A 458451-nucleotide genomic window follows, 5' to 3' on the forward strand; every position below is an offset into this window, starting at 1 on the left:
CCTTTGACATGTACGGAACCTTTAGAGATAGAGGAGTGCTCGAAAGAGCCGTAACACAGGTGCTGCATGGCTGTCGTCAGCTCGTGTCGTGAGATGTTGGGTTAAGTCCCGCAACGAGCGCAACCCTTGTCATTAGTTGCTACATTTAGTTAGGCACTCTAATGAGACTGCCGGTAGACAAACCGGAGGAAGGTGGGATGACGTCAAGTCCTCATGGCCCTTATAGGTGGGGCTACACGTCACACAATGGCTGGTACAAAGGGTCGCCAACCCGCGAGGGGGAGCCAATCCCATAAAGCCATTCGTAGTCCGGATCGTAGTCTGCAACTCGACTACGTGAAGTCGGAATCGCTAGTAATCGTGGATCAGAATGTCACGGGTGAATACGTTCCCGGGTCTTGTACACACCGCCGGTCACACCATGGGAGCGGGTTCTGCCAGAAGTAGTTAGCCTAACCGCAAGGAGGGCGATTACCACGGCAGGGTTCGGTGACTGGGGTGAAGTCGCAACAAGGTAGCCGTATCGGAAGGTGCGGCTGGATCACCTCCTTTCTGGAAACTGCAATTTAATTTGAACGCTCACACTTATCGGTTGTTGGAAGATTGTCGCTAACGGCTAAGGATCAAACTTGGTCAAAAGTGACCGGCTTGGGTCTGTAGCTCAGTTGGTTAGAGCACCGTCTTGATAAGGCGGGGGTCGTTGGTTCGAGACCAACCAGACCCACCATCGTCGTCCAACGTCCTTCTGGATTTGGGGTGTAGCTCAGCTGGGGAGAGCGGCTGCTTTGCAAGCAGTAGGTAGCGGGTTCGAGTCCTGTCACCTCCACCAATCTTTCACTTCTTATCTGATTCCATAGGAATCAACACCAAAGCGGCTTCGAATTCTTCGGAAAATAGAGGTTGCTTTGTTGTTGATCGGGATTACCTGATCAATCGGCTGTTCTTTAACAATTTATAGAGTTTAATCAGCGTTGCTAACTTTAAGCTGCAAAGCTTGGCTATGTAAGGGAAACTGCACATTCGTAAAGGTTTAGTGCAGACCGTGCCTTGCGTAGTAGTAACATAATTTTGATTGCGTCAAAATGAATATCAAACTTCACGTTTGAAATTCGAGTTATTCAAGTTAAATTGGATACGGCATAACGCGTCAGGTGAAAGACCTGACAAACATTCCTTGAAGATGCTTTGATTCTCGCAAGAGACGTCAAAGTTATAGGGTCAAGTGAATAAGAGCACATGGTGGATGCCTTGGCAATGATAGGCGACGAAGGACGTGATAGCCTGCGATAAGCTTCGGGGAGCTGGCAAATTAGCTTTGATCCGGAGATTTCCGAATGGGGAAACCCACCTGCAAAGGTATCGCATAGTGAATACATAGCTATGCGAGGCGAACCGGGTGAACTGAAACATCTCAGTAGCTCGAGGAAAAGACATCAACCGAGATTCCGAAAGTAGTGGCGAGCGAAATCGGAGAAGCCTGTTAGTGATAGCACAAGACTTAACGGAACACTCTGGAAAGGGTGGCCATAGCGGGTGATAGCCCCGTACGTGAAAAGACCTGTGTGGTACTGAGCTAACGAAAAGTAGGGCGGGACACGAGAAATCCTGTCTGAATATGGGGGGACCATCCTCCAAGGCTAAATACTCATCATTGACCGATAGTGAACTAGTACCGTGAGGGAAAGGCGAAAAGAACCCCGGGAGGGGAGTGAAATAGATCCTGAAACCGTGTGCTTACAAAAAGTAGGAGCCCGCAAGGGGTGACTGCGTACCTTTTGTATAATGGGTCAGCGACTTACATTCAGTGGCAAGGTTAACCGAATAGGGAAGCCAGAGAAATCGAGTCCGAATAGGGCGTCAAGTCGCTGGGTGTAGACCCGAAACCAAGTGATCTATCCATGGCCAGGATGAAGGTGCCGTAACAGGTACTGGAGGTCCGAACCGACTAGTGTTGCAAAACTAGCGGATGAGCTGTGGATAGGTGAAAGGCTAAACAAACTTGGAAATAGCTGGTTCTCTCCGAAAACTATTTAGGTAGTGCCTCAAGTATTACCGACGGGGGTAGAGCACTGTTTTGGCTAGGGGGTCATGGCGACTTACCAAACCAATGCAAACTCCGAATACCGTCGAGTACAGCTTGGGAGACAGAGCACCGGGTGCTAACGTCCGGACTCAAGAGGGAAACAACCCAGACCGCCAGCTAAGGTCCCTAAAACGGGCTAAGTGGGAAACGAAGTGGGAAGGCTAAAACAGTCAGGATGTTGGCTTAGAAGCAGCCATCATTTAAAGAAAGCGTAATAGCTCACTGATCGAGTCGTCCTGCGCGGAAGATGTAACGGGGCTAAGCCAGTTACCGAAGCTGCGGATTTGCAATTTATTGCAAGTGGTAGGAGAGCGTTCTGTAAGCCTGTGAAGGTGTCTTGTAAAGGATGCTGGAGGTATCAGAAGTGCGAATGCTGACGTGAGTAGCGTTAAAGGGGTGAAAAGCCCCTCGCCGTAAACGCAAGGTTTTCTACGCAACGTTCATCGGCGTAGAGTGGAGTCGGCCCCTAAGGCGAGGCAGAGATGCGTAGCTGATGGGAAACAGGTCAATATTCCTGTACCGATGTGTAGTGCGATGTGGGGACGGAGAAGGTTAACTCAGCCAACTGTTGGACATGTTGGTTCAAGCTTGTAGTCGTGCCTGGTAGGCAAATCCGCCGGGCTTAGATGAGGAGTGATAACGAGGCAGCTTGCTGCCGAAGTGAGTGATACCCTGCTTCCAGGAAAAGCCACTAAGCTTCAGCTACACACGACCGTACCGCAAACCGACACTGGTGCGCGAGATGAGTATTCTAAGGCGCTTGAGAGAACTCGGGAGAAGGAACTCGGCAAATTGACACCGTAACTTCGGAATAAGGTGTGCCTTTTAGTAGGTGAAGTCCCTCGCGGATGGAGCCCAATGAGGTTGCAAAAAATCGGTGGCTGCGACTGTTTATTAAAAACACAGCACTCTGCAAACACGAAAGTGGACGTATAGGGTGTGACGCCTGCCCGGTGCTGGAAGATTAAATGATGGGGTGCAAGCTCTTGATTGAAGTCCCAGTAAACGGCGGCCGTAACTATAACGGTCCTAAGGTAGCGAAATTCCTTGTCGGGTAAGTTCCGACCTGCACGAATGGCGTAACGATGGCCACACTGTCTCCTCCCGAGACTCAGCGAAGTTGAAATGTTTGTGATGATGCAATCTCCCCGCGGAAAGACGGAAAGACCCCATGAACCTTTACTGTAGCTTTGTATTGGACTTTGAACAGATCTGTGTAGGATAGGTGGGAGGCTTTGAAGTAGGGTCGCTAGATCTTATGGAGCCAACGTTGAAATACCACCCTGGTGTGTTTGAGGTTCTAACCTAGGTCCATTATCTGGATCGGGGACAGTGCATGGTAGGCAGTTTGACTGGGGCGGTCTCCTCCCAAAGCGTAACGGAGGAGTTCGAAGGTACGCTAGTTACGGTCGGACATCGTGACGATAGTGCAATGGCATAAGCGTGCTTAACTGCGAGACTGACAAGTCGAGCAGATGCAACAGGACATAGTGATCCGGTGGTTCTGTATGGAAGGGCCATCGCTCAACGGATAAAAGGTACTCTGGGGATAACAGGCTGATACCGCCCAAGAGTTCATATCGACGGCGGTGTTTGGCACCTCGATGTCGGCTCATCTCATCCTGGGGCTGTAGCCGGTCCCAAGGGTATGGCTGTTCGCCATTTAAAGAGGTACGTGAGCTGGGTTTAAAACGTCGTGAGACAGTTTGGTCCCTATCTTCCGTGGGCGCTGCAGATTTGAGGAAGCCTGCTCCTAGTACGAGAGGACCGGAGTGGACACACCTCTGGTGTATCGGTTGTCACGCCAGTGGCATTGCCGAGTAGCTAAGTGTGGAAGAGATAACCGCTGAAAGCATCTAAGCGGGAAACTCGTTTCAAGATGAGATCTGCCGGGGCCTTGAGCCCCCTAAAGAGTCGTTCAAGACCAGGACGTTGATAGGTCGGGTGTGGAAGCGCAGTAATGCGTTAAGCTAACCGATACTAATTGCTCGTGCGGCTTGACCCTATAACTTTGATTCACTGTAGAAGTGTCTCAAGGAAGTTATGCCAAGTTGACGCATTCAAAAATAACTGCTGTGTGGTGATCGCACTTCAGTGTCGAAAAGACAAGCTGATTAGCTCTATAAATTGGTCGCCTTGACAATAGTCAAGGTGGCAAAAAAGTTATGCCTGACGACCATAGCGAAGTGGTACCACTCCTTCCCATCCCGAACAGGACAGTGAAACGCCTCTGCGCCGATGATAGTGCGGATTCCCGTGTGAAAGTAGGTCATCGTCAGGCTATTACAGCAAAAAACGCCCCATCAATCGATGGGGCGTTTTTTTTTAACTTCCGTTTCTGATTTGATCGCTGTCTCTTTTGACTGCACCACTTCGAACAAGGTCGCCGACTAATGACTCAACCATACCTAAGGTGTCCAACTGAGGATATTGTTCCTGTCGTAAAAGTTCCATATATGGCGTTGTCGCTACCCAATTCAGCAGATACTCAAATGTGCAGGACTGGAGCTCAAGCAGCTTGAATTTGATTAGAACTTTGGCTGCGTACTGTTGGTGTTTGGCAGGGTGATCGATAAAGTAATTCAGACGGCTTCGGGCGATTCTTAGCGACTTTCTATAATCCGAAAAAGGGCGCCCATGCCCCGGAATCACGACTTTGGGCTCCAATGTTTCAATCAGATCCAGAGTCGCCCCAACTTCGGGAAATGCGCTGACACCTTCCAGCTCTGGAAATACCACGCCAAATCCTTCCTGCCATAGGGCATCGGCAGAAATCAAAACTCTTGAATGCGGCTCAATAACAGAATGGAATGTGGGTCATGCCCGGCTGCAGCGTGAATCTGCCAGAAGCAGCCCCCTAAACTCAACGTCTCACCAGGCGTCAGCAACCCCTCGAAAACGAACTTCGGACATTGCTGGCCGGTAGTCTTATAAGTCAGCGCATCTTCGTCCCAGCTTGACTTCATCCGCATTACCCGGCGGTATACGCGTCTGAAGCGCAGGATAGTGTTCCTGTAACGCCGCATTTCCACCGCAATGGTCACTGTGCAAATGCGTATTTATCAATAGATCCAGCGGGCGGTCACCCAAAACGGAATGCACCAACGCCACCGTTTGCTCGCTGTGCGTGCAATAGCCGCTGTCGATTAGTGCCGTATTCTCTTCACCCATGATCAGGACGTTGTTGGATGAGAGCCAGCCTCGCTCAAAGACGTGCATGCCAATAGGAAGAGCTGGGTTCATCGTCAGTATTTGGCAACAACGGTAAATGACGGGCAATGTATGGACATACGCGTGCTAACTCAGAGCACTGGTCACGCAGGCCCGCAAATCGGCCTCATTGGTTATGGACAGCGGGTCGGACAACCGCCGAATCCAGACAGACTCTCGCCGACGGATGGTGTCGAGAAACTCGCGTGCTCGCTGACCTTTTCCCGACATCTGGGCAAATATGTCAAATCCCGATTCCAGAAAGTTCTGCAGGGAACCTAGTCCGGCTGCTGAAGCTGGTTTGCGCATCATGCGCAGCATCATCCGCAAGCCCGGCGTTCGGGTCAGTCGATCCAGCTCTGCGCCAACCTGCAACACCATCTCCAGTTGCAGATTCCGATCAGACTCGCGCCCAACCAACAACCAGCATGCCAGGTACCGACGCACCGTATCAGTGTCCTGTGGAAAGGGGTAGCCCAGCCAAGCCTCGGCCATTTTTCGGTCCATTTCCTCCGTCAGTACGTGCAACTGTGCCATGGTCACGGCAGTCGCCACGACCTGTTTAGGGAACAGGCGTTGCAATCCGCCAGCAATGCGTGCGAACTGGGCATCCCGCAATGAATAGTCCCGGTCACTGTACAGATCGTCTAGAAAAAAGCGAGCCGCGCTGGCATATTCTGGTGACGCCAGCAGATCAGCGTATGTGCCCGCAAAGCGCTTTGCCTGAAAAGACTTCACTGCCCGCGTCGCATCGTGAAGACTGGCTGTGGAGACTGTAGCCTGTCGCAAGGCCGCTACCCGTGCTACGGCATTCCGAATGGTTTCTGCTGCTTCCATATGGTCAAGGAGTGTACCGAACTGACCCACGGTGGCTCGGCGCCCACTGCGCAAAATAAAGCTGAGATCGAAACGTTCAATAATAAAAGTGTGCGCTCACTGTCAAAAATATGTCAATATCCAGGTGCTTTGTATGAATTGCCCGATCGATTGTTTTCGGAATACAGCTAAAAAATGACTTCTACGTAACGAGATTGGTGAGCAAAGACTAGGGAATACCCTTATATTCCCTTCATGTATGAAGCCACTAGTTTAATCAAAGCCTCGTTGGAAGCGGGTCGTGAATTGTTACGCCCCCCTAACGAGGGTGAGAGTACAGCGGCCATCCCTCGTGCAGCACCATCGCTAGTTCCTATTCGTTCGCTTGGTGCCAACCATCGGGAGCGCATTGCCACTCACCTGCTGTCCTTGGAGCCTGCAGATCGCTATCTGCGATTTGGCTACTCGGCACAAGACGCTCAAATTCAACGCTACGTTGAAACCCTTAATTTTGAGCGTGACGAAATCTTTGGTATCTACAACCGCAAATTGGAACTGATTGCCATGGCGCACTTGGTCTATGCCAAGAATGAAGCTCATGGCTCCTGCGCCGAATTCGGCGTCTCTGTATCGCCGACAGCCCGCGGCAAGGGATACGGTGCCCGCCTGTTTGAACGCGCTGCCATGCACGCCACCAACGACGGAATTAACATGATGTTCATCCATGCCTTGAGTGAAAACGCGGCCATGTTAAAGATTGCCCGCAATGCAGGCGCCCGCATTGAGCGCGATGGCACGGAGTCTGAGGCGTATTTGCAGCTGCCCGCTTCCACGCTTGACAGTCGCGTAACCGAGTTGATTGAGGAGCAGGTCGCCCAGACCGACTACCGCCTGAAGGCACAGGCGAAGCAATTCTGGAGCTTCCTGGCGGATGTGCAAGCGGTCCGGCGCGGGGCCGTTGCTGACCACAGTAGCATGTCGTCCCGACTCTAGCAACGCCCTGGAAGATGGGGCGTCAGGCAAATCCGCTATCCTAGGGGGTCCGAAACAACGGCAGCCTTTGCCCCCCACGTCAGTGTCAGACCCCCATCCCGCGCGCATGCCCAACAAGGAAGACAAGCGTACCTTTTTGCGCAAGCTCGCCGAATTCTTGCACCCCGGCCCCGATTCGACAGAGGAACTCATCGAAACCCTGGCCGAGGCGGAAGACAACAACATCATCGGCGCCGAATCTCGTGTCATGCTCGAAGGTGTGATCCGCATGGCCGACATGACTGCTGGCGATGTGATGGTGGCGGCCACGCGCATGGACCTACTGAATATTCAGGCGCCTATGGATGAACTACTCCATACGGTGATTCATACGGCACATTCGCGATTCCCTGTGTATGAAGGCGAGCGCGAAAACGTTATCGGCATCCTGTTGGCCAAAGATCTACTCAAACTGCAGCGGGCCCCTGAATTCCACATCCGCGCCTTGCTGCGCCCGCCAGTGTTTGTGCCAGAAACCAAGGGGCTGAACGACCTATTGCGGGATTTTCGCGGCAACCGCAACCACTTGGCCATCGTTATCGATGAGTTTGGCCGGGTAGCAGGCCTGATCACTATTGAAGACGTGTTAGAACAGATCGTTGGCGAAATTGAAGACGAATTCGACATACCCGAAGACGAGGGCGATATTTTTGCATTAGCCGATCACACCTACCGGGTCAGTGGTGACACGCCCATAGAGCGGGTCAACGACGCCTTCACCGTCACACTGGCCGGTTCTGATCCAGACGACGAGTTCGACACCATTGGCGGCCTGATTGCCCACGAAATGGGTCATGTGCCCAAGCGGGGTGAACGCTACACGCTATGCGGCCTGGATTTCACTGTACTCCACACGAAAGGTGGTGCAGTGAGGTGGTTCAAGGTCGAGCCCGCTGCCGACTCCACCCACTAAACCATGTCTGGCTTCGCGCTGCGGCGACTCCTCGCAGAATCCGTCGCAGTTCGCTCTACTCTCGTTTTGGCAGTTGCCTACGCAAACGCTGCGGGAGTCAGCTGGCCGTTCTCCTTTGGCTTTGTCACAGGAGCACCACTGTGGTGGCTGCAAATCCTTGCAATGACGGTTTTTTTGGCTGTATTGCGTTCCAGCACCACTGCCCAGCAGGGATTCACCATGGGCTGGCTATTCGCCACCGCATGGCTGTGTGCTACGTTCTGGTGGCTGTATGTCTCCATGCATACCTACGCTGGTCTGCCGGCCGTGCTGACTGCGCTGGCGATTGTGGCGCTAGCGGCAGCGCTGGGTCTGTATTACGCATTCGCTGCGGTTCTGTATTGGCGGCTGTGTGGCCGTGGTCCTATCCTGGCACCCCTGACGTTTGCCGCCCTGTGGATCGCCGCCGAAATGGCCAGAGGAACCTGGTTGACAGGTTTTGGCTGGGGTGCCATCGCGTATGCCCATGCTGATGGCCCTTTGGCACTCTGGATTCCTTGGGTGGGTGCCTATGGCGTCGGCGCGCTGGCCGCCTGGCTGTCGGCGGCGGTGCTGGAAGTGATGAGCAGTGGCTGGGGTTTGCGGGCTGCCCTGGCTACTGTACTGGCACTGGGATGGTTGGTGCCTGGACTGTTGCCCACCTGGTCTACGTCCACCGGGTCGTTGAGCATTACCTTGTTGCAGGGCAATATCCCCCAGGATGAAAAATTCCAGAGTGGCAGTGGCGTACCCCTGGCCTTAGCCTGGTATGGCGATCAACTCAACCGCAGCGCTACCGACTTGGTGGTAGCACCAGAGACAGCAATCCCACTGCTGCCGCAGGATCTGCCTGAGGGATATTGGGAGGCCCTCATGACCCGGTTTTCTACACCCGGTCAAGCAGCGTTAATAGGCGTGCCCCTGGGCAGCATGGCACAGGGTTACACCAACTCGGTGGTCGGTCTTGCACCTGGGTTGCAACAGGTTTGGCGGTACGACAAACACCACCTGGTGCCATTTGGTGAATTCATCCCACCGATGTTCATGTGGTTCACCCGGATGATGAACATACCCCTGGGTGACTTCAACCGCGGTGCCGTGGGGCAAGCGCCCTTTGACTGGAAGGGGCAGCGCCTGGCGGCCAACATCTGCTACGAAGACTTGTTTGGTGAAGAGCTTGGCGTGCGTTTCGAAGACCCGGCCCGCGCGCCCACAGTGTTAGTGAACGTCAGCAACATTGGCTGGTTTGGCGATACCGTGGCAACGGACCAGCATTTGCAGATCAGCCGTATGCGCGCCCTGGAGTTCGAGCGCCCCATGGTGCGCGCCACCAACACCGGTGCCACCGCCATCATTGACCACACCGGTCGCGTGGCCCAGAGCCTGCCACGCACTACCCGTGGCGTGTTGGTGGGCACGGTTGAAGGCCGCACCGGCACCACGCCCTTTGCCTGGTGGGTTGCTCGGTTCGGGTTGTGGCCGCTCTGGCTGCTGGTGATCGCTATTGTTTTTGTAGCTACCCGGGTCCGTTCGACGAGGGCAGACTAAGGGTTTCGCCCCTGTAAAATCGGGCCATGCTCACATTTCAACAAATTATCCTGAAATTGCAGGCCTACTGGGCCGACCAAGGCTGCGCGCTGCTGCAACCCTACGACATGGAAGTAGGCGCCGGCACCTCGCACACCGCCACTTTTTTGCGCGCACTGGGCCCCGAGCCGTGGAAGGCCGCCTACGTGCAACCCAGCCGCCGACCCAAGGATGGCCGATACGGCGAGAACCCCAACCGCTTGCAACACTACTACCAGTACCAGGTGGTCCTGAAGCCTGCGCCCAGCAACATTTTGGAGCTGTATTTGGGCAGCCTCGAAGCCCTGGGTTTTGATTTAAAGAAGAATGACATCCGCTTTGTCGAAGACGATTGGGAAAACCCCACACTGGGTGCTTGGGGCCTGGGCTGGGAAGTCTGGCTCAACGGCATGGAGGTGACGCAGTTCACCTACTTCCAGCAGGTCGGAGGCATCGATTGCAGGCCCATCACCGGCGAAATTACCTATGGTCTTGAACGTCTGGCCATGTACCTGCAGGGCGTGGACAACGTCTACAACCTGACTTGGACCGATGGACTGAGCTACGGAGATGTCTACAAGCAAAATGAAGTCGAGCAATCCACCTACAACTTTGAACACAGCGACGCCGACTTTCTGTTCACCGCCTTTGCCGCGCACGAAAAACAGGCCAAGCATTTAATAGAACAGCAACTGGCGCTGCCGGCCTATGAGCAGGTGCTCAAGGCCGCGCACAGCTTCAACCTGTTGGATGCAAGGGGCGCCATTAGCGTGACCGAGCGTGCGGCGTACATTGGCCGCATCCGCAACATCTCGCGTGCGGTGGCGCAAAGCTACTTTGAAAGCCGTGAACGCCTGGGCTTTCCGCTGGCCCCGCGTGAATGGGTAGAGCAAATGACACCGAAGAAGGCTGCATGATGACGACCCAAAACCTTCTCGTAGAACTCTTCGTTGAAGAACTGCCACCCAAGGTGCTCAAGAAACTTGGCGACGCCTTTGCTACCCAATTGGCGGATCAGCTGCGCGCCCTCGGCCTGATCAATGGCGATTCCGTCACCACTGCCTACGCATCACCACGCCGCTTGGCCGCGCACGTAAGCCACGTCTGGCTCAAGGCTGCCGACAAAGCCGTGCAGCAAAAGCTCATGCCGGTGTCTGTGGGTCTGGATGCCAGTGGCAATGCCACGCCGGCCTTGCTAAAAAAGCTACAGGCCTTGGGTGCAGACACCAGCAACCCTGCTGCCACAGTGTCCGCACTCAAACGCGCGCTCGACGGCAAGGCCGAGGCCCTGTTTTACGACAGCCTGGTTACCGGCGCCACGCTGGACACCGGCCTACAAAAAGCGCTGGAGGAGGCGATTCGTCTGCTGCCAATCCCCAAGGTCATGGGCTATCAGCTGGAGCGCGACTGTGCCTTGCCGGGCTGGACCAGCGTGAACTTTGTGCGGCCAGCACATGGCTTGGTGGCATTGCACGGCAGCACCGTGGTGCCCGTTAAAGTGCTGGGCCTCACCGCTGGCAACAGCAGCCAGGGTCACCGCTTTGAAGCGGCGGTGTCGCCCGTAGTGATTGAGGCTGCCGACAGCTATTCAGCGACAATGGCCCGCGACGGTGCCGTTATCGCGTCGTTTGCCGAGCGAAAGGCCGAGATTGCCCGCCAGCTCGCGGCGGCGGCAGCCAAGTTGGGCAACGGCGTGCACCCCATTGAAGACGATGCATTGCTCGACGAAGTAACCGCCCTGGTGGAGCGCCCCAACGTGCTGGTCTGCCAATTTGAGCCAGAGTTTCTGGATGTGCCGCAAGAGTGCCTGATTCTCACCATGAAGGCCAACCAGAAATACTTCCCGCTGCTCGATGCAGCCGGCAAACTCACGCACCAATTCCTGGTGGTCAGCAACATCAGCCCAGCGGACGCCAGCGCGGTGGTTGGCGGTAACGAACGCGTGGTGCGTCCGCGCCTGGCCGATGCCAAGTTCTTCTTTGACCAGGACCGCAAAAAGACGCTGGCCTCGCGTGTGGATGGTCTGGCCAAAGTGGTTTACCACAACAAGCTGGGCACGCAAGGCGAGCGTGCGCAGCGCGTGGCCTTTATTGCCGCTGCCATCGTTCGACAAATCCGTGAAGCCATAGTGCCCTATACCGCGCTCGCCAAAGATGAAATGGACGTGCTGTCCAGCAAGGTGCAGCAGGCCGCTTTGCTTGCCAAGACCGATTTGCTGACCGACATGGTGGGCGAGTTCCCCGAACTGCAAGGCATCATGGGTGGCTACTACGCCCGCCATGATGGCCTGCGCGACGGCGTGGCAATTGCCATCGAAGACCACTACAAGCCCCGCTTTGCCGGTGACACCCTGCCACGCAACCACACCGGCAGCGTGGTGGCTCTGGCCGACAAGCTAGAGACCTTGGTGGGCATGTTTGGCATTGGCAACTTGCCCACCGGCGACAAAGACCCCTTTGCCCTGCGCCGTCATGCACTGGGCGTGATCCGTATCCTGATGGAGAGTGACTTTTCGCTCAACCTGGACACGCTTCTGGCCAACGCCACCAAGGCGTTTGCCGAGTTGATCGAACTCTGGCCCGAGAAAGAACAAGCTGACTTTGCCGCCAACCAGGCCAAGCTGGTCGACTTTATTTATGACCGCATGGCTGGTTCCCTGCGCGAGCAGGGCTATAGCGCGCAAGAGGTGGACGCGGTGCTGGCCCTGCGCCCGCAGCGGCTGGGCGATGTACCCCATCGGATGGCAGCTGTGCGTGCATTTGCGGCGCTGCCTGAGGCGCCCGCGCTGGCAGCGGCCAACAAGCGCATCAGCAACATCCTGAAAAAGGCACCCGAGGTGGACGCCCATGTCAGCGAAATTCTGCTGCAAGAACCGGCTGAAAAGGCCCTGTATGCCGCCATGCAGGCGGTAGCACCCAAGGCGCAGGCACAACTGGCGGCTGGTGACTACACCGCATCCCTGCAAACCCTGGCGGTGCTGCGTGAGCCAGTGGATGCGTTCTTTGATGGCGTTATGGTCAATGCCGAGCAACTCGACCTGCGCTTGAACCGCCAAGGCCTTTTGAAGTCTCTGCACGATGCCATGAACCGTGTGGCCGATCTTTCGCGCTTGGCGGCCTGACATGCGCCTCGTCATACTCGACCGCGACGGCACCATCAACGAAGACAGTGCCGAATTCGTCAAATCTCCCTCTGAGTGGCAGCCGCTGCCCGGCGCGCTGGAAGCCATTGCGCGCCTGAACCATGCCGGCTGGCATGTGGTGGTGGCCACCAATCAATCAGGTCTGGGGCGCGGCTTGTTTGATGTGGCGTCACTCAATGCCATGCACGCCAAAATGCACAGCATGCTGGCGGCGGTGGGTGGACGCATTGACGGTATTTTTTATTGCCCCCATGGGCCAGACGAAGGCTGCCACTGCCGCAAGCCTGAGCCGGGGCTATACGAGCAAATTGCCGAGCGCTATGGCCTTGAGCTGGATGATGTACCTGCGGTGGGTGATTCTCAGCGCGATCTGGTGGCCGCCGTCAACGCAGGTTGCCAGCCGCATCTGGTGCTCACCGGCAAGGCCGCAGCCTATCGGGACCAGCCCCTGCCTGACAGCTACCCACAGCAAACCGTGGTGCACGCAGACCTGGCCGCCTTTGCCGACTACCTGATCAGCCATGACATGCGCCCGTCGCAGGCGGCGGATCTTTAAATGGCCTTCATTCGCTCGGTTCTGCACATGGCATGGATGGCACTCACGGTGGTGCCCTACACCCTGGCTATTGTGCTGGGTGCACTCTTTGGCATGGGGCGCGCCCAGCGTTACCGCATTGCCAGTGCTTGGCTGAGCCTGAGCAGCCGGGCCAGTGCACGCGCCATTCTGGGAATCGAGACGCGTATCACCGGAATGGAAAATTTGCCGGTGGGCGAAACCACACCAGCGGTGCTGCTGGTCAAGCACCAGTCCACGTTTGAGACTTTTTTAATGCCGGCCATCATGCCGCACCCCTTGGCCTATGTGTTCAAGAAAGAACTGCTCTACGTGCCGTTCTTTGGCTGGTCGATTGGTCTCCTGGACATGATCCATATCGACCGCAGCTTGCGCACCCAGGCCTTCAAGCGGGTTGTGGCCCAGGGCCGCGAGCGTTTGGCACAAGGCATCTGGATCATCATGTTCCCCGAAGGCACGCGCATTGCCCGTGGCCAAAAGGGTGTGTATGAGACCAGCGGTACCCGTCTGGCGGTGCAGACTGGCGCTCCGGTAATACCGATTGCGGTCACCTCAGCCAAATGCTGGCCGCGCAAGGCTTTCGTCAAGACTCCGGGTATTGTCGACGTATCCATTGGCAAGCCCATTCCCAGCGTGGGTCGCCACCACAAGGAGTTGATGCAGGAAGTGGAAAACTGGATCGAGGCCGAAATGCGCCGGCTGGACCCCGAGGCTTATCGCTAGCCATTCACGGCTTACGTTGTGTCTACAATGCACCGTTTTCTTCAATACACGTTGGACCTGTTTGAGCCTCTAGCCCTCGCGGATAGTACACAACACGCTCCTGAAATTGTAGCATTCATCGCGCCTGGCGTTCCGCATGGCGAGGCCCAGGTGCTGAACCGGGTCATTGTTCCTGCCGTTTTTACCCATCCCCGCGCCAACCGTGAGCTGCGCCTAGGCGATGCGCAGGTGGCCTATTTGTTTCAGCGCGCCAAGCGGCGCACTATTGGTTTTGTGGTCGGCCCCGACGGTCTGGTGGTGCGCGCACCGCGCTGGACGCCGGTGTTTGAGGTGGAGTCTGCGCTGCGGGAGAAATCGCAGTGGATTACCCGCAAGCTAGGTGAGTCGCGTGAGCGCCAGGTGCGCCAGCACGAAGCCCGCATCACCTGGAGCGATGGCACGGTGTTGCCGCTTTTTGGGGGAAGTATGCGCGTGCTGCTGGACCCGACCCATGGTTTTGGCGCGGTGGGGGCGCAACTTGACGGCCCGCCAGAATCCGAACAAACCTTGCGCGTGGGCCTACCCAAATCCGCCACACCCGAGCAAATCCGCGATGCGGTGCAGGCCTGGCTGATGCGCCAGGCGCGCGCGCATTTCATCGATCGGTTGGACCATTTTTCGCCGCTCTTGCAAGTGCAGTGGAAGAAGCTCAGCCTGAGTTCGGCTGGCACTCGTTGGGGCAGCGCCCGCATCGATGGATCGATTCGTCTGAACTGGCGGCTGATCCATTTCCGCCCCGCTGTGATCGACTACGTGGTGGCCCACGAACTCAGCCACCTACGGGTAATGGACCACAGCCCGCGCTTTTGGGATACCGTGCGTAGCGTGGTGCCCGACTATGCCGAATTGCGCGGCCAGCTCAAGGACGATTCAATTCCGAAGTGGTAGGGGCCAGCCCAAACCGGTATACCCCATCCGAGCTCAGGCGGCGCTACAGCTTGCCAGCAAACCACAGGGCATTCGGGTGTGCCACGGATTCACCCGTGGCAGAGGATGCGATTACCGACCCTGAAGCTCTGCGCATCACCCCGGCACGCGGGCCGCCGCTGAATGGGTGGCGAAGGCTGCGCCGGGGTCGAGCTGTGCCCGCCGCCTGATGCAGATTTTAGGGGCGATGCTTGGGCGGAAGTGATGACGCCGCCAACTTGAAAGCCATTTGCTCCGTATGCAATGAAGGGGCGGCCAATGCCACCCTGCAACGCCCGGACCTGAACAAGCTGCTGGCCCAAGTGCGCTGGGCGACCGTTCTGGATCAGCGCTGACCCGCGTTGCGCGGCGGCACCGTCTTCAGGAAGGTATACAGCGCGTGGGCGTCGGTGTCGTTCAATTCGCGCAACGACTGAAACGGCATGACCTTGATGCCGCTGCCATCCGGGCGCTTGCCCGAGCGCAGCATGGCCACAAAGGTATTGGCATCGCCGTAGCGCAGCATGGCGCTACCCGCGCCGGGTGTCAGGTTGGCGGCTGCGGGCCAATCTGGCGGGCCGCCGGGAATGGTTCCGCCCGACAGGCCCGGGCCATGGCAGCCGATGCACATATTGGCCACATAGGCGCCGTGCTGGGCGTTGACCGCAGCAGCCACGGGCTGGGCCGGTGGCAGATGGTGGTCGATCTTCTCTGAAGCATCCCGAATCACCCCCAGACCGTACAGAGCCTTGACCGGCAGCGGCAATTCCACGACGGCCTCACCATCTGTGCGCGGTGCTATCGTACGCACGTAGCCCACGACGGCCGCCAGGTCGGCGTCGGTGAAGCGGTTGTAGTCTTCGCTGGGCATGATGAACACGGCGCGGCCGTTGGCCTTAACCCCGTGGCGAACAACGCGCTCCCAATCTTGCGCCGTGTAGTGCCCAACCGGCCCCCCGACCGTGATGTTGGGCGCGCGAATGCGCATGCCCTTGCCGTCGTTGATGAACTCACGCCCGCTGCCGTCGGGCCCATGGCATTCGGCACAGCCGCGCGAGCGGTACAGGTAGTGCCCGCGCTCCACACCCGTTGCGTCCGTCGCCCACGCAACGCCTTGCACGGCGACATCCACCGAGCGCTCGCGCTTGCGCTGGCCCAGCATGCTGGCGAACATCAGAATGGCGACCCCCAGCACGACCAGCAGTCCTAAACCCAACCCCAGGCGTTTGACCCAACCATGCATGACGGATCCCCCCAAAAGTGGAAGTTGATAGTAGTCAAGGACGCCTGGACTGTCGAGTACCCCACACATGGGGTCTTCCCGGGGGGCGTGTGCTACAGTGCGCCCATCGGGGTGTCAGCTCCCCGGTGTCGGGCCGATCAGGCCCCAAGATGGTGTCCCTTCCAACTGCTGGTAACGCAACAGGAGCAATCCGTGGACATCCAAAATCCGTCTGTTCTTTCCGTTGCCCCCCAAGCCCTTTAATGCCCGCTTTGGCAGTGCCGACACCCCGCTGGTGCTGGATGTTCGCCGCCAGCCTCGCTTTGACGAGAGCCCGCGACTGCTGGCCTGCGCCCAGCGCTGCGCGCTTGAGGAAGTGGCTGCTTTTGCCATATCCCACGCACCGCGAGCGGCTAATGTCTACTGCGTCTATGGCCACAACGTGAGTAAAGAAGCCGTTGTTACGCTGCGGGCTGCGGGTTGGGACGCACATAGGGTGGCAGGTGGACTGGAAGGCGGCCAGGATGGCGAGGACGATGTCCCGTAGATAGCCGATTGGCGCGCCAGGCCCGCACTGAGTTTTGCCAAGCGCACCGATTGGGGTGTGACCGGAGTGCAGCCCTCACGCTGGATCACGCGCGAGCGGCCCAAGATCGACTGCATTGCCTGCCCCTGGCTGATCCGCCGCTTCATCGATAACCGTGCCGAGTTTTTCTACGCGCCCGCCAGCCAGGTGCTGGCGCAAGCCAAAGAAAGCGGCGCAGTGGCTTATGACATTCTTGGTGCGCCGGTGTCCCATGTGGGCGAGCTATGCAGCTTTGATGCCCTGCTGCTGGGCTTTGACCTGCTCGATGCCGCGCTGAACCTGCTGGCCACCATCGTGCGCAGAGCCGATACCAACCGGCTCGATCTGTCGCCGCAGTCCGCAGGGTTGCTGGCCTTCTCCCTGGGCTTGTCACGTCTGCACGCGCAAGACGACCACGCCATGCTGGACGCCGCCCTGCCGTTGTACGACGCACTCTGCGCCTGGTGCCGCGACCGCGTCGCCGCGCAGAACGAATCCCACAACTGGAAGCCCGAAACCATGGTGGTGGGAGCACCCGCGTGAGTACAACGTCGCCCACCGCAACGCGCACTGTCTCCTTAACCGAGACCCTGCGCTTCTGGCTGAAACTGGGCTTTATCAGCTTCGGCGGCCCGGCCGGGCAAATTGCCATCATGCACCGCGAGCTGGTGGAAGAAAAACGCTGGATATCGGAATCCCGCTTCCTGCACGCGCCGAACTACTGCATGTTGCTGCCCGGCCCCGAGGCCCAGCAACTGGCCACCTACATTGGTTGGCTGATGCATCGCACCTGGGGCGGCGTCGTGGCCGGGGTGCTGTTTGTGCTGCCTTCGCTGATCATCCTGATCGCCTTGAGCTGGGTCTACGTGGCCTTTGGCAGCGTACCCTGGGTGGCGGCCGTGGTGTGGCATCAAGCCGGCAGTGGCCGCCATCGTGTTGCAGGCGGTGCACCGCATCGGCTCCAAGACCTTGAAGAAGCCCACGGTAGCCCTCGTACTTTGGGCGATTGCAGCTATGAGTTTCATAGCAATCTACGGGTTTAACGTGCCCTTCCCATGGATTGTGCTGGCGGCGGCGCTCATCGGCTGGGCTGGGTTCGCGCTGGGCGCCGGCGCAGTTTGCCGGCGCTGGCGGCCATGGCGCGGCCAAGTCCATGGCACTGACACCCGGCGAGATGGATTGGCTGATTGGTGACACCACGCCCACGCCGCCCCACGCGCGCTGGTCACCTGCGCGGATGGCCACTGTACTCGCCGTTGGCGCCGCCCTGTGGCTTGCCCCCATGGGCGCGTTGGTAGCCTGGCAGGGCTGGGACAGCACCTTGGCACAGATGGGCTGGTTCTTCACCAAGGCGGCGCTGCTGACCTTTGGCGGCGCCTATGCCGTGTTGCCTTACGTCTACCAGGGCGCGGTCGAGCACTTTGCCTGGCTCACAGGCGTGCAAATGATTGACGGCCTGGCCCTGGGCGAGACCACGCCGGGGCCGCTGATCATGGTCGTGGCCTTTGTCGGCTTTGTCGGCGGCTGGGCGCACCAGGTCCTTGGGCCGGATGCGCAGTTTCTGGGTGCGGCGCTGGCCGCCACGGTGGTGACCAGGTTTACCTTTTTGCCGTCCTTCATCTTCACCCTGGCCGGTGGCCCGCTGGTGGAATCCACCCATGGCAAGTTGCACCTGACCGCGCCACTGACCGCCATCACGGCATCGGTGGTTGGCGTGATCGCCAGTCTTGCTCTTTTTTTCATAGCGCATATCGCAGTGCCCACTAGGGCTGGCGCAGTATTTCCTGCAAACGTTGATTGGCTGGCGCTGCTGCGCTACAAGGCGGGGGTTATTCCCGTCATCGCCGTCTGTGGATTGGCGGGGCTGGTCCTTCGGTGAGGTGCTGAGGTTCGCTAACTGACCATCACGCTATCAATTGAGTAGCTGGCCGTGCAATCCCTACGAGGACTGCGCGGTTTTTCACCCGCGTGGGCACCAGCATGCCCCGCCACCCCGAGCGCTTATGTGGAGAAGGCGTTTCGCAAGTATCTGGAGTGCGGTATTTTGGCCCACGGCTTTGCGCGTCCGCTGCGAAGCCTGCGGTGACGACTTCCTGGTCGCCTTCTCCTGCCTGCCGGTGCGCCATTGGGTGGTACCCATGCAGCTGCGCTACGCATTTTCTTGAGAGTGGTGCAACAAAACCTTCAGACCCATTGCCCCGACGCTTCAAAGGCAGACCCGGCCAGCCTGCTCAAGGATGACGCGATTCCCAAGTAGTAGGGACCAACCCAAACCGGTACACCCCATCCGCGCTCAGGCGGCGCTGCAGCTTGCCGGCAAACCACAGGGCATTCAGGTGTGCCACGGATTCGCCCATGGCGAAGGTGGTCTGGTGCAGGTCTAAATCGCGTTTGAACAGTACGGGCAAGATGTCAGCGGCACTGCAGGCACGCTCGCTGCAGGCTTGCATCACTTCGGCCAGGCGCTCCTGGTGGTGGTCGTGTAACTGTTGAATGCGGATGTGCATGCCGGTAAAGGGTTTTCCATGTGAGGGCAGTACCAGCGTGTCGGCGGGTAATTCAAGAAAACGGTCAATGGAATCGAGAAACAGTTTCAGCGCATCAGACTCTGGCTCTTGCTCATACACACTCACATTGGTGGAGATGCGCGGCAGCATCATGTCACCGCCGATGAGCAGGTTGAGTTCTTCGCAGTACAGCGCAATGTGTTCGGGCGCATGGCCGTAGCCGCTGATGCAGCGCCAGGCACGCCCATCGATGGTCAGCACCATGCCGTCCATCATGCGGCGGTAGCTGGGCGGCACTGAGGGCACCAGCGACGGAAAGTAGCCCGTGCGTGCCTTGATCTGCTCCATCGCCTGTGGGCTGTTGAGCCCATGGCTGGCAAAGTATTCGGCTGCGCGGTCGCCACCAAAGCCGGTGGGGCCCAGGCAGCCCATGCGCGCCACCTGGTAGTCGGTGGCGCTGATCCATAACCGACATTCGCGAGCCCCCACGCTTGCGTCTTCGCTGCTGCGCTGCGCCCCAAGGGGGCTGGTCGCGGCTTGGGGCGGCCCTGCGCCACGCCCACTCCACCGTTCGCACAGCCAGTGCGCCAAGCCGATGTGGTCGGGGTGCATGTGCGTGACGATCACGCGCAGGATGGGCAGGCCCTGCAGTTCGTTGGCAAAGATGGATTCCCACTGCGCCTTGGCCTCATCGTTGTGGATGCAGCAGTCCACAATGCTCCAGCCCTCGACGCCATCGATGCTATCGCGCAGCAGCCACAGGTTGATATGGTTCAGTGCAAAAGGCAGGGACATGCGAATCCAGCGCACACCGGGTGCCACCTCCAGCGTACCGCCCGCCGGTGCGAGGGTCTCGCCCAGGGGGTAGTTGAGTTGCTTTTCCAGTTCGTTCATGGGAGGACCTTTTCTATTACATAATTGACGTTTACGTAAACGTCAATTGAATGGAGCATTCTAGGCGGCTATTGTCTTGACGACTGTCCCCTGTGTTGGACCACCCTATGAGCATCACCTTCACCATTGGCGATCTGGCGCGCGAGTTCGATGTGACCACGCGCGCCATCCGGTTTTATGAAGATCTGGGGTTGCTGGAGCCCCAACGCACCGGCCCTGGCGGGCGCAACCGCGTGTACAGCGGGCGCGACCGCACGCGCCTGAAGCTCACCTTGCGGGCCAAGCGCCTGGGCCTTTCGTTGACCGAGGCGAAAGAGATCATCGAGATGTATGACAGCCCGCGCGACACCGGCGCGCAGCTAAAGAAGTTTCTGGATGTGCTGGCCGTGCACCGCAAGCAGCTCGAAGACCAGATGACCGACCTGCAGGCCAATCTGGACGAGCTCAAGACCCACGAAAAAGAAGCTCGCACTCTGCTGGCCAAGGCAGCCTGATCACCAGTGCATTTCAATCCTCCCCCTTTACACACAGCAACAAGGAGATTCCCATGAGCCACCTGCCCGGACTGAACTACCAACTCGGTGAAGACATCGACGCGCTGCGCGATGCCGTATACGAATTTGCGCAAGCCGAGATCGCACCACGCGCAGCAGAGATCGACAAAACTGACCAATTTCCCATGGACCTGTGGCGCAAGATGGGCGACTTGGGCGTGCTCGGTATTACGGTGGGCGAGGAATACGGCGGCGCCAACATGGGCTACCTGGCGCACATGATTGCCATGGAAGAAATCTCGCGGGCGTCTGCCAGCGTGGGCCTTTCTTACGGCGCACACAGCAACCTGTGCGTTAACCAGATCAAGCGCAACGGCACCGACGCGCAGCGCGCCAAGTACCTGCCCAAGCTGATTAGCGGTGAGCATGTGGGCGCATTGGCCATGAGTGAGCCGGGCGCTGGCTCTGACGTTCTGTCCATGAAACTCAAGGCCGAAGACAAAGGTGGCTACTACTTGCTGAACGGCAACAAAATGTGGATCACCAATGGGCCCGACGCCGATACGCTGGTGGTGTACGCCAAGAGCGAACCCGAGCTCGGTGCGCGGGGCGTGACCGCCTTTTTGATCGAAAAAGGCATGAAAGGTTTTTCCATCGCGCAAAAGCTCGACAAGCTGGGCATGCGCGGCAGTCACACCGGTGAGCTGGTGTTCAACAACGTCGAAGTGCCACACGCCAACGTGCTGGGCCAAGTCAATGGCGGCGCCAAGGTGCTCATGAGCGGTCTGGACTATGAGCGAGCCGTTCTGACTGGCGGTCCGCTGGGCATCATGCAATCGGTGATGGACAACGTGGTGCCCTACATCCATGACCGCAAGCAGTTTGGCCAGAGCATTGGTGAGTTTCAGCTCATCCAGGGCAAAGTGGCCGACATGTATACCGTGCTGCAGGCTGGCCGTGCTTTTGCCTACACCGTGGCCAAGAACCTGGACCTGTTGGGGGTTGAGCACGTGCGCCAGGTGCGCAAGGACTGTGCCTCCGTCATTCTGTGGACCGCAGAGAAAGCCACCTGGATGGCCGGGGAGGGAGTGCAAATCTTTGGCGGTAACGGCTACATCAATGAATACCCGCTGGGGCGCCTGTGGCGCGACGCCAAGTTATACGAAATTGGGGCGGGCACCAGCGAGATTCGCCGCATGCTGATTGGCCGGGAGCTGTTCGCTGAGACAATGTAGGGTGTAGCCCCCACGGTTGCCCACTTCGTGTGGAGCCCTGCGGTGAAACATCGACCCGCGTTTAACGAATCGTTTTAATGAAACCAGCGATTGCCCGCACATTGACTACCCTTGTCCACGGCCTCCTGCGTGGACTTTTCCGAGCTTGGGTGCTGGTGGTGCCATTGGTGCTGGCGCTATCGTTGATCCGGCTGGGGCAATTGGCCTACTTTTGGCCCACCGGTTTTCACGTCTCCACCACCGACTTGGCCAGTGTGGTGGTGCAGGGCTTTCGCTTCGACCTCAAGGTCAGCGCAGTGGCCGGTTTTTTATTGTTGCTGGTGCTGCCCTGGGTCTCGGGCAAGGTGCAGGGGCGCATCGCGACGGGCGTGGCCTTTTTGTATGTGATGCTGTCGCTGGTCAACCTGCACTACTTCGGTTTTTACAAGACACCGATTGATTCCCTGGTGTTTGGCGTGGTGGAGGACGACACCTCCGCTGTGCTGCAAACCATCTGGCACGATTTTCCGGTGATATGGACGCTTTTGCTGGCACTTGCATTGACCGCCGGCTCGGTATGGCTGCACCGTGTGTTGCTGCGCCGACTGCGGCCGGATACGGTGCTGCAGTCGCGCCACATCGCTATTCAGTTGGCGCTGGCCATCGTCGTATTTTTTGCATTGGTGTTTGCCGGCAAGGGAACCCTTCGCGAGATGGCGTTGCAACGCCAGCACCTGACAGTGACCACCTCGCCCTTTTTGAATGACATGGTTCCCAATGGTCCCATCGCTTTGAAGTACGCTTGGGACAGCCGGGGCCAATCGCAAAACTTGCAAAACCCGCTGGTCGGGCTGAAAGCCATGGGCTTTAATTCGCCCCTGGCTGCCGCCGAAGCGTTGGGCCTGCGGCATGGCAGCGAGGCTGAAGTTAAGGCCGCCCTGACGGCGCATGAACCGCTGCCACCAGGTACACCCAAAAAGAACCTGATCTTCTTCCTGATGGAGTCGTGGAGCGCCGAGCCGTTGCTCTACCAGTCGTCCCAGTTTGATGTGCTCGGCCGCCTGGCACCTACGCTGATGGACCCGACCAAGGCTTGCCACTTCAGCAACTTCGACTCGGCCCAGCCTGGCACCCACCCGACGCTGGAGGCGATTTTGTTCTCGACTCCCATTACTCCGCTGACCATGGGCGATGTGGGGCGCAAGCCTATTCCCTGGTCCATTCCCAAGGTGATCAAAGATGCGGGCTACCAGACGCTCTTTGTCACCTCGGCGCGCTCCGGCTGGCGCGACCTCAACCGCGTGCTGGCGGTGCAGGGTTTTGACGAGGTGGTGGACGCCAACAACCTGAAAGAGTCCTACCCCGACGCCACCCTGGGTATCTGGGGCGTGTGGGATAGCTATGTGTTCAAGTACTTGGACAAGCGCCTTGCGGCGCAGCCCAAAGACAAGCCCCTGTTCGTGTTTGTGCTCACCAGCACCAACCACCCGCCCTACGACCTGCCCGCCGATTACCACCGTGTGCCGCGCGACATGAGCCTATGGAAGGGCGAGACCAGTTCTGACACCCTGCTGCTCAACCTGGATACCTACCACTACGCGGCCGACCTGCTGGGCGGTTTTGTGCAGTCGGTTCAAAGCGGCCCGCTCAAGAGCAATACCATCGTCGCCGCTACGGGCGACCACAACGTACGTTCCTTTGGCATGTATGCCGAACCGGCCCGGCGTTATCTGCAACGCCAGGTGCCGTTTGTGATCTGGGGTGAAGGCCTGCAGTGTGGCCCGCAGCAGGCCCTGCCGGCCAGCCACCGCGACATGTTCAATACCCTGTTGCCGCTGATCGGGGTCAACGGCCCTTACGTGAACGCCGGGCGGAACCTGCTGCGCACGCCGCAGGCGACACCCATGGATGCGCCACGCACCCTGTTTTTTCAGGGTGAATCCCGCAATGCCCAGGGCCAGTGGCAACTGGGCAACAAGGCCTCGTTTGCCTGCAGCTCACCGCCCGGCGCCCAGCCAGCTGCGGGCGAATGCCAGTTCAATGCGTCGGATGACCAGCAGGAGCGCGCACGCTTTGGCCTGCTGGACTGGAATGTGCGCAGTTCACTGAAAAAATGAAACCCTGTTTGAAAGGACTCCATGTCAACAAAACTCAGTGGCCTCTTTGACCACAACCGCGCTTGGGCGGCCCGCATGGAAGCCGAGCGGCCTGGGTTTTTTACCAAGCTCACGACGCAGCAAAACCCGAAGTACATGTGGATTGGCTGCTCTGACAGCCGGGTGCCCGCCAACCAGATCACGGGTTTGGAGCCGGGCGAAGTGTTTGTGCACCGGAACGTGGCCAATCTGGTGGTGCACTCGGATCTGAACGCGCTGTCCACCATCCAGTTTGCGGTGGAGCGGCTGAATGTGGCCCATGTCATGGTCGTTGGCCACTACGGCTGCTCGGGCGTCAGAGCCGCACTGGAAGGTGCGCGTATCGGCCTTGCCGACAACTGGTTGCGTCACGTCCAGGATGTGCGCGATCGCCACCGCGACATTCTGGACGTGATCCCGGAGCACGGTCGCGCTGCAGCGCTGAGCGAACTCAACGTCGTGGAGCAGGTGGTCAATGTGGCCCAGACGACTGTCATGCAAGATGCCTGGGCCCGCGGTCAGGATGTGACCCTGCATGGCTGGGTTTACGGTCTGCAAGACGGCCTGTTGCAGGATTTGCACATGACCGTGAGTGGTACCGACAGCCTGGACGCGCTGTACCGTGAGGCGTTGGCGGGTATCCGTTTGACACCGCGCCACGGTACGGCTTGATGCTAAATTAGCCTCTAGCCCTCGTCAAATATACGTAAACAGCTATTAAAATAATAGCGATTATGTTTCCAACGCGCCTGGACTCCTCCGTTGCCTACGACATCGCCAAGGCAATGATGGCTGGCTTCAACCGCCACTACCAGTTGTTCCGTACCGAATCCGCCCGCGCCAAGCACCGCTTCGAGACAGCCGACTGGCACGGTCAGCAGCGGGCCCAGCGCGAGCGCATCGAGTTTTATGACCTGCGGGTGAAAGAGTGTTCGCGCCGGCTGGAGCGCGAGTTCAAGGCCGGTGAGCTGTCCATGGATATCTGGCAGCAGATCAAGCTGCACTACATCGGGCTGCTGGTCAATCACCACCAGCCCGAACTGGCAGAGACTTTTTTCAATTCGGTCACCACCAAGATCCTGCACCGCAGCTATTTTCAAAACGACTTTATCTTTGTGCGCCCGGCGGTCAGCACCGAGTACATCGAGAACGACGAATCCGAGAAGCGCCCCACCTACCGTTCGTACTACCCCACGCGCGAAACCATGCACACCGTGCTGGCACAGATGGTGACCGACTTTGACCTGCAGCGCCCCTTTGACAGCCTGGACTATTACGCCGCCTTGGTGGGCGACACCATGATGGAGCGCCTGGGGGACGCCAAGCTGCGCGCCAACTTCCAGATCCAGGTGCTCACCGGGCTTTTTTTCCGGAACAAGGGTTGCTACGTCGTTGGCAAGCTGATCAACGGATTCAACGAATACGCGTTTGCATTGCCCATCCTGCACACCAAGTGGCCGCCTGTGGGGCAACTGGCGGATGACCGCAATGCAGCGGGTGACACCGCCGAGTACACCCGCGCTCACAAATCCAAGCTGGTGATTGATGCCGCGCTGTACGGCGAGGATGAACTCCTCATGCTGTTCAGTTTTGCACGGGCTTACTTCATGGTGGATATGGAGATACCGTCGGCCTATGTGCAGTTTTTGCGCAGCATGATGCCCAGAAAGCCGCGCAACGAAATCTACAACGCACTGGGGCTGGCCAAGCAGGGCAAGACCCTGTTTTACCGCGATTTTCTGCACCACCTGCGCCACAGCACCGACCAGTTTCGCATTGCGCCCGGCATCAAGGGCATGGTTATGCTGGTGTTTGACCTGCCATCATTTCCCTATGTGTTCAAGGTCATCAAGGACTATTACCCGCCGCAAAAAGACACCACCCGCGAGAAAATCAAGGACAAGTATCTGTTGGTCAAGCAGCACGACCGGGTGGGCCGAATGGCAGACACGCTGGAGTACAGCGGGGTGGGTTTTCCGCGTGCCCGCTTTACCGATGAACTGATTGCCGAAATCGAGCAATTTGCCCCTAGCCAGCTGGAGATCAGTGACCGTGATGGCGACGGAACGTTGGAAGTTTTTATCAAGCACGTCTACATCGAGCGGCGCATGATTCCGCTCAATATCTACCTGCAGGAGGCGTTTGATGCTGGAGGTGCCAACGCCAGCGACACCAGCCCTCCGGCTCTGCGCGCCCGCGAGCAGATCGAACGCGGTGTGGTGGAGTACGGCAACGCCATCAAGGACCTGGTGGCGGCCAACATATTTCCGGGTGACATGCTGTGGAAAAACTTTGGCATTACCCGCCACGGCAAGGTGGTGTTTTACGACTACGACGAGATTGAATACATCACCGACTGTAACTTCCGAAAAGTGCCAGAGCCGCGCAACGAAGAAGAAGAAATGTCCGGCGAAGTTTGGTACAACGTGGGCCCGCACGACGTGTTCCCCGAGACTTTTGGTCCCTTCCTGCTAGGCAACCCGGTCGTGCGCGCCATCTTCATGCACCACCATGGCGAGCTTCTGGACGTGGCCTTTTGGCAGAGCCACAAAGACCGCATCCAGGCCGGTTTTGTGCACGATGTATTTCCGTATGACAAAGACAAACGATTCCAGCCGCCGCATGGCCGACCGGAATCGCTGGAGGACTAAGCCAAGTCCGGGTTACGCATGGGCCGCAGCCAGTACCGCATTCAAAGTCTGGCTGGGGCGCATCACGGCGTCGAGCTTGGCGGTGTCGGGCAGGTAGTAGCCACCGATGTCGGCCGGCTTGCCCTGCACTGCCGCCAACTCGGCCACGATGGTCTGCTCGTTGTCGGCCAGCTGCTTGGCAAACGGGGCAAACTGGGCGGCCAGGGCGGCGTCTTCGGTCTGTGCGGCCAGTGCCTGGGCCCAATACAGGGCAAGGTAGAACTGGCTGCCGCGGTTGTCAAGCTGGCCGGTCTTGGGAGAAGGGTTCTTGTTGTTGTCCAGCAGCTTGCCGGTAGCGGCGTCCAGCGTTTTGGACAGCACAGTAGCTTTGGCGTTGCCGGTTTTCAGACCCAGGTCTTCCAGTGAAACCGCCAGTGCCAAAAATTCACCCAGCGAATCCCATCGCAGGTGGTTTTCTTCCACCAGTTGTTGTACATGCTTGGGCGCGGAGCCACCGGCGCCGGTTTCGTACATGCCACCGCCCGCCATCAGGGGCACGATGGACAGCATCTTGGCGCTGGTGCCCAGTTCCATGATGGGGAACAGGTCGGTCAGGTAGTCGCGCAGGATGTTACCGGTGGCGCTGATGGTGTCCAGGCCGCGGACCACGCGCTCCAGGGTGTAGCGCATGGCGCGCACCTGGCTCATGATCTGGATGTCCAGACCCGTGGTGTCGTGCTCGTGCAGGTACATTTTGACCTTGGTGATCAGCTGGGCCTCGTGCGGGCGGTACTGGTCCAACCAGAAGACGACTGGCATGCCGGAGTTGCGCGCGCGGTTGACCGCCAGCTTGACCCAATCGCGAATGGCTGCATCTTTAACCTGGCACATGCGCCAGATGTCGCCGGCTTCCACGTTTTCGGACAGCAGCACTTCGCCCGTGGCAATGTCCACAATGTTGGCCACGCCGTCTTCCGCAATCTCAAAAGTCTTGTCGTGTGAGCCGTATTCTTCTGCTTGCTGCGCCATCAGGCCCACGTTGGGCACGGTACCCATGGTTTTGGGGTCGAAGTTGCCGTGCCATTTGCAGAAGTTGATCATCTCCTGGTAAATGCGGGCAAAGGTCGATTCGGGCATCACGGCCTTCACGTCCTTCAGGCGGCCATCAGCGCCCCACATCTTGCCGCCATTGCGGATCATGGCAGGCATGGAGGCGTCCACGATCACGTCGTTGGGTGAGTGGAAGTTGGTAATGCCCTTGGCGGAATCGACCATGGCCAATTCAGGTCGATGCTCGTGGCAGGCATGCAGGTCGTGCTTGATTTCGTCCTGCTGTGACTGCGGCAAGGTGGCGATCTTTTCGTACAGATTGGCCATGCCGTTGTTGACGTTGACACCCAGCTCATCAAACAGTTTGCCGTGCTTGGCAAATGCATCCTTATAGAAGATTTTGACGCAGTGGCCAAACACGATGGGGTGTGACACCTTCATCATCGTCGCCTTGACGTGCAGCGAAAACATCACGCCGGTCTTGTAGGCGTCGTTGATTTCTTTTTCGTAGAACTCCAGCAGCGCCTTTTTGCTCATGAACATGCTGTCGATGATCTCGCGGTCCAGCAGCTTGGTCAGGGGCTTGAGCACCGTCGTCTTGCCGCTTTTGCCTACCAGCTCCATGCGTACATCGCGGGCCTTGTCCAACGTGATGGACTTCTCGCCGTTGTAGAAATCGCCACGGTGCATGTGCGATACGTGTGAACGCGAGGCCTGGCTCCATTCGGCCATTGAATGGGGGTTTTTGCGCGCATATTCCTTGACCGCCTTGGGTGCGCGGCGGTCGGAGTTGCCCTCGCGCAGCACGGGGTTTACGGAGCTGCCGATGCACTTGGCGTAGCGGGCGCGAATCGCCTTGTCTTCGTCCGTCTTGGGGTCTTCCGGAAAATCGGGAATGGTAAAGCCCTTGCCTTGCAGTTCCTTGATGCAGGTGATCAACTGGCCCACCGATGCGCTGATGTTGGGTAGCTTGATGATATTGACGTCTGCTTGCAGGGTCTTTTTGCCGAGCTCGGCCAAGGTGTTGGGCACCTTCTGGCCTTCAGCCAGGAACTCAGGAAATTCGCCCAGTACACGCGCGGCGACCGAGATATCGCTCTCGGTTACGTTGATGCCAGCTGGTGCGGTAAAGGCACGAATAATCGGCAGAAAGGACGCCGTAGCCAGACGCGGGGCTTCGTCGGTGAGGGTGTAGATGATGGTGGGTTGCTGGGTTGTCATTGCTGTCTCCATATATCGTTCTGGAAGGTGCGGCTGGGTCGCAGTCTGGCACCGAAGGTGGGATGTTGGCCGACTTTTCTTTCGGTCGGCTGACCTGGGGTCATTATTTTGCAATTGAATATCACATTGCGAAATTCAATGAATTTTGTCGTCGCTTTTTCAAACGGGTCAAAGAAATGTGTTTCTGAATTTCAAAGTGAGAGGAATACCACTTTGCGCTTCAACCGGGTAGCTGCTGTCGGCTATCGAGAGGTCGCAGAGAGGGCAGCAAGTGCAGGCCGAAGTCTGTCACAATTGACGTTTACGTAAACGTCAACTCAGGAGATACCAGCATGCCGGATTCCATCGTCATCGTCGGCGCAGCCCGCACGCCCATGGGCGCTTTTCAGGGCGACTTTTCTTCTTTGGCCGCCCACGACCTGGGCGGTGCTGCCATCAAGGCTGCTGTGCAGCGTGCGGGTATTGATCCTGAGCTGGTGACCGAAGTGCTGTTTGGCAACTGCCTGATGGCCGGCCAAGGCCAGGCTCCAGCGCGCCAGGCCGGCTTCAAGGGCGGTTTGCCCAAGAGCGCCGGTGCGGTCACGCTGTCCAAAATGTGCGGTTCGGCCATGCGCGCGGCCATGTTTGCCAATGACATGTTGGTGGCGGGCAGTCACGAGGTGCTGGTGGCCGGTGGCATGGAGAGCATGACCAACGCGCCCTACCTGCTGCCCAAGGCGCGCGGTGGCTACCGCATTGGCCACGACCGCATTTTTGACCACATGATGTTGGATGGCCTGGAAGACGCCTACGAGGCAGGTCGCTCCATGGGCACCTTTGGCGAAGACTGCGCTGCCAAGTACAGCTTCACCCGCGCCGAGCAAGACGCCTTCGCAACGACGAGCGTGCAGCGCGCCAAGGCGGCCACCGAGTCCGGCGCATTTGCCGCCGAGATCACGCCTGTCACGGTCAAGGGCCGCGGCGGCGATGTGGTGGTGTCCATTGACGAGGGTCCAGGCAAAGTGAAGCTCGACAAGATCCCCACGCTCAAACCCGCGTTCAAAAAGGACGGCACCATCACTGCAGCCAGCAGCTCGTCCATCAACGACGGCGCCGCTGCGCTGGTGATGATGAAGGCATCCACCGCCGCCAAGCTGGGTTGCAAGCCGCTGGCCCGCATCGTGGCCCACGCCACCCATGCGCAAGAGCCCGAGTGGTTTGCCACCGCCCCAGTCGGCGCCACCCAAAAGGTTTTGGCCAAGGCCGGCTGGGAAGTAGGCGATGTGGATTTGTGGGAAGTAAACGAAGCCTTTGCCGTGGTGCCCATGGCACTGATGAAAGAGCTGGGCGTGCCACACGACAAGGTGAATGTGAACGGTGGGGCTTGCGCGCTGGGTCACCCCATCGGCGCGTCCGGTGCGCGCATCATGGTGACGCTGATGTATGCGCTGCAGGCACGTGGCCTTAAGAAGGGCCTGGCCACGCTGTGCATTGGCGGTGGCGAGGCTACTGCCGTGGCGATGGAAATGCTATAACTTTTATAGCTACATGTGTATATTCCATGAGGGCTAGAGGTGAATTTTGTAAATAGTCTCTTGGCGTAGCAGCCCTCAAGGGCGTGAACCGACCGTATTACGAGCATGAACATCCTCATCATCGGCGCATCCCGTGGCATTGGCCTGGAGTTTGCGAGGCAGTACCGCACAGCGGGTGACCGCGTGATCGCCACGGCCCGCGACGACGCGGGGCTGGAGCGCCTGCGCGCGCTGGATGCGGTTGCGCTCAACGTGGACGTGGCCAACCCGGCCAGCATCAACGGCCTGGCCCGGCAACTGGACGGCGAGAAGATCGATGTTGCGCTGTATGTCGCCGGAGTCATGACACGCTTTGATGCCCGTTCGTCACCCACCCAACCAGACTTCGACCACGTGATGCACACCAATGTGTTGGGGGCCATGCAGGCCATTGCGCAAGTTGCGCCGCTGGTGGAGGCGGCGCAGGGTCGCTTTGGTTTTATCAGCAGCGACATGGGCCGCATTGCCGGGGTGGTGTCCAGTTATAGCTGGGCTTACCGCGTCAGCAAAGCCGCGCTCAATATGGCAGTGGCGTCGGCCAAACACGATTATCCCGCGGCCATTTTTGCGGCGCTATCGCCGGGCTGGGTGCAGACGGATATGGGTGGCACCGGTGCTCCACTGTCGACGTATGACAGCGTGACCGCCATGCGCAACACATTGGCCCAATTGAAACTGGCGGATAGCGGCCGCTTCTTCGGCATAGACGGCAAGCCCATGGCAAGCTGGTAAGCCACTACAGCAATTCAGGAGACTTTTACATGTTGTTGACCCAAGACCAAGAGATGGTGCGCGATGCCGTGCGCGACTTTGCCCAGGCCGAACTCTGGCCCAATGCCGCCAAGTGGGACAAAGAGCACCACTTTCCCAAAGACGCCCACCAGGGCCTGGCCGCCTTGGGCGCCTACGGCATCTGCGTGCCCGAAAGCTACGGCGGCGCCAACCTGGACTACGTCACGCTGGCTCTGGTGCTGGAAGAAATTGCAGCCGGTGATGGCGGTACCAGCACGGTGATCAGTGTGACCAATTGCCCGGTCAATGCCATTTTGATGAAGTACGCCACCGAGGCGCAAAAACAGCAGTGGCTGGTGCCCTTGGCGCACGGCCAGATGCTGGGCGCTTTCTGCCTGACCGAGCCGCATGTGGGCAGCGATGCGTCCAGCCTGCGCACGACAGCGGTCAAAGAGGGCGATGAATACGTCATCAACGGCGTCAAGCAATTCATCACCAGCGGCAAAAACGGCCATGTTGCCATCGTCATCGCCGTCACTGACAAGTCAGCCGGTAAGCGCGGCATGAGTGCCTTCCTCGTCCCGACCACCGCGCCAGGCTACGTGGTGGCGCGCATTGAAGACAAGTTGGGCCAGCATTCCAGCGACACCGCGCAGATCAATTTTGACAACTGCCGCATCCCCGCCGAGAACCTGATCGGCCGCGAAGGCGAGGGTTACGGCATAGCATTGGGCGGGCTGGAAGGTGGGCGCATTGGCATAGCCGCGCAAAGCGTGGGTATGGCTCGCAGTGCGTTGGATGTGGCCGTGGCCTATGCCAAGGAGCGCCAAAGCTTTGGCACCGCTATCTTCAACCACCAGGCGGTTGGGTTCAGACTGGCTGAATGCGCCACGCAGATTGAAGCTGCGCGCCAGCTCATCTGGCATGCCGCCGCACTGCGCGACGCCGGACGCCCTTGTTTAAAGGAAGCCGCCATGGCCAAGTTGTTTGCCAGTGAAATGGCGGAGCGCGTGTGCAGTGCCGCCATCCAGACCCTGGGTGGCTACGGATACGTGAGCGACTTTCCGCTGGAGCGCATTTACCGTGACGTGCGGGTGTGCCAGATTTACGAAGGCACGAGCGACGTGCAAAAAATCATCATCCAGCGCGCACTCACTGCAGGTTGAACTCGATCTCCACCTGCACCGCGCGAGCAGTGCGGATAGGCTGAAAACGCCATTTGGATATGGCATCCAGCGCTGGCTTGCTCAAGCGCCGGTTGGTGGCGCGAACAATAGCCGCCTCGGCCACGGTGCCGTCGGGCTGCACAGTAAAGCCCACAATGACACGCCCGGTAACCACACTGGTGCGCAGTTCGCGCGGAATCTCTGGCTGCGGCTGGGCAATGGCGCGAAGGGGCTCTTCTTCCTCGTCTTCTTCCGCTGCAGCGACCACATGTTCCTCAGGCACAGGTATTGCGGCAGGCGCAGATGCCGGCGCAGATGCGGCAGCAATAGGCGCAACCACTGCACTGGCGGATATTGGTGCCGGCTGTGCGTTGGGTGTGCTGACCGTTTCGGTTATTGCTGGCGATTCTGTCGCAGTGCTCCGTATCTCGGGTTTACGGACTGTTGGAGCAGGGGCTTCTGGTTTGGGTCGCGGCTTCGCATTGGCATCGGATTTACGCTTGGGCTCGGCGTGCATGGTGATCCAGCGGTAAACACTGTCGGACTGTTTTTGCGAACGTTCCTGTGCGGCGGCGTCACTACCAGTTGGTGTTTGAGCGCCCAGTGGCGTGGCGAAGAGGGTCGCCCACGCGGCAATGCAACATGTGGTGAGTCCCTGGTGCAAGCGGCTTTTGACCGTTACAAGCCATGTAGGTATGGATGGAGTACGCAACAAATATCCTGTTCTGGAAAATTGGCAACCTATTGCAGCAGGATGACCACTGCGCGCGGTAGTATCGCGGTAAAGAACCGTTACCAAAATGGGGGGTTACCCCCACCACTCACCCAATATCTCAGGAGACCAGCATGCCCATCACCAAATCGTCACGTGACCTTGTGGACGAAGCCATGGAAGAAATTCGCACCTACCCGGTGGCCGATGTTGTAGCCCGCTTGGATGACCCCAAGACCCAGCTGGTGGACATCCGCGATGTCCGTGAACTGGTCGATGGCACCGTGGTAGGTGCCTTTCATGCGCCGCGCGGCATGCTGGAGTTTTGGGTCGATCCAGCATCGCCCTACTACAAGCCCATCTTCGGCGACGATAGCCGCGAATACATCTTGTTCTGCGGGGCTGGCTGGCGCAGTGCGCTCACCGTCAAGACCCTGCAAGAGATGGGCATGACCAACGTAGCCCATATCGAGGGGGGTTACGCCGAATGGATCAAGCAGGGTGCTCCCACGGAAACGCTGGAAGCCCAGAAGGCCCGCCGCGCAGCGGCCAAGGCTTAAGGAGACGGGGCTGCGCTGGCTGGCGCCATCACCGCGCGCAGACAAAAAGCCTGAATGGCAGTAATCAGCGCATCGCCGCCCAGTGCGTCCTGGCCCTGCTGTGCAGACAAGGGACTCACCAGGGATTCGGCAATCACACCCACCAGCGCTGCGGCGCTGATGCTGGGCACTTGCTCCGCAAACTCGCCGCTGGCCATGCCCTGGACCACCAATTCCGAAAACACATCGGCATAGGCCTGGCGGTAGAGCAGGCGCTGGGTGTCCACCAAGGCATCCACCGGTTCGGCAATCAGGGCATAGGCCAGACGCGGGTTGCGCAGGGCGCGCACGGCAAAGGCCGCAATGGCGCCTTGCAGGCGGTCGCTGGCGCTGGTGCTGTCACTGCCCAGCGTGGCGTCGCGCACGATAGCCACTTCCTTCTCCGTGGCAATGCGAAACACTTCGGCGCAAAGATGGGCCTTGGATTCGAAATGCTTGTACACCGCACCCGTGGCAATGCCTGCATTGGCGGCCACACTCACCATCGTCAAGGCACCAAAGCCGCCACCACTGACCAGTGCCAGAGCGGCGTCGAGCAGGCGCTGGCGTAGCTCGGCCTTACGGGCTTGGGTCTTTTCGGTGGGGCGGTAGGCCATGGCGTAGTGTGCGGGCTGGATCGGTGGAATGGGTCGTCACTGTAGCGCAGTGCCGGCATTGTAAAGGTCTGTTTACCAGCCGTTACCAAATAAAACGCTATCGTTTTGATAGCTTGTTGTGTATATTCGACGAGGGCTGGTGCCACTTTTTCTTTAGAGCCAAAAACCACGTAGCGATGAAGTATTGACAGCCATTGGTGAGTATGATGTACTGCGACAAATAGTGTGAACCTATATTCACAATTTGAAGTCACTGCCCGATGATTGGGTTGGACGCCCGCGCAAGGAGAAATTCCCATGTTGCAAACCACTGCCCCCGCTACTGCCCTGGCGGCCTCCATTGGCCACCTGGCTGAGACCCATATTGTGGAGAACCAGCCGCCCCATTTGCGGGACTACAACCTGTACCAGCAAGACGTGGCGCTGCGCGAGGCTGTGGCGCGCGAGGGTGCGGCCTGGGCCGAGGCCGACCTGCAGGCCTTTGGCGCGCTCACGGGTTCGGCCGAGCTGATCGAGCTGGGCTTTCAGGCCAACGAGAACAAGCCCGTGCTCTACACGCACGACAACTATGGCCACCGCATTGACGAAGTGCGCTTTCACCCGGCCTACCACCGCTTGATGCAGATTTCGTTGGAAAACGGCCTGCACTCCGCGCACTGGAACCAGCCCGGTGTCGGTGCCCATGTGGCGCGGGCCGCCAAGTTCTATTTGCAGGCCCAGGTGGAGGCGGCGCATGGCTGCCCGGTAACCATGACGTCTGCCGTGGTGCCAGCCCTTTTGCAGCAACCCGAGCTGGCTGCGCAGTGGCTACCCAAGATCACCGCGCTGGGCTACGACCCCCGCAATATTCCCATGGAGCAAAAATCTGCCATCACGGTCGGTATGGCCATGACCGAAAAGCAGGGCGGCTCCGATGTGCGCGCCAACACGGTCCGCGCGCACGCGCTGGGCGCAGGCGGCCCGGGCCAAGCCTATGAGTTGGTGGGTCACAAATACTTTGTCTCGGCCCCCATGTGCGATGCCTTTATGGTGCTGGCCCAGACCGAGTCCGGCCTGTCGTGCTTCTGGCTGCCGCGCTGGCGTCCGGACGGTAGCAAGAACGCCCTGCAAATCCAGCGCCTCAAAAACAAGATGGGCAACGTGGCCAATGCCTCGTGTGAGACCGAGCTGCGCGGCGCCTGGGCCCAGATGGTGGGCGGCGAAGGCCGTGGCGTAGCCACCATCCTGAAGATGGTCACCATGACCCGTTTTGACTGCATGGTCGGCTCCAGCAGTGGCATGCGTCAGGCCGTGGCCCAGGCGCTGCACCATTGCCACTACCGCTCGGCTTTTGGCAAGCGCCTGGCGGTGCAACCACTGATGCAAAACGTCTTGGCCGACCTGGTGGTTGAGCAAGAAGCGGCGCTGGCAATGACCATGCGCATCGCCCGCGCCCTGGACAGCGGCGATGCCAGCGAGCATGACAAGCTGCTGGTGCGCGTGGGCACCGCAGTGGGCAAGTACTGGATCTGCAAACGCACCCCGGCCCATGCCTATGAGGCCATGGAATGCATTGGCGGCAGCGGCGTCATGGAAGACTGCATCATGCCGCGCCTGTTCCGCGAATCGCCGGTCAACTCCATCTGGGAGGGCAGTGGCAATGTGCAATGCCTGGATATGCTGCGCGCGATGAGCCGCAGCCCGGGCTCGGTCGACGCCTTCATGGCCGAAGCGCAATCCGCCGCCGGTGCCGACCGCCGCCTGGATGCCTACGTGGCCCAATTGGGCGTCGAACTGACCGACCGCAGCGACATCGAATACCGCGCGCGCGGCGTGGTGGAAAAAATGGCGCTGGCTTTGCAAGGCGCGCTGCTGGTGCGCCATGGCAACGCGGCAGTGGCCGATGCCTTCTGCGCTTCGCGCCTGGGCGGCAACAGCAGCGGCCTGACCTTTGGCAACCTGCCGCGTGGGGTGGATTGCGCAGCCATCATCGAGCGGGCCACACCCCGGTTGTAAGCGCTACTGTGGCAAACTGGCCTGCACACCACAGGCCAAACCCATGACGATCGAACGGCGCAAGCCATGAACATCCAGCCGTCGGCCCTTCACGACGTTCAGGCGCTGTCCGAAAGTATGGGGCTGCAACTGCCGAGCATGGCCTATATCGTGGGTGCTCTGGTGTTCAGTGCCATTGGTTATGTGGCCTGGAGCTATGGCCGCAAGATGCAGCACACCCGCGTCAAATGGTTGGGCATGACGCTCATGCTGTACTCCTACGTGGCCTCTGAAACCTGGATTCTCTACCTGGCGGGCGTGGGTCTGTGCGTCGCGCTGTATGTGTGGCGTAACGAATAGCCGGTAATCGGGTTCGTGCTTATACTGTATGAAAATACAGTATTTTCATGACACCCACCGCAACTGATCTTCCCGACTACGCCGAGCTGCATGCCCTGAGCAACTTCAGCTTCCAGCGCGGCGCCTCCCAGCCTGAGGAGCTGGTGGAGCGCGCCGCCGCCCTGGGCTACAGCGCGCTGGCCATCACCGACGAATGTTCGGTGACCGGCGTGGTGCGCGCGCACCAGGCGGCCAAGCGGATCGGGCTGAAGCAACTGTTGCTGGGGGCAGAGTTTCGGGTGCCACTGGTGGATGATGCGACGGCGGGTGCTGCAGATAACGCGGGGCACTTCACAGCCGTGGTGCTGGCGCACAACCTGCAGGGGTGGGGCAACCTGTGCGAGTTCATCAGCGTCGCACGGCGCACGGCACCCAAAGGCCAGTACCAGGTGGGCTGGCATGGGCCCAAGCAGCAGGCCCAGTGGGTGCGGTTACAAGATTGCGAAGTGTTGCTGGTGCTGCCAAATGCTATCAATATAGAAGTAGCTTACGTAATATCGACGAGGGCTAGAGGCCTATTTGGTTCAAACTGTTGGCTGGCGTTGGAGTTGCCGCTGGGTGCTGAAGACGCGTTGACTTGTCACCGCAAGCAGCAGTTGTCGCGCCTCACGGGCCTGCCCCTGGTGGCGGCGGGTAATGTGCACATGCATCTGCGCTCCCGCAAGCCCCTGCACGACGTGCTCACCGCCGTGCGCGTGGGGCGACCGGTGGCGCAGTGCGGCATGGCCCTGCAAGCCAATGCCGAAAGGCACCTGCGCAGTCGTGCGCGCCTGGCGGCCCTGTATCCGCCCGAGCTGCTGGCCAATACCTTGGTGATTGCTGGCAAGTGCAGCTTCAGCCTGGAAGCCCTGCGCTACCAGTACCCCATGGAGTCGGTGCTGCCCGGCGCCACGCCGGCACAGACCTTGCGCCACCACTGCAATGAGGGCGCATGCGAGCGCTATCCACAGGGGGTACCGCCCAAGGTGCAGCAGCAACTGGAGCACGAGCTGACCCTGATTGCAGATATGCGGTACGAGATGTACTTCCTGACCGTGCATGACATCGTGCGCTTTGCCCGCAGCCATCACATCCTGTGTCAGGGGCGCGGCTCTGCCGCCAATTCAGCCGTCTGCTATTGCCTGCACATCACCGAGGTGGACCCGGAGCACGGCAACCTGCTGTTTGAGCGCTTTGTCTCGCGGGAGCGCGACGAGCCACCCGATATTGATGTGGACTTTGAACACCAGCGCCGCGAGGAGGTCATCCAGTACATCTACGCCAAATATGGGCGCGAGCGTGCCGCCATTGCTGCCACCGTCATCAGCTACCGCCCGCGCAGCGCCCTGCGCGATGTGGGCCGTGCGCTGGACATCCCCGAAGACCTGATCACCGCCATGGCCAAGGAACACCCCGGCATGTACGACCGCGAGGTGCTGGCCGGGCGTTTGCAGTCTGCTATCGAAAAAATAGCTACTAATGCAACAATTACGAGGGCTAGCGAAGATTTTCCTTCAAACCAACGGCTGGAACAATGGCTGGCGCTGGCCACGCAGCTGCAGCGCTTTCCGCGCCACCTGAGCCAGCACGTGGGCGGCTTTGTGCTCACCCAGGGGCCACTCACCCGCCTGGTGCCAGTAGAAAACGCCGCCATGAAAGACCGCTCCATCATCCAGTGGGACAAGGACGACCTCGACGCCGTGGGCCTGATGAAGGTCGATGTGCTGGCCCTGGGCATGCTCAGCGCCATTCGCCGTTGTCTGGAGCTGATCACCCACTGGCGCAACCTGCCCAGCCCCATGCGCTTGCAGGACGTGCCGCGTGAAGACCCCGCCACTTACGCCATGATCTGCCAGGCCGATACGGTGGGCGTGTTCCAGATCGAGAGCCGGGCGCAAATGAGCATGCTGCCGCGCCTGCAACCCCGCTGCTTTTACGACCTGGTGGTGGAGGTGGCCATCGTGCGGCCAGGGCCGATTCAGGGCGGCATGGTCCACCCCTACCTGCGCGCGCGTGCCAACCCTGCGGCCCACGCATCGCCTTACCCAGACCTGCGCAAAGCCCTGGAGCGCACGCATGGGGTGCCCATCTTCCAGGAGCAGGTGATGCAAATCGCCGTCATTGCCGCCGGCTTTACGCCGGGCGAGGCTGACGGCCTGCGCCGCTCCATGGCGGCCTGGAAACGCCATGGCAACGTCAGTAAGTACCACGACCGGTTTGTGGGCGGCATGCTGGAGCGCGGCTACCCACCCGACTTTGCCGAGGCTATCTTCAAGCAGATGGAGGGCTTTGGCGAATACGGCTTTCCCGAAAGCCACGCCGCCAGCTTTGCCATTCTGGTCTACATCAGCTGCTGGCTGAAAAAGCACGAGCCGGCCTGCTTTTTGGCCGCCATGCTCAACAGCCAGCCACTCGGGTTTTACGGCCCCGCGCAGCTGGTGCAGGATGCGCGCCGCCACGGCGTGGAGGTGCTTGCGGCGGATGTGTCGCACAGCGACTGGGATTGCACTCCTGACCCCAAACGTGTGCTCTGACCCCATCCGTTCAGGTCCCCGCGCAAACCAACCTGCCATCCGCCTCGGCCTGCGCCTGGTCAGTGGTCTGCGCCAAGAGGTAGCCCAGCGCATCGCCACCGAACGCGCCCGCGCACCATTCACCAGCACCCAGGACCTGGCCTTGCGCTGTACCCTGAACGAAGGTGATCTCAAGGCCCTGGCCAGTGCCGATGCCTTGCAGTCCCTCAGTGGCCACCGGCGCCAGCAGGTGTGGGATGCCGCCGCCTTGCGCCCGGCGCCCGCGCTGCTCAGGGGCGTGCCGGTGGAAGAGGCCCTGCTCGAACTGCCACCCGCACCCGAAGGCGAAGAAGTGGTGTTTGATTACGCCGCTGTGGGGCTGACCTTGCGCAGCCACCCGGTGGCGCTGTTGCGAGCGCAACTGGCACCCCGCAGGGTGCTGACCGCCGCGCAGATGGCCAACTTTGCCACTGGGCGACTGGTGCGGGCCTGCGGCATTGTCACCATGCGACAACGCCCCCAAACCGCCAACGGCGTGGTCTTTGTGACGCTGGAGGATGAGACTGGCAGCGTCAACGTGATTGTGTGGAAGGCCGTCAAGGAGCGTTTTCGCCAGGTGGTCTACCAATCGCGTCTGATGGCGGTGTACGGCACCTGGCAGCGCGACGACGACAGCGGCGGCCAAGTCCGCCATGTGATTGCCGGGCACTTGGTGGATCTCACGCCCTTGTTGGGAAATCTGGCCACCAGCAGCCGCGATTTTCATTGATCTATACCGGTGGTGCGTCCGGCAGAACGCTATAGACTCGCGCGCATACCAACAATCTTCTTCGGAGAGACAACATGAATTTACATGGATTGGTGCGGGCGCTATCGCTTGCCACATTGCCGCTGCTGCTGGTGGCCTGTATGGAAACCGCGCCCCGCGCTGGCGACACCTCTGCCGCACCGCAGGCAGGTGCCGCTGCCGGCCCCAGCTTTGGTAACGCTTCTCCCACGGCGGGCAGCTCCACTTCGGCCAAGGCCAACGCAGCAGCCGATGCTGCCGCCTACCAGGAAGTGCCCTACAAGAATGCCAGGAAAAGGGGCCCGGCCTTGATCGTCATTCCGGGTGAAATCAAGAGCAACAACGCCAGCTTCACCCAGCGCTTCTTGCCCAATAACATTGCCGACTTTGCGGAACTGGAGTTGTCGCAGGCCAATTTTCCCGTGCTGGAGCGGACCAATCTGGGGCCTTTGCTCAACGAGATTTCGTTGGCCTACAACTTGGGCAATGTGGCCAGTGCGCGCAAGACCATGCGCATGGGCAAGCTCAAATCCACCAAGTGGATTGTCAAGTTCGACATCCTCAAGGCCGAGCAGATTGCTGAGAACAAAAAAGGCTTTGATGGTCGTGCCGTGGGCGGCCTGATCAGCCAGCTCTCCGGCAGCCGGGGTGGTGCCGCAGCTGGCACCGTGGTGGGCTCGGTCAAGACCGGTGACGCCACCGGCGTATGGTTGATTGGCATGCGTTACAAGATCATGAACGCCAACACCACCGAGCAGGTAGCCCAAGGCTACAAGGAGCTCAAGATGGAAGTCGGCGCCACGACGACCAGCGTGATGGGCGTGTCTGAAAGCGCCAAGGGCGGCGTGGGCCTGGACACCATGGTGCAGCGCTTGGTGCAAACCGCAGTCTGGGATATTGACGCCAAGTACAAGTAAATCAACTGGCAAGCCCAGCCACCGCAGCGCTGGCGCTTGACGGGTGCCGCCTACCGCTCAGGAACGCGGTAGCGATTTGAGCTTGCGGTACAGCGAACGCTCGCTGACGCCCAGCTTGGCCGCCAGCTCGGCGCGGCTACCGGAGTGCTGCGCTACCAGTTGTTGCAAGGCATGGTTGTGCAGATCTTGCAAGGCCTGGGGCGTGGGTACAGTTAATGGGGGCCGGTGCGGTGTTGGTGCGGTGGGGCTGGCGCGCCGGCCCGACTGCAAAGCCTGCTGCACATGGACCTGTGTGATGAGATCCCCGTCGCACAGCAGGGTGGCGCGCTCCAGCAGATTGCGCAACTCGCGCACATTGCCGGGGAAATCGCAGCCCTGCAGCACGTTGAGGGCTTCGGGGGCCAACTGCAGGGAGCGCTTGGGTGCGACGCGCAGAAGCAGGGCCTCGGCAAGCAAGGCAATGTCGTCGCGCCGCTCACGCAAGGGGGGCAGGTGAATGGGGAAGGTGCTGATGCGGTAGTACAGGTCTTCGCGAAAGCGCCCCTCAGCCACCATGCGATCCAGGTCGCGGTGCGTGGCGGCCACCACGCGGATGTCGGCGTGGCGCAAGTCGGTACTGCCCACGCGGCGGTAGGTGCCACTCTCCAGCAGGCGCAACAGCTTGACCTGCATGCTCAAGGGAATGTCACCCACCTCGTCAATAAACAGGGTGCCGCCGCTGGCTGCCTCTACCAAGCCACCCTTGGCTGCGGTAGCACCCGTGAAAGCGCCGCGCTCGTGGCCAAACAGTTCGGATTCAAACAGGTTCTCTGGCAGGCTGGAGCAATCCACCGCCACCAGTGCGCGGCTGGCCCGGCTGCTGGCTTCGTGCACGGCCTTGGCCACCAGTTCCTTGCCGGTTCCCGATTCGCCCAGCAGCAACACCGCCGCTTGCGATGGCGCCACTCGCGCCACCAGCGCCAGCATGCGCTGAAAGGCCGGTGCGCGGCCAATCAGGCTCTGGGCCTCGGGCTGCCCATGGGCGACTTGCAGCGGCTCCATGCGCTCTACAAAAAACCCCAGTTCACCCGTTGCATCGCGCAATGGGGAGAGTTCAATGTTGACATATTCCTCACCCTGGGGCGTGTGGTGCAGGTGCAGCACCCGTTCGCGCTGACCGGACTCACGGGCCTGGGCCAGAGGACAGGATTCGCCCGCCTGGTCGCAGGGCACAGGGAAGTGGTGCGACACCTCGTAACAGGTACGCCCCACCACACTGCGCTGCGGACTGAACTGGCGCCGGTAGGCTGCATTGGCGGCCAGGATGCGGTAGTGCGCATCGAACAGGATGTGCGGTTCGGCCAACCCCTCCAGATAAGACACGAGTTCGGGCAGCGGCTGTGAGACGGGGTCGGTCATGTGCGTGCAGTATAGAACGACACCGCCAAACACTGCCATGTATATGTCAATTTTGGCAGTATGGCAGATGACGATCAAACTCTGGGAAAAATCGGCAATGCCAAGCCATTGAATTTAAAGGAATTTTTCTGAATCTCATGGCTGGCACGCTTCTTGTTAATAGCTATGGCAACCACTTTTGGTTTTGGCAGAAAGCAGACATGACCTCCATTCCCCCATTTGCAGCGGTTGCCTATACACACTGAGACGCCATGTACTTTCGCATCATCCATGACGAAACCAGCGGCGAGATGAGCTACCTGCTGGCCGACGCCGATGCCCGCGAGGCGGTCTTGGTGGACCCGCGTGGGCGTGATTTGCCGTTATTGCAATCCCTGCTCGCCGAGCGTGACTTGCGACTGCGTTGGGTGCTGCGCACGCACCAGCATGACGCCCTGCTGCCACAGGAACTGGCTCTGCTGGCACGTCTGGGCGCAACCATTCGGCAGGGGCAAGACGCCTTGGGCGTGCAGACCATCGGCCAGGGCGATCTGTTGGCCTTTGGCAATGAAGTGGTGACCGTGCTGGCCACGCCGGGCCATACCGAGGCTTGCCGCAGCTTTGCCTGGCGCGACCGCGTGTTTTGCGGTGGCCTGCTGGACGTGGATACCTGCCCCCACCAGCCGTACCCGGTGGCACCCGAGGCGCAGTGGGACAGCGTGCGCCAGCGGGTGTTCACCCTGGCCGACGAGACGCTGCTGTTCGTTGGCCACACCCGCCATGCGCAGGCTGTGACGACCGTGTTGCAGCAGCGCCGCTGGAACCCTTTCTTTGCGGGGCAGTCGCGTGACGAATTTTTGACGCACGCGGCCACCCTGCGCCATGCCACACAGCCCCTCGTTCAAGCCCAAGCCATACACTGATATGACGATCACTATTACCAAAGCCGCACCGCCGCCCACACAGACACCCTACGATGTATTAGGGGGCGCGGCTGGCGTGCAACGCCTGGTGCAACGCTTCTACGCACTGATGGATGAGCTGCCCGAGGCCTACCGAGTACGCAGCATGCACCCCGAAGACCTGCAAGGCAGCGCACAGAGCCTGTTTGAGTTTCTCTCGGGCTGGTTTGGCGGACCAGACCTGTATGCGCAGAAACATGGTCACCCCCGCCTGCGCATGCGCCACAACCCCTATACCGTGGGGCCGGTCGAGCGCGACGAGTGGCTACTGTGCATGACCCAGGCACTGAGCGAACAGGTGGCCGACGCACCGCTTCGTGACCACCTGATCCGCACCTTCTCGCAGATCGCCGACCACCTGGTTAACTCGCAGGGCCAAGTGGCAGCTGCATTCAATGACTAGCAAGGAAGCAACCGTGAATACCACCACCGACAAGCCGCGGGTCGTTATCCCCATCGCTGTCTCTCCAGACAAGAGCCCAATCGAGCCGCCACCGGATGCCGACCCCGAACTGGTGTCGCTGTACGAAGCCCACAAAAAAATCTACCCGCGCAGCGTGCAGGGGTTCTTTTCCCATTGGCGCTGGGCCATGGTCTGGCTGACACAAATATTGTTTTATGGTCTGCCCTGGTTGGAGTGGGGCCAGCGCCAGGCTGTACTGTTCGACTTGGGCGCACGGCGCTTCTACATTTTCGGTCTGGTTTTGTACCCGCAAGATTTCATTTACCTCACCGGCATACTGGTCATTTCAGCCTATTCACTGTTCCTGTTCACGGCCGTGGCAGGGCGCTTGTGGTGCGGCTACGCCTGCCCGCAAACTGTTTACACCGAAATATTTCTCTGGCTGGAGAAGCTGGCCGAGGGGGACCGTTCGGCCCGTATGCGTCGCGACGCAGGCCCCTGGAATGCCCAGAAAATTGGCCGCAAGGCTGGCAAGCATGCCATGTGGCTGGGCGTGGCCTTGGTAACCGGCTTTAGCTTTGTTGGCTACTTCACGCCCGTGCGAGAGCTGGCGGGTGCATTTGCGCATTGGCAACTTGGCTCATGGGAAATCTTCTGGACCTTCTTCTACGCCTTTGCCACCTATGGCAACGCCGGCTTCATGCGCGAGCAGGTGTGCAAATACATGTGTCCTTATGCCCGCTTTCAGAGCGCGATGTTCGACAAAGACACCCTCATCGTCACCTATGACGCTGAGCGCGGTGAACCCCGTGGCGCCCGCTCCAAGAAAGCCGACCCAGCCACGCTCAACCTGGGTGCCTGTGTGGACTGCAGCCTGTGCGTGCAGGTCTGCCCCACCGGTATCGACATCCGCAAGGGTTTGCAGTACGAGTGCATCGGCTGTGGCGCCTGCGCAGACGTGTGCGACACGGTGATGGACAAAGTGGGGTACGCCCGTGGCTTGGTGAAGTACTCCACCGAAAACGCCATCAACCAGCATTGGACCCGCAGCCAGACTCTGCGCCATGTGTTGCGTCCACGGGTGCTGGTGTACGTCGCCATTCTGGCCGCTGCCGTGATCGCCATGGCCGTGAGCCTGACGCTGCGCATTCCGTTCAAGGTGGACGTGGTGCGCGACCGTGGTGCGCTGGCGCGCATTGCCGAGGGTGGGCGTATTGAGAACGTGTTCCGCCTGCAAATCATGAATGCCACTGAAGCCACGCAACAGTTCCATATCTCGGTCTCAGGCATGCCGGGTCTGGAGGTGGTGTCGGAGAACGATGTGCAGATTGCTTCAACCGAAGCCCGTTGGGTGGCAGTGCGGGTGCAGGGCCCCATGGAAGGTACCGAAGGAGCCGCGCCGGGCTCGCATACCATCCACTTCGAGATCAAGGCCCAGGGCAATGTAGGCACCGTGGTCGAGAAAGCTGCGTTTATTGTGCCGCGTTGATCCAAAATGGCAGTCATGAACTTCTGGGACCAACGCTTTGCTGAGCCGGGCTACAAATACGGCACCGAACCCAACGCCTTTTTGCGTGAGCAGGCCACGCGCTTTGCACCCCACAGCCAGATCCTGGTGCCGGGCGACGGCGAAGGGCGCAACGGCGTTTGGCTGGCACAGCAGGGGCACTCTGTGACATCGGTTGACTCCTCTGCCGTGGGGCTCCAAAAGGCACGGGAACTGGCGGTTAGCCGCAGAGTGGAGATTGCCACCCAGTGTGTTGATCTGGTCGATTGGGCGCCCGTTGCTGGGACGCTGGACGCCGTGGTGCTGATCTACGCCCATTTGCCGGGCGCCATCCGGCAGTCAGCGCACCGCCGATTGGCACAAGGGCTGCGCGTGGGCGGTTGGTTGTTGCTGGAAGCCTTTCACCCCCATCAATTGGTGCATGCCAGCGGCGGCCCCAAGGATGTGGATATGCTGTACACGCCCGAACAACTGGACGCCGACTTTGAGGGCCTCTTGGACTGTGCCCTGTCCTGGCACGGCGAGACCCAACTGGACGAAGGCCCCGGTCACCAAGGGCTGGCCCATGTGACCCGCTGGTTGGGCAAACGTGTTGGATGAAACTGGCCGCTAGCCCTCGTCGAATTTACATAGGTCACTATTGTTTTTATAGTATTTAGAAAAGGAAAACTGGAATGAAAACCGCACACGATCTCGTAGCGACCGCCAAATCCCGCGTGCAGGAAGTAGCCTTGGCGGATGCGGAACAGGCCATCCGCAATGCCGATGTGCTGGTGGATGTGCGCGAGGCAGACGAATACGCAGCGGGCCATCTGACGGGCGCTGCGCACATGTCGCGCGGCATGCTGGAGTTCAAGTTCAGCGCCAACCCGGCGCTGGAGTCGCGCGACCTCAAAGTGGTGCTGTACTGCAAGACCAGTGGCCGCGCCGCCTTGGCCGCTGCGGCCCTGCAGGACATGGGTTACCTCAATGTGCAATCCCTTGCAGGCGGTTATGACGCCTGGACGGCTGCGGGCAAGCCCATCACCAAGCCAGAGACGCCATCGTTTGAATAAGCCTGTGGGCTCGTGGGCACCGGACGGGCCTTGAGGTGGATGCCGGCCAGCATGCAGCGCACCGAGCCACCGGCAGTTTCAATGGTGGGCACGTCCAGTGCCAACAGTTCCACACTTTGCTCCAGTGTCGCCACTTGCCGGGGCGTCAGCGCGCGTAGTGCCCGTGCTGACAGCGCGAGGATGCGGCCTTGGCTGCCTTGTAGTTCCAGCGCATTACCGGCAAATTCGCCAATTTGTGCGGCGCTGAGTTCCACCAACGTGCGACCGTTCTCTGCCAGGCGACTTCGTACCTCCTTGCGCCGCGCTGGGTCGGTAATCATGTCAAATCCGGCCATAACAAAGTCGGAGCCAATGCACATCAGCACATTGGTGTGGTACACCGCGCGACCCTGGGCATCGGTCGCGTCGAACAGCATGGGCTCGAAATTGAAATGGGTGCAAAAGCGTTCCAGCGCCAGCGGGTCGGCACGGCTGGACCGCACTGCGTAGGCGACCCGGTCAATGTGGTCCAACACCATGGCGCCGGTGCCTTCCAGGTACACGGCGTCCTGCTCCAATCCGGAGTAGTCGATCACATCCTGCACGCGGTAATGTGCTTTTAGAAGATCAATCACATCCCAGCGCCGCTCCAGGCGGCGGTTGGGTGCCGCCATGGGGAAGATGGCCACGTGCCCTCCGGCATGGGTAGAGAACCAGTTGTTCGGAAACACCGAGTCCGGCGTGGCCTGGCCGCAGTCGTCAAACAGGTGCACGGTTACGCCGGCGTCCTGTAGCCGGCGCGCCATGGTGCTGACCTCGCGGTAAGCGGCTTCTGCTACCGCGCCGGCGGTCTAACGTCGCCGCGTTGTTGGAAGGCGTTGTCGCCCAGGGTGTCGGGGTTGGAGCAAAAGGCGTGTGGCCGCACCATCACCACGGCGCTGGGCGCCTGCACCGAATGGGCGCTCATGCCAGCGCTGTTTGCAATGCCTGCGGTGTGGAAGCAGCGTTGCTGGTGCTTCTGGTGGTGCGGAGTTCAGCCGTGGGGCGTACCAATTGGTACAGGTCTTTCGGGTCGTCCAGTGCCGGAATCAGTGCCACATCGGCACCCAGGCGCAGCGCCTGGGCTTGGTCGTGCACAAAGCGTAAGGCAGAGAAGTCTTCCAGCGCAAATCCCACCGAATCAAACAGGGTGATCTGGTCAGCACTTTCGCGGCCTACCGCTTGGCCACTGAGTACCTGCCAGAGTTCCGTAACGGCAAACGAAGCGTCCATTTGCTGCAGATCGCCTTCGATGCGGGTTTGCGGCTCGTACTCCACAAATACCTTGGCGGCACGCAGCACATCGGCGTGCAGCTCGGTCTTGCCGGGGCAGTCACCACCCACGCCGTTGACGTGCATGCCTGGCTCCAGCAGGTTGGGCGTGATGATGGTGGCGTTGGTCTTGTCGGCCGTGACCGTGGTCACGATGTCGGCTCCGCGCACCGCCTCTGCCACGCTGGTACAGGGTACCAGGCGCAGGCTGGCCGCATCCGGGTTGTTTTGCAGGTTCCGCACCAGCTTGGCAGTGGCCTGTGCGTCAACATCAAACAGGCGAATCTCGTTAATGCCCACCAAGTGATGAAAGGCCATTGCCTGGAACTCACTCTGCGCGCCATTGCCCACCAGAGCCATGACGCGGCTGTTGGGGCGAGCAAGCGTGCGTGCGGCCAGGGCCGAGGTGGCGGCAGTGCGCAGCGCGGTGGTCAGCGTCAGCTCGCTCACTAGCAGCGGGTAACCGCTGGCTACATCGGCCAATACGCCAAAGGCCATGACCGTGGGCAGGCCACGCGCAGTGTTCTTGGGGTGGCCGTTGACGTATTTGAAGGTGAATGTTTTGGTATCTGCAATCGGCATGAGCTCAATCACGCCGTCGGGTGAATGTGCGGCCAAGCGTGGTGATTTGTCAAAGCTGTTCCAGCGCAAGAAGTCTTGCTGCAGGTAAGTCGCCATGCCCTGCAAGGTGGCCTTCAGACCCGTGCGGCGCACGATGGTGGCTACGTCTTGCGGGCTTAAAAATAGGGTGGAATAGGGTGTGGTGGATGTTGTGTTCATTTTTGTCTCCTCAGTACTTGCAAAGGGTTTGCAATCGATGGAAACAAGTGTGCTTGTTCGCCCAAACAATAACAATCGTCAAAAATGTACAAAAAACGCCAGTTTCTTATCCTTATGGCATGGTAAATTGCCATAATGGATGAAATTGACCACAAACTGATGTCATTGTTGCGTCAGGACGCACGCCTGACCGTGGCCGCGCTGGCGGCCAAGTTGCAAGTATCGCGCGGTACGGTCACCAACCGCATCCGCCGCCTGGAAGACGACGGCGTCATCGTTGGCTACACGGTTCGCCTGCGCCCTGATGTGCAGCACAACGAAATCAAAGCCTGGATGAGCATTGCGGTGGACGGCAACCAGACCCGCGTCGTCATCGCCTCCCTGCTGGGCGAACCCGGCGTCGCCACCTTGCACGATACCAATGGCCGCTGGGACTTGCTGGCCGAATTGCGGGCACAAACGCTGCAAGACCTGGCCTCGGTGCTGGAGCGCATCCGCCTGATCAAGGGCATCAGCAACACCGAAACCAGCATCCACCTGGAAACCTTCCGCGTTTCTTGAACACGTGGCCCGGGGGTGAAACTACGGTGTGTATGGCGGCACGGGTAATCCCCAGTTGTGTCGCAATGGCGCCTTGGAGACACTAGCGCACCCCCAAAAACTGAATCCCCATTCAAGGAGATACCCATGCGTTTTGCCAAACCCCTGCTGGTCGCATTGCTCTGTATTGCTGGTGGTGTCTACGCCACCAACTACTCTTTGTGGATCAATGGCCGCAGCAGCAACGCGCAGCCTGGTAACCATGCTGATTTTTCCTACTGGGGTCCGTCCAGCACGGCCGCTGGAGTGAACAAGAAGTCAGTCAACTGGGACGGATTTAACCGCGTTTCAGACCAAAACTACCGCATCCGTGACGCCCTGGACTGCTACTGCACCGGCACCAACTGGTGCTATGTGGCTGCGCACAGCGCTGGTAACCTGCAAATTGGCTATGCCTTGTCGCTGTACGGCGGCAGCGCTCGCAGCAAGAAGAATGCATCGCCCAATTCCTCGGGCGTTTGTGGCAATACCGATGGCACCACGCAAACCGGCTGGAACATCAAGTGGGTGGACGTGGCCGCTGGTGCTGGCGGCGGCAGCGAGCTGGCCAACGTGGGCAGCTGGGCAGTGTCCGACCCATTGACCTCTGATCTGAAGACCGCCACCGCCCGTGCGCTGTATGACCACAACCAGACCCGCGCCAAGTGGTTCTATATGTATGCCGGAGCCAAGGGCACGCTGTACTCGGGCGTGTTGCCGGGGCAGGACGACGAGGCTGTGGCCTACCACTCCTCAGGCGGCGTTTCTGGCAGCGGTGGTGCGGGTTTCTGCAATCCATCCGACTGGCTTTGCAATGACCTAACCATGGGCACCGCCGCCAACGAAGGTGGCAAGGCCAAGTGGAGCTACCACAGCGTCGCTTTCCGTGACAACACGGAGGCCTTCAACCATTACACCAATGGTGCGTGGGGCGGCGTGGTATCCAAGGTGCGCGCCGACATGGCCGCCAATGCCAACTAAAGGGCGGCTGGCTGCCAGCATGGACGGCACTGACGCTTGAACCGGCGCTGGAAGTTTTTGGGGCTGGGCGGCGCGGCCGTTGCACTAGCCGTGCTGGGCTGGTACGTCTGGGGTGCCGACCCGGTGGCTGATGCGAGCGCCACGTCTGCCAACCGGCAAGTTCAGTCAAGTTCTGCCACCACATTGGGGGGCGGTTCCGGTGGAGCAGGAGGGACTGGAACCGACGGCCGCTCGCCCTATAGCCCGGCCGGCCTGCAGGCCCGCCAAGAACAGCTGACGCTTTGGCGTGGCCGCTACGAGCGTGCCGAGCAGGTCTATTCCAGCTACCGCGATTCCACCCGTTATCCGCCGGAATCCCGTCCCATGGCCGAGCACCCGGATCAGGTGCGTCCCTTTGCCCCCATTTCTGAAGAGCTGAAACTGCGGGGCGCCAACGGTGAGGCGGTGTCCGGTATCCGCCTGCGCACCACGCAGGAGCGGGTGTTCCTGAGTGGCGCGGAAAGTGTCAAGTTCACCGTAGCGGCGGTGGACGACAGCGGCAACAGCCTGCCGCTGATCGTCCGCAATGCTTCGGCCCAGTCCATTCCCGATTCACGCACGCCCATTAAAGTGACGCAGACCTCGGTGGTGTTCTCGGACGATGGCGCGGGCGCCGACGACCAGGCCGGCGATGGGGTGTACTCCGCACGGCTCACGCCCTCCACACAGGGCTTTGCCAACTACTCGGGCACTATCCGCTTGCTGGCCGAGGTAGCCAGCGACTCGCGCCAGGGTGTGACCCAGTTTGACGTGGTGTACACGCCCGACGTGCCCGCCACTTGGGCTGGCGTGCGCGAGGCGTTGGAGGCCGGGTCACTGAACTTCTACCTCAAGGCCAATGTGCGACAGGCTGGGCGCTACGTGGTTAGTGCGCGGGTGGACGACGCCAACGGTGTGCCGTTTGCGCTACTGCAGTTCAACGACGAGGTGGCGGCAGGAAGCCGCGAGTTCAAGCTGCAGGTATTTGGTGCCCTGGTGTTGGACAAAAACCCGGCATTCCCACTGCGCCTGCGTGATGTAGATGGTTTCCTGCTGATCCCCGACCGATTCCCCGACCGTGCCACCATGGCGCGCCAAAGCGGCGTGGTCTACACCAGCGCCCGCTATACACGCGACCGATTTTCATCGGCCGAATGGAGCAGCGAAGAGCGCAGCCGTTATCTGGCCGAATACGGCAAGGATGCTGACACTGCCCGACGCCAGGTCGAAACACTGACCGAAAAATGATAGACGCCCCACGGGGCTACTCGGAGCGCAAGGCCTCTACCGGGTCCAGCCGTGCCGCGCTGCGGGCAGGCAGCACACCGGCCACTAATCCGATAGCGATGGCAATGCCTTCGGCCAACAGCACAAAGCTGATCGGCGTGTGCACCGGCAAGGCTGGCACTGCCAGGTGAATGATCTGGGCCAGGCCCATGCCCAGCACCAAGCCGATGATGCCGCCCAGCGCCGACAGCGCTACTGCCTCACCCAGGAACAGGCCCAGGATGGTGTTGCGCGGCGCGCCCAGCGCCACCAGCAGGCCGATCTCTCCGGTGCGCTCGCTCACCGCAATGGTCATGATGGTGACGATACCCACTCCACCCACCAGCAGTGAAATACTGCCCAGCGCACCCACTGCCATGGTCAGAATGTCGAGGATGTTGGACAGGCTGCGCAGCATGTCCTCTTGCGTGGTGATGGTGAAATCTTCGCGGCCGTGGCGCGCTTCCAGCAAGCGGGTAATGGACTTGACCACGCTGGCGGCGGGCACGCCTTCGCGGTAGGCGATGTCGATCTTCATCATGCCGTCGCGGTTGAACAACTCCATGGCGCGCGCCACTGGCACGTAGGCCGCATCGTCCAGGTCCACACCCAGAAACTGGCCTTTGGATTCGAGTACGCCAATCACGCGAAACTGCGAATTGCCCAGGCGCACGCGCTGCCCCAGCGGGTTGTCTGTGCCAAACAATTCTGTGGTGAGCTTGGAGCCCAGCACCACAAAGGCGCGGGCGTTTTCCAGTTCGTCGTTTGGCAAAAACTGGCCAATGCGTACGGACATGCTGTAGACGTTGAGCATGTCGGCCCCCACGCCATTGACGGTGCTTCGGCGCAGTCGCCCATTGGCGCCAATCTCGGTGTTGCCCCAGACCATGGCCGATACCCCGGTGACCTGGGGCAGCTTGGACAAATGCAGCGTGTCGTCCAGCGTGAGCGGCCGCACCGAACTGGGAATGCCGGTGGGTGCCGGACCCGAAGTCTTGACTTTGCCCGGCGTGATGCTCGCAATGTTGGTGCCAAATTGGGTGAATTCGGCCAGCACAAAGCGGTGAATGCCCTCGCCGATGGAGGTCAGCAAAATCACCGATGCAATGCCCACGGCAATGCCCAACAGCGTCAGAAAACTGCGCAGGCGTTGCGCAGTGACTGCACGCATGGCCAGGCGAAGGGCGTCGGTAAGCAACATGGTGTTAGTCGTCGCGGCTTACCGTTTGGAGAGAGCCTGCACCGGGTCCATCTGCGCGGCCCGGCGTGCTGGCATGACGCCGAACAAGATACCGGTCACCAGGGCGGTACCCAAGCCGGCTAGCACGGCCCAGTCGGGCGGATAGGCCGGAAACGTGGGGTACAACTGGCGAATCATCGCCGCACCCAGCAACCCCAGCACGTAGCCCACCACGGCGCCAGTGAACGAGAGCAGTACGGCCTCGGTCAGGAATACGGAGCGGATGCCGCTGCCCGTAGCGCCCAGCGCCTTGAGCAGGCCAATCTCGGCGGTGCGTTGGGTGACCGACACCAGCATCACGTTCATCACCAAAATGCCGGCCACGGCCAGGCTGATGGCGGCAATGCCTGCCACGCCCAGGGTCAGTGCACTGAGCAAACGGTCGAAAGTGGCCAGCACCGCGTCTTGTGTGATGACGGTCACGTCCAGCTCGCCTTCGTGGCGCAGCTTGATGATTTCGGTGATCTGGGCTTTGGCGGCGTCGATGGTCTCGCGGCCATGGGCTTCAATCATGATGCGAAACAGCGTGTTGCTATTGAACATGGACTGCGCCAGTGATACGGGCACAAACACCAGCTCGTCGGTATTCATGCTCAGGCCCTGGCCGGCGGCAGCCAGCACGCCCACAATGCGCACGCGCCGGTCGCCAATGCGCACCAGTTGTCCCAGGGCAGGGTTGGCACCGAAAAGCTCGTCGCGCACTTTGGCGCCAATCACCGCTTCGCTGTTCCCACGGCGCCAGTCGCCTGGTGCCAGAAAGCGCCCTTGGGCCATGGCCATTTTGCGCAGTTCCACGTATTGGGACGTGGTGCCGGCCACCAGCACCTCGCGCAGCTTGCCCTCAGCGCTGATCTCCGAGGTGCCCACGGCCAGCGGTGCCACGCGGGCCACGGCGCTGGCCCGCTCAAGTGCCTGGGCGTCGTCAATGGTCAGGTCGCGCGTCGTGTTGGTGATGGCGTTACCTGGGCTGAACCCCCCGGTCTGCGATCGACCGGGCAGCACGATAACCAGGTTGCTACCCAGTGACGAAAACTCGTTCATCACGTAGCGCCGCGCCCCATCGCCCAGCGCAGTGAGTATCACAACGGAGGCCACGCCAATGGACATAGCCAGCACCAGCAAGCCAGCGCGCAAAGGGTTGCCGGTGGCCGCGTCGCGCGCGAAGCGGATCAGGTCGGTGTTGCGCATGCTGGCTCGGCCTGCGGGTCACGGCACGTGTCGTGCTGGATGGCGCCGTCTTCCATCAGCAACTGGCGCCGGGCCCGGCTGCCCAGTGCGCCATCATGGGTCACCACGATCAAGGTCACGCCCTGGTCATTGAGGCCTTCCAGCAGGCGCACTACCTCTTCGCCGGTGCTGCGGTCCAGGTTGCCCGTGGGTTCGTCGGCCAGAATCATGGCCGGCTGCATGATGGTGGCACGGGCAATGGCCACGCGCTGGCGCTGCCCGCCAGAGAGTTCGTCCGGGCGGTGGTCGGCGCGATTCACCAGCCCGTAGTCCTTGAGTGCCTGCGCCACCCGTGCTGAGCGTTGTGCCGGCGCCAGCCCGGCCAGCACCATGGGCAAGGCAATGTTCTCGGCGGCGGTCAGGCGTGGCACCAGGTGAAAGCTCTGAAACACAAAGCCAATGCGCTGGCTGCGAACGCGCGCCTGCTCATCCGGCGAGAGGGTGGTCACATCGCGGCCTTCCAGCCGGTACACGCCGGTGTTGGGGCGGTCCAGCAAGCCCAGCAGGTTGAGCAGGGTGGATTTTCCAGAACCCGATGGCCCCATCACCGCCACGTATTCGCCAGCGCCAATGGAGAGGTTGAGGTTGCGCAGCGCGTGCACCTCGGAGTCGCCCAGGTGGAACACCCGCTCAATGCCAGCGAGTTCGATTTGCGCGGTCATTTCTTGGCTTTATCGTCCAGCACGTAGGCTGCGCCGGGCTTGACGCCTTCGCGTTCCAGCGAGGTCACCACTTTGTCGCCAGCGGCCAGGCCATCCAATACCTCGGTGAACTCCCAGTTGGCCAGCCCGGTCTTGATCTTGCGTTCTTGCAGCGTGCCGTCTGCGCCGGCCACCAGTACGCGGCCCCCTTCTTGCAGCGCTGAGGTTGGCACGCGCACTACCTTGTCGCGCACGGCCAGCACCACTTCCACGTCGGCGCTGTAGCCCACCAGAAGTTTGGGCGGCGTCTTGTCGGTGTCCAGCGTGGCGTCAATGTCCACCGTGCGGGCCTGCTTTTCTACTGCCGACACATAGGGTGCTACGCGCTTGACCTTGCCGGCAAAGGATTGTTTGGGTAGCGCGTCAAAGCTGATGCGCACGGTCTGCCCGGCGCTGATCTTGGGCGCGTCCACCTCGTCCATGGGGGCGCGCACATACAAGCAGGTGTCGTCGATCAAGTCAATTGCCGGTGGTGTGGGCACGCCGGGTGGTGAGGGTGTTGAGTATTCCCCTACCTCGCCCACAATTTTGGCCACGGTACCGGCAAACGGCGCGTACAGCACGGTGCGTTTTTGCTCCACCTGCGTGGCGCTCACGCGGGCTTGGGCTTGCACCACATCAGCCTTGGCGGCGTCGCAGGTGGCGCGCCGGGCCTGGGCGTCGGCGCGGGCCTGATCGTCACGCGAGCCGGAGACAAAGCCCTTCTGGAACAGGGCGCTCTGGCGTTTGGCCTCGGCTTCGGCATTGGCGGCCACGGTGCAAGCCTCGACAACCCGCTTTTGTGCACTTTGCACCTGGGTCTGGGCCAGGGTACTTTGGGCCTGCTGGTCGTCGTTCCACAGCTTCATCAGCAACTGGCCTTTTTTGACCTTGTCGCCTTCCTTGACGGCCAGCACTTCGATGCGCCCGCCCATGGTGGCCGAGAGCTTGGTGCGCAAACAGGCCTCCACCGTGCCAGCGCGGGTGTTGGCAATGCTGGACTCCACCTTGCCCTGGTCTATCTCCACCACCACCACGGCGATCGGCTTGGGCCGCTTGGCCCACCAGATGCCTCCCACCAAGAGGGCGATGATGAGCAGGGCCAGTGCCAGGCGGCGAATCAGGGATGAAGTCATATATGGGAAATTTGCTATAAAAATATGAGCGATTTACCCAATGTTGACGAGGGCTAGGAGGTCATTTTACTTAAAGAGCTACATCAGGGCAGTGGTCTTGTCCAGCGCAATGGCGGCATCCAGTGTGTCCAGCAACAGCTTGCGCACCTTGAGCTTGGTGCCCTTGTGTGCGCCTGGGTTGAGTTTCTGCAACTGCTGGGCTACTGCACGGGCGGTGGGCATCAGCTGCTCGGGCGGCACCACCTGATCCAGGAAACCGGCCATCACTGCACCCTGCGGGGTGAACATTTCTGCGTTGATGACGGCGCGTTGGAAGGCCGGTGGCGTCAGCCGGTCGCGCGCCAGGGTAATGCCCACGTGGTGCATGGTCATGCCAATCTTCACTTCGTTGAGGCCAATGCTGAAAGGGCCTTCCACCCCAATGCGGTAGTCCGCCGACAGCAGCACAAAGGCGCCCTTTGCCACAGCGTGGCCAGGGCAGGCAACGATGATCGGTTGGGGGTGGGCCAACATGCGCCGCGCCAAGGCAGAGCCCTCGCCCACCAGGTTAATGGCAGCCTGCGGGCCGGCCATCATGACTTTCAGGTCGTAACCGCCGCTCAGAATACCGGGTTGGCCGGTGACGATGACCACCGCACTATCAGCCTGAGCGCGGTCCAGACCACGGTTGAAGTCAGCAATCAGTTCGTGGGAAAAGGCGTTGACCTTGCCGTTGTTCAGGGTCAGGGTGGCAATGCCGTCTTCCAGGCTGTAGGCAACAAGTTCGCTCATGGTGAATTCCTGCAAAAAAACGAATGGCCAGTCTAACCGCTTGCTAGGTGCTCCACTGCATCCAGGGCTGCTTGCAGGCGTTGATCACCCGTGCCGGCGATGTGCACAAAAGGCAGGGCGGATTGGTGCAAGGTTTGCAACAGGCGCGCGTGCACGGTGGTGCGCATCGCCTCGCCATCGCGCTGGACTCCGTCGGCCACCCATGGAATGCCGGTTTCCAGCAGCAGAGTCAGCGCGTAGCGTTGGTGCAGTGCCCAAGCCTGCGGGTACAGCGAAGTGTCATGAAATACACAGTCGCTGTAGACGGCCGTGAGCAGCGGTGCTGTGTCGCAGACCACCCAGACCTTGCCTTGTTGGCGCGCCAGTTGCAGTGCGGCTTCTTCGAGCGTGCATTGTTCTTGCAGGATGTGGTTCTGCTCATCTTGCCGGGGGGTACGGCCATGGAGCGCGGTGAATCGGCGCAGGTACTCGGGCACCCACAGGGAGCCCAACTGATTTGCCAGATCACGGGCCAGGGTAGTCTTGCCGGTGCACTCGGCACCTAAAAGGCAGATGAGTTGGGGTCTCAAAATTCCACCGTCACCCGGGCCCGCACGGTGCGCGGTGTGGAAGGAAACAGGTAGGTGCTGCCCCAATACTGGGTGGGGGCCTCGCGCCAGTAGCTGCGGTCCGTCAAATTTTCCACGTTCAGGCTCCACTGCGTGAGCTTGCCAATCAGGCGGTTTTGGTAGCGCACACCCGCGTCCAGTTGCCATGCCGATGGCAGGGTCACACTGCCGTCGGCGGTGACGGTCTTGCCACTCTCTGAAGTGAGCAGACCGTTCAGGGACAAGCCGGGAAGTGATGCGATCTTGTAGTCGGCAAACAGCGAGGCCTTGGCCTTGGGCACGTTGGTGACCCACTGCCCCACCAGGTTGGGGTCCACGGCGGCGGTGTACTTGGCGTCCAGCACGGTCAGGCTGGCTTGCAGGGAGAGTTGGGAAGTCACCTGGCCCACTGCGGCCAGCTCAACGCCCCGGTGGCGCGCGGTCTTGCCGCCGGCCACCCGCAGTGGAATGCCGCTGGCGGTGGGCTGGTCATCGCCATAGGGTTTGTCGATGTTGAACAGTGCAGCGGATACCAGCAGGCGGTCATGTGCCTGCCATTTCACACCCACCTCGGTTTGCTCGCTCTTGAGGGCCGGCAGCACCTGGCCGGCATTCACATACTTGGTGGGTCGGTTTGGCACCGCCTCCAATTCCGCACCCTGCCCCCAACTGACATACAGCATGGTGCTGGTCACAGGTGACCACGCCAGGCCAGCCCAAGGGGTGGTCACGGTCTGCTCGAAGGCAATGGCGCGTGAGCCATCGCTGCGTTCGCTCGAACGGTTCAGGTGCGAGCTGCGCAGGCCGACAAAGCTTTGCACGCTGGCTGTCAAGTTGCTGACCAGCGAGGCCGAGGCATCCACGGCGCGCTCGCGGCTGTTGGTGTTGAGGTCCAGGGCCGTGCCATCGCCCGGCAACGCAATGGGGGTATCGATGTTGGTGGTGCCCACCCAGTTGTAGGCCTGCGTGGGGTTGAGTTCGGTCTTGGCATTGCGGCCACTCAAGCCCAGGCTGACGCGGTGCTGCACACCGAGCGCGGAGAACTTGCCTTGCAGCGTGGCATCCCAGGCCCAGGTGCTGCGTTCTTCGTTCTCGCTGCGGTAATCGTAGATGTCCACATCGCCATTGCCGCACAGGCCGGGGTAGACGTAATTGGGGCCGGTGCTGCAGCCGTCGGGGAAGGCTAGGCGGTCGTGGGTGGTGGTGCGTTGCATGCCCAGGCCCAGGCGGGCCTGCCAGTCGGTGCTGATGGTGTGATCGATGGCGAACTGGGCGTTGGTACCGGTGGATTCAAAGGGCTGCGACCAGCTCTGGTTGTTGAGGTTCAGGCGGCTGTACACCGGTGCGGGCAGGGTGTCAGCTACGCCATCACCATTGGCATCGAGCAGGCCCAAGCCAGGGACCGAGGGTTGCTTCTTGTGGTGATATTCCACATCGGCTGACACGCGGGTCGTGGGGGCGACTTGGGTGGCCAGCGCCACGCTGGCAAATTCGCGTTTGCCAGCGGCACGGTCGAACACGGAGTGCAGATCTTCAACCGCCAGATTGACGCGCACTCCGACAGCGCCCCACGCGGTGTTGGCATCCATGTGCACCTTGCTGCCGCCATTGCCATCCGCGCCCAGCGACACGGTGGTGAAGGCATCGCGCTGCGGCGTCTTGGTCACAAAATTCACCAGCCCGCCGGGTGCCGACACGCCGGACTGCAAGCCGGCCACGCCCTTGAGCACTTCTACGCGTTCCTTGTTTTCCATCGCAATGGGAGCGATGTTGGAAATGGGCAGGCCATTGCGCAAAAAGTTGGTGCCCGGGTCCAATAAAAAGCCGCGCACCGACAGGCCTTCGATGTAGCCAGTGGTGTTGTAGCTGTCAGCCAAAGAGGCGTCGAGCTTGATGGCCTGGGACAGGCTGCTGCTGGCCGTGGCGGCCAGCAAGTCGGCGCCCAGCACCGTGATGCTTTGCGGGGTTTTGGCCAAAGACTGGCCGAAACCGCCCACCTCGGCGCGTTCAATGTCCAGCACCGGGGCGGCCTTGCCCGTGACGGTGACTGCATCCAGGTATTGGGTGGTGGTTTGTGCCCCAACGGGCACGGCAAATAGCAGAGCCAACGCCGCGGCGGTGGGAGAAAGTTTCAGTGTGTGACGGGTTGCCATCGAAAGTCCTTTTGTCGACGGCAGGGGAGTGCAGACATGCCACGCGACCCCTCCATGAAGTGGACGCAAGCAGTTCAATCACGCTTCCCTGCGCAAGTATTACCTTGATCAAGTTCCAGGGTGTTATCTCAGCCGGATATCGCAAGACACCCAGCACCCCTAGCGTTTACAGACCGGCAGATTGCCGAACTGATGGCGCGATTGTAAACCCGGTCAGATCACGTTCGGTCGATCTTCCACTCCAGCGCCACCGATGTGGTGGTCTTGACCACGCCGTCAAAGTTGCCCATTTCGTCCAGCAGGGTGTTCATGCGCAGCGCGGTTTCAGCGCGCAACAGCACTACGTAGTCAAATTCGCCACTCACTGCGCAGAGCTGGCGCACCTCGGGCATGCGCTCCAGTTGGCGCACCACGTCGCGTCCGGATTTGGGTTGCACGGTGATTCCAACAAACGCTTGCAGACCTTGGTCCAGCACATCCTGCCCCAGCCGCAGCGTGTAGCCGGCAATCACGCCTTCGCGCTCCAGGCGGGCCAATCGTGCCAGCACGGTGGTGCGTGCCGTGCCGAGTTGGCGTGCCAGGTCGGCCGTGGACGTGCGGGCATTGGCCTGTAGCAAAGCCAGAAGATCACGGTCCAGTTGGTCGCGCAACCCGGCCGTACGTTGGGTTTGGGGTGGTGTGGCCATTTGGTCGATTTGTTAACGATGTATGACAAATTGTCATTCAATACATCTGTTTCGTCAAAGTGACTGTGCATTATGTCCGCCACCGCGCCTAAACTTTCTGCATACCAACCACTATTTCAGGAGACTTTTCATGCGCGTTGTTTTGATGGGTGCGGGCCACATTGGCCAGACGATTGCTACCTTGCTGTCCAACAGCGGGGACTACCAGGTCAAAGTAGTAGACCGCAGTGCCGATGCCCTGGCCAAGCTGGCCCACTTGCCGATAAAAACCGCGCAGGTTGATACGACCGACGCCGCCGCATTGCGCGCAGAGCTGAAGGGTTTTGACGCCGTCATCAACGCCTTGCCTTACCACCTGGCCATCATGGCGGCCACACAGGCACTGGAGGCGGGTTGCCACTACTTTGACCTGACCGAAGACGTGACCGCCACACGCGCCATCATGCAGATGGCCGACGGTGCCAAAACCGCCTTCATGCCGCAGTGTGGTTTGGCGCCGGGCTTCATCGGCATCGTGGCCCACCACCTGAGCAAAAAGTTCACCCAGCTGCGGGAAGTCCAGATGCGCGTGGGTGCCTTGCCGGCCTTTCCCACCAACTCGCTCAAGTACAACCTGACCTGGAGTGTGGATGGCCTGATCAACGAGTATTGCCACCCCTGCGAAGCCATTCGCGACGGCCAGATCATTGAAGTGCTGCCGCTCGAAGGTCTGGAACACTTCTCGCTGGACGGCACTGAATACGAAGCCTTTAACACCTCGGGTGGTCTGGGCACGCTGTGCGAAACCCTCAAGGGCCGCGTGCAAACGCTGGACTACAAGACGGTGCGTTACCCCGGCCACTGCGACATCATGAAGATGCTGTTGCAAGAACTGGGCATGCAGTTTGACCAGGAGAATTTGAAGAACATCCTGCGCAATTCCATTCCACTGACCATGCAGGACGTGGTGCTGGTGTTTGTCACCGTGAGTGGCGAGCGCGACGGCCAGTTGGTGCAGGAAGTATTTGCCCGCAAGATTTTTGCCGACCGCAACGAACAGGCCCCTTTGAGCGCCATCCAGATCACCACAGCGGCCGGCATTTGCGCTGCTGTGGACCTGTTCCGCGAGGGCAAATTGCCCCAGTCCGGCTTCATCCGCCAGGAGCAGGTAGAGTTGCCAGACTTTTTGGCCAACCGCTTTGGCAGCGCCTACCAGCAGTCGCGCCAGGTCGAGTCCATCGGTTAAGCCTTGTTGAGGAATCACCATGCCCACACATTCCACTGACATTCAGACCGTTCTGGCATCGCTTGGCGTGCCCGCCAGCGCCCATGCAGGCGGCGACCTGCGTTCACGCTCCCCCATCGATGGCGCCACGCTGGGCCAGGTCCATGCCACACCGCTGACCGAGGTGGCAGCCGTCATCGCGCGCGCCCATGCGGCGCAGCAGGCATGGCGCAGTGTGCCCGCGCCGCAGCGTGGCGAGTTGGTGCGCCTGTTGGGCGAAGAGCTGCGCAGCCACAAGCAGGCGTTGGGCACGCTGGTCTCGCTGGAAGCGGGCAAGGTGTTGTCCGAAGGCCTGGGCGAAGTGCAGGAGATGATCGACATCTGCGACTTTGCCGTGGGCCTGTCGCGCCAGTTGTATGGTTTGACGATTGCGTCTGAACGCCCCGGCCACCGCATGATGGAAACCTGGCACCCGCTGGGCGTGGTGGGCGTCATCACCGCCTTCAACTTCCCCGTGGCGGTGTGGGCCTGGAACGCCGCGCTGGCGCTGGTGTGCGGCAACGCCGTGGCGTGGAAGCCATCCGAAAAAACCCCCCTGTGCGCACTGGCGGTGCAGGCCGTGTTTGACCGCGCCTGCCAGCGCTTTGGCACAGTGAACACCGGCAACCTGTCGCAGTTGCTGATGGGTGTGGCCGATGTAGGCCAAGCCTTGGCAGACCATCCGCAGGTGGCGCTGGTGTCGGCCACCGGCAGCACCCGCATGGGCCAGGCCGTGGGTCCGCGCGTGGCAGCACGCTTTGGCCGCAGCCTGCTGGAGCTGGGTGGCAACAACGCCATCATCGTCGCGCCATCGGCCGACCTGGACATGGCTGTGCGCGCCGTGGCCTTTGCCGCCGCAGGCACCGCAGGCCAGCGCTGCACCACGGCCCGCCGTTTGATTGTGCACGCCTCCATCCATGCCGATCTGGTGGCGCGCCTGACCCGCGCCTTTGCCAGCTTCACCATAGCCTCGCCGCTGGAAGACGGCACCCTGGTTGGGCCGCTGATTGATAGCGCCGCGTTCGACGCCATGCAAGCGGCCCTGCAGCAATCACGCGAACAAGGTGGTGTAGTGGCTGGCGGAGAGCGGGTGCTGCAAGACCGCTACCCCAATGCCTACTATGTGCGCCCGGCCCTGGTGCAGATGCCCGCGCAAACGGCGGTGGTGTGCCACGAAACCTTTGTGCCCATCCTCTATGTGCTGCAGTATGAAACGCTGGAACAGGCGATTGCGCTCAACAACGGAGTGCCACAAGGGCTGTCCTCATCGATCTTCACTACCGATGTGCGTGAGGCCGAGCAATTTATGTCGGCAGCGGGCTCGGATTGCGGCATTGCCAATGTGAACATCGGCACCTCGGGCGCAGAAATCGGCGGCGCCTTTGGTGGCGAAAAGCAGACCGGCGGTGGCCGCGAGTCCGGCTCGGACGCTTGGAAGGCCTATATGCGCCGGGCGACCAATACCGTCAACTATTCACGTGAACTGCCGCTGGCGCAGGGCGTGCGGTTTGAGTTGGGGTAGCTGGGTGGCTTGCTACTGAATTAGGAGCTGCTTGCTTATGTTTGACGAGGGCTAGCGGCTCGTTTACCTAGCCAATTCTTTGGTAAAAGGGCTCAGGGCGGCAAAACTAAAATCGGGTATGGTGCAGGCGCTTCCCAAATAGGCAAACTATCGGTCAGTTTCTTGAACTTGTGGAGGAGTCCATATATTTAAGGGTTCGACGCAACCGCGAACTCATGCGCGAGTAGTTGTTCTGAAGTGTTAAACAAGTAGGGCATCGAGAAGCGGGTCAAGCCAGTCTCGCAGATAGTGGGCCAATGCCGCCACTGGAACCTGTGGATCAGGCGAAACCGGATCGAATGACGACATGGGGACTGGATATCTTCCCCGCCAGACGACCACCTCCCCGAGATCCCTACAGATATTCCTAAGTGCAGCACGGTCACCGTCGGTTTTCAGGACGTTTGAGAAACCCTTCCCAAAAACATCCGCAGCTTCTGCTAGAGCAAGTATGTTGTGTCCTTGGTTTGGCGGGATTCCACAACTCTTCAGCTCTGCATGTTTAGGTGATCCGTCGCCACTCATTGTTATTCTGATCTCGATCTTCTCTGGTGAGTGCTCGATGAGCCAAGCTTTTAGCGCCGTTTCCAGGGCTAGCCCGTATAACAGTTTTACCGTTTCGATCGCTTCGATGGCTAACTCTAAGTTTGGTATCTCGTTCTTCGCCTTCGCCCGTGATACCGCTTGCGTGACAAGCTCGACGAAGTCATCCCACAGAACATTGGCTGAGTGCCTTAGCGCTCGGGAGTGTTTGCGCCACGCCTTTGGATCAGTGGACTTATCGACGAACTCGGGAGCATGCATGCGACTTCTGACGCCTAATGGAAAAATGACCGGACCGCCACACTTTGCGGCGAAACCGCCTCCTGTAGGTGTGGGTCAGTGTCGATTGGCAAAATAGAGCTCATACAGTCTCACCTTGCATCCGTGCGTCTGCGCCACTTTCGACAGGTCAGAGTCCGCCGGGAGTAAGGTGTAGTTATTGGACTTGGAGTTGCCCCCAATTTCACGGACACTTTATTGTTCCCCAAGAAGGAGTCCGCGATGTCCAGACCGCACAGAGTAGCCAGTTATGCGACGACTTCAACGTATTCGACATGGCTTAGGCCAGGGGGAACCGGCAAGTGATCTTCGCGCAGACCCTCGACATGGAAGACGGTGGCATCCCGAATTTCATCTTCCGCCTCCGAAAGGGTTTTACCTGTTGCGACGCACCCGGGCAGATCCGGCACGTAAGCTGAGAAATTATTTTCTGCTTGTTCAATGACTATTGCGTAGCGCATAAAACCTCACTTTAGACCGGCCTGCTTGAGGACACTATTTAGCGTCCCTGGCGCCAAATTGTCGCTAGGCTTGTCCGGAATTGTTACGCGACCAAGCTTGCTCGCTTACTGTCATGTCACGAGCATAGCAGACCGTCCAAATTTACCAGGTTATCGAAAAATGTTGCCTCATGGCAAGCTTCTGGATGCCACGTCGCGTAACCTGTCTACGCGGGAAAATTATTGAACAAAACAGGCTGTAGCCCTCATCAAGATTACGTATGCAGCTACAAATATAATAGTAATCGTATGGGGTGTGGTTTGATCTGGCGTAGTGCCATGCCGACTTGAGGCGCCTGCTGTCAGTAAGTGCCCATGAAGTCTTTCTTGCCGATCTCTATGCCGTTGTGCCGCAGCAGGTTGTAGGCGGTCGTGACGTGGAAGAAAAACTGCGGCAAGCCGTAGGCCAGCAAGTACGACTGGCCGGACAATTTTTTCTCTTTGGGTGTTCCCGGGCGTAAAACAATGTCCAGTGTTTCGCTGCCCTCGAACTGACCAGCGGTCAAGCCATCCAGCACAGCGATGGTTTTGGATATGCGCAGCTGGAGTTCGGCAATGCTCTGCTCGTTGTCCTCGTAGGCCGCCACCTCGACCTGCGCCAGCCGTGAGCTGACACTCTTGGCAAAGTCGCAAGCAATCTGTACCTGACGGACCAGGGGGAGCATGTCGGGAAACAATCGCGCCTGCAACAAGGCTGCAGGGTCAATTTTGCGGTCTTGCGCGTGCGCATCGGCCTTGCTCAGCACGTCGCTGAGTGCCAGCAGCATCTGTTTGAAAACGGGAACACTGGTGGTGTAGAGTGAAATGGACATGGGATTCCTTATGGATAGAAGGTGTGCGGAAGAAACTCCCCCGGGAGGGGCACTCTAGCGGAAATGCCAGCGCAAGGCTGGTGAAAGGTTGCTCCTGCGCCAGAGTGAGTCACGCTGGGATAATCCTGTCGCATGTCAAATTTTTCAATTGATCGGAAATTGTTAGAGCCTCAGGCGTCTTACAGCAAGTCAAGGCTCGCCATTTCAATCATTGCATCCTGTGCCTTGCATGTGTTGCTGTTCGCAGTTTTTGCGCCGTCGTCTTTGAGGTTTTGGAGCAGCAAGCCGCAGGTGCGGGGCAACGGATTGGTGGTCAAGGCGCGATTCGTCCCGGTCGACAAATCTCTGGTCGCCGTGCCCAGCCAACGCAAATCACCGAACACTGAAAAGGCCACGGTGCGCGAGCAGGCACAGCCTGAGGCCAACAAGCCCGAAGAACCCGAAGCAACCGGCGCGCCGGGGCCTGCAAATGGCTATTGGCCTGCCGAATCGTTGGACACGCAGCCGGCGGTGGTTGAAGACATTCCTTTGGACATGCCCGAATTGCGCGGCAGAACCGAGTCCGGGACCATTGTGTTAAGCCTGTTCATCAATGCAGCCGGTGCGGTGGATGACGTGGTGGTCGAGACCTCAGACTTACCTGATATCTTTGCCGAGCTGGTGCGGCGCGACTTTTTGAAGGCGCGATTCAATCCCGGCCTGCGCGACGCAGAACCAGTGGCAACCACCATGCAGGTTGAGGTCACCATCCGGCCAGACGGGCAGAAATAAATTCTTTGGCTCGCTAGGACTCCACGTGCGACCCGCCTGCTGCACGGATGGACCCATTGATCTCGCGCAGATTGGTTTCAATCTTGGCGCCCAGCAAGTAGATGGCTAACAACATGAATGTGCCAAATGCGACGGCCGCCGCGATGGCACTGGATAGAGCGTTGCTGCGTGCCAATGCGATGCGGGCAGCCTCTGACAAACGCTCCTGTTCCACCCGGTCACTTTCGGCCTGTTCGAAGCGGGCCTTTTCATCTTGAATGGCGTCCCAAGCGTTTTTGTGGAAGTTCAACACCGGATAGAAAACGCTTTTGAGCTTTCCTTCCTTGCGCATGGCAATGATGCTGGAATCAGCCAGCGCCGCGCAGGTGAATTCGGTCGCTGCCTTGACCCAGCGCTCGCCCCGGCGCTTGTCGGCTGCGGCCTCTTCGATTTGGGTGCGCAAAATCTCCACCCGTTGCGCTGCTGCTGCGTTGTCTTCTTCCTCAATCTCGGCCCCCACCTTTTTTGCAAACTCGACCGAGCATCGGTACAACCGGGTGACATCTTCAAGGTAACGCAGGGTAGGGGCCAAGGGCTTTGGGGATGATTGCGACGGCTGTTGCTCACCGGCCTTGTCGTCCTTGAGCAGGTATTTTTTAAGATCGTCCATAGTGACCTGTTGTTCCGGCGCTTTTTGCGCTGGGGCTGGTTCGTTGGGTGTTTTGGCCATCTGATAGGCCACGTTTAGCCCGAGAGCAATGACAGCCAGCAATGCCAGGCCCATGAACACAAGCACGGCTACTTTGACAATTTTAAGAAAGAGCTCTTCGGTTTTTTTGGTCTGTATGGCCATTTTTTCTCCACTAGGGTCGTTGTTATAAATCCATCGTCGATCGCGCTTTGATAGGCACCTTCTTGGCGTCTGCAGCGCGTTTTTCCGTTGCCGCTTTTTCGGCTGCAGCCCGTTCTGCGGCTGCCTTTTCAGCAAGCAGGCGTGCGTTCTCAATCTCTAGCGCTTGTGTCCTGGCTGTTGCGGCGGTGGCATCGTCAGCTTGTCGTTTTGCTGTAATAGCCCGCTCTTCCGCTGCGTTTTCGATAGCTTTCTGTTCCAGCGCCTTCGCCGCTTGTGCCTGTTCACCTTGCTGCTTTTGGCCTGCAGGAGGCGGGGGCTCGCGCGCAGGTTCTGCCGGGTGAGTGGGTCGTACGCTCGTCTTAGGCACCACGGGCGACGGCTTGCTGTTGGCTCGCGCGCGTTGTTCCACCGCTGGATTGCTCAGTTCCAGATGACAGGCTCTGAGTTGGGTCTTGCCGTCTGGTGATTCCATCGGGCCACGCAACACCATACGTGAGCCACTCTGATTGCCATGCAGTCGAATGCGCCATGCCCTGCTGGGATCACCTTTCCAGTGGCCGCTGGCGTCCAGGGTCACTCGACCTGTTCGGTCGATCGACCCGGAGTAAGTTTCGAGGATTTCGTTATTCTGGCGCGTTCCGCGCATGGAGCCCATCGATGTGTTCAAGGTCACGCCGGCTGTGAACGCTTTGGTGGAGCGTGCGGATGGTGTCTGAAGCTCTCCACAGGCAAGGCCTCCCATCCACTCTCCATCCAATGTGTTGATCTGGCTGTATGCAAGTATGGGAGTCAATGCCGTTGCACACAGAATCCAAGCTCTGAGTGCGTACCCCTTGGCGGATGTGACCCGTCCAGACAGAATGATTTTCATGGTTGTGGGCTAGGATGGTTGAGTCAGTGAAAGGCGAAGTTTCGATTGCGTGTTTCAGAGTATCACACCGTTGTCTCGCTTGAAACAAAGCGGGAGCAGAGGTCGACGTTGCTGCCGTGACAAGGTAGTGCCAGAGCCGTTATGCTGTCGCCCTTGTTCAATGAAAGGTGACTATGCAAAGGTTGTACCCAACCAAGGCTTGCGTGGTGCTGGGCGCGTGGCTGCTATCCGCAGCTGCCGTGTGCAGTGCCACAGAGGTGCCCGCTCCACCCGTGGCGCCCATCCACGAAGTGATCGAGACGCTGCATGGCGTCACGCTCACGGACCCTTACCGCTACTTGGAAAATCTTCGTGCGCCGGACGTGCAGGAGTGGTTCAAAGGGCAGGGCGCTTATGCCCGTGCCACGCTGGACAGGATTGCCGGGCGGGATGCCATGGAGAAGCGCATCACCGAGCTGACCTCCGCCAGTGGCGATGCCATCACCCGCATCACCCGTATGCCGGGTGACCGCATTTACTACCTCAAGCGTGCCAAGGGTGAACGCCAGTTCAAGCTGGCCATGCGCGTAGGGACGCGTGGGGCTGAGCACATTTTGATGGACCCGGAAGTAGAGGCAAAGCGCACCGGCGTGCCCCATGCCATAAACTACTACCGCCCGTCCTGGGATGGCAAATACGTGGCCTATGGCGTATCTGCCGGTGGCTCGGAAGATGCTTCACTGCACATTCTGGATGTGGAGTCCGGTCACGACATCGCTGCTGTTTTTGAGCGGGTTCACCAACCCGACGTGAACTGGCTGCCCGACAGCCGCTCACTGGCTTTCAACCAGCTCAAGGTGCCCACGCCGGGCGAACCCGAGTCAGAAGCCTATATGGACAGCCGCGTGATGCTGCATACCGTGGGCGAAGCGGCGGACAAGGCCGTGGCCGTTTTCGGCCCCACGGTGACGCGCAACCTGGGTCTGGGCCGTTTGGATGTGGGTTCGCTGCTGTTTGTGCCGGGTAGCCCCTGGGTGATTGCCCGCACCACCGACACCACCCTGCCCGAAGGTTTTCTGTTTCTGGGTCGCGTAGCCGATCTGGGTAAGCCCACCATGGCCTGGACGAAGATTTCGGGCTATGAAGACAAGATCACCAACCTTGCCTTGCGTGGCAACGATCTGTTCTTTATGACCCATGCCAACGCACCGCGCAAGCATGTCATGCGCTTGGACTTGCGCAAACCCGAGCTTAAGTTTGCAGTGGAGGCGGCGGCCTCGCCGGCCACCGGCGTGATGGAGGACTTCGCACTCACCCGCGATTCATTGGTGACTGCGGTGCGCCACGGAACTGACATAGTGCTGCGCCGCTATGCCAAAGGCAAGCCCCAGGGTATGGATGTGCCCATGCCGTTCCAGGGGGCCGCCTATTTGAGCGATGAACCGGCACATGCCTACGGGGATGTGATGTACACCCTGAGTGGTTGGACCCAAATGCCGCTAACCTATGTACTGCGTGGCGAACTGTCGGTCAATTCCGGGCTGCGGGTCAACCCCGAACTGCCCAATCTGCCTGAATTGGAAGTGCGCAATGTTGAGGTCAGCAGTTATGACGGCGCGCAGGTGCCCATGACCCTGCTTTACCGCAGAGGGCTGAAGCTCGATGGCAGCAACCCGACGCTGCTGAATGCGTATGGTGCCTACGGGTTTTCCCAAACGGCGGGCTTCTCGGCTGCTCGCGTGGCCTGGTTCGAAAAGGGTGGTGTGTTGGCGCTGGCCAATGTGCGCGGCAGCGGCGTCAACGGTGACCCGTGGTACCGCGCGGGCCAGAAGGCAACCAAGCCCAACACCTGGAAAGACGGTGTGGCCTGCGCCCAGTATTTGATCGCGCAGGGGTACGCCACGCCTAAAACCCTAGCGGTGATGGGGACCAGTGCCGGCGGTATTTTTGTTGGGCGCGCGGTGACCACCGCGCCCGAACTGTTTGCCGCCGCCGTGTTCGATGTGGGTGTGATGGATGCCGTGCGCGCCGAAGACAGCGCCAATGGGGCCACCAACATTTCAGAGTTCGGCACCGCGAAAGATTCCCAAGAGTTCAAGGCACTGCTGGAGATGAGCACCTACCATCACATCAAGGATGGCACCGCCTACCCCGCCGTGCTGCTGGTCCAGGGCATGAACGATCCGCGTGTGGATGCCTGGCACGCCGGTAAGGCCGCTGCCCGTTTGCAGGCCGCAACCACCAGTGGCAAGCCCATCTTGCTGCGCCTGGATATGCAGGCTGGGCACGGCATGGGGAGCACTGCCACGCAACGCAACGCGATGACTGCCGATATTTACAGCTTCTTGCTGTGGCAAATGGGCAAATCGGCCTTGAAAGAGTAAAGGCCATGCCCATGCACCGTATCCCACTTTTTTGCCTGGCAGTATTGGCAACGATGGCCATGGCATCTGCTGCCATGGCCAAACCCCAGCCAGCGCGCGTGAGCCAGGCCGACATCATCAAGAACGCCGCGCCCGGCGACTGGCGCCGTCTGGACCCTGACAACACGCTGGTCATGGAACTCCAAGGCAAGCCCGTCATCATCGAACTCGCACCGCGCTTTGCCCCACAGCATGTTGCCAATATCCGTATCCTCACGCGAGAGGGCTTCTACACCGGCATTGGTGTCGTGCGGGTACAAGACAACTATGTCACCCAGTGGGCTGACCCCTATGACGAGGACAAGGACAAAGCCAAGCCCCTGGGCAGTGCACGCGCCAGCCTGCCTGCCGAGTTTTCTATTGCCTACAAGGGATTGCCACTGAGTCACTTCAAGGATGCAGACGGTTGGGCGCCGGTGAGCGGCTTTGTGGATGGGATGCCGGTGGCTGCCGATCCCGCCAAAAACAAGGCCTGGATTGCCCACTGCTATGGAGTGGTGGGCGCTGCACGCGGCAACCCGCTTGACAGCAGCAACGGCACCAGCCTATACGCCATCATTGGCCAGGCCCCACGGGTATTGGACCTTAATATCACAGTAGTTGGCCGTGTGGTCAAAGGCATGGACGTGCTGGCATCACTGCCACGCGGCCCCGGCGCCATGGGTTTTTATGAGAAACCGGAACAGGCCATTCCCATCACCCGCGCGCGCATGCTGGCGGACATACCGGTGGGCGAGCAGCCCGCCATCGAAATCCTGCGCACCGACACCCCTACCTGGACCGCCCTGGTGGAAGCCAGTCGCCACGCCATTGGTGGCTGGTCGGTGCACAGCGCCTTGCACAGCAATATTTGCAACCGCAGCGTGCCCACGCGCGACATTCCCAAGAGCACGCCATGAGTACAGCTACCCTTGCACCTCTGCACGCTACCTTCAAGCGCCTGCACCACTTCAGCCACCTGGCCTCCATTGCCGGGTGGGACCAGGCGGCCATGATGCCCGCCAAAGGCAACGAGTCTCGTGCCGCAGCCATGGCTGAGTTGCAGGTGCTGATGCACCAGACCCTGACCGACCCAGCCTTGCCAGCCCAGTTTGAAGCCGCAGCCAAGGCCAATTTGTCTGACACTGACCAGGCCAGTTTGGCCGAGATGCGCCGTGATTGGGCAATGGCCAATCGCCTGCCGCAAGACCTGGTAGAGGCGCAAAGCCTGGCCGCTGCCCGCTGCGAGCATGCCTGGCGCACGCAGCGCAAGGCCAACGATTGGGTCGGCTTTGCCCGCAACCTGAGCGAGGTCGTGAAGCTGGCTCGCCAAGAAGCACACATGCTGGCCGATGCCACCGGAGTCACGCCCTACGAAGCCCTGATGGACAAGTTTGAACCAGGTATGCGCGAGAGCACCATCACCGCGCTGTTTGGCGAAGTCAAGACTTGGCTGCCAGGACTGATCACCCAGGTGATGGAGCGGCAACAACACGAAACCGTAGTCGCCGCCATTGGCCCCTTTCCGGTGGAGCGCCAACGCGCCCTGGGCGTGGACGTCATGGGTCTGCTGGGCTTTGACTTTGAGGGCGGGCGGCTGGACATTTCTACCCACCCCTTTTGCGGCGGCGTGCCGCAGGATGTGCGCATTACCACCCGCTACAGCGAGGCCACTTTTGCGCCCAGCTTGTCGGGCATCGTCCATGAAACCGGACATGCACGGTATGAGCAGCGCCTGCCGCGCGATACCCTGCACCTTCCGGTTGGGCGTGCGCGTTCCATGGGCGTGCACGAGAGTCAAAGCCTGTCGTTTGAAATGCAATTGGCGCGCAGCCCGGCCTTTTTGCAGCTGATTGCACCGCTGATCAAGAGGCACCTGGGCGATCAGCCCGCGTTTGATGCCGACAACCTGGCCCGGCTCTTCACCCGCGTCCATCGTGGTTTTATCCGCGTCGATGCCGACGAGCTGACCTATCCGGCCCACGTGATACTTCGCTTTGAAATCGAGCGTGCCCTGATCGACGGCGAGATTGAGGTGGACGACATCCCCGCGCTGTGGACCCAGAAGATGCGCGACTACCTGGGCGTGGATGTGGCCGGCAATTACGAGAACGGTTGCATGCAGGACATCCATTGGCCGTCTGGCATGTTTGGCTATTTTCCCAGCTACACGCTGGGTGCCATGTACGCCGCACAGTACTTTGCCACCATCCGCACGCGGCATCCCGATCTGGATGCGCGCATTGCCGGTGGCGACCTGTCACCTGTGATGAACTGGCTGGACGCCAACATCTGGAGCCAGGCCAGCCGCTGGAGCACCGATGCACTGATTACCCGCGCCACGGGTGAACCGCTCAACGCCCTCTACTTCCGCCAGCACCTGGTGGGGCGCTACCTCAATGCCTAAAGGTGTGCGCTACGCTGGCCCGCTTTATTGCAGGCTGGCGCAGTCGGCGCCTCCAGTCAGGTGCACTTTTAGCGGGACGGTCGCGCCGTCCTGGTATTTGCTCCACACGGTTTCAGAAACGTTGCAAGTCCATGTCTTGCCGTTTGCACTCAGCACCAGCACATAGGTCTCGCGCCGTGCACCCTGGCGCTCAGAACCGATCGCGCCCACCCCACTGTTACCACCGAGAAAGTTGGCATTGAGGTTGCCCGCGCTGGGCCACACCGGCATCAACGATTCCTGCGTACCTGCCTTGACCGCGCGCACAGAGCGCCAGCGGTTGACGGAGTAGCGACAGCGGTCGTCGTACACCGGTTCTGAGCGGTAGCGCGGCGTGCACTCGCGCCGCTTGACAAAAGTGCCGTCACCCTTGTCGATGCGCTCGTCATGGCAAGTCTGGCCGTCCGCCACCTGGCGGGTTGAGCGTTGCTCGCGGTTGCGTGAGACGCCATACGCGTCCCCCGGCACACTGTCGCACCAGGCCGAGTCCGACACACGGCCCATCTGCTCGATCTGGATCTCGCGCGCCCAACTGCGCTGCGCCACGGTTGCCGTGGTTTCCTTGGTGCTGCTGAACAAAAAGACCAACCCAACCACCAACAATGCCAATGCGGCCAGTACCCAGCGCGCCCAGCCCAATCCGCGCCGGGGTGGTGGGGCTGGCGCAGCTACAGGCTCTGGCAGCGCGGCTGACGTGTCTGCCACCAAAGCCACAGGTTTGGTGCCGTCCTTGCCGGCCCCGCAATTGGTGCAAAACGCAGCGGCTGCCGAGTTGGGCGAATTGCAATAGACACAACGCCAGTCTGCGCCCACAAACTGGTGGTTCTTGGCCTCAACCTCTTCACCCGGCTTGGGAAAATAGCGCTTGGCCGGGTCTTGCGCCGTGCCACAGGTGGGGCAGTGCCGGTGGCTGTCGCCCAGCAGGCCCAACGTGCCGCACTGGGGGCAGTCCCAAAGCATTTCGTAATAGGTTTCTTGTTCGGCCATGGTGCATTCCGGGTTGCAAGCTCACAGGATTTGCTTGAGCGGGATTATGGCGTGCTGAGTTGCGTTGCGGCCACGCGGCAAAGACTGGGCGCGGCGCAAGGCTGGGAGATGACCAGCCGGGCAGCGAATGCGATGGAGCGGAAGTCAGCTTTGTGTCGATTGCCGAGATACAGCTGACAGATCAAGCTGTGACAAACCAGTCGTTTAAAACATTTGGGCTTTCATGCGCTGCCTGTATAACCCACGCGCCACCCAGAGAAACCATGCTCCACTACAGTGCCCCTATGACGAATACACCAGATCTGAAAACTTCCGCAACCGTCGCGACACTTGACGATCTTGCCAAATTGGCAAGCTACTCGCTCGTGGACACGCTCAATTGCGATCCTGACGCCAAAGCAAATGGAGTCGACCACGCACCGCGACAAGTCTTCACCGGCCACTTTGTTCCCGTCAATCCGACGCCAATCCAAGACTCTGAGTACGTTGCGCATAGCCAGACGTTTTTCCACGAACTTGGCTTCGCCGATAGCATGGCGCACTCGGCCGACTTCATGCGGATGTTCTGCGGTGACCTCTCGCGTGTTCCAGAGCCCATGCGCAAGATCGGTTGGGCGACTGGCTACGCACTTTCAATCTTCGGCACCGAGTACACCCAACAGTGCCCGTTCCAAACCGGCAATGGATACGGCGACGGCCGCGCAGTTTCCGTGCTGGAGGTCGTCATCAACGGCCAACGCTGGGAAATGCAGCTGAAGGGCGGCGGGCGCACGCCCTACTGCCGCGGTGCGGACGGCCGCGCCGTTCTGCGGTCGAGCGTTCGGGAGTTCTTGGCACAGGAATCCATGCACGCGCTGGGCGTGCCAACATCGCGGTCTTTGAGCTTGTACGTTTCGAAGTCCGATAAGGTCCAGCGACCGTGGTATTCGCAGGGGTCGCGCGCTAGGGACCCCGACAGGTTTATATCGGAGGCAGTCGCCATCTCGACACGGGTTGCACCGTCCTTCATTCGGGTCGGCCAACTTGAGCTTTTCGGTCGCCGTGCCCGCAAGCAGGAGCACCCGCAAGCGCTGCAAGAGCTTGAGAAGATTGTCCTGCACTTAATTGATCGCGAATACGGTGACGTCATCGACAAACATCTCGGTACTGCCGAGAAAATTCTCTTGCTCGCGCGCGCGTTTCGCAGCCGCCTGACCGCGCTGGTGGCGAATTGGATTCGCGTGGGCTACTGCCAGGGCAACTTCAACAGCGATAACTGCGCGGCCGGTGGCTTCACACTGGACTACGGTCCGTTCGGGTTTTGCGAGGTGTTTAGCCCGTACTACCAGCCGTGGACGGGTGGCGGACAGCACTTCGCGTTCTTGAACCAACCCGTCGCAGCGGAGCGCAACTTCCATATGTTTTGTACTGCATTGCAGCCATTGCTCACATCACTGACGTCGCAAAAGGACTGCTTGCAACAGTTCGACGAAATTCGCAGTGGATTCTCGGCAGAGATGCAAACGCAATTGGAGCAAATGTGGGCATCCAAGCTGGGGCTCGGCACGTTTAACGCGGCATTGTTCAATGGGCTTCAAACACTCATGGCGCAGACGCCGGTGGACTACACCATTTTCTTCCGTGAGCTCTCAACACTGCCGGACGATATTGGTCCGCTCAAAAAAAGCTTTTACGGGGCCTCTGAAGGAATGGACGCGATCTGGTCAGCTTGGCTCGCCATGTGGCAGTCGCTGGTCGGTAGCAGTAGTGGTAGCGCAAGCACGGGCGACGCGAATGCTTCTGAATCCCGCTCCCGTGAGGATATCTCCACGCAGATGAAACGCGTTAATCCAAAGTACATCTTGCGCGAGTGGTTCCTTGCGCCCGCATACAGCCAAGCCAGCGCGGGGGACTACGCCTTGGTTCGCGAATTGCAGAAAGTGATGACGCAGCCCTACGCCGAACAGTCGCAGGAAGTGGAGGAAAAATACTACCGACTGAAGCCTACTGCGCTCTTTGACATCGGCGGCGTGTCGCATTTGAGTTGCTCGTCATGATGATCCTTTCATTGATCGGCCGGCGCGGCGCTGTTGGCGCTAATGCGAACTTGTCAGGGGGTGCTGGGATTTGGTGACATGGCTCCGCGGGGGGGGAGGGGGGGGGGGGGGGGGGGGGGGGGGGGGGGGGGGGGAAGCACTTACACGGGGTGCGGGGGGGCGGTTCCAGCCAGTCCGCGCTTCTGGTCGATTGTGAAAGTACCATTTCCAACGGACACGGGTGGCGTCGCCACGCGTTCCAACACCCTATCTGCCACCACGGACCGGTCTCGCCTACACAGCAGGCAATCCCAATGGCAAGCGCTTAGTACTGATACACCCCACGCCCCGACTTGCGCCCCAGGTGCCCGGCTGCAACCTTCTCGCGCAGAAGCGGGCAAGGGCGGTACTTGCTGTCGCCAAACTCGGCCAGGTACACCTCCATCACGGCCAGGCAGACGTCCAGGCCCACCATGTCGGCCAGGGCCAGGGGGCCTATGGGTTGGTTGCAGCCCAGCTTCATGCCGGCGTCAATGTCTTCTGGTGTGGCCAAACCTTCGGACAGCACGAAAAACGCTTCGTTAATCATGGGCACCAGGATGCGGTTGACCACAAAGCCGGGTGCGTTCTTCACGGTAATTGGTGACTTACCCAGCGCCTTGGCCATGGCCTGCACGGCATCGTGCGTGGCGTCGCTGGTTTGCAGGCCACGAATGATTTCCACCAGCGCCATCATCGGCACCGGGTTGAAGAAGTGCATGCCGATGAAGCGCTCGGCGCGGCTGGTCACGGCAGCCAGTTTGGTGATGGAAATGGATGAGGTGTTGGACGCGATGATCACGTCGGCCGGTACGATAGCGTCGATTTGCTTGAGGATTTTGACCTTGAGGTCGTAGTTCTCGGTGGCCGCCTCGATCACCAGCTGCGAGGCCTTCAGGTCGTCATAACTGGTGCTGCCTTTGATCCGTGCCAGCGCGGCGTCTTTGTCGGCAGCGGTGATTTTTTCTTTCTTGAGCAGACGGTCCAGGCTGCCGGCCACGGTGGCCATGCCCTTCGCCACGGCGGCTTCAGAAATGTCGACCATCACGACGTTGATGCCCGATGTGGCGCAAATCTGTGCGATGCCGTTGCCCATGGTTCCTGCGCCGATGATGCCTACTGTTGTGATGCTCATGATGAATAGATCCTGATAGATTAAGCTGGCTGACAAGCTCAATATAGTACCTGCAACCAGTGCCAGTCGAAGTCTGCGGAGTTGCTAATGCGGCACCATATCTAGGCAGAATGGTCAAAATTGTTAGCAAATGAGGCTGGCGCTTGAGTTCGTCTGATGTGTGATGCACAATGTTTGGGTAATATTTTTGGGGTGTACAAAATGAGAATGTTTATTGGTCTCGGCCTGATGGCTGCTTTGCTCGCAGGATGTGGTGGTGGTTCAGGTGGCACGGATTGCGCTGGAAGTGTGAACCGGTGTAACGTTCCGCCAGTTGCTATTGCAAGCGCTGCGCCGACTGTTTTGGTCGGATCAACGGTGTCGCTTGATGGCTCGAAAAGTATGGATGCCGACGGCAATCCGCTTACCTATTCTTGGGCATTCGTTTCCATGCCCGAGGTGAGTAAAACCACGATATTCAACCCCACATCCGCCCACCCCACGTTTGCCCCGGATATCGCCGGCATTTATGTCATCAGCCTGACGGTGAATGACACTAAGACCAATGGCGCTCCTGCAATTGTGACGATAACGGCCAGCGATACGAATCTGTCAATTACGCAAGCCCCGTTTTCGGCTGGCAGTACGATTCCATTGAAGTTTGCCGCAACCGTAGTTGGTGGCAGCAATATTTCACCTCAGTTGAGTATTGGTGATATTCCTGTCGGTACGGACAGGTTTGCCATTGTCATGGATGATGAAACCGCTCCGTGCCAACCCGGACTGGGCGCTTGCCGGCACTGGGGTGTTTTCAATTTGCCGGTTTCGAAGACCCTCATTGGTGAGGGGGAAGACTTGTTGTTGCAAAACGGCACTTTGTACGGTTCCAATAAAAATGGCACTGTCGGATACCTTGGCCCTGACGCAACTTCACAGCACACGTACAAGTTGACGGTGTACGCGTTAGCCGTTACCGCACCATTCCTCAGCTATATACCCGAATACAACCGGGCAAAATTCGAGATCGATTTCAAATCCTACATTCTGGGTAAAGCCACTATTACCGGTGTGTATCCCTAACTGTTGGGGACAATTGGGCGCAGCCAGTTGAGAAGACTCTGCGTCGAGTCGCCGGTCCATTTCCGATACTTTCCTGCCCGGTTGGCAAGTTGAAACCGGGCGGGTGAGTTTTTGCTGACGGTGTTTCCCTGAGCCTGTTGGCGCATTGTGTGCGGGCCAAGGTGGGGCATCATCAAATGCCAGTTCGGATTTGTGGAAGTGCGCTACCGTGGCCTGAAGAACAACATCGCAGAGATCTACACCATGTCTACACTGTCCCTCGGCGCTAACAGTGCGACCGCAGGCAAGATGGCATTTTGAAAATAGACCCCTAGCCCTCGTGAATACTACGTAAGTAGCTACTATTTTTATAGCAAATTGAAAATTTCTACTGCTGAATGGACAGTGGCTTGCAAGTCAGCATCGGTATGCGCGGCACTCATAAAACCGGCCTCATATAACGCTGGTGCAAAGTACACGCCGCGGTCCAGCATGCCGTGGAACAGCGTGTTGAAACGCTGGTTGTCGGTGGTCATGACCTTGGCGTAGTTCTGCGGCAGGGTATCGAACAGGAAGAATCCGAACATGCCGCCCTCAGAGTCCACACTAAAGGGAACCCCCGCCTTGTCGGCAGCGCCCTTTAGACCCGCCATCAGCGTTTGGGTCTTAGCCCCCAGGGCTTCGTAAAAGCCGGGTTTTTTGATTTCGCGCAGTGTGGCCAGGCCGCAGGCCGTCGCCACCGGGTTACCCGACAAAGTGCCAGCCTGGTACACCGGGCCCAAGGGGGCGAGTTGTTCCATCACGGCGCGTTTGCCGCCAAAAGCCGCCAGCGGCATACCACCGCCAATAACCTTGCCCAAGACCGTGATGTCGGGCTCAAAGCCGGGAATGGATTTTGCGTACACGCCTTGCGCACAGCGCAGACCCACGCGAAAACCCGTCATCACTTCATCAAAAATGAATAGGGCGCCGTATTGGGTACACAGTTCACGGCAACGCTGCATGAAGGGGATGGAGGCACGTACAAAGTTCATGTTGCCGGCAATCGGCTCAATGATCAGGCAGGCCATATCCTTGCCATGCAGGGTAAAAGCTTTTTCGAGTTGGGCGACGTCGTTGTATTCCAGAACCAAGGTGTGCTGCACCACTTCGGCAGGTACGCCGGCACTGGTGGCATGACCAAAAGTTGCCAGGCCGGAGCCGGCTTTGACCAATAGTGCGTCGGCGTGTCCGTGGTAGCAACCTTCAAATTTGAGGATCTTGTTGCGGCCGGTGGCGCCGCGTGCCAGGCGGATGGCGCTCATGCCAGCTTCGGTGCCGCTGCTGACCAGGCGCACCATGTCCATGCTGGGAACCAGACTGAGAATTTCTTCCGCCAGTTCGACCTCGCGCTCAGTGGGTGCGCCAAACGAGAAGCCGTCCAGCGCGGCCTTTTGCACCGCTTCCATCACGGCGGGGTGGCCGTGGCCCAGGATCATGGGTCCCCAAGAGCCGATGTAATCAATATAGCGCTGGCCGTTGGCGTCCCAGAAGTAGGCACCTTGCGCGCGCGAGACAAAGCGCGGCGTGCCGCCCACGGCCTTGAAGGCGCGCACGGGAGAGTTGACGCCACCGGGAATGACGTGTCGGGCGCGTTCAAAAAGTTGTAGGTTGCGGTCAGTGGCGGGTGTCATTGGGTGAGATTTCAAAGGAGGATTCTTGGGGAGGTTCGTCGTCGGGCTCGGGATGCGCCCAGAACAGACGATCGGGCAGCACATTGCCCATGCCGGGTCGAAAGCCGCTTTCCAGACAGCGGTCCAGGTAGCTCAGGGCTTCATTGGTGGCTTCCGTTAGTTCAGTGCCGGCGGCGATCAAGGCGGCCAGGGCGGCCGACAGGGTATCTCCTGCGCCAGAAAACACGGCCTCAAAGCGCTCGAACTTGTTGCTACAAAGCACCGAAGTGGGGGTGCACAGCGTGTTTTCGATGAATTGGTCCGGCAAAGGGATACCGGTGACCAGTGTGTAGGGCACGCCGAATGCATTGGCGGCGCGGGCAATATCGCGCGCGGTGGGACTGCGTTCGGCACTCCACTCCGGTAGCAGCCAGCGCGACAGGGTGCTGTGGTTTCCAACCAACACGGTAGTCAATGGCAGCAGCAGCTCCGTGTGGGCGTCTTGGTACAGATCAATCTGGTCTTCTTGCCACCACGACAGGTCGGGCATGTAGGCCACCAACGGGATGTCGGAGTAGTCCGAAGCCAGTTCGGCAATGGCGCTGAGGTTTTCTGGGGAGCCCACAAAACCCGTCTTGATAACTTGCACAGGAACGTCTTCGAGGATGGTTCGAGCCTGTTCTGTAACGGCTTCGTCGTCCATGCAAAAGTGGTCGTATACCTCGGCACTATCACGGGCGTAGGCTCCGGTGATGACGGGCAATGCGTGGGCGCCGATCGATGCAATGGATGTGATGTCGGCTGTGATTCCGCCCGCGCCACTGGGGTCATTGGCGTTGAAGACCATCACGCAACCATTGGCCCGTCTTCCTCGACTTCAATCTCGGCGGTGGGGTCTGGTAAGGACGACATGAATGGGCCTGTCTTAGGGTTTGTCAGCAGACAGAATGGCGCAGTTTGGACTGATACAGGGCATTTTGCCGATACTGCTTCGATACAATCCTTGCATTCTATTCGAAGGCCCTTTAAGCTGTGAGTGATACCAAGACGTGGATGTGCCTGATATGCGGTTGGATCTATGACGAAGCGGCGGGAGCCGTCGAACATGGCCTTGCACCAGGCACCCATTGGGCCGATGTGCCGATGAATTGGACGTGCCCGGAATGTGGTGCACGCAAAGAAGATTTTGAAATGGTTCAGATTTGAATGGCAAAACGTCCACCCATGATCAGGAGCACCCCTTTTGAGTAACGCAGCATCCAGTGTGAGAGTTCTGGTCATTGATGACAGCAACACCATTCGCCGCAGCGCCGAGATATTTCTCAAACAGGGTGGTCATGACGTGATGTTGGCAGAGGATGGTTTTGATGCCCTGGCCAAGGTCAACGATTACCAACCGCAACTCATTTTTTGCGACATCCTCATGCCCCGGCTGGATGGCTACCAGACCTGCGCAATCATAAAACGCAATGCGAAATATTCCGGTGTGCCTGTAGTGATGTTATCGTCCAAGGACGGTGTATTTGACAAAGCGCGGGGCCGCATGGTGGGAGCCCAGGACTATCTCACCAAGCCGTTCACCAAAGATCAGTTGCTGCAGGCCGTGCGGCAATTCGGGGCAGTAATGCAAGGAGCTAATTGATGGCAATAAATAAAGTACTCATCGTTGACGATTCAAAAACCGAGATCATGTTTCTCACAGATTTGCTGCAGAAGAACGGCTATTCAGTGCGCTCCGCAGAGAATGCCGATGAGGCCTTCAAACGTTTGGCTGAAGAAAAGCCCGACCTGATCCTGATGGATGTGGTGATGCCCGGCCAAAACGGCTTTCAGTTGACCCGTGCCATCAATCGCACACCCGAATATTCTGAGGTGCCGATCTTCATCTGTACCAGCAAGAACTTGGAAACCGACCGCGTTTGGGGCATGCGCCAGGGTGCCAAGGATTACATCACCAAGCCGGTGGATCCCGCTGAGCTGTTTGCCAAAATCAAGGCCTTGGGTTGATTCGGCAGTCTCATGGCCAATCGCGAAGCACTTAGGGAACTCCAGACTCGACTCGCTAGCCGTCTGCAAGCGGCTCGCACAGAGGGTGTGTCTGTAGCATGGCTGGCCGTGCGGGTTGGCGGGAGAAATCTTCTGTTTCCATTGGGTCAGTCCGGGGAGATCTTTCCCTTGTCCAGCCTACAGGTCGTGCCCTATGCGCGCGACTGGTTCCGTGGTGTGCTCAACATCCGGGGTGGGTTGTACGGGGTGGTGGACCTGGCGGCCTTTATTGCAATTGACACGGGTCATGCACGGGCCGAACCTGCCGGCCAAGAGCCCAGTGTCGTCACGCTCAATACAGCCCTTGATGTGAATTGTGCGTTGCAGGTAGACGGTCTTCTGGGTTTGCGCGGTGTGGATGCCTTTGTGTCGTCCGAGCCATCAGACCCAGATGCGCCAGCCTATTTTGGCAACCAGTTCAAGAACTCGGCCAACGAGCAATGGCAGGAAATCGATTTGCGTATCTTGTCTCAAACCCCTCAATTTTTAAGTATCAGCGCTTAGAACTCCGTAAGGTCCTACCATGTCCGTCGTCGATAAACTAAAAAATATTTTCTCCAAAAAGCCGTCTGAATCGGACCTGGATTCGCGGTTGAGTCTTGCTATGCCAGAGGATTCATCAGGCGTTGCCGGCGCCGAGACAGTTCAGGAGGACGAGGTGCCGGTCAATGCCCAGCGTGGCGCGCCCATGCGAGAGGCGGAATCTGGCGAGCCGATTGCTCAAGCGGCAGGCGATCTGGTATCGGTTCCTGGTTTGGGTACGCACTCGGTGGTGCAGCAGCAGCGAACGCTGTTTGGATTGTTGGGTGCTTCATTGCTGTTGCTGGTGGGTGTCGGTTTCTATGCCCTGAACCAATCGGACAAGGTGGCTCAGCAACTGGGTGCAACCGGTCAGGCCCTGATGCAATCTCAACGGTTGGCCAAATCGGTCTCTCAGGCCGTGGTGGGTAGTGCTCAGGCCTTTCCTGATGTGTCAGACAGCTCAGGCGTTCTCTCCAAGAACACGCGCGGCCTCCAAAGTGGTGACGATGAATTGCACTTAAAACCACTCGGTGAGGCGTATGTGCATGAGTTGGAAAAGATCATGCCTTTGGTGGATCGGGCCGAAAAGAGTGCCAAATCGGTGATGGGTCAGCAAAAAATCTTGACGCAAGTCGGTTCGGCGCTGCGTTTAATCAACCGCCAATCCTCGGATTTGCTGGAAATTGCCGAAGCGATTTTGGCAATGAAATTGCAACAGAACGCGCCTTCGGTCGAAATCTCCGCGGTGGGTCAACTTGTGATGTTGACCCAGCGTATCGGCAAGTCTTCCAACGAGTTCCTGACTGCGGAAGGCGTTAGTCCCGAAGCGGTGTTTCTGTTGGGTAAGGACTTGAATACCTTCAAGGAGATTTCCCAAGGGCTACTGTCGGGCAGTTCCGAGTTGCGCCTTGCGGCTTCCAAGGACGCCGCAACGCGTGAACAACTGGAAGCACTAATCAAAATGTACGAAGAGACGCGGATTCAGGCCAGCGCGATTTTGGGTAACTTGCAAGGTCTGGTATCTGCCCGTGAAGCGCAAGACGCCATCATTGCCGACAGCGAGCCTCTGCGCCGTAACCTGGAAGAAGTTCAGGCTGAGTTGCAGGCACAAACCGGTATCGGTGGTGGCGCACTGGCGCTGCTGATTCTGGCCGCTGTCTTTGCATTGAGCTGCGCGGGTGGTCTGTCGTATGTTCAGCTGCAGGATAGCCGTCGCCGCCAGGTCGTCGCAGAAGAGCAGCGAGTCGAAGCGGAACGCCAGGAGCACGAGGCCAAACGCGTCAACGACGCCAATCAAGCGGCCATTTTGCGGCTGATGAACGAATTGCAGACCGTGGCGGAAGGCGATTTGACCCAGGAAGCCACGGTGACCGAGGACATCACTGGTGCCATCGCCGACTCGGTGAACTATACGGTGGAAGAGTTGCGATCGCTGGTGGCCAACGTGCAGAACACTGCGTCACGGGTGGCGCAGACGACCTCGGATGTGGATGCTACATCCACCGAACTGTTGGCTGCCTCTAACGAGCAATTGCACGAGATTCGTGAAACAGGTCGTTCGGTCGTGGATATGGCGGGGCGCATCAACGAGGTGTCCACCCAGGCGCAGGAGTCCGCCACCGTAGCCCGCCAGTCGTTGCAGGCTGCTGAATCCGGTCTGAAAGCTGTGCAAGACGCCATTGGGGGTATGAACTCGATTCGCGACCAGATCCAGGAAACATCCAAACGCATCAAGCGACTCGGTGAATCATCTCAAGAAATTGGCGAGATCACCGAGCTGATTTCCGACATTACCGAACAGACGAACGTTTTGGCGTTGAACGCTGCTATTCAGGCGGCGTCTGCCGGTGAAGCAGGACGGGGCTTCTCGGTGGTTGCGGAAGAAGTGCAACGGCTGGCTGAACGTTCAGCGGATGCTACGCGCCAGATCTCGGCGCTGGTGAAGGCGATTCAGACCGACACCCAGGATGCGATCGGCGCTATGGAACGTTCCACGCAGGGTGTGGTGGCGGGTGCCAAGTTGTCCGACAACGCAGGTACTGCACTGACCGAAATTGACCGGGTTTCGCGGCAGGTGGCTGATCTGATTGAGCAGATTTCCAGCTCTGCCTCCCGCGAAGCCGGGTTGGCGAACGAAGTGGCCGAGAATATTCAGCACATTTTTGCCGTGACTGAGCAGACGGGTGAAGGTACTCGTGTTACAGCAACACAGGTGCGGGAATTGTCCCGTATGGCGGAAGAGCTACGCCAATCGGTGTCGCGTTTCAAAATTAGCTGATAGTCGCGCTGTACTTGCGCCCTCAGATTAGTGATTCCAGGAGAGCCCGAATCCATGTCTTCGAACTCTGCCGATTCCGGCGACAATGAACTGGCAGTCAGCGATCTAGGCCCTTTGGCTTGGGTTCTGGACGAGCTGCGAAAGTCCCTGGACGGCGCCACCAAGGCGTTGCGGCGGTTTGTGCGTGACGCGGAGTTGGCTCGTGGCTCAAATCTGGCCGAACTAGATGCCAGCCACTTGCGGATTGCACGCCAACAATTACACCAGGCTGTTGGCGCTCTGGAAATGGTCGGTTTGGGTGCGCCCGCCAAGATGTTGCGGGCAATGGAAACAGCGGCCCAACGATTTGTTCAGCGCCCCGAGCTGTGCAGTGAGGAAGCCGCCAACAAGGTCGAGCGCGCCAGCTTTGCTCTGACCGAATACCTCGAAGGTGTACTCAAAGGTAAGGCTGCATCATCTGTAGCCTTGTTCCCGCAATACCGTGCTGTTTTGGAGTTGTCGGGTGGTGAGCACGCGCATCCCGCAGACCTATGGGCCGTGGAATGGCGTTGGCTGGATGTACCTGCAGTACCTGTGGTCGACGCGCTGGGATATTCGCCGGGCCTTCGTGGTCACATGGATCAAGCAGTTCTCCAGGTCATGCGCAGTGGAGAATCCAAATCGGCCCGCCGTTTGGCCCAAGAGTGCGCTGGATTGGCCGCAGGCCAATCGATCCTTGAGCCTCGTGTTTTCTGGACCATCAGCGCCGCATTTTTCGAAGGCATCACGTTGGGTCTGTGCCCGGATGATGTCTATACCAAACGTGCAGCGTCACGCATTCTGCGGCAATACGCATCACTGGCCCGAGGAGATGCCAGTATTTCCGACCGTTTGGCCCATGAGTTGGTTTTCTTTTGCTCTTTGTGTATCCCAGCCTCGCAAGCTGGTGCCGAGGCGCTCAATGCAGTGCGAACAGTCTACGGCTTGGCACGGTACAAACCCGTCCAGTACGAAACGGAGCAGTTTGGACGCTTTGATCCCGCCTTGATGGTGCTGGCGCGCAAGCGCATTGCGGCTGCGGCTGAAACGTGGTCGGCATTGGCGGGTGGCGATACCAACCGGCTCAAGGTGGCTACCGAGCAGTTCGGCGCAGTTGCAGAGTCAGTGGTCAAGCTGCATCCTGAAAGTGGCGAACTAGGTCGTGCATTGATGCGCGCCATTGACGCTACGGTACGCACGGGCATTGCTCCGCCGGCACCTGTGGCCATGGAAGTCGCCACTTCCATTTTGTACCTCGAAGCAGCGTACGATGATCTGGATCCTACCGATTCCCATATGGCCGAACGCAGCGCCCGACTGGCGCAACGGCTGGAGCATGTCAGTAGCGGCGGGCAACCTGAGCCACTGGAATCCTGGATGGAGGAATTGTATCGGCGTGTGAGTGATCGGCAGACCATGGGTAGTGTGGTGGACGAACTGCGCACCACCTTGGGGGAAGTAGAGCGGTCACTCGACCAGTTTTTCCGAAATCCGCAGGACAAAGCACCTTTACGCGAGGTGCCCAGCCAGTTGGCGCAAATGCGCGGCGTATTCTCGGTGCTGGGTCTGGACCAACCCTCGCTGGCGGCCCTACGCATGCGGGCCAGTGTCGAACAGTTCCTGGTCGATGATATCGATGAAGGTGCCGTGCGGCGCGGCGTCTTTGAAAAGCTGGGTAACAGCCTGGGTGCCATGGGGTTCCTGATCGACATGCTGAGTTATCAGCGTGCCTTGGCCAAGAAATTGTTTATTTACGATGACGATGCGGGCGAGTTCAAGCCGCTGATGGGCCGCGAGCGCGCTACGGACGAGAAACTACCCGACGCGTTGGACGCTACCCAGACTTTTGTGATGGCTGCTACGTCGCAGCCGCAGGCGTCAGAAGCCGTCGTTCAAGTTGCGCCGGCAGTTGCCACTACGCCGTCGGTTGTGTCGAGTCCGGTCGCGCAGGAGTTGTCTGAAGACGAAGTCGAATTGATCGATATCTTTTTGGAAGAAGCCCGCGAAGTCGTACAGAACGGGCTTCTTGCGGCCAAAGCACTAGTCGAAGATCCGTCCAATCTGGCGGATCAAACCACATTGCGTCGTGCGTTTCACACGCTCAAGGGTAGTTCGCGCATGGTCGGCCTGAATGACTTTGGTGAATCTGCGTGGGCATACGAGCAGCTACTCAATAACTGGCTGGCTGAACAACGTCCGGCCAGCGATGAATTGATCCAGGCGTCCAGTACGGCCATGCACGCCTTCGGTCGTTGGGTCGATGATATTGCGGCGCATTCGCCTACGGTTTGGAATGTCCAGGATTTCCGCAAATCGGCCGACGCTTTGCGCCTGCGGGGTGAGTGGATCGCACTGGTCACGCCTGACGTAACGGAACCAGTTTCGTCCGTACCTGCGCCAGCCGGGGTGTCCGCTTTGGCACCTCAGGAACCTGCCGTCGTCATTGCACCAGAAGCATTGGAAGAGCTGACTGCAGAAGTTGCGCATGAACCCGCTGTGGCGGAACAACCCACCGTTGAATTCGCACCCATTCAGCCACGATTGGAAGAACACACGCGTCCAGATTTTGCCGCTACCCAAACGTTTGGTTTTGAGACCACGCAAGCGTTCGAGGTGGAAAATCAACGCAAGGCCGCCGCCGACTTTCAGGGGGCAACCGAGGTTACTGAAATTGACTTTGGTGACTTCGATTTTGGCGAGAAAGTTGTTGCAGACCAGTCTGATCTTCCCGCGATTGCATCGGTGCAGGGTCACTTTGCGCCGGATGTTGTCGCTGTTGAGATTGTCACAACCGAAGAAATGCCACTGGAGTCGCCGTCTGTCTCGTTCGAAGCGACAACGTTGGCACCTCTGCCCAGTTTAATGCCTGAGCCTGACACATCGGTAGCGGAATTCACCGATACCCCGGTGGAACAGCCGGTTGTAGTTCATGACCCCGAAGAGCAAGTCAAGGTCATTGGCAATTTGCGCCTGAGCATCCCTCTGTATAACGTGTATCTAAACGAGGCAGACGAGTGGTCGCGTCGTCTGCAGGTTGAATTGAGCGAGTGGGCACTTGAATTGTTGCCTCCATTGCCCGATTCGGTGGTGGCGCTGGCGCATTCCCTGTCTGGCAGCTCTGCCACTGTCGGATTCTCCGCGCTTTCCGAAATGGCACGACTGTTGGAGCATGCGTTACAGCACGTGCAATTGCACCGCCAAGGTACGACCGAGCAGGCGAAGGTGTTCTGTGATGCTGCAGAAGACATTCGTCGTCTGTTACACCAGTTTGCTGCCGGTTTCCTCAAGGAGTCCGATGGCGCCATCCGGCAAGCGCTGGAAGCCATTATCCAAACCGAGTTCCCCGCCCCCACGATCGACTCCATTGGCGATGTCTTGGACGACGATCTGATCGCTCCCGACGATGAAGAGTTGGTCATTCAGATGCCCGCTGAGGTGGCGCAGGTTGAAGCCCCTGTTTTGGCAACGGTCGAAGTTGAAGCGCCTGCGGCGTTGGTCATCAGTGCAGCACCCCTGACTGTGGCACAGGCGCACGATGACGATATCGATGCTGTCGACAACCTGGATGAAGACCTGTTTCCGATTTTCGAGGAAGAGGCCGTCGAACTTTTGCCGCAGTTGGGTTCAGCACTGCGCCAATGGGTGGGTCATCCCGACAACTTGGGTGCCCGCAACGAAGTATTGCGAGTGTTGCATACGCTCAAGGGCAGTGCCCGCCTGGCCGGTGCCATGCGATTGGGCGAAATGTCCCACCGTATGGAGTCCAGCATAGAACAGATTGGCACAGAGCACCTCCAGTCTGTCCAGTTAGAGCCTTTGTTGACCCGCTTTGACGGTCTGCAAGCCACCTTCAATGCGTTGGGGGCCGCACCCGTTGAGTTAGACGAACCCGTCCCCACAGTCGCCGCATTGACACCTGCGGGCGGAGACTCGGTCGTTACTGCCGTTCCCGGGGTAATACTGGCACCAGTCACTGTGCCGCTTAAGGCAATGCCACGCGGGGCCGCTACCATGCCCCAGCCACTGCGCCAGCTGGCCAGTCAGTCGGTTCGCGTGCGTTCGCAACTGCTAGACCGATTGGTCAATCAGGCTGGTGAGGTGATGATTTCCCGCGCCCGCATGGAAGCGCGCCTGACCCAATTGCGCTCGTCCCTGACAGACCTGAGTGGCAACCTGGACAGATTGCGCCACCAGTTGCGCGACGTCGAATTGCAGTCCGAATCGCAGATGCAGTCTCGACTGGCGCAGACCAAAGATTCCGCGCAAGCTTTCGATCCGCTGGAATTTGACCGATTCACCCGTGTGCAGGAGCTCACCCGCATGATGGCAGAGTCGGTACACGACGTGGCAACGGTGCAGCGCAATTTGCAGCGCTCCATTGAAGGAGCTGAAGACGATTTGATCGCCCAGGGGCGCCAGGCGCGTGAATTGCAGCGCGATCTGTTGCGCACACGCATGGTCGAGTTTGAAAGCATCTCTGAGCGTCTGTATGGCGTGGTGCGTCAGGCCTCCAAGGATGCGGGCAAGCAGGTCAAACTCGACATTTTGGGTGGATCGATTGAAATGGACCGTGGCGTTTTGGATCGCATGGCCCCTGCGTTTGAGCACTTGCTGCGCAATTCGGTTGCGCACGGTATTGAAAGTGCCACTCAGCGTACACAGGCAGGCAAGCCAGTCGCTGGCACCATCACCATCCAGGTCAACCAGGAAAGCAACGACGTGTCGGTCGCTTTCAGCGACGACGGTGGTGGTTTGCACCTTGAGAAGATTCGCGCCAGGGCTATTGCCAACGGTGTGGCTTCAGCTGACGATGCCATGAGCGAGGCGGATGCGGCGAATTTGATCTTTATGCCAGGCTTCTCCACTGCCGACCAGGTGACTGAGTTGTCGGGACGAGGGATTGGCATGGACGTGGTTCGCTCCGAAGTGAATTCGCTGGGTGGTCGTATCGAAACGGCCACGCACGAAGGTGCCGGAACCACCTTCAAGCTGGTGCTGCCGCTGACAACCGCGGTTACCCAGGTGGTAATGTTGCGGATTGGCGATTTCACCGTAGGTGTTCCGTCCGGGTTGGTGGAGACAGTGCTGCGCACGCCTCTGGCCACGATGGAGCAGGCCTATGCCCAAGATAGTTTTGAAATTGGCGGACAAACCATTCCGTTCTTCTGGGCTGGCGCATTGCTCCAGGTCTCAGCCCTCAGCAACGAAGTGCCGACCAAGACCCAATCGGTTGCAGTGTTCCGAAGTGCCGGCCAACGCCTGGCACTGCACGTGGATGAAATCCTGGGCAACCGAGAAGTGGTGGTGAAGAACCTGGGTCCACAATTGGCGCAATTGCCCGGTCTTGCCGGCGTGTCGGTGCTGGCTTCAGGTGCGGTGGCTCTTATCTACAACCCGGTCGCTCTGGCGGCGGTGTATGGTGAGCAAGCGCGAGCCTTGCATCGATCTGCAACCGTGGCTGCGCAGAGTGGCGCCGGGCAAGCGGATGCCAACCTATTGTCGAAAGTGTCCGCCGTCAATCAGGTTCCCCTGATTTTGGTAGTTGATGATTCGATCACGGTGCGCCGTGTTACCCAACGCTTGCTCAAGCGCGAGGGCTACCGTGTAACGCTGGCCTCTGACGGGCTGGATGCACTGGAAAAGCTGCAGGAAGAAAAGCCGACAGTCGTGTTGTCCGACATCGAAATGCCGCGCATGGACGGTTTCGACCTGGCCCGCAACATCCGTGCGGATGCCCAGTTGCGTGATCTACCCATCATCATGATTACTTCGCGCATTGCCGGCAAACACCGCGAGCATGCCAAGGAATTGGGCGTGGACCATTACCTGGGCAAGCCCTATTCCGAAGATGAGTTGCTGGGTCTGGTGCGCAGTTACTGCGCAGCAGCCGTCGAAGCCTAAAGCGTCTTGCGCACCACGGCGTAGCGCGCCAGAGTACGCGCCCTGGCCTGCGCATGATCCACAATAGGGAGCGGGTAGTTCTCGCCCAATTGGACGCCTGCGCTGGCCAGATCAGCCGGCCGTGCGAGCCACGGCGCGTGGATGTGCTTGGCACTCAAGCCAGCGAGCTGCGGAACATAGCGACGAATGAACTTTCCCTCAGCGTCAAACTTTTCACTCTGGGTAATGGGATTGAAGATGCGAAAGTACGGCTGTGCATCGCAACCACTGGAACTCACCCATTGCCAACCGCCATTGTTGGCTGCTAGATCGAAGTCGTTGAGCTGTTCCGCAAAATAGCGTTCGCCCCAGCGCCAGTCCAGCCCAAGGTGTTTAACCAAAAAGCTACCCACCACCATGCGCAGGCGGTTGTGCATGTAGCCGGTCTGGTTGAGTTGGGCCATGGCCGCATCCACCAGCGGGTAGCCGGTAAGGCCCTGGCACCAGGCAGTCAATAGGCTTTGGGCAAGGTCGCCCTCTTCCCAAACGATGCGATCGTACTCGGGCTTGAAAGCTGCGTTCGACACGTGGGGAAAGTTGGCCAGCACCTGAAAATAGAAATCCCGCCAGACCAGTTCAGCCAGCCATATGGAGGCGCCCACGCTACCGCTGAGCTTGCGTTGCAGTGCCAGTCCCACCAGTTGCCGGATCGACACCGTACCAAAGCGCAAGTGCACACTGAGGTAGCTGGGGCCTTTGACTGAGGGGTAGTTGCGCCGCTCGTCATAGTGGTCCATGCGTTCCCAGAAGTTGTCCACTAAGGCGTTGGCACCCACGGTGCCGGGCACGATGCCCAACGCACACAAATTGGTCGGTACAAAACCCAATGACTTGAGTTCCGGTACCGCCTTGGCGTGTGCAGCAGGGCGATCCGCAAGGGCACTGGCATGGGGTTCGCAGTCATAGTGCAGGGGGGCTTGGTCGCCCAGCCTGGATAGCCATGCGCGCAGATAGGGCGTGAAGACACCATAGGGCTTGCCCATTTGGGTCAGCACCTCGTGGCGCTCAAAAATGACATGGTCCTTGACGGTAATCAGGCGGATGCCGTAGGCCTGAAGCGCATCACGAACCATCGCGTCGCGCTCTATGGCCTGTGGTTCGTAATCGTGGGCCGCAAATACGGCGTCTGCGCCCAGTTCCACCGCCAGGGCGGGCAGCGCTGTGGTGGCAAACCCATGGCACACGATCAGTCCGGCCTGCGGTTTGCCGGCCAATTGGCGTAGCTGGACATCCAACGCAACCAGTGACTCACGGATGAATTCCACCCGGCGGTCGGCCCGGGGCAGCGAATCCAGAATGGCACGATCGAACACGAACGCGCAATGCACCTGCTTGCAGCACTGCAATGCTGCACAGAGGGCTGCGTTGTCGTGTGGCCGCAGGTCGCGGCGCAGCCAGACCAGCCCTGTATCAAATTCCTTGTGCATTGCAACCGTTAAAATCCGTTTATGTCCAGCGATTCTGCATCCATCAACCTCACGAATCATTTCCTGATCGCAATGCCCGGACTGGAAGATGCGATATTTTCCAAGAGTGTGGTGTATGTTTGTGAGCACACACCGCGTGGCGCATTGGGACTGGTGATCAACAAACCGGCCGACATCAAGATGGCCGCCCTGTTTGGCAAAGTGGATCTGCCTCTCAATCGCACGGATCTGACCGACAGTCCAGTGCTCCAAGGTGGGCCGGTGCAAATTGAACGCGGATTTGTGCTGCACGAACCGCTGCTCGCTGTTGCTGGCGATGCGCCGGAGCAAAGCCTTTACGCATCCACCATGGCCATTCCTGGTGGCTTGGAAATGACCACCTCCAAAGACGTGCTCGAAGCACTGTCTGCCGGAAATGGCCCACGGCGCGTTCTGGTCACGCTGGGCTATTCGGCCTGGGGCGAAGGCCAACTGGAAACCGAATTGGGAGAGAACAGCTGGCTCACGGTGGACGCCGACCAAAGCGTCATTTTTGATACCCCGGTGGAACAGCGCTACGACAAGGCCTTGTCGCTGCTGGGCCTGCAGTCGTGGATGATCTCAACCCAGGTGGGGCACGCATGAGCGTTGCACAGCCGCCCATCAATGAGCAGGCGGTGCCATCCCATTTAAATACCTTTCTGGCCATTGATTTTGGTCTCAAGCGCACCGGCATCGCGGTGGGCAACCGCATGATGCGCACCGCACAGGCGGTGGGTTCAGTGCACGCAGAAGGCGATGCACGTTTTGCCCAAATTGCCCTGCGTCTGAAAGTGTGGCAGCCCGACGCGATTGTGATTGGCGTGCCCTACCACCCGGATGGGGTGGCGCATGAGAACACGGCACGGGCCAAAAAGTTTGGCCGCCAACTTCATGGCCGTTTCGCTCTGCCGGTTTTTGAAGTGGACGAGCGCTACACCACCACCGAGGCATTGGCCAGTGGCGCAAAGGATGCCGATGCACAATCGGCCTGCATCATTCTGGAACAGTTTTTAAGGAGTTTGCTGTGAGCACTTTGGCTTTGGATGCGGAGGCGCTGTACCGCGAACTGTTGCGCGGAGTGCAATTGATGTGCCCAGCCACTACCCGCTTGGTCGGCATTACCTCGGGCGGCGCGTGGCTGGCCGAGCGCCTGCAAAAAGACCTCAACCTGCCCGGTGAGGCTGGCAAAATTTCTTCGGCCATGCACCGCGACGACTTTGCCCAGCGCGGCCTCTCCAGCGGTGGCCAGACGGTCTTGCCCTTTGATGTGAATGGCGCCGACATCCTGATTCTGGACGACGTGCTCTACACCGGACGCACGCTGCGCGCTGTACTCAACGAGCTGTTTGACTATGGCCGTCCGGCCAGTGTGAAGCTGGCCGTGCTGGTGGACCGGGGCGGCCGCGAGTTGCCGGTGCAGGCCGATTTTGCCGCCGCCCGAGTCACGCTGGCAGCGGATCAATCTCTGGCCTTGGCCCGCAGCGAGACCGGAGCCTTCAGCTTTGATGTGAAAGACGTCTGACATGCTCTACAAACGCAATCCCCAACTCAACCAGCATGGCGAGCTGGTGCACCTGCTGTCGGTCGAAGGCTTACCCAAGAGCATCCTGACCCATATTCTGGATACGGCGGCCAACTTTGTCTCGGTCAACGACCGCGAGGTCAAGAAGGTGCCTCTGCTGCGCGGCAAGAGCGTATTCAACCTGTTTTTTGAGAACAGCACCCGCACCCGCACCACGTTCGAAATTGCCGCCAAGCGGCTCTCGGCCGATGTCATCAACCTCGACATTGCCAAGTCCAGCGCCTCCAAGGGGGAGTCGCTCCTGGACACCATTGCCAACCTCTCGGCCATGGCGGCCGACATGTTTGTGGTGCGGCACAGCGAGTCCGGTGCGCCCTACCTGATCGCCCAGCACGTGGCGCCCCATGTGCACGTGATCAATGCCGGTGACGGTCGTCACTCCCACCCTACGCAGGGCTTGTTGGACATGTTCACCATCCGGCACTACAAGAAAAATTTTTCCAATCTCACGGTGGCCATCGTGGGCGACGTGCTGCATTCGCGCGTGGCGCGCTCGGACATCCATGCGCTCACCACCCTGGGCGCTGCCGAGGTGCGCGTGGTCGGCCCCAAGACCCTGGTGCCGTCCGACTTGGCGCCAATGGGCGTGCGCGTTTGCCACACCCTGGAAGAAGGTATTAAAGACTGCGACGTCATCATCATGCTGCGCCTGCAGAACGAGCGCATGAGCGGCGCGCTCTTACCCTCCATGCACGAATATTTCAAGTGCTTTGGCCTGACGCCCGAGAAGCTGCAGCTTGCCAAACCAGACGCCATCGTCATGCACCCCGGCCCGATCAACCGCGGCGTTGAGATCGACTCCGCCGTAGTGGACGGCAAACAGAGTGTGATCCTGCCGCAGGTAACCTTTGGCATCGCGGTGCGCATGGCGGTGATGAGCATCGTGGCGGGCAATGAAGCGGATCCCCGGAGCACCAAACTATGAAGATACTGATCCAAGGCGGCCGGGTCATCGATCCCGCCAGTGGTTACGATGAAAAAGCGGATGTAGCCCTCGTCGGATCTGCAGTAGTAGCTATTAAAAACATAGCGTCTGATTTTGTGCCAGACACCACCATCAACGCCAGCGGCTGCATCGTCATGCCGGGCTTGGTCGATCTGGCGGTGCGTCTGCGCGAGCCCGGCCAGGAGCATGCCGGCATGCTGGCCTCGGAAATGGCGGCGGCCGTAGCCGGTGGCGTCACCAGCGTGGTCTGCCCGCCTGATACCGAACCCGTGCTGGATGAGGCCGGTTTGGTAGAAATGCTGCGCTACCGTGCCGAACGGCTACACCAGGCGCGTGTATTTCCTCTGGGGGCGCTTACCCGCAATCTGCAGGGCGAAGTGCTGACCGAGATGCTGCACCTCACCCAGGCTGGCTGCATAGGCTTTAGCCAGGCCGAGGTGCCGCTGGCCAACACCCAGGTGATGCAGCGTGCGCTCCAATACGCCAGCACCTTTGGCTTTACCGTTTGGTTGCGCCCGCAGGAGCTGTACTTGGGCAAGGGCGTGGCGGCCAGTGGGCCGCTGGCCACACGCATGGGCCTCTCTGGCGTGCCGGTAGCGGCGGAGACCATTGCCCTGCACACTATTTTTGAGCTGGTGCGTTCCACCAGCGCGCGCGTGCACCTGTGCCGCCTCTCCAGCGCAGCGGGTGTCGCGCTGGTGCGCCAGGCCAAGGCCGAAGGGCTGCCCATCACCTGCGACGTCAGCATCAACTCCCTGAACCTCACCGATGTGGATATTGGCTACTTTGACAGCCGCATGCGCCTGAATCCGCCGCTACGCCAGCAGCGTGACCGCGACGCGCTGCGCGCTGGTCTGGCCGACGGCACCATTGACGCGCTGGTGTCCGACCACACCCCGGTGGACGAAGACGCCAAGGCCTTGCCGTTTGCAGAGGCTGAACCGGGCGCCACCGGGTTGGAGTTGCTGCTGAGCCTGACCCTCAAGTGGGCGCAAGACGCGGCCATTCCCCTGGGCCGGGCGCTGGCCACGGTGACCAGCCAGCCCGCTGCCGTGGTGGGTTCGGCATTTGGCCCCTTGGCGGCCAGTGTCGGGCGCCTGCAGGTCGGGGCTGAAGCCGACATTTGCGTGTTCGATCCCCAGGCTGCCTGGGTGGTGGAGCCATCGGCCCTGCGCAGCCAGGGCCAGCACACACCCTTTGGTGGCTACGAGTTGCCTGGGCGCGTGCGGGCTACGCTGGTGGGCGGACATCTTGCCTACGGCGGCTGATGCAGGAGCGGGCCGGGCGCCGTTGACGGGCGGAGCGATGGTGTGATGCGCCTGCGCGCGTGCTGGCGGCTGTTGCGAGTGGTCTGGCACATCCTGGTGGGCTTGGGCACCATCGTGCTGGTTTTTCCGCGCCTCTCTCCTGACAAACGCCATGCACGAATTCAGGCGTGGGCCCTCGAAATGCTTGCCTGCATAGCTATCACATTGGTAGTAAAAGGTAGCCCACCGGCCATTGGCCCGATGCTGCTGGCGGCCAATCACATCTCGTGGCTGGATATTGTGGTGGTCCACGCGGCCCGCCACTGCCGCTTTGTGTCCAAAGACGAAGTGGGTCGCTGGCCGCTGGTGGCGACGCTGGCCAATGCGGCGGGCACGCTCTACATCACCCGCGAGTCCCGGCGCGATGCCATGCGGTTGGTGCACCAAATGGCCCACTGTCTGCGCGACGGCGATGTGCTGGGCATCTTTCCGGAAGGCACTACGGGCGACGGCAGCACCCTGTTGCCCTTTCACGGCAACCTGTTGCAAGCGGCCATCTTGGCCGATGCACCGGTGCAACCCGTGGCGCTGCAGTTTGTGGATGGGTCTAGCGGTGCCATCAGCTTTGCGCCCTGCTATGTGGGCGACGATACCTTGCTGCAGTCACTCTGGCGCACCTTGTGCGCGGACAACGTGCAGGCGGTTGTGCAGTTCGGTACACCGGAGTTGGCCCAGGGCCGCGACCGCCGCGCTTGGGCAAGCGATCTGCGCACCACCATTACTAATTTGCGCAGTTAGCCTTCGCGCTTGAACGTGACCACGTGGTCCACCTGGAGGCGGATGCCAATCCATTCGCCAATGTGGTGGTCGTGGTGGCTGGGTACATGGGCTTGCACGATCTGGCCGCCAGCCAGGCGCAGGGTGTACAGAAATTCCGAGCCGCGAAACGCCTTGCGCACAATCTCGGCTTTGACTAGGGCATCGTCATCGTGCACGATATCGTCGGCGCGCAGCAGCACATCACACAAACCTGATTCGTAGGCTGAGGGCAGGGGGCATTCGGCGACGTTGCCAAGCTCGCCCAAGGCGGTGCGCACCACGGTTTGTCCATCCACGCTCACCAGCGTGGCCGGGGCGAACACGCCGTGACCGATGAAGCCCGCCACAAAGCGCGTGGCTGGGCGGTGGTAGAGCGAATAGGCGTCGTCCCACTGGTGCAGTTGGCCCTCGTGCATTACTCCAATCATGTCGCCAATGGCAAAGGCTTCGAGCTGGTCATGGGTCACAAACAGGGCCGTCGCCCCAGCCGCCTTGAGGATACCGCGCACCTCGTGCGCCAGGCGCTCACGCAGGTCCACATCCAGATTGGAAAACGGCTCGTCCAGCAGCAGCAGCTGCGGCCGTGGTGCCAGGGCACGCGCCAGCGCCACACGCTGTTGCTGGCCACCCGACAACTCGTGCGGGTGACGCTTTTGGGAGTCTGACAGGCCCACCCAATTCAACACCTCGGCAACGCGGGCTGCGCGCTCGGCGGCGGGCCAATCGTGGATGCCAAAGGCCACGTTGCGGCCCACGTCCAGATGGGGAAACAGCGCGTAGTCCTGAAACACCATGCCGATGCGCCGCTTTTCTGCTGCCACGTGGGTGCTTGCGCTGCTGACCACGTGCACGCCCAGCGCAATCGTTCCCCCGCTGGCGGTCTCCAGGCCGGCTACCGCGCGCAGCAGAGTGGTCTTGCCACAGCCGGAAGGGCCAATCAGCACACCGATGTCGCCGGCACGCAGGCCAAAGGACACCCCATCGACGGCGGCCTGCGCGCGACCCGTGTAGTGCACTTGCAGTTGGGAGACTTCCAGAAACATAGGCGGATTTTAGATGATTACAATTCTCATTTAGAACGAGCCACTGGTTCCATGCCCTCCTTAAAGTTGTCTTTTCCCTTTGTGTCGCGCTGGATGCTGCTGTTGTTCGTGGGTGTGCTCATGGCACCGGTCCTGTCGGTGGTGAGTGCCTGGCTTCCGATGGGTGAAGGTGCGGACGCGGCCATGGCCATCCTGCGGGAAATGGCATCCACTGTGCTGCCGGACTACGTGGGCACCACGTTGCTGCTGTGTGGGCTGGTGACGCTGGGCGTGGCATTGGTTGGGCTGTCCACTGCCGTGGCGGTCACCCTGTTCGAGTTTCCTGGGCGTCGCTTTTGGGAATGGGCGCTGCTGCTGCCTCTGGCCATGCCGGCCTATGTGGTGGCCTACGCCTATACCGATTTTTTGCAATTCAGTGGTCCGCTGCAGACCGGGCTGCGCAGTGTCTTCGGTTTGCAAGGCCGCGTATTTCCTGAAATTCGCAATGTACTGGGTGCCGCGTGGGTTTTTACTTTTACCCTCTACCCCTATGTCTATCTGCTGGCCCGCACTGCGTTGGGCGAGCGCACCGTGCACCTGATGGAAGCCGCCCGCTTGATGGGGGCACCATTGCGCCGGCGCTTGCGCGAAGTGGCTTTGCCGCTGGCGCGCCCGGCCGTAGCCGCTGGGGTGGCATTGGCACTGATGGAAACATTGGCCGACTTTGGCGTGTCCAGCTACTTTGGCATCCAGACCTTTACCGCAGGCATCTACAAAGCCTGGTTGTCCATGGACAACCGCATTGCTGCAGCCCAGTTGGCAACCCTGCTGCTGATTTTGGTGGCGCTGCTGCTGGGGTTGGAACGCCGGGCGCAGCGGCGCATGCGCTTTGCCGTGACCAAAGGCGCGCGCGCTGGTTCGGCCGATGCCCAGGCCGTGCGTCTGCAGGGCCACCGTGTGGTGGCGGTTTGGCTGTTGTGCCTGCTTCCCGTGGTGATGGGCTTTGTGGCGCCAGTGTTGTTCATGCTCAAGCCACTGATGGCGGAGTGGACGCAGCAGCCCTGGCCCCGGTTTATTGAATGGACGCTCAACAGCGTGCGCCTGGGCGCCATCACCGCAGCATTGGCGGTGGGAGTGGCGTTGTTGCTGGCCTTCAGTGCGCGGCGCAGCGCGCATTGGACGACGCGCGTTGCAACCCAGCTGGCGGGCCTGGGCTATGCCGTGCCCGGTGCTGTGGTGGTGGTGGGCCTGTTGCTGCCGGTGGGTTGGCTGCAGAGTTGGGCGCCTGATTGGCAACTGGGCTACTGGGTCACCGCCACGGTGATTGGCATTGTCTGGGCCTATCTGGTGCGTTTTTGCGCCGTGGCTCTGCAATCGCTGCAAAGCGGTTACGCGCGCCTGCCGCTGAGCCTGGACGATTCTGCCCGGATGCTGGGCGCCTCAGGCGCCCAAACGCTGGCACGGGTGCACTGGCCGTTGCTGCGCCGCTCGGTTGCTGCTGCTGCCTTACTGGTGTTTGTGGATGTGATGAAAGAATTGCCCGCCACCCTGGTGCTGCGCCCGTTCAACAGCGATACCCTGGCCGTGGTGGCGTACCAGCTGGCGCGCGATGAGCGACTGGGCGAGGCCGCATTGCCGTGTCTGGCGTTGGTGCTGGTCGGGTTGATTCCGGTCATCCTGCTCAACCGCACTTTGCGCACTTCTGCCCGCTAGTGCCATTGGGGCGCTGGTCGCCCTTGAACTGCTTCAATTTTTGCCCGGCAATTGTTGATGTATCTCAACAAATGCAAACTTACCAAAGATCAGGGATTACCCTCTGCTGCATTGCAGCGTACATTTTTGCCATGGACTCAATTGAGCCCTTTTTTCGGTAACTCAAGTCAAGAAGGACACATCCCATGGCAGCAGTAGCAGAGGAAATGGAAATCAAGAAAACCCCGTTCGTCATCGAATGGCGGGACGGTTTCAAGATCGGCGTGGCACAGGTAGACCAGGAGCATCGCCACCTATTTACCTTGGTGCGGGCGCTCAACCTGGCCAGTGTGGACCAGACGGTGGAAGAGCTGCTGGATTACGTGGTCACCCACTTTTCCAACGAGCAGGACATGATGGAAAAGAGTGGTTACCCTGCTTTTGAACAGCACCTTAAGCTGCACGAAGAGTTTGCCGGACAGGTAGCCGACTTTTTGGGTAGCGGCTCCGACTGGACGGAAGACCGCGTACAGGAGTTGCGCCGATTCCTGAACAAGTGGCTGATCGGCCACATCATGACCCACGACCTGCGTTTTGGTAAATGGCATGCCAGCCATGCGGCGCAGAATGCAGCTGCTTTGCGTGTTGCGGCACAGCCTAGCGGCTTCTTTGCCCGCCTGTTTGGCAGCAAAAAACAGTCCGGTCAGGGCATCACTTCGACGTATTCGTAAACCGCGCAGTCCATGATCTGCTTGCGCACCGGCAGCGTGGCCTGCTCAAACCAGGCCTGCGGGTTGCGTTTGTCGATTTCCTGACCCATGAAGCGGATCAGGTCGCAAATGGGTTCCACCACGTTGGCGCGGTAGCGCAGGTCGTTCTTCACATAGCCCAGGTACATGTTCTTCATGCAGTTGCCCCGGCACCAGGCGTAGGCCTCGCAGCTATGGCAGGGCATGGCTGGGTCTTGCTGTAACGGGCTCTTTTGCAGCCAATTGGTTTTGACGTCGCCCATCTTCATGGCCGGGGCGTACATCATGTCCGGGCAAGGGTAAATCTCGCCGTTGGGCATCACGTTGAGCAGGTGGGTGGAGACGCGGCATTGCGTGGCCCCGGCATACAGCTCTTGTGCCCGGGTGGGGAACAGCTTGTTGCGAACCATGCCCATCAGCGGAATCAGCGGGTAGAGCACATCGGTGCGGGAGAAGAATTTGTCGATCAGTTGCACCAGCACCGCTTTGCGCTTGTCCACCGAGTCGCCCGCGTACATTTCGTCGGCGACAAACTGCCAGTACAGGTAGTCAAACGGCGTGCCCTCAGACACCAGTTCGTCCAGCTCTTCAAAACAGGTGTCGGGGTTGCCCCACGTGACGCGGGCGGTGATGGAGCCGCCAATGTGTTCACGCACCTCGGTCAGGTTTTTGATCACCTGGCGGTAAATGCCCTTGCCCCGGTAGCCGTCGGTGGTGGCTTGTCCACCATCAATCGAGGCCAGCACGTTGGACAGGCGGTTCAGCGCCCATTCGGGCAGGTGGTCGATCAGCGTGGCGTTGGTCTGCAACTGAAAGCGGAATTTGGGAAAACGCTGCATTACCTCCAGCATCAGCGGCTTGTTGAGCGTAGGCTCGCCGCCGTAGAAGGTGACGTACACCTCTTTGCCCTGCAGGTGCTTGTCCACAAATGCGACCAACTGCTCAATGTCGTATTCCACGTGCACCTGCGAGCCCAGCACGTCGCCCACACCCAGTGAGCAGTAACTGCACTTCAGGTTGCATTTGAGGGTGGTGAGCAGTTGCAGCTCAACCCGACCGCCCACGATGGGATTGGGGTGCGATTCAGGAATCGTTTGGCCGGCTTTGGCGGGCAAAAAGTGGATGGGAGTTTCGGTGTGCATGGTGTGGCGGTCAAAAGGCGTTGGGCGCCGATGGTAAGCGCTGGATGCCGTAATCCGCAGTTCAAATGCCTGTTTCTGCACATTGTTTGACCCAGTCGGGGTTGTGCCGGGCATGGGTGGGTCGCGGTGGCCGGAAACTTATAAGCTTTTCCGACCTCTAGCCCTCGTGGAATAGGGCGATTTCGCTATTGTTTTTGTAGTGTGCCATTTGCTGGCAAAACCTGCTGTTCTGCCCGGCATGCCGCAGGGCGGGGAGGGGTGGTCCCGCTGCCCGGAATCGAACCAGGATCTAGCACTTAGGAGGCACTCGTTCTATCCATTGAACTACAGCGAGACTGGCTGCATTGTAAGGGCCACCGCCTCAATCGTAGGGCAGCGTAAAGATCAGGTCGATGGCGCTTTGCTCGCCCGTCTGGGCGCGGACCGTGACGCGGCGCGACAGGTCATAAAAGATATAAAGCGTGCCCAGGATGCCGCTCAGGCTGCGTTCGTAGGCCACGTAAAAATCACGCGACAGGCGCTTGCCCAGCACCACTGTGGTGGCGTCGGCGCTGGTGGCGCCGCCGCGTACGGACAGTTCATCCAGCCCGATGGCGTCCCCCAGACTTCCCGTTGGGGTCTTGCCATTGCCCCGCAGCAGTGCCAGTGCGGCCTGTTGCAGCATGGCCGTCTCTGCTCCGCCGTTCGCGGCGGCGCGTCCCAGAATCAGCCACGAAAGTTTTTCGGCATCGGGCAAGTCGGGCTCGGCATAGAGCCGGGCCACAGGCGAGCGTGCCGTTCCCCTGATCTGAACCCCGACGCGTTGCTGCAGGTTGGGACGAATCGCCAGGATGTCGAGATACGGGTTGTTGTAGGGGCCGGCAAACCGGAGCACGCCTTGTTCAATGCTGAGCAGCTGGCCATAGGCCCGGTACGTGCCACCCACCGTGGCCAGCTCGCCGGTGAGACGGGGCGTGAGGTCGACTCCGGCACTGCGCAATTCCAGGTTGCCAGCCAGCCGGGTGACAAGTCCGCTACCGCGCACCAAAAAGTTGGGCCCCAGGTCCAGGGTGATGGCCACATCGGGTAACACGCGTGGGCTCTTGGTTGCTGGGGTTGTGGCGGTTGTTTTGGCCACTGTCGCAGGTGCCTGTGGGTCGGCGGGTGCCCGCACCACCACATCGTCGCCCAACCGGGGCGCGGTGTCTTCCGGCAGGATAAAGAGAGCCTGGTCGGCCTTGAGGTTGCCGCGAATGGCCAGTTTGGTGTCATTCAGGCGCGCGGTCAGCGTGCCTGATACCACCAGGTTGCGGTCGGCCCGGGCGCTGACGCGCAGAGCCAGGGCGGTGGCATCCAGCTCCATGCGCACGTGCTGTAACGCACTGGCGCTGGCTGCAGTATCGCCGCCAGTGGAAGGTACCCATACGACCGAGCCCTTGACGCGGAGCAGGCCTCCGTTGGCGCCGCCCGCACCGAGCAGGGTGAAGTCGTCAATGTCCAGGCGCTGCCCGTCTAGCGTGGCGCGCAGTGACCCTTGGCTGAAATCCAGTCCATCCACCACTGAGCGCACGGCCAGATCCTGCGCCACCAGGTTGCCGCGCCATTGGGGTGCATTGCGGGTGCCCGACAGCACGGCGTCGGCGTCGAGTGAGCCGCGCAGTCGCCAACCCGGCGGGGCGAGCAGAGACCAGATTCCCACGGGAGGCAACTGCGCCTTGATGGTGGCACCCACGGCTGCGTCTGCGGGCCAGTTCCAGGAGCTGTCCTGGCGCTGCAGGCGGGTGTTGAAATCTGCCTGGGCCTTGCCGGCCCGTTCGCTGTCCCAGCGCAGGCTGGCGGTTAGCTGGTCGCCCTCGGCGGTGACCACCAGACGTGCCTCGCGCACCCCTGCGGCTAAGCTGCTGGCACCCGCTTCGGTCTGCAACAACAAGTCGCCGCTGGTGCGTTCCAGCGTGGCGTGCAGGCGCAAGGTTTCGGCGCTGGTGGCGTCCCATGCTCCACCAAACAACACGTCGCCACGCAAGCCCAGGTTGGCCATCTGGGTTTGACCGAGTAGATCCAGCCAGGCCAGCGGCAGGTCCGCAACGCGGCCCTGCGTGCGCCATTCGGTGCGCGCGCCAAGGCGTCCACTGGCCGTTTGCTGGGACCAGCGGGCGGGTTGCCAGCTTACCAAGGCAGAGCCCGGCACCGGCCCGCTCAAGCGAGCAGAGCCTGCCGACGTCTGCAGTGTGTGGGTTGTGCCGATTTGCTTGCTGTTGAACGTGACAGGGTCGCTTAACTGCAGGGTCCAGGTGCCAGGCTTCATGCGGTCCTGCGCTGTCAATTGGGCGGTATCCAGCAACGCTTGCCAGGCGCCTTCGCCCAGGCGCCCTCCGTGGGCCTGCGCCTGCAGGTTGAAGCGCTGGGTGCCAGTTTCTGCCTGGCCCCGGGTGGTCAGACTCAGCGAACGCAGGGTGCCCGATGCGTCCACCTGCCAGTCGCGTAGTTGAAGGGCTTGGGGAGCGGACTGGCCGGCGGTGCGCAGTTCGAGCTTGGGCACGCGTAGGCCAGCCTGAATGCGCAGCGCTTCGCCCTGGTTCTGCCAGCCGCCTTGCCAGTGGCCCGTGAATGCCGCGTTGCCCTGAACGGACGTTTGGCCCAGTGTGGTGGGTGCACCCGGCAGGCGGGCGATCCAGCGCGAGGCGAGTGCCGCGTCGGTTACGGTCAGGCGCACATCGCCCTCGCCTCGGTTGCTGGCCAGGTGCCCTGCCAGGGTTGACTGGGCGCCGGGCACAAGCAGCGTGAGTTGGCCTTCCATCGCCTGGGTGACCGTGTGAAAAGTCAGCTGACCTTGCAGTTGTGCGTCATCGGTCTGTACGTTCAGTTTTGCCAGTTTTAGCAGTGGCGCTTCCCATAGGCCTTGTGCGTGAACCGTCTTCAGCCGCAGGCCGTTGAACGTGCGCTGTCCGCCTGGGGTGCCCGCCGTGTTGGTATTGGCTTTGCCTTTGGCGGCTTGCAGGGTTGCTTCGAAAGCGATGCCCGACGGCACCTCCTGCGCGGTCAACTGGCCGTCCAACACGGCTTCGCCCAACCGTGAGTCCAGCGCAGCGGGGTTGATGCGGTAAACGCTGGCGCTGCCATTCCATTGGGCGGGCGCCGGGGAGCCCGTTGCGCTGGCGCTGGTGTTGGCGGTGGTGCTGAGCTGCCCTTTGGCTTCGATGTGGCCACCGGCACCCGTGGCTTTTAGCGACTCAATACTCCACTGACTCTTGGCATAGGTGACCGTGGCAACCAGGTTCTCCAGTGGCAGGCGTTGCTGGTTCCAGGGGCCGCTGAGCGTGTTGTTGAGCTGGATGGCAGCCTTCCAGCCTGTGCCGTCCGGGGTGACGGTGGCGGTGCCAGCCAAGCGTGTCTGCGGTGCTTGCGGCCATAGCGCAGCCAGGTCCAGTGCCTGCCAGCGTGCGTGGGCCTCGGCTACCGGCTGCGGCTGCCAGGGCTGGATGCGCGCGCTGACTTGGGCCTGCATCGCCGGCTGGTTGACGGGTGAAGGATGAGTGTGTTGGCTGTGGATCTGGCACCAGCGCTGCCTGTAGCTCCAGCGCGGCGTCGCGCCCGGCCAGTGGGCCGGTGAGGGTGGCGTGCGCCTGGACCAGCAAGGGCTTCTGGGTGGAGGGCAGGGTGGCTTGCACGGCGCCGTCAACTTGGACCGTCAGCGCCATGGGCGTGCGTGCCTGCAAGCTGCCTTTTACCTGGTAGTTTCCTGATGAAATACGTATCTGGCCCTCGTCCAATCTATGGATGTCACTATCAAAAACATAGTGACCAGAGAGTTCGGTGGCATTCAGCGACATGGACCCGGTCCATTCCACGGTGTCCACGGAAAACGGCACATCCACCTTCAAAGGCAAGCTCAGGTCCGTGGGCGGCACACGGGCATCCGGCTCACTTGGCGCGCGGCGGTCGTCAACGTGGAGGGTTTTGGCATTGACCTGGCCCAGCCGGAGTTCGCCGCCCAAAAGCGGTCGCAGCGACCAGGCAACCGTTATGTCGCGCAGCTCGATGCTGAGATCCCCTTGCTGCCAGCGCAACCAGCCAATACTTCCGCCACTGCGCACCGAGCCGGTGACCTCTTTGGCTTCCAGGGTCTGGCCTGCGGGCAGCCAACGCTGTAGCTGACCCAGGGCGGTTGCAAGGGATGTACCGGTGCCGGTCCAAGACCAAAGGGCCGCTGCCAGTGCCGCTGCCAACACCAGCGTGGCGGCCATCAGGTAAAGGGTGATGCGCAGTGCTTTCATCAAAAGTTGAAACCCACGTTCACATGCAGGCGCAAGCGTTCGACCGCGACGCCATACGCCAGGTCAATTTGCAGTGGACCCACCGGACTCTTCCAGCGCACGCCAACGCCAACACCCACCTTGGCGCGCAAATCAGCAGGCCTGTCAGCCACCGCGCCTGCGTCGATGAATACTGTGCTTTCCCAGTCTGTCAGGAGGCCGTTGGAGATGATGGGGCGTTGCCACTCCAGGCTGCCCGTGGCCAGGTAACGCCCGGCCGTGGTTTGCCCGTCGGGCAGTGTGATGCCCAGGCTTCGGTAGCCGTAGCCGCGCACACTGTTGTCGCCGCCTGCCAGAAACAGCTGGGTGCTGGGCAAGGCGACCCCGTCTTTGGCGAGCACGGCCCCCGCCTCTGCGCGTAGCGCCAAGCGCCCGGCACGCAGCGCGGTCTGGGTGCTGTCTGCCTGAACACCCAGTGGCGCAATACCGATCCATCGCGCCATCACGCGGCCATACGGGTCATTCTGGCTACCCAGCGTGGAGCCGCCGCCTACCTGCACACCCAACCCCCAGCCTTTGGTGGGGAAGACCGCGCTGTTGAAATTGCGCAGGGTCCATGCATAGTTGGCGCTCAATGCCTGGGCTATTGAGGGTTTGGTGGGGTCGCTGGTGGCGGTGTCCGCCCGCTCGTACTGCAGGTAGTAATTGCGGTCAATGCGGTCTCCGATCTGTCCGCGCCCAACTCGCAGGGTCTGGCTGTTGACGTCAAAGCTGCCCAGCGCCTGGTTCTGGAATTGTGCCGACGTGATCCAGCGCCAGTTGTCGACGTCGGGCGGCGAGGTGAGTTCGGACCCGAGGGTGCGGGACTCGCGGTCCAGCATCAGCTTGCTGACTGCGCGCCAGCCGATGCCCGGCACTTTGTGGTGGGTGTGTTCAACGGACAGGCGGGCGCCACCATCGGTGCTGGCCCCCAGACCGAGCACCAGTTTTTGCAGGCGCGCCTCGCGCAATTGCACCCGTACCGGTGCCGCTGTGGGATCGCCCGCAGTGTCGAGCGAGACAAAGGCCGAATCGAAGTAGCCGCTGTCCGTCAGGCGCTGCTGTGCGTTGACCATTTCCGACTGGTCGTAGATGGCACCCGGCGTCAGACGCGCCAACCGCGTGACCAGCTCTTCGTCATAACGCTTCAGCCCTTCGATGACCAGGCCACCCAGCTGGTAAGCGGGGCCAGAATCCACCGTGACGGCCAAGTGCGCCAGGCGGGTAACGGGGTCGATGTCGGCCAGTGTGGGAGCCAGTTGGCCAGTTGGGTAGCGCTGTGCAGTGAGTTCGCGCAGGGCCTGCTGCTTGGCGCTGTCCCAGCGCGCCTGGGTGAACCGCATGCCAGCCTGCAACGACCAGTCGTCTTCAATTTGCTGGCGCTGCGGCGCAGCCGCTGACTCGGCAAGAATGGGGCCGCTGAACTGCATCTGAACATCGGCCACCAGCGTGGGCTCACCGGGCACCACGGTCAGCGTTACCTTGCGCGTGGTTGCGCTGTCGCGAGGCGCTGCTTGGTCAAACCGGATGGAGGGGGTGAAATAGCCCAGCGTGCCAACCAGCTCCCGGGTCTCTTGCTCGGCGGTTGTCAGCAGACGCGCCAGCTCGCTGTCACTCAGGTCGGTAAGCGCGCGGTAACGCAGTAGCTCCAGATGGTTGGCCAACAGCGTGCGAATCTCGTCTGGGGCCTCTATGTGGAGTTCAAATGCGACGGACGCTGTTGCGGCTGTTGCGGCCGTTTGGGCCGGATTGGCGGACAGGTCTTGCGCCAGCAGGAGGCCAGGGGCGATGGCGACCATCAACCCGGCCAACAAAGCTTTCATTTAGTTAAATGCCGCATGGCCTCCTCGAGGCCTTTGAGGGTGAGCGGGTACATGCGGTTGTGCACGATTTGCTGCACCACGCTGATGCTCTGGCGGTATTGCCACACACCCTGGGGTTCGGGGTTGATCCAGGCAAACTTGGGGAAGGCGTGAATCAGCCGTTGCAGCCATTCGGCGCCGGCTTCCTCGTTGTTGTATTCAACGCTGCCGCCGGGCTGCAAAATTTCGTAGGGGCTCATCGTGGCGTCGCCCACAAAGATCAGTTTGTAGTCCTTGTTGTACTTGCGGATGATGTCCCAGGTTTCAAACTTTTCAGCAAAACGGCGGCGGTTGTTCTTCCACATGAAGTCATAGACGCAGTTGTGGAAGTAATAAAACTCCAGATGCTTGAATTCGGTCTTGGTGGCGCTGAAGAGTTCTTCCACGCGCTGGATGTGATCGTCCATGGTGCCGCCCACGTCCATCAGCAGCAGCACCTTCACATTGTTGTGGCGTTCGGGCCGCATTTTGATGTCGAGGTAACCGGCGTTGGCTGCGGTCTTGCTAATGGTCTCGTCCAGGTCCAGTTCGTCCTCATGGCCTTCGCGGGCAAACTTGCGCAGGCGGCGCAACGCCACCTTGATGTTGCGCGTGCCCAGTTCCTGGCTGTCGTCGTAGTCGCGGTAGGCGCGCTGGTCCCATACCTTCACGGCACTGCGGTTGCGCCCTTTGTCCTGCCCAATGCGGATGCCTTGCGGGTTCTGGCCATAGGCACCAAAGGGCGAGGTGCCGCCTGTGCCAATCCACTTGCTGCCGCCCTGGTGGCGCTCCTTTTGCTCTTCCAGGCGCTTCTTGATGGTTTCCATCAATTCGTCCCAGCCCATTTTCTGGATCTTGGCCAGTTCTTCCGGGCTGAGGTTGAGCTCCAGGCTTTTGCGCAGCCATTCCAGCGGAATGTCCTTGGTGAAGTCGGCCAGCATCTCCACGCCCTTGAAGTAAGCGGCAAAAGCGCGGTCGAACTTGTCGTAGTGCTTTTCGTCCTTCACCAGCGTGGTGCGGCTCAGGTAATAAAAGTCGTCGATCTTGTAGCCACTGGGCTCGGAATCATCGTCACTAGGAGGGGCTTTGGGGCCGACCACGCCTTTTTGCAGGGCTTCGAGCAGGGTCAGGTATTCCCTCACGGAAACCGGCAGCTTGGCCGCGCGCAGCGTGTAGAAAAAATCCAGCAGCATGGCGTGTTCCCTAGCGGGGGCGGTCCAACAGGTACAGCAGCTGGGCCTTGACGTCGGGCCATTCGCCGCTGCGCAGGCTGTACATCACCGTGTCGCGAATGGTGCCGTCGCGGCGCAGCGCGTGGCCGCGCAGTACGCCATCCTTTTTTGCACCCAGGCGTTCAATGGCAGCTTGGGAGGCAAAGTTGAAGTTGTCGGTTCGCCAGCCCACAACGTGGCAGTCCAGTGTCTCAAATGCATGGGTGAGCAGCAGCAGTTTGCAAGTGGTGTTGACGTGGCTGCGCTGGCTGCTCTTGGCGTACCAGGTCCAGCCAATTTCCACACGTTTTACGGCCGGCACGATGTCGTGGTAACTGGTGCAACCCAGCACTTGGCCGCTGGCTTGATCGGTCACGGCAAAGGCAAAGCGGTTACCGGCTTCGCGCATGGCCAGGGCGCTTTCAATGTAGCTGCGGGTTTGCTCGGGTTCGGGCACCGAGGTCACGCGGATGTTCCACAGCTCGCCATCGGCGGCGGCTGTGCGCAAACCGGCTTCGTGGGCCAGGGCCAGGGGCACCAGTTCTACGCCGCGTGCGCTCAGGGTGATGGTTTCAACAAAAGCCATGGTCTATCAATCCTTGTTCTTCGGTGCCTGGGCGGCACGCCAGCGCCGGGCCAGTTGCAGCCCCAAGCCGCCACCAATGCCCACCAGCAAAATGCCGCCAATGCTGGCGTTGCTGTAGCCGGTGGCAAAAATGTCCAGACCCAGCAGGCGCCCGGCCCAATAACCCAGCAGCGCGCCGCCCAAAAAGCCAATGGCGTCGGAAAGGCCTTCGAGCAGCAATTTGTTGTTCATGGTGCGAGTGTCAGGGCTTAACGGTTGTGGCGTTGCATGAACATCAATTTTTCAAACAAGGTGACGTCTTGCTCGTTCTTGAGCAGCGCGCCCACCAGTGGTGGCACGGCCATCTTGTCGTCCTTGCTTTGCAGTGCCTCTAACGGAATATCTTCGGACAACAAGAGTTTCAGCCAATCCAATAGTTCGCTGGTAGAGGGTTTTTTCTTCAGCCCGGGCAGGTTGCGGACTTCATAAAAAGTTTTCATGGCGGCGCTGAGCAACTCGGACTTCAAACCAGGAAAGTGCACGTCCACGATGCTCTGCATGGTGGCAGCGTCGGGGAACTTGATGTAGTGGAAGAAGCAGCGGCGCAGAAAGGCGTCGGGCAGTTCCTTTTCGTTATTGGAGGTAATGAACACCAGCGGGCGGTGCCGGGCCTTGATCAGTTGGCGCGTCTCGTAGCAGTAAAACTCCATGCGGTCGATTTCGCGCAACAGGTCGTTGGGGAATTCAATGTCGGCCTTGTCGATTTCGTCAATCAACAGCGCTACCGGTTGTTCGGCGGTAAAGGCCTGCCACAGTACGCCTTTGATGATGTAGTTGTGGATGTCCTTGACGCGTTCGCCGCCGTCGATGTCGGAGAGCTGCGAGTCGCGCAGGCGGCTCACCGCGTCGTATTCGTACAGACCCTGCTGTGCCTTGGTGGTGGATTTGATGTGCCACTGTAGCAAAGGCATGTTCAGCGCCTGGGCCACTTCTTCGGCGAGCATGGTCTTTCCCGTGCCGGGTTCGCCCTTGACCAGGAGCGGGCGTTGCAGCGTGATGGATGCGTTAACCGACAGCATCAGGTCCTGGGTGGCTACGTAATTCTTGGTTCCGTGGAATTTCATGGTGAAGGGTGTGCTGAGCAAAACAGTGAGGGGGAGTAAAACAAACAGCTTAGTGGCTGTGGCCGGCGCAAAGCGCCGATCTATATAATCAAAATTAGACTTACATCAAACAATGCCCAATTGTCCTTGCAAAATGAACAAACTGTTGCTTACTGTTTTCGCTACCCTTGTCGCCTCGGTGACCACTGTGACCGCCTATGCCCAGGAAACCAAGGGCGATGCCCAAGCCGGTGAGAAAAAAATTAACTTGTGTATCGGTTGCCATGGCATTGTTGGCTACCAGGCCAGCTTTCCCGAAGTGCACAAGGTGCCCAAGATATCCGGCCAGGATGGCAAGTACATTGCCGCAGCCCTGCATGCCTACAAAAAAGGCGAGCGCAAGCATCCCACTATGCGCGGTATTGCGGATTCACTGACGGATCAGGACATCGCCGATGTGGCAGCCTACTATGAATCCAGTGGCGTCGTAGCTGGCGCGGCAGCACCCGGCAAGGCGGCTGCTGGTTCTTCAAAGGCCATGGAACTGGTAGCCAAAGGTGCCTGCACCTCCTGCCACGGTGAAAGCTTCAGCCAGCCCATTGACCCCAGCTACCCCAAAATTGCAGGCCAGCACAGCGACTATCTGTTTGTCGCGCTCAAATCCTATAAGACCGAAAACAACCCCATGGTGGGCCGGGGTAATGCCATTATGGGCGGCATTGCCAAGCAGTTTTCCAACGCCGAACTCAAGGTTCTGGCCGATTACGTCGGCAGCCTGCCCGGCGAGCTCAAGACGGTGCCACAGGCCAAGTTTCGCTAGCCTGAGCGGCCGATTCGTCATCGCAAAGGGCCGCTGATTCAGCGGCTCTTTGTATTGGGGCTCTGGTTAAAGTCATGGTGCAGCCAGATGGCAGTCAAGGCGCGACTGACCGGCGTGCATTCCTCTTGGTCCACTGCCGCCAGAAGCACGGCGATCAGGCCGGAATCAGGGTCCATGAATAAAGAGGTGGTGGTACCGGCGGCCCCGCCGTTGTGGCCCACCGGGTGTCCATGCGTGCTGTCGATGGTTATCAGTCCCAGGCCCATGCGTTGCAGGGTCTTGGCTCCTGGCGGCGCAGGCATCACGTTGATCGGCTGGCGAAACAGGTCAAAGGTCGACCGTTGCAACAGACGGCCTGCCATCAGCGCCTGTGCAAAGCGCAGCAAGTCGGGTGCGGTGCTGACGCTATCGCCGGCGGGGTTGCCTTTGAAGGGTTTGAGTTGGGTGTGGGTTCGGGCCGATAATTGGCCGCGCGCACTGTCTGGCAGGGTGCGGAAGGTGTAGCCGACGGCCAGATTGGGCGTGTCTTCATCGGCCTCGAAGAAACCCGAATCGACCATGCCAGCCGGGTCGAACACGTGCTGCTGAACATAGGCAAAGTAGTCCTGCCCGCTGGCTTGCTCGATGATCGCACCCAGCAGGATGAATGCGACGTTGCTGTACTCAAATCGGCTGCCGGGCTCGAACGCCAAGGGCGTGTCCTGAAATAATGCAAAGTAATCCTGCACGGATTTGAGCGATGTCCGGCGCAGCGCAAATTCAGCTCCCCAGTACGAGCCAAAGCCGCTGGTGTGTGCCAGCAGGTGGCGGACAGTCACCTTGGCCCACCCCGCGCGGGCGGTGTGTTCAGGCAGCCAATGGGTCAGCGCGTCATCCAGCGCCACGCGGCCTTGCTCAATGAGCTGCCCAATGGCCACAACGGTGAAGAGCTTGCCGGTGCTGGCGAGCTGAAACCGTGTGTTGCGCAAGATCGGCAGTTTGGCCCAGCGCAGCGCATCACCGGCGGCGTGTTCAAACAGCACTTGATCACCTCGCGCCACTAACGCCACGCCGGCAAACCGACCTGCCAGGGCTTCAACCTGCATCAGGTCGGCGACCGGCCTGAAGTCCAGCCCGAAGTCCGACATTGAGGCAGGTTCAATCCCGCGTGGCATGCCGCTGCACGCAGGCAATGTAGGTGTCGCCCTGGGGTGGGCGGCCGGATTGCTGGCTTTCCCACAGCATTTCGCCCAGGCATTCCATCACTTCATGGTGCGCCTGGTGCAGGGAATTGCGTTTGTGGGTGAGTAACTCCACGGCCTGACGGATGCCGCGCGGCTGGTCGATGCTGCACTGCTCGCTGATGGACAGGTGCATGGAGAGGTGTAAAAACGGATTGGTGCGGCCTTCATCTGCCGTGCCCATGCTGGTCAGGGCAGCGTCCACGTCGGCAAAGTCAGTGGCGTATTCGGGGTGCTCATCCATCCACTGGGACGCTATTGTTTCGATAGCTTCCAACGTACTGCCGGCGAGGGCCTTGGCATAAACTGAGCAAAAGAAACGGCGAACATCGGCTTGGGACGGACTGAACATGGTGCAAGGTTAACATGGTGTTCGTGCCGTCCGCCATCATCACCGATCCCTACTTTTATGCTGTTTCCATTCCGGCCGTGTTGCTGCTAGGGGTCAGCAAGAGTGGCTTCGGCGCCGGATTTGGCTCTCTGGCTGTGCCCATGATGGCACTGGCAGTTACCGTGCCGCAGGCGGCGGCCATTTTGATGCCGGTGCTGCTGGTCATGGACATTTTGGGTATAGCGGCCTTTCGCAAAGACTTTGACCCGGTGTTACTGAAATTTTTGCTGCCGTTTGGTGTGCTGGGTATCGGTATTGGTGCGTTGTTGTTCAAGCTGCTCGATGCCCATACGGTGGCCGCCATGGTGGGGGGCTTTACGCTGCTGTTTTTGGTGCAACGCCTGCTGTTCCCACCGCGCCCCGACAGTGCGCCGCCACCGCGCTGGCTGGGCGCCTTGCTGACCACCACCTCCGGCTTTACAAGCTTCATTGCGCATGCAGGCGGGCCGCCCATTACCGCCTACATCATTCCCCTGCGCCTGTCGCCGGTGCGGTTCACTGCCACCATGGCTTTTTTCTTCTTTGTAGTGAATCTGGCCAAATGGATTCCTTATGGATTTCTGGGCCTGCTGGATAGCCGCAACATGCTGACCTCCCTGGTGCTGCTGCCCCTGGCGCCGCTGGGCGTATGGGTGGGTGTGCGCATGGCGCGTCGCATCAGCCAGGTGTTGTTCTACCGGTTTCTGTACGCCGGCATGTTCCTCACCGGTGTCAAATTGCTGTGGGACGGGCTGGCCTGATGCGCCAGCAGCTCAGGGCGTAAAGCGCAGGCCATAGTCATTGGCAAAAGCGTGGCAGGCCACCAGCATGCGCTGACGTTGGCGGTCCACGTCAGCCGGGCGGCTACAGGCAAAGTGCGAGTCCTGGCGCGCATAGCGGGCCAGCGCCTGTGATACCTGGCGTGCATCCGCCAGTGTGGCCGGTGCAACCGCCCGCAGAGAGGGACGGCGCGTGTGCGCCTTGTATTTCACTAGCCGAGCCAGTCGATTGGCCAGAGCCTTGGGCTTGCTGATGGAACGCACCAAGGGGCGATCCGCCACCATGGGTGAAAAATCCCGATTCACAGTGGCCAGCCAGTCGCGCCACTTGAATTCATTGAAACGGTGTGCCAGGATGCAGGGCGCCCAGGGGATGGCCATGGCATCGGCGCAGATGGCGCCATGCAGCGATTCCGCCATGACGCGTGAGCAGCCCTGCAGTTGCGCCACTACGTCGTCGGGAGACTGGCGGGGGTTGATGACCACCATGCCGGCGTCGTTTGCGACCCGAACCCAGTCATAGCTGTCCCAGGTTCGGTAGTGCGGAACCAAGCCAATCGGGCCGTCCGGCGTGCCGCCACGGCCGGCTTGCAGGGCTGGCCACAGCACGGCGGGGTCCCCCAGCGCCAGTTCGTGGGAGAGTCCAAACTCTTGGGCCGACAACGGGCCGCGAACCCAGCGAAAATCCCAGTTGGGGTCGGGCATGGCGGCGTGGGCCTCACCGATTCCCGAGCCGAGCACAATTTTTTTGCGCGACTGGTCATGGCGGCCGTCGAGCAGGGTGCCAATGCCGTACACCAGCATGTCTTCTTTGTGGAGTGTCAGGTCTGGAAACAGCCGGTCCCAAACCATGGTATTGAGGGTGTCACCGAAGTTGCCACCTTCGATAGGGCAGTATTTGATATTCATGCAGGTCAGTATGGAGCGCTGATTTGGTGGAACTGTTTCCGGTCTGTGAAGTCAAAGTAAAGATTGGCCACTGCGTCAGCCAGACTGCGGTTCAGGCGTTGACAAGTTGACGGGTACGTGGGCACAGTTCGCTACGCATTGATTCAAGAAGGTGATTGCATGAAAACTATTGTTGGCTGGGCTTTGGCTGCAGCGGCCTTATTGGGCGCGGTAGTGCCGCAAAGTGCCATGGCACAACGCCATGTCCGCGGCTGGCACGGTGATATTCGCCACTTCGACCGCTATGACCGCAACCATTGGCGTTCTGGTGCATGGCGCCATGGCTCGCATGGCGGGCGAATCGGTTGGTGGTGGGTGGCTGGTGGGGCGTGGTACTTGTATCCGCAGCCGGTCTATCCTTATCCAGACCCCTACCGGCCGCCGTTTGTGGTGGAACAGGCACCACCACCCGTTGTGATCCAAGTACCAGCTCCGGTGCAGTCGCAGCCTGGACCCCAGGTGGCACCGGCCCCCCAGTTCTGGTACTACTGTGACGCTTCCAGGGCCTACTACCCGTACGTGGCCACCTGCCCCGGCGGGTGGCAAACGGTGCCCGCCACCCCTGCGGAGGGTGCGCAATGAAGCACGCCTTATTACGTTGGAATGTTGTGCTGGCTGGCCTGTGCGTTACTGCGGGGCTAGCGGGCTGCGTGTCGGCACCCCAGGGGCCGCGTGTAGCCATCATGCCAGCGCCAGGCAAGCCGCTTGATCTATTTGCCGCTGAAGACCAGTATTGCCGAGGCTATGCGCGCCAGTCGCTGGGGCCAGATACCCGTGGTGAGGCTGCGGTAGGTTCTGCCGTGCTGGGCACGTTGCTGGGCGCCGCCATTGGTTCAGCCACCAGCACTCGTCGGTACAACAACACGGCCGCCGGTGCCGCCACCGGCTTGCTCATGGGTACGGCCATTGGTGCCGGTAACAGCGCGGACGAAGGGCGCAGTGCGCAACAGCGTTACGACATCGCCTACGAGCAGTGCATGGTCTCCAGGAATAACCAGTCGTCGCGCCACTATTACCGCCAGCCGGCATCTGTCGTGGTGATGCCCCAAGCTGCCCCAGCGCCTATGGCGCCGGCCTATCCGGCAGGGTCGTATCCACCACCACCACCGGGGTCGCCACCCCCGCCGCCGCCAGGAATGCCACTACCGCCACCATTGCCACCATTGCCACCACCATTGCCACCGCAGTAGGTTGGGTCAGGTAGGTTGGGCTGGTTGTTGGCCTCTTTCGCGCGCCATTTGTTCTTCGAGCTGTTGGCGCCCCTGTTTGACCACCGAAATCATCTTGGCGCTGTCCTTGTAGTACGGGTGCAGTTGTTCGAACAGTTCCAGGTTGTGCTGGCGAAAGCGCTGAGAAGCGTGCTCTGCCATTGCAGCCGATTGCCCCAGCAATTCCAGCACACTGCGCGCGCTCAAGAGGCTGGACTCAAACAGCTCCCGCTGCACCAGCATGACGCCGCGGTCGCGTAACTGGTTCCAGTGTGTGACGTCCCGGGCCCGGGCCACAATTTGCAGGTTGGGGAACTGTGCACGGGCCAGGTCCACAATGGCCAGCGACTGCGCCACATCGTCTACTGCCACCACCAGGACTTTGGCACGGGCGGCTCCTGCCGTGCGCAGCAGGTCCAGCCGGGTGGCGTCGCCATAAAATACGCGGTAGCCAAAGCGGCGCGCGGCATCGATCATTTCGGCGTCATGGTCCAGCACCGTGCAGGGCAGGCCCTGTGCCAGCAACAGGCGTGCAATGATTTGCCCATAGCGGCCAAAGCCCGCAATCAGGATGGGCGCATCCTGGGGTTCGGATATCTCTTCTGGCACTGGCACACCGCAATTGGCGTAGCGCGGCAACAGCAACCGGTCGATTGCTACCAGCAGCAAGGGGCTTACCAGCATGGATACCGCCACGGCCCCAATCAACAGCGAGGCGGTTTGCGCTGGTAGCACCTGGGCACCGGCTGCAGCCTGAAAGACGACGAACGCAAACTCCCCTCCTTGTGCGAGCAGCAGGGTGAGCACTGGGCGCTCCTGGAAAGGCAGTTGTAGACGCCGCGTCATGGTGTAAATCACAATCGCCTTGACCGCCAGAAACCCAACCACTATGGCAGCCATCTGCCAAGGCGCCTGGCGCAGCACGCCAAAGTCCACGCCCATACCCACGGCAATGAAGAACAGGCCTAGCAGCAAGCCCTTGAAGGGTTCGATATTGGTTTCCAGCTCGCGCCGGTATTCGCTCTCGGCCAGCAGTACACCGGCCAGAAAGGCACCCAGCGCCATGGACAGGCCCACGACCTGCATCAGTGCGGCAATGCCCACCACCAGCAATAGCGAAGCGGCCGTGAAGATTTCTGGCGTCTTGCTGCCCGCGATCCAGCGGAACAGCGGGCGCAGTGCCAAGCGCCCGCCAAGCACGATACCAGCGATGACCACTATTATTTTGATAGCTTCCCATGTAATGTCTGCGAGGGCTAGACCCTGATTTGCCTCTGAGGCATGGCCCAACAAGGGGAGCAGGGCGAGGATGGGGATGGCAGCAACGTCCTGAAACAGCAGGATGGAAAACCCGGCCTGGCCGCTGCTGGTTGGCAGGAGGTTGCGCTCGCCCATCACCTGCAGGGCTATTGCCGTGCTGGAGAGCGCCAGCCCCAGGGCGGCCACCAGTGCAATCGACCAGGGCACGCCCGTCGCTAATGCCAGCGCAAACAGCGCTGCCGTACAGCCCAGCACCTGGGCGCTGCCCCAGCCAAAAATAGGGCGGCGCAGACTCCACAGGCGCTTGGGTTCCAGTTCCAGCCCCACCATAAACAGCATCAGCACCACACCAAATTCGGCAAAATGCAGAATGTCCTGCACATTGGTTACCAGGCCCAGCCCCCACGGCCCAATGGCAATGCCGGCTGCGAGATAGCCGATGATGGAGCCCAGGCCCAGAGAGCGGCTCAGGGGTACCGCGATGACCGCGGCGCTCAGGTAGATGAAGCTGTTGGTCAGCCAGGTGGGGGTGTGTTCCATGGCGCTAACATAGCAAATTTTGATGCAGCCCCGCACCGTGTTCAACTGATGAGGGAGAAACAGGATGCCAGTCGTAGTTGTTGCCAATCCCAAAGGGGGGGTCGGCAAGTCCACCCTGTCGACGCATATTGCGGGCTATTTCGCGTCCCGCGGGCATGCGGTGATGCTCGGCGATGTGGACCGCCAGCAGTCGTCGCGCCTGTGGCTGGGTCTACGCCCAGCGGCGGCGCGGCCAATTTCCACTTGGGAGACGGACGTCGACCATATCGCCAAACCGCCCAAAGGCACAACCCATGTGGTGCTGGACACGCCCGCCGGCCTGCACGGCAAGCGCCTGAACGAAGTGATGAAGATGGCCAGCCACATCGTTGTGCCGCTGCAGCCCAGCGTATTTGATATTTTTGCTACCCGCGCGTTTTTGGACGAGCTGTTGCAGAACAAGCATGCCGGCAAGACCAAGATGGGCTTGGTCGGTATGCGGGTCGATGCCCGCACCATTGCTGCCGATCATTTGCACGAGTTTGTTGACCAGCTTGGCATTCCGGTGTTGGGCTACCTGCGCGATACCCAGAACTACGTGCATCTGGCAGCGCGGGGGCTGACCCTTTTTGATGTGGCCACCAGCCGGGTGGAGAAGGACCTGGCGCAGTGGCAGAATCTGTGTCTCTGGCTTGACACCTGAGTGCGGCGCGGCTGCCGTACAGTGCGGCCATGAAAACATTCCAACTGCTATCCGAGCTGCCACCCCTGATCGGCGAGGTCGTGGCCACCAGCGACTGGATCACCATCACCCAGGAACAGGTCAATCTGTTTGCAGAGGCCACCGGCGACCATCAGTGGATTCACGTGGACGAGGAGCGAGCCAAGGCCGGACCCTTTGGCGCACCCATTGCGCACGGTTTTCTGACGCTGTCGCTGTTGCCCCGTTTTTTCGAGGCTTCGATGCACATCGCGCAAGTCCGCATGGGTGTGAACTACGGTCTCAACAAAGTGCGTTTTGTGGCGCCGGTCCCTGTGGGCAGCCGCTTGCGTGCCCACATGAAACTGCTCTCATGCGACCCCATTGACAACAACGGCATGCAAATGATCTGGGAAGTCACCGTGGAACGCGAAGGTGCGACCAAGCCCGTGTGCGTGGCCGAATCCATTGCGCGCCACTACCCTTAAGTGTTCGTTATTCCCGAAAGCCGTTTTGTCGCCAGGCCTCAAATACGGTGACCGCCACCGCGTTGGACAGGTTGAGGCTGCGTTGCCCCTCCACCATGGGCAGCTTCAAACAGCGCTGGGGCGCAAAGTGCGCGCGCACCGAGTCTGATAGTCCCCGCGTTTCCGCCCCGAACACCAGCCAGTCGCCCCGCTGAAAGGCGGCATCAAATACCTTACCCGTGCCTTTGGTGGTCAGCGCAAACATGCGATCCGGCGCAGGGCGCTGATCGTCCAGAAACGCCTGCCAGTGGGTGTGGCGGTGCAAGGTTGCGTACTCGTGGTAATCCAGGCCGGCGCGGCGCATGTGCTTGTCATCCATGGAAAAGCCCAGCGGCTCGACCAGGTGCAGTGTGCAGCCGGTATTGGCGGCCAATCGGATGACGTTACCTGTGTTGGGTGGAATTTCGGGCTCGACCAGGACGATATTGAACATGGTCGCTATTGTCGGCTCACTCTGTTCGGGCGAAGACCAGTGCGCTGATGTGGGCGGCGCCGGCACGGCGCAGCACCAGTGCCGCTGCGTGCAGTGAGGCGCCGCTGGTCATGACATCGTCCACCAGCAGTACGGCTCGATCGCGGATCTGCTGGGCGCGTTCTGGCTCCAGTGCGTAGGCGTTGCGTACATTGCGCAGGCGTTCGCTGCGTGGCAGGGTTCGCTGTGGCGGCGTGTCCTGCACCCGCAGCAGCAGTCCAGAAACCAACTTGGCAGGTTCAAGCGCGCGCGCCAGCAGCAATGCCTGGTTGTAGCCGCGCTCTTGCAGGCGCTGGCGCGACAGCGGCATGGGAATCACCAGGTCAGCGCGCTCCAGCGCCGGCTCCACCCAGGGAGTGGCCCGCAGCACCCGTACGAAGCTGGCCGCCCACCCCGGTTGCTGGTGGAACTTGAAGTCGGCAATCAAGGTGGACCAAGGGTACGCATACGACACAGCCGCCAGGCATGCGTCCAATGGCGGCGGTTGGGTGATGCAGGCACCGCATTGCCCCACGCCGTCTGGCACGATCAGGGCGCAAGTACGGCAGCGGTGGGCGGGTTGCGCGAACGCCGCAACGCAGGCTTCGCACATCGGCTGCGCAGGCCAGGCGTGGCAAACGGCGCACTGGCTGGGCAGGCGCCGCGAAATCCCCTGAAGCAATTGGCGAAACATCAGGTCAATATACTCGGACGCAACCCCTTCTACTTCGTTGCGCGCGCAACGCCGCATCCTTTCGCCCATGCGTCCCGAACGTCCGCCTACCATCGCCTCCACGGCTGCCGCCCGCTGGAACTCCCTTTTGCCGACGATATCTCCGTGGTTGCACGAGGAAGTGGCGCGTCGCATGGAAGAACGCCTGCAGTGGATGACGATGCGCCCCGAAAGCTGGTTGCATTGGGAGCCGCTGCGCGGTGGCATGCAGGCGCACGCCTTGCTCACCGCGCGCTATCCCAAGGCCCAGTGCTATGTGGTTCATGCACTTGCCCAGCACGGTGAAATGGCCCGTAAGTCGCTCATCCCATCCTGGTGGAAGCCCGAGCGTTGGGTGGGGCCAAACCTGCAGTTTGCCGAGCCCGCGCAACCGGTACAAATGTTGTGGGCCAACATGGCCCTGCACATGACGGATGATCCGCAAGCATTGCTGGCCCATTGGCACCGCCTGTTGGAGCCAAATGGATTTTTGATGTTTTCATGCTTAGGGCCCGATACCATCAGCGAATTGCGTGCGGTCTATGCACAGAAGGGCTGGCCGCCTGCCTCGCATGCCTATACGGACATGCACGACTGGGGCGACATGATGTTGCACACCGGATTTGCTGAGCCGGTGATGGACATGGAGCGAATCACGCTGACCTTTGCCACGCCCCAACGCCTGCTGCAAGAGTTGCGTGAGCTGGGCCGCAACCTGCATCCCGAACGGTTTGGAGCCCTGCGCGGGCGTGCCTGGCACACACAGTTGTTGCAAGCGCTGGCCGCCTTGGCCCGACCGGGGGACGATGGGCAGTTGCAAGTCACTTTTGAAATCGTCTACGGCCACGCTTTCAAAGCGCCCCCGCGCCTTAATGTTGGCCCGGAACTAAGGGTTTCTCTGGATGAAATGCGCGCGAATTTGCGGCGGATCAAGAAAAATCACTCCCCCGATTGACAATGGGGCTTGACAGGCCGAGCCAAACCTTAATTTCCTTTGTTTTGCTCGGCTACAATTAACGGCTCAACGAGTTATGAGCCTTCCTGTACCCGTTCGCTGCCCGCAGGCGCAAACGGGGCTGGGTCTGGGCACCGTTCAATCCGATTCGACGAAAAAATGACCAAGATGAAGAGCATTTTCAAAACACTGACCACGCTATTGCTGGCAGGCAGTGCCTGGGCAGGCACGGCGACGTTTGCTTTGGCGCAAGCGGTCCACGATTTGCCTGGTGGACCGGCTGTGAACCAGTTGAACCTGCATCCACCCGTGACCAGAATTGCTGAAGACCAGCAGTGGCTGCATTGGTTCATGCTGATCGTGTGCACCATCATCTTTTTGGCTGTGTTTTCGGTGATGTTCTATTCCATCTGGAAGCACCGAAAGTCGCGTGGCCATAAGGCCGCTACCTTCCACGAGTCCGTTGTGGTGGAGGTGGTCTGGACGGTAATTCCCTTCATTATCGTGATCCTGATGGCACTGCCCGCCACCAAGGTGGTGGTCGCCATGAAAGACACCACCAATGCCGATCTGACCATCAAGGTGACCGGTATGCAGTGGAAGTGGGGCTATGACTACATCAAGGGCGAGGGCGAGGGCATTGGTTTTGTCTCCAGCCTTGATAGCGCGCAGCGCGAAATGTCCAATTCCGGCAAGCCACCTGCGACCGATGACTACCTGCTGAAAGTGGACAACCCACTGGTTGTTCCGGTGGGAAAGAAGATTCGCATCATCACAACCGCCACCGATGTGATTCACGCGTTTGCCGTTCCATCTTTTGGTATCAAGCAGGACGCAATCCCAGGTTTTGTGCGCGATACATGGTTCCGCGCCGAAGTAGAGGGCGATTACCACGGTCAGTGCATGGAATTGTGCGGCAAGGAGCATGCTTACATGCCCATCCACGTGAAGGTGGTGTCGGCTGCAAATTACTCCCAGTGGGTGGGTGGTGAAATGAAAAAAATGGCCGCCAAGATGGACGACCCCGCCAAGGTTTGGGCGTTGGAAGACATCGTGAAGCGCGGTGAAAAAGTGTATGCCGCCAACTGCGCAGCCTGCCACCAGGCCAATGGCAAGGGTGCAGGTTCGATCAAGGCGCTGGACGGCTCGCCCGTAGTTCAGGATGCTGACAAGAACCAACAGATTGCCGTGGTTCTCAATGGTCGCACCGTTGCATTGCCTGGCGGACAAACCAATGTGATGCCGCCGTGGAAACAACTAAGCGACACTGATATCGCCGCCGTCATCAGCTACACCAAAAACAATTGGTCCAACAAGACCGGCCAGGTCGTGCAGCCGGCCGATGTAGTGGCCTTGCGCAAGTAAGCCGCAGCCATTGCGCCCAAACGAATAGAGTGAATTGAGAAGGAAATCAGGATGAGTGCCGTTCTAGACCACCACGACCATGCCCATGACGACCACCACGACCACGCCCCCACGGGCTGGAAGCGCTGGGTCTATGCCACCAACCACAAGGACATTGGTACGCTGTATTTGCTGTTTTCGTTCACGATGTTGATGATCGGTGGCGTGTTGGCCCTGATCATCCGTGCGGAACTGTTTCAGCCCGGCTTGCAACTGGTTAACCCCGAGCTGTTCAACCAGCTGACCACCATGCATGGTCTGATCATGGTGTTTGGCGCCATCATGCCGGCCTTCGTGGGTTTTGCGAACTGGATGATTCCGTTGCAGATCGGTGCGGCCGATATGGCTTTTGCCCGCATGAATAATTTTTCGTTCTGGCTGATGATTCCTGCGGCGCTGATGCTGGTGGGCTCTTTCTTCATGCCCGGTGGTGCGCCTGCTGCCGGCTGGACGCTGTATGCCCCGTTGACTCTGCAAATGGGCCCTTCCATGGATGCCGGCATTTTTGCCATGCACATCCTGGGTGCCAGCTCCATCATGGGTTCGATCAACATCATCGTGACCATTCTGAACATGCGCGCCCCCGGCATGTCGCTGATGAAGATGCCCATGTTCTGCTGGACCTGGCTGATCACCGCCTATTTGTTGATTGCTGTGATGCCTGTGCTGGCTGGCGCCATCACCATGACGCTGACGGACCGCCACTTTGGCACCAGCTTCTTTAACCCCGCCGGTGGCGGTGACCCGGTGATGTACCAGCACATCTTCTGGTTCTTCGGTCACCCCGAGGTTTACATCATGATTTTGCCGGCCTTCGGCATCATCAGTCAGGTGATTCCGGCGTTTGCCCGCAAGAAGCTGTTCGGTTATGCCTCCATGGTGTACGCCACATCGTCCATCGCCATTCTGTCCTTCATCGTGTGGGCTCACCACATGTTCACCACCGGCATGCCGGTGACCGGCCAGCTGTTTTTCATGTACGCCACCATGCTGATTGCCGTGCCCACGGCCGTGAAGATCTTTAACTGGATCGCCACCATGTGGCAAGGTTCGATGACGTTTGAGACCCCCATGTTGTTTGCTGTGGGCTTCATTTTCGTGTTCACGATTGGTGGTTTCACCGGTTTGATTCCGGCAGTAGCGCCCATTGATATTCAACTGCAAGACACTTACTACATCGTGGCGCATTTCCACTATGTGCTGGTGGCGGGCTCATTGTTTGCCATGTTCTCTGGCTTTTATTACTGGTGCCCCAAGTGGACCGGTGTGATGTACAACGAAACACGTGGAAAGATCCACTTCTGGTGGTCTCTCATCGCCTTTAACGTCACGTTCTTCCCCATGCACTTTCTGGGTCTCGCCGGTATGCCACGTCGCTATGCCGACTACCCCATGCAGTTTGCCGACTTCAATGCCGTCGCTTCGGTGGGAGGCTTCTTTTTTGGCTTTGCCCAGGTGTACTTCTTCCTGTTCGTTGCCTTGCCGGCCATGCGTGGCCATGGTGAGAAGGCCGTGCAAAAACCCTGGGAGGGCGCTGAAGGTCTGGAGTGGGAAGTGCCATCACCTGCGCCGTTCCACACGTTTGAAACGCCACCCAAGCTGGACGCCACCGCGACCAAGGTCATTGGTTGAGCCACATGATGACGCCCGAACAAAAAAAAGCCAACACCAGAACCGGTTTGATTCTGGCCTCGATCGCCTTGATCTTTTTTGTGGGCTTCATGGCCCGCATGATCCTGCTGAGCAAATAAGCCATGCGTCTGCAGCGTGAGAATGTTGTCATGGTGCGCAAGCTGGCTGTGGTCACGGCTGCCATGTTCGCCTTCGGCTACGCGTTGGTGCCCATTTATAAATCCATTTGTGAGCTAACTGGCATCAATATTTTGGCCCTGGGCGAGCAGTCGATTCCCGGCGTCCGGGCGGCCCTTCCGGCCAATACGCAAGTGGATTTAAGTCGCAGCATCACTGTGGAGTTTGATGCCAATGCACGTGGGCCGTGGGAGTTCAAGCCGGCGCAGCGCTCGGTGGTTGTGCATCCAGGCGAGCTAACTACGGTGATGTACGAGTTTCAGAACACGCAAAATCGACGCATGACCGCGCAAGCGATCCCAAGCTATGCGCCCCAGCAAGCGCAAGCCCACTTCAACAAGCTGGAGTGCTTCTGCTTTAACCAGTACACGCTGGACCCAGGCGAGAAAAAATCCTGGCCAGTGGCGTTTGTGATCGATCCCAAGCTGTCCAAGGATGTGAAGACCATCACGCTGTCGTACACCTTCTTTGAAGTTGGGGGCAAGACGCCAGCGGCACCGGTGGGTGGTGGCGCGGTATGACCGCACCTGTAGACAAGGTGGTGGCACCTGCTTCGGGGTCGACGTCGGCGTGGCGCAGTGTCAAGTTGGTGGCGTGGTCTTTTTTTGGTATTCGCGGCAAGGCCGCCTACCAGGAGGATTTGGCCAAGGTCAATCCCATGCATGTGGTAGCCGCAGGGTTGTTGGGCATATTGCTGCTGGTAGTGAGTCTGATTGGTCTGGTTAATTGGATCGTTGCTAAATAAGTTTTCGAAGGAATGGAGCTGAAATGAGTTCAACAACAACACACGGGAAGACGCCGTATTACTTTATCCCCGGTCCCTCGCGCCATCCTGTCTTGGCCGCCCTGGGTCTGTTTTTCGTCATTCTGGGTGCATCCCAGTGGATCAATGGTGCAGAGTGGGGTAAATACTCCCTGATGGTGGGCTTGGCTTGGTGGCTGGGTGTGCTGTACCAGTGGTTCAGCCAGTCCATCTCCGAGAGCGAAGGTGGCCAGTACGGGCGCAAGGTTGATCTTTCGTTCCGCTGGAGCATGACCTGGTTCATCTTCTCCGAAGTGATGTTCTTCGGCGCCTTTTTCACCGCCCTGTGGTGGGCGCGCGCGCATTCTGTGCCGGCCCTTGGTAGTCTGGACAATGCCTTGCTATGGCCCAATTTCAAGGCCGTCTGGCCCGGTCTGGCCGCCGTCGGAGCCACTGCGTCGCCCGCAGGCATCGTAGAGCCCTTCACGGCCATGGGCCCATTTTGGTTGCCCACTATCAACACGGCATTGCTGCTGTCCTCCGGTGTGACGCTGACCATTGCCCACCATGCCCTGGTGTCAGGCAAGCGCAGCCAGACCATTGCTTTCATGTGGATCACGGTGCTGCTGGGCATCACCTTCTTGTGTGTGCAGGGGTACGAGTATTTCCATGCCTATAGCGAACTCAACCTCAAGCTCAGTTCTGGCGTGTACGGTTCCACTTTCTTCATGTTGACCGGTTTTCACGGATTCCACGTATTTGTGGGCATGTTGATGCTGCTCTTTATCACCCTGCGTTTGCAAAAGGGTCACTTCACCGCCGAACGCCACTTTGGCTTTGAAGGGGCGGCTTGGTATTGGCACTTTGTGGACGTCGTTTGGTTGGGCCTGTATATCCTGGTGTATTGGATGTAACCCTTACGGCGCCTCAATGCGAAAAGGCACCGCTTGCGGTGCCTTTTCGATGGTGATGACGCTTCGAAGGATGCCCAGTGCCGCTCACTTGCCTGGCTGGATACCAGTGGGTTGGATGTAGCCGAGCTTCCAGGCTAACAAAATGCCGGCGAACAGCAGGATAGACAATCCAATACGGAGCCCCAAGGCCCGGACCATCTTGCGGGAAGATTCGTTGCCGTTGTTCCCGCCGCGCAACATGAAAAAAAGAGCACCACCCAAACTGGCGAGAATGGCGATAAATGCAATGATTACAAGGCTTGTCATGCGCCGGATTATCGGATGAATGCCCATTTGAAGTTTGCCCTGATCACCGCGGCCACTGTGCTGGCGGTGGCAATCACTGGCAGCCTGGGGGTGTGGCAGCTCTCACGGGCAGCCGAGAAGCAGGCGCGCCAGGCGGACATGGACGTACAAAGCGCCAAGGCCCCATTGAGCGCTGCTGACCTCCATTTGGCGCCTGACCCGATGGCCCTGCAGCACCAGCGTGCCCGTTTGCGTGGTACCTGGGTAGCAAATAGCGCCATTTTTCTGGAAAACCGCCCCATGGACGGCCGCATGGGCTTCATTGTCTTGATGCCCTTTGCTCTGGAAGGCGTGAGCGGTAGCGCGCTGGTGGTGCAGCGCGGTTGGGTGCCACGTGGTTTTGAGGACCGCACACTGTTACCCCGGATTGCCACACCGGCGGGCGTGGTGGAAATCGAAGGCCGCATGGCGCTGCCACCATCCGACCTGTATGCCCTTGGTGCACCTACGGTTGGTGCAATCCGGCAAAATCTCGACCTGCCACAATGGAAGCTTGAAACCGGGCTGCCTTTGTTGCCCATTACGCTGCAGCAGATGGGTACCAATGCTGATGGGTTGTTGCGTGACTGGCCGGCGGTAAATCTTGGCGTAGAAAAGAACTATGGCTACGCAATCCAGTGGTTTGGCATGGCGAGCGTTTTTGTCGTGCTCTATGTCTGGTTTCAAATCATTCGTCGTTTTTTTATTCGCCCCAGGAACAATACACCCAATGTCTAGTGCCCCTCTCCCCGACGTCCAACCGCTGGGCCTGACCGTGCACACCTTGCCTGATGTGGGCGGCGTGGCCGACACGCGAACCCGTATGGGCCGCTGGAAGATGCTGGCCGTGTTGTTGGTGTGCGCGACACCAGTGATTGCATCGTATTTCACCTACTACGTGCTGCGCCCCGAGGGTCGTCGCAATTTTGGAACGCTGATTGATCCCCAGCGAGCCCTGCCGGATGTGCTCGGCACCACATTAGATGGCAAGACCATTAACCTGCGTTCTCTCAAAGACCAGTGGTTGCTGGTGAGCGTAGCCGGCGCCGCCTGTGATGTCCAATGTGCCCAACACCTCTACATGCAGCGCCAGTTGCGCGAGGGCCTGGGCAAGGACAAAGACCGTCTGGACTGGGTCTGGCTGGTCAGCGATGGCGCACCGGTTGCCCAGACACTGCTCCCGGCCCTGAAGGATGCCACTGTGTTGCGCGTGGCCGAAGCTGATCTGGCGCGCTGGCTGCAGCCCGAAAATGGACACGCGGTGGCAGATCACCTGTATCTGGTGGACCCCCTGGGTAACTGGATGATGCGATTCCCGCCGCGGATTGACACCCAGGGTGCGGTCAACGTTCGCCGCGACCTCGACCGGCTGCTTCGCGCATCCTCATCCTGGGACAAGGCAGGCCGCTGAGCGCCAAGAACAGTTTTTAAATTCATGCACGCTACCCTGTACGATTTCTCTCCCGTAGTCCGGATGCTCCTGATGGGGCTGCTTTTGGCATCAGGACCGCTGCTGATGGTGTATTTGCGCAACCGCCGCAGCACACCGCTGTGGCGGATGCATGCCCTGACCCTGGTCACCTTGTTTCTGACTTTTGATCTGGTGCTGTTTGGTGCTTTTACCCGGTTGACCGATAGCGGCCTGGGCTGCCCGGATTGGCCTGGTTGCTACGGCAACGCCAGCCCGCTGGGTGCCAGTGTTGACATCGCCGCAGCCCAGCAGGTTATGCCGACCGGCCCGGTCACACCCGGCAAGGCCTGGGTGGAAATGGTGCACCGCTATCTGGCCATGGGCGTGGGGGTGCTGATTACCGTGCTGGCGATAGCCGCTTGGTTGGGGCGCAAGTCCAAGGATGGTCGCGCGGTGATGAACCCCTGGTGGGCCGCAGCTACCCTGGTGTGGGTCTGCATACAAGGTGCATTTGGTGCATTAACCGTCACCATGAAGTTATTCCCGGCTATTGTTACGCTGCATTTGCTGGGTGGGTACGTTCTGCTGGCCTTGCTGACAGTGCAAAGCGTGATGCTGGCACAGCAGCAGGGTGTGGGGCCACCCATCAGTACAGTATCGGTGCGTTTGCGCTTGGCTGTGTTTTTGGCGCTGGCGCTGTTGACGCTGCAAGCGGCGTCTGGCGCCTGGGTTAGTACCAATTACGCGGTTTTGGCCTGTACCGAGTTTCCCCAATGCCAGGGGAGTTGGTGGCCGCAGATGGATTTTTCCCATGGTTTTGAAATTTGGCGGCACCTGGGCTTTGGCCAGGATGGAGAACACATCAGTTTCCAATCGTTGACGGCTATCCACTTCGCTCACCGACTCCTGGCCATGTTCACCCTGGTGCTACTGGCACTGCTGGCCGCGCACCTTCGATCCGTGCCAGGCCTGCGCAAGTTGGCGCGCAACCTGGCCGTTTTGTTGCTTTTGCAACTGGCCACCGGCCTCAGTAACGTGGTTCTGGACTGGCCCCTGGTTGCTGCCGTGCTGCATACCGGTGGTGCCGGCGCACTGATTGTGGTGCTGGTTCAAGCCCTTGTTTCCACCCGCGTCCAGCGGGTGGGACAGGCACATTTGGCAAACTCTACTGGGCTCAACGCATGACCACCGTGACCACAACCGCGGCGCAATCGTCCGTCTTTCGCCAGTTCTATGCGCTGACCAAGCCGCGTGTCATCCAATTGATCGTTTTCTGTGCCTTGATTGGCATGGTGCTGGCCGTTCCGGGGCTGCCCACGTTGGCGCAGACTGGTTTGGCTGCCGTGGCCTGCCTGGGCATCTGGTTGGTCGCTGCTGCTGCGGCTGCTTTCAATTGCATTGTGGAGCAGAGCATTGACGCCAAGATGAAGCGCACCGCCTGGCGGCCCACTGCGCGCGGCGAGCTGAGCAATACCCAGACCCTGCTGTTCTCAGCCGGGCTGTGCGTGTCGGGCTCGGTTCTGTTGTATGTGTGGGTCAACCCGCTGACCATGTGGCTGACCTTTGCCACATTTGTGGGCTACGCCGTTATTTACACGGTGATACTCAAGCCACTCACGCCGCAAAACATCGTGATTGGCGGGGCTTCAGGCGCGATGCCGCCGGTGCTGGGTTGGGCGGCCATGACTGGAGACGTTGGGCCCGAGGCGATGATCCTGTTCCTGATCATCTTCCTGTGGACGCCTCCGCACTTTTGGGCGCTGGCCCTGTACCGGGTGGAGGACTACCGCAAGTCCGGCCTGCCCATGCTGCCAGTGACCCACGGCAGCGAGTTCACCCGCCTGCAGATCCTGCTCTACACCTTTGTGCTGTTCGCCGCCTGCTTGCTGCCCTTTGTTTATGGCATGAGCAGTTGGCTCTACCTGGCTGCGGCCGTGGTGTTGGGAGCCGGTTTTTGCCTGTACGCCTGGTGGCTGTGGCGCGACTACTCCGATGCGCTGGCCCGGCGCACATTCCGCTTTTCCCTGATCCACCTCAGCGCGCTGTTTGCCGCGCTGTTGTTGGACCATTACCTCTTGTAGCCAGGATGCTCCGACCATGTTGAACCGTCGATTTACTATTACATTAATAGCGCGTTACGCCTTGTTGGCGGGGGCTATTGGTCTTTTTGCAGCGTGTTCACCAAAACAGGCAGCCTTTACCGCAGTGGACGTCACCGGTGCCGAATATGCCAAGAATTTTGAACTGGCTGACCACAACGGCACAGTGCGCCATCTGCAGGACTTTGCTGGCAAGGTGGTGGTCATGTTCTTTGGCTATACCCAGTGCCCCGACGTCTGCCCCACTACCATGACAGAGTTGGCCGAGATAAAAAAGGACCTGGGTAAGGATGGCGATCGCCTGCAGGTGCTGTTTGTGACCGTAGATCCGGCGCGCGACACCCCGGATGTGCTCAAGGGCTACATGGCCAACTTTGACCCCACCTTCCTGGCGCTTTACGCGCCACCGGACAAGCTGGCCGAGTTGGCCAAGGAATACAAGATTTACTTCAAGAAGGTCGATGGCAAGAGCCCCACCAGCTACACAATGGACCACTCGGCCGGTAGCTACGTGTACGATACCAAAGGCCAATTGCGCCTGTTTACCCGCTACGGCAGCGACCCCAAAGGGCTGACTGAAGACATTCGCATCCTGCTCAAGCAGGCATCCTAAGTAGAGCGGCGTTTTAAAAGAGGTTAACCATGGACACTGGAAAAATTTCGACCTGGATGGACCAAGCCCAACCCATCCTGATTGCATTCGGACTCAAGGCGTTGGGCGCAATTGCCGTGTTTGTGATCGGCCGCTGGTTGATCAGCCTGGTCACCAGTTTGGTGGGTGCCGCCATGACCCGGCAGAAGTTGGACCCGACGGTGCAGCGCTACCTGGTGAGCTTCATCAGCGTGTCCCTGAATATCATTTTGGTCGTTGCCATTCTGGGCTACTTTGGGGTGGAGACCACCTCCTTTGCGGCCTTGGTTGCCGGTGCGGGCGTTGCCATTGGTGCCGCCTGGAGTGGTTTACTGGGCAATTTTGCTTCTGGCATCTTTTTGCTGGTGTTGCGGCCTTACCAGGTGGGTGAGTACGTGATGGTTGGCGGCATAGAAGGTACGGTGCTGGAACTGGGCCTGTTCGGCACGACGCTAAACACGCCAGACAACGTTCGCACGGTGGTGGGGAACGGCAAAGTCATGGGTTCCGACATCAAAAATTACTCTGCCAACCCCTATCGCAGGGTTGAGCTGGTGGCCCAACTGGCTGGAAGTGCGGATGTGCACAAGGCTATCGGGTTGCTCAAAGAAGCGGTATCCAAGGTGCCCAACCTGGCCAAGGACCCTGCTGTGGACGTGGAAATTCTCGAGTTCAACGAGTTCGGCCCCAAACTGGCCGTGCGTCCCTACTGCAATACCCAGCACTACTGGCAGGTCTATTTCGACACCAACAAGGCCATTGCAGACACCTTGGGCGCAGCCGGCTTCCCAGTGGCAACCCGACCAGTCAAGGTCTACCCGGGGTAATCGGACGCCTCGCGGTGCGGCAGGGTAATGGGTCGCGCAAAACTCATATGTTATTTCGGCCTCTAGCCCTCGTCGAATCTACACAATATGCTACTTAAAACGTAGCATACCGGTTTTTCTGAGGTGATCCGATCAGGCGTATTCCGCCAGAGCCGTCTTCATCTTCTTCATCGCCGCCACTTCAATCTGGCGGATGCGCTCGGCGCTGACACCGTACTCAGCAGCGAGTTCGTGCAGGGTCATGCCGCCTGAGTTGTCGTCGTTGACCTTAAGCCAGCGTTCTTCCACAATGCGGCGACTGCGGGCGTCTAGGCTCTCCAGCGCGGCAGCGATGCCGTCCGTGGCCATCACGTCGCGCTGGCGCGCTTCAATCATGGTGAGCGGCTCGTGGCTGGTGTCGGTCAGGTAGGCGATGGGGCCAAAGGCATCCTCACCATCGTCGCCTGGGCTGGGGTCGAGCAGCACATCACCACCCGACATGCGGGTTTCCATCTCGATCACTTCCTCAGGCTTGACCTTGAGCTGACGCGCCATGGCCTCGATCTGATCGGGACTCAGGGTGTCGCGGTGGGTGCCCAGGTCGGCAGCGGCGTCTTCGCTTTTGAAGCGTTGCTTCATGGAGCGTAGGTTGAAAAATAGCTTGCGCTGGGACTTGGTGGTGGCCACCTTGACCATACGCCAGTTCTTCAAGATGTATTCATGGATTTCGGCCTTGATCCAGTGCAGCGCGTAGCTCACCAGGCGCACGCCCTGGTCCGGGTCAAAGCGCTTGACTGCCTTCATCAGGCCAATATTGCCTTCCTGAATCAGATCCCCATGGGGCAGGCCATAACCCAAGTATTGGCGGGAAACGGACACCACCAGCCGTAAGTGAGAGAGCACTAACTTACTGGCAGACTCAAGGTCATTCTCATTTTTTAGTTTCCGCGCAAACTCCTGCTCTTCTTCCAGGGTGAGCATAGGCAGCCGGTTGGCGGCGGAAATGTACGCGTCCAGATTGCCAAGCGAAGGGATAACCGACCAGGGGTTGGTCACCGCGAGGGCGGGTGCAGCGGATCCAATGGTGAGGGACATACCAGTACTCCTTGTGTGTCGGTTGCTATATTAGCACTCTCTATGACTGAGTGCTAACGCAAAAGTTCAATGCCCCCGGTCATTGCAGTGAGACTGGTTGCTGACTCCGGATTGCACGGATTCGACAGGGCTATCATTGGTCGTGACCAATCGGGTTACAACCTAGGAGTATGAATATGCAAGTACAGGTCCACACCGACAAACACATCGAAGGCAATCAAGAACGCTCCGAGTGGATTAATAAGGCGCTCCAGGACGCACTGCAACGATTCAGCAGCCACATCACACGCGTGGAGGTTCACCTGAGTGACGAACACGGCGGCAAACAGACGTTGCCGGAAATCAAGCAATGCACCCTCGAAGCCCGTTTGGACGGCCATCAGCCCCAAGTGGTCAAACACCAGGCCGCCAACCTCCACTTGGCCGTGGAAGGCGCCGCCGAAAAACTGGTGCGTCTGATCGATCACACCTTGGGTCGCATCGCGCACTGAGAACTCCATGAGTTTGCAAACCTGGTGGGTTTTTGTACTGATGACTTTTGTCGTATCGGCCACACCAGGGCCGAATATGCTCTTGGTCCTCAGTATGAGCGCCCGCCACGGCTTGCGCTCGGCCATCGCCACCATGCTGGGCTGCATGACAGCATTGCTCGCCATGATGAGTATTTCGGCCGCCGGTCTGGGTGCCTTGCTGCAGGTGTTTCCTGCAGTGTTTGATGCCCTCAGACTGGCCGGCGCCGCTTACCTGGTCTACCTGGGCGTCAAATGCTGGCGTGCCCCAGTTCAGGATCAGGCGGTGGATGCCGTCCCGCTGGCCACACCTGCGGTACGCACCAGCGCACTGTACCGCCAGGGCATGTTGGTTGCGGCCAGCAACCCAAAGGCCATCCTGTTTGCCGTGGCCTTTTTTCCGCAGTTCATTAACCCCGAAGCCGCAAAGGCTGTTCAGTTCGGAATTTTGCTGCTGACCTTTTCAGTGATCGAAGTCAGCTGGTATTTTATCTATGCCCTCAGCGGCAATCGCCTGGCTACCTACCTGCAGCGCGCCAGCGTGCTCAGGGTCTTCAACCGCCTGACTGGCAGCGCCTTTATCGGTTTTGCTGCGGTCATGGCCACCGTACGGGAATAGACGGCGGGTTCAGATGCTCCCAAAACCGTAGCGTCTTACGTATGTCCGACGAGGGCTCGCTGCCTGTTTTTCCCATATGAAATTGGCGAACGAAACTAGGTGTTTTCCAGGGGTGTGGATCAGGCAAAATGCACCGTGTATTTGATCATCTCGCCCAACGCGAGGCGGCATTGCGGACCATTCCGCCGATGCCGGAAACAAGAAGTATTTTGTGTGACGCTGGCTGGCATTCCGCCCCACGGCACATTCAAGAGGAGAACTACAGATGAAGCGTGACCCCATTTCCCCGCGCCGTGGCGATATCGTCATTCAGCCCATCAGCCATGATGTGCTGGCGGAGAAATACCTCAAGCCTGGTGAAACCGGAATTGATGATTTGTTCCAGCGCGTGGCGCGGGCCCTGGCGTCTGTCGAACAGGAAGCCGACCGACCCAAATACGAGGCACTGTTCCTCGACAACCTGTACGCCGGCGCCATTGGCGCGGGCCGCATCATGAGTGCCGCCGGAACCACCATTCAGGCCACTTTGATCAACTGTTTTGTGCAGCCCGTGGGCGACTGCATTCAAGGCGTCGACGGCGACGGTTACCCCGGTATTTACGAAGCACTGCGCGAGGCCGCTGAAACCATGCGACGCGGTGGTGGTGTGGGATACGATTTTTCCCGTATCCGTCCGCGTGGTGCAGCGGTCAAAGGCACGGCCTCCATGGCCTCGGGGCCTTGCAGCTACATCAATGTGTTTGACCAATCGTGCTCCACGGTGGAGAGCGCCGGCGCACGCCGTGGCGCGCAAATGGGTGTGCTTCGCATCGACCATCCCGATGTGCAGGAGTTCATTACCGCCAAACGCACCCCTGGCCGCTGGAATAATTTCAACGTCTCGGTGGGCGTGAGTGACGCCTTCATGCAGGCCGTGGCCAATGACCAGTCCTGGGACCTCGTGCACCCTGCCAAACCTGGCTCTACCCTGATGGAAAAAGGTGCGCACCAGCGCGCCGACGGTATGTGGGTTTACCAAACCCTGCCAGCGACCACGTTGTGGGACACCATCATGAAGTCCACGTACGACTTCGCAGAGCCTGGCATCCTTTTCCTTGACCACATCAACAAGGACAACAACCTCAATTACTGCGAGTCCATCTCCGCTACCAACCCCTGTGGTGAGCAGCCGCTGCCACCCTATGGCTGTTGCGACCTGGGTCCTATCATCCTCACTCGCTTCATCCGCCACCCGTTTGGCTTTGATGGTGTGCCGGCTTTTGACTTTGATGCGTTCGAAAAGTCGGTCGCCACGCAGGTGCGTGCGCTGGATAACGTGCTGGATGTGACCTTTTGGCCGTTGCCGCAACAGCGCGACGAATCCTCCGCCAAGCGGCGCATCGGCGTGGGCTTTACTGGCATGGGCAATACCCTGGCCATGCTGTGCCTGCGCTACGACGCGGCCGAGGGCCGCGAGATGGCCCAGCGCATTGCCATCAGCATGCGCGACGCCGCGTACACAGCCTCTGTCGCTTTGGCTCAAGAAAAGGGCGCATTCCCCAAATTTGATGCCGATGGCTACCTGGCCCCCGGTACCTTTGCCAGCCGCCTGCCCGAGGCGCTCAAACAATCCATCCGCGAGCACGGCATCCGCAACAGCCATTTGTTGTCGATTGCGCCCACGGGCACGGTGAGTTTGGCCTTTGCCGACAATGCCTCCAACGGCATTGAGCCGGCGTTCTCGTGGATGTACAAGCGCAAGAAGCGCGAGGCCGACGGCAGCAGCAGCGAATACTCGGTGGAAGACCACGCCTGGCGCCTGTACCGCGAGCTCGGTGGAGATGTCAACAAGTTGCCTGAGTATTTTGTCTCGGCACTGGACATGTCGGCCAGCAACCACATCGCCATGATGGAAGCGGTGCAGCCCTTTGTCGATACCGCCATTTCCAAGACGGTGAATGTGCCTGCCGATTACCCGTACGATGACTTCAAGAGCCTCTACCAGCAGGCCTGGAGCGCGCGCCTCAAGGGTTTGGCTACCTACCGACCCAACGCCATTCTGGGCTCAGTGTTGCATGTGGATACTCCCAAAACCGAGCCGGCCAAAGCGGTAGCGCCGGTGGTGGTAGACCCGATGCGGACCGTGATTGAGAGTCGCCCCAAGGGCGCACTTTCTGCCGTGGCAGAAAAAATCGACTACTGGACCCAGGAAGGCCACAAGACCCTGTACTTGCTCGTGTCCTTCCTTCCGGTAGCCACAGCTGACGGCAAAAGCACGGTGGACCGTGCTATCGAGTTCTTTATGCCAGTGGGGCAGAGTGGTGAGTCGCAGCAATGGATCACTTCCAGCATGCGCCTGTTGTCGTTGGCGGCACGTGGTGGCTTTTTGGAGCGCGCCCTGAGCGACATGCGCAAGGTTGCCTGGGATCGTGGTCCTGTGCGTCTGGGCACCCACCAGAAAGAAGACGGTACGCAAGTGCCGATGTGGCACGACTCTGAAGTGGCCGCCGTGGCCTACGCCATCCAGAACATCCAGGCCCAACGCAATATGGTGCAAAAACAGGGCGGTCGCCGCCGGGCAACCGACAGCCAGGTCGATACAGACGGTCTTCTGCCCCGCCAGGAAAGCGCACTGGCAACTGCGCCGCTGCCGGTGATGGCTGGCAAGAAGTGTGCGGAATGCGGCGCCCATGCTGTGATCCGCAAAGACGGATGTGACTATTGCACCCAATGCGGGCATGTGGGTAGCTGTGGATGACACCTGGGCGGCCCTCGGCTGAGGTGCTGGCCGCGTTGGATCGCCATTGGCGACCCCGCTATCTGCTAATCGCACCGCATCGCCTGGGTTTTTTCCTGGCAATGGTGGTGCTGATGGTTTCCTCAGTCTGGTGGGCGCTGGTGCAGCTGGATCGCGTCAGCGCCGCGGTGGCCCTGCCCTATACCGCATCCCCCACCTTGGTGCACGCTGCGGTCATGACCTTCGGGTTCATGCCGCTTTTTTTTACCGGCTTCCTGTTCACCGCCGCTCCCAAATGGTTGCGCGTAGAGCCGCTGGAGGCTCGTGCGTTGCTGGTACCCCTGTTGCTGCAGGCCGGCGGCTGGTTGCTGTGGGTGATTGGCATTCATATTCACATGTTCATGGTGCTGGCGGGACTGACGCTGGCCCTCAGCGGGCTGGCGCGCATCACCTGGTTGTTCTGGCGCTTGGTCTGGCGCAGTGCTGAGTCCGACCGGTTGCACGCACGCACCGTGGGGGTGGCTTGTCTGGTGGGTTGCATCAGCCTGGGCGGATTGCTGGCTAATTTGGTGTTGGGGGCCACCACTGTGGCCATGGCGTGCGTGCTGACTGGTTTGTGGGGCTTTGTCGTTGTGGTGTTTGTCACCGTGGCGCATCGGATGATTCCGTTCTTCACTTCCAATGCCATGCCGTTCATCACGGCATGGCGTCCGTTCTGGGCCCTGGGTGTGATGCTTGCGGCTGCCGTGTTCGAAGCCGTGACAGTGTGGGTAGAGCTTGATGGGCCGCTGCGCGGTCCCATGGCGCATTTTTGGATGCTGGCACGTGGTGGTTTCGAGTTGGTTGCCGGTGGCGTTTTACTGTGGTTGGCCCAGGTATGGGGTCTGACGCAAAGTCTGAAAAACCGGCTGTTGGCCATGTTGCATTTCGGATTCCTGTGGCTAGGTCTGGCGCTGGCCTTAGGCGGTGCAGCTCAGATTTTGGGCTTGTTGCAAGACGCGCCAGTGCTAAGCCTGGGGTCGTTGCACGCGTTGACCATGGGCTGCCTGGGCTCTTTGATGCTGGCCATGGTGACCCGCGTCTCCTGTGGTCACAGCGGGCGCGCCCAGGTGGCCGACCGCATTGCCTGGACCCTGTTCTGGCTGGTGCAACTGGCTACGCTGCTGCGTATCACCGCAGCGGCGCAGAGCACCTGGGCAAGTTGGCTACTGCTTCCCACGGCGATGATCTGGGCGGGCACCATGGCCGTGTGGGGAACGCGCCTGGCCAATTGGTATGGCCGCCTGCGCCCTGATGGACGCCCCGGTTAATTTGACAGGAACTTTTCGCCATGCCCGAAACCGACTTGGTCACCACGGTTGCCACCCTGATGCAAGCGCGCCAGACCATTCTGCCCAAGCGCCTAGTAGAGCCTGGCCCTGATGCCGGGCAACTTAAGTGCATCCTCAACGCCGCAGCCTCCGCTCCTGACCACCGGCAATTGCTGCCGTGGCGGTTCGTGCTGGTGCCTGCTTTGGCGCGTACAGTGCTCGCCGACGTATTTGGCACTGCGCTGTTGGAGCGCGACCCGCAGGCCAGTGCCGACCAGGTGCAGCAGGCGCAGGAGAAGGCGCACCGATCCCCCTGTTTGATGCTGGTTGTAGTGGATGCCTGCCGGGGTAACCCGGAGGTTGATCTGTACGAGCGCATTGTCTCCACAGGGTGTGCTGTGCAAAACATGTTGCTCATGGCAACCGCGCTGGGTTTTGGTTCTGCGTTGACCAGCGGCAAGGCACTCAAGTCAAAAGGGCTGCGGGGGCTGTTTGGCTTGCAGGAAGGCGAGCATGCGCTGTGCTTTGTGAGTTTTGGCATGGCACAGTCCGCCCGGCATCCTCGCCTGCGTCCTGCGGTATCCGACTATTGCAGTACTTTGGTGGTTGCATCGGGAAAGCAATTAACGGAATGAACGGACGGGCGACCATGTGCCCGCTCTGGGTCGGTATTGTCGTGTTCCAATAGCCAGATGAACCCTGATGCACACAAACTTTGGCAGGCACCGCAATGGGCATTTGCGGTCCTGCTGGCGCTGCTGGGCATGCTGGGCCCGTTTTCCATTGATACCTACCTGCCCGCGTTTGAGGGCATTGCCCGGTCGCTGGATGCATCGCCCGTGCAGATGCAGCAAACCCTGTCGGCCTACTTGTTTGGTTTTGCGTTTATGAGCCTGTTTCATGGCGCCATTTCCGACAGCTTTGGCCGTCGCCCCGTGGTGCTGTGGGGTTTGGTGGCGTTTACCGCGGCATCGGCCGGTTGCGCCATGTCGCAGAGCATTGGCCAGTTGATCTTTTTTCGCGCCATGCAGGGTCTGTCTACCGGGGCTGGCATCGTCGTGTCACGAGCCGTGATCCGCGACATGTTTGCGCCTTCGCAGGCACAAAAGGTCATGAGTCAGGTCACTATTTTCTTTGGCGTTGCACCGGCCATTGCGCCCATGGTGGGCGGCTGGATGCTGGTGCACGTAAGCTGGCAAGGCATTTTCTGGTTTTTGACGGGTGTGGGAGTGGTGCTGTGGTTGGCTATCTATCGGCTATTGCCGGAAACCTTGCACGCCACCCAACGCCAGCATTTTCATCCAACGCCGTTGTTGGCTGGTTACTGGAAGCTGGGCTCAGACCCCCGCTTTTTGTTGCTGGCTCTGGCCAGCGGTATTCCGTTCAATGGCATGTTCCTATACATCCTGAGCGCGCCGGTCTTTTTGGGCGAGCATTTGCATCTGTTGCCGCAGCAGTTTTTCTGGTGCTTTCTGATCACCATTGCCGGCATCATGGGTGGTGCGATGGTCAGTGGCCGGATGGCAGGCAAGATCGCCCCCAAACGGCAGATTCGCATAGGTTTTTCCATCATGCTGGGCATTGCAGTGGTCAACCTGGCTGCTAATCTGTTGTTTCAGGCGCATGTCAGTTGGGCCCTAATTCCCCTGGGCATTTTTTCCTTTGGCTGGGCCCTGATGGTGCCCGTGGTGACCCTGCTGGTGCTCGACCTGCACCCGGAGCGGCGCGGTATGGCGTCGAGCCTGCAAATGTTTATTGGATCTTCCGCCAATGGCCTCGTGGCGGGCGTAGTGTCACCCTTGGTGATGCATTCCACCGTGGGTCTGGCCGCAGCATCATTGAGCATGCTGTCCCTGGGTCTGTTGTCATGGACCTACATTCGTCGCCGCTGGCCAGAAATCGGACATGCCATAGCGCATGCGTAAGTCGTGGTGGTTCATTGCGGGTATCGTGGCCGGGCTCTTGGTCTGGAACGTACCTGTTGTCGCCCAGACCGATCAGCTGGATCGTATCGATGCCATTTACACCCTGTCGGAGCGGGATAACACTGCAGCCCTGGAGCAAATGCGTGCCCTGGGTGACGAATTGGGCAACACCACACCCTATCCGGTGCTTCGCGACTACCTCAGCAAGCGCATTTTGTTGGAGTTGGATTCGACACAAGTTGACTCTGCCAAGGCTTCTATCGCCCGTTTGCGGCAGTTGGCCCAGACCCAGCACGACAATACCGGCATAGCGTGGGCTCTGGTTTTTGAGGCAGCCATCCTGGTGCAAACTGCCAACCTCGAAGCGGCGGTGGCTAAGCTGGGAGAGGCACTGCCATTGGCCCGTCATGCGGGCGATCCGGCATTGCTGTGGCAAAACTACCGGATTTTGGGCAATGCCCAGTTGGCTTTAGGCCGGTTTGCCCAAGCGCTGGAGAGTTACCTGCAGTGTCTGCAATACGCCGACCAGCAGACGCGGCATTCGCAAATGGCTCGTCTTAGATCGCTCAATGCCCTGAGTACGGTTTACTCGGCCATGAAAAACCACCCGAAGTCACTGGCCGTCATTGACGAGGCCCTGGTTGTAGCCAAAGCAACGGAATCCCGCAAGATGCTGGGCACGCTATATATCAACCAGGCCAACCAGTTCGCGTTTCTGGGGCGCAGCAAAGACAGCGAGGTGGCGAATCTACATGCACTCGAGGTGGGCCGCAGCGGTGGCTTGGCCCGATTGGAGGCAACTGCACTAAACAATTTGGGCGACGGCTACCTGCGCGCCCATAACTTCATAAAAGCGGAGCAAGTCGCGCGTCAGGCGCTGGACAAATACCGGGAACTGGGCGACCGGGGCGGTGCTGCAGCCTCGCAATGCAATATTGGGTTTTCTCTGATGGGCCAGGGTCGCGTGGCACAGGGTGAGGCCCAGGTGCGCGATGCACTCCAGCAAATGCGCGAATCGGGTGCCCGCAGCGATGAAGAGGATGTCCTGGGAGAGTTGGGCCGCATGTATGAACACCTGGGCCTGTTCCGTGAGGCTGTGGCGACTATCCGTGAACAACAAACGCTGAGCAGCCAACTGTTTCGCGCTGATCGTGAAAAGGCAGTGGCAGCCCTGCAAGAACAGTTTGATGCGGTCCAACGGCAGAAGCAAATTGAACTATTGGCACGCTCCAATAGCCTGAAAGATGCCCAGATCAGCAACCAGCGCCTGCAGCAGATCGTGATTCTGCTGGGTGCTGTTGTTACCGTGATGGGCGGTGTGTTTGTTTACCTGTTGTACCGGCGAGTCCGCCGCGCCAACCTGCAACTGCGCGAGGCCAACCGACAACTGGAGTTCCACGCCGTGCGCGATCCGCTGACCGGCCTGTTCAACCGCCGTTCGTTCTTTGAATTGATGAGCAAGCGCGCCACAGATGGCGCAGGCGGACGCCGCGAGGACGATGTACCCGACGGTCTGCTGGTGCTGGACATTGACCACTTCAAGCGCATCAACGACAACCTGGGCCATGCCGGCGGCGACGCCGTGCTGGTGGAACTCGCCAAACGCCTGTGCAGCGCCGTGCGTGACACCGATATGGTCATACGCTGGGGCGGTGAGGAATTTCTCATTTTTTCTCCAAAGGCCAGTGCGGACCATCTGAAAAGTTTGGCCGAACGCGTGCTCAAGGTGGTGGGTGAAACGCCGGTGCTGGTAGGCGATACCCTGCTGACCGTGACCACCACCGGTGGCTTTTTGTCGCTGCCATTTTCTGGCGTGTCAGAGGCTGATTGCAATTGGGAAAAAGCCTTGCAGATTGCCGACATGGCGCTCTACCTGGGTAAAGTGAATGGCCGCAACCGTGCTTACGGTATCGCCCGTTTGCTGGTCCCCTTCGAGCAGGCCATGCCCGTGCTGGAACGCGACATTACCGCTGCCATCAATGCTGGCATGGTGGAATTGGTCGAAGTACCAGGGCCACAGCCGGTGGACGCCAACTGATTGTCACAGTGCGCGCTGCAAAGCGTGCTCAACGCGTTCAGCGCGAACACAATCCGTCAAAGCAGGTACTCATGACCATTTCGATGATTTCGTCATCGCTGTGCAAATCGGACATTTTCAGAAACTCCAGCACCGGATCACAAGCCCGGGCATACAAGGTGTACAGGACCGCTATTGCTGCAAGCTTGGGGTTGATCGCACCCTGCGCCTGGGCCTCTTCGATCCAGGCGCCTAGCCGATCGCTCACGTCAATCAAGCCGTCCATGTAACCCTTGTTGGCGATGAGAGTCGCCCGCAGGGTGGAGTTCTGGCTGGGCAGCGTTGGCATGTTGCCGCCAAGCTTGAGCCGCATGGTCCATTCCACTGTGGCGCGCAACTTGTCCAGTGGACTTTGTGTGTCGTCCAACCCGTCCAAAAAAGCTTGTGCTTGTTGCATCAAGTAGGCCATGGCGGCGGCGGCCAAGTCTTCTTTGCTGGGGAAGTGCTTGTACAGACTGGCCTTGGCGATGCCCACGTTGGCGGCCACTTCGTCCACGGTCATTGCGTCAAAGCCTTTCTCTGCCAATAGCCGGTTGACGACATCAATGATGGCCTGCTCGCGTGCTGCCAGCATTTGCGCTTTAAAAGACACTTTTGGAAGTTTTGAAGTAACCATGATGCGATTGCAGTCTTTGTGGTAATATAATGAACTAACTAGTCACAAAGTATACATTAAATGTTAATTTGAACCGTGACAGTTATTTTACAGGTTTGGAGACTAAAGCGTGGCATTCAAGGTTGCAATCATCGGTTCCGGCATTTCTGGCTTGGGCGCTGCCCATGCGCTGAGCGGGTACGCCGATATCACCCTGCTCGAAGCCGGCAGCTATTTTGGTGGGCACACCAATACGGTTGATGTCACTCTGCCTGATGTTCAGGGTCGCTCGATAACCCACGGCGTCGACACCGGCTTTCTGGTTTTTAACGAGCGCACCTACCCCAACCTCATCGCATTGCTGAGCCAACTCGATGTCCGCACCGCCAAGTCCGACATGTCGTTCTCGGTTCAAGCCCCACGGGGCGGCAACGTAACGCCGCTGGTTTGGAGCGGAACCGATCTGAATGGCCTGTTCGCGCAGCGCAGCAACCTGCTCAACCCGCAGTTTTGGGGCATGCTCAAAGACCTTATGCGCTTCAATGCGTTGTGCACCCGCCTGGCTGAATCAGGCACAGAGGCGCAAATGCAGCAAACGCTGGGTGCATTTCTGGATGAACAACGCTTTGGCAAGGCCTTTCGCGCGTGGTATTTCATGCCCATGATGGCTTGCATCTGGAGCTGCCCCACCCAACAGATGCTGGAATTCCCGGTGGCCACCATGGTCCGGTTTTGCCATAACCACGGCTTGCTGCAGGTGACCAACCGTCCGCAGTGGTGGACAGTGCAAGGTGGCGCGCGCCACTATGTGCAGGCCATTACAGATTCCATCACCGACAAACGCCTGAACAGCCCGGTAAACGCCTTGCGGTATGACGCAGAGGCCAACGGGGCCCAAGGTGGCGTCTGGGTACATACGGCGCAAGGACAGGAGCTGTTTGACCGTGCCATTGTTGCCACCCACTCCGACCAGGCACTGGCGATGCTGCCTGACGCCAGCAGCCAGGAACGCGCGGTGCTGGGCGCCATCCGCTACCAACCTAACGTGGCCGTATTGCACACCGATACCGCTGTCATGCCTCCCCAGCGTGCTGCCTGGGCCGCCTGGAACTACGAGTGCGCGCAGGACGCGCGCCAAGAGGAATCCCGCGTGTGCCTGCACTATTGGATCAACCGCCTGCAACCCCTGCCGTGGAAGGACGACGTGATCGTCAGCCTGAACCCGGTGCGCGCCATTGATCCTGCCAAAATCATTCGCCGTATTGACTATGCGCACCCCGTGTTTGATCTGGCCGCCATGGCTGCGCAACGACAGATGTCCGATATTCAGGGGGTTCGTGGCTGCTATTTTGCGGGCGCCTGGATGGGCTATGGCTTTCATGAAGACGGTCTCAAGGCCGGCATGGCCGCAGCCAAGACGCTGCTAAAGGACCGGGCCATATGATGAACACTTCCTCGTCGCCATTGCGCCCATTGCCCCACATTGGTTTTGGCGTCGTGCACCATGCACGCACGCGCCCCAGTGCCCACCGCTTTACCTACGGCACCTATTTCCTCATGCTGCCCATGCATCTGGAGCAAGCAGTGGACGAGGGCGCTGCCGCCGCCGAATTGCAGCCCAATCGGCCCGGCGCCTTGAGTTTTTTTGACGAAGACCACGGCGAAGGCCGCAGCGCTGCACAGGGTGGCGCTATGCCATGGCTGCAAACGCTGCTGCGCAGCCAGGGAATTCTGGATGCCGATGGCGATGTCTGGCTGCAAACCTACCCACGCGTGTGGGGCTACACCTTCAAGCCGGTGAGTTTTTGGTACTGCTACCGCGCCGCGCGGCACGGTGGCTCCCTGCGCGCCGTAGTGGCCGAAGTGAACAACACCTTTGGCGAGCGCCATTGCTACGTGCTCGATGCCCCTCAGTGGGGTCAAACTGTAACGGCTGACAAAGTGTTCCACGTCAGCCCTTTCTGCGAGGTGAAAGGGCGCTACGCGTTTTGCTTCACCCGGGAAGTAAAAGAAGGCCAAACGGTGGTGAGTGCTCGCATTGACCACCATGACGAGATTGGCCTGCTCATCCATACACGGCTCACAGGCGCACTGCAGGTACTGGACGCCCCAGCGCGCCGGCGTGCCCTGTGGCGCTACCCGCTGATGACGATTGGTGTGTTCTGGCACATCCACCGCGAAGCTTTCACGCTGTGGCGCAAGCGCGTTCCATTTTTCAGCAAACCTGCACAGGCCGCAGTTGTGGCGACCCGCAGCCATTCTTCACAACCTCCCATCTCCAAGCCCTGAAGCGAAACCACCATGCCCACTACACTTTCTGCCTCTGCCCGCTTGGCCTTGCCAGCCAACACCCCGTTCACTGCACGCCGCGTGCTACGCCTGCTGCAACAGCTGCGCGTGGGGGTTCTGACTATAGAATTGCCCGACGCCAGCCAACACCGCTTTGGCCAGGCGCATGAAGACCATGTGGGCTCATCTGTGCCCCATGCGCACTTGACGCTGCACAACTGGCAGGTGTTCACGGCGGCCCTCAAGAGTGGAGACATTGGCTTTGCCGAGAGTTACATCTCTGGCGACTGGTCCACCCCGGACCTGACAGGCCTGCTCACGCTGCTCAGCGCCAACCGAGCCGCGCTGGAATCTGTGGTGTACGGCACTTGGCTGGGGCGCTTGGTTTACCGGCTCAAGCACCTGGCCCAGCGCAATACCCGCACCGGCAGCCGCAAGAATATCCACGCGCACTACGACCTGGGCAACAACTTCTATCGTCTGTGGCTCGATGAAACCATGAACTACTCCAGCGCCTGGTTCAACGGCGACCGCAGCTTGCCGTTGCCACAGGCGCAAACCGCCAAGGTGCGCCGAGCGCTGGATGCGGTGGGCGTGAAAGCTGGCGACCGCGTGCTGGAAATTGGCTGCGGCTGGGGTGCGCTGGCAGAGCAGGCTACGCAGCACTACAACGCCAGCGTGGTTGGCGTTACGCTGTCCACCGAGCAGTTGCAGTGGGCCAATGAGCGGCTGCAGCGCCAAGGCGTTGCCACTGGGGCGGGCCAGCAGGCCGACCTGCGCTTGCAGGATTACCGCGATATCAGCGATGCGCCTTTTGATGCCATCTGTTCCATCGAAATGGTAGAGGCCGTGGGCCAAGCCTACTGGCCGCAATACTTCAGCACCGTGGCGCGCTTGCTCAAAGAGGGCGGCAAGGCCAGCGTCCAGAGCATCGTCATCCGCGACGATCTGTTTGAGCGCTACGTGGGCTCCACCGATTTCATCCAGCAGTACATCTTTCCCGGTGGCTGCTTGCCTTCGCCAGCCGAGTTTCGCAAACAGGCACAGGCGGCTGGTTTGCGGGTCGTGGACGAGGTGGCCTTTGGCGGCGACTATGGCCACACCTTGCACCTGTGGCGCAAGGCATTCCATGCCCGGCGCGACGAGGTGCTGGCGCTGGGCTTTGACGCCCGCTTCATGCGCATCTGGGACTTCTACCTGGCCTACTGCGAAGCCGCGTTCACCACTGGCGACATCGAGCTGATGCAGTTCACGTTGCAAAAGTAAACGCTATGAAAAAAGTAGTGGCCTACGTATATTTGACGAAGGCTATCGGTCTATTTTGCTTAGGCTTTTCGGTGCTGGCACAGTCGGTCGCGCCGCTGCCCGCTCCCGAAGAGGTGGTGGCTGTTCAACCGCCGCTGCAGCTGCGCGGTGGCAGCACCCTGACTTTCCTGGGCATGGGCATCTATGACACGCGCTTGTGGTCGACCAGTAGTTTTGCGCTGGATCAGTACGACCAATATCCCTTTGCGCTGGAGCTGCAGTACCGGCGCAGTCTCAGCGGCAAACTGATAGCAAAGCGCTCACTCCAGGAAATGCAACGCCAAAGCAGTTTTGACTCCACACAAGCCGATAACTGGCTGGCCCGCATGCAGGCGCTGTTTCCCGACGTAAAGGCGGGTGACCGCATCACCGGTTTCAATCAGCCCGGTGTCGGTGCGCGCTTTGCAGTCAATGGCAAACCAGTGGGTGAATTGCGCGACGCTCTGTTTGCCAAGCTATTTTTCGGCATCTGGCTCAGCCCCCAGACTTCAGAATCTGCCATGCGCTGCGCGTTGGCCCAGTGTTCGTAATGCAGAACAACGCATCCACCCCCTGGGGCCTTGGCGCGGGTTTGCGCTATGGGTTCTTGGGTTTGCCGCTGGCGTTTTGTGCGCTGCCGTTGTACGTGTTCATGCCCAATTTCTATGCCACGCAGTGGGGTGTTTCATTGGCGGCGTTGGGCACCTTGCTGCTGGCGTTGCGCTTGTTTGATGCGGTGTTGGACCCCGCCATTGGTCACTGGGTGGACCGGCTGGCAGCGGGGCCGTTTGCACGGTTGCTGGCCGCACTGGTCAGTGCCGGTGTGTTGCTGGCGTTGGCCTTTGCGGCGCTGTTTCATCCGCAGGTTGCAGCGGCCGATGCGCTGGCGTGGGCCGGCGTATCGCTGGCACTGACCTATCTGGGCTACAGCCTGCTCACCGTTGCCCACCAAAGCTGGGGTGCGCGCCTGGGGGGCGATGCGGTGCAGCGCAGCCGTGTTGTGGTCTGGCGTGAAGGGCTTGGATTGGTGGGTGTGGTGTTGGCGTCTATCGTGCCGGCGCTCTGGGGTGTTACCCCCACGGCAATCGTCATGGCCGTTGCGTTGGCGTTGGGGCTGTGGGCTTTGTCGGGTGCGCCACGGCCGCAAGCGCGGGTGGGCGCAGCGGCCCCATTGCCACTTCACCTGGATAGCCGGCAACTCTTGGCGCCCTGGACAGACCCCGCCTTTGTGCGCCTGCTGGTTGTGTTTGCGCTCAATGGCATTGCCACCGCTGTACCGGCCACACTGGTGCTGTTCTTCATTCAAGACCGGGTGCAAAGCCTGCCATCCATGCAAGGCGTGTTTCTGGGCCTGTATTTCATGTGCGCGGCACTGTCCATGCCCCTGTGGTTGCGGGTGGTGGCGCGGCTGGCGCTTGCACGAAGCTGGTTGCTGGGCATGGTGCTGTCGGTACTGGCTTTTGCAGGGGCTGCGGCAGTGGGCGCGGGCGATGCTTTTTTATACGGGGTGGTGTGCGTTTTGTCGGGTCTGGCCTTGGGCAGTGACCTTGCCGTGCCCGCTGCGCTGTTGGCGGGCATTACGGCCCGCGACGCCCGCCGCCACGGCGTGTACTTTGGTTGGTGGAACTTTGCCTCCAAGCTCAATCTGGCCCTGGCAGCCGGCTTGACCCTGCCACTGCTGGGCTGGCTGGGCTATGCACCCGGCGCGCGTGATGCGCACAGCCTGCAAGCCCTCACCCTGGTGTATTGCCTGGTGCCATGTGTGCTCAAGCTACTGGCCGCCGCCGCTCTTCACTACTTTTTTATACAAATGCGAAATGGAGAATCTTATGCAACGTAGAACATGGATCAGCGCTCTGGCATTGGGTGCCCTGGTGGCGTTGGGTGGATGCAGTACGCCCAAGGTGACCGATTACGCAGCACAGCGCCCCGTGCTGGACATGCGCGAATACTTCAATGGCACGCTGGATGCCTATGGCGTCTTCACTGACCGCAGTGGTGCCGTGGTCAAGCGCTTTACGGTGGTCATGGACTGCAGCTGGAATGGCAATGAGGGCGTGTTGGACGAAGCCTTTACCTATTCCGACGGTACGCACCAACGCCGCGTCTGGCGACTGACCGCACAGGCCGATGGCCGTTTTGTGGGCCGTGCAGACGATGTGGTGGGCCAGGCGCAGGGCCAGCAAAGTGGCAATGCATTTCAGTGGGCCTACACCCTGTCACTACCTGTAGACGGGCGGGTAATTGAAGTGCAGTTTGACGACTGGATGTACCTGATGGATGAACGCGTCATGCTCAACCGCGCGGCCATGTCCAAGTTTGGCGTGCGCCTTGGGGATGTGACCTTGAGCTTTTTCAAAAGGAAAGCCTGATGTCGTTGAACCCCCGCATGGCTCAGTGGTCGGGCAAGCGCGTGTGGCTGGTGGGCGCGTCCAGCGGCATTGGGCGCGCCACGGCCAGCGCTTTGCATGCGCAGGGTGCCGCCGTTATCGTCTCGGCCCGCAACGCCGGGTCTTTGCAGGAATTTGTGGCCCAGCACCCTGGTGCCCAGGCCTTGCCGCTGGACGTAACCGACAAAGCCGCTGTGCGTGCAGCAGCAGCGGTCGTGCAGCAAGAGGGCGGTATGGATTGCGTTGTCTTCTGCGCCGGTCACTACGCAGCGCAGCGAGCCGACGCGCTGGATCTGGATGACCTGCTGCGGCACGTGGAAGTTAACTACCTGGGCGCGCTCCACCTGCTTGATGCGGTGCTGCCGCATCTGCTGGCGCAGCCGGCAGAGCGGCGCGGCCACATCAGCCTGGTGGGTAGCGTGGCCGGTTACCGGGGTTTGCCCAACGGCCTGGCCTACGGCCCCACCAAAGCCGCACTCATCAATTTGGCTGAGACGTTGTACACCGACCTGCGTGCACATGGTGTGGGGGTGTCCATCATCAATCCCGGCTTTGTAGAAACACCGCTGACCGCACAAAACAGTTTCAAGATGCCGGCACTGATCACCCCTGCGGTGGCTGCGCAAGAAATCTTGCGTGGCTGGGCGCGTGGTGCATTTGAAATCCACTTTCCGCGCCGTTTCACCTGGGGAATGAAGCTGTTGGAACTGTTGCCATATCCTGTATTTTTTGCCACCATGCGCAGGCTGCAAACTACCTGAAGACCATGACCCCTTTGACCAATCCCGATCCCAACGGTGACTACCCTGCAGCGGTAGAACGCATCGTGCAGATGTTTGAAACCCTCTCGCCCGCGTCAGTCGAGCAGCTGGCTGCGATATACACCCCGCACGCCCGCTTCAAGGACCCGTTCAACGACGTGCGCGGCCTGCCCGCCATTCAGCACATCTTTGCCCACATGTTCACTGCGCTGGAAGCACCGCGCTTCGTGGTGACGCGCCGCATCCAGGATGGAAATCACTGCTTTTGGCCTGGGAGTTTCGCTTCCGGTTTCGACGCTTTGACACGCACACCGCGCAATGCATTCTGGGTGGCTCGCACCTGCAGCTCGCCCCCGATGGCCGCATCCTGGACCACCGTGACTACTGGGACGCCGCCGAAGAACTGTACGAAAAACTGCCCCTGCTGGGAGGCCTGATGCGCTGGCTCAAGCGGCGCGCGAACGCGTAGCGGCGGCGACAGCGATGACAAAGACCAGAATGCCCAACCACTTGATGGACGCGGCAATACCCGCCATCGGATAGAGCAACTGCGAGGCAATGGGTTCGCCACTGGTCAGCAGAAGATGCAGGGCATTCTCAGTGGCATCCCCTAGAGCGGCCACCGGAAGTGACCACCGAATTGCGCGATGAATTGAGCCACCTGCAAGCTGCGCCCTGGGCCACCGACTACCCAACAGCCAGCCAAACGTGGCGTACATAACCAGAAGCACAAAGTCGGCCGGCATGTGCGAGCGAAACAGCGCCACACCGCCCGCTTGCCACTTCGCTGTGACCGCAGTGAACGCAGCCTTACTGAACGTAAACTGCAGCGCGACGATACCTGGCGCTAAAGGCAATAAATAGATGGCAATGATGGCGAAAAGCACCAATGTTGCCAAGCCAAGGGCCAACACTGCACGCATGCCTTGCGCGTTAGGCATCAGCCGCTCGGCTATGCCGCAGCGGCCTGCATGCGATTGTTGTGCATATCGTGTTTTCTTTGCTAATGCAGCAGGAAGTCTTTGATGTCATTGGCAATGAGTTCTGTTTGAAGTGGGTTTTTAGGGTTTACCCAGAGCTGACACGCTCCATCTGGCGAGATCACTTTATCCAGAAATTTCTGGAGCCGGTTCTCTGAGATAAAAGTAGACCAATATTCTGGAGTAACCGTGTAGCGGTTTCCATCTAGTTCAAATTCGCAAAGAAGTTGGAAAGTCCAAGTTAGTCTTACGCCACCCCCTTGGCCAGGTGTCCCCAGGACTTTTTTCCATTCCTTGTCCGTGCATTGGGCCAATACTTTTTTCCAGTTTCGTCTGACAATTCGACCCCGAAAAAGAATGCTGATCAGTGCAAGAACCAGTCCAAAAATTGAAATTAAAAATAGCGCTGCTACTTTTAGGCCAGCAAAGATTCCACCAATGAAAAACAGTGCCCCCAGAACTGCTCCCCAATTCGTTTCCATCATGGCATATGGATCACGCGAGGGAATCGATTGGATACGCCATCCGCTTTCTTCTGCTGAATCTCCGACAGGTTTCATTGCAGATAGCGATCCTTCTTAAGCTTGCTTCAACGTTGAAATTCAGCAGGTGGCGTAGCCAGCCGATGGAATGATGGGATGGTCTCCCCCGTCTTTTTGCGCAACAGTAGCGATCTGCTCGTCATGGGCATAGGGATCAGGTCTTTGAAACGTAAGGAGTCCGACATGAATCCTACTACCGTTGCCGCCGATCTTCCAAAGACTGTTTTCAACTTGCTGTGGCCGATGAACATTGACGAATCTTTGAAACCTAACGCCTTACACGCACCCAGTTTGCGCGGTGGTTTCTCAACCGAGAAGTCAACCTGGTGGTGATGGAGGTGTGCGGCTCGGCCCACCGTTGGGCGCGTTGGCTTAACAGTTCGGACTTCTGAACACACATCAAGCGTTGCATGCGAGTTGATCGACCATCATGGCTAACCGGGTTCACCCCACACCGACAGACGCCGGAAAACGAGAAGCAGGCGCTTCCCAAACAACCAAAAAATCGATTAGTTTCTTGAACTTGTGGGGGAGTCCATATAAGAAGGGTTGAACTAAACCGCTACGCGGTGGCTAGTGCACGGTGCGCCGCCACTGCATTTGTGTTTCGGGGCTACTTGCATAGACGGGCCTTGAGGTAAAGCCTTGGAGTTGGGGAATGTTCCCCGGCTTTGAGGAGAAACCGCATGACACCCTTACGTCAACGCATGCTCGACGCCATGACCGTGCGCGGCCTGGCTGAACGGACCAAGGAGTGCTACACCGATGCCGTCGCCCGAATGGCACGCCACTACCACCGCAGTCCCGACTTGTTGAGCCCGCCTGAGATCGAGGCCTACCTGCTGCACCTGGTCAAGGACCGCAAGCTCTCCTACAGCAGCGTCAACCACGCTGCCAGCGCCAGCCGCTTCCTGTTTGAGACCGTGCTGGGGCGCGCCAGCGACATCGTCCACCTGCGCCCGCCCATGGCCCGTGTGCCACAGAAGCAGCCCGAGTTGCTCGCGCGCCAAGAGGTCACGCACCTGTTTGCCTGCTGCTCGCATCCGGTTTACCGAACCGTGTTGCAAACCATCTATGCGGCCGGTCTGCGTATCTCCGAAGCCTGCGCACTGCGCGTGGATGACATCGACAGCGCGCCAGATCGCATGTGCGTGCGGGTTACGGCCGGCAAAGGCGGTGCCGACCGCTACAGCATCCTCAGTCCAAGCCTGTTGGCGTTGCTGCGCCAATACAGCCAAACCTATGCTCCGCAGCGCAACCCAGGTCGCTGGCTGTTTGCCAACGCCAATGGCACGACGTGCGTCAACATCGAAGCCGTGCAACGCGCCTACCAAGCGGCCCGACACTGCGCCGGCATCGTCAAGCATGGTGGCACCCATACCCTGCGCCACTGCTTTGCCACCCACTTGCTCGAAGGTGGCGTGGACCTGTACACCATCAGCCGCCTCTTGGGCCACGGCCACATCAGCACCACCAGCCGTTATCTGCACCTCATCAGCCCGCAGTTCAAACCACCCAAAGACGTGGACCCATTGGACCTGCTGGCGGGCCTGCCCAAGACCTGAAACGATCACGGCAAGGCTGAGCGCGTGGCCACCCTGGCCGATGTGCTGCGCCAGCATGGTGCGGCACATCTGGTAAAGCACACCCTGTCCACACCCCAGGCCAAGGCCTGGCGCGGCATCGTCGCGTGCAGGACGGCGGCACTGGGGGGCCAGCAGCTGGCCTGTGAGACTTGTGGCCACAGCCACTGGCAATACCACTCCTGCCGCAATCGACACTGCCCGCAGTGCGGATCGCGTGCCAAGGACGCCTGGCTGCAGGGGCGTCTAGCGGATGTGTTGAATGTGCCCTATGCCCACTTGGTGTTCACGCTGCCGCACAGCCTCAATGCCCTGTACCAGTACCACCCGCGCTGGGTCATCGACACCCCTGTTTGCCAGCACCGCCCAAACACTGTCTGAGTTCGCGGCCAATGCGCGTTGGATGGGGGTTGGTGGTGGCACCCCGGCCTTCAGCCTGGTACTGCACACCTGGACCCAGGACTTGCGGTTGCACATCCATGTGCATGCGGTGATGGCCTGCGGTGTGCTGGTGCAAGATGATCAGGGTCAAGGCCGCTGGCACACGCCGATCCGAAAGCCCGACTTTCTGTTCCCGGTGCAGGCCCTGTCCAAGGTGTTTCGGGGCAAGTTTCTGGCAGCCTTGGGCCGGGCCCATCAAAGTACAGACATCGCCAATGATCCGCAGGGCGGTGCCATGGCCTGGGCACAACGCCAAAGAGATCTATACCGCCACGACTGGGTGGTGTATGCCAAGACGCCGTTGGGTGGTCCAGCACAAACGCTGGAGTACCTCAGCCGCTACACACACCGCACGGCCATTGGCAACGAGCGCATCAAGGCGCTCACGCACAGTGAAGTGGTTTTTACCGTCAGAGCGGATGACCAAGGGGGTAAGCGCACAGAACATTTACCCGGCTGTGAATTCATACGGCGCTACTTGTTGCACGTCTTGCCCACCGGTATCAAGCGGATTCGCCACTACGGAGTTCTGGCCAGTGCATGCAAGACGGACAAGCTCAAGCTCGCAAGGCTGGCACTACAGATGCCCAGCACCAACCCGCTGGCCCAAGAGTCGGCACAGGCGTTCATGGCGAGGGTGGCCAGGATTGAGACTATGCAGTGTCCGTGCTGCAAGGCGGGCACACTCAAGGTGGTGGCAACGCTGCCAGGGTACACACAGTTGCCGACACCGGGTAGCAGTGTGGCGGGGCAACCCAGGGGACCACCGTGAGGTGCACCAGGGGATGCCAAGGGATCAAGAAATTCGCACCACGTCCAGTGGTGTCTGAGGCAGTGTTGCGCCGCACGCTGGCTGGCAACTGCGTGCAGAACAATACCCGAGCGATCCAGCGAAAGAGCAGTGCCCAGCCCCGCAATGTAGGCAATCCGCGCACGGCGCAACGACACTGGGCTGGGTCATAATCTATTGACACAAGCGGGGGATTGGTTCAAACCCCCTATTGCCCAGAACACACGCCACCGTCTCGCAGGCGGTTCAGTCCAACATGGTTTATCTGCCGCGAATGACGTCCTCGCTTTGTGCCAGCTTTGTGGCGCGGCGGATAAACGCTGATTGTTCGACCTCAGTCTCGCTTGATCTAGGCACGGGCAAGCAGACATCGAAAAGAGGCTTGAATGACAAAACCCTGGTCCGCGTTCCGGAATGGCTGAAGCGCAGCCTCGTGTGCAGCGTTGACAGACTCCTCGCTTGAGTTTGCGGCGGCACGTGCTGCGACACCCGATGAGCGGAGGCCGCGTAACGCGACTTCCAGACTTTCGTATTTCCAAGGTGAGGCTACATCGAAGATCTCGATGGGCTCAAGACCGGCCGCGGCGGCGAATGCGCGGAGTGCGGATTCATCCGACAGCGCAAACGGCCCGGGCGCTCCCGCCGGCGGCGCAGGCATCAATGGGCGAAGCGCGGCTACCAAGGCCGCAGCTTGCATTCCTGCGGGTTCCCCCCAAGTCATAATGAGAACCAAGGCCCCTGGCTTTGCGACCCGTTTCGTCTCTTTCAACGCGATCGTTGGATTTCCGGCGTACTGCAATGAATTGAAGCCGGTCACGAAATCGAATGTGTTGTCCGGGAATGGCAGGTTCTCAAGTTCGCCAACGAGGAACTCCGCAGTACGAACTCGTTCTCTTGCAATTGCAAGAAGGGAAGGCGAAGCGTCAAGCCCCGCAACTTTCGCGCCGCGCTCCGCCGCAATTTGGGCGGCCATGCCAGCGCCGCAGCCGACGTCAAGATATGTCGTAGTGGGTCCCAAACCCGCTCGGTCGAAAGCGGCCAGGTAGACCGCGCGGCATTGTCCTTCTTGAATCTCCGCCCAGTCCCGTGCGTGCGCACCCCAAAGATTGCCGTTGATGGAAGCCGTTCTGGGTTTCAGTTCATCTGCCATCTTGTTCTCCGTGCGTAGACATCGATCGTAGTCTTTTTTTCAAAGGCGAGTTGAGTTTTTAGAGCCCTAACGAATGAAAGTGATTTCCCCGTCCCAAGCAAGCCGCGCCCCGTATGGGTTGCGGTTTACGGCAAGCTAGGCAACGACAGACTGAAGCACCATGATGGGTTGAAAAAGAAGCCGGATTCCGTGGTCAATCGTTGGCGCTCCGCTTTGAGGTAGGGTTAAGCATCAGTTGCGGCACTATGCGGAAGAGCCCCTTCTTCATTGCGCGCGGTCTGCTGGGTGGTAGACGCCATCGTTCAACGGCACTGGCTCGAGATCGAACGGGTTGATGCCTTCCAAGCAGCCAACGTTATAGCCGTACTGATCCGGGAACGAGCGGCGTTGATGATGGTGTAGATGCCACAGATGGAGCAGAAGTAGTGCTTGGCTACATTCGTATTGAACTGATAGAGCTTCAACGCATCTTCGCCCTGGATGACCGTGATGCCCGACAGCACAACCGATGCGACGATTGCACCCTTTCTGCGACAAATTGAGCAATCACATCGGCGTGGGTTGACAATGCCATCTGGTAGGTCAAGTTCAAGAACGACAGTACCGCAGTGGCAGGAGAGCCTGTGTTTTGTTTTGACGGCAACACCGCCGACGGACTTGATCATGCGCACCTCGCCAAGACGGCTGTTTCTGATGTCTAACGATTAGCGTTTATTTGCCGAAAGGGGTAGTCGTGGTTTCTTCCAACTTTGCCTCGCGGCAGATAAACACTAATCGTTAGACCGCACTTTTGGTGACCGCGCTAACCTTGCACGGAAGGGACTTCTTCCGTAGGAAAGCCGGCAGGTAGGACGACTTCAAGCATTTCGATGTCAGGGCTGTGACCAAGCTCGCGGTGGCGAATGTTCGGGGGCTGGTGGACACATGAACCTGCCTCGAGACGGACAACACCTTGACCTTCGTATTCGAATTCGATCCAGCCCTTGAGGACGTACACGAGTTGGAACTCGGTTTTGTGACGATGCGGTTGACTGGAGAACTCTTTTCCGGCTGCCGCTCGGATGATATGAGCGTCGACGCGCCCACTTGTAGCGTTCTTAATTCCGAGATCGCGGTACTCGTAGAAGGAGCGTAGCCCTCGTTCGAACGTGGCACCTTCAGCGTGCGAGGCGACAAAGCCTTGTGTGGTCATAGAGCATCCTTTCGATCACTCGGTGGCAGGAAAGCGGGTTTGTGTGACCTAACGTTGAAATTCAGCGGGTGGCGTAGCCATCCGATGGAATGACCGGTTAACGGGCATGTACATGTGGCCAACGCTTCGGATTGCGCACATTGTGAATTACGGCCAAAACGTGAACAAGATCATTCTTGACCGTGTAGAACACGCCATACGGAAACCGTGGCAAGAGTGTGCGGCGTACTCCCGGGACAATTTCCGCGTACAAAAGCGGAACCTACTCAAGGCGTTTAAGTTGAAGCTCAAAAGCCAACTCAAATTCAGAGCCGAGCCCTTTGCTTTTTTCTTCATACCAATCGAACGCTTCGCCGATTTCGCGAACGGCCCGACCGGAAAACTTCAGGCGGTACGCCACGAACCGCTTTTCAAATGTGCCTTTACTTGATCCCAGGAATATCCCGCCTCTGGGTTGCACTCAAAATCGGCCAAGCGCTCTTTGAGTTCGGTCTTTAGCTCGGGTGAAACCTCAATGGCATTAGGGAAGGCAGCAATGCTTTCCCAAATCACTTCAACGAGCTGAATGCGCTCCTGCACAGGCAGTTCCAAAATATCGGCAACAGAAATTTGGTTCATGGGATGTAGATTACCACGGACGCTTTGATACGCGTTAACGTTGATGATGACCCGCGAAAGCCGGGTTGATCAACCAGTTAAAGCCGTGCGACCCAATAGCCTGGCTGGCGACGATGGTGGGCGATGGCCAACACTTGAACTGAGCCATCGACTTCGCGGTAGACGAGGTCAAAGTGAAAAACCTTGAACATTGCACGTCGAATATCCGGGGCAAGAACAATGCGTGAGCGATCAGGCGACGCACAAACCCAAGCCAAAACATTTTGAAATTCGATGTGGTACCGCTTTCCCAACCCCACTTGAATTTCTTCATAGTGCGCGACCTGGCTTTTGTGTTCTTCGGCGGCCTCGGGATGAAGCCAATAGCTCACTTAAAAAGCGCCTGAACTTGACGCTCAAGTTGCTCGCCACTCACGAGCTTGACTCTCCCTGCGTCAATATCCTCCGCGCGACGACGCGCCTCATTCAGCCAGATATCCTGAATATCAGGTTCCGACGGTGCATCTAGGCTATCTAGCAACAAATGCACCAAATGCGCGCGCTCTGACTTGGGCAAGCCGAGTACAGATTGTTCGATAGCGGTTGTGGTCATGGCAAGATCGTATCACTGAACGGGGACGGCTTTAACGTAGAGGTGAGGGGCGCGAGCCGGCTTGCGGGCGAAGCGTCCAGCGCCAAAGGCGCGACCTCGACCGCCGGGTTAGAGCGCGGTTGCAGCCACGGAGAAAAGCGATGAACAGACGAATTGGACGATTTGCCATGAGCCGCCAGCTTGTGGAACGCGACCCAGAAACAGCACGCGCCGTCATGGGACGGGTAATCGTAGTGCGGTGCGAAATGATGTACATGTACAACACACTGGAATACATGGCGCTTTCTCCGGATTTCGACGAAGTGCCAGAGGGCATGATTGCGCCTGAATACGACGTGCATATCAGCGACAGCGGTTCGCGCATCGAGTTCAAGCGCTCTAACGTTTGCGCTGTCCGGCGTGCAGCACAAGCCGCAAAGCGGCAACCTTCGGCTGTATGTCCGTGACGAGCAACCTGTTAAACAATTTCAGTCCCACCAGCAATATAGAGGATTTCCACAAACGCCAAATGCTCCCAAATTGTTTCGGTCAGTACCCCAGAAACAATAGTACTCGCGCTCGTCCGGTTCAAACACCAGCCAATAACCTTCAGTCATCGCAAGGAGAAACCAGAAATTTTGGTGCCAAGTTCCCTATGCCGAAATCCAGGCTCAACGACAGTAGCCGACACTCGATCTGCAGCGGTTGCGTGCTGGCGAATGCCCATACGTAGGCGTTCAAAGTACGCGGCTTCATCCTCGCCTTTCGGAACGATGATCCCCGAAGTGTCGGCCAGATCCACCTCCAACTGTGTCCAGTACGGGTTTGCCTCGATCATGTTTAACGTAAAAATGACCGGACCACCAACACTTGCGGCGGAGCCGCCTCCTGCTGTTGTGGGACCGTGTCGATTGACTTGTTAACAGGCATCATGACGCTTTTCATATCCCACCAGAATCGAGACCTTCGGATGAGAACGCAAGTAGCGAACCGGTACACGCTGCCCCGCCTCCAGCAGAACACGACCGTCAAGCTTGCGAGTTACCGTGACTGGGGGTTGACCTCCCTCAGGAGCGTACGTGAAAGTAATTTCGGTCCAGATGAAGCGGCTTCCCTGAACATTGCATTTTAGGACCTCACCTTCAACCAAAACACCCCGCGCCTGCAGATGTTCGTTGGCCTTCGTCCGACCAAAACGATGGAAGCCCCACATCGCCAGGACGGAAGCAAAGCCAATCGCCGCAAACCAAAGTCGGTAGTCCATGCCTTTTAACGAGGCTGTAAAAAAACCCGATTTCCACGCGCGCCATTTCGGCTGCACTCGCTTCGCGGATCAGTTTTCATGAATTTTGTGTCCATCTACAAAGTGTGCCGCATTTTGGATCCGTTTCGCGCCTATTGACGGTTCTAGGGCCTCATTTCCACCCTATTGCGTTTTGTGCTGCCCCATGCCCGTCTTGGACAGCTTCTCAATGTTGTGCACCATGCAGTACAGGTTCCACTGCGTGTTGACCTTGGTGCGTCCTCGGTGGTTCAGCCGCGTCAGGCGCTTGTTGTGCCGGATGTTGGCAAACACCGGCTCCACGGTGCCAAAGCGCTGGCTGTATAGCTGGCGTCCCTTGGGCGAATCGATGGCTTGGCGCATGCGCTCGCTTGGGTTTGCGGTGTCTTTGGGCTTGGGCACAAAGCGGGTGACCTGACGACCACGTCCGTAGTTCGGTTTGATTGGGCCTTTGAGGCATTGCCCACTCAGCGCACAGGCATTGCAGTCGATCTCTTTGGCGGTGTACGTTTGGTAGTGCAAACCTCTTGATGAGAGGTAGATCGTGCCAGCACTAGTCATCAATTTCCCCGCAGGACACGTGGCCGTGTTGTTGTCGTTAAAGCTGAAGTCCTTGGGGCCAAAGCGTTTGACTTCTTGCTCTTGCCCGGTGGCCTTTTTCTCAGACAGCGGGTCGGGCTTGCCTTTGTATTTGTCCTGCTCCGCAAAGCGCTCATCGCGGTATCGCATTTGGTTGTCTGCAACCATTGCAGGAATGCCTTGCGCCATCAGCTGCGCGATGTTGGCATCACTGTGGTAACCCGCATCTGCGGTGACCAAGGTATCTGGTGTGCGATAGGGACTAGCCTGCTCAATCATGGGCAGCAGCATGGCTTGCTCGGAACCTGAACCAATGACGTCGGCTGCAATGATGATCTGGTGTGCACTGTCAACAGCGGCCTGTGCCGCGTAGCCTTGCATGACGCCTTTGCTGGTGGCCATCTTGGCACTCTGAGGGTCTGTGACATTGGATTTGAGTTCTTTGCCTTTGCTACCTATACGTTTGGGCGTGGTGCTCAGGAATTCCCGGGTGCGTGCTGCTTCTTTGCGCAGGGCGTCCATCTGGGTTTGGCGTTTGGGCTCTAGTACCTGCGTCTGTTCCAGGCCTTGTTTGTCTTGGGTTTGGTGCAGGGCCAGTATTTTGTCGGCTGCCTTCTCCAACCGATCGGCGCGGTGGCGCAATTCTTCATGGGTGCCACTGCGCTCTTTACTGGCATTACTGGGGAGCTTGACTCCGTCAATGGCGAACATCTCGCGTCCGATCAAACCTTGGGCATCGCAGGTCATCAGGACTTGGCTGAACAGGGGTTTGATTTGGTCGCTAAGGCTGCAGACGAACTTGGCGATGTGGGCGTGGCTGGGTTGGCTGTCGCCACTGATGGCGATGAACTGGACGTTGCGTTGGCACGCGGTTTCGATGGTGCGGCTGGAGATCAGGCCCTGGCTGTAGGCCAGCAGGACAATCTTGAGCATGACGCGGGGATCGTAGGCACTGGCTCCGACTTCATCGTTCTTGAACTTGGCATCCATGGCTTTGAGATCGAGTTCGTTGTCTACGAGGTAGTCCAGTGCGAAGGCGAAACTGCCGGGGACAATTTGTTCAGACAACACGACTGCAAGCAGCATGCTGTTGCGGTCCTGGGGTTTGTAGCGGGCCATGTTTTGCGCGGAGCGTTGGGGATGTAAACACAACGTCTTAGGCCACGCAGGGGTAGACGAAAAATGCCAGTGGGAGAGGTTTTTTTACAGCCTCAACGTTGGAGGCCATAGGCGCGCAGCGGCATCCTGCTGCTGCGTGTCCGCTTGGGCCGACTAGTTAGGCTGCGGCGATATGCTGTTTGCTTCATTGTGCTTCAGCGGTTTGATTAGATGACGAGCGGCTGCGTCGAGCAGTGAACCAAACAGAAATCACCAACGCAGCGATTGGCAAGAGCGCCAAACCAGAAAAGACCCACACCAAGAGGAGTTCGAGCATTTCCTCTTGCTCGTGCACGCCGCTTGGTAGAAGAGGCCAGAAGACTACGAGAAGAACTCTCCCTGCGGCATCGACAATCGGATGAGGCATACGTTCTACAAGTGGCCATGCATAAGCGGTCGTGTTGAGAAACGCTGCAGCCATGTACGAAATGACACACGCGCACAAGGTGAATGCAATTGCTCGGCCAAACATTTTGAAGAAGTGCATCAATACGCTCAATTCAGGCGAGCGGGCTAACGTAATGTCCAGAGCAAAACCTGCTCTAGAAGTTGGCCCATGCTCCATAAGCTGGAAGCAGAAGTCTCTTGAAAAGGGCTTGCGATATGGTTTGTTGACATATATACTGTATAAAACAACAGCTATAAATTTTCCATGAAACCCGACGCTCCACCACTGCATTCAGCGCGTTTGTTGGATCAATTGCGGGAGCGCATCCGGTACCTGCACTATAGCCTCAGTACTGAGCAGGTCTACGTCTATTGGGTGCGCTTTTTCATCAGGTGGTCGGGGCGTGGCGGCTCAATGCGGCACCCGCGTGACATCGGCGCGCCCGGGGTTGAGGCCTTCTTGACCATGCTCGCGACCGAGCGCAAGGTCTCGGCATCCACACACAACCAGGCGCTTAGTGCCCTGTTGTTTCTCTACCGTCACGTGTTGAACGTCGATTTGCCGTGGCTCAATGACGTTAACCGTCCTACGCAAAAGCGCCGCATTCCCAGTGTGTTGACCAAAGACGAAGTGGCTGGGCTACTGGCGCACATGGACGGCCCCGCCGCGCTGATGGCCCGCCTGCTTTACGGCACCGGTATGCGGCTGATGGAAGGCATGCGCCTGCGCATCAAAGATGTCGATTTTGACCGCCACGTCATCATTGTGCGTGACGCCAAGGGGGGCAAAGACCGGGTAGTGATGTTGCCCCGCTCACTGGCGGCACCGTTGCGCCTGCAGTTGTTGGCCGCACGCAGCCAATGGGAGCATGATCGCCAGGCGCAGCGTGGTGGGGTAGAAGTGCCGCATGCGCTAGACAGCAAGTACCCCCAAGTCGGCTACACATGGGCATGGTTCTGGTTGTTCCCGTCGCCCACGCTGTCCGTCGATCCCCGCAGCGGGGTAGAGCGGCGCCACCATTTGTATGAAGACCGGGTGCAGAGGGCACTGAAGAAAGCCGTGGCGCTGGCGGGTATTGCCAAACCGGTCTCCGTCCACACCCTGCGCCACTCCTTTGCCACCCACTTGCTGCAATCGGGCACCGACATCCGCACCGTGCAAGAACTGCTGGGCCACAGCGATGTGAGCACCACCATGATTTACACCCACGTGCTCAAGGTGGCCGCTGGCGGCACCAGCAGCCCGCTGGATGCCCTCTTGGCGCAAGCCCCATGAACGCCTTGCGCAATAGTGCGGTTGCCAGCCTCCACGCCGATGTCTGGCAGGCCGATGCGCTGGCCGGCGCGCCGGCGCGGGTGCTGGCCACGGGCGATGCGGTGCTGGACGCGCAGTTGCCCGGTGGCGGCTGGCCGCTGGGCGCGCTGACCGAGGTGTTGCAGCCTCCCGGTGTGCACAGCGAATGGCGCCTGCTGTTGCCGGCCCTGGCGCGCTGTGGCAGCGGGGCGGTGGTGCTGGTGGGTGCGCCGCTGGCACCCTTTGGCCCGGCGCTGCAGGCGCAGGGGCTGATGCTGCACCGTCTGCTGTGGGTAGCAGAGCCGGCCAGCGCACAGCGCCTGTGGGCCACCGAGCAGGCCTTGCGCTGCGCCGATGTGGACGCCGTGGTGGCCTGGCTGCACCCGGTGCGCGCCGAGCAGTTGCGCCGCCTGCAAATTGCCGCCGCCGAATTCAACAAGCTGCTGTTTGTGCTGCGCCCCGAACAGGCGCAGGCCGATTCCTCCCCCGCTGTGTTGCGCCTGTGGGTGGGGCCTGCAAGCCGCCAGCCAAATCAGCCCGATCACATGGACGCGCTGGCGGTGCGCGCCCTTAAACGGCGCGGGCCGCCGCTACCGCACACCCTGCACCTGGCGGCGCGCCCGGCCCGCTTGGTGCGCTTGCTGGCAGCCAGCCAGAGGGAAATGGGCCATGCACTGGATCGCACTGCAGCCTGCGTCTGATGCGCTTGATGCGCCGGTGTTGACCGACGCCACCAGCGCCTGGGCCTGGTGGGCGCTGCAATTCACGCCCCTGGTGGCGCGCCTCGAAGACGCCTTGCTGCTGGAAGTCTCCGCCAGCCAGCGGTTGTTTGGTGGTGTGGATGCTTTGTTGGCCAAAATCCTTAAGCCAAATTGGGCTGCAGCCCTCGTGGAATGTACGCAAGGCGCTACTTCTTTAATAGCGTTTGCGCGGCTGCAGTGCCAGCAGTCGGGTGCTCTGTCGGGCCACCATGCGGCGTGTGATCTGGCCGCTGACGCCTTGCCCCTGGCCACCCTGGCAGCGGCGCGCCCCCATCTGCCCACACTGGCACGCTTGGGTCTTTCCACCTGGGGGCAATTGCGGGCGCTGCCACGTGGTGGCCTGGTGCGCCGGTTTGGCGCGGAGCTGGTGGATGCGCTGGACCGTGCGTATGGCCAACGCCCCGAGGTCTACCCCTGGCTGACCCTGCCCGATGTGTTTGACGCCCCGCTGGAGCTGCTGGCCAGTGTGGAATCGGCGCCGGCCTTGCTGTTTGGTGCGCGCCGCCTGCTGGCGCAACTGCAGGTGTGGCTGCGGGCCCGCCAGCGCGGTGTGCTGGCACTGGAGCTGGTGTGGGAGCTGGACGCACGGCGCGGCAGTGGCTCGCAGGGGCGTCTGGAGTTGCGCACCGCCCAACCCACACAAGATATGGCCCACCTGGCGCGCCTGCTGGCCGAGCAGTTGGCGCGCGTGACTTTGCCGGCACCGGTTTTGCACCTGCGCATGCGCTCCCTGCAGACCCAGGCGTTGGCCGGCGAGAGCATAAGCCTGCTGCCCGAAGACGTGCGCCACGGCGACAGCCTGCACCAGTTGCTGGAGCGCCTGGGTGCGCGCTTGGGCGCTGAGCAGGTGCGTAGCGTGCACCTGCAGGCCGACCACCGGCCCGAGCACATGCAACGCTGGGGTGTGCTGGAAAATGCTACTAAATCAGGAGCTGCTTACGTAGCTTTGACGAGGGCTAGAGGCCAAATGGATCATCAAGAACCGGAGCAAGGCGCGTTGTACCCGACCTGGCTGCTGGCCCAGCCCCAGCGTTTGGGCGTGCAGCAGGGCCTGCCGCAATACCAAGGCCCATTAGCCCTGCTGGCAGGTCCGCAGCGCCTGGAGGCTGGCTGGTTGGAAGGGCGTGCCGCCCTGCGGGACTATTACGTGGCGCGCAGCCCGGTGCCGGGCTGGTCTGGGTGTATTGCGACCGTTTGGGTGCCGCCCGCTGGTACCTGCACGGGCTGTTTGCCTAGGCGGGCGTTAGGACACGGCTGGGCGCTACCGGTTCGATCTTGACCGAACCCACGTAAAAACCGTCATCTGCCACGCGGGCAGGGGCCACCACAATCGGGCGTGCGGCAATAGGTGCGCTCGGAATGCGGTTGAATTCGGGTTTGGCAGCGATGCCAATGTCAATGGTACTCATGGGGTTTCCTCCGTTGCAATGTGACGTTTGCTTCTGTGAGCAAACTGTCTCACGCCGGAATTACACCCCAAGGCGGCCCATTTGGCGCACACGCAGGCATGGCCGTCGGCAATAAAGTTCGAATTTGTGACTTATTGCCGCAAATTGGCCACCACCTAACCCTAACCCTAACCCTAACCCTAACCCTAACCCTAGCCCAAGCGCAGGGCGGTAAGTTCGTGGATGGCCGCCGCTCCGGCCAGGCCGATGCGGCCTTGGGTGATCAGCGCACGCACCTGCTCCATGTCGGGTGCCAGGCTGCGGTCCACCATCATGGCCGGCGATACCGAGCGCACCAGTTGCAAAATGCCTTCCAGCGCTTGCGAGCTTTGCAGCGGGCGCAAAAACTCAATGCCCTGGGCGGCGGCCAGCAACTCAATGGCCACGATGTACTCGGTGTTGCGCAGCATGGGCTGCAGGCGCCGCGCGGCAAAGGTGGCCATGCTCACATGGTCTTCCTGGTTGGCGGATGTGGGCAGGCTGTCCACACTGGCGGGGTGCGCCAGGGATTTGTTCTCAGACGCCAGCGCCGCCGCCGTGACGTGCACGATCATGAAGCCCGAATTGAGCCCCGCTTCGGGCGTCAAAAACGCGGGCAGGCGCGACACCACGGTGTCCACCAGCATGGCAATGCGCCGCTCGGTGATGGCGCCAATTTCGGCAATCACCACCGCCAGCGCATCGGCCACCAGGGCCACCGGCTCGGCGTGGAAGTTGCCGCCTGAAAGTAAAGTATCGGTATCCGCAAACACCAGCGGGTTGTCGGTCACGGCGTTGGCCTCGCGCATCAGGATGTCGGTGGCGTAGCGCATCTGGTCCAGGCAGGCGCCCATGACCTGCGGCTGGCAGCGCAGGCAGTAGGGATCTTGCACGCGGTCGTCGCCCACCAGGTGCGATTGGCGGATGGCGCTACCCGCTGTCAGCGCCCGGTAGGCCGCCGCGCAGGCCATTTGCCCCAACTGGCCGCGCACGGCGTGGATGCGCGGGTCAAACGGGCCGTCGCTGCCGCGCGCTGCGTCCAGCGTGACAGCGCCCGAGATCACCGCCGCTTCAAACAGGCGTTCGGTGGCAAACAGCGCGTCAATCGCCAGCGCGGTGGAGACCTGGGTGCCGTTGATCAGCGCCAGCCCTTCTTTGGCGCCCAGGCGAATCGACTCCAGCTTGGCGTGCTGCAAGGCGGTTGCGGCGGGCATGCGCGCGCCACCGTAAAACACTTCGCCCTCGCCAATCAGCGGCAGGCACAAATGGGCCAGCGGTGCCAAATCGCCCGACGCACCAACCGAACCCTGGCACGGAATGACGGGCGTGATGCCGAGGTTGTAAAACGCAAACAGGCGGTCAATCACCAGCTCGCGGATACCCGAATAACCCCGCGCCAGGCTGGCGGCCTTCATCAGCAAAACCAGGCGCACCACGGGTTCGGACATCGGCTCGCCCACGCCCACCGCGTGCGAGCGCAGCAGGTTGAGCTGCAATGTTTCCAGATCCGGCTTGGCAATGCGCTGGTTGGCCAGCTTGCCAAAGCCGGTGTTGACGCCGTACACAGCGGCGCCGCCTTCGGCCGCTTGGTGCACCAGGGCAGCACTGGCGCGAATGCCGACATAGGCTGCGGGGTCCAGCGTGAGCGGGGTGGGTGTGGCGTGAAGCGTGCGCAGCTGCGCCAAGGTCAATTGGCCGGGGTGGATGGTGGTCATATTTATCTCTCAATCACCCAAACATGGGCAAGTTCAGGCCGTTGTCTTTGGCGCATTGCAAGGCCATGTCGTAGCCCGCATCGGCATGGCGCATCACGCCGGTGGCGGGGTCGTTGAACAGCACGCGGTCCAGGCGCTCGGCGGCTTCGGGCGTGCCGTCGGCCACGATCACCACGCCGCTGTGCTGGCTGTAGCCCATGCCCACGCCACCGCCGTGGTGCAGGCTGACCCAGGTGGCGCCGCTGGCGGTGTTGAGCAGGGCGTTGAGCAGCGGCCAGTCGCTGACGGCGTCGCTGCCGTCCATCATGGCTTCGGTCTCGCGGTTGGGGCTGGCCACCGAGCCGCTGTCCAGGTGGTCGCGGCCAATCACGATCGGGCCACTCAGCTCACCGCTTTGCACCATGGCGTTAAAGGCCAGGCCAGCCAAATGGCGCTCGCCCAGGCCAATCCAGCAGATGCGCGCAGGCAGGCCCTGGAAGGCGATGCGCTCTTGCGCCATATCCAGCCAGCGGTGCAGGTGGGCGTTGTCGGGGAACAGTTCTTTCATCTTGGCATCCGTTTTGCGGATGTCCTCGGGGTCGCCACTGAGCGCCACCCAGCGGAACGGCCCAACGCCCTTGCAAAACAGCGGGCGCACATAGGCCGGCACAAAACCGGGGTAGTCAAACGCGTTGGCCACGCCAAAGTCCTGGGCCACCTGGCGCAGGTTGTTGCCGTAGTCCACGGTGGGGATGCCCATGGCATGAAAGTCCAGCATGGCCCGCACGTGCACCGCGCAGGACTCGCCCGCCGCTTGCGTGAGTGCGGCGTGCTGGGCCGGGTCTTGTTGCGCGGCCTTCCACTGTGCCACCGTCCAGCCACGCGGCAGGTAGCCGTTGATGGTGTCGTGGGCAGATGTCTGGTCGGTCACGATGTCGGGGCGCGCCAGTTTGGCGGCTTCGCCACCGGCCTGAGCCCGGCGTGCCAGCTCGGGCACGATGTCGGCCGCGTTGCCGCACAGGGCAATCGACACCGCCTTTTTCTCAGATGTGTACTTGGCAATGCGCGCCAGCGCGTCATCCAGATCAGTGGCTTGTTCGTCCACATAGCGGGTGCGCAGACGAAAGTCGATGGAGCTTTGCTGGCACTCGATATTGAGCGAGCAGGCACCGGCAAAGGTGGCGGCCAACGGTTGCGCACCACCCATGCCACCCAGCCCAGCGGTCAGCACCCAGCGCCCGGCCAGGCTGCCGTTGTAGTGCTGGCAGCCGGCCTCTACAAAGGTTTCGTACGTACCCTGCACAATGCCCTGGCTGCCAATGTAGATCCAGCTACCGGCCGTCATCTGGCCGTACATCATCAGGCCCTTGCGGTCCAGCTCATTGAAGTGTTCCCAGGTCGCCCACTTGGGCACCAGGTTGGAGTTGGCAATCAGCACCCGCGGCGCATCCACGTGGGTGCGAAACACACCCACCGGCTTGCCGCTTTGCACCAGCAGGGTCTCGTTGGGTTGGAGCTTGCGCAACGTGTCCAAAATGGCGTCAAAGGCCGGCCAGTTGCGCGCCGCCTTGCCAATGCCGCCGTACACCACCAGGGCGTCGGGGTTCTCGGCCACTTCGGGGTCCAGGTTGTTTTGCAGCATGCGAAAGGCGGCTTCAATCTGCCAGTTGGCGCAGTGCAGTTCGGGCCCACGCGGTGCGCGCACGGGGCGGGCTTTGCTGTCAGACCAGCGGGTGGTAGCGGGGTTGGACATGGCGATGCTCCTCGGGTGGCGTGTGGCAATGTGCGGCGGATGTTAACTTGTCTATACAACTTGTGTCAACTGGGATAAGATGCAACCATCCCCACTTGGCGAGCACACCGCTCTGCACCATGAAACCCGCCTACACCCAGGTCAAGGAATTTGTCCAGCAGCACATCAGCTCTGGCCAGTGGCGCCCGGGTGCCCCGGTGCCCAGCGAGGCCATGCTGATGCAGCAATTTGGCATCAGCCGCATGACGGTCAACCGTGCCCTGCGCGAACTCAGCGCCGAAGGCATGGTGACCCGGGTGCAGGGTTCGGGCACCTTTGTGGCCGAGCTGCACCGCATAGCCTCCAACCTGACCATTCGCGACATCCAGGAAGAAGTGCTGGAGCGCGGCCATGTGCACACCGCCCGGGTGCTGCTGTGCCACGCAGAGAAGGCCGGTGCCGAACTGGCGCGGTCACTGGGTTTGCGCAGCGGTGCCCGCGTGTTCCACAGCGTGCTGGTGCACCTGGAAAACGGCGTGCCCATTCAGTTTGAAGACCGCTACGTCAACCCGGCTGCCGCACCGCATTACCTACAGACTGACTTCACCCAGACTACGCCCACGCGCCACCTGCTGACCGAGGCCCCGTTGACCGAGGCCAGTTACTCCATTGAAGCCTGCTTGCCCACGCTGGAGCAGGCCAAGCATTTGGGTATTGGCAAGCAGGAACCCTGCCTGGTACAGGTGCGGCGCACAGTGAGCGGTGCGCACGTGGCCAGTGTGGTGCGCCTGGTGTATCCCGGTTCGCGCTACAGCTTTGCGGGGAGTTTTCAAGCATGAACGCCGCCACGCGGGAAGGCTGGGTGGCGCAGCGTTCTGCCGTGTCCTCCGCCCGCTATGCAGGCTCCCCCTTTACCTGCGCAGAACGCTGCGCCACCCAGCCTTCCAGGAGGTGTGTGATGAGTTGGCATGTTGTTCACCTAGCAGATGTTGCAGCCACGCAATGGCGCAATGGCGGGGGGCTGACGCGCGAGCTGGCGTCTGGACCTGCGGGTGCAGATTGGCAGTGGCGCCTGTCGGTGGCCGAGGTGGCGGCAGATGGTCCGTTCTCGCGCTTCGAGGGCGTCACGCGCTGGTTTGCTGTGCTGCAGGGTGCTGGTGTGGTGCTGCGGGTGCAAACGCCATCCGACACCGCAACCCCCGGTGCCACGACGCACCGCCTCACCGTGCATGACGCCCCCCTGTGCTTTGACGGTGCCGCGGCCACCGATTGCCGCCTGATCGACGGCCCCACCCAGGATTTCAACCTCATGCTGCGCCAAGCCTGTCTGCCCGCGCGCATGGTGCGCGTCCACGCGAACGCCGAGGAGTTGGTGCATGCTAGCAAATTTGTAGCTGTATACGCAATTTCCACGAGGGCTAGCGTCCGATTTAATGCAGAAGAATTGTACGTACCACCGGCCACACTGGTGTGGCGCCATGTCACCAAGGCTGCTACGGTGCGCATTGCGTGCGAGCATGCGCTGTGGATGGAGTGGAGCGCATGAGCGCTGCCACAAATCTGGACCCATTGCCGCGCCGCCACCTTGGCTGCCGGTGCAACCACGCCCTATGGCCTGATCGAAGACGCTGCTCTGGTGGTGCAGGGCGACACACTGGCCTGGGTGGGCGCCCGTGCCGACCTGCCCGCCAACCTTCGCGCGCGCTGCACGGCGGAACACGATGCGGGCGGGGCTTTGGTGACCCCCGGCCTGATCGACTGCCACACGCATCTGGTCTACGGCGGCAACCGCGCCCACGAGTTTGAGCTGCGCCTGCAAGGCGCCAGCTACGAGGAAATTGCCCAGAGCGGCGGCGGCATTGCCTCTACCGTGCAGGCCACGCGCGCTGCCTCAGCGGGCGAACTGCAAGCCGCCAGCGGCCAGCGATTGCAGCGTCTGATGGGCGAGGGCGTGACCACGGTTGAAATCAAATCGGGCTACGGCCTGTCCCTGGAGCATGAACGCAAGTGCCTACAGGTGGCCCGCACGCTGGGCGCTACCCACGCGGTGGATGTGCGCACTACATTTTTGGGCGCGCACGCCGTGCCGCCAGAATTCGCAGGCCAGACCGACGCCTATGTGGACGCCGTGTTGCAGATGCTGCCCGCGCTGCACGCGCAAGGCTTGGTGGACGCGGTGGATGGCTTTTGCGAGCGCATTGCCTTTAGCCCTGCACAGATCGCGCGCGTGTTTGCCGCCGCCAAAGACTTGGGCCTGCCGGTCAAGCTGCATGCTGAGCAGTTGAGCGACAGCGGCGGCGCGCAACTGGCAGCGCGTTTTGGTGCGCTGAGTTGCGACCACCTGGAGTGGTTGTCGGACGCCGGCGCGCAGGCCATGGCGCAGGCTGGCACGGTGGCGGTGCTGCTGCCCGGTGCCTTTTATTTTTTGCGTGAAACCAAACTGCCGCCCATTGCACTCTTGCGCCAGCACGGCGTGCCCATGGCCATTTCCACCGACAGCAATCCAGGCAGCTCGCCCTGCACGTCGCTGCTGTTGATGCTCAACATGGCCTGCACGCTGTTTCGGCTCACGCCGGAAGAGGCACTGGCCGGCGTCACGCGCCACGCGGCACAGGCGCTGGGTCTGCGTGACCGCGGCCAACTGCTAGCGGGGCTGCGGGCCGATTTTGTGCTGTGGAATGTTCAGCACCCCGCCGAGCTGGCCTATGCGCTGGGAGCCAACCCGCACAGTCAGACCATCTTCCAAGGACAGGTGCTATGAACACCATCCCCACCCACAAAGAGCCCACCTGCACCCTGCAACAGGGCCGTGTGCCGCTGTTGGTGAGCATGCCGCACATCGGCACGGCCATCGCGCCCGACCTGCGCGCCCACTACATGCCGCGTGCCCTGCAGGTAGAAGACACCGACTGGCACCTGGAGCGCCTCTACAACTTTTTGGGGGAACTGGGTGCCAGTGTGCTCACGCCCACCTTGTCTCGCTATGTGATCGACCTGAACCGTCCGCCCGACGATGCGCCCATGTACCCCGGTGCGTCCAACACTGAGTTGTGCCCCACGCGCTTCTTCACCGGCGAGCCGCTGTACCAGGAGGGCCAGGCACCCGATGCGCAGGCGCGCGCCCTGCGCCGCGAGCGCTATTGGCAGCCCTACCACGATGCCTTGACTTCCGAGCTGGCGCGCTTGAAGGCCCAGCACGGCTTTGTGCTGCTGTGGGATGCGCACAGCATCCGCTCAGAAATCCCCTGGCTGTTTGAGGGCCGCCTGCCAGACCTGAGCATTGGCACGGCCAATGGTGCCAGTGCCGATGCGCGCATTGCACAGGCGGCCCTGCAGGCTTGTGCCGCCCACCCCACCGTGAGCAGTGTGCTCAATGGCCGCTTCAAGGGTGGTTACATCACGCGGCACTACGGCCAGCCCCACAACGGCGTGCACGCCATCCAGCTGGAGATGTGCCAGAACCTGTATATGCAGGAAGCCCCGCCATTCCACTACGCAGAAGCACGGGCCGCCACCATCCAGCCGGTATTGAAGGAAATGGTCGCCAGCTCTCTGGCTGCTTGCAGGAGTTGCTATGAAAAATGAAGCGCAACCGTTCTTTGCCCGCCAAGCCTGGGTTGCCGGGGCATGGGCACGCGATGTGCTGCTGGGCGTATCCAGCGACGGCCACTGGAACCGGGTGGAGCCGCACTGCACTGCTGCCGAGCAGGCCAGTGCCATCCAACTGGCCGGTCCGGTGCTGCCCGGTGTCGTCAATGCGCACAGCCATGCCTTTCAGCGTGCCATCGTCGGTCTGACCGAGCGGCGCACCCGTGGCGCGGGAGCGGACGATGATTTTTGGAGCTGGCGCGACCGTATGTATTCAGCCGCCAACTGCATCACGCCGCAGCAATTGGAAACCATTGCCAGCCAGCTCTATGCCGAACTGCTGGCCGGTGGCTACACCCAGGTCTGCGAATTCCACTATCTGCACAACGCACTGGGTGGCGCGCCCTATGCCGATGTGGCCGAGATGTCGCTGGCCCTGGTGCGGGCCGCGCGGCGTACCGGCATGGGGCTCACGCTACTGCCCACGCTCTACATGCGCGCCGGCTTTGCGGACGCCGCGCTGCGGCCAGACCAGCGGCGCTTTGCCTCCACGCCAGACAGCATTGCGCGCATGGTGGAAGACCTGCAGCGCCACACGCAAAACGATGCCAACATCAACGTGGGCGTGGCCTTGCATTCGCTGCGTGCCGTCAGCCCTGCGGCGGTTAAAGAGTTGGCGGCCTACGCCCGGCAAGCCCAATTGCCGGTGCACATCCACATTGCCGAACAGACCCAAGAGGTGGACGAATGCCTGGTCCATACCGGCCTGCGCCCCATTGAATGGCTACTGGAGCATGTGGAAGTGGATGCGCGCTGGAACCTGGTGCACGCCACCCACGCCACACGCGACGAACTGGCGGGTGTGCAGGCACGCGGCGCTGCCATCGTCATTTGCCCAGCCACCGAAGCCAACCTGGGCGATGGTGTGTTTGACCTGGCGGGCTACGCCGCCGTGAAAGGCGCGTGGTCGATTGGTTCGGACAGCCACGTTACCCGGCGCTGGAGCGAAGAACTGCGGCTGCTGGAGTATTCGCAGCGCCTGACCCAACGCAAGCGCAACCGGGCGGCACAGTGGCTGGGGGCAGAAAGCAGTGCGGCGGCCCTGTTGGAGGCGGCGCTGCGCGGTGGCCACAACGCCACCGGCTTGCCTGTGCGCGGCATTGCAGTCGGCCAGCGGGCGGATTTTTGCGTGCTGGACGCCAATGCGCCCTCGCTGTTGGGCATGCCAGCGGACCATGTGCTGGACGCTTTGGTTTTTTCCAGCCCGGACGCGCGCTTTGCATCGGTCCACGTAGGTGGTCAACCGGCTGCGTTGGGGAACGATGCACAGTTTGCGCAAGCCATGCACGCCCTGTGGGGCGGGTAGGGGACAATGGCGCTGCCATGAGCGACAACCTGCCTGCCCCCACCCCACCACAGCCCCGCAACCCCCTGCACGGTTTGACGCTGGAAGCCATCGTGACTGCGCTGGCTGCGCACTACGGTTGGGACGAATTGGGCGTGCGCATTCCGGTGCGCTGCTTCACGCACGAACCCAGCGTAGCCTCCAGCCTGAAGTTTTTGCGCAAAACGCCCTGGGCGCGCGAGAAAGTGGAAGGGCTGTATCTTTTTATGCTTCGCGAAGCCCGCCGCCAGGGACATGCCTGATATGCCACACCCATCCCCTGCCAACGACGTCACCGACCAGCGCCTGACCGATCTGGAGATCAAGGTCAGTTTTCAGGAAGACCTGCTGGACCAACTCAACACCATCATCGTGCGCCAGCAGCAGCACATTGACCTCTTGCTGCGCGAAGTGCGCCAACTGCGCGAGCAGGCGCCAGAAGGCACCGGTCAGCGCTTTACCCAGGCGCATGAGGAATTGCCCCCGCATTATTGAGAGCACTGCGACTGTTGCGCGCGTTAAAAAGCCCCGCAAACGGCACGCCGTGCGGGGCTTTTGAGAAGCGCGGTGCGCTTATTGGGCCATTGTTGCTGCCTTGGCCTGCTTCTTGGTGGCATGGGCGGCAGCGCGGTCCTTGCGGGCTTGGGCTTTGTCAGCCTTAAGCTGTGCTTTGTCTGCCTTGATGGTGTCGGCCGGGGCCTTGGCGGTCTTGTCAGCAGTCAGCTTTTCCTTGTCGGCCTTGATAGCTGCCTTGTCGGCAGTAGTGACAGGTGACTTGGCGGCAGGTGCTATAGCGGGCGTGGGTGTTGCCGCAGCTGCAGGGGCAGGGGCAGCCGGTGCCTGCGCGAAAGCGCCCAGTGAGAACAGGCTGGCGATCAGGGCAGTAGCGGTCAGGGTCTTGAGTTTCATGGTGTACCTTTCAGCGGTGGTTAATACCTACCCACAACGACACCACAATGCCCAGAGTTGACCGCTGTGTGCGCGGTGCGTGTAAAGGTCTGTAAAGCGCGGGGTTGTCGCCCCGTCATCCGGCTTTGGTTACCATTCCTACTCATCATGCAAGGCGTACCCGACTATTTCGACTGCCCTTCCGACCGCGCCGAGTTTCGCGCGGTGGCGGGGCGCGCCGGCGTCGAACTGTATCGGGCGCACATCGTGCACCACACCTTTGAGCCGCATACGCATGATGCCTATGGTTTTGGTGTCATCGAGCAGGGCGTTGAGCGCTTTCGTTACAAGGGCAGTGACCACCTGGCGCCGTCTGATTCCATTGTGTTCATGCACCCCGATGTGCTGCACACCGGGCGCGCCGAGACAGACGGCGGCTGGCGGTATCGGATGATTTATATCGACCCCACTGTGCTGGCCGACATTGCCGGCGACGCGGGTTGGTGGTTTGATGAGACCGTGGTTGAGCGGGATCGCCCGCGTGCCAAACACCTGACGCGCTTGCTAAAGGCGCTGTGGCAGGTGCAAGACCCCCTGGTGTTCGATGGGCTGCTGTCGCAACTTGTCGAGGGACTAAGCCCTTACGCTCGACGTCAGTCCAGTGCGCAACACCAGTCAGAACGACGTTTTGCCAACGTTATTGATTACATGCAGGCCCATCTGGGGGAGCGCATTGTGCTGGAAGATCTGGCAAGCGTGGCGGGCTTAAGCCCTTTTCATTTCCTGCGCCAGTTTCAGGCACAGTACCACGTCACGCCGCACCAGATGTTGATGGCGCGGCGTTTGTATGCCGCCAAACAGTGGCTGGCCCAGGGTGTGGCACCGGCCCAGGTCGCGGCGCAGGCTGGGCTCACCGACCAGTCCCATCTGACGCGAGCGTTTACCCAGCGCTACGGTGTGACGCCTGGGCGCTACCAAGCTCAGGTTACGCGCTAACCGTTGGCCAACGGCAATTTCGTACCCACAGCAATCTGGTACAAGACGCGCTCGCCTTTTCGCGGGACACTGCCAACTATCCAATGAGAAGGTGAGTCCATGTTGACAGGTATCGCGTTCGCCCTGGCCGCAGGGGTCATGTGGGGGCTGGTTTTTGTCGGGCCGTTGCTGCTGCCGGAGTACCCGGCGGCGCTGCAGACGTTTGGCCGCTATTTGGCGTTTGGCCTGATTGCCATTCCCCTGGCCTGGCTGGACCGTGTTGAACTGCGGCGGATGACCCGTGCAGATTGGCGGGAAGCGCTCAAGCTGGGCGCCATTGGCAACGTACTGTATTACCTGTGTCTGGCCAGTGCCATCCAACGGGCGGGCGGGCCGATGCCCACCATGATCATCGGCACCTTGCCGGTAGTGATCTCCATTAGCGCGAACCTGCTCAACCATGAGCGCGACGGCCGTCTGCCGTGGAGCCGCTTGGCCCCCTGTTTAGCGGTTATTTTGGCTGGCTTGGCTTGCGTGAACCAAGTCGAGTTGGCGGCACTGGCAGCGGAACCCGGTTCCGACTATGCGCGGTATGGCAGCGGCGCATTGCTGGCCTTTGGGGCCGTAGCATGCTGGACTTGGTATCCCCTGCGCAATGCCAACTGGCTGCGTGACCACCCAGGGCGCAAGCCGCGAGCTTGGGCCACAGCCCAGGGGCTAGCTACGCTGCCACTGGCGCTTGTCGGGTATGTGGCTTTTTGGGGCTGGTCGGCGGCCACCAGTAATCCGTTTCCCATGCCATTCGGCCCGCGGCCTTGGGCCTTTGTTGGTCTGATGCTGGCCATTGGGTTGTTTGCCTCCTGGCTGGGTACACAGTGCTGGAACGAGGCCAGCCAGCGCCTGCCCACGGCGCTGGTCGGCCAGTTGATTGTGTTTGAAACGTTGTCGGCGCTGACCTATGCCTACCTGCTGCGCGGCCAATGGCCGCAAACCTTGACCCTGGTGGGCGTGGCGCTGCTGCTGGTGGGTGTGGCGTGGGCGGTGCGCATCAAACCCGAATACGCAGTGCCGCCAGCAGGAATGGCCCCGTAGCGTACCGCGGGCCATTGGCTAGGGTCGCGTGTCGGGCGCGGGCGTGGTTGGCACACCCTGGTCCAATGCAACCTGGTGCTGGATGGCCATGGCCTTTTGAAATGCCGGACGCTGTTGCAAACGTGCCCAGTACGTTGCTACAGCGGGTGTGAACTGTGAACCCAAACCCAGATGAACGGCCAGCATCAGCGCATAGCCCACGGCTACATCAGCGGCTGTAAAGCGGCCGGCACACAGGTAAGCCTGCTTTTGCACAGCGGCATCTACAGCGCGCAGTCGGGCCAGAAACCAGCGGCTGTAGTCGTCAGCCACTTGGGGCTGCTTGCGCTCGGGCGGCTCAAAGTGGGTGTAGCGCAGCACCAGGGTTTGTGGAAAAGTGAGAGTGGCATCCCCCATGTGCAGCCAGTTGAGGTAGGGACCATAGGCATCCTCGTTGGAGGTTACATCCAGCACGCCAGGGCTGTGGCGCGCGGCCAGGTACTGGCAGATGGCACTGGACTCGGTCATGCGAATGTCACCATCGACCAGCAAAGGCACGGTGCCCAACGGGTTTTCCTGCAGGAATGAGCGGGCCAGGGCGCGCGGCGGAAAGGGCAGCATGCGCAACTGGTAGGGCAGCCCCAGTTCCTCCAACAGCCACAAGGGCCGAAACGAGCGGGCACTGACGCAGTGATAAAGGGTAATCACGTGGGGTTCTCCAGGGGCGGCATTCAAATGGCGCTATCCCAGTGATTGGATAGCCGCACCGCACCGTTGATGATGCCCACCATGGAGTAGGTTTGCGGAAAATTTCCCCACAGCTCGCCGGTTGTGGGGTTAAGGTCCTCGCTCAGTAGCCCGACGTGGTTGCGGTGCGACAGCAAGGCATTGAATGCCTCACGCGCCTCTTCGCGGCGGCCGATGCGCTCCAATGCGTCCACTCGCCAGAACGAACAGACATTGAACGTCGTCTCAGGAAAACCGAAGTCATCTTTGGCCTCATAGCGGCGCATAAAGGGGCCGTCACACAAGGAGCGCTCCATGGCGTCCATTGTGCTGATCAGGCGCGGATCATTGCGGGGCAAAAATCCTACCTCCGCCATGAGCAACACGCTGGCGTCCAGGTTTTCCCCGCCAAAGCTTTCCACATAGGCGTTGCGCTTTGCATTCCAAGCTTGGGAGTGAATGGCTGTGCGGATCGTCTGGGCCCGCGTTTGCCACAACGCGGCGCGATTAGTTAGTAACAAGACTCTGGCAATTCCTGCAAGTCGATCGCAGGCGGCCCAACACATCAGTGCTGAGGACGTATGCACCCGCGCACGGGTGCGCAGTTCCCAAATTCCGGCGTCGGGCTTGTCGTGCAAGCGCCATGCCTGCTCACCCATAGCCTCCAGGGCAGCAAAGTCGGCTGCATCGCCCCGGCGAAACAGGCGGTGGTCATGAAACGACTGTGCCGCCGCAAGAATAATGCTGCCATACACGTCGTGCTGAAAGTGCTCGAAGGCTTGGTTACCGACCCGCACCGGGCCCAAGCCCCGGTAGCCTTCAACCTGTGTGACGATGGATTCGGTCAGGGTCGCCTCCAGGCCAATACCGTAGAGCGGCTGGACATGCCCGTCTTTGGCGCCGCCCACGATGTTGTACAGCCAATTGAGGTACGCCTCCATGGTGCCAACCTCTGACAGGCTATTCAAGGCCCGCACCACGAAGAAGGCGTCGCGCAACCAGCAATACCGATAGTCCCAATTGCGGCCACTGTTGGGTGCCTCGGGCAGGCTGGTGGTCATTGCTGCGAGGATGGCGCCGGTTTCTTCGTACTGGCACAGCTTGAGTGTGATGGCAGCGCGTATCACCGCATCCTGCCACTCCAGCGGCACTGCCAGTCGGCGCGACCAGTGACGCCAATGCAGGGTGGTTTGTTCCTCAAATTCACGGGCGGTTTCGTCAATGCTGCCGGCCAGGGTCTCGTCAGACCCCAGCAGGAGACTAATGGGCTTGTCCAGTGAAAACCACGAGCCGTCCATCAGGTAGGTCAGTGGCATGCTGGTATTGAGTCGCACGGTATGGTGCGCCAAAACATAACGCACATGGTGGCTGACGCGCGTCACAACGGGTTGGGCGTTTGCCCAGTCGCTGTGGGGTTTGACGGTGATCCGAACGCGTGGATGCCCGGCCAGGGGGCGGACACGACGAACCAATTGCGCGGGTCTGAAAATTCGATCACGAACAATAAAGCGGGGTGCAAAGTCCACCAACTCGATCCCTTCTCCGCGATCGTTCCACAGTTGCGTTCGGACGATTGCCGTGCCAGAGTCGTAAGCCTGCTCCACGCGCGTTAGCCCTTCCAGCTCAACCGACATGGCACCCTCGTCAGTCAATCCATTCTTGCTGTTCAGTAGCGCATCAAATACCGGTGTGCTGTCGGGCCGGGGCATGCAGCACCACACGATGCTGCCTGCGCGCGAGATTAGCGCGCTGATCGTACAGTTGCCAATGACAGCCAGATCCAGGTTGGCGCCACGGTGGGTAGCTGGAAGAAGTGACGGCATAGTTGTTGTTCGGTGGTAATTGTGTGAATGGCGACCAGTTTATAGAGAATGATACATTTGAACAAATGAGTAATCGATTCGAACTGTTCCATTCACTATGGCACTAAAAACCATACGCATGCAACTGCGGTTCTTGTTCCCATTGGTGGTGACGTTGATTGCGGCTGCCTATTTGGCCGCACCGCTGATGGATCGGGTGACCTTGCGCTGGTTCAGCCGCGATTTGTATAGCCGTGGCGTACTGGTGACCAATGCACTGTCTGACTCTGTGGCGGATGCCATCGCGACCCAACGGCTGAAGCGGCTGCGCCCTTTGTTTGATCGCGCAGTAAAGGATGAGCGCCTGGTCGCGATTGGTTTGTGTGATACCAAGGACCAGTTCATTCTGGGCTCTGGCAGCTTTCCAACCAACTTGTCCTGCGCTGCAGCCCTGGAGGCCTCCCGCAAGCCGGAACCGCGGTTGACGCTGGCGTCGGGTGCCGTTCACGTAGGGGTGCATGACGTTATGGGGCGGCACGTGGTCACACCCGCGCCTGCGCCTGCGGGGGATACCGAGGTGGTAGCTGCGGCGGAACAGGTTGTTGTTGAGCCCGATACAGGACAAGACGAAGCGGCAAGCAATGTTGTCGTGGCGCGCTTGGTCCTATTGCATGACTTGAGCTTTGTTGATCGACGCAGCCAGGACACCCGGCGCTACCTGATCGGTCTGATTGCAGCGCTTGGACTGGTTATTGCCTTTATCACGGTGGTGGTCGCGCAGCTGAGTTGGCGCGGCTGGGTTAATGGAGCGAGGGCACTGATGCGCGGAGAAGGCCTGCTCTCGCCGCTGTTGCCATCACCCGAATTGGCGCCATTTGCGTCTGACCTGCGCGCGCGCTTGCGTGACCTGGAAGACGAGTACAAGCGATCCCAAGGCCCCGACACCGAGTGGACCGCGCAGCGATTACGCGCTTTGCTGCGAACGCAACTCAGTGGTGATCAGGTCATTGTGGTATCCAATCGCGAACCGTATATCCACGAGCACGGGCCCGATGGTGTGATCGTGAAGCGACCCGCCAGTGGCTTGGTCACCGCCGTAGAGCCGGTGATGCGGGCTTGCTCCGGAACCTGGATTGCCCACGGTAGCGGTAATGCAGACCGGGACGTGGTGGACTCACATGACCGTGTGCTGGTGCCACCGGGCCACGACGAATACCGGCTGCGGCGTATCTGGATGACCCCGGAAGAAGAGCAGGGCTACTACTATGGCTTTGCCAATGAAGGCATGTGGCCGCTGTGCCACGTCGCGCACGTGCGCCCGGTTTTCCGCGAGTCCGACTGGGAAGCGTACCGCGCCATCAACCAGCGTTTTGCCGATGCGGTGGTGGCTGAGGCCCGCAGCGAAGACCCGGTGGTGTTGGTGCAGGATTACCACTTTGCCCTGCTACCGGCCATGATTCGCAAGAAGCTGCCCCAAGCCACTATCCTGACCTTTTGGCATATCCCATGGCCCAACCCCGAATCGTTTGGCATTTGCCCCTGGCGGCGGGAAATACTGGAGGGCATGCTGGGCAGCACCATTCTGGGTTTTCATACCCGGTTTCATTGCAAAAATTTCATTGAAACGGTGGACCGTTACCTGGAAGCGCGCATTGAACATGAGCATTCAACTATCTCATTCCAGGAGAAAGAGACTCTGGTAGAGAGCTACCCCATTTCGATTGAATGGCCGGGGGAGGCCGAAGTGGCAGCTTGGGCGCCGGTTGCGGAGTGCAGGCGCCGGGTTTCTGAACGCCTAGGCCTGCCGGCAGATGTCTGCTTGGCGGTGGGGGTTGACCGCTTCGATTACACCAAGGGCATTTTGGAGCGCCTGAACGCCGTGGAGCGCATGCTCGAAAAGTGGCCTGTGTGGCGCGGCAAGTTTGTTTTGGTGCAGGTCGCCGCGCCCACGCGCAATTCGTTGGACGAATACAGTAGTTTCCAGGATCGCGTGGCGCGCATGACGGATCGCATCAATGGCCGCTTTGGTAAAGACAACTACAAGCCCATTGTGCTGCTTGCAGTGCACCATGAGCATGATGCGGTCATGGAGCTATTCCGTGCGGCAGACATGTGTGTGGTCACCAGCTTGCATGACGGGATGAATTTGGTCTGCAAGGAATTTGTGGCCGCCCGGGATGACCTGCAGGGCGTGTTGATTCTGAGCCGCTTTGCCGGTGCCGCACGCGAGATGCCCGAGGCGTTGATCGTCAACCCCTATCACGTTGAGGAAACCGCCGACGCACTGAACCAGGCGGCGACCATGCAACCGGCTGAACAGCGTGAACGGATGGCCAGTCTTCGCAGTACGGTGCAGGAATTCAATGTGTTTCGCTGGGCGGGCCATATGCTGTCCGACGCCGGGCGTTGGAGGTTGCGTGCGCGCATTGAGGCGCGTGTGCGAAGCCATCACCTCGACTGATATGAATGTGGGAAAGGAATACCTGACTTGATGCGTCATTTTTTTTCTGTAGGCGGTGAGTCCGCGCTAGCGCAGGTGATGTGCCGCAAACCCTTGTTGGCTTTCGACTTTGACGGAACGTTAACCCCCATTGTTTCGCGACCCGAGCAGGCGTTTGCCTCCAAGGCCGTCGCGCTTCGCCTGCATGCGTTGAGCCAGTTACTGCCGGTCGCCATCGTGACGGGGCGCACCATTGAGGATGCCCGCGAGCGATTGGGTTTTGTGCCAACCTACCTGATTGGAAACCATGGCGCGCAGGATGAGAACGATCCTGTCAAGACCGCGTTCCTCTGCGAAGGGCTGAATCCACTGCGAGAAGCGCTTCAAGCACACCAGGCGGAACTTGCTGCGGCGGGCGTTCGTGTGGAAGACAAGGGGTTATCTATTGCTTTGCATTACCGGTTGTCACGAAAGCGTGCACAGGCAGTGACTTTGATTCACAACCTGCTGGCGCCATTGGGCAGTTTGATTAAGGTGTTTGCCGGGAAGATGGTGGTCAACGCCATGGCTAAGGACGCACCCGACAAGGCGGATGCACTGCGCACACTTGTGCGGCGCAGTGGCGCAAGTTGCGCCTTTTTTGCCGGGGATGATGTCAACGACGAACCTGTTTTTGCCGCCGCTGCAGAAGACTGGTTTACCGTGCGGGTTGGGCGGGATGATCCAACGTCTAAAGCGAAATACTTTTTGGATGGCCCTGGCGAAATGGCCACGTTGCTGGACTGCATGTTAGCGGCACTGTCAAAGTGACGCGGGCGCACCATTGTTTCTGCGAAACTCGGCAGGCGTCTGGCCGCTCCACGTTTTGAAGGCGCGAATAAAGCTTTTCTCGTTCTGAAAACCCGCTGCCTGCGCCACCTGCTTGATCGGTTTGTGGGTACGCAGCAGCAAGTCGATGGCACGCTCTCGCCGCACGCTGTCCTTCAGTGTTTGCAGACTGGCGCCTTCTTCGCGCAACTGCCGGTGCAAGGTACGCGGTGACACATTCAGCAAGTGGGCCACTCCTTCGGCGTTGTGGGTATCGCTGGGGTGTTGCAGTAAGGCCTGGCGCACTTGCTGCACCAGCAGGCGGTCGCGCCGGTATTGCAAGACCGTGAGAGGCAGGGCGTTTTGCAGCATCTGCTGCAACGCTGCTTCATCCCTGCGTAGCGGCAAGTCCAGGTACCGCGCATCAAAAATGATAGCGGCTTGCGTACAGCCAAACTGCGTGGGAGCTGGAAATAGTACCGAATAAGCGCTTCGGTGTGCGGGCGCGGCAAAAGGCAGGTGAACACAGCGCAGTGCAATGCGTGAATCCACCAACCAGCATGCCACGCCCAACACATTGCGCAATACCGATACCAGACAAAATTCGCGCAGAGCGCCCATGTTGCGGTGCTCGGTGATACGGATGGTGGCAGTGTCTCCTGCAGTTTCCAGTGCCACAGTGATGTCGGGTGCAATCAACCCGTGGTGGCGGCACCAGCGCGACAGAGCCAGTTGCAGCGTGGGTGCCGAAATGGAGGCGCGCGCCAACATGCCATAGCTGCCCCAGGGCAGGCGGCGGCTGAACCAGCCCAGGGCCTCATCGTCCAGTTCCTGCATGGCTGCGTCGGAAATCCGCTCCATCTGCAGGGCGGTGATGCGGGCTTGCGAGTCGTGCAATAGGTCTGGCGCAATCTGTGCCTTCTGCAGAGCACCTGCCGGGTCCTTGCCGTAGCGGTGGTAGGCAAACACAATGGCTTGCACAAAGGCGATAGGTGTAGCGGCAACGCCCATCCCCCGGGCAGATGTCGGGCTGGCGGAGGCTGCGATTGGGCGGGCGACTGGCATAGCCAGAACTTTGTCGCAGTTTGGCGCAATTTGCAACCTTGGTGGCGGACCGCCTCGTGCCCATCGTCGCTATCCTACCCCCAAGGCCTTTTGTGCTTCCGACGCTTTCAACACAGGACACCGCCATGACACCCGACCCGGCATCCGCACACGCCGTCACCCCTTTGGTTTATAGCCTCTGCGGGGGCACGACCGATGTGCCCCTGATCGAGCAAACCCTGGGCGACTTTTTTGACGCCATGGTGGCGCGCCAGCCGGACCACCCGGCCCTGGTTAGCGTGCACCAAGGCCTACGCTACAGCTACCGCGAGCTCCAGACCGCCAGTAACCAGTTGGCCAGCGCCCTGCTGGGCCTGGGGCTGGAGACAGGCGACCGCGTTGGCATCTGGTCGCACAACAATGCCCAGTGGGTGTTGATGCAGCTCGCTACCGCCAAGGTTGGGCTAATCCTCGTGAATATCAACCCGGCCTACCGGGTGGCGGAAGTGGATTACGCGCTGAACAAGGTCGGCTGTAAGGCGCTGGTCACCATGCCGCGCTTCAAGACCAGTGACTACCTGGGTATGTTGCGAGAGTTGGCCCCCGAGTTGGCCAGCGATCCACCCGGCGCCCTGCAGTCCGCCCGCCTGCCGCAGTTGCGTACCGTGGTCTGGATCGACGAGCCCGGTCAAGCCGATGAGGGTGCAGGAGTGATGCGTTTTTCGAGCTTGCTCGCCAGCGGTAGCGCGGCGGACCCGCGCATCGGCACCATTGCCAAGACCCTGCGGTCCACGCAGCCGATCAACATCCAGTTCACTAGCGGCACCACGGGCTTTCCCAAGGGCGCAACGCTGACCCACTGCAATATTCTCAATAACGGTTTCTTCATTGGTGAGGCCATGCGCCTCACACCCGCTGACCGCCTGTGCATTCCGGTGCCGCTGTACCACTGCTTTGGCATGGTGCTGGGCAACCTGGCCTGCTTCACCCACGGCGCCACCATCGTCTACCCGAATGACGGTTTCGATGCCCTGTCGGTGCTGCAGGCGGTGCAAGCTGAGCGCTGCACCGGCCTGCACGGTGTGCCCACCATGTTCATTGCCGAGTTGGACCATCCGCGTTTTGCCGAATTTGATTTAAGCAGCCTGCGCACCGGCATCATGGCGGGTTCACCCTGCCCGACTGAAGTGATGAAGCGGGTGGTGGGTGAGATGCACATGGGCGAGGTCACCATTGCCTATGGCATGACAGAGACCAGCCCGGTGAGCTGCCAAAGCAGCACCACCACGCCACTGGAGCGGCGGGTGTCTACCGTTGGGCAGGTGCAGCCCCATCTGCACGTCAAGGTGGTGAACCCTGAAACGGGCGAAGTCGTCCCCGTGGGTGTGTCGGGCGAGCTTTGCACCCAAGGCTACTCGGTCATGCATGGCTACTGGGGCGATCCTGAAAAGACCGCCGAGGCCATCGATGCCGACGGCTGGATGCACACCGGCGACCTGGCCACCATGGATGCAGAGGGCTATGTCAACATCGTCGGCCGCATCAAGGACATGGTGATCCGCGGCGGCGAGAACATCTACCCCCGTGAGGTGGAAGAGTTTTTGTACCGTCACCCCCAGATACAGGACGTGCAGGTGGTGGGCGTGCCCGATCAGAAATACGGGGAGGAATTGTGTGCTTGGGTCATCGTTCGACCCGGACAGACCCTGGATGCTGAATCCATTCGCGCCTTCTGCAAGGGCCAGATTGCCCATTACAAGGTCCCTCGATACATTCGATTTGTGTCGGAGTTCCCAATGACGGTCACCGGCAAGATCCAGAAGTTCAAGATCCGTGATGAAATGAAACAGCAGCTCGGGCTGCACGAAGACAAAACCGCCTGAAAGAAGAGAACGTCGTATGCCCATACTCGAAACCCAACTCAATGCCCGATCAGCCGACTTCCAGGCTAACGCCGCCGCCATGCGCGCCCTGGTGGCCGACCTGAACGCCCAGACCGACAAGGCGGCCATGGGCGGTGGCAATGCTGCCCGTGCCAAGCACACCGCCCGTGGCAAGTTGTTGCCGCGTGACCGTGTGCACAACCTGCTGGACGCGGGTACCCCGTTTCTGGAAATTGCGCCGCTGGCTGCCATGGGCGTTTACAAAGACCCCGATGGCTCGGACGCCGCCCCCAGTGCCGGGGTGGTGGCAGGCATTGGTCGTGTCAGTGGGGTGGATTGCATGATTGTGTGCAACGACGCCACCGTCAAGGGCGGCTCCTACTTCCCCCTGACCGTCAAGAAGCACCTGCGCGCCCAGGAAATTGCCCAGCAGAACCGGCTGCCGTGTATTTACCTGGTGGATTCCGGCGGCGCGAACCTGCCCACGCAGGACGAGGTTTTTCCCGACCGCGAGCACTTTGGCCGCATTTTTTACAACCAGGCCAACATGAGTGCGCAGGGCATTCCCCAAATCGCCGTGGTGATGGGTTCGTGCACGGCGGGTGGCGCCTACGTGCCGGCCATGAGCGACGAAACCATCATCGTCAAAAACCAGGGCACCATCTTTTTGGGTGGCCCGCCACTGGTGAAGGCCGCCACGGGCGAGGTGGTCTCCGCCGAAGACCTGGGTGGCGGTGACGTACACACACGCCTCTCCGGCGTGGCGGACCATCTGGCACAAAACGACCTGCATGCCCTGTCTTTGGCCCGCACGGCGATTTCCAACCTCAATCAAAAGAAGCCGCTGGCCCCCGCCCTGCATGTGCCCGTTGCTCCCAAATTCGCAGCGGACGAGTTGTACGGTGTGATTCCCACCGACCCCCGCAAACCCTTTGACGTGCGTGAAATCATTGCCCGCATCGTCGATGGCTCAGAGTTTCACGAGTTCAAACCCCGCTTTGGCACCACGCTGGTGACCGGCTTTGCCCACATCGAAGGCATGCCGGTGGGCATCATCGCCAACAACGGCATTCTGTTCAGCGAATCGGCTCTTAAAGGCGCGCACTTTATTGAGCTGTGCTGCCACCGCAAGATCCCGCTGGTGTTTTTGCAGAACGTCACCGGCTTCATGGTCGGCCGCAAATATGAAAACGAAGGCATTGCCCGCAATGGAGCCAAGATGGTGACCGCCGTGGCTACCGCCAACGTGCCCAAGTTCACCATCATCATTGGCGGCAGTTTTGGCGCTGGCAACTACGGCATGTGCGGCCGCGCCTACAGCCCGCGCTTTTTGTGGATGTGGCCCAACGCGCGCATCAGCGTCATGGGCGGCGAGCAGGCGGCCAGCGTATTGGCCACCGTGCGCCGGGATGGTATCGAAGCCAAGGGCGGTGCCTGGAGCAAGGATGAGGAAGAGGCTTTCAAGGCACCGATCCGCCAACAGTACGAAGTGCAAGGCCACCCCTATTACGCCACCGCCCGCATTTGGGACGACGGCATCATCGACCCGGCGGATACACGCCGCGTGCTGGCGCTGGGCCTGTCTGCCACGCTCAATGCTCCCATCCCCGACGTCAAGTTCGGTATCTTCCGCATGTAAAGAGGCCGACCATTATGTTTACCAAAATCCTCATTGCCAATCGTGGCGAGATCGCCTGCCGCGTCGCTGCCACTGCCCGCCGTCTGGCCATCCAGACGGTTGCTGTTTATTCCGATGCCGACGCCGGTGCCAAGCACGTAGCGGCTTGTGACGAGGCCATCCACATTGGGGGCAGCGCACCCAAAGACAGCTACCTGCGCTGGGAAAAAATCATTGCCGCAGCCCAGGCCACGGGTGCCCAGGCGATCCACCCCGGCTATGGTTTTTTGAGCGAAAACGAAGAGTTTGCCCAAGCCTGTGCCAAGGCGGGACTGGTCTTCATTGGCCCCCCATCGTCCGCCATCAAGGCCATGGGTTTGAAAGCCGAGTCCAAACAGTTGATGGAAAAGGCCGGCGTGCCGCTGGTGCCCGGCTACCACGGTGCCGACCAAGACCCTGCGTTGCTGCAGCGCGAGGCCGACCGCATTGGCTACCCCGTGTTGATCAAGGCCAGCGCCGGTGGTGGTGGCAAGGGTATGCGCGCGGTGGACAAGGCCGAAGACTTCGCCGCCGCGCTGGCCAGTTGCAAGCGCGAAGCCATCAACAGCTTTGGCGACGACGCGGTGCTGGTAGAAAAATACGTGCTGCGCCCTCGCCACATCGAGATTCAGGTGTTTGGCGACACGTATGGCAACTACGTTTACCTGTTTGAGCGCGACTGCTCGGTGCAGCGGCGCCACCAGAAGGTGCTGGAAGAAGCCCCAGCGCCTGGCATGACTGAAGAACTGCGTGCCCGCATGGGTGCGGCGGCGGTGGAAGCGGCCCGGGCCGTGAATTACGTAGGAGCCGGTACGGTGGAATTCATCGTGGAGCAACCTGGAGGCTACGAGCACCCCGAGCAGATGAAGTTCTACTTCATGGAGATGAACACCCGTTTGCAGGTGGAGCACCCGGTGACAGAAGCCATTACCGGCCAGGACTTGGTGGAATGGCAGCTGCGTGTGGCCAGCGGCGAGCCGCTTCCTTGCAAACAGGCTGACCTGCGCATTCACGGCCACGCCATCGAGGCGCGTATTTGCGCCGAGAACCCCGACAACAACTTCCTGCCCGCCACCGGCACATTGCACGTATATGGCCTGCCCGCTGGCACCATGTTCGAGCGGTCCGACGAGGGCGTGCGGGTGGATTCTGGCGTGCGTGAGGGCGACACCATCAGCCCCTTTTACGACTCCATGGTGGCCAAGCTCATCGTGCACGGCGCCACCCGCGAACAGGCCTTGGCCCGCATGGACACCGCGCTGGCGCAGACCCATATCGTGGGGCTGGCCACCAATGTGCAGTTCCTGCGCCACGTCACCACCAGCGCATCGTTTGCCACGGCGCAACTGGACACGGCTCTGATTCCGCGTGAATCCGCTGTGCTGTTCAACCAGGAAAAGGTGGGCTTGCCGCTGGCAACAGCGGCCATGGTGTCGGACCTGCTGGTGGCAGAGGCCGCAATGGCACAGAAAGCCAACATCCATGGCTGGATTGATCCGTGGGCCCAACGCGACGGCTGGCGTTCGCACGGCGCCTCCAACCGCGACTTCATGCTGGAATTTCACGGTGAGCCGCACACGGCTAAGTTCACGCGCCTGCACGGCGGTGGTCTAGAGCTGAGCATCGATGGCACCACCGCCGCGTTGCACTACACGCCGCTGACTAACGGCGCGCTGGATGTGCGCTACGGAGACCTGCGCTCCACCGTACACTTGTATAAAAAAGGCGAAGTAGCCCACGTATTCACTGCGCAAGGCGCTACACAAGTTGTAGCAATCGACGCACTGGCCCACGCCGGTGAGGCGCAGGCGGAAGGCGGACGTTTGACCGCGCCCATGCCGGGCAAGGTGATCTCCTTTGCTGTCAAAGCGGGGGATGTGGTGAAGAAAGGGCAAGCCCTTGCTGTGATGGAAGCCATGAAGATGGAGCACACCATTGCCGCACCGGCCGATGGCACGGTGGTGGAGCTGCTGTATGCGCCGGGTGACCAGGTCACCGAGGGTGCCGAGTTGCTGAAGCTGGAAATTGCCGCCTGATGCGCATCAGCTTTTGCTGCACCGATACGGCGTCTGAGCCCTGGCTACAGGGGCTGCGTGCTGCGTTGCCCACAGCAAAAGTGTTGCTGTGGGAGCCGGGCGCGCCGCTAGCCGATTACGCCGTGGTGTGGGCGCCGCCCCAGCAATTCTTTGACGAGCAGCCTCAGTTAAAGGCCGTGTTCAACATCGGCGCCGGTGTGGATGCGTTACTCAAGCTGCGCCTGCCGCCCAACGCCCTGGTGGTGCGTCTGGACGATGCGGGCATGTCCGTGCAGATGGCTGAATACGTGTGCCACGCCGTTATCCGGCACTTTCGCGAATTGGATGCCTACGAGGCCGATACGCGCCAAGGCACTTGGTCGTTTCGCAAACCCCGTAGCCGGGCCGATTTTCCGGTGGGCATCATGGGGATGGGCGTTCTGGGTGAACGGGTGGCGCGGTCGTTGGTGGGGTTTGAGTTTCCGGTCATGGGCTGGAGCCGCACGCCCAAGTCGGTGGACGGCGTGCAGTGCTTTGCCGGTGAGCAGGGTTTTGCAGACTTTTTGGCCGCCAGCCGGGTGCTGGTGTGCCTGTTGCCGCTTACGCCTGAAACACGCGACATCATGAACCACGCCAACCTGTCCCGTCTGCAAAGCGGCGCCTACATCATCAATGTGGCACGTGGCGCCCATTTGGTAGAAGACGACCTGCTGGCGCTGCTGGACAGTGGTCACCTTGCCGGTGCAACGCTGGATGTGTTTCGCACCGAGCCGCTGCCTGCCGGTCACCCGTTCTGGCAGCACCCCAAAATTGTGGTCACACCGCACACCTCGGCTCGTACCCTTCGCAGCGAGAGCATTACGCAAATTACCAGCAAAATCACGGCAATTCAGCGCGGAGAACCTGTGGCCGGTGTGGTTGAACCCAGTCGGGGATACTGAGGCCCTGGCTTTTTACAAAGAGAGTTGTCATGGATTTGCCCCAACGCGTCAAACTGGTCGAAGTCGGTCCCCGCGACGGTCTACAGAACGAGAAGCAGCCGGTGCCGGCCCACATCAAGATCGAACTGGTGCACCGTCTGCAAGCTGCTGGCCTGACGGAGATTGAAGTCACCAGCTTTGTGTCGCCCAAATGGGTGCCACAAATGGCCGACAACGCAGAGGTCATGGCTGGCATCCACCGCCAAAGTGGCGTGCGTTACTCGGTGCTAGCACCCAATCTGCAGGGCTTTGAGGCCGCAGTCAAGACCCGGCCCGACGAGATTGTGGTGTTTGGTGCCGCCAGCGAAGCCTTTAGCCAGAAGAATATCAATTGCAGCATTGCACAGAGCATTGAGCGATTTCGGCCTGTGGTGCAGGCGGCGCTGGCTCAGGGCCTGACGGTGCGTGGTGCCATCTCCTGTGCAGTGGGCTGCCCGTATGAAGGCGAGATTGCCCCCGAGCGCGTGGCCCTGGTGGCGCGGCTGATGCACGACATTGGCGTGCAACACGTGGGCGTGGCCGACACCATTGGCGTGGGCACGCCGCGCAAGGTGCAGCGTGCGCTGGACGCGGCGCTGACCGTTTACAGCATTGACGAAATTTCCGGCCACTTCCACGACACCTACGGCATGGCCCTGGCCAACACCCTGGCCAGCCTGCAAATGGGTGTGTGGCAGTTTGATACCTCCGTTGCCGGCCTGGGTGGTTGTCCTTACGCCAAGGGTGCCACTGGCAATGTGGCAACGGAGGACGTGGTCTACCTGCTCAAGGGTCTGGGCATTGAAACTGGAATAGACCTCGATAAGCTGGTCGATGCCGGAAAGTTCATCAGCGACTTTTTGGACCGCAAGCCCAACTCGCGGGCCGCTGCTGCGCTGCTGAATAAACGTTTAGGTTAAGGGGTAGCCATGGAAACCCAGGATTTGGCGAATCTGCCGGAAGGCATGCAACGCGTCGCCGCCGCGCTCAAGGCCAAGAATCACCCCCACGCACCGGTTATGCTCAGTGACGCCGCCCGCACCGCCCAGCAGGCCGCCGATGCACTGGGCATTGCACTGGGGCAAATTGCCAAGAGCATCATTTTTCGCCGCCGCGCAGACGACGTGGCGGTGCTGGTTATCACCTCGGGCGACCGCCGGGTGGATGAGAAAAAGGTTGAAGCCCTGGTGGGCAAGCTGAGCCGTGCAGATGCTGATTTTGTCAAGGCCAAGACCGGGTTCAGCATTGGCGGCGTCTCACCCCTGGCCCACGCGCAGCCACCCGTGACGCTGGTGGACGAAGAGCTTTTCCGCTTCGAAGAAATCTGGGCCGCCGCCGGTCACCCGCATGGCGTGTTCAAGCTGCGTCCGCAGGATTTGGCCGCGCTGGCTGATGCGCCTACCGCCAACGTGACGCAGGCGGTGCACCCATGATTTCCCAAGATGCTATTGGATTGATAGCTGCTCGCGCAATATCGGCGAGGGCTATGACCGAAAATGTACCATCACCTTGTGTGGCGGTGTGCCGTATGGATGCGCAGGGTTACCTGTGTGAAGGCTGCCTGCGCAGCCTGGACGAGATTCGGCTCTGGAGCAGCGCCAGCGACGCCCAGAAGAAAGTGGTCTGGTCGCAGATTGAGCAACGCATTGCCCAATTGGCACCAACAGGAGGCAGCGCCGCGCCATGAAACACATCACTTTCTACCTCGATTTCATCTCGCCCTACGCCTATCTGGCGTTTGAGGAGTTGCCGCAGGCACTGATGGGGCTGAGCTACTCGGTCACCTACAAGCCGCTGTTGTTTGCTGCGCTGCTCAAACACCATGGCCAGCTTGGGCCGGCAGAGATAGCAGCCAAGCGCGACTGGACCTACCGCCATGTGCAATGGCTGGCACACAGCAAAGGCCGCACGCTGGATTTGCCGGCGGCCCACCCTTTTAACCCCTTGGGGCTGCTGCGCCTGGCCATTGCCACGAATGCGCAAGGTCAACCCAACCGCTATGTGTGCGAGACCGTGTTCAAGCACGTCTGGGTCGGCGGCCAGGATGCAGCCGACGCCACCCGGCTGGCCGCGCTTACGCAACAACTGGCCCCGTCGCGCAGCCCGGGTGATGATGCGGTCAAGGCCCAACTCAAGGCCCATACTGACGAAGCTATCGCCAAAGGGGTGTTCGGTGTGCCGGCGTTTGAAGTCGATGGCAAGGTGTTCTGGGGGCATGACAGCCTGCCCATGCTGCGCGCCTACCTGGATGGCAACGACTGGTTTGACAGCCCGGCCTGGACCGGCGTGGCCAGCCTGCCAGTGGGCGTTTCGCGCTAATAGGCAGTAGTGCGCAGGTTGCGCGTCAGCCACCAGCAGGGAACCCATGAAAAAATGTCCCTATGCCCAGCGCTTTTAACTTCACCGCATCTCCCTTTGACTGCTTGACGTCGGAGCAGCGCCGGCTGGTGCAAAACCATGTGGACATTGCCTACTTCCCGCAAGGGGAGACCATTCTGGCCCTGGGTGCCCAGCCCAGCCACCTGTTTGTCATCATCAAAGGCTATGTCCAGCAGTTTGACGGCAATGAAGTCGTCACCACCTACGGGCCCGATGACAGCTTTGATGGCCGGGGCCTGGTCGCCGGCAAGGTCAGTAGCCGCTTTGTGGCGGCCGAAGAGGTGGTGGCCTACCAGTTGGCCAAACAGGCGGTGAGCGACCTGATTGCCGACAACGCCACCTTTGGCGCGCTGCTGTTCTCCGACTTGTCCAACAAACTCAGCGCGTTGACCTCGCGCCAAAGTCAACATGAATTGCAGTCGTTGGCCATGGCCCGGGTGGATGCGGCTTTTATCCACCCGCCCCATTTTGTGGATGCCGGCACCAGCATTCTGGATGTCGTTAAAACATTCCAGGCACTGCGCATTAACGCCGTGCTGGTGCGTGATACCCGCACGACGCCAGTGTCTGTGGGCATCTTCACCGGAACGGGCGTGCAGAAGGCTGTACTGCGGGGTACGCCATTGGACTATTTGGCGGTGGGTGAATTGGCCAACTTCTCACCCATTGGTGTGCGCCCCAGCGACTTGATTGGCGATGCACTGGCGTCCATGATCAAACACAAGGTGCGCCGCCTGCTGGTGGCCGATGGAGAGCAAATCATCGGCATTCTTGAGGCCCTGGATTTGTTTGGCTTTTTATCCAACCAGTCGTACCAGATCAACGAACACATCCTTGCCGCCCAAGACCTGGAGGCACTCAAGCGCGCGGGTGTCCAGACTACGCGTCTGATTGCCCTGTTGCACCGCAACGGCACCAAGGTCAGCCTGATTGCGCGACTGGTGCAGGAGCTCAATCTGCGCCTATTCGAGCGTGCCTGGCATTTGATTGCCCCGCCCGACTTGGTAGCCAATAGCTGCCTGTTTGTGATGGGCAGTGAAGGGCGTGGCGAGCAATTGCTCAAAACCGACCAGGACAATGGCCTGGTCCTGCGCGACGGTTATGTATGCTCGCAGGACTTGGCAGCAGTGTGCCAGCGCTTCTCGGATGCGCTGGCTGACTTTGGCTATCCCGTATGCCCCGGCAACATCATGGTCAGCAACCCGCACTGGCGCCAGAGCGTGTCGGACTTCCGCCAAATGGCGCGGTTGTGGTCGGTCACCGCCAGCCCTGACAGTCTGATGGAACTGGCCATCTTTCTGGATGCCCATGCCGTCTGCGGCGACACCACGCTGCTGGAAGAGGTTCGCAATGCGATGTTCGACCTCACGTTCGGCAACGACGCCATGCTGGCGCGGTTTGCCGCCGCCATCCACTTCTTTGGCAGCAGCCAGGGCTGGTGGAACCGCCTGCTGAATCTGGGTGACAAAGGCGACGACCAACTGGACCTGAAGAAGGTGGGAATCTTTCCCTTGGTGCATGGTGTTCGTAGCCTGGCGCTGGCGCAGCGTCTGACCGAGGTGAGCACCGTAGCGCGCATCGAGGCCTTGGTGGCAGGCGGCAAGTTGCCCGACAAACTGGGTGCCGACCTGATTGACAGCCTGCACTTCTTCATGGGGCTCAAATTAAAGGCCGGCCTGCAAGAACTCGACACCGGGCGCGCGGTGTCGGGTGGCATCCAGACGGAAAAACTCAGTAGCCTGGACCGCGACCTGCTGAAAGACACCCTGGGCATAGTGAAGCAATTCAAGGCATTGCTCAGCCAGCGGTTTCACCTGGAGGCCCTGTAGCCGTGGGCATTGGCCCTTCCTCTCTGCGTTGGTGGGCGGCGTTCAAGCGCAGCTGGATGCTCTATCACCTGGGTGACCCGCGCTTTCGCTTCATGTGGGACGCGCCACCACCCAACGAATGGGTTGCACTGGACTGCGAGACAACCGGCCTGAACACCCGCACCGACGACATCATTGCCATTGGCGCAGTGCGTATTCGCGGCAACCGCGTCATGACCAGCGAACGCCTGGAATTGCTGGTTCGTCCGGACAAACAGCGCGTCACTGCGGACAGTGTGCGGGTGCACCGCCTGCGCGCGCAGGACGTCGCCCTGGGTGTCAGTGCAGATGCAGCGATGCTGCAGCTCATGCGCTTTATAGGCAGCCGCCCCTTGGTGGGTTACTACCTGGAATTTGACGTGGCCATGATTAACCGTGTGCTCTTTTCCATTTTGGGAATGGGCCTGCCGCAGGATCAGATTGAGGTCTCTGGCCTCTACTACGATTACAAATACAAGCAACTACCGTCCAACCGACGGGAGAACCCTGCCATTGATTTGCGCTTTGACACCCTGATGCGGGATCTGGATCTTCCCCTTTGGCCGGCGCACGATGCGCTGAACGACGCAGTCATGGCGGCGCTGGCGTTTGTGAAACTGCGGCACCTACGGTAGTCGCATCCACAGAATGTTGGCTGATCACCTTGCGAATGTGGTCTAGCGCGGGTTGCAGGTCTCGCCACGCGAACGTCTCAAAATCGGGTGGACGGTGCAAACTATGTGGGGTAGGCCAGTTGTGGGCACCACCTTTGCGCGCAAACACGATGCAGTTGGAGCCATATTGTTCAGGCACCACCCGCACGTTGCCCTGAAAGCTGCGCTGGATGCGCTCGACAAATTGTGGGTAGGCTTTGCTGCTCAAATGCAGATTGGCAACCATCAACCCGCCGCGCTCCAGCCATTGGTAGCAGTCATCGTAAAAGCGCTGCGAACCCAAGTCTGCTGGCAGGCCCTCCACGTCATAACCATCGATCATCAACACATCTGGGGCCGGTATGGGCCGGCGCACATACTCGGCGCCGTCGCCCATGAGCACCCGGAAGCGGTCACTGTCTGGCGGTATGCAAAAGACCTCCCGCATTGCCAGCACGTGGGGGTTTATTTCTATGACTGTTATGGTCGTTGACGGCAAATTGCGATGGCAATATTTGGCCAATGAGCCGCCGCCCAGGCCAATCATGGCAATGGTGCGCGGCTGCGCCTGGAACAACAAGAAACCCATCATCAGCTGGGTGTAGTCCAGCGTCAGGGCGTCGGGATCACGCAGGTCCATGCAACTTTGCAGATCACCGATGGCGAACTGCAGTGATTTGGTTGTCAGCGTCTCCTGGATCACGGGCCTGGCATGGTGCCGTTCAGTTGGTGAGCCGGTTCTAGGATTGGTGCTCAGCCTCATAACAGGGTATTTTGAACGCAGTTTCCCTCCCAACGACTTTCCCACAAAAGAAAAAGCCGGGCAATGCCCGGCTCTTTGATGGTGATTGTCAGACTGATCAATGACCAGAAGCGCCCGAGGCACCCAAGCCTGTTTCAGAGCGCACTTGTTGTGCTTTGTAGGCTGCGCGCTCTTTGGCGGCCTGCGGGCTGCGGTCCAGCACCGAGAACAGCCATACGCCGACGAAGCCAATGGTCATCGAGAACAGGGCCGGTGACGAGTAAGGGAACCAAGCCGAGCCTTTGGGGTTACCCAGTGTGGCTTCCCACACGGAAGGCGATACCACGGTCAAGGCGACCGAGGAGATCAGCCCCAGGAATCCACCAATCACGGCACCCTTGGTTGTGCAATCTTTCCACAGTACCGACATGAACAGCACCGGAAAGTTGGCCGAAGCTGCAATCGCAAAGGCCAGCGACACCATGAACGCAATGTTCTGCTTCTCAAACGCAATGCCCAGTAGCACGGCCACCACACCCAAAGCCAGGGTGGTCATTCGCGATACTTTCAACTCGGAGTCGCTGTCGGCGTTGCCCTTTTTGATCACGGTAGCGTAGATGTCATGTGACACCGCAGAGGCGCCCGACAGCGTCAAACCGGCCACCACGGCCAGAATGGTTGCAAATGCCACTGCGGAGATGAAGCCGAAGAACACGTTGCCGCCTACCGCTTTGGCCACCAGCACGGCTGCCATATTGGCCGAACCACCACCGCCCTTGATCACGCCGGTCGCGATATTGGCAAACTCGGGGTTGGTCAACACCAGCGTGATGGCGCCAAAGCCGATGATGAAAATCAGCACGTAGAAGTAGCCGATCCAGGTGGTCGCCCAGAACACCGACTTGCGGGCTTCTTTGGCATCCGGCACGGTGAAGAAGCGCATCAGGATGTGGGGCAAACCTGCGGTACCAAACATCAGAGCCATACCGAAGGAAATGGCGGAGATGGGGTCCTTGATGAAGCCGCCAGGCCCCATGATGGACAGGCCAATCTTTGCCGCCTCTTCCGGCGTTTTACCGGTGTTGGTTGCGATCAATGCCTTGACTTCCACGCCTTTGGCGAACAGCGCTTCAAAACTGAAGCCGAACTGTGACATCACCATAAAGGCCATGAAGGTAACGCCCGCCAGCAGCAGGCAGGCCTTGATGATCTGCACCCATGTCGTGGCCGTCATGCCGCCAAACAGCACGTAAATCATCATCAGCGCGCCGACGATGACCACGGCTATCCAGTAGTCCAGACCAAACAACAGCTTGATCAGCGAGCCCGCACCCACCATCTGGGCAATCAGGTAAAACGCGACCACTACCAGTGTGCCGGATGCCGCGAACACGCGGATAGGGGTCTGCTGAAAGCGGTAACCGGCCACATCGGCAAAGGTGAACTTACCCAGGTTGCGCAGGCGCTCAGCCATCAGGAAGGTGATCACGGGCCAGCCGACCAGGAAGCCGATGGAGTAGATCAAACCGTCATAGCCGGATGCCATCACGGCGGCGGAAATGCCCAAGAAGGATGCGGCCGACATGTAGTCGCCAGCAATGGCCAAGCCATTCTGGAAACCGGTAATGCCACCGCCGCCGGTGTAAAAGTCAGCGGCTGACTTGGTGCGACCTGCGGCCCATTTGGTGATGAACAGAGTCATCACGACAAAAGTGCCAAACATGCCAATGGCGACCCAGTTGGTGGGCTGCTTCTCCACCTGTCCCAGATCGGCACCGGCGGCTTGCGCGGCGGCTGCCGCCACGAGTGCGCTCAGCGCGATGAGAAATTGCAATCCGGCCTTCATTTGGAAGCTTCCTTCAGGATTTCAGCGGTCAGACGGTCGTATTCGCCATTGGCGCGACGGACATAGATGCCGGTAATGACGATGGTGAAAATGATGACACCCATGCCGATGGGAATGCCCAACGAGGTGACGCCAGCGCCAATGGGCTGTGCCAGGAACGACTTGTCGAATGCAATCAATGCGATGTAGCCGTAGTACACGACCATCATGATGATGGTGAGTAACCAGCCGAACGTGTTGCGCTTTCTGCGAAGTTCGTGGTACTTCGGGTTGGCCTCAATTTTGGCCACGATGGGATCAGTCATTGTTTTCCTTTTGACGGTTGATGTCTGCCTCGATAACGGCGGTGAATGGCCGTTGCCGGGGCTGGATCATGGTCGGAAGGTCTGACTAAGTCCTTACGGTTCTGTCGGAAATATCAGGATATTCCCTAGGTAAATTGGGCTATTTTTAGGTGATAGATGTACGGGTTATCACTAATTTTTTCATATTAAAAAAAATATTCATCGGGTTACTTCCTAATCCGTAAGTTTGCATTCAGTCTGGTGTCAGCCGCTGTTGGCGTGTCGTCAGAACTAGGTCAGAACCGGCACCCATAGTCCACCTACCCAGTCGCCCCTGGTGGTCGTATTTATTTCAATATTTGGAGACACAACTATGGCAAAAGTAGCCGCACGGCCGATGACGGCGGAAGAGAAGAAGGTGATATTCGCTTCCTCGCTCGGTACGGTTTTTGAGTGGTACGACTTCTACCTGTACGGCTCGTTGGCAGCCATCATTGCCAAGCAGTTCTTCACCAGTCTGGATCCAGGTTCCGCCTTCATTTTTGCGCTGCTGGCGTTCGCGGCTGGTTTCATCGTGCGTCCCTTCGGCGCGCTGGTGTTCGGTCGTTTGGGAGACATGATTGGTCGCAAATACACTTTCCTGGTGACCATCCTGATCATGGGCTTGTCCACATTCATTGTGGGTATCTTGCCTAACTACGCCACCATCGGTGTGGCCGCTCCCGTGATCCTGATTGCATTGCGCATGCTGCAAGGCTTGGCGCTGGGCGGTGAGTACGGTGGTGCCGCCACCTATGTGGCCGAGCATTCGCCGCAGGGCAAGCGCGGTGCCTACACGGCGTGGATCCAGACCACGGCCACCTTGGGCCTGTTTTTGTCCCTGATCGTGATCCTGGTTACTCGGACTGTGATTGGTGAGGCCGCATTCGCCGATTGGGGCTGGCGTGTTCCGTTCATTTTGTCCGTTTTCCTGTTGGCCGTATCGGTTTACATCCGACTAAGCATGAATGAGTCGCCCGCCTTCACCAAGATGAAGGCCGAAGGCAAGACCTCCAAGGCACCTCTGACCGAATCTTTCGGTCAATGGAAAAACCTGAAGATTGTGATTTTGGCCCTGATCGGTTTGACCGCAGGCCAGGCCGTGGTGTGGTATTCCGGCCAGTTCTATGCTTTGTTCTTTCTGACACAGTCATTGAAGGTGGATGGTGCAACCGCCAACATCATGGTTGCGGTTTCCCTGATCATTGGTACGCCGTTCTTCATCATCTTCGGTACCTGGTCTGACAAAATTGGCCGCAAGCCCATCATCATGGCGGGTTGCCTCTTGGCCGCGTTGACGTACTTCCCGGTGTTCGAGGCGCTGACCAAGGCCGCCAACCCCGACCTGTACGCCGCGCAGCAAAAGAACAAGGTGACTGTTACAGCTGATCCGAAAGAGTGCTCGTTCCAGTTCAACCCCACCGGCACCGCCAAGTTCACCAGCTCGTGCGACATTGCCAAGCAGGTGTTGGCGGGTGCTTCGGTGAGCTATGACAACGTAGCTGGCGCACCTGGCTCGGTGGCCAGCATCAAGATCGGTGATCTGGCGATCCCCAGCTATGCCGCCAAAGGGCTGCCTGCTGATGAAGTCAAGGCCAAGGATGCCGCATTCAAGAAGCTTGTCGCTGACGATCTGAAGGCTGCTGGTTACCCTGCCAAGGCAGATATGGCCAAGTTCGACAAGGTGATGGTCGCCGCCATTCTCACCTACCTGGTGATCCTGGTGACTATGGTGTACGGCCCCATAGCCGCCATGCTGGTTGAAATGTTCCCCACCCGTATTCGCTACACCTCCATGAGCCTGCCTTACCACATTGGTAACGGTTGGTTCGGTGGCCTGTTGCCCACTACGGCGTTTGCCATCGTGGCGCAGACCGGCAATATGTACAACGGCTTGTGGTATCCCATCGTCATCGCGGGTATGACATTCGTGGTTGGTATGTTGTTTATCAAGGAAACCAAGGACGTTGACATCTACGCCAACGACTAATACGTGTGTGAGTTGACGACCCCGGGCCGTGGTGGCCCGGGGTCTTTTTTTTAGGACGTCAGGAAACTTGTATGTGGAAAATTGCTGTGGGATTTATGATTTTTGCCGGCTTGGCTTTGTTCATTTTGAGCAAAGGCGGAGACATTGATATGGGCGGAGAAAAGCACGGCATCGAAGCCACGCACGAGGCTCCTGTTGCTGCTGCTTCCGAGCCCGCTGTGCCGGCGGCGATGGCGCCCGCCTCCAGCGCCAGTAAATAGGGGTTATCCTGAACTTCTTTGATGCACACTGCGTTTTAAAAGCGTGGTACAACTGAGCGAGAGATTCTGTTAAGGTTGCGCTTATGAAACTCATCAAGACGGAAACAGGTCAGCAAGCGTTCAAGACACGCTCGCCGCTATTTTCTGCACGGCAGCGCACGGCTTACATCATGTTTGATGGCGTCAAGACCGTAGATCAGGTATTGGCCGCTGCCACTGGCTTGGGTTTGACCCCTGAGGATGTGGACCACATGGTGGCGCAAGAGTTTTTGGCACCTGCACCTGGCGAGGCCTTGCTGGCCGAGGCCGAGGCCGAACATGTGGCAGCGGACAAAATTATCGCTGATTCATTTAGAGCACACACTGCGCAGGATCGCTACAAAGAGGCCAAACCCTTGGCCACCAAGCTCACTGCGTCATTGGGGCTGCGCGGCTTTCGCCTGAACCTGGCGGTGGAGTCTGCCGGCGGTTATGAAGAGCTGTTGGCACTGTTGCCCAGGATCAAAGAAGCGGCTGGTGCCAATGCCTGTGCTGAACTGGAACGCACCCTCACCCAATAGTGCGGGACTGTATTTTCAACGCCTGAACTTGCCGTCGATGCCGATGATGGACAGGTCGGCAAAGTCCAGGCCAGTGTGGTCTTCGGGGCTGTAGCTCACTTCCAGTCCACCCAGATCAAATTTTTGCAAGCTTTCAAGCGCATCGCGCAATCCGGCTGGCGTTGGCTTGGGCCCGGCGCGACGCAAGCCTTCCACCAGGACCTTGGCGGCGGCAAAACCCTCCATCATGGCTGGTGAAATTCCCGGCAAGCCCTTGGCCTTGGCTAGTTCCTGGGCCTCCTTGATCAGGCGGTAGGTCATGGCCCGTTCATTGGGAAAGACTTGGGTCACAATCACGCCGCGCGCGTTCTCGCCCAGCAGTTTGATGAAGCCTTCTGAGGCATTGTTCGACAGCGTCACTACCTGGGCGCTGGAGCCGGCGGCGCGCAGTGCCTTGACTCCGCTGGCCACAGTGCCCGATGAACCGAGGTACAGCACGGCCTGGGCCTCGCTGTGTACCACCTGGGCAGCCAATGCGGCAAAGTCGGCTTTGTCGCGCGGAAATTTTTGTAGCAGCACCGGCTTCAAGCTAGCGGCCGCAAAGCCCTTGTCGGCCCCTGCTGCGCCATCGGCACCAAACGAATCATCGGTTTGCAGCACGGCGATGCGCGTAATGCCCACGCTCACCAGATGGCCAATGGCCTTGATGGCCTCGCGCTGGTAGGTCGCCCGCACGTTGAACACCCAGGGCTGTACGGGCTCATGCAGCGCCATGGCGCCGGTGCTGGGTGCCACCAGCGGCACATGGTACTGCGCCAGCAGCGGTAGCAGGGCCTGGGCATGGGGTGTTCCGCGGTTCAGAAACAAGGCCAGCACATGCTGCTGCGTGATCAGTTCGCGCGCCACCTCCACCGTCTTGGCCGGATCAAACTTGTCGTCCACAGAAATCAGTTCGACCGGCTGTCCGTGCACGCCACCGCGCTGGTTGACCGCATCTAGGTAGAGCTTGGCACCTTCGGTGTTCTCCTTGACGCCGGCCGCGACCGAGCCGGTAAAGCCCGAGGGTTGACCGATGCGCAACTGTGCGTGCGCGCCCGCAGCCAGCAAGCTACCCAGTAGTACAGCGCAGAGCGTATGGGTGATTTTCATGGGGAGTCTCCTGCGAGTTCGGAAGTTGGATTGTGCGAACCTGCCACGGCTTTCGCCAGATGTGGATTTCCACATGCGGGTTTGCCCTTGACAGCGCATAACCCCGTTGCGTGTGCTGCCCCGGCAAATCCCTAGAATGATTGGCCTCATTCAAAAAAGCACCGCTACAAAATGACCCAGGGATTCATCCGCATTCGCGGCGCACGCCAGCACAACCTGAAGAACCTGGACCTGGACATTCGCACCGGCGAACTGACGGTGGTGACCGGCCCCAGCGGCTCGGGCAAGTCCAGCCTGGTGTTTGACACGCTCTACGCCGAAGGCCAGCGCCGCTATGTAGAGACCTTCTCGGCCTACGCCCGCCAGTTTCTGGACCGCATGGACAAGCCGGCGGTGGACAAGGTGGAGGGCGTGCCCCCGGCCATCGCCATCGACCAGACCAACCCGGTGCGCTCCAGCCGCTCCACCGTGGGCACCATGACGGAGCTCAACGACCATATCAAGCTGCTGTACGCCCGCGCCGCCAGCCTGTTTGACCGCCAAACCGCGCTGCCGGTGCAGCACGACACGCCCGAGACCATCTATGGCGAGCTGGCGCGCCGTGCGGCAGAGTCTGGCGAGCCGCGCTTGGTTCTGACCTTCCCCGTGGAACTGCCCGCCGCCACAACAGCTGAAGAAGTCATGCAGTGGCTGTCTGCCAGCGGCTTTACCCGCGTGCATGCCGAGCGTGACGGTCAGCGCATAGGCGCCCCTTTGGGGAGCGTGGGGGCTGTCAAGATCCTGGACGTGGTCGCTGACCGGTTTCGCATCGCCACAACGGAGAAAGCCCGCGTGCTGGAAGCCATTGAGCTGGCCCTCAAGCGTGGCAGTGGTCGGCTCAATGTTTATGTATTAAATGAGGCTCCAGCCCTCGTCGAATCTACACAACCAGCTACTGAATCAATAGCAGATGCCGTGCTGCCCACCTGGCGCTTCTCAACCGGACTGCACTGCCCGCAGAGCGATCTGCGCTACACCGACCCGATTGCATCCATGTTTTCCTTCAACTCCGCCGTGGGCGCCTGCGAGGCGTGCCGGGGTTTTGGCCGGGTGGTGGGTGTGGATATGGGGCTGGTCATTCCCAACGACAAGCTCACGCTGCGCGCCGGCGCCGTCAAGCCCATGCAGACCCCCGCCTGGCAGGAGTGCCAGGACGATCTGATGCGCCACGCCGAGGCCGCCGGCATCCCGCGCGACACCCCCTGGTACAAGCTCACGCCCGAGCAGCAGCATTGGGTGATCAATGGCTCGCCCAATTGGAACGGCAAGTGGAACCAGCACTGGTTTGGCATCAAGCGCTTTTTTGAGTACCTGGAGAGCAAGGCCTACAAGATGCACATCCGCGTGCTCTTGTCCAAGTACCGCAGCTACACGCCGTGCGGCACCTGTGGCGGTGCGCGGCTCAAGACCGAAAGCCTGCTGTGGCGCATTGGTACCCAGGCGCAAGCCGATGCGGTTCTATTGCCTTCCAAGCGGTTTATGCCGCAGGGCGTGCAATGGTCAAGGGAGCACCTGGAGGCACTGCCGGGCCTGTGTTTGCATGACCTGATGCTGTTGCCGCTGGACAAACTGCGGCGGTTCTTTGATGCCTTGCAGACCCTGCAGCCCGGCGCCTCAGAAGCCGATGCCAAGACGCTCAAACTCTTGCTGGAAGAAGTTTGCACCCGACTCAAATACCTGTGCGACGTAGGCATTGGCTACCTCACGCTGGACCGCCAAAGCCGCACCTTGAGCGGCGGCGAGGTGCAACGCATCAACCTCACCACCGCGCTGGGCACCTCGCTGGTCAACACCCTGTTTGTGCTGGACGAGCCCAGCATTGGCCTGCACCCGCGCGACATGAACCGCATCATTGTTGCCATGCAGCGCCTGCGCGATGCTGGCAACACCTTGGTCGTAGTCGAGCACGACCCGGCCGTGATGATGGCGGCGGACCGCATGATCGACATGGGCCCCGGCCCCGGCGAGAAGGGTGGCAGTATCGTGTTTGACGGCAGCACCGCTGATCTAAAAAGTGCCGACACCCTGACCGGTGCCTACCTGGGCGGGCGCAAGCAAGTGGGCATGGGCTTCAAGCGCATGGTGGCAGCCAACACGCCACGCCTGATTCTGGAAGGCGCCACCGAGCACAATCTGAAAAACGTGAACGTCGAAATCCCGCTGCAGCGCCTGGTGTGCATAACCGGCGTCAGTGGTTCGGGCAAATCCACCCTCATTCAAGACGTGCTGGCCCCGGCGCTGTTGCGCCACTTTGGCAAGGCCACCGAAACACCGGGCGCACACCGCAGCCTGCTGGGTGCCGAGCAGTTGAGCGAAGTGGTGTTTGTAGACCAGTCCCCCATCGGCAAAACCGCACGCTCCAACCCGGTGAGCTATGTGGGCGCGTGGGATGCGGTGCGTGAGATTTTTGCGGGCGCCGATCTGTCGCGCGAGCGCGGCTACATGGCCAGCAAGTTCAGCTTCAACGGTGGCGATGGCCGCTGCCCCACCTGTGGTGGCTCGGGCTTTGAGCACATTGAGATGCAGTTTTTGAGCGATGTGTATTTGCGCTGCCCGGATTGCGACGGAAAGCGCTACCGGCCCGAGATTTTGGAGGTGACGATAGAACGGGCTCAACAGCGTCTGAATGTGGCGGATGTGCTGAACCTCACCGTCAGCGAAGCCGCCACCATCTTCGCCAATGATAGAGATGTCATTCGCGCCCTGCAGCCGATTGTGGATGTGGGGCTGGAGTATGTGAAGCTGGGCCAGCCCGTGCCCACACTCTCGGGCGGTGAGGCGCAGCGCCTCAAGGTGGCTGGTTTTCTGGCTGACGCCGCCAAGAGCAGCACCGCCAGCCGCCAGGCGGTGGCGCGGCGCGGCACGTTATTCATGCTGGACGAGCCCACTACGGGTCTGCATTTTGACGACATTGCCAAGCTGATGCGCGCCTTGCGCAAGCTGCTGGATGCCGGGCATTCGCTGGTGGTGATTGAGCACAACCTGGATGTGATTCGGGCGTCGGATTGGTTGATTGATTTGGGGCCGGAAGGCGGGGAGGCGGGTGGCGAGGTGGTGGCACATGGCACGCCGGAGGATGTGATGCTGCACGCCACATCCCACACGGGGCAGGCGCTGCGGGAGTATGCGGCGGCTATGGGGGTGGTGCATGTGGTGGCTGAGCCCCGTGCTGCGTATTTGGGTCATGCGGTTGATGCTGTGTTGGCGCGCGCTGCCGGGGATGGGGGGCTTACTGACGCGTCGAACTCCATTCGTATCGTCAATGCGAAGGAGCACAACCTTAAGTCTTTGTCCGTTGACATTCCTCGTGGCAAGTTCAACGTCGTCACCGGCGTGTCTGGCTCTGGCAAATCCACGCTGGCATTCGATATTCTCTTTAACGAAGGCCAGCGGCGGTATCTGGAATCGCTCAACGCCTATGCCCGTAGCATCGTGCAACCGGCTGGTCGGCCCGAGGTGGATGCGGTGTATGGCATTCCACCTACGGTGGCGATTGAGCAGCGCCTCTCACGCGGGGGGCGCAAGAGCACGGTGGGCACTACGACTGAAGTCTGGCACTTTTTGCGCCTGCTGTACGTCAAGCTGGGCACGCAGCATTGCATCCATGACGGTGCTGCGGTGCAGCCGCAGTCGGCTGACAGCATTGCGGCGCAGTTGCTCAAGAATTTTCGGGGGCAACACATCGGTTTACTCGCGCCGCTGGTGTCCGGCCGCAAAGGTGTCTACACCGAACTGGCCGACTGGGCGCGCCCGCGTGGCTATACCCACCTGCGGGTGGATGGCAACTTTTTACCCACCACCGCGTTCCCGCGTATTGACCGCTTTAAAGAGCACAACATTGAGCTGCCCGTTGCCAGTCTGGACGTGAACCCGGCGCAAGAGGCACAACTGCGCGAGGCGCTGGCCACCGCCTTGGTGCACGGCAAAGGCGTGGTGCATGTCATGAGCTGCATGGACGGGTTGAAACAGGCCATGCTGGCTGGCACACCCGCTGTCGGCATTGGCACCGTGCAGGTGTTTTCTACCAAGCGCGCCTGCCCGGTGTGCGCCACCTCGTATGTGGAGCTGGACCCACGCCTGTTCAGCTACAACAGCAAGCACGGCTGGTGCCCGGATTGCGTGGGCACCGGTGTGGCCTTGACCAAAGAGCAGCGCAAGGTGTTTGACGATTCAGTCAAGGACGACGACAACAAGGGCCGCGAGCAAACCTTTGCCGAGGCCGATGTGGAAGACCTGCATGATGCCACCTGCCAAACTTGCCAGGGCACGCGCCTCAACGCCACAGCACGTGCGGTCACGTTTGCCGGCGTGGGCATTGCCGACATTGCGGCCCTGAGCGTGACTGATGTGCGCAAGTGGGTGCAGACCTTGCAGCTAGAAGGCGGCATGAGCACCCGTGAGGCCGACATTGCCCGCGACCTGGTGCCCGAGATCAAGAGCCGTCTGGAGTTTCTGGAGGAAGTGGGCCTGGGCTATTTGACGCTGGACCGGGGTGCGCCGACCTTGAGCGGTGGCGAGGCCCAGCGCATCCGCCTGGCCGCCCAATTGGGCAGCAATTTGCAGGGCGTGTGCTATGTGCTGGACGAGCCCACCATTGGTCTGCACGCGCGCGACAACGCCATTTTGCTGGGTGCCCTGCGTTCACTCAGTGACAAGGGCAACACGCTGGTGGTGGTGGAGCATGACGTTGACACCATTCGCCACGCCGATCACATCATTGACATTGGGCCTAGCGCGGGCAAGCGGGGTGGGCGCTTGGTGGCACAGGGGTCGGTGGCAGATGTGCAGGCGGCGGCTGATTCGCAAACCGGGCGGTATTTGTTGCATGCCATGCGGCATCCTTTGGCGGTGCGGCGTTACGTTGTTTCGTATGAGACGTCTTTGGTGTCTGCGGCGTTGTGGGCTCGCGCTGCGCAGGAAGCCGGTACGCCGGGGGCCTCATACGTCCTGCTGGCCGCCAAATCGGCCCCCGGCGCACCGGCTTCCTCCGCCGGCAACGTTGTTGGTTCCAGGGCCAAGAAGCTGTCGGCTAAAGCGGCCAAGGCTGCTGCGGAAGCGGCGCGCGCGATGGACAGTACGACTGCGAATGCCGAACTAGCTGACCGCACCCGCGTAACCGCCGAATATGCCGCCCTAGCCAACCACCGCACCGAGAGCCTCACTATCGCAGCTGCGGGAAGCCTGCCTCGGGGCTTTCCGCAGCGGAGCCAGCCACCAAAGCAGTGCCAAAAATCGACTGGCTCACAGTCCACAGCGCCAACCTGCACAACCTGCAATCCGTCACCGCCCACATTCCACTCAAACGCCTGGTCGCCATCACCGGGGTCAGTGGCTCCGGCAAATCAACCTTGGCGCGCGACGTGCTGCTCACCAACGTACACGCCGCCGTACAAAAGCGCAGCACCAAGGCCGGCCGCGATGCGCTGGACGCTGGGGAGCAAATTCCGTGGACGGGCTGCGAAAGCGTGACCGGGTTTGAGACCATAGACCGCGTGCTCGAAGTGGACCAAACCCCCATAGGCAAAACGCCGCGCAGTTGCACCGCCACCTACATCGGCTTCTGGGACACCATTCGCAAACTCTTTGCAGACACGCTAGAGGCCAAGGCGCGCGGCTATGCGGCCAACCGCTTTAGCTTCAACACCGGTGAAGGCCGCTGCCCCGGCTGCGAAGGGCAAGGTATACGCACCATTGGCATGAGCTTTTTGCCCGATGTGAAAGTGCTGTGCGAAACCTGCAAGGGCGCACGCTTCAACCCCGAGACGCAGGCAGTCACCTGGCGCGGCAAAAGCATTGGTGATGTGCTGCAAATGGAAGTGGACGAAGCGGTCGAATTCTTTGCAGCCATGCCCACCATCGCCCACCCGTTGCAACTGCTCAAAGACGTGGGCTTGGGTTACCTCACCCTGGGCCAACCGTCCCCCACGCTGAGCGGTGGCGAGGCGCAGCGCATCAAACTGGTGACCGAGCTCTCTAAAGTGCGTGACGACATTGGCAAACGTGGCAACAAGGCCCCGCACACCCTGTATGTGCTGGACGAACCCACCGTGGGCCTGCACATGGCCGATGTAGAAAAACTCATCCAGGTGCTGCACCGCTTGGTCAATGCCGGCCACAGCGTAATCGTGATCGAGCACGATCTGGATGTGATTGCCGAGGCGGATTGGGTGATTGACCTAGGGCCGGATGGTGGCAATGCCGGTGGCCAGGTGGTGGCGGCGGCTGCGCCCGAAGGTGTGGTCAGGCTGGGTACGCACACCGGGGTGGCGCTAAAGGCGGTGCTGGCACGGTAGGAGTGTTGCTATAAAAACAGAAGCGGCTTGCGCAATGGATTCGAGGGCTGCGCGGCATTTTTGTGCAACATTTCTAATGTCAGGCACGTGATCGGTCTGATCTGACTTGGCGGCACAATGCTGTGCGTAAAAACAGTTATTTTGCGGTGCGCCCGGCGCTCGATTTGCAAAGCTTTGGCATGGACTCACGCGAGTGGTTGCTGGCGCACGACAAAGTGCCGCTGGATGTGCAATCTGCTTGGGAAAAGGCTTAAAACCTCTGGCACGCGACCAAGAGGCGGATGACGAGCAGCCCACGGACGCCTTGCGCAGCCTGCGCCTGCACGGTGACTGTCACCCGGGCAATATCTTGTGGACGCCGCTGGAGGCGCCTGCCAGCAGCTTGCCCGGCCCGCACTTTGTCGACCTGGACGACGCACGCATGGGCCCGGCGGTGCAAGACTTGTGGATGCTGCTCAGCGGTGACCGCCAGCAGCGCACCCGGCAATTGGGCGCGCTGGGACGACCCGATTTCTGCCATCAACTTTCCGTGGTTTGGCTCCAGCGACTACTGGACAGGTCAGGTGCAGATGCTGCAAGGGCAGATCGGGGCCATGCAGGAAGCGCCGCTAGTGGTGTGAGCCACCAGCGGGTGCACCGGTTTTATTCAATCGTCAAACGCTGGGTGCTTGGGGCGACGACTTTCTTGGGCAGCGTCAGTGTCAGCACGCCGTTGTCGTACTTGGCTTTGGCTTGCGCCTGGTCGATGTCCTGGCCGAGCTGAAAGCTGCGAGCCACCGCGCCGTAAAAGCGCTCGGTGCGCAGCACCCGCTCATCCTCACTGGTGCTGTCTTGCTGCTTGACTTCGGCGCGCAGCGTCACCACATTGCCTTCAATACCCACATGGATGTCTTCCTTGGGTACGCCGGGAATTTCGGCGGTGACGGTGTAGGCGTCGTTGTTTTCCTTGACGTCAATCTTGATTTGTGACGGTGCCGGCAGAGGATCGCCGTGCAGGGGTTTGATGAAAAAACCGGGTGCGACATCGCGGAAGAAATCGTCCAACAGGCCGCTGCGATGGATCAAGGCGTTCATGTTTTTCTCCTTCAGGTCTAGGCTTCAACCGGCTGCCCGTCATCCCCATGATCACGGGTCCGTACCCTTTAGATAGGGCCTGGCCGGAGAAATTTCAAGACATGCCAAGCGCCTAAGCGGCCTGATTTGGCAGGTTTTGGCCTTACTTGCCGCTGAACACGCATGTGCACTTTCATGTGTGCGTGGTCGATGGGTTGTTTGAGGCGCTGCCCGGTGCACCCTCGGGTGCCCAGTCCTCCGAGTCTGCAGAGTCCGTCAACGCGCCGTCGATCAGGTTCCACCCGCCGCAGATCGACGAGGCCCCCATTACCCAGATGCAGGCCCAAGTGCGAGGGCCTCGCCCAACTGGTGCCGCCACCACGCGCGCACCGCCATCGGTATTACGGTGTGCTGGCCCCGAACTCGCCACTTCGAGCGGCGGTGATCGCCCGTATCTGCGAGGTGTTCCCGCTGATCTGCCCAAACTGCGGGGGCCAGATGCGCATCATTGCCTTCATCACATTCAGTGCCGACATCCACAAGATTCTCGAGCATATCGGGGTGGAGCCCGAGGCCCCGCGCATCACCCCGGCACGCGGGCCACCGCTGTGGGACGAGTGTGGTGCGCAGGCGGCGGACGATGGCGTGGCGGCTGAACCGGACTGGGATACGTCAAACCAATCTCCACCCGAGTATCCCGCCGATCAGCGCACTACTTGGTGACCCCGACAACTGTGGCGGCACCGCCGCCGGGGCGGGGCTGTGTCTGCAGGTCGCCTTTGCGGCGCATTGTGGTGACGGCGGCGAATTTCTTGGGGAAATCAGACTGGTGAATGTAGGTGCCGGTGCTTTGCGGGGCCCGTTTTGCAGTGCATACTTGGGCTCAGGTGGTTGAATTTCCTATCCTTCCAGGGGCAATTGTTACGACAACGCAGCCATGGAGAGTTGGAACCACAGCCTCAAGGTCGAGGCGATCCACGGCGAGCGACTCCAGTCGCTCGAACAAGCCAAAGTCCACGTGTTCGACTACATCGAGGTCTACTACAATCGCAACCGGCTCCACTCGACTCTGGGCTATCTCAGCCCCGAAGCGTTCGAGCTATCTTATTTCGCTTAAACGGGTGTCCGTAATTCGGGGGCAGGATCATACGCGTTCGTTGCATTGATGCTAATTGCGCTCAGTTTCCTTGCTCATAGCTACAGGAGTAGCTCAACCCTTTCGAGCATGCGGATCATGAAGCCTTTTTTTCATCGCACCAACCGCGACAATCGATTCGGGCCATTAGTCGCGCAGTTCGAATACGAACGGCCGCCACTTGGCAATCAACAACGCCCAGCCGCCGGTCGCCGCGAAAAATTGCGGCGACGTTGCGACCACGACATCAGGTCTGCGCTCAAACAGCCCAATCACGAACCCCATTAGCATGAAGCTCAGGTAGTCCAACGTGCGCTTGAGAAACCCTTCGTTCGCCGTGATGTATGTCTTGACACGTACAACGCGCACACCATCGACGTTTTCGACCTGTCGCTATGCGTTGCGATACCCGGCAAAGATACGGCCTTCAGGGAAATTCGGCGCAGATGTAATCACCGTCACTTCGGGTCCGGCCCGCACCCAGCGGATAGCGTGGTCATACAGTCGCGTTGCCGGCGCGTACCCCTCAGGCGGAAAGTTGTCGGACAGGAAAAGGATGCGCATGACGTTGGAACCCCTGATAACCCATTATTTGTTGTCATGCTGGCGGCAGCCACTCTTCATCTTCCGACAAGCTGGATTCTGCCCTGATCTGACAATTGGCCCTTTTCGGCGGTTTCCGAAACGGCTAAGCAAAAACGTTTTGCATATTTCCTGAACTCGACTCCACGTAATCGTGGTTTGCAGGTCGTGCATACCGAAAGGAATCAACACCAGCGCACACGGCTCGCTCACACCGAAACGAGGATGCCATGTACTCGAATTCACGGTTACATTGCTCCCACCTTGGCTACACCAGCGCAGATCCGATCCATCCGGCACCGCAACATCACCATTCGAAGATGGTTCCAGGCCGGGCGCGAAGCGGAAGGCCGCAACCGCTGAGTCAAACTGACCCGTGCGTGCGTCGGCAATGCTCAACGCGGAATCATCCAAAGTCCAGTGCCGACGATGAGTCACCGCGCCGCGCAGACGACGGTAGCCATCGTGAGCCGCTTCGATCCACAGGGATGCGCCTTTGCGGCCCCATGTCACATCCAGCGGCCGCGCGCGCCGTGCAACCCGGTAACTGCCCCATACCTCGGAAGAATCGACACCGTCCACCTGCACCGTGTTGTGCATTGCAGTGCCGCGTTGCAATATCCGTTCGGCGTTTGCTTCGTAGGTTGATGTTCCCCCGTTCACCAATACACGTCGACCGTGCAGCGACAATTCAAAGCTCAACGTATCTGCATGCGCGTGGCCCGGCAGATAGTCCGGGCCGATTTCGGCGACGTCGGCGATCACAACGGCACATTCGGTTTGCAAGCGTATGTAGCCGGAATTACGCAGCACCTCGATATCCGATAGCGGCTCATCAGGGGCATCGACGCCCACAGTCTGGGCATGGGCGGCCAGTTCTTTCACCTCTGGCGCAATGCCCAGCGCAAAGTCGTTGAAGAAGGCCACGCCTCCGTCCGGGTGAGACATCACGCGCAACCAGCGCAGCATGCTTGCCGAAGCGGTGGAATTTTCTGCCGCTATGCCTACCCGCTGCAACTGCGAAAGGATGTGGGCCTTTACCTCACGCTGGGGCAACCATCGCCCACGCTATCGGGTGGCGAGGCGCAGCGCATCAAGCTGGTGACCGAGCTCTCCAAAGTGCGTGACGACATTGGCAAGCGTGGCAACAAGGCGCCGCACACCCTGTATGTGCTGGACGAACCCACCGTGGGCCTGCACATGGCCGATGTAGAAAAACTCATCCAGGTGCTGCACCGCTTGGTCAATGCCGGCCACAGCGTAATCGTGATCGAGCACGATCTGGATGTGATTGCCGAGGCGGATTGGGTGATTGACCTAGGGCCGGATGGTGGCAATGCCGGTGGCCAGGTGGTGGCGGCGGCTGCGCCCGAAGGTGTGGTCAGGCTGGGTACGCACACCGGGGTGGCGCTAAAGGCGGTGCTGGCACGGTAGGAGTGTTGCTATAAAAACAGAAGCGGCATGCGCAATGTCGACGAGGGCTGAGTGGCCGTTTTGCGTCCAATTTGGCATTTTGGATTCGCAATCAGTGAGATCGCTCCAGACCGGCACCACCCTATGCCAGGCCCGCCTCACTCGTCGCCGCAGCATTCTCACCAACACCCGAGCGCACCCTGCCGTACAAGACGTTGGCCGAGCACTTTGAGATTTGGCTAAATCTCGCCAGCACCGGCCAGTTTGACGGTCAAAGCGACCACATGCGCCATCGGCCTATGTGGAGAAGGCTTTCCGCAAGTACCTCTAATGCGGCATGTTTGCCCACGGTTTTACAGCGTGCTGACGGACGATCGACACTGCCGTTGTGCTCTGCGGCGTGGATGGGGCGACCCCGCCTGATCTGCCCAATGTGTGGGGGCCAGATGCGCATCACCCCAGCCCGCGGGCCACCGTTGTGGGAGGGTGAGAGTGCACAGGAGCCCGGGGCGGGTCCCTGTCTGTGAATCGCAATTGCGGTTCATTGTGGTGTGGGTGCGCGTGTTTTGCGCGGCCAATTTTCCGGTGTGTACTTGGGCGCATACGGTTGAATTTTCTATTCCCTATACCGTTACAGTTCCCAGCACAGCGCGATTTCGCCCCTGCTTTTTGGCGAGGTACAACGCAGCATCGGCTGCCTGGATGAGCGCAGCAGGAGCCTGCACTTCACTGGGCACTACAACTGCCACACCGATACTGGCCGTAACACACATATAAGTTGAGAATGCATGGGGCAGCGCCGCAGCCTCTAGCTCTGCACAGAGCTGTTCGGCCATATTCAATGCGCCTTCTGCATCGGTGGCTGGTGCAAAGAACACAAACTCCTCGCCTCCGTAGCGCGCCACTATGTCGCTGCTGCGGGACACCGTGGCAGACAAAATACGTGCGAACTTGCGCAGACATTCGTCTCCGGCTTGGTGACCATAGCAGTCGTTGTATTTTTTGAACCAGTCGATGTCTACCATTGCCAGCGCCAGGGGCTGACCCAAGCGCATGCAGCGCAGCCACTCCGCGGCAAACAGCTTGTCAAAATGGCGCCGATTCGCAATACCCGTTAAGCCATCGATAGTGCTCAAGGCCTCCAGCCGTTGGTTAAGGACTTCCAGTTCAGTGGTGCGTTGGACCACCCGATCCTCCAAAATGGCTTCAGAGGTGCGCAGGTTCTCAACCAGGCGCTGCTGCGCAGAATCTTTATCACGGCGCATCACGTTGTAGCGGTCGGCCAGCGCAAAAGAGAGCAGCAACATTTCCAACGCAGAGCCAATCTGCGCTCCAGACGTCGTCCAAGCATTGGTCGGCAAAACGCCCAGCTGTCGCATCGCCAGCATTCCCAACGCCAACAACACCACCGCGAACGCCGCCATAAAAAAGTAGGCACTGCGCTCGCGCTTGTAGGCAGAGAACGTCCCCGTCACCAGCAACAGTAGCGCAGTGATGGCGTAGCTGATAACAAACAGCCGTGCAACGTGCTCGAACGACAAAAAAAACAGGCCACAAAACGCCACATTGATCCACACAAACAGCTTGAGCAACCGATCAAGCACGGGCAGTCGTTCAGCAGTAAACAGCATGCGCCGCGTAAACAGCAGGAAGGCTGTCAACGCAATGGCCAAAAATACATTGGTCCCCATCTTCGTGAAAAAAGGCACACCCCCCCAAATGTATTCGGCGCCAACACCCACAAAGGTCGCCAGCGTCAATACGCTAAAGGCGGCCGACACCAAGTAGAGCAAATAGCCCATATCACGCAGTGCCACAAACAGCATCAAGTTGTACAGAATGATTGCCAAGGCGCTACCAAAGTACAAAGCCTGAAACACATAGTCGGCCCGTTCGTGCGCATGAAAGGCCTGTAGCTCCCATAGTTTGACTGGGAGGATCATGGAGTTGGGCGTGGCAACCCGGAAAAACAGCATTTGGTCGGCATGGGCCGGCAAGCGAATGGGCAGCACAAAGAAACGGCTGGCGTGCGGGCGTGTGGCAAAAGGCAAGGCATAGCCGGTTTGCGTGGCCTGGTAGCCCTGGTCATCGACCGGCTGGTAGAACGTCAGATGGGCAAGTAATGGGTTGGAGATCTCCAACATCCGCACAACCGGCGCGTTACTGGTGTTCTGCACATGCAGACGCAGCCACATGGCGGACGCAGTGTAGGAAAAACTGAGGGATTCGCCAGACGCCGTGCCAGCTTTAAACTGGGCGGCCATATCGGGCTTTTGCACATCCTCCAGTTGCAGGCGCTGGCTACTGTCTTCGAACACCGAGAAATGGCTGGTCAACGAAATGGGGTTGGCATCCATGTGACCAATGTCCAGCACTGGATCACCGGCAGTTGCCTGGGTAGCCACCAAACACAGCCCGCAAAGCAACATCCAGAACCGGTACTGACTGCGCCCGCTGAAATGCAAGAGAGAGACTAGCAAGTGGGAGGTCATGGGGGCGACATCTAAGCCACTTGGGTGGCGTTGGGTGGGGAGAACGTCCATTATCGATGAACTTGGACGCTAGGACGTGTGGCAGCGCACTCCCATGAATTTGAGAACCCCCCGAGATTTTCTTTATGATCAGAAGTAAGAAATTTTTGATGAACCCAAGCCGAAGAACAACTGCCTCCGCCGTCCGGTTTTGTGCTCAATCGAAAATACTAGAATTGACTCCATGCCGTTCTAAACTGCACATATTGAGAATCCCCACTTGAATATAGTGTTCCACTGAATATCCCTAGATAAGCTATTTCAACCAACTCCTGAGATCTAAAGTAAAATTTATCATTCCAATTTTCGGATGATTTACCAATATCAGCAATAAGTAATTGAGAATCACTCTGGAATAGCAATTTCCCTACGATTCTGCTGAGATCTATCAAGTTTGGATTGCGTCCTAACAATCCTTGACAGACAGCGCCAGCCAGCCCGGATGCATGACACCTCATTTGCATCTGCCTGTGTTTGTCTGAGTTGCCCAAGACTCCCATTAAATCCAATAAGTTTTCCGAATGAACTAATGACTTTACATATAAATCACAAATCGATCTACAGAGATGCAAATTGACTACAAATCAAATAGTCGCATTTATAAAAACAATCACACTTATTGGCCGATGCTGACAATGGTTTGATATAAGAATATATAAATACAAATTGAGTATTCTTAAATGCTATTATGCTCCTTCTTCACTTTTTCAAGAAAAAGCTCCCATTTTGGTAGAACTTTCTCCGGCAAGTAACGGGACGAAATAGACTCTCCATTTTTACGCATTGTTTCCTGCAAGTAAGGGGCGTTGGTTTCATACAGCGCCTTTTTGAGAGCTTTTACCAGACTCATCGTTGCGTAGGGATCGAAGTATTCTGCAGCGTCTTCGTAAACCTCTCGATGAACGGGAATGTCAGAAGCAATTGTGATACCACCACTTGCCATTGATTCAACACCCGAAAAATCAAACCCCTCACCTAGGCTCGGACATACAGTCGCTACAGCGTGCCGGTAGAGGACGCGGAGATCAGGAGCGGGAACGGCGTTCAGCATAAATAACTGACCGCGATCAATCCAGGTTTTGAATCCTTTAATGATTTCTTTGAAGTTCCAGCCTAGAGTACCAACAACAACCAATTTTATATTAGGATCAATATCCGCTTTAATCATCTCCCATGCCGCAAGCAGGCGGGTATGGTTCTTTCTAGGCTCAATAGTTGATACCACCAGAATATATCTAAAATTGTCATCGAACAGATGTTTCTTATAGAAAGCTTCTTGTTCGCGCAAGGTCAAAAATTTTGGAGATAGTCCGAGGTCTTTACCATCTGGGTCCAAACCATACAACCGTGATCTAATAATACCCGAGACCCGCTCAAAAGATGAATTTTCGATGAAGTAATGGTGGGAAACCATGTTATAGATTGTTACCGCTCGATTGGCGACTTCTGGAAAGAGCCGAATCAAATCTCGTCGAGTTGCTTCTGATACACAGGCAAACCACGCGCCAGATTTAACATTACCCATCAAAGCATAGAAATGTGTTGCCTGATGGAGTGATTGATCTGAAATGGTGTGGGGCATAAAAATCGGAATGGCGTCGTGATATCGAATCACGAGAGCCGTTTTTGAATTTGTGCGACCTGGATAGGGCGTTTGCCCAATAAATATATCAAATCCTTGTGTTTCCAGCGTTGGATATACAGCATCTGAATAGAAGCTCATCGAATTCAATCCGACCATGTGCATGGTAGTCCATGGGATGGAACAAATCCGGTGGTCTGCCTTTGCAACCAAATCGAAATCAGAAGCAGGAAGTGTCTTGGCAAACAGTGTGCGCCAAGTAAAATCTTCAAATGAAGCTGACTCAAAACGAGTTAGTTTGACCATGCCAACATTCGTCAGAGTTAACAGTAACAGTTTTGAAGAAGATAGCCGCTTCTCAATAAAATCTAGCGCCACATCCAGCATGTTTCGGTATGGCTTTTCTGCCATCGAAACGACGACCCGTGAATAGCGATTAATCTTCTTGGCCTGAGTGAGCCTTTTCCAGAAAAATCCCTCATCCTTAGTCCCGCGCGCCAACACGCGATGGGATGTCTGTATCAATCCCTCGACATCCACCGATTCGATTTTTCGCAGTCCGCGGAATAGCAGGCGAACCTCTTGGGGAATGCCGGCAAACCCCTCAAGGGCGGGGCGCATTTCAAGTAAAACTTTTATTTTTTTGGCAGCTTGATCATTCATGTCTAGAAATTCCCTGGTTGCATTTGGCCGTCTTTATATTCATAAACAGTGTCGACATCGGGAAAATCAAATAGCATACCGTCGTGTATTGCGGTGGTGCGTTTTGAAGATGTCACACGCGTCATGAGCTCGCGCGGTGCTCGCCTAAACTAAATCGGCGAACTGGGACCATTGCCAATTCAGGGCAAAAAGCCGCCGCTGCATACGCTTCGCTGAACAGTCTTGATCGTGCGGAAACTAAAGAGTCGCCGGCCAACCTGCGGGGACAGGCTCGGCAAGGCTCTCGCGCAAACGGCGAATCATCCTACTCGTAACGTTACTGACTTCATAGACCATCATCGCACGATCACGCGCGCGACTCGCAATCTCCTGACATTCGAAATCGTTGTTACGGCACCAGTCCAGCTTTTCGGCTAGATCCGAGCAGTCGTTGGCGATAGGCACAAAGTGCTCCCACGGCGAAAACTGTTCAGTAAAAAAGGCGGTCCACGGCGATTCAAGCGAGAGTACCGTTGATCCGCTCATCATCTTCCATGCCCAAGCGCTCCAGGTGCGCGCGTAGCCGTCTGCATCGATGATGTAGCGATAGGCCAACTGTTCTGCGAGCGACACGTTTCTTCCAAGATAGACGTCAACGGCGAGACTCTGACTCGCGACGGTATTCCTGATCAGGCGCCGGGGATTTAGCGTTGCGTCTTCAGCCGGGACGAAGAAATTGGCGTTCTCACCGTGATCGGCTCCAGCAAGGACAGCCCGAGGTCTTTTGTTGGCCCAGACGATGCGATGCGATTCCACTTCCGAGAAAAGCTCAACGTAATTGTTTTGCGTGAGATAGTGGGCATCCACAACGACGCAGGCGCTCGGATCGTCCCGGTGCGCACCCTGACACATGACCCAGTGGCGCGTTGGACTCACGATAGGCACCTCACCTGCCTCGCCACGCCATTCGGTCCAGTCCGTCATATCCGGTGGCACTACCCATCGATAATTTGGCGAAAACAACGTTCGTTCGCGCCAAGCATCATAGAAGCAGTACGGAAACCAAATTGATGGAATCTCTAGCTGTGGCATGACACGCTCCGACAAAAAAGCAAGAAGCGTTTTAGTGCCGAAAGTGTGGAAAGTGTGGCTCACGTGCGTCGAATGTTGGCGCGCTAGCGCCTCAGGCGCACAGTACCAGCACTGCTCATCCTCAATCCACCCCATCAGGCAGACGTTTTGCGGCAGAGAATTGATGCGGCACGAAAACACCTGCTCGAAGGCATGGATTGACATGAACCGCATCGTATCGACGGGGCGGGCGAGTGGCCCCAACGTCATGCGAACGCTCATCGGTGAGCTTTTATAGTCTTCGAATTTGCTCATCCGGAAAAGGCGTTTGTCAATTGAATTTTCTTTAGAAAGTCGAACTTACTCGCCAGAAATGCGGCGAAACTGCCAGACGCCGGAGCTACAGCAATTTGCTCGGTCACGAGTCTACTTGAGCGACACGTGACAGTAAACAGTTCATCTCTGCGCGAGCCACCGTCGACAGCTCGGTACCCGGTTTGGGAAGGGTGTCGTGGCTCAAAATACCGCACTTTATCATTACATATTTGCGCACTGCGAGCCACGGAGCCGGGTTGTTGTTCGTAGCGAATGAGCGGCAAATGCGAGTCGAGAAAATCGTGCGCTTTGTCGCGCTTTCCTTCTTTTGACATACGCACAACGTCGACCAGCATGTAGGGGAAACAGTAGCCGGTGTTGGCGCCATCCGCGCACAGGTTCCAACGTCATGTGCCGTGCAAGAACTACCACCCAGCGTGCCTCCATACTCCAGCAAGCCAGCGTATTGGAGCGATGTAAAGCGGCTGACCAGTACCCAGTACTGCAGCCAGTTGCTCGGCCATGAGAGCCTCGTCGTTTGCGGTGCCGCTGTAATCGCGGCAAAAGCCTGGTTCAGGGTCTGCGGGGCGCTCACCATGGGCGGTGGCTATGGCGGTGAGCAGGGCCGAGTCAATGCCAGCTAACAGAAAATGGCCGACCGGTACGTCGGCAATCTGGTGCGCCTTGCCGCAGCCGCACATGGTTCAACTGGAGGACAGAAGTTGGTCAAAGTAGGCAATGGTCTTAACCAAGCCTTGTTGCAATTGCACTTGGGGCTGCCAGTCGTTCAGGTACGCGCACGCACGGCTGATGTCGGGCTGGCGCTGCAGGGGGTCGTCCGCTGGCAGGGGCATGAAGACCATTTTGGAACTGGAGCCTGTCAAGGCAATGACCAATTCGGCCAGTTGGCGGATGGTGAACTCCACCGGGTTACCCAGGTTGATAGGGCCAGGGAAACCGGGTGCGCCGTCGGCACCACGGGGCAAATCCATGAAGCGGATGAAGCCTTCGATCAGGTCGTCTACATAGCAAAAGCTGCGGGTTTGCTGGCCGCTGCCGTACAGGGTTATGTCTTGGCCCTGCAGCGCTTGCATGATGAAGTTGCTGACCACGCGACCGTCGTTGGGGTGCATGCGCGGGCCATAGGTGTTGAAGATGCGGGCCACGCGGATGTCAAGCTTGTGCTGGCGGTAATAGTCAAAAAAAAGGGTTTCGGCGCAGCGCTTACCTTCGTCGTAGCAGCTTCGGATACCGATGGGGTTAACGTTGCCCCAGTAGGCCTCAGTCTGCGGGTGGACGGTGGGGTCACCATAGACTTCGCTGGTGCTGGCCTGAAAGATCTTGGCGCGCAGGCGCTTGGCCAGCCCCAGCATGTTGATGGCACCGTGCACGCTGGTCTTGGTGGTTTGCACTGGGTCGTGCTGGTAGTGGATGGGGCTGGCAGGGCAAGCCAGGTTGTAGATTTGGTCCACCTCAAGGTACAGCGGAAAAGTGACATCGTGCCGGATGAACTCAAAGCGCGGATGGCCAAGCAAGTGCTCCACGTTGCGCTTGGTGCCGGTGAAGAGGTTGTCGGCACAGACAACGTCATCACCACGGGCGAGCAGCCGGTCGATCAGGTGTGAGCCCAAAAAGCCAGCGCCGCCGGTGACCAGAATGCGTTGGGTGGGGTTGTAGTTGCGCATATTGGGGTTCAGTGGGTGTTGCGGCCAATGCCTGCGTACTGAAAGCCAGCAGCGGCCATGAAATCAGGCTCAAAAAGGTTGCGGCCATCGATGACAACTGGGGTCTTCATGGCAGCCTTCAGGGCGGCCAGGTTGGGGCTACGGTAGGCCTTCCACTCGGTGACGATGATCAGCGCATCGGCACCTTGCACGGCTTGCATGGGTTTGGCTGCAAATTCAATGCGCTCCAACAGGGCGGGCGCATCGGCCAGGTCAAGTGCGACCACCCGCTGTGCTTCGTGTTCGGCCACCGGGTCATGCGCGACAATGCGCGCGCCGGCCCGCAGCAGCGCGCCGATGACGACCCGGCTGGGCGCGTCACGCATGTCATCGGTGTTGGGCTTGAAGGCCAGGCCCCACAGGGCAAAGGTCTTGCCTGACAGGTCGCGCCCAAAGCGCGCAAACACTTTGTTGACCAGCACGCTCTTTTGGTCGTGGTTGACGGCCTCAACGGCTTCCAGCATGCGCAGGGTTTGACCATGCTCGCGCCCGGTGCGAATGAGGGCCTGCACGTCTTTGGGGAAGCAACTGCCGCCGTAACCGGTGCCAGCATACAAAAAGCTGTAGCCAATGCGCGGATCTGAGCCTATGCCCTGGCGCACCAGTTCGATGTCGGCCCCCACCTGGTCGGCCAGGTTGGCCAACTCGTTCATGAAACTGATGCGGGTGGCCAGCATGGCGTTTGCGGCGTATTTGGTGAACTCGGCACTCTTGACGTCCATCACGCGGGTGCGCTCGTGGTTGCGGTTGAATGGGGCGTAGAGCTGGCGCAATATGGCCAGGGCTTGTTGGCCAGCGGCGTCCGCGGCCACGCCCAGGACGATACGGTCCGGGCGGGTGAAGTCTTCTACCGCTGCGCCTTCTTTCAAGAATTCGGGGTTGGATACGACGCTGAAGGTGGGGCTTGCACTGGCAAAACGTGCGTTGAGTTCGGCCTGTATGGCGGCAGATACTTTGTCGGCAGTGCCAACGGGGACAGTGGACTTGTCTACCACCACCTTGTTATCCGTCATGTGGCGGCCAACGTTGCGGGCGGCGGCCAGCACGTATTGCAAGTCGGCGCTGCCGTCTTCGTCTGGCGGGGTGCCAACGGCGATGAATTGCACGATGGCATGCGCCACACTGGCGGCCACGTCGGTAGAAAAGGTCAGCCGACCGGCGTCTATGTTGCGCTCAATCACTTCTTTGAGACCGGGCTCGTAGATCGGCACGCCTCCAGCTGTTGAGAAGGTCGATTTTGGACTGGTCGATGTCCAGGCAAAACACATGGTTGCCCAAGTCTGCCAGGCAGGCCCCGGCGACTAGGCCGACGTAGCCGGTGCCGATGATGGTGATATTCATGGCGTTAGTATCGGCCAGGCATTACCAGTTTGGTGGGGTTTGCCCACAGGCAATGCCCGGGCGGAACTGGCTGACATGTTGGAAGCTTCCCTGTAATCTTTTTGGACCAGTTCTTTTTGGTATAGCTCTTTGTTAAACCCCGTGATTTTAGTTAACTGGGCAATTTACCTGGTGCCGGACGGCGGCAAGGTGGGTGCCCAAGTGGTGGCAGCGGCAACGCCTGGGGGGGTCGTGTGTTTGAGCACGAACACGGGCAAGGCGCTGGAGACGGTGTTGGCTCGTTAAAGACGTCAGCCTCATTTTAATTTACCCGGATATAATTACTGAATTAATTAAACCCGGATAAATATATGACATGGTTAGACACCGCATGCACCGCGTTTGAGGGCAGTACCTGCATTGCCAGTGGTTCCTTGCGGGACGTGGCTTTGGCCACCAAGCCTGTGGTGGACCGCTGGGCCAGCAGCATCAGCCCGCCACCCGTGCTGATTTTTGACGATGCCACCAGCGAGGTGGTGGAACTGGATTGGCGTGGCTCCCTTGCTGATTTTCTGACACGGCTGAACGCACAAAACCACGCCATGACGCTGGCCATGCCACCCGCCTCGGTGGAAGAGGCGCCCACACCGGCCGAGGCCCCACGCGGACCGGGGCGGCCCAAGTTGGGGGTGTCACCCCGGGAAGTCACTCTGCTGCCGCGCCACTGGGAATGGCTGGCGCGCCAGCCCGGCGGCGCCTCGGAGGCTTTGCGCAAGCTGGTGGAAACCGCGCGCCTTTCATCCGAAACCAAAGACCGCGTGCGCCACTGCGGTGCGGTAACCTACAAATTCATGTCCACTATGGCCGGGCACGAGGCGGGTTTTGAAGAGGCCAGCCGTGCGCTGTTTGCTGGTGACCACGCGGGTTTTGCGGCGCGCGTGGCGCCCTGGCCCGCCGATGTGCAGGCCCATTTGCTCAAAATATCAACCCACGCCTTTGCGGCGTGACCAGAGAGTCCCATGATGGAAAAAAACGCCAATCCGGCTCAGCCCAAGGCAGCGCCACCCGTACTCTGGAAAGCCTATCTGGCCTTTCTGGTGCCCATGATCATCAGCAACATTTTGCAGGCGCTGTCTGGCACGGTGAACAACATCTACCTGGGCCAGATGCTGGGCGTGAAGGCCATGGCGGCGGTGTCGGCATTCTTCCCGGTGCTGTTTTTTCTGATTGCGTTCATGATCGGCCTGGGCTCTGGTGCCTCGGTACTCATTGGCCAGGCCTGGGGCGCCAAAAACCCGGAGCGTGTGCGGGCCATCACCGGTACCACGCTGATGGTGGGCATCTATTTCGGGCTGGTTGTCGCGGTCTTTGGTGGCACATTCACCGGCGCCTTGTTGCGGCTACTGGGCACGCCCGCCGATATCCTGCCCGATGCGGTTGCCTATGCCCGTATCAGCATGATCGCCGCACCCGGCATCTTTGTCTTCCTGCTCATTACCTCCATGATGCGCGGCGTGGGTGACACCAAAACACCGCTCAAGACCCTGATCATCTCCACCGCAGTGGGGCTGGTGGTCACGCCGGCACTGATTCAGGGCTGGCTGGGCTTGCCGCGCTTGGGCGTGTCCAGCGGTGCGTGGGCGTCGGTCGTGTCGTTTTCGACCGCGATTGCCTGGACTGCATGGCACCTGCTGCGCGTGAACCACCCCATGGCACCCAATGCGCTGATGCGGAAGCACTTGCTCGTGGACCGGGTGATTCTGGCCAAGGTGCTGCGCATTGGCCTGCCCACCGGTCTATCGATGATGACGGTCTCGCTCGCTGAAATCGCCGTGCTCTTTTTGGTGAACCGCTATGGCTCGCAGGCCACAGCCGCCTATGGTGCGGTCAACCAGATCGTGTCGTATGTGCAGTTTCCGGCCATCTCCATTGCCATTGCCGCGTCCATTCTGGGGGCGCAGTCTATCGGTGCCGGGCGCTCCCACCTGCTGGGCCAAATTGCCCGCACCGGGATCTGGATGAATCTGCTGTTCACCGGCGCGTTGGTGTTGCTGGCTTATGTGTTTTCGCGCAGCGTGCTGGGGCTGTTTATTACCGATGTGGCGGTGGTGGACTTGGCGCAAACCCTACTGCACGTCATGCTCTGGAGCGTGGTGATCATGGGCATGTCAATGGTGCTGTCCGGCCTCATGCGTGCCAGCGGCGTGGTGCTGTGGCCCACCGCTATCAGCATGTTCGCCATTGCCTGTGTTGAAGTGCCAGCGGCCTGGTTGCTGAGCCAGCGCTACGGCCTGAACGGTATTTGGGCGGCCTACCCCATTACTTTTTTGGTGATGCTGGGCCTACAGACGGCCTACTACCGCCTGGTGTGGCGCAAGTTGCCGATTCGCCGCCTCTGAGCCGTGTGAAATAAACCGATACAAACCGAAACCGCCCTGACACCCTGTATCGGTCTCTTGGCGGCACCATTGCGGTCATGTTCAACACATCCTTCGGGATTCGAAAGGTCCGCATGACACACTTCTTCCACCGTCACGTCAAACGTACCCTCATTGGCGTCCTGGGCGCCACCCTGCTGGTGGGTGGCCTTACGGCCTGTGGCCACCGCCAGCATGACTACGCTGCCAGCATGAGTGCCGAGCAATATGCGCAAAGGCGCGACAAAATGGTGGACAAAGTTGCCAGCAAACTGGACCTCACCGAAGACCAGAAGAAGCGCCTGGTTACCCTGGGCGACAAACTGTATGCGCAGCGCACCGCGTTGATCGGCCAGACCAAAGACCCGCGCGCCGAGATGAAGGCCCTGGTGGCCGGCGCCAAGTTTGACGCTGCCCGTGCGCAGGCCCTGGTGACCGAAAAAACCACCGTGCTGCAAACCAAGAGCCCCGAGGTTATTGCCGCTCTGGCCGACTTTTACGACAGCCTGAACCCTGCCCAGCAGCAAAAGGTGCGTGACTTTATGGAAGGCCGTGGCCGCTGGTTCCACCGCGGCTAAATCCGCCTGACGTCGGTGGGACAATGCCACATGCCCCGCATCCTGCTGATTGACGACGACGCGCAACTGGGCCCGCCCCTGGCGGCCTACTTTGCGCGCTTCGACATGGCGCTGGAGTGTGCCCTCAAGCCCAGCGAAGGGCTGGCGCGCCTGCGCCAGGGAGGTGTGGACGCTGCCATTCTGGATGTGATGCTGCCCGAGATGGATGGTTTTGCCCTGTGCCGCGCCATCCGCAAAGAGAGCGACATCCCCATCATCATGCTCACCGCACGCGGCGACGTGATGGACCGCGTGGTGGGGCTGGAGCTGGGCGCCGATGACTATGTGCCCAAACCCTTCGAGCCGCGTGAGCTGGTCGCCCGCGTGCAAACCGTGCTGCGTCGCCGCCTGCCCACCGCCGTGAAACCCCTGGCGACAGATGCCAACACCTTGGTCTTTGATGGTCTGGTGGTCAATGGCATCACACGTACCGTGCAGCGCCAGGGCGAGGCGGTGGACCTGACCAGCACCGAATTTGATTTGCTCTACTTGCTGGCGCGCGAACCCGGCAAGGTGTTCAGGCGCGACGACATCCTCAACCACCTGCGTGGCCACGAGGCCGAGCTCTACACCCGTGCGGTGGATATTGTGGTGAGCCGCCTGCGCAAAAAGCTGGAGCCGCTGGACTGCATCAAGACCCTGCGCAACGCGGGCTACGCGCTGGCCTTGGGCAAAGCCGCTGCATGAACACTCCGCAAAGACCCCGCTGGCACCACCGCGCCCGCCATGCCCTGGCCCACTCGCTGCGCGTGCGGCTGGTGGCCCTGTTCCTGCTGCTGGCACTGGCCATGGCCGGTACGTTTTTGGTGGGCATGCAATACGCGCTGGGTATTGGCTGGCGCGATGCTGCCAAGCCCCTGGTGGCCGATTACATCGACAAGCTCGCCGCCGAGTTGGGCAGCCCGCCCAGTGTGGAGCGTGCCCAGGCGCTGACGCAGCGCTTGCCTTTGAGCGTGCGCATCGGCGGCCCGCAGGTTAACTGGCGCAGCAACCCGCCCGACCCCGGCAGCGACCGTGGTTGGGGTGGCGACAAACGCTTCAAGACCGACGAGCCCCGTTTTTACGAACGCAACACCGCCGACGGCCACCGCATCCAGTTTGGCCTGAGCGTGCAGGACTGGCATGACCGCCCCCGCTTTATCGGCTGGGCCACGCTGGCCGGCCTGCTGCTGCTCACGGCACTGGCCTATGCCCGCGTGCGCCGCTTGCTGCGCCCGCTGGACGACATCCGCGCGGGTGCCCTGCGCTTTGGCGCGGGTGACTTTGCACAGCCCATTGCCGTGCGCCACGCCCACCACCCCGACGAACTGGGCGAGCTGGCCGCCACCATCAACACCATGGCGGCAGACATTCACCAGATGCTGGAGGCCAAGCGCACGCTCTTGCTGGCCATCAGTCACGAGTTGCGCAGCCCGCTGACCCGTGCACGGCTAAACACCGAGCTGTTGCCCGAAACCGCTGATGTGCAGCCCAGCCGCGAAGCGCTGCTGCGCGACCTGGCGCTGATGCGCGATCTGGTTACCGACCTGCTGGAGAGCGAGCGCCTGGCCAGCCCCCACGCTGCCCTGCACCGTGAGCCCACTGATCTGGCGGAACTGGTGCGCGAGGTGGTCGCTGCGCTGGATGGCGCGCCAGTTGTCACGCAGGCGCTGGCCACAGACCTGCCGCTGCTGCCGCTGGACCGCACCCGCATGCGCCTGTTGCTGCGCAACCTGCTGGAAAACGCCCTGCGTCACAGTGCGGGCGCGTCGGCTGCACCGCAGGTCAGCCTGCAGCGCCAGGGCGATGGCCGCGTCTGCCTCACCGTGCGCGACTATGGCCCCGGGGTGCCCGAAGATCAGTTGCCCAACCTGGCCCAGCCCTTTTACCGGCCAGATGCCGCGCGCACCCGCGCCGAGGGCGGCGTGGGCCTGGGCCTGTACCTGTGCAAGCTGGTGGCGCTGGCGCACGGCGCAAGCTTTGCCGTGCGCAACGCCGGGCCGGGCTTGTTGATAGAGGTTATGCTGCCACCATTGCCCCATGCGTAGCGAACTGCTCCCCCTGATCCAATCCCTGCGTGCCTTCGCCGCCGAGCGCGATTGGGCGCAGTTTCATTCGCCCAAAAATCTGGCCAGCGCCTTATCGGTGGAGGCGGCCGAACTGCTGGAACATTTTCAGTGGCTGACCGAGGTACAAAGCCAGTCCCTGATGCCCGATAAAACGGCCGAGGTGGCGGCAGAGGCGGCCGACGTGTTCCTTTACCTGCTGCAGTTGTGTGACAAGCTGGGTATCGACCTGATCGCCGCCGCACAAGCCAAGATGCTGGTCAATGCCCGGAAGTATCCGGTGGAGACCGCGCGGGGCAATAGCGCCAAGTACACCGAGCTTTAGCCTATTTCTCAGAGTGCCGTTCAGGTGCGCACCCGACCGTCACCCGTCAACATCGATATTTCGACATACTTGGACGCAACGTGGTCGGACGGTGAGAAGCTCACATTGAAACCGCCCATCGCATAGTTGCTCATACTCTCCAAGCCATTGATGAGCCCCTCGCGTGAGGTCTTACCCGTGGCACGTCGCAAGCCTTCGGTGAAGACTTTGGCGGCAATATAGCCCTCTATGCTTGAGAAGTTCACTTGCACGGCCCCTTTGGTTTTCTGTGTGGCCTCCACAAATTCGCGCGAGATGGGCTTGACGCTGTTGTAAGGCGTTGGCATGACCTGCGAGACCACGATGCCTGCGCCCTCTTTACCCAGCTCGTCAGCCAACGCTTGCGTGCCCACAAACGACACGTTGTAAAAGGTTCCGCCGTAACCGGCTGCGCGGGCTGCGCGAATGTAGGCGGCACACCCTTTGTAGGCTCCGATTTGCACCACTGCATCCGGGCTTGCTGCGTTGATGGTAGCTACCGCCTTGGCGACTTCCACCGAGTTGCGCTCGACAGTAGCCACTGCGACGGGCTTGAGATTGATCGCAGCCAAAGCCAGTGTGACCCCATCCAAGCCAGCCTTTCCGTAGGCGTCATTCTGATAAAAAACAGCGATCTTTTTGAGGCCCAGGGTCGTCAAGTGCTTGACGATCAGTGCCGTTTCGTCGTTGTACGACGCACGCAAATGAAAGACGTTGCGATGCAAGGGCGTGCGCAAAGCCATGGCCCCGGTAAAGGGTGCAAAGAAGGGCATCTTTGCTTTGACGGCCAGCGGCAATGCGGCCACGCTGGTGGGTGTGCCGATATAGCCAAACAGGCAAAACACATCGTCTTCAATGAATTGTTGGGTGTTCTGGATGCAGCGATCGGGTTCGTAACCGTCGTCGAGTTTACGAATCTCGACACTGCGGCCACCCACGCCGCCTTCGGCGTTCAGACGGTCAAAAAACATTTTGGCGCCAGCATGGAACTGAATGCCCAGTTGTGCGGCAGGGCCTGTAAATGGGGCCGATTGTCCAAGAATAATCTGGCCGGACTGGGCGTAGGCCTGAGGGACTTCGGACCATGCAGCAGCGCCGGCTGCAAGTGAAAACTGGCGTCTTGTAATCATGAGAACTTATTTTCGGGTCGAGGGTACTGACAGGAGTTTTATCACATCTGCGCGTTCGCGCCCCCCCACGGGCGATTATTTTCGCCCGACATTCATGTTTGAACCACCGTGCTGTTGGCGTCACTGCGCCGGAACAGGACGCAGCACCCAGGCCTCTTTGCCTACGCATGCGTCCCCTAGAATGCCAGCAAGGGAGATGCCGTGACGCCAGAGAAAAAAGCCAGAGTCAGCATTGATGCACTGCTTGTGCAAACAGGCTGGCACGTCTGCAACGTGGCCGATGCCAAATGCCTCCACTGGTGACCGACGAGGCCTATAGCGGTATTTACAACCGTTGGCTTTATCAACCAATACGTGGCCGTGGCTGCTGGCCTGGTTTTCAAACGATGGGTAAGGTTATGGGTAGAAGGCCGCATCTGCACGGATCAACCTTGCGGGGCAAGGCCCGCTGGCGGAGACTGTGAGATTCGAACTCACGGACGGTTACCCGTCGGCAGTTTTCAAGACTGCTGGTTTAAACCACTCACCCAAGTCTCCGAGGCGTTGTATTCTAACTGGCCTTGAGCGAGCCCTTCCACCCGACGGGTGAAATCTTCGTGTGTGAGTGGCTATACCCCGGTGCGGCTATATGTCGCGGTCCTCGGCACGGCGGGTGCGGGCACGTTGTACCAGCACCGTGATCAGCAGGGTCGCCGCTGCAGAACTGGTGAGCACCGGCGAGGCGGACAGCAAGTGCGCCAGTCCATCGACGGCATTGACGCTGACTTGCTGCACATAGTCCACCAGTGCAATCACGTCACCAGCTTGCACGTTTTGTGCATCTTCCATGCGCACATTCAGATCGGGCCAGCCGCTGCGAAAGCGGATGCTGGCAAAGATGCCGTTGGCCACGGCAACCAGCGACAGCACGCCCAGCGGCCTGATCAGGTGTTCCAGCAGGCGGCGGCGTTCAGCGGGCGGTGCGATTTCATACACCTGGCCCACCAGTTGCGCAATGGCAGCTTCCGAAACCGGGCCTTTGGCAGACGCCAGTGCGGCTGCGGTGGGTATTTGTGTGGGGTTCATGGGGGTGTCTCCTTACTAGAACGTTTAGCATAGACCCAAGTGTGACCGTGTGCTGTGTCAATTTGATGTTGAAATGCAACTCCATGTAAATAGGCCTGCAGCCTCCGTCGGTTATCGTTTCACCATGCATGCACACCGTTGGACGCAAGCCGTCCCCTTATTGGCCGTTCTGGGCTCCGTTATCGCTTTGGGTATTGGTACCTCGTTTGCCAAGCAACTCTTTCCTCTGGTGGGTTCGTTGGGCACCACGGCTTTGCGGGTTGGTTTTTCCGCTGTACTACTGGTGGTGCTGTGGCGGCCTTGGCGCTGGCCGTTGAACCGCGTCGATGCGCTGTCCCTGCTGCGCTATGGCGTGGCGCTGGGTTTCATGAATTTGCTGTTTTATATGTCGCTGCGGACCATTCCGTTTGGGTTGGCCGTGGCCATTGAATTTTCGGGGCCATTGGCGGTTGCCATGTTCTCGTCGCGCAAGCCGGTTGATTTTCTCTGGCTGGCGTTGGCCGTGGTGGGGCTGGGTTTGCTGCTGCCCATTGGTGAAGGCGCAACGGCACTGGACCCCGAAGGCGTGGCCTACGCACTGGCGGCTGCATTCTGCTGGGGCTCTTACATTGTGTTTGGCAAGCGCGTGTCCCATCTGCACGCAGGCCATTCTGTGGCGCTGGGCCTCACGGTGGCAGCCATTGCCGTGGTGCCGCTGGGTGCGTGGCAGGCTGGGGCTGCCTTGCTGCAGCCATCGGTGCTGCTGTACGGTTTGGGTGTGGCCGCCATTTCAAGTGCCATCCCGATATCGCTGGAGATGGTGGCCCTCAAGCGCCTGCCGCAAGAGGCCTTTGGCATCATGACCAGCATGGAGCCTGCGGTGGCCGCCGTGCTGGGTTTGATCATGCTGGATGAACACTTGAGCGCGTTGCAGTGGCTGGCCATTGTGTGCACCATGCTGGCTGCTGCCGGCAGTGCCATGACCGCCGGCCCGTCAGCCACCAAAAGCGTACCAGCCGACGTGGTGATGTAAGCCGGCAGCGAGTGGGTCAGGCCAACAGATCGCACAGCGTGCGCGCCACCACTTTGGTGGCGCGGCGCAAGTCTTCCAGATCCAGGTGTTCATCGGCGCGCTTGGCGTTGGATTCCAGCACCGTGCGGGGGCCCGCGCCGTAGATCACGCCGGGAATACCAGCCTCGCAGAACAGGCGCACGTCGGTGTACAGCGGCGTGCCCAGGGCGGGAATGGGTTCGCCAAACACCTGCTCGCCATGCTTTTGAATGGCTTGCACCAAGGGCTGGTTGCCAGGCAGCGGCTGCAAGGCGCGGGCCAACAAAATGCGTTTGATGTCGACCGTGACGCCGGGCAGGCTGGCGGCGGTGTCTGCAATCAATTGGCGCAGGCCCGCTTCCACCTCGGTCGGGTTTTCTTCGGGGATCATGCGCCGGTCCAGCTTAAAGGTGACGCGCCCGGGCACCACGTTGGTGTTGGTGCCGCCCTCGATGGTGCCAATGTTCAGGTAAGGATGGGTAATGCCCTCGACCTGGGAGGTAAGACTCAAGTACAGCGTGTTTTGCGCGTACAGCGCGGTGAGGATGCGGTTGGCCGCTTGTAGCGCATCCACGCCGGTGGACGGAATGGCGGCGTGCGCCATCTTGCCGTGCACCGTCACTTCCATCTGCAGGCAGCCGTTGTGCGCGGTGATGACCTGGTAGCTAAAGCCCGCCGCAATCATCAGGTCGGGGTGGATGATTTTGTGGCTGAGCAACCAGGCTGGGCCCACTTCGCCGCCAAATTCTTCGTCGTAGGTAAACAGCAGTTCCACGCTGCCGTGGGTGGGTTTGGCCACCGCTTCCAGCGCGCGCACGGCAAAGGTGTAGGTGGAAAAATCGCACTTGCTCACGGCGGCGGCGCGGCCATAGATTTTGCCGTCGGCAATCTCGCCGCCATAGGGGTCATGCGTCCAGCCATCGCCGGGCGGCACCACGTCGCCATGGGCGTTGAGCAGCACGGTGCGGCCTGGGCCATATTTGCGGCGCACCACCAGGTTGGTGATGGATTGCAGCCCGGCGGCGTGTACTTCAGCTTGTGGCACGGCGTGTTTTTCTGCGGCAAAGCCAAAACCCTGCAGCAGCTCGGCCGTGCGCTCGGCGTGAGGTGCGTTGTTGCCCGGTGGCGTGTCGGTGGGTACGCGGATCAGTTCTTGCAGAAAAGCGACTTGCGCGTCAAAGTGGGCGTCAATCCAGGCGTCGAGTTGGTCGTAGGTGGTCATGGGCAATCAGTCCGATGCAGGGGTAGCGAGTTGGTTCAGCAAGTGGGCAAACGCGTCCACGGCGAGTTGCATGTCGTCGCTGGTGGTGGATTCGAGCGGGTTGTGGCTGATGCCGCTGTTCTGCCCGCGCACGAACAGCATGGCCTGGGGCAGGATGGTGTGCAGCTTCATGGCGTCGTGGCCGGCGCCGCTGGGCATGCGGTGCAGCGGCACACCCAGCGCCTGCACAGCGGCCTCCCAGCGGGCTTGCCAGGCGGCATCGCTGGGGGCGGCGCTGGCGCGCATCGTATCGGTCAGGTTGAGCTGCACGCCACGGCGCTCGCAAATGGTGTGTGCGGCTTGCACCACGTCGGCGGCCAGGCGGTCGCGCTGGGCGTTGCTGGGCGCGCGCAGGTCCAGTGAGAACTGGCAGTGCCCCGGCACCACATTGACGGAACCATTGGGCACCTGCAACTGCCCCACCGTGCCGACCGAATCTGCATCTTGTGCGGCGCGGCTCTCTACGGCCAGCACCAGTTCGGCCACGGCGCACGCGGCATCACGGCGGCTGTCCATCGGCGTGGTACCGGCATGGCTGGCCATGCCCGTGACTTCGCCCACGTAACGCGCCGAGGCGTTGATGGAGGTGACAACGCCCAGCGGAATATCCAGCGCGTTGAGTACCGGGCCTTGCTCAATGTGGACTTCCACAAAACCCCGGTAGTCGCTGGCGTTGCGCTTGAGGCCAGGGATGTCGTCCACGCACAGCCCGGCGTGCTGCAGGGCGGCGCGCATGGTGGTGCCATTGGCATCCACCTGGTCCAGCCAGGCGGGTTCAAAGTCGCCGGTGAGGGCGCTGGAGCCCAAAAACGTGGCCTTGTAGCGCTGGCCTTCTTCTTCGGCAAAGGCGACGATCTCCAGATCAAACGGCAGGCGCTTGCCGGCTTGGGAGAGCTGCTGCACACAGGCCAGCGGCACGTAAATGCCCAGGCGGCCGTCGTACTTGCCGCCGTTGCGCACCGTGTCGTAGTGGCTGCCCGTCAGCAAAGTCTTATGAAAAATCGGGCTGTAGCCCTCGTCGGATATACGTAATGCGCTATCACGTTGGTAGCAACCCACTACATTGCCCACGGCGTCGATGTGCACCGTGTCACAGCCGGCAGCCCGCATGTCGGCGCTGATCTGGGCGGCGCAGGCGCGGTGCGCGTCGGTCAGGTAGGTCACGGTGAGCTGGCCGAGTTCGGCGTAACCGGGGTCGGTGTGCTGGGCGAGCGCCTCTTGCCAGTCCCACACGCGGTTGCCTTGTGTGGGCGTGATGTCAAATAGATCGTTCAGGCGAATTTCGGCAATGCGGTGGATATTGCGCAGGCACTCCTGGCGCTCAAAGTCGGGGTGGCCCTGCAGGCGCCGCGCAAACGTGGCAATGATCTCGGCCTTGGGCAGACCCGTGCCACGCGGCCCGCGCACCGCCAGGATAAAGGGCCAGCCAAAGCGGGCGTTGTAGTCGCGGTTGAGCTGTTGAATGGTCTCAAACTCCGCCGGTGTGCAGTGCGTGAGACCCGCCTTGCTTTGCTCGTTGGCAGACTCGGCGGTCAGGCTCTGGTCCACCATGGCTTTGCCGGCCAGTTCGGGGTGGGCGCGGATCAGTGCCAGTTGCGGCTCAATACCTGCACCCGCCAGCACCCGCACCATGGCGTGCTTGAGCTGGGCCAGGCTGGTGAAAGGCCGCTCGGCCAATGCACCCCGGGCAATCCACGGCGAGTGTTCATACAGGCCGGCCAGCCATTGCGTGGCTTCTTCCAGCGGTGCGGCGTTGAGTTGGGAGAGGGACAAAGCCATGGCGTCTTATGCGGTGAAGGGGTGGGTGGCTTTCCAGTGCCGGGCAATGTCCACTCGGCGGCAAACCCATACGTCGTTGTGCCGGCCAATGTGATCCAGAAAGCGCTGCAAGGCGGTGATGCGCCCGGGGCGCCCCAACAGGCGGCAGTGCATGCCAATGCTCATCATCTTGGGGGCGTTGAGTCCATCTGCATCGCCTTCGGCATAGAGCACGTCGAACGTGTCTTTGAGGTACTGGAAGAACGGGTCGGCATACGCATAACCCTGGGGCAGGGCAAAGCGCATGTCGTTGCAATCCAGCGTGTAGGGCACGATGAGCTGCGGCACCACCGTGCCATCGGTCTTTTGCACCTGCATCCAAAAGGGCAGGTCGTCGCCGTAGTAATCGCTGTCGTATTCAAAGCCGCCGTAGTCGGCTACCAGGCGGCGGGTGCGCGGGCTGTCGCGCCCGGTGTACCAGCCCACGCCGTGTACGGCGTTCGGATCGTCCCGGCGGGTGCCGGTGAGTTGGGTGATGGCGTCCATGCACAAGCGCATGTGTTCGCGTTCGGTGGCTTCGTCCACGTTTTGGTAATGAATCCAGCGCCAGCCGTGGCAGGCAATCTCGTGGCCCAGCTCCATCAGGGCGGCGGTCAGCTCGGGGTGGCGCTGCAAGGCCATGCCCACGCCAAAAACGGTGAGCGGCAGGCCGCGCTGCTCAAATTCGCGCAGGATGCGCCAGACACCGGCACGCGAGCCGTATTCGTAAATACCCTCCATGCTGATGTGCCGGTCCGGGTAGCTGGCGGGGTTGGCCATTTCGGAGAGAAATTGCTCGGAATCCGCATCGCCATGCAGCACACAGTTCTCGCCGCCTTCTTCGTAATTCAGCACAAACTGCACTGCCACACGGGCGCCGCCGGGCCACTGCGCGTGGGGTGGTTGTTTGCCGTAACCGATCAGGTCGCGCGGGTAGGGCTGGGTGCTGTCGTAGTGGTTCATGGCGTGAGGGTGAGTGAGGCTTCCACATGGCACAGGTGTTCGTCCATCAACCGCAAGGCCAGTGCTTCGTCGCGCGCCTCCAGGGCGGCCACAATGGCGCGGTGCTCTGCGTGCGAATGCTCGGCTGCACCGGCGGATTGGTACATCAGGGTGATGAGGGCGCAGCGCGAGAGCAAATCCATCATCAAATGGGCCAACACCTCATTGCCCATGAGCTGCGCCATGTGCACGTGAAAGTCACCCAGCAGCACGGTGCGCCCGGACACGTCACCGCGCATCACGGCGCCTTCTTCTTCCAGGATGTGGTCTTTGAGGGCGTTGATGTGCTCGATGGTGGCTTGTCGGATAAACGCCTGGGTCATGCCGGCCTCCACCATGCGGCGCACGGCAAACACCTGCCGGGCCTCAGTGACTGAAGGCGCGGCTACAAAAGCGCCGCGCGCCGGCTCCATGCGGATCAGGCGGTTTTGCGAGAGCTTGAACAGGGCCTGGCGAATCAGGGTGCGCGATACCCCAAACTGGTCAGCCAGGGTTTGCTCGACCAACTTGGCGCCGGGTTGCAGGCGGTGCTCCACGATGGAGCGGGTCAGGGATTCAACAATGAAACCGGTGGTGGTGGAGTCCATGCGGCGCATGATAGCTACAAATCCAAAAAGTGTATACACTTTGAGATTACCACCGAAACCGACCAAAAGGATGCCGCCATGGGCTTGAGCACACACGTACTGGACACCATGCACGGCACCCCGGCAGCGGGCATGGCGGTGGCGCTGTACACCACGCAGGACGACGTGGCCACGCTGGTTACATCATTCGTGCTCAACCCGGATGGTCGCAACCCCGCCGGCATGTTGATTGAGCACGCCAGCCTGCGCACAGGCACCTACCGGCTGGTGTTTGATGTGGCGGGCTACTTCAAGGCGCGCGGCGTGGCCTTGCCTGAGCCCAACTTTTTGAACCGGGTCAGCCTGGACTTTGGCGTGGCCCATGCCGACCAGCATTACCACGTGCCACTACTGGTCAGCCCCTGGAGTTATTCCACGTACCGGGGTTCCTGAAGCGGCAATGGCCCAGCGCTGACCGGCCTGGCACCGGCAGAACTTCCTGCACCTGAAAAATCGTGAAGGGAGAGTTGCGTTTTCTTTTTATACGCGGCAAGATAGGTCCGGTTTTCAGGGTTTTTTTACTTTGGAAAGACTGCCATGACCAGCCCCACTTCAAATGCGCAACAGCCCGATGTTTCTGGCCTGATCGCCGCCATTGCCCGCAACATCGAACCCGGGGGGTTGGCCAAACACCTGGAGCCTTTTCGCTGGGCGGTGTTGGCCGACTATATGCAACCGCTCACCCGCAAGCGCGGGGAACTGCTGATTGGCCAGGGCGATACTGATCGCAAGTTGTATTTTTTGGAGTCTGGCGACCTGAAGGTGGACATGCACACGCCCAAGGGCATCATCCACCTGGCCATCGTGGGGCCGGGCAGCGTGGTGGGCGAGGGCAGTTTCTTCTCGCACCTGGCGCGCAGTGCGGCCGTGTCGGCCTACAGCGACTGCAAAGTGTGGGTGCTGACCCCAGCTAATTTTGACCAACTCTCCCACGCCAATGCCCACGTTGCGCTGGCGATGTGCATGGCTGTGGGCACCGTTCTGGCCACCCGCATGCTGGACATGAGCCACCGGCTGGCGGTGATTTGACCCGCGCTTGCGGCTTCAAAAAGCCCAGGTCGCCACCACATACCCCTGACGCTGATACGGCATGTGGCGCACCGTGGCGCTATCGGGCCCGGCGGTGGTGCGCAGCCCCATCGCAATACTGACGCGCTCACCGGTCCATGCCACCGAGGCCGTGGCCAGCACCCCCTGATCGGCTGGCATGTACAAGACATCCAGCGCCGGTTGCCAGCGCTCATGCTGCCAGCTCACGCGGGCATACACATTCTTGGGCCAGGCCTCCACCAGCAGGCTGATTTGTTGCTCAAAGGTCCAGGTTCCGCCAACGAGTTGTTGGTCACCCCGCACCGAGGCATGCAGCTCCAGCGCGTCGCTGGCCACCCAGGATGCCGCAATGCCCAGGCTGGCGCCACTGCGCTCTCCCTGACGGGCAAAGACGTGCCAGTCCACCGCGCCGCTGTGCCAGTAGGCGCGTGCGGCCAGCGCGGCTTCTTGCGCACCGGTGGCAAACGCCTCTTGCGTGGGGTTGACCCAAACCACCGACCAGGCTGTGTCGGCGTCAAAACGTTCGGCCATCAGCAGCGGGCGGCCTTCCAGCGGCTCGGGTACCAGGGTGCGCCGCACTTCCTGCTGCACCATGTCGTTGGGGCGAAAGCCATAGCCCACATCCCATGCCACCACCCGTTTACCCGCGCTCCACAGCCAGCCCACGGCGGAGCCTTGTGCATAGGCTTCGTTGAAACGGCTTGGGGTGATACCAGGGGCCTCGTCCCCCTGCTGTGCCTGCATGGTTGCACCTGCGTGAAGGGTGACCGTGCCCAGCGTTGTATTGCCAAGCAGTTCGGCCTGCAACGTATTGCTGGACGGTTGCATGGTGTGGTACGCATGGATCTGGCCAGAAAAATCGGTGCTGTCGGCGTGAGCCGCTGGTGGTGCCAGGGCGGCCAACACCGACACGGCGCACACCACGGTAAAAGCAGACTTGCGCATGCTCACTCCAACGTGGTGTTGCGGGCCAAAAACATGGGGTTGAGCCATTCCCCGGGCACGGTGCGGTCCTTGCGGGCCAGGTACTTGATGCGCGTTTCTTTCTTGTTGCTCAACTGGTCCATCAACACCATCTCCGACACAGAAGCCGGTTTGGCGTTTTTGTCCACCACAAAGCGCGCCTGCTTGGCCAGTTTGTCGGACTGCACAAACAGGTCGGCGCGCACCGGTTCGTGGTGAGCTTTGCCAATCCACAACTCGATGCGCTGGTAGGTTACGCCCTTGCGGGCTGCCTGAAGACTCAAGTGCAGGCACATTGGGGCTTTTGCGTCAGTCGTGCAGGGTTCCTCGCCCACCAATTGGCCGGTGTAGTCGCCGGCCCAGCGCAGGGTGGCAATGTCGCCGGTAGAGGCGTCGCCCAGCAGCTTCTGCATGGGTGTGATGCGCATGGGGCGCTGGCTGCCGGGCATGACCAGCCAAAAGTCGTCGCCCAGCATCAGCACCTTCTGGCCTTTTTCCACGGGCGACTGCATCAGCACCAGGGATTTGCGGTCTGCCTGGGCAAAGACGGTGTAGCGGCGTTCCTTGTCGGGGCTGCCGTCGGTGTTGAAGACGCTGATTTGGGTTTCGACCTGCAGGTTGTCCGCGCTCATGCGGTAGTGGTCAGCGTCCTTGAGCAGGGCGTTGATGTCCTGCGCGTGGGCAGGAGCGGTGGCAGCGGCGATTAAAGCCAGTGCAGCCAGGGCGGTGAAGAAAGTGCGTTGCATGGTGTTTCCTGAATAGTCTTATGAAAAATCGGACTCTAGCCCTCGTCGGGTTTACGTAATGCACTATAAAAATAATAGCGTCACGTATGCGCAAGCGCATCCACCACGGCCATGTTCACGGTCTTGCGCGCTACCCAGCTGGACGCCAGCATGGTCAGCAGCACCATGGTGGCCAGTGTGGCGATGTACATCGTGGGGTCGATGGCAATGGTGAGTGGATAGCCTTCCGAGCGGCCAGGCGGCGCGGGCATGTTGACCGGCACCACGTACAGCATCAGCGAGAGTCCCAGCGACAGCGCAGCACCCGTCACCGCACCCACGCCGCCCAGCACCATGCCTTCCAACGCCAGCGTGCGCAGCAGTTGGCCCGGCAGCGTGCCCATGGCACGCAGCGTGCCGATCTCACGGGTGCGTTCAATGATGGCCATGGCCATGGCATTGGTCACCACAAACACCACGATGACGCCAATGATGAAGCCCAACGCGCCGAAGATACGGTTGTACAAATCACGCACCGACTGGTAGAAGAAGGCCTGGTCCATCCAGGTCTGCACCGTCAGTTGCGGAAACTGGGCCGCCAGGCGTTGCTGCACGGGCTCTGTGGATTCCATGCGGTCCAGAAAGATGCCCAGGCTGGAGACACGTTGGGTGACCAGCAGCTTTTGCGCCGTGACGATGTCGGTGTAGACCAAGCGCTTGTCGATGTCCGGCACCCCGGTGGAGAAGATGCCTTTGACGCGAACGTCCATCGCGTTTATGGCGCCTTCGGTGGTGCTCGTCAAGAGCGTGAGGCTGCTGCCGGGCGTGGCCTTGAGGCTGCGTGCCAGGCCTGCGCCCAACATGACTTCTGCGTCTGTGCTGCCCGAGGCGAGCACTTGGCCGGCCGTCATGGTCAGGAACGGGCCTTTGACGCCAAACTCGCTGTCCGGTTCTACACCGGTGGCCATCATGATGGTGGATTTGTCGCCGTTGCTGATCAGGCCGTTGATTGCAATTTTGGGCAGCACCTGGCGCACTGCGGGGTCGGCCAGCAATTGGGTGCGCAACTGCGCTACGTTGTCCAGGCCATGCTGTAGTGGCATGTCTTCATCTTGCGTGAACTGGGCCGGTGTGCCCAGAATCAGGTGGCCGCTGCTGCGCGCCGCAGCCTGGGCCAGCGCCTGGTAGGTGCTAAGCGCAAAGCCACCGGCCAGCAAAATGGCGGCAGTACCCAACGCAGCAATCGACACCGTGACCAGCGAGCGGCGGCGGTTGCGCAGGGTGTTTTGAATGGCAAATTTGAGCCACATGCCCATGGTGTTGTTCATGATGATTGAATCCTTCCGTCCAGCAGGGCCACCACGCGGTCGCAGCGCAGGGTCAACCGGCTGTCGTGGGTGGCGATGACAAATGCCGCACCTTCGGCGTGGCCGCGTTCGCGCATCAGGCCCAGCACCTGGTCGGCGGTGTGCGAATCCAGGCTGGCCGTGGGCTCGTCGGCAATCACCAGGCGGGGCCGCTTGATCAGGGCGCGGGCAATGGCCACGCGCTGGCGTTGGCCACCCGAGAGTGCATCGGGGCGGTGATGTGCGTGGTCTTGCAGGCCCACGGCTTGGAGTTGTGCCGCTACGCGTTCGCGCCGCTCGGCTGCGGGTACGCCAGCCAGGAAGAGTGGGTAGTCCACGTTCTCGGCTACCGTCATCACCGGTACCAGGTTGAAGCTTTGGAACACAAAGCCCAACGCATCGCGGCGTAAGAGCGTGCGTTGGTTTTCATTGAGGCCGTTCACACTCTGGCCGTCCAGCGCAATCTCGCCCGAATCGGGCGTGTCAATCAGCCCGCACAGGTTGAGGATGGTGCTCTTGCCGCTGCCCGACGGGCCAGTCAGCGCCAGCAGTTCGCCGCGCTGCACGGTCAGGTCCACGCCCTGCAGGGCGGCAATCACGTGCTGGCCCAAGCGGTACGTTTTGTGCACGCCGTGCAGTGCCACGACAGGTTGGTGAGCAGGGTTCATGGTGCAAGACTCTTCAGCAGAGCTTGTGCCTGCGCGGTCTGGGGTGCCTGCTGCTGCACGATCAGGTCCAGGTAGCGCTTGGCATCCGGGGTGTTTTCGGCTTTGCTGGCTTCTTTGGCCGCCTTGATCCAGACGCTACCGCGAAAACCCAGTGGCGCGCCAGCCAACAGCGGGTTGCTCACCACGTCGTTCAGCAGTTTTGTGCCACGCTCTTTGCGGTGCATGAACTCGGGTACGGCCAGAAAGGTGTTGGCCGCGACAAATTTCACCTCCAGCACGCCGGGGGTGCCGTTTTGCACGGGGGCGTTGTGCGCGGGCGTGAGCAGAGTCAGTGCCTTGTCCAACTGCGCCAAACCGTCTTCGGCGAAGCCCATCTTCTTCCAGGGCAGCCAGGTGGTGGTGGCCTTCATGGCGGTGGCGGCGCCCGCATAGGCCAGCAGCACCGGGTTGGTAGGCTCTGTTTTGACCAATTCCGAAAAGGCTTCTGCGGCAGGGGCAATGGCACTGTTGTCGCCGGAACCTGCTTGCAAAAATACCTTGAAAGCGCTTTGAAACTGCGGCTCGGGGATGGCGCTGGCGGTGCTGGCCAGACCGACAAAGACGGCGCTGACCGTCAACAGGCGGACACGCCGAAGAATGGTGAAAGCTTGCATTGCAGACTCCTGAAAATGATTCGAGGAGTGCAGTGTCTAAAGCCCGTGGTGCGGGCGCATCCGCTTTAAGACGGAATGGCGCGTAGCGTCGCCAAATGCGCTACCGTGGCGTGAAATCCGGTTGCATTTGTGACTGACGGTACTTAAAAACCCTCCGCATGAAAACTGTGCAGCCCACTCATGTGCTGGCCGCTTCGAGCGCCAGCGCCGCCCGGTGCAAGCCCAGCAGTCGCGCGCGCTGCAATTTGCCGGTGGCGGTCAGGGGTAGCGCGTCGACCCAATGCACCCAGTGCGGTCTGCGGTAAGGCGGCAAGGCCTCAATGCCTGCCTCGATGCGCTGCGCCGCCACCGCTTGTTGCCCCGGCACTGCCACTGCCAGTAAGGCCAGGGCGGTAAGCCCAGCATCAGTTGAAACGCCTATGCACGCCAGTTGCTGCAGGCTCGGCCCGCCCGCTTGGCCTAGCGCCTGTTCGACCCACAGTGTGCTGACCCAGCGTCCACTGATCTTGAGCATATCGTCGTTGCGCCCGGCGTATTCGAGTCGGCCGCCGTCCCGGAGCAAGAACATGTCACCCGGGCAGTACCAACCGTCCTGAAAACCGTCGGCTTGCGCTTGCGGCCGGTTCCAGTAGCCCAGCGCTACGGTGCTGCTGCGCAGCCAGATGCGCTGCGGAAGCGCTGGATCGGCACCCGGATCGCGACGCAGTTGCGTGCCGGGCGTGGGGAGTAGCCAGCCCTGATCACTGTCGCTGTAAAGCATCAGACACAGCGTCTCGGACGTGCCGTAGCCACTGACGATCTGCTGGCCCGTTGCCTCACGCCAAGCGCTGCGAACCGACGCCGGCAAGAACTCACCGGCTGAGACAACCTGGCGAATATTTTGTTGACCGAGTTGCTGGGCCACTCCGCTTTGCAACATTCGGCTGTAAAGCGTGGGCACGCAAAACACGATGGTCGGGTGGTGCTGGCGCACCATCGCCAGCACGCGCTCGGCTTCGGGCCACTGCCGGTCCAAGATCACCGTGGCGCCAGCACGCAATCCGGCCAGCAGGCTATTGCCCAAGGCGTAGGCGAAGAACAGTTTGGAGCTCGCATACAGCCGGTCAGTCGGACGCAGGCCAAGCACACCCGTGGCGAAGGCATGCGGTTGCAGTGCCACCCGCTGGGCGTGAATCACGCCCTTGGATACACCCGTCGTGCCCGAAGTGCCAATCCACAATGCGGGCGCCTGTGCGTCCTGCAGTAGCGGCTCGATCGGGTCGGCCTGCGCGAGCGCGCGGCACCAAAATGAATTTTGCGCACCACTGGCCACCAAAACCGGCGCCGGGTCCATGGCGGCCACCAGGCTTGCCAGCACAACCTGGCTGTCAGCCTCGTGCCAGACAAATCGCACGTCACTTTCCTGCAAAATGGGCCCCAACTCGGCAGCGCTTAAGCGCGGGTTGACGCCAATGGCCACGCCACCGGCCCAGATCACGCCCAGGTAGGCCACCACCCAGTCAATGCTGTCGGGCGCCAGCACCACCACCCGCTCACCGGGCTGCAAGCCCAGCGCACGCCAGCTGCCCGCCGACTTGCGCACGCGCGTGCGCAAGTCGGCATAACTAACCCGCTCGTCGCCACACTCGAGCGCAATGGCCTGGGCCGCACCCGCTTCGAGCAGGGTCTGGGCCGCGTTCATGGGAGCGATGGAGTTCATGCTCAACCCATCCAACGAACCAGGAACAAACTCAGCACCGGGAAGAAAATCAACAGCAGCACGCGCACCGCGTCAGAGATCATGAACGGTACGATGCCGCGAAACGTCACCGACATTGGCACGTCGCGCGCCAGACTGTTGATGATGTAGACGTTCATACCCACCGGCGGCGTGATCAGCCCGATCTCGACCACCATCAGCGCCAGAATGCCGAACCAAATTGCCTTGTCGGTTGGGTTCAGGCCCCAGTAGTCCAGCCCCATGATGATTGGAAGAAAAATCGGGATCGTCAGCAGAATCATCGACAAGCTGTCCATCACGCAGCCCAGAAACACGTAGATCACGATGATGGCCAGCAACACCAGCAAGGGCGGCAGTCCCGAGCCCTGCACCCAGGTGGCCAGCTCGGCTGGCATCTGTGACAGGGCCAGGAACACATTGAGCACATCGGCGCCGAGCAGGATCAGGAAGATCATGGCGCTGGCCTCTGCGGTGGCGTACAGGCAATCCATCAACCCACCCAGGCGCATGCCCTTGGTCACCGCGATCACTCCCGTGCCCAGTGCGCCTACGGCGGCAGCCTCGGTGGGGGTGAAAACGCCACCATAAATACCGCCGATCACCAGCACAAAAATTAGCAGTACTGGCCACACGTCGATGAGGGCGCGCAAGCGTTCGGCCCAACTGCAACGCGGGCCAGCCGGACCTGAGCCAGGGTACACACGCACGTAGATGCCGATGGCGACCATGTAGCCCAGCGCAGCAATGATGCCAGGCACCATTGCTGCGGTAAATAGTTTGGCGATGTTCTGCTCGGCCAGAATGGCATAGATCACCAGCACAATGGATGGTGGAATCAAAATACCCAGCGTGCCGCCGGCCGCCAATGTGGCGGTGGCCAGACCATCCGAGTATTTCAAGCGCCGCAATTCTGGCAGCGCCACTTGACCCATGGTGGCGGCGGTTGCCAGTGACGAGCCGCAAATGGCCCCAAATCCGGCACAGGCGCCCACCGCAGCCATGGCCATGCCGCCGCGCCAGTGGCCGATGAGCGAGCCAGCCGCACCAAACAGCGCCTTGGACAAGCCGCCGCGCGACGCAAACGAGCCCATCAGCAAGAACAGCGGCACCACCGACAGGTCGTACACCGAGAAGCGCCCGTAGGCCACGGTTTTGAGGTAGCTCAGCAGCGGCGCCCATCCGGCCATGGTGACGTAACCCGCCACGCCGGTGATGAACATCGATATGGCAATCGGCACGCGCAGGGCCAGCAGCAGCAGCATTACGCCAAAAAAGCTAACGCCAATGGCGGTGCCGCTCATGGCGTACGCTCCTGCCACTTGACCCAGGCACTGTAAAGCGCTGTGAGCGCGAGCAAGGCAAATGAAGGCGTCATGAGCAGCGTGGCGTACCAGGTTGGCACGCCCAGCAGCATGGAGCTTTCCTGGCTGGCACGCAGCTCCAGGGTGCCAATGACCATACGCCAGGCCACTCCTGCGGAGCACAGGGCCAGCAGCAGTGCGCCCAGTGCATCAAGTGCGTGTTTGGAGCGCTGGGCGAGACGCTCCGTGAAAAAGTCCACCATCACATGGCTGCCGCGCATCTGGCCCCAAGGCAGAAACGCAGCCACCGCCACCGCGCAGCCTAGTTGCACCAGTTCGAAGTCGCCTTGCAAGCCCTTGGAGGTCAGGAAGCGGCTGGCGATGCTGGCCACCGACATCAGCGTGATGGCTACCAAAATCATCCCGCCCACTGCTGCAAAACCGCGTGATACGTAGAACAGCCAGCGTCCGAACGCATCGGGTGGCGGTGGCAACGGCGTGCCAAGAGATTCGGCCAAGTGGAGTCCTTAAGAAGAATGCAAGAGTTCCCCGGGTTTTGCCTGCTTCAGGCCGCGTTGCGCGAGGAAATTGCCTTGACACGCCCTCAGACGCGCGCGGCCTTTCAGCCCACGCGGCAGGGAACTATTGAGGGTCGTATTTCTGGATCAAATCGTGCGCGCTTTTGAGCAAGGACTTGCCGTCAAAGCCTTTGGCCGTGACTTCGTTGACCCAGGAGTCAACCACCACCTGACCGGCCTGCTCCCACTTGCGCAACTCGTCCAGCCCGATGGTGTTGAACTGGTTGCCGCGATCGGCTGCCAGCTTGCGTGCGCCGGTGGCCGACTGATCCCACACCTTGCCCACCCAGGCCGAGGCTTCAGCGCCACTATTGGCGTCAATCACCTTCTTCAACTCGGGCGAAAGGCTGTCATATTTGGCCTTGTTCATGGCGAAAATGAAAGCGGTGGTGTACATCGCGCGCGAATTGGGATCGCTCTCGCTGTGAAACTTTACCAACTCTTGCACCTTGACCGAGGGCACCACTTCCCAGGGCAGCATGGCGCCGTCGATCACGCCCTTGGACAAGGCGTCCGACACCTGCGGCACCGGCATGCCCACTGGGGTAGCGCCCAGAGCCGCCAGGAACTTGTTGGTCTGGCGCGTGGGTGCGCGCAGCTTCAAGCCCTTGAAGTCGGCCATGGTCTTGATAGGCCCCTTGACCAAGTGCAATTGACCCTTGTCATGCACGTGAAACAAAATTGGATGGACGTCCTTGAACTCGGTCTGGTCCAACTTGTTGACCTGAACGTACTCCCACAATGCACGGCTGGAACCTTCGGCGGTCTTGGTCATGAAGGGCAGTTCAAACGCCTCGACGGCCGGAAACCGCCCGGCGCTGTAGCCCGGCAGCGTCCAGACGATGTCGGCAATGCCGTCGCGCGCCTGGTCAATCAACTGCGGTGGCGTACCGCCCAACTGCATGGCCGGGTAAATTTGGCACTTGAGCTTGCCAGCCGACTCCTTGTTGATCTTGTCGCACCAGGGCGTGATGAACTTGGCGTGCGCGGTGGAGCCGGGCGGTAGAAAGTGCGCTACCTTGAGCACCACCTCCTGGCTCCAGGCGGCACTGGCGCAGGCGGTGAGGGTGATTGCGGCCAGCAACGTGCGAACGAAGGCGGGACTTGTCATCATCGGGCTCCTTGTCGGGATTTAAATAGTGTATTTCGAGTACCAGTATCTGTGGCTGGTCGGATGCTGTCAACCGCGCGAACCCTCAGACTGGCTGAGCAGCCTCTCTTGTCCAAGCCGAACAAGGCGACGTTGAGTCGCCTCATTTACTACAGCTGACCTTCGGTGAGCGTATCCAGCTGGAACTTGCCGCTTTGGTCCCACAACCAGGTGTCGGTATACGTTACGCGCCCCATTATGGCTGGCGCCGGATAGGGCGCTGCCTGGCGCACGGTACGTTCAATCTCGGCCATCACCTCGGGTGCATGTTTGGGTGCACGCATCCAGTGCAAGGCCATGACGGCACCCTGCTTGTTGATGTCTACCTGTAGTACGCCAATGGCGTACAGCATGGGTGGCAGTTTGCCTTCGAAGATGCGGTGGCTGTTTTTGGCGTAGAGGTGGCTGGCGGCGAAGCGGCGGTATTCGCGCGGCGTGCGGGCGTTCGTTGGGGACGGCGGCGCGTTGGGTGTTGTAGTAGTCTGTGTTGCGGATTCTGGCATCGTGCTGGTCTCGGGTGACGGTTTGACGGGTTCGCTGGTGCAGGACACCAAAAGCAGCGACGCGAGTGCCATGGCCCAATACGCGCGAACTCTCCCCGCCTTGGGGTGAAGGCAATAGTGGGGTGGCTGTGGGTAGACGGGCATGGTGGTGGGCATCTCGGGTTGCACGGGCATACTCTGCGCAGGTTGGCCCCACTCTAACGCGTCAGGGGCCACTTTGGTCAACGCAATAGGTATCTGAATGTGAGTGATTTGACGCTTTTGCTGCAACATCTGGCCCATACGCCCGCCGTGTTGGTCACTGTGCGCTCCACCCGTGGCTCCACGCCACGCGAGGCCGGTGCCTGGATGGCAGTCTTTGCCGACACCACCATTGCTACCGTGGGTGGCGGACGTCTGGAATGGGAAGCGATTGCCCACGCTCGGCACCTGCTGCAAGAGCCAAACGTTGCGACGGATAGGGTGCGCTACGCCCTGGGCCCCAGTCTGGGCCAGTGTTGTGGGGGTGATGTTGTGTTGCAGTTTGAACGCGTCCAGGCCAGTGATGCACCGCGTCTGTGCAACGCATTGGCCGAACTGCGCACGCCCGTGGCTCTGTTTGGTGGCGGCCATGTGGGGCGTGCCTTGGTGCAGGTGCTGCTGCATTTGCCCGTGGATATCACCTGGATTGACAGCCGCGACGAAATCTTTCCCGGTGGCCTGCCCGCCAATGTGTGTTGCGAGCATTCCGACCCAGTGCAGGCAGCAGTGGCTGATTTGGCGCCACAATCGCGGGTGCTGATCCTGAGCTTCAGCCACGCCGAAGACCTGGATGTGGTGGCCGCCTGTTTGGCGCGCCAACGCACCCGGGGTGACTTGCCTTATGTGGGCCTGATTGGCAGCAAGACCAAGTGGGCGTCGTTTCGCCAGCGCTTGGAAGCCCGTGGATTTACCGAAGCAGAACTGTCCCACGTGACCTGCCCGATTGGTGTGCCGGGCATTGCGGACAAGCGCCCCGAAGTCATTGCGGTGGCCGTGGCAGCGCAAATTTTGCAAGTGGCTGGGTAAGGTCGTGCTGCAGGGTGGCGATGCACCGGTGCGATACTTCATACATGCAGTCCAGCGCGCCAACATCCCCCAGACACCGAACCTACGAAGACATGCAGGCCCTGTTCACAGGCACCCTGTTTGTCGCGCTTGGTATCAGCATGTTTGGGCAAACCGGCCTGCTCACCGGGGGTATGACCGGGGTGGCTTTCTTATTGCATTACGCCACCGGTTGGAACTTCGGCCTGCTGTTTTTTGCGGTCAATGTGCCTTTTTTTGGCCTTGCCTGGAAGCGTATGGGCAAGGCGTTTACGGTCAAAACCGGTATCGCTGTGATGCTGATGACACTGCTGACGAATGTGTTACCCAAGCTAGTGCATTTTGATGTCCTCAATCCGGTATTCAGCGCCATCATGGGTGGGCTGCTGATGGGGGCTGGCATGCTGATTTTGTTCCGGCACCGGGCCAGTTTGGGTGGCTTGAACGTGCTGGTTTTGTACCTGCAAGAGCGCTTTGGCTGGCGCGCGGGGCGTATACAAATGGCGCTGGACTGCGCCATCGTGCTGTGTTCATTTGCGGTGGTGGAATGGTGGTACACCGCGCTGTCGGTGTTGGGTGCCGTTGTGCTGAATCAGACCCTGGCCACCAACCATCGGGCCGGGCGCTACATGGCACTGTGAAGCCGTATTACGCAGGTGCTTTTGCACTGCGCGGCCAGTAAGCCCACAGCACACCAAACAGGCAGACCAGCAAAATAAACCCCCATTCCATGCCGCCCTGACCCGGTCCGACCACGTACCAGCCGTTTTGCATGTGCACGTGCACCAAGCCAAAGCAGACGACCACGATGTGTACCAAGCAGGCGGGTATCACCCAGCGGTCAATGATCAACGCAAGGCTGGCAGCGGTTTGAATCAGCAATACCATCCAGGCCAACTGCAGGCCCATGGGGTAGCCCAGCGCGCTGAGGTATTCGCCAAAACGCGGGATGTCTTCCATGTGGGCGAATCCGTGCAGTGGGTGCATCAAAATGATCAACGCCACTCCGATTCGAACCACAGTGAGTCCACCAACGGGGTCGCTGGGGCTTAATTTGTACCATTCGTTTTTCATGGTGTTTGTCTCCGGATGAGAGGGCGAATGTAATTGCCCCTTTCGTTGTAAATCTTTGCCGCGTAGGCCTACACGGAGTGGCAAAAGTGTATACACTTTGCCGTCGCGCCTCGGAGAACACATCTCATGGAAAGTTACCTGCTGGACTGGGCCAACCTGCTGCTGCGGTGGGTCCACGTCATCACCGCCATTGCCTGGATTGGTTCATCCTTCTACTTTGTGTTTCTGGACAGCAGCCTCACACCGCCCGAGGATGACGATCAGAAGCGCCAGGGCGTGAGTGGCGAGTTGTGGGCACTGCATGGTGGCGGCTTCTACCATCCGGTCAAATTTGCGGGGGCGCCACCGCAATTGCCCAAGCACCTGCACTGGTTTTACTGGGAGAGCTACAGCACCTGGCTGAGCGGTTTTTCGCTGTTCACCGTGTCCTACCTGTGGAGCGCCAGTACCTATTTGGTCGACAAGTCGGTGATGGACTGGTCGGCCTCGGCCGCCATTGCGGTTGCTCTGGCTTTTTTGGTGGTGTTTTGGCTTGCATACGACGGCATTTGCCGCGTGTTTGGCCAGCGCCAGAACGGTGACACCATTGTCGGCGCTCTGGTGGCGCTCTTGGTGGCGGTGGCCGCTTACCTGGCCTGCCACTGGTTTGCCGGGCGCGCGGCCTTTTTGCTGGTGGGTGCCATGATGGCGACCGCCATGAGTGCCAATGTGTTCTTCTGGATCATTCCTGGCCAAAAGACGGTGGTGGCCGACATCACTGCCGGGCGGCCCGTGGACCCCATCCACGGCAAGCGCGGCAAGCAGCGCAGCGTGCACAACACCTATTTCACGCTGCCGGTGCTGTTTGCGATGTTGAGTGGCCACTACAGCTTTACCCACACGCACCCGCAAAACTGGCTGGTGCTGGTGTTGATGATGTTCGCCGGCGCCGCTATTCGCCAATTCTTCGTGCTGCGCCATGGTTTCAAGCTGGGGCGCAACGGCCACCCCTGGCCGTATGCGATGGGGGGCGTGGTGGCGATTGCGGGTGTGTTGGTGTGGCTTCGACCGGCTTCGGTTACTTCAACAGACACTATGAATTCAGGAGCTACTCACGTAGATTCCACGAGGGCTGGGGGTTCAATTGGCTACAAGACTTTGCAACCCATCCTGGCGCAACGTTGCTACCAGTGCCATGGCGAGGCGGTTCAGATGAAGAATGTGCGGCTGGATTCGCCCCAAGGGGTGCAGCAGCACGCGCAGGGCATCTACCAACAGGCGGCAGTGGCCAAAACCATGCCCTTGAACAATGCCACCGACATCACCGAAGCTGAGCGCGGCCTGATACGTGCCTGGTTTGAAGGTGGCGGGGCCATTGAGTAATTGCCATGCCACTACCGGACCCGCACACCGCGCCACGGCAATTTCTGCAAGCACTCTACCGCACGGCAGTTGAACACGCCCTGCCAGCCCACCGGTTGGCCGCATTCTTGCCAACACCTCCCACGCAGCCCGGCGCACGCACGCTGGTGCTGGGTGCCGGCAAGGCAAGTGCCGCCATGGCACAGGCGTTGGAGGCTGCGTGGCCGCAGAACGTATCCTTGAGTGGACTGGTGGTCACGCGCTATGGCCATGTGCCACCCCGTGCTGCACTGGCCGCCGTTTCGCGCATTGAGGTAGTGGAAGCCGCCCACCCGGTGCCCGATGCAGCAGGCCAAGTGGCCGCGCAACGCATATTGGACCTGACGCAAGGTTTGACTGAGAGCGACCTGGTGATCTGTCTGGTATCAGGTGGCGGCTCGGCCTTGCTGAGCCTGCCCGCGCAGTGGGAGGGCGGTCGATTGCAGCTGCACGACAAGCAGCGCATTAGCCGCGCTTTGCTGGAATGCGGCGCCACGATTGGCGAGATGAATTGCGTGCGCAAGCACCTCTCTGCCATCAAGGGCGGGCGCCTGGCTGCAGCCTGCGCACCGGCGCGGGTGGTTACGCTGCTCATCAGCGATGTGCCGGGCGACGATCCATCGGTCATCGCCAGCGGCCCCACGGTGCCCGACCCCACCACCTGTGCCCAAGCATTGGAGATATTGCAGCGCTACGCCATTGCCATTCCGGATGCGTTGGCCCGGCGCCTGCAAGCCGGAATGCTGGAAACGCCCAAGCCGGGTGCTGCAGTGTTTGCCCGCAACGCGGTGCACCTGATCGCTACGCCGCGCCAATCGCTGGAAGCGGCCGCGCAGGCGGCCCGTGCAGCCGGTGTGGCGGCCTATATTTTGAGTGATGAAATGGAGGGTGAATCACGCGAAGTGGGCCGGGTTCACGCCGCATTGGCACGTGCCGTAGCCCAACACGGTCAACCCTTTGTCCGGCCCTGCGTGCTGCTAAGTGGCGGTGAAACCACGGTCACCCTGCGCGCCCAACCGGTGGGAGTCAGCAGAGGGCGGGGCGGGCGGGCTGGTGAGTTTTGCCTGGGCCTGGCGCAGACCCTGCAAGGGCAGGCCGGTGTGTACGCCTTGGCAGCGGATACCGATGGCATTGACGGCGTAGAGGACAACGCTGGCGCCTGGGTGGTACCCGATACCCTGGCGCGCGCCCAAGCGCAAGGCATGGCAGTAGAAGACTATCTGGATCGCAATGATGCCTATGGCTACTTTTTGGCCCTGGGTGATTTGCTGATCACCGGGCCAACTTTCACCAACGTGAACGATTTCCGCGCGATCTTGGTGGTTTGATGTATCAATTTGTTTCAAAATGCAGAACAGGGGTAAACACTGATTTTGTCTGCATCATTGTTTGATCCTGCTCAATATGGCTTGACCTTGGTCACGGCAAAGTCCCGACCATGCTTGCCGTCCAAACCACTTTGTCCGAACACCCTGCCGAAACCGTGGTGAAGGGAACCGTGTTGCTGCGGCGTTCTACCGCTACCGATACGGTCATTTATATTGAATCGGGCCGGGTTGCGCTTGGCGTTCTGGGCGCGCACGACGCTGCCGGAACCATTGAACACCAGTTGGGTCTTGTCGAAGGGCCTGCTTGGCTGGAGGCCACCGCAGCCGTTTTGAATGTACGCAGTGCGGTGGATGCCGTGGCGCTGACCGAAGTGAGCTTGCGCCACGTGTCGCTGCCCGCCTTTCGGGACTGCCTGGACACCTGCGAGTCAGGCGTGCAATCCATGTTGCTCGATATTGCCCGCGCGCACCGCCAGCAGACCGAATTGGCCGTCAGCCGCCTGGCCAAAGACGCCGAGGCGCGTTGTGCCGAATGGCTGCTTAACCACGCCGAACCCAGCGACAAAGGCGGCTGCATGGTCCAGCTGCAGCTGCGCAAGCGCGCCATTGCGGCCCAATTGGGTATCGCACCTGAGACGCTGTCGCGGGTGCTGCGCCACTTGCGCGAGTTGCGCCTCATCAGTGGTTCTGGCCGGGTGGTGGATCTGGTCGACCCCGCCGGGTTGCGCAACTTGGCAGGCCCCAGTGCGCCCTGCCAATGTGGCCTGATCTGATACCGCTCTGACCGGTAGCCCGGTAGCCCTTCTTACTGGGTCTGGTAGCCCATGGTCTGTGGCAGCCACAGCACGATGGGCGGGTACAGCGTGATGGCCAGCAGCAGCAACAGCAGCATCACCAGAAACGGCCAGCCTTCCTTCATCATCTCGCCAATGGGAATGCCGGTGAGCGCCTTGGTCACAAACAGCAGCATGCCAAAGGGCGGGTGAATCAGCCCGATCATCATGTTCAGCACCACCAGCACGCCAAAGTGCACCAGGTCAATGCCCAGCAGCTTGGCCGCCGGCAGCAACATGGGCACAAATACCAGCAGCAACACCGACACATCCAAAAAGCAGCCCAGTACCAGGAACATCACGTTCACCAGCAGCAAAAATGGCACCTGGCCCAGGTGCATGCTCTCTACCCACTGCGCCATCGCCTGCGGCACACCCTCGGCAGTAAAGGCGTAGTTCAGCATGAAGGAGCCTGCCAGTATCAGTGTGATAACGGCACTGCCCCGCGTGGACTCCATCACCACGCCCCAAAACGTGCGCCATGTCAGTGCACGGTACACCACGCCCGCCAATATCAGCGCATGCAACGCGGCCACGGCTGCGGCCTCGGTGGGCGTAAATACGCCAGAGTAAATGCCGCCCAGCAACACAATGGGCATCGACAGCGGCAGCGCACCCCGAAACAAAATGCTTGGCCACTCGCGCATCGGCACCGGTTCCTCGCGCGGCATGTTGCGCCGCGTGGCAATCACATGCACCACCACCATCATCAGCACCGCCATCAAGAAGCCGGGCACCACCCCACCCAAGAACAGCGCCCCCACCGATGCGCCCGACACCAGCGCATAAATCACCATGGGAATGGATGGCGGAATAATCGGACCCAGCGTAGCGCTGGCCACCACCACCGCACCGGCAAAGCCGCGCGAATACTCGGGCTTTTTGAGCATCTGTTTGATGGTCACCAAGCCTGGCCCCGCCGCATCGGCAATGGCGCTACCGCTCATGCCCGAGAAGATGACGCTGACCAAAATATCCACCTGCGCCAACCCACCACGCATGCGCCCCACCAGAATGCGGCAGAAGTCAAAAATGCGCTCGCTGACCGTGCCCGCATTCATGATGTTGGCCGCAAACACAAACAGCGGCACCGCCAGCAGCACATAGCTGTTGTACAAGCCATTGCCCACCTGCTCGGCCACCAAGCCCAGGTCTTGCCCCTTGACCAGCAGGTAGGCAAAGCCAGAGACCAGCATGGAGAAGCCGATGGGCATGCGCAGGAGCATGCCGGCTACCAATACGCACACGAGTGCCATGATGCCCATGTTCATGACAAATTACGCAGTTCTGTTTCCAGACTCTCACCTCGCACCGCCTGCCAAATCGCCCAGGTGCTGCGCACCACCAGCGCCACCATCAGCAGCACAAAGGGCAGGTACACCCACATCATCGGTATTTCCAGCACGGGCGTGCCCTCGCGCGCCATGAAGTGCACATAGTCCCACGTGGCGGGCAGGCCCACCAGCGCCAGGCCGCCAATCATCAGGTTGCCCACAATCAGCATGACCTGGCGAGTGCGCCGGCCCATACTGTTCCACACCAGATCAAACACCACGTGTTCGCGTTCGGGCACCATAAAAGCCGCCGCCCACAGAATGACCCAGATGTAGAGAACGACGGCCGCCTCGTCCGTCCATGGCAGGGGCTGGTTGAAGCCAAAGCGCGCCCCGATTTGCACCAAAAAGACGCCAAACAGCGCCAGAAACAGGGTGCCGCCAATGGCATTGGCAGCGGTCTTGAATCCATGGAACATGGAGTGGGCTATTGCGTGGCGTTGATGCGTTCAACCAGACCTTTGGGCCAGGTCTTGGCGTAATCCGAAGCCTGGTAGGTGGCTTGCACGGATTTGCGAAAGGCCGCAACATCGGGCGTGTTGACCTGCAGGCCCTGTTTTTTGAAGAAGTCCACCAATTGGCTTCTTCCTGAACCGTGTTGTCGTTGTTGTACACGGCGGCGGTATGGGCAGTTGCGCTGACTTTTTGCTTTTGCGCGCTGCTCAGTGCATTCCAGGTTTTGTTGGAAATGGCAATGAACAGGCTATCGACCAAATGGCTGGTCAGCACAATCTGTTGGGTTACTTCATAAAACTTGGCGGCGCGCACGCTGGGCAGGGGGTTGTCCTGGCCATCAATTGTGCCGGTCTTCAGGCCCAGATACACCTCGCCAAAGGCCAGCGGCGTGGCGGTGGCGCCCAGGGCGTTGCCCAAAAACAGCCAGTCTTTGGAGCCCGGCATGCGCAGCTTGATGCCTTTCAGGTCGGCAGGCGTCTGCACCTTGCGCGCTTCGCGCAGGTTGAGCTGGCGCGTGCCCAGGTAGCAGGTGGACAAAATGGTGATGCCCATTTTGTCCGACACGGTCTTGAACAGCTCCGCGCCAATGGGGCCACCAAACACCTTTTGCTGGTGCGCCGGGTCGCGCAGGATGTAGCCCGCCGTAAACACCGAAAACTCGGGCACCAGCTTGGCCAGATCGGCGGCAGAGACCGAGGTCAACTCCAGGTTGCCGCGCGCCATGGCGGTTGGCTCTGCGCCTTGTTTGAACAGCGTGGCATTGAGGTTGATCTGCGTGTCGAACTCGCCCGGTGCGGCTTTGTCCAGCGCGTCTTTGAACACGGTCCACATCTTGGCGTGCCAGGCATCGGGCACAGCCGGTGTGGAAATACGCAGCATGGTTTTGGCTTGTGCCCATGCGGGCAGGGCGAATGCGCTCAGGCTGGTGGCAGCCGCCAACAGCGTGCGGCGGGTGAGGGTGCGGGAATATGTCATCGAGGCGATTTTGACAGGTCCGCCTCACGCAGGAAAACCTGCCGGAAGCTTGGCCTGTAGTGCGCGCTGGTATATGTTTACTCTTAACGGGGTTGAATGTGCGTACGAATCCACTGAGCCAATGTGGCTTCGTCGATCTCGCCGGCTGCGACATCCAGGATCGTCAGCGTTGCTTCGGCTTGCGTTGCCTTCAAACGAAACCCGTTGACCATCAGGAACAAGCCTATGGCCAAAAATGCAGCCCGCTTGTTCCCATCGACAAAGGCATGGTTTTTAGCGAGTCCGACACCATACGAGGCCGCCAGACTTGCCACGTCAGGTTGCTCGTACAGCGCCAGATTCAACGGACGCGCCAGCGCGGAGTCCAGAAGCCCTTCGTCTCGCAAGCCACTGGCACCGCCGTGTTCGGCCAGGCTTTCGTCGTGCAGCAACAGCAAGACCTTGCGATTGAGCCATTTCCAGTCGCTCACTTGGCCAACTGATGAAAAGTGTCCCGGTATTCATGCATGAACTCGCGGCCAGCCTGGAGTTGCTCTTCCAGTTCAGGGTCGTAGGGCGTCAACGTGACTCCATTGGCTGCCTCGGTCCAAAATAGGGTGTCACCCTTTTCCACTTTCAAGCGCGCCAGCAACTCCTTGGGGAAAATGACCCCCACCGAATTGCCAATTTGGGTGAGTTTGAGTGCAGACATGGTTCAATCTTTCAAGTTATAACGTTTGTTATATTAACTAAAAATAAATTTGCCTGCAAGCCATTGCCATAATTGGTTTCCCCATACGTGGAACTCCATCGGCTGGCAGCAGGCTGGTGTACCGCTGATACAGCTCAAACAAAAACGCCACCCGCTTAGCGTCGTTCTACCAGCTCTTCTTGCCACCGATGGCCGACGCGGGTTGCGCGCCGGTCTGGAACTGGGCGCAGGCCTTGAGCACTGCCTGTGCTGCGATTTCGATAGCGGCTTACGCAGTATTGAAGAGGGCTACAGCCCAATTTGACTCTGAAGTGTAGCGAGTCCATGCACGTTCAACCAGAATGGTGGATGTGGTGTGGTGGGGCCGGGAGCTAGAAGCTCCCGCCTAACCAATTGGGTGTCACGGCAAATTCGCTTTGATCGTCTGCTGCCAAACTTTGGCAAGTTTTTGCCATCCAGATTCATTGGGATGAATTTCATTGAGCCAATCGTTGCTGCTTCCAGTTTCACCTGCAACCGCCGGGGTCAGCGTACCGCAAGTTGGAACCAGAATGAGGTTGTTTCGCGGGTAAGCCCATGCCTCGACCGTAGCTCGGACGTCCTTAAAAATCTCATCAGTTAGATCATGCCAATAGCCCGGCGGGATGTTGTTCTTGACGAATGAATCAAACAGCCACGACCGCCCGTTTCGAATTGCGGGGGCATTCCGTGCAGTCGGAGTGTCGTAGCAGTTAAGAAAAATGGGGACATTCGCATGCCGGCTCGACTGAACGACCTGGTATAGCTTTGCGAAACATGGATCCATGTATTGAGTGGTTAACGCCTGCACTGCAGTTGGGTTTAAGCAATCACGACCATTGGCAGGAATGGGGTTTGCGGAAAAATCGCGCAGGATGCCTTGTCCAGGGCCTGGGTCACGTGCCGCATCGATGAAGTCGTTGCCACCGGCACTAAGCAGCAATCCATCAAACTTCCAATTGAACTGCGTGTTCACCCACATTTTGAAGTCGCGCTTGGCGCAGTCACCAATTCTGCGCATCGTGTCACCAAACATTGCCACGTTGATGATCAAAACATCGTCTCCGCCCGCGTCCATCGCAGGGGCGAGTTGCTGTAGCAAAGAAGTGCTGAACATGGCGCTTCGATCCATCCAAGAGTCTCCTTCTGCGAGGAATCGATACTTGAAGGATTGTGGAACCAGACCGTTCTCAATATGGCCGGCGAACTCGTTCCCATAGATAACCAAACTGGACATGACTTGCCTCCATGAGAGGGATTGAACTGGTCACAAATCGTTCCGACATTCGACTGGCTGAGGTTACAGACGCTGCAAGCTGCGCAACACATTTTCTGCCGTGGCCGGTGCCTGCAAGCGCACGGGGCTGCCGTCGCCCACTGACGCAATCGCATCGCGAATGGCCTCATACACGCCAATGGCCAGCATGAAGGGCGGCTCGCCCACGGCCTTGCTGCCAAACACGTTGTCTTCGCGGTTGGGCTCGGGCCACAGGTCGATCTTGAAGTGCGCGGGCACATCACCCGCCGTGGGGATTTTGTAGGTGCTGGGGGCGTGGGTGGTGAGCAGGCCCGAGTCGTTCCACACCAGTTCTTCGGTGGTGAGCCAGCCCATGCCCTGTACAAAGGCGCCTTCAATTTGTCCGATGTCGATAGCGGGGTTGATGGAGCGGCCTACGTCGTGCAGGATGTCTACCTTGAGCACGCGGCTCTCGCCGGTGAGGGTGTCGATAGCCACCTCGGTGCAGGCGGCGCCATAGGCAAAGTACAAGAATGGTCGCCCGGTGAGCGTGGTTTTGTCGTAATGGATTTTGGGCGTGCGGTAGAAGCCATCGCTCCACAGCTGGATGCGGTTGGCATAGGCCATGTTCACCACGTCATTGAAACTGCGTGTGGTTTTCGGTGACAGCACCTGCCCACCTTCGAAGCGGATGGCGCCGGCGCCGCAGCCGTCCAGCCCGCACACAAAGGCCGCCAGGTTGTCGCGGATGTGGCGTGCGGCAAACTGGGCGGCGCGGCCATTGAGATCGGTGCCGGTGGAGGCCGCCGTGGCCGATGCATTGGGAACCTTGCTGGTGTCGGCGGCAGTGCACAGCACGCGCGCAAACGGAACGCCCAGCTCGTCGGCCACGATTTGCGCCACCTTGGTGTTCAGGCCCTGGCCCATTTCGGTGCCGCCGTGGTTGACCTGCACGCTGCCATCCAGGTACACATGCACCAAGGCGCCAGCCTGGTTGAACAGCGTGGCAGTAAAGCTGATGCCAAATTTGACCGGCGTGATGGCGATGCCGCGTTTGAGGACGGGATTGGCAGTGTTCCAAGCCAAAACTGCCTCTCGCCCTCGTCGATATTGCGTAGACAGCTCTATTTTTGATAGCAATGGTTGGAGGATGTTGTCTTCCACGCGCATGCCGTAGTGGGTGGTGTCACGCTTCTCGCCGGTGCCGGGGATGGCCTCATTGCTGTACACATTGCGCAGGCGCACGTCCAGCGGGTCCAGCCGCAAATGGCGGGCAATGTCGCCCAAGATGGCTTCGATGATGATCACGCCTTGCGGGCCACCAAAGCCGCGAAACGCAGTGTGGCTTTGGGTGTTGGTTTTGCAGCGGTAGGAGGCAATCTCCACGTTGGGCAGGTAGTAGGCGTTGTCGGTGTGGAAGATGGCGCGGTCGGCCACCGGCCCAGACAAATCGGCGCTGAAGCCGCAGTTGGCGGCCATCATGATCTTGAGTGCGCTCAGGCGCCCGCTGGCGTCAAAACCGGCGCTGTATTCGTAGTAGAACGGGTGGCGTTTGCCGGTGACCATGAAGTCGTCATCGCGGTCCAGGCGCAGTTTGATGGGGCATTTGAGCTTGTGCGCCGCAATGGCCGCCCACACCGCCAGGTGCCCGGCTTGCGTTTCTTTGCCACCAAAACCGCCGCCCATGCGCCGGCACTCCACGCGCACGGCGTGGTTGTCCAGGCCCAGGGCGTGGGCCACCCAGTGTTGTACCTCGCCGGGGTGCTGGGTGCTGGAGTGGATGAGCCACTGGTTTTGTTCTTGCGGCAGGGCGTAGGCAATTTGGCCTTCCAGATAAAAGTGCTCTTGGCCACCCACTTCCAGCGTGCCGTCCAGCCGGTGCTGGGCAGTGGCCAGGGCGGCATCGGCATCGCCCCGGCGCACAAACACTGGCGCCAGCACATAGCTTTGGGCCTTGAGCGCGTCTTGTGGTGTGAGGATGGCGGGCAGTGCGTCGATGCTGAGTTGTACCTTGCGCGCAGCGCGGCGGGCTTGCATGACGGTTTGGGCCACCACCAGGCCAATCACTTGCCCAATGTGTTGCACCGTGTCGGTGGCAAATACCGGCTCGTCGCCGGCAAAGGCGGCCAGCATGCGCTCGCCGGGAATGTCGTGCGCCAGCACCACGTCCACCAAGCCGGGCATGGCGCGTGCGGCGGTGCAATCCACGCCGCGCAGGCGGCCATGGGCCACGTTGGACAGAATGGGCGCTGCGTACAGCGTGCCGCGCACCTCGGGGATGTCGTCCACATAGGTGGCGTCACCGGCTACCTGGGCCACTGCGCTTTCGTGTGGGTGGGAAGCGCCGGCTGCGGGTGCCGATGCGGTGGGGGCGTGGGTGCGGCTCATGCGGCTGCTCCACTGGTGTCGGTCGGGGTCAGTTGCCGCAGATCGGTTTGCACCGCGCCCTGGCTTTCCAGCCAGAAGCGCTGCAGCAGGTTGCACAACACCGTGCGGCGGTAGGTGCTGGAGGCGCGCATGTCGGAGATGGGGGCAAACTCGGTGCAGAGTGCCGCCATGGCGCGGTCCACCGTTTGCTGGGTCCAGGGTTGGCCGCGCAACGCGGCTTCGGTTTTGCTTGCCCGCACCGGTGTGGCTGCCACGCCACCGGCGCCGATAGAGGCCTGTTTGACTTGGCCGTGCGCGATGTGCAGGTTGATGGCCAGACACACGGCCGAAATATCATCCTCAAAGCGCTTGGACACTTTGTAGACCTTAGCCCGTTCCGTGGCCGTGGCCTTGGGCACTTTGATCCAGGCCAGCACTTCGTTGGGGGCCATCACGTTTTGGCGGTAGCCGGTGTAGAGGTCTTCCAGCGCCAGTTCGCGGTGGGCGATTTGTTTGCCATGCTGGCGCATCAGCACCACGTTGGCACCCAGCGCAATCAGGAGCGGCATGGAGTCGCCAATGGGCGAGCCGTTGGCCACGTTGCCGCCCAGCGTGCCGCTGTTGCGCACCGGCAGGCCGGCAAAGCGCTGGGCAAATTCGGCCAGTTGGGGGCGGTCTGCCACCAGGGCGGCAAAGGCGTCGGTAAGCGTGACGGCGGCGCCAATGGCGATGTGGTGCGGGTAGTGTTCAACCCGGCGCAGTTCGGCCACCTGGGTCAGGTCCAGCACGCATTCAAACTGGCGGTGCTGCTTGGTGACCCACAGGCCTACATCGGTGCAGCCAGCCACCAGTTGCGCTGCAGGGTGCTGGGCCCGCAGCGCCAGCAGTTCGGCCAGGCTGTGCGGGGATTTATATGAAAAATCGGCCTCTAGCCCTCGTGGAATATGCGCAAGCCGCTTCAAATTAGATAGCACTTCAGCTTCATTGACGTGGACCTTGGGGTGCGTCTGCATGGTTTGCGTTGCGTCCAAGATGGGGCGGTAGCCGGTGCAGCGGCACAGGTTGCCCGACAGCGCGGCCTGCGCCTGCTCGCGGGTGATGGCGTTATCGCCAGCCGTCTGGTACAGGCCAAACAGGCTCATCACAAACCCCGGCGTGCAAAAGCCGCACTGCGAGCCGTGGCAGTCCACCATGGCTTGTTGGACTGGGTGTGGCTGGCCCTGCGCATTGGCCAGGTCTTCTACCGTCCACAACGCCATACCGTCCACCGAGTGCGCCAGTCGGATGCAACTGTTAATGGCGCTGTATTTGAGCCGGTCGCCGTCGGCCTCGGCCACAACCACGGTGCAGGCGCCGCAGTCGCCCTCATTGCATCCTTCTTTGGTGCCGGTGCAGTGCAAGTCTTCGCGCAGCACCTGTAGCAGGGTGCGGTTGGCGTCTATGGCGGGGAGGGTGACGATTTCTCCGTGTCGGACAAATCGCAAGGGCTGGGCTTTGGTGGGCGTTGGCATAGGTGCACGGACCTGTCGTTTAGCTGCGGGCCCCGCTGGCTTTGGTGACCATGCCATAGACGACCAGCAAAACGATGGCTCCGACGACGCTGGCAATAAAGCCCGCGCCTTCACCCACCTTGTACCAACCCAAGGCCTGCCCGCCGTAGTTGGCAATAAAAGAACCGGCAATTCCCAGTACTGCCGTCATGATCATGCCGATCTTTTGATCACCCGGGAGCAGCGCGCGCGCCACCAAGCCCACAATAAAGCCGATGATTGCCATCCAAACGTATTGCATAGACTGTCTCCTTGAACGATGTTGGTTAAACAATGGTACGTGAATCGGAACATCCTGTTGTGGCACACTGGCATCAGCACTTGACGGAAGTCACCAATTGAGGTGATTCGATTTTTTTCAACGTAAGGAGTTTCACCATGGGTATGTTCAGCAATATTCTCGCCAAGCTGGGTTTTGGCTCTGACAAGGTCGATGCGGCTAAAGAAGCGGCGACCGCAGCGGCCGCCAACCCGGCTGCAGCCGCCGCTCAGGCAGCGAAAGTGGCTGCGGCACCGATTCCTATCAGCGATGTGGATGTGATGGCCAAGCTGGAGGCACTGGCCAAAGCGCATGCCGAAAAACTCAACTGGAAAACGTCCATTGTTGATTTGATGAAGCTGTTGGGGCTGGACAGCAGCTTGGCTGAGCGTAAAGCGCTGGCAACCGAGTTGGGCTGCCCCGCAGAAAAAATGGGTGATTCGGCCCAAATGAATATGTGGCTGCACAAGACCGTGCTGCAAAAATTGGCCCAAAACGGTGGCAACGTGCCCGCCGAATTGTTGTAAAGTCAACCCAGGCGCTAGCAATTCAATAGTAGGCCGCGTAGTCCCCACGAGGGCTACGCGGCTTTTTAAGTATTCGTATGGCCACCCCCAGACTCCAGTTGACCGGCATTACCAAAGCCTACCCCGGCGTGGTGGCCAACAGCGGTGTGTCGCTGTCCGTCCTGCCTGGTGAAATCCACGCGGTGCTGGGTGAAAACGGCGCTGGCAAATCCACGCTGATGAAAATTATCTACGGCTCGGTCAAACCCGATGCCGGCGAGGTGCGCGTCAACGGCCAGATTGTGCAGATCCGCAACCCCAAGGAGGCGCGGGCCAACGGCATCAGCATGGTGTTCCAGCATTTCAACCTGTTTGACACCATGACCGTGGCCGAAAACGTGTGGTTGGGTCTGACCCGCAACTCGCTGGAACAGGTCACGGCAGCCATCAAGGGCAAGGCTGCCGAATACGGGTTGGACATTGATCCAGCGCGCCCGGTGCACACCCTGAGTGTGGGAGAAATGCAGCGGGTGGAAATCATCCGCGCCCTGTTGACCCGCCCAGAGCTGCTGATTCTGGATGAGCCCACCTCGGTTCTGACACCGCAAGCGGTGGAGAAACTGTTTGTGGTCTTAAAGAAACTCTCCAGTGAGGGCTGCAGCATTCTGTACATCAGCCACAAGCTGCATGAAATTCGTGAACTGTGCACCGCCTGCACCGTGTTACGCGCAGGCAAAGTGACGGGTGTATGCAACCCGCAGCAAGAGTCCAACGCCTCGTTATCGCGCTTGATGATCGGGGCCGAGCCGCCCACGCTGAGCCGTGCGGCCAAACATGCTGGATCGGCGGTGATGGTGGTCAAAGGCCTGCACTTGGCGCGAGAGGACCAATTTGGCGTGGACCTGGAAGACATTCACCTGCATGTGCGCGCCGGTGAAGTGGTGGGCATTGCCGGCGTATCGGGCAACGGCCAGAGGGAGTTGTTGTATGCGCTATCGGGCGAAGACGTCCGTTCCCCGCGTGGCAGCATCCACATGGGGGAGGTGGATGTGTCCCACATGCACCCGGGGCGGCGGCGCAAGATGGGCCTGCACTTTGTACCCGAAGAACGCCTGGGGCGCGGCGCCGTGCCCACGCTGAGCCTGGCACACAACCTGCTGCTCACACGGACCGAATCCATTTCCATGCCGCGTTTTGCCGGTGGGTGGATTCGGGTGCGCCAACTGGAAGCCCATGCCGCGCGGCTGATTGCCCAGTTCAAGGTCAAGGCCAATGGGCCCACGGCGGTGGCGCGGTCGCTGTCGGGTGGCAATTTGCAAAAATTCATTGTGGGCCGTGAGATTGACGCCAACCCAAAGCTCTTGATCGTGTCGCAGCCCACATGGGGGGTGGACGTGGGCGCTTCGGCGCAAATCCGAGGCGAGATTTTGGCTCTGCGCGACGCCGGTTGTGCCGTGCTGGTGGTGAGTGAGGAATTGGATGAACTGTTTGAAGTGTGTGACCGCATGCATGTGATTGCACACGGCAAGTTGTCGCCCTCGGTGCCGGTGGCCGAGGCCACGGTCGAGAAAATTGGCGAGTGGATGAGTGGCTTGTGGCAACGGGCTGAAGAGGCGCAGCATGCGTAGACTCAAGCTTGAAGCACGAGCGCAGCCGTCGCAGTTTTGGACCTATGGCTCTCCCTTGCTCGCGCTGCTGTGTACCGTGGTGATTGGTGTGGTCCTGTTTGCGTTGTTGGGAAAAGACCCGGTGCGCGGGCTGCAGGTGTTTTTCTGGGAACCCATCAAAAGCAGCTACGCGGTGGGTGAACTGGTGGTCAAGGCCACCCCGTTGTTGCTGATTGCGCTGGGGCTGGCGGTGTGTTTCCGCTCCAACGTGTGGAATATTGGTGCCGAAGGGCAGTACATCCTGGGTGCCATTGCCGCCAGCGGCGTGGCGCTGCTGGCAGACAAGACCACGGGTGGCTGGATTGTGGTGCCGCTGTTGATGGCCGGCGTGTTAGGTGGCATGGCCTGGGCGGGGCTGACGGCGCTGTTGCGCGACAAGTTCAACGCCAACGAGATTCTGGTGAGTCTGATGCTGGTCTATGTGGCGGTGCAGGTGCTGGGCTATTTGGTGTTTGGCCCCTGGAAAGACCCGCTGGGCTACAACTTTCCACAATCCAAAACCTTTGAGGCAGCCGCGCGCATTCCGCGTTTGTTCCCGGGCTCGCGTATGAACATTGGCGTGCTATTGGCCTTGGTGGGAGTGGCTGGCGTTTGGATATTTCTGTTTCGCACCCGCGCCGGTTTTGCCCAGCAGGTGGGCGGACTGGCACCGGCGGCATCGCGCTACGCAGGGTTTTCTTCGCGCCGTGCGTTGTGGACGGCCCTTCTGATTTCGGGCGGCACGGCAGGTCTGGCCGGGGCGCTGGAAGTGGCAGGGCCCATTGGCCAGCTCACGCCCTATGTGCCAGCGGGTTACGGCTTTGCCGCCATCATCGTGGCCTTTGTCGGGCGCTTGCACCCGGTGGGCATGGTGTTTTCGGCCATTTTGATGAGCATGTTCTACATTGGTGGCGAATTGGCGCAGTCGCGCTTGGGCCTGCCCAAGTCGCTGACGGGGGTGTTTCAGGGGCTGCTACTGTTCACCTTGCTGGGTTGTGACACCCTGGTGAACTACCGCTTGCGCTGGCTGGCCAATGGGGGAACGAAGTAATGGAAGCCTATGCACTGCTGATTGCGTCCACCCTCAATGCTGGCACCGTGCTGGCCATTGCCGCACTGGGCCTCTTGATCAACGAAAAGGCCGGCATCGTCAACCTGGGTGCCGAGGGCATGATGCTGTGCGCGGCCATTGCCGGCTTTGCTACGGTGGTGGCCACGGGTAGCGACACCCTTGGTTTTGTCGCCGGTATGGGAGCCGGTGCGGTTATGGCCTTGGTGTTTGGTGTGCTGGTGATTTGGCTTAACACCAACCAATATGCCACCGGCTTGGCGCTGAGTCTGTTTGGTGCGGGTTTTTCTGCCTTTGCCGGCATTCGTTATGTGCAAGAAAAAATCCCCGAGCGCCCCAACTTTGCTATTCCTTACTTCACTGATATTCCTTTGCTGGGGCCGGCGCTGTTTCGCCAGCATCCGCTGGTGTATTTGACGGCAGTGTTTGCGCTGGGGCTCATCTGGTTTTTGTACCGCACCCGCTCGGGCTTGGTCCTGCGCAGCGTGGGCGAAAGCCCGGAATCGGCCCATGCGTTGGGCTACCCGGTGCGCTGGATTCGTCTGGCTGCCGTGGTGATGGGCGGGGCGCTGTGCGGCTTGGCTGGCGCCTACCTGTCGATCGTCTACACGCCGCTGTGGGTGGAAGGCATGGTTTCGGGCAAGGGCTGGATCGCGTTGGCCCTGACCACGTTCGCCACCTGGCGCCCGGCACGCGTCATGCTGGGTGCCTACCTGTTTGGGGGCGTAACCATGCTGCAGTTTCACCTGCAGGGTATTGGCGTGGAAATACCCAGCCAGTTCCTGAGCATGTTGCCTTACGTGGCCACTATTGTGGTTTTGGCCCTGATATCGCGCAACCCGCGCTGGATTCGGATTAACATGCCAGCTTCGATTGGACGGCCGTTTTACCCTGGCGCCTAGACTACGGATGCTGCCCCGGATTTCTCGCCCCTAACTCTGTGCTTAAAAGAAGGAATTGACATGACCGATTTGCAAAAACGTTCGCTGCTGAAAGTGGCAGCACTGACCGCCATAGCCAGCGCGGCGTTGGTGGGCTGCGGTAAGAAGGAAGAGCCGGCACCCGCGCCTGCGCCGGCACCCGTTGCTTCCGCGCCTGCGCCTGCACCCAAGGCGGAACCACTGAAGATTGCCTTTGCCTACGTCGGCCCGGTGGGTGACGGTGGTTGGTCTTTCGCCCACGACAATGCCCGCAAGGCCGTACAAAAAGAATTTGGCGACAAAATTTCCACCTCGTTTGTGGAAAGCGTGGCCGAGTCTGCCGATGCCGAGCGCGTGTTCCGCGATATGGTGGGCCAGGGCAACAAGCTGATTTTTGGCACCACATTTGGCTACATGGAGCCCATGCTCAAGGTCGCCGCGGATACCAAGGATGTGCATTTTGAGCACGCCACCGGCTACAAGACCGCCGAGAACATGAGCACCTACGACAGCCGCACCTATGAAGGCGCGTACATGGCGGGCGTGATTGCCGGCAAGATGAGCAAGACCGGCACGCTGGGCGTGGTGGCATCGGTGCCAATCCCCGAGGTGATCCGCAATATCAACAGCTTTACGCTGGGCGCCCAAAGCAGCAACCCCAAGATCAAGACCAAGGTGGTGTGGGTGAACGAGTGGTTCAACCCACCCAAAGAAACCGAAGCGGCTACCAGCCTGATCAACGGCGGTGCTGACGTTCTGTTCCAGAATACTGATTCTCCTGCCGTGCTCAAGACCGCGCAAGACAAGGGCAAGCGTGCTTTCGGTTGGGATTCCGACATGACCGCCTACGGCCCCAAGGCTCACTTGGCGTCGGCTGTTATCAATTGGGTTCCGTATTACACCAAGACCATCCAGAACGCGCTGGATGGCAAATGGACCAGCGGCCAAAGTTGGTGGGGCGTGAAGGAAGGCGCGATTGACCTCGTGTCTATTGCCGACGATGTGCCGGCCGAAACCAAGGCCAAGATCGACGAAGTCAAGGCTGGTTTGAAGGATGGCAGTTTCGTCATCTGGAAGGGCCCGATCACGGATAACACCGGCAAGGTGCAAATCGCCAAGGATGCCGTTGCAGACGACAAGTTCCTGGGGGGCTTAAGCTTCTTCGTCAAGGGTGTTGAAGGCAAGATCCCTGGCGGCAAATAGTCTGCGTTGACTCGCTAAACTGGGCCGCTACTGTGCGGCCCTTTTTTTATTTCAGGGAACCCATCGACATGAAAATTTCCATGCTTGGCACTGCTGCGGCAGTGGCCCATTTGGTGTTTGCAACCAGTGTGATGGCGGCCAGCGCTCCCAAACCCACTACACAAAACCGCGCTGACATTGCGGCGCAGTACAAGTGGGATTTCTCACCCATCTATGGCAGTTGGGGTGAGTGGGAGGCCGCCATGACCGACATTGGCGCCAAGATGGATGCGTTCTCTGCACGCAAGGGCACGCTCAAAGACGGGCCGGCTGCAGTGTTGGGCGCCTACCGGGCGTTTGATGAAATTGGCATGTTGCAGTACAAGGTGTACCGCTATCCCCAGTTGCAGCGCGACGTAGACACCCGCAACCAGGACGTGGCCGGCAAGTTTCAGCGCGTTGGGGCGGTGTTTGCCAAATTTGGCACCAGCACATCGTGGTTCACCCCTGAGCTGTTAAAAATTCCCCAGGCCACCATGGAGCAGTGGATTCACGATACACCGGCCTTGGCACCCTACCGGTTCACGATTCTGGACAACTACCGACAGCAGTTGCACGTGTTGGATGAACAGGGTGAAAGACTGCTGTCCTTGGCCACGCGTTTCAATCAGACTCCCACGGCTACGTTTCAGGAACTCTCCACGTCGGATATCAAGTTTCCCAAGTTGGCCCTGTCAGACGGCAAGGAGCAAACCCTTACCCCTGGCAGCTACCAGTTTGTCTTGCAAACCAACTACAACCAGGCCGACCGCGCCAAAGCGTTTGAGGCTTTCCTGGGCACCTATGCGGCCACTGCCAATACCTATGCTGCCATCTACAACGGGGTGATGCAAAAGGGCTGGTTCAACGCCCAGGCCCGCAACTTTCCCACCACGCTGGACGCAGCACTGGATGACCACGCCATTCCGCAAGCCGTGGTGAATACGCTGGTGGATACCGTGCGCGCTGGCACGGCGCCGCTGCAGCGCTATGCCAAGCTACGTAAAAAGCTGCTGGGTCTCGAGAGCTATCACCTGTACGACGGCTCCATCCCGATTTACAAGACCACAGCCACCTACCCGTATGAAGACGCCAAGGCAACGGTGTTGCAGTCGGTAGCGCCACTGGGTGCCGACTACGTGGCCAAGTACAAGAAGTTTCTGTCAGGCCATCAGATTGATGTGTACGAGAACGAAGGCAAACGCTCAGGCGCCTATGTGGGCGGCGTTTACGGTGTTGGCCCCTACATGCTGCTCAACCACAACGACACACAGAGCGCACTGTTCACGCTGGCCCATGAAGGTGGCCACGCCATGCACACCGTTCTGTCGTATGAGACGCAGCCCTATGTCACATCGGGTTACACCATTTTTGTAGCCGAGGTGGCGTCGACCACTAACGAGCGCTTTTTGCTCAACCAGTTGCTGCAAACCACGACCGATCCCAAAGAGCGTTTCCTGTTGTTGCAGCATGCGGTGGATTCCATCGTTGGCACGTTCTATACGCAGGTGTTATTTGCTGACTTTGAAATGCAGGCGCACAAGCTGGTTGAGCAGGGCAAGCCCATCACCGCCGCAGTGCTGAACGATATCTACCAGGGGCTGTTGAAGACCTATTACGGTGACTCCATCACGCTGGATGACGCGTACAAATACACATGGTCGCGTATCCCGCATTTCTTCAACTCACCTTATTACGTTTACCAGTACGCCACCTGCTTTGCGTCCTCAGCCAAACTGTTCAAGGACATGACAACGGGCGAGCCAGCATCCCGCACGGCAGCCACCGGGCGCTATCTGGAACTGTTGCGCAGTGGCGGAAACGACCACCCCATGACGCAATTGCAAAAGGCTGGCGTGGACCTCTCCAAGCGCGAAACCGTGCAGGCTGTGGTGGACCAGATGGAAGAACTGGTAGCCCAGATGGAAGTCGAGGCCGCCAAGATCAAGTGATTGACTAGACATACAACACCATGCACCACAAACCCATTCATGCGGACCGCCTGCCTGCGCTGCTGCGCGCCATGCCCAAAGCTGAATTGCACATGCACATTGAAGGCTCGTTAGAGCCTGAACTGATGTTTGCGCTGGCCAAACGGAACAACGCGCCGCTGCGCTTTGCAGATGAGCAGGCACTGCGTGATGCCTATGTGTTCAACAACCTGCAGGAGTTTCTGGATATATACCATGCGGGCACCTTGGTCCTCAAGACCGAGCAGGACTTCTATGACATGGCCGGTGCGTACCTGACGCGCGCTCAGGCCGACAACGTGCTGAACACAGAAATCTTCTTTGACACGCAAACCCACACCGGCCACGGTCTGGACGCCGCAACCGTTGTCAACGGCCTGCACCGCGCCTGCACCGATGCGCCCGCCAAGTTTGGCATGACGGCCTCGCTGATTTTGTGTTTCCTGCGCCATCTCAGCGAAGATGAGGCCTTTGAGTGCCTCGAGCAGGTATTGCCCCTGCGCGACAAAATTGTGGGCATTGGCCTGGCCTCCAGCGAAGTGGGGCATCCCCCCGAAAAGTTTGCCAAAGTGTTTGCCCGCGCGCGGGAACTGGGTTTTCGGCTGGTGGCCCATGCGGGCGAGGAGGCGCCGCCTGCCTATATCTGGAGCGCGCTGGATGTGCTCAAGGTTGAGCGCATTGACCACGGTGTGCAGGCCATTCATGACGCCACGCTGATGCAGCGCTTGGTCCAGGACCGCGTGCCGCTCACCATGTGTCCGCTGTCCAACCTCAAGCTGTGCGTGTTCCCCACGCTGGCCGAACACACCATCCGGCGCATGCTGGACGCCGGCATCATGGCCACTGTCAACTCCGACGATCCAGCCTACTTTGGTGGCTATATCAATGAGAATTTCACCCAAACCTTTGCGGCCCTGGGCATGACATCGCAGCACGCCTACCAGTTGGCGCGCAACAGTTTTGACGCCAGCTTTATTGATGCATCAACGCGCAGCCGGTATGTCGAGCGGCTGGATGGGGTGTTTGAGACGTTTTTGTGAGAAATTCCAAAACCGTGTAACGTCCGCAACCATGAACGACACACCGCACGAAAGCCCCTCTGTAGCATCGCAGGATAGTCAGGCGCTGGGTGTGGCCATGCAGGCACTGGTGTTGCAGGACTTTGAAGCAGCCAGTCAGGCCGTCCTGCATTATTTACACCAATGCTACAGATTTGGTTTGTGGATGGTCACGCGAACCGAGGGTGACGACTGGATTGTTCTTCACACCGAGGACCACGGTTACGGGGTCATGCCAGGTGCGGTATTCCGTTGGGCTGATTCATTTTGTTCCGAAATGGTCAAGGGCAATGGCCCGCGCGTTGCTCCGGACTCGGATGCGGTTCCTGCCTATGCTGGCGCTCCCATCAATCGCCAAGTGCCGATCAAGGCCTATGTGGGTGTGCCTTTGCTGGACGCCAATGGTGATGTCTTTGGAACCTTGTGCGGTATTGATCCGCAGAGCCAGCCGGCGAACCTGGTCAATGACCAGCCCCTGTTTGAACTGCTGGCTGCATTGCTGAGTGCGTTGCTCCGGGTCGAATTGAAGTCTGTCCACGAAGTGCGCCGCAGCGAACGCCTGCAACTGGAAGCCCAAACCGATTCGCTAACCCAGTTGTACAACCGGCGAGCCTGGGATCGGCTCTTGGCCAAGGAGGAGGAGCGTTGCCGCCGCTACGGTTACCCTGCCGTGGTGCTGTGCATCGACTTGGATGGGCTCAAGCGCACCAATGACACACAAGGCCACCCCGCTGGAGATGCCTTGATTTGCAGGGCGGCAGACGCCTTGCGCAAAGCTGCCCGGGAGGCCGATATCGTGGCCCGGTTGGGGGGCGACGAGTTTGGTTTGATTGGTGTTGAATGTGACCCCAATGGCGCACAGGCGTTAATTGCCCGCATGCGGCAGGCATTGGCCGATTTTGGTGTAGAGGCATCCATAGGCATGGCGCAACGGGTTCCAGCGGAGGGGCTTGGTTCCGCCTGGGAGTGCGCCGACCGGTTGATGTATGTGGACAAGCGTTCACGCTGAAGTTCGTCCGGCGCACAACCAGTAAAATACCAGCAAGGCCCGCTGCTCCGGCGGGCCTTGCCTTTTGTTTTTCGGAGCCATGTAGAGGACTACCATGTACAAAAACCTCGCCGCCACGCTCGTGGCCGCCTGCGCTTTTTCGCTTGCACCTTGCGGTGCTTTTTCCCAATCCAAGGATGCAGCCAAGGCTGAGCCACTCAAGGTCGGTTTTGTTTATGTTGCTCCGCTCTCCGACGCTGGTTGGGTCCGCCAACATGAGGAAGGCCGTTTGGCAGTGCAGGCCGCGCTGGGTAGTGCCGTGCAGACCAGCTATGTGGAAAACGTAGCGGAGGGGCCGGACGCCGAGCGGGTGATCCGTGACCTGGCCCGCCAAGGCAACAAGTTGATCTTTGCATCTAGCTTTGGCTACATGGAACCTACGCTCAAGGTGGCGCAGGAATTCCCGGGCGTCAAGTTTGAATCTATCACTGGCTACAAGACCGCGCCCAATGTGGCGGTGGCCAATGCGCGTTACTACGAAGGCCGCTACCTGGCTGGCATTGCCGCCGGGCGCATGACCCAGACCAACCTGGCAGGCTATGTGGCGGGTTTTCCGATTCCCGAGGTGCTGCAGGGCATCAACGCCTTTACGCTGGGCATGCGCTCTGTCAATCCCAAGGTGCAAGTGAAAGTAGTCTGGCTCAACGCCTGGTTTGACCCGTCGCGCGAGCGTGATGCGGCCATGACCCTGTTCAACCAGAATGTGGATGTGATTGCGTTTCATACTGGCTCCACTGCGGTCATGGCCGCTGCCCAGGAGCGCGGCAAGCTGGCTGTGGCCTACCATTCCGACATGCGCAAGATTGCCCCTGATGCCCAGATCGTTGCTGTCACCCACCAATGGGGTGACTACTACACCCGCCGCACTCAGGCGGTGCTGAACGGTACGTGGAAGTCGGGCAACGTATGGGGTGGCGTCAAGGAGGGCATGATTCGCGTCGGCGACTTTGGCAGCAAGGTGCCCAAGGCTGTGCAGCAAGAGGTGTTGGCGCGCCAGAAGGACATTGCAACGGGCAAGCTGCGCCCCTTTGCTGCCAGCCAGGATGTGCAGGACAACGAAGGCCACACGGTCATCGCCAAGGGCCATGCCTTGAGCGATGAACAGGTATTGGGCATGAATTGGTTGGTAGCCGGCGTGCAAGGCAAAATAAGCCGATAGCCACTATTTTGATAGCGAATCTGCTTCATAACGGAAACGCCATGGCGCTCATCTTTGTGAGCTCTAGAGCTTTCGTTTTCATTGGTAGCGATCGTCGTCTTGGTCAATTTGATTGCACCCACCGACACGTTCAGATTGCCAAAGCCCGGGAGTTGCTCTAAATATTTCCGCTATTGGGTCGTCATATTTTTTCAATTTCGATGGAAATTCCTGCTGTGATTTGAGTCAATTTGTGCAATGATCGAACCTCATTCGAGATTGGAGAACTCATGATGCCCAACCATCTACAAAAACCGGGCCGTGCGCGGGCTAATTTGATTTCCGCTTTTTTGGGAGCGTTGGCCGCACTGGGGACCCTGTGTTTCGCACCAGCGGCGCACGCACAATCGCCTTACATTGGTGAAGTCATTTGTGGTGGCTGGAATTTTTGTCCTTCAGGGTGGGGTGAATGCAATGGGCAGTTGGTACCTATTGCCGAAAACGACACGTTGTTCAGTCTGATTGGTACAACGTATGGTGGCGACGGCCAAACCACCTTTGCCTTGCCCAACATCCAGGGGCGCACGATGGTCGGTCAGGGGCAAGGACCGGGGCTTAGCAATAAAGTCATCGGCGGAACTGGTGGTACAGAAACGGTCACGTTAACCGCCAACCAGATGCCCGGCCATACCCATGCGATGGCTGCCAACACTGCAACTGAAAAGGCGGCTTCACCCACTGGAAGAATTATGGGTACCGCTCCTGTCGGTGCAGCGGTTTTCTCGTCGTCTGCACCTAACGCGACGCTAAGTGCCTCGGCTGTCAGCACTGTAGGCGGATCGCAGCCGCATAACAACTTGCAACCCTACCTTGCGGTGAAGTGCTGTATCTCGCTGTTTGGGGTATACCCAAGTCAAAATTGATGTTGGAGACCAAACATGAAACTGCAAATAATCAAGAAATTGTGCTGTGCCATGGTGTTGGGGGGGCTGGCCGCTTTGGCGTCGCAACCCGTACAGGCCTCAATGGACCCTTTTATGGGGGAAATCAGTTGGGTTGCATTCAACTTTGCCCCCCGCGGCTGGGCCTTTTGCAACGGACAGCTGCTTCCAATCAATCAGAACCAGGCACTTTTTTCCCTCATGGGTACCACCTACGGTGGCAATGGAGTAACGAATTTTGCATTGCCAGACCTGCGTGGGCGGGCGCCCATCCATGTTCCTCAAGGTGGTTACCAGGGAACCCAAGCAGGTGAAGAATCGCACACGCTGACCAATGGTGAAATGCCACAACACACCCATGTGGTGAGCGTGGACCAGCGTGAGGCTACTTCGGCCACGCCAGACACATCAAGCTACCTGGCGAAAACCAGCGCGGGAACGTCCGCTTATGCCAGTACCGCGACGAACAGTATGGCCGGAGCAGCCGTTGCCTCCCAGGGTGGAAGCCAGTCGCATCCCAACATGAAGCCCTATATCGCGCTCAACTGCATCATTGCCCTGCAGGGTATTTTTCCGAGCCGAAACTAAAGGCAGTGCCACACAAGGGAGGACGATCAAAATGTATGCAAAATCAATTCGACGTGTGTTAACAGCGTTGGTTGTGACGTCGCACATGGTGCTGCCAACGGGCGCTTGGGCGGAAGGGCAAAGCCCTTATGTCGGTCAAATCATGTGGGTTTCCTTCAACTTTGCCCCACGGGGCTGGGCGACTTGCGATGGGCAGCTATTGCCCCTTTCACAAAATACAGCGCTGTTTTCACTGTTGGGAACGCAGTATGGCGGCAACGGCACATCCAACTTTGCCTTGCCGGATATGCGGGGTCGGGTGTTGATCAATGCGGGGCAGGGTGCTGGCCTTTATGACTATCGGCAAGGCGAAAGTGGCGGCGAGGAGTCGGTTACCTTATTGCAGAGTGAAATGCCGGCACACACCCACGCTATTCAGGCCACTACAAACGTGGCAGATCAAACCAACCCTGCCGGCAATGTCCTGGGCCAAGCCCAGAGCGGCAACCTGTATAGCAGCGGGGGCACCACGACCATGGCGCCCGGCGCGCTGGCGCTACAAGGTGGTGGGCAACCCCACAACAACATGATGCCTTACACCACCCTGAATTGCATCATTGCCCTGCAGGGTGTCTTTCCGGCGCGGCCATAAATTCAGGCGAACCCACCATGACTTCAAATTTGCTCAAGAAGGCGCTGGCGGCGCTGTTCGGTTTGCTGGTGTTGACCGCAGGCGCCCATGCGGCGAACATCACTGTAAGCGGTAACCTGAACGCTGGTTCACCAACATTCAACCGCCCCACGGACCGCGCGGGTTTTCCAGATTCCGCCAATAATGCGCTGCCTTACAACGCGATTGAAATCAAGACCGGATCGCTGGGCGGCACCATAACGGCCACCATCAATGGTGGTAGTACCGAGTTTGATTCGTTTCTGGCGTTGTACTCATCTTTTTCCGAGGGGAGCCCAGGGGCCAATCTGTTGGCCGCTGACGACGACGGAGGTGCGTACCCCCATGCCTTGTTGACCGCGAACGGATTGGCGGCTAACACCAGCTATTGGCTGGTGGTAACCAGCTATTCCGGCACCGCGAATGCCGTGTTTCCGTTGTATGGTAATTATTCGGTAACCATCAGCGGAGATTTGCCGAGCTATGCAATCACTGCCACGGCCAATCCACCAGCTGGCGGTACAGTTAGTTGCACACCCAATCCGGTGCCGCAAGGCGGTGCAAGCACATGTGCCGCCAGTGCAAACTTGGGTTACAGCTTCACCGGCTTTAGCGGTGCCTGTACCGGTGCCACTTGTGTTTTGAGCAATGTCACGTCCGACGCGAGCGTGACGGCGAATTTTGCGATCAACACCTATGCCATCACCACCACGGCCAGTCCGCTGGCAGGAGGCTCGGTGAGCTGCACTCCCAACCCCGTTTCGTATGGCAGCAACAGCACCTGTACTGCGACGGCCAACCTGGGCTACACCTTCACTGGTTTTAGCGGCGCGTGTACTGGTGCTACCTGCGTGCTCAGTAATGTCACCTCCGCGCAGAGCGTGACGGCGAACTTCACGCTTAACACGTACGCCATCACCACCATGGCCAGCCCGTTGGCAGGAGGGTCGGTGAGCTGCACTCCCAACCCTGTTACGTATGGCAGTAACAGCACCTGTACTGCCACGGCCAATGCGGGTTACACCTTCAGTGCCTTTAGTGGTGCGTGCACTGGTGTTACGTGCGTGCTCAGTAATGTCACCTCCGCGCAGAGTGTGACAGCCACCTTCACGCTAAATACTTACGCCATCACCACCACGGCCAGCCCGCTGGCTGGGGGGTCGGTGAGCTGCACACCCAACCCGGTGCCGCATGGCAGCAGCAGCACCTGTACTGCCACGGCCAACCCGAACTACACTTTTACCGCATTTAGTGGTGCTTGTACTGGTGCTAGCTGCGTGCTCAGTAACGTGACGTCGGTGCAGAGCGTGACGGCCACCTTCACACTCAACGCTTACGCCATCACCACCACGGCCAGCCCGCTGGCTGGAGGATCGGTGAGCTGCACGCCCAACCCGGTGCCGCATGGCAGCAATAGCACCTGTACTGCCACGGCCAATGCGGGTTACACCTTCAGTGCCTTTAGTGGTGCGTGCACTGGTGCGACCTGCGTCCTCAGCAACGTTACGTCGGTGCAGAGCGTGACAGCCACGTTCACGCTCAACACCTACGCCATCACCACCATGGCCAGCCCGCTGGCTGGAGGGTCGGTGAGCTGCACCCCCAACCCGGTGCCGCATGGCAGTAATAGCACCTGTACTGCCACGGCCAGCGCGGGTTACACCTTCAGCGCCTTTAGCGGTGCCTGTACTGGTGCTACCTGCGTTCTCAGCAACGTTACGTCGGTGCAGAGCGTGACGGCCATTTTCACGCTCAACACCTACGCCATCACCGCCACGGCCAGCCCGGTGGCGGGAGGGTCCGTAAGTTGTACGCCCAACCCGGTGCAGCATGGCAGCAGCAGCACCTGCACTGCCACGGCCAATGTGGGTTACAACTTTAGTAGCTTCAGTGGAGATTGCACTGGTGCCACTTGTGTTCTGAATAATGTGACGACGGTCAAAGCAGTCACTGCCACCTTCCTAGTCAATACGCCGCCAGTGGCCAGCAACGTTGGCATTAACGGTAGCCTTCAGATCAGTCGCATACTCACTGGTCGCTACACATATAGCGATGCACAGAACGATCCTCAGGGCATCTCAACCTTCCGCTGGATGCGCGATTCCCAGAGTAGTGGCGCAACCAAAGTTGCTGTGCCTGGTGCAACCTCCATCAGCTATGCCGTGGTTTCCATCGCGCAGAGTCGTTACCTGTTCTTCTGCGTGACCCCGGTCGCCACCAGTGGCGTCACAACGGGAGTTGAAGTCTGCTCCAGTGCCGTGGATACGGAGCTGGGCAATCCCCCCCCGCCACCGCCCGTGTTTCCACCAGGGCCGTTTCCGTGGGCGGGCATGGTCACAGCTCCAACGGTGCTTGATCTTCACACCGAAAAAGGTACAGCAACCATGGTTGGGGTAGCGAGCGTATTGGAACGCGTCCTGAGTCCTGGGCTTCGTTTTGTTGGTCAGTCATCCCTGGGTATTGTGGTGATGGCCGCACCCAATGGGCAGAACTATGTTTTTGCGCCGCTGGCGGTTCAATTCAACGACCCGCGCGCTGACGGACTCTACCCGGTGGGCAATGGCCAATACCAGGTTGTTGTTAGCGGTACGGCTCTGCTGATTGTGCCCGCCGTGCAGAATTTGGACGAGCTTGTTGGTCTGTTGCCAGCCGGTGCTACTGCACGCATGGAAAACAATGGTGTACTCAGCGCTGCGGTGGACGGGCAGACCTATGTGGTGCAACCCAGCTTCTGGTCGAAACCACAGTTCAACCTGAGTGCCGGGGCAACGTTGACCATGGAATTAGATGGTTATTTACACTTTACAGACTCAAAGGGTAATAACCAGATTTTGTATCCAGCCATTCTGGAACCCGATTTGCTGCTGCGCAACCTGCAGTCTATCGACAGTAGCGCCACGTTGGGCATTCAATCCGACGGCACGGCCAGCATTCGGATACAGGGGCAGACAGGAGTTTGGGTCGCGGACCTGGTGTTGAGTGATGTGCCGGTTGCAAAAAACCCAGGTCCTTGGTGGTCGGATGGACTTCAGCGGTACCGAATGCGGCTTCAGTCTATCTGGGCTGGCGCACTCACACAGGGATTTACGGTCCGATAGGTCAGTTACCTGCGTCCACCAATGTGTGAAAAGTATACAAGGCCAGTGCAAGACATACGTTGATTGCTGCGTGTGACTGAATCGTGGCTGGCACTGTAGCGCGAGCCGCCAGTGCGGGCGCACTGGACCTTCAAGGTCCGATAGCGTCCAGCAGAACAATAATGGGTAATTATTGGCCAGCTGTACGCGGAGCGAGCCGATCCCGGTTTAAGCTTGTACGCATGAAATCCTACCGCGCCTCAATTCTCTGGTTTGCCCCGCACAGCGAGGGTGCAGCGTGCGCGCGGTTTGAAGAGGACGGCCTGCTGGTGGTTGGGGCCAACGCGGCAGGTGTGCAGGTGGTGCAGGCGGTGGGGGCATGGCGTGAACTGGCCCAGCACTACCCCGGTGTGCCAGTAGAGCATCTGCCGGGGCGAATCATTGCGCCGGGTTTTGTTGATATGCATATCCACTATCCGCAGACCAACGTGATTGGCTCACCCGCCGATGGCCTGCTGCCGTGGCTGGAGAACCATACTTTCCCAGAAGAAAATCGATTTGCAGCCCTCGAATACAGTGCGCAAGCAGCTACGTTTTTTATAGCAGAACTGTTGCGCAATGGGGTCACCACGGCGCTTGCGTTTGCAACCTCGCATACAGAATCGGTCAACGCACTGTTTACCCAAGCCCAAGCCGAGCAGATGCGCCTGATCACCGGCCTGTGCCTGATGGACCGCCACGCCCCGGCGCAACTGCTCAACCGCTCGGGTGTGGGCACAGATGCCACCGAGCAAAGTTTGCTGGACGCCGAGACCCTGATCCACCGCTGGCACGGTCAGGGCCGCTTGGGCTATGCCATCACGCCGCGCTTTGCGCCCATGTCGACTCAGGCGCAGTTGCGCGGAGCCGGGGACCTGGCTGCACGCTACCCGGACGTATGGATTCAGTCCCACGTGGCAGAGAACAAGGACGAGGTCGCTTGGGCGCGGCAGCTATTTCCCCAATCGCGCAGCTACTTGGCCACTTACGATGATTTCGGCCTGATGCGCCAGCGCGCTATTTACGCCCACTGCATCCACTTCGATGACGACGATCGCGCGCTGATGCGCGACACCGGCGCAGCGGCTGCGGTGTGCCCTACCAGCAACCTCTTTTTGGGTAGCGGTTTTTTTGACTACGTCGAGGCTGACCGCGTGGGGTATGAGTACGGCCTGGCCAGCGATGTGGGTGGTGGCACCAGTTTTAGCCCTTTTCACACCATGCTGGGCGCCTACTACGTGGGACGTGAGGGGCAGACCAAGCAGGGCCTGTCGCTCAGTCCCCAGCACTTGTGGTGGCAGCATACGGCGGGCGCGGCACGCGCTCTGGGGCTGGACGGGGTGGTTGGCAACCTGCTGCCGGGCTGCGAGGCTGACTTTGTGGTGCTCAATCCGCAGGCCACGCCCTTGCTGGCCCGCAAAACGGCGTTGGCCGCCAATCTGGATGAGTTGTTGTTTTCGATGATTGTGTTGGGGGATGACCGGTTGATTGAGCGCACAGTAATCTCTCAAGCGATTTGAGGCACTTGCCCTGCTTACAATCACCCCCACTTTAGGAGTTGAGCCCCCATGAGCATCAAAAGCGACAAGTGGATTCGCCATATGGCCGAGACGACCGGCATGATTGAACCGTTCGAGCCGGGACAGATTCGCCAGCAAGACGGCAAAAAAATCATCAGCTACGGCACCAGCAGCTACGGCTATGACATCCGTTGCGCACCCGAGTTCAAGGTATTCACCAACATCCACAGCACGGTGGTTGACCCCAAGAACTTTGACGAGAAGAGTTTTGTCGATTTCAACGACGACGTCTGCATCATTCCGCCCAACAGTTTCGCTTTGGCCCGCACACTGGAGTATTTCCGCATTCCGCGCAATGTTCTCACCATCTGCTTGGGCAAAAGCACCTACGCGCGCTGCGGCATCATCGTCAACGTCACACCGTTCGAGCCCGAGTGGGAAGGCTACGTTACGCTGGAGTTCTCGAATACCACACCGTTGCCTGCCAAAATTTACGCTGGTGAAGGCTGCGCCCAGGTTTTGTTCTTTGAGAGCGACAAAGACGATGTCTGCGAGGTGTCCTACAAAGACCGCGGCGGCAAGTACCAGGGCCAAGTGGGTGTTACTTTACCCAAGGCCTAGCCAGTAATACATCATTCGTCACACGAACTGATCAAGGAGAGCCAATATGAAATGGGAAGGCAATCGCGAATCCGACAATGTTGAAGATCGCCGCGACGATGGCGGTGGATCTGGCGGTGGTGGCATCGGCGGGCGCCATATTGGCATTGGCTCCATCGTCATCGCACTGGCAGCTTCCTATTTTTTAGGGGTCAACCCAATGACAGTGCTGGGTTTTCTGAGTGGTGGTGATGGGGCCTCGGCGCCAACCGTCAGCCAGGCACCACCACGACAGCCGCCGGCCAACGATCAGTTGGGCCGTTTTGTCCAGACCGTTTTGGGCAGTACCGAAGACGTCTGGACAGATATCTTTGCCAAAAGCAACGCGACCTACAAAAAACCCAAGCTGGATCTCTTTCGCGATAGTTATCCGACCGCCTGTGGCCAGGGTGAAACCGCGATGGGCCCGTTTTATTGCCCCAGCGATCAGAAGGTCTACATTGACCTGGCGTTCTATCAGACCCTGAAGAACCAGTTGGGCGCGCCTGGCGAATTTGCTGAGGCCTATGTGATCGCGCATGAGGTCGGACATCACGTGCAAAACCTGTTGGGGATCAGCGGCAAGGTGGATGCCATGCGCCAGCGCGTCAGCAAGACCGAGTACAACGCACTCAGTGTGCGGGTGGAGTTGCAGGCTGACTGTTTTGCCGGCATCTGGGGGCATTACGCACAAGGTAGTTTCAAACTCGACCAGAACGACATTGCCTCGGCGATGAACGCGGCAGCAAAGATTGGCGACGATGCCTTGCAGCGCGCCGCCACGGGCCGTGTGGTGCCAGAGAGCTTCACCCACGGTACCAGCGCCCAGCGCCAGCACTGGTTTGATACCGGATTCCAGAATGGCAGTGTGAAAAGCTGCGATACCTTCGCCAAGGGCGCGCCCTAAATACCGACGAGCCCCTTTTTTGGCTTGGCGGGCTGGATAGGGGATAATACGGATTGCTCCCAGCGTTGGGCGCCAATCAGCTATCGGACGGATAGCACCTCCTTTTGCTATGCATGACCGACTTGAATACTGAACTGAATACCCCGGTTACTACAGAAATATCGAATGAACTGACCGCAGACACGCCCACCATGGCGTTTGCCCAGTTGCAGTTGGCCGAACCGCTGGCTCGCGCCGTGGCCGAAATGGGCTACGAGTCCATGACCCCCATCCAGGCCCAGGCCATTCCCGTCGTTTTAACGGGCAAGGATGTGATGGGCGCTGCCCAAACGGGCACCGGCAAGACAGCGGCCTTCGCGCTGCCACTGATCCAGCGTTTGCTCAAGCATGAAAACGCTTCTACCTCTCCGGCCCGCCACCCGGTACGCGCCTTGGTGTTGTTGCCCACGCGCGAGCTGGCCGACCAGGTGGCACAGCAGGTCAAGCTCTACGCCAAGTACACCAACATCCGCAGTGCCGTGGTGTTTGGCGGCATGGACATGAAGCCCCAGACACTTGAGCTCAAGCGCGGTGTTGAAGTCCTGGTGGCCACACCGGGTCGACTGTTGGACCATATTGAAGCCAAGAATGCGGTGCTGAACCAGGTCGAATACGTGGTGCTGGACGAGGCTGATCGCATGCTTGACATTGGCTTTCTGCCCGACCTGCAACGCATTCTGTCTTACTTGCCCAAGACCCGAACGACGTTGCTGTTCAGCGCCACCTTCTCGCCTGAGATCAAACGGCTGGCCAGCAGCTACCTGCAAAATCCGATCACCATTGAAGTGGCGCGTCCCAATGCGACGGCCTCCACGGTCGAACAGCATTTTTACAGCGTGCCGGAAGACGAAAAGCGCCACGCCTTGCACCAGATTCTCAAGACCCGCGGCATGAAGCAGGCCTTTGTGTTTGTGAACAGCAAGCTGGGCTGCGCCCGCCTGGCCCGTTCGCTGGAACGCGAAGGTCTCAAGACCACAGCCCTACACGGCGACAAGAGCCAGGACGAACGACTCAAAGCGTTGGAAGCCTTCAAAAAGGGCGAGGTGGATTTGCTGGTGTGTACCGATGTGGCCGCCCGCGGCCTGGACATCAAGGATGTGCCGGCGGTGTTCAACTTCGACATCCCCTTCAACGCCGAAGACTATATTCACCGCATTGGCCGCACCGGTCGTGCTGGCGCTGCCGGCTTGGCGGTGAGCTTTGTCGGTGGCAACAATGATGCCCGCTTGGTGGGCGACATCGAAAAACTGATCAAGACCAAGATCGAACTGGAAGCGGTGGAGTTTGACGAAGACGTCCCTGATATCCGCAAGCAGGGACGTATCAACGATGGCCGTCGCATGTATTCCCATGAAGGGGAAAGCGGTGGCGACAGTGTTCGCAGCAGTGGCCGGGGTGGACGCAGCGAAGGCCGCGGTTCGCAGGACGAGAACTATTCCAGCCGGCCATCACGGGCACCGCGCAGCGATTTTGCCCGGGTGCCCAAAGCGCCGCGCGATCCGTTTTTCGACAAACCCTATGAACCGGCGGCAGTGAGTGAAGTGGCAACCCCTTCGTGGGAAGCCAGTGGACGTCCGGCCACACGCAGCATTTCGGCCAATATCAAACCCAAGGTCAAAGTCGCCGCTTTGTTCAAGTCGTCCTGATCAGGATGGGCCGGGCTGCTGTGCGGGTTCACACCGTACTTGTACCAGTGTCTGGCTGTCATTCTGCAGGTTGAACTGCAGCGCGCTCAGGTAACCACCCCAGACACAACCGGTATCCAGTGATAACAGGTCACTGCGCTCCAGCCAGCCCAGTGTGGACCAGTGGCCAAACGCCACGGTAGTGTTTGCCGTGCGGCGGCCCGGCACCTCAAACCACGGCATATATCCATCTGGCGCGCCGGCTGCGCCTTCTTTGGTATCAAATTCCATGGCGCCATCGGCAGTGCAAAAGCGCAGACGTGTCAGCGCATTGACGATAACGCGCAGACGGTCCATGCCAGTCAGGGTGTCGCACCATTGGTTGGGTGCATTGCCATACATGGACCGGAAGAATGCGGCTGCCTGATCACTTTGCAAGGCCGCTTCGACCTCTTCTGCCAAGGCCAGGGTTTGTGGTGCACTCCACTGCGGCAATACGCCGGCATGCACCATGAGCAGCGGCTTGTCGGCGGTTTGAAACAACAGCGCCATTTTTTGATGGCTTAGCCAGTTCAGCATGGCGATACGGTCTGGCGCCTGCAATATGGCATCCAGCGTATCTTTGCGATGTGGCTTGCGCACACCCTGAGCAACCGCCAGCAGGTTCAGGTCGTGGTTGCCGAGCAAGCAGTGGGCTGCATGGCCATAGCCCATCAAACGCCGCAGCACGGCGCTGGAGTCGGGGCCGCGATTAACCAGGTCACCCAGCAGGTACAGGGTGTCGCGGCTGGGTGAAAAATCGATGGTATCCAGCAAACGCTGCAGAGCACTGTCGCAGCCCTGCACGTCACCAATCATGTAAAGTGCCATGTCTTCATTCTCGCTTGGGTTTCATGGAATTTCTTTTGATCGTGCTGCTCACGCTGCTCAATGGCGCCTTTGCCATGTCCGAGTTGGCGCTGACGGCAAGCCGCAAGGTGCGCTTGCAGGCCATGGCCGACACGGGTGACAAGGGCGCCCTGGCCGCGCAGGCCCTGCTGGAAAATCCCACGCAGTTTCTTTCTGCCGTTCAGGTGGGCGTGACGTCCATTGGCATGCTAAACGGCATTGTGGGTGAGGCAGCGTTCAGTGACGGGGTGGCACATTGGTTGCAGTCGGTGTTGCCCATTTCCCAGCGCGCATCCGAAATCTCTGCCACGGCCTTGGTGGTGACCATCATCACCTTTATCACCATTTTGTTTGGTGAACTGGTGCCCAAGCGCATTGGCCAGTTGTACCCCGAGCCGGTGGCACGGGTTCTGTCCCGCCCCATGACCTGGTTTGCCAGCGGCGCGAAGCCATTCGTGCGCCTGCTGTCGATGTGCACGCATGGGATGCTCCGATTGATGCGTATTGATGCCACGGATAACCGGGTTGTGACCGAAGCCGAAATTTCCGCCAGCCTGGAGGAGGGTGTCGACGCTGGAATCATCGAACAGCACGAACACCAGATGGTGCGCAATGTGTTTGATCTGGATGACCGCACACTGACATCCATCATGCTGCCGCGGTCGGACATCGAATGGATGGATGCCAATGCTACCGTAGCTGAATGCCTGGCACAGGCCAGCTTGGGCGGTAACAAGGGTGCGCATTCCTGGTACCCCGTGTGTCGCGGCTCGCTGGACCGCGTCGTGGGCAAGATCAGCGTGGCCCGGCTACTGGAGTTGGGGCCAAACCACCCAGGCCATATTGAAGACATTGCAGAGCCCGCCCCGTTTGTGCCGGAAACACTCAGTGGCATGGAGCTGATCGAGCAGTTCCGCACCACGTCAGCCCGCATGGTGTTTGTGGTGGATGAGTACGGTGTCGTCCAAGGCCTGCTCACCCCACACGACCTGCTGGAAGCCATTACGGGTGAATTGAAACCCGACGCGCAGACACAGGCATGGGCGGAGCAGCACAGTGATGGAACATGGCTGCTTGATGGTCTGATGCCGGTAGGAGAGCTGAAGGCCCGGTTGGATATCGACGAATTGCCCCAGGAATACCGTGGCCGCTATAACACGCTAGCTGGCCTCCTGATGGCCGTTACGGGTGATCTGCCGGCCGTTGGCGCGCGCATTGACTGCGCGCAATGGCAGTTTGAAGTGACAGAGTTGGAAGGTAAGCGCATTGATAAAGTGCTTGCCCGGCCTGTTATAGACGCCCAGTGATTCGGTAGGCCACGATGCCCAAAAGCTCGTGCAGGGCCAACTGCCAGTTGCGTGCGCCGTCCTTGATTGAGTAGGTGGTCCATGGCGTTGCCAGCCCGGTGCGAAAGTCCACCGGATAGGCCGCGACATTCCAGCCAGCCTTGGCAAAGGTGGCCATGGCCCGTGGCATGTGCCACGCTGATGTGACCAACAACCAGCGTTGGCTGATGTCCACGCCCGGCAATTGCGCGGTGAGCAAGGCGTTTTCATACGTAGTGCGGGAGGCAGACTCGTACTTTATGCGTTGGGCCGGTACTCCCATCTGGTTGAAGAAAACCTCGGCACGCTGCGCCTCGCTGGGCCCTCTGCTCAACCAATCGCCTTCTCCACCGGTGAAGAGCAATCGAAGGTGGGGGTACTGACGCATCAGGGCCACTGGTGCCGTCATGCGTTCACCGGCGTCATTGAGCAGGGGCTGTGCATGGTCTTTGGCGACGTAGCCAGGCTCGCTGGAACCACCCAGCACTACCATGCCGGTATAGCCGCGTAAATCCACGTCGGGCATCACTTCTGCGTAATGACTTTCCAGATTGCGGATCAACAACTCTGGCAGTGGCAACCAACCCATGAACAGCAGTAATCCCAACGCCAAGGCCACGAGCTTTCGGCCAAAAGCCGGTTTGTGTGGCACCAGCAAACTGACTAGCAACAGCGTGGCTATCCAGGCCAGTGGCTGTGTCAGCAGAACGAACAGTTTGGCAGCAAGGAACAAGGTAATGCGGCGTGCAGCCAAGAATAAAGGAGCTCGATGGTACGGGATAATTTCAATGCCTCGGGTTAACCCTTAGTGGATGTCCACACTTGAGATTGTGATCTGTTCGATTACGCTTCAAGCTCGTCAGATCAACTACCAATGGAACACACACCATGAAACTTCGCAGCATTGTCCTGGGCCTGGCTATTGGCTCGTTTTCGCTTCTGTCGATGGCGCAGCAGCCCATCATCATCAAGTTCAGCCACGTGGTCGCCAATGACACGCCCAAGGGGCATGCGGCGGAGTACTTCAAGAAAAAAGCCGAGGAACTCACCAAGGGCCGTGTGAAGGTCGAGGTGTATGCCAACAGCACGCTCTACAAAGACAAGGAAGAGATGGAGGCACTGCAAATTGGTGCAGTGCAGATGCTGGCACCCTCCCTGGCCAAATTTGGCCCCTTGGGTGTGAAAGAGTTTGAGGTGTTTGACCTGCCCTACATTTTTGACAACTATGATGAGTTGCACAAAGTAACCCAGGGCCCCGTGGGCCGTATGCTGCTGGACAAGCTCGATGCCAAGGGCGTCAAGGGCCTCGCCTATTGGGACAACGGCTTCAAATCCTTCTCGGCCAACAAGGACATCAAGACTCCGGCAGACCTCAAGGGCCTGAAGATGCGCATCCAGTCTTCCAAGGTGCTGGAAGCGCAAATGCGTGCCCTGGGCGCCTTGCCGCAGGTGCTGGCGTTCTCCGAGGTCTACCAGGCCCTGCAAACAGGTGTGGTGGACGGAACCGAGAACCCGATTTCCAACCTCTACACCCAGAAAATGCATGAGGTGCAAAAGCATTTGATACTCACCGAGCACGGCTATCTGGGCTACGCTGTGATTACCAACAAGAAATTCTGGGATGGTTTGCCAGCCGATATCCGTAAGCAACTGGAAGACGCCATGGAGCAGGCAACCCGCTATGCCAACCAGATTGCCAAGCAGGAAAACGACAATGCATTGGAAGCCGTCAAAAAATCCGGCAAGACCCAGGTCTATGTACCCACTGTGGCTGAGCGTGCAGCCTTCAAAAAGGCTACAGCCAAAGTCCATACCGAGATGGAGTCGCGTATCGGCAAGGATCTGATCCACAGCATCTACAAGGAAACCGGGTACAACCCCGCCAAGTAGCAAGCGCAGCTAAGGCTCGGTCTGGCAACCGAGCTTTTTTGTAGCTAACGGAACAACACCATGAAAATTCTCGATCACCTCGAGGAATGGATCATCACATTCCTCATGGGCGCGGCGACCCTGATCATCTTTGCGTCGGTCGTGCACCGCTACGCGTCGGGCATGGCCATTCCAGGCGTTCAGGACTGGCTGCTTGGCATCAACATGGGCTGGGCACAAGAGCTGTGCATCATCATGTTCGTTTGGATGGCAAAATTTGGCGCCGCCTATGGTGTGCGTACTGGCATCCACGTGGGAGTGGATGTGCTGATCAACCGCATGGGCGATGCGTGGCGGGCAAAGTTCGTGGTGTTCGGTCTGCTGGCAGGCGCCCTGTTCACGGGTATTGTGGGCACGCTTGGTTTGCGCTTTGTCTGGGAAAACGGCATGCACCATGCGTTTCTATCTACCTTCGGCATGGCACTGGGTGACGTGTTTGAGGGACCGACAACCCCAGACCTGGAATGGCCGACCTGGATCGTGTATTCCGTCATCCCTTTGGGCTCCTACCTGATGTGTTTCCGTTTTCTGCAGGTCACCGTCGCGTTTTTGCGCACGGGTGAATTGCCACACCATGACCACGGTCATGTGGACGGTCTTGAAGAAGACGAACCGCTGGCACCGGGCAAGGACGATGCGATCTACCGCATGGACGACAACCTGCATCCCCATGGTCTGGATAAAGCCGACGAAGCCCCACGCAAAGGGGATACGAAATGAACGCATTCATCATTCTGACCCTGCTGGTGGTGCTCATGCTCACCGGCATGCCCATCTCCATTTCGCTGGGCTTGACCGTACTGTCCTTCCTGTTTTTTATGACCGAGGTGCCAATTGAATCGGTCGCACTCAAGCTGTTCACGGGAATCGAGAAGTTCGAGATCATGGCGATTCCGTTCTTTATTCTGGCGGGCAACTTCCTCACCCACGGTGGGGTGGCCAGACGCATGATCGCGTTTGCCACCTCCATGGTGGGCCACTGGCATGGTGGCCTGGGTTTGGGTGGTGTGCTGGCTTGCGCCCTGTTTGCGGCTGTGTCGGGTTCCAGCCCTGCCACCGTGGTTGCCATTGGCTCCATCCTGATGCCCGCCATGGTCAAGGCCGGTTTTCCCAAGGCGTTTGGCGCTGGAGTGATCACCACGTCGGGTGCGCTGGGTATCCTGATTCCACCGTCCATCGTGATGGTGATGTATTCGGTATCCACCAACACCTCGGTAGGGGCCTTGTTTATGGCCGGTGTGGTGCCTGGTGCCGTTCTTGCCTTCTTGCTGGGCCTGACCACCTGGTACCGCGCCAAGAAGAATAACTACCCATGCCAACCCAAGGCAACATGGGCACAGCGTTGGGTGGCGTTCCGCAAGGCCATCTGGGGACTGCTGCTGATCGTGGTGGTGATGGGCGGAATCTACACCGGCATATTCACACCCACCGAGGCTGCTGCCATGAGCGCGGTGTATGCGTTCTTTGTAGCGGTATTTGTGTACAAGGACATGGGCCTGAAGGATGTACCCCGCGTGTTGCTCTCCAGTGCCAACATGAGCGCGATGCTGCTGTACATCATTACCAATGCGGTGCTGTTTTCGTTTCTGCTGACGCACGAAAACATTCCGCAACAACTGGCCGACAATATGATCGGCACTGGTGTGGGCGTGATTGGTTTCCTGCTGATCTCAAACGTGTTGCTGCTGGTGGCGGGCAACTTTATGGAACCGTCCAGTATTGTGCTGATTCTGGCACCCATCCTGTTCCCCATCGCCATGAAGCTGGGCATTGATCCGGTGCACTTTGGCATCATCATGGTGGTCAATATGGAAGTGGGTATGTGCCATCCGCCTGTGGGCTTGAACCTGTACGTGGCCTCTGGCATTACCAAGATGGGTATTACCGAGTTGACAGTGGCCGTTTGGCCCTGGCTGCTCACGATGTTGGGCTTCTTGTTGCTGGTAACCTACTGGGCTCCCCTGTCCCTGTGGTTGCCGCGCATGATGGGCATGCTGAGCTAACCGGACGGTTGCCCTGACTAACAAACCCTGCTGCCACCTGGCTAGCAGGGTTTTTCATTTGGGGCCGGAGCATTCTTGGCGTGAAACACCGCAAAGGCTGACCGCCTTTTTTGCAGGCAGAACCACCGGGCATACCCGGTGTTCAAAGGCTGGGTTGCACTCTTTGAGATGCTGCCCATCCGAAGAATATGGTAACGCTGGCTACGATTGTCCACTTCTTGCGAACCTTGCCCGGTGACGAATGGCTGCGTGCCGGCTGCAATGGTCCGTGCCTTCTGTGTAGGCGTATCGGTCCATCAGGCTTTCTTCGTGTGCACTACGTAACACTTCCGCTTTGTGTTCGGCATCGCACAGAGATAGCTGTCCAAAACTGCCATATTCCAACCGGTCATGGGCCGATTCGCGGAATCGATACGCAAGACCCACAAATGACGTCATTAAGTCCAAGGAGTTATTCATGTATACGATAAATCAGCGGGCATTTGGCCTACTTCGGATCTGCGCGATTTCGCTGGTCGGCTGTGCAACGGTTCAAATGGCAAATGCAACGGACTCGTCAACAGGACGGGATCGCTATCGACAAGAAATGGCGGCATGTGACAGTCCTACAGTGGGTTCAAACCGTGCGAACTGTCGTCGTGAGGCAGAAAATGCGTATGCCGAATTCAAGCGTGGGCACCTGGTGAACGAGCGCAATATGAGCGAGTATCAAATCAATGCGCTGCGACGTTGTGCAGTCCACAAAGGAGACGACAGGCAAGACTGCGAAGCCCGCATCCGTGGTGACGCGAATATAGATGGAAGCGTTGAATCGGGTGGAATTCTGCGCGAGTCGGTTCGAATCGTTCCGACAAAATGAGACTAGAAATCACTGCATCGGTATCCGAGGATGTAAGATCTATCGTGCAATCGTTCCTTTGACAGAAAATTCACTGATACGTCGTGAGTCACCGTGAAAGTACAGGACGTCAACGTTCTGTTATCGCTCAATCATAGCCTTGGGCTACGACACAAAGCGTAGCTGGTTCGGGTGGAGTCGTGCATACTTTGGCAATCACCTACACGACTGCTGCGTTCAACCCAGCAGCCTAGAGCCCACCCATGATCACCTTCTACAACCACCTTCACGCCCAGCACCAAGGCAAGGTCGAAATGTTTCGCGGTGCTTTGGTGCCATGCTACGAGGTTCCGGCCCGCGCTGACCATGTGCTGGCCGAGCTGCAGCGGCGCAAACTGGGCACCGTACAGCACCCCAACGCATTTGACGACGCGCTGCTGGAGCGTATCCACAGCCGGCGTTACCTCCAATTTTTGGCCACTGCCTGGGACCAGTGGGTGGCGCTGGACCCGGCCAATGCGGGCACAGACATTCTGCCCTCGGTCTGGCCCACGCGCACCTTTCGCACCGATATCGAGCCCGACAACTTTTCCGCCAAGATGGGTTTGTATTCGTTTGATGCGGGCACGCCTTTTACAGCGGGAACCTGGGTGGCGGCGCGTGCCGGGGCGCATTGCGCGCTGAGTGCGGCGCAGGCCATGCTGGCGGGTGACCGCGCCGCGTTTGCACTAAGCCGCCCACCCGGCCACCATGCGGGTGCCGACTTTTTTGGTGGCTATTGTTTTTTGAACAACGCTGCATTGGCCGCACAGTATCTGCGCGATGCGGGTATGGAGCGGGTCGCGGTGCTGGACATTGACTACCACCACGGCAACGGCACGCAGGCTTGTTTTTATGACCGCCCAGACGTGTTCTTTGCCAGCATCCATGGCGACCCACGCACCGAATACCCGTTCTTTTTGGGTCACGCGGACGAGACGGGTGTTGGCGCGGGCAAGGGCTTCAACCTGAACCTGCCGCTGCCGCGTGGCACCGGCTACCCCGCCTGGGCGGCTGCGCTGGACACGGCGCTGGCACGCATCCAGCAGTTTGGTGCCCAGGCCTTGGTGGTGTCGATGGGTATGGACACCTTTGTGGGCGACCCCATCTCCGGCTTCACACTGCACAGTGACGATTACCTGCGCGTGGGCGCGCGTCTGCGAGCCTGTGGTCTGCCCACGGTGCTGGTGTTTGAAGGCGGCTACGCGGTGCAAGAGGTCGGCGTGAACGCGGTGAACGTGCTGCAGGCCTTTGCAGACGTTTGAGACGATTGGGCCGCGCAGTTGGCCGCAGATGGTGTATGGTTTGCCTGACATCGCCACAACCACGCAAGGAGATTCCAGCATGCAACGCCGCCTAATGTTCCAGTCCTTACTCCCCCTTGCGGGAGCATTCCTGTTTGCTACCAGTGGGCCCGCGTTGGCCGAGACGGTGGCCGAGCAGAAAGCCGAGATCCAGAAGATGCGTTCCGCCACGTTGGCGCGCCTGTACAAAGTGCACCCAGCCGCCAAGGCCGATGTGCAAAAAGCGGCCGGCTACGCAGTGTTTAGCAACGTGGGTATCAACCTGATCCTGCTGTCGGCAGCGGGTGGGTCGGGTGTGGCACATGACAACGGCAGCGGCCAGGACATTTATATGAAAATGGTGTCCGGTGGCTTTGGCATTGGACTTGGCGTGAAGGATTTTCGCGGCGTGTTCGTCTTTTCTACGACTGAAAAGCTCAAGCAGTTCACCGAGAGCGGTTGGGAAGCCAGCGCCCAGGCCGACGCTGCCGCCAAGGCCGGCGATAAGGGCGGTGCTGCCGCCGGTGCCATCACGGTGGCGCCAGGCGTCAAGCTGTACCAGCTCACAGAAAACGGCCTGGCCCTGCAGGCCACTATCCAAGGCACCAAGTATTTCAAGAACGACGACCTCAACGGCAGGTAGGCGTTCGGTGGTGCAGGCTTAGCGCACCGCCAGCAAGGCGCTGGCCACTTCGGAAAAACCGGCACCGCGTGCACCCTGGGTCACATAGGTTGGCAAGTGCGTCAGCTGGTCGGCAAAGCGCGCAATGTTGGCCACGCCCACGCTGTGCGTGCAGTGCTGGAACATGACCTGGTCGTTGCCGGAGTCACCCACAAACACCCAGCGGTCAATTTCTGCTTCCAGATCGCGTTGCAGCAGTTCGCGGGCAATCCAGCGTGCACCCAACCACTTGTTGAAATCGCCAAAGCAGCCGTGTATATGGATGCTGCTCATGGTGGTGTGCATGCCGGTGCGCTGCAACACGGCCAGTACGCGCTGGACGTCTTCGGGCGGTTGTTGGTTGAACTCGGCGTAGTCAAAGGCCAGGTCGGTTTCGCGTCCGCCCTCGTCGCGCGCGAGCCGGGCGCTGGGAACCTCCCGCAGCACCTGCTCGGCAACCCGCTGCATCGCAGCCCGGTTGGCGATGCGGGTGGCGGTATCCTGTTGATACAGTTTTGATAGCGGCTTGTGTAACGTTGACGAGGGCTGGAGGGTGTTTTGACTATGAGGATTGGTGGCAACCAGGGCCACAGAGCCGTTCTCCGCCACCAACGCGTCCAGCGGCCAACGGCTGGCAAAGGGCAGGCCCCAGCCCACTGGTCGCCCGGTGATGGCAATCACGGTCAGGTCCGCAGCCTTCAAGTCGGTCAGTGCCTGCAAAGCATCGGGCGTGATGGCGCCGTGGGTGGTCAGCGTGTCATCAATGTCGGTAAACACGCCGGTAATGGCTCGGCGTGAAGACACCGGCCAGGACAAGAGTGGCAACATCTAGCTTGCCGTTTGCAGGGCCAAGCCGGCGTGTTCGCGCAGCGGGTGAAAGTGGATTTTGGGAAAGCGCTCTTGTGCCAAGCGCACGTCATACGGGCTGGTGCACAGGTAGGCCAGCGCATCGGCCGCGTCTCGCGCCATGCGTTGCGGGTAGGCGTGCACAAACTCTTGTAGCTCTTTGGGTGTGTCGGCGGTGATCCAGCGGGCGCCGGTGTACTGACTGCTTTCCAGGCGGATGTCGGCGTCGTACTCGCCTTTGAGGCGGTGTTGCACCACTTCAAACTGCAACTGCCCGATGGCGCCCAGCAGCATATTGCCGCCCATCTCGGGGCGGAACACCTGAATGGCACCTTCCTCACCCAGCTGGGCCAGGCCCTGCTGCAGCTGCTTGGTGCGCAGCGGGTTGCGTAACACCACGGTCATGAACATTTCGGGAGCGAAGAAGGGCAGGCCGGTGTACATCAGGTTGACGCTGCCATCGGTGATGGTGTCGCCCAACTGCACGCCGCCGTGGGTGGTAAAGCCCACGATGTCGCCCGCGTAGGCTTCTTCTACCGCCTCGCGGCGCTGGCTCATGAAAGTGACCACGCTGGTGGGGCGCAGCTCCTTGGCGGTGCGCATCACTTTGAGCTTCATGCCCGGCGTGTACTTGCCGCTGGCCATGCGCACAAAGGCGATGCGGTCGCGGTGGTTGGCGTCCATATTGGCCTGCACCTTGAAGACCACGCCGCTGAAGGCTTCATCCTCAGGCTGCACTTCCCGAATGACGGGCTGCTTGTTGACCACAAACGAACTGGTGCGCGGGCCGGGTGAGGGCGCCAGGTCAATCAGGGCGTCCAGCACTTCCATGACACCAAAGTTGTTGACACCCGAGCCAAAGAAAACAGGGGTTTGTTTGCCTGCCAGAAAGGCTTCGCGGTCGAATGTGGGTGAAGCGCCAGTGGCCAGCTCCATGCTTTCCAGTGCGGTGTCCCACTCGTGGCCAAAGCGCTTTTGCAAGGCTTCGGCATTGGAGAGTGGCATGGCGTCAAAATCTTGCGGGCGGCGCTCGCTGCCACTTTCAAACACGGTCATGGTTTGGGTGCGCAAGTTGATGATGCCGCCAAACAGTTTGCCCTGGCCCACCGGCCAGGTCATGGGTACGCAGGGCATGCCCAGTTCGCGCTCCACCTCGTCCAGAATGTCCAGCGGGTCGCGAACTTCGCGGTCCATCTTGTTCACAAAGGTGATGATGGGTGTATCGCGCTGTCGGCACACTTCAATCAGACGGCGCGTTTGGGCTTCCACACCGTTGGCTGCGTCAATCACCATCAGCGCCGAATCCACGGCGGTGAGCACACGGTAGGTGTCTTCACTGAAGTCTTTGTGGCCGGGTGTGTCCAGCAGGTTCACCACGTGGTCGCGGTAGGCCATTTGCATCACGCTGGAGGCCACCGAAATGCCGCGCTGCTTTTCGATTTCCATCCAGTCAGAGGTGGCGTGGCGGCTGGCCTTGCGCCCTTTGACCGCACCGGCGATCTGGATCGCACCTGAGAACAGCAACAACTTTTCGGTCAGCGTGGTTTTGCCGGCGTCGGGGTGGGAAATGATGGCAAAGGTGCGCCGGCGGCGGGTTTCGGAGAGAAAGGACACAGGAATTCCAGAAGGTGGGTCGGGGGCGCGGCGTCCGCGGGCGTATGCCCGAAAGCGACCGATTTTAGCGGAGGCTCTGTCAGTCGGTCTCTTGGCTGACGTCGAAACGCGCTGCACCGCATTGGGAGGCCGCTGCATGTCAGCGCACTCCTTCGTATAATGGCGGTTTCCGAGGAGCGTTGCAGCTCGACTCCTTCCCAATGTATGGCAAGGAGCACGAGTGAGGCTCGGAACACGTTTTCCTTGACGGGGCAACGTCAGTCAACCGCGCTCACCCACTGGTCTGTGTGGTGAGCCTTCTTTTGGTTTGTCCGCATGGCTCAGTGGCTTAACGAGTTACTTTTGGAGCAAACCATGAGCGTGATTAAACCGACCAAGACCGAAGACTACAAAATTGCCGACCTGAGCCTAGCGCCCTGGGGCCGTAAAGAGCTGACCATTGCCGAGACCGAAATGCCCGGTCTCATGTCCATCCGCCAAGAGTTCGCGAAGAGTCAGCCCCTGAAGGGCGCGCGCATTACCGGTTCACTGCACATGACCATTCAGACCGGCGTGCTGGTCGAGACCCTGCAAGCGCTGGGTGCCCAAGTGCGTTGGGCTTCGTGCAACATCTTTTCCACCCAAGACCATGCCGCTGCCGCACTGGTGGCGCAAGGAACGCCTGTGTTTGCCCACAAAGGCGAAACGCTGGAAGAATACTGGGACTTTACCCACCGCATTTTTGAATTCAGCGGCAAGAAGGGCACTGCAGCTGAAGGCCCCAACATGATTCTGGACGACGGCGGCGATGCCACGCTCTTGATGCATCTGGGCGCCCGTGCCGAGAAAGACATCAAGGTCTTGGCCAAGCCCGGCAGCGAAGAAGAAATCTGCCTGTTCAAGGCCATCAAGGCCAAACTCAAGGTCGACCCCACCTGGTACAGCCGCCGTCTTAAAAACATCATCGGCGTGACCGAAGAAACCACCACCGGCGTGATGCGCCTGGAAGAAATGTCGGTCAAGGGCACGCTGGCCCTGCGCGCCATCAACGTCAACGACTCAGTGACCAAGAGCAAGTTTGACAACCTGTATGGTTGCCGCGAATCGTTGGTGGACGCCATTAAGCGCGCTACCGACGTGATGATTGCCGGCAAGGTGGCCTTGGTGGCTGGCTACGGCGATGTGGGCAAGGGTTCTGCCCAGGCCCTGCGCGCACTCTCCGCCCAGGTGTGGGTGACCGAGATCGACCCCATCAACGCCCTGCAAGCCGCGATGGAAGGCTACAAGGTCGTGACCATGGAATACGCCGCCGACAAGGCCGACATTTTTGTGACCTGCACCGGCAACAAGAACGTCATCACCTACAAGCACATGGCGGCCATGAAGGACCAGGCCATCGTCAGCAACATCGGCCACTTCGACAACGAAATCGACGTTGCTTCGCTGGAGAAGCTGCAGTGGGACGAGATCAAGCCCCAGGTGGACCATGTGATTTTCCCGGCCACCAAGGGCAAGAACGCCAAGCCCGAAAAGCGCATCATCCTGCTGGCCAAGGGCCGCCTGGTGAACCTGGGTTGCGGCACCGGCCACCCCAGCTTCGTCATGTCGTCCAGCTTTGCCAACCAGACCATTGCGCAGATCGAGCTGTTCACCAAGCCCAAGGAATACAAGTCCGGCAAGGTCTATGTATTGCCTAAGCACCTGGACGAAAAGGTGGCACGTTTGCACCTGGCCAAGGTGGGTGCCATGTTGTCGGAGTTGAGCGATGAGCAAGCCGCCTACCTTGGCGTCAGCAAGTCCGGCCCGTACAAAAAAGACACTTACAGATATTGAACACCCCCGAAGCGCCTGCGGCGCCTCCCCCTCAAGGGGGCGACACCAGCCGCCCGGCAAAGCCGGTTCGACGGTGTCCCTAAAGGGGGCTGGTGCACTGTAGTTAACCAAAGGAAAACATGCGGATTGACCAATTGCTGGTGCAGCGGGGTTTGGCGAGCACCCGCTCGCAGGCCCAGCGCCTGATTGCCGACGGCGTTCAGTGGAAGAAGGGGGACGAGTGGAAGACCGTGGCCAAGAATGGCGACGAGGTTCCCGAAGACGCCCCCATTCAACTGCTGGACGATTCCGAGGCCCGCTATGTTTCGCGTGGTGGCCTGAAGCTGGAGGCTGCACTCAAGGCGGTGGGTTTGTCGGTGCAGGGGCTGGACTGTCTGGACGTCGGCCAAAGCACCGGTGGTTTTACCGATTGCCTGTTGCAACATGGTGCCCGCATGGTCGTAGGCGTGGATGTTGGGTCTGCCCAATTGCACCCAACCATCCGCGGGGACGGACGCGTTCTGTGCGTGGAAGGTGTTAACGCACGGTCGCTGGATGCTAGTGATTTGATAGCTGGTTGCGTCAATTACACGGGGGCTGGCGGCCTATTTGACCCTGAAATTCATGGCGAAGAGCCGTTTGTGCCGGAGTTTGACGTGGTGGTAGGCGATTTGTCTTTCATTTCGCAAACGCTGGTGTTGCCGGCGGTTGTGCCGTTTCTCAAACGCGGCGGCACGCTGCTAACGCTGGTCAAGCCGCAGTTTGAACTGCAGCCCGGCCAGGTGGGCAAAGGGGGCATCGTGAAGGATGCGTCTTACTACCCGCAGATTGAACAGCGTCTGCGTGAATGCTGTGCCGAACTGGGCCTGGCCGTGACTGCCTGGCTGGATTCACCGATTGAAGGCGGCGACGGCAACCGCGAATTTTTCATTTGTGCGAGAAAAACAGTATGAATGCAACATCCCGCATCCCCGTGAGCGTGGAATTTTTCCCGCCCAAGACACCCGAAGGGGTTGAGAAGCTGCGCGTGGTACGGCAAAAGCTGTACACGCTGAAACCCGAGTTTTGCTCGGTGACCTTTGGCGCCGGCGGATCCACCCAAGAGGGTACTTTCAAAGCCGTTTCCGAAATATTGGCCGAGGGGGTGAGCGCGGCCTCGCACTTTTCGTGCATTGGCGCCACGCGCGAAACCGTGCGCGTACAACTGGCCACGCTCAAGTCCATGGGTGTCAAACGCCTGGTGGCCTTGCGCGGTGATATGCCCAGCGGCTACGGTGCCGGTGGCGAGTTCCACTACGCCAGTGATCTGGTCGCCTTTATTCGGCAGGAAACGGGCAATGATTTCCATATTGAAGTGGCGGCCTACCCTGAGGTGCATCCCCAGGCCAAGTCACCCGACCGCGACCTGCAGGCTTTTGCCGCCAAGGTAAATGCGGGTGCCAACTCGGCCATCACCCAGTATTTCTACAACCCGGATGCCTACTTCCGCTTTGTGGACGATGTGGCAGCCCTTGGGTGTGCATGTGCCGGTGGTGCCGGGCATCATGCCCATCACCAGTTCCACCCAGCTGATGCGCTTCTCGGATGCCTGCGGCGCCGAGATCCCGCGCTGGATTCGCCTGCGTCTGCAAAGCTTTGGTGACGACACCGCCTCCATCAAGGCGTTTGGTCTGGACGTGGTAACCAGTCTGTGCGAGCAGTTGCGTGCCGGTGGCGCACCAGGCTTGCACTTCTACACCATGAACCAGAGCGTGGCCACTGTGGCGCTGTGCGAGCGGCTGGAATTGGGCTGATCAGTTGAGGACAGAGCTAAAGGTCTGTCCCGCAAGATCTCAAATGTCCATTGCTGGGCGGTGCTCGTCCGGGCCCACAAACTTCCAGGTCCCGACAAAGCAGGCTGAAAGCCAGGCCAAGGCTCCCACCAGCCCAATGGCCAGCCAGGGGCTGAACCATTCGCTGTTGAAGGCGCCAAACATGGTCGCACGCAGGGCCTTGATGACGTAGGTAAACGGCAGCCAGGGGCTGAGTGTCTGGTAAATGCCCCCACTCAACTCCACCGGTAACACGCCGCCTGCAGATGACAGTTGCAGGATCAGCAAGATCAGGGCCGCAGCCTTACCGGCATCGCCAAAGGCGCGGGTCAGTGCCACGATGATCAGCAGGAAGCTGAACGCTGAAATCAGCAGCGTAAACATGAACTGCGGCAGGTGGGCGATGTGCAGGTTCAGCAGGAACAGCGTCATCAGCAAGATGACCACCGACTGTGCAGCCACAATGCCCGTCAGAACGCCCAGTTTGCCCATCAGCCGCGCCGGGCGTGAGGCCGGCTGTGCAGCCAGCGGCAGGCGTCGCAGGTGAAACAAAAATGCCGACATCACCGCCCCCATCCACAGCGAAGTCGCCAAAAAATTGGGGGCAAACCCAGCACCATTGTTGGGAACAGGGGCGACGATTTCTATTGCCGGTTCCACCGAATCTGCCAGACCGCGTGCACTGCCGTCGGGGGCGCTGATGTCGCCGGGCAAGGATTGGTTGAGCATATCCAGTCCGGCGCTGAGTTCGCGCGAGCCCGCTTTGAGTTGGGTCAGGCCATCGCGCAAATCCTGTGCACCTTTGGCCAGGTTCTGCCCTCCGTGGGTCAGTTCGTCCAGTTTGGCGTCTGCTGGCACTTTGCTGGCCGCCGTGTGAATGCCGCCGCCCAAAGCGGCCATGCCGTCGGCAAGTTTGTCGACACCCGTGCTGAGCTTTTGCGTGCCATCGGCTAACTGGGTCTGACCGTTGCGTGCGCTTTGCAGGCCAGTGCCCAGTTGGGTGGCGCCATTGGCCAGCTGGCCAGCGCCTGCGGAAATTTTTCCACCCACAAGGGGTATGCCTTTGGTTTCATCGCGCAGCTGTTCGGCGCCGTCGGCCAGTTTCTGTGCGCCGCCTTGTAATTCTTGCAGGCCCTGGCCCAGGGCAGCGTGCCCGGTGACCAACGCTGCAGCGCCCGATTTCAGTGCCGCAAGATCCTGCGCTGCGGGACGTTGTTGGTCCATGGTGTGCAGGCCTGCGCCCAATTGTTTGACGCCGTCGGTTAGTTGCCCCACTGCGGTGTTTAGGCCATCGGCGCCTGTGGACAAGGCCTTGGAACCGGATTCGGCTTTGGCCACGCCACCTGCGACGCGGTGAGCGCCGTCTTGCAGTGCGGCAGCGCCTTTGCGCAACTGGGCCAGCTTGTCGATGGAACCAGTAGCGGTGCTCAGCACCAAGGACCAGCGTTTTTCATTCAGGTTGGTGTTGACCTGGTGACCCAGTTCGACAGCGAAGCGTTTGGCCAGGGCTGCGCCGTTGTAATTGTTGCCTTCAGACACGTACAGTTGCAGGCGCCCACCCGCAGCCTCTTGGCCAGGCACGGCATTGGCGCTGAAATCCTTGGGAATGATCAGTGCAAAGGCCATATGGCCCTGGCGCACTGCCAGCTTGGCGTCGTCTTCCACCGCCATGTCCACAAAGCCAAAGGTGTGCCTCTGCTTGAGTGAAGTCACCATTTCCTGGCCCATATTCACCTGCTGGCCCCGGTAGTCCAGCCCCTGGTCGAGGTTGACGATGGCGGCTTTGAGGTCGCCCGTGTGGGCACCGGGGTCGCGCACGCTGGCCAGGTAGATCAGGGCATACAGGGCTGGGATCAGCATGACGCCGACGGCTGAAATTCTCAGTTTGGGGAAACGCGGAAAAAGCGTCATTTCCATCCGGAAGATGGCCAACGCATCGCGGAAAAATGCCATGGTTTACGCTCCCGAATTAGCCACCCGACTCTAGGGTAAAGGTGGCGTTGGCGTCCTGCTTGAGCAACTCCACCATTTGTGGCAAGGCCTTTTGCAATCCGGCCTTCAGGGTGTGGGGCGGGTTGATGATGAACATGCCGCTGGCGGGCAGGCCGGGGCGGATCACTTCGCCCGCATCGTCTTGCAACAGCTTGCTTGATTTGATGGTGAGTGTGGTGCCCAGCCAGGGCTTGCCGGCCTTGTTGGCCAGAGTCTTGAGTTTTTTGGGCAGGTCGTGCGCTTCGGGGCGTGGAATGATGGGGTACCACACAGCATAGGTGCCGGTGGCAAAACGTAGCAGCGCATCGGCCACCATGTCGACCACGCGCCCATAGTCGGTCTTAAGCTCGTAGCTGGGGTCGCACAGCAACAGGGCTCGACGCGACGGGGGCGGTAGAAATTTCTTGACGCCTTCAAAACCGTCTTCGCGCAGGATGGCGATTTGGCGGCCCGCTTCGAGTTGGGCAATATTGGCTGTCAGGGTTTTGGTGTCGGTGGGGTGCAATTCAAACAGCTTGAGCTTGTCGCGGTCGCGTTCTTGTATGACGCGGTGGATGATGAAAGGGGAGCCGGGGTAGACCTTGTGGCTACCGGCCTTGTTGAAGCTGGCCACTAGGTCGATGTAATCCTGCAGCAATGGGGCAAAGGGTGCCGAGGGTTTGCCTGCTACCAGCTTGAGAAAGCCTTCTGCCGCCTCGGCGCTGGTCTGGGCGTAGTCGCCGTCCAGACGGTAGAGCCCGGCACCGGCATGGGTGTCAAATACCGTAAGTGCCGCGTCCTTTTGCACCATATGGCGCAAAACGGCCAATAAGACAGTGTGTTTGAGGACGTCGGCGTGGTTTCCGGCGTGAAAGGCGTGGCGGTAACTGAACATGGGAGGATAGTAACCCCTGAATTCAAAATTCGACTAACGTGTCAAGATTTCGTATAATCCAAGGCTTCGCAGCGCTTTTGTGGCTCCGCGGCGAAGACATTTGGCATCGTCCCACGACCATGTGCCAAGTGAACCCCACCTAAGAGATTCCCATCAGAGGAACGCCGACCGTGGAAAAGAGCCCGACAAACCCTCCTTTATAAAGAGAAATCTCATGTCAACTTTCAGCGCAAAACCCGCTGAGGTCGTGCACGAGTGGTTTGTGATTGACGCGACCGATAAGGTCCTCGGACGAGTAGCCAGCGAAGTTGCTCTCCGTTTGCGCGGCAAACACAAGGCCATTTACACGCCTCACGTCGATACCGGTGACTTCATCATCGTCACCAATGCAGCCCAGCTGCGTGTCACTGGCGCCAAGCCGATTGACAAGGTGTACTACCGTCACTCGGGTTATCCCGGCCGTATTTCCAGCACCAACTTCCGCGACATGCAGAGCAAGTTTCCTGGCCGTGCTTTGGAAAAAGCCGTCAAGGGCATGTTGCCAAAAGGCCCTCTGGGTTACGCCATGATCAAGAAGCTCAAGGTCTACGGTGGTGCTGAGCATCCCCATACCGCCCAGCAGCCCAAGGTTCTGGACATCCCCGGAATTTCTTCCGCAGCAGTGAAACGTGAGGCCGCCAAATGATCGGTGAATGGAACAATGGCACCGGCCGTCGCAAATCCAGCGTCGCTCGCGTGTTTCTGAAAAAAGGCTCCGGCCAAATCGTTGTGAATGGCAAAGCCATTGACAAGTTCTTTGGTCGCGGCACTTCCATCATGATCTGCAAGCAGCCGCTGATGCTGACTAACCACGCTGAAACGTTTGACATCATGGTCAATGTCGCCGGTGGCGGCGAGTCCGGCCAAGCGGGTGCAGTGCGCCACGGTATTACCCGTGCCCTGATTGACTACGATGCAACGCTCAAGCCCGCCTTGAGCCAAGCCGGCTTCGTGACGCGTGATGCGCGTGAAGTCGAGCGTAAGAAGGTCGGCTTCCACGGCGCGCGCCGTCGCAAGCAGTTCTCCAAGCGCTAATCAATGCATTCAGCGACGGCAACATGCCGTTGCAAATGTTGCAGCCGCCCGAACGGAAGTTCCGGCGGCTTTTTACATAGGGCTGTTAGACTTCGCCCCCTATGCGTTTTCGCCTGCTCCGCCGCCGCCTCACCATCAGTGCCCCGCGCATGGCCGTGCGCAGCGCGCTGCCGTGGCCCTTTCGTTGGGCCGTGCTGGCCATTGTGATGGGGTTTTGTGCGGCCATTGGGCTGTGGGCGTTTGAGTTTGGCAAGGACATTGCGGGCCTGGAGAAGGGGTCCAAAGACCAGTTGATGCGCCTGCATGCCCAAGTGATCGAACTGCAAACCGAACTTGCCACTGTCAAGACTGAGCGGGACCAGGCGCAGTCGGTTGCCAATACGGCAGGAACCCTGGTCACGACCGAGCGCACGACCCAGGAGCAAGTGGCGGGACATGTGAAGCAGCTGGAAATGGAGAATCAATCGCTGCGGGATGACCTGGGGTTTTTTGAAAAGCTCATTCCTGCAAGTGGAGTGGATGGTCTGGCCATTCGAGGCCTCCATGCTGAGTTGCAGGGTGACGGCAGGCTAAAATGGCAAGTACTGGTGATTCAGTCGGGCAAGAATCCACCGGAATTCAATGGCCGGCTGGAACTCACTTTTTCTGGCGTGCTCGACGGTAAGCCCTGGTCGGCAGCCCTGCCGGGAGAGTTACCAGCAGTCAAGGTGCGTCAATATGGCCGCATCGGTGGCGCGTTCGAGGTGCCTGCCCACGTGCAGGTAAAGGGTTTTTCTGCCAAGGTGATGGATGGCGCAACGGTCAAGGCCACGCAGTCCATCAAGTTGTAGTCGTTCAACGAGGTCCCTATGTTCAACAAGAAAAAGCAGCCCCCCATCAAGAGCCTGATTGCCGAGGGTAGCCAGATCACCGGCGACATCCGTTTCACGGACGGTCTGCGCGTGGATGGCACCATCACGGGTAATATCCACTCGAGTGACGATCTGGCCAGTATTTTGGTGATTTCGGAAATTGCCAGCATCACCGGCGAAATTGTGGCCGACCACATCATCATCAACGGCCACGTGAAAGGCCCCATCCATGCGCGCAAAATGCTGGAACTTCAGCCAAAAGCCCGTATCGAGGGGGATGTGGAGTACGCCGCACTGGAAATGCACCAGGGAGCCTTGATCACTGGGCAGTTGCGCCCGCTCCTGGGTGACGAAGAAAAGCCCACACTGAAACTGGCGGCAAACAATCAGTAATGGAATTCCCGACCAAATTACTGTACTATTAGCGCAAACCCTGATTTGTACGGAGTCACGCCATGAATGCTATAGCTGAAAACATCCCAACCGAAATGCCGGCCCCCATTCTGTTTACCGATAGCGCGGCCGCCAAAGTGGCAGACCTGATCGCCGAAGAAGGTAACCCGGATCTGAAGCTGCGTGTATTTGTGCAGGGTGGCGGTTGCTCGGGCTTCCAGTACGGTTTCACGTTTGATGAAATCACCAACGAAGACGACACCACCATGACAAAAAATGGTGTCTCGCTGCTGATCGATGCCATGAGCTATCAGTATCTGGTGGGCGCCGAGATTGATTACAAAGAAGACTTGCAGGGTGCACAGTTCGTTATCAAGAACCCCGGCGCGTCAAGCACCTGCGGCTGCGGTTCCTCATTCTCGACCTGAGCCGGTTTTTTTGCCTTAGCGTGCTTGCGCGGGGTAGATCGCACCAAGAATACGGGCGCCCCTGGCACCCGTAACGCTTTGGACGCTTCCCGTTTTACCAGTGATCATTTGCCGTGCCAACCAGGCAAAGGCACAGGCTTCTACCTGCAGGGGCGGCAAACCAAACTCGGCTGAGCTGACAACCTGACAGGTCGGCAAGGCCTTCTGCAACCGTTCCATCAAATGGGTGTTGAGTGCGCCGCCGCCGCAAACGATCAGCGTTTTGCAGTGGGCGCTTGTCTGTTGCACGCTGGTGGCACAGACTTGCGCGGTGAGCTCGGTGAGCGTTGTTTGAACGTCTGCGCTTGCCAGCGGGCCGGTTTGGGCCAGTGCAGCTTTGAGCCAGGGCATATTGAACAAGTCCCGGCCGGTACTCTTGGGTGGTGTTTTGGCAAAAAAAGGCTCGTCCAGCAGGCGCTTCAGCAGTGCGCCATGGATCTGGCCTTGTGCCGCCCAACGGCCACCGTCGTCATACGGTTGACCGGTATGGGTCAGGCACCAGGCGTCCATCAGAGCGTTGCCGGGGCCGCAGTCAAAACCATACAAATCAGTTGCGGCTGGATCAAGCACCGTCAGGTTAGAGATACCGCCGATATTGAGCACCGCCACCACCTGGTCCGTGCGGCCAAAAAAAGCCTGGTGAAATGGTGGCACCAAAGGCGCACCCTGGCCGCCTGCGGCCACATCGCGACTGCGAAAGTCCGCCACCACGTCAATGCTGCACAACTCGGCCAGCAGGGCGGGGTTGTTGAGTTGGAGCGAATAGCCGGTGCCGTCAAACTCCTGGGGGCGGTGACGCACGGTTTGCCCGTGCGCACCCACTGCCCGAATGGCGGAGGTGGACAAACGGCATTGGCGCAGTACAGACTGAACCTGTTCGGCGTACACCCGAACCAGCGCATTGGCCGCCAGAGCAGCGCGGTGCAGTTCGTTGTCTGAGGGAGCGTTCAAGGCCAGCAACTCGGTTTTTAGGGCGGGTGGCAAGGCGGCGCTGCTGTGCCCAATGACGCGTGGGTGTGAGCCGCCGAAGTCGGCCAGCACCGCATCGACGCCGTCGAGCGAGGTGCCTGACATCAGGCCGATGTACAAGTCGGACATGGGCCTTTGCCCGTGCTCAGTGTGACTACTGCACGCTGCTCGGCTGCATCTGGGCAGCCATGGCCAATTGGGCACGTACCTGCACGGCGGCTTGCGCAAATGCTGCCTTGGCGGAAGCCGGTACGGGTAGTGATTCGCTTTGGCGTGCAATGGTCATGGGGTCTCGCTGAACGCCGTTAACGCGGACTTCAAAGTGCAAGTGCGGCCCAGTAGCCCAGCCGGTGGAACCAACCAAACCAATTGTCTGACCCTGGCTCACGCTCTGTCCCTTGTTCACCAGCAGTTTGCTGAGGTGCGCATACACCGTCTCATTGCCATTGCGGTGATGGACGAATACCACGTTGCCATAGCCGTTTTGTACGCCGGAAAAGGCTACTACTCCATCACCCACTGCGCGCGCAGGGGTGCCGGTGGTGGCGGCAAAATCGGTGCCCAAGTGGGCTTTCCATTTATTCAGGATCGGATGGAAGCGCATGGAGAAGCCGCTGCTAATGCGCGAAAACTCCACGGGTGAGCTCAGAAAGGCGCGACGCAGGCTTTTACCGTCCAAGGTGTAGTAGGCGCCTTTGGTCAAGGTATGGCTGGCGGTAGACGCCACGGCGCTGCCAGTGGTCACGGGTTCCTGAAACCACATGGCCTGAAAACTCTTGCCGCCATTGACGAACTCGGCGTTGAGCACCCGTCCGGCACGCAACGGTTCGCCATCGCCTTCCAGGGTTTCATAGGTCACGGAGAAGCGGTCGCCCTTGCGCAGGGCGCGGCGAAAGTCGATGTCACCCGAAAAAATTTCCGCCAGCTGGATGGCAACCGCATCGGGGATACGTGCGTCATCGGTTGCGGCAAACAGAGAACTATTGATCACACCGCTGGTCAGGCGCGACGACGCTGTCATGGGCTGCGTTTCCACTCGGGACTGGAATCCGGTCTTTGTCTTTTCGACAGTCAGACGCTTGAACATGCCATCGTCTTCGGGGCTCCAGCGGGCGCTGAGCTTGTGCAGCGTGTTGTCACCGCCAGCCTCCACGGTCACGGCGCGTCCACTGCGGCCCATTAGGGTCTGCTGGACTGTGCTGTCAGCACGCAAAAAAGCAGCAGCTTGCGGATCGTAGACGCCCAGGCGCTTGAGCAGGGCTTCCGCTGTGTCGTTAGAGCGCGAAGTGTCTGAACGGAACAGGCTTAAGGGTTGGTCGGATACCGCATCGGCAGAAGCAAAAATCTGTAGAGGCGTGACGTCTTCAACCACAGTGTGCACTGGCAGTTCTGAGGCATCCGGTGCCAGCGAGGCCACGGCATACGTAGCGCCCGTTCCGCCTACAAGAAGGGCGGTTAAAACCAGGGAGAGTTGCTTGGGGTGACGTTGGACAAGATCGGCGGCGAAGGCAAGTGTTTCCTCGGCGGCCTGAATCAGGCGGTGTTTCAAAATGCGGGCTCCATGGTGTGGGGGCGGCGTTGTTTGGCGCTAGGCCCCGAACTGCAACGTAGGCGCGGCTAAAATCCAGCCGCTGGCTCCATTAGGTCGCAGGAGAGGTCAGGCAGTATAACTGCCCTCCGCACCCCGGCATAGAGAAAAACCCTTATGAATCAAGCATCCAGCCCAACTTTACCTGTCTCCGATCGCGTTCGAGAGGCTTTGGCGGTCACCCTGCGGGGCGTGGAAGAGCTGCTGCCGCAAGACGACTGGGTCAAAAAGCTGGCCAAATCCGAGGCCACTGGAAAGCCGCTGCGCATCAAGCTGGGATTGGACCCCACCGCGCCGGACATCCACATTGGTCACACGGTGGTGCTCAACAAGATGCGCCAGCTTCAGGACCTGGGCCACACCGTCATCTTCTTGATTGGCGACTTCACCAGCATGATCGGCGACCCGTCGGGCCGCAACAGCACGCGCCCGCCGCTGACGGCCGAGCAAATCAAGTCAACGCTGAGACCTATTACCGCCAGGCTAGCTCTGGTGCTGGACCCGGCCAAGACCGAGATCCGCTACAACAGCGAGTGGAGCGACCCGCTGGGCGCGCGCGGCATGATCCAGCTGGCCAGCCGCTACACCGTGGCCCGCATGATGGAGCGCAACGACTTCCATGACCGCTTCAAGGCGGGCACGCCGATTGCCGTGCACGAGTTCCTGTACCCCCTGATGCAGGGCTATGACAGCGTGGCGCTGCACAGCGACCTGGAACTGGGCGGTACGGACCAAAAATTCAACTTGCTGATGGGTCGCACCCTGCAGGCCGAATACGGCCAGGAGCCGCAGTGCATCTTGACCATGCCATTGTTGGAAGGTCTGGACGGCGTGGAGAAGATGTCCAAGAGCAAGAACAACTACATTGGCATCAGCGAAGACCCGAACACCATGTTCGCCAAGGTGTTGTCCATCTCGGATGTGCTGATGTGGAAGTGGTACACGCTGTTGAGCTTCCAGTCCGAGGCGGCGATTGCCGCGCTGAAGGCCGAAGTCGACGGCGGGCGCAACCCGAAAGACGCCAAGGTTGCCTTAGCCAAGGAAATCACGGCACGTTTTCACAGCGTTGCGGCGGCCGATGCAGCCGAGCAGGACTTCATCAACCGCAGCAAAGGCGGTATTCCCGATGTCATTGAGAAGATCAGCTTGCCCTTGGGCGTGGGTGGTGTGGCGATGGGCATTGGCGCCTTGCTCAAGTCGGCTGGTTTGGCTGCCAGCAGTGGCGAAGGCAATCGACTGATCGATGGCGGCGGTGTGCGTATCGACAGCAATGTGGTCAGCGACAAGGGCCTCAAACTCGGCGCTGGCACCTATGTGCTGCAGGTCGGCAAGCGCAAGTTTGCCCGCGTGACGCTGGGCTGAATGCACCAACCATGATCGCCGTCCTGCAACGTGTCAGCATGGCCCGCGTCGTGGTGGATGGGCAGACCGTGGGCGAGATTGGGCCGGGCCTCTTGGTGCTGGTCTGCGCCGAGCAGGGGGATACCGCGGCCGAGGGTGACAAACTGCTGGCCAAAATCCTCAAGCTGCGCATTTTCAGTGATGCGCAGGGCAAGATGAACCTCAGCGTTCAGGATATGGACGGCGCTGGCACGGTCGGCGGACTGCTGATCGTGAGTCAATTCACGCTAGCGGCTGATGTGCGGGGCGGTAACCGGCCCAGCTTTACCGCTGCTGCCGCACCCGATGAGGGACGCCGCTTGTACGACCTGTTCGTGGAGCAGGCCCGTCGCGCACACCCTATCGTGCGGACCGGCCAGTTTGCCGCGGACATGCAGGTCACGCTGGTGAATAATGGCCCGGTGACCATCCCGCTGCGCATACCGCCGGCAGTGGCGTGTGCCACGTAGCCTCCACCCAGCCGCGCAGACTGTTGATGAAGGCCATGGCCTGTACCCGGGGCAGGTCTTCCAGCCGGACCACCGCTTCTTGCAGCCGCCCCTGCGCCAACCAGTGGGCGCGGCCCACGCCAGCGAGCAGGCCGCAGCGCGCATCGGGCGTGATCCAACGCCCGTCCAGTAGCAAAGCCAAGTTGCCCCGGGTGCATTCGGTCACCTCGCCATGCGCGTTCCACAGCACCGTGTCGAACACCTCTGCCGTGGTGGGTGCCAGACGTTCGTAGTGGGCGCGGCGGGTGGTCTTGTGGCGCACGAATTCGCTGTCGGTCTCTAGCAGCGGGCTGGGTGCCAGTTGCAAGTGCACGGTGGCCGGTGTGGGTGCCAAGGCATATGCCTGTGTATGCAAGGTGCCGTTGGCATCCAGCAGCAGGCGTATCCGCCAGTTGCCTTGTGGGTGCTGGTGGCACAGGGCTTTCAGGGTGTCATGGGCTGCTGCAGGGCTCCATGCATAACCAAAATGGGCCGCTGATGCCTTCATGCGTGCCAGGTGGGCGTCGCAGCGCTGGAGCACGCCGCCTTGCAAGGCCAAGGTTTCCAGAATCGAGAATGACTGGCTGGCCCGTTGTAAAAAGGTTTGTTTGTGGCGCCACTCTTGCCATTCAGACGCAGCCTGTGCATCTGCCGTAATGCCACTGCCGGTGCCCGCTTGCAGGGTGCCGGGCTGTGCCTCCACGGTGCGAATGGGTACGTTGAAGGTAGCGTTACCGCCGGGGCGTACCACGCCAACAGCGCCGCAGTACACGCCGCGTGGTGTGTCTTCGAGCTCGCGGATCAAACGCATGGCCTGCACCTTGGGCGCGCCGGTGACCGAGCCGCACGGAAACAGGGCGCCAAACACATCCACCAGACGGGTGCCGGGGCGCGTATCAGCGTGCACATCGCTCACCATCTGCCACACGGTGGTCAGGGCCTGCACGCGGCACAGGCCATCCACGGTGACAGAAAAGGGCTTGGCAATGCGGGACAGATCGTTGCGGATCAAGTCCACGATCATCACGTTCTCGGCCCGCTCCTTGGGTGACGTACGCAGGGCCAAGGCTAGGGCGGCATCAGTCTGCGGGTCGTCGTCACGCGGGGCCGTGCCTTTCATGGGGCGTGTGATCAGGTGGCCGTCGTGCCAGTCAAAAAACAATTCGGGCGAGACAGACAGCACCTGTTCCTCGCCCGTGTCGATATACGCGGCAAAGCCACCGGGCTGTGCCTGGCGCATGGCCGCAAACAGTTCCAGCGGCGGCACCTGCAATTGGCCTGCAGTGCGGGTGGTGAAGTTGGCCTGATAAATCTCGCCGTCGGCAATGGCCTGGTGCAAGCGGGCCATTGCGGCATCAAACGTGGCGCGGGTCATGCCGTTGTGCCAAGTGGCGCGACAAACATCGGTGGGTGCCGCTTCGGGACTGGATGCCACCACATCCCCGGATGGTTCTTGCGGCAGCGGCGCATCGTGCACCCCAAACCATACCAATGGGCCGGTCGTCGCGTGCACCGCCAGCGCATGGTCAAAGGCGGGCGCCGCCTCGTAGCGCACATAGCCCACACACCACTGTCCGCGCAAGGCCCGTTCTTCCACGGCCTGAAGCACAGCCTTGACCTGGTCCAGCGTGTCCGTCGCCAATACTTCAACCGGCTCGCCAAACGCAACGCGCAATGCGCCAGAGCCAGATGGCATGGCCTTGGGCCGCGTTGGGGCCGCTATGGCGGCGAAATCGATCAGTGCGCGCATGGTGCTGTGGTGGTACTGGGCTGCCGATTATGCTCAGGTGTTTGAAAGTTTGGTACGGGATGCGGCAATGAAAAAACTCTTGATCCTGGGCGGTACGGTGTTCCTGGGCCGGCACGTGTTGGATGCCGCACTGGCTGCGGGCTGCGAGGCTACGCTGCTCAACCGTGGCACGCACGATGTGCAGTTTGCCCAAGCGGTAGAGCAATTGCGCGGTGACCGTGATGGTGACCTTAGTGCGCTCAAGGGCCGGGCGTTTGACGCAGTTGTCGATTGCAGCGGCTACACGCCGGCACAACTCCAACGCTCCTGCGACGCCTTGCGCGACCAGGTTGCGCACTATGTGTTCGTGTCCACCATCTCGGTCTACGCACGCTTTGCGCCAGGCTGCGCTTATGACGAAACGGCCGATGTGACCACCGCAGTGGATGGCTATGGCGGCGCCAAGGCCCGTGCCGAGGACGTGATTGCCAAGGCCATGCCCGGGCGGTTTGCGACTGTGCGGCCCGGATTGATTGTTGGACCGTTTGACCCTAGCGGGCGCTTCACCTACTGGCCAAGCCGCCTGAACCGTGGCGGCACCGTACTGGCGCCGGGGCGCCCGGATCGCCCCGTGCAATTTATCGATGTACGCGACCTGGCTCAATGGTGCGTGCACCTGGCGCTACAGCGCACACCCGGCGTCTTTCACGCTGTGGGAACTTCGGGCAGTATGGCGCAAGCGTTGCAAGCCTGCCAGTCAGCCAGTGCAAGCATTGCGGAACTGGTGTGGTGTGATGACGCCGCCTTGGTACGTGCCCAGGTGGCGCCTTGGACCGGCTTGCCGTTGTGGATACCCGAGGCCGACCCTGACTTTGGCGGCATGTTGCTGGGTAGCGGACACCGTGCGGCGGAAGCCGGTCTGCAAACCCGCCCATGGGGCCATACGGCACGTGACACGCTGGCTTGGGCGCAGGAGGCCGGTGCCGCCGCCCACTGTGCTGCGGCGCTGGCGCCGGAGGCAGAAGCCCATATTTTGCGCAATTGCTGCCATACTTGAGCGCATGCGGTTACAACGCCTATTCGCCCCCCGACACTCCGGTTTGTGCAGCGCGGTTAACCGCACTGCGCTGGTGGTTCGCCTGTTCGGGTGGTTGCTGACGGTCGTGTTGACCTTGTCCGGCGTTGCGACATTTGCCCAGGATGTACTACCTGTTCCTGCCCTCAGTGCCCATATCATGGACCAGACCGGTACGCTCGATGCCAACCAAACAACGGCACTTGAGGCTGCGTTGGCAGACCTGGAAACTCGCAAGGGCGCGCAGGTCGTGGTCTTGATGGTGCCGTCGACGCAGCCGGAGGATATCGCCAGTTATGCGAATCGGGTCGCCAACACCTGGAAAATCGGTCGGCGCGACATTGGCGATGGCGTATTGGTCATCGTTGCCAAAAACGACCGGCGCCTGCGTATCGAGGTGGCCAAAACATTGGAGGGAGCCATTCCCGACCTTGCCGCCAGTCGCATCATTGACGAGACCATCACGCCAGGCTTCAAGCGGGGCGACTTTGCCGGCGGCTTGCGGGCGGGTGTCGACCAGATCGCCGCTTTGGTAGCCGGCGAGCCACTGCCTGCACCTGCGCCGGTAGCGGCGGGTAATTGGAGTTCCATGGATTGGACCCCCTTGGTGGTCTTCCTCATGATTATGGTGCCGACTTTTGGCAGCGTCATGCGTAGCGTGCTTGGACGTAAGCCCGCAGTGATCGCCATTGGGTGTGGCGCAGGTCTGCTGACCTACGTGGTGGGCGCTGCGTTTTGGATGGCGGTGCTGGCCGCCATGGCCACGATGCTCTATGCATTGGTAACCTGCGTGCAGCTAACTCGCGGTGGCGGTGGCGGTGGCGGTGGAAGTTCAGGGGGGAGTGGCGGCAGCTCTAGTGGTGGCGGCTACAGTTCGGGTGGCGGCGGAGATTTTGGTGGCGGCGGTGCATCGGGCAGCTGGTAGTTGATGCGCACCCACTAGCGGGTCAAAGCCCGCGTCCACCAACTGTCCGATCACTCGTTTTCCGACGTCAATTGTTGGGCACCAGCTCCACGCGGCGGTTTTTGGCTTTGCCGTCTTCGCTGGTATTGGGTGCAATGGGGCTGGCAAATGACACGCCTACGGGCGTCAGACGCTTGCGGTCGGCTTTGTACTGGCTGGCTAGCACACTGATGACTGCATCGGCCCGGCGTTTGGACAGGTCCATGTTGGAGTTGAATTCGCCGACATTGTCGGTATGGCCCACCACCAGCAACTTCAGCGCGGGCGATGTGCTCAGCAGCTTTGCGATCTGGGCCAGCGTGTCCTTGGATTCGGGTTTGACATCGGCTTTGCCCGAATCAAAGTAGAGGCCATAGAGTGCGACGCGGCCATTGGTGGTGATGGATTGCGCCATTTCCTCGGCTTTGACCGTCACCATCTTTTGCTCCATGGCTTTGAGCTCCAGCACATCCACCACCACAACGGTGCGGTGCTCAAGCGCAGTGCAGTAGGTGCCGCCCTCCAGGCTATAGGCCAGCACCGAGACAAAGGCATTCGCGTTGGGCAGCTCCAGCGCAGCATAACGCTGCTCGCCGGTGCGCCCGGTCTGTGCACAGCTGCCGTTGGTAAACGCCTTGTCCTTGATCTGGTCCTGAGACGTCAGCAGCATGGCCAGGCTCTGGTCGCCACCACCGCCGTCGCTGCTGCGTGTGCCGTCACCACCGCATTCGGGGCTTTTGCATTCAAACAGCGTTTTGCCACCCTTGGCCGCAGCGTCATTTTGGTAGTTGCGCACGGCCTGGAGCGGCGACACCTTGTCGGGCAACAAGTAGACGATGTGGCTGCGTTTGCCTTCCAGCGCCTTGCTTTGCGTGGGTTCAAAAACCATGTTGTTGTGCGTGTCGCGCTTTGACTTGTCGGCGACGGCTTTCAGTGGTCCCAGTGGCAACTTGAGTTCGTCGAAATCGCGGTTGTCTTGCGACACGATGAAGGAACCCGCAAAGCGGCCGATCAGGGGCGAGTCCTTGGCGCCGGCAATATCGGCCTTGGGAAGGGTGGCATCGGCCAGCGCGACACCGGCCAGCAGCAGGCCCGCGAGTGCAAGTCCAAAACGTTTCATACAAATACTCCCTGGTTGTGACAGAAAAAACAGTTGCTATGCATTGCATAGCTGCTTATGTAATGCTGACGAGGGCTAGAGCCCGATTTTATTAGTAAGGATTCTTGAAACCCAAGCGCGCCATGATCTCGGTCTCGCGCAGCTCCATCACTTGCGCATCTTCTTCCAGCTCATGGTCCCAGCCTTGCGCGTGCAGGGTGCCGTGCACGATCAAGTGGGCGTAATGCGCTTGTAGAGTCTTCTTCTGTTCCTTGGCCTCTTGGGCCACCACCGGCGCGCACAACACCAGATCGGCAGTCACCACAGGCTCTTGCGTGTAATCAAACGTCAGCACATTGGTGGCGTAGTCCTTTTTGCGGTATTCACGGTTCAGCGTTTGGCCTTCTTCGGCGTCAACGATGCGCACGGTGATTTCGCCGTTGGTTTGCAGCGCATGGCGAATCCATTTGGTAACCCGGTGGCGGGGCAGGGCGGCGCGGTGCTTGTCGGCGCTTTTGAGCTTGCCAAATTGCAGGGAAAGGGTGAGGTCGGGCAACATGGTGAAACGTGTAGAAGGTAGAGGCGATCAGGGTTTGGTGAGCGAGCGGCGGCTTGGCGTGCGGGTCTTCGGCAGACCGACGCGGGACAGTTCCACCTCTGCCTCGGGGATCTCAATGGCGGGCAGTTCGTTCAGGCGTGCGGCGTCGTAAGCGTCCACCACGCGCGCCACCAGCGGGTGGCGCACGATATCCAAGCTGGTCAGGTGGGTGATGGCAATGCCACTCACCCGGCGTAGCACGCGTTCGGCATCCACCAGGCCGCTGAGCTGGGTCTTGGGCAGATCAATCTGTGTCAGGTCACCGGTGATGACCGCCTTGGCACCAAAGCCAATGCGGGTCAAAAACATCTTCATCTGTTCGGGTGTGGTGTTTTGTGCTTCGTCAAGAATCACAAAGGCATTGTTCAGCGTGCGTCCACGCATAAAGCCCAGCGGGGCGATTTCCAGTTGTTGGCGCTCAAAGGCCTTGTGCACTTGGTCGTAGCCCATCAGGTCATACAGTGCGTCGTAGAGCGGGCGCAGGTAGGGGTCTACCTTTTGGTTGAGGTCACCGGGCAAAAAGCCCAGGCGCTCGCCAGCCTCTACCGCCGGGCGGGTCAGGATAATGCGCTGTACCGCGCTGCGTTGCAGTGCGTCCACCGCAGCGGCCACTGCCAGGTAGGTCTTGCCGGTGCCAGCAGGTCCAATGCCAAAGGTGATGTCGTGCTCGGCAATGTTGTCCAGGTAGCGTGCCTGGTTTTTGCTGCGCGGCTTAAGGTCGGCGCGGCGGGTGGCCAGGGTGGGGCCATCGTTCTCATGGCCCGAACCGTCGCCGGTAAGCATGAGTTGCACCGTGGCCGGGCTAATGGGCTTGGCGGCCATTTCGTACAAGGCCTGCAGCATGTCCATGGCGCGCTGGGCTTTGGCCTTTGCGCCTTCGACCTTGAATTGCTCGTGCCGGTGGGCAATGCGCACCTCCAGCGCTGCTTCAATGGTGCGCAGGTGCTCGTCGGTGGGGCCGCACAGGTGGGACAGGCGGTTGTTGTTGAGCGGGGTAAAGCTGTGTCTGAGAATCAAGTTGATAATTCCGGGCAAGGGTGGCGGGATAGGCCTCCCATCATAGGCAACAAACGGCAGATAACCCAAGGCATACGATGATTGGCAAACTTACAGGCATTCTCAGCGACAAAAATCCGCCCCAGGTGATTGTGGATTGTGGTGGTGTCGGCTACGAGGTGCAGGTGCCCATGGGCACGTTCTACAACCTGCCCGCCAGTGGTGAAAAGGTGTCGCTGCTGACCCATTTTGTAGTGCGCGAGGATGCGCAGATTTTGTACGGCTTTGCTTCGGAGGCCGAGCGCGCCGCGTTTCGTGAATTGATCAAAATTTCGGGTGTGGGGCCGCGCACGGCGCTGTCGGTCTTGTCCGGCATGAGTGTGGGCGAACTCTCGCAGGCCGTAACCTTGCAAGAGGCGGGTCGCCTGATCAAGGTGCCGGGCATTGGCAAGAAAACAGCCGAGCGCTTGCTGCTCGAACTCAAAGGCAAGCTTGGGGCCGACATTGGGGCTAGTGCCACCTTGGTCAACGACGCACAGGCCGATATTCTGCAGGCCCTGCTGGCGCTGGGCTACAGCGACAAGGAAGCGGCCGCCGCGCTGAAGGCTTTGCCGGTTGATGTGGGTGTAAGTGAGGGCATCAAGCTGGCGCTAAAGGCTTTGGCGCGATAGGCCCCAAACGGTGTAGAACGCGTGCACAATTTCACCCATTGACTCACGGATATCGGAGGTCGCTATGACAATCGAATGGAATATCAGCTATGACATCGGTGATGTCCAGATCAACCACCAGCACCGGCGCTTGTTTGTGTTGGCGAATCAAGTCTTGCGCGCCAAAGAGAAGGTCGAGTTGCTGGACTGCGTGGTGCGCTTGTTTCAGTACATCGAAGAGCACTTCGCATACGAAGAGGCCCTGATGCAAAAAGCCAACTTCCCGTTGTTGGGTGAACACGTGCAGTCACACCAGAAACTGACTACGAGCCTGGAGTCGCTGAGTGGACAAGATCTCGACGATGCGACTTACAAAGCGGCGTTTGAGACACTGTTTCGCAGTTGGGCCTTGGAGCACATACCGCACGAGGATGCCAAGTTGGCTGAATACCTGAACTATGGCGATACACGCAGGGCCGACATCACTACCTTGTGAGAGTGCGCCATGCTTGCGCGCGCTATAGTGGACGTTGAACAGCCCGATTCTCTAGCACCAAAGCGCGACACACCGTGAGCATCCAGACCGACGACTTCTCCGCCCCGCCTGCCAAACGCATGGTTTCCAGTGCGCCCACCTCACCGCAAGAGGAGGCCATTGAACGCGCCCTGCGACCCAAGTTGCTCGACGAGTACGTGGGCCAGGCCAAGATCCGCGAGCAGCTGGAGATTTTCATCAGCGCCGCCAAGATGCGTGGCGAGGCGCTGGACCATGTGCTGCTGTTTGGCCCGCCTGGCTTGGGTAAGACCACGCTGAGCCATATCGTGGCGGCCGAACTGGGCGTTAACCTGCGCCAGACCAGCGGCCCGGTGCTGGAAAAGCCGAAAGACCTGGCCGCGCTCTTGACCAATCTGGAAAAGAATGATGTGCTGTTCATCGACGAAATTCACCGCCTGAGCCCCGTGGTTGAAGAAATTTTGTACCCCGCACTGGAAGACTACAAGATCGACATCATGATCGGTGAAGGCCCGGCGGCGCGCAGCATCAAGCTTGACCTGCAGCCCTTCACCCTGGTGGGTGCCACCACCCGCGCCGGCATGCTCACCAACCCGCTGCGCGACCGTTTTGGCATCGTGGCGCGGCTGGAGTTCTACACGCCCGAGGAACTGGGCCGCATCGTGACGCGCAGCGCCGGCTTGCTGAAAGCGCCCATGGATGCCGAAGGAGGTTTCGAAATTGCACGCCGCTCACGCGGCACCCCGCGCATTGCCAACCGCCTGCTGCGCCGCGTGCGCGACTACGCGGACGTCAAAGGCACAGGCCACATCACCCTGGACATGGCCAACCGCGCGCTGGCCATGCTGGACGTGGACCCGATGGGCTTTGACGTGATGGACCGCAAGCTGCTGGAGGCCGTGATTCACCGTTTTGACGGCGGCCCGGTGGGGCTGGACAACATAGCCGCCAGCATTGGCGAAGAACGGGAAACCATTGAAGACGTGATCGAGCCCTATCTCATCCAACAAGGTTACCTGCAACGCACCCCACGCGGACGCATTGCCACGCTGGCGGCGTACCGGCACCTGGGTGTTGCACCCAAGAGTGCGGGTGAAGGTTTGTTTGCTGCGGAGTAAGCATGGCGTATTGGCGTAGCCAGCAGGGCCGCGGCATTGTCTTGATTCTGTTGGCCACCCTGGCCTTTGCGTCACTGGACTCCGCCACTAAATACGCGGGCAAGCTGGCGCCTGTGCTGATGCTGCTGTGGTTTCGCTACCTGTTTCAGGCGGTGGCCACTTTTGTCCTGCGGTTCCCGGTGCAGGGGCGGACCTTGCTGCAGACTGCTAACCCCCGGTTTCAGGCGTTGCGTGGCGTGCTGCTGCTTATAACCAGTGCCTGCTCGTTTTTTGGCTTGCAGTATTTGCCGGTGGGTGAGTTCACGGCCATCGTGATGCTCTCTCCACTGGCGGCCACCGCATTGGCCGCCTGGACACTCAAAGACCAAGTGTCTGTGCGGCGCTGGCTGTTGATGACCACCGGTCTGCTGGGGGTGTTGCTGGTGGTTCGCCCCGGCGGGCAGGTCTTCAGTTGGGCCTTGCTGTTTCCGGTGGTGCTGGTCAGCACCTACGCGGCGTTTCAGGTACTGACCAGCCGCCTCAGCGGTGAAGAAAACCCCTATACCACCCATTTTTATACCGGCCTGACCGGTACCCTGTTTATGACACCGGTGGCGGCCTTGTACTGGGACACCACCGCGTTTCTGGCGCATTGGCCATGGTTCATGCTGCTGGGGTTCTTTGGCACCTTTGGCCATTTGATGCTGATATGGGCTTTCATGCGGGCATCGGCCGTGGTGCTCACGCCGTATTTGTACTCGCAAATTGCCTTTGCCACCCTGTTTGGCTGGCTGTTTTTTCAGCATGTACCCGACGGCTGGGCATGGTTGGGCATCGCTGTCATTGCCGCCAGTGGTGTGGGCAATGCTGTGCTATCGGTCTATGAATTACGCAAGGCGCGCGGCCGTCCGCCCGCCGGGGGGGGGGGGGCCCCCCGGGGGGGGGGTTTTTGGGGGTTTGGGGGGGTTTTTTTTTGGGGGCGGTGGCAGGCCGTTCGCGGAATGCTTGCAGCGCCTTTCAAAAACCTTGGCGCGCGGACTGCCTATCTGGTGTTTGGTGCAGTTGGTGGTTCGGTGGGTGCCCAACTACCTGATGTCCAACTGTGGCGCGTTTCAATGCGGCCTGCACGGTCGCGGCCGCCTGGTAAATGCCCTTCTGGGCGCTTGGCGGGCGACGGCTGAGGCATCGACAAGTTTGCCCACGCACCGCGGCGTTTCCTGATGCGCCGTTGAAGCGATCCCCCGTCGCCGCATTTTTCACTCCCCCCGCACGGCCGCCTTGCCGCTTGCGCTGGGAGCTTTTGGTGGGTTTGGTCGCCCGGCGTGGCTTGGGCGGAACCGCCACACTGTCCACCAGCGCTTGCAGGCGTTCGATCGCATCTGCCTTGTTCTGATCCTGGCTGCGCGTGGTTTGCGCCTTGATCACCACCACGCCCTCACTTGTGATGCGCTGGTCGTTCAGCGCCAGAAGCCGCTCCTTGATGGGATCGGGCAGGCTGGATGCGGGAATGGCGTAGCGCAGGTGGATGGCGCTGGAGACCTTGTTGACGTTTTGACCACCCGCACCCTGGGCGCGGATGGCGCTGAATTCCACTTCGTCGGTATTGATGGGTACCAAGGGTTCGGTCATGCGCTGTATTTTCGGTGAAATGGCGGGCATACTGTGCCTATGGAATTCAAGGACTACTACAAAACACTGGGCGTAGAGCGCGGCGCGTCGGACGACGAGGTGCGCAAGGCCTATCGCAAACTGGCACGCAAGTACCATCCGGACGTCAGCAAAGAGGCCGATGCGCAGGTCAAGATGCGCGACCTCAACGAGGCCAAAGACGTGCTGGGCGACAAGGAAAAACGTGCCGCCTACGATGCCCTTGCCGACCGAGTGGCCAAGGGTGGCAATGCTGACGGCAGCTTCCAGCCACCGCCCGGTTGGGACGAGGGTTTCGAGTTTCACCGTGGGCCAGGCCAGGGGCCGGCGGACCATGCGGAGTTCAGCGAATTCTTTTCATCGGTGTTTGGCCGTGGCGAACACCGTGGTGCCCAGAGCCGCAAGTACCGGGCCCGTGGCGAAGACCAGCATGCCGCTATCGAGATTTCGATCGAAGATTCGCTTAAGGGCGCGGAACGCGACATCACCCTGCGCGCACTCGAAAGCGATGCCACGGGCAAGCCCACCATCGTCAACCACACGCTGCGCGTAAAGATTCCGGCAGGCGTCCACCCGGGGCAGTTCATACGGCTAAGCGGCCACGGCCTACCGGGTGAAGGGGGCGAGAGTGCCGGGGACCTGTACCTGGAAGTGCGCATTGCGCCGCACGCGCTGTACCGGGTTGAAGGTAGCGACCTCTACATGACCTTGCCGGTTACCCCCACCGAGGCGGCCCTGGGTGCCCAGGTGCAAGTACCCACCCCGACCGGGGGGGTGGTGGAAGTTACCGTGCCACCCAGTGCCCGTAGCGGCCTGAAACTGCGCCTGAAAGACCGTGGCCTGCCAGGCAAACCGCCGGGCCACCTGTACCTTCTGCTCGACATTGCCCTGCCACCCGCCGACACCGATGCGGCGCGCAAGGCCTACGAACAACTGGCGCAGGCAGCGCCTTTCAATCCAAGGCGCCATCTGGGCGTGGGGGGAGCGTGAGCATGGCTTTTGTTACGGTGATTTCTGCTGCGGCCATTGGCCTGGACAACCCCATTGCAGCCCGCGAACTGGCCCATGCCTGCGGTGCCGATATCGACTGGGTGGTGCAACTGGTAGAGGTTGGCATTGTGGAGGTGAAGCTTCCCACTGCACAACCCGACCAATGGCAGTTCTATAGCCCGGATTTGCACCGCGCACTGGAAGCTCGGCGTCTGGAGCGCGACTTTGGTGTGGGGCTGGATGCCGCCGCGCTGATTTTGGATCTGGAGAACGAAGTGCGCCGGCTCAAGGCAGTGCTGCAGGCGCAGGGGCGCTAACACCCAATGGCTGCGCCGGCCTTGCGTTGTGCACAATCAAAACCTGCGCCGCGTAGTAGGTCGCCAAAATCCACAGCGATGAAAGCTCTACTGGCATAACGAACTTGTTGATGGCAATCAGCGAGTCGCTGACCATGAACACGCAGGCACCCAGCGCCACCCAGCGCGCAGCGGCGTTGCCCAGCACCTTGGCGCGGCCAATGGCCTGGGCCGCCATGAGTGAGATCACTGTCACATAGGCAGCTACGGCCATCTTCAGCACTGGGTCGCGCAGTCCGCTCCACACAATGGCGTACATCACCGCCCCCACACCCAATACAACCAGCAATGCACGCTTGCTTGGAAACCAGGCTTGCCCTTGGCGAAACAGCGCGATGTAAAACACGTGCGCCACCAGGAATGACGCCAAGCCAGGGATGAAGTAGTTGCCAGGCAGCATCAGGAACACATCGCCCGCCAGTGAGAACAGCAGTGCGCCAATAAGTAATGCATCAAATCGATCTATAGCCCTCATGGAATATGCACGAACAGCTACAAAAAAAATAGCAATCACCATGGTCAACGGTTTGAAGACCATGTAGCCGTCGATCATGCCCAGCGCCGCCAGCGTGGCCAGGGCGCCGCACTCCACCACCAGCACCTCCAGCATGCCAAAGCTTCCTTGCATGAAGCGACCGGTGGCCCACAAGCCCGATGCAATGGCCGCACACCAAATGGCTGCATCCACCGCTCCCATGCTGTCAACATGCCACAAAAATGCGAGCACGGCGGCCAGCGCCAGCCCAAACTGCGCGGCCGCAAACCATTGCTGCGCGCGTGTGAGGGGTGGGTTAAAAGTGGTTACCGCGTCCAGCGCGAAGGCGGGCTTGGGGTGGGCCTGCGCCATGGCGGAACTTTGCCAGCCCGGGGGCTTGAACCACACACGCAGCTTGTCGCCCCAGTTGGGTGCGTTCCATGATTCGCGAGCCAGCGCCGCGTACACCTCCAGATTGGCCCACAGCGGGTCCCAACTGTTGAGCGCGCCGCGTGTTCCATAAACGCAAGGTTCGGTCTCTTCCCGGAACGTGCCAAACAACCGGTCCCACAGAATCAGGATGCCACCGTAGTTCTTGTCGATATAGTCGTCATTGACCGCGTGGTGCACCCGGTGGTTGCTGGGTGAGCAAAACACCCGGTCAAACCAGCCCAGTTTGCCAATCTGCTCGGTGTGCACCCAAAACTGGTAGAGCAGATCAATCAGCAGCACGATGCCAAATACGGCGGGCGGTACCCCCAGCACGGCCATGGGCAGGTAAAAAATCCAGCCCAGCAGCAAGCCGCTGGAGGTTTGGCGCAGCGCGGTGGACAGGTTGTAGTGCTGGCTTTGGTGGTGCACCACATGCGCCGCCCAAAACACCGCCACCACGTGGCCTGCGCGGTGCAGCCAGTAGTAGCACAGGTCATACAACACCAGGGCCAGCAACACGCCGTACCAGGTGGTCCAGAAGCTGTGATTTGGGAACACTGCCACGGCATGGAACACCAAAGCATAAATGCCCAGGCTCAACAACTTGCCCAATGTGCCCGCCAATTGGCTGAGCATCCCCAGGCTGATGCTGTTAATGGCGTCGTTCAGACGGTAGGGTGTCTGACCTGCCGTGCGGCTGGCGCGGGAGCGGCTCCACAACAACTCCAGTGTGATCAATAGCAGGAAGATGGGGGTCGCGAAAACGATCACTTTGTTCATAAACGAATTTTCGCTGAGCGAATGCATTGTGAAATGCGGGGCAACCCTATGCAAACCCTATGGAAATTTGGAGCTACCGGCACCATACTGCGGTCGTATTGGGGGCCACGGAGTCGGACGCTAACGCAGGGGGTTACCATGGGTTTCAAGTACCTTTTTCAGGTGTTTATGGTTGTGTTTGGTTTGGCCGGGTGCGCGTCGACGCAGGTCGTTGGTGTGCTGCCCGAAGGCTTGTGGCACGACAGCCTGTTTGATTACCAAACGGCCCGCGTTACTGACAACGCTGACACAGTGTTCAAGCTGGATGAGTCCGTGCGCAAGCATCTGGCGTCTTACGATCGCATGGGTTACACCACCGAAGGGCGGCTGGACCTTTTGATTTCCCGCCTGTACGGTCCATCGGGCATACGCCTTTCCTACAACAGCGGCCACACCACCGGCGCATCGCAGACCTGGCACAACCAACGAGGCGATTGCCTGTCACTCACGATTTTGGCCTACGCTGCGGCCAAGTCCTTGGGCCTGTCGGCACACATGCAGGAAGTGCGTGTGCCGGTGTTGTTGGACCGGCGCGATGGCTTGGATTACGTCAACGAACACGTCAACCTGTTTGTACGCAACGACACCGAGATTTTGATCAACGGGCAGGCCATTCAGGCCGGTGGATTCATCATCGATTTCGAGCCACAGGCCGGTTCGCGCGCAACCGGACAGTGGCTGAGCGAAAACGCCATCCTTGCCCGTTACTACAACAATCGCGCTACTGAATTTATGGCACATGACGACCGTGCCAATGCCTACGCCTACTACCGCGCCGCCATCAGGTTGGCGCCAGACTATGCGCCAGCCTTTTCCAATCTGGCGCAGCTGTATGCCAGTCAGAGTCTGCTGCATGAATCCGAGCAGTTGCTCGAGCACGCCATTGCCCTGGATGGACCTTCTTACGCACCACTGCGGGGCATGGCGCAACTGCTGCAAATTCAAGGGCGCGATGAAGAAGCCAGGCATTTCCTGACACTGCTGGCCAAGCGGCAAACCGAGGACCCCTACTACTGGCTTGGGCTGGGCCTGAATGCATTGCATAACGGCCATCCCCATGACGCAGTGCAGGCCTTGGAGCGGGCCGCCGCCATCACCTCCGGATTTGAGGAAATTCACTACAACCTGGGTCTGGCCTACTGGCGCGACGGTCAGCGGGATGCCGCTCAAAAGCAACTGGTGGCGCTGCGCGCCATCAACAACCACAATCAGGGTATTGCCGTGCTGAGCAAGAAGCTGCAAGCGAACACGCCACAATCAGCGGTTTTCTGATGACCCACCCCACACCATTCGAGCGCAGCAACCAAAACCAGACTACCGACTGGGCAAGTTGCATCGCTTTTTACGAGACTTTGGCGCGAACCTTTCCGCAAGTCTTGCGCTTCTTTCCAATAGGCACTAGCGACAACGGTCTGCCCCTGCATGCCGGTGTGGTCAGCGCTGATGGTGTGTTCGACCGTGAAGCCATCCACGCCGCTGGTCGGCCCGTGTTCTTCAACAACAACGGTATCCACCCCGGCGAGCCCGAAGGCATTGACGCCTGCATGGCCCTGGTGCGGGACTTTTGCACGCAGCCCCAGCGCCTGGCCGCTTTGGGGCAGACGGTGTTTCTGTTTATTCCGGTCTACAACGTCGATGGGTGTCTGAACCGCCAGGCCACATCCCGCGTCAACCAACTGGGGCCTGAGGAATTTGGCTTTAGGGCGAACGGCCGCAATCTGGACTTGAACCGCGACTTCATCAAGTGCGACAGTCTGGCCGCCCAGGCCTTCAACCGCTTCTTTACCGCGTGGGACCCGGACGTGATGGTGGACACCCACACCTCCAACGGTGCGGACTACCAATACACAATGACGCTGATCAACACCCAGACCGACAAACTCGGCGGTGGTTTGGGTGACTTTCTGCGTGACACCATGCTGCCAACCATCTATGCAGACATGACGCAGCGCGGCTGGCCGACGTGCCCCTATGTGAACCCAGTCAAAACTACGCCCGACGACGGCATTGAAGATTTTTTAGAGGTGCCCCGATTTTCGACGGGTTACGCGGCACTGCACCACACCATCGGCTTCATGCCCGAGACCCACATGCTCAAGCCCTTTGCCGACCGCTACGCCTCCATGCGTGCATTGGTGGAGTCGGTGCTGGCATTTACGGTGGAACATGGCTCCGCTATCCAAGCCTTGCGCCGCGCCGCGCGGGCACCGCTGGCAGTTTGCAGCCTCCGCCCCGTGCTGTGGCGGCCTGATTACAGCCGCCCCGCTAGCTTTCGATTCAAAGGCTTTGCGCCCATCTATGGCGAGAGCCAATTGGGCAACTACTACCGCCTGGCCTACGACCGCAACCAACCGTGGGAGCGCGACATTGCCTGGTTTAACCGCTGCGTGACCGATGTCGAGGTCGCAGCCCCACGCAGCTACTACATTCCCCAAGCCTGGCGTGAAGTGATTGAGCGCCTGCAGTGGAATGGCGTGGAACTGGAGCACCTGACCGTCGATCGGCTGCTACAGGGCGAGGCCTACACCATCGATCGGGTGGCCTCCCGCCCCGGCCCTTACGAAGGCCATCTGTTCCACGACGAAGTGCAGCTTGGTACCCATGCCACAACCGTGCAGGCCAGAGCCGGCGATGTGCTGGTGCACCTGGACCAGCCGCGTGCCCGCTATGCGGTGGAGACGTTGGAGCCACGAGCGCACGACAGCTTCTTCCGCTGGGGTTTCTTCAACGCCATTCTGGAGAAGAAAGAACACTTCTCGGACTACGTGTTCGAGGATACGGCACTGGAGATGCTGCACGACGAGCCGGAACTGGCTGCAGCATTTTCCCGGTGGAAGACCGAGAACCCCGCACTACTGTCAGACCAGCAGGCGGTGCTGTCTTTTCTCTACGCCAATGGCCAACGCCACGCTGAGCCCGAGTGGCGGCGTTACCCGGTGGTGCGGGTGATGTGACCGGCAACACGATACAGGTCCGTTGCTGCCCCGATTTATGGCAAACTGGACACGAAGAAATCACCGTCAAATTTTGAGGAAAACTTCAGATGCCCGAATTGACAGTTGCCGACCGCGTGGAGGTCTTGGTGCTCGTCGATAACTCAACGGACAACCTTTCTTCTGTGCCGGGATACGTAGAGACCGAGTTCCCAAGTTTTTGGAGACGGGGCGCAAGACTCTTGGCGGGCGATTCACTATGCTGTGCGGCCCATGGTTTTTCTTGCGCAATCACGGTCTGGCGTGACGGTGTGTCGAAGACCCTTCTCTTTGACTCCGGACCAGACAGCGCGGTCTTTGAAAGAAATGTTGACCGACTAGGCTTCAAAATTGGCACCGTTGATGGGATGGTCCTATCCCACGGGCACTGGGACCATTCTGGTGCCATGCTCAAAGCATTGGACATGATTCAGATTCGAAACGGGGGGGAAGCAGTACCAACCTACATGCATCCGGGAATGTATGCGCCGCGCGCTATGCGGGGGCCTGATGGAGCGATCAGGAGATTTGATGACGTACCAACTCAGGATGAACTCGAACGACATGGCGCAACGGTTATTCACTCGAAAGAGTCGCAAGTCGTCTTGGATAACCTGTTTTTCATTAGTGGGGAGATACCGCGCGTCACTTCATTCGAGAAGGGACGGCCCGGTCAGGTTCGACGCAGCAAAGACGGAACGAACTGGGAACCAGACCCTCTCCTTCTCGATGAACGATTTATCGCCGTCAATATCAAGAATAAAGGCCTGTTAGTGTTTACCGCGTGCTCTCACGCAGGCGTTGTCAACGTTTTGAAACATGCACACCACAGTTTTTCAGCACACCCGATCCACGGAGTCGTTGGTGGTTTCCATCTTGCGGGGCCTACGGAGGCCAACATCCCGGACACGGTCCGTGAGCTTGGAAAATTCAATCTAACGACTATTGCAGCCGGACACTGCACTGGGTGGCGAGCAATTGGCGCACTTGCAACAGCATTTGGTGATGCGGTAGTACCCTCATCGGTCGGGAAAATATACAAGTTTTAAATGCCAGTTGGCTCCACATGACCGATTGAGTGTCGGGTTGGCTCTCAACGCATTGGCTGTTTGGCCCATGTTCGCTTGACACCTGACGGGACTCGACCACAAACTGCCGTTCGGAAAACCTCTTGAGTAGACGATGTTTGCAATCATCTTTTTGGCGTTTGGCGTATGGTTTTCTTGGCTTGTCTATCAAGCAATTTCTACGCGAGAAATCGTTGCTCGCGGGTGGGGCTTCAACACGCGCATCTACAGTCGTGACAATGAACCCGTTTGGTATTGGGTGACCTTCACGAGCTACTCAATCTGCGCTGTTTGGGCTACAACATTTGCCATTCTATTGGTGCAAAAATCTCTATTTTGATTGACCGCTTTGCCCTCGACGCTACTCATGGTATGGGCTCGTTGCTGACTTCCATGATCAAATTCTGAGCATTTGCAATCTGCCAATTCATGATCCACAATTTTTCACAGGACCTGTTTACGCGGCACCCACCAGCGACCGCTATCCAGCAGGCACTTTTACTTGTATTCCCGTTGCGTGACTCCAACTGGCAGCTTTGATCGTGCACAAGTGCTTCTTGACAGTGGTCCGCACCGCTGAAGACTCAATATGACTGTAAAGGGTTGGATGAATATTTAGTGCCGATTTGGATCGTCGTCGCAGTTTCTAGCTGCGAAATAGTAGCCTCGGCTACCGTCCACACTTCAAGAAGCGCATTTCCGATCGTATTACTCAAGCATCAGAATCACACAAAACGAGCTTACAACCATGAAGCACTCTCCAGATTCGGGCCAGCAACTGTCTTTCCAAGCAAGCTTGGAAAACTGGGCAGAAGGAATGGACTATTGCGCCGTTCCTGTACCCCCAGACATAACCCAAGCTTTGGGAACGAAAGGCCCTGTTTTGGTCATGGCGCGTGTGAATGACTCCGCGCCGTTTCAGGTCAGTCTCTTTCCGGTCGGGGGTGGGCAGCATTACATTCGCATCAAGGCCAAAGTTCGCCAAGCGACGAAGACCAAGACCGGTGATCGCGTCCAAATGCGAGTCACCGTCCTTGATCGCGCAGACATCTCGATCCCCGAAGACTTGGCCCTTGCGCTCCGCGCCGAGGGCGCAACGCAAGCGTTTACGTTGTTGCCGCCCGGCAAACAGAATTTTATGATCCGGCGAATCGCCGAGGCGGCCAAACCAGAGACACGCACCAAGCGGATCCAGGAGGTCGTGGACGCCGCACTCCAACGAAAACCGTGAGCGGGCTGCGAAGGTAACTGTAAGATTAACGCTTGGGCGCCACCATCGAAAACCAAGCGCCCTGTGGATCCTGACAGTTGACCGTAAACATGGGACCCGGCACCTCATGCGGTCCATTGACTACTTTGCCGCCCGCCTTGTTCGTGCGTTCAATGGCGTCATCGATGGATTCCACATTGAAGTAATACGCCCAGAATGGTTTTGGCATTTCGGGCATCTTGGTCATCATGCCGCCTACCGGTTCACCACCTGTAGCAAAGAGCCGGTAGATACCCATAGGCCCCATGTCCATGTCTTGACTCTGGGTCCAACCAAATATTTCAAAATACCAATCAAACGCCTTCAGGCCGTCCACCGCATGTAGTTCATTCCAGCCTACCAAGCCGGGTGTCATGGGTGCGGCGCTGGGCATGGGCTCGCTGGGGTGGGGTTTGAAAATAATGAAAACCGCGCCCTGTGGATCGGCAGCGAGGGCGAATCTTCCTACGTTGGGGATGTCGGCGGCAGGGTGAATGATGGCGCCACCGTGCGACAGGATGCGGTCTGCGCAACCGTCAACATCGTCGACCGCAATATGGCCCTGCCAGCAAGCTGGCGCGCCACGCTCACAGGCGTCCGGTGGAATGGCCATGATGCCGCCGATGCCAACGGTGCCAGCCGACACGACGGTGTAGTCCTCGTTGCCAGGGAAGGATTGCATGTTCCATCCGATCACCTGTGCGTAGAAGGTTTTGGCTGCCTCCACGTCCGTGGTGATCAAGTCGTGCCAAATAAAGGGGGAGGGTTTCGTTGTCATGGTTTAGCTTCCTTTAGGTTGTTGTCAGTTCGACGGGCCACGCACCGCTGCCTCGATCTTGGCGACGTCGATCTTGCGCATCTCCATCATCGCCGTGAACGCGCGTTTTGCGATTTCACCGCCCTTGGTCATTGCATCCGTCAGTGCGCGCGGTGTGATTTGCCACGACAGCCCCCATTTGTCTTTGCACCAGCCGCACGCGCTCTCAGTGCCGCCATTGCCCACGATCGCGTCCCAATACTTGTCTGTCTCCGCTTGGTCATCGGTGGCAATCTGAAACGAGAATGCCTCGCTGTGCTTGAACATGCTCCCGCCGTTAAGTCCCATACACGGTATGCCACACACCGTGAATTGAACGGTCAAGACCTGGCCCGCCTTGCCGCCCGGAAAGTCAGCGGGCGCGCGGTGCACCGCGCCGACGCTGCTGTCAGGAAATGTGCGAGCGTAAAAGTGTGCTGCTTCTTCTGCATCACATTCGTACCAAAGGCAAATGGTGTTCTTCTTTATGGTGTTGATAGCAGACTCATCCATCCACATGGCTCCCCAAACGTGCCCGTCGGGATCAGTGAAATCGCGACCGTACATAAAGCCATGATCTTGGACTGGATTTATATCTGAGGTTCCACCGTTTTCCGAGGCCGCAACGTTCATCGCATCGACACTTTCGCGTGAATCACAAGACACATTCAGCGCCACCTCGCTAGATGTATGCGGCGGAATGGGGCGCGTCGTAAACGTACGCCACTTAGCGTGGGTCAAAAGCATTACATTGATGGACTCGCTTAACACCATGAGTGCTGCTGTGTCGTCCGTGAAATGCGCGTTGTTGATAAATCCGAGGGCGGAGTAAAAGGCTTTTGACCGTTGAATATCGGCAACAGGCAAGCTAATGGTGATTGTTCGGGACATGTATATCTCCTTTTGAATGTGAAGCTGACGAGTTGTTACACCAAAGCAAGTTCACGCACGGGCCTGACTTCAATGCTGCCGTACTGGGCAGGCGGAATCTTGGACGCCACGGCCACCGCCTCGTTGAGGTCTTTGGCGTCAATTAAGTAGAAACCCGCGAGCTGTTCCTTGGTCTCGGCAAAGGGGCCATCTGTCAGAGACATTTGGCCGTTACGCACGCGAACTGTGGTGGCTGTTCCTACAGGATGCAGTGGCTCGGCCGCAAGCATTCGGCCACTGGCTGCTAACTGTTCGGCAAATGCAAAACACGTTGCGTCCGGGCAGGCACTCCAGTTTTCTTGTGAGAGATAAACGAGACACAAATATTTCATGGCGTGCACCTTAAGTTGTTTGAGCGCGGGTCTTCAAGCTTCGACAATCATGTCAAAACCACCGTAAATCAGTCGCTTACCGTCAAAGGGCATGGGGTTGGTTTCTGGTGACAGGCGTGGGTCCTGCATGACCTTTTCCCAAGCCAGATCGCGCACGGCTTTTGACGGCCAGGTGATCCACGAGAAAACGACGGTTTCGTCATCTTTGCGTTGCACGGCCATAGGGAAGGAAGTCACTTTGCCTTCAGGCACATCGCTCCCCCAGCATTCAACCACTTGCAATGCACCGTGGTCCTTAAATACAACCGCTCCCAGCTTGGCGTGGGCAATGTATTTTTCTTTATTGGCCGTGGGTACGGCGCAAACAAATCCGTCTATGTAGAGCATGTCTATATTCCTCAAGTAATGCAGTCAGTTTAAAAGCACGGCTTCCCATGCTTAGGCCTCGTCCCCTATTAGTCGAATGGGAAACGAGCAATTCGACACCCGTTCAAAAAAAATTTCAAGCTATCTTTTTTTACTGTGCAGGCGTTGACAAAAGGGCTTCGATGGCATCGATTCTCAGCTGTAAAAACCGCTGCTCAGAACCCTGCTGCGTCAATGAAAATGCTCGCCGGTAGGCAGGTAGCGCTTCAGGGTAGCGGGCTAGTCGGCGGTAGAGGTCGGCCTGTGCAGCATGCGCCAAGTGGTAGTTGCGCAGGGTCTCGTCTTGCAAAAGCGCATTCACCAGGGGCAAGGCTGCTGCGGGTCCGTCACGCATGGCGATGGCCACTGCCCTGTTAAGCGCCACGACGGGGTTGGGGTCTAGTTGCAGCAGAGCGTCATACAAGCCGACAATTTGGGGCCAGTCGGTGGACACAGACGTGGGCGCTTCTGCATGTACCGCAGAAATGGCGGCCTGTAGGCTGTAGGCACCAAAGCGCTGCGTGCGCAACGCCTGCTCTGCCAACACGCAGCCTTCGGCAATCTGCTCGGCATTCCACAGTGCACGGTCTTGCTCGTTCAGTGGAATCAAGTCGTATGTAGCGTTCATGCGCGCCGCGCGGCGGGATTCGTGCAGCAGCATCAGCGCCAGCAAGCCCATAATTTCGGCTTGGTCTGGTAGCAGGTCGCGTAACAAGCGGGCCAGTCGAATTGCCTCCTGGGACAGCTCGCTGCGCATGAGCATTGGTCCGCTGGATGCGGAATATCCTTCGTTAAAGACCAAATAAATAACCCGTAATACGCTGGCCAATCGTTCAGGAAGCTCTGACACCTCGGGCACATGGTAAGGAATGCGCGCGTCGCGAATTTTGGCTTTGGCGCGCACGATGCGCTGAGCCAGCGTGGGTGCAGGCAGCAAGAAAGCGTGGGCAATTTCCTCGGTGGTTAGCCCGCACACTTCGCGCAGGGTCAGGGCCACTTGCGCATTAACCGCTAGGCTGGGGTGACAGCAGGTAAAAACCAAGCGCAGGCGGTCGTCCTCCAGCGGTTGTTGCTCATCCCAGGCGGGCGCTTCGTCGGGTATGGCTTCGGCTTGCTCGCTTGATTCGTCCCACGCCGTAAAGCGCCGGTTGCGCCGAATGCTGTCTATCGCCTTAAAGCGCCCCGCTGATACGAGCCAGGCTAACGGATTTGCTGGCATGCCTTGCGAAGGCCATTGCTCAATAGCCGATTTGAAGGCGTCGTGCAGGGCCTCTTCAGCCAGATCCAAGTCGCCCAACAGACGCGCCAAAGCGGCAAAAACCTGCCGTGATGACTGGCGGTAGAGCTGGTCTATGGCGGTGTTTTGGTGAGTAGAACGCATGCTCAGTTGCATCATTTCGCGGCGCAATCATGAAATTCTGCCGCTTGCAAGTTAGTATCCCATTAAATATCAGCGCGAGAAAAGCCCACGCCCCATCGAATGGATGGACTGCGTTATCCGTCTGACTAAGACCGCGGCATACCCACACCATAAATGTGTGGAACCAATGACTGCTTGCTGGGTGTGAGAATCGACAGGCTCAAGTCGACCTTGGGTCGGATGCTGGTGTACGTGACACCGATCTGTAGGTCAGCTCCTTGCCAGGCACTGGCGATTGATGCCGCCGAAATCCGAACAATTCCCATGTCCCGCCGCTGTCGGTCACCAATGCTGCGTTTGCAATGGTTCGACGTGGCAGCGAATTGAGTCGGTTGAAGGCATTGCTGAAAGAAGTGCCCATTGTCATTCGCCAGTTGTCTTGTATGCCGGGCGGAGTCTGGTTTTTTTAACGATGCCTGACGGTGCAAACAGAACGACAAATTCAGCGCGATCGGCCCCCGGTTCAGCCGCTCTGTCCCGGTAAACCCAGATGGCATAGCCACTGTCAAAACGGATCTCGGTTGCGGGGCCCAGTGTAGCCATCGTTTCGGCTTGTGTGGTCTGCCCCACCACGATTGCGTCTCGCGCATCTTGCATCGATATACCAGTGTTACGGAACGTGGGCACTGTGTCGCTCGCGCGCAGACTGCCACAGGCGACGAGCCACTGGCAGCCTGCAAGCAGAAGGCTTGCTTGCCATAGTCGACGCAGTGTCAGATAGGTTTGCATTGTGCTCATTCGACGTCCATGTATTCAAACAGCACCAAAGTGTCGTCCGGCCATGTGCGGTCGCCCAGCGGCAAAACGTAGGTACGGTCCACCAGAACTTCGCAATCGCAATACGGTAGCGTGTCGTGCAAGCTCGCATCGTCGCTGGCATTGGCGTAGAGTTTGTCGATGGAGAGGACTTGCCGCCGCTCACCAGCGAGCAGGGTTACGCTGAACAAGGGCCGGTCGGCAAAGAAGAGGTATTGCGGTGCGGGCTTGTCACAATACGCCGGGGTGTCGAACAACGCGCCGACCAATCCACCGATCAAGCTGCGGCTGTTGGAAATCAGGCCTGCTTCCATCCCCACTTTGCATTCCAGGCGCAGATCCCCCAGGCGCCGGGTATCGGGCGGTAGACCCGGTGTCCGTATGTCGGTGCGCCAAGTCATGCTCAGCGCCCTGCGATTAGGAACGACCTGAGCACCTTCTAACAGTGCCAGCGCATTGCGCGGCAACGCAAAGGTATGGCTCACATCGATGGGCACCACGAAGTCCACAGTGTCACCGATCACCGCCAATGTGATGGTGTTCATATCAGTCCCTTTTTTGCGAGGTAGCAGCTTGAAACGCAGTTCCGTATTGGGCGACATAGCGTATTGCTGCTGGAAGATATCCATGCCCCTGAGCATTTTGCGATAAGACTTTTCAACCGGATTGGGATTTGCCTTGGCTGAAACCGTCACAGAGGGCATCCGCTCCGTGCGTGCGCCTTGTTGCGCAAACGCACCCATGCAGGTGGCTGCAAACGCAAGCGCGCAGCATACACGCGCAACTGTGTGCCGCAGGGCTACGGGGTATTGTGCGGCTTGCATGGTGAAGTAAGGGTAAACGTCCTCAACTATGCGTCTAGTGCTCACCCAACGCAGTGCGGTACCGCACCAATCGAACCATCATTGCGGTTAGGCATTGACGCACCTAGACATTAAGCTATCCGCGCCGCTGTCTTGATTTGCATCCGTCTCGCCAAATCGCATGTCCGGCCAATTCCGACCACAAAGTTTTTCACTCGGCCCATTCAAGCGATTGCGAGTCTCCTCTTCTCGCTTCTTCTCTTCCTCAGTTTCGGGCTTAGATCCAGGTGGCCGCGGTTTGGCTTGTGGTGGCGCTACGGCCGCCCCCTGGCCCCTGCGGCTTTGGGCGCGTCAGCTCTTGCCGCCTCCGCATGAGCAGTCTCAGCCTTGGCTGCTTCATTTCTTACCGCTTCGCTTTTTGCTGCTTCAGCCTTGGCAGTTGCGGCACGGCGGGTCTCGGCTCTCGCCAAATCTGCCTTTACGGATTCTGCCCGCGCGCTCGCTGAACGTGCAGCCTCGACTTTGGCTGCATCAGCGCTAGAAGCACCTGCCTTGGCGGCTTCTGCCTTGCGGGCTTCGCGCGCCTTGTCAACTGGCGGTGCTGCCGGTGGGAGAGCGGTCAGCAGGGGCGCAAGTATGGCGGTCACCACGCTGACCTTGGGCACGGCGACGGCTGGTACGGCGGGCAAGAGCCGCTTGCGCTGGTCTTCGTCGATGGGTGTGCCGGGTTTTGCGGCCAATTGCTTTTGCTGGGCCACGAAGGCGATCGGTGGGGTAGGTGGCGTGGTGCGCGCAATAAATGCCCTCTCACCGTGCGGCGGCCTGGCACCTGCCTGCGGGGCGCCGCCATGCACGCTTTTCTGCACTGGTACTATGGCTGCGACCGGGATGACCGGCGCGCTGATTGCGGCCGCGATGGAGACCGGCAAGGCCGCACGTGCTACCGGCTGCGACTGCACGAACGTCTGCGTTGGCACCGCGACGATAGCCCCGTTCACCTTCTGGTTGACGTACACCACGTTCGTGATATTCGTGGTGTTTTTCACGATAGTCGTACTGCGGTTGATCACGGTGGTGTTGTAAACATTGGTGATGACCGCAGGTGTGATCACCGGATTGCTGCGATTGACGTTGTCGAAATAGCTGCGACTCAACGGAGAGGACGGTCGATAGACCTCGCGTGGAGCGAGAGGGAACCAGCCGACTTCGGCGGCGGCACCGCCGACCGATAGCGCCACCCGGAAATTGTTGCCACCCACAAAGGCGACCAGCGCCGGCGCATAGACCGCCTGTTCGCGAGCCGGACGAGGGACCCAACCCCATGTGCCGGAGATGTTGGCCCAGCGCCCGTAGTGCGACACCGCGAACCCCCAAGGTGCGTCGTCCACCCAGGTCCATCCCCAAGGATCGACCCAAGCCCAATGGCCGTCTCGATACGGCGTCTAGCCAGCAGCCACCCTGTTCGGTGTCCACACATAGTCGTATTTCGGATCGCTACGCCAGGTGCCGTTGCCGTCGAGATCCTGATACCCGACGACGTCTGGCGAAACATAGCGCGCGGACGGCGAGTCATCGTCGCTGCGGTCGCGGGTGCGCGCTCAACTGTCGAAATCGTCATCCGGCTGCGCCACCAGCGTTTCGTAGTCTGAGTGGTCGGTCCCGTAGAAGCGGTAGCCACGCTTCGGATCGACCGTATATGACGCACCTTCTCCGTATACCTCACCGCGCCCGTTGTGTACGCGGACAGCGGTCGCGCTGCCATCGGGATCGACATCGATCCGGTAATCGCCGATCTGGCGCAGAGTGAACGCCAGATTTGGGGTATCAATCTCTAAGCTCTGGCTCACCCCGATGCGGCGCACGTGTACGTTGAGCGACCCTTGCAGAAGTTGCACCTGCGTGATGCGGTCGTCGAAATTGAGCAGGGTCACATCGGTCAGCTCGCCCAATCGAATCGACGCGCCACCAATCTGCAATTCGGCGCGTGAATTCGAATCCGCCCACAAGCGGTCCCCGGTCGTGAGAGGCCGGTTAACTACGGCCTGCACCCAATCAGGCTGACTGCTCGGCGAGAAACTTACAACGCCACTGATGTAGCCCAAACGTGCCGCGCGCAAAGGTGGTTCCGCAGCAGCCAAACCACTCAGCGTAAGCACCAATATGCCGGCAAAGGCACGCAGTGAACGGGAGGTACTCGATTGGGTCATACCGATTCCAATCGTTTCGATGGCCGCTGGCAGAACGCAGCAACCTGTTGGGAGCCTACGTGCGTGACACATGCCGTGACTGTGCGTTAGTGAACGCTCGGCTGTACTGGCTCAGCGTCTGCTGCAGCATTCCTGGAAAATGGCTTCTGGGGTCTAAAACCGGAGGTCGGGTAACAGCTCCATGGCCTTGTATGTATTCGCAGCGCCATGTTAGTTGGCACCGGAATACTGCGTTCGTTCACCGACGAGATGATGTTCTTACCTAAGTTGGTTTACACCGGATGACGTGCTAAAACAGTTTGCCAACCAGCACGGTCAGGCCAGTAAAGATGGACCAATCGGGCACATCGTTGCGGGTACTTCGAGAAAATCCGGCATCCAATACTAGGGCGTTGGACGCGTTGTAGCTGGCGGCAAAAAGGAACTGGCGGGTTGCATCGGCGCCATCACGCTGGTTGCCGGAAAATTCGCCCACGATGCCCCATCTCTCATTGAGGGCGGTAGACAGCGATGCCGCCCACAGTTGCTGAGTGTGGCCCAGAATTGGGTCCTCTTGCCCAAAGCGGGTCATACCAAGGTTGATGTCGGTGTGGTAGTTGCCTACGTCGGCACTATAAATTCCGGTAATTGAATAGTCGGACTGGCCACTGCTGATGGCACCGGTGCCGGTCGGCAATGTGGTACCGAGTTCCAGACCGAAGGCCGATTTGTCATCGACTGCGAAGCGACGTTTCAGAACAATTGCGCTGTCCCCTCCACCGTTAATGCGCTGTCCACCGTCATCAGTCTGTGCAACCCATGCTTCGCCGCTCCAGCGGATGCCCCAGTCCGGCGTCAAGGCTAGCTTCAAAGTGTAGGGCAGGCTGTCACGGCGCACGTTGCCCCCAGCGCCGGTGCGCAAGCCACCAGCCTCCAACTCCAGCTAACCGGGTTGAGACAGCGCAGCAGGCGTTGATACACTGGGCCGGTAAGGCACAGCACTGGGCTCATCAGCCTGCGCCCACGCTGTATTTAGCACGAATGCCAAAAGGCAGCTAAACAGTGCGCCATGGTATTTACGACATTTGAAATGCATAGAAATCCTTGCTGGGTTGACGCGTTTGCCCCGGCTGATTCTAAGGTGACGGGCGGTGTTGCACGGATGAGGGTTTTGTCGTGAACAACGCAAATCAATTTTGCACCAAACCTCCCCAAAAATTGGTCCACTGACTGGTGAAGTCATTGAGCCGGATAACGGGGTGGCCTGGCTGTCGGTCGTTGGATTTGCCTTGTTCTTGTTAGCCTGCGTGTGGCAGCGAACGCATCTCGGAGGACTTTCCCGCTATTCTCTGGCTTTGCCGAATTGGTGCAGTCCGTTTGGCGCCAGTCTAGGCCGGAGCTGCGAGAAGTCTCTTTCGCATCGCCGCTGCTCAACGCTTGTGCTGCCTCAACTGAAAACGACACCATGCCATTTCCCGCAACGTCAGCCACGCCGGACGAACCCACGACGTCGCATCGTCGTCGCCCGTCTCCACTGTCACTGGCAGCTTGGAAGCGATTCCTCCATGTGGCTAAGCCTTACTGGCTGGGTGACCAGAAGAAGGTGGCGTGGACGCTACTGGCGCTGTTGATCGCCTTGATGCTTGCCGAAACGCAGTTCGCAGTGATGTTGAACAACCAGACCGGGGAGATGGCCTCTGCACTGGCGGGCAAAGAGGCTGACCGGTTCTGGCATTCGGTGTACGCCAGCCTGGGCATACTGGCGTTTGCGGTGCCGATCTACGCCTTTTACTACTACATGCGCGATAACTTTGCCAACCAGTGGCGGCGATGGCTCACCGGCCGCTTTCTGGATGGCTATCTGCGCGACCGCAAATACTACGAACTGGGCTCCAACAGTGAGATCGACAACCCCGATCAACGCATCAGTGAAGACATCGACACGTTTACCGGGCGGTCCATCCACTTTTTGTTGATCTTCCTGGGATCGATGATGCAGTTGGTGGCCTTCAGCGCGGTGTTGTGGTCGATTTCGCACCTACTGGTTGGCGTGCTGGCGATCTATGCGCTGGGGGGGACCGTCATTGCGTTGTACGTGTTCGGCAAGCCGCTGATTCAGCTAAATTTCTGGCAACTACGACGTCAGGCCGACTTTCGCTTCGGCCTGATGCGTCTGCGTGAGAACGCTGAATCAATCGCGTTTTACCGTGGCGAAGCCCAGGAGCGTGCCCAGATTGACAGCAAGTTTGGCAAGGTGTTCACCAACTATGCGCGACTCATCAAACAGCAGCGCGTTCTCAATATCTTTCAGCGCGGGTTCAATCAACTCTCGCTGGTGTTGCCCAGCGTGATCCTCGCCCAAGCGGTTCTGTCAGGGGAGATGGAAGTGGGCCGGGCTGTGCAGGCGACTGGTGCGTTTGCTGCGGTGCTGGGCTCTGTGGCGTTGATTGTCGACAACTTTGAGAGCCTGAGTCGTTTTGTGGCCGGTATAGACCGCCTCCAAGCGCTGTCGAAATTGGTATTGCCCAACCCAACATCGCAGCCCACCGCCTCAACAGCTGTCGACGACAAGCACCCACAAATCCAAACCCAGTTGGGTGAACACCTCGCGCTGGACGCGCTCACACTCTACACGCCAAATTTTGAACGGGTACTCATCAAGGAACTGACTCTGACTCTGGACTCAGGGGATGGCCTGCTGATCACCGGCGACAGCGGCTGCGGCAAGAGCTCCCTGTTGCGCGCAATTGCTGGTTTGTGGCGATCCGGCACCGGGGTTGTGCACCATCCACCGTTGGACGAGGTCTTCTTTCTGCCACAGCAGTCCTATATGCAGGTCGGCACACTGCGCAGCCAGCTCATTTACCCTGGCACGGATACCGGCCTCAGTGACGATCGGTTGCTGGAAATACTGGGCGAAGTACACTTGGCAGAATTGGCTGAGCGCGTGGGGGGACTGGACGCCGTAAATGACTGGGAGAAGTTTCTGTCGGTGGGCGAACAACAGCGTCTCGCCTTCGGGCGTGTACTGGTGCGCCAGCCCAGCATTGTGATCCTGGACGAAGCCACCAGTGCACTGGACAGTGACAATGAAGCCTATCTGTATGAGCGCTTGCGTGGCAGTGGTACTACGGTGGTCAGCGTCGCACACCGTCCCGCAATTCTGCGCCACCATACGCACGTGCTGCGCATGTTGAACGGGGGCGCTTGGGAAATACACGCGGCCAGTGGTTACCAGTTCGACGCGCCGCCGTCGTCTGAACCCGGCCAGGCCCCGAGCGCAGGGCACTTGTGAATGTAGTGGTTGGTCTATCTGGCAGTGAAGACACTGCGTCTGCTAATGTTTCTCCCTGCCACTTTCGGCGCAGATGCCGTTGTCGTTGAAGCAAGCCGCCTCTTGATTGAGCGTTCTGCTACCTGATCAAGGCTATGCCGACACAGCCTTTTTTTCGCCACGCAACTCGCGGCGCAAGATTTTTCCAATATTGGATTTTGGTAGCGGCTCCGTGCGGAACTCGACTATGCGCGGAATCTTGTAGCCTGTCAGATGCAGTTTGCAGTGTGCGAGCAAATCAGCCTCCGTCAACGCAGCGCTGCTGCACACGACCACGGCCTTCACCGCCTCTCCTGAGCGCTCGTCGGGGACACCAATCACACCAGCCTCCAGCACGTCGGGGTGCATCGTCAATACGTCTTCAATTTCGTTGGGGAATACCTTGAACCCAGAGATCACGATCATGTCTTTCTTGCGATCGGTGATGCGAATGCTGCCGTTTTCGTCCATCACGCCCATGTCACCCGTGCGCATCCAGCCATTGACGGTGAACATCTTGGCGGTTTCATCGGGACGATTCCAGTAGCCTTTCATGATCTGCGGGCCGCGTACGCCAATCTCGCCGACCTGACCCAGCGCGAGCGCCAAGCCATCATCGTCGATGATGGCGGCATCGGTACTCGGAACCGGAACACCTATCTGACCGCTCCATTCCTGGACTGTGACTGGGTTTGCAATCGCTACCGGCGAGGTTTCCGTCAGGCCGTAGCCTTCAACCAAAGGTACACCCGCCCTCTGATTCCATCGCTGGGCCACCACTTTCTGCACCGCCATGCCACCGGCAACGGTAAGCTTCAATCGACTCAGATCCACATTGGCGAAGCCCGGCGCATCGAGCAGCGCGCGAAATAGCGTGTTCACGCCGATGATCGCGGTAAGGCGCGACTGCTGCAGCACCTTCAAAAACGCTGGCATGTCACGTGGGTTCGCAATCAGCACAGCCTCTGCACCCTTGCTGAAGAATGACAGTGTCCCAGTCAGGGCAAACACGTGGTACAGCGGCAGCGGGATGACCAAAGTCTCTTCGCCGTCGTTGAGATTGGGCGACATCCACGCGGCCACTTGCAGCACATTGGCCACCATGTTGCCGTGGGTGAGCATCGTGCCCTTGGCTACCCCGGTAGTGCCACCGGTGTACTGCAAAAATGCCAGATCGTCATGGGTCAGCGCCACATCATCGAGCGACTGCGCACGGCCGACGGCCAACACCTGCTTGAAGTCCACCGCACTATCCATCTGCCATTGAGGAACCATCTTCTTCACATACTTGACTACGGTGTTCGTCAGTAGGCGTTTGAGCGGCGGGAGCAAATCGCCAACCTGCGTCGTAATCACAGTGCGAATCGGTGTGTTTTCAACGACCTGCGCCAGGGTGTGCGCAAAGTTCTCCAGAACCACAATGGCCGTTGCACCACTGTCTTTGAGTTGATATGCGAGCTCTCGGGGGGTGTAGAGCGGGTTGACATTGACAACCACCATGCCTGCGCGCAGTACCCCAAACAACACAGCGGGGTATTGCAATAAGTTTGGCATCATCAGCGCGACACGGTCACCGCGCTGAAGCTTTGCCACCTTTTGTAGCCAAGCTGCAAAGGCGCGGCTCGCCTCGTCGATTTCACGGAACGTCATCGCTGTCCCCATCGAACGATAGGCCGGCAAATCACCATAGCGCGCACAAGTGACCGAGAGCATTTCCTTAAGTGAAGAAAATTTTTGGCAATCGATCTCGGAGGGGACTCCGGCCGGGTACTGGCCAAGCCAGGGCTTGTTCATGAACTTTTCCTTATCTGTGGTGCTAATGAATCATACGACTGGGTAAGCACTGGATGTGTACGGTAACCGACAATGGTATCGGGTACTCAGCGCAAACGCGCCATAAAGCGGCGATCAATCCAGTCCTTGAGCCACCACACCCATCGACCCTGCGCACTGAAGCGGCCCCAGGTGCCTATGGCGAATGGGTCACCACAGGCAATCAAATTCAGAGTGGCCTGCGGGGGCTTGTGCGGCTGCAGTGCTGACCCGCGCGTGGCGGCAGCAAGGTTGTAAGCCAATGCCGGGCCGGCGCGCACGGCATAGACGCCGCTGCGTGCCAGGGTTTGGTCCATGCGCGTGCTTACATCGCCCGCTGCAAATACCCGTTGGTGGCTGGTGGAGCGCTGGTACTCATCGACTGCGATGAAGCCGGATTCGTCCAGTGCCAGGCCACTGCTTACCAGCCACGCAGGGGCATTGGTGCCGGTAGCCAGCAGCGCCACATCACAGGGCAGTGCGGCGCCACTGCGCAAATAGACGGCTTCGGCATCGATGGAGGTAGCGGCTTCCTGCACTATCGTGATCCCGCGCTGCGTCAGAGCCAACTGCAAGCGCCGCTGAACTGCCATGGGGTAGTTGGCGCCGGGTGGCGCACTCCCCGACAACAAGTTGACTGCTGCTTGAGGCATGCGGTGGCGCAGCGCGAATGCCAACTCGATACCGCCAGCGCCAGCACCAATCACGGCGATGCGAAGTGCCTGCTTGCGCCCCATCTGAGCCACCTTGGGCCACAGCGAAGTGAAGTGTTCAATGGGCCGCACAAACAGGCCGTGTTCCCGGGAGCCTGGCAGCGCTTGTTCAGCACGGTCACGGTCCTGAACCGGACCGGTATTGACCGACAACCAGTCATAGTGCAGTGTGCTGCCATCGGCGAGCGCAATGCTTTGTTGCTCTGCATCCAATGCAACTGCACTGGTCTGCAGCCATCGAACGCCACTGCGCCGCACCAACGGTTCGAGCGGAATCACGCAGTCTTCCAGCGTGTAATGACCGGCGATAAACCCGGGCACCATGCCGGAGTACATCTGGCGCGGATAGGGTGACACTAACGTGATCTGAACACCCGGCAAAGGCTGCTCGGCCAATTGCACCAATACCTGCACGTGCGCGTGCCCTGCGCCCAGCAGTACCAGTTGTTGACTACCCGACGGACGGGCTGTCATCGGGTTGGCGTCAATGAAATATCTCCGACATAGCCCAGGCTGCTTTGGCCGGTGTTGTCAGAATCAGCGCCCACCACAATCGCAAGCAACGGCGGCACGGATTCGCTCTCTGCGCCAAATGTCTTCAGAAAATCTGCGTGCAAGTCACGCGTATGGCTGACCCATTGTTGTAGCGGACTGGCGGGCCCGGATGGGTTGCTGGCAGAGTCCACCACCACAAATCTGACACGACTGGTGTAGGCATTGGGCAATTCGGAGCCCACCGGTAACTTTTGGTCCCACACGTAGCACAGGGTTGCGGCTGGCAAATACTCACCGCTGGCACTGCGGGCCAAGCGTAGCAGGTTGCGCTCTATAAAGCCGAGCCGTTCCAGCGGCATGTCAAACATGGCGCAGACCTTGAGCGCAGTGTCGTCACCCACTTTCTTGCGCAGGTCAGCCAATTCAATCGGTTGGTCCAGGCGCCAGCGCCAAGTCAGGGTGCCCGCCGAGGTCTTGGGCGGCAAGGCGTGGCTGGCAGTTCCGTAGGAATGGTCGGTTCGCAGGCGCATCACACGATCTGGCCCGAGCGTGACGATGTCAATCTGAGCCAACGGTACTTTATTGCCCGGCAGGCCAACAACCCGCCACGGCGTCGGCAGAGTGGCCGCAGAAGCGCCTGAGAAGGGTGCAATGCCATGGGTTGCAGGCACAGCGTCTTGCGCCGAATGCGCGGCGCTGATCGATGCGATAAGCAGGCCTACAGCCCCGATGTGGTTCAATGGCGCCGCCAGTTGTGAAACTTGCGCACCCACTCCAGCAGAACCAGCGGCTGGTGCGCGCGCTTCCATTCTCCAGCGGCGTACTTGTTAGCCTCGGAAAGAGTGGGGTAAGTATGGATCGTGCCCAGTATTTTGTTCAGTCCCAGGCCGTGTTTCATGGCCAGCACGTATTCCGCCAGCAGGTCACCAGCGTGCGTGCCGACTATGGTGACACCCAGAATCTTGTCTTTGCCCGGGACGGTCAGCACCTTCACAAACCCTTGCGTCTCGCTGTCAGCAATGGCGCGGTCCAGATCGTTCATGCCGTAGTGGGTCAGCTCGTAGGCAATGCCATGCTCCTTGGCTTCTTGCTCGTTCAATCCGACGCGCGCAACCTCGGGGTCGGTAAAGGTAGCCCAAGGAATGACGCTGTAGTCGACCGTGAATTTTTTGAAGTCACCAAACAACGCGTTGACCGCCGCATACCAGGCTTGGTGCGCGGCGGTGTGGGTGAACTGATAGGGCCCGGCCACGTCGCCCGCGGCAAAAATATTGGGGTAGATGGTTTGCAGGTATTCGTTGGTCTCGACCGTTTTGTGGGTCGGTATGCCGAGTTCTTCAAGTCCGTAGCCACTGAGTCGGGCGGAGCGGCCCACGGCACACAGCAACTGGTCAAACTCAATGCGCAGTTCCGTGCCGGCATGCTCAACCACCAATACTTTGGTTTTGCCGTTGCCGTTGCCCTTGTCGGGGTCAGTGCCATCACAGCGCAGCGCCTTGTGCGCGGTCAGCACCTGCACACCGTCGGCCCGCAGCGAGGCGGTGACCAGCTCCGACACGTCTTCGTCTTCCCGTGTCATGAGACGTGGTGCCATCTCTACCTGCGTGACGGCCGAGCCTAGACGCGCAAAGCTTTGCGCCAACTCGCACCCAATAGGTCCACCGCCCAACACCACCAAGCGCTTGGGAATTTCGTCAAGCTGTGCAAAACGCTCCCATAGGGTGTCGCTCGTGACATAGCCCACCGCGTCCAGACCCGGCAACGGCGGCACAAACGGCCGGGCGCCAGCGGCAATGACGATGCTGCGGGTGGTCAGGCGCACGACCCGCGGCGGGGCATGGTCCGCATTCAGGGTGATTTCCACCGTCCACGGGTTGATGATTTTGGCGTAGCCTTGCAGCACCTCCACGCCCAGTGCGGTGTAGCGCTCAATACTGTCGTGGGGTTCAATAGCAGCGATTGCCGCTTGGATGCGCTGCATGATTTCTTTGAATGAAAATAGCCGGTAGCCCTCGTCCGCTTTACATAGCCCGCTATCCAAACCATAGCGTTTTGCATGTTGCATCTGGTGCGCCAGTTTGGCGCTTCTGATCAGGGCCTTGCTGGGCACGCAACCGTAGTTCAGGCAGTCGCCCCCCATTTTGTGGGCTTCGACCAGCGTGACCTTGGCTTTGACAGCCGCCGCGATGTAGGCTGAGACCAGTCCTCCGGCACCGCCACCGATCACGATCAAGTTGCGGTCAAAAGACTTTGGTTTGCTTGCGGCCCAGCGTGCATAGACTTTTCGACGCTGCACGGCGTCCATCATCTTGCGTGCAATCAGCGGAAACAACCCCAACAGCACAAACGAGCCCAACAAGCCGGGGCTAACAACGTCTTTGGGCGATTGAATCTGCGCCAGTTGCGTGCCCGCATTCACATACACCGCTGTGCCTGCCAGCATGCCCAACTGGCTGACCCAATAGAAAGTCCGAGCCCGCATGGTGGTCAAACCCATGGCCAGATTGATGACGAAGAAAGGTACCACCGGAATCAGCCGCAAGCCAAAGAGATAAAACGCGCCATCGCGCTGCACGCCTTTGTCGATGGCCGCCAGGCGGGTGGCAAATCGCGCCTGCACCCAATCACGCAGCAAAAACCGCGCTGCCAGAAATGCCAGTGTGGCACCGATGGTTGATGCAAAGGACACCAGCAACAGCCCCCAGCCGAGTCCAAAAATGGCACCTCCGGCCAGCGTCAGGATGGTGGCACCCGGAAAGGACAGCGCGGTGGCTGCGACATAGACGACAAAGAAACCCAGCGCTACCGTCCAGGGAGATTGGGCGTGCAGCGCGGATAGTTGCGCCTGACTCTGGCGCAAAGCATCCAGGCTCAGGTACTGGTGCAGGTCGAATGCGCAGAAGAGGACTATGGCGCTGGCTAGCGCGGCCACAGCCAGAAATTTCTTGGTATTCATTGCGGCGCTAAGCAGGATTGGGTCTGGATGCGATGTGGGCAACTGGTCGGTGCATTACTGCAAGTCTTACACATTCGCACAAGAGTGCATGAAAGACCTTCGGTAACACGCTTGGCAACGCGATTTACGCCCTTGTAAGAAAATACGCTCAGCAGTGACCAAGTTCTGTTCGACTCCCTAAATTCAAGAAGACAACCATGATGACACAGGCACTGATTGGCGTGATTGGAGGCAGCGGCCTCTACCAGATGGATGCTCTGCAAGACGTGCAGGAACACACCATGAGCACCCCGTTCGGCGCGCCTTCTGACGTGATCGTGACCGGCCAGTTGCACGGTGTGGCGGTTGCATTTGTGGCCCGGCACGCGCGGGGCCACCGTCTGCTACCCACGGAAGTGCCTTACCGCGCCAACATCTATGCGCTCAAGATGCTGGGTGTGCGCTACGTATTGTCGGTTTCGGCCGTCGGGTCGCTGCGTGAAGACTTCAAGCCGCTGGACATGGTGCTGCCCGACCAGTTTATAGACCTGACCCGCCGTCGCGAGGGTACATTTTTTGGCCAGGGGGCGGTCGCCCATGTCTCGATGGCGCAACCGGTTTGCCCGCATACCGCTGATGCGCTTGCCCGCGCGGTGCGGAGCGTGTTGTCGGAAGAAGACCCGTCCAGCCGTGACACCATCGCGCTGCACACCTGTGGCACCTATGTTTGCATTGAAGGGCCACAGTTCTCTACCCAGGCTGAGTCGCATTGGTACCGCAGCATGGGCGCCGGGGTGATAGGCATGACCAACATGCCCGAGGCAAAATTAGCCCGCGAGGCGCAAATGGCCTATGCCACCCTGGCCATGGTGACCGACTTTGACTGCTGGCACCCGCGTGAGGCCCATGTCACCGCCAATATGGCGCTGGCCAACCTGTTGCAAAACGCGGGTCGGGCGCAGCGTGTGATGGCGCAGGCGATTCGCATGCTGGGTGCCGAGCAGCCGGACAGCCTGGCCTTTACTGCACTGCAGAGCGCACTCGTCACCCAGCCCGATGCCATGGCACCCGAGGTGCGCACGCGCCTTGCCGCGCTGTTGGCCTGATCCCGCCCACTAAAACCAGAATTGCCATGCACGACACCCTGCCCCTGCTGGAACGAACCCCCTTTCCCGCCATCCGCCGCACCCGGCTCGACACCCTGCAAGTTAACCTGGGTTACCAGTGCAACCAAAGCTGTCTGCACTGCCACGTCAACGCTGGACCCAACCGCACTGAAATGATGGAAGCCGACATGCTGGCACTGATTCCCCAGGTTTTGGCCGCACGCGGTATCACCACGCTGGACCTCACCGGTGGCGCGCCCGAACTCAATACCGGCTTTCGCGCACTGGTGCAGTCTGCGCGCGCACTGGGCGTGCGGGTAATAGACCGCTGCAACCTCACCATCTTGTTCGAACCCGGACAGGAAGGCTTGGCCGATTTTCTGGCCAGTCAACAGGTCGAAGTCGTGGCATCCATGCCTTGCTATTCGGCTGATAACGTGGACCGGCAACGCGGTGACGGCGTGTTCGACAAAAGCATCGCCGCGTTGCAGCAACTCAATTCGCTGGGCTACGGCGTGGAAGGTACGGGTTTGGTGCTCAACCTGGTCTACAACCCGCAAGGCGCGTCCTTGCCGCCCAACCAGCAAACACTGCAGGCAGACTACAAACGTGAGTTGTTCGAGCACTTTGGCGTGGTCTTCAATGAACTGCTGGCACTGACCAATATGCCGATTCAGCGATTTGGCTCGACGCTGGTATCCAAGGGCACATTCGATACCTACATGAATCTGCTCAAGAGCAGCTTTCAGCAAGGCAATCTGGCCGGAGTCATGTGCCGCAGCATGGTCAGCGTGGACTGGCAAGGCTGGTTGTCGGACTGCGACTTCAACCAGCAGTTGGGCTTGCCGCTGGGGTCTTCGGGGGTCAAGCGCCATTTGCGTGATCTGCTCAAAGCCGGTCTGGACAATCAAGCGATCCGCGTGGCCGGTCACTGCTATGGCTGCACTGCTGGCCAGGGCAGCAGTTGCGGCGGTGCGCTGGCGGCGTAAATCCGGTTCACGATCTCCCATCCGTCGCGCCATGCAAGCACCTGCCCCTGGCCTCACCATCATCATGCCGGTACGCAACGAGGCACAGCGCATCGGCCCCGCCCTGCACGCATTGGCGCCCTTGCAGTTGCGTGGCGTGCAGGTGGTGGTGGTAGATGGTGGCAGTACGGATGGCACGATGGCGTTGGCGCAGCAAGCGCTGGGGCACGACCCTGACCTCAACCCAACCAGCGCAGGCCAGCCTGGCACATCGCTAGTGCTGAGTAGTGCCGCTGGTCGCGCCTTGCAAATGAACCAGGGGGCACAGCAAGCCAACGCACCCGTATTGCTATTTCTGCATGCCGACACACAGCTCCCGCCCAACGCCGATGCGCTCGTTGCGCAGGCGCTGGCCAGCGGCGTCCGTGTGTGGGGCCGTTTTGACGTGCACATTGCTGGGCGGCCCTGGATGCTGCGGGTCATCGCTGCATGCATGAATATTCGTTCGCGCTGCACCGGCATTGCCACGGGCGATCAGGCGTTTTTCATGACACGCGCTGCTTTTGATGCGGTGGGTGGTTTCTCAAACCAGCCCCTGATGGAGGATATTGAAATGTCCCTGCGCCTGGGGCATCTGTCTCGCCCCATCAGCCTGCGCGCAAGGGTAATCACATCGGGCCGCCGATGGGAGACGCGTGGTGTCTGGCGCACGGTGCTGCTCATGTGGCAGCTGCGGTTTGCCTACTGGCGTGGCGCAGCGCCGGATCAACTCGCCAGGCTGTACCAGTGAACACGCTGGCAATGCCTTGCAGGTTGGTCATCTTTGCCAAGGCGCCGGTGGCTGGCGCCGTCAAGACACGCTTGATCCCGGCGCTGGGTGCGCAGGGTTCGGCCGAATTGGCGCAGCGCATGCTGTTGCAAACCCTCGCGCAGGCACTGGAGTCGGGGGCTGGTCCGGTTGAGCTGTGCATGAGCCCCGAACCCTACGCGCCCGCGTGGCACGGCGTGGCGTTGCCCGATGGCATTGCACTCAGCGATCAGGGCGAAGGCGATTTGGGCGAACGCATGGCGCGGGCCGTGCACAGGGTCACCACCACGTTCGCGCAACCCATTGTGCTGATGGGTACCGATTGCCCCGAGCTGACCGCTACCGGTATCGCGCAGGCAGCACGCCAGCTGTTGCAACACGACGCCGTGCTGACCCCGGTTGCCGATGGCGGTTATGTACTCATCGGCTTGCATGCACCGTGCCCTGCGCTGTTTGCTGACATGCCATGGAGCACACCGGAAGTGGCTAGAGAGACGCTGCGGCGCATGGCCGCGCTGGACCTGCGCGTGTGGCAGGCACCCATTCTGCACGATGTGGATGAACCCGCCGATCTGGTGCACTTGACGCAGAGTGCGCCGCGCTGACCCTTAGGCGCTCGCCTCATCCAGCGCCGCTTCATCCAGGTGGCGCGTGTCGGACCAGCCCACCAGGGTCAGACCATCCCGTGTCCATAGCAGGCGGTTGATCGCGGCATTGCCCAGGTCCCAGGTGCGGGGGGATTCAATGTCCTGGCCCGTGGCCAGACGGTACAGGGCGTCCATCACGCCACCGTGTGCCACCAGAACAATTTGTTCGCCTATGTGCTGTTCGGCCAGGATGTTGACCGTGTGGTGGATGCGCTCGCGCAGTTGCGTCAGCGTTTCGCCGCCCTGGGGCGCAAAGTGCGGATCGCGCTGGCGCCAGCGGCGGGATTCTTCCGGCCAGTCCTGGCTGATCTGCGCGTAGGTTTGGCCTTCAAAAATACCAAAACCGCGTTCGCGCAGGCCGGTGTGGGGCCGCACCTGACGCGATGAATCTGACTTGTTATAGTCGGCAATGGCCTGTGCCGTAGAGTGGGCGCGTGACAGGTCGCTGCTGTAAATGGCGGCAATGTCTTCGTCGGCCAGGGCCTGGCCCGCGCGCTGGGCTTGCCACTGGCCATGCGCGTTGAGCGCCACATCCAGATGGCCTTGCAGGCGGGTGTCCACGTTCCAGGCGGTTTCGCCGTGGCGGATGGCAATGATGCGGGTGGCGGTCATGGGGTGCTTCACAGGGTAACCACTTGCATGGCGGGCAGGCCACTGATGGTGGGTGGGGAAAATGGTTCTTCGTCAAACGCCTTGTCGCCGTCTTCGTCCGGCACACCAGTGGTTTTGAGGTTTTTAAAGTCGTGCAGCTTGCTGTCCATCAGGTGGCTGGGCACCACGTTTTTCAGGGCGGTGAACATGGTCTCGGCGCGGCCGGGGTATTGTTTCTCCCACTCTTTGAGCATCTTGCTGGCCTGTTTGCGCTGCAGGTTTTCCTGGCTGCCGCACAGGCTGCAGGGGATGATGGGGAACTGGCGGTGCTCCGCCCAGCGAACCAGGTCTTTTTCGGCCACATAGGCCAGTGGGCGGATAACGATGAACTCGCCGTTGTCGCTGGTCAACTTGGGCGGCATACCCTTCAACTTTCCACCGAAGAACATATTCAAAAAGAAGGTTTGCAACATGTCGTCGCGGTGGTGGCCCAGGGCCAGCTTGTTGCACTTCAATTCGCGCGCCACCTTGTACAAAATTCCCCGGCGCAAGCGGCTGCAAAGGCTGCACATGGTTTTGCCTTCGGGGATATTGCGCTTGACGATCGAGTAGGTGTCCTGCGTCTCGATGTGAAATTCCACGCCCATGCTTTTAAGGTACTCGGGCAGGATGTGGTCGGGAAAGCCCGGCTGCTTTTGGTCGAGGTTGACGGCCACCAGTTCAAATTGGACCGGTGCGCGTTGCTGCATCTTGAGCAAAATGTCGAGCATGCCGTAGCTGTCTTTGCCGCCAGACATGCAGACCATCACGCGGTCGCCTTCTTCGATCATGTTGTAGTCGATGATGGCCTGGCCCACCTGGCGGCACAGGCGCTTTTCCAGTTTGTGGGTTTCGCGTTCGATCTTGGCGGTATTACCAAACGTGGAAACTTCGTTTTCGATCCAGACTGCGCTCATTCAATGCTCCATGTACCGGGACGCTCCCGGCGGGCTAGGGGGTATTTTCGGTGTTTATGGCGTTGCGGTTTGGAGCAAAGCCTCCAATTTTCCGTTGCGGTCTTACCACTGACCGGCTTCGACCCGAATTGCCACTTCGCAGTCGTCAAAGATTTCCAGCTTGGCGATCTTCACGCGCACGCCCAGCACGCCGGGCAGCTGCAGCAGGCGGTTGGCCAGCTTGCCGATCAGGCTTTCCAGCAGGTTCACGTGTTCGGCCGTGCATTCGTCAATGATGATCTGGCGCACCTTGCGGTAGTCCAGCACATGGTGAATATCGTCGTCGTGTGGTAGCAGCGGCTGCGGGCCCAGGCTGAGTTCAGCATCCACCTGAATGGGCTGAGGTGCGGCTTTTTCCGATTCCAGAATCCCCAGGTTGGCGTCAAAACGCAAACCGGTCAGGGTGAGGGTCTGGGTGCCCGTGGTGTGTTGCATAGTCGTGGCTGACGGTTGAGTGGGCTGTCACATCAGAGAAAAATCGCGCTCAAAACGCATCAGGTGCTGGCCACCGTCTACCAACAAAGTGGTGCCGGTGATGGATTGGTTTTGCAGGGCAAACAGCACGGCGCTGGCTACGTCTTGCGCCGTGGAGGAGCGCCCCAGGGGCGAGAGCTTGTGCAGCGCTTCAAATTGGGCGTCGCTCAGCAAGTGGCTGGTAAGCGTCAAGCCAGGTGCCACGCCCACCACGCGCACCAGCGGGCTCAATGCCAGTGCCAACATGGTGTTGGCGGCTTCCAGGGCGGCTTTGGACAGGGTGTAGCTGAAAAAATCGGGGTTCTGGTTCCACAGCTTCTGGTCCAGCAGGTTGACGACCGCCCCATGGCGCACGGGAGCATCGGGCGTATTCTGCTGGCGCGACTGCAAGTGGGTGTGCAGTGCCTGCGCCAGCACAATGGCGGCACCGGTATTGCTGCGCATGTGTTTGTCCATGGCGGCAAAACTGAAGGTGGCGTGGGTGTCGTGCTCGAATGTGGATGCACTGTTGACCACGGCATCCACATTGCCAAACGATGCGATCACCGCAGGGAGCAGGCCGTGGATCGCACCCTCGTCATCCAAATCAGCGTGAAAAGCGGCTGCACCCTTTGTCAACTGGTCACACTCAGCTACTGTTTTAATAGCATCTTCCATTGAGCTGCGGTAGTGCACCGCTACCCGCCAGCCCGCTGCCGCCAGGGCCAGGGCAATTTCGCGGCCCAGCCGGCGCGCGGCACCGGTCACCAGGACGGTGGGCACACGGGTTGCGGCAGGGGAGATATTGGGCATGGACAGAGCTATTGAGCCGGGGTGACAGAATCGGGGATTTTAATGGTCCTCCAATTTCTCAGGAAATCTCCCCATATGAAATGGATATTGCGCCTAGCCGCCGTGGCGGCGCTGGTCGTTACTGTTGTGGTGGCTTATGCCGTCCTTGTGGTGGCGCCGGTCTTGCCGGCTCTGGATGCGCTGACGGACTACAAACCCAAAATTCCGCTGCGCGTGTACACGGCTGACAACGTGCTGATTGGCGAGTTTGGCCAGGAGCGCCGTGATTTTGTTGCCATCAAGGACACGCCCGAGCTGATGAAAAACGCGCTGCTGTCGATTGAGGACGCGCGCTTCTATACCCACAGTGGCGTCGACTTTATAGGCCTGGTCCGCGCCCTGGTGTCGGATTTGACGGGCGGGGTCAAGCAAGGTGCCTCCACCATCACCATGCAGGTGGCGCGCAATTTTTTCCTCTCGCAGGAAAAGACCGTCAAACGCAAGCTCACCGAAGCCCTGCTCGCCTATCGCATCGAAAAGGCGCTGACAAAAGACCAGATTCTGGAGCTGTACATGAACCAGATCTACCTGGGTCAGCGCAGCTATGGGTTTTCCAGCGCGGCACGCACTTACTTTGGCAAGTCGTTGCCGGAGTTGAGCATTGCCGAGGCCGCCATGCTGGCCGGTGTGCCGCAAAATCCGGTGCGACGCAACCCGGCCGTTAACCCCGAGCGCGCCAAGCAGCGCCAGCTGCTGGTGCTCAAGAGCATGCTGCGCCTGGGCAACATCACGCAGGCGCAGTTTGACCAAGCCAGCACCGAGCCGCTGCACATCAACACCGGCCCCATGGTACCGGTGCATGCGGCCTATGTAGCCGAAATGGTGCGCCAGAACATCGTGTCCGAGTACCAGGACGCCGCTTACACCATGGGTCTCAAGGTCTACACCACCATCCAGGATGCCGAGCAGCAGGCGGCATTTGATTCGGTGCGGCGCAATGTGCTGGCCTACGACCAGCGCCATGGCTACCGGGGGCCCGAGACCGTGATTGACCTGCCGGCCGACCCCGATGCCCGAGATGACGCCATTGACGCGCTGCTGCTCAAGCACCCAGCCAATGACGATTTGTTGCCGGCTGTGGTGACGGAAGTGTCGGCCAAGTCGCTCAAAGCGGAGCTTGCCAGCGGCGACAGCATCCAGATCAGCGGCCAAGGCCTGGGCTTTGCCGCTGGCGCCCTGCAGCCCAATGCCGCCAAGGCGGTGCGTCTGCGGCCCGGCGCCTTGATTCGCGTGGTGCAGAACAGCAAAAAGGCCTGGACCATGTCTCAGTTGCCAGAAGTGGACGCGGCCTACGTGTCGCTCAATGCCGAGAGTGGTGCCTACCGCGCGCTGGTGGGAGGCTTTGACTTTCGCCGTAAAAACTTCAACCACGCTACCAGTGCCTGGCGCCAGCCCGGATCATCCATCAAGCCTTTTATCTACTCAGCGGCCTTGGAGCGCGGCTTTGCTCCGGCCACGCTCATCAACGACGTACAGCTCTCGGCCACAACCACGGAGAGCCTGAAGTGGGACCCGCGCAACGACGATGACCAATACGCAGGCCCCATCCGCATGCAGGATGCACTGGCCCAGTCCAAGAACGTGGTATCGGTGCGCATCTTGCGGGCCATTGGCGTGCCCTATGTGCTGGAGTACCTGCCGCGCTTTGGCTTGAGTGCGGACAAGCAACCCGCCAACCTAACCCTGGCCTTGGGTACCGGTTCCGTCACGCCAGTGCAACTGGCCAGTGCCTATGGTGTGTTTGCCAATGGCGGCTATTTGGTTAGCCCCTGGCTGGTGCAGCGCGTGACGGACGCCAAGGGCAAGGTGCTGTTTGAATCGGACCGCCCAGCCACCCCACCGGAAGCGGCCCGTGCCATTGATGCGCGCAACGCCTTTGTCACCGACAGCATGCTGCGCGAAGTCACCCTTTCGGGTACGGGTGCCATGGCCAGCACGCGCCTGCAACGCCAGGATTTGGCTGGCAAGACCGGTACCACCAGCGATGCGGTGGATGGCTGGTTTTCTGGCTACGCCAATGCCATTGTGTCGGTCGCTTGGATGGGCTATGACGAGCCGCGCTCGTTGGGCACGCGCGAGTTTGGCTCTACCCTGGCCTTGCCGATCTGGATCGACGCCATGCGGCCGGCCTTGGCCGCCAGCACGCCTGTGGAGCGGGTTGTTCCAGACAACGTGGTGTATGTGGATGGCCGCTGGAACTACAGCGAGTTCGATAGCGATGCTGGCGTCAAAACGCTGGGGCTGGATGACACCACGGCAGATTGAGTTTCACTCCCGCTCCATCGCCCGGCGCTGACGGCCCGCCTTGGTGCGGGACTTCCACTGCGCTAACTGGCTTTGCCGCTCCAATGCCCCCATGCTGTCACGGCGGGTTTCGCGTAACAGCTTGTGGTAGTTCTTCAGGCGCAGTGGGTTGACGTGTACGCGCACAGCGCAGTCAGGCTCATCCTGGTGGCTACAGTTGCGAAACCGGCATTGGTCGGCCAGGGTACTGATGTCCTCAAACAGATGCCCCAGCGCCTCGGCATCCACGTCGGGGCGCAGCGTGCGCACACCGGGGGTGTCGATGACGCAGGCGCCTGTGGGTAACAGGTGCAGCGAGCGTGCGGTGGTGGTGTGTTTGCCGCGACTGTCGTGTACGCGCACCGCGCCGGTGTCCTGTGTCGCGCAGCCCAGCAGGCTGTTGGTCAGCGTGCTCTTTCCGGCACCGGATGACCCCAGCATCACCAGGGTTTGGCCCATGCCGAGGTACGGCTGCAATGCCTTGGTAGCTGCCTCGCTGCGTGCGTCCACGGCTACCACGTCCACATGGTGTCCCACTCGCGCTCGCACCTGCTGCATTCGCTGCGACACCGCATCGGGCGTGCCCGACTGCGCAATGTCGGCCTTGGTCAGCACCACGACCGGCAGCACCCCACTGCTGCCCACCAGGGCCAGGTAGCGTTCCAGCCGCTGCAGGTTGAAATCCAGGTCCAGTCCCATGACCAGCAATGCGGTGTCCACATTGCTGACCACCGTGTGGCGGCCGCCGTCTGCATCGCGGCGCACGATCTGGCTCAGTGGCGCAACGCGCTGGGCAAGCCACCATTGCTGGTGTTCGTCCTCGGTGCACAGCACCCAGTCGCCGACCGCCAGCGCAAAGTCGTGGTCTTTCAGCTCCCGGGTCAGCCGGGTGGTGCACCGTGCGCTGTGTTGCCGTGCGCCATCGTGCACGTCGATCGTTTCGCGGTGCACGGCGGTCGCACGCATCCACTGCGGGGGACTGTTGTCGTGTAGTGGGCTGGCAGCGGCATCCACGGTGGCCAATGTTTGCGCCATGGCGGGGGTAAGTCCCAGGCGGCGCAGTGTCTCAAAAGAAAAATCAATCATGGTGTCTAGCAATGTCTTTGTAGGACCTTTGGCCAGAGCATGCGCAGACGGCACGCCACTGGGCGCAAAAGCCAAAATGGAATGAGCAGGGCCAGCGGGCGGCCCGACAAAGACAGAGAAGACACAAGCCCTGTGCAACAGGGCAACCACCCAACGCTACTTCAATAGGCGTGGGTCGGCAAACTCAGCTCTCAGGCGGCCAGCGACAAGGGAGTGGGTGTGTGAACAATCATCGAAGCACTCCTTCACGGTTGGTTGAAAACGTTTGCAAAGCGGCGCGAGGCCGCAGAAGGCGCAATTGTCAGGACGCGTTGTGCGCTTGTCAACACACTGGGCCCGAACCGCTGCGTAGCTGGTGTCGTTAGGCAACAGTGTGCGGGCACCCGGGTGCCGCTCACCTTGGGAGACAATTGAGGCCGACATGACCACTCCCTTTACACCCTTGGCAGTAGTGCTTCCAATCATGGAAACCGACACCATGCCAGACGCCATGCTGGCGCATTTGCAACAAACCATCGACGCCGACGGCGGCTGGATCGGTTTTGACAGATTCATGGCAGAGGCCCTCTATGCGCCTGGCTTGGGCTACTACAGCCGGGGCTCCACTGTTTTTGGCGTCATGCCACAAGGCTTGCGTGAGGCCGGTGGCGAAGTGGTGGGTGCTGGCAGTGACTTTGTGACTGCACCCGAAATGACGCCCCTGTTTGGTCAAGCCCTGGCACGCCAGATTGCACAGGCGCTGCAAGTGACCGGCACCGATGAAATCTGGGAATTTGGTGCCGGCACGGGCGCACTGGCGCTGCAAATTTTGGACGCACTGGATGCGCTGGGTGTGCCAGTGCGCCGTTACACCATTGTGGATTTGTCGCAGCCGCTCAAGGCACGCCAGCAGGCCACGCTGCACCAGCATCTGGACCGGGTGCAGTGGGCAGAGGCCCTACCCGATACGATGCGCGGCGTGGTGGTGGGCAACGAAGTGCTGGACGCCATGCCCGTCAAGTTGCTGGCCCGCCTGCAGGGTGTGTGGTACGAGCGCGGTGTGGCCTGGAACCCGGACGATGCGGCCCACCCCCTGGCCTGGGCCGACAGCCCTACCGACCTGCGCCCACCTACTGAGGTGCCGGGCGAGCACGACTACGTGACCGAAATCCACCCGCAGGGCGAGGCCTTTGTGCGCACCGTGGCGGGCCGCCTGCAGGCCGGCGCTGCCTTCTTGCTCGACTATGGTTTCCCCGAGGCCGAGTATTACCATGAGCAGCGCCACATGGGCACCGTGATGTGCCACCGCGCCCACCTGGCCGATGGCAACCCGCTAGTCGATGTGGGCGCCAAAGACATCACGGCCCATGTCAACTTCACTGGCATTGCCGTGGCCGCGCAAGACAGCGGGATGGAAGTGCTGGGCTACACCAGCCAGGCGCATTTTTTGATCAACTGCGGCTTGGCCGATGCCATGCAGGCGGCATCGCTGGCGGACCGGTCAGCCGCGCAGAAACTCATTTTTGAGCATGAAATGGGTGAATTCTTCAAGGTCATTGGCCTGACCCAAGGCAACTACTGGGATGCCATGGGTTTTGCCCGGGGTGACCGTACCCACCGCTTGTAGCGGTTGGGGGGGGCTTGAATCCGGCGGGCTGCAACCCCACGTGCAGTGGCAAGGAGCCCATTACCATGACCGAACCGTTGCACATCGTCTGCCCGCACTGCCACACCACCAACCGAGTCCAAACCGCAGATCAGGCCAAAGCGCCCGATTGCGGCAGTTGCCACCAACCCCTGTTTGTGGCCCATACCGTTGCACTGGACGAGGCCGCGTTTGACAAGCACATCACCCGCAACCAGATTCCGGTGCTGGTGGACTTTTGGGCACCCTGGTGCGGTCCGTGCCGCCAGATGGCGCCAGCGCTGGAACAAGCGACGGCACAGTTGGAGCCCAACGTGCGTGTGGTGAAGGTCGATACGGAGGCCGTTCAATCGTTGGGCGCACGCTTCAACATTCGCAGTATTCCTACCCTGGCCCTGTTTGTCGGTGGACGTGAAGTGGCGCGCCAGGCGGGCGCCATGGGCGCCGCCGACATCGTGCGCTGGACGCGCTCGCACCTAGGGGCGTAGGTTGGGGGCGCGGCGCGAGGGCATAGGCAGCGCGAAAATACCGTACAGTGGCAGTCCCAACAACCGGGATTTTCCATGCGCCCACTGAGCCAATTGACACTGCTGACCGCTGCCTGCCTTGCAAGCCTGCTGGGGGGCTGCGCCGCCACCGGTGGCCCAACGGATGCCAAAGCCGCCCGCTTGGAGCGTATCCAGAACGTGGTGGTGATTTACGCCGAGAACCACAGCTTTGACAACATGTACGGCCTGTTCCCCGGCGCCAATGGCATCAGCCGGGCCACGGCTGAAGAAAAGACCCAGATCGACCACGACGGCAAACCGCTCAAGGAACTGGTGGTGTTCGGTCACGACGGCAAACCTGACGCGCGCTACCCGCGTATGCCCAATGGGCCGTTTCGCATTGACGCGCCGCCAGTTAACCGGCCGCCCACCACCATCGTACCCAGTCCGATCCACAATTTTTTCCATAACCAGGAACAGATCAACAATGGCAAAAACAATCGGTTTGCCGCCATGTCTACTGTGGGTGGTTGGACTATGGGCTACTACGACGGCAGCCAGTTCAAAATGTGGCAATGGGCCAAGGAATACACCCTGGCCGACAACTTCTTCATGGGTGCCTTCGGTGGCTCTTACCTGAACCACCAGTATCTGATTTGTGCCTGCGCACCCGTGTACCCGTCGGCGCCGGCGTCCATTCGCGCCCGGCTGGATGCTCAGGAAAAACTGGAGAAGATGCCGGATTCCCCATCTGCCAACGACGGTGCCGTCAAGATTGTCAGTACCGGGGGTGGCACCCAGGTCACGCCCGATGGCTATTCGGTCAATACGGCACAGCCGCCGTACCAGCCCAGCGGCATTCCGCCCGCACCGGATGGCTCGCGCACCCTGGCCAACCCCAAGAGTGGGCCATTGCCGGCGCAAAAAGCGACCACCATTGGTGACACCTTGTCCGCCAAGGGCGTGAGCTGGGTCTGGTACGGCGGTGGCTACAACCGCGCACTGGCCGATGGCATGCAGGCGCCCGACGCCAAGCGCACGGTCATTTACCGCCGTGGTGACGGTTCACCCAACTTCCAGCCGCACCACCAGCCGTTTAACTACTACGAACGCTATGCACCTGGCACGGCTGCCCGTGCTGAGCACCTGCGGGGTGGCGCAGACTTCTTGCAGGCCATCGCCAAAGGCACCCTGCCGGCGGTCAGCTTTTACAAGCCGGCGGGGGTCAACACCCAGCACCCGTCGTATACCGACATCATGACGGGCGACGCCCATATCGACGATGTGCTTAACCGCCTCAAGGCCAGCCCGCAGTGGAAAGACATGCTGGTGGTAGTAACCTATGACGAGAACGGTGGCTACTGGGACCACGTGCCGCCACCCAGCGGCCCGGGCTGGGGCGACCGCTTTGGCCCGGGTACACGCATACCCACGCTGTTGATTGGGCCGTATGTGAAGAAAGGCGCCATCGATTCCACGCCCATGGACACCACGTCCATCCTGAAATTTATTACCCGCCGCTTTGGACTGCAAAGCCTGCCCGGTGTGCGCGAGAAAATGGGGGATCTGACTTCTGCGCTGAACTGATGGGGTAGCACTGTAGGAATCAGAGCCCGGTCGCAACCGCCACAACCCGGGCCTTGTGAATCCATTCACCGATCTTTGGGCCGCTAGCCCCCCGCTATCTGTGCTTCAGCCCCAAGCGGCCTCGGGCGCATCGCCCAGCTGGTGCCGCTGCCGCACCTGTATCGCCATTCCGGCGTTCTGGCTCCGAACTTGCTTTGCGAGCGGCGTGCTCGGTGTTTCTGGTGTTGGCGCAGCGGCCCAGCCAGAGGCACAAGTCAAACCCAAGCCACGTCAACCAGCGCACTATCGTGGTCTGCACTGATCGCCCGTGTCTGCGGGGTGTTCCCCCTGATCTGTCCGCACAGTGGTGGCCAGATGCGCATCATTGCGTTCGTCACATTTAACGCCGATATCCAAAAGATTCTGGATCACATCGGCGTGGACACAGAAGCACCGCGCATCACCCCGGCATGCCAGCCACCGCTGTGGGAAGGTGAGGGTGCGCAGGAGGCGGGGGAGGGCGTGGAGGCTGAGCCGAATTGGGATACGGCAAACCAATCACCGCCCGAGAAGCCCATGCCCTCACCGCGCAGCACGGCGCAACGCACCGAGTCATCGGCGCCGTGACGGCTCAGATTGAACGTCTTGTAGCGTGAATAATCTGTGCCTGAATGTGCCAGACCAAACCTCACCGCACTCAGCGCAGCTTGTCGAATTCAGCTTTCAGCGCGGGCGACATCGGCAGGCCAAGGCCATGCGGGGCCCCGGCATGCGGCTTGATGAACCACTGGCTGTACAGCGCATCCGCCTGGCCGTCGCGCACCATCAGGGCCATGGTCTGGTCCACCACGCGCTGCAGCCCGGCGTCGCGCGGTAGGGCGATGACAATGACCTCGGTGGAAATGCTCTCATTCAGCAACTCCAGGGCTTCGGGTTTGGGCTGTGCTGCACGCTGGCTGAGCAACAGCACCTCGTCGCGCGCGAACGCGTCGGCCTGGCCCAGCTCGAGTTGGCTTAGCGCGGCCTCGGGACTGACCACACGCGCCACCTTGAAGGTCAGGCCGGCCTGCTTGGCATAGGCCTTGACGGCTGGCTCGGCGGTGGTGCGGCCCAGCACGGCCACGGTCTTGCCGTTGAGCTGAGAGGCCTTGCTGAGTTTGTCTTTGGCAGGCACCATGAACTTGACGCTGGATATAAAAACCGGGTGCGAGACGCCCATTTTTGCGCGCCGCCCGGGCGTGTCAGAGGTGCCCGCGCACATCAGGTCCACTCCGCCACTGGCTACTACGCGCTCGAGCTGGTCGGCCGGCACAGGGGTGAGATTGACGCGCAACCCGGGTTTACCGGTCTCGATCTTGATGCGTTCGGCCATGGCCCGGCAGATGTCCAGGCTGTACCCCACGGGCTGGCGCGTGCCGTCCAGGAACGAGAACGGTGGCGCGTCTTCGCGGTAGCCGAGGTTGATCTGGTCACGCTGCGCAATACGCCTCAGCGCATCCTGGGCCCAGCCCGTGGCCGGAAAGGTGGCCGCAGCCAGTGCCAGCAACAGGCCAAAACGAAGCGATGGGAAAACGTGACGGACCATGCCGGTACCTACTGACTTGTTGTAAAGCCTTTCATTCTTACGGATACCGCCGGCTTATGCAAGCGGGTCCACACCCGCAAAACGGGCGGCAAAGCGCGCCAGGCGCAGGATGGGCACCGGGTCATCCCGAAAGGCCAGGGTCACGTGGCGCAACACCTTGTCGGCAATGTCTTGGCAGCCGACGTAGGGGCCCACCAGCGCACCGCTGCTGTGCCAGTGTGCTGCCAGCGCCAATGGTTCTGCGTCAAATTCGGCTGTAGCCCTCGTAAAATCTACGTGAACAGCTATTGAACTAATAGTAAGGTCGCGCCGGACCAAGTCTTCTTTCAGCGTTACGCCGGGGCTGGCGTGTACGGCAAAACCGTGGTAACCAGGTGCGATGTTGCGCTCAGTGCGGGCCAGGGCGTATTCCGCGTGGGTTTGGGTGTGCAAAAACACCGGAAAGTCCCGCCCCACCGATCACTGACGAGAACGGTGTTTACTGGGACCATGTGCCGCCACCCAGTGGCCCGGGCTGGGGCGACCGCTTTAGCCCCGGTACACGCATACCCACGGTGTTGATTGGGCCCTATGTGAATTGGCCTGCAAAGCCTGCCCGGTGTGCGCGAGAAGATGGGGGATTTGACCTCTGCGCTGAACTGAACCGTCCCGAGGTGACCGGACTTGCTCAGAGGCCCGCCGTAACCGCAGCAACCCGGGCCTTGTGAATCCATTCACCGATCTTTGGGCCGCTAGCCCCCGCCGCCTGTGCTGCAGTCGCTATTGTGTTGGTAGCAACGGATAGCGCCAGTTGCAGCGCCAAGGCCAGTCGCGGCGCCTGCGGGTAGGGTGCATCGTGCAGCCCCAGGCGGCCACGGGCATCGCATTCGCACGCCAGCAGGATGTCGGCAAAGCGGGCCGGCTTGCGAAACGCATCGCAGCGCTCCAGCAGGCGCACGATGGCCCCGGCGTTGAGGTCCGCACTGCGGTGAATATTGCCGTGCTCACGGGCCACCACCTCGGCCAGTTCCTTGCACTCCACCGGCACCCGCAGGCGCTCACACAGGGTCTTGAGCAGGCGCACGCTGCGCTGCTCGTGGCCAATGTGGCGCGGCAGCACATCGGCAGGGGTGGTGCCCTTGCCCAGGTCGTGCGTCAGGCAGGCAAAACGCACCGGCAGGCTGGCGTTGAGCCGGGCTGCCATGTCCAACACCAGCATCAGGTGGGCGCCGGTGTCTACCTCGGGGTGGTGCTCCACGCTTTGCGGCACGCCCCACAGGCAGTCCACTTCGGGTAGCAGCCGCACCAAAGCGCCACAGTCGCGCAACACGGTGAACATGCGCGAAGGCAGGGCCTCCATCAGGCCGCGTGCCAGCTCCTGCCAGACGCGTTCAGCGACCAGGTGGTCCACCTCGTCGGTCTGCACCATCTCGCGCATCAGGGTCTGGGTTTCGGGGGCCACATGGAACTCGGTAAAGCGGGCAGCAAAGCGCGCCAGGCGCAGGATGCGCACGGGGTCATCCCGAAAGGCCGGGGTCACATGGCGCAGCGCTTTGTCGGCAATGTCCTGGATTCCACCATAGGGGTCCACCAGCGCACCGCTTGCGTGCCAGTGTGCTGCCAGCGCCAATGGTTCTGCATCAAATTCTGCTCTAGCCCTCGTCGAATCTACGTGAACAGCTATTGAATTAATAGTAAGATCACGCCGAGCCAAGTCTTCTTCCAGTGTCACGCCGGGGCTGGCGTGCACGGCAAAGCCGTGATAGCCCGGTGCCGTGTTCCGCTCGGTGCGGGCCAGGGCGTATTCCTCGTGGGTTTTGGGGTGCAAAAAAACCGGGAAATCCCGTCCCACCGACACAAAGCCTTGGTCCAGCAGGTCTTGCGGTGTGGCGCCCACGACGACCCAGTCGTGGTCTTTCACCCGCAATCCCATCAGGGTATCGCGGACGGCGCCGCCGACCAGGTAGATTTCCATGTTCTTTGGGGTCGTACTAGGGTTTGAGGCGGTAGGGCTCTTCAAAATTACGGAAGTCTTTTTCCGCCAGAGCCTGGGTGATCCAGTTTTGCACGCCGGGCAGGGCGCAGACGCGCTCCACGTAGGCCGCAACATTTGGCGGGACGGGTAGCGCGTAGGTCTTCAGGCGCATGCAAACCGGTGCAAAGAAGGCATCGGCCACCGTGAACTCGCCAAACAACAGCGGACCACCATGCGCTTGCAGCAGCCCAGTCCACATGTCCACCAGACGCTGCACGTCGGCACGCACGGCGGGTTTGTCGCGCCAGATCAGGGCGCCGGTGTCGGCCAGATGGGCTTCGATGTTCATGGGGCAGGCACCTCGTAGCGCGGTGAAGCCGCTGTGCATTTCGGCGCACACGCTGCGCGCACGGGCGCGTGCGGCGCGGTCAGCAGGCCACAGGTGTTTTTCGGGAAACCGCTCAGCCAGGTATTCAGCAATGGCCAGGGTGTCCCAAATGGCCAGATCGCCATCCACCAGCAGGGGCACCTTGCCGGTGGGGGTTATGCCCTGCAGCGTGCTTTTGAACTGCGAGCCGGCGTCGAAGGAGTCAAAGCGCACCATCGTTTCTGTAAATGCTATGCCGCTCTGTTGCAGCAGCACCCAGGGGCGCATGGACCATGACGAATAGTTTTTGTTGCCGATGTAGAGCGTGAGCATGGTGCGGTCCTTGTGGAATGGGTGATGTTAGGGGTCAGGGCAAGTCTTCGGTGGGGGTGGGCAGTGTCGCGTCGCGCGGGCCCACGTTGCCCAGGCGGGCTTTGAGCGACTGGGGCTGGCCGGTTATTAGCGCGGCATAGTTGGTGGTGTTGGAGAGCACCTTTTTCACATAGTCGCGTGTTTCGCTAAAGGGCACGTTCTCGGCCCAGATCGCGGCCTCCAGAACCGGTGCGCCGCTCTGGCCGCGCCAGGTGCGGGGGCGTCCGGGGCCGGCGTTGTAGGCAGCAGCGGCCAGGGGCATGGAGCCATCAAAGCTGTCGAGCACCAGCTTCAGGTAGCCGGTGCCGATGGCGATGTTGGTGTCCCGGTCGACGATGTGGTGGGGCAGGAAGCTGGTCAGGCCCAGCTTCTTGGCTGTCCACTTGGCTGTGGCGGGCATTACCTGCATCAGGCCCGAAGCGCCCACGCCAGACTTGGCGTCCATGATGAAGCGGCTTTCCTGGCGAATTAGGCCGTAAACATAAGCCGGGTCCAAGCCGATTTGGGCGGTGCGCGCCACCACCGCCGCCTTGAATGGCATGGGAAAGCGCTGCTCAAAGCTGATGAAGGACTTGGTGCGCTCGCTGGTGTTGATGCAGCGGTCCCACACCTCGTTTTGGCAGGCCAGGTCGGCGGCGGCCAGCAGGCTGCGGTCATCCATGCCGCCGCGCTCGTGCAGGTTGGTGCTGTAGTTCCACTCGCGCACGCCTTCGGATCGCAGCCCCATGCGGATGGCATACAGCGCCCGGATCAATCCTGGATTGGTACGTGCGGCGTCTTGTTCGACCTTGGTCAGCGGCTCGGGCTTGGGCGCTACCGTGATGCGTTGCCCCAGTTCCTCCAGCGCCAGTTGCTCGTAAAAACCGCGCACGCTGGCAATGCTTTCCAGCAATTGCAGGGCCTGGGCGCGGGAGCCCTCGGTATTGGTCTGTAACAAGAGGCCGCGCGCACGCCAATAGACCCAGGCAGGGTCGTTGCGCTGGGCCTCACCCATGGCACCAGTGGCAGACAACACCTGCGACCACTTACCGGCACGCAAGGCAGCGCGCACTTGCCAAGCCAGGTGGTCTTCGTGCATGAACGGGGCCTGACCACGAGCAAAGTAGTCTGGCGCATCGCTGGATAGCTTTTGCGCCGCGCGTTTGCCAATCACGCCCCAGATCCAGCTGCGTTCTTCCTGGGTGAGCTGGGCTTTCCAGCGCAGCTTGTCGATCTCGACTGCGGCCTCGGCCGGGTCCAGAGTAGCCTGGCGGATCAGCGCCAGCGACACCAGCTCACGCGTCTTGGGTTGAAAGGCGGTGAGCTTGTCATTGAGGTATTTGCCGGGGTTCAGGTAAATGGCATTCACGTTCTTGACCGAACCGGGGCTGACAATGCCCACGGCCTGGGTGACGACCCGCAGGCGGTCGTTTTCCATGCCCAGCCGTGCGCGCAGCCACACCATCTGGTTGGAGGTGGTGTGGTCCTTCACCAACTGTTCGGCAGCGGCGGCGCAGCCTTCGTCGGCGTCCTTCAGGCCCAGCCAAACGTCTTTAACCTGCGCCGTGTTGTCCACGCCACTGCTCAGGTGCTCGGCGAGCAATGCATAACAGCGCACCGACTTGTCGTCGTTCATGCGGTAAAGCGGGTATTCACGGTTAAACGCCACCCAGTCGCGGTTGCGGCCCAGTTGCAGCAGCAACTCGGCGCGCAGTCGGTCTTCTTGGTAGGTTCCGCTGTAACGGGTAAAGAAGTCTTGCACCTCGGTGGGGCTGGCTGTGTCTAGCCGGGCCGACAGATCCCAGTACGCGGCCCAGGGTTCGAGCAGGTGGCCGCGCGCTTGGGGCAACAGGGCGGTCAGGCGCTTGCGGTCGCGCTGCTTGTACGCCTGGTTCATCTCCAAAATGGTGGCGTCGGTGCGGGAAATGTCCGGGCTTTGGGCCCGGACGGGGATAGAAGTGGACACCAGAAATGCGCCGGTGAGCGCTATCGATGTCAGAATGGCTGAAAACTGCATGTGGAGATTATGGACAAGTCAGAAGAATCAACGGCAGCGGCCAAGAAAGCCCTGCGCAAGGCGTTACTAGAGAAACGCCTGAACTTGCCAGATCGCCTACAGCAGTCGGATCTGTTGCAGCAGGTCATGCGCATCTGGCTGGTGGGCCGGCCCGACACCGTCATCGGCGCCTATTGGCCCATCAAGGGTGAGTTTGACCCCCTGCCGGCCCTGCACCGTTGGAAAGAAGACGGTGAGTTGCTGGATCAAACCCAGTTGCGCCGGATTGGCCTGCCGGTAGTGAACAAAGAGCACAAGACCATGACCTTCCATGCCTGGTATCCGGGCTGCCCCATGGAAGAAGACGCCTACGGCATCCCCAAACCGAAAGACACCGAGGTCATCGTGCCCACCCTGCTGTTTGCGCCCTGTGTGGGCTATGGCCCTGGCGGCTACCGCCTGGGCTACGGCGGCGGTTTTTACGACCGCATGATGGCCGCTTTGCAACCCAAGCCATTTACCGTGGGCCTGGGCTTTGGCGTGGGTTATGTGGACGACTTCGAGCCCGAACTGCACGATGTGCCACTGGACGCCATTTTGAACAACCACGGCGTGGTGTGGCCGATTTAACAGCAAGCAATGAGATAGAGATACCTACAATGACCGACACCTCCGTTCCGCCTACCAAACCCGCCGCCGCTGCGCGCAAGAAAGCCAAGTCAGTCACCACCCCGCGCACCGCCGCCCGGGGCGACATTGCACCAACAACCCGGGCACGCGCCATTGGCAAGTTTGTGGCCAAAGAGGCGGTGGACGCGGCCCAGGGCAAGGCAGTGGCTGCTGCGCTGGAGCTGGTGCGCCCCGATGCCCAGGGCACTGCCGCCGAGCGCGCCAAGGGCCTGCGTGCCATGTTGGAGGGCGCTTCTGCCGACGATGCCAGCGTGCTGCGCGAGGCGCTCAATGGTCGCCTGAAAGGCGTTAACAGCAGAAGGGGTGTGCTGCACCCCGATGACGAGTTGGCGCAGGATTGGCGCGATGGCGGCTACCCGTATCGCAACCTCATGCGCCGCGCCAGTTATGAGGAGCAAAAATTCCATCTGCAGGTGGAGTTGCTCAAGCTGCAAGCGTGGGTCAAGGAAAGCGGACAGCGCGTAGTGATTTTGTTTGAGGGCCGAGACGCAGCCGGCAAGGGTGGCGCGATCAAGCGCTTCATGGAACACCTCAACCCGCGTGGCGCCCGCGTAGTGGCGCTGGAAAAGCCCAGCGAAATGGAGCGGGGCCAATGGTATTTCCAGCGCTATGTTCAGCACCTGCCCACGCGGGGTGAGATCGTGCTGCTGGATCGCAGCTGGTACAACCGCGCCGGCGTGGAGCGGGTCATGGGTTTTTGCAACCAGGATGAATATTTTGAATTCATGCGTCAGACGCCCGAGTTTGAGCGCCACCTGGTGCGCAGCGGTGTGCACCTGATCAAGTTCTGGTTCAGCGTCAGCCGCAAGGAACAGCGCCGCCGCTTCAAAGAGCGCGAAAGCCACCCGCTGAAGCAGTGGAAGCTAAGCCCGATCGACATGGCATCCCTAGACAAATGGGAAGACTATACGCAGGCGAAGGAAAACATGTTTTTTGAGACCGATACGGCCGACTCACCCTGGACCGTGATCAAGAGCGACTGCAAGAAGCGCGCCCGCCTGAACGCCATGCGCTATGTGTTGCACAAACTGCCCTACGCCAACAAGGACCTGCAGCAGATCGGCAAGCTCGATCCGCTGATCGTCGGTCGTGCGCATGTGGTGTATGAAAGGGGTGAGAACCCGAATGCGATTTTGTAGACGGACTTGGGGTCAGCCGCGTTGCCGGCTGGGCCAGCGGTAGCCCAGGACGGTGGACGTTGGGTAGAAATGCTCACGCACCTGCTCCAACTGGTTGCCGCCCAGCAGGTGTACATGGTATTCATCTACACGCAGAAAAAAGCCAACATGGCCTTTCCAGCCGCTGGGGTCTTCGCGTGACAACACCACGATGCAGCCGGGCACAGGGATGTCCAACGGTTCGCCCCAGTCCAACCAGGATCTGGCCAACGCGGAGCCGGTTCCCATGATATTTACCTGGGCCAGCGACCAGTTGATGAATGAAGAACACCACGATGCCTTGTCGTCGTAACCCGCAATATTAGTGTTCGTGTGGTATTCGGTTACACGCGGATTGCTTTGACCCGGAGGGTAGGTGTGGACACCCACCTCAGCAACTGCAACGGACATCCACGGTGCGGACTGCATAGTTTACCGATTCTTTGGTTTGTTCTGCAACAGTGCGTGGATCTTTTCAACCGTGGCCCAGTTTCGGGTGGTGCCGGTGTCGGCCAAGCCCTTCAAGATCGCCACGGCAGCTTTGCTTTGCAGGATGCCGTCGGCACACCAGATGTACGCCGCATGGGGGCGGATATGCAGGGACTCGTTGCCCCATTCATCATCCGCCAATGGCGCCAACTTCTGTAGAGCCGAATTGTCACTGGTAAGTGCCACCAACACGCGCGAAGGGTCCAGCAACTGTTCGGCAAACGGGTTGCAGGACACCACGTCCGCGATGTCCTTGGCGGCCTTGACGATCACCAGCGCATCGACCCCTAGTACCTGGGCAACAGCAACCCGAATTCGCGTTGCGTGCTTTGCGGCGGATGAAGATGGACTGTGAAATGTGGCATTGCCGCTGTTGAGCAATGTTTGCACATCCGTGTAACCCATTCCAGTCAGCAGCGCGCGCAGATCGGCCATGGCGATGCGCTTGGCCTTGCCGACGTTGATGCCTCGAAACAGGGCGACGAAGCGGGTCACGTTGTGTTCACTTCAGGGTTGGGGAATCTGCACAAATGTCTTCATCACGATGGCCCGGTCCTCCTCGCTGGCAATGGCTTGGATGGCGACTTTGGCGCTCTCATAGGCGCGCCGGTGAATAGCGCTGGCACCAGCGATGCAGGCGGCATGGGCGTAGATGGCGTGGGCGAAGGCGACTTCCCAGTCTGGCGTGTCGTTTGCCAGAAAATAGGCATGCATCTCCTGCGCAAACTGGAAGCTGGATGCGCCCTGTCCGAGCAGGGCATGTACTTCGGCCAACAGCATGGTGGCACGCATGCGATTCAACTCGGTGCCGATCACGGCCCAATGCCAGGCGGATGCGTGGGCAGCGTCCAGCATTTCGCGATCTTGGTCAGGGGTTCGGACGACGGTGGTCAGGTCCCAGGCGCGGTTATTGGTCTGTACTGCAAAGCGCTTGTGCCATGCAAGCGCGTCGGGGTTGTCTTGGTTTTGCATAGGGGTCTTTCTGAGACGGTGTTGTTCTACCATTATTTGTTGTGGATGCCCCAAATTTTAGGGACGTGGCTTGCGGGCCTTGGCGTACAGAGCAGCCTGAAATGCCAGGCTGGCCCAGGTTGCCATGGCGTGGGCTGAGTCCATCGCCTCTTCAGGAGCACTGTAGTAGTTCATGCCGCGCGACACCGACTTGCCATCTTTGGTGGAATGGTAGGTGAAGCGCTCGCAGCCAGCGGCTTCCCATTGATGGCGGTTGTTGTCGTTGGCTTTGAGCCACAATTTTTCGCCCGACCCCAGGTTGGCAATGATGGCAATCGTGAGTCCATCGGTGCTGAGCCCGAAGCCGCCAAACATGCGTTTGGCCACGCAGGGGCCCACGCTTGCGAGCAGTTCACAGCAGTACTGGGCAAATTCGGTTCGGGCTTTTGCCATGCCTGACTCACAGGGCGGAAGAGGGTGCCACGGTTGTAGACGTTTGCTCGAGGCTGGCCGGGCTTTGGCTGGCCAGTGCACGGGCATCCTCTTCGTAGTCCAACAGGGTTTGTGCAAGACGGGTGCGCTGCTCGGCCGTACTGCTGTTGTGCAGGGCGGCCATGGCGGCACAGCTTTCGGTTGTGATCTTTTCCCAGTACGTTCGGTAGGCAGGGTCGGGGGCTTTGAGCGAGCGCTCCAGCAGTGAGCCCAGCTCAGTCGTGGCTTTGGCGGGGTTGGCCTTGGTCTTGCGCAGTTCGCGCAGCACTTGCAAGGCGTCCTGATGGCGGCGCTGCATTTCCTGCATCTGGCGTGGGCCATCAAAGCTGGAGGCTTTGATGTGGTCGCGCACGATGGTCAGTTGTGTGGCCTTTAGCGGGCCATAGAAGGATTCTGCGCGTTCCACAATCTGCTTGACCCGGCGTTGGGCGCGTTCAGCCTGTGTTCCGTTGATCCATTCTTCACGCCATTTCTGGTCGCGTCGCTCAAACTCTTGAAGCATGTGTTCCAGCTGTGCATCTTGCAGACTGGGGGCAATTGCGGCAATGGTTGGAACTACGCCCTCCAGGGTGACCCGGAGTCGTGTCTGCAGTTCGGACACCACACCACACACCTGCTCGGTAGTCACCAGTTTGGGCGCCATGGCGCGCAGGCCTTTGAGCTGTCGTATCAGCAACGGAAGCTCTTGTTTGCGGTGCCAGTCTTGCACGGTCTGCAGATCGTCGCGCACACGCAGGCTTTGTGCGCCGTCAAAGTCAAAGTAGCTGTCCAGCCACCAGTAAGTGAAAGTGGGCCCGCTGTTGTAACCCAGGCGCACGGCACTGCAGCCACCCAATGCCAAGGCAGCCACCAGCACGCCGATAATGGGTGCCGATTGAAAGAAGTATCGCAAAATGGAACGCCTTGAAAGGGACATGCAGTTGACTTCCGAATTCCAGGACCCAGACGGCGCACAGAACCGTGCCCCTATCGATGTAGTCATTATGGCGGCCGGTAAAGGCACGCGCATGAAGAGTCGTTTGCCCAAGGTGCTGCAACCGCTCGCCGGACGTCCCCTTTTGCACCATGTATTGGACACCGCACGGGCATTGCAGGCCCGTCAGGCGGTGGTGATTACTGGACACGGTGCTATCGAAGTGGAAGCGGCATGTGTAATTAATACGAGGGCTACAGCCCCATTAACCATTAACTTCGCACGTCAGGAGCCACAACTGGGGACCGGGCATGCGGTGCAACAGGCAGTGCCGGCACTGGCCGATGATGGGGTGGTGCTGGTGCTGTCGGGTGACGTGCCGCTGACCCGGCCAGCCACGCTGTTCCACCTGATTCAGGCGTGTGCTGGAGAGAATTTGGCGCTGTTGACACTCGATATGCCAGATCCGACTGGTTACGGGCGCATCGTGCGTAGTGGTGATGCAGACAGCGACCTGCTGGCGATTGTGGAGCACAAAGACGCCAGCCCGGAGCAGCGCGCCATCACCGAGATCTACAGCGGCATCATGGCCGTGCCGGCCACTTGGCTCAAACGCTGGCTGGCCCGCCTGGACAACCGCAATGCTCAGGGCGAGTACTATCTGACTGATATTGTTCGGTTTGCCGTGGCCGATGGTGTGCCGGTTGTCGCGCACCGGATTAGTGATGCGGTGCAGGTGGCCGGGGTCAACAGCCCGCTGCAACTGGCGCAGCTGGAGCGTGCCTACCAATTGCAACAGGCCCAGAGTCTGATGGAGGATGGTGTGCGCTTGGCCGATCCAGCCCGGTTTGACGTGCGCGGTGACTTGCTCTGTGCGCAGGACGTGAGCATTGACGTCAACTGTGTTTTTGCCGGCCAGGTCAACCTGGGCGAAGGCGTGTCGATTGGGGCCAACTGCTTTATTGCCAACGCGGTGATCGAGGCGGGTGCTGTGATCCACCCCTATACCCACATTGATGGTGAAAACCTGGGCGTGACTGTGGGAGTTCGTGCCCTGATCGGGCCCTTTGCCCGCCTGCGCCCCGGCGCACAGTTGGGTGCAGAAGTGCACATTGGCAATTTTGTAGAAGTCAAAAATTCCACCATGGCCAAGGGATCCAAGGCCAACCATTTGGCATATCTGGGCGACGCAAGCGTGGGTGAACGGGTGAATTTTGGTGCGGGCAGCATCACCGCCAATTACGACGGCGCCAACAAGCACCGCACTGTGATTGAGGACGACGTGCACGTGGGCAGCAACTGCGTGCTGGTGGCGCCGATCACCCTGGGTGCCGGTGGCACAGTGGGCGGCGGATCGACCGTGACCAAGGACGCGCCTGCTGGTGCGTTGACGGTGGCGCGCGGCAAGCAGGTCAGCATTGCCAATTGGAGCCGCCCACAGAAAGCTACCAAGGCGCAGTGATAGAACCGGACTGACATGCATGCTCCTCGGAACCGATGACACTGTTCCCGTCTTGCAGGGCGAATGGGCGGTACAGGGCGAGGAGATGCAGGAGTTTGCATGGGGTTACGGTCTCGCAAACTGCTGGGCTGCTGGCGGGCTTTACTGCCATTGAAGGTGCGGTAGATCGGCCGCAACGTGCGTATCAGGTTACAGGCCGGTCGCTGTGCTGCTTCGCTCGATTCCGTGCCCCGCAATGGCAGACAGGAAGCGACTCAGCATCACTGGCGAGGCTGCCGTATGGTAGGCCTGTTGGCGCGCCTGTTCGGACAACCGGTCATAAGTGAGGGATGGCATATAGGCCCGGCGAAGCGCCCGTTCCCATTCTGAGATAGGGGCATGGGCATCCACCAAAAGACCGCCAGCACCCATCACCTCGGGTAGAGCACCACGCTTGCTGGCAACCACTGGAATGCCGCTGATCTGAGCCTCGACCACAGTCCGGCCATAGGACTCTTCCCACAAACTGGGCATCAGCAACGTGCGTGCCCGTGTGTATACCGCGCGCATGTCACGCGTGGAGGCGATCCATTCGATGTTGGGCAACCGGCGCGCACGCTGCAGACAATGGTTGCGCCAGTTGGGGTTGAGCCCCCAACTTTCTGATACCAGAAAAGGGATGTCCGGGCAAGCGGCCGCCAGCGCGAACATGATTTCGACGCCTTTGATCTGTGTGGGATTGACGAAAAGTACCTGTTCGCCCCGTTCGGGCACGAAGTAGCGCTCAGGCAGCACCAGCGGAGGTACCACCACGCAATTGAGCCCACACAGTGCGTGCCAGCGTTGGGCAGTAAATTCGGAATTGGCCAGATACAGGATAGATGCGTCCGGTACCAGGGTTCCGCCCAGTTGGTGGGTTTCCACGTTGTGCAGGTAAACGGCGGTGGGCTGGCCGGTATCCAGCGCACTGATCACCATGGGCAATAGTGTGGTGCCACTTTGAACCACAATGATGCTGGGCTCCCAACTGGCGGCCAACAAGGGCAGGTCGTGAATAGGGTCAGCCACCCGGAAAACGGGGTAGCCCAGCGTGTCGTCACGCCGGGGTAGCGCGTGACCGGTAGTGTCGTGTTCGTTCTGTCCACATAAAACCGCAGCCTGTGCACCCACGTTCACCAGAGCGGTACATAAATCGTCGGTGGTGGTTTGCAGCCCGCCTATGACGTCGGGCAGATGTGGATAGACCGACGAAAAGAGTACCCGCATCCGCGAAAGCTCAGGACTGGTTCGGGTTTGGATTGGAGCCTAACAGAGTACGCAGAGCGTTCTTGGGCGTTTCGGTATTTTGCTCGCCGGTGGACTGTTGGGTGCGGTCTGGGGCTAGCGTCGTGTCGGGATTGTTGCCAATCGGGTTGCCGTTGGTGCTGATAAGCCCTTCAGAAGGTGCAGGAGGTGTAGGAGGTGTGTCGCCAGGTAGTGCTCCACCCGCGCCAAACTGCTGCATCAGCTTGTTCAAGAAGCTGGGTGGCACGCGGGCAGGGTCACCCGGAATACCATCGAGACCGATGTTGATTCCGAATCCGGGGCGTGTAACGGTCTGCAACAGACCGTTGAGACCGAGCACCTCCATCTGTTGACCAAACAGGAACGCGGTTGATATGTTGTTGTCATCATTCTCAATCAGCGAGATACCACCGCGGATACCAATGGTTGCCGTGGCGGTCTGCACCCGTGCGGCACTAAAGCCCTGTGGGCTGTTGAACTTGCTGATAAAACCGCCCACTACCCGCAATGCACCTTTGACCAGGTTAACCGCAATGCTGCCCCGACGTGATTCCGGATCGAAAGCAAATTCGTCAATCACCAACTCAGAATTGGGGCCCAACGTCATGGATGACTGGTCCATGAAAAGGATATGGATGACACCGGTGCTGTCTGTCTTGAACCGTTCGCCAAAGGTCACAGAATTGCCAATGTAGACGATGCGATCGTTGGTAGCAGTGACAACGCCCGGGCGCACCGCGGAAGCAATGCCAACCTGGGTGCCAGGTTGCGTGGCCGCCTGAACCGTGGCCGCAGGCGCCAGGATGCTGGTTGCGGCGGCAGCAGCCAGCCACCATTCGTTGATGTCTATGGGTGCGGGTGCTGGTGCTGGGGGCATTAAGTTCTCCTGCCAGGGGTCAGTATTTCCAGATCACACCCAGTGTGCCGGACGTGTTGGTGAGACTGTAATTGGAAATATTGGAATTGGTTTTGGTGTATTCCAGTTGCAATTGCACCGCCATGTCGCGTGACAGGGGGGCTACATTGATCAGGCCGACTCTCCATTCGGTGTCTTGCCGCGTCGTGGCGAGGCTGACCGCCGGGTCTGGGTTGCGAAATTCGCGGCCCAGCACACTACCGGTGACTGTCGTAGCCCAGGGGAGCGCTTCGGCGGAAAATGGCGATGCGTAGCTGAAGATGTACGACAGCCGCAATTCAGGGCTCCGAAAGCTGTAGTAGGACACGTTTCCGTCGTGGTCTATATATCCCAATTCGGTCAGCAGGAAGCGGTTGGGGGCGGTCTCAAGGGTCGCGGTCAGACGTAACGCCTGACGACTTCCTCCCAGCAAGGGTGCATTGAAAATGTCGTCGCGCGCGGGATAGGTCAGTCGGCTGTTTTCATAGGTACCGCCATAGGTCAGGCGCTCTGACATTCGGTATTCGGTGTTGAGACCCCAGCCACCGGTAGTGAAATAGTTATTACCGTTGGCCGTTGCGCCACCGAATATTAAGTGTGGGCGCAGAGTCCACCCCTGATGTGTTTGCGGAGCAGGCTTGAAGCGCAACCCCGTACTGCCAGCCACAACTGTCAGATCAAAGGGCTTGGAATAACCGGCTTGGTTGGAATAACTGCCGACCGAGCTGAAATGGTTGGCGAACCCCATCAGGGTAGTGGTGATGGAGGCTTCGTTCTGCTTTTCTAGGTCGTACACGTGATCCAGAAGTGCCCAGACGTGCACATCACTATCGGCTATGGGTGCGAATTGGGGACTGCGGGGTACGGACAAACCCTGGTATAGCACGGTGGCGCTTTCGGAGGCTCCAGCAGGATTGGACTGGGATCGCACACCCAACATGACCATGCCTGACAGGTGTGACTGTTTGTTGCGTTTCACCACATCTCGCAGCAGGGCTTGTGCATCGTCTTTTTGTCTGGCGTCCAGCCGCGGGTCAGCCAACGCGCCGCGCAGGTAGGTCTCTGACATGGCATACGAGCCCAATCGGTAGTAAAGGACGGCCAGTTCCAAGCGGATATTGGCAGGGGCATCGGGCGTCAGCAGCAGGGCCTCCAGCGCGGCAATACCACCCTCATAGTTACCAGCTTTTACCAGCAAGGTGGAGTACTTGGTACGTAAAGCGACGGAGCCGGGGTTAGCGAGAACTTCGCGGAATACCTGGTCAACCTCGGCTTGACCGGGCGCAACTGCGGTCTGTGCCATCGCTGGTGCAGCCATTGCGCACACGCAGGCGGCAAGTGCGGCCATGTTTTTTTTGAGAGCGGGTGTCTTGTTGTCCATCATTGTCAGATCCCGGAAAGATGTGCTGCTACGCCAAGCCATCCAGCGTACACGGCATTCTGCTTACGGGCGAAATATAGCAGGTCTAGATAGAAATAGGGTCATTTCGTTGCATGGCCAATACGCCAATGCACAAAGAGCAGCCCTAGTTCGCGTTTACGTTCGGAAAGTCCCCGGGCCTGATGAGAAACGGGTTCACGAACCTTGATATCTACCAGTACCAAAGGCATGCTCACTCAGGGAAAATACATTAATGAACAGCTCACTCTCAGTGACTGGGTGCGTAGAACCAACAGGCCTTGCGCCACAATTTCAAGTTCCCACACTTCCCTATCGGGGGGCGCGTTCACCGCAGTCAGCATCAGGCGGGCAATGGGTGAAACGATCCATATGCCACCGGGTGAAGAGAAGTCCCAGCCCTTGCGTTGGTAAGGTATTGGCGCTGGCCAACATTTGCCTTGGTTGCCAAAGGCTATGGGTCCAGGGGCGCCACTAGAGACGGAAATCCGGCTGCAATGCGGGTCAACTTTGACCTCGGCTTATCGAAATAGCACCGGCATGACGCCAGATTGGTGCATTACCGACACTTGTTCAGCGAAGTCATGCCTCACCGACTTGTCAGGTTTGCAGGTGTTGGACGCTTTCATTGTGGAGGGTGTTAACGACCGGCAATTGCGCACCAAACTTGCTGCGTTTGATGCTGAAAAAAGCCTTGGTGTTACGCACGTTGGCATCGCTGGAAAAGAGTCGTTGTGTCAATGCGTGGTAGGCGGGCATATGGGGCGTATGGATGATGAGTACGAAATCGGGGCCTGGTGAAACACGGTAGCACTGCTGCACAAAAGGGTCAGTGGCCACGCGATTTTCAAAATGCTCCAGACCCTGCACATCCTGGCGATCCAGCGTCACCTCGACGATTACGGTCAGGCCAAAACCAACAATGCTCGCCAGCTTCTCCGGGTTGAGGATGGCGATACGACGTTCGATCAATCCTGCGTCAAGCATGCGTTTGATACGGCGCAGGCATGTAGGAGCAGAGACCTGCACCCGTGCGGCAAGAGCCTGGTTGCTCAGACTGGCATCGTTCTGCAACAGGTCGAGCAACTGGAGATCAACTGCATCAATAGAAATACCATTCATAAAATTTAAATTTATGTAATTTAATTTCATTCTGTGATGAACATGAAATTTTCAATCAAATTTAGCAACATTATTATAAATAATTTCTTTTTAATGTCTCTATCATTCGGCATCATTCGTTTTAAAGGGGCGTTCAAATATGTGTGGCATCGTCGGAGCGGTATCTACCCGCAATATTGTTCCTGTTCTGGTTCAGGGATTGGAAAGGCTGGAGTACCGCGGGTATGACTCTTGCGGTGTGGCGGTGTATGCCATGGGTACGGACTTGGCACATTCGGGATTGCGCCGCGCGCGCAGCACGTCTCGCGTGGCAGAGCTGGCAGAGCAAGTGGCACCTGATTCTGTGTCTGGCGGTTTGCAGGGGTGTTTGGGCATTGCGCACACACGTTGGGCGACGCATGGCGCGCCCTCTGTTAGTAATGCCCATCCGCACTTCAGCCACGGCAGGGGTTCAGATGCACACCAAAGGCCGGGCCGCATTGCCTTGGTGCACAACGGCATCATTGAAAACCATGACGAACTGCGTGCTGAACTCCAAACCAAGGGCTATGTATTTGTCAGTCAGACAGATACCGAGGTAATTGCCCATTTGGTTGACAGCTTGTACGCTGACGATTTGCTGGAAGCGGTGCAGGCGGCTGTCGACCAGTTGCACGGGGCGTTCGCGATTGCCGTTTTTTGCAAGGACGAGCCACAGCGCCTAGTGGGGGCAAGGGCGGGGTCTCCCCTGATTCTAGGGGTGGGAAAGGACGGTCAGGAGCATTTTTTAGCTAGCGATGCCATGGCTCTGGCCGGTGTGACAGATCAAATTGTCTACCTTGAAGAGGGCGACATGGTGGACGTGCAATTGGGGAAGTATTGGCTTCTGGACAAAGCACGCAAGTCGGTGTCCCCCGCGCAGCGCCCAGTCAAAACGGTGTTGGCGCATAGTGGTGCGGCCGAGCTGGGGCCATATCGCCACTACATGCAGAAAGAAATATTTGAGCAGCCACGCGCCATTGCCGACACGCTGGAGGGCCTGGAAGGGATCGTGCCCGAGTTGTTTGATCTACAGATGAACCACGCGCCCGGCGCTAATGCCGCCCGTGTATTTGCAGAAATCGATTCGGTGTTGATCCTAGCCTGTGGCACCAGCTACTACAGTGGTTGCACTGCCAAGTACTGGCTGGAGAGTATTGCCAAGATCCCCACGCAAGTGGAGGTAGCCAGTGAGTACCGCTATCGTGATTCGGTCCCCAATCCAAAAACTCTGGTGGTCACCATCACCCAGTCTGGCGAAACCGCCGACACTTTGGCAGCCCTGCGTCATGCCCAGTCCCTGGGAATGCGTCACACTCTGACCATTTGCAACGTGGCCACCAGTGCCATGGTGCGGGAATGCAGCCTGGCTTACGTCACCCGCGCCGGCGTGGAGATTGGTGTGGCATCCACCAAGGCGTTCACCACGCAATTGGCAGGACTCTTTTTGATGACACTGGCGTTGGCACAGGCCAAAGGTCGATTGCCAGAGGATGCAGAGCAACGCCACCTCAAGGCCATGCGCCATCTGCCGGCGGCATTGCAGGCCGTGCTTGCACTGGAGCCACTGATCATCAGTTGGGCGGAGGATTTTGCCCGCAAAGAGAATGCCCTGTTTTTGGGACGTGGTTTGCATTACCCCATTGCCATGGAGGGGGCGCTCAAGCTCAAGGAAATTACGTACATCCATGCTGAGGCGTACCCCGCAGGCGAACTCAAGCATGGCCCTTTAGCCCTGGTGACCAGCGAAATGCCTGTGGTAATCGTTGCCCCCAACGACACCTTGCTTGAAAAACTCAAGAGCAATATGCACGAGGTTCGAGCGCGGGGCGGCGTACTGTATGTTTTGGCAGACGCCGATAGTCGCATTGAAAGCGGTGACGGCATCCATGTGATCCGCATGCCGGAGCACTACGGTGAGTTGTCGCCACTGCTCCACGTGGTTCCTCTTCAATTACTGGCGTATCACACGGCCTGCGCACGCGGTACCGATGTCGACAAGCCACGCAATTTGGCCAAGTCGGTGACAGTGGAGTAATTTGGAGTGACTTAACTACTTACAGACCCATTCCATCGGCGGAACCCAATGACAGTTGGACATCAGCCCAGATGGGCGGCTCGTTTCTGAAGCCTTTTTCACTATGGGGGGCGCCGGTTGTGGAGGTGTATTGACAATCGACGTTGTCGTTAGTTCTCGCAGAATCCCGCCGCCAGCCACGCTGCCATCGATCTTGCCCTGCCCATGGATTCGGGCAAAGCAAGCCGACTTGTCTTCGCCTTTGTGAACTTCACAGCGCAACAAGGCATTCTTCTCATAGTCCGATGTCTTCCAAGACTCACTCATCCGGCCGCGCCTGACCTCGGCCAAGGCGTTCCTTGCCTCTTTCATACAGTTGCGGCTATTGGCGACCGGATTGGTTGTTGCGCAGTTAGCCACGTCCTGCTTGTACCGCGCCTGCGCCGTCCTCAGGTCAATGGAGGTCTGGGCAAAAGCGTGAACAGCCAGTAGGCTGCCAAGAAATACGTACAGTCTTAATGAATAGATCATATTGTTCGCGGTCAGGTGTTTGCTGGAAAAGTTTTCATAATGTGCAGATTCACAGAGTCCTGAATGTACAGCGGCTAAGGATCCATTGCAATATTGCGATTGACTCACTTGATGGGCTGGTCTTAGAGTCACCAATATTGATTTTCGGGTTCTTGTAATCTTCATCACAAATCAGTACGACCCCATACTGCCGCTGGTGTTGACGAAGCGTTGCACCAATGCAGCCGGAAACTGGTTGATCGTACCAGTGGAGTCGAGAGCGATGATCTGACTGATCGCCCCTCGGTAATACTGCAGGTATTGCTCAGCGGTGATCCTGAGTTGGAAATCAAACTGCGTTATGAGACATCGTTGAATGCTTCGCAGGATGTCGACTTGATCAGGAGATGCCGAAAATCTTACGCAGCAAAACAGTCGCACAGATAACCGGGAATAATGATCAACTACGTCCCTCTACGTCCTACACATTGTTGCTGGTAGGGTGAATTGGTCTGTACGGAGTGTGTTTATGACTTCAATTGCGTGGAATACAAGTCTGCACCGTTGATTTCCTGCTCCTCAGGTGTTGTGGTGGCAGGCACCCGAAATCCTTCGCTTGCCCAAGCACCAAAATCCATATTTTTACAACGATCGCTGCAAAAAGGTCTGGCCGGATTGGACGTGGCATACACACTGTCACCCCCGCAATTAGGGCAGCGCACAACCCTGCTTGCGGTCTGTGAAGTAGAGGGAGAAGCATTGTTGTGATCAACAGAGCCCATAGCCAACTCTCTTCGAACTTAGGAGCACAATGTCAACTCAAAGGCGCCATCGTCGCTCACGGTATGCAACCGGTCATCTTCGGCATGGTGCATGAGGCGAATGGAAACCATCAGGCGATTGCCACTGATTTCCGGGATGATGTTCAGATTTTCGTTCAGAGAGAGACGCAGTAACTGAAATGTACGGCCCTGTGGCAGGTTTTGCTGAAACTGGCCGCCAACCGCAATCACTTTCTGCGGTGAACCCGAATCACGCAGCAACTTGAGTAACAGGTGGATCGATTCTGCCAGCGGTGCCAGTGTTGAGGCCCAACGATGCAGATCAGTTTGTCGCTCGGCCGTAGAGCGATGTTGCCAGGAAAAATATGCAGGCAAGTCGAATTCGCAAGTTCCACCAGGAATTCCGACTCGGCTGCGTATGCTCATCAACCAGTCGTTTTCGGTCAGTGCTTGCCCTGCTTTGCCTGGCTGGGCATTGAGTGCGCTAAAACATTTTTCCAACTTGTGGATGATGGAGTCAAGTACGCCTTCGGCGATGGCTGGGTTACCGCGATAGCCGTTCAGTACTTGTTTTTGCTTGTCCAAGTCCTTCAGTACGTCGGACTTTAGGTCTGCACGGGCACCGACGTCCATGACTTCGAACATGGTCGCAATCGCAAAATGGTGGTCTAAGGGTGCGTCTCTAGACATCAGTTCAGATAGACGCAGAAAAAGATGTTCCAACCGCAAATAAGTGCGAATTCGCTCGTTGAAGGGGTATTCGTATAGGATCACGCTGATTTTTCCGCTGGGCGAATCATAGCCGGAAGTGATGACTAATTTCACGCACTTCATGCGCAAGTTGGTCGAGGTTGATGTCGTCATTGAACACTACACAGTCGGCAGCTGCCAATCGGTGTAGGCGGGGTGCCTGGCTGGCCATGATCTGTTCCACGGATGTGGGGCTAAGACCATTGCGCTTCACAACGCGTGCGATTTGTGTCATTTCGCTGCAATCGATGACAATAATCTGGTGCAGTGATGAGCGCCAGTAGGGAGACTCCACCAACAGTGGAATGTCAAATACGATGCAACGTACGCCTGACTGGTCGGCTGCACTGGCTTGCGTGGCAATGGCTTGTTCTACCAGGGGGTGAACAATGGCCTCCAACTGTTTTTTGGCATCGGGATTAGAAAAGATCAAGGTACGCATTTGGTCCCTGTTCAGCGCGCCATCTTCGGTAAGGATATTGGCGCCAAAGCAGTTCCGAATGGCCTTGATCGCCGATCCACTTGGCCCAGTGGCCGCGCGAGAAATTGCGTCCGCATCAATGACGCTCGCTCCATAGCCTGACAGCATGGCCGCTACGGTGCTTTTGCCACTGCCAATGCCCCCGGTCAATCCCAAACGATGAGCCATTTTTCTCGGTTCTACAGCCCTACCAACTGAAGCAAGGCATTGGGGCCTAAAAATAGCGCAGTGAATCCGGCACCAGCTAAAAAAGGTCCAAATGGAACATAACCGCCTTCGCGCAAGCCGGAGCTGAATTTCATGGCTATTCCGACGATTGCGCCAATCACCGAGGCCAACAGAATAATGGGTATTAGTGCTTGCCAGCCAAACCAGGCGCCAAGTGCCGCAAACAATTTGAAGTCACCAAAGCCCATGCCCTCCTTACCGGTTACTAACTTGAAGGCCCAGTAGATTGACCACAGCGATAGGTAGCCTGCCACCGCGCCCCACAGCGATGCGTTCAGACTTACCGGAATCCACTGCATGGCTGCGCAAATGAGCCCCAACCAAAGCAAGGGCAGCGTTAAATCGTCGGGCAGCAGCGTTGTGTCCCAGTCGATGAGTGCCAGAGTCAGCAAGGCCCCACAAAAGACCATCCATGTCGCTCCTGTTATGGATGCACCCCAGTGCCAAGCGCAAAAGAAGAACAGCGTAGCGGTCACAATCTCCACTAGGGGGTAGCGCAGACTGATGGGTGCTTTGCACTCGGAGCAGCGTCCCTGCAAAAACAGGTAGCTGATGACGGGCACGTTTTCATACCAACGAATCGCGTGTCCACAATGCGGGCAGCGGGAACGTGGTAACACCAAGTTGAAAGTCTCTGATGGCTCGGTAGTCTTGCCCGAGAGTTCCGCACATTCATTGGCCCACTGTTGCTCCAGCATCTTGGGCAGGCGATAAACCACCACATTGAGAAAACTGCCAATAAGCAATCCCAGAATGGAAGCCAAAAATGCTTCCAACCAGCGCAACTCCATGGGCATCAAACGACTTGACCCAGCTTGAAGATAGGCAGGTACATGGCGACCACAATGCCTCCGATGACTGTACCCAGAATCACGATGATGATTGGCTCCATCAAGCTGGAAATTCCGGCTACCATATCGTCCACTTCGGCCTCGAAAAAGTCGGCCGCTTTTCCCAGCATGTGGTCAATAGACCCAGACTCTTCGCCAATGGCGCACATTTGCAAGACCATGGATGGAAACAGATTTACATTGGTCATGGCTGCGGTCAATGCCGTGCCGGTCGAAACTTCTTGTTGAATTTTGACCGTGGCGACGGTGAATACATCATTGCCCGCAGCGCCTCCGACCGAATCCAGTGCTTCTACCAAAGGTACACCTGCAGCAAACATGGTGGACAGTGTTCGGGTCCAGCGTGCGATGCAGGATTTTTCCACTAAAGTTCCAAAAATCGGCAGCTTGAGCATGATTCTGTCCATCACCGCCTGCATCTTTTTGTTGCGCTGCCATGCCTGCATGAAGAAGTAGAACCCTCCACCCAGAACTCCAAAAATCAAATACCAATATTGGACGAAAAACTCACTCATGGCGATCACTATCAGTGTTGGCATGGGTAGTTCACCACCAAATGAAGAAAATACCTCTTTGAAGGAGGGGATCACAAAGATCATGATGACCGCAACCACTACGAAAGCGACCACCAATACCGAGATGGGGTACATCAGAGCAGATTTAATCTTCGATTTGATGGCTTCCGTTTTCTCCATATAAACGGCCAAGCGGTCCAACAATTGGTCCAGAATACCGGCGGACTCGCCAGCCTCGACCAGATTGCAATACAGGTTGTCAAAGTACAAGGGAAATTTGCGGAACGCGACACTCAGGGATGTGCCTGTTTCAACGTCTGTACGAATGTCGTTCAGGAGCTTGGTGACGCGTGGGTTAGGGTTGCCGCGGCCCACGATGTCAAAAGCCTGCAGCAACGGTACGCCGGCCTTCATCATTGTAGCCAGTTGACGCGTAAAAATGGCCAGCTCTTTGGGTTTGATCGATGAGCCAGAGCTGATTCGCCGCTTTTTGATCTTTGTCGGGATAACACCTTGTCGACGCAGAGATGCCTTGACCTGGTTTTCACCAACAGCGCGTATTTCTCCGCGCACCTGTTTACCATTGCGGTCCTTGCCTTCCCATTCAAAAACAGCATCTTTGCTGTCAGCAGATTTGGCAGTTGCCATTCGAATCCTCCGGAGTTCTTGTTATTCGTTGGTAACGGCCAGTACTTCTTCGAGCGAAGTCAAGCCTTGTTTGACCTTGTTCAGGCCTGATTGACGCAAGGATCTGACACCTTCCTTTTCAGCTTGTTCAGCGATGTCGAGGGCGCTGCCATCACGCAAAATGATGCGCTGGAGTTCCTCCGTGATGGGCATCACTTGGTAGATGCCCACTCGCCCCTTATAGCCGTTGTTGCATAGGTTGCATCCCACTGCTTTGTAAGGTTTCCAGCCCCCTTCAAGTTCAGACTCCTTAAAGCCAGCGCTGAGCAACGTTGCGCGGGGCAATTCAACCTGTGTTTTGCAATTCAAGCACAAGCGTCGGGCCAACCGTTGCGCAGTGATTAAAATCACGCTGGACGCAATGTTGAAAGCCGCAATGCCCATATTGCGCATGCGAGTCAGTGTTGCCGGGGCGTCGTTGGTGTGCAAGGTGGACAGCACCAAATGCCCGGTTTGGGCCGCTTTGATGGAAATATCGGCTGTTTCCAGGTCACGAATTTCACCTACCATGATGATGTCGGGATCCTGACGCAAGAACGACTTTAACGCTGCGGCAAAAGTCAGCCCTGCCTTTTCATTGACGTTTACCTGATTGACCCCAGGCAAGTTGATTTCCGAAGGATCTTCTGCTGTGGCAATATTCACTCCCGGCTGATTGAGCATATTCAGGCAGGTATAGAGCGAAACCGTCTTGCCGGAACCGGTAGGACCGGTTACCAAAATCATACCGTAAGGACGAGCAATGGCTTTGAGCAGGCGTTCCTTTTCTTCAGGCTCGTAGCCGAGTGCATCAATACCCAGTTTGGCACTGCTGGGATCCAAAATCCGAATTACTATTTTTTCCCCGAACAACGTGGGTAGGGTGCTGACACGGAAGTCGATAACACGGTCAGGCCCGACCTTGAGCTTCATGCGCCCGTCCTGTGGAACCCGCTTTTCCGATATGTCCATGCGCGAGATCACCTTGATCCGCGAAGCCAGTTTGTCTTTGATTGCAATCGGGGGAGAGGCAATTTCGCGCAACTCGCCATCAATGCGAAACCTGACCCGGTAGGTGTGTTCGTAAGGTTCAAAATGCAGGTCAGAAGCGCGCATGCTGAAGGCGTCCATCAGCATTTTGTGGAGAAAACGCACGACGGGTGCATCCTCAACCTCGGAGGTATTGGTTTTGTCGTTGTCGATAATCGCTTCGGCTGCTGCCTCGTCGAATTCGAAATCACCACCAATGATGTCCTCCATGGCCTCGGTGGCTGTAGTGGCGTTGGCGTCAACCAGCTTGGACAATTTGTCATATTCGGCAATGACCCAGTCGACCCCCATTTGGGTCGAGAACTTGATTTTTTCAGCAGCAGCCTGATCGGACGGATCTGCCGTGGCTACGATCAATCGGTTGCTGCGTTTGCTCAGAACGACAACCCGGTAGTCCACGCAAATTTTGTTGTCCAGCAATCCTTTCGGCAGGCGGCTGGTGTCGATGGCATCCAGGTCAAGCAGAGGAGCTGCAAATGCGGTGGTGAGTGTGTGCGCCAAATCGGCGGCGGAAACTGCGCCAGAGCCCACCAGTTCCGCAATGAAGCTGCTTTTGCTGGAAAGAGCCTTCCTGTAAATATCCTCAGCAGACTTTTGCCCCAATTTACCCGCAGTAATCAAGGCTCGACCAAGCCCAGGCAGGGCAATGGAAGAAGTCTCGCGTTGAATGGGTTCGACAGTAGCCATAGACCAATATAGGTGAATGTTGTAAAAAAATACCTGTGCATCATCGCTGATTGCACCGTCAAAGTAAATCGCCCAAGGTGATATTAACGCGCAGTCTTACTGTCGTGTGTGGCGTTCAGGGCTTTTTGCGACAGATATCACTATGAGTAACAAGCGGCAATAACTGTGGGAGGTAATGCCGCGATCGCATGTGGTGGTAACGGATTGCCAAGGAAATTTGGTCGGGGTGAGAGGATTCGAACCTCCGGCCTCTACGTCCCGAACGTAGCGCTCTACCAGGCTAAGCTACACCCCGTTTGACAAGGCTGACCTGCACAGTCTGTCAGTGGTTTCTGTTCAAGCAGCGAAAATTGTATCAAACCTCAATGTGCCGCCCGCTCGGGAGCTGTTGGGTCGCGTCAATGGCGCGATAGGAATCAAAAAGACAAAAAAGCTGGCGTCAGAACCGAACAATCTATTTGCTACAAATGGACGGACAACTTTACTTGCCTTGGAAAAGGTTTACACGCTGCCACGAGCCAGTTCCATTGCCTGACGCAAAACGCTGATGTCACCAATATGATTTGCCAGCAAGAGCACCAGTTTGGCGTTAACCATGGTGCTTTGCTCGTCTGAGAGACCATGGTGGGTTTCAATGAGTGCTTCGTAAAAGTCGTCTCCTGGCGAAAACGTGTGAAAGTAGCGCTTGCCAGGCTCCGAGAAATTGGGATTCAAATTGAGTGGCATATCGGTTTCCTCAGTGCACATTGCAGGTTGCGCGGGCCAACGCCGCAGTGATGCTGTTCGCATCAAAGGTGCGCCAACGGGCGGCAATGTGTTGATCGGGCCGCATCAAGTAGACGGTTCCATCAGCGGCATCAAAGCGTTCAGCAAAACGCCCAGCCTGGTCCACAAAAACACGCAAACCTTCTGGCGCCGGGCCTGGATTGGGTGAGACGAGAATCACCTCCACCGCTATTTCGCCACTGGCCAAGGCCTTGCAATTGCGTGCAAAGGTAGCGTCCAGGGCAGCAGGATCGATTACATAGACCAGCGCTGTGAATTGCCTGCCCATACGGTCCAGCAACCAGAATTGTTGGCCTTCTTCCTGCATGGGCGCATCGTCCATGGCGGCACCTGGAACCATGTCCCCTCGAAAGTCGGCCGTGTCAGGCGTGTTGAGCCGCGATTGCGTCAGATTCGCAGCCACTGAGAGACGCCCAGAATTGACCAGTGCACGCGCGAATGCGTGTTCCCGCGCCAAAGAGAGAACAGCGTTCCGGAAGGTGAGTGATGTATTGCTTTTAGGCGTGATGAAGTCGGTTGAACGCGTCGAATTCATGAGGTTCTCATCGGCGGCAAATACCCGCTCTTCCGAATAGGTGTCAAGCAGACCGTCAGGCGCCTTGCCATCCATCACGAGTTTCAGCTTCCAGACCAGGTTGTCAGTATCCTGAATACCCGAGTTGGCTCCACGGGCACCAAAGGGTGAAACCTGGTGCGCGGCATCTCCGGCAAACAGCACATGTCCATGGCGAAACTCCGTCATGCGGCGGCACTGAAAGGTGTATACGCTGACCCACTCCAACTCAAACTCGCGGTCATCCCCGAGCATGGCCTTGATGCGCGGGATGACGTTTTCTGGCTTCTTTTCTTCCTCCGGATCGGCTTGCCAGCCGAGTTGAAAGTCGATGCGGTACACGTTGTCGGCCTCACGGTGCAGCAGCACCGACTGCCCCTTGTGAAAGGGCGGATCAAACCAGAACCAGCGCTCTGCCGGAAAGTCGGCTTTCATCACCACGTCGGCGATGAGGAAGCGGTCCATGAAAACCTTGCCGTCTATTTCAAGATTGAGCATGCGCCGGATACTGCTGCGCGCACCGTCGGCCACAATCAGCCAGTCGGTCTCTAGCGTGTAGATACCGTCGGGTGTTTCCACTTGCAGCGTTGCGCCATTGCCCTCGGGTGACACCGACACCACCTTGTTGCAAAAACGCAAGTCCAGATTGGGCAGGTCTTTGGCCCGTTTGATCTCGTACTCTTCCAGGTAGTACTGCTGCAGGCTCACCATGCCTGGTCGCTTGAAGTCTGGCTGGGGCAGAAGGTTGAAGTTAAAGACTTCCGTGTCATTGAAAAAAGTGCGGCCCACATTCCAGCTCACACCTTTGGCAACGGTATCGTCGCCAACACCGAGACGGTCCAGTATTTCCAGGGTGCGCCGGCTGTAGCACAAACCGCGTGAGCCGACCGAAACCGAATTGTCATCATCAAGCACCACTACCGGCACTCCAAACTGGGCCAGGTCAATGGCTGCCGCAAGGCCCACAGGCCCAGCACCCACTACCACCACCGGGTGGCGCTTTGTAACGCCAGATTTCAGTTCCGGCGCTTGAACATAATCGTATTTGGGATATTGGTAAGTGCTCAGCATGCGAGTCTCCTCATCGTCTTACTGGGTTGCCTGCAGGCCGTGCCACATTTCCTTGTCGCGTTCTGCGGTCCAGATGCGGGGATGCTTGATGCCGCTGGCCTCGTCAACTGCACGCGTTACATCAAAGGGCAGGCAGTGCTCATAAATGAAGACCTGACCAAATTTGGGATCCATCGCCTTGCGACAATGCGCCATGGCCTGGTTCAGGTTCATGCCCTGTGCAACAGCCTCTTTGGCTGAACGCAGCAAGGTAGTCACAAAGTCACGGGTATAGGCCAAGCCTTCAGCGACGCGCTCTGGCGACAACAGCGCCGGGCCACGGCCAGGCACCAGTTTTTGTGCGCCCAAGGCCGCCAAGGCATCCAGTGTGGCGGGCCATTCCTCCAGTTGCGCGTCTCCGGTGTAGCAGGCTGCGTCGGCTTCCACCAGGTCTCCCGAGAAAAGTACTTGTTCGGATGGCACCCAAACAATGGTGTCACCCTTGGTGTGGCCTGGGCCAACGTGCATGATCTTGACTTCAAGCTTGCCCATCCACAGGGTCATTGCGTCCTTGAAAACCAGAGTGGGCCAAGTCAGGCCAGGAATGGAATCAAAGTTGTTGAACAGGCGCGGAAATCGTTCGTACTCGGACTGCATGTCCTGCGCGCCGCGCTCCACAATCATTTCGTAGGTGCCTTGGCTCGCAATGATTTCCTGCATGCCAGCGTCCTTGTAGCCCGACGCGCCCAGTACACGCACGGCGTGGTAATGGGAGAGCACCACGTATTTAATGGGTTTGTCGCTTACTTTGCGGATCTCGGCAATCAGGCTCTGGGCCATAACGGGGGTAGCCAGGGCATCGCAGATCAAGACAGAGTCCTCGCCAATGATGACGCCCGTGTTGGGGTCGCCCTCGGCGGTGTAGGCCCAGCAATGCGCGGAGAGTTGCTGAAAGGTGGTCTTTTTAACCTCGAGGTCGGCTACGGACGCGAATTTGGCGGTGGTCATGTGGTGCTTCCTTTTAAGTGGATAGAGGGAGTGTACAGTAATTTCGCTATCAACAAATGATTTATACTAAAACAAATTATTTAAATAGGATAAACCTATTTGTATTTATCGAAAATGCGTCGCATCTGTATAAGATGCAGGGGTTACATCCGAAAGCGAGCCATGGAACTGCAAATTGAAGACGAAAAAGAACAACGTGGCATCCAGTCCATAGAAGTCGGTGGCCAGATTCTGGTCGTTCTGGCCGACAGTGGGGGCCCCATGACTTTGAAACAACTCGCCGTTCAGGCCAAAATGACGCCTGCCAAAGCGCACCCCTATCTGGTGAGCTTCGGCAAGATTGGCTTGGTCGCCCAGGACCCTGTCTCTGGTCGCTACGGTTTGGGGGCGCTGGCGCTGCGCATGGGCCTGGCTGGCTTGCGTCAACTCAACCCGGTTCGCCTGGCCATGGCTGCCGCAGTCGAACTGGAGCAAAAAATTCACCACACGGTGGCGTTGTCGGTGTGGGGCAATGCAGGCCCGACGGTCATTCACCTTGAAGAATCCAGTCATCCGATCCACATGAACCTTCGCCCGGGAACCGTCATGTCGTTGACAACGGCGACTGGCAAGATTTTTGGTGCCTACATGCCAGCAAGAAAAATGGAACGTTTCGTCGAAGAATCTATGCACCCGCATGCGATTCCGCACGTTATTGGCGCACTGCGCAATTGGAAAGACATGCAGCGTGATTTGCAGGAAGTTCGCGAACACGGTCTTGCCAGAGCCATCGGACAACCTATCGCGGGTGTGAGTGCTTTTGCAGCGCCGGTTTTTGACCACAACGGACACCTGTCTATTGTGCTCACCATAGTCGGGCCAACGGGGGGATTTGACCCGGATTGGACATGCGCCAACGCGCAGGCGCTGCGCGATTGCGCGAACCGCATTTCGACCCAAATGGGTTTTGCCACGGTGGACTCCTGAACCATTCATTGTAAAAACACGGCGTAGCTCTCGTGAAATAAGGCTAGTACGCTATAAAAAATATAGTAACTTCACTTTACCGGGTTCAAACTCCCAAATATCCAGCCCGACGGCACACCCAGAAAAGTCGCATAGTTTACATTCTGAATTACGTAAAGATTTCTGTTAAAAGTAATTAACATTGAAGCGTTCATTTCAACTAGACACCCTATTCCGTGAGCCTTGGCGACACATCCATCCGGCCACGGCGAGTGGCCCCCAAGCGCCAGGACAGCGCATCTGCGGATGCACGCAGCTTTTCGTAAACGGGGCTGCCTTCGGCCATGTCGAACATGCCATGAACGCCCACCACCACCATGGACATCGAAATTTCATTCTTGAAGTTAAAAATCGGTGCGGCAATGGCTTCCACACCTGAAAACAAATAGTGTCTGGTTACCGGTGCAACTCCGTCCTCGCGTACCCTCTCCAGCATGGCATCCACTTCGGCACGGGTCTTGAAGCCGGACACTGAGGACTCGTTACGCAATTCTTTGGCAATCTGGGCTTCGGTCTGGGCTGCGGGCAACCACGCAGCAAAAGCACGACCACTGGCAGTACTCAACAAGCGCAAGGATGTACCTGTCACCACGTTGACGGTAATGGGTCGCTGTGGGCGCTCCCACCGAACGATGACGGGGCCGTGGTCGCCCCAGACTGCAATGGCCGTGGTCTCATTGATTTCGTCGCGCAACTCGGAAATCGCTGCCATTCCAAGGCGAATGCGGTCCAACCGGTCAATGGCGACCAGGCCAATATTCAAGGCAAACGGGCCAAGGCTATAGCGTGATGTGGCCGGGTCTTGCTCAATCAAACCCGAGCGGATCAGGCTGACCAGATAGCGGTGTGCCTTGGATGGAGGAATGTCTGCAGCGGCAGCAATTTCTTTGAGCATCATGGCGCGATGGCCGTTCACCACAGCGCGCAGCACGCCAGCGCCTACCTCCAGGGACTGGACACCGTGCTTGCTCTCTTTTTCATCAGACATGATTGGCTCTCAAGGCGATTCGTTAAAGACCAGGGCGGTCTGCGAACGACCGATGCGCGCCCAAGTCTAGCTGCGCCAACTGCGTTTGGCATTGCAATCATGGGGCAGACGAGAAAAGTCGACGATTGGAAGTCGCAAAAATCAATTCTATTGCAAATTATCTATTGCGTAATACATTTCTTATGGTGTAACATAGGTAAATACCTTGAGAGGTTGGATCGATTGAACTCAGCATCTTCGGATTACTACGTATTAGGATGTCCATATGACCTACCAACACATTTTGTTTGACGTGCAGAATTGCGTCGCACGCCTGGCGCTCAACCGCCCCGACAAACTCAACAGCTTTATCGGTGCGATGCACGTTGAAATCCAGGCTGCGCTCAATACCATTCAAAGCGACAAAACTATTCGGGTTCTGGTTTTGTCAGCAGCAGGCCGTGCCTTCTGTGCCGGCCAGGATCTGGGCGACCCCGAGATGGCAATGGGAGCCTCTGCGCCCGACATCGGCAATGTGGTTGAAAAGTATTACCGCCCGTTGATTTTGAGTCTGCAGAACCTGCGGGTCCCCACCATTGCAGCAGTCAACGGCATTGCCGCTGGCGCAGGGGCCAGCGTGGCGCTGGCTTGCGACCTGGTCATCGCGGCGCGATCCGCCTCTTTTTTGCAGGCATTCAGCAAAATTGGACTGGTGCCGGACACGGGTGGCACCTGGTTTTTGCCACAACGCGTAGGCATGGCGCGGGCGATTGGTTTGGCCATGCTCGCCGACAAATTACCCGCAGAAAAGGCAGCTGAATGGGGATTGATTTGGCAGGTCGTCGACGATGCTGACCTGGCCGCAACTGTGGACAAACTCGCCGCCCAACTGGCAACCATGCCGACCAAGGCCCTGGTGCGCACGCGCCAGGCGATGCACGCAGCGCCCACCCACACACTGGAGCAGCAACTGTCCATGGAAGGTGGTTTCATGCGCGAGCTTGGCTGGAGCCCGGACTACGCGGAAGGGGTGTCTGCGTTCATGGAAAAGCGTGCACCCAAGTTTACCGGGCAATAACCATGGCGCAGTCTTTGCCGCTTCACGCAACCATTGCAGTGGTTGGCACGGGTGCCATGGGTGCAGGCATTGCGCAGGTTGCGGCTGCTGCAGGGCATACGGTGAAATTGATGGACAACCGCCCGCAGGCGGCGCAAGCCGCAGTGGCGAGTATTCGTGCCCAGTTTGCGAGGTTGGCTGAAAAAGGCAAGCTCACACAAGAAGCTGCCCACGCGGCTTCGAGTCGGCTCGTGGCGGTAGCAACTCAATCAGAGTTGGCAGACGCGAGCCTGGTGATAGAAGCCATCGTTGAAAACCTGCAGGCCAAACAGGACCTGTACCGGGGGCTTGAAGATATCGTCGGTGACGACTGCATTTTTGGAACCAACACCTCATCCATTTCTGTCACTGCGATCGGGGCGGCACTAAAGCACTCAGGTCGTTTGGCAGGTTTGCACTTTTTTAATCCTGCGCCGTTGATGGCTCTGGTCGAAGTCGTTTCAGGGTTGGCCACCGACCCGCACGTTGCAGAGACTCTTTTTGCAACCGCGCATGCTTGGGGAAAAACTCCGGTACATGCCAAGTCGACTCCGGGCTTTATCGTCAATCGTGTGGCTCGCCCTTACTACGGCGAAGCGCTGCGTTTATTGACCGAAGGTGCGGCCAATTGCGCCACCATTGATGCAGTGATGCGCGAAGCCGGTGGTTTTCGCATGGGCCCATTTGAGCTCATGGACATGATTGGTCACGATATCAATTTCGCGGTTACCTGCTCGGTCTGGAGTGCCTTCTATAACGACCCCCGTTTTCTACCTTCGCTCGTTCAACAAGAACTTGTGAATGCCGGTTTTCTGGGCAAAAAGTCGGGTCGTGGCTTCTATGATTACCAACCCGGGGCGACTAAGCCAGAGCCCCAAACCGAATCACCGTACCCGCTACCCGCCGAAATTTTCATCTGTGGTGAATCATCCGCTGCCAATGCATTGGCACAACGGCTGACAGCTGCCAACGTCGTATTTCAGCGGGAAGTGTCCCTCGATGGCAGGATCGCGCAGGCTGGTGACGCCGTGGTGTTTGTCACCGATGGGCGCAGTGCCACGCAAAGGGCATCTGAATCGGGCCTCTCCAACACCGTGGTCATCGACCTGGCGCTGGATTACACACAAGCCACGCGTCTGGCAATGGCCGCTTCGGCCCAGTGCACGGAAGCCGCCGCGAATGATGCCGCGGCTCTTCTGCAGGCCTGCGGGATGCAAGTCTCGCGCTTTGCCGATGTACCGGGATTGGCTGTAATGCGCACCGTTTGCATGCTGGCAAACGAAGCGGCAGACGCAGTGAATCAGGGGGTCTGCTCAACGCTAGCCGCTGACTCTGCCATGCTGCTGGGAGTGAACTATCCAAGGGGCCCGCTGCTCTGGGCAGACCAAATTGGACTGCGCGCAGTGCGTGATGTACTGGCCAACCTGGGCGCGAGCTATGGCGAAGATCGGTATCGTATTTCTCCTCTGATTTCGCAACATGTATTCGCTGGAAGCAGCACCTACCCATGAAACAAATGACAAATCAAATAACTTCTGCAACACCAGAAGAATCGCAGGCTTTGGCAGAGGCCACTTCAGAAGCCATGTGGGCCCGTGATCGCGCCGCGCAAGCTATGGGTATGCGTATTCTGGGCATCAAGCCTGGCTACGCCAAGATTGAAATGGCAGTTCGGGGTGACATGGTCAATGGCCACCATATTTGCCATGGCGGCATGATCTTTACATTGGCAGACGCAGCATTCGCCTACGCTTGCAACAGCTATAACAAGAACACGGTTGCATTGGCCTGCAACATTGACTTCCTGGCCCCCGCCAAAGAAGGCGAAATACTGCAAGCTGAGGCGGTCGAGCAATCACAATCCGGTCGAACTGGCGTCTACGACGTTAGCGTCCGAAACGGCGAGGGAAAGGCCATAGCACTTTTTCGCGGCAAGTCGTATCGAATTCAAGGTGAAGTGATTTCTGGCTTGACGCAAGCCGATGAATCGCACTAAATCAAAACGATATCCCATCACAGGAGACACGCATGCCAGTTACGAGCCCCTTGCCAGGTGATCTGGAGCCCATTGAAACGGCCAGTCGTGACGAAATCTCCGCATTGCAACTTGAACGCATGCAATGGTCGCTCAAACATGCCTATGACAACGTGCCGTATCACAAAAAGGCCTTTGATGAAAAGGGTGTGCACCCAAGCGATCTGAAAAACCTTGCGGACTTGGCGAAGTTTCCGTTCATGACCAAGACGGCCCTGCGCGACCAATACCCATTTGGGCTTTTTGCTGTGCCACGCGAAAAAGTCGCGCGCCTGCATGCCTCCAGCGGTACCACCGGAAAATCCATTGTGGTTGGCTACACGCTGCAAGATATCGACAACTGGGCCAATCTGGTAGCGCGTTCCATCCGTGCGGCTGGTGGCCGTGCTGGCGACATTCTGCATAACGCCTATGGCTATGGCATGTTCACAGGCGGCCTGGGTGCACATTACGGTGCGGAACGACTTGGCTGCACCGTGGTGCCCATGTCGGGTGGGCAGACTGAACGGCAGGTGCAGTTGATTATCGATTTTCAGCCGCAAATCATCATGGTTACACCGTCGTACTCGTTGGTGATTGCCGAGGAGTTTGAACGACTGGGTATCACCCCTGATCAGATCTCGCTCAAAGTTGGCATCTTTGGTGCCGAACCATGGGGTGAAGGCATGCGTGGGGAGATTGAGCGCAAGCTTGGAATAGACGCCATCGACATCTATGGCCTGACCGAAGTCATGGGGCCTGGCGTGGCCTGTGAATGCATAGAGTCCAAAGATGGGCCGGTCATTTGGGAGGATCATTTCTACCCGGAAATTGTCAACCCCGATACCGGCGAAGTAGTCGCCGACGGAGAGGACGGCGAACTGGTTTTTACGTCACTGACCAAGCAGGCATTCCCGGTTATTCGTTATCGCACGCGCGACCTTACCCGATTGTTGCCACCAACATCGCGTGCGTTCCGTCGCATGGAAAAGATTAGTGGGCGCAGCGACGATATGCTGATCGTGCGTGGCGTCAACGTGTTTCCGACCCAGATAGAAGAACAGATTTTGCGCGACAAGCGCCTCTCGGGAAATTACCAGGTATTGCTCAACCGCGAAGGGCATCTGGACAATGTTGAGGTTCGCTGCGAAGTGCAACGTGAACTCTCCGACAGGCTGAGCCCATCAGAGATGGATGCCATCAGCAAAGAATTGCAACACCATATCAAAACCAATGTGGGCATCTCAACGCGTGTAGCCGTGATGGCGTTTGATTCGATACCCCGCACACAGACAGGCAAAGCCCGTCGAGTGGTTGACGATCGTCCCAAGCAAAACTGAGAAAGATATGACGGAAACATTTGTCGGTGACGCCACCAAAGTCAAAAATTGCGACTGGACCACCGCATCCACCAAGACCTACCCATCCCTCGAAATCGAGCGGACAGGCGTGTTGGCAACCATTTGGATGAATCGGCCGCAGGTCTTCAATGCGTTTGATGAAACCCTCATTGCCGACTTGACTCACGCATGTGCGGCCTTGGATGCAGATCCCGGTGTACGCGTGCTGGTGCTGGGTGGTCGTGGACGCCATTTTTCGGCAGGCGCGGATCTTAATTGGATGAAGCGCGCATCGACCTGCAGCCAAGAAGAAAACCTGCAGGACGCGCGCCGGTTTGCTGACATGCTGCGCCAACTGTCGGAAATGTCAAAACCCACTATTGCACGGGTCCAGGGCATGGCACTGGGGGGAGGAACTGGATTGGCTGCGGCATGCGACATGGCCGTGGCCAGTAGTGACGCCGTTTTTTCCACGTCGGAAGTTCGCTTTGGAATTATTCCGGCAGTCATTAGTCCGTATGTCATACGGGCCATCGGTGCGCGCCAGGCTTTACGCTACTTCCAAAGTTCAGAGAGTATTTCGGCTGACCGGGCACTGGCAATTGGGCTCGTCAATGAAGTGCGATCGCCAGACCAACTCGATGCCGGGATTGCCGAGTTGGTGCAAGCCCTTGTTGTCGGTGGGCCTTTGGCACAGGTTGCAGCAAAGGAACTTGTAAAGTCTGTCACAGGTAGACCCCTTGATGCCACGGTTTTTGAAGAAACTGCGCAACGTATTTCCCGCCAGCGCACCACCGCAGAAGCCCGGGACGGTATTAGCGCATTTCTGGAAAAGCGCAAGCCCGCCTGGGTGTCCTGAACGGTCCCTTTTGAATCAACGCAACTTTTACCAACAGGAGATGCATCACCATGTATACGCAGTCACTCAATGTGCAAGACAGTGCCAGTCTTAAATCTGTGCCGCAAGCAACGACTTTGGAGAACCCAGAGGCGCAAGCGCGTTTTGACGCAAGAATCGATGCCGATGGCAAGATCGAACCCCAGGACTGGATGCCTGTTGCCTACCGCAAGACCCTGTTGCGCCAGATTAGCCAACATGCCCACAGCGAAATCGTCGGCATGCTGCCAGAAGGCAACTGGATCAGCCGTGCGCCCAGCCTTAAGCGCAAGGCCATCCTGATCGCAAAGGTACAAGACGAAGGTGGCCACGGCCTCTACCTGTACAGCGCTGCAGAAACCCTGGGGCAGGGGCGTGACCAGATGCTGGCGGACCTGCACAGTGGCAAGGCCAAATACAGCTCCATCTTCAATTACCCCACCCTGAACTGGGCGGATGTGGGAGTGGTTGGCTGGCTGGTGGATGGCGCCGCCATCATGAACCAGATTCCCCTGTGCCGCTGCTCCTATGGTCCCTATGCGCGGGCCATGATTCGGGTTTGTAAGGAGGAGTCTTTCCACCAGCGCCAAGGCTACGAGGCGCTCTTGGTCATGATGCAAGGGACTGCCGCACAAAAGGCCATGGTGCAGGATGCGGTCAATCGGTTCTGGTGGAAATGCCTGGCCATGTTCGGACCGCCGGATGCCAATAGCCCGCACAGTGAGCAGGCCATGCGCTGGGGCATCAAGCGCATCAGCAACGACGACCTGCGTCAGAAGTTTGTTGATGCCACGGTGGCCCAGGCCAAGGTGCTTGGCGTCACGCTGCCTGATCCGGATCTGAAATGGAACGAAGAGCGCCAGCACTACGACTACGGTCAGATTGACTGGGACGAATTCTGGAACACGGTTAATGGCAATGGCCCCTGCAACAAAGAGCGGCTGGCCACACGCGTCAAAGCACACAACGATGGCCAATGGGTGCGCGATGCCGCACTGGCCTATGCAAGCAAGCACCAACCCCAAACACACAAGGAAGCAGCATGACCACAACCGCATTGAAAGACTGGCCCCTCTGGGAAGTATTCGTTCGCAGTAAGCAGGGCCTGGAGCACAAGCACTGTGGCAGCCTGCATGCATCGGATTCGCAGCATGCGCTGCAGATGGCGCGCGATGTATACACCCGACGCCAGGAAGGTGTGAGCATTTGGGTAGTGCCGTCCAAGTCGATTACTGCCAGCGCGCCCGAGGACAAGGACGCATTGTTTGAACCCGCAGCAGACAAGATCTACCGCCACCCTACCTTTTACGATATTCCTGAAGAAGTGGGGCATATGTAATGGCCAGCTACCAAGACTATCTGCTGCACCTTGCAGACAACGCGGTCATCTTGGGTCAGCGCAATGCCGAATGGTGTGGTCACGGCCCCATTCTTGAAGAAGACCTGGCGCTGGCCAACAACAGTCTGGACCTGATTGGCCAAGCACGCTTGCTGTACCAGCATGTGGCCGCCGTGCGTAAGGACGGGAAGTCCAGTGAAGATCTGCTGGCCTACTTCCGTGATGTGCCGGACTTCAAGAACTACACACTACTGGAACTGCCGCACCGCACCGCGCTATTGCCCACCTCTTCGGGTGACCGCGACTATGCAGTCACGATAGCGCGCAATTTCTTGTACAACGCGCTGATGGTCCAGGTTTGGGCCGCTCTGGCAGCGTCGACCGATGCGCAACTCGCCGCGATTGCATCCAAGTCGCTCAAGGAAGTGCAATACCACTTGCGTCATGCCCATGACTGGGTACTGCGCTTGGGAGATGGCACGGACGAATCTCACCGCCGCATGCAGGCGGCCTTCGATTACCTCATGCCCTTTACGCAGGAATTCTGGACACCCAGCGCCATGGAAGCCGCCGCCGTCAAAGCCGGCGTGGGTGTGGACGCCAGCGCGTTCAAGGCAGAGTGGGATGCCATGGTCAATGACACGTTGCAGGCTGCCACATTGAAGGTCCCTGCAAGTACAGGATTCGTCACCACCGGAAAGCACGGTGTGCATTCGGAGCATATGGGCTTTGTGCTGGCGGAAATGCAAAGCTTGGCGCGGGCTCACCCTGAGGCCGTTTGGTAATTGCCATGTCTGTGGATGTTGCCCCAGTTGGCGTCTCATCAATGCCATTGAGCAGGTTGCCCGACGGACCGCTGCCGCCAAGCCAGGAGACACAAGCGCACCATGCCATCTGGGAATTGTTGGAGTCGGTGACCGACCCGGAAATCCCGGTGGTCAACCTGCGTGAGATGGGTATTTTGCGTGCTGTGCGGCAGGGCCCACGGGGACTGGAGGTCGTCATCACCCCCACCTACAGCGGTTGCCCGGCGATGAGCCAGATGGCAGACGATGTGGTGAATGCGCTGTCCAGTGCAGGTGTTTCTGCAAGTGTCATCACGCAACTGGCACCCGCCTGGACTACCGACTGGATGACCCCTGAAGGGCGTGAAAAACTGCGTGCATACGGTATTGCCCCCCCAGTGAAAAGCGCCTGCGCTGCTGCCGCTGGCGTACAAGTGGTGGCCTTTGCACCGCGCAAGGGGCTCGCGGTGCGCGACGCCGTGGACTGCCCGCAATGCGGCTCCAATAACACGACCGAAATCTCGCACTTTGGCTCCACCGCCTGCAAGGCACTGTATCGCTGCCTGGATTGCATGGAACCGTTTGACTATTTCAAACCTTATTAATCAACGTACGTCCCCACTATGACTGCATCTTCCCGATTTCACGATTTGCGCGTTGCGCGGGTCAGCCCCGAGGCGGCTGGCTCGGTAGCCATTGCCTTCAGCGTGCCAGAGAATTTGCTGGAGCGCTTTGACTTCCAGCCCGGTCAGTACCTGACCCTGCGCTGCCAGATCGACGGGGCCGATGTGCGCCGCAGTTACTCCATTTGCTCCACACACAATCACCTGCTTCGCAATCGCGAGCTGGTGGTGGGTATTCGCCCCATGGAGAATGGTGTTTTTTCCAATTGGGCTGCCAGCAACCTCAAGGCCGGTGACACCTTGGCGGTGATGCCGCCAGACGGCCGTTTTGTATCCAGGCGCCCGCGTGCCCTGCACCGCGTGGCATTTGCCGCCGGCTCAGGCATCACACCCATTCTGTCCATCATGGCCAGCACGCTGGAAGACCAGCCCGAGTCCAAGTTCACCCTGGTCTATGGCAACCGCAGCATGAACTCTGTGATGTTCAATGAAGCGTTGCAAGACCTCAAGGACCGTTTTGCTGACCGCCTCACGTTGATCCATATTCTTTCGCGCCAGGCGCAAGAGGTGGACCTGCTGCAAGGTCGTATCGATGCAGCCAAGGTGCGTTCCATCATCGACACCCTGTTGCCTGTGGCCAGCATGGATGAAGTTTTTATCTGTGGTCCGGAAGTGATGATTGATGTCACGCACAAGGCATTGCTGGCGGCCGGTGTGCCCGAGAAGCAGATCCACACCGAACGGTTTACCTCTCCCGCCCTGGAGGCGCTCACGCCTGAAGCGCGGCAGGCAGCTGTGGCGAACCTGAAACTCCCACCCGGTGGTCAAGTAGCACTAACCGTGGTGCTGGACGGTAAATCGCATGAACTGCACATGAATCCTGACGAGCACCTGCTCGATGTCGCCATGGCTGCGGGTCTGGATCTGCCGTTTTCTTGTAGAGGTGGCGTCTGCGCCACTTGCCGTTGCAAGGTAATGGCCGGTAGCGTATCGATGGACAAAAATTTTGGTCTGGAAGCATGGGAAACCGACAAGGGCTTTGTGCTGAGCTGCCAGTCACGCCCCACCAGCGAAGCCGTGACAGTGAGTTTTGACGAACGCTAAGCCCTCATTTTTTAAAGAGCACCATGACACAAACCATTCAAAGTTATATCGGCGGTCGCTGGCAGGGCACACAAGCTGCCAGCGCGCTGCGCAGTGCTGTCAACGGCACGACCATTGCCCACACCCATGCCGAAGCGCTCGATTTTGGTGAGGCGGTGGAGCATGCCCGCCGCAAAGGCTTGCCTGCACTGATGGCAATGGACTTTCAGGAACGCGCCCAACGCCTCAAGGCCCTTGCCAAATACCTTATGGAGCACAAGGAACAGCTCTACGCGGTTTCGGCCCACACTGGTGCCACCAAGGTGGACAGTTGGATCGATATTGACGGTGGTGCGGGCACCTTGTTTGCCTATGCAAGCCTGGGCAGCAACGAGCTGCCTTCGGGTAATCTGGTGCATGAGGGGCCTGTGTTCTCAATTGGAAAGAAGGGGGGTTTCTCCGGCACCCACGTGTTGGTGCCGCGTGGTGGTGTCGCTGTACACATCAATGCCTTTAACTTCCCCGTCTGGGGCTTGCTGGAAAAGTTTGCGCCCAGTTTTCTGGCGGGCATGCCCTGCATCGGCAAGCCAGCCAGTGCTACAAGCTACCTGACCGAAGCCGCCATGCGCCTAATCGTTCAATCGGGCATCCTGCCTGAGGGTAGCTTGCAACTCGTCATCGGTGGAACGGGTGACTTGTTGAATCGCCTGAACGGTGCGGATGTAGTGACTTTTACCGGCTCGGCCGACACTGCGGCACGGCTGCGGGTGCACCCCAATTTGATTGCCCACTCAGTGCCCTTCAATGCCGAGGCCGATTCGCTGAACTGCGCCATCCTCGGGCCGGATGTTAACCCTGACGATGAAGAGTTTGCGCTTTTTGTCAAAGAAGTGGCACGTGAGATGACGGTCAAGGCTGGTCAGAAGTGCACCGCTATTCGCCGTGCCATTGTGCCCGCAAAACACCTGGATGCGGTGTGCGAGCAACTGGCTGCACGCCTGGCCAAGACCACCGTGGGCGACCCCGCTGATGAGCGTGTGCGCATGGGCCCGCTGGCTTCCCACGCGCAACAGGCCGACGTGGCCGAACGCATTGCCCTGTTGCGACAAGACGCCGAACTGGTTTACAGCGGCAAGACCGACTGGGTTGGTGACGGTACTGCGCAGGGGGCATTCTGTGCGCCAACCCTGCTGGCCTGCCGCAAGCCCATGGATGTGGATTCCGTGCACACCATCGAAGCCTTTGGGCCAGTCAGCACGGTGATGGCGTATGACGACCTGGATGAGGCATTGGCCTTGGCCGCGCGTGGTCAGGGCAGCTTGGTAGCCACGCTGGTGACGCACGACACAGCAGTCGCAGCGCAGGCCATTCCCGTCATGGCTGCCTGGCATGGCCGCCTGCATATCCTGGACCGTGAGGCCGCCGTGGAGTCGACCGGGCACGGTTCACCCCTGCCCACGCTCAAGCACGGTGGCCCTGGGCGCGCCGGTGGTGGCGAGGAGTTGGGTGGGCTGCGCGCAGTGAAGCACTACCTGCAACGTGCAGCCGTGCAGGGTTCACCAACTATGTTGTCGGCAGTAACCGGTGAGTATGTACGCGGTGCCAAGGTCAACAACACGGCAGTGCATCCTTTCCGCAGCTACTTTGAAGACCTCCAGATTGGCGACTCATTGCTGACCCATAGGCGAACGGTTAGCGAGGCGGATATTGTGGCCTTTGGTGGCATCTCGGGCGACTACTTCTACATGCACTTTGATGAAGTGGCAGCCAAGGATTCGCCGTTTGGCAAACGCATTGCGCACGGATACTTTGTGCTGTCGGCAGCGGCAGGCCTTTTTGTGTCGCCGGCACCCGGTCCGGTGCTGGCCAACTACGGGCTGGACACGCTGCGATTTATCAAACCCGTTGGCATTGGTGACACCATTCAGGCCCGCTTGACGGCCAAACGCAAAATCGACCGAAAAAAGGTGGACGCAAAAGGCGTTGGCCAAGGCGTGGTGGCATGGGATGTGGAAGTTACCAATCAGGACGGCGAACTGGTCGCCAGTTACGACATCCTGACGCTGGTGGCCAAGCGCACCTGACAAGACCATGCCCAGTTATTCCATTGAAGGGGTTATCCCCGTGGTACACCCCACCGCCTATGTGCACCCGACCGCTGTGCTGATCGGAGATGTGCATATCGGAGCGAACTGCTACGTAGGCCCCAACGCCAGCCTGCGCGGTGACTTCGGTCGCATCGAGCTGCATACTGGGGCCAACATCCAGGATAACTGCATCATGCACGGGTTTCCCGGTGTCGATACCGTGGTGGAAGAAAACGGCCATATCGGGCATGGTGCGGTACTGCACAGTTGCATCGTGCGTCGCAATGCGCTGGTGGGCATGAATGCAGTGGTGCTGGATGAGGCGGAGGTGGGCGAAGAAGCCATAGTGGCGGCCTGCGCATTTGTACCGGCCGGGAAAAAGGTAGCGCCAAGGATGCTAGTGGCGGGTGTTCCGATCAAGGAAATACGCCTGCTGCTGGATAAGGAGATTGCCTGGAAACTGGAAGGCACCCGAACCTACCAGGACTTGACACGACGCTGCCTGGCCAGCCTACAGGAAGTTCAGCCGCTGACGGAAGTGGAAGCGGATCGCCCCAAATTGCAGGCTCCTGAAGTTAAGCCCTTGATCGCCATGAAAAGGGGTTGAACAGCGCAGTCAGTGGTTTCTGGCCAACAATTGTGACGCCAGTTGTACCAAACATGCTGTATTTGGCCCGTTTGGCAGCTGCTGGGCGGCGGCAATGGCGCGCTTGGCCTCCATTTGCGCAGCCTGACGTGCGAAATCCAGTGAGCCGGTATTTTTGACAATCGCAATGACGGCGTCGAGCAGGGATACATCTCCATTTTCGATGGCGTTCTGAATGGTTGCTTTTTCAGCAGTCGTACCACGTTGTATGGCAGCAATGAGAGGCAACGTTGCTTTGCCTTCGCGCAGGTCGTCGCCCAGGTTTTTCCCCATCACTGCGGCGTCACCGGTGTAGTCCAGCACGTCATCAATCACCTGAAATGCGGTTCCCAACGCCTGCCCATACTCGGCACAGGCCAACTCCTGTGCTGCCGTGGCACCCGACAAAATGGCGCCGACCTGGGCGCTGGCCTCAAAGAGTTTGGCGGTCTTGGAGCGGATAACTTGCAGGTAGCCGGCTTCGTCCAATCCGGCGTTGTGCATGTTCATCAATTGCATCACTTCGCCTTCTGCGATGATGTTGGTGGCATTGGCCAGCACTTCCATGATGCGCATGTTCTGCGTATCCACCATCATCTGAAAGGCGCGGGAATACAGAAAATCGCCGACCAGCACGCTGGCCGGGTTGCCAAATCTGGCATTGGCAGTAGCGCTGCCACGGCGCAAGGCGGAATCGTCCACCACGTCATCGTGCAGAAGGGTGGCAGTATGTATGAATTCCACAACGGCTGCCATATTGAAACGCTGATCACCCGTGTAGCCCAGTGCACCACAGCACAACAACAATAACGCCGGACGCAACCGTTTGCCACCGGCTGAGATGATGTAGTGGGAAACGCTGCCAACCAGGGGAACGCCAGAGTCCAGCCTTCTTGCGATGACCCGATCGACCTCGCGCATGTCCTGTTCGACAATGGAAATTCCTGTCGATGAACCGATAGTAGGGGCTTGCAAGGCAGTAATGCGAGTTTGTTAGTTGCCGGATTGTATAGAAAGCCTGAAGGGCCATTGGGAAGCCAGGCAGCGATTTGGCCCGATAGGCGGAAAGTGCTATAATTTTTGGCTCTACGGAAATTCGTCCGGAGAGTCAAGTCCGCTGACTGAATTTAAGTTATCAGGTTGGCGGGATCAAGATTAAGAGGTCAACATGTACGCGGTCATAAAAACCGGCGGCAAGCAATATCGAGTTGCTGCCGGCGAAAAAATTAAAGTAGAACAGATTGCTGCGGACGTAGGCCAAGAGATCGTGATCGACCAGGTTTTGGCAGTCGGAAACGGCGCCGAAATGAAGGTTGGCACGCCCTTGGTGTCCGGCGCGACCGTTACGGTCACAGTAATTTCTCACGGCAAGCACGACAAAGTTCGCATCTTCAAGATGCGCCGTCGCAAGCACTATCAGAAACGTCAAGGGCACCGCCAGCAGTTCACCGAACTGCAAATCGGCGCTATCGTAGGATAAGGTCATGGCACAGAAAAAAGGCGGCGGCTCTACGCGAAACGGGCGCGACTCCAAGCCCAAGATGCTCGGCGTGAAGAAATTCGGCGGCGAACTGGTTAAGCCCGGTGCGATCATTTTGCGTCAGCGTGGCACCAAGTTCCACGCTGGAGTGAATGTCGGTATGGGTAAAGACCACACCTTGTTTGCATTGATTGATGGGCACGTTTCGTTTGCCCACAAGGGTGCTCTCAATAAGCACATGGTGAGCGTGACTGCAGCCTGATCTGCAGAAAGTTCACCCAAAAAACCCTGCGCCTGTGCGCGGGGTTTTTCATTTATAACTACGTACCACACCATGAAGTTCGTTGACGAAGCCTACATTGATATCTCCGCTGGAGACGGCGGGGCAGGCTGTGTCTCGTTCCGGCATGAAAAGTACAAAGAGTTTGGTGGCCCGAATGGCGGCGACGGTGGGCGTGGCGGACACGTATTTGCTGTGGCGGACTCCAACCTCAATACCTTGGTCGACTACCGTTTTTCCCGCCGCCACGACGCCAAGCGCGGCGAGCACGGAATGGGTTCCGATATGTTCGGCGCAGCGGGTAGTGACATTACTTTGAAAATGCCGGTGGGCACCATCATCAGCGACGCAGAAACCGGTGAAGTGCTGTATGAATTGCTTCAACACGGTGAAGTTATCACCATTGCCAAGGGCGGCGATGGCGGTTTTGGCAATATGCGTTTCAAGAGTGCCATCAACCGCGCACCCCGCCAGAAGACCCCTGGTTGGCCAGGCGAGAAGAAAAACCTCAAGCTGGAATTGAAGGTATTGGCCGATGTAGGCCTGCTGGGCATGCCCAATGCCGGCAAATCCACCTTCATCACGGCAGTGTCCAACGCGCGCCCCCGCATTGCCGACTATCCCTTCACCACTTTGCACCCCAATCTGGGCGTAGTGCGTGTGGGGCCAGAGCAAAGTTTTGTCGTGGCCGATTTGCCGGGCCTGATCGAAGGTGCGTCCGAGGGCGCTGGCCTGGGCCATCTGTTCCTGCGCCATTTGCAGCGCACGCGTTTGCTCTTGCACATTGTGGATGTGGCGCCGTTTGATGAAAGCGTGGACTCCGTTGCGCAGGCCAAGGCCATCGTCAATGAATTAAAGAAGTACGACCAGGCGTTGTACAAGAAGCCGCGCTGGCTGGTGCTCAACAAGCTCGACATGGTGCCAACCGATGAGCGCGAGGCACTGGTCAAGGATTTCGTGAAACGCTTCAAATGGAAAGGGCCGGTGTTCGAGATGTCAGCACTGACCCGAGAAGGCTGTGAGCCGCTGATCAAGGCCATCTATAAACACGTCAAAGCGCAGCAGGTGTCCGAACAGACGCCAGAAGTCGTCGATCCACGTTTTGTTGCAACACCTGGCGAGGCCCAATAGCTATAAAAATAATAGTGCCTTACGTAATATTGACGAGGGCTACCGATGCATATGGTAAATATTTCTCGTTCTCCATTGTTGCGTGATGCGCACCGGATTGTGGTCAAGGTCGGCTCCAGTCTGGTCACCAATGATGGTCGAGGCCTGGACGACGTGGCCATTGGCGAATGGTGCCGCCAGCTGGCGCACTTGATCCGCAATGGGCGCGAAGTCATCATGGTGTCCAGTGGCGCCATTGCCGAAGGCATGAAGCGCCTGGGCTGGACTACGCGGCCCAAGGCGGTTCAGGAACTGCAAGCTGCTGCGGCTGTGGGACAGATGGGCTTGGCCCAGATGTACGAGACCAAACTCAAGCTCAACGGGTTGGGCAGCGCCCAGGTGCTGCTGACCCATGCCGACCTGGCCGACCGCGAACGCTACCTCAATGCCCGCTCCACGCTGCTGACCCTGCTTAAGCTGGGAGTGGTGCCTGTCATCAACGAAAACGACACAGTCGTCAACGATGAAATCAAATTCGGCGACAACGACACCCTGGGCGCGCTGGTGGCTAATCTGGTGGAAGCGGATGCCTTGGTTATCCTGACTGACCAAAAGGGACTGTTCACAGCCGACCCCCGCAAAGATCCATCGGCAGAGTTCGTGCACGAGGCCCGTGCAGGTGACTCCGCCCTGGAGGCCATGGCCGGCGGCGCGGGCTCCAGCATTGGCCGCGGCGGCATGATTACCAAGATACTCGCTGCCAAGCGCGCGGCGGGCTCCGGTGCCTCAACCGTCATCGCCTGGGGCCGCGAGCCAGATGCCCTGATTCGCCTGACGCAGGGCGAGGCCATTGGGACTTTGCTGGTGGCGCAGACCCAGAAAAAGCAGGCCCGCAAGCAGTGGATGGCTGATCACTTGCAGATGCGCGGTGCGGTGGTGGTAGATGACGGCGCAGCGGCCAAGGTGCGCGACGATGGCAAGAGCCTGTTGCCGATTGGCATGGTCGCAGTGGAGGGCGAGTTCTCACGCGGTGACGTGATTGCTGTGCGCGACGCTTCGGGCCAGGAAATTGCCCGCGGCCTGGCCAACTATGCCAGCGCCGAGGCTCGGCTGCTGTGCCGAAAACCCTCCAGCGAAATTGAAAAACTACTGGGTTACTCCGCAGAACCCGAAATGTTGCACCGGGACAACCTGGTCCTGACCCGCTGACGGGCAAAGCCCTGTGGCGCCTCGCGTGGCGTCACTGGTACGAGGGCTTGCCCCGTTTGAGGGTATTGAGGATGTCGGCGCGCTTGGCGGCCGTGCGCCCGTCGCAAACCCCTTGCTTGGAGAGCGCATAGGCATGTTTTGACGGCAGGTTGTCCGTCAAATTGCGCCACTGCTGCGGTTCTACCGTTGTCCACGCACCTGACGTGCCGGCGCGTGCGTAGGTCTTGACTTCGCCACTGGCACACTGAATGCCCTCAAACGCTGCACTCACCGATCCTGATGTGTTGCGCATGACCACTACATAGCGCACTACATCATCGGAACCGACGGTCACTGTATCGGGATCTATGCCCACCTTCAGCGTCACATACGGCGGCATCTCAATGGGGATCAATTTGTCCTTGGAGTAGGTGGGCGGTGGTGGTATGCCCACTTCGGCCTTTGCAGGATCAACCGCCGTCTGGGCGCAGGTGGCTACAGCAACGCCGGCCAGGCATAGCGCGGTGAGGAGTTGCTTAATGACCATGGTTACGTCCGTGGTTCGGGGTATGGTTGGCCCCTGGTAGGGGATCAATGGAGGCACCGGGCGGAAGCTCAAGGCCGCCAGGCCGGTTGCTACCGGTTTCTTGGCCGGGATCGTGGAGCCGGTGGGCATGGCGTAGAAATCGGTTGCGCGGCTCGTTGCGCGGCAGGTAACGTGCCAACTCGATCAGGGCGGTTTCGTATACGCCCCGTTTGAACTCCACCACGGCGTCCAGCGGAACCCAGTAGTCGTTCCAGCGCCAGGCATCGAATTCGGGGTGGTCGGTGGCGCGCAGGTTCAGGTCCCAGTCGTGCCCCAACAGTTGAAGCAGGAACCAGATTTGCTTCTGGCCCTTGTAATGGCCGCGCGCATCGCGGCGAATGTAACGGTCTGGCACCTCGTAGCGCAACCAGTCTCGGGTTCGGGCAACAATGCTGACATGCTCCGGGTGGAGCCCCACTTCCTCATGCAATTCCCGGATCATGGCCTGCTCGGGAGTTTCTCCCCGATCAATGCCGCCCTGCGGAAACTGCCACGAATGGGTCCGAATGCGCTTGCCCCAAAATACCTGATTTCTCTGGTTGAGCAGGATGATGCCGACGTTCGGCCGAAAGCCGTCGCGGTCAAGCATAATCAAACCCCAATTTTTAAACTTCGTTCATTATGCACAGCAAGCGCCGTGTATCAAGTGGCGAAGGTCTAGGTAGTTCTGCGAGTCACCCCATGAAAGCATCCCAATTCCTCATTTCCACCCTCAAAGAAGCGCCAGCCGACGCCGAGGTTGCCAGCCACAAATTGATGATGCGTGCCGGCATGATCAAAAAATTAGGCGCCGGCATATACACCTATATGCCCATGGGGCTGCGGGTGATTCGCAAGGTGGAAGCCATCGTGCGCGAGGAAATGAACCGTGCCGGCTCGGTGGAGCTGTCCATGCCTGTGATTCAGCCAGCCGAACTTTGGCAAGAGACTGGCCGCTTCACCACCAATGGCCCTGAGCTGCTGCGTATTAAAGACCGCCATGACCGCGACTATGTGGTGCAGCCAACCAGCGAAGAAGTGATCACTGACATTGCACGCCAAGAGATCAAGAGCTACAAGCAGTTGCCCAAGAACCTGTACCAGATCCAGACCAAATTCCGCGACGAACGACGTCCCCGCTTTGGCCTGATGCGCGGGCGTGAGTTCACGATGAAAGACGCGTACAGCTTCGACCGTGACCCCGATTCCGCCAAGGCCAGCTACCAGATTATGGCGAGTGCCTACCGCAAGATTTTTGACCGATTTGGCCTGACCTACCGTGCCGTCGCGGCCGACAGCGGCGCCATCGGTGGTGATTTGAGCGAAGAATTTCAGGTGATTGCCGCCACCGGCGAAGACGCCATCGTCTACTGCCCCACCAGCGATTACGCCGCCAATATCGAAAAGGCCGAGGCACTTGCGCCCACAGGCCCGCGTGGCGCCGCCACCCAAGCCCTCACCAAGACGCCGACGCCGGGTACGGCTACCTGCGACGACGTGGCCCGGTTGCTCAACGTGCCACTTTCTGCCACAGTCAAGTCCCTGGTACTGGCAACTGACGCCAAAGATGACAAGGGCAACGTCACCAAGACCCAGGTCTGGCTGCTGCTGCTGCGCGGCGACCACGAGATGAACGAAGTCAAGGTGGGCAAGCTGGAGGGGCTGGCTGATTTCCGCTTTGCCACCGTGGCAGAAATTGACACCCACTTTGGCTGCAAACCCGGTTACCTTGGACCTGTCGGAATGAAGCAGCCGCTGAAAATGGTGGCTGACCGCGAGGTCGCCGTGATGTCCAACTGGATTTGCGGCGCCAACGCCGAAGACTTCCACATGACCGGTGTCAACTGGGGCCGCGACTTGCCAGAACCGGACCAGGTGGCCGACATCCGCAATGTGGTCGCCGGTGACCAGTCGCCCGACGGCAAAGGCGTGCTGGCCATCGAGCGTGGCATCGAGGTCGGCCACGTGTTCTACCTGGGCACCAAATACAGCAAGGCCATGAACGCCACGTTCCTGGACGTGAACGGCAAACCCCAGTTCATGGAAATGGGCTGCTACGGCATTGGCATCACCCGCCTGCCCGCCGCTGCCATTGAGCAAAACCACGACGACAAGGGCATCATCTGGCCCGACGCGTTGGCACCCTTTACCGTGGTGTTGTGCCCCATCAGCCCGGACCGCTTCTCTGACGTCAAGGCAGCCGCCGACACCCTGTATGCCGACCTGCTGGCAGCCGGCGTGGACGTGATGCTGGACGACCGCTGTGAGCGCCCTGGCGCGATGTTTGCCGACTGGGAATTGATTGGTGTGCCACACCGCGTCACCATTGGTGACCGTGCCCTTAAAGAAGGAATGGTGGAATACCAGCACCGCCGCGACAGCGCTGCCACCAAAGTGGCCGTCGGCGACATTGCGGCGTTGATTCGCTCGAAACTGGTGGCATGACGGTTGGCGTTACCCGCAGAAACTGCCTGTTGCCCTCGTTGGTTGGGCTTGGACTGCTATCAGTTCAGGAGCAATCATGGGCGGGTGGGCAGATTGAAGAGCCGCTGATCGATTCGGTGCGCACGGCGCTGACCAGTGCCATCCACAATGCCGCACCACCCGTTCCCGAATTTGCCGACACGGAGTCGCGCCTGCGCTACCTGCGCTGGATGCTGGCGATGAGTGAGCGGCTCAAGAAGAAGAAGCCTAACCTGGAAACCCGCAAGGAATTTTTGCAAACCGTATGGTACGAGAGCAAGCGTGCCGGGCTGGACGTGGCTCTGGTGTTGGGCCTGATCCAGGTGGAAAGCAACTTCCGCAAATACGCGGTGTCGTGGGTGGGTGCTCGGGGTTACATGCAGGTGATGCCGTTCTGGACCCGCAGCATTGGCGACGGAGACCCTGGCAAGTTGTTCCATATGCAGACCAACCTGCGCTTTGGCTGCGTAATTTTGCGCCATTACCTGGACCGTGAAAAGGGTGACCAGTTTATGGCACTGGGGCGCTACAACGGCTCGCGCGGCAAGCCGAAGTACCCTGACGCCGTATTCGCCGCCAAGCGAATTTGGGACTACCAACTGGTCTGATTCGGCGTGCGTACGCCGGTGAATCAATCTTGCTTGTCCAGCGCCTTTTGCAGCTCACCGTTTTCGTACATTTCCATCATGATGTCCGAACCGCCAATGAATTCTCCCTTGACGTAGAGCTGGGGGATGGTGGGCCAGTGGCTGTAATCCTTGATGCCAGCGCGGATGGCGTCGTCTTCCAGCACATTCACCGTAGTGATGGACTTGGGGTCCACACCACAGGCCTTCAGAACCTGGATGGCGCGTCCGGAAAACCCGCACTGGGGAAAGCTGGCAGTGCCCTTCATGAACAGCAAAACCGCGTTGTTCTTGACTAACTGATCGATACGTTCTTGTGTGTCGCTCATTGCAATATAACTCCAATAAAAGTGCATTATCCCAGACCCTATTCCCAGTTTGGCCTTGGGGCCATTGCGCAGCAGGGGTATTACGCAGACGCTGGACCAAAGTTGATGCATATCAAGCCGGATTGGTGTCTTCGGTGCGAGCATGCGAACATCAGCTATTTTCAGAACCTGTGCCGAACATGACCGAACCTGATATTGAGTTGCCCCATGACGTTTTGCTCAGCAACGAATTTGCGCAAAATGCCCTCACGTCGCACGACCACAACGTGCGGGATACCGCGCCTATCCCGTTTGATGGTGGCCAGCCGGTTATTGCGCCGATGCGCATGGGGTTGGTGCACAACCTCGAAGAATTGCATGGGTTGCTGCAGCTAGGAACCTTTCGCGTGCTCCCGCTTGAAAGCACCGGACCTCTGGAAAAGGGAGCTGGTCACGCGTGCTTGGTGGAGGCGGTGCGCGCCCGCACTTTGCACCCCACCGACGATGCGGCCGAGTTGGCGGCGCGTCTGGTGACGCAGCTTTCCCAGGGTGGGCGCAGCCCATGCGATGTGTCGCAGGCCTTGCGGGTGGCCGAAGTGCTGAGCCATGTACCCGTTGCCGCGCTGGGCGACTTTGAGCCCGATGTGTTGGCCCTGGAGTGTCTGCCGCCCGACATGGCGGCCCGGATCAACGTCCTGCCCCTGCTGCGCCACAGCGACGTGTTGATGGTGGCGTTGGCGGATGTTCTGGACGCTGAGCAACACCACCTGCTGCGCTTTGTGACCCAGTGCCGTCTGGTGGCTGTGCTGGCCACGGCCGACGATGTGCGCAACGCCATCGCCCGCTGTTACGCCTCGCACAGCGATATCGATGAGTTGGAGTCGCTGGCCATCAGCGAGATACAAACCGGCAGCGAGGAAGAAGAGCAGCGCGTCTGGAGCGAGGCCGAGCAACTGGCTCGCCAAGCTCCCATCGTGCGCCTGGTAAGCAACATCCTGGCCGATGCGGTGAGCCGGCGCGCATCCGACATCCACATCCGCCCTGGCCAGAAGTTCTTTGATGTGCTGTTTCGCGTCAATGGCACCCTGGTGCCAGTGCGCCGTCTGCGCCGTGCGCTGCTGCCGCCGGTGGTGGGGCGCATCAAGATTTTGGCCAGCATGAACAGCTCGGAGCACCGATTGCCGCAAGACGGGCGCATCCGCATCACCGAGGCCGGAGCGGGTATTGACCTGCGGATTTCCATCATTCCGTCGCAATTTGGCGAAAGCGTGGTGATCCGGGTGCTGGCCCGCACGGCCGATATGCGCAATCTGGATTCCATTGGCTTTGACCCCAGCGATCTGGCGCGGCTGCGTGACCTGCTTCGGCGCAGTATGGGCATTGTGCTGGTGACCGGCCCTACCGGCTCGGGCAAGACCACCACGCTGTACGCGGCCCTGCAAGAGGTGGTGCGTCAAAATGTGAACATCATCACGGTGGAAGACCCCATTGAATACGAACTGGAAAACGTCATCCAGATCCAGGTCAACCCTGTTATCGACTTCGGCTTTGCCAAGGCGCTGCGCCACATCCTGCGGCATGACCCCGACGTCATCCTGATCGGTGAAATGCGCGACTATGAAACCGCCAAGATCGCGGTCGAGAGCGCATTGACTGGCCACTTGGTGTTTTCCACGCTGCACACCAACGACGCGCCCAGCGCGTTGGTGCGCCTGATTGAGATGGGGGTGGAGCCCTATTTGATCCGCTCGGCAGTAATTGGTGTGCTGGCCCAGCGCCTGGTGCGCACCAACTGTGTGCATTGCCGCGAGGTGGAGCCGGTGGATATTCTGATGCGCACTAACCTCGACCTGGGGCCGGAAGAGGTGTTCTGGCGCGGCAAAGGGTGCGATCGCTGCCACGGCACAGGCTTTTCGGGGCGCCAGGCCATTTATGAATTGCTGGTGATGGACAAAGGCCTTGCCGAAAAGGTCGATGTGGGGGTGTCGGCAGACGTGTACCGCGACAGCGCCCTGTCCAGCCGCATGTTTAGTCTGCCGGCTAACGGTATCAAGCTGGCGCGCACCGGGGCGGTGTCGCTGACGGAGATTTACCGCGCCTGTATGTAGAGGTCAGTGGCGGGTTTGACGAGCGTACTCCTGCCAAACATCAGGTGCTCCAACAGTACCAGAGCCACACAGCCCAGCAAAAACACCGGCAGCTTGGCCGTGCCCCATGGGTCCAGGCGCCATTGCTTTTCCAGCGTCAGCCACCAGTCGGCCGAAGTCCACAGGCGCAGCGCCTCTAGAGCGCTGCCCCAATCGCGGAAGATGATGCGCCCCAACGCCAAATAGACCGGGATATTGACCAATACCAAAAGGAGCCAGTGGGCGTTCTGCGGGTTCACGGTTGGCGGCCCTTGAGGTCAGGCTTTCTTGAGGAAACAGGCTTTGAGCATGAAGCTGCCGCCGTCCATTTTGCAGTCCACCTCGTGGTCGCCACCGACCAGGCGAATGCTCTTGACCTTGGTGCCCATCTTGAGCACGGTGGAAGAGCCTTTGACCTTCAGGTCTTTGATCAGCACCACGGCATCACCGTCTTGCAGCACCTGGCCGTTGGAGTCCTTGACCACGGCGTCGTCTTCGTCGTCTGTGGCCGCAGTTTGCGCTTGGGGCCATTCAAAGCCGCAGTCGGCGCAAACAAAATTGCTGCCATCGAGGTAGATGTTTTCAAGGGTGCACTGGGGGCAGGCGGCGGTATTAGACATAGTGGGTGTACGACAATGCTATTAAATTACTAGCTGGTTACGCATATTCTACGAGGGCTAGAGGCCTAAAAGACTAACAACCATAACAGGCACCGCTGCATCGCTCGAACCCGGCCAGGTCACAGTGTGACTGGGCCTGTGTAAACCCTGCCTCACACAGCAAGGCGCGAACTGCGCCCGCTTGGTCATAACCGTGCTCCAGCAGCAGCCAGCCACCCGGCACTAGGTGAGTGCGTGCTTGGCGGATGATGGTGCGGATGTCGTCCAGCCCATCCGCACCACTGGCCAATGCCGACAGGGGTTCATGGGTGAGGGCGCCCAGGTGGTGGTCGGCGGCGGCAATATAGGGCGGGTTGGACACGATCACGTCAAACCGGCCCGGCACACCGTCCAGCCAGTTGCCTTGCGCAAAGGCCACGTCCAGTTGCAGGCGCTGTGCGTTAGCCTGGGCCACGGCCAGGGCATCGGCGCTGGCGTCCACGGCGCTGACTTGCAGATCGGGCCGGGTGTGTTTGAGCGCCAATGCGATGGCGCCGCTGCCGGTGCCCAGGTCCAGCACCTGCAATGGCTGGCGTGGGTGGCTGTCGGTGAGGCGTGGCGTTGGCCTGGTTAGCAGCTCTAGCGCCCAGTCCACCAGCGTTTCGGTGTCCGGGCGGGGTACCAGCACACGGGCATCCACCGCCAGGTCCAGCCCGAAGAATTCTTTGCGCCCGGTGATGTAGGCCAACGGTTCACCAGCGGCGCGGCGCTGCACGTTCGCCTGCAACGTGGCAAGCGCTGTGGCGGGCAGTGCGTCGGTGTCATGCGCCAGCAACCAGGCGCGCTCCTGGCCGGAGCGGTTGAGCGCGTGCAGAACCAGCAGCTGCGCATCCAGCCGATCCATGCCATGGCGCTGTGCCCAGGCCAGGGCCTGCGCTACGGAGTCCGGAGTTTGGGGTGTTCCCATACGCTATTATCTTAGTAGCATCTTACGTAGTATGGACGAGGGCTAGAGGCCTAAACACCTAGTTGGAATGAAGCTCCAGCGCAGCCAGTTGTTCGGCCGCCTCGTAGGCTTGCAGTGCGCCCACCACGTCGTCCAAATCGCCTTCCATGATGGAGAGTAGCTTGTACAGCGTGAGGTTGATGCGGTGGTCGGTCAGGCGGCCTTGCGGGAAGTTGTAGGTGCGGATACGGTCGCTTCTATCCCCACTGCCGACCAGGCTCTTGCGCTCGGCGGCGTCTTTGGCGGCGCGCTCGGAGCGTTCTTTTTCGTGGATGCGGGCGGTCAGCACTTTCAGGGCCTGGGCCTTGTTGCTGTGCTGGCTGCGCCCGTCCTGGCATTCGGCCACGATGCCGGTGGGAATGTGGGTGATGCGCACGGCCGAGTCGGTCTTGTTGATGTGCTGGCCACCGGCACCGCTGGCGCGGTAGGTGTCGATGCGCAGGTCCGATGGGTTGATCTTGATCGCCTCGGCCTCGTCCTGCTCGGCCAGCACGGCAATGGTGCAGGCGCTGGTGTGGATGCGGCCCTGGGTTTCCGTGGCGGGCACGCGCTGCACCCGGTGGCCGCCGCTCTCGAACTTGAGCGCACCGTACGCGCCGGTGCCGTTATGGTGGCCTTCAAAACGCACCACCACCTCTTTGTAGCCGCCCAGCTCGCTTTGCGATTCGCTGACGATCTCGCTCTTCCAGCCGCAGCGGTCGGCATAACGGGTGTACATGCGAAGCAGGTCGCCAGCAAACAAGGCTGATTCGTCGCCGCCAGTGCCAGCGCGGATTTCCACGAACGCGGGGCGGGCGTCGTCGGGGTCTTTGGGCAGCAACATGCGCTGCAACTCGCTCTCCAACTGCGCCAGCTCGGTCGTGGCGCTGGCGATTTCTTCTTCGGCCATTTCGGCCATGTCGGGGTCAGACTTCATCTCTTCTGCGCTGCTCAGGTCCGCCTCACGCTGCTGGTAGCGTGCCCAGCGACTCGACACCGCGGTGACGTCGGTGTGCTCGCGCGAGAGCTTGAGGAACTGCTCCATGTCTTTCATGATGTCCTCGCGGGACAGCAAAAATTCCAGTTCACCCTGGCGGTCGGTGTAGCGGGCGAGTTGTTGGCGGAGAAAGGGTTTCATGGAGTCAATCGGAAAGGAGGGGCTTCGACCAGCTCAGCCCGAACGGTGTGCGGACAACAATTTCCGTGCGCCCTGCGCTGGGTCGAAGGGTTATGCCGGGGCTCTGTCGGAGCCACGTGGTTGGCGTCGCTAACGCTTGCTGCGCAGAAAGAAGTGTTCGATGGCGCTGGTGGCGCGGTCGCGTGCTGCGGCGTCACCGGCATGCAACTCGGCCATGGCACCATGCAGCATTTTTTGGGTCAGGCCCTTGGACAGGGCTTCCAGCACCACATCCACCGATTCGCCCTTGGCCAGCAACTTGTGGGCGCGGGCCAATTCGTTGGTGCGCCAGGCATCGGCCTGAGCATTGAGCTGCTGGATGAGTGGCACGTTGCTGCGCTGGTCCACCCAGTGCATGAAGCTTTGCACCCCGGCGTCCACAATCGCCTCAGCCTGTTCGACGGCGGCCTGTCGGCTGGCCTGGGCGGTCTGCACCACGCCGGACAGATCGTCCACGGTGTAGAGGTACACATCGTCCAGCGCCTTGACCTCGATTTCGATGTCGCGTGGCACAGCCAAGTCCACCATGAAGATGGGGCGGTGGCGGCGTTTTTTCAGGGCGCGTTCGACCGCACCCAGGCCGATGATGGGCAGGGTGCTGGCGGTGCAGCTCACCACGGCGTCAAATTCGTGCAGACGGTCGGGCAGGTCGGCCAGGCGCATGACCTCACCACCAAAGCGGCTGGCCAGCTTTTCGCCCCGCTCGAGCGTGCGATTGGCAATGGCGATGCTCTTGGGGTTTTTGGCGGCAAAGTGCGTGGCGCACAGCTCAATCATTTCGCCAGCGCCCACAAACAGCACCTTGACATCACCCAGGTCTTCAAACAGGTTACCAGCCAGGCGCACGGCGGCGGCGGCCATGCTGATGCTGTGCGCGCCAATCTCGGTAGACGTGCGTACTTCCTTGGCTACGGCAAAGGAGCGCTGAAACAGTTGCGACAGCGTGGTGCCCAGGGCGCCTGCGGCGTTGGCAGCGCGGACCGCGTCTTTGAGCTGGCCCAGAATTTGCGGCTCGCCCAGTACCATGGAGTCCAGCCCGCTGGCTACCCGAAAGGCGTGGCGTGCGGCCAGCCCGTCTTGCAGGCTGTAGGTGTGGGAGCGCAGGGCGTCGGGCGAAATGCCAGCCGAATTGGCCAGCCAGCCCAATGTGGGCTCCAGCTCACTTTGCTCGCCAGCGCAATAAATTTCGGTGCGGTTGCAGGTGGAAACAATCGCCGCCTCAGGCATGCGGTTGAGTGACTGGCGCAGGCCTTGTAAATGCGGAGCGACCTGGTCCATGGCGAACGCAAACCGGCCGCGCAAGTCCAGCGGTGCGGTGGTGTGGTTGATGCCTAAAGTCCAGACTGCCATGTGTTCGGTTGTCATTCGGCCAGCCCGTTGAGCGGATGCGCGACGGCGCTGGCAGCAATTGATTTATGTCTGATTATAAAATCGTCGCCATACCAATCAACCCAAGGGCCCCACGGGCCAACCGAATGGGACCTCTGGACCAACTCATCCACCTGACCAATTTTCTGGCACCGGCCCTGGCCGTGGCCTTGGTGCTGGCCATTGTGGGCCCCTGGTTTATGTCAAAAAGCCCGTCAGCCCTCGGAATCATTACGCAGGCAGCTATCAATTTTATAGTTGGTTCATTGGCGCTAGCGCTGGGTCTGTGGTTCTTCGGGCGTGACGGCAAGATGGCCAGCTACGCGGCCTTGCTGGTAGTTGCGGCGTCCGCGCAGTGGGCGGGGGGGCGCGGCTGGCGTTGAAAACCAGCTAAACCGGGCTGAACAAGTCCACCCGGTCGGTGATGATCCCGTCCGTCCCCAGATCGATTAGCCGCTGTGCGGCCCATTCGTCGTTGACGGTGTAGCTCAGGGTTCTGAAACCGGCACTTTTCGCTTGGGTGACGCTGCTGCGGTCCCACAGGGCGTGGTTGCAGATGATGGCACGGCAATCCAGGGTCAGCGCGGTTTCCACCCAACCGGTCCACAGGGTGTCGAGCAGCAGGCCGCGCGGCAGCTCGGGTTGGGTGTCCAAGGCGCCACGCAGTGCGTCGGGCTCGAACGAAGTCAGCAGGGGCGGTACGGATTGGCCGGACCATAGGCGTGCGGCGTGTTCGGCGACGACTTCGCCCGTGTGGCGCGCGGTGCCGGGCGTGGGCTTGATTTCGATGTTCAAACAGTAGCCGTTGCGAATGCAAAAAGCGGCAATGGAGTCGAGTGTGGGCAACGGCTCGCCAGCAAAGGCGCGGCTGTGCCAGCTGCCGGCATCCAGTTGCGACAGCATGCCCCAGGGGTGATCGCCCGCCACAGCGCTGTTGCCGGCACCCAGTTTGGCGCGGGCATTGGTGGTGCGTTGCAGGGTGGTGTCGTGCATCAAAAACGGCACGCCGTCGGCACTCAGTTTGACGTCGCATTCAAACATGCGGTAGCCATGGCTGGCACCCACGCGAAAGGCGGCCAGGGTGTTCTCGGGGGCCAGCTTGCCGGCGCCACGGTGGGCCACCCAGCTCGGGTAGGGCCAAGCGTGAAGGGAGGGGGTGCCGTCGCTCATGCGGTCATCATGCGCTTGCCAGTGGCAGCGTCGAACGCGTGCAGGCGATCCGCGCGCGGGGTGACGTGGATGGTGGTGCCCAGCACCGGTACGGCGTGAGCCTCTTCGGTGCGGATGATGACCAGTTGATCGGTCGCGCTGTGCGCCCAGCGGCCATAGACCAGACGCTCGGCTCCCAGCATTTCCACCGCTTCGACTTGCAACGCCCAGCCGCTGGGCGTGATGTCCAGGTGTTCGGGGCGGATGCCGGTAATGACGCCCGGCTTGGCATCCGGCGCATCTTTGAGCAGATTCATGGGCGGCGAGCCAATGAAGCTGGCCACAAAAGTGGTGGCCGGGCGGGTGTAGACCTCTTCGGGCGTGCCAAACTGTTCCATTACGCCGCCGTTCATCACAATCATGCGCTGGGCCAGGGTCATGGCTTCGACCTGGTCGTGGGTGACGAACAGACTGGTGATACCCAGCTCACGGTGCAGCTTCTGGATCTCCAAGCGGGTCTGGGCGCGCAGCTTGGCATCCAGGTTGGACAGGGGCTCATCAAACAGAAAAACCTGGGGTTGGCGTACGATGGCCCGGCCCATGGCCACGCGCTGGCGCTGGCCGCCAGAGAGCTCGCGCGGCTTGCGCTGCAAATACGGGCCCAGTTCCAAAATTTTGGCGGCTTTGTCGACCCGGGACTTGATATCGTCGACTGGCACCTTGGCGATCTTCAGACCGTAGGCCATGTTGTCAAACACGCTCATGTGGGGGTACAGCGCATAGTTCTGGAACACCATGGCAATGTCGCGCTCGGCAGGTTCCAGCTGGTTTACGACCCGCCCACCGATGCAAATGTCGCCCTCGGTGATTTCTTCCAGGCCTGCCACCATGCGCAAAAGTGTGGATTTACCGCAGCCCGAGGGGCCGACGATGACGACAAATTCACCGTCCGCAATTTGCGCATTGATGCCATGGATGACCTGGTTGGCGGTCTTGCCCTTGCCGTAGCGTTTGATGACGTTTTTGAGTTCGATGGAAGCCATATTGGTTGGATGTTATAGCAGTGTGGCGACAGGCTGGGGCGGCTGCGCGGTGGGGGGGGGGGGGGCCGGGGCCGGGGGGGGGGGGGGGCCAGAGCCATGCGTTTGGTGTCATTTCTCTGTATCCACCAAGCCTTTGACAAACCATTTTTGCATCAGCATCACCACCAGGGCAGGGGGCAACATGGCCAGCATGGCGGTGGCCATGACGATGTTCCATTCGGTCTGGGCGTCTCCGCCGGAAATCATTTGTTTGATGCCGATCACCACCGGGTACATGTTTTCTTCGGTAGTGACCAGCAGCGGCCACAGATATTGGTTCCAGCCGTAAATGAACTGGATCACAAACAGGGCAGCCACGCTGGTGCGGGACAGCGGCACCAGAATATCCTTGAAAAACCGCATGGGCCCAGCACCGTCCACGCGGGCGGCTTCCACCAGCTCATCGGGTACCGACATAAAGAATTGACGAAACAAAAAGGTTGCCGTGGCCGAGGCAATCAATGGCACGGTCAACCCGGCGTAGGTGTTGAGCAGCCCCAGGTCGGCCACTACCTGGTAGGTGGGGCCAATACGCACTTCGACCGGCAGCATCAGCGTGACAAAAATTGCCCAAAAAAACGCCATGCGAAAGGGGAACCGGAAATACACCAGCGCAAACGCCGAGAGCAGCGAAATGGCAATCTTGCCAATGGTGATGACCAGCGCCGAGATCAGGCTCACCACCATCATGCGGCCCACCGAAGCATGCGAGCCGCTCCCCAGGCGGTCACCCGACCATGCCGTCGCGTAGTTCTCGACCAAATGCGCGCCCGGCAGCAGTGGCATGGGCACTTGCACTACCTCTTGCGCCGTATGGGTGGATGCCACAAACGTGATGTAAACCGGAAATGCCACCACCAGCACCCCGATGATCAGAATCAGGTGCGATAGCAGCGTGAGCCAAGGGCGGCGTTCAACCATGGCCCCCCAAGGGGGGGCCGCCCCAAAGGGGGGAAAGCCCGGGGGGGGGGGGGGCAAAGCCGGGGGGGGCGCCCCGGGGGGGGGGCGGGGGGGGGGGGGGGGCGGGGGGGGGGGGGGGGTGCATTTCAATAATTGACCTTCTTCTCGACAAAGCGGAACTGCACCACCGTCAGTGACACCACGATGACCATCAGCACCACGCTTTGCGCTGCCGAGCCGCCCAGGTCCATGGCCTTGAATCCGTCAAAGTAGACCTTGTAAACCAAGATGGCGGTATCCTTGCCGGGGCCGCCCTTGGTGGCGGCATCCACGATGGCGAAGGTGTCAAAAAAGGCGTAAACGATGTTGATGACCAGCAAAAAAAACGTGGTGGGCGAGAGCAGCGGAAACTGGATGGTCCAAAAGCGCCGCCAGGGCTGGGCGCCGTCGATGGAGGCCGCTTCGATCAGCGATTTCGGGATGCTTTGCAGCCCGGCCAGGAAGAACAGGAAGTTGTAGGAAATCTGCTTCCACACCGCTGCCATGACGATTAGTGCCATGGCGTGGCGGCTGTTGAGCAGCGAATCCCAGGCAAATCCGGCTTCGCGCAGTGCGTACGACAAAATACCGATGCTGGGCGAAAACATGAACAACCACAGTACCCCCGCTACGGCCGGTGCCACGGCATAGGGCCAGATCAACAAGGTGCGGTACAGCTGGGAGCCTTTGACGACCCGGTCGGCAAAAATCGCCAGAACCAGAGACAGGCTCAGGCCCAGCACCGCCACCAGTAGGGAGAAGACGGCCGTCGTCTTGAATGACTCCAGGTACGACTCGTCTTGCCAGAGGTTGCGAAAGTTCTCAAGTCCCACCCATTCCACCGATGTGCCAAACGCATCGGATTGTTGCAACGATTGCAACAGGGCCTGCGCCGCTGGCCAAAAGAAAAACACGGCGATGATGACTACCTGGGGTGCCATCAGCACCCAGGGTAGCCAGGCAGACTTGAATACGACGCGCTTTTCCGCAGCCATCTGCTGTTAGGGGTGTGGCTTATTTACCCTTGTTGGCTTTTTCAAAGCGCACCAACAACTCGTCGCCCCGTTTGACAATGGCGTCCAGCGCTTCCTTGGGCGACTTCTTGCCGGCCCAGACTTGTTCGAGCTCTTCGTCCTCGATGGCGCGGATCTGAACATAGTTGCCCAAACGGATGCCGCGCGACTTGTCTGTGACCTTGCGGATCATCTGGTTCACCGCCACTTCGGTGCCGGGGTTTTGTTTGTAGAAGCCCGATTTTTCGGTCAACTGGAAGGCGGCCGTGGTAATGGGCAGGTAGCCAGTGCGCTTGTGGCTGGCGGACTGCACTTCGGGGCTGGAGAGGAAGGTGAAGAACTTGGCAATGCCCTTGTATTCTTCGGGCTTCTTGCCGGCCATCACCCACAGGCTTGCGCCGCCAATGACGGTGTTCTGGGGTGCGCCGGGCACGTCCTGGTAATAGGGCAGGGTGGCCAGGCCAAAGGCAAACTTGGCATTTTTCTTGACGTTGCCGTAGAAACCGCTGGAAGTGGTCATCATGGCGCACTCACCTGACACAAAGCTGGCTTCTGGCGCGTTGCCACGGCCCTTGTAGACAAACAGGCCCTGCTTGGCCATGTTGGCCAGGTTTTCAATGTGGCGCACGTGCAATGGGGAATTGACTTTCAGGCGGGCATCCATGCCAGCCAGGCCGTTTTGTTTGCTGGCAAACTCGACGTTGTGCCAGGCAGAAAAGCTCTCCAGCTGGGTCCAGCCCTGCCACGAAATGGAGATCGGGCACTTGTGGCCATTGGCCTTGAGCTTGGCAGCAGCCAGCGCCACTTCGGGCCAGGTGGTTGGGGCCTTTTCAGGGTCCAGCCCCGCAGCTTTGAAGGCATCCTTGTTGTAATAGAAGACGGTGGTGGAGCTGTTAAACGGGAAGCTCAGCATCTGGCCGTTCGGGGCGGTGTAGTAGCCTGCCACGGCGGGTACATAGGCGCCGGGGTCAAAGGGCTGGCCGGCATCTTTCATAACTTTGCCCACCGGAACGATGGCGCTCTTGCTGGCCATCATGGTGGCCGTGCCCACTTCAAACACCTGCAAGATATCGGGCGCATTGCCGGCCCGAAAGGCCGCCACCGCAGCGGTCATGGATTCGTCGTAGGTGCCCTTGTAAGTGGGCACAACCTTGTATTCCTTCTGGCTGGCGTTGAATTCCTTGGCCAGATCATTCACCCACTCACCATTGACCGCGTTCATCGAGTGCCACCATTGGATCTCGGTGGGTGCTTGGGCCTGGGCATGCAGGGCCAGCGCTGAAAGGCAGGCCAGTGCGGCAACTTTGAATTTCATGGGAGCTCCTGTAATAAAAAATGGAAATACGCACGGGTAGGGCGCAAGAGTAAGTCGGTTGTATGACCATTTGATTAAAACTGATCGGCGGCCCGGCTGCGCTTGGTGCTTTCCATTAGAGTTGCGCCACCAAAGAGTTTGCCATCGTTGCGGGTAGGTGATTGCTGCACTGCGGTAATATCTTTCCCCTGCTGTAGCGGTCTCCTTGGCCGCCAGGACTGCCAATTAAATCTGTCCGATGAACGCTCCCACCTCGCTCAACCACCTCTTGGCCGTTCCAGGCCAGTCGCATTCGCACGAACGCATTCGTGAAATTCCCTACAACTACACCTCGTTTTCTGACCGGGAAATTGTGATTCGGCTATTGGGTGCGCGTGCCTGGGGCCTCTTGAACCAGCTGCGCGGCGAGCGGCGCACCGGGCGCTCTGCCCGCATGCTGTATGAGGTGCTGGGCGATATCTGGGTGGTGCAGCGTAACCCCTATTTGCAGGACGACCTGCTGGACAACCCGCGCCGACGTGGTCAGCTGGTAGACGCATTGCGCCACCGCCTGCAAGAGGTACAGAAGCGCCGCACCCCCGATACCGACGCCGAGCGTGACGCCATGGTGGGCGAGTTACTGGTGGCCGCGCGTGCCGCCATCGAGGCCTTTGACGCCAGCTGGCAGGCCATCGGTGCCTTGCGCAAGAAGACCCAGCGCACGCTGGTTAAGCTCACCGCCAAGGACAACATCAAATTTGACGGCCTCTCGCGCGTGAGCCACGTGACCGATGCCACCGACTGGCGTGTCGAATACCCGTTTGTCGTGCTCACGCCCGATTCCGAGGAAGAAATGGCCGGCCTGGTAAAGGGTTGCATTGACATTGGTTTGACCATCATCCCGCGCGGGGGCGGCACCGGCTACACCGGCGGCGCCATTCCGCTGACCTGGAAATCGGCCGTTATCAACACCGAAAAGCTGGAGGCCATGACCGAGGTGGAAATGCGCACCCTGCCAGGCATGGACCGGGAAGTTGCCACCATCTGGACCGAAGCCGGCGTGGTGACCCAGCGCGTGGCCGATGCGGCCGAACGTGGTGGCTATGTGTTTGCGGTGGACCCTACGTCTGCCGAGGCCTCGTGCATTGGCGGCAATATCGCCATGAATGCCGGTGGCAAAAAGGCCGTGCTGTGGGGCACTGCGTTGGACAACCTGGCCAGCTGGCGCATGGTGACACCGCAGGCCGAATGGCTGGAGGTGACCCGCATCAACCACAACATGGGCAAGATCCATGATGTGGACGTCGCCAGTTTCGAGCTGCAGTATTTCAAGGCTGACGGCAAAACCAAATTGCGCACTGAGCGGCTGGACATTCCCGGCAAGACCTTTCGCAAGGAAGGCCTGGGCAAGGATGTGACCGACAAGTTTTTGAGCGGCCTGCCCGGCATCCAGAAAGAAGGTTGCGACGGCCTCATCACCAGCGGGCGCTGGGTGGTACACAAAATGCCGGCGCACACCCGCACCGTGTGCCTGGAGTTCTTTGGCAACGCCAAGGACGCAGTGCCCAGCATTGTCGAGATCAAGGATTTCATGTTTGCCGAGCAAAAGCGCAGTGGTGTGCTGCTGGCGGGCCTGGAGCATCTGGACGACCGTTACCTGAAAGCGGTGGGCTACGCCACCAAGAGTAAAAAGGGCGGCATGCCCAAGATGGCGCTGTTTGGCGATATCGCCGGTGATGACGCCGACGCCGTGGCCCGCGTCACCAGTGAGGTGGTTCGCATTGCCAACTCACGCAATGGTGAAGGCTTTGTCGCCATCAGCCCCGAGGCGCGCAAAAAATTCTGGCTGGACCGCAAGCGCACCGCTGCCATCAGCCGCCACACCAACGCCTTCAAGATCAACGAAGACGTGGTGATTCCGCTGCCGCGCATGGCCGAATACACCGACGGCATCGAACGTATCAACATCGAGCTGAGCCTGCGCAACAAGCTGGCCCTGTGCGATGAACTGACTGCATTTTTCACGAGTGGCAACTTGCCACTGGGCAAGACCGGTGACGCCAACGACATTCCATCTGCCGAGCTGTTGGAGGACCGTGTGGTCCAGGCCCTGGCGCTGGTCGCCGGGGTGCGCAGCCAGTGGCAAGGCTGGCTACAGGGTGTGGCGGAGCTGTTCCCGCAATTGCAGGACCACAGCCTGCGTGCCAGCTGGAAAACCCAGTTGCGCGCGCCGTTGCAGGACATCTTCACCGGTATCGCATTCGAGGGCATTTTGCGCGAGTGCACCGCCATCCACCAGCGCGTGCTCAAAGGCCGCGTCTGGGTGGCCTTGCACATGCACGCTGGTGACGGCAATGTGCACACCAACATCCCTGTCAACAGCGATGACTACGCGATGCTGCAAGCCGCCCACGGTGCGGTCAAACGCATCATGGCGCTGGCGCGCTCGCTGGATGGCGTGATCTCGGGTGAACACGGCATTGGCATTACCAAGCTGGAGTTTTTGAGCGATGCCGAGCTGCAGCCTTTTACCGACTACAAGGCCAAGGTGGACCCCGAAGGGCGCTTCAACAAAGGCAAATTGCTACGAAATCAGGAGCTAATCAAGCAATCTCCACGAGGGCTAGAGGCTGATTGGACTCAAGGCCATGTCACGTATTCCGACCTGACCAATGCTTACACCCCCAGCTTTGGCCTAATGGGCCACGAGTCACTGATCATGCAGCAGAGCGACATTGGCGCCATTGCCGACAGCGTGAAAGACTGCCTGCGCTGCGGCAAATGCAAACCGGTGTGTGCCACCCACGTGCCGCGTGCCAACCTGCTGTACAGCCCGCGCAACAAGATTTTGGCGACATCGCTGTTGGTGGAAGCCTTCTTGTACGAAGAGCAAACGCGCCGGGGCATCTCCATCAAGCACTGGGAAGAGTTTGAAGACGTGGCCGACCACTGCACGGTGTGCCACAAGTGCCTCTCACCCTGCCCGGTGAAGATCGACTTTGGTGACGTGTCCATGAACATGCGCAACTTGCTGCGCAAAATGGGCAAGAAGAGCTGGCGCCCCTTGGCGGCTTTCCAGGCTTGGTTTATTGGCACCCAGAGCATTGGCGGCATCCAGCTGGCCCATGCCATGACCAACCTCAGCTTCAAGAGCCAGCGCCTGGGCAACCGCGTGCTGTCCCTGATGGCGCACAAGCAGACCAGTGCGCCGCCGGCCACGGTGGGCACCGCGCCCATCAAGGAGCAGGTGATTCACTTCATCAACAAAAAGATGCCCGGTGGCCTGCCCAAGAAGACCTCTCGCGCCCTGATGGACATTGAAGACCCGGATTACGTGCCCATCATCCGCAACCCGCAAACCACCACGGCCGAAACCGAGGCGGTGTTTTACTTCCCCGGTTGTGGCTCCGAGCGCCTGTTCAGCCAGGTGGGTTTGGCTACGCAGGCCATGTTGTGGCACGCCGGTGTGCAAACCGTGCTGCCGCCGGGTTACTTGTGCTGTGGCTACCCGCAGCGCGGCAACGGCCAGTTCGAGAAGGCCGAGAAGATGATCACCGACAACCGGGTGCTGTTCCACCGGGTGGCCAATACGCTCAACTACCTGGACATCAAAACGGTGGTGGTGAGCTGCGGCACCTGTTATGACCAGTTGCAGGGCTACCAGTTTGACAAGATTTTCCCCGGCAGCCGCATCATCGACATCCACGAATACTTGCTGGAAAAAGGCATCACGCTGCCGGCCAACCAGCCGGGCTACCTGTACCACGAGCCCTGCCACAATCCGATGCAGCAGGGCGACTCCATGAAAACCGTGCGGGCCCTGGTGGGTGACAAGGTTATCAAGAGCGAGCGTTGCTGTGGCGAGAGCGGCAGCCTGGCCGTGTCGCGCCCCGATATCTCCACCCAGGTGCGCTTTCGCAAGGAAGAGGAAATCCGCAAGGGCGAGGCCCAATTGCGCGCGACCGGTTCGGTCGATGCGACCCAGAACGTGAAGATTCTGACCTCTTGCCCCAGCTGCCTGATGGGATTGAACCGCTACCAGGACGACCTCAAAAACGGCTTGCTGGAAGCCGATTACATTGTGGTGGAAATGGCCAACCAGATTTTGGGTAAAGACTGGATGCCAGAATACGTACGCATCGCCAATGCCGGTGGCATTGAGCGGGTGCTGGTTTGAGTTCCATAGTTTTTAGAGGAGTAGACAACCATGGCCGGATTGAAAGCAGGCGCGCCGACGCCCCAGGCATTGACCGTGCACAGCCAGTCGCGGGTGCTTGAAATTTCGTTCTCGGACGGTGCGCAGTTTCGCATCCCCTTTGAGCTGATGCGGGTTTACTCGCCGTCGGCGGAAGTGCAGGGCCACGGACCTGGACAAGAGACTCTTCAAACCGGCAAGCGCGACGTTACGCTGGAGACGCTGGACCCGGTAGGCAACTATGCGGTGCAGCCCCGTTTTTCGGATGGGCACGAGTCCGGCCTCTTTTCCTGGGACTACTTGTACTACCTGGGCGACCAGCAAGAGCGCCTGTGGCAGGACTATGCCGATCGACTCAAGGCAGCCAACACCGACCGCGATGCGCCCATGGTGGCAAAATCGGGGGGTGGCTGCGGTAGCCACTGAAACGGTACGCTACTAATTTAATAGCTGCTCACGTATATTCTACGAGGGCTAGTGTTCGTTTTATCCCATAAGATTTTGGAATATGACAAGTACACACTTTGGATTCAAGTCAGTTGACGAGGCGGAAAAGGCGGACCATGTGCGTGGCGTGTTCGACTCGGTCGCGCCCAAATACGACCTGATGAACGATCTGATGTCCATGGGATTGCACCGCGCCTGGAAGGCCTACACCGTCATGGTGGCCAACTTGCAGGAGGGTGACAAGGCGCTGGATATTGCCGGTGGTACCGGCGACTTGGCTCTGGCGTTCTCCAAAAAAGTGGGCAAAACAGGGCAGGTGGTGCACACCGACATTAACGAAGCCATGCTGCGCACGGGTCGCAACAGGCTGCTCGACGCGGGTGTGTCCCTGCCCACCATGGTGTGCGATGGCGAAAAGCTGCCGTTTCCGGACAACTATTTCGATCTGGTGAGTGTGGCCTTTGGCCTGCGCAACATGACGCACAAAGATATGGCCCTGGCCGAAATGAACCGGGTGCTCAAACCTGGCGGCAAGTTGCTGGTGCTGGAGTTTTCCAAGGTGGCTGCACCCCTGGAGAAGGCCTATGACTGGTATTCATTCAAGATACTGCCCCGGCTGGGCAAGCTGGTGGCGGGCGACGACGCCAGCTACCGCTACCTGGCGGAGTCCATTCGGATGCATCCGGGCCAGGAAGAGCTAAAAACCATGATGCACAAAGGGGGTTTTGGACATGTGGACTACCACAACATGACCGGGGGCGTTGTGGCTTTGCATGTTGGAATCAAGTGCTGAGGCTTGTGGTTGACACAAGTCGCCCCAGTTCCTGTATTCCTTTGGAGACACTATGAAAATCTGGACAGTCGTACTCGCAGCCGCTCTTGCCTTGACGGGTTTCCACGCCGAGGCAGCCAAGCGTCTGGGCGGCGGCAAATCCTTTGGACAGCAATCTTCCAACGTGACCCAACGGGGTGCCACGCCACCGGCACCTGGTACGCCAGCGCAGGGTGCCGCCAATGGCGCACCCAAACAAGGCCCTGGAGCAGCCGCACAGGCCACCAAGCGCCCCTGGGGTGCCATGCTGGGCGGTCTGGCTGCTGGACTGGGTTTGGCTTGGCTGGCGAATTCGCTGGGCATGGGTGAGGGCTTGGGGCAGCTGCTGATGTTCGGCATGCTGGCCATGGCCGCGTTCATGGTTATTGGTTGGGTGATGCGCCGTCGTGCGGCATCTGTTTCACCGCAGACCCCCTTTGCCTTCCAGGGCGCCGGTGGTGGAGTGCCGGCGACAGAATCCAAACCCTATCGCCCCGAGAACGTGGGCAATGATGCGTCAGCGCGCCCTTGGGAGCGCAGCAGCATGGGTTTTCAAGCCGCTAACCCACCGGGTGGTGCGAGTGGTGTGGGTGGCTCCATCATCGGTTCGGCCCTGACGGGTTCGCAGAATTGGGGCGTTCCCGCCGGTTTTGACGCCGAGGGCTTTCTGACTGCGGCCAAGACCAACTTCGTGACCCTACAGGCGGCGTGGGACAAGTCTGACGTCGCTGTACTGCGCTCCATGATGACCGATGGCATGTTGGGCGAGATCAAGGCCCAGCTCGCCGAGCGCGAGGCGCAGCATCCCGCTGGTGCCAGCAACCGCACCGATGTGGTCATGCTTGAAGCAAGCCTGCTGGGTATCGAAGAAACACCGGCTGAGTATGTGGCCAGTGTGGAGTTTTCCGGCATGATCCGCGAAGAACCCTCTGCTGGCCCCAGCCCGTTCCGTGAAGTCTGGAACATGACCAAACCCGTCAATGGCGGCCGCGGCTGGCTTGTGGCGGGCGTGCAGGCGCTCCAATAGGCGAGTCCCTTTCACGGGGATTTCACAGGGATAATAGGGGACTATGGCAACACAGTCCCCTTTTTTCATGCTGGAGAGCTTTCTCCAAAACCTCAATCTGCCCCTGACGCCACCGGCCTGGGTAGTGGATGAAACGCACCGCCGTATCGTGTTGTTGCTCAACCATGTGCTGATGCAAGAACCACAAGCCATGGAACGGCTGGTTCGGCAAAAAGGACGTGTGGTGCGCATCCAGTGGCGCACCATGACATTCAAGGTCGTCATGACCCCGGCTGGGTTGCTGGACGTAGCGCCAGCCGATGCAGAGCCCGATCTCTCCCTGGTCATCACCGACGAGTCGCCGTTCTCCATTGCCCAGGGATTGATGCAGGGTGGCAAGCCTGCCGTGCGCATTGAAGGCGATGTCCAGTTGGCCGCCGAGGTGAGCTGGCTGATCGACCATGTGCGCTGGGATGTGGAGGAAGACCTGGCGCGTGTGCTGGGCGACGCCCCGGCCCATGGTCTGGTGCAGGCCGTCCGTGCCATGGCGCAGGCGGTGCAGCAGTTTGTGGGTGGGGCCGGGCGCAGCACGGAGGTTAGCTAGTGAGTCGCCTGTACCGCGGTTTTTTCATTGCCTGGGTGGTCTTTCGTTACGGACTGGACGAACTGGTCCTGAGCAGTTTTGACAACCGCTGGCTGCAACGCCTGACCCGGGTACTGACGGTTGGTCGCACGCTGACCGCACCCCGTGGACAACGCCTGCGCCAGGCGCTGGAACGGCTGGGCCCCATCTTCGTCAAGTTTGGCCAGGTGCTGTCTACCCGGCGCGATCTGTTGCCGACCGACATTGCCGACGAGCTTGCCAAGCTGCAGGACCAGGTGCCACCGTTTGATTCGGATGTGGCCATTGCCATCATCGAGCTTGGCCTGCGCAAGCCGATTGGCGACGTGTTTGTGTCCTTCGAGCGCGAGCCGGTGGCCAGTGCCTCGATCGCCCAGGTGCACTTTGCTGTGCTGAACGACCGCAAGGGGCAGCCGCGCGAGGTTGCCGTCAAGGTACTGCGGCCTGGCATGCATGCCGCCATCGAAAAAGATTTGCGCCTGCTGCACATGATGGCTGCCTGGGTGGAAGGGCTTTCGGCGGATGGCAAACGCCTGCGTCCACGTGATGTGGTGGCCGAGTTTGACAAGCACTTGCATGACGAGCTGGACCTGGTGCGTGAGGCCGCCAACGCAGCGCAGCTGCGCCGCAATATGGAAAGCCTGCAGCTGGTGCTGGTGCCCGAAATTCTGTGGGACTACTGCAGCACCGATGTGATGGTGATGGAGCGCATGTATGGCGTTCCGGTTAGCCAGGTCGAGCGCCTGCGTGAAGCCGGTGTGGACATCCCCAAGCTGGCGCGCGATGGCGTAACCATTTTCTTCACGCAGGTGTTTAGAGACGGCTTTTTCCACGCCGACATGCATCCGGGCAACATCCAGGTCAGCATCGACCCCAAAACCTTTGGGCGCTACATTTCGCTGGACTTCGGCATCGTTGGCACGCTGACCGAGTCGGACAAGGACTACCTCGCGCAGAACTTCACTGCCTTCTTCCGGCGGGACTATAAGCGTGTGGCTGAGTTGCACATTGAATCGGGCTGGGTTCCGCGCAGCACCCGGGTGGACGAGTTGGAAGCGGGCATCCGCGCGGTGTGTGAACCGTATTTTGATCGCCCTCTCAAGGAAATCTCACTGGGCATGCTGCTGATGCGGTTGTTTCAAACCTCGCGCCGCTTCCAGGTTGAGATCCAGCCCCAACTGGTGCTTTTGCAAAAGACCCTGCTTAACATTGAAGGACTGGGCCGCGAGTTGGACCCCGAACTGGACCTCTGGGCCACTGCCAAGCCTTTTCTGGAGCAGTGGATGCTGGGCCAGGTCGGTCCGCAGAAGCTGCTGGAGCAAATGGCGGCCCAGGCGCCACACTATGCCAAGCTGCTGCCTGAGTTGCCCGCACTATTACACAGCTACTTGCGCAACGCCCAGAACGACGCTGGTCAACGTGCCATGGAGCAGCTGGTGATCGAGCAGCAGCGAACCAACCGCTTGTTGCAGGGGTTGACCTATGCGTTAATTGGTTTTGCGCTGGGCATGGTGGTCATGCAGTTTGTCATCCGGGTGCGGCTGTTTTAGGCCGCGCCTTATAATTGAAGGCTTTGCAACTCGAAGCCAGAGCTTTCATTCATGCCTATATACGCCTATAAATGCGAGTCCTGCGGGTTTGCCAAGGATGTATTGCAGAAAATGTCCGACGCACCGCTGGATGTGTGCCCATCCTGCTCGCAAGCAACTTTCAAGAAACAACTCACTGCCGCCGGATTCCAGCTGAAAGGTTCTGGCTGGTACGCGACCGACTTCAAGGGCGCTGGTACCCCCCCGGCACCGGCTTCAACGCCCGCAGAATCCACTCCGTCTGCTTCCGCGCCTGCGTCTGACAGTGGCACCAAGACTGAGTCCAAACCGGCCGCAACGCCGCCTCCCGCCGCTACCAGCATCTGAACGTGACCCCACCCGAGACCGGAATGAACCTCCACTTCAAAAAGTACATGCTGACCGGCCTGATGGTCTGGCTGCCACTGGCCATCACCATTTGGGTGCTGTCCTGGCTGGTCAACTCGCTGGACGGTGTGTTGAGCGGTGTGTTGTCCGGTTTGGCGGCGGTGACACCGCAGAGCCTGTCACCCGCGATCGAGCGTCTGCGCAGCATTCCAGGTCTGGGCGTGCTGTTGGTGGCCGGCTTCATGCTGATCACCGGAGCGCTGGTTTCCAACGTAGCAGGTCGCTGGTGGTTGAAGCAGTGGGACCGAATGATCACCACGATCCCCATCGTAAAGTCCATCTACAACAGTGTTAAAAAAGTATCGGACACGCTGTTTTCCAGTAACGGAAACGCCTTTCGCACGGCCCTGCTGGTGCAGTACCCGCGCGCTGGAAGCTGGACAATTGCATTCCAGACTGGCACCCCCAGCGGAGAAGTGGCAACCCACCTGGGTGCCGACTTTGTCAGCGTCTATGTACCCACCACGCCCAACCCGACCAGTGGCTTTTTTTTGATGCTGCCACGTGCCGACGTGATCGAGCTGGACATGAGTGTGGACCAGGCGCTGACCTATGTGATCTCCATGGGTTCGGTGCCACCGTCCGCGCCTGCTCTGCCGGTGGCAAGCCGCAAATAACCAATTTACACAACCCGCTGCCCATAAGGCAGCGTTCTGAAAGCAAGCAATGGCCATGCGTACTCACTATTGCGGTCTGGTGACCGAAGCCCAAATGGGCGAAACCGTTTCCCTGTGTGGCTGGGTGAATCGCCGCCGTGACCATGGTGGCGTCATTTTTGTGGATTTGCGTGACCGCGAAGGCTATGTGCAAATTGTGTGCGACCCCGATCGTGCCGAGATGTTCAGCACCGCCGAAGGCCTGCGCAATGAGTTTTGTATCCAGGTCAAGGGCCTTGTACGTGCGCGCCCCGATGGCACCACCAATGACAGCCTCAAAAGCGGCAAGATCGAGGTGTTGTGCCACGAGTTGGTGGTGCTCAACCCGTCGGTTACCCCTCCGTTCCAGCTGGACGAAGACAACCTGTCGGAAACCACTCGTCTCACGCACCGCGTGCTGGACTTGCGCCGCCCGTACATGCAGAACAACCTGATGCTGCGTTACCGCGTGTCCATGGAAGTGCGCAAGTTTCTGGATGCCAATGGTTTTGTCGATATCGAAACCCCCATGCTCACCAAGAGCACGCCTGAAGGCGCGCGTGACTACCTGGTGCCCAGTCGTGTGCACGATGGCCACTTCTTTGCCCTGCCACAAAGCCCGCAGCTGTTCAAGCAGTTGCTGATGGTCGCTGGCTTTGACCGCTACTACCAGATCACCAAGTGCTTCCGTGACGAAGACCTGCGCGCCGATCGCCAGCCAGAATTCACGCAGATCGATATTGAAACCTCGTTCCTGGGGGAAGAAGAAATTCGCGACATGTTCCAAGGCATGATCACCACCGTTTTCAAGAACACCATTGGTGTGGATCTGGGCGATTTCCCGGTCATGACCTACCAGGAAGCGATGCACGTTTATGGTTCGGACAAACCCGATCTGCGTGTGAACCTGAAGTTTGCCGAAGTGACCGACGTCATGGCCGATGTGGACTTCAAGGTATTCTCTGGCGCCGCCACCATGAAAAATGGCCGTGTGGTGGCCCTGCGCGTACCGGGCGGTTCGGTCGAAGGCGGCGGCATCAGCCGTGGCGAGATTGACGCCTACACCGAGTTCGTCAAGATCTACGGCGCCAAGGGCCTGGCGTACATTCGCGTCAATGATGTTGCTGCCGGGGAAGGCACCAAGGACAAGCCTTGGCCGGGCCTGCAAAGCCCGATTGTTAAAAACATCCACAGCACGGCGCTCAAAGCGGTGCTGGAGCGCACAGGTGCCCAAAATGGCGACCTGATTTTCTTTGGTGCCGACAAGGCCAAGATCGTCAACGACGCCATTGGTGCCCTGCGCATCAAGATCGGCCATAGCGATTTCGGCAAGAAGAACGGCCTGTTCGAAAAGGGTTGGCGCCCCATGTGGGTTGTCGACTTCCCGATGTTTGAATACGACGAAGAAGCCCAGCGCTACACCGCGACGCACCACCCCTTCACAGCACCCAAGGATGGTCACGAAGACTGGATGGTTACCGCGCCCGAGAAGTGCATCTCCAAGGCCTACGACATGGTCTTGAACGGTTGGGAACTGGGCGGCGGCTCGATCCGTATCCACCGTGCCGATGTGCAGCAGAAGGTGTTTGACGCGCTCAAGATTTCCCCAGAAGAAGCGCAGCTCAAGTTCGGCTTCCTGCTCGATGCACTGCAATACGGCGCGCCCCCGCACGGTGGCCTGGCCTTCGGCCTGGACCGCATCGTGACCATGATGACCGGTGCCGAGTCCATCCGCGACGTGATTGCATTTCCCAAAACCCAGCGCGCCCAGTGCCTGCTGACCCAGGCACCGTCGCTGGTTGACGAGAAGCAACTGCGCGAACTGCATATCCGTCTGCGGAATCCAGATGCCGCCAAAGCGGACTGAAGCTTGGCTAGTGCACAATGAAAGGACGCTCTGGTGGCGTCCTTTTTTTATGCCAAAACCCTACAAAATTCCTCAATCTGTACTCGTGGTTATCTACACCGCAGCGCTGGACGTGCTGCTAATTCGTCGCGCCGATGGCTTAGATCTGGGGGTCGAGTACTGGCAGTCGGTCACTGGAAGCAAGGATGTACTGGATGAACCCTGGGCAGTCACTGCCCAGCGCGAGGTTCAGGAAGAAACCGGTATCGACTGCCGCACCGGCAACTCAAGCGGCGCATGCCTGTTGGACTGGCAGCTGGAAAACGTCTATGCCATTTACCCCCAGTGGCTGTACCGCTATGCTGCGGGTGTGACACACAACACTGAGCACCTGTTTGGGCTGCGGGTGGCGCGCGGCTGCCCCGTCCGGCTTAACCCACGCGAACACACAGCCTACCAATGGCTGCCTTACCACCAGGCGGCTGAGGCCTGCTTTTCGCCGTCGAATGCGGAGGCCATTTTGCAGTTACCGCGATTGGCCTTGCTAGAGTCGGTGGCGTCGGGGGGTGTTGCATGACCACAGTACGGGTGGCCACCTACAACATCCACAAGGGCGTGCAAGGCGTAGGACCGGTGCGGCGCCTGGAAATTCACAACCTGGGCCATGCGGTGGAGCAGCTCGACGCTGACATTGTTTGTTTGCAGGAAGTGCGCAAACTGCACCGCCGAGAAGCTGAGCACTTCGCTCACTGGCCGGAACAAGCCCAAGCTGATTTTCTGGCGCCAGAAGGCTACACCGCCGTTTACCGCACTAATGCCCATACAAAGCACGGTGAGCACGGCAATGCCATGCTGACGCGTTGGCCGGTGATAGGCCACCAACATGAGGACATGTCGGATCACCGCTTCGAGCAACGTGGCCTGCTGCATTCCGAAGTGCTGGTGCATGGCCGTGCGGTGCATGTGCTGGTGATCCACCTGGGTCTGATCAAGGGCAGCCGGGTGCGGCAACTGGCACAGATTCAGCGTTTCATTGAGCGGGAGATTGCACCGGATGCGCCGCTGGTGGTGGCGGGTGATTTCAACGACTGGGGCAATACCGTGCAGGGTGCGCTGGGTGATGCGGGATTGGTGGCCTCCGTTCAGGCGCGCAAGGCGACTTTTCCATCACGTTTACCGCTGGTGCAGCTGGACCATGTGTACGCCCGGGGGATGACGCCCCTGGGCTTGCATGTGCCCCATGGACGCATTTGGGGACGGATGTCAGACCACTTGCCGCTGATTGCCGAGTTTGACCTGCCGGTGAATACGAATTGAAGCCAATGCCCTTGACTGCCGGCCACAACTTGCAGTTGTTGCATGGTGGGGCTGAGTTCTTCCCGTCTCTGGTGGCCGCCATCGATGGGGCTGAGCAAGAGGTGTGGTTAGAGACTTACATCTTTTACTTTGATGCCAGTGGCGAACGGGTTGCTGCAGCGCTGGAACGTGCGGCGCTGCGCGGTGTTGTTGTGTACCTGGTGGTCGACGGCATCGGTACCCCGGTGGTGCCGGTCGAATGGGTGCAGCGCTTCGGGCAGGCTGGTGTGCGCTGGCACCAGTTTTCGCCTCTGGGGCGCTGGGGTCTGCTGGTACCCGTGGTATGGCGTCGTATGCACCGCAAGCTCTGTGTGGTGGATCGGGAGGTGGCTTTTTGCGGTGGTATCAACATTCTGGACGACTACGTTGACCCCAGCTACGGTGCGCTGGAGTCTCCCCGTTTTGATTTTGCGGTACGCGTCACCGGGCCGCTGGTGGCGGTGGCGCACCAGACCATGGCGCTGTTCTGGGGCCGCCTTCAAATCACGCGACAGCTTGAACACCTGAAGTTTGACGATGCGCACGAAACCTGGAAGAACCCAGATCTACACCCCGCAAGCCCGCAACCGGCGAGAATCGTGCGCGGCGGCGTGAATGCAGCCCTGGTCCTGCGTGACAACGTGCGCAATCGCAACCGTATTGAACGCGCTTACCTCAAGGCAATCGCAGATGCCCGCCACGACGTGCTCATTGCCAACGCTTATTTTTTGCCCGGTGGCAAGCTGCGCCGTGCGCTTATCCATGCTGCTCGGCGGGGCGTGCGGGTACGCCTGTTGTTGCAGGGGCGCTACGAGTACTTCATGCAGTACCACGGGGCAAGACCGGTGTTTGGGGTTTTGCTGGCGGCTGGCGTGGAAATCCATGAATATTCGGCCGGCTTTCTTCACGCCAAGGTGGCAGTGGTGGACGACCGCTGGGCCACTGTGGGCTCATCTAACCTGGACCCCTTGAGCTTCTTGTTGGCGCGCGAGGCCAACGTAGTGGTGGAAGACCCCACTTTTGCCAATGCCCTGCGCATCAGTTTGCTCGCCGCCATCCAGACCCAAGGTGTGCAACTGGAGCCTAAAGCATACGCTGCACGTCCTTGGCACCAGCGTTTTCTGGACCGTCTGGCCTTTGGCGTGATGCGTCTGGCACTGTTTTTGACTGGGAGGAGCTATTAATTTCATAGCTATGCACGTAATTCCCATGAGGGCTACGGGCTAAAAACATTACTAGTCAAAGGCTGGTAGTATTGTTGGATGTTAATGAAGAAGAAGAGCACCATGAACACAACTGATGCCGATCAAGGAACACCCGTTTCTGTCAAGATCCGGGAACGCATCCAGGCCGCACGCAAACGTTTCCATGCCAATGACAACATCGCCCAGTTTGTAGAACCTGGCGAGCTGGAACAGTTGCTCGACGAGGTCGAGGTCAAGATGAAAGGCGTACTCGACAGCCTTGTAATCGACACCGTTAATGACCACAACACCGGCAACACAGCACGCCGTGTGGCCAAGATGTATCTGCAGGAAGTGTTCCGTGGCCGATATGTGACGGGCCCCGCCATCACTGAGTTTCCCAACGTGGGCCACCTCAACGAGTTGATGATCGTTGGGCCCATCACCGTTCGCAGCGCCTGTAGCCACCACTTTTGCCCGGTGATTGGAAAAATCTGGATTGGCGTTATGCCCAATGAGCACACCAATGTGATTGGCCTGTCCAAATACGCGCGGTTGGCCGAGTGGATCATGGGCCGTCCTCAAATTCAGGAAGAAGCCGTGGTGCAACTGGCCGACCTGATCCAGGAAAAAACCCAGCCCGACGGCCTGGCCATCGTGATGGAAGCCAGCCACTACTGCATGGCCTGGCGCGGCGTCAAGGACATGGACAGCAAGATGATCAATTCAGTGATGCGCGGTGTGTTCCTCAAAGACTCCAACCTGCGCCGCGAATTTCTGTCCCTTATTCCACGGAAAGGCTAAATCATGTTGGTCCGTTTGTTGTATGCCAGCCGCGCGGTGGACCCCAGCCCCGAGGCCATTGAAACCATTCTGGCCAAATCCCGCCAGTACAACCCCACCTGCGGTATTACCGGCATCTTGTGCTACGGCGGGGGGATCTTTCTGCAGGCCATTGAGGGTGGGCGCATGGCGGTGAGCGAGCTGTATGGCCACATCCAAAAAGACATCCGCCACAAGGACGTAGTATTGCTGCACTACGAAGAAATCTCAGAGCGCCGTTTTGGCGGCTGGACCATGGGGCAGGTCAACATGTCCAAAATTAATCACAGCATCCTGCTCAAGTACGCTGAAAAACCCGAGCTGGACCCGTATGCGGTCTCGGGCAGCGTGTCGCTGGCCCTGCTCGAAGAATTGATGGCTACTGCGTCCATCATCGGGCGGGTGTGAAGCATGTGGTCCCTACGGGGGCCGCATTGCACTTGTTGGGTTGTGATTTCTCGAGTAGTCCTTCACGGCGCAAACCCATCATGGTGGCCTGGGGCCAACTGCGCGGCTTCGTAGTGGTGCTGGCCAGGTTGGAGCCGCTGTATTCACTGTCTGAATTTTCCCATTTCCTGGCTCGCCCAACGGCATGGGTTGGTGGATTCGATCTCCCCTTTGGCCTGCCGCGTGAACTGGTACAGACCTTGGGGTGGCCGCAATCGTGGCTGGTGTGCATGCACCACTATGCCAGCCTGAGCCGTGACGACATTCGGGCGGCGTTCTCGGCGTTTTGTCATGCCCGCCCACCGGGTGCAAAGTTTGCTCACCGAGCCTGTGATGGCCCCGCTGGTTCCAGCCCGTCCATGAAATGGGTCAATCCTCCGGTTGCCTTCATGCTCCACGCCGGTGTGCCGCGTCTGCTGGAGGCCGGTGTGGTGCTGCCGGGATTGCATGAACCCGATCCAGCAGCCACCGCAGTCAACGCAGACGGCACCACTGCACGGCGTGTTGCGCTGGAAGCGTACCCGGGCCTGCTGGCGCGAGAATCCCTGGGACGGCGCAGCTACAAGAGTGATGACCGGGCCAAACAAACGCACGACAGGCTGATCGCCCGCAAAGACCTGCTCCATGCGCTGGAGATCGGCCAAACCCGGCTGGGCCTGCGACTGAAGCTCACCCATGCGCAGCGTGATGCTTTGGTGGAGGATGGCTCGGGCGATAGTCTGGATGCCGTACTGTGCCTGATGCAGGCCGCTTGGGGTCAGCGGCAGTTCACGCAAGGTGATGCGCGTTACGGACTACCGCTGTATATGGACCCACTGGAAGGCTGGATTCTGAGTGCCTGAACCGGGTCCCTGAACGATTGGCAGTCGGGCACCTGGGGCCGGTTTGCATCAACGACTGGTGGTGTGTAGACATTTGACATGCATTCACGCGCCACTTACGTGCTCTCAATGGGGCGGTTGGGATGGTGCGACGCTTCGGTTGGTGGCGGGCTAGCGGACAGATTGGCGATAGCCTCCGCATCGGTCCGGTAGAGTCGCAACAGCATGCCCGGTTGTAACTGCCCAGCCCGCATCAAGACCTGTTCCACTGGCAGCTTCATGCCGCTGATATGCAGGGCAATGCCTTGCTCGGCCAGGTTGGTTCGGAGTGCGGAAAATACCTCGATGCCGGTTGCGTCAATGCGGTTGATAGGATGCGCGAACAGGCACACATGGCGGGTATCGGGATGCGCTGTCAGGAAGTCCGAGATATTACGCTCGAAACTGCTGGCGGCGGCAAAGTCGAGCTCGGCATCCATGCGCAGCGCATACAAATGGTCCATCAGTGGTGGTAGCTTCCAAAGGTGGCGGTCGCGCAGGCTGCCGTCCGGGTGCAATCCGACTTCGATGATGCGAGGGTGCAAGCGGTGGTGCAGGAACGTAATCAGGCTCACCATCACGCCGGCCAGAACGCCCCAGTAAATGCGCGGTGCGGTCATCAGCGTAACCACAAAGGTTGCTGCCATGGTGAAGGCTTCTACTGGCAACACGCGCCAAAGTTGAACGAACCGCATGGGCTGCAACAAACTACTGATGGCGGCCACCACCACAGCGGCCAGCACCGGGGAGGGTACGTGGTAAAGCGCGGGTGTGAGCCACAACAATACGGCCAACACCATTACCACAGTGACCAGTGTGGCCCAGCCTGTTTGGGCACCGGCATACAGGTTGATGGCTGAGCGCGAGAAAGAGGAGCTGGTGGGGAAGCTGCCGGTCAACCCGGACGCCAGCTTTGCCAGACCCTGGGCGATCAGATCCTGGTTGTCGTTCCACGGTTTGTGCGCATGCTGATTTTCGACCTTGGCGCTGGATGCGGTTTCCAGAAAGCTCACCAGTGTGACGACCATGGCCGGCACCAGCAGAGTTCCCAGCACGGTCCAGCTTGGGATTCCCGGCCAGTACAGGGCAGGAAGCCCGGACGGTAGCGCCCCGACAACCGGACCACCGTGTGCGGCGTATTGGATCAGGTAGCTGATGGTGCCGGCACCGACGACCACCAGCATCAACGTCGGCACACGGGGCGCAAGCGCGCGCCCGAGCACCAATGCCAGCAGACTGCCCAGACCAAAGGCTGCGGCAGACCCGTCCACCTGCGAGAGTGAAAACGCACTGGCCGTTGTACCCTGCATGCCAACCAACGACGGCAACTGGGAAAAAATAATCAACACCGTGGCGGCCTGGGTGAAACCGAACAACACTGGGGCACTCACCAGGTTGAGGATCCAGCCAAAGCGCCAGATACCCAACGCCAACTGCATCAACCCGCTGAGCAGGGCCAACCAAACCGCCAGGGTTACTCACTGGGCACTGCCTGGTTCTGCAAGGCCGGAGAGCGCAGCCATGACCAGCAAGCTTGACAGCGCAGTCGGCCCTACAGAAAGGCGCGGCGAGCCACTCCACAGCACCGCCACCAGGGCCGGCAGGAAAGATGCATAGATGCCAGTAACGAGCGGCATGCCGGCCAGTGCTGCATACGCCACGGACTGCGGAACGATGATGAGTGAAACGGTCAGTCCCGCCATTACCTCACCCCGCATCAGGTGCGCGGTAAGCCGCGGCCAGGTCAGGAACGGGAACCAGGCAGCCAGGCGATTCATGGGTGCGCTGTACGACAAACTGGGCACATGGGGTTGCGGGGCAACCGGATGTCGGACCAGGTCATGTTGCGGCCGTCCAGCATCAACAGGCGCCCAACGGCTGGTTCGCCAGCACCGCTGAGCAGTTTGAGTGCCTCGGCAGCCTGCATACTGCCAATGATGCCTACCAGTGGCGCAAAGACGCCCATGGTGGCGCAACGCGCCTCTTCGAAGGCGGTGTTTGGCGGGAAGACGCATGCGTAGCAGGGAGACTCTGTTCGGCGGGAATCGTAGACCGCCAACTGCCCGTCAAAACGAATAGCCGCACCCGATACCAGTGGCACGCCGTGGTGCACACAGGCGGCGTTCAAGGCTTGTCGGGTCGCGAAGTTGTCGCTGCAATCCAGTACTACATCGGCATCGGCCACCAGGGTGTCGAGCCGTGCGGCGTCGACTCGCTCGTCCAACGCCGTGATGTGCAGTTCCGGGTTAATGGCCAACAAGGCCTGGCGGGCCGACTCCACCTTGGGCTGGCCCAAGCGGTCTTGTGTATGGGCGATCTGGCGCTGCAAGTTGGTCAGGTCGACGGTGTCGTCGTCTACCAGGGTCAGGTGGCCAACCCCGGCCGTGGCCAAGTACAGGGCTGCCGGTGAACCCAGACCACCGAGGCCAACCAGCATAACCCGAGCCTGCATGATGCGCTCCTGCCCTTCTACCCCCAGTTCATTCAGAAGAATGTGGCGCGAATAGCGCAGCAGCTGCGTGTCATCCATGGCACTGTTTCGCCATGTCCTAGTTGTTGTCCTTGACTTCTTCCTTGCGTTCAACCTGGGTCTTGCTCACCAGCACAGGAAGCCCCTTCAATTGGTTCAGCGCCTGGATGAGTTGGAAGTCTTTCTCCGAGCCAAATTCTGGCGGGCGGCGCTCGGAGGCGGGTTTGCGTGATTCCTCTTCCAAGTGTTTCAGCGCTTCGTCGCGCGCTTTTTCACGGGCTTCATCCTTGACTTCGTCGCCCTGTCCGCTGGCCAGGTGCTTGGTCAAGTCTGCCTCGCGCATTCGCAGCGCCGCGTAGGGACTGCCTTCTACGGTATCGTCCACCATGATGTCCGGGACGATCCCCTTGGCCTGAATGGATTTGCCGCTGGGCGTGTAATAGCGAGACGTGGTGATCTTCAGCCCAGTATCAGGTCCAAGAGGGCGGAAGGTTTGCACTGACCCTTTGCCAAACGTCTGGCTACCCATCAGGGTGGCACGCTTGTGGTCTTGCAGGGCGCCGGCCACGATTTCACTGGCCGAAGCGGATCCTTCGTTGACAAGCACCACCAACGGCACTTTTTTCAGGCCAGCTGGCATTTTCTTCAGCGGATCAGCCCCATCGCGGCCCAGGTAGTCGCGTACGGTGGCTTTCAGCACCTGCTTGCTTTCGGTCGTTTGGCCGTTGGTGGACACCACGGGCACGCCTTCGGGCAAGAAAGTGGCCGATACGGCAACCGCAGCGTTCAACAGACCACCTGGGTCATTACGCAGGTCAAGCACCAAGCCCTTGATATTGGGATCTTGTTTGTAGATTTCTTCGAGCTTGCGGGCGAAGTCTTCAACCGTGCGTTCCTGAAACTGGCTCACACGAACCCATGCATAGCCCGGTTCAATCAGTTTGCCGCGCACCGACTGTTGCTTGATTTCTTCCCGGATGATGGTGACGGGGAAGGTACGATTTTCATCCTTGCGGTAAATGGTGAGCACCACCTTGGTGTTGGGTTCACCCCGCATGCGTTTGACGGCCTCGTTCAAGGACAGGCCCTTGACTGCAGTTTCGTCCACACGGGTGATCAAGTCGTTGGTCTTGATGCCGGCCCTAAACGCAGGTGAACCTTCGATGGGCGAAACGACCTTGACCAGACCGTCTTCCTGGGTGATTTCAATGCCCACACCGACGAATTTGCCGGTGGTACCTTCCTTGAATTCCTTGAAGGATTTCTTGTCAAAGTACTGGGAATGCGGGTCCAAGCTCGCCACCATGCCGGAAATGGCTTCGGTGATCAGCTTTTTTTCGTCTACCGGCTCCACATAGTCGCTTTTGACGATGCTGAACGCGGCTGCCAGTTGCTGCAGCTCTTCCAGTGGCAGCGGTGCCATGGTGTTGCGCGCCACCGTTTGGAGCGAGACGGTTGTCAACGCTCCAGCCATGATGCCCAATCCAATCCAACCCGCAATTTTCAGTTTTTGACCCATAAGTATTCCAGTGCCACTTCAATATACACCTTGGAGTGGTATGTGCGATGCGAGTTCCGTCGCTGCGGGGTGTTCTGCGTAGATAAATGCTGGGGTAATCCGGCCCAGTACCGGTATTTCAGGCTTTGCCCTGTGACGCCACCGCAGCGGCGGCCTTGGCGGCTGCCTCGGCGTCGCCCAGATAGTAGTGGCGAATCGGCTTGAGATTGGCATCCAGTTCATACACCAGCGGGATACCGTTGGGTATGTTCAGGCCCACGATGTCACCGTCGGAAACGTTGTCCAGGTACTTGACCAGCGCACGGATGGAGTTGCCATGGGCCGCAATGACGACGCGCTTTCCACTCTGGATACAGGGGGCGATGGTCTCGTTCCAGTAAGGCAATACACGATCCACGGTGTCTTTAAGGCACTCGGTTAATGGCACCTGATCCGCAGCCAGACCGGCATAGCGCAGATCCTGGCGCTGGCCGCGCGGGTCGTTGGCATCCAGTGCCGGGGGCGGGGTGTCGTAGCTGCGGCGCCACACCAGCACCTGGGCGTCGCCATATTCTTTGGCCATGTCGCCCTTGTTCAGACCCTGCAGGGCGCCATAGTGGCGCTCGTTCAGACGCCAGTCTTTGACCACTGGCAGCCAGATGCGGTCCATTTCATCCAGGCAGTAGTTCAGCGTGTGGATGGCGCGCTTGAGCACCGAGGTGTAGGCGATATCGAATTCGTAGCCTTCGGCCTTGAGCAGCTTGCCGGCCGACATGGCCTGGGAAATACCGGTGGGCGTGAGTTCCACATCGGTCCAGCCGGTAAAGCGGTTTTCGAGATTCCAGGTGGATTCGCCATGGCGAATGAGGACGAGTGTGTACATGGGCGGGCGCAAATGGGGGTTGGAAAAGGTCTGCTCTGCAACAAACCAGCCACCATTCTAAAATGGCAGACTCGATGCTCGGAAACTGACAAGGAATAAAGTGAAATTTATATTGGATAACTGGATGTTGATCGCCATTGCTCTGGCTTCCGGCACCATGCTGCTGCTACCCGTCATACAGGGTGCTGCCACGGCAGGCCTGGACGCAAATGGGGCCGTTTTGCTGATTAACCGTGAAAAAGCCGTGGTCATTGATATCTGCGAACCCAGCGAATTTGCCGCAGGCCATGTGGGTGGCGCCAAGAACATTCCCCTCGGTGAGTTGGAGGCCAAGCTGACCGGAGTAGTCAAAAATAAGACTGCGCCCCTGATTCTGGTGTGCCAGTCTGGCATGCGTTCGGGGCGGGCGGTGGCCATTGCCAAAAAGCTGGGTTACGACCAGGCCCAATCCTTGGGTGGCGGGTTGGCGGCCTGGAAGTCCGCCAACCTGCCTGTGGAAAAGGCCTGACACCATGCAAACCGTCAAGATGTACACCACCGCGGTCTGCCCGTATTGCGTGCAGGCCAAGAAAATTTTGCGCTCCAAAGGCGTCGAGCACATCGAAGAGGTGCGTGTAGACACTGCCCCGCAGGAGCGCATGGCCATGATGGAGCTGACCGGACGACGCACGGTGCCACAAATCTTCATCGGCTCCACGCACGTGGGTGGCTGCGATGACCTTATCGCGCTGGACAACCAGGGTGGTTTGCTGCCCTTGCTCAACGGCGCGTGAGGGCGCTGGCGGCAACCGCCTGCCGGCCTGAGATAATCCGCGATTAACGAAATTTCCGTTATCCGCCTGTCCGGAGTTTTCCGGGCTAGTTTAGTTTTATTTAGAAAGACTGTTTTATGTCCGATCAGACCCCCGTTTTCCAGATTCAGCGCGTATACCTGAAAGAGTCTTCACTGGAGCAACCCAACTCGCCCGCCATCCTGCTGGAGCAAGAGCAACCCTCCGTGGACATTCAGCTGGCCGTGGAAGCCGGCCCCGTGACCGAAGGCATTTATGAAGTGAGCGTGACTGCCACGGTGCACACCAAAATCAAGGACAAGACCGTGTTTCTGGTCGAAGCCAAGCAAGCCGGTATTTTCGAAATCCGCAATGTGCCCGAAAACGAGATGGGCCCGATCATGGGTATCGCCTGCCCGCAAATCGTCTACCCCTACCTGCGTGGCAACGTGGCCGATCTGATCCAGCGCGGCGGCTTTCCGCCAGTGCACCTGTCGGAAATCAACTTCCAGGCCATGTATGAGCAGCAACAACAGGCCCGCACTGCCGGTACCGCCGAAGGCGCGCTGCCCCAATAAGGTTTTAGGTATTTTAGGCCGCTAGCCCTCGTGGATAGTGCGTAAGGTACTATGAAAATCATAGTAATTGGAGGCGGGGCTTGGGGCACGGCTGTGGCCATCAGCGCCAGTCGCACGCACCAAGCGCAGCATGTTGTTTCCCTGTGGGTGCGTGATGCGGCGCAGTCGGCTATTTTGCAGCAACACCGGGAGAACCAGCGCTACTTGCCGGGCGTTAATCTGCCGGGTGACCTGCAAATCAGCACCGAGGCCTTACCCGAATGCCTTGCCGCGCTGCACAAACAGGACTTGGTGATTGTCGCCTCGCCCATGGCAGGCCTGCGGGGGCTGTTGGTGCAGTTGCGGGATTGCCCCGCAGCTGTAGCCTGGCTGTGCAAAGGCTTCGAGGCGGGCATTGGTACTGCTCCAGGTTTGATGGGGCATGAGATTCAGGCCCAGGTAGCGCCCGGTTTGCGTGCCGGGGTGCTCAGCGGCCCCAGTTTTGCGCAGGAAGTGGCTCTGGGCCAGCCCACCGCGCTGGTGGCTGCCAGTGTCCACGCGGATGTACGAGAGGCCCTGGTTGTCGCTTTTCACAGCCCTACGCTGCGGGTTTATGCCAACGACGATGTGGTGGGTGTGGAGGTTGGCGGTGCCGTCAAGAATGTACTGGCCATTGCGACCGGTTTGTGTGATGGGCTGCAACTGGGTCTGAATGCCCGCGCCGCACTGATTACCCGTGGTCTGGCCGAAATGACACGACTGGGCGTGGCTCTGGGAGCCAAGCCCGAAACTTTTATGGGTCTGAGTGGATTGGGGGATCTGGTGCTAACCGCCACCGGCGACCTGTCACGCAACCGGCGTGTTGGCATGGCCATGGCACAGGGCAAAACATTGCAGCAGGCCATTGACGCGCTGGGCCATGTGGCCGAAGGCGTATACAGCGCGCGCACCGTGGTGCAGCGGGCGCACAGCCTGGGTGTGAATATGCCCATTGCCCAAGGTGTTGTCGATCTGCTCGATGGCCACCTGCAGCCGGCCCAGGCCGTGGCGGCGTTGATGGCGCGCGAGCCAACCGCTGAAGGCGGCTGACCCTTTGAGCTAATCAGCCCTGGACCACCCGTGCTGCGATGTGGGCCATGGCTTCTTCCACCTGGTCCACCAGAATCAGGCAAAGCTCGCCCGATTTCAGTTTGTCCATGGCCGTGTCGATGGCCAAAAACTCTCCCTTGATCTCGCTGGATTGCGTAGTGCGCCGAGCGTTGGCCAAACCCTGGCGCAGCAGGGCCACGACTTCGCCGTCTGCGCGACCGCGTTGACACTGGTCTTCGTACAAGATCACCTCATCAAAGGCATCGCCCAGAATTTCGGTCTGCTGGCGGATGTCCTGGTCACGGCGGTCGCCGGCACCGCTGATCACCACCGAGCGGCGCGTGGCCGGCATGGCCTCTACGGCATGTACTAGGGCAATCATGGCGTCGGGGTTATGACCGTAGTCGGCAATCACGGTGGCACCGCGGTACTTGAACAGGTTGAAGCGTCCCTGCGCGTTGTTGACATCGTTGGAAAAACCACTTAGCCCCTGGCGAATGGTGTCCCAGTCCAGGCCCAAAGCCCAGGCTGCAGCCACCGAGGCCATGACGTTTTCCACCTGGAAGGGAATCAACCCACCCATGGTCAGAGGAACGTCCGCCAGCGCAATGGTTTGCTGGAAATCGCCCTTGCTGGCCACGATATAGCCATTTTCCACATACACGACGGCCTGGCCCTGGGCCCGGTGGGTCGCCATGACGGGGTGGAACTTGTCTACCGAGAAAAAGGTGACAGAACCCCGGCACTTGACGGCCATGGCGGACACGGCTGCATCGTTGGCATTGAGTACAGCCACACCGTTGGGTGATACGTTTTGCACGATGACGCGCTTGAGCACCGCCAGTTCCTGCACAGTGGTGATGTAGTTCAGACCCAGGTGGTCGCCACTGCCCACATTGGTGACGACCGCCACGTCGCAGCGGTCAAAAGCCAGGCCTTCGCGCAGCACGCCGCCACGGGCGGTTTCCAGGACCGCCGCATCCACATCGGGGTGCAACAGTACGCTCTTGGCGCTCTTGGGGCCGCTGCAGTCGCCGGTGTCGATGCACTGGCCGCCCACGTAGACTCCATCGGTGTTGGTCATGCCGACGCACAGGCCGTTTTGGGCCAGCAGGTGGGAAATCAACCGTACTGTGGTGGTTTTGCCATTGGTTCCGGTCACGGCCACGATGGGGATGCGCCCGGTCTGGCCGTTTTTGAACATGCTGGCGATGATGGCCTCGCCCACCGCGCGGCCCTTGCCAAACGAGGGGCTCAGGTGCATGCGCAAGCCCGGTGCTGCGTTGACCTCGACAACGCCGCCCCCTTGTTCCTCGATGGGCCGCAAGATGCTGTCGCACACAACGTCCACACCACACACGTCCAGCCCCACCATATGGGCCGCAGCCACGGCGCGGGCAGCCACATCGGGGTGCACGTCATCGGTCACGTCGGTGGCCGAACCGCCAGTGGACAGGTTGGCGTTGTTGCGCAAGTTAACGCGCTGGCCCAAGGCCGGAATGTCATCCGCTTTAAAGCCCTGGTTGGCCAGGCACACGTGGGCAATGTCGTCAATGCGAATCTTGGTCAGCGAGGTGGAGTGTCCCGAGCCACGGCGCGGGTCCAGGTTGACCTGGGCCACCAACTCAGCAATGGTGTGCTCGCCGTCACCCACCACTTTAGGTGGGTCCCGCCGCGCTGCGGCCACCAGTTTGTCGCCCACCACCAGCAAGCGAAAATCGTTGCCTGGCATGTAGCGTTCAACCAGAATATCGTCGCGGAACTCCTTGGCTGTGGCGAAGGCTTTGACAAGGTGCTCCTGGGTGGTGATGTTGACGGTCACACCCTTGCCCTGGTTTCCGTCCTTGGGCTTGACCACCACGGGCAGGCCAATCTCGCCTGCAGCGGCCCAGGCATCTTCGGGGTCGGACACGGAGCGCCCTTGTGGCACGGGGACACCGGCTGCGGCAAGCAGCTTTTTGGTTAGTTCTTTGTCTTGTGCAATAGCCTCCGAGATGGCGCTGGTGATGTCCATCTCGGCCGCTTGAATGCGCCGCTGCTTGCTGCCCCAGCCAAAGCGCACCATGCTGCCTTCGGTCATGCGGCTGTACGGAATATTGCGGGCCACAGCGGCGTCCACAATGCAGCCGGTGCTGGGCCCCAAGCGCACGTCTTCATCCAGATCGCGCAGTTGGGTCAGGGCTGCTGTCAGGTCAAAGGGGGTGTCGTCTAGCGCGGATTGGCACAGGGTCTGTGCCAGGTCCATGGCCAGCCGGCCTACGGCCTCTTCGCTGTATTCCACCACCAGTTGGTAGACATCGGCGTCCACCGTGGGTGTGGTGCAACTGAAGGTTACCGGGCAGCCAGCCTGGGCTTGCAGTCCGAGTGCAGCCAGTTCCAGCACATGCACCATGGCAATGGAGTTGTCCTGGCCCGTGGGCTGAAAGGAGCCGATTTCCGGAAAACGGGCGCGCAGCCGAACCTCGAAACCGTCGATCTTGTCAACGGCGTGCTCGGCAGCGTTGCAGGACACGATGGCCTGTATGGCCGTGTGGTGGCTCCACAGATTGGGGCCACGCAGGGCTCTAAGGCGGGTTACTTCCATGGTGTGTCTCGGGTAGGCAGGGTCGGCATGCGCAGCAGGCTTCGAATGCAATCAGCAATGGGTTAATAAGGGGTTTTTTTGGGGTTGGACTCAAAGGTGCGCAGACCGGCACCAATCAACTCCGGCGAAATGTCGAGTGCCCAGGCGGCGGCCACGGCGGCCATCACCATCTCGGGCTGGGATGCCTTGGCAGGCTTGAGCGAGGCCAGCGGCAGCATGGCGATTTCCTGTGCACCTTCGGCCAGAACGATCTGGTCGTCAAGTACGTAGACCAAACGTTCACCGGCCTCGCGGTGCTGGGCCATGACGCTCGACTGGGGGTCCATGCCGTAGAAAATAATCTTGCCGTCGCACAGCGCAGCCAGTTCCACCACCTGCGGATCGGCTGAGTTGAGCACCGCCGTGCCGGTGGGCAGAATCACATCCACCTGGGTGCGGGCGACCTTGTAGGTTTGCTCGGTATCCAGAATATCGAATTCGGCCAGCGATTTTTGCCAGCCCACGTCGGTAACCACACCCACGGAGCATTTGTCGTAGGCCAGGCCTTCAGCCAGTATGGTGTGGCTGGTGTTCTCGAACACTGCGGCTTGCACCGAACGGTTGATGAGCAGGCGTTGTCCGGCCTCCCAGTTTGCGCAGTCCTTGGCTTCTACCTGGCGGCCGTCCAGGTAAAGACCTTCGCTACAGGCCAAGCCCACGTGCTTGCCGCTGATGTGGGCCAGCCAGGCAACCAGACGCGCGATACGGCCGGTTTTTAGCGTCCCGGTTATGCCGACAACCGGGATGCGGCCGTCACGGTCCAACTTGAACAGGTGCTCGATGATGGCCTTGCCCACCGGGCGGCCCTGACCTTGTGCTGGCTTGATGTGGGCTAGTAAACCGGGGCTGGCATTCACTTCAATCACCGCGCCTTGTTGGGCCGATAGGGGTTTGCTGGCGTCCTCCAGCACCATGTCGATGCCGGCAATGTCCAGGCCCACCACCCGCGCTGCCAAAGCTGCGGCAGCGGCTACGCTGGGATGCAATTCGTCGGTGATGTCAAACGCCACGTTGCCGTTGGTTTGAATCAGCACCTTATGTCCCTTGGCAGGGATCGACTGAGGCGTTAAACCGGCACGCTCCAACTCCAGAATGACTTCACCGGTTTCGCTGGGAATCACCACGTTGAGGGGGAACTCTTCGCCGGATCCGCGACGCGGGTCGGTGTTGATCTGGGCATTGGCCAGTTCGTCGATGTTGGAGACACCGTCCCCCATCACCCAAATGGTTTCCCCTCGGGCTGCTGCTACCACCTGGCGGCCAACGACCAGTATGCGGTGTTCATTGCCTGCAATGTATTTTTCTACGATGACACTGCTGCCACCGCCTTTGCGGTGGGCCAGGGCATAGGCGGCTTCCACGTCACTTTGCGTGCGCAGGTTCAATGACACGCCACGGCCGTGGTTGCCGTCGTAGGGTTTGAGCACCACCGGCACACCGATGTCCTGCGCGGCTTCCCAGGCGGCTTCAGCGTTGCGTACCAACGTGCCCTCGGGCACCGGCACGCCACAGGACTTGAGCAGGGCTTTGGTCAGGTCTTTGTCGCTGGCAATTTCTTCGGCAATGGCCGAGGTCTGGTCGGTTTCGGCGGTCCAGATGCGGCGCTGGTTGATGCCGTAGCCCAGTTGCACCAGGTTGCCTTCGGTCAGGCGGATGTTTGGAATGCGGCGCTCGGTGGCGGCATCCACAATATGCGCGGTGCTGGGGCCCAGACACAAATCGTCCACCATTTCTCGCAGTGGTTCAACAGTCTTTTCCAGGTCAAAGGGCGTGTTGTTGATGGCCGCTTCGATCAGGTCACGCGCCGCCGTCAGTGCGGCACGTCCGACCTGTTCCTGTCGGGTGCGGAAGGCCACTTTGTAGACGCCGCGTGTGGACGTGGACCGCGCCTTACCGAAGCCGGTTTTCATTCCGGCCAGGTTTTGCAGTTCCAGGGTTACGTGCTCCAGGATGTGGGCCGCCCAGGTGCCTTCGTCCAGGCGCTGAAAGAAGCCGCCATGCACGCCTTCGCTGCAACGGTGTACGACCATGCCGGGCAACCAGGCTTTGAGCCGATCCACAAAGCCGGGCAGGGTGTTGGAGGGAAAGTCCTCCAGGCTACCGATGTCGACCCAGGCTTCAATCACTGGCCGGTAGGTCCAGATGTTGGGTCCGCGCAGGTGGGTTACCCGCAAAATGGTGATCTTTTTCTGGTCCGTCATGGCTGCAATTGGGTTTGGCAGTCCACCGATGTGGGGCTGGCCGCGTTGTGTATTCTCGCTCACCCTGTTCCCTGGCGAGCCGGGGGTCAGTACTTCAGGCTGAGTATCGTAAAGTATGGAGCCAGCCGCAATCGGATTGCGCCAGGCTCCTGATTTCCAGTCATCAAACAATTTTTTCTACCAAATGACCCTTGCTGTATCTGTTGAGACGCCGCTGCCAGGCGAACTGTCGACTGCCTGGCTTGGCGATGTGAAATCCCAACTCAATGCACAGGAGAACGTTCTGGCAGCGCTGGAGGTTGACCTTGACACCCGTTTGAATTTTGTTCGTGGTTTGGTAGTGGTCACCAACCAGCGCCTGCTCAGCCGCAATGGAAGCGAAGGCACCTGGCAGCATTGGACTTTTCGAGACGGTTTGGAATTGCGCCACCACGACCACGCTGGTGTGGGACACCTCAACTTGGTAGATGCCCATGGCCTTCTGGCCACTTGGCGCTTTACGCTGGGTCAAAACCTGCCCGCGATTCGGCTTGTGGACCAGTTTCAAGCCCATTTGCACAGCCACGTGACGGGCAAACCGCTGGCGCAGGCGTTGCAAAATGTGTGCCCCAGTTGCAAGGCACCGCTGGAACCGGACCAGGAGGTATGCCCTATTTGTACCAAGGTGGTCCACACGCCACCCAGTACCTGGACGCTGTTTCGGCTGTGGCGCTTTGCAAAACCCTACCGCGGCCAGTTGCTGCTGGGTTTCTTTCTTATGCTGCTGGGCACGGCGGCCAGCCAGGTGCCGCCGTACTTGACTATTCCGCTGGTGGATAAGGTACTGATTCCGTTCCAGAACGGGCAGCACATCGAGCGCAGCACCATCATGCTGTACTTATCAGGTCTGTTGGCTTCGGGTATTCTGGCTTGGGCTTTAAGCTGGGGCAAAACCTATGTGCTGGCCCTGGTGTCCGAGCGCATTGCTGCGGATTTGCGCACTACTACTTACGAGCACTTGCTCAAGTTGTCGCTGGAATACTTTGGCGGCAAACGGACCGGTGATTTGCTCTCGCGGGTGGGCAGCGAGAGTGACCGCATTGCCGTGTACCTGTCGCTGCACCTGACCGACTTTGCCAGCGATGTGATCATGATCATGATGACGGCGGTGGTGCTGTTCTCCATGAACCCGTGGCTGGCGCTCATCACGCTAGTGCCGCTTCCGTTCATTGGCTGGATGATCCACTTTGTGCGCTACCGGTTGCGTACCGGGTTTGAAAAGATCGACCGGGTGTGGGGTGAGGTGACCAACGTGCTGGCCGACACCATTCCCGGCATCCGCGTGGTCAAGGCCTTTGCCCAGGAGCAGCGTGAGGCCAAGCGCTTTCGCGAAGCCAACCACCATAATCTCGTGGTCAATGACCGCATCAACAAGATATGGTCGCTGTTTACGCCCAGTGTGTCGCTGCTGACTGAAATCGGCTTGCTGGTGGTCTGGGGTTTTGGTATTTGGCAGGTCTCCAAGGGCGAAATCACCGTGGGCATGTTGCTGGCGGCCATTGCCTACATCGGGCGCTTCTACGGACGCCTGGATTCCATGAGCCGCATTGTGTCGGTCACGCAAAAATCGGCCTCGGCAGCCAAGCGTATTTTTGACATTTTGGACCATGTCTCCAGTGTGCCCGAGCCCAAAAACCCGGTGCACGTGGACAAGGTGGTGGGTCGCATCGAGGTGCGCGATGTGGGCTTTCGCTACGGCAACCGCGAGGTCAACCGGGGCATCAACCTGAACATTGCTCCGGGTGAAATGATTGGCCTGGTAGGCCACAGCGGCTCGGGCAAGAGCACGCTGGTCAATTTGATTTGCCGCTTCTACGATGTATCCGAGGGGGCCATTTTGGTGGACGGTGTGGACATTCGCTCCTATGCCGTTGCCGACTACCGCCAGAACATTGGCCTGGTGTTGCAAGAACCCTTTTTGTTCTTTGGCACCATTGCCGAGAACATCGCCTACGGCAAGCCGCTGGCCACCCGCGCCGAGATCATTGCCGCCGCGCGTGCCGCCCATGCGCACGAGTTCATCTTGCGTTTGCCCCAGGGTTATGACTCCATGGTGGGCGAGCGTGGGCAGGGTCTCTCGGGTGGCGAGCGCCAGCGCATCTCGATTGCGCGTGCGCTGCTGATCGACCCGCGCATCCTGATTTTGGACGAGGCCACCTCGTCGGTGGATTCCGAGACCGAAAAAGAAATTCAAAAAGCGCTGGAGAACCTGGTGCAGGGCCGCACCACCATCGCCATTGCGCACCGCCTCTCGACCCTGCACCGCGCCGACCGGCTGGTGGTGCTGGACCGTGGCAGGGTGGTCGAAGAGGGTACCCACGACGCACTGATGGCCCAACAGGGCGCGTATTACAACCTGCATCAGGCCCAGGCGCGCAACGCTGCGGCCATGCTGACCGAGGACGCCAGCGCATGAACCCACTAACCACACCCACCACAGCCCCAAGCTGGCAATTGGCCCTCAACCCGTTTGGCAAGCTGGTGCTCACCCGCGCCAACGGCGACTGTTTTGAAGGGGTAGAGCCGGTGCGGGCGTTTCCTGTGCAGTCACCCGACAACGGCATTGCGCTCGTAAGCCTGGACGGCAAAGAGGTTGCCTGGATCGACAGCCTGGCAGAACTGCCAACCGATCAGCGGTTGCTGATAGAAAACGAGTTAGCCAGTCGCGAGTTCATCCCCGTCATCCGCACGATTGTGGGCGTGACCAGTTTCTCCTCGCCCTGTACCTGGACCGTAGAAACCGACCGTGGTCGCACCGAATTCGTGCTGCGGGGTGATGAAGATATTCGCCGCGTTGGCACTGGCGGCGGCCTGCTGGTGGCCGACGCCCATGGCATTCAATACCAGGTCCGCGACCATCTGGCGCTGGACGCGCACAGTCGCAAGATTCTGGACCGATTCTTGTAACTGCTACGAAATAGATAGCTGCTTCCGTAGCCTCCACGAGGGCTAGAACCCTTTTTTACACTTCAAGATTGTCAATCAGGCGCGTCGCGCCCAAACGTGCAGCGGCCAGCACTACCAGGGCGTCTCCTGTGTGGGGCATTTGCAGATCAGCCTGGCGGCGCACGGCCACGTAGTCGGGGCGCCAGCCAGCGTTGCTGAGGGTCTGCATGGCGTGGGATTCCAGGCGGTTGATGTTGGCTGCATCCAGCGAGCTCTCGGCGCGCAGCGCTTTGGCCACTGTTTTCAGCGTGGTCGACAACTGCACGGCTTGCGCGCGCTCGGCCTCGCTGAGGTACCCGTTGCGTGAGGAAAGTGCCAACCCATCATCGCTGCGCTGGGTTTCACCCCCCACGATGTCGATAGGCATCGCGAACTGCTTGACCATGTTGCGGATCACCATGAGCTGCTGGTAATCCTTCTTGCCAAACAGGGCCGTGCGGGCCTGCGTGAGTGACAGCAATTTGAGCACCACGGTGCACACACCAATGAAGAAGCCGGGGCGAAAATGCCCTTCCAGAATGTCGGCCAGTTCGGTGGGCGGATGCACCTTGAAGCTCTGCGGGTGTGGGTACATCTCGGTTTCCTTGGGGGCAAACACCACATCGCAGCCGGCGGCCTGCAGCTGTTCGCAATCGGCATCCAGGGTGCGTGGGTAGGTGTCAAAGTCTTCGTGCGGCGCAAACTGCAGCCGGTTCACAAAGATGGTCGAAACCGTCACGTCGCCCAGCGGTTTGGCCTGGCGCACCAGAGCCAGGTGGCCTGCGTGCAGATTGCCCATGGTGGGCACCACGGCAGGGTGGCGGAATGCGGCCAGGTGGTCGCGCAGCTCGGCAATGGTGTGGATGATTTCCATAAATGTCTCTACCAGGCGTGGACGGCGTCCTCGGGAAAGCTGCCATTCTTGACGGCGGCAATATAGGCTTCGAACGCGCCACGGATGCTGGGCGCTCCATCCATAAAGTTGCGTACAAACTTGGGGTTTTTGCCCAGGTTTAGGCCCAGCATGTCGTGCATCACTAGCACCTGACCGGCTGTGCCCTTGCCGGCACCGATGCCGATGGTGGCGCAGTGGGTCAGCTCGGTGGTCAGCTCGGCCGACAGGGGGGCGGGCACCATTTCCAGCACCAGCAGGGTGGCGCCAGCGTCTTCCAGTTCATGCGCCTGGCGTTTGAGAATTTCGGCACTGGCTTGCGACCTGCCCTGCACCCGGTAGCCGCCCAGGGCGTGCACGGTTTGCGGCGTCAAACCCAGGTGGGCGCACACGGGGATACCGCGTTCGACCAAAAAGCGCACCACCTCAGTGGTCCAGCCGCCGCCCTCCAACTTGACCATGTGGGCACCGGCCTGCATCAACACTGCAGCACTGTGAAACGCCTGTTCTTTGGACTCCTGGTAGCTGCCAAACGGCAGGTCACCAATCAGCCAGGCTGTGCCTTGTGCGCGGCGCAGTCCCCGGGCCACCATTTCGGTGTGGTAGCGCATGCTTTCCAGCGAAACGCCCACGGTGGTGTGCAAGCCCTGGCACACCATGCCCAGGGAGTCGCCCACCAAAATGCTGTCCATGCCGGCGGCATCGGCTACGGCGGCAAAGGTGGCGTCGTAGGCGGTAACCATGGCGATCTTCTCGCCCCGGCTGCGCATTTCGGCAATGCGGGGCAGGCTGATGGGTTTGCGACTTGGCATGGGCGAGGCCGGTGGCAGGGTGCCATAGGGTGTGGCATGCAAGGCCGCTGCGTTGCTGTCGGTGGTCTGTGTCATGGTGGGTACTCCGTCAGGTGGGTGAATAGGCCAGGCGCACGTAAATGGGCGCAAAGGCTTCGGCCTGGGTGATCTCGATCAGGGTTTCCTTGGCCAGTTCCAGCAGGGCTATGAATGTTACAACCAGCACCGGGGCGCTAAAACTGGCTTCAAACAAATCTTCGAAGCCAACAAAACGCCGGCCCTGTAGCTTCTTGAGAACCATGCCCATGTGCTCGCGCACTGACAGCTCCTCACGCGTGATTTTGTGGTGTTGGACCAATTTGGCGCGCTTGAGAATATCGCGCCACGCCTCTTGTAAATCGACCACATTCACATCCGGGAAACGCGGCACCAGCGACTGCTCGATGACGATCTCGGCCTTTAGAAAATCGCGGCCAAACTGGGGCAGCGCGTTGAGGCGTGCGCCGGCCAGTTTCATTTGTTCGTACTCAATCAGGCGGCGCACAAGTTCGGCGCGCGGGTCCTCGGCCTCTTGGCCCTCGGCAACCTTTTTGGGTGGCAGCAGCATGCGCGATTTGATCTCGATCAGCATCGCCGCCATCAGCAGGTATTCGGCCGCCAGTTCCAGATTGCGTTTGCGGATCTGGTCCACATAGACCAGATACTGCTTGGTCACGCTGAGCATCGGGATGTCCAGAATATTGAAATTCTGCTTGCGGATCAGGTACAGCAGCAGGTCCAGCGGGCCTTCAAAGGCCTCCAGAAACACCTCCAGCGCGTCCGGCGGGATGTACAAGTCCTGCGGCATGGCAAACAGCGGCTCGCCATAGAGCCGCGCCACGGCGACATGGTCCACAACCTGCGGACTGGCTGGCAGAAGGGCGGCGTCCAATTCAGACGCTTCGACGGATGCAGGGGTTTGCGTCATAAAACGCTATAAAAGCAATAGCTACCTACGCTTAATTGGCGAGGGCTAGAGGTGAATTTGACTCTTAGCTATTGTCCGTCTGGTAGACGTAGGGCTTTTGAGCGATGCGAGCGCTGGCAAAGTCTGCCCGGGCGTCGCGGTCCACCTTCTTGTCCCACAGCAAAGCCCTGCCCTGGCGCTGTTGGGCTTCCAGGTTGGGATTGTCCTTCTTGAGCTGCCGGATGAACTGCGTGGCTTCAGACGTGTAATCGGGACGGCGGAAAATGTTCATGGGGAGAAACCTTGTGTTGCGCTTGCGGCTATTTTAGCTGGCTGGCGACGTATCGCCCCCTGGTTCCGGCGCGGCGGCGTTTAAACCACTGGCCAGGTCGGGGAAAAGTTGGGATTCGCCTACCAGATGCACCAGGCCGCAGCGCCGGGCAATGTCCATCGGTTGGTGGGCCAGGCCGCACACGATCAGGCGAACGTGGGCCTTGGCGCAGGCATGGGCCAGGTCCAGCAGTGTGTCGGCACCGGAGGAGTCGATGTAGATCAGGTTCTTCAGGTCCAGCACCAGCGCGCGCTGTGGCAGATGGTCTTGTAGTTCCTCAATCAACTTGACAGCACCAAAAAACAGGGCGCCGTACAGGCGGTGGGCCTGAACCCCGGGGTCGGCCAGCGTCACAGGTTCGCTGCGCGTGAGGCTCGATATCCGGTAGATGAACGTAAGGCATGCGGCCACCAGACCCACCTCAACCGCCACGGTCAGGTCAAACACCACGGTCAGAAAAAATACCGATAGCAAGGTGATGCGGTATGGCACGCGGTATTGACGCAGGTGCACAAATTCGCGCCATTCGCCCATGTTCCAGGCCACAAACATCAAAATGGCTGCCATGGCTGCCAGCGGAATATTGCGAGCCAGCGGTGCGGCCAGCAGCACGACGAGCAGCAGGGTCATGGCGTGCACCACGCCGGCTATCGGGCTGTTGGCACCGCTTTTGATGTTGGTCACCGTGCGGGCAATGGTGCCGGTAGCGGGCATGCCGCCAAAAAACGGGGTGACAAAGTTGGCAATGCCCTGCGCCATCAACTCCTGGTTGGGGTCGTGGCGTTCGCCAATCATGCCGTCGGCCACGCGGGCGCACAACAACGATTCGATGGAGCCCAGCAGGGCCAGCGTGGTAGCGGGAATAAACAGAAAACGTGCCGTGCTCCAAGAGAACTCCGGCCATTGCAGCGCCGGTAGTGCCGAAGGGATTCCGCCAAAGCGGCTGCCAATGGTTTCCACGGGCAGTTGCAACAACGCCACGCACAGGGTGGCCAGTACCAGCGCCACCACCGAACCCGGCACCAGCAACAAGTGCTTTGCCCAGTGATAGCGTCTCTCCAACCGGGGAATGGCCAACTGCCACACCACGATCAACAGCAGGCAGGCCAATGCCAATGCTGCTGCATTCAGGTTCAGGCTGGGCAGGGCATGGTGCAGCGTGGACAGGATGCCGAAAAAATCGGCCGGCATGTTCTGCACCTGCAGGCCCAGAAATTCCTTGATTTGCGACACCGCAATCAGCACTGCAATACCGTTGGTAAAACCAATCACCACAGAAATGGGGATGAAGCGGATCAGCGTGCCGGCCTTGAAGAATCCCATGGCAAATTGCATGACCCCGGACATAGCAGTCGCAATGATCAGGTTGGCCAAGCCGTAGCGTTCCACAATGCCGTACACAATGACGATGAATGCCCCCGCCGGCCCGCCAATCTGCACCCGGCTGCCGCCCAATACCGCAATCAACAAGCCAGCAATGATGGCGGTAAACAGGCCGGCCTCTGGCTTGAGCCCGCTGGCTATGGCAAATGCCATGGCCAGTGGCAGTGCCACCACGCCAACGGTAATGCCGGCGCCCACGTCCTGTGCAAAAAGCTGGCGGTTGTAGCCCTGCAATGCGGCTACGATGCGGGGGCGAAACCAGTGCGATCGGGGTGGTGTTGGTGCACTGATTGGTGCGCCGGGTGTGGGTAGGTCTGCCATGGTTGGTGTTACTCGCCACCCGCCACGTTAGGGCCAGACGCAAACCGCCCGTTACGAACATCGTCCAACAAAGGCCCCAGCGTCAACACCATCAGCATAACGGCCAGCGGAACCGTGGCCACGTAGCCATAAGTTTTGAAGCCGACGGCGCCAAGCAGGGCGCCAGTGAAAAAACTGCCGACCAGCAGCGCGTGGATACGCAGCTTGGCCCGGTTAGCCACCACCTTGTTGGCAAGCTGAGAGCGGTTGAAATAGAACACCTTACCCAATTCGATGCCCAGGTCGGTGATCAGCCCGGTGACATGGGTGGTGCGAATTTCGGCGTGGGACACTTTGGTGATGACCGCGTTTTGCAGCCCCATGATGAAGCACAACAACAGCACGGTCACAGGCACCAGCAGATCAGCAAAACGACCGATGGCGGCACCAAACAGGCCAAACACCAGCAGCAGAGCGGCCTCCAGTAACAGCGGGCGCGCAAAAGCGCTGCGCATCTGGCGGCGCTGGCTCCAGTTTACGATCCAGACCGTGGTCATTGACCCCAGTACAAAGGCCAGCACCAGGGCCACGCCGGCTGCTGCCAGCTGAACCTTGCCCAGCACCAGGTTGTCGGCCACCGAAGACACAATGCCCGACATGTGCGAGGTGTACTGCCCCACTGCCAAAAAGCCGCCCGCGTTGGTGGCACCCGCAACCCCGCACAGCGTGCAACCCAGACGCAGATTGGTCTTGGCGCTGCGGTGGGTGTCGGCCCACCAATGGATGCGGTGGCTCACGGTGGTCTTTAGTGAATCCGCATGCCCGGTGTGGCGCCGGGCCATGGGTTGAGGATGTAGATGCCGGGGTTGGCTGCCTCATCGCCGTGGCTGGCGGCCAGAACCATGCCCTCGCTCATGCCAAATTTCATCTTGCGCGGCGCCAGGTTGGCTACCATGACGGTCAGCTGGCCCACCAGTTGCGCGGGTTGGTACATGCTGGCAATGCCGCTGAATACGTTGCGGGTTTTGGGTTGGCCGGCCTCGTCCTTTTCGCCCACGTCCAGGGTCAGGCGCAATAGTTTGGTAGAGCCTTCCACCGCTTCGCAATTCACAATTTTGGCAATGCGCAGGTCGATTTTGGCAAAGTCGTCAATGCTGATGGTGGGCGCCAGCGCCTCGCCGCCGGGGGCGTTGGGGTCCACCGGGGTAGCGGGGGTTACCTTCTTTGCTCTGGCTTTAGGAGCGGACTGTGTAGATTCTGCGAGGGCTGGAGGCTCTTTTGGTTCAAAGAGTGCATCCAGCTGCTCGGGTATGACGCGCTGCATCAGGTGCTGGTAAGGCTGAATAGCGGCCACGTCACCCGCCACAGTCCACTGCTGCATGCTGATACCGACAAATTTTTCCACGGCTGCGGCCAGAGACGGCAGTATGGGAGCCAAGTAACGGGTCAGCACCGCAAAGGTGTTGATAAGCACCGAGCACACCTGGTGCAGGGCTTCGTTGTTGGCTGTGTCTTTGGCCAGGTCCCAGGGTTTGTTCTGGTCCACATAGGCGTTGACCTTGTCGGCCAGCGCCATGATCTCGCGGGTGGCTTTGCCGAACTCGCGAGTTTCGTACATTTGGGCCAGCGCGGGGGCTGCTTCGCGGATTTCATGCAGCAGGGCGCTCCCTGACACGCCAAACTGATGGGTGAGTTTGCCGTCAAAACGCTTGGTCAGGAAGCCTGCGGCACGCGAAGCTATGTTCACGTACTTGCCAATCAAATCGCTGTTCACCCAAGCATGAAATCGTCCGCATTGAAGTCAATGTCTTCATTGCGTGCCGACAACTTGGCGGCCAGGTAATAGCGCAGCCATTCGGCGTTCATGCCCAGGCTCAGGTACTTGAGCGGGTCCAGGCCGGTGCCACGGCTCTTGCTCATTTTCTCGCCGTTGTTCACGGTCAAAAAGCCGTGCACAAACACGTTGTTGGGCGTCTTGCGGCCGCTGAACTTTAACGTGGCGGGCCAGAACAGGGTGTGGAAGGTAACGATGTCTTTGCCAATAAAGTGGTACTGCTCCAGCGCCGGGTTGGCCATGTAGTCGTCGTAGCTCTGACCGCGCTTGTTGACGAGCAGGTCTTTCAGGCTGGCCAGGTAGCCAATGGGCGCGTCCAGCCATACATAAAAATATTTGCCCGGCGCATCGGGAATTTCAATGCCAAAGTAAGGCGCATCGCGGCAGATATCCCAGTCGCCCAGGCCTTCACTTTGGGTGCCGTCCGGGTTGGTGCGCACGCTGAACCATTCTTTGACCTTGTTGGCCACTTCCGGCTGCAGCCGGGGCTTGCCGCTTTCGTCGTTGCCTTGTGTCCACTCTTGCAAAAACTCCACACAGCGTGGGTCCGACAGTTTGAAGAAGAAATGCTCAGAGTTCTTGAGCACCGGCGTGGCGCCCGACAGGGCCGAAAACGGTTTGATCAAGTCGGTGGGGGCATACACCGCACCGCACACTTCGCAGTTGTCGCCGTACTGGTCTTGGGCGTGGCACTTGGGGCATTCGCCTTTGATGTAGCGGTCGGGCAGGAACATATTTTTCTCGGGGTCGAAAAACTGTTCAATGGTGCGTGTCTCAATCAGCGAACCATCGGCGTTGTCGCGCAAGTCGCGGTAAATCTGGCGCGCCAGCGCGTGGTTCTCGGGTGAGTCGGTGCTGCTCCAGTTGTCAAAACTGATGTGAAAGCCGTCCAAGTACTGCGTGCGGCCAGCCGCAATGTCAGCCACAAATTGTTGTGGCGTTTGACCGGCCTTTTCGGCCGCAATCATGATGGGCGCACCGTGGGTGTCGTCGGCACAACAAAATCCACCGCGTTGCCCATCATGCGCTGGTAGCGCACCCAGATGTCGGCCTGGATGTACTCCATGATGTGGCCGATGTGGAATTTGCCGTTGGCGTAAGGCAGGGCGGTGGTGACGAAGAGTTGGCGTGACATGGGAACGAGACTTTCAGGAGACAGTCAGAGATTTTAGTCGTGTGGCCTCAATACACGGTAACTCACCGCACCGTGGGGCACATGCACCCCGTAAGTTTGGTGAAATCTACATGCCGTAACTTCAAGTTACTTCGGTAGGAGTATTCGAACAGATTCCCGCATTGGATTAGGCAGTTGCGTAAGCTACCTTCAAAGCCGTATTATTTTTTAAACCACTAGGAGACGATATGTCGAAAATGGCAAATGGACTGGTAGCTGTCGCTTTAATGGCGGCAACCGTTGCGCAAGCTGACTATGTGAGTGGATATCTGGGGCAGCGAGATGCAATGTATATGTACGGCATGAATGTGACCCAGCGGGTCTCCAAGGAATTTTGGGGAATCAATTGTGACGTATTTCAAGTGGTATTCAAAATGGATACGGGTAGTACCGATTTCAGGTACGTGCAGACCAATTCATCAGCAGTTGCCAACACCTTGAGTGCGCGGACCTGGTTCCCAGACACGATTTTTTCATATCAGAGCCCTTTTGCATACAACCTGTCCAATACGGCGACGTACAAGGTATACGGTTTTGAGTCAGGCGTTTACAACGGCAATGCCAGCATTGGCCGCGGCACCTTCTTTGCGTATTGCTTTTCTACCAACCCAAATGCTTATGTATTTTTGTGGGACGGCGAGTCTTGCCGTATTAAATACTCTAACGGATCCAGTGTGGCCTCCGTTTGCATGTAATCCGTCTTGAATTATTCTTTCCAGCTGAGGTGTAGTTGAAGTGTCAGCGCAACCGCAACGGGTCTTTGCGCCGGTCTTGCCGCGCTGCGGGCAGGGCATCCTGCGGTGGGGCAATGGCCTTGGGGTCGCACCAGCTAAAAAAGGCGCAGACCTCGGCGCGCTGTCGCTGTGTGTCGGCATACCCCAGACCCATCAGCTCGCGGGTATAGCCGGATTCAAACAACAGGTAGCTGGCCAGGGCCGACCCTTTGACGTCAGCTTTGCGTGAAGACACTCCTACTCCGCCGAGCATGGTGCGCACCCCGTGGGGCAGGGTGTCAATGTGTTTGCTGGCCACTACGTCCAGTCGCTCGCTGGGAGAGATGACCAGCAGTTCCAGTGGGCGCAGGGCGCTGGTCTGGCGCAAGGCTTCGGGCACCAGGTTGATGGTGTGGTTGATGCGCCGGGCACGCTCCACGTCCACCGCCAGCGCGTCCAGGAATATGTTGGACAGGGCATGGCCGGCAATCTGTGCAATGGAGGGGTAGGCGTTGCTGCTCAGTGCGTTGACCTCATTCTTGGGCTCGTGCATGCGCCCAGCCCCCACCACCAAAATGCGTTCGGCCCCCAGGTGGATGGCGGGTGAACAGGGCGCCGACTGGCGCATGGATCCGTCACCAAAGTACTCGTCGTGGCCATTGATATGCAATTGTGTGGCGGGAAACACGAACGGAATGGCGCTGGATGCCAGCAAGTGCGCATGGGTGATCTTGTCGCGCACCGACTGGCGCTGGCTGCGCACCCAGGGCATCAGGCGCTTATCCGCCTCGAAAAACGTGACGTGTTCGCCCGAGCTGTAGCTCGATGCCGTAACCGCCAGCGCCTGCATGTGCCCTTGGCTGATCAGCTCCGGCAGGCGTTCCAAGGGCACCAGGCGCTGCAGCAATTCTGCCAGCGGCGAATTGTCCAGTAGCGAGCGCGGTTTGACCCGACGCCACTTAGCCAGCACCCATCCCAGGGATAGAAGTGTCAGCCACTTTGCGCCTGAGCGCAGCATATCCAGGTGCCCGGCGCGGTAGACCTGGTCGGCGTGAAAACCCCGCCAGGTGGCAGCAATCATGCGTACTGTGGCGTCAAAATTATCGGCACCACAGGCCAGCGCAGAGGCGTTGATGGCGCCGGCCGAGGTACCCGTGATGATGGGGAATGGGTTGGGTTCATTGCCGGCTCCGCATTCCAGCCGGATGTCGGCAATGGCTTCCAGTACACCCACCTGGTAGGCCGCGCGGGCCCCGCCACCGGTAAGCAAAAGTCCGGCAGGATGGGGGTGGGAAATGGCCTCGGACATACAACCATTATCGGGTGCGGTACTGAGTTGTAAACGTACTGTCTGTCTGAACGTGACGGGGGTAAACCCGTGCAGCGAGAAGGGTTCGGTAGACTATACCGATATTCAGGAGAATTTGAATGACTGTGACAGTGCAAGCGATCAACGAAGCGGTGGGGCACATAATCGATCCCAACACCGGCAAAGACTTTGTGTCCACCAAGGCCATGAAAAATATCAATGTGTCGGGTGACGATGTGGCCTTCGATGTGGAGCTCGGCTACCCTGCCAAAAGCCAGTTTGCCGATCTGCGCAAAGCCCTGATTGCAGCGGTCAAGGCCCTACCCGGTGTGGGCAATGTGTCGGTCAATATCAGTTCCCGCATCGTGGCCCATTCGGTGCAGCGCGGAGTGCAACTTCTGCCAGGCGTCAAGAATATTGTGGGGGTGGCCTCTGGCAAGGGCGGCGTGGGCAAGAGCACCACTGCGGCCAACCTGGCGCTGGCCTTGGCTGCAGAAGGCGCCAGGGTGGGACTGCTGGATGCCGACATTTACGGACCCAGCCTGCCCATGATGATGGGTATTGAAGGCCGCCCCGAGTCGACCGATGGCAAGACCATGGAGGCGATGGAAAACTACGGCGTGCAAGTCATGTCCATTGGTTTTCTGGTGGCACAAGACGAGGCTATGGTTTGGCGCGGCCCAATGGCCACACAGGCGCTGGAGCAGTTGCTGCGCCAGACCAACTGGAAGGATCTGGACTACCTGGTGGTGGACATGCCCCCCGGCACTGGCGACATTCAGCTCACCCTGAGCCAGCGCGTGCCCATGACCGGTGCGGTCATCGTCACTACGCCGCAGGACATTGCCCTGCTGGACGCCAAGAAAGGCATCAAGATGTTCGAAAAGGTGGGCGTGCCGATTCTGGGCATCGTCGAGAACATGGCGGTGCACGTGTGCAGCAACTGTGGCCATGTGGAACACATCTTTGGTGAAGATGGTGGCAGGAAGATGGCTGCTGAATACAACATGGACTATTTGGGTGCGTTGCCCCTGAATATGCAGATCCGCCTGCAGGCCGACAGTGGCAAGCCCACCGTGGTGGCTGATCCCGACGGCGAGATTGCCGGCATTTACAAGGCCATGGCTCGGAAGGTGGCGGTATCCATTGCGGCGCGCAACAAGGACTTTTCCAGCAAGTTCCCCACTATCACCATCAGCAAGAACACTTGATGATGCAATCACTTACCGCGTACGCCCACTGTCCTCCATGTTGAAGTTATTCCTTGCCAGCCTTGCGCTGGTCGCCTGCACGGGCGCACACGCATTCAAGCTTTACTCCGAACACGCCATCCTTGTCAGCGATGAAACTGGCCAAATTTTGTTTGAAAAGGGCGCTGACGCCGCTGTGCCGATCGCCTCGTTGACCAAGTTGATGACCGCCATGGTGGTGCTGGATAGTCGGCCTGCCATGAACGAGGTGTTGGCCATTGACGAATCGGATGTGGATGAACTCAAGCACAGCAAGTCACACGTGCCAGTGGGCGCCAAACTGACCCGCCACGACGTGCTGCGCTTGGCCCTGATGTCGTCAGACAACCGCGCTGCAGCCGCCCTGGCCCGTACCTACCACGGTGGCCCACAAGCCTTTTTGGGTGCGGTGCATGCCAAGCTGAAGATGCTGGGCATGACTAACACCGTCATCAAGGAACCGTCGGGCCTGTCACCGGAGAACACCTCTACCGCCGCTGACCTGGCCAAGTTGGCGCAAGCCGCATCGCATTACCCCGAGATTGCAGACATCACCACCAACGCGTCAGATGTGGTGCGCATGAATGGCCGCAATGTGGTGTTCCACAACACCAACCGGCTGGTGGGTGCGCGCGGTTGGGACATTTTGCTGTCCAAGACCGGCTTTACCAATGAGGCCGGGCGCTGCCTGATCATGCGCATCAAACAAGCGGGTAAAAGCGCTACTTTGGTGTTGCTCAATGCGTCGGGTAACGCTTCGCGCCAAGCCGATGCCTTAAGTCTGCGCCGTTTGATTGGCGGCAATCTCTCGGCCAAGCGCATTTCCATTCGCTAGGGGCCAGCAGCCTGCGCGCATGAGACCCCATGCGTCGTGGGGACCGTGCGGATGCGCTAAGGTAGGGCCATGACCATTTCTTTCTGGAGCCTGGGCTGGCGCACCCTGTGGCGCGATCTGCGCTCGGGCGATTTGCGCCTCTTGATCATCGCCGTGACTCTGGCCGTGGCGGCCCTGACCGCCGTGGGGTTCTTTGCCGACCGGCTCAAGGGAGGCTTGGCCCGCGATGCGCGCCAACTTCTTGGCGGTGATGCCGTGGTGTCCAGCGACAACCCGCCGCCGCCAGCGTTTGTGGACAAGGCGCGCAGCCTGGGGCTGGCGGTGGTGTCCACCGCCGGTTTCCCCACCATGGCCCGCGCCAGTGATGCGCAGGGTGGTGCCGCCAAGCTGGTAGCGCTCAAGGTAGTGGAGCCGGGTTACCCGCTGCGTGGTGCCTTGCGTGTGGCCAGTGCGCCTGATTCGCCTGACGCCCTCACCCGGGCCATTCCAGAGCCTGGCCAAGCTTGGGTGGACGCTTCCCTGCTCGAGACTCTGGGTGTTGCTATGGGTGACGCCTTGTTGTTGGGCGAATCACGCCTGACCATAGCCAAAATTATCGTAGTGGAGCCGGACCGGGGCGCTGGCTTTATGAGCTTTGCACCACGCGTAATGATCAACACCCGCGACCTTGCCGCCACCCAACTCATACAACCCGCCAGCCGCGTGACCTACCGCATGGCGGTGGCTGGTGAAGATAAACCAGTGGAAGGCTTTGTGGCCTGGGCCGATACGCAAGTCAAAGAGTCCAGTACCAACGGCTTGCGCGGCATTCGCGTGGAATCGCTGCAAAGCGGGCGCCCCGAGATGAGCCAGACGTTGGACCGCGCTGACAAGTTCCTCAGCCTGGTGGCCCTGCTGGCTGCCCTGCTCAGTGCCGTGGCTGTGGCGCTTTCGGCGCGCGCTTTTGCGGCCAGCCACCTGGATGACTGCGCCATGCTGCGCGTGCTGGGCTTGAGCCAACGCACCATTGCAGCCGGCTATGCCTACGAGTTCACGCTGGTGGGTTGCTTTGCCAGCGCGTTGGGGGTGTTGCTGGGCTATTGCGTGCACTATCTGTTTGTTTTGCTGCTGGCAGGTCTGGTGGATGCGGCGCTGCCAGGAGCCACCATCTGGCCGGTGCTGTTGGGCCTGGGCATGGGGCTGACCTTGCTGTTGGCCTTTGGCCTGCCGCCGGTGTTGCAACTGGCCAGCGTGCCACCGCTGCGCGTGATTCGCCGCGATGTGGGCAACCTCAAGCCCGCCTCGCTGGGTGTGCTGGCTGTGGGTGTACTCGGCTTTGCCGCCCTGTTGCTGGCCGCTAGTAGTGACATCAAGTTGG

General features: G+C 59.6%; 419 protein-coding genes, 4 tRNA genes, 3 rRNA genes, 22 pseudogenes and 2 riboswitches (1 of these 450 only partly in view). Of the genes and pseudogenes, 252 read left to right on the plus strand and 196 right to left on the minus strand.

Translation table 11 applies throughout. The features are described 5' to 3' along the window. The 4 genes from IPI80_RS18775 to rrf all read left to right on the plus strand — a co-directional run. Window positions 1–552: ribosomal RNA gene (locus IPI80_RS18775) — 16S ribosomal RNA — on the plus strand; the annotation flags it as partial. A 98-nt stretch (window positions 553–650) separates the two neighbouring features. Further along, window positions 651–727 (plus strand) — tRNA-Ile (locus tag IPI80_RS18780). A 489-nt stretch (window positions 728–1216) separates the two neighbouring features. Further along, window positions 1217–4088 (plus strand): 23S ribosomal RNA (locus IPI80_RS18785). 163 nt (window positions 4089–4251) lie between these two features. Further along, a 5S ribosomal RNA gene (rrf, locus tag IPI80_RS18790) occupies window positions 4252–4364 on the plus strand. A 44-nt stretch (window positions 4365–4408) separates the two neighbouring features. Here the strand turns inward: rrf and IPI80_RS18795 are convergent. Then, a pseudogene (locus IPI80_RS18795) lies at window positions 4409–5326 on the minus strand (MBL fold metallo-hydrolase). A 54-nt stretch (window positions 5327–5380) separates the two neighbouring features. After that, complete coding sequence (locus IPI80_RS18800) at window positions 5381–6130, minus strand: FFLEELY motif protein (protein ID WP_413862634.1); 750 nt, start codon at window positions 6128–6130, stop codon at window positions 5381–5383. A gap of 234 nt (window positions 6131–6364) precedes the next feature. Between IPI80_RS18800 and IPI80_RS18805 the strand changes: the two genes are divergently transcribed. The 9 genes from IPI80_RS18805 (at window position 6365) to IPI80_RS18845 (ending at window position 15378) form a co-directional block, all read left to right on the plus strand. Continuing rightward, window positions 6365–7102, plus strand: coding sequence for a GNAT family N-acetyltransferase (locus IPI80_RS18805; RefSeq protein ID WP_413862635.1), 738 nt, complete (start codon window positions 6365–6367; stop codon window positions 7100–7102). 82 nt (window positions 7103–7184) lie between these two features. Beyond that, window positions 7185–8054 carry an HlyC/CorC family transporter gene (locus IPI80_RS18810; RefSeq protein WP_413863547.1) on the plus strand — a complete coding sequence of 290 codons (870 nt, stop codon included), beginning with the start codon at window positions 7185–7187 and terminating at the stop codon, window positions 8052–8054. 3 nt (window positions 8055–8057) lie between these two features. Further along, a complete protein-coding gene (gene lnt, locus IPI80_RS18815; protein WP_413862636.1) occupies window positions 8058–9620 on the plus strand; it encodes an apolipoprotein N-acyltransferase in 1563 nt (520 codons plus the stop codon). A gap of 26 nt (window positions 9621–9646) precedes the next feature. Next, on the plus strand, window positions 9647–10555 hold the full coding sequence (gene glyQ / locus IPI80_RS18820; RefSeq protein WP_413862637.1) for a glycine--tRNA ligase subunit alpha: 909 nt from the start codon (window positions 9647–9649) through the stop codon (window positions 10553–10555). Beyond that, complete coding sequence (gene glyS, locus IPI80_RS18825; RefSeq protein ID WP_413862638.1) at window positions 10555–12759, plus strand: glycine--tRNA ligase subunit beta; 2205 nt, start codon at window positions 10555–10557, stop codon at window positions 12757–12759. Before glyQ ends, glyS begins: the two co-directional genes overlap by 1 nt. 1 nt (window position 12760) lies before the next feature. Continuing rightward, on the plus strand, window positions 12761–13336 hold the full coding sequence (gmhB, locus tag IPI80_RS18830) for a D-glycero-beta-D-manno-heptose 1,7-bisphosphate 7-phosphatase (protein ID WP_413862639.1): 576 nt from the start codon (window positions 12761–12763) through the stop codon (window positions 13334–13336). Continuing rightward, the gene (locus IPI80_RS18835; protein WP_413862640.1) at window positions 13337–14077 is read left to right on the plus strand and encodes a lysophospholipid acyltransferase family protein; all 741 of its coding nucleotides are present in this window, start codon (window positions 13337–13339) and stop codon (window positions 14075–14077) included. It abuts the gene before it with no gap. A gap of 27 nt (window positions 14078–14104) precedes the next feature. Further along, entirely contained in the window at window positions 14105–15004 is a 900-nt protein-coding gene (locus tag IPI80_RS18840; protein WP_413862641.1) for a M48 family metallopeptidase, read from the plus strand. A 230-nt stretch (window positions 15005–15234) separates the two neighbouring features. Further along, on the plus strand, window positions 15235–15378 hold the full coding sequence (locus IPI80_RS18845) for a hypothetical protein (protein ID WP_413862642.1): 144 nt from the start codon (window positions 15235–15237) through the stop codon (window positions 15376–15378). Here IPI80_RS18845 and IPI80_RS18850 read toward each other — a convergent pair. Next, window positions 15369–16265: a c-type cytochrome gene (locus tag IPI80_RS18850; protein ID WP_413862643.1), complete on the minus strand. Its 897-nt coding sequence runs from the start codon at window positions 16263–16265 to the stop codon at window positions 15369–15371. The genes IPI80_RS18845 and IPI80_RS18850 overlap by 10 nt on opposite strands. Before the next feature lie 223 nt (window positions 16266–16488). Between IPI80_RS18850 and IPI80_RS18855 the strand changes: the two genes are divergently transcribed. The 4 genes and pseudogenes from IPI80_RS18855 to IPI80_RS18870 form a co-directional block, all read left to right on the plus strand. After that, complete coding sequence (locus IPI80_RS18855; protein WP_413862644.1) at window positions 16489–16791, plus strand: hypothetical protein; 303 nt, start codon at window positions 16489–16491, stop codon at window positions 16789–16791. A gap of 57 nt (window positions 16792–16848) precedes the next feature. Next, window positions 16849–17352: a chromate resistance protein ChrB domain-containing protein gene (locus tag IPI80_RS18860; RefSeq protein ID WP_413862645.1), complete on the plus strand. Its 504-nt coding sequence runs from the start codon at window positions 16849–16851 to the stop codon at window positions 17350–17352. Beyond that, window positions 17349–18688 (plus strand): annotated as a pseudogene (gene chrA / locus IPI80_RS18865) (chromate efflux transporter). Before IPI80_RS18860 ends, chrA begins: the two are co-directional and overlap by 4 nt. Window positions 18689–18799: 111 nt before the next feature. Then, window positions 18800–19039, plus strand: a pseudogene (locus IPI80_RS18870) (transposase zinc-binding domain-containing protein); the annotation flags it as partial. 1 nt (window position 19040) lies between these two features. Here IPI80_RS18870 and IPI80_RS18875 read toward each other — a convergent pair. Further along, complete coding sequence (locus IPI80_RS18875; RefSeq protein ID WP_413862646.1) at window positions 19041–20210, minus strand: MBL fold metallo-hydrolase; 1170 nt, start codon at window positions 20208–20210, stop codon at window positions 19041–19043. Between the two features lie 107 nt (window positions 20211–20317). Here IPI80_RS18875 and IPI80_RS18880 point away from each other — a divergent pair, with 107 nt between their 5' ends. The 5 genes from IPI80_RS18880 to aceK all read left to right on the plus strand — a co-directional run bounded on the left by IPI80_RS18880 (window position 20318) and on the right by aceK (window position 26704). Further along, window positions 20318–20704, plus strand: coding sequence for a MerR family transcriptional regulator (locus IPI80_RS18880; RefSeq protein WP_413862647.1), 387 nt, complete (start codon window positions 20318–20320; stop codon window positions 20702–20704). Between the two features lie 53 nt (window positions 20705–20757). Then, window positions 20758–21939 carry an isovaleryl-CoA dehydrogenase gene (locus IPI80_RS18885; protein WP_413862648.1) on the plus strand — a complete coding sequence of 394 codons (1182 nt, stop codon included), beginning with the start codon at window positions 20758–20760 and terminating at the stop codon, window positions 21937–21939. A gap of 101 nt (window positions 21940–22040) precedes the next feature. Then, a complete protein-coding gene (locus IPI80_RS18890; protein WP_413862649.1) occupies window positions 22041–24035 on the plus strand; it encodes an LTA synthase family protein in 1995 nt (664 codons plus the stop codon). A 21-nt stretch (window positions 24036–24056) separates the two neighbouring features. Continuing rightward, window positions 24057–24725, plus strand: coding sequence for a carbonate dehydratase (gene can, locus IPI80_RS18895; RefSeq protein ID WP_413862650.1), 669 nt, complete (start codon window positions 24057–24059; stop codon window positions 24723–24725). A gap of 62 nt (window positions 24726–24787) precedes the next feature. Then, window positions 24788–26704, plus strand: coding sequence for a bifunctional isocitrate dehydrogenase kinase/phosphatase (gene aceK, locus IPI80_RS18900; protein ID WP_413862651.1), 1917 nt, complete (start codon window positions 24788–24790; stop codon window positions 26702–26704). A gap of 12 nt (window positions 26705–26716) precedes the next feature. On the opposite strand, the gene IPI80_RS18905 is transcribed toward aceK, so the two are convergent. Continuing rightward, entirely contained in the window at window positions 26717–28954 is a 2238-nt protein-coding gene (locus IPI80_RS18905; RefSeq protein WP_413862652.1) for an NADP-dependent isocitrate dehydrogenase, read from the minus strand. Window positions 28955–29286: 332 nt separating this feature from the next. Between IPI80_RS18905 and IPI80_RS18910 the strand changes: the two genes are divergently transcribed. From IPI80_RS18910 to IPI80_RS18920, 3 genes are all read left to right on the plus strand, one after another. Then, window positions 29287–30468, plus strand: coding sequence for an acetyl-CoA C-acyltransferase (locus IPI80_RS18910; RefSeq protein ID WP_413862653.1), 1182 nt, complete (start codon window positions 29287–29289; stop codon window positions 30466–30468). 105 nt (window positions 30469–30573) lie between these two features. Then, window positions 30574–31239, plus strand: coding sequence for an SDR family oxidoreductase (locus IPI80_RS18915; protein WP_413862654.1), 666 nt, complete (start codon window positions 30574–30576; stop codon window positions 31237–31239). Between the two features lie 29 nt (window positions 31240–31268). After that, on the plus strand, window positions 31269–32405 hold the full coding sequence (locus IPI80_RS18920; protein WP_413862655.1) for an acyl-CoA dehydrogenase family protein: 1137 nt from the start codon (window positions 31269–31271) through the stop codon (window positions 32403–32405). Here IPI80_RS18920 and IPI80_RS18925 read toward each other — a convergent pair. Next, window positions 32392–32688 carry an energy transducer TonB gene (locus IPI80_RS18925; RefSeq protein ID WP_413862656.1) on the minus strand — a complete coding sequence of 99 codons (297 nt, stop codon included), beginning with the start codon at window positions 32686–32688 and terminating at the stop codon, window positions 32392–32394. The genes IPI80_RS18920 and IPI80_RS18925 overlap by 14 nt on opposite strands. A 563-nt stretch (window positions 32689–33251) precedes the next feature. Here IPI80_RS18925 and IPI80_RS18930 point away from each other — a divergent pair. Further along, entirely contained in the window at window positions 33252–33677 is a 426-nt protein-coding gene (locus tag IPI80_RS18930; RefSeq protein ID WP_413862657.1) for a rhodanese-like domain-containing protein, read from the plus strand. On the opposite strand, the gene IPI80_RS18935 is transcribed toward IPI80_RS18930, so the two are convergent. Further along, a complete protein-coding gene (locus IPI80_RS18935) occupies window positions 33674–34312 on the minus strand; it encodes a TetR/AcrR family transcriptional regulator (protein ID WP_413862658.1) in 639 nt (212 codons plus the stop codon). The genes IPI80_RS18930 and IPI80_RS18935 overlap by 4 nt on opposite strands. Before the next feature lie 297 nt (window positions 34313–34609). On the opposite strand from IPI80_RS18935, the gene IPI80_RS18940 reads away from it, so the two are divergent. The 4 genes and pseudogenes from IPI80_RS18940 to IPI80_RS18955 all read left to right on the plus strand — a co-directional run bounded on the left by IPI80_RS18940 (window position 34610) and on the right by IPI80_RS18955 (window position 40881). Beyond that, window positions 34610–36307, plus strand: coding sequence for an acyl-CoA dehydrogenase family protein (locus IPI80_RS18940; protein WP_413862659.1), 1698 nt, complete (start codon window positions 34610–34612; stop codon window positions 36305–36307). Window positions 36308–36373: 66 nt separating this feature from the next. Next, complete coding sequence (locus IPI80_RS18945; RefSeq protein ID WP_413862660.1) at window positions 36374–36646, plus strand: hypothetical protein; 273 nt, start codon at window positions 36374–36376, stop codon at window positions 36644–36646. A gap of 47 nt (window positions 36647–36693) precedes the next feature. Then, window positions 36694–39946 (plus strand): annotated as a pseudogene (locus IPI80_RS18950) (error-prone DNA polymerase). Window positions 39947–40020: 74 nt separating this feature from the next. Then, window positions 40021–40881, plus strand: coding sequence for a hypothetical protein (locus tag IPI80_RS18955; RefSeq protein ID WP_413862661.1), 861 nt, complete (start codon window positions 40021–40023; stop codon window positions 40879–40881). A 57-nt stretch (window positions 40882–40938) separates the two neighbouring features. On the opposite strand, the gene IPI80_RS18960 is transcribed toward IPI80_RS18955, so the two are convergent. Continuing rightward, entirely contained in the window at window positions 40939–42279 is a 1341-nt protein-coding gene (locus IPI80_RS18960) for a sigma-54 interaction domain-containing protein (RefSeq protein ID WP_413862662.1), read from the minus strand. A gap of 251 nt (window positions 42280–42530) precedes the next feature. Between IPI80_RS18960 and IPI80_RS18965 the strand changes: the two genes are divergently transcribed. From IPI80_RS18965 to IPI80_RS18985, 5 genes are all read left to right on the plus strand, one after another. After that, complete coding sequence (locus tag IPI80_RS18965; protein ID WP_413862663.1) at window positions 42531–43181, plus strand: hypothetical protein; 651 nt, start codon at window positions 42531–42533, stop codon at window positions 43179–43181. A gap of 1 nt (window position 43182) precedes the next feature. After that, window positions 43183–43623: a group II truncated hemoglobin gene (locus IPI80_RS18970; protein WP_413862664.1), complete on the plus strand. Its 441-nt coding sequence runs from the start codon at window positions 43183–43185 to the stop codon at window positions 43621–43623. Between the two features lie 13 nt (window positions 43624–43636). Next, a complete protein-coding gene (gene ccoG, locus IPI80_RS18975; RefSeq protein ID WP_413862665.1) occupies window positions 43637–45112 on the plus strand; it encodes a cytochrome c oxidase accessory protein CcoG in 1476 nt (491 codons plus the stop codon). Between the two features lie 15 nt (window positions 45113–45127). Beyond that, window positions 45128–45730 (plus strand): class I SAM-dependent methyltransferase, encoded by a 603-nt coding sequence (locus IPI80_RS18980; protein ID WP_413862666.1) that lies wholly within the window; start codon window positions 45128–45130, stop codon window positions 45728–45730. 74 nt (window positions 45731–45804) lie between these two features. Further along, entirely contained in the window at window positions 45805–46185 is a 381-nt protein-coding gene (locus IPI80_RS18985) for a rhodanese-like domain-containing protein (RefSeq protein ID WP_413862667.1), read from the plus strand. Here the strand turns inward: IPI80_RS18985 and ctlX are convergent. Both ctlX and IPI80_RS18995 read right to left on the minus strand, forming a co-directional pair. Next, window positions 46122–47131, minus strand: a pseudogene (ctlX, locus tag IPI80_RS18990) (citrulline utilization hydrolase CtlX). The gene IPI80_RS18985 and the pseudogene ctlX overlap by 64 nt on opposite strands. Further along, on the minus strand, window positions 47128–48255 hold the full coding sequence (locus IPI80_RS18995) for an ornithine cyclodeaminase (RefSeq protein WP_413862668.1): 1128 nt from the start codon (window positions 48253–48255) through the stop codon (window positions 47128–47130). The pseudogene ctlX and the gene IPI80_RS18995 overlap by 4 nt, the downstream one beginning before the upstream one ends. 135 nt (window positions 48256–48390) lie before the next feature. Between IPI80_RS18995 and IPI80_RS19000 the strand changes: the two genes are divergently transcribed. The 3 genes from IPI80_RS19000 to IPI80_RS19010 all read left to right on the plus strand — a co-directional run bounded on the left by IPI80_RS19000 (window position 48391) and on the right by IPI80_RS19010 (window position 51081). Further along, window positions 48391–48816 (plus strand): Lrp/AsnC family transcriptional regulator, encoded by a 426-nt coding sequence (locus tag IPI80_RS19000; protein ID WP_413862669.1) that lies wholly within the window; start codon window positions 48391–48393, stop codon window positions 48814–48816. Between the two features lie 126 nt (window positions 48817–48942). After that, window positions 48943–49815: a hypothetical protein gene (locus IPI80_RS19005; protein WP_413862670.1), complete on the plus strand. Its 873-nt coding sequence runs from the start codon at window positions 48943–48945 to the stop codon at window positions 49813–49815. A 36-nt stretch (window positions 49816–49851) separates the two neighbouring features. Then, window positions 49852–51081 (plus strand): choice-of-anchor X domain-containing protein, encoded by a 1230-nt coding sequence (locus IPI80_RS19010; protein ID WP_413862671.1) that lies wholly within the window; start codon window positions 49852–49854, stop codon window positions 51079–51081. 16 nt (window positions 51082–51097) lie between these two features. Here the strand turns inward: IPI80_RS19010 and IPI80_RS19015 are convergent, their stop codons facing one another. The 8 genes from IPI80_RS19015 to IPI80_RS19050 form a co-directional block, all read right to left on the minus strand. Next, the gene (locus IPI80_RS19015; RefSeq protein WP_413862672.1) at window positions 51098–52300 is read right to left on the minus strand and encodes an ABC transporter permease; all 1203 of its coding nucleotides are present in this window, start codon (window positions 52298–52300) and stop codon (window positions 51098–51100) included. A gap of 18 nt (window positions 52301–52318) precedes the next feature. Beyond that, window positions 52319–53527 (minus strand): ABC transporter permease, encoded by a 1209-nt coding sequence (locus tag IPI80_RS19020; RefSeq protein WP_413862673.1) that lies wholly within the window; start codon window positions 53525–53527, stop codon window positions 52319–52321. After that, window positions 53509–54228 carry an ABC transporter ATP-binding protein gene (locus tag IPI80_RS19025; protein WP_413862674.1) on the minus strand — a complete coding sequence of 240 codons (720 nt, stop codon included), beginning with the start codon at window positions 54226–54228 and terminating at the stop codon, window positions 53509–53511. Before IPI80_RS19025 ends, IPI80_RS19020 begins: the two co-directional genes overlap by 19 nt. Beyond that, on the minus strand, window positions 54225–55382 hold the full coding sequence (locus IPI80_RS19030; protein ID WP_413862675.1) for an efflux RND transporter periplasmic adaptor subunit: 1158 nt from the start codon (window positions 55380–55382) through the stop codon (window positions 54225–54227). Before IPI80_RS19030 ends, IPI80_RS19025 begins: the two co-directional genes overlap by 4 nt. A 78-nt stretch (window positions 55383–55460) precedes the next feature. Next, a complete protein-coding gene (locus tag IPI80_RS19035) occupies window positions 55461–56153 on the minus strand; it encodes a crotonase/enoyl-CoA hydratase family protein (RefSeq protein ID WP_413862676.1) in 693 nt (230 codons plus the stop codon). A 32-nt stretch (window positions 56154–56185) separates the two neighbouring features. Beyond that, window positions 56186–56722 (minus strand): AAA family ATPase, encoded by a 537-nt coding sequence (locus IPI80_RS19040; protein ID WP_413862677.1) that lies wholly within the window; start codon window positions 56720–56722, stop codon window positions 56186–56188. After that, on the minus strand, window positions 56719–58893 hold the full coding sequence (locus tag IPI80_RS19045; RefSeq protein ID WP_413862678.1) for a TonB-dependent siderophore receptor: 2175 nt from the start codon (window positions 58891–58893) through the stop codon (window positions 56719–56721). The genes IPI80_RS19040 and IPI80_RS19045 overlap by 4 nt, the downstream gene beginning before the upstream one ends. A 68-nt stretch (window positions 58894–58961) precedes the next feature. Then, window positions 58962–59064: riboswitch (TPP riboswitch) on the minus strand. 47 nt (window positions 59065–59111) lie between these two features. Further along, window positions 59112–59579 carry an Lrp/AsnC family transcriptional regulator gene (locus IPI80_RS19050; RefSeq protein ID WP_413862679.1) on the minus strand — a complete coding sequence of 156 codons (468 nt, stop codon included), beginning with the start codon at window positions 59577–59579 and terminating at the stop codon, window positions 59112–59114. 130 nt (window positions 59580–59709) lie between these two features. Between IPI80_RS19050 and IPI80_RS19055 the strand changes: the two genes are divergently transcribed. Continuing rightward, window positions 59710–60804 (plus strand): saccharopine dehydrogenase family protein, encoded by a 1095-nt coding sequence (locus IPI80_RS19055; protein ID WP_413862680.1) that lies wholly within the window; start codon window positions 59710–59712, stop codon window positions 60802–60804. A 19-nt stretch (window positions 60805–60823) separates the two neighbouring features. Next, a complete protein-coding gene (locus IPI80_RS19060) occupies window positions 60824–62344 on the plus strand; it encodes an aldehyde dehydrogenase family protein (RefSeq protein WP_413862681.1) in 1521 nt (506 codons plus the stop codon). 240 nt (window positions 62345–62584) lie between these two features. Here IPI80_RS19060 and IPI80_RS19065 read toward each other — a convergent pair whose 3' ends face one another. The 4 genes from IPI80_RS19065 to IPI80_RS19080 form a co-directional block, all read right to left on the minus strand. Further along, on the minus strand, window positions 62585–63187 hold the full coding sequence (locus IPI80_RS19065) for a hypothetical protein (RefSeq protein WP_413862682.1): 603 nt from the start codon (window positions 63185–63187) through the stop codon (window positions 62585–62587). A gap of 266 nt (window positions 63188–63453) precedes the next feature. Then, on the minus strand, window positions 63454–63666 hold the full coding sequence (locus tag IPI80_RS19070) for a type II toxin-antitoxin system HicB family antitoxin (RefSeq protein ID WP_413862683.1): 213 nt from the start codon (window positions 63664–63666) through the stop codon (window positions 63454–63456). Between the two features lie 6 nt (window positions 63667–63672). Next, window positions 63673–63747, minus strand: a complete 75-nt coding sequence (locus tag IPI80_RS19075) for a hypothetical protein (RefSeq protein WP_413863549.1) — start codon at window positions 63745–63747, stop codon at window positions 63673–63675. 260 nt (window positions 63748–64007) lie between these two features. Continuing rightward, a complete protein-coding gene (locus IPI80_RS19080; protein WP_413862684.1) occupies window positions 64008–64517 on the minus strand; it encodes a DUF1993 domain-containing protein in 510 nt (169 codons plus the stop codon). A 132-nt stretch (window positions 64518–64649) separates the two neighbouring features. Here IPI80_RS19080 and IPI80_RS19085 point away from each other — a divergent pair, with 132 nt between their 5' ends. Continuing rightward, window positions 64650–65288 carry a cell envelope integrity protein TolA gene (locus IPI80_RS19085; RefSeq protein WP_413862685.1) on the plus strand — a complete coding sequence of 213 codons (639 nt, stop codon included), beginning with the start codon at window positions 64650–64652 and terminating at the stop codon, window positions 65286–65288. A 13-nt stretch (window positions 65289–65301) separates the two neighbouring features. Here IPI80_RS19085 and IPI80_RS19090 read toward each other — a convergent pair whose 3' ends face one another. Together IPI80_RS19090 and IPI80_RS19095 are read right to left on the minus strand one after the other, a co-directional pair. Further along, the gene (locus tag IPI80_RS19090; RefSeq protein WP_413862686.1) at window positions 65302–66120 is read right to left on the minus strand and encodes a hypothetical protein; all 819 of its coding nucleotides are present in this window, start codon (window positions 66118–66120) and stop codon (window positions 65302–65304) included. A gap of 22 nt (window positions 66121–66142) precedes the next feature. Then, a complete protein-coding gene (locus IPI80_RS19095; RefSeq protein ID WP_413862687.1) occupies window positions 66143–66991 on the minus strand; it encodes a hypothetical protein in 849 nt (282 codons plus the stop codon). 173 nt (window positions 66992–67164) lie between these two features. Here IPI80_RS19095 and IPI80_RS19100 point away from each other — a divergent pair, with 173 nt between their 5' ends. The 3 genes from IPI80_RS19100 to IPI80_RS19110 are packed head-to-tail and all read left to right on the plus strand — an operon-like array spanning window position 67165 to window position 71779. Next, complete coding sequence (locus IPI80_RS19100; RefSeq protein ID WP_413862688.1) at window positions 67165–69354, plus strand: prolyl oligopeptidase family serine peptidase; 2190 nt, start codon at window positions 67165–67167, stop codon at window positions 69352–69354. Window positions 69355–69359: 5 nt separating this feature from the next. Next, on the plus strand, window positions 69360–70292 hold the full coding sequence (locus tag IPI80_RS19105) for a peptidylprolyl isomerase (protein WP_413862689.1): 933 nt from the start codon (window positions 69360–69362) through the stop codon (window positions 70290–70292). Next, a complete protein-coding gene (locus tag IPI80_RS19110; protein WP_413862690.1) occupies window positions 70289–71779 on the plus strand; it encodes a carboxypeptidase M32 in 1491 nt (496 codons plus the stop codon). Before IPI80_RS19105 ends, IPI80_RS19110 begins: the two co-directional genes overlap by 4 nt. A 24-nt stretch (window positions 71780–71803) precedes the next feature. Here IPI80_RS19110 and IPI80_RS19115 read toward each other — a convergent pair whose 3' ends face one another. Then, the gene (locus IPI80_RS19115) at window positions 71804–72805 is read right to left on the minus strand and encodes a zinc ribbon domain-containing protein (RefSeq protein ID WP_413862691.1); all 1002 of its coding nucleotides are present in this window, start codon (window positions 72803–72805) and stop codon (window positions 71804–71806) included. Between the two features lie 284 nt (window positions 72806–73089). On the opposite strand from IPI80_RS19115, the gene IPI80_RS19120 reads away from it, so the two are divergent. Further along, window positions 73090–74841: a protein adenylyltransferase SelO gene (locus IPI80_RS19120; protein ID WP_413862692.1), complete on the plus strand. Its 1752-nt coding sequence runs from the start codon at window positions 73090–73092 to the stop codon at window positions 74839–74841. 304 nt (window positions 74842–75145) lie between these two features. Here IPI80_RS19120 and IPI80_RS19125 read toward each other — a convergent pair whose 3' ends face one another. Further along, window positions 75146–75994: a 3-hydroxybutyryl-CoA dehydrogenase gene (locus IPI80_RS19125; protein WP_413862693.1), complete on the minus strand. Its 849-nt coding sequence runs from the start codon at window positions 75992–75994 to the stop codon at window positions 75146–75148. A gap of 156 nt (window positions 75995–76150) precedes the next feature. Between IPI80_RS19125 and IPI80_RS19130 the strand changes: the two genes are divergently transcribed. Further along, window positions 76151–77053 carry a YbhB/YbcL family Raf kinase inhibitor-like protein gene (locus IPI80_RS19130; RefSeq protein WP_413862694.1) on the plus strand — a complete coding sequence of 301 codons (903 nt, stop codon included), beginning with the start codon at window positions 76151–76153 and terminating at the stop codon, window positions 77051–77053. A 347-nt stretch (window positions 77054–77400) separates the two neighbouring features. On the opposite strand, the gene hemL is transcribed toward IPI80_RS19130, so the two are convergent. Further along, window positions 77401–78705, minus strand: a complete 1305-nt coding sequence (hemL, locus tag IPI80_RS19135) for a glutamate-1-semialdehyde 2,1-aminomutase (RefSeq protein WP_413862695.1) — start codon at window positions 78703–78705, stop codon at window positions 77401–77403. Continuing rightward, a pseudogene (gene thiD / locus IPI80_RS19140) lies at window positions 78689–79596 on the minus strand (bifunctional hydroxymethylpyrimidine kinase/phosphomethylpyrimidine kinase). Before thiD ends, hemL begins: the two are co-directional and overlap by 17 nt. Window positions 79597–79716: 120 nt before the next feature. Here thiD and IPI80_RS19145 point away from each other — a divergent pair. Genes IPI80_RS19145 through IPI80_RS19170 form a run of 6 tightly spaced genes read left to right on the plus strand, consistent with a single transcriptional unit; the run spans window position 79717 to window position 89449 of the window. Continuing rightward, the gene (locus IPI80_RS19145) at window positions 79717–79890 is read left to right on the plus strand and encodes a rubredoxin (protein ID WP_413862696.1); all 174 of its coding nucleotides are present in this window, start codon (window positions 79717–79719) and stop codon (window positions 79888–79890) included. Between the two features lie 37 nt (window positions 79891–79927). Continuing rightward, complete coding sequence (locus tag IPI80_RS19150; RefSeq protein WP_413862697.1) at window positions 79928–80326, plus strand: response regulator; 399 nt, start codon at window positions 79928–79930, stop codon at window positions 80324–80326. Beyond that, window positions 80326–80691, plus strand: a complete 366-nt coding sequence (locus tag IPI80_RS19155) for a response regulator (protein ID WP_413862698.1) — start codon at window positions 80326–80328, stop codon at window positions 80689–80691. The genes IPI80_RS19150 and IPI80_RS19155 overlap by 1 nt, the downstream gene beginning before the upstream one ends. A gap of 12 nt (window positions 80692–80703) precedes the next feature. Then, window positions 80704–81234 (plus strand): chemotaxis protein CheW, encoded by a 531-nt coding sequence (locus IPI80_RS19160; RefSeq protein ID WP_413862699.1) that lies wholly within the window; start codon window positions 80704–80706, stop codon window positions 81232–81234. Between the two features lie 19 nt (window positions 81235–81253). After that, entirely contained in the window at window positions 81254–83530 is a 2277-nt protein-coding gene (locus IPI80_RS19165) for a methyl-accepting chemotaxis protein (RefSeq protein ID WP_413862700.1), read from the plus strand. 54 nt (window positions 83531–83584) lie between these two features. Next, a complete protein-coding gene (locus IPI80_RS19170) occupies window positions 83585–89449 on the plus strand; it encodes an Hpt domain-containing protein (protein WP_413862701.1) in 5865 nt (1954 codons plus the stop codon). Here the strand turns inward: IPI80_RS19170 and IPI80_RS19175 are convergent. Beyond that, on the minus strand, window positions 89446–90915 hold the full coding sequence (locus tag IPI80_RS19175) for a cryptochrome/photolyase family protein (RefSeq protein WP_413862702.1): 1470 nt from the start codon (window positions 90913–90915) through the stop codon (window positions 89446–89448). The two genes, IPI80_RS19170 and IPI80_RS19175, sit on opposite strands and share 4 nt — an antisense overlap. Window positions 90916–90936: 21 nt before the next feature. Here IPI80_RS19175 and IPI80_RS19180 point away from each other — a divergent pair, with 21 nt between their 5' ends. From IPI80_RS19180 to IPI80_RS19205, 6 genes are read left to right on the plus strand one after another with little or no spacing between them, the layout of a single operon-like run. Beyond that, window positions 90937–91539, plus strand: a complete 603-nt coding sequence (locus IPI80_RS19180; RefSeq protein WP_413862703.1) for a YqgE/AlgH family protein — start codon at window positions 90937–90939, stop codon at window positions 91537–91539. Then, window positions 91536–91964 (plus strand): Holliday junction resolvase RuvX, encoded by a 429-nt coding sequence (ruvX, locus tag IPI80_RS19185; protein WP_413862704.1) that lies wholly within the window; start codon window positions 91536–91538, stop codon window positions 91962–91964. Before IPI80_RS19180 ends, ruvX begins: the two co-directional genes overlap by 4 nt. Next, entirely contained in the window at window positions 91961–92458 is a 498-nt protein-coding gene (gene pyrR, locus IPI80_RS19190) for a bifunctional pyr operon transcriptional regulator/uracil phosphoribosyltransferase PyrR (protein WP_413862705.1), read from the plus strand. Before ruvX ends, pyrR begins: the two co-directional genes overlap by 4 nt. A 1-nt stretch (window position 92459) precedes the next feature. Next, on the plus strand, window positions 92460–93443 hold the full coding sequence (locus tag IPI80_RS19195) for an aspartate carbamoyltransferase catalytic subunit (RefSeq protein WP_413862706.1): 984 nt from the start codon (window positions 92460–92462) through the stop codon (window positions 93441–93443). Continuing rightward, on the plus strand, window positions 93440–94732 hold the full coding sequence (locus IPI80_RS19200) for a dihydroorotase (RefSeq protein ID WP_413862707.1): 1293 nt from the start codon (window positions 93440–93442) through the stop codon (window positions 94730–94732). The genes IPI80_RS19195 and IPI80_RS19200 overlap by 4 nt, the downstream gene beginning before the upstream one ends. Before the next feature lie 42 nt (window positions 94733–94774). Then, window positions 94775–95509 carry a lysophospholipid acyltransferase family protein gene (locus IPI80_RS19205; protein WP_413862708.1) on the plus strand — a complete coding sequence of 245 codons (735 nt, stop codon included), beginning with the start codon at window positions 94775–94777 and terminating at the stop codon, window positions 95507–95509. Here the strand turns inward: IPI80_RS19205 and IPI80_RS19210 are convergent. Then, the gene (locus IPI80_RS19210; protein WP_413862709.1) at window positions 95506–96573 is read right to left on the minus strand and encodes an ABC transporter ATP-binding protein; all 1068 of its coding nucleotides are present in this window, start codon (window positions 96571–96573) and stop codon (window positions 95506–95508) included. The genes IPI80_RS19205 and IPI80_RS19210 overlap by 4 nt on opposite strands. 93 nt (window positions 96574–96666) lie before the next feature. Between IPI80_RS19210 and IPI80_RS19215 the strand changes: the two genes are divergently transcribed. Together IPI80_RS19215 and IPI80_RS19220 are read left to right on the plus strand one after the other, a co-directional pair. Next, entirely contained in the window at window positions 96667–98265 is a 1599-nt protein-coding gene (locus IPI80_RS19215) for an ABC transporter permease (RefSeq protein WP_413863551.1), read from the plus strand. Between the two features lie 185 nt (window positions 98266–98450). After that, complete coding sequence (locus IPI80_RS19220; RefSeq protein WP_413862710.1) at window positions 98451–98975, plus strand: bacteriohemerythrin; 525 nt, start codon at window positions 98451–98453, stop codon at window positions 98973–98975. Here the strand turns inward: IPI80_RS19220 and IPI80_RS19225 are convergent. The 9 genes from IPI80_RS19225 to IPI80_RS19265 all read right to left on the minus strand — a co-directional run bounded on the left by IPI80_RS19225 (window position 98948) and on the right by IPI80_RS19265 (window position 109147). After that, on the minus strand, window positions 98948–100135 hold the full coding sequence (locus IPI80_RS19225) for a radical SAM protein (RefSeq protein WP_413862711.1): 1188 nt from the start codon (window positions 100133–100135) through the stop codon (window positions 98948–98950). The genes IPI80_RS19220 and IPI80_RS19225 overlap by 28 nt on opposite strands. A 259-nt stretch (window positions 100136–100394) precedes the next feature. Then, a tRNA-Arg gene (locus IPI80_RS19230) sits at window positions 100395–100469 on the minus strand. A gap of 27 nt (window positions 100470–100496) precedes the next feature. Then, window positions 100497–102911: a translocation/assembly module TamB domain-containing protein gene (locus tag IPI80_RS19235; RefSeq protein WP_413863553.1), complete on the minus strand. Its 2415-nt coding sequence runs from the start codon at window positions 102909–102911 to the stop codon at window positions 100497–100499. Between the two features lie 433 nt (window positions 102912–103344). Further along, window positions 103345–104388, minus strand: coding sequence for a hypothetical protein (locus IPI80_RS19240; RefSeq protein WP_413862712.1), 1044 nt, complete (start codon window positions 104386–104388; stop codon window positions 103345–103347). Beyond that, window positions 104388–106229 (minus strand): autotransporter assembly complex protein TamA, encoded by a 1842-nt coding sequence (locus IPI80_RS19245; RefSeq protein ID WP_413862713.1) that lies wholly within the window; start codon window positions 106227–106229, stop codon window positions 104388–104390. Before IPI80_RS19245 ends, IPI80_RS19240 begins: the two co-directional genes overlap by 1 nt. After that, the gene (locus tag IPI80_RS19250) at window positions 106226–107440 is read right to left on the minus strand and encodes a vWA domain-containing protein (RefSeq protein ID WP_413862714.1); all 1215 of its coding nucleotides are present in this window, start codon (window positions 107438–107440) and stop codon (window positions 106226–106228) included. Before IPI80_RS19250 ends, IPI80_RS19245 begins: the two co-directional genes overlap by 4 nt. 10 nt (window positions 107441–107450) lie before the next feature. Further along, the gene (locus IPI80_RS19255; RefSeq protein ID WP_413862715.1) at window positions 107451–108044 is read right to left on the minus strand and encodes a GNAT family N-acetyltransferase; all 594 of its coding nucleotides are present in this window, start codon (window positions 108042–108044) and stop codon (window positions 107451–107453) included. 6 nt (window positions 108045–108050) lie between these two features. Beyond that, window positions 108051–108275 (minus strand): hypothetical protein, encoded by a 225-nt coding sequence (locus tag IPI80_RS19260; RefSeq protein WP_413862716.1) that lies wholly within the window; start codon window positions 108273–108275, stop codon window positions 108051–108053. Between the two features lie 17 nt (window positions 108276–108292). Then, window positions 108293–109147 carry an AAA family ATPase gene (locus IPI80_RS19265; protein ID WP_413862717.1) on the minus strand — a complete coding sequence of 285 codons (855 nt, stop codon included), beginning with the start codon at window positions 109145–109147 and terminating at the stop codon, window positions 108293–108295. Between the two features lie 133 nt (window positions 109148–109280). On the opposite strand from IPI80_RS19265, the gene IPI80_RS19270 reads away from it, so the two are divergent. Continuing rightward, window positions 109281–109946 (plus strand): c-type cytochrome, encoded by a 666-nt coding sequence (locus IPI80_RS19270; protein WP_413862718.1) that lies wholly within the window; start codon window positions 109281–109283, stop codon window positions 109944–109946. Between the two features lie 38 nt (window positions 109947–109984). Here IPI80_RS19270 and IPI80_RS19275 read toward each other — a convergent pair whose 3' ends face one another. Together IPI80_RS19275 and IPI80_RS19280 are read right to left on the minus strand one after the other, a co-directional pair. After that, on the minus strand, window positions 109985–111073 hold the full coding sequence (locus IPI80_RS19275) for a serine hydrolase domain-containing protein (protein WP_413862719.1): 1089 nt from the start codon (window positions 111071–111073) through the stop codon (window positions 109985–109987). A gap of 10 nt (window positions 111074–111083) precedes the next feature. After that, a complete protein-coding gene (locus IPI80_RS19280) occupies window positions 111084–111518 on the minus strand; it encodes a DUF1841 family protein (RefSeq protein WP_413862720.1) in 435 nt (144 codons plus the stop codon). A gap of 14 nt (window positions 111519–111532) precedes the next feature. Here IPI80_RS19280 and IPI80_RS19285 point away from each other — a divergent pair, with 14 nt between their 5' ends. Further along, window positions 111533–112297 carry a sulfite exporter TauE/SafE family protein gene (locus IPI80_RS19285; RefSeq protein ID WP_413862721.1) on the plus strand — a complete coding sequence of 255 codons (765 nt, stop codon included), beginning with the start codon at window positions 111533–111535 and terminating at the stop codon, window positions 112295–112297. Window positions 112298–112309: 12 nt separating this feature from the next. On the opposite strand, the gene IPI80_RS19290 is transcribed toward IPI80_RS19285, so the two are convergent. Then, the gene (locus tag IPI80_RS19290) at window positions 112310–113224 is read right to left on the minus strand and encodes a polysaccharide pyruvyl transferase family protein (RefSeq protein WP_413862722.1); all 915 of its coding nucleotides are present in this window, start codon (window positions 113222–113224) and stop codon (window positions 112310–112312) included. A gap of 159 nt (window positions 113225–113383) precedes the next feature. Between IPI80_RS19290 and IPI80_RS19295 the strand changes: the two genes are divergently transcribed. Both IPI80_RS19295 and IPI80_RS19300 read left to right on the plus strand, forming a co-directional pair. Then, window positions 113384–113845 carry a hypothetical protein gene (locus tag IPI80_RS19295; protein ID WP_413862723.1) on the plus strand — a complete coding sequence of 154 codons (462 nt, stop codon included), beginning with the start codon at window positions 113384–113386 and terminating at the stop codon, window positions 113843–113845. Then, on the plus strand, window positions 113842–114453 hold the full coding sequence (locus tag IPI80_RS19300) for a hypothetical protein (RefSeq protein ID WP_413862724.1): 612 nt from the start codon (window positions 113842–113844) through the stop codon (window positions 114451–114453). Before IPI80_RS19295 ends, IPI80_RS19300 begins: the two co-directional genes overlap by 4 nt. Before the next feature lie 6 nt (window positions 114454–114459). On the opposite strand, the gene kefC is transcribed toward IPI80_RS19300, so the two are convergent. Beyond that, on the minus strand, window positions 114460–116271 hold the full coding sequence (kefC, locus tag IPI80_RS19305; protein ID WP_413862725.1) for a glutathione-regulated potassium-efflux system protein KefC: 1812 nt from the start codon (window positions 116269–116271) through the stop codon (window positions 114460–114462). Between the two features lie 64 nt (window positions 116272–116335). Here kefC and IPI80_RS19310 point away from each other — a divergent pair, with 64 nt between their 5' ends. Then, on the plus strand, window positions 116336–116953 hold the full coding sequence (locus tag IPI80_RS19310; RefSeq protein WP_413862726.1) for a division plane positioning ATPase MipZ: 618 nt from the start codon (window positions 116336–116338) through the stop codon (window positions 116951–116953). 29 nt (window positions 116954–116982) lie between these two features. After that, complete coding sequence (locus tag IPI80_RS19315; RefSeq protein WP_413862727.1) at window positions 116983–117438, plus strand: MaoC family dehydratase; 456 nt, start codon at window positions 116983–116985, stop codon at window positions 117436–117438. Between the two features lie 7 nt (window positions 117439–117445). Here the strand turns inward: IPI80_RS19315 and trmL are convergent, their stop codons facing one another. Both trmL and IPI80_RS19325 read right to left on the minus strand, forming a co-directional pair. Continuing rightward, window positions 117446–117910: a tRNA (uridine(34)/cytosine(34)/5-carboxymethylaminomethyluridine(34)-2'-O)-methyltransferase TrmL gene (gene trmL, locus IPI80_RS19320; RefSeq protein ID WP_413862728.1), complete on the minus strand. Its 465-nt coding sequence runs from the start codon at window positions 117908–117910 to the stop codon at window positions 117446–117448. A gap of 16 nt (window positions 117911–117926) precedes the next feature. After that, window positions 117927–118622 carry a ComF family protein gene (locus IPI80_RS19325; protein WP_413862729.1) on the minus strand — a complete coding sequence of 232 codons (696 nt, stop codon included), beginning with the start codon at window positions 118620–118622 and terminating at the stop codon, window positions 117927–117929. Window positions 118623–118689: 67 nt separating this feature from the next. On the opposite strand from IPI80_RS19325, the gene IPI80_RS19330 reads away from it, so the two are divergent. The 7 genes from IPI80_RS19330 to IPI80_RS19360 all read left to right on the plus strand — a co-directional run bounded on the left by IPI80_RS19330 (window position 118690) and on the right by IPI80_RS19360 (window position 124464). Further along, on the plus strand, window positions 118690–119595 hold the full coding sequence (locus IPI80_RS19330) for a biotin synthase (RefSeq protein WP_413862730.1): 906 nt from the start codon (window positions 118690–118692) through the stop codon (window positions 119593–119595). A 168-nt stretch (window positions 119596–119763) separates the two neighbouring features. Next, window positions 119764–120960: a cytochrome c oxidase subunit II gene (gene coxB / locus IPI80_RS19335; RefSeq protein ID WP_413863555.1), complete on the plus strand. Its 1197-nt coding sequence runs from the start codon at window positions 119764–119766 to the stop codon at window positions 120958–120960. A gap of 51 nt (window positions 120961–121011) precedes the next feature. Then, window positions 121012–122631 carry a cytochrome c oxidase subunit I gene (gene ctaD, locus IPI80_RS19340; RefSeq protein ID WP_413862731.1) on the plus strand — a complete coding sequence of 540 codons (1620 nt, stop codon included), beginning with the start codon at window positions 121012–121014 and terminating at the stop codon, window positions 122629–122631. An 8-nt stretch (window positions 122632–122639) separates the two neighbouring features. Then, window positions 122640–122750, plus strand: coding sequence for a cytochrome oxidase small assembly protein (locus IPI80_RS19345; RefSeq protein ID WP_413862732.1), 111 nt, complete (start codon window positions 122640–122642; stop codon window positions 122748–122750). Window positions 122751–122753: 3 nt separating this feature from the next. Next, complete coding sequence (locus tag IPI80_RS19350; protein ID WP_413862733.1) at window positions 122754–123329, plus strand: cytochrome c oxidase assembly protein; 576 nt, start codon at window positions 122754–122756, stop codon at window positions 123327–123329. Then, window positions 123326–123553 carry a DUF2970 domain-containing protein gene (locus tag IPI80_RS19355; RefSeq protein WP_413862734.1) on the plus strand — a complete coding sequence of 76 codons (228 nt, stop codon included), beginning with the start codon at window positions 123326–123328 and terminating at the stop codon, window positions 123551–123553. The genes IPI80_RS19350 and IPI80_RS19355 overlap by 4 nt, the downstream gene beginning before the upstream one ends. Window positions 123554–123576: 23 nt before the next feature. Beyond that, a complete protein-coding gene (locus tag IPI80_RS19360) occupies window positions 123577–124464 on the plus strand; it encodes a cytochrome c oxidase subunit 3 (protein ID WP_413862735.1) in 888 nt (295 codons plus the stop codon). A gap of 84 nt (window positions 124465–124548) precedes the next feature. Here the strand turns inward: IPI80_RS19360 and IPI80_RS19365 are convergent, their stop codons facing one another. Further along, window positions 124549–124770, minus strand: coding sequence for a twin transmembrane helix small protein (locus IPI80_RS19365; RefSeq protein ID WP_413862736.1), 222 nt, complete (start codon window positions 124768–124770; stop codon window positions 124549–124551). Window positions 124771–124785: 15 nt separating this feature from the next. Here IPI80_RS19365 and IPI80_RS19370 point away from each other — a divergent pair, with 15 nt between their 5' ends. Genes IPI80_RS19370 through IPI80_RS19395 form a run of 6 tightly spaced genes read left to right on the plus strand, consistent with a single transcriptional unit; the run spans window position 124786 to window position 129756 of the window. Beyond that, window positions 124786–125526, plus strand: a complete 741-nt coding sequence (locus IPI80_RS19370) for an SURF1 family protein (protein WP_413862737.1) — start codon at window positions 124786–124788, stop codon at window positions 125524–125526. After that, on the plus strand, window positions 125519–126199 hold the full coding sequence (locus IPI80_RS19375; protein WP_413862738.1) for a hypothetical protein: 681 nt from the start codon (window positions 125519–125521) through the stop codon (window positions 126197–126199). Before IPI80_RS19370 ends, IPI80_RS19375 begins: the two co-directional genes overlap by 8 nt. A 24-nt stretch (window positions 126200–126223) precedes the next feature. Then, window positions 126224–127384 (plus strand): COX15/CtaA family protein, encoded by a 1161-nt coding sequence (locus IPI80_RS19380; RefSeq protein ID WP_413862739.1) that lies wholly within the window; start codon window positions 126224–126226, stop codon window positions 127382–127384. A 5-nt stretch (window positions 127385–127389) separates the two neighbouring features. Further along, window positions 127390–128280: a heme o synthase gene (cyoE, locus tag IPI80_RS19385; protein ID WP_413862740.1), complete on the plus strand. Its 891-nt coding sequence runs from the start codon at window positions 127390–127392 to the stop codon at window positions 128278–128280. 16 nt (window positions 128281–128296) lie between these two features. Continuing rightward, window positions 128297–128911 carry an SCO family protein gene (locus IPI80_RS19390; protein WP_413862741.1) on the plus strand — a complete coding sequence of 205 codons (615 nt, stop codon included), beginning with the start codon at window positions 128297–128299 and terminating at the stop codon, window positions 128909–128911. A 29-nt stretch (window positions 128912–128940) separates the two neighbouring features. Next, entirely contained in the window at window positions 128941–129756 is an 816-nt protein-coding gene (locus IPI80_RS19395; protein ID WP_413862742.1) for a mechanosensitive ion channel family protein, read from the plus strand. Between the two features lie 132 nt (window positions 129757–129888). On the opposite strand, the gene rpoH is transcribed toward IPI80_RS19395, so the two are convergent. After that, window positions 129889–130830, minus strand: a complete 942-nt coding sequence (rpoH, locus tag IPI80_RS19400; RefSeq protein ID WP_413862743.1) for an RNA polymerase sigma factor RpoH — start codon at window positions 130828–130830, stop codon at window positions 129889–129891. Window positions 130831–131006: 176 nt separating this feature from the next. On the opposite strand from rpoH, the gene IPI80_RS19405 reads away from it, so the two are divergent. From IPI80_RS19405 to IPI80_RS19435, 7 genes are all read left to right on the plus strand, one after another. Then, a complete protein-coding gene (locus tag IPI80_RS19405; RefSeq protein WP_413862744.1) occupies window positions 131007–131321 on the plus strand; it encodes an HPF/RaiA family ribosome-associated protein in 315 nt (104 codons plus the stop codon). Between the two features lie 7 nt (window positions 131322–131328). After that, the gene (locus tag IPI80_RS19410; protein ID WP_413862745.1) at window positions 131329–131958 is read left to right on the plus strand and encodes a LysE family translocator; all 630 of its coding nucleotides are present in this window, start codon (window positions 131329–131331) and stop codon (window positions 131956–131958) included. Between the two features lie 265 nt (window positions 131959–132223). Then, window positions 132224–134695 (plus strand): adenosylcobalamin-dependent ribonucleoside-diphosphate reductase, encoded by a 2472-nt coding sequence (locus IPI80_RS19415; protein ID WP_413862746.1) that lies wholly within the window; start codon window positions 132224–132226, stop codon window positions 134693–134695. After that, window positions 134692–135984 (plus strand): NnrS family protein, encoded by a 1293-nt coding sequence (locus tag IPI80_RS19420; RefSeq protein WP_413862747.1) that lies wholly within the window; start codon window positions 134692–134694, stop codon window positions 135982–135984. Before IPI80_RS19415 ends, IPI80_RS19420 begins: the two co-directional genes overlap by 4 nt. Window positions 135985–136004: 20 nt before the next feature. Continuing rightward, window positions 136005–136619, plus strand: a complete 615-nt coding sequence (locus IPI80_RS19425; RefSeq protein ID WP_413862748.1) for a nitroreductase — start codon at window positions 136005–136007, stop codon at window positions 136617–136619. A gap of 57 nt (window positions 136620–136676) precedes the next feature. Continuing rightward, complete coding sequence (locus IPI80_RS19430; RefSeq protein WP_413862749.1) at window positions 136677–137909, plus strand: multidrug effflux MFS transporter; 1233 nt, start codon at window positions 136677–136679, stop codon at window positions 137907–137909. Then, window positions 137902–139947 carry a diguanylate cyclase gene (locus IPI80_RS19435; RefSeq protein WP_413862750.1) on the plus strand — a complete coding sequence of 682 codons (2046 nt, stop codon included), beginning with the start codon at window positions 137902–137904 and terminating at the stop codon, window positions 139945–139947. Before IPI80_RS19430 ends, IPI80_RS19435 begins: the two co-directional genes overlap by 8 nt. Window positions 139948–139984: 37 nt before the next feature. Here IPI80_RS19435 and IPI80_RS19440 read toward each other — a convergent pair whose 3' ends face one another. Further along, window positions 139985–140602 (minus strand): TetR/AcrR family transcriptional regulator, encoded by a 618-nt coding sequence (locus IPI80_RS19440; RefSeq protein ID WP_413862751.1) that lies wholly within the window; start codon window positions 140600–140602, stop codon window positions 139985–139987. A 109-nt stretch (window positions 140603–140711) separates the two neighbouring features. Between IPI80_RS19440 and IPI80_RS19445 the strand changes: the two genes are divergently transcribed. The 8 genes and pseudogenes from IPI80_RS19445 to IPI80_RS19480 all read left to right on the plus strand — a co-directional run bounded on the left by IPI80_RS19445 (window position 140712) and on the right by IPI80_RS19480 (window position 147774). Next, complete coding sequence (locus IPI80_RS19445) at window positions 140712–142025, plus strand: NAD(P)/FAD-dependent oxidoreductase (protein WP_413862752.1); 1314 nt, start codon at window positions 140712–140714, stop codon at window positions 142023–142025. Continuing rightward, a complete protein-coding gene (locus IPI80_RS19450; RefSeq protein WP_413862753.1) occupies window positions 142022–142870 on the plus strand; it encodes a DUF1365 domain-containing protein in 849 nt (282 codons plus the stop codon). The genes IPI80_RS19445 and IPI80_RS19450 overlap by 4 nt, the downstream gene beginning before the upstream one ends. 12 nt (window positions 142871–142882) lie before the next feature. Then, complete coding sequence (locus IPI80_RS19455) at window positions 142883–144136, plus strand: class I SAM-dependent methyltransferase (protein WP_413862754.1); 1254 nt, start codon at window positions 142883–142885, stop codon at window positions 144134–144136. Between the two features lie 5 nt (window positions 144137–144141). Further along, window positions 144142–144705, plus strand: coding sequence for a chalcone isomerase family protein (locus IPI80_RS19460; protein WP_413862755.1), 564 nt, complete (start codon window positions 144142–144144; stop codon window positions 144703–144705). Beyond that, window positions 144705–145994: an MFS transporter gene (locus IPI80_RS19465; protein WP_413862756.1), complete on the plus strand. Its 1290-nt coding sequence runs from the start codon at window positions 144705–144707 to the stop codon at window positions 145992–145994. Before IPI80_RS19460 ends, IPI80_RS19465 begins: the two co-directional genes overlap by 1 nt. Next, a complete protein-coding gene (locus tag IPI80_RS19470; RefSeq protein WP_413862757.1) occupies window positions 145984–146526 on the plus strand; it encodes a DUF3833 domain-containing protein in 543 nt (180 codons plus the stop codon). Before IPI80_RS19465 ends, IPI80_RS19470 begins: the two co-directional genes overlap by 11 nt. Continuing rightward, window positions 146526–147305, plus strand: coding sequence for an SDR family NAD(P)-dependent oxidoreductase (locus IPI80_RS19475; RefSeq protein WP_413862758.1), 780 nt, complete (start codon window positions 146526–146528; stop codon window positions 147303–147305). The genes IPI80_RS19470 and IPI80_RS19475 overlap by 1 nt, the downstream gene beginning before the upstream one ends. Window positions 147306–147310: 5 nt before the next feature. Further along, window positions 147311–147774 (plus strand): annotated as a pseudogene (locus tag IPI80_RS19480) (nuclear transport factor 2 family protein). On the opposite strand, the gene IPI80_RS19485 reads toward IPI80_RS19480, so the two are convergent. Both IPI80_RS19485 and IPI80_RS19490 read right to left on the minus strand, forming a co-directional pair. After that, window positions 147752–148246, minus strand: a complete 495-nt coding sequence (locus IPI80_RS19485) for a hypothetical protein (protein WP_413862759.1) — start codon at window positions 148244–148246, stop codon at window positions 147752–147754. The pseudogene IPI80_RS19480 and the gene IPI80_RS19485 sit on opposite strands and share 23 nt — an antisense overlap. Before the next feature lie 62 nt (window positions 148247–148308). Next, window positions 148309–148845, minus strand: a complete 537-nt coding sequence (locus IPI80_RS19490; RefSeq protein WP_413862760.1) for a hypothetical protein — start codon at window positions 148843–148845, stop codon at window positions 148309–148311. Between the two features lie 165 nt (window positions 148846–149010). Here IPI80_RS19490 and IPI80_RS19495 point away from each other — a divergent pair, with 165 nt between their 5' ends. The 3 genes and pseudogenes from IPI80_RS19495 to IPI80_RS19505 all read left to right on the plus strand — a co-directional run bounded on the left by IPI80_RS19495 (window position 149011) and on the right by IPI80_RS19505 (window position 151623). Next, window positions 149011–149160 carry a hypothetical protein gene (locus IPI80_RS19495; RefSeq protein WP_413862761.1) on the plus strand — a complete coding sequence of 50 codons (150 nt, stop codon included), beginning with the start codon at window positions 149011–149013 and terminating at the stop codon, window positions 149158–149160. Window positions 149161–149513: 353 nt separating this feature from the next. Then, window positions 149514–150392, plus strand: a complete 879-nt coding sequence (locus IPI80_RS19500) for a tyrosine-type recombinase/integrase (protein WP_413862762.1) — start codon at window positions 149514–149516, stop codon at window positions 150390–150392. Window positions 150393–150416: 24 nt separating this feature from the next. Then, window positions 150417–151623, plus strand: a pseudogene (locus tag IPI80_RS19505) (IS91 family transposase). Between the two features lie 367 nt (window positions 151624–151990). Here the strand turns inward: IPI80_RS19505 and IPI80_RS19510 are convergent. The 7 genes from IPI80_RS19510 to IPI80_RS19540 form a co-directional block, all read right to left on the minus strand. Continuing rightward, complete coding sequence (locus IPI80_RS19510; RefSeq protein ID WP_413862763.1) at window positions 151991–152791, minus strand: class I SAM-dependent methyltransferase; 801 nt, start codon at window positions 152789–152791, stop codon at window positions 151991–151993. A 302-nt stretch (window positions 152792–153093) separates the two neighbouring features. After that, window positions 153094–153456, minus strand: coding sequence for a GFA family protein (locus IPI80_RS19515; protein ID WP_413862764.1), 363 nt, complete (start codon window positions 153454–153456; stop codon window positions 153094–153096). Window positions 153457–153593: 137 nt separating this feature from the next. Then, the gene (locus tag IPI80_RS19520) at window positions 153594–153983 is read right to left on the minus strand and encodes a cupin domain-containing protein (protein WP_413862765.1); all 390 of its coding nucleotides are present in this window, start codon (window positions 153981–153983) and stop codon (window positions 153594–153596) included. 262 nt (window positions 153984–154245) lie between these two features. Beyond that, window positions 154246–154383 carry a hypothetical protein gene (locus tag IPI80_RS19525; protein WP_413862766.1) on the minus strand — a complete coding sequence of 46 codons (138 nt, stop codon included), beginning with the start codon at window positions 154381–154383 and terminating at the stop codon, window positions 154246–154248. Then, window positions 154368–154601 (minus strand): addiction module protein, encoded by a 234-nt coding sequence (locus tag IPI80_RS19530; protein ID WP_413862767.1) that lies wholly within the window; start codon window positions 154599–154601, stop codon window positions 154368–154370. The genes IPI80_RS19525 and IPI80_RS19530 overlap by 16 nt, the downstream gene beginning before the upstream one ends. 77 nt (window positions 154602–154678) lie before the next feature. After that, a complete protein-coding gene (locus tag IPI80_RS19535) occupies window positions 154679–154972 on the minus strand; it encodes a type II toxin-antitoxin system RelE/ParE family toxin (protein WP_413862768.1) in 294 nt (97 codons plus the stop codon). Further along, window positions 154969–155193 carry an addiction module protein gene (locus IPI80_RS19540; protein ID WP_413862769.1) on the minus strand — a complete coding sequence of 75 codons (225 nt, stop codon included), beginning with the start codon at window positions 155191–155193 and terminating at the stop codon, window positions 154969–154971. The genes IPI80_RS19535 and IPI80_RS19540 overlap by 4 nt, the downstream gene beginning before the upstream one ends. 140 nt (window positions 155194–155333) lie before the next feature. Here IPI80_RS19540 and IPI80_RS19545 point away from each other — a divergent pair, with 140 nt between their 5' ends. Then, window positions 155334–155639 carry a hypothetical protein gene (locus tag IPI80_RS19545; protein ID WP_413862770.1) on the plus strand — a complete coding sequence of 102 codons (306 nt, stop codon included), beginning with the start codon at window positions 155334–155336 and terminating at the stop codon, window positions 155637–155639. 452 nt (window positions 155640–156091) lie between these two features. Here IPI80_RS19545 and IPI80_RS19550 read toward each other — a convergent pair whose 3' ends face one another. From IPI80_RS19550 to IPI80_RS19560, 3 genes are all read right to left on the minus strand, one after another. Further along, window positions 156092–156436, minus strand: coding sequence for a DUF3592 domain-containing protein (locus tag IPI80_RS19550; RefSeq protein ID WP_413862771.1), 345 nt, complete (start codon window positions 156434–156436; stop codon window positions 156092–156094). Between the two features lie 162 nt (window positions 156437–156598). Next, window positions 156599–158152: an IS1182 family transposase gene (locus IPI80_RS19555; RefSeq protein WP_413862772.1), complete on the minus strand. Its 1554-nt coding sequence runs from the start codon at window positions 158150–158152 to the stop codon at window positions 156599–156601. Between the two features lie 184 nt (window positions 158153–158336). After that, window positions 158337–158870, minus strand: a complete 534-nt coding sequence (locus IPI80_RS19560; RefSeq protein ID WP_413862773.1) for a hypothetical protein — start codon at window positions 158868–158870, stop codon at window positions 158337–158339. Between IPI80_RS19560 and IPI80_RS19565 the strand changes: the two genes are divergently transcribed. From IPI80_RS19565 to IPI80_RS19575, 3 genes are read left to right on the plus strand one after another with little or no spacing between them, the layout of a single operon-like run. Then, the gene (locus IPI80_RS19565) at window positions 158844–159854 is read left to right on the plus strand and encodes an integron integrase (protein WP_413862774.1); all 1011 of its coding nucleotides are present in this window, start codon (window positions 158844–158846) and stop codon (window positions 159852–159854) included. The genes IPI80_RS19560 and IPI80_RS19565 overlap by 27 nt on opposite strands. Beyond that, entirely contained in the window at window positions 159851–160573 is a 723-nt protein-coding gene (imuA, locus tag IPI80_RS19570) for a translesion DNA synthesis-associated protein ImuA (protein WP_413862775.1), read from the plus strand. Before IPI80_RS19565 ends, imuA begins: the two co-directional genes overlap by 4 nt. Beyond that, window positions 160542–161912 (plus strand): Y-family DNA polymerase, encoded by a 1371-nt coding sequence (locus IPI80_RS19575; RefSeq protein ID WP_413862776.1) that lies wholly within the window; start codon window positions 160542–160544, stop codon window positions 161910–161912. The genes imuA and IPI80_RS19575 overlap by 32 nt, the downstream gene beginning before the upstream one ends. Here the strand turns inward: IPI80_RS19575 and IPI80_RS19580 are convergent. The 3 genes from IPI80_RS19580 to hutU form a co-directional block, all read right to left on the minus strand. Continuing rightward, complete coding sequence (locus IPI80_RS19580) at window positions 161866–162042, minus strand: hypothetical protein (protein WP_413862777.1); 177 nt, start codon at window positions 162040–162042, stop codon at window positions 161866–161868. The two genes, IPI80_RS19575 and IPI80_RS19580, sit on opposite strands and share 47 nt — an antisense overlap. A gap of 191 nt (window positions 162043–162233) precedes the next feature. After that, a complete protein-coding gene (gene hutH, locus IPI80_RS19585) occupies window positions 162234–163775 on the minus strand; it encodes a histidine ammonia-lyase (protein ID WP_413862778.1) in 1542 nt (513 codons plus the stop codon). A gap of 13 nt (window positions 163776–163788) precedes the next feature. Beyond that, window positions 163789–165507, minus strand: a complete 1719-nt coding sequence (gene hutU, locus IPI80_RS19590) for a urocanate hydratase (RefSeq protein WP_413862779.1) — start codon at window positions 165505–165507, stop codon at window positions 163789–163791. A 119-nt stretch (window positions 165508–165626) separates the two neighbouring features. Here hutU and hutC point away from each other — a divergent pair, with 119 nt between their 5' ends. Genes hutC through IPI80_RS19625 form a run of 7 tightly spaced genes read left to right on the plus strand, consistent with a single transcriptional unit; the run spans window position 165627 to window position 170953 of the window. Then, window positions 165627–166325 (plus strand): histidine utilization repressor, encoded by a 699-nt coding sequence (hutC, locus tag IPI80_RS19595; RefSeq protein ID WP_413862780.1) that lies wholly within the window; start codon window positions 165627–165629, stop codon window positions 166323–166325. Beyond that, window positions 166322–167032, plus strand: a complete 711-nt coding sequence (locus tag IPI80_RS19600; protein ID WP_413862781.1) for a HutD family protein — start codon at window positions 166322–166324, stop codon at window positions 167030–167032. Before hutC ends, IPI80_RS19600 begins: the two co-directional genes overlap by 4 nt. Before the next feature lie 3 nt (window positions 167033–167035). Further along, window positions 167036–168247 carry an imidazolonepropionase gene (gene hutI, locus IPI80_RS19605; protein ID WP_413863557.1) on the plus strand — a complete coding sequence of 404 codons (1212 nt, stop codon included), beginning with the start codon at window positions 167036–167038 and terminating at the stop codon, window positions 168245–168247. Continuing rightward, window positions 168244–169071, plus strand: coding sequence for an N-formylglutamate deformylase (hutG, locus tag IPI80_RS19610; RefSeq protein WP_413862782.1), 828 nt, complete (start codon window positions 168244–168246; stop codon window positions 169069–169071). Before hutI ends, hutG begins: the two co-directional genes overlap by 4 nt. Next, complete coding sequence (locus IPI80_RS19615; protein ID WP_413862783.1) at window positions 169061–170440, plus strand: formimidoylglutamate deiminase; 1380 nt, start codon at window positions 169061–169063, stop codon at window positions 170438–170440. The genes hutG and IPI80_RS19615 overlap by 11 nt, the downstream gene beginning before the upstream one ends. 17 nt (window positions 170441–170457) lie before the next feature. After that, complete coding sequence (locus IPI80_RS19620) at window positions 170458–170721, plus strand: VF530 family DNA-binding protein (RefSeq protein ID WP_413862784.1); 264 nt, start codon at window positions 170458–170460, stop codon at window positions 170719–170721. A 1-nt stretch (window position 170722) separates the two neighbouring features. Beyond that, window positions 170723–170953 (plus strand): SlyX family protein, encoded by a 231-nt coding sequence (locus tag IPI80_RS19625; RefSeq protein WP_413862785.1) that lies wholly within the window; start codon window positions 170723–170725, stop codon window positions 170951–170953. Between the two features lie 78 nt (window positions 170954–171031). On the opposite strand, the gene IPI80_RS19630 is transcribed toward IPI80_RS19625, so the two are convergent. After that, a complete protein-coding gene (locus IPI80_RS19630) occupies window positions 171032–171367 on the minus strand; it encodes a cell envelope biogenesis protein TolA (RefSeq protein WP_413862786.1) in 336 nt (111 codons plus the stop codon). A gap of 147 nt (window positions 171368–171514) precedes the next feature. Here IPI80_RS19630 and IPI80_RS19635 point away from each other — a divergent pair, with 147 nt between their 5' ends. Together IPI80_RS19635 and IPI80_RS19640 are read left to right on the plus strand one after the other, a co-directional pair. Beyond that, complete coding sequence (locus IPI80_RS19635; RefSeq protein ID WP_413862787.1) at window positions 171515–172342, plus strand: AraC family ligand binding domain-containing protein; 828 nt, start codon at window positions 171515–171517, stop codon at window positions 172340–172342. 99 nt (window positions 172343–172441) lie between these two features. Then, entirely contained in the window at window positions 172442–173413 is a 972-nt protein-coding gene (locus tag IPI80_RS19640; RefSeq protein ID WP_413862788.1) for a DMT family transporter, read from the plus strand. Between the two features lie 18 nt (window positions 173414–173431). Here the strand turns inward: IPI80_RS19640 and IPI80_RS19645 are convergent, their stop codons facing one another. Both IPI80_RS19645 and IPI80_RS19650 read right to left on the minus strand, forming a co-directional pair. After that, complete coding sequence (locus IPI80_RS19645; RefSeq protein WP_413862789.1) at window positions 173432–174100, minus strand: glutathione S-transferase family protein; 669 nt, start codon at window positions 174098–174100, stop codon at window positions 173432–173434. 23 nt (window positions 174101–174123) lie between these two features. Continuing rightward, on the minus strand, window positions 174124–175941 hold the full coding sequence (locus tag IPI80_RS19650) for a glycoside hydrolase family 15 protein (RefSeq protein ID WP_413862790.1): 1818 nt from the start codon (window positions 175939–175941) through the stop codon (window positions 174124–174126). A 97-nt stretch (window positions 175942–176038) separates the two neighbouring features. Here IPI80_RS19650 and IPI80_RS19655 point away from each other — a divergent pair, with 97 nt between their 5' ends. Further along, the gene (locus IPI80_RS19655) at window positions 176039–178381 is read left to right on the plus strand and encodes an alpha,alpha-trehalose-phosphate synthase (UDP-forming) (RefSeq protein ID WP_413862791.1); all 2343 of its coding nucleotides are present in this window, start codon (window positions 176039–176041) and stop codon (window positions 178379–178381) included. Between the two features lie 30 nt (window positions 178382–178411). Further along, window positions 178412–179170, plus strand: coding sequence for a trehalose-phosphatase (gene otsB, locus IPI80_RS19660; RefSeq protein ID WP_413863559.1), 759 nt, complete (start codon window positions 178412–178414; stop codon window positions 179168–179170). Here the strand turns inward: otsB and IPI80_RS19665 are convergent. Continuing rightward, entirely contained in the window at window positions 179162–180232 is a 1071-nt protein-coding gene (locus tag IPI80_RS19665; RefSeq protein WP_413862792.1) for an AraC family transcriptional regulator, read from the minus strand. The genes otsB and IPI80_RS19665 overlap by 9 nt on opposite strands. Window positions 180233–180357: 125 nt before the next feature. Here IPI80_RS19665 and IPI80_RS19670 point away from each other — a divergent pair, with 125 nt between their 5' ends. The 10 genes from IPI80_RS19670 to IPI80_RS19715 all read left to right on the plus strand — a co-directional run bounded on the left by IPI80_RS19670 (window position 180358) and on the right by IPI80_RS19715 (window position 191586). Beyond that, on the plus strand, window positions 180358–182094 hold the full coding sequence (locus IPI80_RS19670; protein WP_413862793.1) for an AMP-binding protein: 1737 nt from the start codon (window positions 180358–180360) through the stop codon (window positions 182092–182094). A 16-nt stretch (window positions 182095–182110) separates the two neighbouring features. Further along, entirely contained in the window at window positions 182111–183733 is a 1623-nt protein-coding gene (locus IPI80_RS19675; protein WP_413862794.1) for a carboxyl transferase domain-containing protein, read from the plus strand. 14 nt (window positions 183734–183747) lie between these two features. Further along, window positions 183748–185787 carry an acetyl/propionyl/methylcrotonyl-CoA carboxylase subunit alpha gene (locus tag IPI80_RS19680; protein ID WP_413862795.1) on the plus strand — a complete coding sequence of 680 codons (2040 nt, stop codon included), beginning with the start codon at window positions 183748–183750 and terminating at the stop codon, window positions 185785–185787. Continuing rightward, window positions 185787–186707 (plus strand): 2-hydroxyacid dehydrogenase, encoded by a 921-nt coding sequence (locus IPI80_RS19685; RefSeq protein ID WP_413862796.1) that lies wholly within the window; start codon window positions 185787–185789, stop codon window positions 186705–186707. The genes IPI80_RS19680 and IPI80_RS19685 overlap by 1 nt, the downstream gene beginning before the upstream one ends. A 29-nt stretch (window positions 186708–186736) precedes the next feature. Beyond that, window positions 186737–187645, plus strand: coding sequence for a hydroxymethylglutaryl-CoA lyase (locus IPI80_RS19690; protein ID WP_413862797.1), 909 nt, complete (start codon window positions 186737–186739; stop codon window positions 187643–187645). A gap of 9 nt (window positions 187646–187654) precedes the next feature. After that, window positions 187655–188158, plus strand: a complete 504-nt coding sequence (locus IPI80_RS19695) for a YbaK/EbsC family protein (RefSeq protein ID WP_413862798.1) — start codon at window positions 187655–187657, stop codon at window positions 188156–188158. 53 nt (window positions 188159–188211) lie between these two features. Continuing rightward, window positions 188212–188412 carry a DUF1289 domain-containing protein gene (locus IPI80_RS19700; protein ID WP_413862799.1) on the plus strand — a complete coding sequence of 67 codons (201 nt, stop codon included), beginning with the start codon at window positions 188212–188214 and terminating at the stop codon, window positions 188410–188412. Next, window positions 188409–189044, plus strand: coding sequence for a 2-hydroxychromene-2-carboxylate isomerase (locus IPI80_RS19705; RefSeq protein ID WP_413862800.1), 636 nt, complete (start codon window positions 188409–188411; stop codon window positions 189042–189044). Before IPI80_RS19700 ends, IPI80_RS19705 begins: the two co-directional genes overlap by 4 nt. A 62-nt stretch (window positions 189045–189106) precedes the next feature. Next, a complete protein-coding gene (locus IPI80_RS19710; protein WP_413862801.1) occupies window positions 189107–190933 on the plus strand; it encodes a DUF294 nucleotidyltransferase-like domain-containing protein in 1827 nt (608 codons plus the stop codon). Window positions 190934–190989: 56 nt separating this feature from the next. Continuing rightward, the gene (locus IPI80_RS19715; RefSeq protein WP_413863561.1) at window positions 190990–191586 is read left to right on the plus strand and encodes a 3'-5' exonuclease; all 597 of its coding nucleotides are present in this window, start codon (window positions 190990–190992) and stop codon (window positions 191584–191586) included. On the opposite strand, the gene IPI80_RS19720 is transcribed toward IPI80_RS19715, so the two are convergent. The 3 genes from IPI80_RS19720 to IPI80_RS19730 form a co-directional block, all read right to left on the minus strand. After that, on the minus strand, window positions 191543–192307 hold the full coding sequence (locus IPI80_RS19720; protein ID WP_413862802.1) for a transferase: 765 nt from the start codon (window positions 192305–192307) through the stop codon (window positions 191543–191545). The genes IPI80_RS19715 and IPI80_RS19720 overlap by 44 nt on opposite strands. Before the next feature lie 157 nt (window positions 192308–192464). Beyond that, the gene (locus IPI80_RS19725) at window positions 192465–194192 is read right to left on the minus strand and encodes a cation acetate symporter (protein WP_413862803.1); all 1728 of its coding nucleotides are present in this window, start codon (window positions 194190–194192) and stop codon (window positions 192465–192467) included. Next, window positions 194189–194497, minus strand: a complete 309-nt coding sequence (locus tag IPI80_RS19730; protein WP_413862804.1) for a DUF485 domain-containing protein — start codon at window positions 194495–194497, stop codon at window positions 194189–194191. Before IPI80_RS19730 ends, IPI80_RS19725 begins: the two co-directional genes overlap by 4 nt. A 352-nt stretch (window positions 194498–194849) precedes the next feature. Between IPI80_RS19730 and IPI80_RS19735 the strand changes: the two genes are divergently transcribed. The 3 genes from IPI80_RS19735 (at window position 194850) to IPI80_RS19745 (ending at window position 197325) form a co-directional block, all read left to right on the plus strand. Further along, window positions 194850–196505: an MFS transporter gene (locus IPI80_RS19735; RefSeq protein WP_413862805.1), complete on the plus strand. Its 1656-nt coding sequence runs from the start codon at window positions 194850–194852 to the stop codon at window positions 196503–196505. Between the two features lie 71 nt (window positions 196506–196576). Next, window positions 196577–196765, plus strand: a complete 189-nt coding sequence (locus IPI80_RS19740) for a hypothetical protein (RefSeq protein WP_413862806.1) — start codon at window positions 196577–196579, stop codon at window positions 196763–196765. An 83-nt stretch (window positions 196766–196848) separates the two neighbouring features. Continuing rightward, the gene (locus tag IPI80_RS19745; protein ID WP_413862807.1) at window positions 196849–197325 is read left to right on the plus strand and encodes a hypothetical protein; all 477 of its coding nucleotides are present in this window, start codon (window positions 196849–196851) and stop codon (window positions 197323–197325) included. Window positions 197326–197340: 15 nt separating this feature from the next. Here IPI80_RS19745 and IPI80_RS19750 read toward each other — a convergent pair whose 3' ends face one another. After that, window positions 197341–198453 (minus strand): ABC transporter substrate-binding protein, encoded by a 1113-nt coding sequence (locus IPI80_RS19750; protein WP_413862808.1) that lies wholly within the window; start codon window positions 198451–198453, stop codon window positions 197341–197343. A gap of 171 nt (window positions 198454–198624) precedes the next feature. On the opposite strand from IPI80_RS19750, the pseudogene uvrA reads away from it, so the two are divergent. Continuing rightward, window positions 198625–204785: pseudogene (uvrA, locus tag IPI80_RS19755) on the plus strand (excinuclease ABC subunit UvrA). Window positions 204786–204925: 140 nt separating this feature from the next. Next, window positions 204926–205405: pseudogene (locus IPI80_RS19760) on the plus strand (phosphotransferase); the annotation flags it as partial. Between the two features lie 22 nt (window positions 205406–205427). On the opposite strand, the gene IPI80_RS19765 reads toward IPI80_RS19760, so the two are convergent. Beyond that, a complete protein-coding gene (locus IPI80_RS19765; protein ID WP_413862809.1) occupies window positions 205428–205859 on the minus strand; it encodes an Hsp20/alpha crystallin family protein in 432 nt (143 codons plus the stop codon). Window positions 205860–206195: 336 nt separating this feature from the next. Here IPI80_RS19765 and IPI80_RS19770 point away from each other — a divergent pair. Beyond that, window positions 206196–206561 (plus strand): annotated as a pseudogene (locus IPI80_RS19770) (IS91 family transposase); the annotation flags it as partial. Window positions 206562–206736: 175 nt separating this feature from the next. Continuing rightward, a pseudogene (locus IPI80_RS19775) lies at window positions 206737–206955 on the plus strand (IS3 family transposase); the annotation flags it as partial. Between the two features lie 165 nt (window positions 206956–207120). Here the strand turns inward: IPI80_RS19775 and IPI80_RS19780 are convergent. Both IPI80_RS19780 and IPI80_RS19785 read right to left on the minus strand, forming a co-directional pair. Further along, window positions 207121–207282, minus strand: a complete 162-nt coding sequence (locus IPI80_RS19780; RefSeq protein ID WP_413862810.1) for a hypothetical protein — start codon at window positions 207280–207282, stop codon at window positions 207121–207123. Between the two features lie 279 nt (window positions 207283–207561). Continuing rightward, on the minus strand, window positions 207562–208524 hold the full coding sequence (locus IPI80_RS19785) for a heparinase II/III family protein (protein ID WP_413862811.1): 963 nt from the start codon (window positions 208522–208524) through the stop codon (window positions 207562–207564). A gap of 33 nt (window positions 208525–208557) precedes the next feature. Here IPI80_RS19785 and IPI80_RS19790 point away from each other — a divergent pair. Further along, a pseudogene (locus IPI80_RS19790) lies at window positions 208558–208989 on the plus strand (hypothetical protein); the annotation flags it as partial. A gap of 602 nt (window positions 208990–209591) precedes the next feature. Here IPI80_RS19790 and IPI80_RS19795 read toward each other — a convergent pair. The 6 genes and pseudogenes from IPI80_RS19795 to IPI80_RS19820 all read right to left on the minus strand — a co-directional run bounded on the left by IPI80_RS19795 (window position 209592) and on the right by IPI80_RS19820 (window position 218174). After that, window positions 209592–211460, minus strand: a complete 1869-nt coding sequence (locus tag IPI80_RS19795) for a diguanylate cyclase (RefSeq protein ID WP_413862812.1) — start codon at window positions 211458–211460, stop codon at window positions 209592–209594. Window positions 211461–212175: 715 nt separating this feature from the next. Further along, complete coding sequence (locus tag IPI80_RS19800; RefSeq protein ID WP_413862813.1) at window positions 212176–213744, minus strand: glycosyltransferase family 4 protein; 1569 nt, start codon at window positions 213742–213744, stop codon at window positions 212176–212178. Window positions 213745–213981: 237 nt separating this feature from the next. After that, a complete protein-coding gene (locus tag IPI80_RS19805) occupies window positions 213982–215109 on the minus strand; it encodes a glycosyl transferase family 90 (protein ID WP_413862814.1) in 1128 nt (375 codons plus the stop codon). 425 nt (window positions 215110–215534) lie between these two features. Continuing rightward, entirely contained in the window at window positions 215535–215810 is a 276-nt protein-coding gene (locus IPI80_RS19810; protein ID WP_413862815.1) for an asparagine synthase-related protein, read from the minus strand. A 3-nt stretch (window positions 215811–215813) separates the two neighbouring features. Further along, a complete protein-coding gene (locus tag IPI80_RS19815) occupies window positions 215814–216794 on the minus strand; it encodes a UDP-glucuronic acid decarboxylase family protein (protein ID WP_413862816.1) in 981 nt (326 codons plus the stop codon). Between the two features lie 8 nt (window positions 216795–216802). Continuing rightward, window positions 216803–218174 (minus strand): annotated as a pseudogene (locus IPI80_RS19820) (UDP-glucose dehydrogenase family protein). A 350-nt stretch (window positions 218175–218524) separates the two neighbouring features. Here IPI80_RS19820 and IPI80_RS19825 point away from each other — a divergent pair. The 6 genes from IPI80_RS19825 (at window position 218525) to IPI80_RS19850 (ending at window position 223557) form a co-directional block, all read left to right on the plus strand. Continuing rightward, a complete protein-coding gene (locus tag IPI80_RS19825; protein WP_413862817.1) occupies window positions 218525–219160 on the plus strand; it encodes a DUF2239 family protein in 636 nt (211 codons plus the stop codon). A gap of 12 nt (window positions 219161–219172) precedes the next feature. Next, window positions 219173–220552 (plus strand): MATE family efflux transporter, encoded by a 1380-nt coding sequence (locus IPI80_RS19830; RefSeq protein ID WP_413862818.1) that lies wholly within the window; start codon window positions 219173–219175, stop codon window positions 220550–220552. A 113-nt stretch (window positions 220553–220665) separates the two neighbouring features. After that, window positions 220666–221148: a Spy/CpxP family protein refolding chaperone gene (locus IPI80_RS19835; RefSeq protein ID WP_413862819.1), complete on the plus strand. Its 483-nt coding sequence runs from the start codon at window positions 220666–220668 to the stop codon at window positions 221146–221148. Between the two features lie 30 nt (window positions 221149–221178). After that, entirely contained in the window at window positions 221179–221874 is a 696-nt protein-coding gene (locus IPI80_RS19840; RefSeq protein ID WP_413862820.1) for a response regulator transcription factor, read from the plus strand. After that, window positions 221871–223214, plus strand: a complete 1344-nt coding sequence (locus IPI80_RS19845; protein WP_413862821.1) for an ATP-binding protein — start codon at window positions 221871–221873, stop codon at window positions 223212–223214. Before IPI80_RS19840 ends, IPI80_RS19845 begins: the two co-directional genes overlap by 4 nt. Beyond that, window positions 223207–223557 (plus strand): nucleotide pyrophosphohydrolase, encoded by a 351-nt coding sequence (locus tag IPI80_RS19850; RefSeq protein ID WP_413862822.1) that lies wholly within the window; start codon window positions 223207–223209, stop codon window positions 223555–223557. The genes IPI80_RS19845 and IPI80_RS19850 overlap by 8 nt, the downstream gene beginning before the upstream one ends. A gap of 20 nt (window positions 223558–223577) precedes the next feature. Here the strand turns inward: IPI80_RS19850 and IPI80_RS19855 are convergent, their stop codons facing one another. The 3 genes from IPI80_RS19855 to IPI80_RS19865 all read right to left on the minus strand — a co-directional run bounded on the left by IPI80_RS19855 (window position 223578) and on the right by IPI80_RS19865 (window position 225770). Further along, window positions 223578–224705 (minus strand): ABC transporter substrate-binding protein, encoded by a 1128-nt coding sequence (locus IPI80_RS19855; RefSeq protein ID WP_413862823.1) that lies wholly within the window; start codon window positions 224703–224705, stop codon window positions 223578–223580. A 449-nt stretch (window positions 224706–225154) separates the two neighbouring features. Continuing rightward, window positions 225155–225242: transfer RNA gene (locus IPI80_RS19860), tRNA-Ser, on the minus strand. An 87-nt stretch (window positions 225243–225329) separates the two neighbouring features. Further along, the gene (locus IPI80_RS19865) at window positions 225330–225770 is read right to left on the minus strand and encodes a hypothetical protein (protein ID WP_413862824.1); all 441 of its coding nucleotides are present in this window, start codon (window positions 225768–225770) and stop codon (window positions 225330–225332) included. Between the two features lie 124 nt (window positions 225771–225894). Between IPI80_RS19865 and IPI80_RS19870 the strand changes: the two genes are divergently transcribed. Then, on the plus strand, window positions 225895–226782 hold the full coding sequence (locus IPI80_RS19870) for an EamA family transporter (protein WP_413862825.1): 888 nt from the start codon (window positions 225895–225897) through the stop codon (window positions 226780–226782). A 16-nt stretch (window positions 226783–226798) separates the two neighbouring features. Here IPI80_RS19870 and IPI80_RS19875 read toward each other — a convergent pair whose 3' ends face one another. Genes IPI80_RS19875 through IPI80_RS19890 form a run of 4 tightly spaced genes read right to left on the minus strand, consistent with a single transcriptional unit; the run spans window position 226799 to window position 231456 of the window. Continuing rightward, entirely contained in the window at window positions 226799–228022 is a 1224-nt protein-coding gene (locus IPI80_RS19875; RefSeq protein ID WP_413862826.1) for a M20 family metallopeptidase, read from the minus strand. 6 nt (window positions 228023–228028) lie between these two features. After that, window positions 228029–229840, minus strand: a complete 1812-nt coding sequence (gene uraD / locus IPI80_RS19880; protein WP_413862827.1) for a 2-oxo-4-hydroxy-4-carboxy-5-ureidoimidazoline decarboxylase — start codon at window positions 229838–229840, stop codon at window positions 228029–228031. Between the two features lie 6 nt (window positions 229841–229846). Next, window positions 229847–230821, minus strand: coding sequence for an allantoinase PuuE (gene puuE / locus IPI80_RS19885; RefSeq protein WP_413862828.1), 975 nt, complete (start codon window positions 230819–230821; stop codon window positions 229847–229849). Further along, on the minus strand, window positions 230818–231456 hold the full coding sequence (locus IPI80_RS19890) for a GntR family transcriptional regulator (protein WP_413862829.1): 639 nt from the start codon (window positions 231454–231456) through the stop codon (window positions 230818–230820). The genes puuE and IPI80_RS19890 overlap by 4 nt, the downstream gene beginning before the upstream one ends. Window positions 231457–231525: 69 nt before the next feature. Here IPI80_RS19890 and uraH point away from each other — a divergent pair, with 69 nt between their 5' ends. Both uraH and IPI80_RS19900 read left to right on the plus strand, forming a co-directional pair. Further along, complete coding sequence (gene uraH / locus IPI80_RS19895) at window positions 231526–231879, plus strand: hydroxyisourate hydrolase (protein ID WP_413862830.1); 354 nt, start codon at window positions 231526–231528, stop codon at window positions 231877–231879. 144 nt (window positions 231880–232023) lie between these two features. After that, a complete protein-coding gene (locus IPI80_RS19900; protein ID WP_413862831.1) occupies window positions 232024–232515 on the plus strand; it encodes a Crp/Fnr family transcriptional regulator in 492 nt (163 codons plus the stop codon). 15 nt (window positions 232516–232530) lie between these two features. On the opposite strand, the gene IPI80_RS19905 is transcribed toward IPI80_RS19900, so the two are convergent. The 10 genes from IPI80_RS19905 to IPI80_RS19950 form a co-directional block, all read right to left on the minus strand. Further along, window positions 232531–233481, minus strand: a complete 951-nt coding sequence (locus IPI80_RS19905) for a hypothetical protein (RefSeq protein WP_413862832.1) — start codon at window positions 233479–233481, stop codon at window positions 232531–232533. 2 nt (window positions 233482–233483) lie between these two features. Beyond that, window positions 233484–234245: an outer membrane lipoprotein-sorting protein gene (locus IPI80_RS19910; RefSeq protein ID WP_413862833.1), complete on the minus strand. Its 762-nt coding sequence runs from the start codon at window positions 234243–234245 to the stop codon at window positions 233484–233486. An 80-nt stretch (window positions 234246–234325) separates the two neighbouring features. Continuing rightward, window positions 234326–235552, minus strand: a complete 1227-nt coding sequence (locus tag IPI80_RS19915; RefSeq protein ID WP_413862835.1) for an ABC transporter permease — start codon at window positions 235550–235552, stop codon at window positions 234326–234328. After that, the gene (locus IPI80_RS19920) at window positions 235549–236238 is read right to left on the minus strand and encodes an ABC transporter ATP-binding protein (RefSeq protein ID WP_413862837.1); all 690 of its coding nucleotides are present in this window, start codon (window positions 236236–236238) and stop codon (window positions 235549–235551) included. Before IPI80_RS19920 ends, IPI80_RS19915 begins: the two co-directional genes overlap by 4 nt. After that, window positions 236235–236891 carry a hypothetical protein gene (locus IPI80_RS19925; protein ID WP_413862838.1) on the minus strand — a complete coding sequence of 219 codons (657 nt, stop codon included), beginning with the start codon at window positions 236889–236891 and terminating at the stop codon, window positions 236235–236237. Before IPI80_RS19925 ends, IPI80_RS19920 begins: the two co-directional genes overlap by 4 nt. 178 nt (window positions 236892–237069) lie before the next feature. Then, the gene (locus tag IPI80_RS19930; RefSeq protein WP_413862840.1) at window positions 237070–238590 is read right to left on the minus strand and encodes an AMP-binding protein; all 1521 of its coding nucleotides are present in this window, start codon (window positions 238588–238590) and stop codon (window positions 237070–237072) included. Between the two features lie 2 nt (window positions 238591–238592). Beyond that, on the minus strand, window positions 238593–239912 hold the full coding sequence (locus IPI80_RS19935; protein ID WP_413862842.1) for a TRAP transporter large permease: 1320 nt from the start codon (window positions 239910–239912) through the stop codon (window positions 238593–238595). Next, window positions 239909–240430 carry a TRAP transporter small permease gene (locus IPI80_RS19940; protein ID WP_413862843.1) on the minus strand — a complete coding sequence of 174 codons (522 nt, stop codon included), beginning with the start codon at window positions 240428–240430 and terminating at the stop codon, window positions 239909–239911. Before IPI80_RS19940 ends, IPI80_RS19935 begins: the two co-directional genes overlap by 4 nt. A gap of 124 nt (window positions 240431–240554) precedes the next feature. Next, window positions 240555–241601, minus strand: coding sequence for a TRAP transporter substrate-binding protein (locus tag IPI80_RS19945; protein ID WP_413862845.1), 1047 nt, complete (start codon window positions 241599–241601; stop codon window positions 240555–240557). Window positions 241602–241750: 149 nt separating this feature from the next. Continuing rightward, window positions 241751–242215 carry a hypothetical protein gene (locus IPI80_RS19950; RefSeq protein ID WP_413862847.1) on the minus strand — a complete coding sequence of 155 codons (465 nt, stop codon included), beginning with the start codon at window positions 242213–242215 and terminating at the stop codon, window positions 241751–241753. 171 nt (window positions 242216–242386) lie between these two features. Between IPI80_RS19950 and xdhC the strand changes: the two genes are divergently transcribed. Together xdhC and IPI80_RS19960 are read left to right on the plus strand one after the other, a co-directional pair. Continuing rightward, window positions 242387–243190 carry a xanthine dehydrogenase accessory protein XdhC gene (xdhC, locus tag IPI80_RS19955; protein ID WP_413862849.1) on the plus strand — a complete coding sequence of 268 codons (804 nt, stop codon included), beginning with the start codon at window positions 242387–242389 and terminating at the stop codon, window positions 243188–243190. A gap of 92 nt (window positions 243191–243282) precedes the next feature. Beyond that, window positions 243283–243849 (plus strand): YitT family protein, encoded by a 567-nt coding sequence (locus IPI80_RS19960; protein ID WP_413862851.1) that lies wholly within the window; start codon window positions 243283–243285, stop codon window positions 243847–243849. Window positions 243850–243856: 7 nt separating this feature from the next. Here the strand turns inward: IPI80_RS19960 and IPI80_RS19965 are convergent, their stop codons facing one another. Further along, on the minus strand, window positions 243857–244282 hold the full coding sequence (locus tag IPI80_RS19965; protein ID WP_413862853.1) for a DoxX family protein: 426 nt from the start codon (window positions 244280–244282) through the stop codon (window positions 243857–243859). Window positions 244283–244408: 126 nt separating this feature from the next. On the opposite strand from IPI80_RS19965, the gene IPI80_RS19970 reads away from it, so the two are divergent. From IPI80_RS19970 to IPI80_RS19980, 3 genes are all read left to right on the plus strand, one after another. Beyond that, window positions 244409–245644: a urate hydroxylase PuuD gene (locus IPI80_RS19970; protein ID WP_413862855.1), complete on the plus strand. Its 1236-nt coding sequence runs from the start codon at window positions 244409–244411 to the stop codon at window positions 245642–245644. 5 nt (window positions 245645–245649) lie between these two features. Further along, window positions 245650–246990: a glycerate kinase type-2 family protein gene (locus IPI80_RS19975; RefSeq protein ID WP_413862857.1), complete on the plus strand. Its 1341-nt coding sequence runs from the start codon at window positions 245650–245652 to the stop codon at window positions 246988–246990. A 110-nt stretch (window positions 246991–247100) separates the two neighbouring features. Further along, window positions 247101–247763 (plus strand): Crp/Fnr family transcriptional regulator, encoded by a 663-nt coding sequence (locus IPI80_RS19980; RefSeq protein ID WP_413862859.1) that lies wholly within the window; start codon window positions 247101–247103, stop codon window positions 247761–247763. 32 nt (window positions 247764–247795) lie between these two features. Here IPI80_RS19980 and IPI80_RS19985 read toward each other — a convergent pair whose 3' ends face one another. From IPI80_RS19985 to IPI80_RS20025, 9 genes are all read right to left on the minus strand, one after another. Then, entirely contained in the window at window positions 247796–249094 is a 1299-nt protein-coding gene (locus tag IPI80_RS19985) for a TRAP transporter large permease (protein WP_413862860.1), read from the minus strand. Continuing rightward, window positions 249091–249465: a TRAP transporter small permease gene (locus IPI80_RS19990; protein WP_413863563.1), complete on the minus strand. Its 375-nt coding sequence runs from the start codon at window positions 249463–249465 to the stop codon at window positions 249091–249093. The genes IPI80_RS19985 and IPI80_RS19990 overlap by 4 nt, the downstream gene beginning before the upstream one ends. Continuing rightward, complete coding sequence (gene dctP / locus IPI80_RS19995) at window positions 249368–250588, minus strand: TRAP transporter substrate-binding protein DctP (RefSeq protein ID WP_413862862.1); 1221 nt, start codon at window positions 250586–250588, stop codon at window positions 249368–249370. Before dctP ends, IPI80_RS19990 begins: the two co-directional genes overlap by 98 nt. Window positions 250589–250671: 83 nt before the next feature. Then, window positions 250672–251058, minus strand: coding sequence for a type II toxin-antitoxin system death-on-curing family toxin (locus IPI80_RS20000; RefSeq protein ID WP_413862863.1), 387 nt, complete (start codon window positions 251056–251058; stop codon window positions 250672–250674). Beyond that, complete coding sequence (locus IPI80_RS20005; protein WP_413862865.1) at window positions 251055–251279, minus strand: AbrB/MazE/SpoVT family DNA-binding domain-containing protein; 225 nt, start codon at window positions 251277–251279, stop codon at window positions 251055–251057. Before IPI80_RS20005 ends, IPI80_RS20000 begins: the two co-directional genes overlap by 4 nt. A gap of 400 nt (window positions 251280–251679) precedes the next feature. Next, window positions 251680–252534 carry a hypothetical protein gene (locus tag IPI80_RS20010; RefSeq protein WP_413862867.1) on the minus strand — a complete coding sequence of 285 codons (855 nt, stop codon included), beginning with the start codon at window positions 252532–252534 and terminating at the stop codon, window positions 251680–251682. Between the two features lie 63 nt (window positions 252535–252597). Then, window positions 252598–254922 (minus strand): xanthine dehydrogenase molybdopterin binding subunit, encoded by a 2325-nt coding sequence (xdhB, locus tag IPI80_RS20015; protein ID WP_413862869.1) that lies wholly within the window; start codon window positions 254920–254922, stop codon window positions 252598–252600. Beyond that, a complete protein-coding gene (gene xdhA, locus IPI80_RS20020; protein ID WP_413862871.1) occupies window positions 254919–256412 on the minus strand; it encodes a xanthine dehydrogenase small subunit in 1494 nt (497 codons plus the stop codon). The genes xdhB and xdhA overlap by 4 nt, the downstream gene beginning before the upstream one ends. Window positions 256413–256431: 19 nt before the next feature. After that, window positions 256432–256692 (minus strand): GlsB/YeaQ/YmgE family stress response membrane protein, encoded by a 261-nt coding sequence (locus tag IPI80_RS20025; RefSeq protein ID WP_413862872.1) that lies wholly within the window; start codon window positions 256690–256692, stop codon window positions 256432–256434. A gap of 137 nt (window positions 256693–256829) precedes the next feature. Here IPI80_RS20025 and IPI80_RS20030 point away from each other — a divergent pair, with 137 nt between their 5' ends. The 17 genes from IPI80_RS20030 to IPI80_RS20110 all read left to right on the plus strand — a co-directional run bounded on the left by IPI80_RS20030 (window position 256830) and on the right by IPI80_RS20110 (window position 277331). Next, on the plus strand, window positions 256830–257237 hold the full coding sequence (locus tag IPI80_RS20030) for a DUF3597 domain-containing protein (protein ID WP_413862874.1): 408 nt from the start codon (window positions 256830–256832) through the stop codon (window positions 257235–257237). Window positions 257238–257314: 77 nt separating this feature from the next. After that, on the plus strand, window positions 257315–258844 hold the full coding sequence (locus IPI80_RS20035) for an ABC transporter ATP-binding protein (RefSeq protein WP_413862876.1): 1530 nt from the start codon (window positions 257315–257317) through the stop codon (window positions 258842–258844). Next, a complete protein-coding gene (locus IPI80_RS20040; protein WP_413862877.1) occupies window positions 258837–259913 on the plus strand; it encodes an ABC transporter permease in 1077 nt (358 codons plus the stop codon). Before IPI80_RS20035 ends, IPI80_RS20040 begins: the two co-directional genes overlap by 8 nt. Further along, window positions 259913–260833 (plus strand): ABC transporter permease, encoded by a 921-nt coding sequence (locus tag IPI80_RS20045; protein ID WP_413862879.1) that lies wholly within the window; start codon window positions 259913–259915, stop codon window positions 260831–260833. Before IPI80_RS20040 ends, IPI80_RS20045 begins: the two co-directional genes overlap by 1 nt. Before the next feature lie 60 nt (window positions 260834–260893). After that, the gene (locus tag IPI80_RS20050; RefSeq protein ID WP_413862881.1) at window positions 260894–262054 is read left to right on the plus strand and encodes a BMP family ABC transporter substrate-binding protein; all 1161 of its coding nucleotides are present in this window, start codon (window positions 260894–260896) and stop codon (window positions 262052–262054) included. Window positions 262055–262122: 68 nt separating this feature from the next. Then, window positions 262123–264024: an oligoendopeptidase F gene (gene pepF, locus IPI80_RS20055; RefSeq protein WP_413862883.1), complete on the plus strand. Its 1902-nt coding sequence runs from the start codon at window positions 262123–262125 to the stop codon at window positions 264022–264024. Window positions 264025–264044: 20 nt separating this feature from the next. After that, a complete protein-coding gene (locus IPI80_RS20060; RefSeq protein ID WP_413862885.1) occupies window positions 264045–265082 on the plus strand; it encodes an adenosine deaminase in 1038 nt (345 codons plus the stop codon). 31 nt (window positions 265083–265113) lie between these two features. Further along, entirely contained in the window at window positions 265114–266109 is a 996-nt protein-coding gene (locus tag IPI80_RS20065; protein WP_413862887.1) for a diguanylate cyclase domain-containing protein, read from the plus strand. A 94-nt stretch (window positions 266110–266203) separates the two neighbouring features. Then, window positions 266204–267307: a BMP family ABC transporter substrate-binding protein gene (locus tag IPI80_RS20070; RefSeq protein ID WP_413862889.1), complete on the plus strand. Its 1104-nt coding sequence runs from the start codon at window positions 266204–266206 to the stop codon at window positions 267305–267307. 269 nt (window positions 267308–267576) lie between these two features. Continuing rightward, window positions 267577–268209: a phage tail protein gene (locus IPI80_RS20075; protein WP_413862891.1), complete on the plus strand. Its 633-nt coding sequence runs from the start codon at window positions 267577–267579 to the stop codon at window positions 268207–268209. 15 nt (window positions 268210–268224) lie between these two features. Then, complete coding sequence (locus tag IPI80_RS20080; RefSeq protein WP_413862892.1) at window positions 268225–268815, plus strand: phage tail protein; 591 nt, start codon at window positions 268225–268227, stop codon at window positions 268813–268815. 142 nt (window positions 268816–268957) lie between these two features. Continuing rightward, a complete protein-coding gene (locus IPI80_RS20085; RefSeq protein WP_413862894.1) occupies window positions 268958–269446 on the plus strand; it encodes a phage tail protein in 489 nt (162 codons plus the stop codon). A 17-nt stretch (window positions 269447–269463) separates the two neighbouring features. Further along, entirely contained in the window at window positions 269464–272562 is a 3099-nt protein-coding gene (locus IPI80_RS20090) for an InlB B-repeat-containing protein (protein WP_413862896.1), read from the plus strand. A gap of 221 nt (window positions 272563–272783) precedes the next feature. Then, the gene (guaD, locus tag IPI80_RS20095; RefSeq protein ID WP_413862898.1) at window positions 272784–274100 is read left to right on the plus strand and encodes a guanine deaminase; all 1317 of its coding nucleotides are present in this window, start codon (window positions 272784–272786) and stop codon (window positions 274098–274100) included. A gap of 48 nt (window positions 274101–274148) precedes the next feature. Then, window positions 274149–274721: a dCTP deaminase gene (dcd, locus tag IPI80_RS20100; RefSeq protein WP_413862900.1), complete on the plus strand. Its 573-nt coding sequence runs from the start codon at window positions 274149–274151 to the stop codon at window positions 274719–274721. 46 nt (window positions 274722–274767) lie between these two features. Next, complete coding sequence (locus IPI80_RS20105; RefSeq protein WP_413862902.1) at window positions 274768–275646, plus strand: neutral zinc metallopeptidase; 879 nt, start codon at window positions 274768–274770, stop codon at window positions 275644–275646. A 191-nt stretch (window positions 275647–275837) separates the two neighbouring features. Next, the gene (locus IPI80_RS20110) at window positions 275838–277331 is read left to right on the plus strand and encodes a DEAD/DEAH box helicase (protein ID WP_413863565.1); all 1494 of its coding nucleotides are present in this window, start codon (window positions 275838–275840) and stop codon (window positions 277329–277331) included. Here the strand turns inward: IPI80_RS20110 and IPI80_RS20115 are convergent, their stop codons facing one another. Beyond that, window positions 277332–278180 (minus strand): symmetrical bis(5'-nucleosyl)-tetraphosphatase, encoded by an 849-nt coding sequence (locus IPI80_RS20115; protein WP_413862904.1) that lies wholly within the window; start codon window positions 278178–278180, stop codon window positions 277332–277334. Window positions 278181–278203: 23 nt separating this feature from the next. Between IPI80_RS20115 and IPI80_RS20120 the strand changes: the two genes are divergently transcribed. After that, the gene (locus IPI80_RS20120) at window positions 278204–279505 is read left to right on the plus strand and encodes a hemolysin family protein (RefSeq protein ID WP_413862905.1); all 1302 of its coding nucleotides are present in this window, start codon (window positions 278204–278206) and stop codon (window positions 279503–279505) included. Here IPI80_RS20120 and IPI80_RS20125 read toward each other — a convergent pair. Further along, entirely contained in the window at window positions 279489–280277 is a 789-nt protein-coding gene (locus IPI80_RS20125) for a YdcF family protein (protein WP_413862907.1), read from the minus strand. The two genes, IPI80_RS20120 and IPI80_RS20125, sit on opposite strands and share 17 nt — an antisense overlap. Window positions 280278–280411: 134 nt before the next feature. On the opposite strand from IPI80_RS20125, the gene IPI80_RS20130 reads away from it, so the two are divergent. The 6 genes from IPI80_RS20130 to IPI80_RS20155 all read left to right on the plus strand — a co-directional run bounded on the left by IPI80_RS20130 (window position 280412) and on the right by IPI80_RS20155 (window position 286258). Beyond that, complete coding sequence (locus IPI80_RS20130) at window positions 280412–281413, plus strand: TRAP transporter substrate-binding protein (protein WP_413862908.1); 1002 nt, start codon at window positions 280412–280414, stop codon at window positions 281411–281413. Between the two features lie 60 nt (window positions 281414–281473). Then, entirely contained in the window at window positions 281474–282172 is a 699-nt protein-coding gene (locus tag IPI80_RS20135; protein ID WP_413862910.1) for a TRAP transporter small permease, read from the plus strand. After that, a complete protein-coding gene (locus IPI80_RS20140) occupies window positions 282169–283455 on the plus strand; it encodes a TRAP transporter large permease (protein ID WP_413862912.1) in 1287 nt (428 codons plus the stop codon). The genes IPI80_RS20135 and IPI80_RS20140 overlap by 4 nt, the downstream gene beginning before the upstream one ends. A 457-nt stretch (window positions 283456–283912) precedes the next feature. Further along, window positions 283913–284314, plus strand: a complete 402-nt coding sequence (locus IPI80_RS20145) for a hypothetical protein (RefSeq protein WP_413862914.1) — start codon at window positions 283913–283915, stop codon at window positions 284312–284314. Window positions 284315–284556: 242 nt separating this feature from the next. Then, the gene (locus IPI80_RS20150; RefSeq protein WP_413862916.1) at window positions 284557–285597 is read left to right on the plus strand and encodes a histone deacetylase family protein; all 1041 of its coding nucleotides are present in this window, start codon (window positions 284557–284559) and stop codon (window positions 285595–285597) included. 79 nt (window positions 285598–285676) lie between these two features. Then, entirely contained in the window at window positions 285677–286258 is a 582-nt protein-coding gene (locus IPI80_RS20155; protein WP_413862918.1) for a hypothetical protein, read from the plus strand. A gap of 18 nt (window positions 286259–286276) precedes the next feature. On the opposite strand, the gene IPI80_RS20160 is transcribed toward IPI80_RS20155, so the two are convergent. After that, window positions 286277–287104, minus strand: coding sequence for an HAD family hydrolase (locus IPI80_RS20160; protein ID WP_413862920.1), 828 nt, complete (start codon window positions 287102–287104; stop codon window positions 286277–286279). Continuing rightward, window positions 287105–288736, minus strand: a complete 1632-nt coding sequence (locus tag IPI80_RS20165; RefSeq protein WP_413862921.1) for a peptide chain release factor 3 — start codon at window positions 288734–288736, stop codon at window positions 287105–287107. A gap of 165 nt (window positions 288737–288901) precedes the next feature. Next, window positions 288902–289016, plus strand: a riboswitch (S-adenosyl-L-homocysteine riboswitch). A gap of 74 nt (window positions 289017–289090) precedes the next feature. Between IPI80_RS20165 and ahcY the strand changes: the two genes are divergently transcribed. The 3 genes and pseudogenes from ahcY (at window position 289091) to metF (ending at window position 292320) form a co-directional block, all read left to right on the plus strand. Further along, entirely contained in the window at window positions 289091–290548 is a 1458-nt protein-coding gene (gene ahcY, locus IPI80_RS20170) for an adenosylhomocysteinase (RefSeq protein ID WP_413862923.1), read from the plus strand. Between the two features lie 119 nt (window positions 290549–290667). Beyond that, on the plus strand, window positions 290668–291480 hold the full coding sequence (locus tag IPI80_RS20175; RefSeq protein WP_413862925.1) for a TlyA family RNA methyltransferase: 813 nt from the start codon (window positions 290668–290670) through the stop codon (window positions 291478–291480). Then, window positions 291477–292320, plus strand: a pseudogene (gene metF, locus IPI80_RS20180) (methylenetetrahydrofolate reductase [NAD(P)H]). The gene IPI80_RS20175 and the pseudogene metF overlap by 4 nt, the downstream one beginning before the upstream one ends. A 39-nt stretch (window positions 292321–292359) precedes the next feature. On the opposite strand, the gene IPI80_RS20185 reads toward metF, so the two are convergent. Together IPI80_RS20185 and IPI80_RS20190 are read right to left on the minus strand one after the other, a co-directional pair. Beyond that, entirely contained in the window at window positions 292360–294291 is a 1932-nt protein-coding gene (locus IPI80_RS20185) for a YhgE/Pip family protein (RefSeq protein ID WP_413862927.1), read from the minus strand. A 16-nt stretch (window positions 294292–294307) separates the two neighbouring features. Beyond that, window positions 294308–295204 carry a 23S rRNA (adenine(2030)-N(6))-methyltransferase RlmJ gene (locus IPI80_RS20190; protein ID WP_413862929.1) on the minus strand — a complete coding sequence of 299 codons (897 nt, stop codon included), beginning with the start codon at window positions 295202–295204 and terminating at the stop codon, window positions 294308–294310. 214 nt (window positions 295205–295418) lie between these two features. Here IPI80_RS20190 and rplM point away from each other — a divergent pair, with 214 nt between their 5' ends. The 5 genes from rplM (at window position 295419) to erpA (ending at window position 297950) form a co-directional block, all read left to right on the plus strand. After that, on the plus strand, window positions 295419–295889 hold the full coding sequence (gene rplM, locus IPI80_RS20195) for a 50S ribosomal protein L13 (protein WP_413862931.1): 471 nt from the start codon (window positions 295419–295421) through the stop codon (window positions 295887–295889). Continuing rightward, complete coding sequence (gene rpsI / locus IPI80_RS20200; RefSeq protein WP_413862933.1) at window positions 295886–296278, plus strand: 30S ribosomal protein S9; 393 nt, start codon at window positions 295886–295888, stop codon at window positions 296276–296278. The genes rplM and rpsI overlap by 4 nt, the downstream gene beginning before the upstream one ends. A 101-nt stretch (window positions 296279–296379) precedes the next feature. Beyond that, complete coding sequence (locus IPI80_RS20205; RefSeq protein ID WP_413862936.1) at window positions 296380–297108, plus strand: DUF6776 family protein; 729 nt, start codon at window positions 296380–296382, stop codon at window positions 297106–297108. Window positions 297109–297126: 18 nt separating this feature from the next. Then, complete coding sequence (locus IPI80_RS20210) at window positions 297127–297522, plus strand: bactofilin family protein (protein WP_413862939.1); 396 nt, start codon at window positions 297127–297129, stop codon at window positions 297520–297522. A gap of 62 nt (window positions 297523–297584) precedes the next feature. Next, the gene (gene erpA / locus IPI80_RS20215) at window positions 297585–297950 is read left to right on the plus strand and encodes an iron-sulfur cluster insertion protein ErpA (protein WP_413862942.1); all 366 of its coding nucleotides are present in this window, start codon (window positions 297585–297587) and stop codon (window positions 297948–297950) included. Between the two features lie 15 nt (window positions 297951–297965). On the opposite strand, the gene IPI80_RS20220 is transcribed toward erpA, so the two are convergent. Both IPI80_RS20220 and IPI80_RS20225 read right to left on the minus strand, forming a co-directional pair. Further along, window positions 297966–299087 (minus strand): anhydro-N-acetylmuramic acid kinase, encoded by a 1122-nt coding sequence (locus IPI80_RS20220; protein ID WP_413862945.1) that lies wholly within the window; start codon window positions 299085–299087, stop codon window positions 297966–297968. Window positions 299088–299112: 25 nt separating this feature from the next. Next, the gene (locus IPI80_RS20225) at window positions 299113–300507 is read right to left on the minus strand and encodes a peptidoglycan DD-metalloendopeptidase family protein (protein WP_413862947.1); all 1395 of its coding nucleotides are present in this window, start codon (window positions 300505–300507) and stop codon (window positions 299113–299115) included. A 156-nt stretch (window positions 300508–300663) separates the two neighbouring features. Between IPI80_RS20225 and tyrS the strand changes: the two genes are divergently transcribed. Beyond that, window positions 300664–301908 (plus strand): tyrosine--tRNA ligase, encoded by a 1245-nt coding sequence (tyrS, locus tag IPI80_RS20230; protein WP_413862950.1) that lies wholly within the window; start codon window positions 300664–300666, stop codon window positions 301906–301908. Window positions 301909–301919: 11 nt separating this feature from the next. Beyond that, entirely contained in the window at window positions 301920–302396 is a 477-nt protein-coding gene (gene dtd / locus IPI80_RS20235; protein ID WP_413862953.1) for a D-aminoacyl-tRNA deacylase, read from the plus strand. Here dtd and pabB read toward each other — a convergent pair. Next, window positions 302326–304164: an aminodeoxychorismate synthase component I gene (pabB, locus tag IPI80_RS20240; RefSeq protein WP_413862955.1), complete on the minus strand. Its 1839-nt coding sequence runs from the start codon at window positions 304162–304164 to the stop codon at window positions 302326–302328. The two genes, dtd and pabB, sit on opposite strands and share 71 nt — an antisense overlap. A gap of 67 nt (window positions 304165–304231) precedes the next feature. Here pabB and IPI80_RS20245 point away from each other — a divergent pair, with 67 nt between their 5' ends. After that, window positions 304232–305200, plus strand: coding sequence for an NAD-dependent epimerase/dehydratase family protein (locus tag IPI80_RS20245; RefSeq protein ID WP_413862958.1), 969 nt, complete (start codon window positions 304232–304234; stop codon window positions 305198–305200). 4 nt (window positions 305201–305204) lie between these two features. Continuing rightward, window positions 305205–306143: a TPM domain-containing protein gene (locus IPI80_RS20250; protein ID WP_413862960.1), complete on the plus strand. Its 939-nt coding sequence runs from the start codon at window positions 305205–305207 to the stop codon at window positions 306141–306143. Window positions 306144–306210: 67 nt separating this feature from the next. On the opposite strand, the gene IPI80_RS20255 is transcribed toward IPI80_RS20250, so the two are convergent. From IPI80_RS20255 to IPI80_RS20265, 3 genes are all read right to left on the minus strand, one after another. After that, window positions 306211–307281: an OmpA family protein gene (locus tag IPI80_RS20255; RefSeq protein ID WP_413862963.1), complete on the minus strand. Its 1071-nt coding sequence runs from the start codon at window positions 307279–307281 to the stop codon at window positions 306211–306213. A 91-nt stretch (window positions 307282–307372) separates the two neighbouring features. Then, the gene (gene ybeY, locus IPI80_RS20260; RefSeq protein ID WP_413862965.1) at window positions 307373–307819 is read right to left on the minus strand and encodes an rRNA maturation RNase YbeY; all 447 of its coding nucleotides are present in this window, start codon (window positions 307817–307819) and stop codon (window positions 307373–307375) included. Between the two features lie 27 nt (window positions 307820–307846). Next, complete coding sequence (locus tag IPI80_RS20265; protein ID WP_413862969.1) at window positions 307847–308875, minus strand: PhoH family protein; 1029 nt, start codon at window positions 308873–308875, stop codon at window positions 307847–307849. Window positions 308876–308952: 77 nt separating this feature from the next. On the opposite strand from IPI80_RS20265, the gene ruvA reads away from it, so the two are divergent. The 4 genes from ruvA (at window position 308953) to IPI80_RS20285 (ending at window position 312296) form a co-directional block, all read left to right on the plus strand. Then, complete coding sequence (gene ruvA, locus IPI80_RS20270) at window positions 308953–309525, plus strand: Holliday junction branch migration protein RuvA (RefSeq protein WP_413862970.1); 573 nt, start codon at window positions 308953–308955, stop codon at window positions 309523–309525. 64 nt (window positions 309526–309589) lie between these two features. Continuing rightward, window positions 309590–310000, plus strand: a complete 411-nt coding sequence (locus tag IPI80_RS20275) for a bacteriohemerythrin (protein ID WP_413862973.1) — start codon at window positions 309590–309592, stop codon at window positions 309998–310000. 74 nt (window positions 310001–310074) lie between these two features. Continuing rightward, window positions 310075–311136 (plus strand): Holliday junction branch migration DNA helicase RuvB, encoded by a 1062-nt coding sequence (gene ruvB, locus IPI80_RS20280; protein ID WP_413862976.1) that lies wholly within the window; start codon window positions 310075–310077, stop codon window positions 311134–311136. Window positions 311137–311138: 2 nt separating this feature from the next. After that, window positions 311139–312296, plus strand: coding sequence for a DMT family transporter (locus IPI80_RS20285; RefSeq protein ID WP_413862978.1), 1158 nt, complete (start codon window positions 311139–311141; stop codon window positions 312294–312296). Between the two features lie 85 nt (window positions 312297–312381). Here IPI80_RS20285 and arfB read toward each other — a convergent pair. After that, a pseudogene (gene arfB / locus IPI80_RS20290) lies at window positions 312382–312744 on the minus strand (alternative ribosome rescue aminoacyl-tRNA hydrolase ArfB); the annotation flags it as partial. Between the two features lie 39 nt (window positions 312745–312783). On the opposite strand from arfB, the gene IPI80_RS20295 reads away from it, so the two are divergent. Together IPI80_RS20295 and IPI80_RS20300 are read left to right on the plus strand one after the other, a co-directional pair. Beyond that, window positions 312784–313752: a DnaJ C-terminal domain-containing protein gene (locus IPI80_RS20295; RefSeq protein ID WP_413862981.1), complete on the plus strand. Its 969-nt coding sequence runs from the start codon at window positions 312784–312786 to the stop codon at window positions 313750–313752. 2 nt (window positions 313753–313754) lie between these two features. Next, window positions 313755–314069 (plus strand): chaperone modulator CbpM, encoded by a 315-nt coding sequence (locus IPI80_RS20300; protein WP_413862984.1) that lies wholly within the window; start codon window positions 313755–313757, stop codon window positions 314067–314069. Here IPI80_RS20300 and IPI80_RS20305 read toward each other — a convergent pair. Further along, window positions 314038–315795, minus strand: coding sequence for a lysoplasmalogenase family protein (locus tag IPI80_RS20305; protein ID WP_413862987.1), 1758 nt, complete (start codon window positions 315793–315795; stop codon window positions 314038–314040). The two genes, IPI80_RS20300 and IPI80_RS20305, sit on opposite strands and share 32 nt — an antisense overlap. A 138-nt stretch (window positions 315796–315933) precedes the next feature. On the opposite strand from IPI80_RS20305, the gene IPI80_RS20310 reads away from it, so the two are divergent. The 5 genes from IPI80_RS20310 to IPI80_RS20330 all read left to right on the plus strand — a co-directional run bounded on the left by IPI80_RS20310 (window position 315934) and on the right by IPI80_RS20330 (window position 321104). Next, the gene (locus IPI80_RS20310) at window positions 315934–317106 is read left to right on the plus strand and encodes a hypothetical protein (protein WP_413862990.1); all 1173 of its coding nucleotides are present in this window, start codon (window positions 315934–315936) and stop codon (window positions 317104–317106) included. Continuing rightward, the gene (locus IPI80_RS20315) at window positions 317106–318788 is read left to right on the plus strand and encodes a M14 family zinc carboxypeptidase (RefSeq protein ID WP_413862992.1); all 1683 of its coding nucleotides are present in this window, start codon (window positions 317106–317108) and stop codon (window positions 318786–318788) included. The genes IPI80_RS20310 and IPI80_RS20315 overlap by 1 nt, the downstream gene beginning before the upstream one ends. Window positions 318789–318877: 89 nt before the next feature. Beyond that, the gene (locus tag IPI80_RS20320) at window positions 318878–319855 is read left to right on the plus strand and encodes an MBL fold metallo-hydrolase (RefSeq protein WP_413862994.1); all 978 of its coding nucleotides are present in this window, start codon (window positions 318878–318880) and stop codon (window positions 319853–319855) included. Window positions 319856–319988: 133 nt separating this feature from the next. Next, a complete protein-coding gene (locus IPI80_RS20325; protein WP_413862996.1) occupies window positions 319989–320213 on the plus strand; it encodes a hypothetical protein in 225 nt (74 codons plus the stop codon). Between the two features lie 408 nt (window positions 320214–320621). Continuing rightward, entirely contained in the window at window positions 320622–321104 is a 483-nt protein-coding gene (locus tag IPI80_RS20330; RefSeq protein ID WP_413862999.1) for a DUF1905 domain-containing protein, read from the plus strand. A gap of 25 nt (window positions 321105–321129) precedes the next feature. Here IPI80_RS20330 and IPI80_RS20335 read toward each other — a convergent pair whose 3' ends face one another. The 11 genes and pseudogenes from IPI80_RS20335 to IPI80_RS20385 form a co-directional block, all read right to left on the minus strand. After that, entirely contained in the window at window positions 321130–321900 is a 771-nt protein-coding gene (locus IPI80_RS20335; protein WP_413863002.1) for a VOC family protein, read from the minus strand. 24 nt (window positions 321901–321924) lie between these two features. Beyond that, a complete protein-coding gene (locus IPI80_RS20340; RefSeq protein ID WP_413863567.1) occupies window positions 321925–322431 on the minus strand; it encodes a VOC family protein in 507 nt (168 codons plus the stop codon). 24 nt (window positions 322432–322455) lie between these two features. Continuing rightward, a pseudogene (locus IPI80_RS20345) lies at window positions 322456–322809 on the minus strand (VOC family protein); the annotation flags it as partial. A 35-nt stretch (window positions 322810–322844) separates the two neighbouring features. Continuing rightward, a complete protein-coding gene (locus tag IPI80_RS20350) occupies window positions 322845–323180 on the minus strand; it encodes a YciI family protein (RefSeq protein WP_413863005.1) in 336 nt (111 codons plus the stop codon). Window positions 323181–323213: 33 nt separating this feature from the next. After that, window positions 323214–323567 (minus strand): DUF1428 domain-containing protein, encoded by a 354-nt coding sequence (locus tag IPI80_RS20355; protein WP_413863008.1) that lies wholly within the window; start codon window positions 323565–323567, stop codon window positions 323214–323216. Between the two features lie 130 nt (window positions 323568–323697). Continuing rightward, entirely contained in the window at window positions 323698–324966 is a 1269-nt protein-coding gene (locus IPI80_RS20360) for an RNA polymerase sigma factor (protein ID WP_413863011.1), read from the minus strand. 402 nt (window positions 324967–325368) lie between these two features. After that, the gene (locus IPI80_RS20365) at window positions 325369–325743 is read right to left on the minus strand and encodes a hypothetical protein (RefSeq protein WP_413863014.1); all 375 of its coding nucleotides are present in this window, start codon (window positions 325741–325743) and stop codon (window positions 325369–325371) included. Continuing rightward, window positions 325740–326306 carry a hypothetical protein gene (locus IPI80_RS20370; protein ID WP_413863017.1) on the minus strand — a complete coding sequence of 189 codons (567 nt, stop codon included), beginning with the start codon at window positions 326304–326306 and terminating at the stop codon, window positions 325740–325742. The genes IPI80_RS20365 and IPI80_RS20370 overlap by 4 nt, the downstream gene beginning before the upstream one ends. A gap of 572 nt (window positions 326307–326878) precedes the next feature. Then, window positions 326879–327991: pseudogene (locus tag IPI80_RS20375) on the minus strand (DUF6600 domain-containing protein); the annotation flags it as partial. A gap of 171 nt (window positions 327992–328162) precedes the next feature. Continuing rightward, window positions 328163–328771 (minus strand): FecR domain-containing protein, encoded by a 609-nt coding sequence (locus tag IPI80_RS20380; protein ID WP_413863020.1) that lies wholly within the window; start codon window positions 328769–328771, stop codon window positions 328163–328165. A gap of 289 nt (window positions 328772–329060) precedes the next feature. Then, a complete protein-coding gene (locus IPI80_RS20385; RefSeq protein ID WP_413863022.1) occupies window positions 329061–329672 on the minus strand; it encodes a transporter in 612 nt (203 codons plus the stop codon). A gap of 543 nt (window positions 329673–330215) precedes the next feature. Here IPI80_RS20385 and IPI80_RS20390 point away from each other — a divergent pair. Then, window positions 330216–332045, plus strand: coding sequence for an ABC transporter ATP-binding protein/permease (locus IPI80_RS20390; RefSeq protein ID WP_413863025.1), 1830 nt, complete (start codon window positions 330216–330218; stop codon window positions 332043–332045). Between the two features lie 132 nt (window positions 332046–332177). Here the strand turns inward: IPI80_RS20390 and IPI80_RS20395 are convergent, their stop codons facing one another. The 4 genes from IPI80_RS20395 to IPI80_RS20410 form a co-directional block, all read right to left on the minus strand. Next, window positions 332178–333857 carry an AMP-binding protein gene (locus tag IPI80_RS20395; RefSeq protein ID WP_413863028.1) on the minus strand — a complete coding sequence of 560 codons (1680 nt, stop codon included), beginning with the start codon at window positions 333855–333857 and terminating at the stop codon, window positions 332178–332180. An 86-nt stretch (window positions 333858–333943) separates the two neighbouring features. After that, on the minus strand, window positions 333944–335062 hold the full coding sequence (locus tag IPI80_RS20400) for an FAD-dependent oxidoreductase (RefSeq protein ID WP_413863030.1): 1119 nt from the start codon (window positions 335060–335062) through the stop codon (window positions 333944–333946). Continuing rightward, the gene (locus IPI80_RS20405) at window positions 335059–335823 is read right to left on the minus strand and encodes a DUF3047 domain-containing protein (protein WP_413863032.1); all 765 of its coding nucleotides are present in this window, start codon (window positions 335821–335823) and stop codon (window positions 335059–335061) included. Before IPI80_RS20405 ends, IPI80_RS20400 begins: the two co-directional genes overlap by 4 nt. After that, a complete protein-coding gene (locus IPI80_RS20410; RefSeq protein ID WP_413863035.1) occupies window positions 335820–338039 on the minus strand; it encodes an FAD-dependent oxidoreductase in 2220 nt (739 codons plus the stop codon). Before IPI80_RS20410 ends, IPI80_RS20405 begins: the two co-directional genes overlap by 4 nt. A gap of 197 nt (window positions 338040–338236) precedes the next feature. Here IPI80_RS20410 and mtnP point away from each other — a divergent pair, with 197 nt between their 5' ends. Genes mtnP through IPI80_RS20430 form a run of 4 tightly spaced genes read left to right on the plus strand, consistent with a single transcriptional unit; the run spans window position 338237 to window position 341505 of the window. After that, window positions 338237–339124, plus strand: coding sequence for an S-methyl-5'-thioadenosine phosphorylase (gene mtnP, locus IPI80_RS20415; RefSeq protein ID WP_413863038.1), 888 nt, complete (start codon window positions 338237–338239; stop codon window positions 339122–339124). Between the two features lie 26 nt (window positions 339125–339150). Continuing rightward, entirely contained in the window at window positions 339151–340113 is a 963-nt protein-coding gene (arsS, locus tag IPI80_RS20420; RefSeq protein ID WP_413863041.1) for an arsenosugar biosynthesis radical SAM (seleno)protein ArsS, read from the plus strand. Window positions 340114–340144: 31 nt separating this feature from the next. Then, a complete protein-coding gene (locus IPI80_RS20425) occupies window positions 340145–340882 on the plus strand; it encodes a TIGR04283 family arsenosugar biosynthesis glycosyltransferase (protein ID WP_413863044.1) in 738 nt (245 codons plus the stop codon). Further along, window positions 340879–341505, plus strand: a complete 627-nt coding sequence (locus IPI80_RS20430) for a TIGR04282 family arsenosugar biosynthesis glycosyltransferase (RefSeq protein ID WP_413863047.1) — start codon at window positions 340879–340881, stop codon at window positions 341503–341505. Before IPI80_RS20425 ends, IPI80_RS20430 begins: the two co-directional genes overlap by 4 nt. A gap of 3 nt (window positions 341506–341508) precedes the next feature. On the opposite strand, the gene IPI80_RS20435 is transcribed toward IPI80_RS20430, so the two are convergent. From IPI80_RS20435 to IPI80_RS20450, 4 genes are all read right to left on the minus strand, one after another. Beyond that, window positions 341509–342159, minus strand: a complete 651-nt coding sequence (locus IPI80_RS20435; protein WP_413863049.1) for a histidine phosphatase family protein — start codon at window positions 342157–342159, stop codon at window positions 341509–341511. Between the two features lie 8 nt (window positions 342160–342167). Further along, on the minus strand, window positions 342168–343094 hold the full coding sequence (ttcA, locus tag IPI80_RS20440) for a tRNA 2-thiocytidine(32) synthetase TtcA (RefSeq protein ID WP_413863052.1): 927 nt from the start codon (window positions 343092–343094) through the stop codon (window positions 342168–342170). Between the two features lie 102 nt (window positions 343095–343196). After that, window positions 343197–343568, minus strand: coding sequence for a dihydroneopterin aldolase (locus IPI80_RS20445; RefSeq protein ID WP_413863055.1), 372 nt, complete (start codon window positions 343566–343568; stop codon window positions 343197–343199). Between the two features lie 27 nt (window positions 343569–343595). Further along, on the minus strand, window positions 343596–344399 hold the full coding sequence (locus IPI80_RS20450; RefSeq protein WP_413863058.1) for an SDR family oxidoreductase: 804 nt from the start codon (window positions 344397–344399) through the stop codon (window positions 343596–343598). A gap of 75 nt (window positions 344400–344474) precedes the next feature. On the opposite strand from IPI80_RS20450, the gene IPI80_RS20455 reads away from it, so the two are divergent. Continuing rightward, window positions 344475–346703, plus strand: a complete 2229-nt coding sequence (locus IPI80_RS20455; protein ID WP_413863061.1) for a penicillin-binding protein 1A — start codon at window positions 344475–344477, stop codon at window positions 346701–346703. Window positions 346704–346706: 3 nt separating this feature from the next. Here IPI80_RS20455 and rsgA read toward each other — a convergent pair whose 3' ends face one another. Further along, window positions 346707–347807: a ribosome small subunit-dependent GTPase A gene (rsgA, locus tag IPI80_RS20460; RefSeq protein ID WP_413863064.1), complete on the minus strand. Its 1101-nt coding sequence runs from the start codon at window positions 347805–347807 to the stop codon at window positions 346707–346709. Window positions 347808–348270: 463 nt separating this feature from the next. Between rsgA and IPI80_RS20465 the strand changes: the two genes are divergently transcribed. The 4 genes from IPI80_RS20465 (at window position 348271) to IPI80_RS20480 (ending at window position 352112) form a co-directional block, all read left to right on the plus strand. Further along, the gene (locus tag IPI80_RS20465; RefSeq protein ID WP_413863569.1) at window positions 348271–349413 is read left to right on the plus strand and encodes a class I SAM-dependent methyltransferase; all 1143 of its coding nucleotides are present in this window, start codon (window positions 348271–348273) and stop codon (window positions 349411–349413) included. Between the two features lie 65 nt (window positions 349414–349478). After that, on the plus strand, window positions 349479–349919 hold the full coding sequence (gene trxC / locus IPI80_RS20470) for a thioredoxin TrxC (RefSeq protein ID WP_413863065.1): 441 nt from the start codon (window positions 349479–349481) through the stop codon (window positions 349917–349919). A 75-nt stretch (window positions 349920–349994) separates the two neighbouring features. Continuing rightward, window positions 349995–351506, plus strand: a complete 1512-nt coding sequence (gene acpA / locus IPI80_RS20475; protein WP_413863068.1) for an acid phosphatase — start codon at window positions 349995–349997, stop codon at window positions 351504–351506. Between the two features lie 318 nt (window positions 351507–351824). Beyond that, window positions 351825–352112: a hypothetical protein gene (locus tag IPI80_RS20480; protein ID WP_413863071.1), complete on the plus strand. Its 288-nt coding sequence runs from the start codon at window positions 351825–351827 to the stop codon at window positions 352110–352112. Window positions 352113–352182: 70 nt separating this feature from the next. Here the strand turns inward: IPI80_RS20480 and IPI80_RS20485 are convergent, their stop codons facing one another. Then, entirely contained in the window at window positions 352183–353070 is an 888-nt protein-coding gene (locus IPI80_RS20485; protein ID WP_413863074.1) for an amino acid ABC transporter substrate-binding protein, read from the minus strand. A gap of 78 nt (window positions 353071–353148) precedes the next feature. Beyond that, window positions 353149–353526 (minus strand): annotated as a pseudogene (locus IPI80_RS20490) (multifunctional CCA tRNA nucleotidyl transferase/2'3'-cyclic phosphodiesterase/2'nucleotidase/phosphatase); the annotation flags it as partial. Window positions 353527–353534: 8 nt separating this feature from the next. On the opposite strand from IPI80_RS20490, the pseudogene IPI80_RS20495 reads away from it, so the two are divergent. Beyond that, a pseudogene (locus IPI80_RS20495) lies at window positions 353535–353642 on the plus strand (alkaline phosphatase family protein); the annotation flags it as partial. A 95-nt stretch (window positions 353643–353737) separates the two neighbouring features. On the opposite strand, the gene IPI80_RS20500 reads toward IPI80_RS20495, so the two are convergent. Genes IPI80_RS20500 through IPI80_RS20510 form a run of 3 tightly spaced genes read right to left on the minus strand, consistent with a single transcriptional unit; the run spans window position 353738 to window position 357759 of the window. Continuing rightward, window positions 353738–355024, minus strand: coding sequence for a multifunctional CCA addition/repair protein (locus tag IPI80_RS20500; RefSeq protein WP_413863077.1), 1287 nt, complete (start codon window positions 355022–355024; stop codon window positions 353738–353740). A 16-nt stretch (window positions 355025–355040) separates the two neighbouring features. Further along, a complete protein-coding gene (locus IPI80_RS20505) occupies window positions 355041–355724 on the minus strand; it encodes a glutathione S-transferase family protein (protein WP_413863080.1) in 684 nt (227 codons plus the stop codon). Window positions 355725–355758: 34 nt separating this feature from the next. Then, the gene (locus IPI80_RS20510) at window positions 355759–357759 is read right to left on the minus strand and encodes a transglycosylase SLT domain-containing protein (protein WP_413863083.1); all 2001 of its coding nucleotides are present in this window, start codon (window positions 357757–357759) and stop codon (window positions 355759–355761) included. A 9-nt stretch (window positions 357760–357768) separates the two neighbouring features. Between IPI80_RS20510 and IPI80_RS20515 the strand changes: the two genes are divergently transcribed. After that, a complete protein-coding gene (locus tag IPI80_RS20515; RefSeq protein WP_413863086.1) occupies window positions 357769–358368 on the plus strand; it encodes a 5-formyltetrahydrofolate cyclo-ligase in 600 nt (199 codons plus the stop codon). Window positions 358369–358397: 29 nt separating this feature from the next. Next, window positions 358398–359567 carry a polyphosphate kinase 2 gene (gene ppk2, locus IPI80_RS20520; RefSeq protein WP_413863088.1) on the plus strand — a complete coding sequence of 390 codons (1170 nt, stop codon included), beginning with the start codon at window positions 358398–358400 and terminating at the stop codon, window positions 359565–359567. A 12-nt stretch (window positions 359568–359579) separates the two neighbouring features. Here ppk2 and IPI80_RS20525 read toward each other — a convergent pair whose 3' ends face one another. Genes IPI80_RS20525 through IPI80_RS20545 form a run of 5 tightly spaced genes read right to left on the minus strand, consistent with a single transcriptional unit; the run spans window position 359580 to window position 362433 of the window. Beyond that, on the minus strand, window positions 359580–359996 hold the full coding sequence (locus IPI80_RS20525; RefSeq protein ID WP_413863571.1) for a TIGR02594 family protein: 417 nt from the start codon (window positions 359994–359996) through the stop codon (window positions 359580–359582). Window positions 359997–360017: 21 nt separating this feature from the next. After that, window positions 360018–360569, minus strand: a complete 552-nt coding sequence (locus tag IPI80_RS20530) for a DUF1697 domain-containing protein (RefSeq protein WP_413863091.1) — start codon at window positions 360567–360569, stop codon at window positions 360018–360020. 12 nt (window positions 360570–360581) lie between these two features. Next, the gene (locus tag IPI80_RS20535; RefSeq protein ID WP_413863094.1) at window positions 360582–361046 is read right to left on the minus strand and encodes a hypothetical protein; all 465 of its coding nucleotides are present in this window, start codon (window positions 361044–361046) and stop codon (window positions 360582–360584) included. A 57-nt stretch (window positions 361047–361103) separates the two neighbouring features. Further along, a complete protein-coding gene (locus IPI80_RS20540) occupies window positions 361104–361478 on the minus strand; it encodes a TfoX/Sxy family protein (protein WP_413863097.1) in 375 nt (124 codons plus the stop codon). A gap of 7 nt (window positions 361479–361485) precedes the next feature. Further along, window positions 361486–362433, minus strand: a complete 948-nt coding sequence (locus IPI80_RS20545; RefSeq protein ID WP_413863100.1) for a DUF6279 family lipoprotein — start codon at window positions 362431–362433, stop codon at window positions 361486–361488. Between IPI80_RS20545 and glmU the strand changes: the two genes are divergently transcribed. Continuing rightward, window positions 362432–363892 (plus strand): bifunctional UDP-N-acetylglucosamine diphosphorylase/glucosamine-1-phosphate N-acetyltransferase GlmU, encoded by a 1461-nt coding sequence (gene glmU / locus IPI80_RS20550; protein ID WP_413863103.1) that lies wholly within the window; start codon window positions 362432–362434, stop codon window positions 363890–363892. The genes IPI80_RS20545 and glmU overlap by 2 nt on opposite strands. Window positions 363893–364081: 189 nt before the next feature. On the opposite strand, the gene IPI80_RS20555 is transcribed toward glmU, so the two are convergent. From IPI80_RS20555 to IPI80_RS20570, 4 genes are all read right to left on the minus strand, one after another. Next, window positions 364082–365137 carry a glycosyltransferase gene (locus tag IPI80_RS20555; RefSeq protein ID WP_413863106.1) on the minus strand — a complete coding sequence of 352 codons (1056 nt, stop codon included), beginning with the start codon at window positions 365135–365137 and terminating at the stop codon, window positions 364082–364084. A 10-nt stretch (window positions 365138–365147) separates the two neighbouring features. After that, a complete protein-coding gene (locus tag IPI80_RS20560) occupies window positions 365148–366032 on the minus strand; it encodes a FecR domain-containing protein (RefSeq protein ID WP_413863108.1) in 885 nt (294 codons plus the stop codon). Between the two features lie 19 nt (window positions 366033–366051). After that, entirely contained in the window at window positions 366052–367431 is a 1380-nt protein-coding gene (locus tag IPI80_RS20565; protein WP_413863111.1) for a surface lipoprotein assembly modifier, read from the minus strand. Window positions 367432–368049: 618 nt separating this feature from the next. Further along, window positions 368050–368571 carry an Lrp/AsnC family transcriptional regulator gene (locus tag IPI80_RS20570; protein WP_413863114.1) on the minus strand — a complete coding sequence of 174 codons (522 nt, stop codon included), beginning with the start codon at window positions 368569–368571 and terminating at the stop codon, window positions 368050–368052. Window positions 368572–368710: 139 nt separating this feature from the next. Here IPI80_RS20570 and glmS point away from each other — a divergent pair, with 139 nt between their 5' ends. Then, window positions 368711–370627 (plus strand): glutamine--fructose-6-phosphate transaminase (isomerizing), encoded by a 1917-nt coding sequence (gene glmS / locus IPI80_RS20575; RefSeq protein WP_413863117.1) that lies wholly within the window; start codon window positions 368711–368713, stop codon window positions 370625–370627. 15 nt (window positions 370628–370642) lie between these two features. Here the strand turns inward: glmS and IPI80_RS20580 are convergent, their stop codons facing one another. The 12 genes from IPI80_RS20580 to IPI80_RS20635 all read right to left on the minus strand — a co-directional run bounded on the left by IPI80_RS20580 (window position 370643) and on the right by IPI80_RS20635 (window position 380523). Next, the gene (locus tag IPI80_RS20580; RefSeq protein ID WP_413863120.1) at window positions 370643–371137 is read right to left on the minus strand and encodes a hypothetical protein; all 495 of its coding nucleotides are present in this window, start codon (window positions 371135–371137) and stop codon (window positions 370643–370645) included. A 171-nt stretch (window positions 371138–371308) separates the two neighbouring features. Further along, window positions 371309–371557: a DUF2835 family protein gene (locus IPI80_RS20585; RefSeq protein WP_413863123.1), complete on the minus strand. Its 249-nt coding sequence runs from the start codon at window positions 371555–371557 to the stop codon at window positions 371309–371311. 86 nt (window positions 371558–371643) lie between these two features. After that, window positions 371644–371898 (minus strand): DNA gyrase inhibitor YacG, encoded by a 255-nt coding sequence (locus IPI80_RS20590; protein ID WP_413863126.1) that lies wholly within the window; start codon window positions 371896–371898, stop codon window positions 371644–371646. Window positions 371899–371916: 18 nt separating this feature from the next. Then, window positions 371917–372672, minus strand: coding sequence for a cell division protein ZapD (gene zapD, locus IPI80_RS20595; RefSeq protein WP_413863573.1), 756 nt, complete (start codon window positions 372670–372672; stop codon window positions 371917–371919). 22 nt (window positions 372673–372694) lie between these two features. Beyond that, a complete protein-coding gene (gene coaE, locus IPI80_RS20600; protein WP_413863129.1) occupies window positions 372695–373297 on the minus strand; it encodes a dephospho-CoA kinase in 603 nt (200 codons plus the stop codon). Window positions 373298–373308: 11 nt separating this feature from the next. Beyond that, window positions 373309–374154: a prepilin peptidase gene (locus IPI80_RS20605; RefSeq protein ID WP_413863132.1), complete on the minus strand. Its 846-nt coding sequence runs from the start codon at window positions 374152–374154 to the stop codon at window positions 373309–373311. Next, a complete protein-coding gene (locus IPI80_RS20610) occupies window positions 374154–375371 on the minus strand; it encodes a type II secretion system F family protein (RefSeq protein WP_413863135.1) in 1218 nt (405 codons plus the stop codon). The genes IPI80_RS20605 and IPI80_RS20610 overlap by 1 nt, the downstream gene beginning before the upstream one ends. Before the next feature lie 21 nt (window positions 375372–375392). Continuing rightward, the gene (pilB, locus tag IPI80_RS20615) at window positions 375393–377126 is read right to left on the minus strand and encodes a type IV-A pilus assembly ATPase PilB (protein WP_413863138.1); all 1734 of its coding nucleotides are present in this window, start codon (window positions 377124–377126) and stop codon (window positions 375393–375395) included. Window positions 377127–377344: 218 nt separating this feature from the next. Continuing rightward, window positions 377345–377421: transfer RNA gene (locus IPI80_RS20620), tRNA-Pro, on the minus strand. A gap of 206 nt (window positions 377422–377627) precedes the next feature. Then, window positions 377628–377852: a DUF2783 domain-containing protein gene (locus tag IPI80_RS20625; protein ID WP_413863141.1), complete on the minus strand. Its 225-nt coding sequence runs from the start codon at window positions 377850–377852 to the stop codon at window positions 377628–377630. A gap of 10 nt (window positions 377853–377862) precedes the next feature. Further along, a complete protein-coding gene (locus tag IPI80_RS20630; RefSeq protein WP_413863143.1) occupies window positions 377863–379536 on the minus strand; it encodes an FAD-dependent oxidoreductase in 1674 nt (557 codons plus the stop codon). 18 nt (window positions 379537–379554) lie between these two features. Continuing rightward, complete coding sequence (locus IPI80_RS20635; RefSeq protein WP_413863146.1) at window positions 379555–380523, minus strand: MBL fold metallo-hydrolase; 969 nt, start codon at window positions 380521–380523, stop codon at window positions 379555–379557. Window positions 380524–380685: 162 nt separating this feature from the next. Here IPI80_RS20635 and IPI80_RS20640 point away from each other — a divergent pair, with 162 nt between their 5' ends. Then, window positions 380686–381489, plus strand: a complete 804-nt coding sequence (locus IPI80_RS20640; protein ID WP_413863148.1) for an IclR family transcriptional regulator — start codon at window positions 380686–380688, stop codon at window positions 381487–381489. A 208-nt stretch (window positions 381490–381697) separates the two neighbouring features. Here the strand turns inward: IPI80_RS20640 and IPI80_RS20645 are convergent, their stop codons facing one another. Further along, on the minus strand, window positions 381698–382516 hold the full coding sequence (locus IPI80_RS20645) for an IclR family transcriptional regulator (RefSeq protein WP_413863151.1): 819 nt from the start codon (window positions 382514–382516) through the stop codon (window positions 381698–381700). A gap of 265 nt (window positions 382517–382781) precedes the next feature. Between IPI80_RS20645 and paaG the strand changes: the two genes are divergently transcribed. The 12 genes from paaG to IPI80_RS20705 are packed head-to-tail and all read left to right on the plus strand — an operon-like array spanning window position 382782 to window position 394346. Next, window positions 382782–383573 (plus strand): 2-(1,2-epoxy-1,2-dihydrophenyl)acetyl-CoA isomerase PaaG, encoded by a 792-nt coding sequence (gene paaG / locus IPI80_RS20650; RefSeq protein WP_413863154.1) that lies wholly within the window; start codon window positions 382782–382784, stop codon window positions 383571–383573. A gap of 2 nt (window positions 383574–383575) precedes the next feature. Next, entirely contained in the window at window positions 383576–385102 is a 1527-nt protein-coding gene (gene paaH, locus IPI80_RS20655) for a 3-hydroxyacyl-CoA dehydrogenase PaaH (RefSeq protein ID WP_413863156.1), read from the plus strand. Continuing rightward, window positions 385099–385587: a hydroxyphenylacetyl-CoA thioesterase PaaI gene (gene paaI, locus IPI80_RS20660; protein WP_413863159.1), complete on the plus strand. Its 489-nt coding sequence runs from the start codon at window positions 385099–385101 to the stop codon at window positions 385585–385587. The genes paaH and paaI overlap by 4 nt, the downstream gene beginning before the upstream one ends. Window positions 385588–385619: 32 nt before the next feature. Beyond that, window positions 385620–386945: a phenylacetate--CoA ligase PaaK gene (gene paaK, locus IPI80_RS20665; RefSeq protein WP_413863162.1), complete on the plus strand. Its 1326-nt coding sequence runs from the start codon at window positions 385620–385622 to the stop codon at window positions 386943–386945. A 7-nt stretch (window positions 386946–386952) separates the two neighbouring features. Further along, complete coding sequence (locus tag IPI80_RS20670; RefSeq protein ID WP_413863165.1) at window positions 386953–387804, plus strand: enoyl-CoA hydratase/isomerase family protein; 852 nt, start codon at window positions 386953–386955, stop codon at window positions 387802–387804. Window positions 387805–387854: 50 nt separating this feature from the next. Further along, complete coding sequence (gene paaA / locus IPI80_RS20675; RefSeq protein ID WP_413863168.1) at window positions 387855–388868, plus strand: 1,2-phenylacetyl-CoA epoxidase subunit PaaA; 1014 nt, start codon at window positions 387855–387857, stop codon at window positions 388866–388868. Next, window positions 388865–389161: a 1,2-phenylacetyl-CoA epoxidase subunit PaaB gene (paaB, locus tag IPI80_RS20680; protein ID WP_413863171.1), complete on the plus strand. Its 297-nt coding sequence runs from the start codon at window positions 388865–388867 to the stop codon at window positions 389159–389161. The genes paaA and paaB overlap by 4 nt, the downstream gene beginning before the upstream one ends. Next, entirely contained in the window at window positions 389161–389946 is a 786-nt protein-coding gene (gene paaC, locus IPI80_RS20685; RefSeq protein WP_413863174.1) for a 1,2-phenylacetyl-CoA epoxidase subunit PaaC, read from the plus strand. Before paaB ends, paaC begins: the two co-directional genes overlap by 1 nt. A 41-nt stretch (window positions 389947–389987) precedes the next feature. Then, complete coding sequence (gene paaD / locus IPI80_RS20690) at window positions 389988–390551, plus strand: 1,2-phenylacetyl-CoA epoxidase subunit PaaD (protein ID WP_413863177.1); 564 nt, start codon at window positions 389988–389990, stop codon at window positions 390549–390551. 18 nt (window positions 390552–390569) lie between these two features. Beyond that, window positions 390570–391673 carry a 1,2-phenylacetyl-CoA epoxidase subunit PaaE gene (gene paaE / locus IPI80_RS20695; RefSeq protein WP_413863180.1) on the plus strand — a complete coding sequence of 368 codons (1104 nt, stop codon included), beginning with the start codon at window positions 390570–390572 and terminating at the stop codon, window positions 391671–391673. Window positions 391674–391696: 23 nt separating this feature from the next. Continuing rightward, complete coding sequence (gene paaZ, locus IPI80_RS20700; protein ID WP_413863183.1) at window positions 391697–393736, plus strand: phenylacetic acid degradation bifunctional protein PaaZ; 2040 nt, start codon at window positions 391697–391699, stop codon at window positions 393734–393736. 7 nt (window positions 393737–393743) lie between these two features. Next, window positions 393744–394346, plus strand: coding sequence for a phenylacetic acid degradation protein PaaY (locus tag IPI80_RS20705; RefSeq protein WP_413863186.1), 603 nt, complete (start codon window positions 393744–393746; stop codon window positions 394344–394346). 9 nt (window positions 394347–394355) lie between these two features. On the opposite strand, the gene IPI80_RS20710 is transcribed toward IPI80_RS20705, so the two are convergent. Beyond that, a complete protein-coding gene (locus IPI80_RS20710; protein ID WP_413863575.1) occupies window positions 394356–395285 on the minus strand; it encodes a polyprenyl synthetase family protein in 930 nt (309 codons plus the stop codon). 247 nt (window positions 395286–395532) lie between these two features. Here IPI80_RS20710 and rplU point away from each other — a divergent pair, with 247 nt between their 5' ends. From rplU to proB, 4 genes are all read left to right on the plus strand, one after another. Next, on the plus strand, window positions 395533–395844 hold the full coding sequence (gene rplU / locus IPI80_RS20715; RefSeq protein ID WP_413863188.1) for a 50S ribosomal protein L21: 312 nt from the start codon (window positions 395533–395535) through the stop codon (window positions 395842–395844). 4 nt (window positions 395845–395848) lie between these two features. Further along, window positions 395849–396106 (plus strand): 50S ribosomal protein L27, encoded by a 258-nt coding sequence (gene rpmA, locus IPI80_RS20720; RefSeq protein ID WP_413863191.1) that lies wholly within the window; start codon window positions 395849–395851, stop codon window positions 396104–396106. A gap of 72 nt (window positions 396107–396178) precedes the next feature. Next, the gene (gene cgtA, locus IPI80_RS20725) at window positions 396179–397255 is read left to right on the plus strand and encodes an Obg family GTPase CgtA (protein ID WP_413863194.1); all 1077 of its coding nucleotides are present in this window, start codon (window positions 396179–396181) and stop codon (window positions 397253–397255) included. Between the two features lie 51 nt (window positions 397256–397306). Beyond that, on the plus strand, window positions 397307–398443 hold the full coding sequence (gene proB / locus IPI80_RS20730) for a glutamate 5-kinase (protein WP_413863197.1): 1137 nt from the start codon (window positions 397307–397309) through the stop codon (window positions 398441–398443). A 31-nt stretch (window positions 398444–398474) separates the two neighbouring features. On the opposite strand, the gene IPI80_RS20735 is transcribed toward proB, so the two are convergent. Next, window positions 398475–398969: a CNP1-like family protein gene (locus tag IPI80_RS20735; RefSeq protein ID WP_413863200.1), complete on the minus strand. Its 495-nt coding sequence runs from the start codon at window positions 398967–398969 to the stop codon at window positions 398475–398477. Beyond that, the gene (locus IPI80_RS20740) at window positions 398959–399597 is read right to left on the minus strand and encodes an RNA pyrophosphohydrolase (protein WP_413863203.1); all 639 of its coding nucleotides are present in this window, start codon (window positions 399595–399597) and stop codon (window positions 398959–398961) included. The genes IPI80_RS20735 and IPI80_RS20740 overlap by 11 nt, the downstream gene beginning before the upstream one ends. Window positions 399598–399689: 92 nt before the next feature. On the opposite strand from IPI80_RS20740, the gene IPI80_RS20745 reads away from it, so the two are divergent. After that, window positions 399690–401432, plus strand: a complete 1743-nt coding sequence (locus IPI80_RS20745; RefSeq protein ID WP_413863205.1) for a proline--tRNA ligase — start codon at window positions 399690–399692, stop codon at window positions 401430–401432. After that, on the plus strand, window positions 401429–402058 hold the full coding sequence (locus IPI80_RS20750) for a lytic transglycosylase domain-containing protein (RefSeq protein WP_413863208.1): 630 nt from the start codon (window positions 401429–401431) through the stop codon (window positions 402056–402058). The genes IPI80_RS20745 and IPI80_RS20750 overlap by 4 nt, the downstream gene beginning before the upstream one ends. Before the next feature lie 23 nt (window positions 402059–402081). On the opposite strand, the gene grxD is transcribed toward IPI80_RS20750, so the two are convergent. Continuing rightward, window positions 402082–402405 carry a Grx4 family monothiol glutaredoxin gene (gene grxD, locus IPI80_RS20755; protein WP_413863210.1) on the minus strand — a complete coding sequence of 108 codons (324 nt, stop codon included), beginning with the start codon at window positions 402403–402405 and terminating at the stop codon, window positions 402082–402084. Between the two features lie 179 nt (window positions 402406–402584). Here grxD and IPI80_RS20760 point away from each other — a divergent pair, with 179 nt between their 5' ends. Beyond that, entirely contained in the window at window positions 402585–404492 is a 1908-nt protein-coding gene (locus IPI80_RS20760) for a GspE/PulE family protein (protein WP_413863212.1), read from the plus strand. Here the strand turns inward: IPI80_RS20760 and IPI80_RS20765 are convergent. The 5 genes from IPI80_RS20765 to hemA form a co-directional block, all read right to left on the minus strand. Next, the gene (locus tag IPI80_RS20765; RefSeq protein ID WP_413863215.1) at window positions 404474–404770 is read right to left on the minus strand and encodes a hypothetical protein; all 297 of its coding nucleotides are present in this window, start codon (window positions 404768–404770) and stop codon (window positions 404474–404476) included. The genes IPI80_RS20760 and IPI80_RS20765 overlap by 19 nt on opposite strands. A gap of 18 nt (window positions 404771–404788) precedes the next feature. Beyond that, entirely contained in the window at window positions 404789–405130 is a 342-nt protein-coding gene (locus IPI80_RS20770) for a zinc ribbon domain-containing protein YjdM (RefSeq protein ID WP_413863218.1), read from the minus strand. A gap of 73 nt (window positions 405131–405203) precedes the next feature. Continuing rightward, window positions 405204–406076, minus strand: a complete 873-nt coding sequence (gene prmC / locus IPI80_RS20775) for a peptide chain release factor N(5)-glutamine methyltransferase (protein ID WP_413863221.1) — start codon at window positions 406074–406076, stop codon at window positions 405204–405206. 58 nt (window positions 406077–406134) lie between these two features. Further along, a complete protein-coding gene (prfA, locus tag IPI80_RS20780; protein ID WP_413863224.1) occupies window positions 406135–407232 on the minus strand; it encodes a peptide chain release factor 1 in 1098 nt (365 codons plus the stop codon). A gap of 129 nt (window positions 407233–407361) precedes the next feature. Beyond that, window positions 407362–408621, minus strand: coding sequence for a glutamyl-tRNA reductase (hemA, locus tag IPI80_RS20785; RefSeq protein ID WP_413863577.1), 1260 nt, complete (start codon window positions 408619–408621; stop codon window positions 407362–407364). Between the two features lie 65 nt (window positions 408622–408686). Between hemA and IPI80_RS20790 the strand changes: the two genes are divergently transcribed. After that, window positions 408687–409022 (plus strand): hypothetical protein, encoded by a 336-nt coding sequence (locus IPI80_RS20790; protein ID WP_413863226.1) that lies wholly within the window; start codon window positions 408687–408689, stop codon window positions 409020–409022. Window positions 409023–409029: 7 nt separating this feature from the next. Here the strand turns inward: IPI80_RS20790 and ugpQ are convergent, their stop codons facing one another. From ugpQ to ugpB, 5 genes are all read right to left on the minus strand, one after another. Beyond that, on the minus strand, window positions 409030–409809 hold the full coding sequence (gene ugpQ / locus IPI80_RS20795; protein ID WP_413863229.1) for a glycerophosphodiester phosphodiesterase: 780 nt from the start codon (window positions 409807–409809) through the stop codon (window positions 409030–409032). After that, window positions 409806–410831 carry a sn-glycerol-3-phosphate import ATP-binding protein UgpC gene (locus tag IPI80_RS20800; RefSeq protein ID WP_413863231.1) on the minus strand — a complete coding sequence of 342 codons (1026 nt, stop codon included), beginning with the start codon at window positions 410829–410831 and terminating at the stop codon, window positions 409806–409808. Before IPI80_RS20800 ends, ugpQ begins: the two co-directional genes overlap by 4 nt. A 108-nt stretch (window positions 410832–410939) precedes the next feature. Then, window positions 410940–411791 carry a sn-glycerol-3-phosphate ABC transporter permease UgpE gene (gene ugpE, locus IPI80_RS20805; RefSeq protein ID WP_413863234.1) on the minus strand — a complete coding sequence of 284 codons (852 nt, stop codon included), beginning with the start codon at window positions 411789–411791 and terminating at the stop codon, window positions 410940–410942. Window positions 411792–411916: 125 nt separating this feature from the next. Next, entirely contained in the window at window positions 411917–412804 is an 888-nt protein-coding gene (ugpA, locus tag IPI80_RS20810; RefSeq protein ID WP_413863236.1) for a sn-glycerol-3-phosphate ABC transporter permease UgpA, read from the minus strand. A gap of 19 nt (window positions 412805–412823) precedes the next feature. Further along, a complete protein-coding gene (gene ugpB / locus IPI80_RS20815; RefSeq protein ID WP_413863239.1) occupies window positions 412824–414137 on the minus strand; it encodes a sn-glycerol-3-phosphate ABC transporter substrate-binding protein UgpB in 1314 nt (437 codons plus the stop codon). Window positions 414138–414375: 238 nt separating this feature from the next. Here ugpB and IPI80_RS20820 point away from each other — a divergent pair, with 238 nt between their 5' ends. The 15 genes from IPI80_RS20820 (at window position 414376) to IPI80_RS20890 (ending at window position 430284) form a co-directional block, all read left to right on the plus strand. After that, window positions 414376–418293, plus strand: coding sequence for a DUF3683 domain-containing protein (locus tag IPI80_RS20820; RefSeq protein WP_413863242.1), 3918 nt, complete (start codon window positions 414376–414378; stop codon window positions 418291–418293). A 30-nt stretch (window positions 418294–418323) separates the two neighbouring features. After that, window positions 418324–418737 carry a gamma-butyrobetaine hydroxylase-like domain-containing protein gene (locus IPI80_RS20825; protein ID WP_413863244.1) on the plus strand — a complete coding sequence of 138 codons (414 nt, stop codon included), beginning with the start codon at window positions 418324–418326 and terminating at the stop codon, window positions 418735–418737. Window positions 418738–418819: 82 nt separating this feature from the next. Then, entirely contained in the window at window positions 418820–419551 is a 732-nt protein-coding gene (gene ubiE, locus IPI80_RS20830; RefSeq protein WP_413863247.1) for a bifunctional demethylmenaquinone methyltransferase/2-methoxy-6-polyprenyl-1,4-benzoquinol methylase UbiE, read from the plus strand. A gap of 52 nt (window positions 419552–419603) precedes the next feature. Further along, the gene (locus IPI80_RS20835; RefSeq protein ID WP_413863249.1) at window positions 419604–420596 is read left to right on the plus strand and encodes a Tim44 domain-containing protein; all 993 of its coding nucleotides are present in this window, start codon (window positions 419604–419606) and stop codon (window positions 420594–420596) included. 43 nt (window positions 420597–420639) lie between these two features. Continuing rightward, window positions 420640–421179, plus strand: a complete 540-nt coding sequence (locus IPI80_RS20840) for an SCP2 domain-containing protein (protein ID WP_413863252.1) — start codon at window positions 420640–420642, stop codon at window positions 421177–421179. Beyond that, window positions 421179–422747, plus strand: a complete 1569-nt coding sequence (ubiB, locus tag IPI80_RS20845; protein ID WP_413863255.1) for a ubiquinone biosynthesis regulatory protein kinase UbiB — start codon at window positions 421179–421181, stop codon at window positions 422745–422747. The genes IPI80_RS20840 and ubiB overlap by 1 nt, the downstream gene beginning before the upstream one ends. 51 nt (window positions 422748–422798) lie before the next feature. Next, window positions 422799–423113, plus strand: coding sequence for an FmdB family zinc ribbon protein (locus tag IPI80_RS20850; RefSeq protein ID WP_413863258.1), 315 nt, complete (start codon window positions 422799–422801; stop codon window positions 423111–423113). 23 nt (window positions 423114–423136) lie between these two features. Further along, complete coding sequence (locus IPI80_RS20855; RefSeq protein WP_413863260.1) at window positions 423137–423790, plus strand: DUF502 domain-containing protein; 654 nt, start codon at window positions 423137–423139, stop codon at window positions 423788–423790. A 49-nt stretch (window positions 423791–423839) separates the two neighbouring features. Further along, complete coding sequence (gene aspS, locus IPI80_RS20860; protein ID WP_413863263.1) at window positions 423840–425675, plus strand: aspartate--tRNA ligase; 1836 nt, start codon at window positions 423840–423842, stop codon at window positions 425673–425675. A gap of 49 nt (window positions 425676–425724) precedes the next feature. Next, window positions 425725–426231, plus strand: a complete 507-nt coding sequence (nudB, locus tag IPI80_RS20865) for a dihydroneopterin triphosphate diphosphatase (RefSeq protein ID WP_413863265.1) — start codon at window positions 425725–425727, stop codon at window positions 426229–426231. Then, window positions 426228–426971: an endonuclease/exonuclease/phosphatase family protein gene (locus IPI80_RS20870; protein ID WP_413863267.1), complete on the plus strand. Its 744-nt coding sequence runs from the start codon at window positions 426228–426230 to the stop codon at window positions 426969–426971. The genes nudB and IPI80_RS20870 overlap by 4 nt, the downstream gene beginning before the upstream one ends. Window positions 426972–426976: 5 nt before the next feature. Then, complete coding sequence (clsB, locus tag IPI80_RS20875; protein WP_413863270.1) at window positions 426977–428173, plus strand: cardiolipin synthase ClsB; 1197 nt, start codon at window positions 426977–426979, stop codon at window positions 428171–428173. A 102-nt stretch (window positions 428174–428275) separates the two neighbouring features. Beyond that, a complete protein-coding gene (folE, locus tag IPI80_RS20880) occupies window positions 428276–428977 on the plus strand; it encodes a GTP cyclohydrolase I (RefSeq protein ID WP_413863272.1) in 702 nt (233 codons plus the stop codon). A gap of 3 nt (window positions 428978–428980) precedes the next feature. Continuing rightward, the gene (locus IPI80_RS20885; protein ID WP_413863275.1) at window positions 428981–429403 is read left to right on the plus strand and encodes a BLUF domain-containing protein; all 423 of its coding nucleotides are present in this window, start codon (window positions 428981–428983) and stop codon (window positions 429401–429403) included. A gap of 80 nt (window positions 429404–429483) precedes the next feature. Further along, on the plus strand, window positions 429484–430284 hold the full coding sequence (locus tag IPI80_RS20890) for a DUF429 domain-containing protein (protein WP_413863278.1): 801 nt from the start codon (window positions 429484–429486) through the stop codon (window positions 430282–430284). Window positions 430285–430379: 95 nt separating this feature from the next. Here the strand turns inward: IPI80_RS20890 and IPI80_RS20895 are convergent. The 4 genes and pseudogenes from IPI80_RS20895 to gpmA form a co-directional block, all read right to left on the minus strand. Next, a pseudogene (locus IPI80_RS20895) lies at window positions 430380–432080 on the minus strand (SulP family inorganic anion transporter). Further along, window positions 432077–432832 carry a HesA/MoeB/ThiF family protein gene (locus tag IPI80_RS20900; protein ID WP_413863281.1) on the minus strand — a complete coding sequence of 252 codons (756 nt, stop codon included), beginning with the start codon at window positions 432830–432832 and terminating at the stop codon, window positions 432077–432079. The pseudogene IPI80_RS20895 and the gene IPI80_RS20900 overlap by 4 nt, the downstream one beginning before the upstream one ends. A 19-nt stretch (window positions 432833–432851) precedes the next feature. Beyond that, the gene (locus tag IPI80_RS20905; RefSeq protein WP_413863284.1) at window positions 432852–434291 is read right to left on the minus strand and encodes a S41 family peptidase; all 1440 of its coding nucleotides are present in this window, start codon (window positions 434289–434291) and stop codon (window positions 432852–432854) included. Between the two features lie 118 nt (window positions 434292–434409). Beyond that, entirely contained in the window at window positions 434410–435153 is a 744-nt protein-coding gene (gene gpmA / locus IPI80_RS20910; protein ID WP_413863287.1) for a 2,3-diphosphoglycerate-dependent phosphoglycerate mutase, read from the minus strand. 100 nt (window positions 435154–435253) lie between these two features. On the opposite strand from gpmA, the gene IPI80_RS20915 reads away from it, so the two are divergent. The 4 genes from IPI80_RS20915 to IPI80_RS20930 all read left to right on the plus strand — a co-directional run bounded on the left by IPI80_RS20915 (window position 435254) and on the right by IPI80_RS20930 (window position 437569). Then, complete coding sequence (locus IPI80_RS20915) at window positions 435254–435661, plus strand: rhodanese-like domain-containing protein (protein WP_413863290.1); 408 nt, start codon at window positions 435254–435256, stop codon at window positions 435659–435661. A 4-nt stretch (window positions 435662–435665) separates the two neighbouring features. Then, complete coding sequence (gene grxC, locus IPI80_RS20920) at window positions 435666–435926, plus strand: glutaredoxin 3 (RefSeq protein WP_413863293.1); 261 nt, start codon at window positions 435666–435668, stop codon at window positions 435924–435926. A gap of 116 nt (window positions 435927–436042) precedes the next feature. Continuing rightward, window positions 436043–436501: a protein-export chaperone SecB gene (gene secB / locus IPI80_RS20925; protein ID WP_413863296.1), complete on the plus strand. Its 459-nt coding sequence runs from the start codon at window positions 436043–436045 to the stop codon at window positions 436499–436501. A gap of 51 nt (window positions 436502–436552) precedes the next feature. After that, window positions 436553–437569 carry an NAD(P)H-dependent glycerol-3-phosphate dehydrogenase gene (locus IPI80_RS20930; RefSeq protein WP_413863299.1) on the plus strand — a complete coding sequence of 339 codons (1017 nt, stop codon included), beginning with the start codon at window positions 436553–436555 and terminating at the stop codon, window positions 437567–437569. A gap of 13 nt (window positions 437570–437582) precedes the next feature. Here IPI80_RS20930 and cphA (IPI80_RS20935) read toward each other — a convergent pair whose 3' ends face one another. Together cphA (IPI80_RS20935) and cphA (IPI80_RS20940) are read right to left on the minus strand one after the other, a co-directional pair. Further along, on the minus strand, window positions 437583–440153 hold the full coding sequence (gene cphA / locus IPI80_RS20935; RefSeq protein ID WP_413863302.1) for a cyanophycin synthetase: 2571 nt from the start codon (window positions 440151–440153) through the stop codon (window positions 437583–437585). Window positions 440154–440215: 62 nt separating this feature from the next. Then, window positions 440216–442393, minus strand: coding sequence for a cyanophycin synthetase (cphA, locus tag IPI80_RS20940; protein WP_413863305.1), 2178 nt, complete (start codon window positions 442391–442393; stop codon window positions 440216–440218). Window positions 442394–442577: 184 nt separating this feature from the next. Here cphA (IPI80_RS20940) and IPI80_RS20945 point away from each other — a divergent pair, with 184 nt between their 5' ends. Both IPI80_RS20945 and IPI80_RS20950 read left to right on the plus strand, forming a co-directional pair. Next, entirely contained in the window at window positions 442578–444848 is a 2271-nt protein-coding gene (locus IPI80_RS20945; RefSeq protein ID WP_413863308.1) for an ABC transporter transmembrane domain-containing protein, read from the plus strand. Beyond that, window positions 444845–445339 (plus strand): DUF1854 domain-containing protein, encoded by a 495-nt coding sequence (locus IPI80_RS20950; RefSeq protein ID WP_413863311.1) that lies wholly within the window; start codon window positions 444845–444847, stop codon window positions 445337–445339. The genes IPI80_RS20945 and IPI80_RS20950 overlap by 4 nt, the downstream gene beginning before the upstream one ends. A gap of 55 nt (window positions 445340–445394) precedes the next feature. On the opposite strand, the gene panC is transcribed toward IPI80_RS20950, so the two are convergent. From panC to metG, 7 genes and pseudogenes are all read right to left on the minus strand, one after another. Next, window positions 445395–446231, minus strand: a complete 837-nt coding sequence (panC, locus tag IPI80_RS20955) for a pantoate--beta-alanine ligase (RefSeq protein ID WP_413863313.1) — start codon at window positions 446229–446231, stop codon at window positions 445395–445397. 8 nt (window positions 446232–446239) lie between these two features. Next, the gene (gene panB, locus IPI80_RS20960; RefSeq protein ID WP_413863316.1) at window positions 446240–447136 is read right to left on the minus strand and encodes a 3-methyl-2-oxobutanoate hydroxymethyltransferase; all 897 of its coding nucleotides are present in this window, start codon (window positions 447134–447136) and stop codon (window positions 446240–446242) included. 13 nt (window positions 447137–447149) lie between these two features. Then, window positions 447150–448007 (minus strand): segregation and condensation protein A, encoded by an 858-nt coding sequence (locus IPI80_RS20965; protein ID WP_413863319.1) that lies wholly within the window; start codon window positions 448005–448007, stop codon window positions 447150–447152. Window positions 448008–448071: 64 nt separating this feature from the next. Beyond that, on the minus strand, window positions 448072–448278 hold the full coding sequence (locus IPI80_RS20970) for a DUF3460 family protein (RefSeq protein ID WP_413863321.1): 207 nt from the start codon (window positions 448276–448278) through the stop codon (window positions 448072–448074). A 33-nt stretch (window positions 448279–448311) separates the two neighbouring features. Continuing rightward, the gene (locus tag IPI80_RS20975) at window positions 448312–450021 is read right to left on the minus strand and encodes a SulP family inorganic anion transporter (protein ID WP_413863324.1); all 1710 of its coding nucleotides are present in this window, start codon (window positions 450019–450021) and stop codon (window positions 448312–448314) included. 8 nt (window positions 450022–450029) lie between these two features. Next, entirely contained in the window at window positions 450030–450842 is an 813-nt protein-coding gene (locus IPI80_RS20980; protein WP_413863327.1) for a YoaK family protein, read from the minus strand. Beyond that, a pseudogene (gene metG / locus IPI80_RS20985) lies at window positions 450806–452969 on the minus strand (methionine--tRNA ligase). Before metG ends, IPI80_RS20980 begins: the two are co-directional and overlap by 37 nt. 227 nt (window positions 452970–453196) lie before the next feature. Between metG and IPI80_RS20990 the strand changes: the two are divergent. Further along, window positions 453197–453703, plus strand: a complete 507-nt coding sequence (locus IPI80_RS20990) for a hypothetical protein (RefSeq protein ID WP_413863330.1) — start codon at window positions 453197–453199, stop codon at window positions 453701–453703. 43 nt (window positions 453704–453746) lie between these two features. Here IPI80_RS20990 and IPI80_RS20995 read toward each other — a convergent pair whose 3' ends face one another. After that, on the minus strand, window positions 453747–455030 hold the full coding sequence (locus tag IPI80_RS20995; protein ID WP_413863333.1) for a patatin-like phospholipase family protein: 1284 nt from the start codon (window positions 455028–455030) through the stop codon (window positions 453747–453749). A 119-nt stretch (window positions 455031–455149) separates the two neighbouring features. Here IPI80_RS20995 and apbC point away from each other — a divergent pair, with 119 nt between their 5' ends. The 3 genes from apbC to IPI80_RS21010 all read left to right on the plus strand — a co-directional run. Continuing rightward, window positions 455150–456241 (plus strand): iron-sulfur cluster carrier protein ApbC, encoded by a 1092-nt coding sequence (gene apbC / locus IPI80_RS21000; RefSeq protein ID WP_413863336.1) that lies wholly within the window; start codon window positions 455150–455152, stop codon window positions 456239–456241. 37 nt (window positions 456242–456278) lie between these two features. Next, window positions 456279–457094 carry a serine hydrolase gene (locus IPI80_RS21005; protein ID WP_413863339.1) on the plus strand — a complete coding sequence of 272 codons (816 nt, stop codon included), beginning with the start codon at window positions 456279–456281 and terminating at the stop codon, window positions 457092–457094. Window positions 457095–457163: 69 nt separating this feature from the next. Continuing rightward, window positions 457164–458451, plus strand: partial view of an ABC transporter permease gene (locus IPI80_RS21010; RefSeq protein WP_413863342.1) — the 5' portion only. Its footprint extends 1241 nt past the window's final position; only the first 1288 of its 2529 coding nucleotides appear in the window; it begins with the start codon at window positions 457164–457166; its stop codon lies off the right edge, out of view.

The organism is Candidatus Aalborgicola defluviihabitans, from assembly GCF_016705985.1.
In the GTDB taxonomy this organism is placed as follows: domain Bacteria; phylum Pseudomonadota; class Gammaproteobacteria; order Burkholderiales; family Burkholderiaceae_C; genus Allorhodoferax; species Allorhodoferax defluviihabitans.

Coding starts and splice junctions, on each gene's coding strand:
- IPI80_RS18800 (WP_413862634.1), bottom strand. CDS start 6,130: ATGGAAGCAGCAGAAACCATTCGGAATGCCGTAGCACGGGTAGCGGCC.
- IPI80_RS18805 (WP_413862635.1), top strand. CDS start 6,365: ATGTATGAAGCCACTAGTTTAATCAAAGCCTCGTTGGAAGCGGGTCGT.
- lnt (WP_413862636.1), top strand. CDS start 8,058: ATGTCTGGCTTCGCGCTGCGGCGACTCCTCGCAGAATCCGTCGCAGTT.
- glyQ (WP_413862637.1), top strand. CDS start 9,647: ATGCTCACATTTCAACAAATTATCCTGAAATTGCAGGCCTACTGGGCC.
- glyS (WP_413862638.1), top strand. CDS start 10,555: ATGACGACCCAAAACCTTCTCGTAGAACTCTTCGTTGAAGAACTGCCA.
- gmhB (WP_413862639.1), top strand. CDS start 12,761: ATGCGCCTCGTCATACTCGACCGCGACGGCACCATCAACGAAGACAGT.
- IPI80_RS18835 (WP_413862640.1), top strand. CDS start 13,337: ATGGCCTTCATTCGCTCGGTTCTGCACATGGCATGGATGGCACTCACG.
- IPI80_RS18840 (WP_413862641.1), top strand. CDS start 14,105: ATGCACCGTTTTCTTCAATACACGTTGGACCTGTTTGAGCCTCTAGCC.
- IPI80_RS18850 (WP_413862643.1), bottom strand. CDS start 16,265: ATGCATGGTTGGGTCAAACGCCTGGGGTTGGGTTTAGGACTGCTGGTC.
- IPI80_RS18875 (WP_413862646.1), bottom strand. CDS start 20,210: ATGAACGAACTGGAAAAGCAACTCAACTACCCCCTGGGCGAGACCCTC.
- IPI80_RS18880 (WP_413862647.1), top strand. CDS start 20,318: ATGAGCATCACCTTCACCATTGGCGATCTGGCGCGCGAGTTCGATGTG.
- IPI80_RS18885 (WP_413862648.1), top strand. CDS start 20,758: ATGAGCCACCTGCCCGGACTGAACTACCAACTCGGTGAAGACATCGAC.
- can (WP_413862650.1), top strand. CDS start 24,057: ATGTCAACAAAACTCAGTGGCCTCTTTGACCACAACCGCGCTTGGGCG.
- aceK (WP_413862651.1), top strand. CDS start 24,788: ATGTTTCCAACGCGCCTGGACTCCTCCGTTGCCTACGACATCGCCAAG.
- IPI80_RS18905 (WP_413862652.1), bottom strand. CDS start 28,954: ATGACAACCCAGCAACCCACCATCATCTACACCCTCACCGACGAAGCC.
- IPI80_RS18910 (WP_413862653.1), top strand. CDS start 29,287: ATGCCGGATTCCATCGTCATCGTCGGCGCAGCCCGCACGCCCATGGGC.
- IPI80_RS18915 (WP_413862654.1), top strand. CDS start 30,574: ATGAACATCCTCATCATCGGCGCATCCCGTGGCATTGGCCTGGAGTTT.
- IPI80_RS18920 (WP_413862655.1), top strand. CDS start 31,269: ATGTTGTTGACCCAAGACCAAGAGATGGTGCGCGATGCCGTGCGCGAC.
- IPI80_RS18930 (WP_413862657.1), top strand. CDS start 33,252: ATGCCCATCACCAAATCGTCACGTGACCTTGTGGACGAAGCCATGGAA.
- IPI80_RS18935 (WP_413862658.1), bottom strand. CDS start 34,312: ATGGCCTACCGCCCCACCGAAAAGACCCAAGCCCGTAAGGCCGAGCTA.
- IPI80_RS18940 (WP_413862659.1), top strand. CDS start 34,610: ATGTTGCAAACCACTGCCCCCGCTACTGCCCTGGCGGCCTCCATTGGC.
- IPI80_RS18945 (WP_413862660.1), top strand. CDS start 36,374: ATGAACATCCAGCCGTCGGCCCTTCACGACGTTCAGGCGCTGTCCGAA.
- IPI80_RS18955 (WP_413862661.1), top strand. CDS start 40,021: ATGAATTTACATGGATTGGTGCGGGCGCTATCGCTTGCCACATTGCCG.
- IPI80_RS18960 (WP_413862662.1), bottom strand. CDS start 42,279: ATGACCGACCCCGTCTCACAGCCGCTGCCCGAACTCGTGTCTTATCTG.
- IPI80_RS18965 (WP_413862663.1), top strand. CDS start 42,531: ATGTACTTTCGCATCATCCATGACGAAACCAGCGGCGAGATGAGCTAC.
- IPI80_RS18970 (WP_413862664.1), top strand. CDS start 43,183: ATGACGATCACTATTACCAAAGCCGCACCGCCGCCCACACAGACACCC.
- IPI80_RS18980 (WP_413862666.1), top strand. CDS start 45,128: ATGAACTTCTGGGACCAACGCTTTGCTGAGCCGGGCTACAAATACGGC.
- IPI80_RS18985 (WP_413862667.1), top strand. CDS start 45,805: ATGAAAACCGCACACGATCTCGTAGCGACCGCCAAATCCCGCGTGCAG.
- IPI80_RS18995 (WP_413862668.1), bottom strand. CDS start 48,255: ATGAACACAACATCCACCACACCCTATTCCACCCTATTTTTAAGCCCG.
- IPI80_RS19000 (WP_413862669.1), top strand. CDS start 48,391: ATGGATGAAATTGACCACAAACTGATGTCATTGTTGCGTCAGGACGCA.
- IPI80_RS19005 (WP_413862670.1), top strand. CDS start 48,943: ATGCGTTTTGCCAAACCCCTGCTGGTCGCATTGCTCTGTATTGCTGGT.
- IPI80_RS19015 (WP_413862672.1), bottom strand. CDS start 52,300: ATGTTGCTTACCGACGCCCTTCGCCTGGCCATGCGTGCAGTCACTGCG.
- IPI80_RS19020 (WP_413862673.1), bottom strand. CDS start 53,527: ATGCGCAACACCGACCTGATCCGCTTCGCGCGCGACGCGGCCACCGGC.
- IPI80_RS19025 (WP_413862674.1), bottom strand. CDS start 54,228: ATGACCGCGCAAATCGAACTCGCTGGCATTGAGCGGGTGTTCCACCTG.
- IPI80_RS19030 (WP_413862675.1), bottom strand. CDS start 55,382: ATGACTTCATCCCTGATTCGCCGCCTGGCACTGGCCCTGCTCATCATC.
- IPI80_RS19035 (WP_413862676.1), bottom strand. CDS start 56,153: ATGAGCGAACTTGTTGCCTACAGCCTGGAAGACGGCATTGCCACCCTG.
- IPI80_RS19045 (WP_413862678.1), bottom strand. CDS start 58,893: ATGGCAACCCGTCACACACTGAAACTTTCTCCCACCGCCGCGGCGTTG.
- IPI80_RS19050 (WP_413862679.1), bottom strand. CDS start 59,579: ATGGCCACACCACCCCAAACCCAACGTACGGCCGGGTTGCGCGACCAA.
- IPI80_RS19055 (WP_413862680.1), top strand. CDS start 59,710: ATGCGCGTTGTTTTGATGGGTGCGGGCCACATTGGCCAGACGATTGCT.
- IPI80_RS19060 (WP_413862681.1), top strand. CDS start 60,824: ATGCCCACACATTCCACTGACATTCAGACCGTTCTGGCATCGCTTGGC.
- IPI80_RS19065 (WP_413862682.1), bottom strand. CDS start 63,187: ATGCATGCTCCCGAGTTCGTCGATAAGTCCACTGATCCAAAGGCGTGG.
- IPI80_RS19070 (WP_413862683.1), bottom strand. CDS start 63,666: ATGCGCTACGCAATAGTCATTGAACAAGCAGAAAATAATTTCTCAGCT.
- IPI80_RS19080 (WP_413862684.1), bottom strand. CDS start 64,517: ATGTCCATTTCACTCTACACCACCAGTGTTCCCGTTTTCAAACAGATG.
- IPI80_RS19085 (WP_413862685.1), top strand. CDS start 64,650: ATGTCAAATTTTTCAATTGATCGGAAATTGTTAGAGCCTCAGGCGTCT.
- IPI80_RS19090 (WP_413862686.1), bottom strand. CDS start 66,120: ATGGCCATACAGACCAAAAAAACCGAAGAGCTCTTTCTTAAAATTGTC.
- IPI80_RS19095 (WP_413862687.1), bottom strand. CDS start 66,991: ATGAAAATCATTCTGTCTGGACGGGTCACATCCGCCAAGGGGTACGCA.
- IPI80_RS19100 (WP_413862688.1), top strand. CDS start 67,165: ATGCAAAGGTTGTACCCAACCAAGGCTTGCGTGGTGCTGGGCGCGTGG.
- IPI80_RS19105 (WP_413862689.1), top strand. CDS start 69,360: ATGCCCATGCACCGTATCCCACTTTTTTGCCTGGCAGTATTGGCAACG.
- IPI80_RS19110 (WP_413862690.1), top strand. CDS start 70,289: ATGAGTACAGCTACCCTTGCACCTCTGCACGCTACCTTCAAGCGCCTG.
- IPI80_RS19115 (WP_413862691.1), bottom strand. CDS start 72,805: ATGGCCGAACAAGAAACCTATTACGAAATGCTTTGGGACTGCCCCCAG.
- IPI80_RS19120 (WP_413862692.1), top strand. CDS start 73,090: ATGACGAATACACCAGATCTGAAAACTTCCGCAACCGTCGCGACACTT.
- IPI80_RS19125 (WP_413862693.1), bottom strand. CDS start 75,994: ATGAGCATCACAACAGTAGGCATCATCGGCGCAGGAACCATGGGCAAC.
- IPI80_RS19130 (WP_413862694.1), top strand. CDS start 76,151: ATGTGTGATGCACAATGTTTGGGTAATATTTTTGGGGTGTACAAAATG.
- hemL (WP_413862695.1), bottom strand. CDS start 78,705: ATGACACCCGCCACTGACCGCAACCTACAACTTTTTGAACGCGCCCGA.
- IPI80_RS19155 (WP_413862698.1), top strand. CDS start 80,326: ATGGCAATAAATAAAGTACTCATCGTTGACGATTCAAAAACCGAGATC.
- IPI80_RS19160 (WP_413862699.1), top strand. CDS start 80,704: ATGGCCAATCGCGAAGCACTTAGGGAACTCCAGACTCGACTCGCTAGC.
- IPI80_RS19165 (WP_413862700.1), top strand. CDS start 81,254: ATGTCCGTCGTCGATAAACTAAAAAATATTTTCTCCAAAAAGCCGTCT.
- IPI80_RS19170 (WP_413862701.1), top strand. CDS start 83,585: ATGTCTTCGAACTCTGCCGATTCCGGCGACAATGAACTGGCAGTCAGC.
- IPI80_RS19175 (WP_413862702.1), bottom strand. CDS start 90,915: ATGCACAAGGAATTTGATACAGGGCTGGTCTGGCTGCGCCGCGACCTG.
- IPI80_RS19180 (WP_413862703.1), top strand. CDS start 90,937: ATGTCCAGCGATTCTGCATCCATCAACCTCACGAATCATTTCCTGATC.
- ruvX (WP_413862704.1), top strand. CDS start 91,536: ATGAGCGTTGCACAGCCGCCCATCAATGAGCAGGCGGTGCCATCCCAT.
- IPI80_RS19195 (WP_413862706.1), top strand. CDS start 92,460: ATGCTCTACAAACGCAATCCCCAACTCAACCAGCATGGCGAGCTGGTG.
- IPI80_RS19200 (WP_413862707.1), top strand. CDS start 93,440: ATGAAGATACTGATCCAAGGCGGCCGGGTCATCGATCCCGCCAGTGGT.
- IPI80_RS19210 (WP_413862709.1), bottom strand. CDS start 96,573: ATGTTTCTGGAAGTCTCCCAACTGCAAGTGCACTACACGGGTCGCGCG.
- IPI80_RS19215 (WP_413863551.1), top strand. CDS start 96,667: ATGCTGCTGTTGTTCGTGGGTGTGCTCATGGCACCGGTCCTGTCGGTG.
- IPI80_RS19220 (WP_413862710.1), top strand. CDS start 98,451: ATGGCAGCAGTAGCAGAGGAAATGGAAATCAAGAAAACCCCGTTCGTC.
- IPI80_RS19225 (WP_413862711.1), bottom strand. CDS start 100,135: ATGCACACCGAAACTCCCATCCACTTTTTGCCCGCCAAAGCCGGCCAA.
- IPI80_RS19235 (WP_413863553.1), bottom strand. CDS start 102,911: ATGGAAGGCCAACTCACGCTGCTTGTGCCCGGCGCCCAGTCAACCCTG.
- IPI80_RS19240 (WP_413862712.1), bottom strand. CDS start 104,388: ATGAAAGCACTGCGCATCACCCTTTACCTGATGGCCGCCACGCTGGTG.
- IPI80_RS19245 (WP_413862713.1), bottom strand. CDS start 106,229: ATGAAAGCTTTGTTGGCCGGGTTGATGGTCGCCATCGCCCCTGGCCTC.
- IPI80_RS19250 (WP_413862714.1), bottom strand. CDS start 107,440: ATGCTGCTGGATTTTTTCTACACGCTGCGCGCGGCCAAGCTGCCGGTT.
- IPI80_RS19255 (WP_413862715.1), bottom strand. CDS start 108,044: ATGGCTTTTGTTGAAACCATCACCCTGAGCGCACGCGGCGTAGAACTG.
- IPI80_RS19260 (WP_413862716.1), bottom strand. CDS start 108,275: ATGAACAACAAATTGCTGCTCGAAGGCCTTTCCGACGCCATTGGCTTT.
- IPI80_RS19265 (WP_413862717.1), bottom strand. CDS start 109,147: ATGAAATTCCACGGAACCAAGAATTACGTAGCCACCCAGGACCTGATG.
- IPI80_RS19270 (WP_413862718.1), top strand. CDS start 109,281: ATGAACAAACTGTTGCTTACTGTTTTCGCTACCCTTGTCGCCTCGGTG.
- IPI80_RS19275 (WP_413862719.1), bottom strand. CDS start 111,073: ATGTCGGACTTCGGGCTGGACTTCAGGCCGGTCGCCGACCTGATGCAG.
- IPI80_RS19280 (WP_413862720.1), bottom strand. CDS start 111,518: ATGTTCAGTCCGTCCCAAGCCGATGTTCGCCGTTTCTTTTGCTCAGTT.
- IPI80_RS19285 (WP_413862721.1), top strand. CDS start 111,533: ATGGTGTTCGTGCCGTCCGCCATCATCACCGATCCCTACTTTTATGCT.
- IPI80_RS19290 (WP_413862722.1), bottom strand. CDS start 113,224: ATGAATATCAAATACTGCCCTATCGAAGGTGGCAACTTCGGTGACACC.
- IPI80_RS19295 (WP_413862723.1), top strand. CDS start 113,384: ATGAAAACTATTGTTGGCTGGGCTTTGGCTGCAGCGGCCTTATTGGGC.
- IPI80_RS19300 (WP_413862724.1), top strand. CDS start 113,842: ATGAAGCACGCCTTATTACGTTGGAATGTTGTGCTGGCTGGCCTGTGC.
- kefC (WP_413862725.1), bottom strand. CDS start 116,271: ATGGAACACACCCCCACCTGGCTGACCAACAGCTTCATCTACCTGAGC.
- IPI80_RS19310 (WP_413862726.1), top strand. CDS start 116,336: ATGCCAGTCGTAGTTGTTGCCAATCCCAAAGGGGGGGTCGGCAAGTCC.
- IPI80_RS19315 (WP_413862727.1), top strand. CDS start 116,983: ATGAAAACATTCCAACTGCTATCCGAGCTGCCACCCCTGATCGGCGAG.
- trmL (WP_413862728.1), bottom strand. CDS start 117,910: ATGTTCAATATCGTCCTGGTCGAGCCCGAAATTCCACCCAACACAGGT.
- IPI80_RS19325 (WP_413862729.1), bottom strand. CDS start 118,622: ATGTTTCGCCAATTGCTTCAGGGGATTTCGCGGCGCCTGCCCAGCCAG.
- IPI80_RS19330 (WP_413862730.1), top strand. CDS start 118,690: ATGCGTCCCGAACGTCCGCCTACCATCGCCTCCACGGCTGCCGCCCGC.
- coxB (WP_413863555.1), top strand. CDS start 119,764: ATGAAGAGCATTTTCAAAACACTGACCACGCTATTGCTGGCAGGCAGT.
- ctaD (WP_413862731.1), top strand. CDS start 121,012: ATGAGTGCCGTTCTAGACCACCACGACCATGCCCATGACGACCACCAC.
- IPI80_RS19345 (WP_413862732.1), top strand. CDS start 122,640: ATGACGCCCGAACAAAAAAAAGCCAACACCAGAACCGGTTTGATTCTG.
- IPI80_RS19350 (WP_413862733.1), top strand. CDS start 122,754: ATGCGTCTGCAGCGTGAGAATGTTGTCATGGTGCGCAAGCTGGCTGTG.
- IPI80_RS19355 (WP_413862734.1), top strand. CDS start 123,326: ATGACCGCACCTGTAGACAAGGTGGTGGCACCTGCTTCGGGGTCGACG.
- IPI80_RS19360 (WP_413862735.1), top strand. CDS start 123,577: ATGAGTTCAACAACAACACACGGGAAGACGCCGTATTACTTTATCCCC.
- IPI80_RS19365 (WP_413862736.1), bottom strand. CDS start 124,770: ATGACAAGCCTTGTAATCATTGCATTTATCGCCATTCTCGCCAGTTTG.
- IPI80_RS19370 (WP_413862737.1), top strand. CDS start 124,786: ATGAATGCCCATTTGAAGTTTGCCCTGATCACCGCGGCCACTGTGCTG.
- IPI80_RS19375 (WP_413862738.1), top strand. CDS start 125,519: ATGTCTAGTGCCCCTCTCCCCGACGTCCAACCGCTGGGCCTGACCGTG.
- IPI80_RS19380 (WP_413862739.1), top strand. CDS start 126,224: ATGCACGCTACCCTGTACGATTTCTCTCCCGTAGTCCGGATGCTCCTG.
- IPI80_RS19390 (WP_413862741.1), top strand. CDS start 128,297: ATGTTGAACCGTCGATTTACTATTACATTAATAGCGCGTTACGCCTTG.
- IPI80_RS19395 (WP_413862742.1), top strand. CDS start 128,941: ATGGACACTGGAAAAATTTCGACCTGGATGGACCAAGCCCAACCCATC.
- rpoH (WP_413862743.1), bottom strand. CDS start 130,830: ATGTCCCTCACCATTGGATCCGCTGCACCCGCCCTCGCGGTGACCAAC.
- IPI80_RS19405 (WP_413862744.1), top strand. CDS start 131,007: ATGCAAGTACAGGTCCACACCGACAAACACATCGAAGGCAATCAAGAA.
- IPI80_RS19410 (WP_413862745.1), top strand. CDS start 131,329: ATGAGTTTGCAAACCTGGTGGGTTTTTGTACTGATGACTTTTGTCGTA.
- IPI80_RS19415 (WP_413862746.1), top strand. CDS start 132,224: ATGAAGCGTGACCCCATTTCCCCGCGCCGTGGCGATATCGTCATTCAG.
- IPI80_RS19420 (WP_413862747.1), top strand. CDS start 134,692: ATGACACCTGGGCGGCCCTCGGCTGAGGTGCTGGCCGCGTTGGATCGC.
- IPI80_RS19425 (WP_413862748.1), top strand. CDS start 136,005: ATGCCCGAAACCGACTTGGTCACCACGGTTGCCACCCTGATGCAAGCG.
- IPI80_RS19430 (WP_413862749.1), top strand. CDS start 136,677: ATGAACCCTGATGCACACAAACTTTGGCAGGCACCGCAATGGGCATTT.
- IPI80_RS19435 (WP_413862750.1), top strand. CDS start 137,902: ATGCGTAAGTCGTGGTGGTTCATTGCGGGTATCGTGGCCGGGCTCTTG.
- IPI80_RS19440 (WP_413862751.1), bottom strand. CDS start 140,602: ATGGTTACTTCAAAACTTCCAAAAGTGTCTTTTAAAGCGCAAATGCTG.
- IPI80_RS19450 (WP_413862753.1), top strand. CDS start 142,022: ATGATGAACACTTCCTCGTCGCCATTGCGCCCATTGCCCCACATTGGT.
- IPI80_RS19455 (WP_413862754.1), top strand. CDS start 142,883: ATGCCCACTACACTTTCTGCCTCTGCCCGCTTGGCCTTGCCAGCCAAC.
- IPI80_RS19460 (WP_413862755.1), top strand. CDS start 144,142: ATGAAAAAAGTAGTGGCCTACGTATATTTGACGAAGGCTATCGGTCTA.
- IPI80_RS19465 (WP_413862756.1), top strand. CDS start 144,705: ATGCAGAACAACGCATCCACCCCCTGGGGCCTTGGCGCGGGTTTGCGC.
- IPI80_RS19470 (WP_413862757.1), top strand. CDS start 145,984: ATGCAACGTAGAACATGGATCAGCGCTCTGGCATTGGGTGCCCTGGTG.
- IPI80_RS19475 (WP_413862758.1), top strand. CDS start 146,526: ATGTCGTTGAACCCCCGCATGGCTCAGTGGTCGGGCAAGCGCGTGTGG.
- IPI80_RS19485 (WP_413862759.1), bottom strand. CDS start 148,246: ATGCCTAACGCGCAAGGCATGCGTGCAGTGTTGGCCCTTGGCTTGGCA.
- IPI80_RS19490 (WP_413862760.1), bottom strand. CDS start 148,845: ATGAAACCTGTCGGAGATTCAGCAGAAGAAAGCGGATGGCGTATCCAA.
- IPI80_RS19495 (WP_413862761.1), top strand. CDS start 149,011: ATGAATCCTACTACCGTTGCCGCCGATCTTCCAAAGACTGTTTTCAAC.
- IPI80_RS19500 (WP_413862762.1), top strand. CDS start 149,514: ATGACACCCTTACGTCAACGCATGCTCGACGCCATGACCGTGCGCGGC.
- IPI80_RS19510 (WP_413862763.1), bottom strand. CDS start 152,791: ATGGCAGATGAACTGAAACCCAGAACGGCTTCCATCAACGGCAATCTT.
- IPI80_RS19515 (WP_413862764.1), bottom strand. CDS start 153,456: ATGATCAAGTCCGTCGGCGGTGTTGCCGTCAAAACAAAACACAGGCTC.
- IPI80_RS19520 (WP_413862765.1), bottom strand. CDS start 153,983: ATGACCACACAAGGCTTTGTCGCCTCGCACGCTGAAGGTGCCACGTTC.
- IPI80_RS19530 (WP_413862767.1), bottom strand. CDS start 154,601: ATGAACCAAATTTCTGTTGCCGATATTTTGGAACTGCCTGTGCAGGAG.
- IPI80_RS19540 (WP_413862769.1), bottom strand. CDS start 155,193: ATGACCACAACCGCTATCGAACAATCTGTACTCGGCTTGCCCAAGTCA.
- IPI80_RS19545 (WP_413862770.1), top strand. CDS start 155,334: ATGAACAGACGAATTGGACGATTTGCCATGAGCCGCCAGCTTGTGGAA.
- IPI80_RS19550 (WP_413862771.1), bottom strand. CDS start 156,436: ATGGACTACCGACTTTGGTTTGCGGCGATTGGCTTTGCTTCCGTCCTG.
- IPI80_RS19555 (WP_413862772.1), bottom strand. CDS start 158,152: ATGGCCCGCTACAAACCCCAGGACCGCAACAGCATGCTGCTTGCAGTC.
- IPI80_RS19565 (WP_413862774.1), top strand. CDS start 158,844: ATGAAACCCGACGCTCCACCACTGCATTCAGCGCGTTTGTTGGATCAA.
- IPI80_RS19560 (WP_413862773.1), bottom strand. CDS start 158,870: ATGCAGTGGTGGAGCGTCGGGTTTCATGGAAAATTTATAGCTGTTGTT.
- imuA (WP_413862775.1), top strand. CDS start 159,851: ATGAACGCCTTGCGCAATAGTGCGGTTGCCAGCCTCCACGCCGATGTC.
- IPI80_RS19575 (WP_413862776.1), top strand. CDS start 160,542: ATGCACTGGATCGCACTGCAGCCTGCGTCTGATGCGCTTGATGCGCCG.
- IPI80_RS19580 (WP_413862777.1), bottom strand. CDS start 162,042: ATGAGTACCATTGACATTGGCATCGCTGCCAAACCCGAATTCAACCGC.
- hutH (WP_413862778.1), bottom strand. CDS start 163,775: ATGACCACCATCCACCCCGGCCAATTGACCTTGGCGCAGCTGCGCACG.
- hutU (WP_413862779.1), bottom strand. CDS start 165,507: ATGTCCAACCCCGCTACCACCCGCTGGTCTGACAGCAAAGCCCGCCCC.
- hutC (WP_413862780.1), top strand. CDS start 165,627: ATGAAACCCGCCTACACCCAGGTCAAGGAATTTGTCCAGCAGCACATC.
- IPI80_RS19600 (WP_413862781.1), top strand. CDS start 166,322: ATGAACGCCGCCACGCGGGAAGGCTGGGTGGCGCAGCGTTCTGCCGTG.
- hutG (WP_413862782.1), top strand. CDS start 168,244: ATGAACACCATCCCCACCCACAAAGAGCCCACCTGCACCCTGCAACAG.
- IPI80_RS19615 (WP_413862783.1), top strand. CDS start 169,061: ATGAAAAATGAAGCGCAACCGTTCTTTGCCCGCCAAGCCTGGGTTGCC.
- IPI80_RS19620 (WP_413862784.1), top strand. CDS start 170,458: ATGAGCGACAACCTGCCTGCCCCCACCCCACCACAGCCCCGCAACCCC.
- IPI80_RS19625 (WP_413862785.1), top strand. CDS start 170,723: ATGCCACACCCATCCCCTGCCAACGACGTCACCGACCAGCGCCTGACC.
- IPI80_RS19630 (WP_413862786.1), bottom strand. CDS start 171,367: ATGAAACTCAAGACCCTGACCGCTACTGCCCTGATCGCCAGCCTGTTC.
- IPI80_RS19635 (WP_413862787.1), top strand. CDS start 171,515: ATGCAAGGCGTACCCGACTATTTCGACTGCCCTTCCGACCGCGCCGAG.
- IPI80_RS19640 (WP_413862788.1), top strand. CDS start 172,442: ATGTTGACAGGTATCGCGTTCGCCCTGGCCGCAGGGGTCATGTGGGGG.
- IPI80_RS19650 (WP_413862790.1), bottom strand. CDS start 175,941: ATGCCGTCACTTCTTCCAGCTACCCACCGTGGCGCCAACCTGGATCTG.
- IPI80_RS19655 (WP_413862791.1), top strand. CDS start 176,039: ATGGCACTAAAAACCATACGCATGCAACTGCGGTTCTTGTTCCCATTG.
- otsB (WP_413863559.1), top strand. CDS start 178,412: ATGCGTCATTTTTTTTCTGTAGGCGGTGAGTCCGCGCTAGCGCAGGTG.
- IPI80_RS19665 (WP_413862792.1), bottom strand. CDS start 180,232: ATGCCAGTCGCCCGCCCAATCGCAGCCTCCGCCAGCCCGACATCTGCC.
- IPI80_RS19670 (WP_413862793.1), top strand. CDS start 180,358: ATGACACCCGACCCGGCATCCGCACACGCCGTCACCCCTTTGGTTTAT.
- IPI80_RS19675 (WP_413862794.1), top strand. CDS start 182,111: ATGCCCATACTCGAAACCCAACTCAATGCCCGATCAGCCGACTTCCAG.
- IPI80_RS19680 (WP_413862795.1), top strand. CDS start 183,748: ATGTTTACCAAAATCCTCATTGCCAATCGTGGCGAGATCGCCTGCCGC.
- IPI80_RS19685 (WP_413862796.1), top strand. CDS start 185,787: ATGCGCATCAGCTTTTGCTGCACCGATACGGCGTCTGAGCCCTGGCTA.
- IPI80_RS19690 (WP_413862797.1), top strand. CDS start 186,737: ATGGATTTGCCCCAACGCGTCAAACTGGTCGAAGTCGGTCCCCGCGAC.
- IPI80_RS19695 (WP_413862798.1), top strand. CDS start 187,655: ATGGAAACCCAGGATTTGGCGAATCTGCCGGAAGGCATGCAACGCGTC.
- IPI80_RS19700 (WP_413862799.1), top strand. CDS start 188,212: ATGACCGAAAATGTACCATCACCTTGTGTGGCGGTGTGCCGTATGGAT.
- IPI80_RS19705 (WP_413862800.1), top strand. CDS start 188,409: ATGAAACACATCACTTTCTACCTCGATTTCATCTCGCCCTACGCCTAT.
- IPI80_RS19710 (WP_413862801.1), top strand. CDS start 189,107: ATGCCCAGCGCTTTTAACTTCACCGCATCTCCCTTTGACTGCTTGACG.
- IPI80_RS19715 (WP_413863561.1), top strand. CDS start 190,990: ATGCTCTATCACCTGGGTGACCCGCGCTTTCGCTTCATGTGGGACGCG.
- IPI80_RS19725 (WP_413862803.1), bottom strand. CDS start 194,192: ATGAAGGCCGGATTGCAATTTCTCATCGCGCTGAGCGCACTCGTGGCG.
- IPI80_RS19730 (WP_413862804.1), bottom strand. CDS start 194,497: ATGACTGATCCCATCGTGGCCAAAATTGAGGCCAACCCGAAGTACCAC.
- IPI80_RS19735 (WP_413862805.1), top strand. CDS start 194,850: ATGGCAAAAGTAGCCGCACGGCCGATGACGGCGGAAGAGAAGAAGGTG.
- IPI80_RS19740 (WP_413862806.1), top strand. CDS start 196,577: ATGTGGAAAATTGCTGTGGGATTTATGATTTTTGCCGGCTTGGCTTTG.
- IPI80_RS19745 (WP_413862807.1), top strand. CDS start 196,849: ATGAAACTCATCAAGACGGAAACAGGTCAGCAAGCGTTCAAGACACGC.
- IPI80_RS19750 (WP_413862808.1), bottom strand. CDS start 198,453: ATGAAAATCACCCATACGCTCTGCGCTGTACTACTGGGTAGCTTGCTG.
- IPI80_RS19765 (WP_413862809.1), bottom strand. CDS start 205,859: ATGAACGCCTTGATCCATCGCAGCGGCCTGTTGGACGATTTCTTCCGC.
- IPI80_RS19785 (WP_413862811.1), bottom strand. CDS start 208,524: ATGCTGCGCTGGTTGCGCGTGATGTCTCACCCGGACGGAGGCGTGGCC.
- IPI80_RS19795 (WP_413862812.1), bottom strand. CDS start 211,460: ATGACCTCCCACTTGCTAGTCTCTCTCTTGCATTTCAGCGGGCGCAGT.
- IPI80_RS19800 (WP_413862813.1), bottom strand. CDS start 213,744: ATGAATGATCAAGCTGCCAAAAAAATAAAAGTTTTACTTGAAATGCGC.
- IPI80_RS19805 (WP_413862814.1), bottom strand. CDS start 215,109: ATGAGCAAATTCGAAGACTATAAAAGCTCACCGATGAGCGTTCGCATG.
- IPI80_RS19810 (WP_413862815.1), bottom strand. CDS start 215,810: ATGTGCGGCTGCGGCAAGGCGCACCAGATTGCCGACGTACCGGTCGGC.
- IPI80_RS19815 (WP_413862816.1), bottom strand. CDS start 216,794: ATGCGCAACTACAACCCCACCCAACGCATTCTGGTCACCGGCGGCGCT.
- IPI80_RS19825 (WP_413862817.1), top strand. CDS start 218,525: ATGACATGGTTAGACACCGCATGCACCGCGTTTGAGGGCAGTACCTGC.
- IPI80_RS19830 (WP_413862818.1), top strand. CDS start 219,173: ATGATGGAAAAAAACGCCAATCCGGCTCAGCCCAAGGCAGCGCCACCC.
- IPI80_RS19835 (WP_413862819.1), top strand. CDS start 220,666: ATGACACACTTCTTCCACCGTCACGTCAAACGTACCCTCATTGGCGTC.
- IPI80_RS19840 (WP_413862820.1), top strand. CDS start 221,179: ATGCCCCGCATCCTGCTGATTGACGACGACGCGCAACTGGGCCCGCCC.
- IPI80_RS19845 (WP_413862821.1), top strand. CDS start 221,871: ATGAACACTCCGCAAAGACCCCGCTGGCACCACCGCGCCCGCCATGCC.
- IPI80_RS19850 (WP_413862822.1), top strand. CDS start 223,207: ATGCGTAGCGAACTGCTCCCCCTGATCCAATCCCTGCGTGCCTTCGCC.
- IPI80_RS19855 (WP_413862823.1), bottom strand. CDS start 224,705: ATGATTACAAGACGCCAGTTTTCACTTGCAGCCGGCGCTGCTGCATGG.
- IPI80_RS19865 (WP_413862824.1), bottom strand. CDS start 225,770: ATGAACCCCACACAAATACCCACCGCAGCCGCACTGGCGTCTGCCAAA.
- IPI80_RS19870 (WP_413862825.1), top strand. CDS start 225,895: ATGCATGCACACCGTTGGACGCAAGCCGTCCCCTTATTGGCCGTTCTG.
- IPI80_RS19875 (WP_413862826.1), bottom strand. CDS start 228,022: ATGACCACCTACGACCAACTCGACGCCTGGATTGACGCCCACTTTGAC.
- uraD (WP_413862827.1), bottom strand. CDS start 229,840: ATGGCTTTGTCCCTCTCCCAACTCAACGCCGCACCGCTGGAAGAAGCC.
- puuE (WP_413862828.1), bottom strand. CDS start 230,821: ATGAACCACTACGACAGCACCCAGCCCTACCCGCGCGACCTGATCGGT.
- IPI80_RS19890 (WP_413862829.1), bottom strand. CDS start 231,456: ATGCGCCGCATGGACTCCACCACCACCGGTTTCATTGTTGAATCCCTG.
- uraH (WP_413862830.1), top strand. CDS start 231,526: ATGGGCTTGAGCACACACGTACTGGACACCATGCACGGCACCCCGGCA.
- IPI80_RS19900 (WP_413862831.1), top strand. CDS start 232,024: ATGACCAGCCCCACTTCAAATGCGCAACAGCCCGATGTTTCTGGCCTG.
- IPI80_RS19905 (WP_413862832.1), bottom strand. CDS start 233,481: ATGCGCAAGTCTGCTTTTACCGTGGTGTGCGCCGTGTCGGTGTTGGCC.
- IPI80_RS19910 (WP_413862833.1), bottom strand. CDS start 234,245: ATGCAACGCACTTTCTTCACCGCCCTGGCTGCACTGGCTTTAATCGCC.
- IPI80_RS19915 (WP_413862835.1), bottom strand. CDS start 235,552: ATGAACAACACCATGGGCATGTGGCTCAAATTTGCCATTCAAAACACC.
- IPI80_RS19920 (WP_413862837.1), bottom strand. CDS start 236,238: ATGAACCCTGCTCACCAACCTGTCGTGGCACTGCACGGCGTGCACAAA.
- IPI80_RS19925 (WP_413862838.1), bottom strand. CDS start 236,891: ATGCAAGCTTTCACCATTCTTCGGCGTGTCCGCCTGTTGACGGTCAGC.
- IPI80_RS19930 (WP_413862840.1), bottom strand. CDS start 238,590: ATGAACTCCATCGCTCCCATGAACGCGGCCCAGACCCTGCTCGAAGCG.
- IPI80_RS19935 (WP_413862842.1), bottom strand. CDS start 239,912: ATGAGCGGCACCGCCATTGGCGTTAGCTTTTTTGGCGTAATGCTGCTG.
- IPI80_RS19945 (WP_413862845.1), bottom strand. CDS start 241,601: ATGACAAGTCCCGCCTTCGTTCGCACGTTGCTGGCCGCAATCACCCTC.
- IPI80_RS19950 (WP_413862847.1), bottom strand. CDS start 242,215: ATGGCACTCGCGTCGCTGCTTTTGGTGTCCTGCACCAGCGAACCCGTC.
- IPI80_RS19960 (WP_413862851.1), top strand. CDS start 243,283: ATGCAGGCCCTGTTCACAGGCACCCTGTTTGTCGCGCTTGGTATCAGC.
- IPI80_RS19965 (WP_413862853.1), bottom strand. CDS start 244,282: ATGAAAAACGAATGGTACAAATTAAGCCCCAGCGACCCCGTTGGTGGA.
- IPI80_RS19970 (WP_413862855.1), top strand. CDS start 244,409: ATGGAAAGTTACCTGCTGGACTGGGCCAACCTGCTGCTGCGGTGGGTC.
- IPI80_RS19975 (WP_413862857.1), top strand. CDS start 245,650: ATGCCACTACCGGACCCGCACACCGCGCCACGGCAATTTCTGCAAGCA.
- IPI80_RS19980 (WP_413862859.1), top strand. CDS start 247,101: ATGCTTGCCGTCCAAACCACTTTGTCCGAACACCCTGCCGAAACCGTG.
- IPI80_RS19985 (WP_413862860.1), bottom strand. CDS start 249,094: ATGAACATGGGCATCATGGCACTCGTGTGCGTATTGGTAGCCGGCATG.
- dctP (WP_413862862.1), bottom strand. CDS start 250,588: ATGACATATTCCCGCACCCTCACCCGCCGCACGCTGTTGGCGGCTGCC.
- IPI80_RS20005 (WP_413862865.1), bottom strand. CDS start 251,279: ATGTCTGCACTCAAACTCACCCAAATTGGCAATTCGGTGGGGGTCATT.
- IPI80_RS20010 (WP_413862867.1), bottom strand. CDS start 252,534: ATGTCCAGTTTGGTTATCTATGGGAACGAGTTCGCCGGCCATATTGAG.
- xdhB (WP_413862869.1), bottom strand. CDS start 254,922: ATGAGCCGCACCCACGCCCCCACCGCATCGGCACCCGCAGCCGGCGCT.
- xdhA (WP_413862871.1), bottom strand. CDS start 256,412: ATGCCAACGCCCACCAAAGCCCAGCCCTTGCGATTTGTCCGACACGGA.
- IPI80_RS20025 (WP_413862872.1), bottom strand. CDS start 256,692: ATGCAATACGTTTGGATGGCAATCATCGGCTTTATTGTGGGCTTGGTG.
- IPI80_RS20030 (WP_413862874.1), top strand. CDS start 256,830: ATGGGTATGTTCAGCAATATTCTCGCCAAGCTGGGTTTTGGCTCTGAC.
- IPI80_RS20035 (WP_413862876.1), top strand. CDS start 257,315: ATGGCCACCCCCAGACTCCAGTTGACCGGCATTACCAAAGCCTACCCC.
- IPI80_RS20040 (WP_413862877.1), top strand. CDS start 258,837: ATGCGTAGACTCAAGCTTGAAGCACGAGCGCAGCCGTCGCAGTTTTGG.
- IPI80_RS20045 (WP_413862879.1), top strand. CDS start 259,913: ATGGAAGCCTATGCACTGCTGATTGCGTCCACCCTCAATGCTGGCACC.
- IPI80_RS20050 (WP_413862881.1), top strand. CDS start 260,894: ATGACCGATTTGCAAAAACGTTCGCTGCTGAAAGTGGCAGCACTGACC.
- pepF (WP_413862883.1), top strand. CDS start 262,123: ATGAAAATTTCCATGCTTGGCACTGCTGCGGCAGTGGCCCATTTGGTG.
- IPI80_RS20060 (WP_413862885.1), top strand. CDS start 264,045: ATGCACCACAAACCCATTCATGCGGACCGCCTGCCTGCGCTGCTGCGC.
- IPI80_RS20065 (WP_413862887.1), top strand. CDS start 265,114: ATGAACGACACACCGCACGAAAGCCCCTCTGTAGCATCGCAGGATAGT.
- IPI80_RS20070 (WP_413862889.1), top strand. CDS start 266,204: ATGTACAAAAACCTCGCCGCCACGCTCGTGGCCGCCTGCGCTTTTTCG.
- IPI80_RS20075 (WP_413862891.1), top strand. CDS start 267,577: ATGATGCCCAACCATCTACAAAAACCGGGCCGTGCGCGGGCTAATTTG.
- IPI80_RS20080 (WP_413862892.1), top strand. CDS start 268,225: ATGAAACTGCAAATAATCAAGAAATTGTGCTGTGCCATGGTGTTGGGG.
- IPI80_RS20085 (WP_413862894.1), top strand. CDS start 268,958: ATGTGGGTTTCCTTCAACTTTGCCCCACGGGGCTGGGCGACTTGCGAT.
- IPI80_RS20090 (WP_413862896.1), top strand. CDS start 269,464: ATGACTTCAAATTTGCTCAAGAAGGCGCTGGCGGCGCTGTTCGGTTTG.
- guaD (WP_413862898.1), top strand. CDS start 272,784: ATGAAATCCTACCGCGCCTCAATTCTCTGGTTTGCCCCGCACAGCGAG.
- dcd (WP_413862900.1), top strand. CDS start 274,149: ATGAGCATCAAAAGCGACAAGTGGATTCGCCATATGGCCGAGACGACC.
- IPI80_RS20105 (WP_413862902.1), top strand. CDS start 274,768: ATGAAATGGGAAGGCAATCGCGAATCCGACAATGTTGAAGATCGCCGC.
- IPI80_RS20110 (WP_413863565.1), top strand. CDS start 275,838: ATGGCGTTTGCCCAGTTGCAGTTGGCCGAACCGCTGGCTCGCGCCGTG.
- IPI80_RS20115 (WP_413862904.1), bottom strand. CDS start 278,180: ATGGCACTTTACATGATTGGTGACGTGCAGGGCTGCGACAGTGCTCTG.
- IPI80_RS20120 (WP_413862905.1), top strand. CDS start 278,204: ATGGAATTTCTTTTGATCGTGCTGCTCACGCTGCTCAATGGCGCCTTT.
- IPI80_RS20130 (WP_413862908.1), top strand. CDS start 280,412: ATGAAACTTCGCAGCATTGTCCTGGGCCTGGCTATTGGCTCGTTTTCG.
- IPI80_RS20135 (WP_413862910.1), top strand. CDS start 281,474: ATGAAAATTCTCGATCACCTCGAGGAATGGATCATCACATTCCTCATG.
- IPI80_RS20140 (WP_413862912.1), top strand. CDS start 282,169: ATGAACGCATTCATCATTCTGACCCTGCTGGTGGTGCTCATGCTCACC.
- IPI80_RS20145 (WP_413862914.1), top strand. CDS start 283,913: ATGTATACGATAAATCAGCGGGCATTTGGCCTACTTCGGATCTGCGCG.
- IPI80_RS20150 (WP_413862916.1), top strand. CDS start 284,557: ATGATCACCTTCTACAACCACCTTCACGCCCAGCACCAAGGCAAGGTC.
- IPI80_RS20155 (WP_413862918.1), top strand. CDS start 285,677: ATGCAACGCCGCCTAATGTTCCAGTCCTTACTCCCCCTTGCGGGAGCA.
- IPI80_RS20160 (WP_413862920.1), bottom strand. CDS start 287,104: ATGTTGCCACTCTTGTCCTGGCCGGTGTCTTCACGCCGAGCCATTACC.
- ahcY (WP_413862923.1), top strand. CDS start 289,091: ATGAGCGTGATTAAACCGACCAAGACCGAAGACTACAAAATTGCCGAC.
- IPI80_RS20175 (WP_413862925.1), top strand. CDS start 290,668: ATGCGGATTGACCAATTGCTGGTGCAGCGGGGTTTGGCGAGCACCCGC.
- IPI80_RS20185 (WP_413862927.1), bottom strand. CDS start 294,291: ATGGCATTTTTCCGCGATGCGTTGGCCATCTTCCGGATGGAAATGACG.
- IPI80_RS20190 (WP_413862929.1), bottom strand. CDS start 295,204: ATGTTCAGTTACCGCCACGCCTTTCACGCCGGAAACCACGCCGACGTC.
- rplM (WP_413862931.1), top strand. CDS start 295,419: ATGTCAACTTTCAGCGCAAAACCCGCTGAGGTCGTGCACGAGTGGTTT.
- rpsI (WP_413862933.1), top strand. CDS start 295,886: ATGATCGGTGAATGGAACAATGGCACCGGCCGTCGCAAATCCAGCGTC.
- IPI80_RS20205 (WP_413862936.1), top strand. CDS start 296,380: ATGCGTTTTCGCCTGCTCCGCCGCCGCCTCACCATCAGTGCCCCGCGC.
- IPI80_RS20210 (WP_413862939.1), top strand. CDS start 297,127: ATGTTCAACAAGAAAAAGCAGCCCCCCATCAAGAGCCTGATTGCCGAG.
- erpA (WP_413862942.1), top strand. CDS start 297,585: ATGAATGCTATAGCTGAAAACATCCCAACCGAAATGCCGGCCCCCATT.
- IPI80_RS20220 (WP_413862945.1), bottom strand. CDS start 299,087: ATGTCCGACTTGTACATCGGCCTGATGTCAGGCACCTCGCTCGACGGC.
- tyrS (WP_413862950.1), top strand. CDS start 300,664: ATGAATCAAGCATCCAGCCCAACTTTACCTGTCTCCGATCGCGTTCGA.
- dtd (WP_413862953.1), top strand. CDS start 301,920: ATGATCGCCGTCCTGCAACGTGTCAGCATGGCCCGCGTCGTGGTGGAT.
- pabB (WP_413862955.1), bottom strand. CDS start 304,164: ATGCGCGCACTGATCGATTTCGCCGCCATAGCGGCCCCAACGCGGCCC.
- IPI80_RS20245 (WP_413862958.1), top strand. CDS start 304,232: ATGAAAAAACTCTTGATCCTGGGCGGTACGGTGTTCCTGGGCCGGCAC.
- IPI80_RS20250 (WP_413862960.1), top strand. CDS start 305,205: ATGCGGTTACAACGCCTATTCGCCCCCCGACACTCCGGTTTGTGCAGC.
- IPI80_RS20255 (WP_413862963.1), bottom strand. CDS start 307,281: ATGAAACGTTTTGGACTTGCACTCGCGGGCCTGCTGCTGGCCGGTGTC.
- ybeY (WP_413862965.1), bottom strand. CDS start 307,819: ATGTTGCCCGACCTCACCCTTTCCCTGCAATTTGGCAAGCTCAAAAGC.
- ruvA (WP_413862970.1), top strand. CDS start 308,953: ATGATTGGCAAACTTACAGGCATTCTCAGCGACAAAAATCCGCCCCAG.
- IPI80_RS20275 (WP_413862973.1), top strand. CDS start 309,590: ATGACAATCGAATGGAATATCAGCTATGACATCGGTGATGTCCAGATC.
- IPI80_RS20285 (WP_413862978.1), top strand. CDS start 311,139: ATGGCGTATTGGCGTAGCCAGCAGGGCCGCGGCATTGTCTTGATTCTG.
- IPI80_RS20295 (WP_413862981.1), top strand. CDS start 312,784: ATGGAATTCAAGGACTACTACAAAACACTGGGCGTAGAGCGCGGCGCG.
- IPI80_RS20300 (WP_413862984.1), top strand. CDS start 313,755: ATGGCTTTTGTTACGGTGATTTCTGCTGCGGCCATTGGCCTGGACAAC.
- IPI80_RS20305 (WP_413862987.1), bottom strand. CDS start 315,795: ATGAACAAAGTGATCGTTTTCGCGACCCCCATCTTCCTGCTATTGATC.
- IPI80_RS20310 (WP_413862990.1), top strand. CDS start 315,934: ATGGGTTTCAAGTACCTTTTTCAGGTGTTTATGGTTGTGTTTGGTTTG.
- IPI80_RS20315 (WP_413862992.1), top strand. CDS start 317,106: ATGACCCACCCCACACCATTCGAGCGCAGCAACCAAAACCAGACTACC.
- IPI80_RS20320 (WP_413862994.1), top strand. CDS start 318,878: ATGCCCGAATTGACAGTTGCCGACCGCGTGGAGGTCTTGGTGCTCGTC.
- IPI80_RS20325 (WP_413862996.1), top strand. CDS start 319,989: ATGTTTGCAATCATCTTTTTGGCGTTTGGCGTATGGTTTTCTTGGCTT.
- IPI80_RS20330 (WP_413862999.1), top strand. CDS start 320,622: ATGAAGCACTCTCCAGATTCGGGCCAGCAACTGTCTTTCCAAGCAAGC.
- IPI80_RS20335 (WP_413863002.1), bottom strand. CDS start 321,900: ATGACAACGAAACCCTCCCCCTTTATTTGGCACGACTTGATCACCACG.
- IPI80_RS20340 (WP_413863567.1), bottom strand. CDS start 322,431: ATGGATGAGTCTGCTATCAACACCATAAAGAAGAACACCATTTGCCTT.
- IPI80_RS20350 (WP_413863005.1), bottom strand. CDS start 323,180: ATGAAATATTTGTGTCTCGTTTATCTCTCACAAGAAAACTGGAGTGCC.
- IPI80_RS20355 (WP_413863008.1), bottom strand. CDS start 323,567: ATGCTCTACATAGACGGATTTGTTTGCGCCGTACCCACGGCCAATAAA.
- IPI80_RS20360 (WP_413863011.1), bottom strand. CDS start 324,966: ATGCGTTCTACTCACCAAAACACCGCCATAGACCAGCTCTACCGCCAG.
- IPI80_RS20365 (WP_413863014.1), bottom strand. CDS start 325,743: ATGAGCACAATGCAAACCTATCTGACACTGCGTCGACTATGGCAAGCA.
- IPI80_RS20370 (WP_413863017.1), bottom strand. CDS start 326,306: ATGAACACCATCACATTGGCGGTGATCGGTGACACTGTGGACTTCGTG.
- IPI80_RS20380 (WP_413863020.1), bottom strand. CDS start 328,771: ATGACCCAATCGAGTACCTCCCGTTCACTGCGTGCCTTTGCCGGCATA.
- IPI80_RS20390 (WP_413863025.1), top strand. CDS start 330,216: ATGCCATTTCCCGCAACGTCAGCCACGCCGGACGAACCCACGACGTCG.
- IPI80_RS20395 (WP_413863028.1), bottom strand. CDS start 333,857: ATGAACAAGCCCTGGCTTGGCCAGTACCCGGCCGGAGTCCCCTCCGAG.
- IPI80_RS20400 (WP_413863030.1), bottom strand. CDS start 335,062: ATGACAGCCCGTCCGTCGGGTAGTCAACAACTGGTACTGCTGGGCGCA.
- IPI80_RS20410 (WP_413863035.1), bottom strand. CDS start 338,039: ATGAATACCAAGAAATTTCTGGCTGTGGCCGCGCTAGCCAGCGCCATA.
- mtnP (WP_413863038.1), top strand. CDS start 338,237: ATGATGACACAGGCACTGATTGGCGTGATTGGAGGCAGCGGCCTCTAC.
- arsS (WP_413863041.1), top strand. CDS start 339,151: ATGCACGACACCCTGCCCCTGCTGGAACGAACCCCCTTTCCCGCCATC.
- IPI80_RS20425 (WP_413863044.1), top strand. CDS start 340,145: ATGCAAGCACCTGCCCCTGGCCTCACCATCATCATGCCGGTACGCAAC.
- IPI80_RS20435 (WP_413863049.1), bottom strand. CDS start 342,159: ATGACCGCCACCCGCATCATTGCCATCCGCCACGGCGAAACCGCCTGG.
- ttcA (WP_413863052.1), bottom strand. CDS start 343,094: ATGAGCGCAGTCTGGATCGAAAACGAAGTTTCCACGTTTGGTAATACC.
- IPI80_RS20445 (WP_413863055.1), bottom strand. CDS start 343,568: ATGCAACACACCACGGGCACCCAGACCCTCACCCTGACCGGTTTGCGT.
- IPI80_RS20450 (WP_413863058.1), bottom strand. CDS start 344,399: ATGCCCAATATCTCCCCTGCCGCAACCCGTGTGCCCACCGTCCTGGTG.
- IPI80_RS20455 (WP_413863061.1), top strand. CDS start 344,475: ATGAAATGGATATTGCGCCTAGCCGCCGTGGCGGCGCTGGTCGTTACT.
- rsgA (WP_413863064.1), bottom strand. CDS start 347,807: ATGATTGATTTTTCTTTTGAGACACTGCGCCGCCTGGGACTTACCCCC.
- IPI80_RS20465 (WP_413863569.1), top strand. CDS start 348,271: ATGGAAACCGACACCATGCCAGACGCCATGCTGGCGCATTTGCAACAA.
- trxC (WP_413863065.1), top strand. CDS start 349,479: ATGACCGAACCGTTGCACATCGTCTGCCCGCACTGCCACACCACCAAC.
- acpA (WP_413863068.1), top strand. CDS start 349,995: ATGCGCCCACTGAGCCAATTGACACTGCTGACCGCTGCCTGCCTTGCA.
- IPI80_RS20485 (WP_413863074.1), bottom strand. CDS start 353,070: ATGGTCCGTCACGTTTTCCCATCGCTTCGTTTTGGCCTGTTGCTGGCA.
- IPI80_RS20500 (WP_413863077.1), bottom strand. CDS start 355,024: ATGGAAATCTACCTGGTCGGCGGCGCCGTCCGCGATACCCTGATGGGA.
- IPI80_RS20505 (WP_413863080.1), bottom strand. CDS start 355,724: ATGCTCACGCTCTACATCGGCAACAAAAACTATTCGTCATGGTCCATG.
- IPI80_RS20510 (WP_413863083.1), bottom strand. CDS start 357,759: ATGCAGTTTTCAGCCATTCTGACATCGATAGCGCTCACCGGCGCATTT.
- IPI80_RS20515 (WP_413863086.1), top strand. CDS start 357,769: ATGGACAAGTCAGAAGAATCAACGGCAGCGGCCAAGAAAGCCCTGCGC.
- ppk2 (WP_413863088.1), top strand. CDS start 358,398: ATGACCGACACCTCCGTTCCGCCTACCAAACCCGCCGCCGCTGCGCGC.
- IPI80_RS20525 (WP_413863571.1), bottom strand. CDS start 359,996: ATGTCCGTTGCAGTTGCTGAGGTGGGTGTCCACACCTACCCTCCGGGT.
- IPI80_RS20535 (WP_413863094.1), bottom strand. CDS start 361,046: ATGCAAAACCAAGACAACCCCGACGCGCTTGCATGGCACAAGCGCTTT.
- IPI80_RS20540 (WP_413863097.1), bottom strand. CDS start 361,478: ATGGCAAAAGCCCGAACCGAATTTGCCCAGTACTGCTGTGAACTGCTC.
- glmU (WP_413863103.1), top strand. CDS start 362,432: ATGCAGTTGACTTCCGAATTCCAGGACCCAGACGGCGCACAGAACCGT.
- IPI80_RS20545 (WP_413863100.1), bottom strand. CDS start 362,433: ATGTCCCTTTCAAGGCGTTCCATTTTGCGATACTTCTTTCAATCGGCA.
- IPI80_RS20555 (WP_413863106.1), bottom strand. CDS start 365,137: ATGCGGGTACTCTTTTCGTCGGTCTATCCACATCTGCCCGACGTCATA.
- IPI80_RS20560 (WP_413863108.1), bottom strand. CDS start 366,032: ATGCCCCCAGCACCAGCACCCGCACCCATAGACATCAACGAATGGTGG.
- IPI80_RS20565 (WP_413863111.1), bottom strand. CDS start 367,431: ATGGACAACAAGACACCCGCTCTCAAAAAAAACATGGCCGCACTTGCC.
- IPI80_RS20570 (WP_413863114.1), bottom strand. CDS start 368,571: ATGAATGGTATTTCTATTGATGCAGTTGATCTCCAGTTGCTCGACCTG.
- glmS (WP_413863117.1), top strand. CDS start 368,711: ATGTGTGGCATCGTCGGAGCGGTATCTACCCGCAATATTGTTCCTGTT.
- IPI80_RS20580 (WP_413863120.1), bottom strand. CDS start 371,137: ATGATCTATTCATTAAGACTGTACGTATTTCTTGGCAGCCTACTGGCT.
- IPI80_RS20590 (WP_413863126.1), bottom strand. CDS start 371,898: ATGGGCTCTGTTGATCACAACAATGCTTCTCCCTCTACTTCACAGACC.
- coaE (WP_413863129.1), bottom strand. CDS start 373,297: ATGGCTCATCGTTTGGGATTGACCGGGGGCATTGGCAGTGGCAAAAGC.
- IPI80_RS20605 (WP_413863132.1), bottom strand. CDS start 374,154: ATGCCCATGGAGTTGCGCTGGTTGGAAGCATTTTTGGCTTCCATTCTG.
- IPI80_RS20610 (WP_413863135.1), bottom strand. CDS start 375,371: ATGGCAACTGCCAAATCTGCTGACAGCAAAGATGCTGTTTTTGAATGG.
- pilB (WP_413863138.1), bottom strand. CDS start 377,126: ATGGCTACTGTCGAACCCATTCAACGCGAGACTTCTTCCATTGCCCTG.
- IPI80_RS20625 (WP_413863141.1), bottom strand. CDS start 377,852: ATGCCACTCAATTTGAATCCCAATTTCTCGGAGCCTGGCAAGCGCTAC.
- IPI80_RS20630 (WP_413863143.1), bottom strand. CDS start 379,536: ATGCTGAGCACTTACCAATATCCCAAATACGATTATGTTCAAGCGCCG.
- IPI80_RS20635 (WP_413863146.1), bottom strand. CDS start 380,523: ATGACCACCGCCAAATTCGCGTCCGTAGCCGACCTCGAGGTTAAAAAG.
- IPI80_RS20640 (WP_413863148.1), top strand. CDS start 380,686: ATGGAACTGCAAATTGAAGACGAAAAAGAACAACGTGGCATCCAGTCC.
- IPI80_RS20645 (WP_413863151.1), bottom strand. CDS start 382,516: ATGTCTGATGAAAAAGAGAGCAAGCACGGTGTCCAGTCCCTGGAGGTA.
- paaG (WP_413863154.1), top strand. CDS start 382,782: ATGACCTACCAACACATTTTGTTTGACGTGCAGAATTGCGTCGCACGC.
- paaH (WP_413863156.1), top strand. CDS start 383,576: ATGGCGCAGTCTTTGCCGCTTCACGCAACCATTGCAGTGGTTGGCACG.
- paaI (WP_413863159.1), top strand. CDS start 385,099: ATGAAACAAATGACAAATCAAATAACTTCTGCAACACCAGAAGAATCG.
- paaK (WP_413863162.1), top strand. CDS start 385,620: ATGCCAGTTACGAGCCCCTTGCCAGGTGATCTGGAGCCCATTGAAACG.
- IPI80_RS20670 (WP_413863165.1), top strand. CDS start 386,953: ATGACGGAAACATTTGTCGGTGACGCCACCAAAGTCAAAAATTGCGAC.
- paaA (WP_413863168.1), top strand. CDS start 387,855: ATGTATACGCAGTCACTCAATGTGCAAGACAGTGCCAGTCTTAAATCT.
- paaB (WP_413863171.1), top strand. CDS start 388,865: ATGACCACAACCGCATTGAAAGACTGGCCCCTCTGGGAAGTATTCGTT.
- paaC (WP_413863174.1), top strand. CDS start 389,161: ATGGCCAGCTACCAAGACTATCTGCTGCACCTTGCAGACAACGCGGTC.
- paaD (WP_413863177.1), top strand. CDS start 389,988: ATGCCATTGAGCAGGTTGCCCGACGGACCGCTGCCGCCAAGCCAGGAG.
- paaE (WP_413863180.1), top strand. CDS start 390,570: ATGACTGCATCTTCCCGATTTCACGATTTGCGCGTTGCGCGGGTCAGC.
- paaZ (WP_413863183.1), top strand. CDS start 391,697: ATGACACAAACCATTCAAAGTTATATCGGCGGTCGCTGGCAGGGCACA.
- IPI80_RS20705 (WP_413863186.1), top strand. CDS start 393,744: ATGCCCAGTTATTCCATTGAAGGGGTTATCCCCGTGGTACACCCCACC.
- IPI80_RS20710 (WP_413863575.1), bottom strand. CDS start 395,285: ATGCGCGAGGTCGATCGGGTCATCGCAAGAAGGCTGGACTCTGGCGTT.
- rplU (WP_413863188.1), top strand. CDS start 395,533: ATGTACGCGGTCATAAAAACCGGCGGCAAGCAATATCGAGTTGCTGCC.
- rpmA (WP_413863191.1), top strand. CDS start 395,849: ATGGCACAGAAAAAAGGCGGCGGCTCTACGCGAAACGGGCGCGACTCC.
- cgtA (WP_413863194.1), top strand. CDS start 396,179: ATGAAGTTCGTTGACGAAGCCTACATTGATATCTCCGCTGGAGACGGC.
- proB (WP_413863197.1), top strand. CDS start 397,307: ATGGTAAATATTTCTCGTTCTCCATTGTTGCGTGATGCGCACCGGATT.
- IPI80_RS20735 (WP_413863200.1), bottom strand. CDS start 398,969: ATGGTCATTAAGCAACTCCTCACCGCGCTATGCCTGGCCGGCGTTGCT.
- IPI80_RS20740 (WP_413863203.1), bottom strand. CDS start 399,597: ATGCTTGACCGCGACGGCTTTCGGCCGAACGTCGGCATCATCCTGCTC.
- IPI80_RS20745 (WP_413863205.1), top strand. CDS start 399,690: ATGAAAGCATCCCAATTCCTCATTTCCACCCTCAAAGAAGCGCCAGCC.
- IPI80_RS20750 (WP_413863208.1), top strand. CDS start 401,429: ATGACGGTTGGCGTTACCCGCAGAAACTGCCTGTTGCCCTCGTTGGTT.
- grxD (WP_413863210.1), bottom strand. CDS start 402,405: ATGAGCGACACACAAGAACGTATCGATCAGTTAGTCAAGAACAACGCG.
- IPI80_RS20760 (WP_413863212.1), top strand. CDS start 402,585: ATGACCGAACCTGATATTGAGTTGCCCCATGACGTTTTGCTCAGCAAC.
- IPI80_RS20770 (WP_413863218.1), bottom strand. CDS start 405,130: ATGTCTAATACCGCCGCCTGCCCCCAGTGCACCCTTGAAAACATCTAC.
- prmC (WP_413863221.1), bottom strand. CDS start 406,076: ATGGGAACACCCCAAACTCCGGACTCCGTAGCGCAGGCCCTGGCCTGG.
- prfA (WP_413863224.1), bottom strand. CDS start 407,232: ATGAAACCCTTTCTCCGCCAACAACTCGCCCGCTACACCGACCGCCAG.
- hemA (WP_413863577.1), bottom strand. CDS start 408,621: ATGGCAGTCTGGACTTTAGGCATCAACCACACCACCGCACCGCTGGAC.
- IPI80_RS20790 (WP_413863226.1), top strand. CDS start 408,687: ATGTCTGATTATAAAATCGTCGCCATACCAATCAACCCAAGGGCCCCA.
- ugpQ (WP_413863229.1), bottom strand. CDS start 409,809: ATGAGCGACGGCACCCCCTCCCTTCACGCTTGGCCCTACCCGAGCTGG.
- IPI80_RS20800 (WP_413863231.1), bottom strand. CDS start 410,831: ATGGCTTCCATCGAACTCAAAAACGTCATCAAACGCTACGGCAAGGGC.
- ugpE (WP_413863234.1), bottom strand. CDS start 411,791: ATGGTTGAACGCCGCCCTTGGCTCACGCTGCTATCGCACCTGATTCTG.
- ugpA (WP_413863236.1), bottom strand. CDS start 412,804: ATGGCTGCGGAAAAGCGCGTCGTATTCAAGTCTGCCTGGCTACCCTGG.
- ugpB (WP_413863239.1), bottom strand. CDS start 414,137: ATGAAATTCAAAGTTGCCGCACTGGCCTGCCTTTCAGCGCTGGCCCTG.
- IPI80_RS20820 (WP_413863242.1), top strand. CDS start 414,376: ATGAACGCTCCCACCTCGCTCAACCACCTCTTGGCCGTTCCAGGCCAG.
- IPI80_RS20825 (WP_413863244.1), top strand. CDS start 418,324: ATGGCCGGATTGAAAGCAGGCGCGCCGACGCCCCAGGCATTGACCGTG.
- ubiE (WP_413863247.1), top strand. CDS start 418,820: ATGACAAGTACACACTTTGGATTCAAGTCAGTTGACGAGGCGGAAAAG.
- IPI80_RS20835 (WP_413863249.1), top strand. CDS start 419,604: ATGAAAATCTGGACAGTCGTACTCGCAGCCGCTCTTGCCTTGACGGGT.
- IPI80_RS20840 (WP_413863252.1), top strand. CDS start 420,640: ATGGCAACACAGTCCCCTTTTTTCATGCTGGAGAGCTTTCTCCAAAAC.
- IPI80_RS20850 (WP_413863258.1), top strand. CDS start 422,799: ATGCCTATATACGCCTATAAATGCGAGTCCTGCGGGTTTGCCAAGGAT.
- IPI80_RS20855 (WP_413863260.1), top strand. CDS start 423,137: ATGAACCTCCACTTCAAAAAGTACATGCTGACCGGCCTGATGGTCTGG.
- aspS (WP_413863263.1), top strand. CDS start 423,840: ATGGCCATGCGTACTCACTATTGCGGTCTGGTGACCGAAGCCCAAATG.
- nudB (WP_413863265.1), top strand. CDS start 425,725: ATGCCAAAACCCTACAAAATTCCTCAATCTGTACTCGTGGTTATCTAC.
- IPI80_RS20870 (WP_413863267.1), top strand. CDS start 426,228: ATGACCACAGTACGGGTGGCCACCTACAACATCCACAAGGGCGTGCAA.
- clsB (WP_413863270.1), top strand. CDS start 426,977: ATGCCCTTGACTGCCGGCCACAACTTGCAGTTGTTGCATGGTGGGGCT.
- folE (WP_413863272.1), top strand. CDS start 428,276: ATGAACACAACTGATGCCGATCAAGGAACACCCGTTTCTGTCAAGATC.
- IPI80_RS20885 (WP_413863275.1), top strand. CDS start 428,981: ATGTTGGTCCGTTTGTTGTATGCCAGCCGCGCGGTGGACCCCAGCCCC.
- IPI80_RS20890 (WP_413863278.1), top strand. CDS start 429,484: ATGGTGGCCTGGGGCCAACTGCGCGGCTTCGTAGTGGTGCTGGCCAGG.
- IPI80_RS20900 (WP_413863281.1), bottom strand. CDS start 432,832: ATGGATGACACGCAGCTGCTGCGCTATTCGCGCCACATTCTTCTGAAT.
- IPI80_RS20905 (WP_413863284.1), bottom strand. CDS start 434,291: ATGGGTCAAAAACTGAAAATTGCGGGTTGGATTGGATTGGGCATCATG.
- gpmA (WP_413863287.1), bottom strand. CDS start 435,153: ATGTACACACTCGTCCTCATTCGCCATGGCGAATCCACCTGGAATCTC.
- grxC (WP_413863293.1), top strand. CDS start 435,666: ATGCAAACCGTCAAGATGTACACCACCGCGGTCTGCCCGTATTGCGTG.
- secB (WP_413863296.1), top strand. CDS start 436,043: ATGTCCGATCAGACCCCCGTTTTCCAGATTCAGCGCGTATACCTGAAA.
- IPI80_RS20930 (WP_413863299.1), top strand. CDS start 436,553: ATGAAAATCATAGTAATTGGAGGCGGGGCTTGGGGCACGGCTGTGGCC.
- cphA (WP_413863302.1), bottom strand. CDS start 440,153: ATGGAAGTAACCCGCCTTAGAGCCCTGCGTGGCCCCAATCTGTGGAGC.
- cphA (WP_413863305.1), bottom strand. CDS start 442,393: ATGACGGACCAGAAAAAGATCACCATTTTGCGGGTAACCCACCTGCGC.
- IPI80_RS20945 (WP_413863308.1), top strand. CDS start 442,578: ATGACCCTTGCTGTATCTGTTGAGACGCCGCTGCCAGGCGAACTGTCG.
- IPI80_RS20950 (WP_413863311.1), top strand. CDS start 444,845: ATGAACCCACTAACCACACCCACCACAGCCCCAAGCTGGCAATTGGCC.
- panC (WP_413863313.1), bottom strand. CDS start 446,231: ATGGAAATCATCCACACCATTGCCGAGCTGCGCGACCACCTGGCCGCA.
- panB (WP_413863316.1), bottom strand. CDS start 447,136: ATGACACAGACCACCGACAGCAACGCAGCGGCCTTGCATGCCACACCC.
- IPI80_RS20965 (WP_413863319.1), bottom strand. CDS start 448,007: ATGACGCAAACCCCTGCATCCGTCGAAGCGTCTGAATTGGACGCCGCC.
- IPI80_RS20970 (WP_413863321.1), bottom strand. CDS start 448,278: ATGAACATTTTCCGCCGTCCCGATTACACGTCTGAAGCCACGCAGTTC.
- IPI80_RS20975 (WP_413863324.1), bottom strand. CDS start 450,021: ATGGCAGACCTACCCACACCCGGCGCACCAATCAGTGCACCAACACCA.
- IPI80_RS20980 (WP_413863327.1), bottom strand. CDS start 450,842: ATGGCCCGGCGCCACACCGGGCATGCGGATTCACTAAAGACCACCGTG.
- IPI80_RS20990 (WP_413863330.1), top strand. CDS start 453,197: ATGTCGAAAATGGCAAATGGACTGGTAGCTGTCGCTTTAATGGCGGCA.
- IPI80_RS20995 (WP_413863333.1), bottom strand. CDS start 455,030: ATGTCCGAGGCCATTTCCCACCCCCATCCTGCCGGACTTTTGCTTACC.
- apbC (WP_413863336.1), top strand. CDS start 455,150: ATGACTGTGACAGTGCAAGCGATCAACGAAGCGGTGGGGCACATAATC.
- IPI80_RS21005 (WP_413863339.1), top strand. CDS start 456,279: ATGTTGAAGTTATTCCTTGCCAGCCTTGCGCTGGTCGCCTGCACGGGC.